At 67.5% G+C, this 435,780-nt stretch carries 444 protein-coding genes, 9 tRNA genes, 1 pseudogene and 1 riboswitch (2 of these 455 only partly in view); of the genes and pseudogenes, 204 read left to right on the forward strand and 250 right to left on the reverse strand.

Going from position 1 to position 435,780, the window contains the following annotated elements:
* Both AC1DJH_RS00545 and AC1DJH_RS00550 read left to right on the forward strand, forming a co-directional pair.
* Positions 1-770, forward strand: the 3' portion of a protein-coding gene (locus AC1DJH_RS00545) for a sulfite exporter TauE/SafE family protein (protein ID WP_478184337.1). Its footprint begins 58 nt before the window's first position; the window shows 770 of its 828 coding nt (coding positions 59-828); its start codon lies beyond the left edge, outside the window; its stop codon occupies positions 768-770.
* A gap of 99 nt (positions 771-869) precedes the next feature.
* The gene (locus tag AC1DJH_RS00550; RefSeq protein ID WP_478184338.1) at positions 870-1,295 is read left to right on the forward strand and encodes a universal stress protein; all 426 of its coding nucleotides are present in this window, start codon (positions 870-872) and stop codon (positions 1,293-1,295) included.
* A gap of 37 nt (positions 1,296-1,332) precedes the next feature.
* Here AC1DJH_RS00550 and AC1DJH_RS00555 read toward each other — a convergent pair whose 3' ends face one another.
* Positions 1,333-2,295 carry an AraC-like ligand-binding domain-containing protein gene (locus tag AC1DJH_RS00555; protein WP_478184339.1) on the reverse strand — a complete coding sequence of 321 codons (963 nt, stop codon included), beginning with the start codon at positions 2,293-2,295 and terminating at the stop codon, positions 1,333-1,335.
* A gap of 198 nt (positions 2,296-2,493) precedes the next feature.
* Here AC1DJH_RS00555 and AC1DJH_RS00560 point away from each other — a divergent pair, with 198 nt between their 5' ends.
* Both AC1DJH_RS00560 and AC1DJH_RS00565 read left to right on the forward strand, forming a co-directional pair.
* The gene (locus AC1DJH_RS00560; protein WP_478184340.1) at positions 2,494-3,498 is read left to right on the forward strand and encodes a carbon-nitrogen hydrolase family protein; all 1,005 of its coding nucleotides are present in this window, start codon (positions 2,494-2,496) and stop codon (positions 3,496-3,498) included.
* 25 nt (positions 3,499-3,523) lie between these two features.
* Positions 3,524-4,597 (forward strand): phenylacetaldoxime dehydratase family protein, encoded by a 1,074-nt coding sequence (locus AC1DJH_RS00565; protein WP_478184341.1) that lies wholly within the window; start codon positions 3,524-3,526, stop codon positions 4,595-4,597.
* Between the two features lie 6 nt (positions 4,598-4,603).
* Here the strand turns inward: AC1DJH_RS00565 and AC1DJH_RS00570 are convergent, their stop codons facing one another.
* The 7 genes from AC1DJH_RS00570 to AC1DJH_RS00600 form a co-directional block, all read right to left on the reverse strand.
* Positions 4,604-6,142: a malonate--CoA ligase gene (locus AC1DJH_RS00570; RefSeq protein WP_478184342.1), complete on the reverse strand. Its 1,539-nt coding sequence runs from the start codon at positions 6,140-6,142 to the stop codon at positions 4,604-4,606.
* Positions 6,143-6,165: 23 nt separating this feature from the next.
* Positions 6,166-6,945, reverse strand: coding sequence for an enoyl-CoA hydratase/isomerase family protein (locus AC1DJH_RS00575; RefSeq protein ID WP_478184343.1), 780 nt, complete (start codon positions 6,943-6,945; stop codon positions 6,166-6,168).
* The gene (locus AC1DJH_RS00580; protein WP_435435907.1) at positions 6,942-7,928 is read right to left on the reverse strand and encodes a Bug family tripartite tricarboxylate transporter substrate binding protein; all 987 of its coding nucleotides are present in this window, start codon (positions 7,926-7,928) and stop codon (positions 6,942-6,944) included. Before AC1DJH_RS00580 ends, AC1DJH_RS00575 begins: the two co-directional genes overlap by 4 nt.
* 98 nt (positions 7,929-8,026) lie before the next feature.
* Complete coding sequence (locus AC1DJH_RS00585) at positions 8,027-9,493, reverse strand: malonyl-CoA decarboxylase (RefSeq protein ID WP_478184344.1); 1,467 nt, start codon at positions 9,491-9,493, stop codon at positions 8,027-8,029.
* Positions 9,494-9,521: 28 nt separating this feature from the next.
* Positions 9,522-10,190, reverse strand: coding sequence for a GntR family transcriptional regulator (locus AC1DJH_RS00590; protein ID WP_435435905.1), 669 nt, complete (start codon positions 10,188-10,190; stop codon positions 9,522-9,524).
* A 138-nt stretch (positions 10,191-10,328) separates the two neighbouring features.
* On the reverse strand, positions 10,329-11,159 hold the full coding sequence (gene lgt, locus AC1DJH_RS00595) for a prolipoprotein diacylglyceryl transferase (RefSeq protein ID WP_478184345.1): 831 nt from the start codon (positions 11,157-11,159) through the stop codon (positions 10,329-10,331).
* Positions 11,160-11,292: 133 nt separating this feature from the next.
* Positions 11,293-12,252 carry a LysR family transcriptional regulator gene (locus tag AC1DJH_RS00600; protein WP_478184346.1) on the reverse strand — a complete coding sequence of 320 codons (960 nt, stop codon included), beginning with the start codon at positions 12,250-12,252 and terminating at the stop codon, positions 11,293-11,295.
* A gap of 100 nt (positions 12,253-12,352) precedes the next feature.
* On the opposite strand from AC1DJH_RS00600, the gene ilvD reads away from it, so the two are divergent.
* The gene (gene ilvD / locus AC1DJH_RS00605; RefSeq protein WP_478184347.1) at positions 12,353-14,047 is read left to right on the forward strand and encodes a dihydroxy-acid dehydratase; all 1,695 of its coding nucleotides are present in this window, start codon (positions 12,353-12,355) and stop codon (positions 14,045-14,047) included.
* Between the two features lie 126 nt (positions 14,048-14,173).
* Here the strand turns inward: ilvD and AC1DJH_RS00610 are convergent, their stop codons facing one another.
* Positions 14,174-14,425: a TIGR04438 family Trp-rich protein gene (locus AC1DJH_RS00610; RefSeq protein WP_478184348.1), complete on the reverse strand. Its 252-nt coding sequence runs from the start codon at positions 14,423-14,425 to the stop codon at positions 14,174-14,176.
* A 107-nt stretch (positions 14,426-14,532) separates the two neighbouring features.
* On the opposite strand from AC1DJH_RS00610, the gene AC1DJH_RS00615 reads away from it, so the two are divergent.
* A complete protein-coding gene (locus tag AC1DJH_RS00615; RefSeq protein ID WP_435435897.1) occupies positions 14,533-14,847 on the forward strand; it encodes a c-type cytochrome in 315 nt (104 codons plus the stop codon).
* 15 nt (positions 14,848-14,862) lie between these two features.
* Here the strand turns inward: AC1DJH_RS00615 and AC1DJH_RS00620 are convergent, their stop codons facing one another.
* A complete protein-coding gene (locus AC1DJH_RS00620; protein WP_478184349.1) occupies positions 14,863-15,363 on the reverse strand; it encodes a LapA family protein in 501 nt (166 codons plus the stop codon).
* Between the two features lie 129 nt (positions 15,364-15,492).
* Positions 15,493-17,490, reverse strand: a complete 1,998-nt coding sequence (gene acs, locus AC1DJH_RS00625; protein WP_478184350.1) for an acetate--CoA ligase — start codon at positions 17,488-17,490, stop codon at positions 15,493-15,495.
* A gap of 146 nt (positions 17,491-17,636) precedes the next feature.
* Here acs and AC1DJH_RS00630 point away from each other — a divergent pair, with 146 nt between their 5' ends.
* Positions 17,637-18,272, forward strand: a complete 636-nt coding sequence (locus AC1DJH_RS00630; protein ID WP_435435894.1) for a YqhA family protein — start codon at positions 17,637-17,639, stop codon at positions 18,270-18,272.
* Positions 18,273-18,291: 19 nt separating this feature from the next.
* On the opposite strand, the gene AC1DJH_RS00635 is transcribed toward AC1DJH_RS00630, so the two are convergent.
* Positions 18,292-19,215: a LysR family transcriptional regulator gene (locus AC1DJH_RS00635; RefSeq protein WP_478184351.1), complete on the reverse strand. Its 924-nt coding sequence runs from the start codon at positions 19,213-19,215 to the stop codon at positions 18,292-18,294.
* A 112-nt stretch (positions 19,216-19,327) separates the two neighbouring features.
* Between AC1DJH_RS00635 and AC1DJH_RS00640 the strand changes: the two genes are divergently transcribed.
* Positions 19,328-19,945, forward strand: coding sequence for an NAD(P)-dependent oxidoreductase (locus tag AC1DJH_RS00640; protein ID WP_478184352.1), 618 nt, complete (start codon positions 19,328-19,330; stop codon positions 19,943-19,945).
* Positions 19,946-20,008: 63 nt separating this feature from the next.
* On the opposite strand, the gene fumC is transcribed toward AC1DJH_RS00640, so the two are convergent.
* Positions 20,009-21,406 carry a class II fumarate hydratase gene (gene fumC, locus AC1DJH_RS00645; protein WP_472119560.1) on the reverse strand — a complete coding sequence of 466 codons (1,398 nt, stop codon included), beginning with the start codon at positions 21,404-21,406 and terminating at the stop codon, positions 20,009-20,011.
* A gap of 560 nt (positions 21,407-21,966) precedes the next feature.
* Here fumC and proV point away from each other — a divergent pair.
* The 6 genes from proV (at position 21,967) to AC1DJH_RS00675 (ending at position 28,666) form a co-directional block, all read left to right on the forward strand.
* Positions 21,967-23,220, forward strand: a complete 1,254-nt coding sequence (gene proV / locus AC1DJH_RS00650; RefSeq protein ID WP_478184353.1) for a glycine betaine/L-proline ABC transporter ATP-binding protein ProV — start codon at positions 21,967-21,969, stop codon at positions 23,218-23,220.
* Between the two features lie 21 nt (positions 23,221-23,241).
* Complete coding sequence (gene proW / locus AC1DJH_RS00655; protein WP_478184354.1) at positions 23,242-24,408, forward strand: glycine betaine/L-proline ABC transporter permease ProW; 1,167 nt, start codon at positions 23,242-23,244, stop codon at positions 24,406-24,408.
* A gap of 32 nt (positions 24,409-24,440) precedes the next feature.
* On the forward strand, positions 24,441-25,457 hold the full coding sequence (gene proX, locus AC1DJH_RS00660) for a glycine betaine/L-proline ABC transporter substrate-binding protein ProX (RefSeq protein ID WP_478184982.1): 1,017 nt from the start codon (positions 24,441-24,443) through the stop codon (positions 25,455-25,457).
* An 80-nt stretch (positions 25,458-25,537) separates the two neighbouring features.
* Positions 25,538-27,091, forward strand: a complete 1,554-nt coding sequence (locus AC1DJH_RS00665) for a fumarate hydratase (RefSeq protein WP_478184355.1) — start codon at positions 25,538-25,540, stop codon at positions 27,089-27,091.
* A complete protein-coding gene (gene murI / locus AC1DJH_RS00670) occupies positions 27,088-27,882 on the forward strand; it encodes a glutamate racemase (protein ID WP_478184356.1) in 795 nt (264 codons plus the stop codon). The genes AC1DJH_RS00665 and murI overlap by 4 nt, the downstream gene beginning before the upstream one ends.
* A 13-nt stretch (positions 27,883-27,895) precedes the next feature.
* A complete protein-coding gene (locus AC1DJH_RS00675; RefSeq protein WP_478184357.1) occupies positions 27,896-28,666 on the forward strand; it encodes a PA3715 family protein in 771 nt (256 codons plus the stop codon).
* A 57-nt stretch (positions 28,667-28,723) separates the two neighbouring features.
* Here AC1DJH_RS00675 and AC1DJH_RS00680 read toward each other — a convergent pair whose 3' ends face one another.
* From AC1DJH_RS00680 to tig, 8 genes are all read right to left on the reverse strand, one after another.
* A complete protein-coding gene (locus AC1DJH_RS00680; RefSeq protein ID WP_478184358.1) occupies positions 28,724-29,365 on the reverse strand; it encodes a DUF6806 family protein in 642 nt (213 codons plus the stop codon).
* A gap of 20 nt (positions 29,366-29,385) precedes the next feature.
* Positions 29,386-29,477: transfer RNA gene (locus AC1DJH_RS00685), tRNA-Leu, on the reverse strand.
* A 98-nt stretch (positions 29,478-29,575) separates the two neighbouring features.
* Positions 29,576-29,649, reverse strand: a tRNA-Cys gene (locus AC1DJH_RS00690).
* Positions 29,650-29,712: 63 nt separating this feature from the next.
* Positions 29,713-29,788, reverse strand: a tRNA-Gly gene (locus AC1DJH_RS00695).
* Positions 29,789-29,845: 57 nt separating this feature from the next.
* Positions 29,846-32,287, reverse strand: coding sequence for an endopeptidase La (gene lon, locus AC1DJH_RS00700; protein ID WP_472119394.1), 2,442 nt, complete (start codon positions 32,285-32,287; stop codon positions 29,846-29,848).
* A 23-nt stretch (positions 32,288-32,310) separates the two neighbouring features.
* Positions 32,311-33,576 (reverse strand): ATP-dependent Clp protease ATP-binding subunit ClpX, encoded by a 1,266-nt coding sequence (clpX, locus tag AC1DJH_RS00705; protein WP_435435883.1) that lies wholly within the window; start codon positions 33,574-33,576, stop codon positions 32,311-32,313.
* 110 nt (positions 33,577-33,686) lie between these two features.
* A complete protein-coding gene (gene clpP / locus AC1DJH_RS00710; RefSeq protein WP_435435882.1) occupies positions 33,687-34,295 on the reverse strand; it encodes an ATP-dependent Clp endopeptidase proteolytic subunit ClpP in 609 nt (202 codons plus the stop codon).
* Between the two features lie 116 nt (positions 34,296-34,411).
* Positions 34,412-35,728 carry a trigger factor gene (tig, locus tag AC1DJH_RS00715; protein WP_472119391.1) on the reverse strand — a complete coding sequence of 439 codons (1,317 nt, stop codon included), beginning with the start codon at positions 35,726-35,728 and terminating at the stop codon, positions 34,412-34,414.
* A 266-nt stretch (positions 35,729-35,994) separates the two neighbouring features.
* Here tig and AC1DJH_RS00720 point away from each other — a divergent pair, with 266 nt between their 5' ends.
* Complete coding sequence (locus AC1DJH_RS00720; protein ID WP_478184359.1) at positions 35,995-36,927, forward strand: tetratricopeptide repeat protein; 933 nt, start codon at positions 35,995-35,997, stop codon at positions 36,925-36,927.
* A 74-nt stretch (positions 36,928-37,001) separates the two neighbouring features.
* On the opposite strand, the gene AC1DJH_RS00725 is transcribed toward AC1DJH_RS00720, so the two are convergent.
* The 4 genes from AC1DJH_RS00725 to AC1DJH_RS00740 form a co-directional block, all read right to left on the reverse strand.
* A tRNA-Leu gene (locus tag AC1DJH_RS00725) sits at positions 37,002-37,088 on the reverse strand.
* A 102-nt stretch (positions 37,089-37,190) separates the two neighbouring features.
* A complete protein-coding gene (locus tag AC1DJH_RS00730; RefSeq protein WP_478184360.1) occupies positions 37,191-40,376 on the reverse strand; it encodes an efflux RND transporter permease subunit in 3,186 nt (1,061 codons plus the stop codon).
* Positions 40,373-41,593, reverse strand: a complete 1,221-nt coding sequence (locus tag AC1DJH_RS00735; protein ID WP_478184361.1) for an efflux RND transporter periplasmic adaptor subunit — start codon at positions 41,591-41,593, stop codon at positions 40,373-40,375. The genes AC1DJH_RS00730 and AC1DJH_RS00735 overlap by 4 nt, the downstream gene beginning before the upstream one ends.
* 139 nt (positions 41,594-41,732) lie before the next feature.
* Complete coding sequence (locus AC1DJH_RS00740; RefSeq protein WP_478184362.1) at positions 41,733-43,652, reverse strand: potassium transporter Kup; 1,920 nt, start codon at positions 43,650-43,652, stop codon at positions 41,733-41,735.
* Positions 43,653-43,724: 72 nt separating this feature from the next.
* Here AC1DJH_RS00740 and hpnC point away from each other — a divergent pair, with 72 nt between their 5' ends.
* The 4 genes from hpnC to AC1DJH_RS00760 are packed head-to-tail and all read left to right on the forward strand — an operon-like array spanning position 43,725 to position 47,045.
* Positions 43,725-44,639: a squalene synthase HpnC gene (gene hpnC / locus AC1DJH_RS00745; protein WP_478184363.1), complete on the forward strand. Its 915-nt coding sequence runs from the start codon at positions 43,725-43,727 to the stop codon at positions 44,637-44,639.
* Positions 44,636-45,475 carry a presqualene diphosphate synthase HpnD gene (gene hpnD, locus AC1DJH_RS00750; RefSeq protein ID WP_435483595.1) on the forward strand — a complete coding sequence of 280 codons (840 nt, stop codon included), beginning with the start codon at positions 44,636-44,638 and terminating at the stop codon, positions 45,473-45,475. Before hpnC ends, hpnD begins: the two co-directional genes overlap by 4 nt.
* Positions 45,476-45,477: 2 nt before the next feature.
* On the forward strand, positions 45,478-46,740 hold the full coding sequence (hpnE, locus tag AC1DJH_RS00755; protein WP_478184364.1) for a hydroxysqualene dehydroxylase HpnE: 1,263 nt from the start codon (positions 45,478-45,480) through the stop codon (positions 46,738-46,740).
* Entirely contained in the window at positions 46,737-47,045 is a 309-nt protein-coding gene (locus AC1DJH_RS00760) for a hypothetical protein (protein ID WP_478184365.1), read from the forward strand. The genes hpnE and AC1DJH_RS00760 overlap by 4 nt, the downstream gene beginning before the upstream one ends.
* Before the next feature lie 9 nt (positions 47,046-47,054).
* Here the strand turns inward: AC1DJH_RS00760 and AC1DJH_RS00765 are convergent, their stop codons facing one another.
* Positions 47,055-47,696, reverse strand: a complete 642-nt coding sequence (locus tag AC1DJH_RS00765) for a LysE family translocator (RefSeq protein WP_478184366.1) — start codon at positions 47,694-47,696, stop codon at positions 47,055-47,057.
* Between the two features lie 120 nt (positions 47,697-47,816).
* Between AC1DJH_RS00765 and AC1DJH_RS00770 the strand changes: the two genes are divergently transcribed.
* Positions 47,817-48,122, forward strand: a complete 306-nt coding sequence (locus tag AC1DJH_RS00770; RefSeq protein ID WP_435483591.1) for an NIPSNAP family protein — start codon at positions 47,817-47,819, stop codon at positions 48,120-48,122.
* Between the two features lie 3 nt (positions 48,123-48,125).
* On the opposite strand, the gene AC1DJH_RS00775 is transcribed toward AC1DJH_RS00770, so the two are convergent.
* Positions 48,126-48,857, reverse strand: coding sequence for an HAD family hydrolase (locus AC1DJH_RS00775; RefSeq protein WP_472119364.1), 732 nt, complete (start codon positions 48,855-48,857; stop codon positions 48,126-48,128).
* Between the two features lie 15 nt (positions 48,858-48,872).
* Here AC1DJH_RS00775 and hemH point away from each other — a divergent pair, with 15 nt between their 5' ends.
* The gene (gene hemH / locus AC1DJH_RS00780; RefSeq protein ID WP_472119362.1) at positions 48,873-49,904 is read left to right on the forward strand and encodes a ferrochelatase; all 1,032 of its coding nucleotides are present in this window, start codon (positions 48,873-48,875) and stop codon (positions 49,902-49,904) included.
* A 13-nt stretch (positions 49,905-49,917) separates the two neighbouring features.
* On the opposite strand, the gene AC1DJH_RS00785 is transcribed toward hemH, so the two are convergent.
* From AC1DJH_RS00785 to AC1DJH_RS00845, 13 genes are all read right to left on the reverse strand, one after another.
* Positions 49,918-50,481: a thioredoxin family protein gene (locus AC1DJH_RS00785; RefSeq protein ID WP_478184367.1), complete on the reverse strand. Its 564-nt coding sequence runs from the start codon at positions 50,479-50,481 to the stop codon at positions 49,918-49,920.
* A 131-nt stretch (positions 50,482-50,612) separates the two neighbouring features.
* Positions 50,613-51,119 carry a DUF1993 domain-containing protein gene (locus AC1DJH_RS00790; RefSeq protein ID WP_478184368.1) on the reverse strand — a complete coding sequence of 169 codons (507 nt, stop codon included), beginning with the start codon at positions 51,117-51,119 and terminating at the stop codon, positions 50,613-50,615.
* 53 nt (positions 51,120-51,172) lie between these two features.
* Positions 51,173-52,057 carry an alpha/beta fold hydrolase gene (locus tag AC1DJH_RS00795; protein WP_478184369.1) on the reverse strand — a complete coding sequence of 295 codons (885 nt, stop codon included), beginning with the start codon at positions 52,055-52,057 and terminating at the stop codon, positions 51,173-51,175.
* Positions 52,054-53,121 (reverse strand): branched-chain amino acid ABC transporter permease, encoded by a 1,068-nt coding sequence (locus tag AC1DJH_RS00800; protein ID WP_478184370.1) that lies wholly within the window; start codon positions 53,119-53,121, stop codon positions 52,054-52,056. The genes AC1DJH_RS00795 and AC1DJH_RS00800 overlap by 4 nt, the downstream gene beginning before the upstream one ends.
* 13 nt (positions 53,122-53,134) lie before the next feature.
* Positions 53,135-54,118, reverse strand: coding sequence for a branched-chain amino acid ABC transporter permease (locus AC1DJH_RS00805; protein ID WP_435483585.1), 984 nt, complete (start codon positions 54,116-54,118; stop codon positions 53,135-53,137).
* Positions 54,119-54,269: 151 nt separating this feature from the next.
* Positions 54,270-54,998, reverse strand: a complete 729-nt coding sequence (locus tag AC1DJH_RS00810; protein ID WP_478184371.1) for an ABC transporter ATP-binding protein — start codon at positions 54,996-54,998, stop codon at positions 54,270-54,272.
* A 145-nt stretch (positions 54,999-55,143) separates the two neighbouring features.
* On the reverse strand, positions 55,144-55,911 hold the full coding sequence (locus tag AC1DJH_RS00815) for an ABC transporter ATP-binding protein (protein WP_435483583.1): 768 nt from the start codon (positions 55,909-55,911) through the stop codon (positions 55,144-55,146).
* A gap of 47 nt (positions 55,912-55,958) precedes the next feature.
* Entirely contained in the window at positions 55,959-57,413 is a 1,455-nt protein-coding gene (locus AC1DJH_RS00820) for an extracellular catalytic domain type 2 short-chain-length polyhydroxyalkanoate depolymerase (RefSeq protein WP_478184372.1), read from the reverse strand.
* A gap of 203 nt (positions 57,414-57,616) precedes the next feature.
* Positions 57,617-58,804: a substrate-binding domain-containing protein gene (locus AC1DJH_RS00825; protein ID WP_472119348.1), complete on the reverse strand. Its 1,188-nt coding sequence runs from the start codon at positions 58,802-58,804 to the stop codon at positions 57,617-57,619.
* A 132-nt stretch (positions 58,805-58,936) separates the two neighbouring features.
* The gene (locus AC1DJH_RS00830) at positions 58,937-59,164 is read right to left on the reverse strand and encodes a hypothetical protein (RefSeq protein WP_478184373.1); all 228 of its coding nucleotides are present in this window, start codon (positions 59,162-59,164) and stop codon (positions 58,937-58,939) included.
* A gap of 56 nt (positions 59,165-59,220) precedes the next feature.
* Positions 59,221-59,559 (reverse strand): hypothetical protein, encoded by a 339-nt coding sequence (locus tag AC1DJH_RS00835; RefSeq protein ID WP_472119341.1) that lies wholly within the window; start codon positions 59,557-59,559, stop codon positions 59,221-59,223.
* A gap of 46 nt (positions 59,560-59,605) precedes the next feature.
* Positions 59,606-60,727, reverse strand: a complete 1,122-nt coding sequence (locus AC1DJH_RS00840) for a DUF4272 domain-containing protein (protein WP_478184374.1) — start codon at positions 60,725-60,727, stop codon at positions 59,606-59,608.
* A 51-nt stretch (positions 60,728-60,778) separates the two neighbouring features.
* The gene (locus AC1DJH_RS00845; RefSeq protein ID WP_478184375.1) at positions 60,779-62,314 is read right to left on the reverse strand and encodes a sigma-54 interaction domain-containing protein; all 1,536 of its coding nucleotides are present in this window, start codon (positions 62,312-62,314) and stop codon (positions 60,779-60,781) included.
* 108 nt (positions 62,315-62,422) lie between these two features.
* Between AC1DJH_RS00845 and AC1DJH_RS00850 the strand changes: the two genes are divergently transcribed.
* The 5 genes from AC1DJH_RS00850 to AC1DJH_RS00870 all read left to right on the forward strand — a co-directional run bounded on the left by AC1DJH_RS00850 (position 62,423) and on the right by AC1DJH_RS00870 (position 70,353).
* Positions 62,423-63,622 (forward strand): cation:proton antiporter, encoded by a 1,200-nt coding sequence (locus tag AC1DJH_RS00850; protein WP_478184376.1) that lies wholly within the window; start codon positions 62,423-62,425, stop codon positions 63,620-63,622.
* 85 nt (positions 63,623-63,707) lie between these two features.
* Positions 63,708-64,412: a TetR/AcrR family transcriptional regulator gene (locus AC1DJH_RS00855; protein WP_478184377.1), complete on the forward strand. Its 705-nt coding sequence runs from the start codon at positions 63,708-63,710 to the stop codon at positions 64,410-64,412.
* Complete coding sequence (locus AC1DJH_RS00860; RefSeq protein WP_478184378.1) at positions 64,409-65,938, forward strand: efflux transporter outer membrane subunit; 1,530 nt, start codon at positions 64,409-64,411, stop codon at positions 65,936-65,938. The genes AC1DJH_RS00855 and AC1DJH_RS00860 overlap by 4 nt, the downstream gene beginning before the upstream one ends.
* Positions 65,935-67,188 carry an efflux RND transporter periplasmic adaptor subunit gene (locus AC1DJH_RS00865; RefSeq protein WP_478184379.1) on the forward strand — a complete coding sequence of 418 codons (1,254 nt, stop codon included), beginning with the start codon at positions 65,935-65,937 and terminating at the stop codon, positions 67,186-67,188. Before AC1DJH_RS00860 ends, AC1DJH_RS00865 begins: the two co-directional genes overlap by 4 nt.
* 18 nt (positions 67,189-67,206) lie before the next feature.
* Complete coding sequence (locus AC1DJH_RS00870) at positions 67,207-70,353, forward strand: efflux RND transporter permease subunit (RefSeq protein ID WP_472119323.1); 3,147 nt, start codon at positions 67,207-67,209, stop codon at positions 70,351-70,353.
* Positions 70,354-70,452: 99 nt separating this feature from the next.
* On the opposite strand, the gene AC1DJH_RS00875 is transcribed toward AC1DJH_RS00870, so the two are convergent.
* The 3 genes from AC1DJH_RS00875 to AC1DJH_RS00885 form a co-directional block, all read right to left on the reverse strand.
* Positions 70,453-71,976: a tripartite tricarboxylate transporter permease gene (locus AC1DJH_RS00875; RefSeq protein WP_478184380.1), complete on the reverse strand. Its 1,524-nt coding sequence runs from the start codon at positions 71,974-71,976 to the stop codon at positions 70,453-70,455.
* 89 nt (positions 71,977-72,065) lie between these two features.
* The gene (locus tag AC1DJH_RS00880) at positions 72,066-72,617 is read right to left on the reverse strand and encodes a tripartite tricarboxylate transporter TctB family protein (protein WP_472119317.1); all 552 of its coding nucleotides are present in this window, start codon (positions 72,615-72,617) and stop codon (positions 72,066-72,068) included.
* A 100-nt stretch (positions 72,618-72,717) separates the two neighbouring features.
* Positions 72,718-73,677, reverse strand: a complete 960-nt coding sequence (locus tag AC1DJH_RS00885) for a tripartite tricarboxylate transporter substrate binding protein (RefSeq protein WP_478184381.1) — start codon at positions 73,675-73,677, stop codon at positions 72,718-72,720.
* A gap of 137 nt (positions 73,678-73,814) precedes the next feature.
* Here AC1DJH_RS00885 and AC1DJH_RS00890 point away from each other — a divergent pair, with 137 nt between their 5' ends.
* From AC1DJH_RS00890 to AC1DJH_RS00915, 6 genes are all read left to right on the forward strand, one after another.
* Positions 73,815-74,498 carry a response regulator gene (locus AC1DJH_RS00890; RefSeq protein ID WP_478184382.1) on the forward strand — a complete coding sequence of 228 codons (684 nt, stop codon included), beginning with the start codon at positions 73,815-73,817 and terminating at the stop codon, positions 74,496-74,498.
* Positions 74,495-75,931 carry a sensor histidine kinase N-terminal domain-containing protein gene (locus tag AC1DJH_RS00895; RefSeq protein WP_478184383.1) on the forward strand — a complete coding sequence of 479 codons (1,437 nt, stop codon included), beginning with the start codon at positions 74,495-74,497 and terminating at the stop codon, positions 75,929-75,931. The genes AC1DJH_RS00890 and AC1DJH_RS00895 overlap by 4 nt, the downstream gene beginning before the upstream one ends.
* An 18-nt stretch (positions 75,932-75,949) precedes the next feature.
* On the forward strand, positions 75,950-76,384 hold the full coding sequence (locus AC1DJH_RS00900) for an RNA-binding S4 domain-containing protein (protein WP_478184384.1): 435 nt from the start codon (positions 75,950-75,952) through the stop codon (positions 76,382-76,384).
* Between the two features lie 47 nt (positions 76,385-76,431).
* The gene (locus AC1DJH_RS00905) at positions 76,432-77,238 is read left to right on the forward strand and encodes a PPK2 family polyphosphate kinase (protein ID WP_478184385.1); all 807 of its coding nucleotides are present in this window, start codon (positions 76,432-76,434) and stop codon (positions 77,236-77,238) included.
* A 141-nt stretch (positions 77,239-77,379) separates the two neighbouring features.
* Positions 77,380-77,571, forward strand: coding sequence for a hypothetical protein (locus tag AC1DJH_RS00910; RefSeq protein WP_472119308.1), 192 nt, complete (start codon positions 77,380-77,382; stop codon positions 77,569-77,571).
* A 48-nt stretch (positions 77,572-77,619) separates the two neighbouring features.
* The gene (locus AC1DJH_RS00915; protein WP_478184386.1) at positions 77,620-78,291 is read left to right on the forward strand and encodes a DUF7716 domain-containing protein; all 672 of its coding nucleotides are present in this window, start codon (positions 77,620-77,622) and stop codon (positions 78,289-78,291) included.
* An 8-nt stretch (positions 78,292-78,299) separates the two neighbouring features.
* On the opposite strand, the gene AC1DJH_RS00920 is transcribed toward AC1DJH_RS00915, so the two are convergent.
* Positions 78,300-78,971, reverse strand: a complete 672-nt coding sequence (locus AC1DJH_RS00920; RefSeq protein ID WP_478184387.1) for a hypothetical protein — start codon at positions 78,969-78,971, stop codon at positions 78,300-78,302.
* 147 nt (positions 78,972-79,118) lie between these two features.
* Here AC1DJH_RS00920 and AC1DJH_RS00925 point away from each other — a divergent pair, with 147 nt between their 5' ends.
* The 3 genes from AC1DJH_RS00925 (at position 79,119) to AC1DJH_RS00935 (ending at position 81,739) form a co-directional block, all read left to right on the forward strand.
* On the forward strand, positions 79,119-79,481 hold the full coding sequence (locus AC1DJH_RS00925) for a c-type cytochrome (protein WP_472119303.1): 363 nt from the start codon (positions 79,119-79,121) through the stop codon (positions 79,479-79,481).
* A 79-nt stretch (positions 79,482-79,560) separates the two neighbouring features.
* Positions 79,561-81,456: a sensor histidine kinase gene (locus tag AC1DJH_RS00930; protein ID WP_478184983.1), complete on the forward strand. Its 1,896-nt coding sequence runs from the start codon at positions 79,561-79,563 to the stop codon at positions 81,454-81,456.
* Positions 81,457-81,496: 40 nt separating this feature from the next.
* Positions 81,497-81,739: an ATP-binding protein gene (locus tag AC1DJH_RS00935; RefSeq protein WP_478184388.1), complete on the forward strand. Its 243-nt coding sequence runs from the start codon at positions 81,497-81,499 to the stop codon at positions 81,737-81,739.
* Positions 81,740-81,809: 70 nt separating this feature from the next.
* Here AC1DJH_RS00935 and AC1DJH_RS00940 read toward each other — a convergent pair.
* The 6 genes from AC1DJH_RS00940 to cysS all read right to left on the reverse strand — a co-directional run bounded on the left by AC1DJH_RS00940 (position 81,810) and on the right by cysS (position 87,286).
* Positions 81,810-81,902, reverse strand: a tRNA-Ser gene (locus AC1DJH_RS00940).
* 27 nt (positions 81,903-81,929) lie between these two features.
* On the reverse strand, positions 81,930-83,198 hold the full coding sequence (locus AC1DJH_RS00945; protein ID WP_435435827.1) for an aspartate kinase: 1,269 nt from the start codon (positions 83,196-83,198) through the stop codon (positions 81,930-81,932).
* Between the two features lie 55 nt (positions 83,199-83,253).
* On the reverse strand, positions 83,254-84,231 hold the full coding sequence (tilS, locus tag AC1DJH_RS00950; RefSeq protein WP_478184389.1) for a tRNA lysidine(34) synthetase TilS: 978 nt from the start codon (positions 84,229-84,231) through the stop codon (positions 83,254-83,256).
* A 13-nt stretch (positions 84,232-84,244) separates the two neighbouring features.
* Complete coding sequence (locus AC1DJH_RS00955; protein ID WP_478184390.1) at positions 84,245-85,225, reverse strand: acetyl-CoA carboxylase carboxyltransferase subunit alpha; 981 nt, start codon at positions 85,223-85,225, stop codon at positions 84,245-84,247.
* Between the two features lie 16 nt (positions 85,226-85,241).
* Complete coding sequence (locus tag AC1DJH_RS00960) at positions 85,242-85,892, reverse strand: DNA-3-methyladenine glycosylase family protein (protein WP_435435824.1); 651 nt, start codon at positions 85,890-85,892, stop codon at positions 85,242-85,244.
* Between the two features lie 17 nt (positions 85,893-85,909).
* Positions 85,910-87,286: a cysteine--tRNA ligase gene (gene cysS, locus AC1DJH_RS00965; RefSeq protein ID WP_478184391.1), complete on the reverse strand. Its 1,377-nt coding sequence runs from the start codon at positions 87,284-87,286 to the stop codon at positions 85,910-85,912.
* Between the two features lie 201 nt (positions 87,287-87,487).
* Between cysS and AC1DJH_RS00970 the strand changes: the two genes are divergently transcribed.
* The 6 genes from AC1DJH_RS00970 to AC1DJH_RS00995 all read left to right on the forward strand — a co-directional run bounded on the left by AC1DJH_RS00970 (position 87,488) and on the right by AC1DJH_RS00995 (position 91,604).
* Positions 87,488-88,078 (forward strand): tetratricopeptide repeat protein, encoded by a 591-nt coding sequence (locus AC1DJH_RS00970; RefSeq protein WP_435483557.1) that lies wholly within the window; start codon positions 87,488-87,490, stop codon positions 88,076-88,078.
* 76 nt (positions 88,079-88,154) lie between these two features.
* Complete coding sequence (locus tag AC1DJH_RS00975) at positions 88,155-88,760, forward strand: peptidylprolyl isomerase (RefSeq protein ID WP_472119294.1); 606 nt, start codon at positions 88,155-88,157, stop codon at positions 88,758-88,760.
* A gap of 26 nt (positions 88,761-88,786) precedes the next feature.
* Positions 88,787-89,299, forward strand: a complete 513-nt coding sequence (locus AC1DJH_RS00980; RefSeq protein ID WP_472119291.1) for a peptidylprolyl isomerase — start codon at positions 88,787-88,789, stop codon at positions 89,297-89,299.
* A gap of 33 nt (positions 89,300-89,332) precedes the next feature.
* Positions 89,333-90,109: a UDP-2,3-diacylglucosamine diphosphatase gene (locus AC1DJH_RS00985; protein ID WP_478184392.1), complete on the forward strand. Its 777-nt coding sequence runs from the start codon at positions 89,333-89,335 to the stop codon at positions 90,107-90,109.
* Positions 90,110-90,123: 14 nt separating this feature from the next.
* A complete protein-coding gene (locus AC1DJH_RS00990) occupies positions 90,124-90,915 on the forward strand; it encodes a M90 family metallopeptidase (protein ID WP_472119285.1) in 792 nt (263 codons plus the stop codon).
* Between the two features lie 92 nt (positions 90,916-91,007).
* Positions 91,008-91,604: a hypothetical protein gene (locus tag AC1DJH_RS00995; protein ID WP_472119282.1), complete on the forward strand. Its 597-nt coding sequence runs from the start codon at positions 91,008-91,010 to the stop codon at positions 91,602-91,604.
* A gap of 87 nt (positions 91,605-91,691) precedes the next feature.
* Here the strand turns inward: AC1DJH_RS00995 and AC1DJH_RS01000 are convergent, their stop codons facing one another.
* Positions 91,692-94,562 (reverse strand): DUF349 domain-containing protein, encoded by a 2,871-nt coding sequence (locus tag AC1DJH_RS01000; RefSeq protein WP_478184393.1) that lies wholly within the window; start codon positions 94,560-94,562, stop codon positions 91,692-91,694.
* Between the two features lie 199 nt (positions 94,563-94,761).
* The gene (locus AC1DJH_RS01005; protein WP_478184394.1) at positions 94,762-98,598 is read right to left on the reverse strand and encodes a DUF748 domain-containing protein; all 3,837 of its coding nucleotides are present in this window, start codon (positions 98,596-98,598) and stop codon (positions 94,762-94,764) included.
* 595 nt (positions 98,599-99,193) lie between these two features.
* On the opposite strand from AC1DJH_RS01005, the gene AC1DJH_RS01010 reads away from it, so the two are divergent.
* From AC1DJH_RS01010 to nrdR, 3 genes are all read left to right on the forward strand, one after another.
* Positions 99,194-100,030, forward strand: a complete 837-nt coding sequence (locus AC1DJH_RS01010; protein WP_435435813.1) for a lytic transglycosylase domain-containing protein — start codon at positions 99,194-99,196, stop codon at positions 100,028-100,030.
* 32 nt (positions 100,031-100,062) lie between these two features.
* A riboswitch (ZMP/ZTP riboswitch) is annotated at positions 100,063-100,188 on the forward strand.
* A gap of 41 nt (positions 100,189-100,229) precedes the next feature.
* Positions 100,230-101,474 (forward strand): serine hydroxymethyltransferase, encoded by a 1,245-nt coding sequence (gene glyA / locus AC1DJH_RS01015; protein ID WP_435435812.1) that lies wholly within the window; start codon positions 100,230-100,232, stop codon positions 101,472-101,474.
* A 21-nt stretch (positions 101,475-101,495) separates the two neighbouring features.
* Complete coding sequence (gene nrdR, locus AC1DJH_RS01020; protein WP_435435811.1) at positions 101,496-101,939, forward strand: transcriptional regulator NrdR; 444 nt, start codon at positions 101,496-101,498, stop codon at positions 101,937-101,939.
* A gap of 7 nt (positions 101,940-101,946) precedes the next feature.
* Here the strand turns inward: nrdR and AC1DJH_RS01025 are convergent, their stop codons facing one another.
* From AC1DJH_RS01025 to pilV, 6 genes are all read right to left on the reverse strand, one after another.
* Positions 101,947-102,540 carry a GspH/FimT family pseudopilin gene (locus tag AC1DJH_RS01025; RefSeq protein WP_478184395.1) on the reverse strand — a complete coding sequence of 198 codons (594 nt, stop codon included), beginning with the start codon at positions 102,538-102,540 and terminating at the stop codon, positions 101,947-101,949.
* The gene (locus AC1DJH_RS01030) at positions 102,528-102,953 is read right to left on the reverse strand and encodes a type IV pilin protein (RefSeq protein ID WP_478184396.1); all 426 of its coding nucleotides are present in this window, start codon (positions 102,951-102,953) and stop codon (positions 102,528-102,530) included. Before AC1DJH_RS01030 ends, AC1DJH_RS01025 begins: the two co-directional genes overlap by 13 nt.
* Positions 102,950-106,363 carry a pilus assembly protein gene (locus AC1DJH_RS01035; protein WP_478184397.1) on the reverse strand — a complete coding sequence of 1,138 codons (3,414 nt, stop codon included), beginning with the start codon at positions 106,361-106,363 and terminating at the stop codon, positions 102,950-102,952. The genes AC1DJH_RS01030 and AC1DJH_RS01035 overlap by 4 nt, the downstream gene beginning before the upstream one ends.
* A gap of 131 nt (positions 106,364-106,494) precedes the next feature.
* Positions 106,495-107,160: a pilus assembly protein gene (locus AC1DJH_RS01040; RefSeq protein ID WP_478184398.1), complete on the reverse strand. Its 666-nt coding sequence runs from the start codon at positions 107,158-107,160 to the stop codon at positions 106,495-106,497.
* Positions 107,157-108,143 (reverse strand): PilW family protein, encoded by a 987-nt coding sequence (locus AC1DJH_RS01045; RefSeq protein WP_478184399.1) that lies wholly within the window; start codon positions 108,141-108,143, stop codon positions 107,157-107,159. Before AC1DJH_RS01045 ends, AC1DJH_RS01040 begins: the two co-directional genes overlap by 4 nt.
* On the reverse strand, positions 108,121-108,705 hold the full coding sequence (gene pilV, locus AC1DJH_RS01050; protein WP_478184400.1) for a type IV pilus modification protein PilV: 585 nt from the start codon (positions 108,703-108,705) through the stop codon (positions 108,121-108,123). Before pilV ends, AC1DJH_RS01045 begins: the two co-directional genes overlap by 23 nt.
* 169 nt (positions 108,706-108,874) lie before the next feature.
* On the opposite strand from pilV, the gene ribD reads away from it, so the two are divergent.
* The 16 genes from ribD (at position 108,875) to AC1DJH_RS01130 (ending at position 129,399) form a co-directional block, all read left to right on the forward strand.
* On the forward strand, positions 108,875-110,002 hold the full coding sequence (ribD, locus tag AC1DJH_RS01055; protein ID WP_478184401.1) for a bifunctional diaminohydroxyphosphoribosylaminopyrimidine deaminase/5-amino-6-(5-phosphoribosylamino)uracil reductase RibD: 1,128 nt from the start codon (positions 108,875-108,877) through the stop codon (positions 110,000-110,002).
* A 44-nt stretch (positions 110,003-110,046) separates the two neighbouring features.
* A complete protein-coding gene (locus AC1DJH_RS01060) occupies positions 110,047-110,712 on the forward strand; it encodes a riboflavin synthase (protein WP_478184402.1) in 666 nt (221 codons plus the stop codon).
* Complete coding sequence (ribBA, locus tag AC1DJH_RS01065) at positions 110,709-111,863, forward strand: bifunctional 3,4-dihydroxy-2-butanone-4-phosphate synthase/GTP cyclohydrolase II (protein WP_478184403.1); 1,155 nt, start codon at positions 110,709-110,711, stop codon at positions 111,861-111,863. Before AC1DJH_RS01060 ends, ribBA begins: the two co-directional genes overlap by 4 nt.
* Positions 111,864-111,869: 6 nt before the next feature.
* Complete coding sequence (gene ribH, locus AC1DJH_RS01070; protein ID WP_435483539.1) at positions 111,870-112,334, forward strand: 6,7-dimethyl-8-ribityllumazine synthase; 465 nt, start codon at positions 111,870-111,872, stop codon at positions 112,332-112,334.
* Positions 112,331-112,885: a transcription antitermination factor NusB gene (gene nusB, locus AC1DJH_RS01075; RefSeq protein ID WP_478184404.1), complete on the forward strand. Its 555-nt coding sequence runs from the start codon at positions 112,331-112,333 to the stop codon at positions 112,883-112,885. Before ribH ends, nusB begins: the two co-directional genes overlap by 4 nt.
* Positions 112,882-114,087: a pyridoxal phosphate-dependent aminotransferase gene (locus AC1DJH_RS01080; RefSeq protein ID WP_478184405.1), complete on the forward strand. Its 1,206-nt coding sequence runs from the start codon at positions 112,882-112,884 to the stop codon at positions 114,085-114,087. Before nusB ends, AC1DJH_RS01080 begins: the two co-directional genes overlap by 4 nt.
* A complete protein-coding gene (gene ybgC, locus AC1DJH_RS01085) occupies positions 114,084-114,542 on the forward strand; it encodes a tol-pal system-associated acyl-CoA thioesterase (protein ID WP_478184406.1) in 459 nt (152 codons plus the stop codon). The genes AC1DJH_RS01080 and ybgC overlap by 4 nt, the downstream gene beginning before the upstream one ends.
* Positions 114,539-115,258 carry a protein TolQ gene (tolQ, locus tag AC1DJH_RS01090; protein WP_435435797.1) on the forward strand — a complete coding sequence of 240 codons (720 nt, stop codon included), beginning with the start codon at positions 114,539-114,541 and terminating at the stop codon, positions 115,256-115,258. The genes ybgC and tolQ overlap by 4 nt, the downstream gene beginning before the upstream one ends.
* Before the next feature lie 15 nt (positions 115,259-115,273).
* A complete protein-coding gene (locus tag AC1DJH_RS01095) occupies positions 115,274-115,711 on the forward strand; it encodes an ExbD/TolR family protein (protein ID WP_116908760.1) in 438 nt (145 codons plus the stop codon).
* Positions 115,712-115,714: 3 nt separating this feature from the next.
* The gene (tolA, locus tag AC1DJH_RS01100; RefSeq protein ID WP_478184407.1) at positions 115,715-116,710 is read left to right on the forward strand and encodes a cell envelope integrity protein TolA; all 996 of its coding nucleotides are present in this window, start codon (positions 115,715-115,717) and stop codon (positions 116,708-116,710) included.
* A 97-nt stretch (positions 116,711-116,807) separates the two neighbouring features.
* On the forward strand, positions 116,808-118,538 hold the full coding sequence (locus AC1DJH_RS01105) for a peptidoglycan D,D-transpeptidase FtsI family protein (RefSeq protein ID WP_478184408.1): 1,731 nt from the start codon (positions 116,808-116,810) through the stop codon (positions 118,536-118,538).
* A gap of 102 nt (positions 118,539-118,640) precedes the next feature.
* Positions 118,641-119,153 (forward strand): sigma-70 family RNA polymerase sigma factor, encoded by a 513-nt coding sequence (locus AC1DJH_RS01110; protein ID WP_472119240.1) that lies wholly within the window; start codon positions 118,641-118,643, stop codon positions 119,151-119,153.
* Positions 119,129-120,193, forward strand: coding sequence for a FecR domain-containing protein (locus AC1DJH_RS01115; RefSeq protein WP_478184409.1), 1,065 nt, complete (start codon positions 119,129-119,131; stop codon positions 120,191-120,193). The genes AC1DJH_RS01110 and AC1DJH_RS01115 overlap by 25 nt, the downstream gene beginning before the upstream one ends.
* Before the next feature lie 88 nt (positions 120,194-120,281).
* Positions 120,282-122,822 (forward strand): TonB-dependent siderophore receptor, encoded by a 2,541-nt coding sequence (locus AC1DJH_RS01120; RefSeq protein ID WP_478184410.1) that lies wholly within the window; start codon positions 120,282-120,284, stop codon positions 122,820-122,822.
* A 92-nt stretch (positions 122,823-122,914) separates the two neighbouring features.
* Positions 122,915-124,144 (forward strand): SprT-like domain-containing protein, encoded by a 1,230-nt coding sequence (locus tag AC1DJH_RS01125; RefSeq protein ID WP_478184411.1) that lies wholly within the window; start codon positions 122,915-122,917, stop codon positions 124,142-124,144.
* Complete coding sequence (locus AC1DJH_RS01130) at positions 124,141-129,399, forward strand: AAA domain-containing protein (protein ID WP_478184412.1); 5,259 nt, start codon at positions 124,141-124,143, stop codon at positions 129,397-129,399. Before AC1DJH_RS01125 ends, AC1DJH_RS01130 begins: the two co-directional genes overlap by 4 nt.
* Here AC1DJH_RS01130 and AC1DJH_RS01135 read toward each other — a convergent pair.
* Complete coding sequence (locus AC1DJH_RS01135) at positions 129,374-129,730, reverse strand: YgiW/YdeI family stress tolerance OB fold protein (RefSeq protein WP_472119227.1); 357 nt, start codon at positions 129,728-129,730, stop codon at positions 129,374-129,376. The genes AC1DJH_RS01130 and AC1DJH_RS01135 overlap by 26 nt on opposite strands.
* Before the next feature lie 88 nt (positions 129,731-129,818).
* Complete coding sequence (dnaE, locus tag AC1DJH_RS01140; RefSeq protein WP_478184413.1) at positions 129,819-133,337, reverse strand: DNA polymerase III subunit alpha; 3,519 nt, start codon at positions 133,335-133,337, stop codon at positions 129,819-129,821.
* A 69-nt stretch (positions 133,338-133,406) separates the two neighbouring features.
* Here dnaE and AC1DJH_RS01145 point away from each other — a divergent pair, with 69 nt between their 5' ends.
* The 5 genes from AC1DJH_RS01145 (at position 133,407) to AC1DJH_RS01165 (ending at position 138,748) form a co-directional block, all read left to right on the forward strand.
* Positions 133,407-134,198, forward strand: a complete 792-nt coding sequence (locus AC1DJH_RS01145) for a sulfurtransferase (RefSeq protein ID WP_478184414.1) — start codon at positions 133,407-133,409, stop codon at positions 134,196-134,198.
* 13 nt (positions 134,199-134,211) lie between these two features.
* Positions 134,212-134,934 carry a response regulator gene (locus tag AC1DJH_RS01150; protein ID WP_472119219.1) on the forward strand — a complete coding sequence of 241 codons (723 nt, stop codon included), beginning with the start codon at positions 134,212-134,214 and terminating at the stop codon, positions 134,932-134,934.
* A complete protein-coding gene (locus AC1DJH_RS01155; protein WP_478184415.1) occupies positions 134,879-136,489 on the forward strand; it encodes a sensor histidine kinase in 1,611 nt (536 codons plus the stop codon). The genes AC1DJH_RS01150 and AC1DJH_RS01155 overlap by 56 nt, the downstream gene beginning before the upstream one ends.
* A gap of 155 nt (positions 136,490-136,644) precedes the next feature.
* Entirely contained in the window at positions 136,645-137,175 is a 531-nt protein-coding gene (locus AC1DJH_RS01160) for a tripartite tricarboxylate transporter TctB family protein (protein WP_478184416.1), read from the forward strand.
* A 4-nt stretch (positions 137,176-137,179) separates the two neighbouring features.
* Complete coding sequence (locus AC1DJH_RS01165; protein WP_435483523.1) at positions 137,180-138,748, forward strand: tripartite tricarboxylate transporter permease; 1,569 nt, start codon at positions 137,180-137,182, stop codon at positions 138,746-138,748.
* A 126-nt stretch (positions 138,749-138,874) separates the two neighbouring features.
* Here the strand turns inward: AC1DJH_RS01165 and AC1DJH_RS01170 are convergent, their stop codons facing one another.
* From AC1DJH_RS01170 to AC1DJH_RS01185, 4 genes are all read right to left on the reverse strand, one after another.
* Complete coding sequence (locus tag AC1DJH_RS01170; RefSeq protein WP_478184417.1) at positions 138,875-139,798, reverse strand: pirin family protein; 924 nt, start codon at positions 139,796-139,798, stop codon at positions 138,875-138,877.
* A 40-nt stretch (positions 139,799-139,838) separates the two neighbouring features.
* On the reverse strand, positions 139,839-140,390 hold the full coding sequence (locus AC1DJH_RS01175; RefSeq protein WP_472119207.1) for a flavodoxin family protein: 552 nt from the start codon (positions 140,388-140,390) through the stop codon (positions 139,839-139,841).
* A 134-nt stretch (positions 140,391-140,524) separates the two neighbouring features.
* On the reverse strand, positions 140,525-140,935 hold the full coding sequence (locus AC1DJH_RS01180; protein ID WP_435483520.1) for a DoxX family protein: 411 nt from the start codon (positions 140,933-140,935) through the stop codon (positions 140,525-140,527).
* A 78-nt stretch (positions 140,936-141,013) separates the two neighbouring features.
* The gene (locus AC1DJH_RS01185) at positions 141,014-141,715 is read right to left on the reverse strand and encodes a pirin family protein (protein WP_435435778.1); all 702 of its coding nucleotides are present in this window, start codon (positions 141,713-141,715) and stop codon (positions 141,014-141,016) included.
* A gap of 163 nt (positions 141,716-141,878) precedes the next feature.
* Between AC1DJH_RS01185 and AC1DJH_RS01190 the strand changes: the two genes are divergently transcribed.
* The 5 genes from AC1DJH_RS01190 to AC1DJH_RS01210 all read left to right on the forward strand — a co-directional run bounded on the left by AC1DJH_RS01190 (position 141,879) and on the right by AC1DJH_RS01210 (position 147,109).
* Positions 141,879-142,832: a LysR substrate-binding domain-containing protein gene (locus AC1DJH_RS01190; RefSeq protein ID WP_472119201.1), complete on the forward strand. Its 954-nt coding sequence runs from the start codon at positions 141,879-141,881 to the stop codon at positions 142,830-142,832.
* Between the two features lie 119 nt (positions 142,833-142,951).
* Positions 142,952-144,043: an NAD(P)/FAD-dependent oxidoreductase gene (locus AC1DJH_RS01195; RefSeq protein WP_472119199.1), complete on the forward strand. Its 1,092-nt coding sequence runs from the start codon at positions 142,952-142,954 to the stop codon at positions 144,041-144,043.
* Positions 144,044-144,050: 7 nt separating this feature from the next.
* The gene (gluQRS, locus tag AC1DJH_RS01200; RefSeq protein WP_478184418.1) at positions 144,051-144,953 is read left to right on the forward strand and encodes a tRNA glutamyl-Q(34) synthetase GluQRS; all 903 of its coding nucleotides are present in this window, start codon (positions 144,051-144,053) and stop codon (positions 144,951-144,953) included.
* Complete coding sequence (trmB, locus tag AC1DJH_RS01205; protein ID WP_478184419.1) at positions 144,950-145,732, forward strand: tRNA (guanosine(46)-N7)-methyltransferase TrmB; 783 nt, start codon at positions 144,950-144,952, stop codon at positions 145,730-145,732. The genes gluQRS and trmB overlap by 4 nt, the downstream gene beginning before the upstream one ends.
* Before the next feature lie 192 nt (positions 145,733-145,924).
* A complete protein-coding gene (locus tag AC1DJH_RS01210; RefSeq protein ID WP_478184420.1) occupies positions 145,925-147,109 on the forward strand; it encodes an ABC transporter substrate-binding protein in 1,185 nt (394 codons plus the stop codon).
* A gap of 45 nt (positions 147,110-147,154) precedes the next feature.
* On the opposite strand, the gene AC1DJH_RS01215 is transcribed toward AC1DJH_RS01210, so the two are convergent.
* On the reverse strand, positions 147,155-147,877 hold the full coding sequence (locus AC1DJH_RS01215; protein WP_472119188.1) for a Crp/Fnr family transcriptional regulator: 723 nt from the start codon (positions 147,875-147,877) through the stop codon (positions 147,155-147,157).
* Positions 147,878-148,012: 135 nt separating this feature from the next.
* Between AC1DJH_RS01215 and AC1DJH_RS01220 the strand changes: the two genes are divergently transcribed.
* From AC1DJH_RS01220 to AC1DJH_RS01275, 12 genes are all read left to right on the forward strand, one after another.
* Positions 148,013-148,603: an HD domain-containing protein gene (locus AC1DJH_RS01220; RefSeq protein WP_478184421.1), complete on the forward strand. Its 591-nt coding sequence runs from the start codon at positions 148,013-148,015 to the stop codon at positions 148,601-148,603.
* A gap of 25 nt (positions 148,604-148,628) precedes the next feature.
* Complete coding sequence (locus AC1DJH_RS01225) at positions 148,629-149,396, forward strand: class II aldolase/adducin family protein (protein ID WP_371083434.1); 768 nt, start codon at positions 148,629-148,631, stop codon at positions 149,394-149,396.
* Between the two features lie 107 nt (positions 149,397-149,503).
* Positions 149,504-150,430: a LysR family transcriptional regulator gene (locus AC1DJH_RS01230; protein ID WP_435483512.1), complete on the forward strand. Its 927-nt coding sequence runs from the start codon at positions 149,504-149,506 to the stop codon at positions 150,428-150,430.
* Between the two features lie 77 nt (positions 150,431-150,507).
* Complete coding sequence (gene tcuA / locus AC1DJH_RS01235) at positions 150,508-151,935, forward strand: FAD-dependent tricarballylate dehydrogenase TcuA (protein ID WP_478184422.1); 1,428 nt, start codon at positions 150,508-150,510, stop codon at positions 151,933-151,935.
* A complete protein-coding gene (tcuB, locus tag AC1DJH_RS01240) occupies positions 151,919-153,166 on the forward strand; it encodes a tricarballylate utilization 4Fe-4S protein TcuB (protein WP_478184423.1) in 1,248 nt (415 codons plus the stop codon). The genes tcuA and tcuB overlap by 17 nt, the downstream gene beginning before the upstream one ends.
* Before the next feature lie 44 nt (positions 153,167-153,210).
* Complete coding sequence (locus AC1DJH_RS01245; protein WP_478184424.1) at positions 153,211-153,999, forward strand: class II aldolase/adducin family protein; 789 nt, start codon at positions 153,211-153,213, stop codon at positions 153,997-153,999.
* Positions 154,000-154,039: 40 nt separating this feature from the next.
* Entirely contained in the window at positions 154,040-155,008 is a 969-nt protein-coding gene (locus tag AC1DJH_RS01250) for a tripartite tricarboxylate transporter substrate binding protein (protein WP_478184425.1), read from the forward strand.
* Between the two features lie 13 nt (positions 155,009-155,021).
* Complete coding sequence (locus AC1DJH_RS01255) at positions 155,022-155,930, forward strand: amidohydrolase family protein (protein WP_478184426.1); 909 nt, start codon at positions 155,022-155,024, stop codon at positions 155,928-155,930.
* An 18-nt stretch (positions 155,931-155,948) separates the two neighbouring features.
* A complete protein-coding gene (locus AC1DJH_RS01260; RefSeq protein ID WP_478184427.1) occupies positions 155,949-156,944 on the forward strand; it encodes a Bug family tripartite tricarboxylate transporter substrate binding protein in 996 nt (331 codons plus the stop codon).
* A gap of 7 nt (positions 156,945-156,951) precedes the next feature.
* The gene (locus AC1DJH_RS01265; RefSeq protein WP_478184428.1) at positions 156,952-157,935 is read left to right on the forward strand and encodes an NAD(P)-dependent oxidoreductase; all 984 of its coding nucleotides are present in this window, start codon (positions 156,952-156,954) and stop codon (positions 157,933-157,935) included.
* A 36-nt stretch (positions 157,936-157,971) separates the two neighbouring features.
* On the forward strand, positions 157,972-158,970 hold the full coding sequence (locus AC1DJH_RS01270; RefSeq protein WP_478184429.1) for a tripartite tricarboxylate transporter substrate binding protein: 999 nt from the start codon (positions 157,972-157,974) through the stop codon (positions 158,968-158,970).
* Between the two features lie 109 nt (positions 158,971-159,079).
* Complete coding sequence (locus AC1DJH_RS01275; protein WP_478184430.1) at positions 159,080-161,392, forward strand: glycoside hydrolase family 3 N-terminal domain-containing protein; 2,313 nt, start codon at positions 159,080-159,082, stop codon at positions 161,390-161,392.
* Positions 161,393-161,440: 48 nt separating this feature from the next.
* Here the strand turns inward: AC1DJH_RS01275 and AC1DJH_RS01280 are convergent, their stop codons facing one another.
* From AC1DJH_RS01280 to AC1DJH_RS01305, 6 genes are all read right to left on the reverse strand, one after another.
* Positions 161,441-162,958: a YadA family autotransporter adhesin gene (locus AC1DJH_RS01280; protein ID WP_472119154.1), complete on the reverse strand. Its 1,518-nt coding sequence runs from the start codon at positions 162,956-162,958 to the stop codon at positions 161,441-161,443.
* Positions 162,959-163,019: 61 nt separating this feature from the next.
* A complete protein-coding gene (locus AC1DJH_RS01285) occupies positions 163,020-165,272 on the reverse strand; it encodes a phosphocholine-specific phospholipase C (protein WP_435483501.1) in 2,253 nt (750 codons plus the stop codon).
* Positions 165,273-165,361: 89 nt separating this feature from the next.
* Entirely contained in the window at positions 165,362-165,565 is a 204-nt protein-coding gene (locus tag AC1DJH_RS01290; RefSeq protein ID WP_478184431.1) for a hypothetical protein, read from the reverse strand.
* 176 nt (positions 165,566-165,741) lie between these two features.
* Positions 165,742-166,740 carry a phosphonate ABC transporter, permease protein PhnE gene (phnE, locus tag AC1DJH_RS01295; RefSeq protein ID WP_478184432.1) on the reverse strand — a complete coding sequence of 333 codons (999 nt, stop codon included), beginning with the start codon at positions 166,738-166,740 and terminating at the stop codon, positions 165,742-165,744.
* Entirely contained in the window at positions 166,737-167,570 is an 834-nt protein-coding gene (gene phnC, locus AC1DJH_RS01300; RefSeq protein WP_478184433.1) for a phosphonate ABC transporter ATP-binding protein, read from the reverse strand. The genes phnE and phnC overlap by 4 nt, the downstream gene beginning before the upstream one ends.
* Before the next feature lie 17 nt (positions 167,571-167,587).
* Entirely contained in the window at positions 167,588-168,532 is a 945-nt protein-coding gene (locus AC1DJH_RS01305) for a phosphate/phosphite/phosphonate ABC transporter substrate-binding protein (RefSeq protein WP_478184434.1), read from the reverse strand.
* 137 nt (positions 168,533-168,669) lie between these two features.
* On the opposite strand from AC1DJH_RS01305, the gene AC1DJH_RS01310 reads away from it, so the two are divergent.
* Positions 168,670-169,581, forward strand: a complete 912-nt coding sequence (locus tag AC1DJH_RS01310) for an HAD-IIA family hydrolase (RefSeq protein WP_478184435.1) — start codon at positions 168,670-168,672, stop codon at positions 169,579-169,581.
* On the opposite strand, the gene AC1DJH_RS01315 is transcribed toward AC1DJH_RS01310, so the two are convergent.
* Entirely contained in the window at positions 169,518-170,498 is a 981-nt protein-coding gene (locus tag AC1DJH_RS01315; protein WP_478184436.1) for a MurR/RpiR family transcriptional regulator, read from the reverse strand. The genes AC1DJH_RS01310 and AC1DJH_RS01315 overlap by 64 nt on opposite strands.
* Before the next feature lie 63 nt (positions 170,499-170,561).
* The gene (locus AC1DJH_RS01320) at positions 170,562-170,909 is read right to left on the reverse strand and encodes a hypothetical protein (RefSeq protein ID WP_478184437.1); all 348 of its coding nucleotides are present in this window, start codon (positions 170,907-170,909) and stop codon (positions 170,562-170,564) included.
* A gap of 187 nt (positions 170,910-171,096) precedes the next feature.
* Between AC1DJH_RS01320 and AC1DJH_RS01325 the strand changes: the two genes are divergently transcribed.
* From AC1DJH_RS01325 to AC1DJH_RS01335, 3 genes are read left to right on the forward strand one after another with little or no spacing between them, the layout of a single operon-like run.
* Positions 171,097-171,780 (forward strand): class I SAM-dependent methyltransferase, encoded by a 684-nt coding sequence (locus AC1DJH_RS01325; protein ID WP_435483493.1) that lies wholly within the window; start codon positions 171,097-171,099, stop codon positions 171,778-171,780.
* A gap of 31 nt (positions 171,781-171,811) precedes the next feature.
* On the forward strand, positions 171,812-172,111 hold the full coding sequence (locus tag AC1DJH_RS01330) for a hypothetical protein (protein ID WP_435483492.1): 300 nt from the start codon (positions 171,812-171,814) through the stop codon (positions 172,109-172,111).
* Positions 172,108-172,458, forward strand: coding sequence for a VOC family protein (locus AC1DJH_RS01335; protein WP_435483491.1), 351 nt, complete (start codon positions 172,108-172,110; stop codon positions 172,456-172,458). The genes AC1DJH_RS01330 and AC1DJH_RS01335 overlap by 4 nt, the downstream gene beginning before the upstream one ends.
* Before the next feature lie 19 nt (positions 172,459-172,477).
* Here the strand turns inward: AC1DJH_RS01335 and AC1DJH_RS01340 are convergent, their stop codons facing one another.
* The 10 genes from AC1DJH_RS01340 to AC1DJH_RS01385 form a co-directional block, all read right to left on the reverse strand.
* The gene (locus tag AC1DJH_RS01340; protein ID WP_435483490.1) at positions 172,478-173,773 is read right to left on the reverse strand and encodes an aspartate carbamoyltransferase; all 1,296 of its coding nucleotides are present in this window, start codon (positions 173,771-173,773) and stop codon (positions 172,478-172,480) included.
* A gap of 194 nt (positions 173,774-173,967) precedes the next feature.
* A complete protein-coding gene (locus tag AC1DJH_RS01345) occupies positions 173,968-174,318 on the reverse strand; it encodes an alpha/beta hydrolase (RefSeq protein ID WP_435435747.1) in 351 nt (116 codons plus the stop codon).
* 233 nt (positions 174,319-174,551) lie between these two features.
* The gene (locus AC1DJH_RS01350) at positions 174,552-174,896 is read right to left on the reverse strand and encodes an FmdB family zinc ribbon protein (RefSeq protein ID WP_435483488.1); all 345 of its coding nucleotides are present in this window, start codon (positions 174,894-174,896) and stop codon (positions 174,552-174,554) included.
* Between the two features lie 16 nt (positions 174,897-174,912).
* Positions 174,913-176,145, reverse strand: a complete 1,233-nt coding sequence (gene fmdA / locus AC1DJH_RS01355; RefSeq protein WP_435483487.1) for a formamidase — start codon at positions 176,143-176,145, stop codon at positions 174,913-174,915.
* A gap of 24 nt (positions 176,146-176,169) precedes the next feature.
* Positions 176,170-176,859, reverse strand: coding sequence for an urea ABC transporter ATP-binding subunit UrtE (gene urtE / locus AC1DJH_RS01360; RefSeq protein ID WP_478184984.1), 690 nt, complete (start codon positions 176,857-176,859; stop codon positions 176,170-176,172).
* A gap of 15 nt (positions 176,860-176,874) precedes the next feature.
* Positions 176,875-177,618, reverse strand: a complete 744-nt coding sequence (urtD, locus tag AC1DJH_RS01365; RefSeq protein WP_472123354.1) for an urea ABC transporter ATP-binding protein UrtD — start codon at positions 177,616-177,618, stop codon at positions 176,875-176,877.
* Between the two features lie 15 nt (positions 177,619-177,633).
* Positions 177,634-178,824, reverse strand: coding sequence for an urea ABC transporter permease subunit UrtC (urtC, locus tag AC1DJH_RS01370; protein ID WP_478184438.1), 1,191 nt, complete (start codon positions 178,822-178,824; stop codon positions 177,634-177,636).
* A gap of 31 nt (positions 178,825-178,855) precedes the next feature.
* The gene (gene urtB / locus AC1DJH_RS01375) at positions 178,856-179,770 is read right to left on the reverse strand and encodes an urea ABC transporter permease subunit UrtB (RefSeq protein ID WP_472123349.1); all 915 of its coding nucleotides are present in this window, start codon (positions 179,768-179,770) and stop codon (positions 178,856-178,858) included.
* 151 nt (positions 179,771-179,921) lie between these two features.
* Complete coding sequence (urtA, locus tag AC1DJH_RS01380) at positions 179,922-181,187, reverse strand: urea ABC transporter substrate-binding protein (protein WP_435435740.1); 1,266 nt, start codon at positions 181,185-181,187, stop codon at positions 179,922-179,924.
* Positions 181,177-181,383: a hypothetical protein gene (locus AC1DJH_RS01385; RefSeq protein WP_478184439.1), complete on the reverse strand. Its 207-nt coding sequence runs from the start codon at positions 181,381-181,383 to the stop codon at positions 181,177-181,179. The genes urtA and AC1DJH_RS01385 overlap by 11 nt, the downstream gene beginning before the upstream one ends.
* Positions 181,384-181,444: 61 nt before the next feature.
* Between AC1DJH_RS01385 and AC1DJH_RS01390 the strand changes: the two genes are divergently transcribed.
* Both AC1DJH_RS01390 and AC1DJH_RS01395 read left to right on the forward strand, forming a co-directional pair.
* Positions 181,445-184,843 carry a hybrid sensor histidine kinase/response regulator gene (locus AC1DJH_RS01390; protein WP_478184440.1) on the forward strand — a complete coding sequence of 1,133 codons (3,399 nt, stop codon included), beginning with the start codon at positions 181,445-181,447 and terminating at the stop codon, positions 184,841-184,843.
* The gene (locus tag AC1DJH_RS01395; RefSeq protein WP_472123344.1) at positions 184,815-185,735 is read left to right on the forward strand and encodes a response regulator; all 921 of its coding nucleotides are present in this window, start codon (positions 184,815-184,817) and stop codon (positions 185,733-185,735) included. Before AC1DJH_RS01390 ends, AC1DJH_RS01395 begins: the two co-directional genes overlap by 29 nt.
* Positions 185,736-185,823: 88 nt before the next feature.
* Here the strand turns inward: AC1DJH_RS01395 and AC1DJH_RS01400 are convergent, their stop codons facing one another.
* The gene (locus AC1DJH_RS01400; RefSeq protein ID WP_478184441.1) at positions 185,824-186,303 is read right to left on the reverse strand and encodes a Spy/CpxP family protein refolding chaperone; all 480 of its coding nucleotides are present in this window, start codon (positions 186,301-186,303) and stop codon (positions 185,824-185,826) included.
* A 199-nt stretch (positions 186,304-186,502) separates the two neighbouring features.
* On the opposite strand from AC1DJH_RS01400, the gene AC1DJH_RS01405 reads away from it, so the two are divergent.
* The gene (locus AC1DJH_RS01405) at positions 186,503-187,312 is read left to right on the forward strand and encodes a substrate-binding domain-containing protein (protein ID WP_478184442.1); all 810 of its coding nucleotides are present in this window, start codon (positions 186,503-186,505) and stop codon (positions 187,310-187,312) included.
* A gap of 56 nt (positions 187,313-187,368) precedes the next feature.
* Here AC1DJH_RS01405 and AC1DJH_RS01410 read toward each other — a convergent pair whose 3' ends face one another.
* Genes AC1DJH_RS01410 through AC1DJH_RS01430 form a run of 5 tightly spaced genes read right to left on the reverse strand, consistent with a single transcriptional unit; the run spans position 187,369 to position 193,703 of the window.
* A complete protein-coding gene (locus AC1DJH_RS01410) occupies positions 187,369-189,903 on the reverse strand; it encodes a response regulator (RefSeq protein WP_478184443.1) in 2,535 nt (844 codons plus the stop codon).
* On the reverse strand, positions 189,896-190,354 hold the full coding sequence (locus AC1DJH_RS01415; RefSeq protein ID WP_435483478.1) for a response regulator: 459 nt from the start codon (positions 190,352-190,354) through the stop codon (positions 189,896-189,898). The genes AC1DJH_RS01410 and AC1DJH_RS01415 overlap by 8 nt, the downstream gene beginning before the upstream one ends.
* A complete protein-coding gene (locus AC1DJH_RS01420) occupies positions 190,347-192,641 on the reverse strand; it encodes an ATP-binding protein (RefSeq protein ID WP_478184444.1) in 2,295 nt (764 codons plus the stop codon). The genes AC1DJH_RS01415 and AC1DJH_RS01420 overlap by 8 nt, the downstream gene beginning before the upstream one ends.
* Before the next feature lie 28 nt (positions 192,642-192,669).
* Positions 192,670-193,290: a biliverdin-producing heme oxygenase gene (locus tag AC1DJH_RS01425; RefSeq protein ID WP_472123332.1), complete on the reverse strand. Its 621-nt coding sequence runs from the start codon at positions 193,288-193,290 to the stop codon at positions 192,670-192,672.
* On the reverse strand, positions 193,287-193,703 hold the full coding sequence (locus tag AC1DJH_RS01430) for a response regulator (protein ID WP_478184445.1): 417 nt from the start codon (positions 193,701-193,703) through the stop codon (positions 193,287-193,289). The genes AC1DJH_RS01425 and AC1DJH_RS01430 overlap by 4 nt, the downstream gene beginning before the upstream one ends.
* A 162-nt stretch (positions 193,704-193,865) precedes the next feature.
* Here AC1DJH_RS01430 and AC1DJH_RS01435 point away from each other — a divergent pair, with 162 nt between their 5' ends.
* The gene (locus AC1DJH_RS01435; RefSeq protein WP_478184446.1) at positions 193,866-194,621 is read left to right on the forward strand and encodes a transporter substrate-binding domain-containing protein; all 756 of its coding nucleotides are present in this window, start codon (positions 193,866-193,868) and stop codon (positions 194,619-194,621) included.
* A gap of 43 nt (positions 194,622-194,664) precedes the next feature.
* Here the strand turns inward: AC1DJH_RS01435 and AC1DJH_RS01440 are convergent, their stop codons facing one another.
* From AC1DJH_RS01440 to alaS, 3 genes are all read right to left on the reverse strand, one after another.
* Positions 194,665-195,924, reverse strand: a complete 1,260-nt coding sequence (locus AC1DJH_RS01440; RefSeq protein ID WP_478184447.1) for a D-amino acid dehydrogenase — start codon at positions 195,922-195,924, stop codon at positions 194,665-194,667.
* Between the two features lie 61 nt (positions 195,925-195,985).
* Positions 195,986-197,002: a 2-dehydropantoate 2-reductase gene (locus AC1DJH_RS01445; RefSeq protein ID WP_478184448.1), complete on the reverse strand. Its 1,017-nt coding sequence runs from the start codon at positions 197,000-197,002 to the stop codon at positions 195,986-195,988.
* Positions 197,003-197,060: 58 nt separating this feature from the next.
* On the reverse strand, positions 197,061-199,685 hold the full coding sequence (gene alaS, locus AC1DJH_RS01450; protein ID WP_472123322.1) for an alanine--tRNA ligase: 2,625 nt from the start codon (positions 199,683-199,685) through the stop codon (positions 197,061-197,063).
* 253 nt (positions 199,686-199,938) lie between these two features.
* On the opposite strand from alaS, the gene AC1DJH_RS01455 reads away from it, so the two are divergent.
* Together AC1DJH_RS01455 and AC1DJH_RS01460 are read left to right on the forward strand one after the other, a co-directional pair.
* The gene (locus tag AC1DJH_RS01455) at positions 199,939-200,763 is read left to right on the forward strand and encodes a ferritin-like domain-containing protein (protein WP_472123320.1); all 825 of its coding nucleotides are present in this window, start codon (positions 199,939-199,941) and stop codon (positions 200,761-200,763) included.
* A gap of 224 nt (positions 200,764-200,987) precedes the next feature.
* The gene (locus tag AC1DJH_RS01460; RefSeq protein WP_472123318.1) at positions 200,988-201,305 is read left to right on the forward strand and encodes a hypothetical protein; all 318 of its coding nucleotides are present in this window, start codon (positions 200,988-200,990) and stop codon (positions 201,303-201,305) included.
* A gap of 417 nt (positions 201,306-201,722) precedes the next feature.
* Here the strand turns inward: AC1DJH_RS01460 and AC1DJH_RS01465 are convergent, their stop codons facing one another.
* Positions 201,723-202,082, reverse strand: coding sequence for a hypothetical protein (locus tag AC1DJH_RS01465; RefSeq protein WP_478184449.1), 360 nt, complete (start codon positions 202,080-202,082; stop codon positions 201,723-201,725).
* A 118-nt stretch (positions 202,083-202,200) separates the two neighbouring features.
* Positions 202,201-202,431: a hypothetical protein gene (locus tag AC1DJH_RS01470; RefSeq protein WP_478184450.1), complete on the reverse strand. Its 231-nt coding sequence runs from the start codon at positions 202,429-202,431 to the stop codon at positions 202,201-202,203.
* A 150-nt stretch (positions 202,432-202,581) separates the two neighbouring features.
* On the opposite strand from AC1DJH_RS01470, the gene AC1DJH_RS01475 reads away from it, so the two are divergent.
* Complete coding sequence (locus tag AC1DJH_RS01475; RefSeq protein WP_478184451.1) at positions 202,582-202,965, forward strand: hypothetical protein; 384 nt, start codon at positions 202,582-202,584, stop codon at positions 202,963-202,965.
* Between the two features lie 77 nt (positions 202,966-203,042).
* Complete coding sequence (locus AC1DJH_RS01480) at positions 203,043-203,420, forward strand: hypothetical protein (protein WP_478184452.1); 378 nt, start codon at positions 203,043-203,045, stop codon at positions 203,418-203,420.
* A 218-nt stretch (positions 203,421-203,638) separates the two neighbouring features.
* On the opposite strand, the gene AC1DJH_RS01485 is transcribed toward AC1DJH_RS01480, so the two are convergent.
* Positions 203,639-204,313 (reverse strand): SOS response-associated peptidase, encoded by a 675-nt coding sequence (locus tag AC1DJH_RS01485; RefSeq protein WP_478184453.1) that lies wholly within the window; start codon positions 204,311-204,313, stop codon positions 203,639-203,641.
* A 41-nt stretch (positions 204,314-204,354) separates the two neighbouring features.
* Here AC1DJH_RS01485 and AC1DJH_RS01490 point away from each other — a divergent pair, with 41 nt between their 5' ends.
* From AC1DJH_RS01490 to AC1DJH_RS01505, 4 genes are read left to right on the forward strand one after another with little or no spacing between them, the layout of a single operon-like run.
* Complete coding sequence (locus AC1DJH_RS01490) at positions 204,355-204,657, forward strand: hypothetical protein (RefSeq protein WP_478184454.1); 303 nt, start codon at positions 204,355-204,357, stop codon at positions 204,655-204,657.
* Entirely contained in the window at positions 204,644-204,862 is a 219-nt protein-coding gene (locus AC1DJH_RS01495) for a hypothetical protein (RefSeq protein ID WP_478184455.1), read from the forward strand. The genes AC1DJH_RS01490 and AC1DJH_RS01495 overlap by 14 nt, the downstream gene beginning before the upstream one ends.
* A 25-nt stretch (positions 204,863-204,887) precedes the next feature.
* A complete protein-coding gene (locus AC1DJH_RS01500; RefSeq protein WP_478184456.1) occupies positions 204,888-205,118 on the forward strand; it encodes a hypothetical protein in 231 nt (76 codons plus the stop codon).
* Between the two features lie 17 nt (positions 205,119-205,135).
* Positions 205,136-205,537: a nucleoside 2-deoxyribosyltransferase gene (locus AC1DJH_RS01505; protein ID WP_478184457.1), complete on the forward strand. Its 402-nt coding sequence runs from the start codon at positions 205,136-205,138 to the stop codon at positions 205,535-205,537.
* Between the two features lie 71 nt (positions 205,538-205,608).
* Here AC1DJH_RS01505 and AC1DJH_RS01510 read toward each other — a convergent pair whose 3' ends face one another.
* From AC1DJH_RS01510 to AC1DJH_RS01575, 14 genes are all read right to left on the reverse strand, one after another.
* On the reverse strand, positions 205,609-206,724 hold the full coding sequence (locus AC1DJH_RS01510; RefSeq protein ID WP_478184458.1) for an acyltransferase family protein: 1,116 nt from the start codon (positions 206,722-206,724) through the stop codon (positions 205,609-205,611).
* Between the two features lie 91 nt (positions 206,725-206,815).
* Positions 206,816-207,343 carry a DUF2514 family protein gene (locus tag AC1DJH_RS01515; RefSeq protein WP_478184459.1) on the reverse strand — a complete coding sequence of 176 codons (528 nt, stop codon included), beginning with the start codon at positions 207,341-207,343 and terminating at the stop codon, positions 206,816-206,818.
* Positions 207,330-207,917: a glycoside hydrolase family 19 protein gene (locus AC1DJH_RS01520; RefSeq protein WP_478184460.1), complete on the reverse strand. Its 588-nt coding sequence runs from the start codon at positions 207,915-207,917 to the stop codon at positions 207,330-207,332. Before AC1DJH_RS01520 ends, AC1DJH_RS01515 begins: the two co-directional genes overlap by 14 nt.
* Positions 207,917-208,396, reverse strand: a complete 480-nt coding sequence (locus AC1DJH_RS01525) for a hypothetical protein (protein ID WP_478184461.1) — start codon at positions 208,394-208,396, stop codon at positions 207,917-207,919. The genes AC1DJH_RS01520 and AC1DJH_RS01525 overlap by 1 nt, the downstream gene beginning before the upstream one ends.
* Positions 208,393-208,902, reverse strand: a complete 510-nt coding sequence (locus AC1DJH_RS01530) for a hypothetical protein (RefSeq protein ID WP_478184462.1) — start codon at positions 208,900-208,902, stop codon at positions 208,393-208,395. Before AC1DJH_RS01530 ends, AC1DJH_RS01525 begins: the two co-directional genes overlap by 4 nt.
* 53 nt (positions 208,903-208,955) lie before the next feature.
* Complete coding sequence (locus AC1DJH_RS01535; RefSeq protein WP_478184463.1) at positions 208,956-209,117, reverse strand: hypothetical protein; 162 nt, start codon at positions 209,115-209,117, stop codon at positions 208,956-208,958.
* Positions 209,118-209,125: 8 nt separating this feature from the next.
* On the reverse strand, positions 209,126-210,583 hold the full coding sequence (locus AC1DJH_RS01540) for a hypothetical protein (RefSeq protein WP_478184464.1): 1,458 nt from the start codon (positions 210,581-210,583) through the stop codon (positions 209,126-209,128).
* 64 nt (positions 210,584-210,647) lie between these two features.
* Positions 210,648-211,313: a hypothetical protein gene (locus AC1DJH_RS01545; RefSeq protein WP_478184465.1), complete on the reverse strand. Its 666-nt coding sequence runs from the start codon at positions 211,311-211,313 to the stop codon at positions 210,648-210,650.
* Entirely contained in the window at positions 211,313-212,431 is a 1,119-nt protein-coding gene (locus tag AC1DJH_RS01550; protein WP_478184466.1) for a baseplate J/gp47 family protein, read from the reverse strand. The genes AC1DJH_RS01545 and AC1DJH_RS01550 overlap by 1 nt, the downstream gene beginning before the upstream one ends.
* A gap of 10 nt (positions 212,432-212,441) precedes the next feature.
* Positions 212,442-212,807 (reverse strand): phage tail protein, encoded by a 366-nt coding sequence (locus tag AC1DJH_RS01555; protein ID WP_478184467.1) that lies wholly within the window; start codon positions 212,805-212,807, stop codon positions 212,442-212,444.
* A complete protein-coding gene (locus AC1DJH_RS01560; protein ID WP_478184468.1) occupies positions 212,804-213,577 on the reverse strand; it encodes a phage baseplate assembly protein V in 774 nt (257 codons plus the stop codon). Before AC1DJH_RS01560 ends, AC1DJH_RS01555 begins: the two co-directional genes overlap by 4 nt.
* Positions 213,574-214,653: a phage late control D family protein gene (locus tag AC1DJH_RS01565; protein ID WP_478184469.1), complete on the reverse strand. Its 1,080-nt coding sequence runs from the start codon at positions 214,651-214,653 to the stop codon at positions 213,574-213,576. Before AC1DJH_RS01565 ends, AC1DJH_RS01560 begins: the two co-directional genes overlap by 4 nt.
* A gap of 44 nt (positions 214,654-214,697) precedes the next feature.
* Positions 214,698-215,657, reverse strand: a complete 960-nt coding sequence (locus tag AC1DJH_RS01570; RefSeq protein WP_478184470.1) for a hypothetical protein — start codon at positions 215,655-215,657, stop codon at positions 214,698-214,700.
* Positions 215,658-215,659: 2 nt separating this feature from the next.
* Positions 215,660-217,603 carry a hypothetical protein gene (locus AC1DJH_RS01575; protein WP_478184471.1) on the reverse strand — a complete coding sequence of 648 codons (1,944 nt, stop codon included), beginning with the start codon at positions 217,601-217,603 and terminating at the stop codon, positions 215,660-215,662.
* 26 nt (positions 217,604-217,629) lie between these two features.
* On the opposite strand from AC1DJH_RS01575, the gene AC1DJH_RS01580 reads away from it, so the two are divergent.
* Positions 217,630-217,863: a hypothetical protein gene (locus AC1DJH_RS01580; RefSeq protein ID WP_478184472.1), complete on the forward strand. Its 234-nt coding sequence runs from the start codon at positions 217,630-217,632 to the stop codon at positions 217,861-217,863.
* Here AC1DJH_RS01580 and AC1DJH_RS01585 read toward each other — a convergent pair.
* From AC1DJH_RS01585 to AC1DJH_RS01770, 38 genes are all read right to left on the reverse strand, one after another.
* The gene (locus AC1DJH_RS01585; RefSeq protein WP_478184473.1) at positions 217,823-218,314 is read right to left on the reverse strand and encodes a hypothetical protein; all 492 of its coding nucleotides are present in this window, start codon (positions 218,312-218,314) and stop codon (positions 217,823-217,825) included. The genes AC1DJH_RS01580 and AC1DJH_RS01585 overlap by 41 nt on opposite strands.
* 174 nt (positions 218,315-218,488) lie before the next feature.
* Complete coding sequence (locus tag AC1DJH_RS01590) at positions 218,489-218,881, reverse strand: hypothetical protein (RefSeq protein WP_478184474.1); 393 nt, start codon at positions 218,879-218,881, stop codon at positions 218,489-218,491.
* A complete protein-coding gene (locus AC1DJH_RS01595; protein WP_478184475.1) occupies positions 218,881-219,318 on the reverse strand; it encodes a hypothetical protein in 438 nt (145 codons plus the stop codon). The genes AC1DJH_RS01590 and AC1DJH_RS01595 overlap by 1 nt, the downstream gene beginning before the upstream one ends.
* A gap of 12 nt (positions 219,319-219,330) precedes the next feature.
* Positions 219,331-220,863, reverse strand: coding sequence for a phage tail protein (locus AC1DJH_RS01600; RefSeq protein ID WP_478184476.1), 1,533 nt, complete (start codon positions 220,861-220,863; stop codon positions 219,331-219,333).
* Between the two features lie 61 nt (positions 220,864-220,924).
* Positions 220,925-221,122, reverse strand: a complete 198-nt coding sequence (locus AC1DJH_RS01605) for a hypothetical protein (RefSeq protein WP_478184477.1) — start codon at positions 221,120-221,122, stop codon at positions 220,925-220,927.
* Positions 221,123-221,131: 9 nt separating this feature from the next.
* Positions 221,132-221,968 (reverse strand): hypothetical protein, encoded by an 837-nt coding sequence (locus AC1DJH_RS01610; RefSeq protein WP_478184478.1) that lies wholly within the window; start codon positions 221,966-221,968, stop codon positions 221,132-221,134.
* Positions 221,968-222,609, reverse strand: a complete 642-nt coding sequence (locus AC1DJH_RS01615) for a hypothetical protein (protein ID WP_478184479.1) — start codon at positions 222,607-222,609, stop codon at positions 221,968-221,970. Before AC1DJH_RS01615 ends, AC1DJH_RS01610 begins: the two co-directional genes overlap by 1 nt.
* Before the next feature lie 3 nt (positions 222,610-222,612).
* A complete protein-coding gene (locus AC1DJH_RS01620; protein ID WP_478184480.1) occupies positions 222,613-223,131 on the reverse strand; it encodes a DnaT-like ssDNA-binding protein in 519 nt (172 codons plus the stop codon).
* A 48-nt stretch (positions 223,132-223,179) separates the two neighbouring features.
* Positions 223,180-223,485, reverse strand: coding sequence for a hypothetical protein (locus tag AC1DJH_RS01625; protein ID WP_478184481.1), 306 nt, complete (start codon positions 223,483-223,485; stop codon positions 223,180-223,182).
* Positions 223,486-223,496: 11 nt separating this feature from the next.
* Complete coding sequence (locus AC1DJH_RS01630) at positions 223,497-224,423, reverse strand: DUF2184 domain-containing protein (RefSeq protein ID WP_478184482.1); 927 nt, start codon at positions 224,421-224,423, stop codon at positions 223,497-223,499.
* Between the two features lie 12 nt (positions 224,424-224,435).
* Positions 224,436-224,870, reverse strand: coding sequence for a structural cement protein Gp24 (locus AC1DJH_RS01635; RefSeq protein WP_478184483.1), 435 nt, complete (start codon positions 224,868-224,870; stop codon positions 224,436-224,438).
* Positions 224,871-224,873: 3 nt separating this feature from the next.
* A complete protein-coding gene (locus AC1DJH_RS01640; protein ID WP_478184484.1) occupies positions 224,874-226,022 on the reverse strand; it encodes a DUF2213 domain-containing protein in 1,149 nt (382 codons plus the stop codon).
* Positions 226,009-227,874: an anti-CBASS protein Acb1 family protein gene (locus tag AC1DJH_RS01645; protein ID WP_478184485.1), complete on the reverse strand. Its 1,866-nt coding sequence runs from the start codon at positions 227,872-227,874 to the stop codon at positions 226,009-226,011. The genes AC1DJH_RS01640 and AC1DJH_RS01645 overlap by 14 nt, the downstream gene beginning before the upstream one ends.
* Positions 227,874-229,148, reverse strand: coding sequence for a terminase large subunit domain-containing protein (locus AC1DJH_RS01650; protein WP_478184486.1), 1,275 nt, complete (start codon positions 229,146-229,148; stop codon positions 227,874-227,876). Before AC1DJH_RS01650 ends, AC1DJH_RS01645 begins: the two co-directional genes overlap by 1 nt.
* Positions 229,123-229,668 (reverse strand): helix-turn-helix domain-containing protein, encoded by a 546-nt coding sequence (locus AC1DJH_RS01655; RefSeq protein WP_478184487.1) that lies wholly within the window; start codon positions 229,666-229,668, stop codon positions 229,123-229,125. The genes AC1DJH_RS01650 and AC1DJH_RS01655 overlap by 26 nt, the downstream gene beginning before the upstream one ends.
* A 523-nt stretch (positions 229,669-230,191) precedes the next feature.
* A complete protein-coding gene (locus AC1DJH_RS01660) occupies positions 230,192-230,482 on the reverse strand; it encodes a hypothetical protein (RefSeq protein ID WP_478184488.1) in 291 nt (96 codons plus the stop codon).
* 205 nt (positions 230,483-230,687) lie between these two features.
* Positions 230,688-230,764 (reverse strand) — tRNA-Met (locus AC1DJH_RS01665).
* A 97-nt stretch (positions 230,765-230,861) separates the two neighbouring features.
* Positions 230,862-231,398 carry a hypothetical protein gene (locus AC1DJH_RS01670; protein ID WP_478184489.1) on the reverse strand — a complete coding sequence of 179 codons (537 nt, stop codon included), beginning with the start codon at positions 231,396-231,398 and terminating at the stop codon, positions 230,862-230,864.
* A gap of 213 nt (positions 231,399-231,611) precedes the next feature.
* Positions 231,612-232,328, reverse strand: coding sequence for a hypothetical protein (locus AC1DJH_RS01675; protein WP_478184490.1), 717 nt, complete (start codon positions 232,326-232,328; stop codon positions 231,612-231,614).
* Positions 232,325-232,888 (reverse strand): hypothetical protein, encoded by a 564-nt coding sequence (locus tag AC1DJH_RS01680; RefSeq protein ID WP_478184491.1) that lies wholly within the window; start codon positions 232,886-232,888, stop codon positions 232,325-232,327. The genes AC1DJH_RS01675 and AC1DJH_RS01680 overlap by 4 nt, the downstream gene beginning before the upstream one ends.
* Entirely contained in the window at positions 232,875-233,072 is a 198-nt protein-coding gene (locus tag AC1DJH_RS01685; RefSeq protein WP_478184492.1) for a hypothetical protein, read from the reverse strand. The genes AC1DJH_RS01680 and AC1DJH_RS01685 overlap by 14 nt, the downstream gene beginning before the upstream one ends.
* Positions 233,069-233,335, reverse strand: coding sequence for a hypothetical protein (locus AC1DJH_RS01690; RefSeq protein ID WP_478184493.1), 267 nt, complete (start codon positions 233,333-233,335; stop codon positions 233,069-233,071). The genes AC1DJH_RS01685 and AC1DJH_RS01690 overlap by 4 nt, the downstream gene beginning before the upstream one ends.
* Positions 233,332-233,904 carry a nuclease domain-containing protein gene (locus AC1DJH_RS01695; protein WP_478184494.1) on the reverse strand — a complete coding sequence of 191 codons (573 nt, stop codon included), beginning with the start codon at positions 233,902-233,904 and terminating at the stop codon, positions 233,332-233,334. Before AC1DJH_RS01695 ends, AC1DJH_RS01690 begins: the two co-directional genes overlap by 4 nt.
* A gap of 11 nt (positions 233,905-233,915) precedes the next feature.
* Entirely contained in the window at positions 233,916-234,221 is a 306-nt protein-coding gene (locus AC1DJH_RS01700) for a hypothetical protein (protein ID WP_478184495.1), read from the reverse strand.
* Positions 234,218-234,691 (reverse strand): DUF1367 family protein, encoded by a 474-nt coding sequence (locus AC1DJH_RS01705; protein WP_478184496.1) that lies wholly within the window; start codon positions 234,689-234,691, stop codon positions 234,218-234,220. Before AC1DJH_RS01705 ends, AC1DJH_RS01700 begins: the two co-directional genes overlap by 4 nt.
* On the reverse strand, positions 234,688-234,873 hold the full coding sequence (locus AC1DJH_RS01710) for a hypothetical protein (RefSeq protein WP_478184497.1): 186 nt from the start codon (positions 234,871-234,873) through the stop codon (positions 234,688-234,690). Before AC1DJH_RS01710 ends, AC1DJH_RS01705 begins: the two co-directional genes overlap by 4 nt.
* Positions 234,870-235,427, reverse strand: coding sequence for a hypothetical protein (locus tag AC1DJH_RS01715; protein ID WP_478184498.1), 558 nt, complete (start codon positions 235,425-235,427; stop codon positions 234,870-234,872). The genes AC1DJH_RS01710 and AC1DJH_RS01715 overlap by 4 nt, the downstream gene beginning before the upstream one ends.
* The gene (locus AC1DJH_RS01720; RefSeq protein WP_478184499.1) at positions 235,424-235,726 is read right to left on the reverse strand and encodes a DUF4406 domain-containing protein; all 303 of its coding nucleotides are present in this window, start codon (positions 235,724-235,726) and stop codon (positions 235,424-235,426) included. The genes AC1DJH_RS01715 and AC1DJH_RS01720 overlap by 4 nt, the downstream gene beginning before the upstream one ends.
* The gene (locus AC1DJH_RS01725; RefSeq protein ID WP_478184500.1) at positions 235,723-236,238 is read right to left on the reverse strand and encodes a RusA family crossover junction endodeoxyribonuclease; all 516 of its coding nucleotides are present in this window, start codon (positions 236,236-236,238) and stop codon (positions 235,723-235,725) included. The genes AC1DJH_RS01720 and AC1DJH_RS01725 overlap by 4 nt, the downstream gene beginning before the upstream one ends.
* On the reverse strand, positions 236,235-237,617 hold the full coding sequence (gene dnaB, locus AC1DJH_RS01730) for a replicative DNA helicase (RefSeq protein WP_478184501.1): 1,383 nt from the start codon (positions 237,615-237,617) through the stop codon (positions 236,235-236,237). The genes AC1DJH_RS01725 and dnaB (AC1DJH_RS01730) overlap by 4 nt, the downstream gene beginning before the upstream one ends.
* Positions 237,614-238,501, reverse strand: coding sequence for a hypothetical protein (locus AC1DJH_RS01735; protein WP_478184502.1), 888 nt, complete (start codon positions 238,499-238,501; stop codon positions 237,614-237,616). The genes dnaB (AC1DJH_RS01730) and AC1DJH_RS01735 overlap by 4 nt, the downstream gene beginning before the upstream one ends.
* 28 nt (positions 238,502-238,529) lie before the next feature.
* Positions 238,530-238,784 carry a hypothetical protein gene (locus tag AC1DJH_RS01740; protein WP_478184503.1) on the reverse strand — a complete coding sequence of 85 codons (255 nt, stop codon included), beginning with the start codon at positions 238,782-238,784 and terminating at the stop codon, positions 238,530-238,532.
* Positions 238,781-240,070, reverse strand: coding sequence for a DNA-methyltransferase (locus tag AC1DJH_RS01745; RefSeq protein ID WP_478184504.1), 1,290 nt, complete (start codon positions 240,068-240,070; stop codon positions 238,781-238,783). The genes AC1DJH_RS01740 and AC1DJH_RS01745 overlap by 4 nt, the downstream gene beginning before the upstream one ends.
* Positions 240,070-240,330 carry a hypothetical protein gene (locus AC1DJH_RS01750; protein ID WP_478184505.1) on the reverse strand — a complete coding sequence of 87 codons (261 nt, stop codon included), beginning with the start codon at positions 240,328-240,330 and terminating at the stop codon, positions 240,070-240,072. Before AC1DJH_RS01750 ends, AC1DJH_RS01745 begins: the two co-directional genes overlap by 1 nt.
* The gene (locus AC1DJH_RS01755; protein WP_478184506.1) at positions 240,327-240,818 is read right to left on the reverse strand and encodes an HNH endonuclease signature motif containing protein; all 492 of its coding nucleotides are present in this window, start codon (positions 240,816-240,818) and stop codon (positions 240,327-240,329) included. The genes AC1DJH_RS01750 and AC1DJH_RS01755 overlap by 4 nt, the downstream gene beginning before the upstream one ends.
* Before the next feature lie 19 nt (positions 240,819-240,837).
* Entirely contained in the window at positions 240,838-241,194 is a 357-nt protein-coding gene (locus tag AC1DJH_RS01760; RefSeq protein ID WP_478184507.1) for a hypothetical protein, read from the reverse strand.
* Positions 241,195-241,396: 202 nt separating this feature from the next.
* Positions 241,397-241,609, reverse strand: a complete 213-nt coding sequence (locus tag AC1DJH_RS01765; RefSeq protein ID WP_478184508.1) for a hypothetical protein — start codon at positions 241,607-241,609, stop codon at positions 241,397-241,399.
* Between the two features lie 3 nt (positions 241,610-241,612).
* Positions 241,613-241,870: a hypothetical protein gene (locus AC1DJH_RS01770; RefSeq protein ID WP_478184509.1), complete on the reverse strand. Its 258-nt coding sequence runs from the start codon at positions 241,868-241,870 to the stop codon at positions 241,613-241,615.
* Positions 241,871-241,950: 80 nt separating this feature from the next.
* Here AC1DJH_RS01770 and AC1DJH_RS01775 point away from each other — a divergent pair, with 80 nt between their 5' ends.
* The 13 genes from AC1DJH_RS01775 to AC1DJH_RS01835 all read left to right on the forward strand — a co-directional run bounded on the left by AC1DJH_RS01775 (position 241,951) and on the right by AC1DJH_RS01835 (position 250,364).
* A complete protein-coding gene (locus AC1DJH_RS01775; RefSeq protein ID WP_478184510.1) occupies positions 241,951-242,646 on the forward strand; it encodes a S24 family peptidase in 696 nt (231 codons plus the stop codon).
* A complete protein-coding gene (locus AC1DJH_RS01780; protein WP_478184511.1) occupies positions 242,646-243,014 on the forward strand; it encodes a hypothetical protein in 369 nt (122 codons plus the stop codon). The genes AC1DJH_RS01775 and AC1DJH_RS01780 overlap by 1 nt, the downstream gene beginning before the upstream one ends.
* 182 nt (positions 243,015-243,196) lie before the next feature.
* Positions 243,197-243,505 (forward strand): hypothetical protein, encoded by a 309-nt coding sequence (locus tag AC1DJH_RS01785; RefSeq protein WP_478184512.1) that lies wholly within the window; start codon positions 243,197-243,199, stop codon positions 243,503-243,505.
* Positions 243,502-243,825 carry a hypothetical protein gene (locus AC1DJH_RS01790; RefSeq protein ID WP_478184513.1) on the forward strand — a complete coding sequence of 108 codons (324 nt, stop codon included), beginning with the start codon at positions 243,502-243,504 and terminating at the stop codon, positions 243,823-243,825. Before AC1DJH_RS01785 ends, AC1DJH_RS01790 begins: the two co-directional genes overlap by 4 nt.
* Positions 243,822-244,016, forward strand: a complete 195-nt coding sequence (locus AC1DJH_RS01795) for a hypothetical protein (RefSeq protein WP_478184514.1) — start codon at positions 243,822-243,824, stop codon at positions 244,014-244,016. The genes AC1DJH_RS01790 and AC1DJH_RS01795 overlap by 4 nt, the downstream gene beginning before the upstream one ends.
* On the forward strand, positions 244,013-244,198 hold the full coding sequence (locus tag AC1DJH_RS01800) for a hypothetical protein (protein WP_478184515.1): 186 nt from the start codon (positions 244,013-244,015) through the stop codon (positions 244,196-244,198). Before AC1DJH_RS01795 ends, AC1DJH_RS01800 begins: the two co-directional genes overlap by 4 nt.
* Before the next feature lie 10 nt (positions 244,199-244,208).
* A complete protein-coding gene (locus AC1DJH_RS01805; RefSeq protein WP_478184516.1) occupies positions 244,209-245,222 on the forward strand; it encodes an ERF family protein in 1,014 nt (337 codons plus the stop codon).
* Between the two features lie 12 nt (positions 245,223-245,234).
* Complete coding sequence (locus AC1DJH_RS01810) at positions 245,235-246,974, forward strand: YqaJ viral recombinase family protein (RefSeq protein ID WP_478184517.1); 1,740 nt, start codon at positions 245,235-245,237, stop codon at positions 246,972-246,974.
* Positions 246,975-246,999: 25 nt separating this feature from the next.
* A complete protein-coding gene (locus tag AC1DJH_RS01815; RefSeq protein WP_478184518.1) occupies positions 247,000-247,284 on the forward strand; it encodes a KTSC domain-containing protein in 285 nt (94 codons plus the stop codon).
* 67 nt (positions 247,285-247,351) lie between these two features.
* Positions 247,352-247,519, forward strand: coding sequence for a hypothetical protein (locus AC1DJH_RS01820; protein ID WP_478184519.1), 168 nt, complete (start codon positions 247,352-247,354; stop codon positions 247,517-247,519).
* A gap of 116 nt (positions 247,520-247,635) precedes the next feature.
* On the forward strand, positions 247,636-248,301 hold the full coding sequence (locus tag AC1DJH_RS01825) for a hypothetical protein (protein ID WP_478184520.1): 666 nt from the start codon (positions 247,636-247,638) through the stop codon (positions 248,299-248,301).
* A 3-nt stretch (positions 248,302-248,304) separates the two neighbouring features.
* Positions 248,305-248,472 (forward strand): hypothetical protein, encoded by a 168-nt coding sequence (locus tag AC1DJH_RS01830; RefSeq protein ID WP_478184521.1) that lies wholly within the window; start codon positions 248,305-248,307, stop codon positions 248,470-248,472.
* Complete coding sequence (locus tag AC1DJH_RS01835) at positions 248,469-250,364, forward strand: DNA cytosine methyltransferase (RefSeq protein WP_478184522.1); 1,896 nt, start codon at positions 248,469-248,471, stop codon at positions 250,362-250,364. The genes AC1DJH_RS01830 and AC1DJH_RS01835 overlap by 4 nt, the downstream gene beginning before the upstream one ends.
* Before the next feature lie 11 nt (positions 250,365-250,375).
* On the opposite strand, the gene AC1DJH_RS01840 is transcribed toward AC1DJH_RS01835, so the two are convergent.
* From AC1DJH_RS01840 to AC1DJH_RS01850, 3 genes are read right to left on the reverse strand one after another with little or no spacing between them, the layout of a single operon-like run.
* Entirely contained in the window at positions 250,376-250,984 is a 609-nt protein-coding gene (locus AC1DJH_RS01840) for a hypothetical protein (protein ID WP_478184523.1), read from the reverse strand.
* A 39-nt stretch (positions 250,985-251,023) separates the two neighbouring features.
* A complete protein-coding gene (locus AC1DJH_RS01845; protein ID WP_478184524.1) occupies positions 251,024-251,266 on the reverse strand; it encodes a hypothetical protein in 243 nt (80 codons plus the stop codon).
* Between the two features lie 6 nt (positions 251,267-251,272).
* A complete protein-coding gene (locus AC1DJH_RS01850) occupies positions 251,273-251,464 on the reverse strand; it encodes a hypothetical protein (protein ID WP_478184525.1) in 192 nt (63 codons plus the stop codon).
* A gap of 29 nt (positions 251,465-251,493) precedes the next feature.
* On the opposite strand from AC1DJH_RS01850, the gene AC1DJH_RS01855 reads away from it, so the two are divergent.
* From AC1DJH_RS01855 to AC1DJH_RS01890, 8 genes are all read left to right on the forward strand, one after another.
* Positions 251,494-251,694, forward strand: a complete 201-nt coding sequence (locus AC1DJH_RS01855; RefSeq protein ID WP_478184526.1) for a hypothetical protein — start codon at positions 251,494-251,496, stop codon at positions 251,692-251,694.
* Between the two features lie 319 nt (positions 251,695-252,013).
* Positions 252,014-252,970 (forward strand): phage Gp37/Gp68 family protein, encoded by a 957-nt coding sequence (locus AC1DJH_RS01860; RefSeq protein WP_478184527.1) that lies wholly within the window; start codon positions 252,014-252,016, stop codon positions 252,968-252,970.
* On the forward strand, positions 252,967-253,752 hold the full coding sequence (locus tag AC1DJH_RS01865; RefSeq protein ID WP_478184528.1) for a hypothetical protein: 786 nt from the start codon (positions 252,967-252,969) through the stop codon (positions 253,750-253,752). The genes AC1DJH_RS01860 and AC1DJH_RS01865 overlap by 4 nt, the downstream gene beginning before the upstream one ends.
* Complete coding sequence (locus AC1DJH_RS01870) at positions 253,749-254,288, forward strand: DUF1643 domain-containing protein (protein WP_478184529.1); 540 nt, start codon at positions 253,749-253,751, stop codon at positions 254,286-254,288. Before AC1DJH_RS01865 ends, AC1DJH_RS01870 begins: the two co-directional genes overlap by 4 nt.
* Complete coding sequence (locus AC1DJH_RS01875; RefSeq protein WP_478184530.1) at positions 254,285-254,578, forward strand: hypothetical protein; 294 nt, start codon at positions 254,285-254,287, stop codon at positions 254,576-254,578. The genes AC1DJH_RS01870 and AC1DJH_RS01875 overlap by 4 nt, the downstream gene beginning before the upstream one ends.
* Entirely contained in the window at positions 254,575-254,799 is a 225-nt protein-coding gene (locus AC1DJH_RS01880; protein WP_478184531.1) for a hypothetical protein, read from the forward strand. The genes AC1DJH_RS01875 and AC1DJH_RS01880 overlap by 4 nt, the downstream gene beginning before the upstream one ends.
* Positions 254,800-255,019: 220 nt before the next feature.
* A complete protein-coding gene (locus AC1DJH_RS01885; protein WP_478184532.1) occupies positions 255,020-255,598 on the forward strand; it encodes a hypothetical protein in 579 nt (192 codons plus the stop codon).
* Positions 255,595-255,888, forward strand: coding sequence for a helix-turn-helix transcriptional regulator (locus AC1DJH_RS01890; RefSeq protein ID WP_478184533.1), 294 nt, complete (start codon positions 255,595-255,597; stop codon positions 255,886-255,888). The genes AC1DJH_RS01885 and AC1DJH_RS01890 overlap by 4 nt, the downstream gene beginning before the upstream one ends.
* Here AC1DJH_RS01890 and AC1DJH_RS01895 read toward each other — a convergent pair.
* Positions 255,861-257,162 carry a tyrosine-type recombinase/integrase gene (locus AC1DJH_RS01895; RefSeq protein ID WP_478184534.1) on the reverse strand — a complete coding sequence of 434 codons (1,302 nt, stop codon included), beginning with the start codon at positions 257,160-257,162 and terminating at the stop codon, positions 255,861-255,863. The genes AC1DJH_RS01890 and AC1DJH_RS01895 overlap by 28 nt on opposite strands.
* A gap of 227 nt (positions 257,163-257,389) precedes the next feature.
* Here AC1DJH_RS01895 and AC1DJH_RS01900 point away from each other — a divergent pair.
* The 3 genes from AC1DJH_RS01900 (at position 257,390) to AC1DJH_RS01910 (ending at position 258,478) form a co-directional block, all read left to right on the forward strand.
* Positions 257,390-257,463: transfer RNA gene (locus AC1DJH_RS01900), tRNA-Gly, on the forward strand.
* 74 nt (positions 257,464-257,537) lie between these two features.
* Positions 257,538-257,822, forward strand: a complete 285-nt coding sequence (locus AC1DJH_RS01905; RefSeq protein ID WP_435435719.1) for a hypothetical protein — start codon at positions 257,538-257,540, stop codon at positions 257,820-257,822.
* 32 nt (positions 257,823-257,854) lie between these two features.
* Positions 257,855-258,478 (forward strand): hypothetical protein, encoded by a 624-nt coding sequence (locus AC1DJH_RS01910; protein WP_478184535.1) that lies wholly within the window; start codon positions 257,855-257,857, stop codon positions 258,476-258,478.
* Positions 258,479-258,491: 13 nt separating this feature from the next.
* On the opposite strand, the gene AC1DJH_RS01915 is transcribed toward AC1DJH_RS01910, so the two are convergent.
* The gene (locus AC1DJH_RS01915) at positions 258,492-259,391 is read right to left on the reverse strand and encodes a LysR family transcriptional regulator (protein ID WP_478184536.1); all 900 of its coding nucleotides are present in this window, start codon (positions 259,389-259,391) and stop codon (positions 258,492-258,494) included.
* 110 nt (positions 259,392-259,501) lie between these two features.
* Here AC1DJH_RS01915 and AC1DJH_RS01920 point away from each other — a divergent pair, with 110 nt between their 5' ends.
* The 3 genes from AC1DJH_RS01920 (at position 259,502) to AC1DJH_RS01930 (ending at position 262,287) form a co-directional block, all read left to right on the forward strand.
* Positions 259,502-260,779, forward strand: a complete 1,278-nt coding sequence (locus AC1DJH_RS01920; RefSeq protein WP_478184537.1) for an SGNH/GDSL hydrolase family protein — start codon at positions 259,502-259,504, stop codon at positions 260,777-260,779.
* Between the two features lie 104 nt (positions 260,780-260,883).
* Positions 260,884-261,108, forward strand: a complete 225-nt coding sequence (locus AC1DJH_RS01925) for a hypothetical protein (RefSeq protein ID WP_435483461.1) — start codon at positions 260,884-260,886, stop codon at positions 261,106-261,108.
* 165 nt (positions 261,109-261,273) lie between these two features.
* Positions 261,274-262,287, forward strand: coding sequence for a phosphotransferase enzyme family protein (locus AC1DJH_RS01930; protein ID WP_478184538.1), 1,014 nt, complete (start codon positions 261,274-261,276; stop codon positions 262,285-262,287).
* A 15-nt stretch (positions 262,288-262,302) separates the two neighbouring features.
* Here AC1DJH_RS01930 and AC1DJH_RS01935 read toward each other — a convergent pair whose 3' ends face one another.
* The 4 genes from AC1DJH_RS01935 to imuA form a co-directional block, all read right to left on the reverse strand.
* Positions 262,303-263,220, reverse strand: coding sequence for a hypothetical protein (locus AC1DJH_RS01935; protein ID WP_478184539.1), 918 nt, complete (start codon positions 263,218-263,220; stop codon positions 262,303-262,305).
* A gap of 65 nt (positions 263,221-263,285) precedes the next feature.
* Entirely contained in the window at positions 263,286-266,684 is a 3,399-nt protein-coding gene (locus AC1DJH_RS01940) for an error-prone DNA polymerase (RefSeq protein ID WP_478184540.1), read from the reverse strand.
* Positions 266,677-268,080, reverse strand: coding sequence for a Y-family DNA polymerase (locus AC1DJH_RS01945; protein ID WP_478184541.1), 1,404 nt, complete (start codon positions 268,078-268,080; stop codon positions 266,677-266,679). Before AC1DJH_RS01945 ends, AC1DJH_RS01940 begins: the two co-directional genes overlap by 8 nt.
* Entirely contained in the window at positions 268,049-268,855 is an 807-nt protein-coding gene (imuA, locus tag AC1DJH_RS01950; protein ID WP_478184542.1) for a translesion DNA synthesis-associated protein ImuA, read from the reverse strand. Before imuA ends, AC1DJH_RS01945 begins: the two co-directional genes overlap by 32 nt.
* A gap of 133 nt (positions 268,856-268,988) precedes the next feature.
* On the opposite strand from imuA, the gene AC1DJH_RS01955 reads away from it, so the two are divergent.
* Positions 268,989-270,113 (forward strand): ABC transporter substrate-binding protein, encoded by a 1,125-nt coding sequence (locus AC1DJH_RS01955; RefSeq protein ID WP_478184543.1) that lies wholly within the window; start codon positions 268,989-268,991, stop codon positions 270,111-270,113.
* 23 nt (positions 270,114-270,136) lie between these two features.
* Here the strand turns inward: AC1DJH_RS01955 and AC1DJH_RS01960 are convergent, their stop codons facing one another.
* Entirely contained in the window at positions 270,137-271,033 is an 897-nt protein-coding gene (locus AC1DJH_RS01960; RefSeq protein WP_478184544.1) for a LysR family transcriptional regulator, read from the reverse strand.
* Positions 271,034-271,168: 135 nt separating this feature from the next.
* On the opposite strand from AC1DJH_RS01960, the gene AC1DJH_RS01965 reads away from it, so the two are divergent.
* Positions 271,169-272,530 carry a M20 metallopeptidase family protein gene (locus tag AC1DJH_RS01965; protein WP_478184545.1) on the forward strand — a complete coding sequence of 454 codons (1,362 nt, stop codon included), beginning with the start codon at positions 271,169-271,171 and terminating at the stop codon, positions 272,528-272,530.
* Between the two features lie 75 nt (positions 272,531-272,605).
* Complete coding sequence (locus tag AC1DJH_RS01970; protein ID WP_478184546.1) at positions 272,606-273,568, forward strand: aldo/keto reductase; 963 nt, start codon at positions 272,606-272,608, stop codon at positions 273,566-273,568.
* Positions 273,569-273,575: 7 nt separating this feature from the next.
* Here AC1DJH_RS01970 and AC1DJH_RS01975 read toward each other — a convergent pair whose 3' ends face one another.
* Both AC1DJH_RS01975 and AC1DJH_RS01980 read right to left on the reverse strand, forming a co-directional pair.
* The gene (locus AC1DJH_RS01975) at positions 273,576-274,112 is read right to left on the reverse strand and encodes a cysteine hydrolase family protein (RefSeq protein WP_472123272.1); all 537 of its coding nucleotides are present in this window, start codon (positions 274,110-274,112) and stop codon (positions 273,576-273,578) included.
* Positions 274,113-274,135: 23 nt separating this feature from the next.
* On the reverse strand, positions 274,136-275,728 hold the full coding sequence (locus AC1DJH_RS01980) for an esterase/lipase family protein (RefSeq protein ID WP_478184547.1): 1,593 nt from the start codon (positions 275,726-275,728) through the stop codon (positions 274,136-274,138).
* Between the two features lie 185 nt (positions 275,729-275,913).
* Between AC1DJH_RS01980 and AC1DJH_RS01985 the strand changes: the two genes are divergently transcribed.
* Positions 275,914-277,032 carry an MBL fold metallo-hydrolase gene (locus AC1DJH_RS01985; RefSeq protein WP_478184548.1) on the forward strand — a complete coding sequence of 373 codons (1,119 nt, stop codon included), beginning with the start codon at positions 275,914-275,916 and terminating at the stop codon, positions 277,030-277,032.
* Positions 277,033-277,052: 20 nt separating this feature from the next.
* On the opposite strand, the gene AC1DJH_RS01990 is transcribed toward AC1DJH_RS01985, so the two are convergent.
* From AC1DJH_RS01990 to AC1DJH_RS02005, 4 genes are read right to left on the reverse strand one after another with little or no spacing between them, the layout of a single operon-like run.
* On the reverse strand, positions 277,053-277,889 hold the full coding sequence (locus tag AC1DJH_RS01990) for an IclR family transcriptional regulator (protein WP_472123264.1): 837 nt from the start codon (positions 277,887-277,889) through the stop codon (positions 277,053-277,055).
* Between the two features lie 10 nt (positions 277,890-277,899).
* On the reverse strand, positions 277,900-278,871 hold the full coding sequence (locus AC1DJH_RS01995) for an NAD(P)H-dependent flavin oxidoreductase (RefSeq protein ID WP_478184549.1): 972 nt from the start codon (positions 278,869-278,871) through the stop codon (positions 277,900-277,902).
* A gap of 20 nt (positions 278,872-278,891) precedes the next feature.
* Positions 278,892-279,518, reverse strand: coding sequence for a DsbA family protein (locus AC1DJH_RS02000; RefSeq protein ID WP_478184550.1), 627 nt, complete (start codon positions 279,516-279,518; stop codon positions 278,892-278,894).
* 14 nt (positions 279,519-279,532) lie between these two features.
* Entirely contained in the window at positions 279,533-280,261 is a 729-nt protein-coding gene (locus AC1DJH_RS02005) for an SDR family oxidoreductase (RefSeq protein WP_478184551.1), read from the reverse strand.
* Positions 280,262-280,554: 293 nt separating this feature from the next.
* On the opposite strand from AC1DJH_RS02005, the gene AC1DJH_RS02010 reads away from it, so the two are divergent.
* Both AC1DJH_RS02010 and AC1DJH_RS02015 read left to right on the forward strand, forming a co-directional pair.
* Entirely contained in the window at positions 280,555-282,099 is a 1,545-nt protein-coding gene (locus AC1DJH_RS02010; RefSeq protein ID WP_478184552.1) for a class I adenylate-forming enzyme family protein, read from the forward strand.
* Positions 282,100-282,122: 23 nt separating this feature from the next.
* Positions 282,123-283,109 (forward strand): Bug family tripartite tricarboxylate transporter substrate binding protein, encoded by a 987-nt coding sequence (locus AC1DJH_RS02015; RefSeq protein ID WP_478184553.1) that lies wholly within the window; start codon positions 282,123-282,125, stop codon positions 283,107-283,109.
* Positions 283,110-283,167: 58 nt separating this feature from the next.
* Here AC1DJH_RS02015 and AC1DJH_RS02020 read toward each other — a convergent pair whose 3' ends face one another.
* The 4 genes from AC1DJH_RS02020 to AC1DJH_RS02035 are packed head-to-tail and all read right to left on the reverse strand — an operon-like array spanning position 283,168 to position 288,740.
* Positions 283,168-283,359 carry a hypothetical protein gene (locus tag AC1DJH_RS02020; protein ID WP_435483446.1) on the reverse strand — a complete coding sequence of 64 codons (192 nt, stop codon included), beginning with the start codon at positions 283,357-283,359 and terminating at the stop codon, positions 283,168-283,170.
* Positions 283,359-285,767, reverse strand: coding sequence for a DNA topoisomerase IV subunit A (gene parC, locus AC1DJH_RS02025; protein WP_478184554.1), 2,409 nt, complete (start codon positions 285,765-285,767; stop codon positions 283,359-283,361). Before parC ends, AC1DJH_RS02020 begins: the two co-directional genes overlap by 1 nt.
* A gap of 34 nt (positions 285,768-285,801) precedes the next feature.
* Entirely contained in the window at positions 285,802-286,728 is a 927-nt protein-coding gene (locus tag AC1DJH_RS02030) for a lytic transglycosylase domain-containing protein (RefSeq protein ID WP_478184555.1), read from the reverse strand.
* A gap of 14 nt (positions 286,729-286,742) precedes the next feature.
* Complete coding sequence (locus AC1DJH_RS02035; protein WP_478184556.1) at positions 286,743-288,740, reverse strand: DNA topoisomerase IV subunit B; 1,998 nt, start codon at positions 288,738-288,740, stop codon at positions 286,743-286,745.
* A 326-nt stretch (positions 288,741-289,066) separates the two neighbouring features.
* Here AC1DJH_RS02035 and AC1DJH_RS02040 point away from each other — a divergent pair, with 326 nt between their 5' ends.
* From AC1DJH_RS02040 to AC1DJH_RS02065, 6 genes are all read left to right on the forward strand, one after another.
* A complete protein-coding gene (locus AC1DJH_RS02040; RefSeq protein ID WP_478184557.1) occupies positions 289,067-290,290 on the forward strand; it encodes an MFS transporter in 1,224 nt (407 codons plus the stop codon).
* A 19-nt stretch (positions 290,291-290,309) separates the two neighbouring features.
* Positions 290,310-290,450, forward strand: coding sequence for a hypothetical protein (locus tag AC1DJH_RS02045; RefSeq protein ID WP_478184558.1), 141 nt, complete (start codon positions 290,310-290,312; stop codon positions 290,448-290,450).
* A 43-nt stretch (positions 290,451-290,493) separates the two neighbouring features.
* A complete protein-coding gene (locus tag AC1DJH_RS02050; RefSeq protein ID WP_478184559.1) occupies positions 290,494-291,063 on the forward strand; it encodes a class I SAM-dependent methyltransferase in 570 nt (189 codons plus the stop codon).
* 78 nt (positions 291,064-291,141) lie between these two features.
* Entirely contained in the window at positions 291,142-292,032 is an 891-nt protein-coding gene (gene dapA, locus AC1DJH_RS02055) for a 4-hydroxy-tetrahydrodipicolinate synthase (RefSeq protein WP_478184560.1), read from the forward strand.
* 140 nt (positions 292,033-292,172) lie between these two features.
* On the forward strand, positions 292,173-293,264 hold the full coding sequence (bamC, locus tag AC1DJH_RS02060; protein ID WP_472123229.1) for an outer membrane protein assembly factor BamC: 1,092 nt from the start codon (positions 292,173-292,175) through the stop codon (positions 293,262-293,264).
* Positions 293,265-293,269: 5 nt separating this feature from the next.
* On the forward strand, positions 293,270-294,046 hold the full coding sequence (locus tag AC1DJH_RS02065) for an MBL fold metallo-hydrolase (protein WP_472123226.1): 777 nt from the start codon (positions 293,270-293,272) through the stop codon (positions 294,044-294,046).
* Positions 294,047-294,114: 68 nt separating this feature from the next.
* On the opposite strand, the gene AC1DJH_RS02070 is transcribed toward AC1DJH_RS02065, so the two are convergent.
* From AC1DJH_RS02070 to AC1DJH_RS02080, 3 genes are all read right to left on the reverse strand, one after another.
* Entirely contained in the window at positions 294,115-294,381 is a 267-nt protein-coding gene (locus AC1DJH_RS02070; protein ID WP_472123223.1) for a hypothetical protein, read from the reverse strand.
* A 94-nt stretch (positions 294,382-294,475) separates the two neighbouring features.
* Positions 294,476-294,976 carry a hypothetical protein gene (locus AC1DJH_RS02075; RefSeq protein ID WP_472123220.1) on the reverse strand — a complete coding sequence of 167 codons (501 nt, stop codon included), beginning with the start codon at positions 294,974-294,976 and terminating at the stop codon, positions 294,476-294,478.
* Positions 294,966-296,108, reverse strand: coding sequence for a JmjC domain-containing protein (locus AC1DJH_RS02080; RefSeq protein ID WP_472123218.1), 1,143 nt, complete (start codon positions 296,106-296,108; stop codon positions 294,966-294,968). The genes AC1DJH_RS02075 and AC1DJH_RS02080 overlap by 11 nt, the downstream gene beginning before the upstream one ends.
* A 14-nt stretch (positions 296,109-296,122) precedes the next feature.
* Between AC1DJH_RS02080 and AC1DJH_RS02085 the strand changes: the two genes are divergently transcribed.
* The gene (locus AC1DJH_RS02085; protein ID WP_435435689.1) at positions 296,123-296,647 is read left to right on the forward strand and encodes an FKBP-type peptidyl-prolyl cis-trans isomerase; all 525 of its coding nucleotides are present in this window, start codon (positions 296,123-296,125) and stop codon (positions 296,645-296,647) included.
* A gap of 63 nt (positions 296,648-296,710) precedes the next feature.
* Here AC1DJH_RS02085 and AC1DJH_RS02090 read toward each other — a convergent pair whose 3' ends face one another.
* The 4 genes from AC1DJH_RS02090 to coaBC all read right to left on the reverse strand — a co-directional run bounded on the left by AC1DJH_RS02090 (position 296,711) and on the right by coaBC (position 299,524).
* A complete protein-coding gene (locus AC1DJH_RS02090; protein ID WP_472123215.1) occupies positions 296,711-297,211 on the reverse strand; it encodes an outer membrane lipoprotein in 501 nt (166 codons plus the stop codon).
* 181 nt (positions 297,212-297,392) lie between these two features.
* Positions 297,393-297,839: a dUTP diphosphatase gene (gene dut, locus AC1DJH_RS02095; protein ID WP_478184561.1), complete on the reverse strand. Its 447-nt coding sequence runs from the start codon at positions 297,837-297,839 to the stop codon at positions 297,393-297,395.
* On the reverse strand, positions 297,840-298,301 hold the full coding sequence (locus AC1DJH_RS02100; RefSeq protein ID WP_478184562.1) for a hypothetical protein: 462 nt from the start codon (positions 298,299-298,301) through the stop codon (positions 297,840-297,842). It lies immediately after the preceding gene.
* Positions 298,301-299,524, reverse strand: coding sequence for a bifunctional phosphopantothenoylcysteine decarboxylase/phosphopantothenate--cysteine ligase CoaBC (gene coaBC / locus AC1DJH_RS02105; protein ID WP_478184563.1), 1,224 nt, complete (start codon positions 299,522-299,524; stop codon positions 298,301-298,303). Before coaBC ends, AC1DJH_RS02100 begins: the two co-directional genes overlap by 1 nt.
* 124 nt (positions 299,525-299,648) lie before the next feature.
* Between coaBC and AC1DJH_RS02110 the strand changes: the two genes are divergently transcribed.
* The 7 genes from AC1DJH_RS02110 to AC1DJH_RS02140 are packed head-to-tail and all read left to right on the forward strand — an operon-like array spanning position 299,649 to position 305,575.
* Complete coding sequence (locus tag AC1DJH_RS02110; RefSeq protein WP_435483428.1) at positions 299,649-301,331, forward strand: CTP synthase; 1,683 nt, start codon at positions 299,649-299,651, stop codon at positions 301,329-301,331.
* Positions 301,328-301,618: a DUF1330 domain-containing protein gene (locus tag AC1DJH_RS02115; protein ID WP_478184564.1), complete on the forward strand. Its 291-nt coding sequence runs from the start codon at positions 301,328-301,330 to the stop codon at positions 301,616-301,618. Before AC1DJH_RS02110 ends, AC1DJH_RS02115 begins: the two co-directional genes overlap by 4 nt.
* A gap of 49 nt (positions 301,619-301,667) precedes the next feature.
* On the forward strand, positions 301,668-302,951 hold the full coding sequence (gene eno / locus AC1DJH_RS02120; protein ID WP_435435683.1) for a phosphopyruvate hydratase: 1,284 nt from the start codon (positions 301,668-301,670) through the stop codon (positions 302,949-302,951).
* Positions 302,952-302,970: 19 nt separating this feature from the next.
* Positions 302,971-303,249: a cell division protein FtsB gene (gene ftsB, locus AC1DJH_RS02125; RefSeq protein ID WP_472123207.1), complete on the forward strand. Its 279-nt coding sequence runs from the start codon at positions 302,971-302,973 to the stop codon at positions 303,247-303,249.
* Positions 303,250-303,271: 22 nt separating this feature from the next.
* Entirely contained in the window at positions 303,272-303,904 is a 633-nt protein-coding gene (pnuC, locus tag AC1DJH_RS02130) for a nicotinamide riboside transporter PnuC (protein WP_478184565.1), read from the forward strand.
* Entirely contained in the window at positions 303,901-304,566 is a 666-nt protein-coding gene (locus AC1DJH_RS02135) for an AAA family ATPase (protein ID WP_435435679.1), read from the forward strand. The genes pnuC and AC1DJH_RS02135 overlap by 4 nt, the downstream gene beginning before the upstream one ends.
* 52 nt (positions 304,567-304,618) lie before the next feature.
* On the forward strand, positions 304,619-305,575 hold the full coding sequence (locus AC1DJH_RS02140; RefSeq protein ID WP_478184566.1) for a hypothetical protein: 957 nt from the start codon (positions 304,619-304,621) through the stop codon (positions 305,573-305,575).
* A gap of 19 nt (positions 305,576-305,594) precedes the next feature.
* On the opposite strand, the gene hslO is transcribed toward AC1DJH_RS02140, so the two are convergent.
* Positions 305,595-306,602, reverse strand: coding sequence for an Hsp33 family molecular chaperone HslO (gene hslO, locus AC1DJH_RS02145; protein ID WP_435483424.1), 1,008 nt, complete (start codon positions 306,600-306,602; stop codon positions 305,595-305,597).
* A gap of 37 nt (positions 306,603-306,639) precedes the next feature.
* On the reverse strand, positions 306,640-307,164 hold the full coding sequence (locus AC1DJH_RS02150) for a gamma carbonic anhydrase family protein (protein ID WP_478184567.1): 525 nt from the start codon (positions 307,162-307,164) through the stop codon (positions 306,640-306,642).
* 50 nt (positions 307,165-307,214) lie between these two features.
* Between AC1DJH_RS02150 and AC1DJH_RS02155 the strand changes: the two genes are divergently transcribed.
* Positions 307,215-308,030 carry a ferritin-like domain-containing protein gene (locus AC1DJH_RS02155; RefSeq protein WP_478184568.1) on the forward strand — a complete coding sequence of 272 codons (816 nt, stop codon included), beginning with the start codon at positions 307,215-307,217 and terminating at the stop codon, positions 308,028-308,030.
* A gap of 20 nt (positions 308,031-308,050) precedes the next feature.
* Here AC1DJH_RS02155 and AC1DJH_RS02160 read toward each other — a convergent pair whose 3' ends face one another.
* The 8 genes from AC1DJH_RS02160 to AC1DJH_RS02195 form a co-directional block, all read right to left on the reverse strand.
* Entirely contained in the window at positions 308,051-308,497 is a 447-nt protein-coding gene (locus AC1DJH_RS02160; protein WP_435435674.1) for a MaoC family dehydratase, read from the reverse strand.
* A 39-nt stretch (positions 308,498-308,536) separates the two neighbouring features.
* A complete protein-coding gene (locus AC1DJH_RS02165) occupies positions 308,537-309,670 on the reverse strand; it encodes a thiolase family protein (protein ID WP_478184569.1) in 1,134 nt (377 codons plus the stop codon).
* Between the two features lie 95 nt (positions 309,671-309,765).
* The gene (locus tag AC1DJH_RS02170) at positions 309,766-310,374 is read right to left on the reverse strand and encodes a TetR/AcrR family transcriptional regulator (protein WP_435483421.1); all 609 of its coding nucleotides are present in this window, start codon (positions 310,372-310,374) and stop codon (positions 309,766-309,768) included.
* Between the two features lie 64 nt (positions 310,375-310,438).
* A complete protein-coding gene (locus AC1DJH_RS02175; protein WP_478184570.1) occupies positions 310,439-311,431 on the reverse strand; it encodes a Bug family tripartite tricarboxylate transporter substrate binding protein in 993 nt (330 codons plus the stop codon).
* A gap of 23 nt (positions 311,432-311,454) precedes the next feature.
* Entirely contained in the window at positions 311,455-312,423 is a 969-nt protein-coding gene (locus AC1DJH_RS02180; RefSeq protein WP_435483420.1) for a Bug family tripartite tricarboxylate transporter substrate binding protein, read from the reverse strand.
* Positions 312,424-312,443: 20 nt separating this feature from the next.
* On the reverse strand, positions 312,444-313,193 hold the full coding sequence (locus tag AC1DJH_RS02185) for a DUF72 domain-containing protein (RefSeq protein ID WP_478184571.1): 750 nt from the start codon (positions 313,191-313,193) through the stop codon (positions 312,444-312,446).
* On the reverse strand, positions 313,168-314,076 hold the full coding sequence (gene xerD / locus AC1DJH_RS02190) for a site-specific tyrosine recombinase XerD (RefSeq protein WP_472123181.1): 909 nt from the start codon (positions 314,074-314,076) through the stop codon (positions 313,168-313,170). Before xerD ends, AC1DJH_RS02185 begins: the two co-directional genes overlap by 26 nt.
* 66 nt (positions 314,077-314,142) lie before the next feature.
* Positions 314,143-315,117 carry a tripartite tricarboxylate transporter substrate binding protein BugE gene (locus AC1DJH_RS02195; RefSeq protein ID WP_478184572.1) on the reverse strand — a complete coding sequence of 325 codons (975 nt, stop codon included), beginning with the start codon at positions 315,115-315,117 and terminating at the stop codon, positions 314,143-314,145.
* Between the two features lie 102 nt (positions 315,118-315,219).
* Between AC1DJH_RS02195 and AC1DJH_RS02200 the strand changes: the two genes are divergently transcribed.
* Positions 315,220-316,137 (forward strand): AEC family transporter, encoded by a 918-nt coding sequence (locus AC1DJH_RS02200; protein WP_435483729.1) that lies wholly within the window; start codon positions 315,220-315,222, stop codon positions 316,135-316,137.
* Between the two features lie 4 nt (positions 316,138-316,141).
* Here the strand turns inward: AC1DJH_RS02200 and AC1DJH_RS02205 are convergent, their stop codons facing one another.
* The 3 genes from AC1DJH_RS02205 to AC1DJH_RS02215 form a co-directional block, all read right to left on the reverse strand.
* Positions 316,142-317,812, reverse strand: a complete 1,671-nt coding sequence (locus AC1DJH_RS02205) for an ABC-F family ATP-binding cassette domain-containing protein (RefSeq protein WP_478184573.1) — start codon at positions 317,810-317,812, stop codon at positions 316,142-316,144.
* Between the two features lie 184 nt (positions 317,813-317,996).
* A complete protein-coding gene (locus tag AC1DJH_RS02210; RefSeq protein WP_478184574.1) occupies positions 317,997-318,749 on the reverse strand; it encodes a sulfite exporter TauE/SafE family protein in 753 nt (250 codons plus the stop codon).
* 40 nt (positions 318,750-318,789) lie between these two features.
* Positions 318,790-320,043: an MFS transporter gene (locus AC1DJH_RS02215; RefSeq protein ID WP_435435665.1), complete on the reverse strand. Its 1,254-nt coding sequence runs from the start codon at positions 320,041-320,043 to the stop codon at positions 318,790-318,792.
* Between the two features lie 89 nt (positions 320,044-320,132).
* Here AC1DJH_RS02215 and AC1DJH_RS02220 point away from each other — a divergent pair, with 89 nt between their 5' ends.
* From AC1DJH_RS02220 to AC1DJH_RS02235, 4 genes are all read left to right on the forward strand, one after another.
* Positions 320,133-321,059 carry an AraC family transcriptional regulator gene (locus tag AC1DJH_RS02220; protein ID WP_478184575.1) on the forward strand — a complete coding sequence of 309 codons (927 nt, stop codon included), beginning with the start codon at positions 320,133-320,135 and terminating at the stop codon, positions 321,057-321,059.
* Positions 321,060-321,126: 67 nt separating this feature from the next.
* On the forward strand, positions 321,127-321,855 hold the full coding sequence (locus AC1DJH_RS02225) for a phosphatase PAP2 family protein (RefSeq protein ID WP_478184576.1): 729 nt from the start codon (positions 321,127-321,129) through the stop codon (positions 321,853-321,855).
* A gap of 131 nt (positions 321,856-321,986) precedes the next feature.
* The gene (locus tag AC1DJH_RS02230; RefSeq protein WP_116908594.1) at positions 321,987-322,229 is read left to right on the forward strand and encodes an acyl carrier protein; all 243 of its coding nucleotides are present in this window, start codon (positions 321,987-321,989) and stop codon (positions 322,227-322,229) included.
* Positions 322,226-323,437, forward strand: a complete 1,212-nt coding sequence (locus AC1DJH_RS02235) for a beta-ketoacyl-[acyl-carrier-protein] synthase family protein (protein WP_478184577.1) — start codon at positions 322,226-322,228, stop codon at positions 323,435-323,437. The genes AC1DJH_RS02230 and AC1DJH_RS02235 overlap by 4 nt, the downstream gene beginning before the upstream one ends.
* Here the strand turns inward: AC1DJH_RS02235 and AC1DJH_RS02240 are convergent.
* The gene (locus AC1DJH_RS02240) at positions 323,434-324,342 is read right to left on the reverse strand and encodes a LysR substrate-binding domain-containing protein (protein WP_478184985.1); all 909 of its coding nucleotides are present in this window, start codon (positions 324,340-324,342) and stop codon (positions 323,434-323,436) included. The genes AC1DJH_RS02235 and AC1DJH_RS02240 overlap by 4 nt on opposite strands.
* Before the next feature lie 149 nt (positions 324,343-324,491).
* Between AC1DJH_RS02240 and AC1DJH_RS02245 the strand changes: the two genes are divergently transcribed.
* The 4 genes from AC1DJH_RS02245 (at position 324,492) to AC1DJH_RS02260 (ending at position 329,073) form a co-directional block, all read left to right on the forward strand.
* The gene (locus tag AC1DJH_RS02245; RefSeq protein ID WP_478184578.1) at positions 324,492-325,847 is read left to right on the forward strand and encodes a M20/M25/M40 family metallo-hydrolase; all 1,356 of its coding nucleotides are present in this window, start codon (positions 324,492-324,494) and stop codon (positions 325,845-325,847) included.
* Positions 325,848-325,920: 73 nt separating this feature from the next.
* The gene (locus tag AC1DJH_RS02250) at positions 325,921-326,364 is read left to right on the forward strand and encodes a DUF2501 domain-containing protein (RefSeq protein ID WP_478184579.1); all 444 of its coding nucleotides are present in this window, start codon (positions 325,921-325,923) and stop codon (positions 326,362-326,364) included.
* 85 nt (positions 326,365-326,449) lie between these two features.
* Positions 326,450-328,165, forward strand: coding sequence for a SulP family inorganic anion transporter (locus AC1DJH_RS02255; protein ID WP_478184580.1), 1,716 nt, complete (start codon positions 326,450-326,452; stop codon positions 328,163-328,165).
* Positions 328,166-328,188: 23 nt separating this feature from the next.
* Complete coding sequence (locus AC1DJH_RS02260) at positions 328,189-329,073, forward strand: LysR substrate-binding domain-containing protein (protein ID WP_435483407.1); 885 nt, start codon at positions 328,189-328,191, stop codon at positions 329,071-329,073.
* 51 nt (positions 329,074-329,124) lie between these two features.
* Here AC1DJH_RS02260 and AC1DJH_RS02265 read toward each other — a convergent pair whose 3' ends face one another.
* Entirely contained in the window at positions 329,125-329,709 is a 585-nt protein-coding gene (locus AC1DJH_RS02265) for a DUF3299 domain-containing protein (RefSeq protein ID WP_478184581.1), read from the reverse strand.
* A gap of 126 nt (positions 329,710-329,835) precedes the next feature.
* Between AC1DJH_RS02265 and AC1DJH_RS02270 the strand changes: the two genes are divergently transcribed.
* The gene (locus AC1DJH_RS02270) at positions 329,836-330,369 is read left to right on the forward strand and encodes a DUF2306 domain-containing protein (protein ID WP_478184582.1); all 534 of its coding nucleotides are present in this window, start codon (positions 329,836-329,838) and stop codon (positions 330,367-330,369) included.
* Here AC1DJH_RS02270 and arfB read toward each other — a convergent pair.
* From arfB to clpB, 6 genes are all read right to left on the reverse strand, one after another.
* The gene (gene arfB, locus AC1DJH_RS02275) at positions 330,338-330,745 is read right to left on the reverse strand and encodes an alternative ribosome rescue aminoacyl-tRNA hydrolase ArfB (RefSeq protein WP_435435654.1); all 408 of its coding nucleotides are present in this window, start codon (positions 330,743-330,745) and stop codon (positions 330,338-330,340) included. The two genes, AC1DJH_RS02270 and arfB, sit on opposite strands and share 32 nt — an antisense overlap.
* 25 nt (positions 330,746-330,770) lie before the next feature.
* Positions 330,771-331,955 carry an acetyl-CoA C-acyltransferase family protein gene (locus tag AC1DJH_RS02280; protein ID WP_478184583.1) on the reverse strand — a complete coding sequence of 395 codons (1,185 nt, stop codon included), beginning with the start codon at positions 331,953-331,955 and terminating at the stop codon, positions 330,771-330,773.
* A 33-nt stretch (positions 331,956-331,988) separates the two neighbouring features.
* Entirely contained in the window at positions 331,989-332,771 is a 783-nt protein-coding gene (locus AC1DJH_RS02285) for an enoyl-CoA hydratase/isomerase family protein (RefSeq protein ID WP_478184584.1), read from the reverse strand.
* Complete coding sequence (locus tag AC1DJH_RS02290) at positions 332,768-333,487, reverse strand: TetR/AcrR family transcriptional regulator (protein WP_478184585.1); 720 nt, start codon at positions 333,485-333,487, stop codon at positions 332,768-332,770. The genes AC1DJH_RS02285 and AC1DJH_RS02290 overlap by 4 nt, the downstream gene beginning before the upstream one ends.
* 120 nt (positions 333,488-333,607) lie before the next feature.
* A complete protein-coding gene (locus tag AC1DJH_RS02295) occupies positions 333,608-333,946 on the reverse strand; it encodes a hypothetical protein (protein ID WP_435435651.1) in 339 nt (112 codons plus the stop codon).
* A 9-nt stretch (positions 333,947-333,955) separates the two neighbouring features.
* A complete protein-coding gene (clpB, locus tag AC1DJH_RS02300; RefSeq protein WP_478184586.1) occupies positions 333,956-336,577 on the reverse strand; it encodes an ATP-dependent chaperone ClpB in 2,622 nt (873 codons plus the stop codon).
* 148 nt (positions 336,578-336,725) lie between these two features.
* Here clpB and AC1DJH_RS02305 point away from each other — a divergent pair, with 148 nt between their 5' ends.
* Positions 336,726-337,721, forward strand: a complete 996-nt coding sequence (locus tag AC1DJH_RS02305; RefSeq protein ID WP_478184587.1) for a Bug family tripartite tricarboxylate transporter substrate binding protein — start codon at positions 336,726-336,728, stop codon at positions 337,719-337,721.
* 42 nt (positions 337,722-337,763) lie between these two features.
* Here the strand turns inward: AC1DJH_RS02305 and AC1DJH_RS02310 are convergent, their stop codons facing one another.
* Positions 337,764-338,240, reverse strand: a complete 477-nt coding sequence (locus AC1DJH_RS02310) for a molybdenum cofactor biosynthesis protein MoaE (RefSeq protein WP_478184588.1) — start codon at positions 338,238-338,240, stop codon at positions 337,764-337,766.
* 255 nt (positions 338,241-338,495) lie between these two features.
* Here AC1DJH_RS02310 and dapA (AC1DJH_RS02315) point away from each other — a divergent pair, with 255 nt between their 5' ends.
* On the forward strand, positions 338,496-339,389 hold the full coding sequence (dapA, locus tag AC1DJH_RS02315) for a 4-hydroxy-tetrahydrodipicolinate synthase (protein ID WP_478184589.1): 894 nt from the start codon (positions 338,496-338,498) through the stop codon (positions 339,387-339,389).
* On the opposite strand, the gene moaD is transcribed toward dapA (AC1DJH_RS02315), so the two are convergent.
* From moaD to AC1DJH_RS02350, 7 genes are read right to left on the reverse strand one after another with little or no spacing between them, the layout of a single operon-like run.
* A complete protein-coding gene (gene moaD, locus AC1DJH_RS02320) occupies positions 339,376-339,627 on the reverse strand; it encodes a molybdopterin converting factor subunit 1 (RefSeq protein ID WP_478184590.1) in 252 nt (83 codons plus the stop codon). The genes dapA (AC1DJH_RS02315) and moaD overlap by 14 nt on opposite strands.
* Positions 339,628-339,632: 5 nt before the next feature.
* On the reverse strand, positions 339,633-340,928 hold the full coding sequence (locus tag AC1DJH_RS02325; RefSeq protein ID WP_478184591.1) for a molybdopterin molybdotransferase MoeA: 1,296 nt from the start codon (positions 340,926-340,928) through the stop codon (positions 339,633-339,635).
* Positions 340,921-341,466, reverse strand: coding sequence for a molybdopterin-guanine dinucleotide biosynthesis protein B (gene mobB, locus AC1DJH_RS02330; RefSeq protein ID WP_478184592.1), 546 nt, complete (start codon positions 341,464-341,466; stop codon positions 340,921-340,923). The genes AC1DJH_RS02325 and mobB overlap by 8 nt, the downstream gene beginning before the upstream one ends.
* Before the next feature lie 18 nt (positions 341,467-341,484).
* Positions 341,485-342,900 (reverse strand): threonine synthase, encoded by a 1,416-nt coding sequence (thrC, locus tag AC1DJH_RS02335; RefSeq protein WP_435493341.1) that lies wholly within the window; start codon positions 342,898-342,900, stop codon positions 341,485-341,487.
* Between the two features lie 57 nt (positions 342,901-342,957).
* Positions 342,958-344,280: a homoserine dehydrogenase gene (locus AC1DJH_RS02340; protein ID WP_478184593.1), complete on the reverse strand. Its 1,323-nt coding sequence runs from the start codon at positions 344,278-344,280 to the stop codon at positions 342,958-342,960.
* Positions 344,281-344,303: 23 nt separating this feature from the next.
* Positions 344,304-345,329 carry a DUF1176 domain-containing protein gene (locus AC1DJH_RS02345; RefSeq protein WP_478184594.1) on the reverse strand — a complete coding sequence of 342 codons (1,026 nt, stop codon included), beginning with the start codon at positions 345,327-345,329 and terminating at the stop codon, positions 344,304-344,306.
* The gene (locus tag AC1DJH_RS02350; RefSeq protein WP_472123120.1) at positions 345,326-346,558 is read right to left on the reverse strand and encodes a pyridoxal phosphate-dependent aminotransferase; all 1,233 of its coding nucleotides are present in this window, start codon (positions 346,556-346,558) and stop codon (positions 345,326-345,328) included. The genes AC1DJH_RS02345 and AC1DJH_RS02350 overlap by 4 nt, the downstream gene beginning before the upstream one ends.
* Positions 346,559-346,692: 134 nt before the next feature.
* Between AC1DJH_RS02350 and AC1DJH_RS02355 the strand changes: the two genes are divergently transcribed.
* From AC1DJH_RS02355 to AC1DJH_RS02385, 7 genes are all read left to right on the forward strand, one after another.
* Positions 346,693-347,076 carry an Mth938-like domain-containing protein gene (locus tag AC1DJH_RS02355; protein WP_478184595.1) on the forward strand — a complete coding sequence of 128 codons (384 nt, stop codon included), beginning with the start codon at positions 346,693-346,695 and terminating at the stop codon, positions 347,074-347,076.
* A 151-nt stretch (positions 347,077-347,227) separates the two neighbouring features.
* The gene (locus AC1DJH_RS02360; RefSeq protein WP_007830801.1) at positions 347,228-347,704 is read left to right on the forward strand and encodes a peroxiredoxin; all 477 of its coding nucleotides are present in this window, start codon (positions 347,228-347,230) and stop codon (positions 347,702-347,704) included.
* Between the two features lie 209 nt (positions 347,705-347,913).
* The gene (locus AC1DJH_RS02365) at positions 347,914-349,701 is read left to right on the forward strand and encodes a PhoH family protein (RefSeq protein WP_478184596.1); all 1,788 of its coding nucleotides are present in this window, start codon (positions 347,914-347,916) and stop codon (positions 349,699-349,701) included.
* A 152-nt stretch (positions 349,702-349,853) separates the two neighbouring features.
* Positions 349,854-350,228: a VOC family protein gene (locus AC1DJH_RS02370; protein WP_478184597.1), complete on the forward strand. Its 375-nt coding sequence runs from the start codon at positions 349,854-349,856 to the stop codon at positions 350,226-350,228.
* A gap of 6 nt (positions 350,229-350,234) precedes the next feature.
* Positions 350,235-350,684: an EVE domain-containing protein gene (locus tag AC1DJH_RS02375; RefSeq protein WP_478184598.1), complete on the forward strand. Its 450-nt coding sequence runs from the start codon at positions 350,235-350,237 to the stop codon at positions 350,682-350,684.
* 22 nt (positions 350,685-350,706) lie between these two features.
* On the forward strand, positions 350,707-351,156 hold the full coding sequence (locus AC1DJH_RS02380; RefSeq protein ID WP_478184599.1) for a GyrI-like domain-containing protein: 450 nt from the start codon (positions 350,707-350,709) through the stop codon (positions 351,154-351,156).
* 46 nt (positions 351,157-351,202) lie between these two features.
* Positions 351,203-351,952, forward strand: a complete 750-nt coding sequence (locus AC1DJH_RS02385; RefSeq protein ID WP_472123106.1) for a helix-turn-helix transcriptional regulator — start codon at positions 351,203-351,205, stop codon at positions 351,950-351,952.
* A gap of 6 nt (positions 351,953-351,958) precedes the next feature.
* On the opposite strand, the gene dnaB (AC1DJH_RS02390) is transcribed toward AC1DJH_RS02385, so the two are convergent.
* The 7 genes from dnaB (AC1DJH_RS02390) to ppsA all read right to left on the reverse strand — a co-directional run bounded on the left by dnaB (AC1DJH_RS02390) (position 351,959) and on the right by ppsA (position 358,092).
* On the reverse strand, positions 351,959-353,365 hold the full coding sequence (dnaB, locus tag AC1DJH_RS02390) for a replicative DNA helicase (RefSeq protein ID WP_435483385.1): 1,407 nt from the start codon (positions 353,363-353,365) through the stop codon (positions 351,959-351,961).
* A 169-nt stretch (positions 353,366-353,534) separates the two neighbouring features.
* The gene (gene rplI, locus AC1DJH_RS02395) at positions 353,535-353,987 is read right to left on the reverse strand and encodes a 50S ribosomal protein L9 (RefSeq protein ID WP_472123102.1); all 453 of its coding nucleotides are present in this window, start codon (positions 353,985-353,987) and stop codon (positions 353,535-353,537) included.
* A 12-nt stretch (positions 353,988-353,999) separates the two neighbouring features.
* Positions 354,000-354,281, reverse strand: coding sequence for a 30S ribosomal protein S18 (gene rpsR / locus AC1DJH_RS02400; protein WP_007830781.1), 282 nt, complete (start codon positions 354,279-354,281; stop codon positions 354,000-354,002).
* Between the two features lie 18 nt (positions 354,282-354,299).
* Positions 354,300-354,614 carry a primosomal replication protein N gene (priB, locus tag AC1DJH_RS02405; protein ID WP_435435631.1) on the reverse strand — a complete coding sequence of 105 codons (315 nt, stop codon included), beginning with the start codon at positions 354,612-354,614 and terminating at the stop codon, positions 354,300-354,302.
* A gap of 4 nt (positions 354,615-354,618) precedes the next feature.
* Positions 354,619-354,993, reverse strand: a complete 375-nt coding sequence (rpsF, locus tag AC1DJH_RS02410; protein ID WP_124458694.1) for a 30S ribosomal protein S6 — start codon at positions 354,991-354,993, stop codon at positions 354,619-354,621.
* A 116-nt stretch (positions 354,994-355,109) separates the two neighbouring features.
* Positions 355,110-355,574: a hypothetical protein gene (locus tag AC1DJH_RS02415; protein ID WP_472123099.1), complete on the reverse strand. Its 465-nt coding sequence runs from the start codon at positions 355,572-355,574 to the stop codon at positions 355,110-355,112.
* 124 nt (positions 355,575-355,698) lie between these two features.
* A complete protein-coding gene (gene ppsA, locus AC1DJH_RS02420) occupies positions 355,699-358,092 on the reverse strand; it encodes a phosphoenolpyruvate synthase (RefSeq protein WP_472123096.1) in 2,394 nt (797 codons plus the stop codon).
* Positions 358,093-358,283: 191 nt separating this feature from the next.
* Between ppsA and ppsR the strand changes: the two genes are divergently transcribed.
* On the forward strand, positions 358,284-359,105 hold the full coding sequence (ppsR, locus tag AC1DJH_RS02425) for a posphoenolpyruvate synthetase regulatory kinase/phosphorylase PpsR (protein ID WP_435435628.1): 822 nt from the start codon (positions 358,284-358,286) through the stop codon (positions 359,103-359,105).
* Positions 359,106-359,179: 74 nt separating this feature from the next.
* Here the strand turns inward: ppsR and ahpF are convergent, their stop codons facing one another.
* Complete coding sequence (ahpF, locus tag AC1DJH_RS02430) at positions 359,180-360,736, reverse strand: alkyl hydroperoxide reductase subunit F (RefSeq protein WP_478184600.1); 1,557 nt, start codon at positions 360,734-360,736, stop codon at positions 359,180-359,182.
* Positions 360,737-360,825: 89 nt separating this feature from the next.
* Entirely contained in the window at positions 360,826-361,389 is a 564-nt protein-coding gene (gene ahpC / locus AC1DJH_RS02435; RefSeq protein WP_056520682.1) for an alkyl hydroperoxide reductase subunit C, read from the reverse strand.
* Between the two features lie 261 nt (positions 361,390-361,650).
* Here ahpC and bfr point away from each other — a divergent pair, with 261 nt between their 5' ends.
* The 13 genes from bfr (at position 361,651) to hemP (ending at position 372,774) form a co-directional block, all read left to right on the forward strand.
* Complete coding sequence (bfr, locus tag AC1DJH_RS02440) at positions 361,651-362,127, forward strand: bacterioferritin (protein ID WP_435435626.1); 477 nt, start codon at positions 361,651-361,653, stop codon at positions 362,125-362,127.
* Positions 362,128-362,247: 120 nt separating this feature from the next.
* Entirely contained in the window at positions 362,248-362,892 is a 645-nt protein-coding gene (locus tag AC1DJH_RS02445; RefSeq protein WP_472123090.1) for a PepSY-associated TM helix domain-containing protein, read from the forward strand.
* Positions 362,893-362,952: 60 nt separating this feature from the next.
* Entirely contained in the window at positions 362,953-363,453 is a 501-nt protein-coding gene (locus AC1DJH_RS02450; RefSeq protein WP_435444082.1) for a DUF2271 domain-containing protein, read from the forward strand.
* Between the two features lie 62 nt (positions 363,454-363,515).
* Positions 363,516-364,322 carry a DUF4198 domain-containing protein gene (locus tag AC1DJH_RS02455; RefSeq protein ID WP_478184601.1) on the forward strand — a complete coding sequence of 269 codons (807 nt, stop codon included), beginning with the start codon at positions 363,516-363,518 and terminating at the stop codon, positions 364,320-364,322.
* Positions 364,323-364,336: 14 nt separating this feature from the next.
* Positions 364,337-365,341, forward strand: a complete 1,005-nt coding sequence (locus tag AC1DJH_RS02460) for an FAD:protein FMN transferase (protein WP_478184602.1) — start codon at positions 364,337-364,339, stop codon at positions 365,339-365,341.
* Positions 365,338-366,702, forward strand: a complete 1,365-nt coding sequence (locus tag AC1DJH_RS02465; protein ID WP_478184603.1) for a sulfite reductase subunit alpha — start codon at positions 365,338-365,340, stop codon at positions 366,700-366,702. Before AC1DJH_RS02460 ends, AC1DJH_RS02465 begins: the two co-directional genes overlap by 4 nt.
* A 230-nt stretch (positions 366,703-366,932) precedes the next feature.
* On the forward strand, positions 366,933-369,329 hold the full coding sequence (locus AC1DJH_RS02470) for a catecholate siderophore receptor Fiu (RefSeq protein ID WP_478184604.1): 2,397 nt from the start codon (positions 366,933-366,935) through the stop codon (positions 369,327-369,329).
* 89 nt (positions 369,330-369,418) lie between these two features.
* Complete coding sequence (locus tag AC1DJH_RS02475; RefSeq protein WP_478184605.1) at positions 369,419-370,099, forward strand: Fe2+-dependent dioxygenase; 681 nt, start codon at positions 369,419-369,421, stop codon at positions 370,097-370,099.
* 126 nt (positions 370,100-370,225) lie between these two features.
* Positions 370,226-370,498, forward strand: a complete 273-nt coding sequence (locus tag AC1DJH_RS02480) for a (2Fe-2S)-binding protein (protein WP_124458680.1) — start codon at positions 370,226-370,228, stop codon at positions 370,496-370,498.
* A 122-nt stretch (positions 370,499-370,620) separates the two neighbouring features.
* Positions 370,621-371,310 carry an energy transducer TonB gene (locus AC1DJH_RS02485; protein ID WP_435483725.1) on the forward strand — a complete coding sequence of 230 codons (690 nt, stop codon included), beginning with the start codon at positions 370,621-370,623 and terminating at the stop codon, positions 371,308-371,310.
* Between the two features lie 22 nt (positions 371,311-371,332).
* A complete protein-coding gene (locus AC1DJH_RS02490; RefSeq protein WP_435435618.1) occupies positions 371,333-372,049 on the forward strand; it encodes a MotA/TolQ/ExbB proton channel family protein in 717 nt (238 codons plus the stop codon).
* 5 nt (positions 372,050-372,054) lie between these two features.
* On the forward strand, positions 372,055-372,468 hold the full coding sequence (locus AC1DJH_RS02495) for an ExbD/TolR family protein (RefSeq protein ID WP_435435617.1): 414 nt from the start codon (positions 372,055-372,057) through the stop codon (positions 372,466-372,468).
* Positions 372,469-372,561: 93 nt separating this feature from the next.
* Complete coding sequence (hemP, locus tag AC1DJH_RS02500) at positions 372,562-372,774, forward strand: hemin uptake protein HemP (RefSeq protein WP_435483377.1); 213 nt, start codon at positions 372,562-372,564, stop codon at positions 372,772-372,774.
* Positions 372,775-372,956: 182 nt separating this feature from the next.
* Here the strand turns inward: hemP and AC1DJH_RS02505 are convergent, their stop codons facing one another.
* Positions 372,957-373,364 carry a GlcG/HbpS family heme-binding protein gene (locus AC1DJH_RS02505; RefSeq protein ID WP_007830736.1) on the reverse strand — a complete coding sequence of 136 codons (408 nt, stop codon included), beginning with the start codon at positions 373,362-373,364 and terminating at the stop codon, positions 372,957-372,959.
* A 175-nt stretch (positions 373,365-373,539) separates the two neighbouring features.
* Between AC1DJH_RS02505 and AC1DJH_RS02510 the strand changes: the two genes are divergently transcribed.
* Positions 373,540-374,241: a Bax inhibitor-1/YccA family protein gene (locus tag AC1DJH_RS02510; protein WP_435435615.1), complete on the forward strand. Its 702-nt coding sequence runs from the start codon at positions 373,540-373,542 to the stop codon at positions 374,239-374,241.
* A 46-nt stretch (positions 374,242-374,287) separates the two neighbouring features.
* On the opposite strand, the gene rlmD is transcribed toward AC1DJH_RS02510, so the two are convergent.
* From rlmD to surE, 5 genes are read right to left on the reverse strand one after another with little or no spacing between them, the layout of a single operon-like run.
* On the reverse strand, positions 374,288-375,736 hold the full coding sequence (gene rlmD, locus AC1DJH_RS02515; RefSeq protein ID WP_478184606.1) for a 23S rRNA (uracil(1939)-C(5))-methyltransferase RlmD: 1,449 nt from the start codon (positions 375,734-375,736) through the stop codon (positions 374,288-374,290).
* A 30-nt stretch (positions 375,737-375,766) separates the two neighbouring features.
* Positions 375,767-376,789, reverse strand: coding sequence for a sigma-70 family RNA polymerase sigma factor (locus AC1DJH_RS02520; protein WP_435483375.1), 1,023 nt, complete (start codon positions 376,787-376,789; stop codon positions 375,767-375,769).
* Between the two features lie 4 nt (positions 376,790-376,793).
* The gene (locus AC1DJH_RS02525; protein WP_435483374.1) at positions 376,794-377,693 is read right to left on the reverse strand and encodes a peptidoglycan DD-metalloendopeptidase family protein; all 900 of its coding nucleotides are present in this window, start codon (positions 377,691-377,693) and stop codon (positions 376,794-376,796) included.
* An 11-nt stretch (positions 377,694-377,704) separates the two neighbouring features.
* Positions 377,705-378,478 carry a protein-L-isoaspartate(D-aspartate) O-methyltransferase gene (locus AC1DJH_RS02530; protein ID WP_472117476.1) on the reverse strand — a complete coding sequence of 258 codons (774 nt, stop codon included), beginning with the start codon at positions 378,476-378,478 and terminating at the stop codon, positions 377,705-377,707.
* Between the two features lies 1 nt (position 378,479).
* Positions 378,480-379,238, reverse strand: coding sequence for a 5'/3'-nucleotidase SurE (surE, locus tag AC1DJH_RS02535; RefSeq protein WP_478184607.1), 759 nt, complete (start codon positions 379,236-379,238; stop codon positions 378,480-378,482).
* 127 nt (positions 379,239-379,365) lie between these two features.
* Here surE and AC1DJH_RS02540 point away from each other — a divergent pair, with 127 nt between their 5' ends.
* Complete coding sequence (locus AC1DJH_RS02540; RefSeq protein ID WP_435493358.1) at positions 379,366-380,352, forward strand: NADPH:quinone oxidoreductase family protein; 987 nt, start codon at positions 379,366-379,368, stop codon at positions 380,350-380,352.
* Between the two features lie 84 nt (positions 380,353-380,436).
* Here AC1DJH_RS02540 and AC1DJH_RS02545 read toward each other — a convergent pair whose 3' ends face one another.
* The 3 genes from AC1DJH_RS02545 to AC1DJH_RS02555 all read right to left on the reverse strand — a co-directional run bounded on the left by AC1DJH_RS02545 (position 380,437) and on the right by AC1DJH_RS02555 (position 381,856).
* Positions 380,437-380,781, reverse strand: a complete 345-nt coding sequence (locus AC1DJH_RS02545; protein WP_472117486.1) for an H-NS histone family protein — start codon at positions 380,779-380,781, stop codon at positions 380,437-380,439.
* Positions 380,782-381,056: 275 nt separating this feature from the next.
* Positions 381,057-381,132: transfer RNA gene (locus tag AC1DJH_RS02550), tRNA-His, on the reverse strand.
* 76 nt (positions 381,133-381,208) lie between these two features.
* Positions 381,209-381,856, reverse strand: a complete 648-nt coding sequence (locus tag AC1DJH_RS02555; protein WP_478184986.1) for a YbhB/YbcL family Raf kinase inhibitor-like protein — start codon at positions 381,854-381,856, stop codon at positions 381,209-381,211.
* Positions 381,857-382,069: 213 nt separating this feature from the next.
* On the opposite strand from AC1DJH_RS02555, the gene AC1DJH_RS02560 reads away from it, so the two are divergent.
* Both AC1DJH_RS02560 and AC1DJH_RS02565 read left to right on the forward strand, forming a co-directional pair.
* Complete coding sequence (locus AC1DJH_RS02560; protein ID WP_435435604.1) at positions 382,070-382,318, forward strand: GlsB/YeaQ/YmgE family stress response membrane protein; 249 nt, start codon at positions 382,070-382,072, stop codon at positions 382,316-382,318.
* Positions 382,319-382,521: 203 nt separating this feature from the next.
* Complete coding sequence (locus AC1DJH_RS02565) at positions 382,522-382,854, forward strand: hypothetical protein (protein ID WP_435483369.1); 333 nt, start codon at positions 382,522-382,524, stop codon at positions 382,852-382,854.
* A 5-nt stretch (positions 382,855-382,859) separates the two neighbouring features.
* Here AC1DJH_RS02565 and AC1DJH_RS02570 read toward each other — a convergent pair whose 3' ends face one another.
* The 6 genes from AC1DJH_RS02570 to AC1DJH_RS02595 all read right to left on the reverse strand — a co-directional run bounded on the left by AC1DJH_RS02570 (position 382,860) and on the right by AC1DJH_RS02595 (position 388,264).
* Entirely contained in the window at positions 382,860-383,534 is a 675-nt protein-coding gene (locus AC1DJH_RS02570) for a histidine phosphatase family protein (RefSeq protein ID WP_478184608.1), read from the reverse strand.
* A gap of 118 nt (positions 383,535-383,652) precedes the next feature.
* Positions 383,653-385,566, reverse strand: a complete 1,914-nt coding sequence (locus AC1DJH_RS02575) for a SurA N-terminal domain-containing protein (protein ID WP_478184609.1) — start codon at positions 385,564-385,566, stop codon at positions 383,653-383,655.
* A 78-nt stretch (positions 385,567-385,644) separates the two neighbouring features.
* A tRNA-Val gene (locus AC1DJH_RS02580) sits at positions 385,645-385,720 on the reverse strand.
* A gap of 29 nt (positions 385,721-385,749) precedes the next feature.
* A complete protein-coding gene (locus AC1DJH_RS02585) occupies positions 385,750-386,022 on the reverse strand; it encodes an HU family DNA-binding protein (RefSeq protein WP_099796196.1) in 273 nt (90 codons plus the stop codon).
* 230 nt (positions 386,023-386,252) lie between these two features.
* Positions 386,253-387,350 carry a tartrate dehydrogenase gene (locus tag AC1DJH_RS02590; protein WP_472117499.1) on the reverse strand — a complete coding sequence of 366 codons (1,098 nt, stop codon included), beginning with the start codon at positions 387,348-387,350 and terminating at the stop codon, positions 386,253-386,255.
* Entirely contained in the window at positions 387,347-388,264 is a 918-nt protein-coding gene (locus AC1DJH_RS02595; protein ID WP_478184610.1) for an alpha/beta fold hydrolase, read from the reverse strand. The genes AC1DJH_RS02590 and AC1DJH_RS02595 overlap by 4 nt, the downstream gene beginning before the upstream one ends.
* 71 nt (positions 388,265-388,335) lie before the next feature.
* On the opposite strand from AC1DJH_RS02595, the gene AC1DJH_RS02600 reads away from it, so the two are divergent.
* Positions 388,336-389,295, forward strand: a complete 960-nt coding sequence (locus tag AC1DJH_RS02600) for a LysR substrate-binding domain-containing protein (RefSeq protein WP_478184611.1) — start codon at positions 388,336-388,338, stop codon at positions 389,293-389,295.
* Between the two features lie 27 nt (positions 389,296-389,322).
* Here AC1DJH_RS02600 and AC1DJH_RS02605 read toward each other — a convergent pair whose 3' ends face one another.
* From AC1DJH_RS02605 to AC1DJH_RS02620, 4 genes are read right to left on the reverse strand one after another with little or no spacing between them, the layout of a single operon-like run.
* Positions 389,323-390,210, reverse strand: a complete 888-nt coding sequence (locus AC1DJH_RS02605) for a DMT family transporter (RefSeq protein WP_472117508.1) — start codon at positions 390,208-390,210, stop codon at positions 389,323-389,325.
* Entirely contained in the window at positions 390,207-390,773 is a 567-nt protein-coding gene (gene pgsA / locus AC1DJH_RS02610; RefSeq protein ID WP_435483362.1) for a CDP-diacylglycerol--glycerol-3-phosphate 3-phosphatidyltransferase, read from the reverse strand. Before pgsA ends, AC1DJH_RS02605 begins: the two co-directional genes overlap by 4 nt.
* 57 nt (positions 390,774-390,830) lie before the next feature.
* The gene (gene uvrC / locus AC1DJH_RS02615) at positions 390,831-392,792 is read right to left on the reverse strand and encodes an excinuclease ABC subunit UvrC (RefSeq protein WP_478184612.1); all 1,962 of its coding nucleotides are present in this window, start codon (positions 392,790-392,792) and stop codon (positions 390,831-390,833) included.
* Between the two features lie 49 nt (positions 392,793-392,841).
* Positions 392,842-393,744, reverse strand: a complete 903-nt coding sequence (locus AC1DJH_RS02620; protein ID WP_478184613.1) for an alpha/beta fold hydrolase — start codon at positions 393,742-393,744, stop codon at positions 392,842-392,844.
* 109 nt (positions 393,745-393,853) lie between these two features.
* On the opposite strand from AC1DJH_RS02620, the gene earP reads away from it, so the two are divergent.
* The 3 genes from earP (at position 393,854) to AC1DJH_RS02635 (ending at position 396,662) form a co-directional block, all read left to right on the forward strand.
* Positions 393,854-394,945 (forward strand): elongation factor P maturation arginine rhamnosyltransferase EarP, encoded by a 1,092-nt coding sequence (gene earP, locus AC1DJH_RS02625; protein ID WP_478184614.1) that lies wholly within the window; start codon positions 393,854-393,856, stop codon positions 394,943-394,945.
* Between the two features lie 170 nt (positions 394,946-395,115).
* Entirely contained in the window at positions 395,116-395,670 is a 555-nt protein-coding gene (efp, locus tag AC1DJH_RS02630; protein WP_028258883.1) for an elongation factor P, read from the forward strand.
* Positions 395,671-395,798: 128 nt separating this feature from the next.
* Entirely contained in the window at positions 395,799-396,662 is an 864-nt protein-coding gene (locus AC1DJH_RS02635; RefSeq protein ID WP_435483358.1) for an LOG family protein, read from the forward strand.
* Positions 396,663-396,726: 64 nt separating this feature from the next.
* On the opposite strand, the gene AC1DJH_RS02640 is transcribed toward AC1DJH_RS02635, so the two are convergent.
* Genes AC1DJH_RS02640 through pncB form a run of 5 tightly spaced genes read right to left on the reverse strand, consistent with a single transcriptional unit; the run spans position 396,727 to position 403,017 of the window.
* The gene (locus AC1DJH_RS02640) at positions 396,727-397,890 is read right to left on the reverse strand and encodes an MFS transporter (protein ID WP_478184615.1); all 1,164 of its coding nucleotides are present in this window, start codon (positions 397,888-397,890) and stop codon (positions 396,727-396,729) included.
* Positions 397,887-399,284, reverse strand: coding sequence for a DNA recombination protein RmuC (locus tag AC1DJH_RS02645; RefSeq protein ID WP_472117522.1), 1,398 nt, complete (start codon positions 399,282-399,284; stop codon positions 397,887-397,889). The genes AC1DJH_RS02640 and AC1DJH_RS02645 overlap by 4 nt, the downstream gene beginning before the upstream one ends.
* A gap of 39 nt (positions 399,285-399,323) precedes the next feature.
* Positions 399,324-400,310, reverse strand: a complete 987-nt coding sequence (locus AC1DJH_RS02650; RefSeq protein WP_472117525.1) for a 2-hydroxyacid dehydrogenase — start codon at positions 400,308-400,310, stop codon at positions 399,324-399,326.
* A gap of 26 nt (positions 400,311-400,336) precedes the next feature.
* On the reverse strand, positions 400,337-401,746 hold the full coding sequence (locus tag AC1DJH_RS02655) for a sodium:proton antiporter (protein WP_478184616.1): 1,410 nt from the start codon (positions 401,744-401,746) through the stop codon (positions 400,337-400,339).
* 50 nt (positions 401,747-401,796) lie between these two features.
* Positions 401,797-403,017: a nicotinate phosphoribosyltransferase gene (pncB, locus tag AC1DJH_RS02660; protein ID WP_472117530.1), complete on the reverse strand. Its 1,221-nt coding sequence runs from the start codon at positions 403,015-403,017 to the stop codon at positions 401,797-401,799.
* A gap of 193 nt (positions 403,018-403,210) precedes the next feature.
* Here pncB and AC1DJH_RS02665 point away from each other — a divergent pair, with 193 nt between their 5' ends.
* A complete protein-coding gene (locus AC1DJH_RS02665) occupies positions 403,211-403,444 on the forward strand; it encodes a CsbD family protein (protein WP_435435583.1) in 234 nt (77 codons plus the stop codon).
* A gap of 66 nt (positions 403,445-403,510) precedes the next feature.
* Positions 403,511-403,918: a hypothetical protein gene (locus AC1DJH_RS02670; protein WP_478184617.1), complete on the forward strand. Its 408-nt coding sequence runs from the start codon at positions 403,511-403,513 to the stop codon at positions 403,916-403,918.
* A 63-nt stretch (positions 403,919-403,981) separates the two neighbouring features.
* Here AC1DJH_RS02670 and AC1DJH_RS02675 read toward each other — a convergent pair whose 3' ends face one another.
* On the reverse strand, positions 403,982-404,425 hold the full coding sequence (locus AC1DJH_RS02675; protein WP_478184618.1) for an acyl-CoA thioesterase: 444 nt from the start codon (positions 404,423-404,425) through the stop codon (positions 403,982-403,984).
* 247 nt (positions 404,426-404,672) lie between these two features.
* On the opposite strand from AC1DJH_RS02675, the gene AC1DJH_RS02680 reads away from it, so the two are divergent.
* Both AC1DJH_RS02680 and AC1DJH_RS02685 read left to right on the forward strand, forming a co-directional pair.
* Positions 404,673-405,224: a phasin family protein gene (locus tag AC1DJH_RS02680; RefSeq protein ID WP_435435580.1), complete on the forward strand. Its 552-nt coding sequence runs from the start codon at positions 404,673-404,675 to the stop codon at positions 405,222-405,224.
* A 120-nt stretch (positions 405,225-405,344) separates the two neighbouring features.
* Entirely contained in the window at positions 405,345-406,103 is a 759-nt protein-coding gene (locus tag AC1DJH_RS02685; RefSeq protein ID WP_472117539.1) for a 3-hydroxyacyl-CoA dehydrogenase, read from the forward strand.
* On the opposite strand, the gene AC1DJH_RS02690 is transcribed toward AC1DJH_RS02685, so the two are convergent.
* The gene (locus tag AC1DJH_RS02690) at positions 406,051-406,992 is read right to left on the reverse strand and encodes a YihY/virulence factor BrkB family protein (RefSeq protein WP_472117541.1); all 942 of its coding nucleotides are present in this window, start codon (positions 406,990-406,992) and stop codon (positions 406,051-406,053) included. The genes AC1DJH_RS02685 and AC1DJH_RS02690 overlap by 53 nt on opposite strands.
* Positions 406,993-407,080: 88 nt before the next feature.
* Here AC1DJH_RS02690 and dnaG point away from each other — a divergent pair, with 88 nt between their 5' ends.
* The 4 genes from dnaG (at position 407,081) to AC1DJH_RS02710 (ending at position 414,225) form a co-directional block, all read left to right on the forward strand.
* The gene (gene dnaG, locus AC1DJH_RS02695) at positions 407,081-409,102 is read left to right on the forward strand and encodes a DNA primase (protein ID WP_478184619.1); all 2,022 of its coding nucleotides are present in this window, start codon (positions 407,081-407,083) and stop codon (positions 409,100-409,102) included.
* 296 nt (positions 409,103-409,398) lie between these two features.
* Entirely contained in the window at positions 409,399-411,735 is a 2,337-nt protein-coding gene (gene rpoD, locus AC1DJH_RS02700; RefSeq protein ID WP_435435575.1) for an RNA polymerase sigma factor RpoD, read from the forward strand.
* Positions 411,736-411,842: 107 nt separating this feature from the next.
* Positions 411,843-413,078 carry a multidrug effflux MFS transporter gene (locus AC1DJH_RS02705; protein ID WP_472117553.1) on the forward strand — a complete coding sequence of 412 codons (1,236 nt, stop codon included), beginning with the start codon at positions 411,843-411,845 and terminating at the stop codon, positions 413,076-413,078.
* A 19-nt stretch (positions 413,079-413,097) separates the two neighbouring features.
* The gene (locus tag AC1DJH_RS02710; RefSeq protein WP_478184620.1) at positions 413,098-414,225 is read left to right on the forward strand and encodes an HPP family protein; all 1,128 of its coding nucleotides are present in this window, start codon (positions 413,098-413,100) and stop codon (positions 414,223-414,225) included.
* Positions 414,226-414,799: 574 nt separating this feature from the next.
* Here AC1DJH_RS02710 and AC1DJH_RS02715 read toward each other — a convergent pair.
* The 3 genes from AC1DJH_RS02715 to AC1DJH_RS02725 are packed head-to-tail and all read right to left on the reverse strand — an operon-like array spanning position 414,800 to position 417,995.
* Positions 414,800-415,795, reverse strand: a complete 996-nt coding sequence (locus AC1DJH_RS02715) for a tripartite tricarboxylate transporter substrate binding protein (RefSeq protein WP_478184621.1) — start codon at positions 415,793-415,795, stop codon at positions 414,800-414,802.
* A gap of 47 nt (positions 415,796-415,842) precedes the next feature.
* The gene (locus AC1DJH_RS02720) at positions 415,843-417,051 is read right to left on the reverse strand and encodes a CaiB/BaiF CoA transferase family protein (RefSeq protein WP_478184622.1); all 1,209 of its coding nucleotides are present in this window, start codon (positions 417,049-417,051) and stop codon (positions 415,843-415,845) included.
* Positions 417,048-417,995 carry a hydroxymethylglutaryl-CoA lyase gene (locus tag AC1DJH_RS02725; RefSeq protein ID WP_478184623.1) on the reverse strand — a complete coding sequence of 316 codons (948 nt, stop codon included), beginning with the start codon at positions 417,993-417,995 and terminating at the stop codon, positions 417,048-417,050. Before AC1DJH_RS02725 ends, AC1DJH_RS02720 begins: the two co-directional genes overlap by 4 nt.
* A gap of 122 nt (positions 417,996-418,117) precedes the next feature.
* Here AC1DJH_RS02725 and AC1DJH_RS02730 point away from each other — a divergent pair, with 122 nt between their 5' ends.
* The 3 genes and pseudogenes from AC1DJH_RS02730 (at position 418,118) to AC1DJH_RS02740 (ending at position 420,760) form a co-directional block, all read left to right on the forward strand.
* The gene (locus AC1DJH_RS02730) at positions 418,118-419,020 is read left to right on the forward strand and encodes a LysR family transcriptional regulator (protein ID WP_478184624.1); all 903 of its coding nucleotides are present in this window, start codon (positions 418,118-418,120) and stop codon (positions 419,018-419,020) included.
* Between the two features lie 115 nt (positions 419,021-419,135).
* Positions 419,136-420,026 (forward strand): annotated as a pseudogene (locus AC1DJH_RS02735) (MBL fold metallo-hydrolase); the annotation flags it as partial.
* Positions 420,020-420,760, forward strand: coding sequence for a DsbA family protein (locus AC1DJH_RS02740; protein ID WP_478184625.1), 741 nt, complete (start codon positions 420,020-420,022; stop codon positions 420,758-420,760). The pseudogene AC1DJH_RS02735 and the gene AC1DJH_RS02740, both read left to right, overlap by 7 nt.
* A gap of 4 nt (positions 420,761-420,764) precedes the next feature.
* Here the strand turns inward: AC1DJH_RS02740 and AC1DJH_RS02745 are convergent, their stop codons facing one another.
* The 8 genes from AC1DJH_RS02745 to AC1DJH_RS02780 all read right to left on the reverse strand — a co-directional run bounded on the left by AC1DJH_RS02745 (position 420,765) and on the right by AC1DJH_RS02780 (position 428,504).
* A complete protein-coding gene (locus tag AC1DJH_RS02745; protein ID WP_472117574.1) occupies positions 420,765-421,490 on the reverse strand; it encodes an ABC transporter ATP-binding protein in 726 nt (241 codons plus the stop codon).
* The gene (locus AC1DJH_RS02750; protein WP_116907982.1) at positions 421,483-422,244 is read right to left on the reverse strand and encodes an ABC transporter ATP-binding protein; all 762 of its coding nucleotides are present in this window, start codon (positions 422,242-422,244) and stop codon (positions 421,483-421,485) included. Before AC1DJH_RS02750 ends, AC1DJH_RS02745 begins: the two co-directional genes overlap by 8 nt.
* Positions 422,241-423,239 carry a branched-chain amino acid ABC transporter permease gene (locus AC1DJH_RS02755; protein ID WP_478184626.1) on the reverse strand — a complete coding sequence of 333 codons (999 nt, stop codon included), beginning with the start codon at positions 423,237-423,239 and terminating at the stop codon, positions 422,241-422,243. Before AC1DJH_RS02755 ends, AC1DJH_RS02750 begins: the two co-directional genes overlap by 4 nt.
* Positions 423,240-424,112, reverse strand: coding sequence for a branched-chain amino acid ABC transporter permease (locus tag AC1DJH_RS02760; protein WP_116907984.1), 873 nt, complete (start codon positions 424,110-424,112; stop codon positions 423,240-423,242).
* A gap of 136 nt (positions 424,113-424,248) precedes the next feature.
* On the reverse strand, positions 424,249-425,421 hold the full coding sequence (locus AC1DJH_RS02765) for an ABC transporter substrate-binding protein (protein WP_478184627.1): 1,173 nt from the start codon (positions 425,419-425,421) through the stop codon (positions 424,249-424,251).
* Between the two features lie 178 nt (positions 425,422-425,599).
* On the reverse strand, positions 425,600-426,586 hold the full coding sequence (locus tag AC1DJH_RS02770; protein ID WP_478184628.1) for a PDR/VanB family oxidoreductase: 987 nt from the start codon (positions 426,584-426,586) through the stop codon (positions 425,600-425,602).
* A 38-nt stretch (positions 426,587-426,624) separates the two neighbouring features.
* On the reverse strand, positions 426,625-427,401 hold the full coding sequence (locus AC1DJH_RS02775) for a GntR family transcriptional regulator (RefSeq protein WP_435443518.1): 777 nt from the start codon (positions 427,399-427,401) through the stop codon (positions 426,625-426,627).
* Positions 427,398-428,504, reverse strand: a complete 1,107-nt coding sequence (locus AC1DJH_RS02780) for an aromatic ring-hydroxylating dioxygenase subunit alpha (RefSeq protein WP_478184629.1) — start codon at positions 428,502-428,504, stop codon at positions 427,398-427,400. The genes AC1DJH_RS02775 and AC1DJH_RS02780 overlap by 4 nt, the downstream gene beginning before the upstream one ends.
* 146 nt (positions 428,505-428,650) lie before the next feature.
* Here AC1DJH_RS02780 and AC1DJH_RS02785 point away from each other — a divergent pair, with 146 nt between their 5' ends.
* From AC1DJH_RS02785 to AC1DJH_RS02800, 4 genes are all read left to right on the forward strand, one after another.
* Positions 428,651-429,772, forward strand: a complete 1,122-nt coding sequence (locus tag AC1DJH_RS02785) for a 5-methyltetrahydropteroyltriglutamate--homocysteine S-methyltransferase (protein ID WP_435435561.1) — start codon at positions 428,651-428,653, stop codon at positions 429,770-429,772.
* A gap of 36 nt (positions 429,773-429,808) precedes the next feature.
* Entirely contained in the window at positions 429,809-430,492 is a 684-nt protein-coding gene (locus AC1DJH_RS02790) for a glutathione S-transferase family protein (protein WP_478184630.1), read from the forward strand.
* Positions 430,493-430,538: 46 nt separating this feature from the next.
* Entirely contained in the window at positions 430,539-431,927 is a 1,389-nt protein-coding gene (locus AC1DJH_RS02795; protein ID WP_478184631.1) for a phospholipase D-like domain-containing protein, read from the forward strand.
* Positions 431,928-432,126: 199 nt separating this feature from the next.
* Positions 432,127-433,749 carry an Ig-like domain-containing protein gene (locus tag AC1DJH_RS02800; protein WP_478184632.1) on the forward strand — a complete coding sequence of 541 codons (1,623 nt, stop codon included), beginning with the start codon at positions 432,127-432,129 and terminating at the stop codon, positions 433,747-433,749.
* Between the two features lie 4 nt (positions 433,750-433,753).
* On the opposite strand, the gene AC1DJH_RS02805 is transcribed toward AC1DJH_RS02800, so the two are convergent.
* Positions 433,754-434,914: an ROK family protein gene (locus AC1DJH_RS02805; RefSeq protein WP_478184633.1), complete on the reverse strand. Its 1,161-nt coding sequence runs from the start codon at positions 434,912-434,914 to the stop codon at positions 433,754-433,756.
* A 111-nt stretch (positions 434,915-435,025) separates the two neighbouring features.
* Between AC1DJH_RS02805 and AC1DJH_RS02810 the strand changes: the two genes are divergently transcribed.
* Positions 435,026-435,780, forward strand: the 5' portion of a protein-coding gene (locus AC1DJH_RS02810) for an ABC transporter permease/substrate-binding protein (protein WP_478184634.1). 793 nt of this gene lie beyond the right edge of the window; only the first 755 of its 1,548 coding nucleotides appear in the window; its start codon is at positions 435,026-435,028; its stop codon lies off the right edge, out of view.

The raw sequence follows: 435,780 nt of genomic DNA on the forward strand, positions 1-435,780 counted from the left end.
TGGGCACCGGTTTCCTCGCGGGCCTGCTGGGCATCGGCGGCGGCATGCTGATGGTGCCGTTCATCACGATCATCATGGGCCAGCGCGGCGTGCCGGCCGACCTGGCGGTGAAGATGGCCATCGCCACCTCGATGGCCACGATCATCTTCACCTCGGTGTCGAGCGTGCGCGCGCACCACAAGCGCGGCGCGGTGCGCTGGGACATCGTGAAGCGGCTGTCGCCCGGCATCGTCATCGGCAGCCTCGTGGGCAGCCTGGGCGTGTTCGCGCTGCTCAAGGGCACGGCGCTTGCCATCTTCTTCGCGCTGTTCGTGGGCTTCTCGGCCACGCAGATGTTCCTCGACAAGAAGCCCAAGCCGACGCGGCAGATGCCGGGCACCGGCGGCCAGTTGGCGGCCGGCGGCGCCATCGGCTTCATCTCGGGCCTGGTGGGCGCGGGCGGCGGCTTCATCAGCGTGCCGTTCATGACCTGGTGCAACGTGGCCATCCACAACGCGGTGGCGACCAGCGCGGCGCTGGGCTTTCCGATCGCGGTGGCGAACGTGCTGGGCTACGTCATCGCCGGCCATTCGGTCGAAGGCTTGCCGGCCGGCTCCTTCGGCTACATCTGGCTGCCGGCGCTGGCGGTGATTGCCGCGTGCAGCGTGTTCACCGCGCCGCTGGGCGCCAAGGCGGCGCACAGCCTTCCCGTGAAGAAGCTCAAGCGCGTGTTCGCGACCATCCTGTACCTGCTGGCGGCGTACATGCTCTGGAAGGGCCTGCACGGTTGATGCGGGCCTGAACCCGCAAGCCCGGCAGCGGCCTCCAAGGCCCTTCGGCAGAAGGTGCGACTCGTTGCGGCGCCACAGGGCGCGCCGTATAAGGAACGCATGAAAATCCTCATCGCCGTCGACGGCAGCACCTTCACGCAGAAGGCCCTGGCCTACCTCTTCAACAATCGCGCCATGTTCGTGGACGGTCACGCGCTCGTGGTGGTGCACGTGTGCACCGGCATCTCGGGCAACGTCACGCGCCACCTGAGCAAGGACCTGGTCACCGGCTACTACGCCGAGGAAAGCGCCAAGGTGCTCGACCCGGTGAAGGCGCTGTTCGCCGAGAAGGGCGTGGGCAACTACACCGTCGATTCGCGCCACGGCCATGTGGCGGAAGAAATCCTGAAGTCGGCCACCGAGGCGCAGGCCGGGCTGATCGTGCTGGGCACGCACGGCCACGGTCTCCTTGGCCGCGCGTTGATGGGGTCGGTGGCGACCAAGGTGATCTCGGAGACGGACAGGCCGGTGCTGCTGGTCCAGTAGCAGGCGCAGCCGGCTTGCACCCGGCCATTGCGCCCGGCTATTGCACCCGCTGCTGCCGCCATTCGCGCGGCGAGCAGCCGAAGCGCTCGCGGAATGCGCGGCTGAAATGCGCCGCATCGTTGAAGCCGCGGCCATAGGCAATGTCCGCCACCGGACGCCCCGCCAGGCGCGGCTCCAGCAGGTCGCGGCTGCACGCCTCGAGCCTGCGCTCCCAGATGTACTGCGACGGCGTGAGCGGCTCGCTCTTGAACACGCGGTGGATGTGGCTCACCGACACCCCCAGTTCCGCCGCCAGCGTGCCCACCGACAGCATCGGGTCGGCGAGCTGCTCGTCGATGCGCCGCTTCACGCGCGCCAGGTGGTACGCCGTGAGGTTGCTGAGCGCCGGCGCGCGCGCCGCGGGCAGCGTCTGCAGCCCCGCCACCAGGATGTTCTGCACCCCGTTGGCCACCGCCAGCGCCGATGCGGGCTGCAGCGTGTCGATGTCTTCGCGCAGCGTGCGGATCATGCCCAGCAGCAGGTGCCCCGCCCCTTCGCGGCCCGACACGGTGGTGGCCGTCAGCGCCTCGGTGTCGCGCAATTCGCTGCGCAGGCGGTCGCCGGGCAGCTTGAGCACGATCTGCTCGAAGGCCTGCTCGAACAGCAGCTCGTAAGGCCGCGTGCTGTCGTACAGCGCGAAGTCGCCGGCCGACAGCACCGCGTCGCGCCCGTCCTGTCGCACCACGCCCTGGCCGCGCGCCTGGATGCTCACCAGGAAGTAGTCGTCGCTCGAATGCGCGATGTGCCCCGGCGTGCGCATCACCTTCTGCGGCCCTGAGGTGACGACCGACATGTCGAGGCTGGGCAGCGTGTGCTGGCGGATGCTGCCTTCGAAGTTGCCGGTGTCGTCGTCCTTCACGGCGTCGCACTCGAGTTGCACGTACACGTTGCAGATCATGTCGGTCCAGTAGGCGAGCCGCTGGTCGCGCGAGACGGCGTCGGTGCTGAGCAACTGGGTCATGGGTCTTCCTCGAAGGGCCTGTGGGAGGCCGGGAACAGGGCATGCAACGCTGGAACAAGAACGCCGCCAATCCGGGTCAAGGCGTTCCGGCGGCGCGAATCTACGCTTCAAGCAACCCGCATGCCACAGCGCAAACCCGGTGCGCCACCCACGCGGTTCGTTACGTCCCTTGCTCTTTCATTGCATCTGGAGAACCACATGCCGACCACCGTCCATCCCAAGCTGCGTGTCGCCGCCGTGCAGGCCGCCCCCGTGTTCCTCGACCTCGACGCCACCATCGACAAGACCATCGAGCTGATGGCGCAGGCCGCGAAACAGGGCGTGCAGCTCATTTCCTTTCCAGAGACCTGGGTGCCCGGCTACCCGTGGTGGATCTGGCTCGACTCGCCGGCCTGGGGCATGCAGTTCGTGCAGCGCTACCACGACAACTCGCTGGTCATCGGCTCGCCCGAATTCGACCGTCTGAAGGCCGCGGCGCGCAAGCACCGCATCTGGCTGTCGCTCGGCTTCAGCGAGAAGGCCGCGGGCAGCCTCTACATCGCGCAGGCGCTGATCGACGACCAGGGCAACACCGTGCAGACGCGCCGCAAGCTCAAGCCCACGCACGTGGAGCGCACCGTGTTCGGCGAAGGCGACGGCGCCGACCTGCACGTGGTGGAAACGCCCATCGGCAACATCGGCTCGCTGTGCTGCTGGGAGCACCTGCAGCCGTTGAGCAAGTACGCGATGTATTCGCAGAACGAGCAGATCCATTGCGGCGCATGGCCCAGCTTCTCGCTGTACCGCGGCGCGGCCTACGCCCTGGGCCACGAGGTCAACAACGCGGCGAGCCAGGTGTATGCGGCCGAGGGCGGCTGCTTCGTGCTCGCGCCCTGCGCCACCGTGTCTAAAGCCATGAGCGAGCTGATGTGCACCGACGCCGGCAAGCAGCAGATGCTGGGCACGGGCGGCGGCTATGCGCGCATCTACGCGCCCGACGGTTCGCCGCTGGGCACGCCGCTGGCCGAGGACGAGGAAGGCCTGGTCATCGCAGACATCGACCTCGGCATGATCTCGCTGGCCAAGGCGGCCGCCGACCCGAGCGGCCACTACTCGCGCCCCGACGCCACGCAGCTGCTGCTGAACAAGACGCGCCGCACCCCCGTGGTGGTGCAGCTCACGCCGGAGCCCGAAGCCAGCGTGCCCGAGCCCGTCTCGGCCTGATCGGCAAAGCCCAAGGAGCCGCGCCATGGAATCCGCCATTGCAGACCACCTGAAGTGCCCGCGCACGCGCCACCGCCGCGTGGAAGACGACTACACGCCGCCCTACCCCGTGTGGTCGGCCCGCGCCCCCGCCGCGGTGACGCAGGTGGTGATGGGCTACTTCGGCGTGCAGTCGCGCGGCGTCGAAATGCAGGGCCGCGCCTGCGCCGCGCTGATGAAGATCGCCCGCGACTTCGCGCTGCCCGACGGCCCGGGCCACCACGACCTCACGCATTACGTCGATGCGGACGGGTACGACAACATGGTCGCCATCGCCTACTGGCGCGACGCCGCGGCGTACGCACGCTGGTGCGCCACGCCCGAGGTCGATGCCTGGTGGCGATCCGAAGAGCGGCTGTCCGAAGGCCTGGGCTACTTCCGCGAAGTGGCATCACCGCGCGTCGAGCACTTCGAGACCATGTTCAACACCCCCGACCGCTTCGAGGGCGTCGGCGTGGTGATGGGCGAAATCAGCGGCGAGCTGCAGGAGCACGGCTACTGGGGTTCGATGCGCGACCGCATTCCGTTGTCTCAAACGGACGCGATGGCGCCCTCGGGCACGCGCGCCGTGATCGCTGGCACGCCGGCACTGGGCCAGCGCGTGCGTGTGGCGGGCCACGAGAACATCGCGATGATCCGCTCCGGCCAGGAGTGGACCGACACCACGGGCCAGGAACGCACGCTGTACCTGGACGACATGGAGCCGGTGCTGCGCGAAGGCATGGACTTCTTGCGCGACCAGGGATTGGGCATCGGCTGCTACAGCAACCGCTACATGCACCACCTCGACGCGCAGGGCGCACCGTTGCAGAAGTCCTTCGGCCTGAGCTACTGGCGCTCGCTCGCCGACATGGAGCGCTGGGCCGAGTCGCACCCCACGCACGTCGCCATCTTCGGCAGCTTCATGCGCTACGTGCAGGCGCTCAACTTCCAGCTGCAGCTGCGCGTGTACCACGAGGTGTCGGTGCTCAAGGCCGACGAGCAGAGCTACGAGTACATCAACTGCCATGCGCGCAGCGGGCTGATGAATGGGCTCGACAGCATCGCCCCCGCTGCGTAGCTGGCCTCAGGCAGCGAACAACGCCTTGTGCTCCGCGCGCAGCAGCGCCTTCTGCACCTTGCCCATGGTGTTGCGCGGCAGTTCCGGCACCACGAAGCAGCGCTTGGGAATCTTGAAGTTCGCGAGCTTCGACTTCAGGTCGGCCACGATGGCTTCGGCATCGAGCGCCGCACCCGCCTTCGCAACGACGATGGCCACGCCCACCTCGCCGAAGTCGGGGTGCGGCACGCCGACCACGGCGCTTTCGGCCACGCCGGCCATCTCGTTGATGTAGCCCTCGATCTCGGCCGGGTACACGTTGTAGCCGCCGCTGATGATCAGGTCCTTGCTGCGCCCGACGATGGTGATGTAGCCCAGGCCGTCGATCTTGCCGACGTCGCCGGTCTTGAAGAAGCCGTCGGCGGTGAACTCTTCCTTCGTCTTCTCGGGCATGCGCCAGTAGCCCGCGAACACGTTGGGACCGCTGACCTGGATGTTGCCTATTTCGTCGGTGGTGCAGTCGCGCCCGCTGTCGTCGCGCACGCGCAGCTGCACGCCCGGCAGCGCAAAGCCGACGGTGCCGCCGCGGCGCTCGCCCTGTTCGGGCCTGTAGGGGTTGGAAGTGAGCATGGCCGTCTCGCTCATGCCGTAGCGCTCCAGGATGGTGTGGCCGGTGCGCTCGCGCCATTCGTCGAAGGTCTCGATGAGCAAGGGCGCGGAGCCCGCGATGAACAGGCGCATGTTGCGCACCGCCTTGCGCGTGAGGCCCGGCTCTGCCAGCAGGCGCACGTACAGCGTGGGCACGCCCATGAACACGGTCGCCTCGGGCAGTTTCTGCACGATGCGCAGGGGGTCGAACTTCGAGAACCACAGCATCTTGCTGCCGTTGAGCAGCGCACCGTGCAGCGCCACGAACAGGCCGTGCACGTGGAAGATGGGCAGCGCGTGGATCAGCACGTCGCCTTCGGTCCAGCCCCAGTAGTCCTTCAGCACCTCGGCGTTCGACAGCAGGTTGGCATGCGTCAGCATCGCGCCCTTGCTGCGCCCGGTGGTGCCGCTGGTGTACAGGATGGCGGCCATGTCTTCGGCCTTGCGCTCGGCCACCGCATGCTGGTCGCTGCACTGCGCGGCCACTTCGAGCAGCGTGCCGGTGCGGTCGTCGTCCAGCGTGAACACGTGCCGGGTGCCCGCCGCATTGGCGATGGGCCCGACCCACGACGCGTTGCGGCTGGTGCACACCACCACGGCCGGCTCGGCGTTGTCGAGGAAGTATTCGATCTCTGCGCTCTGGTAGGCGGTGTTCAGCGGCAGGAACACGTAGCCCGCGCGCAGCGTGGCCAGGTACAGCAGCATCGCCTCGACCGACTTCTCGACCTGCACCGCGATGCGCGCGCCCTGCTCGAGCTCGAGGGCCTCGAACAGGTTGGCGATCATGGCGCTGGCGCGTTCGATGTCGCGCCACGAATAGAACAGGCCGCTCTCGGTCTCGACGGCAATGCCGTCGAGGTCGGCGGGGAAAGCCGCGCGCAGGGCGGCGAACAGGTTGGCGTTGGCGGTTTTCTTCATCGCTTCTTCTGTGAACAGGACCTTCAGAAATTCGGGGTGCGCTTGGCAAGGAAGGCGGCAATGCCCTCGCGGTGCTCGGCGGAGTCGGCGTAGTCGTAGGCGGTGGCCAGCAGGCTGTGGGCCGAGGGGGCGCCGGCCCTCAGGGCGGCGAAGGTCTTCTTGTGCAGCCGCGCCGTCTGCGGCGCCAGTGCGGCGATGCGCGCTGCGTGCGCCTGCACGGCGGCGGCCACTTCGTCGTCGGGCAGCACCGTCAGCAGGAAGCCCGCGTCGTACAGGCGCTGCGCGCCGTGCACGCCGGCGGCCAGCAGCATGTCGCGCGCGAGCACGTCGCCGATGGCGCCATGCACCAGCGCCGCTTCGCGCGGCGCCATCGGGAATCCCAGCTTGGCAATGGGCGCACCGAACTTGGCGGACGCTCCGGCCAGGCGGATGTCGCAGCAGCTCGCAATCTCGATGCCCGCGCCCATGCAGGCACCCTCGATCTGCGCGATCAGGGGCAGCGGGCAGTCGAGCATCGCCTGCAGCGCGGCCCATACCTCGTTCTCGTGGAACTCGCGCAGGCTGGGCTCTTCGAAGCGGAACGACGGGTACTCGGAAATGTCGCCGCCCGCGCAGAAGGCGCCGCCCTCGCCGCGCACCACGACGCAGCGCAAACCCGCGTCGTCGTTGCGCAGTCCCTCGAACACCGCACGCAACTCACGCCACATGGCGCGCGTCATGGCGTTGAGGCGCCCCGCGTTCGACAGCATGACGACTGCAACGGCGCCCTCCCGGCGCCACGAGATGTGGCTGCCAGGCGTCATTCGATCTTCGCGCCCGAGGCCTTCACCACCGTGGCCCAGCGCTTGATTTCGGCGCTCACGAAACTGCCGTAGGCAGCGCCGGTGAGCGTCGGGATTTCCGAGCCGTTCTGGGCCCAGATGTTCTTGATGTCGTCGGCCGCAAGAATCTTCTTCATCTCGTCGATGATCTGCGGCTGCACGTCGGCCGGCGTGCGCTTCGGCGCCCACAGGCCGTACCAGGTGGTCACGGTGTAGTCGGGCAGGCCGACCTCGGCGGCGCACGGCACATCGGGGAATGCGGGGTTGCGCTTGGCGCCGGCCACCATCAGCGCCTTGATGCGACCGCTCTTGATGTACTGGGCCGAGGAGCCGAGGCCGTCGAACATCAGGTCGACGTTGCCGGAGATCAGGTCGGCCAGCGCCGGGCCCGCGCCGCGGTAGGGAATGTGGGTGATGAAGGTGCCGGTCTGCAGCTTGAACAGTTCGCCCGCCAGGTGGTGCGAGGTGCCCGCGCCGGCCGAGCCGTAGTTCAGCTTGCCGGGGTTGGCCTTGGCCAGTGCGATGAACTCCTTGATGGTCGTGGCCTGCACGCGGCGCGGGTTGACCACCACCACCTGCGGCACGTTGGCCAGCAGCATCAGCGGCACGAAGTCTTTCTCGATGTCGTAGTCGAGCCGGGGGTAGACCGACGGCGCAATGGCGTGGTGCACCGCACCCATGAACAGCGAGTAGCCGTCGGCGGGCGCCTTCGCGGCAATGCTCGCCCCCAGCGTGCCGCCCGCGCCGCCGCGGTTGTCGATGATGAGCGACTGGTTCGTCAGCCGCGAGAACTGGCCCGAGAGCGGCCGCGCGAAGGCGTCGGTGCCGCCGCCGGCCGGGAACGGCACGACCATCGTCACCGGCTTGGTCGGCCAGCTTTGCTGGGCGCGCGCGGCACCGCTCAGAACGGCCGCGCCGGCGGCGGCCACGCGCAAGATGTCGCGGCGTTGAAAACCTGGGTTCATTTGTCTCATCTCCTGTCGTTGTGGATTCTGCCGCCCCGTGCGGCTACTTGACTCGGTCACCGGCGCGCAGTCGCACTGCTTCCGGCCTGCGAACAACATCAGCCTTTCTTGAAGTACAGGCTTTCGATGTCTCCCGATACAGCGACCTTGCCGTCGGCCAGCCAGGTGCGGTGTTTGTCCAGGCGCTTGAGGTCATAGAGGTAGTTGACCATGAGCCCGTAAGACTGCTTGTGCCCCTTGGGCGATGGGTCGCCCGCCCAGTTCAGGCGCTCCACGCGGGCGCCATTGCCCAGGTGGAAGCGTGCGACCGGATCGGCCGGCGTGCCGTCGACCAGCGCTCGGCCGAGGTACTCGGCGGCGGCCTGCATCAGCCACTGGCGCAGCGGCGACCTGGTGTCGAAGGTGGCGGCCGCGTCCACGGCCGCGAGCAGGCGTTCGGCGGTGGGCGGCAGCGAGCCGATGAGGCGGCCGATTTCGGCCTCGCGCTTCTCGTCCAGGCGCGGCAGCAGCTCGGCCGCGTTCTTCGCGAGCCAGGTGCGAAAACCCGGAATCGGCGACAGCGTGGCAAAGCTCTTGAGGCGCGGCAACTCCTCCTGCAGCGTCTCGACAACGCGCTTGATGAGCGAGTCGCCGAAGCTCACGCCGCGCAGGCCGTTCTGCGTGTTGCTGATGGAATAGAAGATCGCGGTGGTGGCCTTGGCGGGCAGCACCGGCGCGGCAGCCTCGTCGAGCAGCGGCGTGATGCCCTCGCTGATGCGGTCGACCAGCGCCACCTCCACGAAGATCAGCGGCTCGTTCGGCAGGCGCGGATGAAAGAAGCCGTAGCAGCGGCGGTCGCTGTCGTCGAGCCGGTTCTTCACGTCGGACCAGCTCTTGATGTCGTGCACCGCCTCGTAGCGGATGAGCTTCTCGATGAGCGAGGCCGGTGAATCCCAGTCGATGCGGCGCAGCTCGAGGAAGGCGACGTCGAACCAGGTGGAGAAAAGGTGTTCCAGCTCGGCATCGAGCGAGAGCAGGCGCTTGTCGGCCTTCAGGTTGGGCAGCAGGTCGGCGCGCAGGTCGACCAGGAAGCGCATGCCCTCGGGCTCGACCGCGAAGCGCTGCAGCAGGCGCATGCGCGGCGACACCAGCGCGCGGCGCAGGCGCAATTCGGCTTGTCCCTCGTCAGGCGTGCCGACAGCGCTCTGGTGCTGGTCGCGGGCGGTCTTGAGCTTTTGTGCGTCGGCGGCGAAATGCTCGCTCATCAATGCCCAGTAGTCGCGGCGCTCCTCGACCGGGGCGGCGCGGTACGCCTCGGCAATGGCGTGGGCCCGCCGGCCGCCTTCGACCTCGCTCACGCGCGGGTCGATCACGGCCTGCAGCTCGGCCAGCACACGGCGCAAGGCGCGCGGCGACAGGGCCTCGTCGGCCTTGCGCAGGGTGACCTGCAGGCGCTCGGCGGTGGAGCGCGCGCTGGGCTTGGGCGTATTCTTCGGTGCGCTCTTCGCGGCGGTTTCGGGCGCCACGGGCACCTTGGCGTTGTCGCCAGAACGCAGCCGCGCCTGGAACCATTCGGTCGCACTCATCGGGACACTCCCATGTGGGCGGGGGCCGTCACGGCATCACCCTGGATTTCTGTTGGCGCATGACTTCGCGCAGCGCCTCGCGCTGGCGCGTCATGTGCGTGCGCATGGCGGCATCGGCACCTTCGCTGTCGCGCGCCTTGAGCGCCGCGAACACGGCCAGGTGCTCCGACAGGCTCTGGTCGAGCCGCCCCGGCGCATGCAGCTGCTGCAGCCGCGCGAGCTTCAATATCTTTCGCAGGTCGCCGATCACCTGGGCCAGCCACTTGTTGTCGGCCAGCTGGATGATCGCCTCGTGAATGATGTGGTTGGTGGCGTAGTAGTCGTTGATGCGCCGTGCCTTGGCGTGGCGCACCAGCCGTTCGTGCAACGCGTCGAGCTCGTGCAGTTCGGCGTCGCTGGCGTTGCGGGCCGCCTCGTAGGCGCAGCGGCCCTCGAGCAGCGCGATGACGGGAAAGATCTCGTCGAGGTCGCGCTCGGTCACCTCGTTCACGAAGCAGCCGCGGCGCGGCTCGTGCCGCAGCAGGCCTTCGGCGGTGAGCACCTTGAGCGCTTCGCGCAGCGGCGTGCGCGAGATGGACAGGCGCTCGCACAGGGCCGCCTCGTCCACGAAGCTGCCGGGCGCGAGGGTGCCCGCGAAGATCTGCTCGCGCAGCGTGGCGGCGACTTCGTCGTGCAGGGAGTTGGGGACCAGGCGCATGGGAATCGTCAGAACGCAGAACCTTGGAATCGGACCGCGTAATTTCCTGTAATTACGCGTAATTCTGGGCTCGCATCAAATCGGGCGCAAGGCCGCGCACCCCGTGCGCGGCTGGGACTTACCCTGCGAACTTAGGGCTCAAGCGCGCGCGGCGGCCGTCCTGGTGCCCGCGCGGCCGAACCAGAACCACAGTGCGATGCCGGCAACGACCATCGGCACGCTGAGCCACTGGCCCTGGCTCAGGCTGAGCGCGCGCAGGCCGAGGAAGTCGTCGGGCTCGCGGAAGTACTCGGCCACGAAACGCAGCACGCCGTAGCCGATGAGGAACACCGCGGCCACCTGACCTTGCTTGCGCTCCTTGCGCGCGTAGAGCCACATCACCGCGAAGAGCAGCAGCCCTTCGAGCAGGAACTGGTACACCTGCGACGGATGGCGCGGCAGCATCGAGCCGCTTTGCGGGAACACCATGCCCCAGGGCAGGTCGGGGCTGCTGAAGCGGCCCCAGAGTTCGCCGTTGATGAAGTTGCCCACGCGGCCCGCTGCAAGTCCGGTCGGCACGCAGGGCGCGACGAAATCCATCACCTGCCAGAACGGCCGCACACGCGAATGCGAGAACCAGACCATGGCGCCGATCACGCCGAGCAACCCGCCATGGAAGCTCATGCCGCCCTGCCACACGTAGAGAATTTCGAGCGGATGCGTGAGGTAGAACTCGGGCTTGTAGAACAGGCAATAGCCCAGCCGACCACCGACGATCACGCCCATCACGCCGAGAAAAAGAATGTCCTCGATGTCCTTGCGCTGCCAGGCGCCCGCGCCGACCAGCGAGCGGTACGGCTCATGGCGCAGCCGTCGCGTGCCGAGGAAGTAGAACAGCGCAAAGGCTGCCAGGTAGGTCAGGCCGTACCAGTGGATGGCCACCGGCCCCAATTGCAGGGCGATGGGGTTGATCTGGGGATACATGAGCATGCGCACGATTGTGCCCGGGCAATTGGCTCACCCCCAGGCTTCGCGCACTTCGTGTCGCTTCGCCTTCCGCCTTACGGGGGCAACACCCGCGGCCCGGCGAAGCCGGTTCCACGGTGTTCCGCAAAAAAGTCCTTCAGTGCTCGGGTTTATTGCTGTCTTCGCGTCCGCGCTCGCGCACGAAGGCCACGAAGCGCGCCAGTGCCGGGTTGGCGGCTTCCTCCGGCCACACCAGGCTGGTCTCGCAGGCCGGCAGCACCGGCGGGCTGCGGCGCCGCCCGACCGGCGCGAACTCGTCTGCTCGCCGGTACACCACACCCGCGCGCCGGAACTGCGTGACGCTCTCGGGCACCCAGGCCACGCCGATGCCGCCCGAGACGAGGTTGACGATGGTCTGCATCTGGATCGCCTCCTGTCCGAGCAACGGCGCGCGGCCGGCGGCGTGGTACAGGTCGAAGATCGCGTCGTGCAGCGAGGGCACGATGCGGCGCGGAAACATCACCAGCGGCTCGGCCAGCACATCGGCCAGCCGCAGCGCCGGTGTGCGCGCCAGCGCATGCCGCTCGGGCAGCGCCAGCACCAGCGGCTCCTGCGACACGGCCAGCCGCGCGAGCCCCGGCGGCGCGGCGCCCGGCGAATGCAGCATCAGGCCGGCATCGATCTCGCCGCGCGCGAAGGCTTCGAGCTGCACGTCGCCGGTGGCCTCGACCAGCTCGAGCGCCACCTCCGGGCACAGCACGCGGAATTCGCGCACCCACGCCGGCAACTGCTCGAAGCCGACCGTGGAGACGAAGGCGATGCGCACGCGCCCCACCTGCCCCGCCGCCGCCGCGCGCGCCCGGGCCGGCAGCGCCTGCGCGCGCGCCAGCAGCTCGCGCACGTCGGGCAGCAGCGCCTCGCCGGCCGGCGTGAGCGCCACGCGTCTTCGGGTGCGGTCGAACAGCACCACGCCCAGCGTCTTCTCCAGCTGGGCGATGGCCTGCGTCACCGGCGGTTGCGTCATGTGCAGCCGCAGCGCGGCGCGGCCGAAGTGCAGTTCCTCGGCCACGGCGACGAACTGGCGCCAGGCGCGCAGGTCGATCAGGACTTCATTCATACGCCAAGCATATCAATGCGTGCTGAAAAATGGATTGGAAGCAATCAATCAGAAGTCCGATACTTGGGTCCCCCGATCTCCCCACGATAGAAGAGACACCATGGACACCAAGCCAATCCAGATCAACCGCCGCAGCGCCAACATCGTCGAAGGCAAGAGCCGCGCGCCCAACCGCTCCATGTTCTATGCCATGGGCTACGAGGAAAGCGACTTCAAGAAGCCGATGGTCGGCGTCGCCAACGGCCACAGCACCATCACGCCGTGCAACTCGGGCCTGCAGAAGCTGGCCGACGCGGCCATCCAGGGCATCGAGGAAGCTGGCGGCAACGCGCAGGTGTTCGGCACCCCCACCATCTCCGACGGCATGGCCATGGGCACCGAAGGCATGAAGTACTCGCTGGTGAGCCGCGAAGTCATCTCGGACTGCATCGAGACCTGCGTGGGCGGCCAGTGGATGGACGGCGTGCTGGTGGTCGGCGGCTGCGACAAGAACATGCCCGGCGGCCTCATGGGCATGCTGCGCGCCAACGTGCCGGCCATCTACGTGTACGGCGGCACCATCCTGCCGGGCCGCTACAAGGGGCAGGACCTGAACATCGTGAGCGTGTTCGAGGCCGTGGGCCAGAACGCCGCCGGCAACATGAGCGACGAAGACCTGCACGAGATCGAGAAGCGCGCCATTCCCGGCACCGGCTCCTGCGGCGGCATGTACACGGCCAACACCATGTCCAGCGCGTTCGAGGCGCTGGGCATCTCGCTGCCCTACTCGTCCACCATGGCGAATCCGCATGACGAGAAGGCCAACTCGGCCAAGGAATCGGCCAAGGTGCTGATCGAGGCCATCAAGAAGGACCTGAAGCCGCGCGACATCGTGACCAAGAAGGCCATCGAGAACGCAGTGGCCGTGATCATGGCCACGGGCGGCTCGACCAACGCGGTGCTGCACTTCCTGGCGATCGCACACGCGGCCGAGGTCGAGTGGACCATCGACGACTTCGAGCGCATGCGCAAGAAGGTGCCGGTGCTGTGCGACCTGAAGCCCTCGGGCAAGTACCTCGCGGTCGACCTGCACCAGGCCGGCGGCATTCCGCAAGTGATGAAGGTGCTGCTGAAGGCCGGCCTGCTGCACGGCGACTGCATCACCATCAGCGGCCAGACCATCGAGGAAGTGCTGAAGGACGTGCCCGACGTTCCGCGCGCCGACCAGGACGTGATCCGCCCCATCGACAAGCCCATGTACGCCGAAGGCCACCTGGCCATCCTGAAGGGCAACCTCTCGCCCGAAGGCGCGGTCGCCAAGATCACGGGCCTGAAGAACCCGGTCATCACCGGCCCGGCCCGCGTGTTCGACGACGAGCAGTCGGCACTGCAGGCCATCCTGGCCGGCAAGATCGTGGCCGGCGACGTGATGGTGCTGCGCTACCTCGGCCCCAAGGGCGGACCGGGCATGCCGGAAATGCTGGCGCCCACGGGTGCGCTCATCGGCGCGGGCCTGGGCGAAAGCGTGGGGTTGATCACCGACGGCCGTTTTTCGGGCGGTACCTGGGGCATGGTGGTGGGCCACGTGGCGCCCGAGGCCGCGGCCGGCGGCACCATCGCCTTCGTGAACGAAGGCGACTCGATCACCATCGACGCGCACGAACTCAAGCTCGAACTGAACGTGCCCGAAGCCGAGATCGCCAAGCGCCGCGAAGGCTGGAAGGCCCCCGCCCCGCGCTACACGCGCGGCGTGCAGGCCAAGTTCGCTTTCAACGCCTCGAGCGCAAGCTCGGGCGCGGTGCTCGACAAGTTCTGACCAAGGCAAGGTATGGCGTGAAACACCGAGGAACCGGCTCCGCCGGGCCTCAGGTGTTTCGCCCGGCAGGGGGAAGGCGAAGCGGACACGAAAGTGCCGCGCAGCCTGGGAGCCTGGGAGCGAGCCCTACCTGCGGCGTTGCCCGTTGCTGGTCTTTATGCCCATGTTGGTCTTCTGGCGGTCGATGCGGTCCTGCTTGCGCCGCTCTTCGCGCTCCATGATCTTGCGCTTGGTGTAGCCCGACGAATCGGCCCAGGCCCACCACGCGAGCGCCATGGCGAACGGCGACAGCACGATCCACCAGCTCCAGCCGGCGACCATGCCCACTTCGAAATACTTGAGGCCTATGCCAAGCAGGCCCAATGCCAGAAACCACATCGCGAATCCCTCCGGGTTGTATTGGCAACGCATCCGGAGGCCGTGCACGGCGCTACCTACAATCGCGTTGAGACGAATGTAACCCAGCACTTAACAAATAGGTCCCCATGAAAAGAGTCTTGTTGTCGGCAGCCCTGGGCCTCGGCCTTGCAGCACTCGCCGCGCCCGCGCTGGCCGACCTGGCCCTGGCAACGTCGAAGAACTGCATGAGCTGCCATGCGGTCGAGCGCAAGGTGCTCGGCCCGTCGTTCAAGGACGTGGCCGCCAAGTACAAGGACGACAAGGGCGCCGTAGACGCCCTTGCCAGCAAGATCATGAAGGGCGGCTCCGGCGTGTGGGGACCGGTGCCGATGCCCGCGAACAACCAGGTCAGCGAAGCCGACGCCAAGAAGCTCGCGGCCTGGGTGCTGTCTACGAAGTAAGTACCCCGGCAGGCGTCACGCCTGCGGGTTGATGTCCAACGGCATGGGCCGGCGCTCGATGCGGTCCTCGAGCTGCCCGATGTGCGCCGCTACCGTGTTGTCGGTCTGGTCCGAGCGCAGCCGCACCGCGGTTTCGAGCTGGTCCAGGCGTGCCAGCAACGCGGTCTGCCGGTCGGCGTTCTGCCCCATGTGCTTGTTTTCCTGCGCTTCGAGGAAATTGCGCAACTCGGTGAAGCGCGAGGCCTCGGCCTTGTCCGCCAGGTCGCGCTGGACCTGCATTTCCTTGGTGTGGCGCTTGGTGTCGATCAAGACCGAGCTGTGCAGGTACAGCACATAGATCAGGAAGAACGCGGCCAGCACCACGGTGAGGCCCAGCATGATCAGCCCCAGCGGCGCCGTCACGGTCATGAAGCCCAGCCACACCTCGGAGGGCGTGGACAACGCGCCCCAGTTCAGCGCCGCCAGTGCCGCGATGAGCAGCACGATCACAAAAAGAAAAGCGGATCTCACGCCCATGGGGGCCTCCTTCGGAAAGATCGAACACATCGGCGGTTGCCGCGCGCGCCGAGGCGCACGGCCTGTCGATGGGTTTTACCTCAGGCAAAGGGCCGGTCCGCCGTCGCGGACCGGAGAGAGGGCCACGTCCTACAGCCGCTCGGACAGCTGTTCGAGGATGGCCGGGTTTTCCAGCGTCGAGGTGTCCTGCGTGATCTCCTCGCCCTTGGCGATGCTGCGCAGCAGGCGCCGCATGATCTTGCCGCTGCGGGTCTTGGGCAGGTTGTCGCCGAAGCGGATGTCCTTGGGCTTGGCGATGGGGCCGATTTCCTTGGCCACCCAGGCGCGCAGCTCGTTGGCGATCTGCTTGGCCTCCTCGCCGGTGGGGCGTGCGCGCTTGAGCACCACGAAGGCGCACACCGCCTCGCCGGTGACGTCGTCGGGGCGGCCCACCACGGCGGCCTCGGCGACGAGGTCGGTCTTCGACACCAGCGCCGATTCGATCTCCATCGTGCCCAGCCGGTGGCCCGACACGTTGAGCACGTCGTCGATGCGCCCGGTGATGCGGAAGTAGCCTCGGTCTTCGCTGCGCACCGCGCCGTCGCCGGCCAGGTAGATCGTGCCGCCCATCTCCTCGGGGAAGTAGCTCTTCTTGAAACGCTCGGGGTCGTTCCAGATGGTGCGGATCATCGAGGGCCAGGGCCGCTTGATGACCAGCATGCCGCCCGCGCCGTTGGGCAGGTCCTTGCCAGTTTCATCGACGATGGCGGCCATGATGCCCGGCAGCGGCAGCGTGCACGAGCCCGGCACCAGCGGCGTGGCGCCCGGCAGCGGCGTGATGACGTGGCCGCCGGTCTCGGTCTGCCAGAAGGTGTCGACGATGGGGCAGCGCTCCCCGCCGATATTGCGGTGGTACCACATCCAGGCTTCCGGGTTGATCGGCTCGCCGACCGAACCGAGGATGCGCAGGCTCGTGAGGTCCCAGTTCTTCGGATGCACCTTCTCGTCGCCCTCGGCCGCCTTGATGAGCGAGCGGATCGCCGTGGGCGCCGTGTAGAACACCGACACCTTGTGCTTCTCGATCATCTGCCAGAAGCGGCCCGCGTGCGGGAAGGTGGGAATGCCCTCGAACACCACCTGCGTGGCGCCGGCCGCGAGCGGCCCATAGGCGACGTAGGTGTGGCCGGTGATCCAGCCGATGTCGGCCGTGCACCAGAACACGTCTTCGGGGCGGATGTCGAAGGTCCAGTCCATCGTGAGCTTGGCCCACAGCAGGTAGCCGCCGGTGGCATGCTGCACGCCCTTGGGCTTGCCGGTGGACCCCGAGGTGTAGAGGATGAACAGCGGGTGCTCGGCGTTCACCGGCACGGGCGCGCATTCGGTGCTCTGGCCCTTCAGGGCTTCGTCGAAGGTCTTGTCGCGGCCTTCGACGCGCGTCCACGCGGTGGGCGTGCGCTCGTAGACGAACACGGTCTTGATCGACTCGCAGCCGCCCAGCGCGATGCCGTCGTCCACGATCGCCTTGAGCGGCAGTTCCTTGCCGCCGCGCAGCTGGTAGTTGGCCGTGATGACCGCCACCGCGCCGGCATCGATGATGCGTTCCTGCAGCGCCTTGGCCGAGAAGCCGCCGAACACCACGCTGTGGGTGGCGCCGATGCGCGCGCAGGCCTGCATGGCGATGACGCCCTCGACCGTCATCGGCATGTAGATGACGACGCGGTCGCCCTTCTGGATGCCCGCGGCCTTCAGCGCGTTGGCGAACTGGCTCACGCGGGCCAGCAGTTCCTTGTAGGTGACGTGGGTGACGGTGCCGTCGTCCGCCTCGAAGACGATGGCCGTCTTGTTCTCGACCGGGGTGCCGATGTGCTTGTCGAGGCAGTTGGCGCTGGCGTTGAGCTCGCCGTCGCCGAACCATTCGTAGAACGGGGCCTTCGACTCGTCCAGCGTCCTGGTGAACGCCCGGGTCCAGTGCAGGTTGTCCTTGGCCAGGCGGGTCCAGAAGCCTTCGAAGTCTTGCTCGGCCTCCTTGCACAGGGCGTCGTAGGCGGCCATGCTGGCGATGCGTGCGCCCTGGGTGGCGCGGGCGTCGGGCGGGAACACGCGGTTCTCGACCAGGACGGATTCAATGTTCTTGGATGCGCTGCTCATGTCTTTTGTCTCCTGGATGGCTGCGGCCGTAATGTCGACGTCCGCACTTACGGGTCACTGACGGTCCGATGTTAGTTCGCAGGGTTATCACGAGTGCGACTTGGGGACACCCCTAGAATATTTGGTCATCCACCACCGGTCTGCCGATGTCCGCTCCCGACCCTTTCGACCCCAGGAACCCGCCCACCCCCCGGACCTTTCCGATGGGGCCGTTGCCACGGCTGATCTTTGCGAGCCGCTGGCTGCAGCTTCCCCTGTACCTGGGCCTGATCGTGGCGCAGGCGGTGTACGTGGTGCACTTCCTGGTCGAGCTGCTGCACCTGGTCGAGGCCGCGTTCGGCAGCCAGACGGCGCTGCAGGCCCTCATTACCAGCATCGGCTACAAGACCACCGTGCCGGTCGCTGCGCTCAACGAGACGGTGATCATGCTGGTGGTGCTGGCACTGATCGACGTGGTCATGATCTCCAACCTGCTGATCATGGTGATCGTGGGCGGCTATGAAACCTTCGTGAGCCGCATGAACCTCGAAGGCCACCGCGACCAGCCCGAGTGGCTGAGCCACGTGAACGCGTCGGTGCTGAAGGTGAAGCTGGCCACCGCCATCATAGGCATCAGCTCCATTCACCTGCTGAAGACCTTCATCAACGCGGACAACTACACCGACCGCGTGCTGATTGCACAGACGGTGATCCACATCACCTTCCTGTTCTCGGCCATCGCCATTGCCTACACGGACAAGCTGATGACTGCGAACGCCAGCCAGGGCAGCGCGCCCCACTGACAGAAAAAGCCCGCGCGCCCTAGGCCGCGGTGGCGCGCGGCACGTCCCACGCCGGCACCTCGGTGAAGCGCTCGGCCAGAAAGTCGAGCATGGTGCGCAAGGTGGCCGGCATGTGCTTGCGCGAGGCATACACCGCGTACATGCCCACCACCTGCGGCTCGAAATCGGCGAACAGCCGCACCAGTTCTCCCGCCTGCAGCAAGGGCGCCGCCAGGTAGGTCGGCAGCATCGCGACACCGGCGCCCGCACGGGCCAGGTACATCAGGCTGGCCGCGTCGTTGGCCGACACATTGCCCCCCACGGCCACCGAGGCCGGCTCCCCGGTCTGCTTGCGCGTGAAGTTCCACAGGCTGCGCCCGAAGTACGAATGCGTGAGGCAGTTGCGCTGCGCCAGCTCTTCCACACGCAGCGGCTGTCCGTGCTCCTTCAGGTAGCCCGGAGAGGCGCACACCACCGAGCGGCAGTCGGTGAGCCGGCGCGCGATGAGGTTCGGATCGATCTCCGCCGCAACGCGGATGGCGAGGTCGATGCGCTCGTCCACCAGGTTCACCGCGCGGTCGAGCAGCACCAGGTCGACCGCCACGCCGGGATACAGCCGCACATAGTCGGCCACCGCATCGGCCAGCTGCGCCTGCGCGAACGAGGTGCTGGTGGTGATGCGCAACTGCCCGCTCGGCGCCTCGGCCGGATGCCGCACGGCGGCCTGCATGTCGAGCGCGAGTTCCAGCACCTGTCGGCAGCGCGGCAGCAGTTCGGCGCCGGCCGCCGTGAGGCTCAGGCGGCGCGTGGTGCGGTGGAGCAGCCGAGCCCCGGTCCATTGCTCCAGCTCGGCCACATAGCGTGTGACCACGGGGCGGGACATGTCGAGCTTGTCGGCCGCGGCCGAAAGGCTGCCCGCGTCCACCACGTTCACGAACACCCGCATTGCATTCAGTCGGTCCATTCGAACGATTTTAGAAATAAACAAGCGCGCAAATCGAGGTTTTTCTTTCGAAATCAGAAACCTAAGATGACCTTCATCCCATCCACTTTCAGTCTTTCGACAGGAGTCCCTCATGAGCCACATCGCCATCATCGGCGCCACCGGACGCGCCGGCGGCCGCCTTCTCGAAGAAGCCCTGCGCCGGGGCCACACGGTCACGGCCATCGCCCGCACGGCCAGCGCCAAGCTGGCTGGCCGCGCCAACGTGAAGGCCGTCGACGTCGACGTGCTGGACGCGCCCGCGCTCGAGAAAGCCCTGGCCGGCCACGACGCGGTGTTCAGCGCCGCGCACTTCGCCACCGTGCCGCCCGCGGCCATCGTCGAGCCGGTCAAGCGCGCGGGCGTGAAGCGCCTGCTGGTGGTCGGCGGCGCCGGCAGCCTGTTCGCCGCGCCGGGCCTGAAGGTGATCGACACGCCGAACTTTCCCGACGCCTACCGCGCCGAAGCCTCGGCCGGCGGCGTGTTCCTGGAAGCGCTGCGCAACGAGAAGGAGCTCGACTGGACCTTCCTGTCGCCCTCCGCCGAATTCGTCGAAGGCGAGCGCACCGGCAAGTTCCGCCTGGGCACCGACGACCTGCTGGTGAGCGCCGAAGGCCGCAGCTGGATCACCTTCGAGGACTACGCGATCGCGTTCATCGACGAGCTGGAAAAGCCTGCGCACCCGCGCCAGCGCTACACGATCGGGTACTGATCGACCGCAACAAAAAAGGACCCGCGAGGGTCCTTTTTTCATGGCGTCATGGGGTTGGCCGGATCAACGGCCCGTCATGTTCTCCGGCACCACCCACTGGTCGAACTGCTCGGCCGTCAGGTGCCCGGAGGCGATCGCCGCTTCACGCAGGCTCGTGCCTTCCTTGTGCGCCTTCTTGGCGATGTAGGCCGACTTGTCGTAGCCGATGTGCGTGTTCAGCGCCGTCACCAGCATCAGCGAGCGCTGCACCAGTTCCGTGATGCGTTCGCGGTTCGGCTCGATGCCCACGGCGCAGTGGTCGTTGAAGCTCACCATGCCGTCGGCCAGGAGGCGCACGCTCTGCAGGAAGTTGTGCGCCACCATCGGGCGGAACACGTTCAGCTCGAAGTTGCCCGAAGCGCCGCCGATGTTGATGGCCACGTCGTTGCCGAACACCTGCGCGGCCAGCATCGTGACGGCTTCGCTCTGGGTCGGGTTGACCTTGCCCGGCATGATCGACGAGCCGGGTTCGTTCTCGGGAATGCTCAGTTCGCCGATGCCGCTGCGCGGGCCGCTGGCGAGCCAGCGCACGTCGTTGGCAATCTTGTTCATGCTGGCCGCGAGCGTCTTCAGCGCGCCGTGGGCATGCACCAGCGCATCGACGCTGGCCATGGCCTCGAACTTGTTCGGCGCCGTGATGAAGGGCAGGCCCGTGAGCTTCGCCAGCTCGGCGGCCACCTGTTCCGCATAACCCTTGGGCGCGTTCAGCCCGGTGCCGACGGCCGTGCCGCCCAGTGCCAGTTCGCTCAGGTGCGGCAGCGCGGCGCGCACATGCGCCTCGCCGTGCGCCAGTTGCGCCACATAGCCCGAGAACTCCTGGCCCAGCGTGAGGGGCGTGGCGTCCTGCAGGTGGGTGCGGCCGATCTTCACGATGTCGGCGAAGTCCTTCGCCTTCTGGTCGAGCGTGCCGCGCAGCTTGGCAATGGCGGGCAGCAGCTTGTGCGTGATGGCTTCCACGGCGGCCACGTGCATGGCGGTCGGGAACACGTCGTTGCTCGACTGGCTGCGGTTGACGTCGTCGTTCGGGTGCACGAGGCGCCCTTCCCCGCGCTCTCCGCCGAGAATTTCGCTCGCGCGGTTGGCCAGCACTTCGTTGACGTTCATGTTGGTCTGCGTGCCCGAGCCGGTCTGCCACACCACCAGCGGGAACTCGCCCGGATGCTTGCCTGCAATGACTTCGTCGGCGGCCGCCACGATGGCGTTCGTCTTCTTCTGGTCCTGCAGGCCCAGCGCATGGTTGACCACGGCGGACGCGCGCTTGACCTGGGCCAGCGCCTTGATGATCTCGCGCGGCTGCTGCTCGCCGGAGATGTCGAAGTTCTGCAGCGAGCGCTGCGTTTGCGCGCCCCACAGCTTGTCGGCCGGAACGTCGATCGGGCCGAAGGTGTCACGCTCGGCGCGGGTCTTGTGGGAAGTCGTCATGGAAAAAAGCTCCGGGATCATGAAAGGTTGCGCCGCTGCGGGCGCGGTGCCGGGTCAGAGTATCGGCCAATACGAGTAGCTCGCATCTGACGGGGCCATTGGCAGCTGGCTGACATGACGATACGCCTTGCGTCTTGACTTTCATCATGCCGAAAAGTTATGATCGAAGGCTTCCGACGACCAACAAGTCATGATGATGACGGTGGTTGGTCACCCCTTCACTACTCGCGGATCCCCGAATCCCGTCGCGGTGCAAGGTTCTCCCGCCGGGCCCAGCCCGGCAAAACGGCCGGATCTGTCCGGCCCCATTGCCACGTCACGCTCATCCAGGCGGCGCCCCTCGACCAGGCCCGTTGCCCTGCGAATGAAGCATCCGGCGGGCACTGGTTTCGTCGCCACGTCGTCTTCAGTGCCTGTCGGCAGCCCTTGAGGCCTGCCGGGCCATTGCGCGCGTCTTGCGCGTGCCCCGGCAACCCATCGGCTGATGGCGTGGTCGCCGTCGCCCGCTTGTGGCGATGTTCGTCCACCCCCTCCACAGGGATCAAAAGGAGCCCCCGCATATGGCCAAAGGAATTCTCATCGACCACGTTTTCAAGGTCTTCGGCGACGAGCCGCAGCAGGCCCTGGAACTGGTCCGGCAAGGTTTTTCAAAGAAAGAAATCCTGGCGCGCACCGGTCAATCGATCGGCGTTTTCGACGCCACCTTCGAAATCCAGGCTGGAGAAATCTTCGTCATCATGGGTCTCTCGGGCTCGGGCAAGTCCACCCTCGTGCGCCTGCTCAACCGGCTGATCGAGCCCACGGCGGGCCGCATCGTGATCGACGGCGCCGACATCAACGAACACTCCGACGCCAAGCTGCGCGCGCTGCGCCGCAAGGACATCAGCATGGTGTTCCAGTCGTTCGCGCTGATGCCGCACATGACGGTGCGCGAGAACACCGCCTTCGGCCTCGAACTCTCCGGCACCAGCAAGAAAGACCGCCTGGCGCAGGCGGACAAGGCACTGGCGCAGGTCGGCCTGGCGGGCTGGGGCGCGAGCTACCCCGACGAACTCTCGGGCGGCATGCAGCAGCGCGTGGGCCTGGCGCGCGCGCTGGCCTCCGACCCGTCGATCCTGCTGATGGACGAGGCCTTCTCGGCGCTCGACCCGATCATCCGCACCGAAATGCAGTCGGAGCTCTTGCGCCTGCAGCAGGAACAGCGCCGCACCATCGTCTTCATTTCGCACGACCTGGACGAGGCCATGCGCATCGGCGACCGCATCGCGATCATGAAGGACGGCCAGGTGATCCAGGTCGGCACGCCCGACGAGATCCTGCGCAGTCCCGCCGACGACTACGTGCGCAGCTTCGTGCGCGGCGTGGACGCGGCGGCGGTGTTCAAGGCGGCGGACATCGCGCGCAAGTCGCTCACGGTGGTCAGCGAGCACCCCGAGCGCGGCGCGCGCGCGGCGCTCAAGCTGCTCGAAGACCAGGACCGCGACTTCGCCTACGTGACCAGCCCGACCAAGCGCTTTCTCGGCGTGGTGTCGGCCGACACGCTGCGCGGCGCGCTCGACGGGCATTCGGGCCCGCTGGGACTGCAGCGCGCTTTCCTGGCCGACCTGCCGCGCATCGACGCCGAGGCGCCCGTGGCGGGCCTGATCGGCCAGTTGGCGCAGGCGCCGTGCGCGCTGCCGGTGGTGGCGAGCGACGGCCGCTTCTGCGGCGCGATCAGCAAGACGACGCTGCTCAAGTTCCTCGACCGCGAAACGCCGCCCATCGAGCCGGTCGTGCCCAACGCCGCCCCCGCGCTCGCCGCCGAACCGCACTGAATCCACGAAGGACCTTGAACGATGAACGACAACACACTTCCTTCTGAGCTGAATGCACCCGCAATGGACGCGCCCTCCCCCGTCGATCCGTGGGAAGCGCTTTCGGCCGCGCCTGACACCTCGGCCACGAACGCCTGGCTCGACGCGCCGGTCAATGCCGCCCATCAACTGGCCGGCTCGCCCGACGCTGCCAGCGGCTTCCAGCTGCATCGACTGTGGGACGGCTCCCTGCCGGTCGAGTCCTGGATCAACCAGGGCCTGGGCTGGGTGGTGGAGCACTTCCGCCCCTTCTTCCAGACCGTGCGCCTGCCCATCGACAGCACGCTGAACTGGGTGCAGAGCCTGCTGACGGGCCTGCCCACTCTGGCGATGATCGCCCTCGTCGGCCTGCTGGCCTGGCAGTTCGCCGGCCGTGCGCTGGCCATCGGCACCACGGTGGCGCTCTTGCTGGTGGCCATGCTGGGCATCTGGCCTGAAGCGATGGTGACGCTGTCGCTGGTGCTGACCTCGCTGGTGTTCTGCATGGTGATCGGCCTGCCGCTGGGCGTGCTGCTGGCCAGCAGCGACCGCGCGCAACGCATCATGCGGCCGGTGCTGGACGCGATGCAGACCACGCCCGCCTTCGTGTATCTGGTGCCGGTGGTGATGCTGTTCGGCATCGGCAACGTGCCGGGCGTGATCGTGACGATCATCTTCGCGCTGGCGCCGCTGGTGCGCCTGACCAACCTGGGCCTGCGCCAGGTGCGCCCCGACCTCATCGAGGCCGCGCGCGCCTATGGCGCCTCGCCGTGGCAGATGCTGGTGAAGGTGCAGTTGCCGCTGGCCATGCCGTCGATCATGGCGGGCATCAACCAGGCGCTGATGCTGTCGCTGTCGATGGTGGTGATCGCCTCGATGATCGCCGTGGGCGGCCTGGGCCAGATGGTGCTGCGCGGCATCGGCCGGCTCGACATGGGCCTGGCCACCGTGGGCGGCCTGGGCATCGTGCTGCTGGCCATCACGCTGGACCGCCTGACGCAGGCCATGGGCAAGTCGCGCCGCAGCGCCGGGCGCCGCTGGTGGCACACCGGGCCTGCGGGCTTCGCGCTGCGCCTGCTGCAGCGGCTGGTGGGCTCGCCTTCGTCGTCGCCCGCGTCTTCGCGCCCGGGGAACGAGCCCGTTCCCGCCCTGTCCGCGCAAGCGCAATGAGCCGCCAAGGAGAAACCAGACGCATGAAGCCAATGAATGTCATCGCACGCGGCATCGCACGCGGTTTTTGGGCCATCGGCTTCGTCGCCGTCGGCATGGCTGCGAACGTGGCCCACGCCGCCAACGACCTGCCCGGCAAGGGCGTGAGCGTGCTGCCGCTGAAGAGTTCGCTCGCCGAGGAAGCGTTCCAGACGCTGCTGGTGATGCGCGGGCTCGAAAAGCTCGGCTACACCGTCGAGCCCATGAAGGACCTGGAGCCCGCCACGGAGCACCTGGCCATTGCCAACGGCGACGCCACCTTCATGGCCAACCACTGGAGCCTGCTGCACGCCGACTTCTACAAGAACAGCGGCGGCGACGCCAAGCTGTGGCGCAAGGGCGTGTATTCCGACGGCGCGGTGCAGGGGTACCTGATCGACCGCAAGACGGCCGAGCAATACAACATCACGAACATCGCGCAGTTGAAGGATCCGGCCATCGCGAAGCTGTTCGACGCCGACGGCGACGGCAAGGCCGACCTGACGGGCTGCAACCCCGGCTGGGGCTGCGAGCTGGCCATCGAGAACCACCTGGGCCCCTACCAGTTGCGCGACACGGTCACGCACAAGCAGGGCAGCTATGCCGCGCTGATGGCCGACACGATCGCCCGCTTCAAGCAGGACAAGCCGGTGCTGTACTACACGTGGACGCCGTACTGGGTGAGCGCGGTGCTGCGCCCGGGCACGGACGTGGTGTGGCTGCAGGTGCCCTTTTCTTCCTCGCAGGAGGGCGCCGCGAACACGCAGTTGCCCAACGGCAAGAACTACGGCTTCCAGGCCAACCAGGAGCAGATCGTCGCCAACCGCGCCTTCATCGAGAAGAACCCGGCCGCGGCCAAGCTGTTCGAGGTGATGAAGCTGCCGATCAGCGACATCAACGCACAGAACCTGCGCATGAGCCAGGGCGCCAACACGCAGAAGGACGTGGAGCAGCATGCGGACGGGTGGATCCGGGTGCATCAGCAGCTGTTCGACGACTGGATTGCCCAGGCCCGGGCCGCGGCGAGGTAGCACTGCAGCCCGTGGGCGGTGGCTGAGATAATCGGGGGGCGTTTCCCGCGTTTCACACTCCAATAAAAGCCCCCCCCACCATGACGACCACGATCCAGCAGGCCGACCTGATCGAATCGATCAGCGCCGCGCTGCAGTACATCAGCTACTACCACCCCGCCGACTACATCGCCCACCTGGCCCGTGCCTACGAGCGCGAGCAGAGCCCCGCGGCCAAGGACGCCATTGCGCAGATCCTCACCAACAGCAAGATGAGCGCCACGGGGCACCGCCCGATCTGCCAGGACACCGGCATCGTCAACGTGTTCCTCAAGGTGGGCATGGACGTGCGCTGGGGCGGCTTCACCGGCAGCCTGGACGACGCCATCAACGAAGGCGTGCGCCGCGGCTACAACCACCCCGACAACACGCTGCGCGCCTCGGTCGTGGCCGACCCGCAGTTCGACCGCAAGAACACCAAGGACAACACGCCCGCGGTGATCTTCACCGAGATCGTGCCGGGCAACACCGTCGAAGTGACGGTCGCGGCCAAGGGCGGCGGCAGCGAGAACAAGAGCAAGCTGGTCATGCTGAACCCTGGCGACAGCGTGGTCGACTGGGTGCTCAAGACGGTGCCCACCATGGGCGCAGGATGGTGCCCGCCGGGCATGCTGGGCATCGGCATCGGCGGCACCGCCGAGAAGGCCGCGCTGATGGCCAAGGAAAGCCTGATGGGCGACCTCGACATGCACGAGCTGCAGGCCAAGAAGGCATCGGGCGCCGAACTCAGCAAGGTCGAGGCGCTGCGCATCGAGCTGTACGAGAAGGTCAATGCGCTGGGCATCGGCGCGCAGGGCCTGGGCGGGCTGGCCACCGTGCTGGACGTCAAGATCAAGATGTACCCGACGCACGCGGCCAGCAAGCCCGTGGCGATGATCCCCAACTGCGCGGCCACCCGCCATGCGCACTTCGTGATGGACGGCAGCGGCGCGGTGTACCTCGACCCGCCTTCGCTCGACCTGTGGCCCAACGTCAACTGGGCACCCGACGAAAAGAAGAGCAAGCGCGTCGACCTCGACAAGCTCACGCCGGCCGAAGTGGCGAGCTGGAAACCCGGCGACACCCTGCTGCTGAACGGCAAGATGCTCACCGGCCGCGACGCGGCGCACAAGCGCATCCAGGACATGCTGGCCAAGGGCGAGAAGCTGCCGGTGGACTTCACGAACCGCGTCATCTACTACGTCGGGCCGGTCGATCCGGTCGGCGACGAGGCCGTGGGCCCCGCCGGCCCGACCACCGCCACGCGCATGGACGGCTTCACCGAAATGATGCTGGCCCAGACCGGCCTGATCGCGATGATCGGCAAGGCCGAGCGCGGACCGGTCGCCATCGAAGCCATCAAGAAGCACAAGAGCGCCTATCTCATGGCCGTGGGCGGCGCCGCCTACCTCGTGAGCAAGGCCATCAAGACCGCCAAGGTGGTGGGCTTCGCGGACCTGGGCATGGAAGCCATCTATGAATTCGACGTGGTCGACATGCCCGTGACGGTGGCGGTCGACGCCGGCGGCACCAGCGCGCACATCACCGGCCCGGCCGAGTGGCAGAAGCGCATCGCCAGCGGCGAGTTCAAGACCATCATGATGGAAGAAGCTTGAGCGACATAGGCGTCTTCGACAGCGGGGTCGGTGGCCTCAGTGTGCTGGCCGCGCTGCGGGCCGAGTTGCCGCACGAGGACTTCGTGTACTTCGCCGACACGGCCTATGCACCGTACGGCGAGCGCGGAGACGCCTATGTCATCGAGCGGTCGCGCGCGGTGGTCGAGCACTTAATGCGGGAACACCGCATCAAGGCGCTCGTGGTGGCCTGCAACACGGCCACCACCGCCGCTATTCACCTGCTGCGGGCCGAACACCCGGAGCTGCCGATCGTGGGCCTGGAGCCCGGTCTCAAGCCCGCCGTGGCGGCGAGCCGCACCGGACACGTCTCGGTGCTGGCCACGCGCGGCACCCTGGCCAGCGCCAAGTACGCCGCCTTGCGCGCATCGTTCGCCGGCTCGGCCGAGGTGCGGCCGGTGCCCTGCGACGGCCTCGTGAAAGCCATCGAAGGTTTCGACGCGGCTGGCATCGCGACGCTGTGCGAGCGCTACATGAACGAGGCCGGGCCCTTCGGCAACGGCCCCACCGACGTCGACACCGTCGTGCTCGGCTGCACCCACTATCCGCTCGTGAAGGACGCGCTGGCCCGGCATGCGCCGGCCACGCTGCGCTTCATCGATACCGGCGTGCCCGTGGCGCAGCAGACGCGGCGCCTGCTGACGTCCGCCGGCCAACTCGCGGGTGACAGCAACGGCAACGGCACGCTGCGCCTGGAAAGCAGCGGCCACGTCGCCGTGCTCGAAGCCGCGGCCGCACGATGGCTCGGGCTTCCCGCGGCCACCGCGGCCTGACCTGATCGCCCTCATGCGCTTTCTCCGCCACAGTGCCCTCCTCCTGTGCCTCTCGGCCGCCGGCCTGAGCCACGCAGCCTGCGAGAGCGGCCTGGCCGAGCGCATGCACGCCAAGCTGCATCCCAACCGCCCGCTCGACGAGCGGCTTGCCGCCTGCAAGATCTGGCCGGCCTTTCCCGGGCGCAGCATCGTCGTGCTGCCGATGCCGCGCGAAACCACCGACCGTGGCGCCAAGGTGTTCGACCTCGAGATCCTGCTGATCCAGCGGCCCGACAACGGCAACACCGAGCGCGACACCGTCATAGGCCGGCTCATGCAGCCCGAGGCGCTCGACGAAGACGCGACCACCTCGATCCAGGACATCCGCATCGACACCTCGCGCTACGTGCTGTCGAGCGAAGCCCGCGCCTTCGGCGTGCGCGTGCGCTACCGCGGCACCAGCGCACCGGGCAGCCCGCTGGCGAGCGAAACCGTGCGGCTCTATGTGCACCACGGCAAGCAATTCCGCCAGGTGCTGCAGGAGGTCGAGCTAGACCACGACAACGGCGGCTGGGACGCCACCTGCACCGGCCACTTCGAGAAGCTGCGCACCATGCTGTCGATCGGCAAGGCGGTCAGCAACGGCTTTGCCGACCTGCAGCTGTCGCGCACGCTGGTGCAAAGCCGCGCGCAGCAGGAAGAAGACCAAGGCTGCGTGGAGAAGACGCTGCCGGCGAAGTTCAGCGCCGTGACGCTGCGCTACGACGGCGAGCGCTACAAGGTGCCGAAGTCGTTGCGGCAGTAATCGCCCTAGTAGAGCCCAGAAGGGCCTGGAAGGGCCTGGAAGGCCCGCGCGGGCCGGTCAGTGCAGGTGACGCGGACGACGACCGCCGCCATGGCCACCACCACTGCCGCCGCTGCCGGGGCCACCTGTGCCGCGGGGGCGCTTGCCGATCTGGAGCGAGTTCACGAGTGCGTCGAAACGGTCGCTGAAGAGGCGGTCGATCTCGGACACCACACCACCCAGCTCGGCGCCGTCGAAGTGGCGCTCCATGAGGTTGATGACGTCTTCCACCAACAGGTCGCGCTGCACCTGCATGATCGCGGCCGGGTTGGGGCCGACGAACAGCATCAGGAAGTCGTCGCGCGACTCTTCGTCGGGGTCGCCCTCTTCCTCGTCGAAGTCGGTGTCGTAGAAGGTGACCTCGATGGCCGCGCCACGGTCGGAAAGCTCGTTCAGTGCCATGCACATCTCGTCGAGCGCCTGACGAAAATCTTCGTCGCCCGGCACGGTCCAGCAGATCTGCAGGGTGTGGTCCTTCTGCTCGAAGCGGATGCCCGGCTCTTCTTCGTAGGTGCTCGTGGCACCGTCGGCCAGCGACTTCGCGCCGGCGTACGTCCACAGGGGCTTGAGCGCCTCCTGGATCTGGTCGAAGCTCACGTCCGAACGCAGCGGCACATCGCCGTGCACGTGGATTTCAAATGGAGCGTTGTAGCGAGGCATCGAGTGCTCCCATGTAAGTTTGGTACCCGGAACGGGGGTCGAACCCGTATGCCCCGATCAAGGAAGCGGCGGATTTTAAGTCCGATGTGTATACCAATTTCACCATCCGGGCGTCAGGTTGAACATCGACGATAACCCAAACAAAACAAGCCCCGGCAACGTCGGTTGGCGGGGCTTGAAAGACGGGTCGAATCTTGTTGAACGAGAAGGTGGAGGCGCGACCCGGAGTCGAACCGGGCTAGACGGATTTGCAATCCGTTGCATAACCGCTTTGCTATCGCGCCACGCAGAAATACGAAATCGAACCTGCGAAAAAAAGGGAAGCTGATGCTTCCCTTTTTCAAAACTGGAGCGGGAAAAGAGTCTCGAACTCTCGACCTCAACCTTGGCAAGGTTGCGCTCTACCAACTGAGCTATTCCCGCGTTTCGAGCCTCGAATTATATACCAATATTTCGAGGCTCCCAAACTTTCGCCATCGATCAGTGCTTGACCGAGCCTTCCGAAGCCGGCGCGCCCGCGCGCTGCTTGGCCAACTCGGCCACCGCAGCAGCCGATGCGGCCACCTCTTCGTCGGACAACGGCACTGGCATCTTCTCGAGCGCGATCTCGAGCACCTTGTCGATCCACTTCACAGGCACGATCTCGAGGCCGTTCTTCACGTTCTCGGGAATGTCCTGCAGGTCCTTGGCGTTCTCTTCCGGAATCAGCACGGTCTTGATGCCGCCGCGCAATGCGGCGAGCAGCTTTTCCTTCAGGCCGCCGATGGCTGTCACCTCGCCGCGCAGCGTGATTTCGCCGGTCATTGCGACGTCACTGCGCACGGGAATGCCCGTGAGCGCCGACACGAAGGCCGTCGTCATCGCCGCGCCCGCGCTAGGGCCGTCCTTGGGCGTCGCGCCGTCGGGCACGTGGATGTGGATGTCACGCTTCTCGAACACCTCGTCCTTGATGCCCAGGCGGCGCGAGCGGCTGCGCACCACGGTGCGCGCGGCCTCGACCGATTCCTTCATCACGTCGCCGAGCGAACCGGTGCGGCTGATCACGCCCTTGCCGGGCATGGTGACCGCCTCGATCGTCAGCAGGTCGCCGCCGACTTCGGTCCACGCGAGGCCGACCACCTGGCCGACCTGGTTCTGCTTCTCGGCGAGGCCGAAGCTGTACTTGCGCACGCCGAGGAACTCGTTGAGGTTGGCACCGTCGACCGTCACCTTGGGTGTCAGTTGCTTGAGCAGCAGGCCCTTCACCACCTTGCGGCAGATCTTGGAGAGCTCGCGCTCGAGCGAACGCACGCCCGCTTCACGGGTGTAGTAGCGAACGATGTCGCGCACGGCCTCTTCGGTGACGAACAGCTCTTCTTCCTTGACGCCGTTGTTCTTCAACTGCTTGGGCAGCAGGTACTTGATCGCGATGTTGGTCTTCTCGTCTTCGGTGTAGCCCGAAAGGCGAATAACTTCCATGCGGTCCAGCAGCGCCGGCGGAATGTTCATCGAGTTCGACGTGGCGACGAACATCACGTCGCTCAAGTCGAAGTCGACTTCCACGTAGTGGTCGCCGAAGGTGTGGTTCTGCTCGGGGTCGAGCACTTCGAGCAGCGCGCTCGACGGGTCGCCACGGAAGTCCGTGCCCAGCTTGTCGATTTCGTCGAGCAGGAACAGCGGATTGCGCGTGCCGATCTTGCTCAGGCCTTGCAGCACCTTGCCCGGCAGTGCGCCGATGTAGGTGCGGCGATGGCCGCGGATCTCGGCCTCGTCACGCATGCCGCCGAGCGCCATGCGCGTGTACTTGCGCCCGGTCGCCTTGGCGATCGACTGCCCCAGCGAGGTCTTGCCGACGCCCGGCGGGCCCACGAGGCACAGGATGGGCGCCTTGACCTTGTCCACGCGTTGCTGCACCGCGAGATATTCCAGGATGCGGTCCTTGACCTTCTCCAGGCCGTAGTGGTCCGCGTTGAGCACGGCCTCGGCATTGGCCAGGTCGTGCTTGATCTTGGTCTTCTTGCTCCACGGCAGGGCGATCAGCACGTCGATGTAGTTGCGCACCACGGTGGCTTCGGCCGACATGGGCGACATGAGCTTGAGCTTCTTGAGCTCGCCCTCGGCCTTCTTCAGGCCTTCCTTGGACATCTTGGCGAGCTTGATCTTCTTCTCGATCTCCTCGATGTCCGCGCCTTCTTCGCCTTCGCCGAGCTCCTTCTGGATGGCCTTGACCTGCTCGTTCAGATAGAAGTCGCGCTGGTTCTTTTCCATCTGGCGCTTCACGCGCCCGCGGATCTTCTTGTCGACGTTCAGGATGTCGACTTCGCGCTCGAGCTGCCCGAACAGGTTTTCCAGCCGTGCCTTGACGTCGTCGAGGTCCAGCACAGCCTGCTTGTTGTCCAGCTTGAGCGGCAGGTGCGCGGCGATGGTGTCCGCCAGGCGGCCCGGATCGTCGATGCTCGAGATCGAGGTGAGGATCTCGGGCGGGATCTTCTTGTTCAGCTTGACGTACTGGTCGAACTGCTGCATCACGGCTCGGCGCAGCGCCTCGACCTCGGTGCCTTTTTCGCCGCCTTCGGCAAGCGCCAGGGGCGTCACGTTGGCCGAGAAATGCGTCTCGCCGTCGTCGATGCGATTGACGCGCGCGCGTTGCTGGCCTTCGACCAGCACCTTCACCGTGCCGTCGGGCAGCTTGAGCATCTGCAGGATGGTCGAGACGCAGCCGACCTCGAACATGTCCTCCACCGAGGGCTCGTCCTTGGCGGCGGCCTTCTGGGCCACCAGCATGATGCGGCGCTCCGCCTCCATGGCCAGTTCGAGCGCCTTGATGCTCTTGGGGCGTCCCACGAAGAGCGGGATCACCATGTGGGGAAACACCACGACGTCGCGCAGCGGGAGCAGCGGCAGGTCGAGTGCTTCGGGGGGCAAGGGGGTGTGGCCAGACATGCAGATCCTTCGCGTCTTTGGCTTTAGGCCTTTTTCGCCGCTTCGCGGTACACGAGCAGCGGGGGCTTGTTTTCGTCGATGGTCGATTCCTCGACCACCACCTTGTCGACATTGGTCGCGTTGGGCAATTCGAACATGGTGTCGATCAGCGACTGTTCAAGGATCGAGCGCAGTCCGCGCGCACCGGTCTTGCGGGCCAGCGCCTTGCGCGCGATCGCCTTGAGCGCCGCCGGGCGGATCTCGAGGTCCACGCCTTCCATCTGCAGCAGCTTGGTGAATTGCTTGACCACCGCGTTCTTGGGCTCGGTCAGGATCTGCACCAGCGCGTCCTCGCTGAGCTCCGCGAGCGACGCGACCACCGGCATGCGGCCCACCAGTTCGGGGATCAGGCCGAACTTGATCAGGTCTTCGGGCTCGACCTCGCGGAACACTTCGGTGATGCTGCGCTGGGCCTTGCTCTTGACCTTGGCGCCGAAGCCGATGCCCGACGCCTCGGTGCGGTTTTCAATGACCTTCTCGAGGCCCGCGAACGCACCGCCGCAGATGAACAGGATGTTGGTCGTGTCGATCTGCAGGAAGTCCTGGTTCGGGTGCTTGCGCCCGCCCTGGGGCGGCACGCTGGCCATCGTGCCTTCGATGAGCTTCAGCAGGGCCTGCTGCACGCCCTCGCCCGACACGTCGCGCGTGATGGAGGGGTTGTCGGACTTGCGCGAGATCTTGTCGATTTCGTCGATGTAGACGATCCCACGCTGGGCGCGCTCGACCTCGTAGTTGCAGCTCTGCAGCAGCTTCTGGATGATGTTCTCGACGTCCTCGCCCACGTAGCCGGCTTCAGTCAGGGTGGTGGCGTCGGCCATCACGAACGGCACGTCGAGCATGCGCGCCAGCGTTTGCGCCAGCAGCGTCTTGCCCGAGCCCGTCGGGCCGATCAGCAGAATGTTGCTCTTGCTGAGCTCGACGTCTTCGCCCTTGGCCTTTTCCTTGTGGCGCAGACGCTTGTAGTGGTTGTAGACCGCCACCGACAGCATGCGCTTGGCCGGCTCCTGGCCGATCACGTAGTTGTCGAGGTTGGTCTTGATCTCCAGCGGCGTGGGCAGGTCGCTGCGCGCCTCGCGCGCCTCTTCGCCCGCGGGGAGTTCGTCGCGGATGATCTCGTTGCAGAGGTCGATGCACTCGTCGCAGATGAAGACCGAAGGGCCCGCGATCAGCTTCTTGACCTCATGCTGGCTCTTGCCGCAAAACGAGCAATAAAGCGTTTTTTCGCTGGAAGAGCCTTTTTTTTCGGCCATGGACAGGTGCCTCGTTACAGGGAATGGACAATGATAACTAAACAAAAACGGCGTTTCCCGTGTGGAAAACGCCGTTTTTTGCCATTTGGCGCCATTGGCGCCGCGCAGCCTTAACCGCGCTTGGCGACGACCTGGTCCACCAGACCGTATTCCTTGGCCTCGTCGGCCGTCAGGAAGTAGTCGCGTTCGGTGTCCGACTTGACCTTTTCCAGCGGCTGGCCCGTGCGTTCGGCCAGGATGCGGTTCATCTGGTCCTTGGTGCGCAGGATGTCGCGCGCATGGATTTCGATGTCCGTGGCCTGGCCGCGTGCGCCGCCGAGCACCTGGTGGATCATGATCTTCGAGTTGGGCAAGGAGAAACGCTTGCCCTTCTCACCGGCCGCCAGCAGGAAGGCGCCCATGCTGGCCGCGAAGCCGAGGCACATGGTCGACACATCAGGCTTGATGAACTGCATGGTGTCGTAGATCGCCATGCCGGCGCTCACGCTGCCGCCCGGGGAGTTGATGTAGAACGAGATGTCCTTTTCCGGGTTCTCGCTCTCGAGGAACAGCAACTGCGCCACCACGAGGTTGGCCGTCTGGTCGTTGACCTCGCCCACCAGGAAAATGATGCGCTCCTTGAGGAGGCGCGAGTAGATGTCGTAAGACCGCTCGCCGCGGCCCGATTGCTCGATGACCATCGGAACCATGCCGAGGCCTTGAATTTCGTTTGCGATCATGAATTTTCTTTCCGGAAGATGAAGTCGTTCGCTGCTGTGTGAACTGTACGCCTGAGTGAAATGGGGCTCGTGCCGCAAAGCACAAGCCCCATTGGCGATGCGGGCAGCGACGGAAATCAGCCTTGCTGTTGCGCCATCAGTTCGTCGAACGACACCGACTTGTCGGTGACCTTGGCCTTGGCCAGGACGAAATCGGTCACGTTGTTCTCAATGACCACGGCTTCGACTTCGGCCAGGCGGTTGTTGTCGCTGAAGTACCAGCGCACCACGTCGGCCGGCTTTTCGTAGCTGGCAGCCAGCTCGTCGATGTGGGCCTTGATCTGCTCGGGCTTGGCCTGCAGGTTGTTGGCGCGCACCAGCTCGGCCACGACCAGGCCCAGGCGCACGCGGCGCTCGGCTTGGGGACGGAACACTTCGTCGGGGATCGGGGCCTTGTCGGCGTCCTTGATGCCGCGCTGCTTGAGCTCGGCGCGGGCGCCTTCGATCATGCGGGCAACTTCGGACTGCACGCTGGCGTTGGGCAGGTCGAGTTCGGCGCTGGCGACCAGGGCGTCCATCACGGCGTTCTTGTTGCGCGCCAGCAGGCGGAACTTCACTTCGCGCTCGAGGTTGCGCTTGATGTCGGCGCGCAGGCCTTCGACCGTGGCTTCGGCGATGCCGAGCGACTTGGCGAGCTGTTCGTTGACTTCGGGCAGGTGCGAGGCTTCGATCTTCTTCAGCGTGACCATGAAGTCGGCTTGCTTGCCGGCCACGTCCTTGCCGTGGTAGTCGGCCGGGAACGACAGCGGGAAGGTGCGGCTGTCGCCGGACTTCATGCCGCGCACGGCGTCTTCGAATTCCTTGAGCATCTGGCCTTCGCCGACCACGAACTGGAAGTCTTCGGCCTTGCCGCCCTGGAAGGGCTCGCCGTCGATCTTGCCTTCGAAGTCGACCGTCACGCGGTCGTCGTCCTGTGCGACGGCGTCTTGCGCGCGCTGGGCGAAGGTGCGGCGTTGCTTGCGCAGGATGTCCAGCGTCTTGTCGATGGCGTCGTCGCCCACGTCGGCCGAAAGCTTCTCGACTTCAGCGGTGGACAGGTCGTTGATCTTGACTTCGGGGAACACTTCGAACACCGCGTCGAAAGCCAGTTCGCCTTCGGGCGACTCTTCCTTTTCGGTGATGCGGGGCTGGCCGGCCACGCGCAGCTTGGCTTCGTTGGCGGCTTGCGAGAAGGCTTCGCCGACCTTGTCGTTCATGACCTCGTAGTGCACCGAGTAGCCGTAGCGCTGGGCCACGACGTTCATTGGCACCTTGCCGGGACGAAAGCCGTCCATCTTGACGGTGCGCGCGAGCTTCTTGAGGCGCGAATCGACTTCGTTCTGGATGGTGCCGACCGGCAGGGTCAGCGTGATCTTGCGTTCGAGCTTCTCGAGAGTTTCAACGGTCACGGTCATGATGTCTTCCTGGTAAGGGGGCCGGTGCGCGGGGCCTGCATCTTATTTATCGATACAGATCAAGGACTTACACGCGCTGGCGGGATTTATGCGGAGGCACACACGTGCCTCCTGCAAAACTGGGCAACCCGCGATTCTAATCTGGCGGAAAAGCGGCCTTTCACGAGGGTTTGTCGTGGCGAGAACGACGGTCAGGTTTGTCCAATATTCGCGCTTTAAAGTGAGTTCCGATTCGTTCCTCCCCACAGGAACGCACAGGAGATTTCATGTTTCAGCGAATGCTCGCCGCCATCGGCCTCACCCTTGTCCTGGCCTTCGGCATGCCCTTGTTGGCGCAGGCCAAGGCCGACGCGCCCGCACCGAACGAGCCCACCATCCAGCAGATCTATGACGCGGCAAACGGCGGCAGGATATCCGACGCCGACGCCATGATCGCGAAGGTGCTGAAGGACCACCCCAGCAGCGCCAAGGCCCACTTCGTCCAGGCGGAACTCCTCGCGGCGCAGGGCAAGCTCGACGGTGCGAGAGCCGCGCTGGGCCAGGCCAAGGCGCTGTCGCCCGACCTGTCCTTCGCCAAGCCCGAGGCCGTCGAAAGGCTCACGGCCAGGCTCGACAAGCCCGCGGCAACCCCGCCGCGAACCGAGCCCGCACGCACGAGCACGCCCACCCCGGCGCCGCAGCAAACCGAAGCCAGAACCGGCTCGACCCCGTGGCTGCCGATCGCCCTGGTGGCGTTGCTGGCCGTCGGCTACCTCGCGTTTCGCCGCCGGGTGGCACCGCCCGCCGCCCAAGCCCCGTCGTACGGCCCGGCGCCGGGCGCGGCCAATGCGCCCACTGGCTATGCGAGCTACGGCCCCGGCGGCACCTGGCCGCCTGCGGCGCCGCCCGCAGCCGCGCCGGGCATGGGCCTGGGCGGCGCACTCGCCACGGGCGCGGCTGTGGGCGTGGGCGCGGTCGTCGCCCAGGAAGCCGTGCGCCACTGGATGCACGACAGGTCGGACACCACGGACCGGAACGACACGTCCCGCCCCGCCAACAGCGGCAATGACAGCGGCAACACCGAGATGGGCCGCAGCCTCTGGCCTTCTTCTTCGCCGCAGGAACCCGAGCGCATCGCCGACAACGACTTCGGCATCACCGACACCAGCTCGTGGGACGACGCGAGCAGCGGCGGCTCGGACAGCAGCAGCGACTGGTGAAAAAGAAAAAGCCCCCGTCTCTTTCGAAATGGGGGCTTCGTCACTGCGCCATAGAACGGGCTATTCGGCAGGGCTGGTGCGCGGGGCCGGACTCGAACCGGCACGTTCTTGCGAACGTCAGGACCTAAACCTGGTGCGTCTACCAATTTCGCCACCCGCGCGATGCCAATCTTTCAGGTGAATGCAAAAGCGGACAGCCCTTTTCGCGCCATGCGCTTGCACGGGCCAAAGACCATCCGCTTGAAATCGGTCAGCCTTCGATTTTAAACACTAATCGCGGCCCCATTCGGTGCCGGCGATGCCACCGGCTCGCCCGGCTCGCGCTTCACGCGGAATGCGGCGGCATACATCGCCGGCAAGGCCAGCAGCGTCAGCACCGTGGCCACGATCAGCCCGCCCATGATGGCCACTGCCATCGGTCCCCAGAACACGCTGCGCGACAGCGGAATCATGGCCAGCACCGCCGCCGCGGCCGTCAGCACGATCGGGCGCAGCCGCCGCACCGCCGACTCCACGATCGCGTCCCAAGCCGGCACGCCCGCCGCGCGGTCGAGCTCGATCTGGTCGATCAGGATCACCGCGTTGCGCTGGATCATGCCCATCAGCGCGATCACGCCCAGGAGCGCGACGAAGCCGAAGGGGCGGTTCAACAGCAGCAGCGCACCTGCCACCCCGGCAATGCCCATCGGCCCGGTGATGAACACCAGCAGCGAACGGCTGAAGCTGTGCAGTTGCAGCATCAGCAGCGTGAACACCAGGAACAGCATGATCGGCACGCCCGCCACGATGGAGGCCGAGCCCTTGCTGCTTTCCTCCACCGCGCCCGCCACGTCGATGCGGTAGCCGCCCTGCCCGGCCGCCGCCCAGCCCGCTTCGAGTTCGCGCAGCTTCGGCAGCAGCTGGGCCGTGACGGTGGCGCCTTGCAGGCCCTCGATCACGTCGCCCTGCACGGTGATGGCGTAGTCGCGGTTCTCGCGCCACATCACGCCCGGTTCCCAGGTGAATACGGGCTTGGCGATCTGCGTCAGCGGAATCGACCGGCCCGAGCTCGTCGGAATGTAGGCATTGCCGATGTCCGAGATGGCCTGGCGCTCGTCCGGCGCCTGGCGCAGCACGATGTCGATCAGCTGGTCGTTCTCGCGGTACTGGCCCACGGTGGTGCCGCTGAACATGGTCTTCGACGCCTGCGCGATGGCCTGGCTCGTCACGCCCAGCGCGCGCGCCTTGGCCTGGTCGATCTCCAGGCGGATGACCTTGACCGACTCGTTCCAGTTGTCGTTCACGCCGCGCATGTTGGCGTTGTCGCGCAGCACGGCCTTCACCTCGTCGGCATGGGTGCGCAGCTGCGCCGGGTCGAGGCCGATCACGCGGAACTGCACCGGGTACGCCACCGGCGGCCCGTTGGGCAGCAGCTTGACGCGCCCGCGCACCTCGGGGAACTCCTGCGCCAGCATCTGCGGCAGCTTCAGGCGCAGCGTCTCGCGCACCTTCAGGTCCTTGGCCAGCACGATGAGCTGCGACACGTTGGTCTGCGGAAACACCTGGTCCAGCGGCAGGTAGAAGCGCGGCACGCCCGAGCCGATCCAGGTGCTGACCGTCTTCACGCCCTCTTCCTGCATGAAGCGCTGCTCCACGCGCCTGGCGACCTCTTCGTTGGCCGCGAACGAGGTGCCTTCCGGGAACCAGATGTCGACCAGGATTTCGGGCCGGCTCGAGTCCGGAAAGAACTGCTGCTGCACCTTGCCCATGCCGACGATGCCGAGCGCGAAGATCAGCACCGTGACGCCGATGGTCGTCCAGCGGTACTGCACGCACCAGTTCACCGCACGGCGAAACGCGTTGTAGAACGGCGAGTCGAACAGCTCGTGCGGCGGCGCGTTGGGGTCGTGCGCCTTCACCTTCAGCAGCAGCGTGCCGAGGTAAGGCACGAAGTACACCGACACGATCCACGACAGCACCAGCGCAATCACCGTCACCGCGAAGATCGCGAAGGTGTACTCGCCCGTCACCGACTTCGCCAGGCCGATCGGCAGGAAGCCGGCCGCCGTGATGAGCGTGCCCGTGAGCATCGGCTTGGCCGTCACGTCGTAGGCGTAGGTGGCCGCGCGCACCTTGTCGTAGCCCTCTTCCATCTTGCGCACCATCATCTCGACCGCAATGATCGCGTCGTCCACCAGCAGGCCGAGCGCGATGATGAGCGAGCCCAGCGATATCTTGTGCAGCCCGATGCCGAAGTAGTTCATGGCCAGGAAGGTCACGGCCAGCACCAGCGGGATGGTGATGGCCACCACCAGCCCCGGGCGCATGTCGATGTACCAGCCGAAGCGCCCGCCCTTGTGCAGGCCCAGCGCGATGATGCTCACCGCCAGCACGATGGCCACGGCCTCGATCAGCACGCCGACGAATTCATTGACCGAGCTGGCCACCGACACCGGCTGGTCCTGCACCTGCGCCAGCTTCACGCCGGCCGGCAGGCGCTGGTCGATGGTGGCGGTGGTGGCGCGCAGCGCCTTGCCCAGCGCGATGATGTCGCCGCCCTTGGCCATCGACACGCCCAGCGCAATCACTTCCTTGCCCTGGTGGTGCACCTTCACGGCCGGCGGGTCGACGTAGCCGCGGCGAATGTCCGCGATGTCGCCCAGCTTCAGCTGGTTGCCCGAGCTGCCGCGAATGGGCATGTCGCGCAGCTGGTCGACGCTGGTGAACTGGCCCGCCACGCGCACCTGCACCACGTCCTGCGGCGACTGGATGGTGCCCGCGCTTTCGATCGCGTTCTGCGAACCCAGCTGCGACAGCACCACATTGAAGTCCAGCCCCAGCTGCGCCAGGCGCTTCTGCGAGATCTCGATGTAGACCTTCTCGTCCTGCACGCCGAACTGGTCGACCTTGGCCACGTCCTTCACGCGCAGCAGCTGCTGGCGCACGTCGTCGGCCAGCGTCTTGAGCTCGGCGTAGCTGAAGCCTTCGCTCTCCAGCGCGTAGATCACGCCGTAGACATCGCCGAAGTCGTCGTTGAAAAACGGACCTTGCACGCCGGCGGGCAAGGTGGCGCGCATGTCGCCGATCTTCTTGCGCACCGTGTACCAGACGTTGGCCACCTCGGCGGACTTCGACGAGTCCTTGATGTTGAAGATGATCTGCGACTCGCCGGGCTTCGAGTAGCTGCGGATCTTGTCGGCGTACGGCGCCTCCTGCAGCGTGCGCTCGATCTTGTCGGTGACCTGCTCGGCCACCTGCTGCGCAGTGGCGCCGGGCCAGTAGGTGCGCACCACCATCGCACGGAAGGTGAAGGGGGGGTCCTCGTCCTGGCCGAGCTGGAAGTACGCGAACGCACCCAGCACCATCAGCACCACCATCAGGTAGCGCGTGAGGGGCGCGTGGTCCAGCGCCCATTTGGAGAGGTTGAAGCCGGCGGGCTTGTCGTGGGAGTCTGCTGCGCCGCCGCTCATTTGGCGGCACCCGTTGTGCCAGGAGCGATCTCCTTGTTCGTCGCGGCGACGGCAGCCACGGGCTGCGCCGACGCCTTCGCGCCGGCGATTGCGGCGGCATTGGCGGCGGCCGCGGCCGCCTCCTTCGACTGGTAGATGGTGACCTTCTGACCCGGCGACAGCACATGCACGCCGGCGGCCACGACCATCATGCCGGGCGCGATGCCCGAGGCGATGACGGCTTCATTGCCGTCGGCGGTGGCCACCTGCACCGGCTGCGAACGCACCGTCATGGTCGACTTGTCGAGCACCCACACCGCCGAGCCTTTGCCTTCCTGGCGCAGTGCGCTGGTCGGCAGCTTCATCACCGCGGTGCTGGCGTGCGCCAGGGCCTGCGGACGCGCGTAGACCGTGGCGCCCAGCGGCGGCGCGGTGGCCGCGTCGATGGCGACCTTGACCGAGTACGTGCGCGTGACCGCGTCCGCGCTCGCCGCCACTTCGCGCACAAGGCCCTGCAGCTCGCTGCCGCCCGACCAGCCGCGCACTGTGACGGGCGTGCCGGTCTTGATGAGCGTGGCGCGGTCTTCCGGCACCGCGAACACCACGTCGCGCGCGCCGTCCTGGGCAATGCGAACCACCGGGGTGCCGGCCTGCACGACCTGCCCCGGCTCGGCCTCGATGGCGGTGATGACGCCGGCCACGTCGGCCACCAGCGTCGTGTAGGTGGCCTGGTTGCCCTGCGAGGCGAGCTGCGCCTGCGCCTGTTCGAGCTGGGCCTGCGCGGCCTTCCAGGTGGTTTCACGGCGCTCGAGCTCGGCCCCGCTGATGAAGTTCTGCTGCCGCAGTTCGGCATAGCGCTTCAGGTCGGCCGCGGCCAGGTCGCGATTGGTCAGCGCGGCAGCCTGCTGCGCGCGGGCGGCGTCGGCGGCCAGCTTGTAGTCCTGCGGATCGAGCTGGGCCAGCACCTGGCCGGCCTGCACGCGCTGGCCGAGCTCGGCCTGGCGCCGGGTGATCTTGCCCGCCACCCGAAAGCCAAGGCGCGACTCGACGCGCGCGCGCACCTCGGCCGAAAACTCGGGCTGGGCGTCGAAGTCGCTCGTGCCCACGGTCACGAACTTCACCGCGCGAACAGGCTCCTCGGCGACGGGTTTCGGCGAACAGCCGGCCAGGAAGATGGCGGGAAGCAGCAGCCAGGCGGCACTGCGGGCACGAGAAGAAAGGACGGCGGAGGCGGTCATGAGACACCCTAGGAAGAACGAACCGGGCCATTACTGACCCACTGGTTAGTAATCTAGGGTAAACGTTAAATACTGTCAATGACTCGCCGGTCACTACCGACCGATGACTCAGCGACAGCCCTCCTGCCGGCCGCTCCCGCTAGGTGCGCTGACCCATCTCCACCAGCCGGTTGTCGGGCAGCTCGAAGTAGTCCGACGCCCGGCCCGCGTTGCGCTGCAGCCAGCCGAACAAGGCGCGCCGAATGGGGTTCAGGCCCGGCAGGTTCTCCTCGCCCACCGAGGCGCGCGAGACGAAGTACGAGGTCTTCATCGAGTCGATGGCCAGCGTCTTCTGGTACGCCAGGATGCGGATGAACTCCGGCACGTCGGGCCGCTCCATGAAGCCGTGGCGCGCGGTGACCACCCAGATGCCCTCCATCAGCTGCTCGGCCTCGATGCGGTTGCGCGCGTCCACGCGCGGCGTGTCGCAGGGCAGCACGCGCAGCACGATCACCTGCTCGTGCAGCACCTGGTTGTGCTTGAGGTTGTGCAGCAGCGCATGCGGCACCGCGGTGGCGTCGGGGTTCAGGAACACGGCCGTGCCGCTCACCCGGTGCGGCATGTGCAGCGCCAGCGATTCGATGAACGGTCGCAGCGGCAGGCTCTCGGCCGCGGCCGCCTCCAGCCCCAGCCGGCGGCCCTTGGCCCAGGTGGTGAAGAGCACCATCACCCCGGTGGCCACGGCCAGCGTGAGCCAGCCGCCTTCGGCGATCTTCAGGCTGTTGGCCACCACGAAGGTCAGGTCGACCACCGCGAATGCCGCCACGCCGACCACCACGGCCACCCTGTTCCAGCGCCACAGGCCCCAGGCGACGATGCCTGCCAGCAGCGTGGTCGTCACCATCGTGATCGACACCGCGATGCCGTACGCCGCCGACAGCGCGCCCGAGCTGCGAAAGCCCAGCACCAGCAGCAGCACCCCCACCATCAGCAGCCAGTTGACCGCCGGCACATAGATCTGTCCGATGGCCGTGCCCGAGGTCTGGATCACCCGCATGCGCGGCAGGTAGCCCATGCGCATGGCGTGCGCAGTGAGCGAGAAGGCGCCCGAGATCACCGCCTGCGAGGCGATCACCGTCGCCATGGCGGCGAGCACCACCATCGGCAGCACACCCCACGACGGAAAGAGCCGGAAGAACGGGTTGTCGATGGCGGCGGGGTTGCCCAGCACCAGCGCGCCCTGGCCGAAGTAATTCAGCACCAGGCCTGGCAGCGCGATGAAGATCCACGCCTGGCGGATCGGCCGCGCACCGAAGTGCCCCATGTCGGCGTACAGCGCCTCGCCGCCCGTGAAGGCCAGGAACACCGCGCCCAGCACCGCGAGCGACTGCGCCCGGTGCTCGAACAGAAAGCGCACGGCATGGCGCGGGTCGAGCGCCGCCAGCACCTGCGGCTGCTGCAGTATTTGCCACAGCCCGGCCGCCGCCAGCACCAGGAACCACAACAGCATGATCGGCCCGAACACCTTGCCGACCACGCCCGTGCCCTTCTTCTGCACCGCGAACAGCGCAATCAAGATGACCACGGTGATCGGCAGCACCGCGCGCTGCAGCACGGGCGCCTGCACTTCCAGGCCTTCCACCGCCGACAGCACCGAGATGGCCGGCGTGATCAGGCTGTCGCCGTAGAACATGGCCGCGCCCACCAGGCCCAGCATGCCGATCACGTTCCACACCCAGGGCTTGGTCTTCGGGCCGGCCACGGCGCTGCGGGCCAGCGCCTGCAGCGCCAGGATGCCGCCTTCGCCGTCGTGGTCCGCGCGCAGCACGAACACCACGTACTTCAGCGTCACCACGAACATCAGCCCCCAGAAGATCAGCGACAGCAGCCCCAGCACCGAGTCGGGCGAGAACGGGATGCCGTGCTCCGGGTTCATCGTCTCCTTGAAGGCGTAGAGCGGCGAGGTGCCGATGTCGCCGAACACGACGCCGAGCGCCGCGATCATGAGCGTGGGACCCGCCGGATGCGCCTCGCCGTGCGCAGAAACCTGGGGCCCGGAAGCCGGAGCGGATGCTTTCATGAAGCGGAAGTTCAAAGTGGCGACGCTGCGAGCATAGTGCCGGGTCATGGCGCCGTGGCGGACAATCGTCGCGTGTCCGCCACTCCCCACCTTGCCGCCCCACCGGCGCACTACGAGAACTTTCCGGTCGCGTCGTGGCTGTGCCCTCCGCACCTGCGAGCGCCCGTTGCCGCCATCTACCACTTCGCACGCACCGCCGACGACATCGCCGACGAAGGCAACGCCTCGCCCGGCGAGCGCCTGGCCGAGCTGCGCGCCTACCGCGAAGAACTCGCCGCCGCCGCGCAAGGCGAAGTGCTTGCGTCTTCGCGCTGGCCGCAGGTGTTCGGCCCGCTCGTGCACAGCATCGCCCGGCACGGGCTGCCCGAGGAGTTGCTCGCCGACCTGCTGAGCGCCTTCATGCAGGACATCGAGAAAACCCGCGACCGCGGCAGCTACGCCGACCGCGCCGAACTGCTCGACTACTGCCGCCGCTCCGCCAACCCCATCGGCCGGTTGCTGCTGCATCTGTATGGCGTGCACGACGCGCACGCGCTTGCGCAGAGCGACGCCATCTGCAGCGCGCTGCAGCTCATCAATTTCTGGCAGGACCCGAGCGTCGACCTGCCGCGCGGGCGCTTCTACTTTCCCCTGACCGACTGCGCCCGGCGCGGCCTGACACCCGAAAACTTCAAGGTATTTGCGCCGCTGACCCGCGTCGAACCTCCGCAGGAAGCTATTAATTTGATAGCAGTGGTGTCGCACTGGGCACGCGAGCTCATGACCGAAGGCGCCCCCCTCGTGCACCGCCTGCCGGGCCGCATGGGCTGGGAGCTGCGCTTTGTCGTGCAGGGCGGCCTGCGCATCCTCGACAAGATCGAGGACCTGGGCTTCGACACCTTCTCGCAGCGTCCCACCATCGGCAAGCTCGATGCGCCGGTGCTGCTCTGGAACGCCCTGCGGATGCGGAGACAATGGCGGCCCATGAAAGCAGCGCCTCCCCGATGAATCCCGAGCAATACGTGCAAGACAAGGCCGCCGCCTCGGGCAGCAGTTTCTATTACGCCTTCCTGTTCCTTCCCAAGCCGCGGCGCGCCGCGATCACCGCGTTCTACGCCTTCTGCCGCGAGGTCGACGACGTGGTCGACGAGGTCACCGACCCCGGCGTGGCCGCCACCAAGCTCGCCTGGTGGCGCACCGAGGTCGCCCAGGCCTTCGCCGGCACGCCGCACCATCCGGTGATGCAGGCCCTGATGCCGCACGTCGCGGCCTACGGCATCGAGGCGCGGCAGCTGCACGAAGTGATCGACGGCTGCCAGATGGACCTGGACCAGACCCGCTACCTCGACTTTCCCGGCCTTGCGCGCTACTGCCACCTGGTGGCCGGCGTGGTGGGCGAAGTCGCGGCGCGCATCTTCGGCCAGACCGATCCGCAGACCACCGCCTACGCCCACAAGCTGGGCCTGGCGCTGCAGCTCACGAACATCCTGCGCGACGTGGGCGAGGACGCCCTTCGCGGCCGCATCTACCTGCCGGTGAACGAACTGCAGAAGTTCGACGTGAAGGCGCATGAGATCCTGAACCGCGTGCACTCCGAACGCTTCGTCGCGCTGATGAAGTTCCAGGCCGAGCGCGCCCACGCGGCCTACGACGAAGCACTGTCGATGCTCCCGCTGGCCGACCGCCGCGCGCAGAAGCCGGGCCTGATGATGGCCAGCATCTACCGCACGCTGCTGCGCGAGATCGAGCATGACGACTTCCAGGTGCTGAACCAGCGCGTGAGCCTGACGCCGGTGCGCAAGTTGTGGCTGGCGTGGAAGGTTCAGGCGCTCGGGCGGATCTGAGCTTGAAAAAGACGACGGCCGTCATCGGCGCCGGCTGGGCCGGCCTCGCCTGCGCCGTCGAGGCCACGCGCCTGGGCCATGCCGTGACACTGTTCGAAGCCGCGCCGATGCCGGGCGGGCGCGCGCGCCGCGTCGACCACATGCACGGCATGGCGCTCGACAACGGCCAGCACATCCTCATCGGCGCGTACACCGCCACGCTCAAGCTGATGCGCGACGTCGGCGTCGATGTCGACCAGGCGCTGCTGCGCCTGCCGCTCTCGCTGCGCTTTGCCGACGGCGGCGGGCTCAAGCTGCCTCGATTGCCCGCGCCGCTCGACCTGCTGGTGGGCATATTCACAGCGCGCGGCTGGGCCTGGCGCGACAAGTCTTCGCTGCTGCGCACGGCAGTCCGCTGGCGGCTTGCCGGCTTCCGCTGCGCCGCGCACACCGCGGTCGCCGACCTGTGCGCCGGTCTCACGCCGCGCGTGATGAAGGAGCTGATCGAGCCGCTGTGCGTGTCGGCGCTCAATACGCCCGTGGGGCAGTCGAGCGGCGAAGTGTTCCTGCGCGTGCTGAAAGACGCGCTCTTCAGCGGCAGCGGTGGCGCCGACCTGCTGTTGCCGCGTGCCGACCTGGGCGCCCTGCTGCCCGATGCGGCGATTCGATGGTTGACGGCGAATGGCGCGGCCGTGCGCATCGGTCACCGCGTGCGCGCGATTGCGCCCGAAGCGGGCCTTTGGCGCGTTGACGAGGAAGTATTCGACCAGGTCGTGCTGGCCTGCGCGCCGTGGGACGCCGCGCGGCTGGTTCGCGCCTCAGGCCTGCCGGCCGACGCATGGTGCGCCACCACCGAGGCCCTGCGCTTCGAAGCCATCGCCACGGTCTACGTGCGCGGGGCTTCGCCGCTCGCCGAACCCATGCTCGCGCTGCGCAGCAACCCGGCCACGGCGCCCGCGCAGTTCGCCTTCGACAAAGGCCAGCTCGGCGGCCTGCACGGCGTGCTCGCCATGGTCGTCAGCGCCAACGAAACATCGCGCGAATTGCTGGAAGAACAGGTGATCGCACAAGCCGCCGCGCAACTGGGCCAGGCCAACCTGCAGCTCGTGCAGACCGTCGTCGAGAAGCGCGCCACCTTCGCCTGCACGCCCGCGCTCGCCAGACCCCCGTCAGCCATTGCGCAGGGCCTTCGAGCCTGCGGCGACTACATCGAAGGCCCCTACCCCGCCACGCTCGAAGGCGCGGTGCTCAGCGGGCTGGCCGCCGCCAAGGCATCGACCCCATGACGACCGAACTGCGCTATCTGGATTTCGACTACAGCGAAGACACCGAGGGCCACGGCACCTTCGACGCGATGGCATCGACCCCGCCGGACAAGACGCCCGAGGTGCGGGCCGAGATCGCGCGGGTGCTGGCCTGGGCCGAGGCCACCTTCCCCGGCGCGCGCGGACCCCTCGAAGAAGGCGCGATGTGGGATTACGACCTGCAGGAAACGCACGAAGACGAGCCGCGCTTCGACACCCTCACCTTCTCGCTGAGCGGCACCGAAGATTTCTGCGCGGCATTGCGCGAACAGTTCGCGCTCGACTGAAGAAAGCGCTCAGGCCGTCTTGTTGCGCAGGCGCAGCAGGCTCAGCCCCAGCAGCACGAACGCACCGCCCGACACCTTGTTGAACAGCCGCGTGCGGCGCGGGTCCGACAGCTGCTTGCGCAGCAGGCGCGCCAGCAGCACGTAGAACGCATGCGACAGCACCGAAGCCGCGGCGAAGGTGGCCGTCAGCACGGCGAACTGCATGGCGAGCGGCGCGTCCTGCGTCAGGAACTGCGGGAACAGCGCCGAGAAGAAAAGAATGCCCTTGGGGTTGGTCAGCGCCACCGTCAGGCCATGGCCGAACAGGCGCCAGCTCGAACGCGGCGAGCCTGCGGTGGGCGAGCCCTGCAGGTCGGCGAAAACGCTGCCCTGGCTGCGCCACTGCTTGATGCCCAGGTAGATCAGGTAGGCCGCGCCGGCCAGCTTCAGCACCATGAAGGCATGGGCCGAGGTAGCGAGCACCACACCCAGCCCGGCCATGGCGGCGGCGGACACCATGAACAACCCCATCGCGTTGCCCAGCGAACTGATCATGGCGCGGCGCGGGCCCACGGACATCGAATTCGAAACGGCAAGCAGCACCGCGGGGCCGGGCGTGAAGGCGACGAGCAAGGTCACGCCGCAGAAGAGGAGCCAGTTGGAGAAGTGCACTTGGAGTTTCCTGCGCGCCGCGGCGCCGCGACAGCTTGAAATGGGTGGGGCTGAAACTATAGTCAGGCCCGCGGATCGCCGCAGCCACCCCTCTCGATAACCCCCACGCCGAAACATCCCATGGTCACCTGCTACCTGCGCTACATCGTCGACGCCTACAAGCTCAAGGAATTCGAGCACTACGGCAAGCTGTGGATTCCACTGGTCGAGAAGTTCGGCGGCCAGCACCACGGCTACTTCCTGCCGTCGGAAGGCGTCAACAACGTCGCGCTGGCGATGTTTACCTTCCCGAGCCTGGCGGCCTACGAAAAGTACCGCGCCGACTCCATGCAGGACGCGGACTGCCAGGCCGCCTTCAAGTACGCGGAAGAAACCCGCTGCATCGTCAGCTACGAGCGCAGCTTCTTCCGCCCGGTCTTCAACTGAGGCTCAGGCGCCCAGCGCCACGCACAGCGCGTGCAGATTGGGCACGATCAGCTGTGGCCGCGCGTCGTGCGTCCACGGCCGCTCGTCGCGCACCAGCCATGCGGTCTGCATGCCGGCGTTGAGCGCGCCGACCACGTCGAGCTCCGCGTCGTCGCCCACGTGCAGCACGTCCTTGGGCAGCAGGCCGACCGAGGCCGCCGCCGCACGGAAGATCGGCGCATGCGGCTTGCCGCTGCCGAACGCCCGCGCATTGAAGGCGGTGCGAAACCACCGGCCCACGCCGGTCTTGTGGATGTCGGCATTGCCGTTGGAGACCGCCACCAGCGGATAGCGCTCGCTGAGCCACTTCAGCGCCGGCAGCGCGTCGTCGTACAGGGTTACGCGCTGGCGCTCCGCGAAGAAGGCGTCGAAGGCCGGGTCGGCGAGCGCCGGGTCTTCGCCCGCGCGACGCAGCGCGGTGCGTATCGATTCGCGGCGCAGCGCGCTCAGGTCGTGCGCCAGGTCGGAGCGCTCCTTGGCGGTGGCCTCGCGCAGTTCGCGCAGGATGCCGGGCGTCAGCAGCAGCGAAGCGGTCTTGGGTGCTTCGCGCAGCAGCCACGCTTGCAGCACGGCTTCGGCGCGTTCGATGGTCGGCCAGATCGGCCAGAGGGTGTCGTCGAGGTCCAGCGAGATCGCGCTGATGCGTTTCACATCGAGGGGCACAAAGCCCGACGGTGCCGAGGGAGCGGAGGTCATGCCCGAGAATATCGCATGCCACCAACCACCGAGACCGCTCCGTCGAGCAACCCGCGCACCGCCGTGCTCTGGTGCAACCTGGGTTCGCCCGACGCTCCCACCGCCGCCGCCGTGCGCCCCTACCTGGCGGACTTTCTGGGCGACCCGCGCGTGGTCGAGATCCCCAGGGCCATCTGGGCGCTGATATTGCACGGCATCATCCTGCGCGTGCGGCCGGCCAAGTCGGCCGCCAAGTACGCCAGCATCTGGATGCCCGAGGGCTCGCCGCTCAAGGTGTTCACGCAGAAGCAGGCCACGCTGCTGGCGGGCTGGCTCGGCGAACGCGGCCACCGCGTGGCGGTGCGCGACGCCATGCGCTACGCCAACCCGTCGATCGCCTCGCGGCTGGACGCGCTGCAGGCCGAAGGGGTCACCCGCGTGCTGGTGCTGCAGGCCTACCCGCAGTATTCGGCCACCACCACGGCCAGCGTGATCGACGCGGTGAACGACTGGACCCGCAAGCAGCGCCGCCTGCCCGAGTTCCGCTTCGTCAACGAATTCCACGACGACCCCGGCTACATCGACGCGCTGGCCCAGGGCATCGAGCGGCACTGGAAGACCGAAGGCCGCGGCGAGGTGCTGCTGATGAGCTTCCACGGCATTCCCGCGCGCAACATCGCGCTGGGCGACCCGTACCAGTCGCAGTGCCTGGAAACCGCGCGCCTGCTGGTGGCACGGCTGGGTCTTTCGCCGGCGCAGTACCGCGTGACCTTCCAGTCGCGCTTCGGCCGCGCCAAGTGGCTGGAGCCCTACACCGAGCCCACGCTGCGGGAACTCGGCGCTTCGGGCGTGAAGCGCGTCGACGTGGTGTGCCCCGGCTTCCCGGCCGACTGCCTCGAGACGCTGGAAGAAATTGCCATGGAAGGCCGCGAGGCCTTCATGCACGCCGGCGGCCAGGCCTTCAGCTACATCCCCTGTCTCAACGACAGCCCGGCATGGATCACCGCGCTGGCCAACATCGCCGAACGCAACCTCGCGGGCTGGCCCACACAGGCAGTGCAGCGATAGATAGCCTGCGCGTTCAGCCCGCCGCCTTGCGCGCCAGCAGCGCCTCGATCGCGGCCTCCATCTCGGCGTACTCCCCTTCGCCGAAGTGCTGTCGCATCACCTGCCCCTTGCCGTCGACCAGGTAGAAGGCCGGCCAGTACTGGTTGTCGTAGGCCTTCCAGGTGACGAAGCCGTTGTCCTGCGCCACCGGGTAGCGGATGTGGAAGCGCTCGACGGCGTCCTGCACATTGCGCGTGAGTTTCTCGTAGGCGAACTCGGGCGAATGCACGCCCACCACGGTGAAGCCCCGGTCCTTGTACGTCTCGTACCAGCGCACCACGTGCGGCAGCGTGCGAATGCAGTTGATGCATGAGTAGGTCCAGAAATCGACCAGCACCACCTGCCCGGCCAGGCCCTTCAGCGTGAGCGGCTCCGAGTTGAGCCACTTGTCGATGCCCGCGAATTCGGGGGCCTTGCCGTAGTCCCGCAGGCCCGGCGACGCGGCGAATGCACTGCGCACCGGCCAGCCGCCGCCCGCCGCCGCCACGAGTGCGGACGACCCGGCGGCGAGCCCCGAGAACGCCCTTCTGGACAACATCTTCATGATCGCAACCCCCGTTCGTGTCAGACCGACAGCGGTCAGGTGCGATTGTTGGCGGCGCACGCCGGGCGTGCGCATGTGTCACGGCAATTTGAAATCTGTCACGGCGCCGTGAAGGCGCGCGCGCTTCAGAACTTGCCCAGGTAGTCCAGCTTGCCGATCGGCATGCCCTTGTGGCGCAGCACGTCGTAGGCCGTCGTCACATGGAAGAAGAAGTTCGGCAGCGCGAACTGCAGCAGGTAGCGTTGCGCGGTGAAATGCGCCTCGCCACCGCCGGCCTTGATGACCACGTCGTGTTCCTCCTGGCCGTCGACCTGCGCGCGCTCCACGGACGCCAGGAAGGCTTGCGTCTTCGCGATGCGCGCCACCAGGTCGTCCCAGGTCTTTTCCTCGTCGGGGAAGCTCGGCGCGGTGATGCCGGCGATGCGGGCCACGCCGAGCTTGGAGGCGTCGCTCGCACGCTGGACCTGGCCGGCCAGCGTGAGCATGTCGGGTGCCAGGCGGGCCTCGACCAGCGTGGCCGGGTCGATGCCATGGGCCTTGGCGTGCGCCAGGCTCTTGTCGAGCAGGTGGGTGAGTTGTCCGAGTCCGCGGGTGAAGACGGGCACGGACAGGTCGTACATCGAGAGTGCCATGGTGGTCGAGGCCTTGTGGTGGTGGTCGGCGGCGATTGTGCTGCCGCCGCGCCTCAGGCGCCCGCCGCGCGGATAAACCCTTCGACCGGCAAGAGTTGCTCCGGCACGTTCAGCGCGGGCGCGTGGCCGCAGGCAGGCACTTCGATCACCTGCAGCCTGCCCGCGGCGCCGGGGCCGCGCAGGCGCATCCGTTCGAGCACCTCGGGCAGCACCAGGTCGGACTCGGCCCCGCGCAGGCACAGCACCGGCACCTCGATGGCGTCGTAGTGCGGCCAGATCAGGTAGTCGTTGTCGTGCGCGCTGAACTGGCGGACCATGGCCGGGTCGTAGTGCGGCGTGACACGGCCGTCAGCCAGGCGCCGCGTGGAGCTTTCGGTGAGGCGGCGCCATTGCGCATCGCTCAGCCAGCCGTAGGGCTTGTAGACCGTGCGAAAGAACGCCTCCAGCTCGGCCACCGTGTCGAACGCGGGCGGCTGGCCTGCGTAGGCGCGGATGCGCTCGATGGCGGCCTGCGCGAGTTCGGGCGCGTTGTCGTTGAGCACCAGGCTCGCGATGCGCGCCTTCATGCGCGGCTCGAACAGCCCCGAGGCGCAGACGGTGCCGATGGCGCCGCCCATCGAGGTGCCGACCCAGTGCACGCGCTCCAGCTGCAGTTCGTCGCACAGCGCGTTGGCGATGCGCGCGTAGAACGCGAGCGTGTATTCCTCGTCCGGCAGCGGGCTCCACTGGCTGAGCCCCCGCCCGAGGGTGTCGGGGCAGATCACGCGAAAGCCGCGCGCGGCGAAGTGCTGCGCCAGCTCGTCCATGTCGCGCCCGGTGCGCGCCAGGCCGTGCCAGGCGATGACCACCGGGGCGTCGGCGGCGCCCCATTCGAGCCAATGGATCTCGCGGCCCGCCAGCTGCGCATAGCGCGACGTGGGAATGAGGTGGTCGCTCATCGCGCAGCCCTTGCTCGGAGTTTGCCGACGATGCCCGTCGGAAAGTAATAGACGGACAGCACGAACAGCACGCCCAGCCACAGCAGCCAGCGGTCGGGCGACAGCAGCGCGGCCAGCCATGGCAGGCCGCTCGCGGCCTCGCTGCCCACGCGCAGCAGGTCCTGCAGGTAGCTCTGCGCAATGACGAACAGCACCGCGCCGATGGCCGCGCCGTAGATCGTGCCCATGCCGCCGATCACCACGATGAGCAGCACGTCGATCATGATCTCGAAGCTCAGCGAAGTGTCGGGGCCGTTGTAGCGCAGCCAGATGGCCAGCATGGCGCCGGCCAGCGTGGCGAACAGCGCGGACAGCACGGCCGCCGTGGTGCGGTACACCACCACGCGGTAGCCGACGGCCTCGGCGCGGAACTCGTTCTCGCGGATGGCCTGCAGCACGCGCCCGAACGGCGAGTTCACGATGCGCAGCAGCGCGAGCACCAGCACCACCGCCGCCACGAACAGCAGGTAGTAGCACAGCAGCCGGCCGTCGAGCGACACGCCCAGGAACGGGTCTTCCGAGAACTCGAAGCTCGGCGAGATCAGCTCGGGCATCTTGAAGGTCAGGCCGTCTTCGCCGCCGGTGAAGTCCGACAGCTGCGAGGCCAGCGTCTGGAAGGCCGAGGCCACGGCCAGCGTGATCATCGCGAAGAAGATCGCGCGCACCCGCAGCGAGAACAGCCCGATGGCGAACGACAGCACCAGCGAGACCGCCAGCGACGCGCCCAGCCCCACCAGCACCGCGCCCCAGTTGGGCCCCAGCCGCGACGCCGAGATGGCAATGCCGTACGCGCCGATGCCGAAGAACATCGTGTGCGCGAAGCTCACGATGCCGGTGTAGCCCAGCAGCAGGTCGAAGCTGGCCACCAGCACCACGAACACCAGGATCTTGGCCGCGACGCTCAGCGCCTTCACGCCCGGGAAGATGAACGGCGCGAACGCCAGCGCGATGAACAGCACCACCAGCAGCAGCGCCAGCAGGCGGCTGCGCGGCATGTCGTTGGAGAGAAGTCGTTTCAGGAACATGACGGCTTTCTCCTCAACGGTTGGCCACGGGGTACACGCCCTGCGGGCGCCACAGCAGCACGGCCACCATGAGGAAGATGCTCGCGAACTGCGTGACCGTCGGCAGCAGGAAGCCGATGTAGTTGGTCATCAGCCCCACCAGCAGCGCGCCGATGAGCGCCCCGCCCGTCGAGCCCAGCCCGCCGATGATGATGACGATGAAGATCAGCACGTTGACCTGCGCGCCCATCTGCGGCACCAGGTTCTGCTGGAACAGCCCCCACATCACGCCGCCCAGGCCGGCCAGCGCGCTGCCCACCACGAACACGCCGACGAAGAGGCGCCCGATGCGGTAGCCCAGCGACTCGACCATCTCGCGGTCCTGCACGCCGGCGCGAATGAGCAGGCCGATCTTGGTGCGGCCCAGCGTCCAGGCGAGCACGCCGAACACCACCACACCCACGGCCACCGCGAGCAGGCGGTACTTGCTGATGGCCGCGTCGCCGATGAGCAACGAGCCGCGCAGCGCTTCGGGCAGCGGCAGCGGAACCTGCGCCGGGCCCCAGATCACCTTGATGAGCTCCTCGCCGATGATCATGCCGCCCATGGTGATGAGGATCTGCTTCAGATGCTGGCCGTACACGGGCCGCACGATGAAGCGCTCGAACGCGAGGCCGACCGCACCGGCCACGAGCATCGCGACCAGCATGGCCGGGAACACCGCCACCAGGTTGCGCCACAGCTCGCCCGAGCCCGTCCAGTCGCCCATCAGGCCGAGCACGCTGCTCGCCACGAAGGCGCCGAGCGCGATGAACACGCCATGGCCGAAGTTCAGCACGTCCATCAGCCCGAACACCAGCGTGAGGCCCGAGGCGATGATGAAGATGATCATGCCCATCGCCAGGCCCGCGACCGTGAGCGTGAGCCAGGTGGAGAAGGAGCCGGTGAGCGGCAGCGCGACCAGTGCGAGCACCGGGGCGAGGAGCAGGGGCTTCCAGTCGAAGTCGATCTTGGTCATGCGCGCGGTCCCTCTTGCTCTTGCTCCTTCCCCCTCTGGGGGAAGGCTGGGATGGGGGCTGACGGCGCTGGCAAGGCCGCACTGCATCGAAGGCCGCGAGCCCCCACCCCGACCCTCCCCCAGAGGGGGAGGGAGACATACGTCGAATACTTCATAGAGCCAGTCCAAGCAGCGATTGCTGCAGTTGCGCATCCGCGGAAAACGCCGCCATCGAGCCGGCGTGCACCACGCGCCCGTTGTCCATCACCGCGACGGTGTCGCCCAGGCGCTGGGCGAAATTGATGTTCTGCTCGACCAGCAGGATGGTCACGCCGCTGCGCTTGAGCTCGGCGAAGGCATCGATCATGTTGTTGATCATCACGGGCGCCAGCCCCTTGCTGGGCTCGTCGATGATGAGCAGCTCGCGCGGCTCCACGATGGCGCGCGACACGGCCAGCATCTGCTTCTGCCCGCCCGAGAGCTTGCCCGCCGGGTGGTTCCAGAACTTCTCGACCGCGGGAAAGAGCTTGAAGATCCACTTCAGGCGCGTGTCGTCGATCTGCTGCGCGTTCTTCGCGCCGCGCGCGGCCAGCAGCATGTTCTCCTTCACCGTGAGGTCGGAGAAGATGCCCATGTTCTCGGGCACGTAGGCGATGCCCAGGCCGGCGATCTGCGGCGTGTGCTGCGTCGTGATTTCTTTGTCGCCGAAGCGCACCCTGCCCTGCGACGCATGCCACAGGCCCATGATGGTTCGCAGCGTGGTCGTCTTGCCCGCGCCGTTGCGCCCCAGCAGCATGGTGAGCTGGCCGCGCGGCACGGCGAGGTCGACGCCGTGGAGGATGTGATACGCCCCGATGTGCGTGTGCACGCCTTCGAGGGTCAGCAGGTTGTTGGTGCTCATAGGTCTTGCTCCTTCCCCTTCCGGGGGAAGGCTGGGATGGGGGCGAGCGGCGCTTGAAAGGCTGCTGCGAGGTGAAGGCCGCGGGCCCCCACCCCTGCCCTCCCCCGGAGGGGGAGGGAGAAATTCGAATTCATCGGGACCGTGTTCATGCCGCGGCCTCCTTCGCAATGCCCAGGTAGGCCTCCTGCACCACCGGCGAGGCGATCACCTCCGCCGGTTCGCCGTCGGCCACCAGCGTGCCGTTGTGCAGCACGATGATGCGGTCGGCCAGCTCGCGCACCACGTCCATCTTGTGTTCGACCAGCAGGATGGTCTTGGTCTTGTCCTGCTTGAGCTTGCGGATCAGGTCGAGGATGACCGGCGCCTCGGCCGCGTTCATGCCGGCCGTGGGTTCGTCGAACATGAACACCTTGGGCTCCAGCGCCATCAGCAGCGCCACCTCCAGCTTGCGCTGGTCGCCGTGCGGCAGGCTGGCCACGGTGGCGTGCTCGCGCGACTTCAGCGCCACGTCGGCCAGGATCTGGTCGGCGCGCTCGGTCAGCGCCCTGTGGTCGCTCCAGATGCTCCACAGGTTCAGGCCGCGCCGGTGCGCACCCTCGCGCGTGGCCTGCACCGCGAGGCGCACGTTCTCCAGCACCGTGAGGTTGGGGAACAGGTTGGTCAGCTGGAAGGCCCGCCCCAGGCCCGCGTGCGTGCGCGCCGACGGCGACAGGCCCGACAGCAGTTGCCCGTCGAGCGTCACCGTGCCGGCGCTTGCCTTGAGCTGGCCCGAGATCAGGTTGAAGTAGGTGGTCTTGCCCGCCCCGTTGGGGCCGACGATGGCCGTCAGCGTGCCCGGCGCGAAGGCGCAGCTCACGTTGTTGACGGCCACGTGCCCACCGAAGCGGATGGTCAGTTCTCGGGTCTCAAGCATCGTTGGTCATTGCAAATCGAAAGTCGGAAAAGTGCGCATGAAGGGCCTCAACAGCTGCCGATCACGTAGTAGCCGGGGCCGGTCTGCTTCAGCGTGGTGGTGGCGTAGATGTTCCACAGCCCCATCGACTGGTTCGAGCCGTAGGCATAGGTCAGCCCGTACAGCGCGTAGGCGCGCCCGGCGATGGTGTGCGTGTAGTTGCTCGCGGTGTAGCAGGTGCCGCCACCACCACCGCTGCCTGCGGTGGTCGCGCCCGTGGCCGCGCTCGACATCGCGCCTTCCACGTTGCTCGCGTTCAGGGCCGCCACGGTCCAGCTGTAGCTGGTCGACGCGGCCAGGCCGGTGTCGGTGTAGCTGGTGGCGGCGACCGGCGCGGCGTTGACCTTGCTGCCGCCGCGGTACACGTTGTAGCCGCTGGCACCGGCCACGCCGGCCCAGCCGATCACCATGCTGCTGGCGGTCGCGCCCGAGGTGCCCACGCCCACCGGCGCCGGCAGGCCGCTGCCGCCGGCCGAGCCGGTGACGCGGTCGATCATGGCCTTCATCGCCGCCATCTGCGGGCCCGACTTCTTCGCGTAGTTGGCGCTGTCGTAGCCCCACCAGTCCCAGCAGCTGTTGGTGGCCGCGGTGCTGGTCTGCGGGTACAGCAGCACGATGTTGTTGGTGTCGGCCCAGCGGTTGTAGCCGGTCTTCTTCACGTACTGGTCGCTCACGTCGCTGTAGTTCTGCTTGCAGCCGTGCAGCACCAGGTGCACGCGGCACGACGTGGTGGTGCAAGCCTGTGGCACGTAGAGCCAGCCGGTGGCGGCCATGCCGTGGCCGGTGATGAATTCCGACTGGTTGAACTCGGTGAAGGTGCCGCCCGGCGCGCCGTTGTTGCGCGGATTCAGCGGCCCGTACAGCTGCGTGAGGATCTCGCCCGCGAGGTCGAAGCCGCAGTTGTTGATGTAGGGCGCGGCGGTGCTGCTGCAGGCGCCGCCGTAGTCGTCGGTGACCATCGCGTGGCCGGCGCCGACGTTGTTCCTGTAGACGACGTTGGCCGCGGGCACGAAGCTCTGGTAGTAGGTCTTCAGGTCGTCCATCACCGGCTGCTTCACGGTGTTATCGGAGGTGCCCGAGAACAGGTACACCTTGGAGCCGGTCAGGTTCGACACCGGATCGACGGTGCCGCTGGCAGCCCAGCTGTTGGTGGTGCTCACGAGCGAGGACACCGGGATGCTGGTGCTGTGCGTCATGCAGCGACCCGTGGCGTTGAGCACCGAGCCCTCGGCGCAGTAGTACGGGCCGCCGGCCACCACGCCGGCGCCGCGCTTGAAGGTGGCCGAATAGGCCACGTGCAGCTGCACCGACATGAAGCCGCCGGCCGACAGGCCCGACACGCTCACCTCCGCCGGGTTGGCGCCCAGCGCCGGCAGCGGCACCGCCGCCGTCGCGGCATGCGCCGCCATTGCCATGGCCGCGGCTGCGGCCATCCCCTTCCAGTTGAATCTCATCGCTGGCATCGCTGTCTCCTGTTTTTAGGTGTGTCGAACGCTTGCTTGCTGACGAATCGGCCGTGGAAACGCGCCCTGCGAGAACGCTGGCGCTTCGCCCGGCGGCCATCCGGGGCGAAATGGGGGGCGGCGCCTAGGGATCGCTGAACTTTCAAGAACACCGCGGAGCCGGCTTTGCCGGGCCGCAGGTGCGCGCAGCCTGGGGGCGAGCCTTACCTTTTGTTCTTGATGGGGATGTCCATCTCTTCGGGCTTGATCTCGTGCACCAGCTCCGGCACGCCCCAGGCGAACGCCGGGTCGACCTTGATCTTGAAGTGGTACATCGACTGCATGGCCTGGTGGTCTTCCTTGCGGAAGGTCATCTTGCCCTTGGGCGTGTCGAAGCTCATGCCCTCCATGGTGCTGATGAGCTTGTTGGTGTTGGTGTCGCCGTTGGTCTTCTTCAGCGCCGTCACCACCGCCATCGCGGCCGAGAAACCGCCGGCCGTGAAGAAGTCCGGCGGCGACTTGAATTCCTTGTAGTGCGCCGACACCATGGCGTCGTTCACCGGGTTCTTCGGCAGGCCGAAGTAGTAGTACGCCGCGCCTTCCATGCCCGGCAGGCTCTTGTAGGCCGCCATGGCCGGCAGGATGTTGCCGCCGGTGGCGATCTCGATGCCGTAGCGCTTCAGGTCGAGGTCGACGATCTTGAACGGGTTGCCCGCGCCGGCCCACACGATCCAGATGATCTTGCGGCCCGGCTGGTCCTTCAGCTTGTCGATCAGGCGCTGCGCGCCGGCGGTGAAGTCGGTGGTGGCGGGCGGCAGGTATTCCTCATGGACCAGCTTGGCCTTCTTCAGCGCGGAGCCGAAGGCCTTCACGCCGTCGCGGCCGAAGGCGTTGTCCTGCGCCAGCGTGGCGACGGTGACGCCGGCCTTGTCGACGGCCACCGCGTTGGAAATCGCGTCCTGGCTCGAATTGCGGCCGGTGCGGAAGATGTACTTGTTCCACTTATCGCCGGTGATCGAGTCGGCCACGGCGGGTTCGACCAGCAGGATCTTCTTGTACTCCTCGGCCACCGGCAGCATGGCCAGCGCCACGCCCGAGGCGGTCGGGCCGACGGCCAGCGCGGCCTTGTCGTCCGAGTAGGCGGCCGCCAGCAGCGACTTGCCGAGGTCGGGCTTGCCCTGGTCGTCCTTCTCGATGACGACGATCTTCTTGCCGTTGACGGCCATGGTGCCGCCGGTGGCGTAGTCCAGTCCCATCATGAAACCGGTCTGGGTCTGCTTGCCGTAGGCCTCCAGCGCGCCGGTCTTGCTGTAGATGTGGGCGATGCGAATTTCGTTGGATTGAGCCCAGGCGGGCGCGGCGGCTGCGCAGGCGGCAAGTGCGGCCAGGGCGACGAGGTGGCGACGGTTCATTCTTTGTCTCCTGATTGAGGTGACTGAATATTGCACACTTCGTGCCACGCGCTAAGCCATTGATAACAAACGTTTCTCCATTCGAGAAACGGCGACTTCGACTGGAATCAGAACACTTGCACTGTCTGAATTTCAGTCAATTGCCTTTTTATCAGTCAGGGTTTTCGCGGAGGCTTGGCGCTCGGCGATCCATTGCTTGAACTGCCGCTCGGCCTGCATGCGGAACTCGTTGCGCGCGTGGTTGCAGGCGGCGTGGGCCAGGCGGCGGTGTTTTGGCGACCGCACGCCGCCGAAGGTCGAGTCGACGAGGTGCTCGACGGTGGCGGATTCAGGTCGGCCGAACGGCTCGCTGAAGTCCATCGGAAGGCCGCACCAGTGGCAATTGGGGCCGAAGGTGGAACGCAGGGCTTGCACGCTCACAGGCTTGCGTACTCCAGAATTTCCTGGCCCATCAGGTTGCAGTCCTTGCCCGACACGTAATAGATGAGCCGCATGCGGTAGTTGCCCTTGTAGATCGAGCCCCACACCTCCAGCACCTTGAACTGCTGCTGCTTGTTGGCGGGGTTGCGGATCGGCGGCATTTCCTTGACGGCGGGGTCGATCTGGATGCGGTCGTCCTCGCCGAAGTGGAAGGTCAGCAGCTTCCTGGCGCGAGAAACGGCTTCACTCGCGCACTGGGGCGCGGGCGCCGCGCTGGCGAAGCTGGCGGTGGCGCAGGCCGCAACGAGCACAAGGGAACGGATCGATGTCTTCATGAATGCAAAACAGGAGGATGGCCGGAGGAAGCGAGATTGTCGGGCGTCATGTGGGCGTGTCGATGTCGTCCCAGTCGTGGTCTTCGAAGCGAACCAGCCAGTTCAGCGCGCGATGCCGCTCCAGCACGACGCCGGCGTCGACGCCCGGAGGAGGCGCATCTTCCTTGAGGCGCGCCTGGCGCACGAGCCAGTGCAGCCTGTAGTGCAGGTCCAGCGCATCGAGCAACTCGCCGTCCGGGCGCACCTTCACGGCCCGCATCACGCCGTCCACGTCACCGGCATTCAGCAGCAGGCGCGTGGCCAGCGGCACGTCGCAGATTGCTCCGGGAAACGGCAGTGCATGGACAAGGCCCAAGGCCCACTCGAGCACGAAGAGGCACTCGAAGCGCCAGCCGAACTGCGCCACCGTCGACTCGCCGGGCGCGTCGTCGGAAAGAAAGGCCTGCTCGTCGGGCGACAGGTGCGCCTGCGCGGACGGCAGCCGCCTGAACAGGTCGTCCATGGGCAGCGGCTCGCCGCTCGCGACCGACTCGGCGCGGGCCGATACGGCCAGCAGCGCGAACGCCCTGCCCGCCAGCTCCTGCGGCGTGCGCAGGCGCAACTCGGGCTCCGAAACAAGAGGCGGCAGGTGCTGCGGCACCGGCATGCCGCGCGATGCGAGCAGCGCCTCGGATCGCGCCTTTCGCTGCCATGCCTCGGCGGGATAGGGAATCGCGGCCTCCTGGTCGGGCTCCTCGCCCGCGGCTGAGAGCAACACCCGGCCGTTGGGGTCGCGGATGCCGCCGTCGGGCAGGAACACGATGGCGTTCGCGCGCTCCGCCCATGCAGAAAACGCGTCGAGCTGCGACTCGCCGATGGAGAAACTCAGGTGCTGGCGTACCCGCTGGATGTGTCGCATCACGTGATAGCGGTTGCGCGACATCTCGCCGTTGCCCCTGCTCAGCACATAGCCCACGAAGCCCGAAAGATGCGCCGCAAGCGCCGGATCGGAAAGATCGCGGCGCGCATGCAGCGTGTGCGGGAAGTCGAGCGCCGGCACGTCGGCGCGCGTGCAGTAGGCATTGATCAGCACGCCCTCGCCTTCCTCCGCGTCAGGCGGTGCCGTGGATGCGGCCGGTGCGGCGCCCGAGCCGGCCAGCGCCTTCAGTCGTGTCAGCAAACCCTTCATGGAAATCCTCTCCCTGTCGATCAATATCCGGCCGCCATCGGCCACCGCCAATTACTGGTTCGTCATGCGCTCATACAGCGTCGCCCGCGAAATCCCGAGCAGCCGCGCGGTCGCCAGCTTGTTGCCGCCCGTCGATGCCAGTGCCGCCGCGATCGCCTTGCGCTCCAGCTCGACCACCTGCTGCGCGAGCGGGCGCAGCAGCGCGGCTTCTTCGTCGGCATCGTGCGCGTTCTGCAACACGGCGGGCAGCTCGATCTGCTCCAGCCCTGCTTCGCGCAGGATGCGCTCCAGCTGCGCGGCGTCGATGCGCTGCGAGTCGCTGCGCATGGTCACCTGCTCCAGTACGTTGCGCAGCTCGCGGATGTTGCCGCGCCAGTGCTGGCCGGCGAGCAAGGCGAGCGCGTCGGGCGTGAGCTCGGGCGGGGCCTCGCCGCTGCGCAGCGCCATGTCTTCGCCCAGCGCCTCGACCAGCGCGGGAATGTCGGCGCGCCGGTCACGCAGCGGCGGCACGCGCAGCGGCAGCACGTTGAGCCGGTAGTACAGGTCTTCGCGGAACTGGCCGCGCCGCACCAGCTCGGGCAGGTCGCGCGAGGTGGCGGCGATCACGCGCGCGTCGAAGGGCACGAGCTTGTTGGAGCCCAGCGGCTCGATCTCGCCCTCCTGCAGCGCGCGCAGCAGCTTGGCCTGCAGGCCGAGCGGCATGTCGCCGATTTCGTCGAGGAACAGGCTGCCGCCGTCGGCCAGCTTGAACTTGCCCTCGCGCCCCCTGCGGTCGGCGCCGGTGAAGGCGCCGGGCGCGAAGCCGAAGAACTCGGCCTCCAGCAAGGTGTCGGGCACGGCCGCGATGTTGACGCTGACGAACATGCCCTTGGCCCGCGCCGAAGACGCATGAATGGCGTGGGCAAGCAGCTCCTTGCCGGTGCCGGTCTCGCCCAGCAACAGCACCGGGCTGGTCGATTGCGCGGCGCGGCGCGCATGGCGCTTCACCTCGACCGCCGCGGGACTGCTGCCGATGAAGCTCGCAAAGGTGTACTTGGAACGGCGCTGGCCGTCGGCGGCATGCTGGTAGAGCGGGTTGTTGCGCTGGCTCGCGAGCTCGCGCCGCGCGTCGTCCAGGTCGCGCTGCAGCAGCGCGAACTTGCTGATGAGCGGCTGCAGCGTGGTCTCGGGCTGGTCGAACAGCACGATGCCGATGGCGCCGATGACGTCGCCCGCTCCGCCCTGGGGACCGTCGCTTTCCGCGCGCAGCGGTATGCGGCTGACCACGAAGGTGCCGGCCTTGTTGGTGAGCAGGTCGACCAGTATCGGCTCGCCGGTTTCGAGCACGCGCCGCATCTGCGTGTTGGGAATCACGTCCTCCACCGTGTGCCCCATGAACTGGTCGATGGACGAGAAGCCCAGTGCCGGCAGGAAGCGCCGGTAGCCCTCGTTGACCCACACGATGCGCCCGCCGCGGTCGACCAGGAACATGCCCTGGCTGATGCTGGAGAACAAATGGAACATCGAGCGCGCTGCGAGCGCGAGGATGCCTTCTGCGTCGAGGGGCAAGGCGGGCGGAGCGGTGGGAGCGGCTGGCATGGCGGGCATCGTAGCGCTCCGGCGCGGCTTCTCCTGCCCTTCTACTGCGCCGGCCCCCGCGCTCATGACAAACTCCGGCCGCCCCCTTTGACCTTCAGGCCTCGCGGCCACGACCCCATGAGCACATCCGAGATTTTCCTGATCGCCATGCTGATCATCTTCACTGCGCCCTACCTCGTGTGGCGGCTCGGGCGCACCGAATACTTCGCGCCGCTGGTGGTGGTGCAGATCGTCACCGGCATCGTGCTGGGGCCGGGGGTGCTCGGCGCGGTGTTCCCCGAGTACTACAAGTTCGTCTTCAACGCGCCGGTGATCCAGTCGCTCAATGCCATTGCGCAGTGGGCCGTGATGCTGTTCGTGTGGATCGCGGGCATCGAGCTCGACCTGCGCAAGGCCTGGGAACACCGGCGCGAAAGCGGCGTGACCGCCGGCCTGGCACTCGGCGTGCCGCTGCTCTTCGGCAGCGTGGCCGCGCTGGGCATGCTGGCGTTTCCCGGCTGGATGGGCGCAAAGGCGCAGACCTGGCAGTTCGTGCTGGGCATCGGCATGTCGTGCGCGGTGACGGCGCTGCCCATCCTCATCCTGTTCATGGAGAAGCTGCAGATCCTGCGCCAGCCCATCGGCCAGCGGATATTGCGCTACGCGAGCCTGGACGACATCGCGATCTGGGGCGTGCTGGCACTGATCCTCATGGACTGGGAGCGCGTGGGCAGGCAGCTCGCGTTCCTGGTGCTGTTCGCCGTCGCGAGCGCGGGCTTTCGCTGGCTGATGGTGCGCATTCCGGAGCGCGACCGCTGGTACCTGGGCCTGGTGTGGCTGGCGGCCTGCGGGCTGGGCGCCGACTGGTGCGGGCTGCACTACATGGTGGGCGCATTCATCGCAGGCGCGGTGATGGACGCCGACTGGTTCGACCAGAAGCACCTCGACGGCCTGCGCCACAACGTGCTGCTGGTGGTGATGCCGGTGTTCTTCCTGAGCACCGGGTTGCGCACCAACTGGGAGGTGGGCGGCGCGGCGGTGTTCGTGGCGGCGGGCGTGCTGCTGGTGGCGTCGGTGAGCGGCAAGCTCATCGGCACGCTGCTGGCCGGACGCATCCTGCGCTGGCAGCCGGGCGAAGGCGCGCTGATCGGCTGGCTGCTGCAGACCAAGGCGCTGATCATGATCATCTTTGCCAATGTGCTGCTGGACAAGGCGCTCATCACCAACGAGGCGTTCACGGCCCTGCTGCTGATGGCGGTGGCGAGCACCATGCTCACGGTGCCGGTTGTTGCGCCGCGGCTGCAACGGATGAAAGAGATTGTTTTTCGTACCAGGTAGCCACAGGCGGTGGCCGTCGCCCCGGGCCTTCAGCAGGCCTTAAGTAAATCAATCGTTTGATTTCATGCGTGGTTTAATGCCACGCATGAACGCGAGCGAACCCCTCCTACCCGGCCCCCAGGCCCCGCGCCGCGCACCGCGCGCCGACGGGGCCGAGGCACGCCACCGCTTGCTGCACACGGCGCTGCGGCTCTTCGCGCAGAAGGGCTTCGCCAAGACGTCGACCCGCGAGATTGCGCGCGAGGCCGAGGTCAACATCTCGGCCATCAGCTACTACTTCGGCGACAAGGACGGGCTGTACGCCGCCACCTTCAGCGAGCCGATGGGCGGCGACGCGAACGACCTGGTGGCCGCCTGCAAGGTGCCGGGCCAGCCGCTCGAGGACACGCTGCGCATCTGCATGGTGTCGATGATCGACCCGCTCAAGCAGGGCGAGATCGTGCGGCAATGCATCCAGCTGCACATGCGCGAGATGCTGGAGCCGACCAGCCGCTGGGCCGAAGAACTCGACCGCGAGATCAAGGGCCCGCACCGCGCCATTGCCGAGCTGCTGTGCCGCCACCTAGAGGTGGACCGCGCGGACGACGACATCCACCGCCTGACCTTCGCGATCACCGGGCTGTCGATGCAGCTCTACGTGAGCCAGGACTTCATCGAGGCGCTTCGCCCTTCGCTGCTGCGCACGCCGCGCGCCATCGACACCTGGGCCGACCGCCTCACGGGCTATGCGCTGGCGCTGGTGGACGCCGAAGCGGCCCGCCGCCGCGCCGAGAGAAAGCACAACAAATGAGAAGACTCCGACTGAAACTGATCGCCACCCTCTTCCTGCCGCTGAGCCTGGGCTTGGCGGGTTGCTCGCTGACGCGCCCGCCCGCGCAGGTGGACGCGCCCTTCCCCGCGCAATGGAACGCCCCGCTGCCGCACGGCGGGTCGCTCGCGTCGCTGGCCGACTGGTGGCGCCAGCTCGACGACCCCTTGCTGGTGGAGCTGATCGCCGCCGCCGAGGCCGCGAGCCCCAACGTGGCGAGCGCCGCGGCGCGCGTGGCCGAGGCGCGCTCCGCGCGCGTGCAGGCCGGCGCGGCGCTGCTGCCGAGCCTGGACGGCACGGTGTCGGCCAGCCGCGGCACCTCGGGCTTTTCTTCGGGTGCGCCGAGCTCGGGCAGCAGCGGGAGCAGTGCCGGCAGCAGCGAGCTGTCGGCCAGCACGCCCGTCACCACGCTGCAGGCAGGCCTGCAGTCCAAGTGGGAGGTCGACCTGTTCGGCCGCCTGCGCGCCGACCGCGACGCCGCGCAGGCCAAGCAGGACAGCGCCAACGCCAAGTGGCACGACGCCCGCGTGGCGGTGGCCGCCGAAACGGCCAATGCCTATTTCGCAGAGCGCGCCTGCCAGGAGCAACTGCGTGTGTCCGAGTCGGACGCGCGCTCCCGCTCGGAGACATCGCGCCTGACCGAGCTGTCGGCGAAGGCGGGCTTCACCGCACCGGCCGACGCCGCGCTGGCCCGCGCCAGCGCATCGGACGCGTCCGGCCGCCTGACACAGCAGCGTGCGCAGTGCGCGGTACAGCGCAAGGCGCTGGTCGCCCTCAGCGGCATCGATGAACCCACGCTCGCGCAGAAGCTCGCGGCCTCGCCCACGCAGCGCGTGCTGCCGGCCGTGGGCAGCATCGCCAGCGTGCCGGCCGAGGCGATCTCGCAACGTCCGGACGTGTACGCGGCCGAACTCGGCGTGGCCTCGGCCAGCGCCGACGTGGGCTCTGCCGAGGCCGAGCGTTATCCCAAGCTCACGGTGTCGGGCAACATCGGCCGCTCGCAACTGCGCGTGAGCGGGTTCCGCCAGTCGCTCGAGACCTGGACCGTGGGCCCCGTGTCGCTGACCGTGCCGCTGCTCGACGGCGGCGCGCGCCAGGCCAACACCGACGCGGCCAAGGCGCGCTACACCGAGGCCGTGTCGCTCTACCGCGCGAACGTGCGCCAGGCGGTGCGCGAGGTGGAAGAAGCGCTCGTGAACCTCGACGCCACCGACGCCCGCACCACCGACGCCGACAGCGCGGTGCAGAACTACCAGGCCTCCTTCGACGCCACGCAGGCCCGCTACAGCAGCGGCCTGGCGAGCCTGTTCGAGCTGGAGGACTCGCGCCGCACGCTGTTCACCGCGCAGACGGCGCGCGTCTCGCTGCAGCGCGAGCGCACCGAGGCCTGGGTGGCGCTGTACCGCTCGATGGGCGGCGGCTGGAACCGCACCGCCTCCGCATCCCCCTCTTCCGAATCGTCCTCAATGACCACCCCACCGGCCGCCAAGGTCGCGACGTCGCCATGAAAACAATGAAGCGTTCCACCCTCGTCATCGCGCTGCTGGCGCTGGTCATCGTCGTCGCCGGCGCCTTCTTCGTCATGCGCAAACCGTCCGACAAGGCGAGCGAGCCGACGGCCGCCGCCAAGGACGGCGCGAATGCGCCCAAGCCCGCGCTCACCGTCACCGTCGCCAGGCCCGAAACCACCGAGCTCATGCTCACGCTCGCGGCCAACGGCAACGTGGCCGCCTGGCAGGAGGCCGTGGTCGGCTCCGAATCGAACGGGCTGAAGCTTGCCGAAGTGCGCGTGAACGTGGGCGACGTGGTCAAGAAGGGCCAGGTGCTGGCCGTGTTCTCGCCGGAGACGGTGCGCGCCGACATCGCGCAGAGTCGCGCCTCGCTGGCCGAGGCCCGCGCCACCGCGGCCGACGCCGCCGGCAACGCCGCGCGCGCCCGCACGCTGCAGGCCACCGGCGCGCTGAGCCAGCAGCAGATCAACCAGTACCAGACCACCGAGCAGACCGCCAAGGCGCGCGTCGAGGCGGCCGAGGCCGTGCTGGCCGCGCAGGAAGTGCGCGGGCGCAACACGCAGGTGCTGGCGCCCGACGACGGCGTGATCTCCGCGCGCACCGCCACGGTCGGCAGCGTGGTCGCCGCAGGCACCGAGCTGTTCCGGCTGATCCGCCAGGGCCGGCTCGAATGGCGCGCCGAAGTGACCTCGGCCGAACTGAGCCGCATCGCCGTCGGCACGCCCGCCTTCGTGGTGAGCGCCAGCGGCGCGCAGGTGCGCGGCAAGGTGCGCAGCATCGCGCCCACGGTCGACCCGCAGACGCGCGCGGCGCTGGTGTATGTCGACCTGCCCGCGGTGCAGCAGAACACCGGCATCAAGGCCGGCATGTTCGCGCGCGGCGACTTCGAGCTCGGCCGCAGCGCGGCGCCCACCGTGCCGCAGAGCGCCATCGTGCCGCGCGACGGCTTCAACAACGTTTTCCTGCTCAAGCCCGACAACAAGGTGATGCAGCTGAAGGTGCAGGTCGGCCGCCGGCTGAACGACCGCATCGAGATCACCAGTGCGCTGCCCGAAGGCGCGCAGGTGGTGGTGCAAGGCGCGGGCTTCCTCAACGACGGCGACCTGGTGCGCGTGGTGGAGGCGCCCGCTCAGCCCGCTCAGCCCGCTCAGCCCGCTCAGCCCGCTCAGTCCGCGCAGCCCGCTCAGTCCGCGCAGCCCGCCCGGCCGGCCGCCTCTGCCGCGGCTTCCGCCGCCGCGGCCAAGTAACCCCTCAAGGAACACGCCATGAACGTTTCCGCCTGGTCCATACGCAACCCGATTCCGGCGGTGATGCTGTTCGTGCTGCTCACCTTCGGTGGGCTGCTGTCGTTCAACGCGATGAAGGTGCAGAACTTTCCGGACATCGACCTGCCGACCGTCACGGTCTCGGCGTCGCTGCCCGGCGCCGCCCCTTCGCAGCTGGAGACCGACGTCGCGCGCAAGCTCGAGAACTCCATCGCCACCGTGCAGGGCCTGAAGCACATCACCACCAAGGTGCAGGACGGCGCCGCCACCCTCATCGTCGAGTTCCGCCTCGAAAAACCCGTGCAGGAAGCCGTGGACGACGTGCGCTCCGCGGTGCAGCGCGTGCGCGCCGACCTGCCGGCGGACGTGCGCGACCCGGTCGTCACCAAGCTCGACCTGGCGGGCCAGCCGGTGCTGGCCTTCACCATCGCGTCGTCGCAGATGGACGACGAGGCGCTCAGCTGGTACGTGGACAACGACATCACCAAGAAGCTGCTCGCGCTGCCCGGCGTGGGCGCGGTCAACCGCGTGGGCGGTGCGACGCGGCAGGTGCACGTGGACCTCGATCCGGTCAAGCTGCAGGCGCTGGGCGCCTCGGCCGGCGACATCTCGCGCCAGCTGCGCCAGGTGCAGACCGAAAGCGCGGGCGGCCGCTTCGACCTGGGCGGCAGCGAGCAGCCGGTGCGCACGCTGGCCACGGTGCAGTCGGCCGACCAGCTGGCCGACATGCAGATCGCGCTGAGCGACGGGCGCCGCATCCGGCTCGACCAGGTGGCGCGCATCAGCGACACCATTGCCGAGCCGCGCGCGGGCGCGCTGCTCAACGGCAAGCCGGTGGTCGGCTTCGAGGTGGCACGCAGCCGCGGCGCCAGCGAGGTGGAAGTGGGCCACGCGGTGCAGAAGGCGCTGGCCGACCTGCGCGTGCAGCGCCCCGACATCGAGCTGACCGAGGCCTTCAACTTCGTCGACCCGGTGGAAGAGGAATACAACGGCTCGCTGCACCTGCTGTACGAAGGCGCCATCCTGGCGGTGATCGTGGTGTGGCTCTTTCTGCGCGACTGGCGCGCCACCTTCGTGTCGGCCGTCGCGCTGCCGATGTCGGTGATTCCGGCCTTCATCGGCATGCATCTGCTGGGCTTCTCGGTCAACGTGATCTCGCTGCTGGCGCTGTCGCTGGTGGTGGGCATATTGGTGGACGACGCGATCGTGGAGGTCGAGAACATCGTGCGCCACCTGCGCATGGGCAAGTCGCCCTACCAGGCGGCCATGGAAGCGGCCGACGAGATCGGGCTGGCGGTGATCGCCACCACCTTCACGCTGATTGCGGTGTTCCTGCCCACGGCCTTCATGAGCGGCGTGGCCGGCAAGTTCTTCAAGCAGTTCGGCTGGACGGCCTCGCTCGCGGTGTTCGCCTCGCTGGTGGTGGCGCGGGTGCTCACGCCCATGATGGCGGCCTACATCCTCAAGCCCATCGTCACGCAGGAAACCGAGCCCGGCTGGATGCGCTGGTACATGCGCGCGGTGACCTGGAGCACCCACAACCGCTTCAAGACGATGGTGATGGCCACCGTCTTCTTCATCGGTTCGCTGGCGATGATTCCGCTGCTCAAGACCGGCTTCATTCCGCCGGACGACAACTCGCAGACGCAGATCTACCTGTCGCTCGCGCCCGGCTCCACGCTGGCGCAGACCACGGCCGCGGCCGAGGAAACGCGGCGGCGCGTGATGCAGATCGCGCATGTGAAGAGCGTCTACACCACGGTGGCGGGCGGTAGCGCGGGCGGCGACCCGTTCGCGAGTTTCGGCACGCCCGAGACGCGCAAGGCCACGCTGACCATCAAGCTCGACCCGCGCGGCGACCGGCCGCGCAAGCAGGTGATCGAGAACCAGATCCGCACCGCGCTGGAAACGCTGCCCGGCGTGCGCAGCACGGTGGGCCTGGGCGGCTCCGGCGAGAAGTACATCCTGGCGCTGACCGGCGAGGACCCGGTGGCGCTGGCCTCGGCCGCCAGCGCGGTCGAGAAGGATCTGCGCACCATTCCCGGCCTGGGCAACATCACGTCCACCGCGAGCCTGATCCGCCCCGAGATCGCCGTGCGCCCCGACTTCGCGCGCGCCGCCGACCTGGGCGTGACCAGCTCGGCCATTGCCGAGACATTGCGCGTGGCCACGCTCGGCGACTACGACCAGTCGCTCGCCAAGCTCAACCTGGCGCAGCGGCAGGTGCCGATCGTGGTGAAGCTGGAAGACTCGGCGCGCCAGGACATCGACCTGCTCGGGCGCCTGTCGGTGCCCAGCGCGCGCGGGCCGGTGATGCTGAACCAGGTGGCCTCGCTCAGCATGGAAGGCGGCCCGGCGGTAATCGACCGCTACGACCGCTCGCGCAACGTGAACTTCGAGATCGAGCTGTCGGGCGTGGGCCTGGGCGACGCCAAGGCGGCGGTGACCAAGCTGCCTTCGATCGTGAAGCTGCCGGCCGGCGTGCGCGTCACCGAAGTGGGCGACGCCGAGGTGATGACCGAGCTGTTCGCGAGCTTCGGCCTGGCGATGCTGACGGGCGTGCTGTGCATCTACATCGTGCTGGTGCTGCTGTTCAAGGACTTCCTGCACCCGGTGACGATCCTGTGCGCGCTGCCGCTGGCACTGGGCGGTGCGTTCGTAGGCCTGTTGATCGGGCAGAAGGCGTTGTCGATGCCCTCGCTGATCGGGCTCATCATGCTGATGGGCATTGCCACGAAGAACTCCATTCTTCTGGTGGAGTACGCCATCGTGGCGCGCCGCGACCACGGCATGAGCCGCTGGGACGCGCTGCGCGACGCCTGCCACAAGCGTGCGCGGCCCATCATCATGACCACGCTGGCCATGGGCGCAGGCATGCTGCCGATCGCGGTCGGCTTCGGCGCGGCCGATTCGAGCTTCCGCTCGCCGATGGCGATGGCGGTGATCGGCGGGCTGATCACCTCCACCGTGCTGAGCCTGCTGGTGGTGCCGGCGGTGTTCACCTACATCGACGACATCGAGCACTGGATTCGGCGCACCGTGCGCAAGCTGCGGGGACAGCCGGCGGATCCGCATCTGGACGACGACCTGGCCGAGACGCCACCGCCCGCGCACGCGGCGGGCCACGCCAAGCAAGCCGGCCTGTAGCGCAGGTCGGGCATGCAGGGCACGCGAGCAAAGCGGCGCCCGAAAACGAAAAAACCGGATGCTGGCGGCATCCGGTTTTTTTTTAGAGCGCGAGAAAGGTCAGGCGTCCAGTTGCGCCAGCCGCTTCAGCTTGCGTTCGCTCATGCGCTTGGCCAGGCGCGGCAGCACCAGCACGGCCACCACGATCACCACCAGCGTGATCGACATCGGACGCTGGAAGAACACCGCGGCGCTGCCCTCGCCGATCGACATGGCGTTGCGCAGTTGCGCTTCGGCCAGCGGGCCGAGGATCATGCCGACCACCACGGGGGCGGTCGGAAAGTCGAAGCGCCGCATCACCACGCCCAGCAGGCCGATGGCGTAGAGCAGGAACAGGTCGAAGGCGCTCTGGCGCATGCCGTAGGCGCCCACCGTCGCGAAGATCAGGATGCCGGCGTAGAGCTGGGGCTTCGGAATCTTCAGCAGCTTGACCCACAGCCCCACCATTGGCAGGTTCAGCACCAGCAGCATCACGTTGCCGATGTACAGCGACGCGATGAGCGCCCACACCAGCGCGGCCGAGGTGGTGAACAGCTGCGGGCCCGGCTGGATGCCGTAGTTCTGGAACGCGCCCAGCAGGATGGCCGTGGTGTTCGACGTGGGAATGCCCAGCGTGAGCAGCGGAATCAGCGCGGCCGTCACCGTGGCGTTGTTGGCGGCTTCGGGGCCGGCCACGCCTTCGATGGCGCCGGTGGTGCCGAACTCGGCCTTGGCGTCCTTGTCCTTGGCGAGCTTCTTTTCCATTGCATAGCTCAGGAAGGTCGGAATCTCGGTGCCGCCGGCCGGGATGCAGCCGAAGGGCGTGCCGATCGCGGTGCCGCGCAGCCACGCCGGAATGGAGCGCTTCCAGTCGCGCTTGGTCATGTGCACGCGGCTGAGCTTGTTCTGGCCCTCGGTGACCTTGCCTTCGTAGAGCACGGCGTAGAGCACTTCGGCCACCGCGAACAGGCCGACCGCGACCAGCACGATCTCGATGCCGTCGAGCAGCTCGGGCACGCCGCCGGTGTAGCGGCCCTGGCCCGAGATCTGGTCGAGGCCGACGCAGCCGGCCGCAAGGCCGACGAACAATGCCGTCATGCCGCGCAATGTGCTCTTGCCGAGCACCGCGCTCACGGTGGTGAAGGCCAGCAGCATCAGCAGGAAGTACTCGGGCGGGCCGAGCTTGACCGCGAACTCCGCCACGAAGGGCGCGAACAGCGTGACGATGACGGTGGCGATGGTGCCGGCCACGAAGGAACCGATGGCCGCGGTGGCGAGCGCCGCGCCCGCCCTGCCGCTCTTGGCCATCTTGTTGCCCTCCATCGCCGTCACCATGCTGGCGGTTTCGCCGGGCGTGTTGAGCAGGATGGACGTGGTCGAGCCGCCGTACATGGCGCCGTAGTAGATGCCCGAGAAGAAGATCATCGAGGCCGTGATGTCAACCTTGCCGGTGATGGGCAGCAGCATGGCCACCGCCACGGCCGGGCCGATGCCGGGCAGCACGCCCACGGCCGTGCCCAGGGCACAGCCGACCAGGCACCAGAGCAGATTGATCGGGGTGATCGCCGTGGCGAAGCCCGCCATCAGTGCATTGAAGATTTCCATGTCAGGCCTCCCGCCGGGCCGTCCCAAGGGAGGCCTGCGCCCCCACGGGGGGCAGTGAATACACGAAGTGATGAGCGTGGGGGTTCATATCAAAGCCACCCGGTCGATGTGAGGCCCGGCAGGCTGATGGCCAGGAACTGCGTGAACATCCAGAACACCGGAGCGGCGATGAGCACGCCGGTGACGAAGTCGATGGCGAAGGTGCGCGGCGAATTCACGCCGGCCTGCCCGCTCGCGCGGCGCAGCCCCTGCACGGCCAGCACGTAGCACAGCGTGCAGCTGAGGATGAAGCCCAGCGTGGTGATCAGCGCCGCATTGAGCAGCAGGCCAGCCGAGACCCAGATGAAGCCGGGCCAGTAGGCGCGGTCGGCACCGGTGGGCGCGTCGAGCTCGCGAAAGCCGCCGGTGCGCGCTTCCCAGAGGATCCAGGCGCCGCAGAGCACGAGCACCACGGACACCATCCAGGGCAGGAAGTTGGGGCCGACGCCGCCGTAGCCGGCTTCGGAAGAAATGCCGATGGCGCCGAAGGCCAGCGCGAGGCCGGTCAGCAGGACGCCCGCGCCGACGAGGGTTTGCGGCCATACAGCCGCCGCTTGAGCCGCTGTGTCTGGCGGCGAGACCGAGGGTTCTGGAGTTGTCATTTTTTGCGCCCGGAATGTGGAGCTGGATTTGAAAACGGCACGCTGTCGTCTCTTGCGAGGACAGCGTGCCATTCGGCAGGCATGTGGCGCGCCGTGCGCTTCAGACCATGCCGGACTTGGTCATGATGGCCCTGAGGCTGGCGAAGTCGTCGTCCACGAACTTGGCGAACGCATCGCCCGACAGCACGGCCGGCGTCCATTCATTCTTCTTGAGCGACTCTGCCCACGACGCGCTCTTGAGCGCGGCCAGCACCATGTCGGTGAGTGCCTTGCGCTGCTCGGTCGAGATGCCGGGGGCGCCGTACACGCCGCGCCAGTTGCCGATTTCGACGTCGATGCCCTGTTCCTTGAGCGTGGGCACGTTGATGCCCGGCAGGCGCTGGGCCGAGGTGACGGCAATGGCCTTCATCTTGCCGGCGGCGATGTATTCGGCGAACTCGCTGTAGCCGCTGCCGCCGATGGTGACGTTGCCGCCCAGGATGGCGGCGGTGGCCTCGCCGCCTCCGCGGAAGGCCACGTAGTTGATCTTGGACGGGTCCGCGCCCACCTTCTGCGCGATCATCGCCGCGGCGATGTGCTCGGTGGAGCCGCGCGAACCGCCGCCCCACTTGACGCTGCCCGGGTCCTTCTTGAGCTGGTCGACCACGTCCTTCATGGTCTTGAACGGCGAATTGGACGGCAGCACGAACACGTTGTATTCGGTGGTCAGGCGCGCGATGGGCGTGGCCTGCTCGAGCTTGACCGGCGGCTTGCCGGTGATGATGCCGCCCAGCATGACCGAGCCCATGACCATCAGCGCGTTGGCGTCGGCCTTGGAGCCGTTGACGAACTGCGCCAGGCCCAGTGCGCCGGCAGCGCCGCCCTTGTTGTCGTAGGTGACGGTGTCGGCCACCTTGGCGTCGCTCAGTGCCTTGCCCAGCGCACGGCCGGTGGTGTCCCAGCCGCCGCCCGGGTTGGCGGGGATCATCATCTTGACGTTGGCAGCGGCCCGGGCCGACAGTGGCAGGGCGCCGGCGGCGGCCAGCGCGGCCAAGGACTTCAGAAAGGTATCGCGACGCATTGTGGTGTCTCCTGAAAACGGGAAGGAACTTGAAAGGAACCTGACTTGAACCTGAGCGCTATCATGCGCCGCCCCGCTGTCAGTTGGCTGTCCGCCAGACTGGGGAAAACACCGAAGCAATCACCCCGCTGTCCCGTATGAAGCTGCTGCTGGTCGAAGACGACCCCTCGATGCAAATCACCCTGCAGCGCACCCTCGGGCGCCGGCGCATCGACGTGCGCGTCTGCGGCGACGGCGCGCAGGCCGTGGCCCAGTGGCACGCCCTGGAGCCCGACGTGGTGGCGCTCGACCTGAGCCTGCCCAACCTCGACGGCCTGCAGGTGCTGGCGCAGGCCCGCGCCGAAGGCCTGCGCACGCCGGTGCTGCTGCTGACGGCGCGCGGCACGGTGGGCGACCGCATCATGGGCCTGAACGCGGGCGCCGACGACTACCTGCCCAAGCCCTTCGACCTGGACGAGCTGGAGGCCCGCATCCGCGCGCTGCGCCGGCGCAGCCACGGCGTCACCGGGCAGGACGCAGGCCTGAACCCGCAGGAGATCGGCGGGCTGCGCTTCGAGCCCGACAACGGCGCCATCTACAACCGGGCCGAGCTGCTGGAACTCACGCCGCGCGAGCTGGCGCTGCTGAAGGCGCTGATGATGAAGCCGGGCCACGCCGTGACCAAGGAGCGCCTGTTCGAACTGGTGTTCCCGGGCGAAGCCGACGTGCAGTACGAGGCCATCGAGGTGGTGGTGTACCGGCTGCGCAAGAAGCTCGCGGGCACGGGCGCGGTGCTGATGACCATGCGCGGGCTGGGCTACCTGCTGCGTCCGGACACATGACCCGGGTCTCTTCGCTTCGTGCGCGGCTGCTGCTCGGCATCCTCGCGCCGATTGCGTTGTTCATCGTGATCAACAGCGTGAGCGTGTACCGCCAGAGCCTGGCGGCGGCCACCACGGCCTACGATCGCACGCTGCTGGCCTCGGCCAAGACCATCGGCGAGCAGCTCGACGTGGAAGGCTACGACGATCTGGCGCAGCTGCGCGCCATCGTGCCCTACTCCGCACTGGAGGCCTTCGAGGCCGACAACCGCAGCCGGCTGTTCTACCGGGTGTCGGCGCTCGACGGCGAAATGATCTCGGGCTTTGCCGAGCTGCCCTTCTGGCGCGGCCGCATTCCCGACCGCAGCGCCTACGCGGCGCTGGTCGACTTCTACGACGCGCAGTTTCGCAACCAGCCGGTGCGCGTGGCGGTGTTGCTGCAGCCCGTGGCGAGCGCGCGGGGGCGCGGCATGGCGGTGGTGCAGGTGGCCGAAACGCTGGAGCTGCGCGAGACGCTGGCGCGCAAGCTGCTGGTCGACATGCTGTGGCGCCAGCTGCTGCTGATGGGCGTGATCGCGCTGGCGACCGTGTTCGTGGTGCAGCGCGCCACCCGGCCGGTGCGCGAGCTGGGCGAGGCCATCGAACGGCGCCAGGCGGACGACCTGACGCCCATCGACGCGCCTGACGCGCCGCGCGAACTGCGTCCGCTGATCGACGCCACCACGCAGGTCATGGGCCGGCTGCAGCGCCTGCTCGACCACCAGAAACGCTTCGTGCGCGACAGCGCCCACCAGCTGCGCACGCCGCTGGCGGTACTGAAGGTGCAGGTGCAGTCGGCGCAACGCGGCGACGTGGCGCCCGAGCAGGCGCTCGGCGAAATCAGCCAGACGGTGGAACGCGCGACGGCGCTGGCCAACCAGATGCTGTCGCTCGCCAAGGTCGAGCAATTGCGCCAGCAGCCGGAGTCGGTCACGCTGGACTTCGGCGAGGTGGTGCGCGGCATCGCGCTCGACCTGTCGCCGCTGGTGGCGGACAGGGCGCTCGACTTCGAGCTGGCCATCGACGGGCCGGTGCCCGTTCAGGCCCACCAGTGGATGCTGCAGGAGCTCACGCGCAACCTGCTGCACAACGCGATCAAGCTGAGCCCGGTGGGCGCGGCGCTGTCGGTGTCGGTGCGGCCCGAGGGCGCGCAAGCCGTGCTCACGGTGCGCGACAGCGGCCCCGGCATTTCGCCCGAACTGCGCCAGCGCCTCTTCGCGCCCTTCTCGGCGGGCAGCGCGTCGAGCGGGTCCGGGCTGGGCCTGGCGATCTGCCGCGAGATCGTGCTGGCGCTGGGCGGGCGCATCGCGCTGGACAACCGCAAGGCCGGGGTGCCGGCCATGCAGGACGGCGCCGCACAGGTCATCGGGCTGGACGCCGTCGTACATCTCCCCTTGTCGCGGCACAATTCCTGATATTCACTCCCGATATCCATGGAACGTCTGCGCATCGATAAATGGCTCTGGTCCGCCCGCTTCTTCAAGACGCGCTCGCTGGCCGCGGAGGAAATCGGCAAGAACCGCGTGCAGGTGAACGGCGACGTCGCCAAGGCCTCGCGCGAGGTCAAGTCCGGCGACACGGTTTCCATGCGCATGGGCCCGCTGACGCGGACCGTCACCGTGCGCGGTGTCAGCGGCCAGCGCGGGCCGGCGCCTGTTGCCCAACTGCTCTACGAGGAAACGCAGGAGAGCCTGGCGGCGCAGGCGAACTTTCGTGAACTGCGCCGCGCCGGCACCGAGCCGGCACTGGCCATCGAACAGGGCCGCCCGACCAAGCGCGACCGGCGCGATCTCGACGGCGCGGTGCGCCATGCCGAGTGGGACAACCGCTGGAGCGCCTCGCTGGACACGGACGACGACGAGCGCTGATCGCTTAGGCTGTGGGCTTCCTTCGTTCTTCACGGGAGTTCCGCTTCATGGCCAGCTTCAAGAAATACCGCGTCGCCAGCAAGTTCAAGCTGTCGCACATCGACCCCGACGACACGCCCTTCTGCGAGGGCGACGAAGCCTCGCAACGCAGCGAGGTCGATGCGCTGGCCGTCGAGCTCGACGAACTGCAGGACCTGCTGCACGCCGAGGGCAAGCGCAAGCTGCTGCTGGTGCTGCAGGGCCTGGACACCAGCGGCAAGGACGGCACCGTGCGCTGGGTGTTCTCGCGCACCTCGCCGCTGGGCGTGCGCGTGACGGCCTTCAAGGCGCCCAACGACGAGGAGCGCGCGCACGACTACCTGTGGCGCTGCCACGCCGCCGTGCCGCGCACCGGCGAGATCATGGTGTGGAACCGCAGCCACTATGAAGACGTGCTGGTGCCGGTGGTCGAAGGCTGGATCGACAAGGCCGAGGCCAAGCGCCGCTATGCGCAGATCAACGACTTCGAGCGGCTGCTCGTCGAGACCGGTACGGTGGTCGTGAAGTGCATGCTGCACATCGACAAGGACGAGCAGCGCGAGCGCCTGCAGGCGCGCATCGACACGCCCGGCAAGCAATGGAAGTTCAGCATGGACGACCTCGAGGTGCGCACCAAGTGGAGCGCGTACCAGCAGGCCTACCAGAACGCGCTGAGCGCCACCTCGAGCGACCACGCGCCCTGGCACGTGATACCGGCCAACAGCAAGCGGCACCGCAACGTGATGGTTGCGCAGCTGCTGGTGAGGACGCTGCGGCAGATGAAGCTGAAGCCCCCGCCGCCGGACCCGGCGCTCAAGGGATTGATCGTCAAGTGACGGTGCGGGCGAGGAAAGCGGTTTGGTTTCCTGTTTGTAAAGTGCGGCTTCGCCTACGGGGTACCCCGCGCTGCGTCACTAAGCTGCAACTCGTACCGATTCAGGTGCATTTGCGCTACCACACAGAAGGACTACATCAACATGAAAAAAACCATCTTCGTTCTTGCAGCTTGCCTGCTGGCTTCCACCGCTGCCTTGGCGCAGCCCGGCCCGCGTCATGGCGCCGGCCCGGGCCCGCGCTACGAACGGCCGCACCATCGCCCGCAAAAGGTGTGGGTGCCGGCGCATCGCGAGCATGGCCGTCTGGTGCGCGGTCGCTACGTCTGGCGTTGATCGGCTGCATGCGGAGGCCTTCTTCTTCGGTTGAAGGAGGCCTCTGAAATGCCGCACTTGCTGAATTTTTGCGAGGCCGTCGAAACACTGGCGGCCTGCCTCGACGACGACGACATGTACCGTCGCTTCAGCTGGGTCTACGCCAGCGAGGACGTTCCGCTGCACCACGCACGGTTCTACCTGTCCAGCGACGAAGACGAGTGCGAAGACCCCGTTGAAGACGCGCTGGGCCGCGAAATGCCGGCCTTCGCCGCTGCAAACAAGCTCGTGCATTACCTCGAGGCCGCGACCTTTGTATCGGTGCTGACCGTGCAGAAGGAACAGCAGCCGCTGTCTTCGCTCGACGATTTTGCCGAGGCGCTCAAGCACTATCACGAGGAGGATGCGTTCCTCGACCACGGCCACTTCGCGAGTGACGACTGGACCGCCAAGGCCCCGGTCATCGCGGGCATCTCCCGGGAACTGTTTGCCGAATACGACCTGCAGCTGGTCGAGTGCCCCGCGCATCGCGTCGGCGATGCCGCACGCGCCACCGCGGCGCTGCTGAAGATCAGTGTGGGGGACGCGCTGGCGCGTTGCCGTCAGCTGCCCGTGTCGCTGGGCATGCGCATCGGTGGACGGGACAGGGAAGAGATCGAAGCGCGGTTCGCCGCGCTGTCACTGCCCCTGAAGCGAACGACCCACAGGTCGCTCGCCTGGTTGCCGCCGGACGGCGACTGAACCGAACTTCAGGAACGGCGGATGAGTGCCTGCGCGAGTACACGGCACTTGCCGAACTCGCAGCGCACGGCCCAAGTGCCGCCGTTGTCGCACGGCACGTTGTAGGTTTCGTACCCAGGGCCCTTGGCCGTGAGTTCGGCGCGCGGCTGCAGGTTGCACCGGCCGGCCTTGGCCAGCGTTTCCACGTTGTAGGTGTCGATGCCGGTGCGGCGCGGCTTCACGATGACGCCGGGGTCGAAGGTGTTGCCGTAGAAGCTGTCGCGCACGTTGGTGTCGAGGTTGCGGTAGCCACGCTTGGCCATGCAATGCACGATGGCGATCTGCTGGTGTTCGGCGATCAGTTCGGCGTCGGGACGGCCGTTCCAGTCGATGATGGCGGCGGTGATGCCGGTGTAGGAGGCCGCGGCAACGATGCCCTGGCCGTGGACCGTGATCAATCCGAGGCCCAGCGCCGCCCACATCGCATCGCCCGTTTCGCTGCGTGCCGTGATGCGGTTCGCTGCGATTCGGCAGTCGGCCACGTCGTTGTCGTAGCGCACCGGGTCCACGCCTTGCATGGCCACCATGGGCACATAGGCCGTGCCGTGACCCGTTCCGGGCTCGGTGGGTGTCGGCGGTGGCGGGGTCACGCAACCGGCCAACACCGCAGCGGCAAACGCAATGCTCAGCAACAGCTTCATGCAATCCCTCTTCTTCTTCGCGATAGTTAACAGATTTAACCATACATCTGGTTACTCTTGAGCCACTTTGTCGCGCTGGCACGACGGCGACCTGCACACCCCAGCCCTTCGCCAGCAGCTACGATCGCGCGCCAGCAACGAAGCCCCATGCACAAGAACACCCGCGCCCCGCGCCTCGCTTCACCCATCGCGATCGCCCTGCTCCTGACCTTGGCGTCGGCAGCGCACGCGCTCGATGCCCCGGTGCAGCCATCGGCCGCCGACCTGGCGCGCAGGAACGGCTGCATGGCCTGCCACGGGCTGGTGCACAAGCAGGTCGGGCCGGGTTTCGCGCAGATCGCGGACCGCTACCGCAACGACGGCAGCGCACCGGTGCGCCTGGCCGCGAAGATTCGCAGCGGCAGCGTGGGCACCTGGGGCCGGGTCATCATGCCGCAGCAGGCCCAGGTCTCGCAGAGCGAGGCGCAGGCCTTGGCGCAGTGGGTGCTGTCGCAGCCCTCGGCGCGCTGAACCGCGCGCCTACCCACCTCCACGCCTCTTGAACTTCCGCCTCGCCCCCTTCTTCGCCAACGTGGTGCTTGTCCTGTCGATGGCACTGCTGGGCGTCATCGGCGCGTTCTTCGGCGGAACCGCCGGGCTGAAGCACTCCGACGCCGTGCTGCACCTGACGCATGCCGACTGGCAGGTCGGGGACTCGTCGGGTTTCAGCGCGCCGCCGCTCAAGCAGGACAGCAGCGCCCTGCCGGACACCTGGCAGCCGGTCGAACTGCCCCTCGCGCTGCCGATCGCGCTGCTGCGGCAGGCCGAGACCGCAAGGGCCGCAGGAGCGACCCGAACGACCTGGATCAGGCTGTCCACGCGCGACCTGCCCCCTGCTTCCAGCCCGCTGGCGATCTACGGCGTCCGGGTCAAGACCGACGGCACCATCGCCGTCTATGCCGACGGCCGACTGGTGCACCGGGCACAGCAGTCGGGGCCGCTGTGGAACAGCACCCGCACCCCGCTGTGGATTCCGCTGGACCACAGCACCGACCCCACGCCGCCCACCGAGATCCTCCTTCGCCTCGAACACACACGTAGCGCCCAGGTGGCGCTTTCGTCGTTGTGGATCGGGCCTGCCGATGCGCTGCGCGGCCGCTACGGCATGCGCCAGTGGCTGCAGCAGGAACTGCCCGCGATGCTCAGTGCAGCGTTCATGGCGGTCGGCGTCTTCGCCCTCTTCGTGTGGTTCAGGCGCCGCGACGAAACAGGCTACCTGCTGTTCTTCAACCTCTCGGCCACCTCCTTCATGCGAGGGCTGCATTTCTACGTGGGCCAGCCGGTCGCCAACGACTGGTTTGCCTGGCTGACCGTCAACTCGCTCTTCTGGCTGGTGATGGTCGTGCACTTCTTCCTGCGCCAGCTGCACGGCCGGCAGCTCAAATGGCTGACCCGTGGCGTGGTGGCGGCCACCACCGCCGTCGGTATCGCCACCATGCCGGGCCTGGCCATCGTGCAGAACACGCCGCAGGTGACGCCGCTGATCTACGCGGTGGCCGCGCTCATGGGCCTGGCGGTCTGCCTGGTGGGCGGCGTGAGCGCATGGCGCCGCTCCAACGAAGGGCGGCTGGTGGCGGTCGGAATCGGCATCTGCGTGCTGCTGGGCGTCACCGACTGGCTGCTGCAGAACAACTTCATCAGCCCAGAAGGCTGGTACCTGGGGGCCTACACCAACGCCGTGACCTTCAGCGTGTTCGGCGCGCTCATGTACCGCCGCTACGTGCACGCCATCGGCGAGGTCGAGCAGCTCAACGCGAGCCTCGCGCAGCGGCTGCTCAAACGCGAAGCCGAGCTCGAGCTCAGTCACCGGAAGCTGCGCGAGATCGAACGGCTGCAGACCATCAGCGACGAACGCCAGCGCCTGATGCAGGACATGCACGACGGACTGGGCTCCTCGCTGATCAGCGCCATCCGCTCGGTGGAAGGCGGCGGCATGAGCGACGACAAGGTCTCGCAGATTCTCAAGAGCTGCCTGGACGACCTGAAGCTCACGCTCGACTCGCTGGAGCCGATCGAGGCCGACCTGCTGCTGCTGCTCGCCACGCTGCGCTACCGGCTCGAACCGCGGCTTGAAGGCACCGGCGTGTCGCTGCGCTGGGAGGTGCAGGAGTTGCCCGCGCTGGAATGGCTGGACCCGTCGAGCGCGCTGCACATCCTGCGCATCGTGCAGGAGAGCATCTCGAACATCCTGCGGCACACCCGCGCGACGGAAATCCGCGTGGGCACCTCGATCGCCGATGCGGGCGTGCAGGTGACGATCGAGGACAACGGCCAGGGCTTCGACGTGCAGCGCGTGACGGGCAACCCGTCGGCGTCAGGGCGCGGGCTGCAGAACCAGCGGCGGCGGGCCCAGGCGATTCGAGGCCTGGTGCGCTGGGAGTCGAAGCCGACGGGCACGCGGTTCGTGCTGTGGCTGCCGCTGCAGCGGGAAGCCAAGGCGGTCTAGCAGGTGGATTTCGCGCAGCCATGCGCACAGAATCGGCCCCATGACACACCACGCTCCCGCCCGGCCCCACCGGCCCGGCTGGCTGCCCGATGTGGACACCGCGCGTTGCACGGGCTGCGGCTGGTGCGTTGCCGCGTGCGACCTCCATCTGCTGAGCCTGGAGGTCGCGCAGTGGCGCAAGTCGTCGGTGCTGCACGACGCAGGCAAATGCACAGGCTGCAGCGATTGCGCCGTGACCTGCCCGTTCCACGTGATAACGATGCGAAAAGTCGTGGGCGCCTGAACGCGAGCCTGCCCCACGTGTGCAGCACAAAGAAAAAAGCCCCTGCAGCTGGGCTGCAGGGGCTTTTGTCTGGCGGAACCGGAGGGATTCGAACCCTCGATGAGGCTCTACACCCCATACTCCCTTAGCAGGGGAGCACCTTCGGCCACTCGGTCACAGTTCCTGAAAGAAGCCGCAATTATGCCATCACTTAAGCGGTCGGTTGATCGAGATCGAACGCTTTATGCAGTGCGCGCACTGCCAGTTCCATATATTTTTCGTCGATCACGACCGAAGTCTTGATTTCGCTGGTCGAGATCATCTGGATGTTGATGCCCTCTTCGCTCAACACGCGGAACATCTTGCTCGCCACACCCACGTGGCTGCGCATGCCGATGCCCACGATGCTGACCTTGCAGATCTTGGTGTCGCCCACGATCTCGGTCGCGCCCAGCGAAGGCATCACCTTCGACTGCAGCAGGTCGATCGTCTTCGCATATTCGTTGCGATGCACGGTGAAGCTGAAGTCGGTCTTGCCGTCCTTGCTGAGGTTCTGGATGATCACATCGACCTCGATGTTGGCGTCCGCCACGGCACCGAGGATGTGGTACGCGATGCCCGGCTTGTCGGGCACGCCCAGCACCGAGATCTTGGCTTCGTCGCGGTTGAATGCGATGCCGGATACGACGGCTTGTTCCATGTTTTCGTCTTCCTCGAAAGTGATCAGCGTGCCGGACTTGGCCTCTTCATTGATGTCGATGTCCCACGGCGTGAAGCTCGAGAGCACACGCAGCGGCACTTTGTACTTGCCGGCGAATTCCACCGAGCGAATCTGCAGCACCTTGGAGCCCAGGCTCGCCATCTCGAGCATCTCTTCGAAGCTCACGGTCGTCAGGCGGCGCGCATCGGGCTCGACGCGCGGGTCGGTCGTGTAGACCCCGTCGACGTCGGTGTAGATGAGGCATTCGCTCGCCTTCATGGCGGCGGCAATGGCCACGGCCGAGGTGTCGCTGCCGCCACGCCCGAGCGTGGTGATGTTGCCCGCGTCGTCCACGCCCTGGAAGCCGGTGATGACCACCACCTTGCCGGCATTCAGGTCGGCCAGCACGCGCGCGTCGTCGATGCTCTCGATGCGGGCCTTGGTGTACGAGTTGTCGGTGCGAACCGACACCTGCCAGCCCGCGTAGCTGACCGACTCGACGCCTTCGGCCTGCAGCGCGATGGCCAGCAGTGCGGAAGACGCCTGCTCGCCCGTGGAAGCCAGCATGTCGAGTTCGCGGCTGTGGGCCACGCCGGGTTTGCTGGGCGCCAGCTCCTTGGCCAGGCCGAGCAGGCGATTGGTCTCGCCGCTCATGGCACTCGGAACCACGATCATCTGGTGGCCGGCGCGTGCCCACTTGGCAACGCGCTTGGCGACATTCTTGATGCGCTCGGTCGAGCCCATCGACGTACCGCCGTATTTGTGAACGATCAATGCCATGGGTGAAATCTGAGAAAAGGAAAGGGCCGCTTGAAGGGCGGCGCCCTGCAAGCTGTCAGAGCAAAGTCTTCGGCGAGGGCGGGGCATTGTACCAATGCAGGAAATCGCCCCGCCGCTCGGCAAAGCCGGCAGCCACCTTGAGGTGGATCCGGTGGCCGCGCGTGGTGCACGCACGCACCTGGTCGAGCAGCTGGTCGAGCTGCGCGGCGCTGGGCGTCCCGCCGTGCGACTGCACCAGCCAGTGGCGCAGCACGTTGGCCTGTCGGGCGCGCGAGAGCGCTTGCAAGGCGACGATGCGGGGCGGGTCGCCGACCGTCTGCAGGTCTTGCGCGGCAAGCTCGCCCAGCAGTTGCTGGCCCTGCGCGGCATGGCCGATGCTGCGAGCGAAGGTGGCGCGGAATTGCGGGAACGCCTGCGCCAATGCTGGCAGCAGCACGGCGCGGATGCGGTTGCGCGTGTAGCGCGCATCGACGTTGGTCGGGTCCTCTGTCCAGGGCAGGCCGCGCCCTGCCAGCCAGTCGCGAATGTCGGCGCCAGGCACGTCAAGCAAGGGGCGGTAGATGTCCAGCCCGTTGCGCTGCGCATGCGCGGGCATGGAGGCCAGCCCCGGAAGCCCGGCACCGCGCGACAGCGCCAGCAGCAAGGTCTCGACCTGGTCGTCCGCATGGTGCCCGAGCGCTACGGCCTTGATAGCAGCACCCGCACCATCCATGCGCGTCATCTCGGCAAAAGCCTCGTAGCGCGCGCGGCGAGCGGTGGCTTCGGGACTGTCGCCCGGCGCGTGACGCGCATCGACATGGTGAACCACCAGCGGTACGGCCAGCAGCTCGCAAACCGACTGGCAATGCCGCTCGAAATCGTCGGCCGCAGCCTGCAGCCCGTGATGCACATGAAAGGCGACCACCTGTCCGGGCCAGCGCGCCGCGCAGGCGGCCAGCAAGGCGGTCGAATCCGCGCCGCCGCTGAACCCCACCGCCAGCGGCCATTGCGCCGGCTCGAACGCGGCCATGGCGCGTTCGAAAGCGGAGTTCATGGCCGAATGCGCTTTATCTGCCGTTGTCGGCCTTGGTGTCGTTGAAACGGCCGTAGCTTTGCAGGCGCTCGTAGCGTCGGTCCAGCAGCTCCTTCGGCTTCAGGTCGCTAACCTGGCGGAACGCGTCGTTCAGCGCACGCTTCAGGAAGGCGGCCATCTGGCGATGGTCGCGGTGCGCGCCGCCGACCGGCTCGTTCACGATCTTGTCGACCAGGCCCAGCGCCTTCAGGCGGTGCGCGGTGATGCCCAATGCATCGGCCGCTTCCTGCGCCTTCTCGCTGGTCTTCCACAGGATGGAAGCGCAGCCTTCGGGGCTGATGACCGAGTAGATCGAGTACTGCAGCATCACGAGCTGGTCGCCGACCGAGATGGCCAGCGCACCGCCCGAGCCGCCTTCGCCGATGATGGTGACGATGATCGGCACCTCGAGCTGCGCCATCTCGAAGATGTTGCGGCCGATGGCTTCCGACTGGCCACGCTCTTCGGCGTCGATGCCGGGGTACGCGCCGGGCGTGTCCACGAAGGTGAACACCGGCAGCTTGAACTTCTCGGCCGTCTTCATGAGGCGCAAGGCCTTGCGGTAGCCCTCGGGCTTGCTCATGCCGAAGTTGCGCGTGGTGCGCTCCTTCGTGTCGCGGCCCTTCTGGTGGCCGAGCACCATGCAGGGCACGCCGTTGAAGCGCGCGAGGCCGCCCACGATCGACAGGTCGTCGGAGAAGTGCCGGTCGCCGTGCAGCTCGACGAAGTCGGTGAAGATTTCGTTGACGTAGTCGAGCGTGTAGGGGCGCTCCGGATGCCGGGCGATCTTGGTGATCTGCCAGGGCGTCAGGTCGCTGTAGATGTCCTTGGTGAGCTGCTGGCTTTTCTTGCCGAGCTGGTCGATTTCTTCAGAAATGTCGACCGCCGATTCGGTCTGCACATAGCGCAGTTCTTCGATTTTGGTTTCGAGTTCAGCAATGGGCTGCTCGAAGTCGAGGAAGGTTCGTTTCGCCAACGTCTTCTCCTGTTGTTCAATACGCGACTGGAACCGGGTCCAGTGATCGCCAAATATACCAAGTCGCCACGCTGCAATACGGGGCCCAGGCCACGGCGACGTCGCGGGCATCGCTGCGGCTGACCGGGTCGCCCGAAAAGTAGTTGACGCTGATGCCGTTGAGCAACCCCACGTCGTCGACGGGGAGCACGTTCGGGCGCATCAGGTGGAAGATGAGGAACATCTCGGCCGTCCAGCGGCCAATGCCGCGGATGGCCACGAGCTCCTCGATGATGAGCTCGTCCGCCATGTCCTTCCACGAATCGACGTGCGCCACGCCGGAATCGAAATGAAGGGCCAGGTCGACGAGGTATTCGATCTTGCGTGCCGACAGCCCGGCCGCGCGCATGTCGTCGACCTTGAGCTTGAGCACGTTGGCCGGCGTCAGCTTGCGCGGCAGCGCCACGAACTTGTCCCAGACCGTCTGTGCCGCCTTCACCGAGATCTGCTGGCCGACCACGCTGCGCGCCAGCGTGGTGAAGGCGTCACCGCGCGACTCGAGGCAGGCGTTGCCGAACTTCGGAATCAACCGCTTCATGACGCGGTCTTTCTTGGCCAGGTGCTTGCAGGCCTCCTCCCAGTAGTCCGGCGTGTAGATCTGAATGCTGGACTTTCGGGTGGCGGGCATGGGGTTGGTCGTACCGTTCACTGCGCGGCCGCCCAGGTCGTGCCCGTGGGCGAATCCTTGAGCACGATGCCCTGACCGAGGAGTTCCTGGCGAATGCGATCGGCTTCGGCGAAATTCTTGGCGGCCTTGGCGGCGGCGCGTGCGTCGATCTGCGCCTGGATGGTCGTCTCGTCGAGCGTGGTGCCTGCGCGCAGGAAAGTCTTCGGATCGTCCTGCAGGATCTGCACGGCTGCGCCCAGCGCCTTCAGCAGGCCGGCCTGCACGGGCGACTTCGTGCGGTTCACTTCGCCGGCCAGGTCGAAGAGCACCGCCACCGCCTCGGGCGTTGCGAAGTCTTCGTCCATGGCGGCCTTGAAGCGCGCCGCGTAGGGGTCGGCCCAGTCGATCTTCACGTCTGCGGGCGCCACCAGGTCGAGCGCCGTGTACAGCCGCTTGAGCGAGGCGCGCGCATCGTCGAGGTGCACGTCGCTGTAGTTGAGCGGACGCCGGTAGTGCGCGCGCAGCACGAAGAAGCGAATGGTTTCCGCGTCGTATTTCTTGAGCACATCGCGGATCAGGAAGAAGTTGCCCAGGCTCTTGGACATCTTCTCGTTGTCGGTCACGATGAAGCCGTTGTGCATCCAGAAGTTGGCCAGCGGCTTGCCGGTGGCGCCTTCGCTTTGCGCGATCTCGTTCTCGTGGTGCGGGAACTGCAGGTCTTCGCCGCCGCCGTGGATGTCCAGCGTCTCGCCGAGCAACTCGCAGGCCATGGCCGAGCACTCGATGTGCCAACCCGGACGGCCGGGGCCGAACTCGCTGGCCCACTTCACTTCTTCGGGCTCGCTGGCCTTGGCGCTCTTCCAGAGCACGGGGTCGAGCGGGTCGTCCTTGCCGTCGAGCACGGCCACGCGTTCGCCCGCGTGCAGTTCGTCGAGCGACTTGCCGCTGAGCTTGCCGTAGCCAGGGAACTTGCGAACGGCATAGTTCACGTCGCCGTTGCCGGCACGGTAGGCCAGGCCCTTCTGCTCCAGCGTGCCGATCATCGACAGCATCTGCGGGATGTAGTCGGTGGCGCGCGGCTCGTGCGTGGGGCGCTCGATGCCCAGCGCGTCGGCGTCTTCATGCAGCGCGTCGATCATGCGGTCGGTCAGCGCCCGGATGCTCTCGCCGTTTTCCACCGCGCGGCGGATGATCTTGTCGTCGATGTCGGTGATGTTGCGCACGTAGGTCACGGCGAAGCCGCTCACCTTGAGCCAGCGCTGCACCACGTCGAACGCGATCATCGAGCGGGCATGGCCGAGGTGGCAGTAGTCGTAGACCGTCATGCCGCACACGTACATGCGCACCTGTCCGGGATGCAATGGGGAGAATTCCTCCAGTTCACGCGACAGCGTGTTGTAGATGCGCAGACTCATGAGATTCGGAAAACGTCATTTCGCGCACGTGAAGCACGGGCGACAGACGGTGTTTTTCAGGGGTGACGGGGGCTGTGGCGGCAAGGGGTTGGACATGGCCCCTCGGCTACAATCCAGCCAAGTATAAACGGCTGCCGCCGCGCAGCGTTCGGGTGTTCCCCAAGCCCGCATCTCCCCATTTCCGTTCTCTGCCGAGGCTTCATGAAGCACGCCGCATTCTCCAGACTATCCATCGCCTTCGCATTGCTGTTCGGCCTGTGGGCCTCGGCCGCGCATGCCAACGACTACGACGAGGTGAACATGCTGCTGCGCCAGGGCAAGCCCACCGAGGCGCTGGCCAAGGCCGACACCTACATCGCCGGCAAGCCGCGCGACCCGCAGATGCGCTTCCTGCGCGGCGTGATCCTCACCGAGCAGAACAAGCAGGCCGAAGCCATCATCGCGTTCACGCAGCTCACCCAAGACTTCCCCGAGCTGTCCGAGCCTTACAACAACCTGGCCGCGCTCTACGCCTCGCAAAGCAAGTTCGACCAGGCCCGCGCCGCGCTCGAGCAAGCCATCAAGCTCAACCCGAACTACGCCACGGCGCACGAGAACCTCGGTGACGTGTATGCCCGCCTTGCCGCGCAGGAATACGTTCGCGCGCAACAGTTCGCGAGCACCAACCCGAGCGTCGCGCCCAAGCTCTCGCTGATCCGCCAGATCTTCTCGACGAAGGCCGAAGCCGACGCAGCCGCCCTGCCCGCAGCACCCGCCGTGCTGCGCAAGCCGGTCGGGCGCACCAGCAAGTAACTGCCGCCGCCGGCATGGGCGCCCACAGGCGCCTGCTGCACGGCCCACGCCTCTTCATTCGCACACGGAGCCTCACTTGACGATCCACGCCTCCTCCAGGTTCAACCTGTTCAGCCGCCGCAGCGCGCTCGTGCTCGCCGCCGCGCTCACGTTCGCCGCCACCGGCCACGCGCAGACGGCCGCCGCGCCGCGCGTCAAGCTCGCCACCTCGGCCGGCGACATCGTGCTCGAGCTCGACGCCGCCAAGGCGCCCAAGTCGGTCGAGAACTTCCTGCAGTACGTCAAGGACAAGCACTACGACGGCACGGTGTTTCACCGCGTCATCGACGGCTTCATGATCCAGGGCGGCGGCTTCACGGCGGACATGCAGCAAAAGCCCACGCGCGCGCCCATTCCCCTGGAAGCGAGCAACGGCCTGAAGAACGACAAGTACACCGTTGCCATGGCCCGCACCGGCAACCCCAATTCCGCGACCTCGCAGTTTTTCATCAACGTGAAAAACAACGACTCGCTGAACGCGCCCAACCCCGACGGCTACGGCTACACGGTGTTCGGCAAGGTCGTGGCCGGCACCGACGTGGTCGACAAGATCCGCGGCGTGGCCACCGGCAACAAGGGCGGCATGCAGAACGTGCCGCTCGAGGCCATCACCATCAAGTCCGCTTCGCTGCTGGCGAAGTGATCCATTTTCCGAAGAAGGAGTCCCTCATGAGCAACCCCCAGGTCGAACTGCACATCAAGAACCACGGCGTGATCACGCTCGAACTCGACGCTGAAAAAGCGCCGAAGTCGGCCGAGAACTTTCTCTCGTACGTGAAGAAGGGCCATTACGACAACACGGTGTTCCACCGCGTGATCCCCGGCTTCATGGTGCAAGGCGGCGGCTTCGAGCCCGGCATGCAGCAAAAGCCCACGGGCGCCGAGATCGAGAACGAGGCCAACAACGGCCTCAAGAACGACAACTACACCGTGGCCATGGCCCGCACCAGCGCGCCCCACTCGGCCACCGCGCAATTCTTCATCAACATCGCCAACAACGGCTTCCTGAACCACACCGCCCCCTCGGCGCAGGGCTGGGGCTATGCGGTGTTCGGCAAGGTCATCAACGGCACCGACGTGGTCGACAAGATCAAGGCCGTGAAGACGGGCCGCAAGGGCTTCCACGACGACGTGCCGCTCGAAGACGTGGTGATCGAAAAGGCCGTCGTCATCGCCGAATGACGACCTGCGGGCACGGTGCGGCATGAACGCGGCATGAGCACGGTGGCGAATCCGGCTTTTCCAGAGCTGGTGGCGCCGCCCGCGTGGCGCACCGTCGACCTGATCTCCGACCTGCACCTGCAGGCGGGCGAGCCTGCCACCTTCGAGGCCTGGCAGGGCTACCTGCAGACCACGCCGGCCGATGCGCTGTTCATCCTCGGCGACCTGTTCGAGGTATGGGTGGGCGACGACTCGGCCGCCCAGGCCGGTTTCGAGGCGCAGTGCGCCGAGCTGCTGCGCCGCACGGCGCAACGCCTGCCGGTGTTCTTCATGCACGGCAACCGCGACTTCCTGGTCGGCCCCGCACTCGCGGCGCAATGCGGCTTCACGCTGCTCGACGATCCCACGGTGCTGGTGCTGCACGGCCAGCGCTGGCTGCTGAGCCACGGCGACATCCTCTGCCTGGAAGACACCGAGTACCTCAAGTTCCGCGCACAGGTTCGCACGCCCGAATGGCAGGCCGCGTTTCTCGCGCGCCCGCTGGAAGAACGCCGCGCACTCGCGCGTTCCATGCGCGTGCAGAGCGAAGACCGCAAGCGCAACCCCTCGACCGTCTGGGCCGACGTCGACACCGACGCCGCGCGCAACTGGCTGCAGCAGGCCGGTGCCCAAACGCTGGTGCACGGCCACACCCACCGCCCCGCCGACCACGACCTGGGCCACGGCCTGCTTCGTGTCGTGCTGAGCGATTGGGACGTTGCAGCGCATCCACCGCGCGCGCAGCTGCTCTGTCTTTCCACCGCCGGCGCGCAGCGCGTCGATCTGCGCTAGACGCGCCGCCGCCGATGTTCAAGTGGCTGCGCCGGTTGCGCGCCCTGCCCCCGATCCCCGAGGCCGCCTGGCAGGCTGCGCTCAAGCGCTATGCCTTCCTGGGCGCCCTGCCCGAGCCCGACCGGCAGCGCCTTCGCATCCTCACCGCGGAATTCCTGCGCGACAAGGAATTCCATGGCGCCAAGGGCTTCACCATCACCAACGAAGTGGCGCTGGCCATCGCCGCGCAAGCCGTGCTGCCCGTGCTGCACCTGAAGGGCGGGCTCAACTGGTACGACGACTTCGTCGGCATCGTGGTGCACCGCTCCGAGGTGGTGGCAAGGCGCAAGGTGGTCGACGACGCGCAGGTGGTGCACGAATACGGCGAGGTGGTCGCCGGCGAGGCCATGGACCGCGGCCCGGTCATGCTGAGCTGGGACGACGTGCTGGCGAGCAGCCTGACCACCGAGCGCGGCTACAACGTGGTGATCCACGAATTCGCCCACAAGATCGACATGCGCAACGGGGACGCCAACGGCTGCCCGCCGCTGCCGCCCGGCTTTGCGGGACAGCGCAGCGCACGCGAGTCTCGCGCCGTGTGGCACGCCGTGCTGCAGTCGGCCTACGAGGGCTTTCGCGAGCAAACCATCATGGCGGACCGCTTCGGCGCCGAGCCGCCGTGGCTCGACGCGTACGGCGCCACATCGATCAGCGAGTTCTTCGCGGTGGCCTGCGAGGCCTATTTCGTGAACCGCCCGAACTTCGGACGCGACTTCCCCGAAGTGCTGGCTATCTTCGATGAATTCTTTCGACCTAAACAGCCCTGAACGCACGTCCACTCTCATTTGTTTGCTATCTAGTTGATAGCGAAAGAGTCTTTACCATCGACGGGTCAACAACTCGTTAAAAAGGTAAAAACATGAGGGATTGGTTGTATCAAGTGACCGGCAAGGCGTGGCTCGCGCTGGTCGTCGGCATCGGCATCCTGGGGTGGGCGGGCTACGCGCAGTTCAAGGCCGGCGCCGACACGCACGGCACCGCGGTGGAAGACCTGGTGGCGAAGAGCGGCACCATCGTCAGCGGCAGCGAAATCACCGAAACCACCAAGCGCCGCCGCGGCGGCAGCACCACGCGCCACTATTTCGTGCTCGACGCCAAGCTGGCCGACGGCAGCACCGAGAAATGGCGTGTCGACTACGCGATCGGCCGCAACAAGCTCGAACCGCTGATCGACGAGGCCGTCGACGTGCGCATCGATCCTTCGGACAACAACCTGGTCTACGAAGTGAAGCTCAAGGGCAAGCCGGTGGTGGCGCTGGCCGACGTGCAGCAGATCATGGAGAGCAAGGACAAGGCCGCGGCCTCGAACGCCACGGAAAAGGGCACGCTCATCGTGGGCACGGTCGCCCTGCTGCTGGGCATCGGCGGACTGTTCCTGCGGCGCAGGCTCGGCACCAGCCAGGCGGCGGAACAGGCTGCGGCGGTGCAGACGCCGGTGATCGGCGAAAAAGTCTGAGCCTGACCGCGGCCGACTGAAGTCGACCCCCCAAAAAAAAGACGCCCCGCGGGGCGTCTTTTTCATGGCCGCAGCCTTCCGGCCTGCTTACTTGCGCAGCAGTGCCTTCAGCGCATTCTGCAGGCGGCGCGCGCTGGTGGCGTCGTGCGCCGCAGCCAGCACCTTGCCCGCGTCCTGGCCCCAGGTCTGGCTCGGTGCCGGGTCACCCCGCTTGGTGAGCAGCTTGAGTTGCAGCGCGCGGCGCGCATCGAGCTGCTCGGCCGGCGTCGGCACTTCGGCGGCCATTTCGAGGCGCAGCAGCGCTTCGGCGGCATCGTTGGCGGCAGCCGAGGGCGCAGCGCCCAGCGCTTGCGACCAACCGGTACGAACGGCGGGAGACACCGCACGGCCCAGCTCCTGCACGCTCGGCAGGCGGCTGGCGTCGCGCTGTTCCCACGCACCCAGCACCTGGGTCAGCGCTTCACCGTGGGCTTGCGCCGCCAGCTTGCGCAGTGCCATGTCGGCACGTTCCAGCGCCTCGCGCTGTGCGCGGAAGGCGGCGTCGCCCAGGCGAGGACCGCGGTCTTCGAAGCGCGGCGGACGGTCGCCGAAACGGTCCCCGCGGTCGCCACGCGCATCGGAGCGAGGCGCACCGCGATCGCCGCCGGGGCGACCCGGGCCTCCGGGGCCGGGGCGGCCGCCGTCGCGCCGGTCGCCGAAACGGCCACCCGCGCCGCGTGCCGCGGGCGCTGCTTCGTTTTTCTTGCTGCTCGGACGGTCGTCGCCGCGCATGGCCACGACGGGCTTGGGCGCGGGCTTCGGCGCCGCGGCAGGGGCTTCGACCGCGGCAGGCTCACCGGCCTCGTGTGCCGATTCGTCGGCGCGGGCAGACGCATCGGCGCCATCGGCGGGGGCCACCAGATCGGCCGGAGCCGCGGTTGCCGCATTCGTGTGCGTGCCTGGCGAAGCTTCAGCGTCGCTCGGGCTCGGCGCCTGCTCGGCGCTTTCTCCGAACTCGGCGGCGGCCTGGCCCGGGGCCACGATCTCGGTCGCGCCGACCGACGGGCCGTCACTCGAAGCGGTGGCGCGCTCGGCCTTCGGCGCGGGTGCCGGTGCGGGCGGCGGTGCTTCACCGCGCAGCGCGCCTTCGAGGCGGGCGATGGCGGCGCGGATCTTCTGCACGTCGCCGCCGGCATTGGCTGCGTCGAGCGCCTTGGACGCGTCGAGCACGTAGCGGTCGTGATCGCTCATGGCCGAAGATGCCTTTTCGCGCTCGGCGGTCTTGCGGTTGAACGCTTCGTCGATGGGCGCGCGGAAGGCGTCCCACAGCTTTTGTTCGTGGCGGCGGTCGAGCGGCACACCCTGTGCCTCGGCCTGCCAGCGCTGTTGCAGTGCCTTGACGGCGTCGATGCGCAGCACGGGCTGGGCGCCGAGCTCGACGGCCTCGGCAATCATGGCCTGGCGGCGTTCGACGCTGGCCTTCTGCGCCGTCTCGAACGGTGCGCGGGCGGCGCCGAAGGCTTCGTTCCACTGCGGCTGCAGCTCGGCGAACAGCTTCTCGCCCACGTGGCCGGCATCGCGCCAGCGGTCGGCAAACTGGTGCAGCGCGCGGTTGTGCGCCTTCAGGTCGGTGGCGCCGGCGTGTTCGGCGGCCCAGGCCTTGACCTCTTCGATCAGCGCCACGCGGTGCGCGCGGTGCTCGGCCGCATCGGCGCGGACCTTTTCGAGCCAGGCCTCGACCACCTTGTGGGCTTCGTTGCAGGCTTCGTCGAAGCGCTTCCACAGCGCGTGGTTCGGCACGCCGCCCTGGTCGGACTGCTTCCACTGGTCGCGCAGGGCGCGCAGCGTTTCCTGCATCTTGCGGCCACCGAGGGCCTGGCCTTCGGGGCGCTTGAGCAGGCCTTCGGCCTTGGCGACGAGGTCTTCACGGACCTTGTCGGCGCTCCAGCGTTGCCAGCCTTCGAGTTCGCCGGCAGCCACCAGCGCGGCATGCACGCGTGCTTCGAGCGCGGCATCGACCATCTTGCCGTGCTCCTTGAGCACCGCGCGCAGCGCGGCGGCGGCACCGGCGCTGGCCTTGCCGTGGCCTTCGGCGGTTTCCTGTTCGAGTTTGGCGAGCGCAGCCTGCACCGCGTCTTGCGCGGCGGCACGCACGGCCGGGTCCACCTTGGGTGCGGCGGGGCGCGCAGGCGCGGCGGCGGCCTTGGGGGCGACGACTTCGCCGCGCGCGGCGCGCAGCTCGTCGGCCCACACGGGCACTGGCGGCAGCGGGGCCGAGGCGTCGGCGGCGGCGGCAATCGCCTGGGCCAGCGCGCCATGGAAGGCGTCGGACACCACCAGCAGTTGCGACTTCGAGGCGTCGAGCTGCGGTGCGAACTTGGCGTCCAGGCTGGTCCAGTTGGCGTCGGCCGTGATCTCCGTGGCCTGCTGCTGCCAATGGGCAACGTCGGCGCGCAACGATTCTTCGGCACCCTGGGCGTCCTTCCAGCCCTTGGTGGACAACACCTCGAAGCGCTGCGCCAGCAGCACCGCGGCTTCGCGATGCACCTGGGCGCGGTGCTGCAGGTCTTCAATGCCCTTCACACGCTCGGCCAGCCTGGCCTTCAGCCCGGCCAGCGGTTCGCGCGACAGCGGCGCGCCGGCCTTGGCGGCGTCACGCTGCCAGGCCAGTGCATCGGCGATGTTGAGCTTGGACTGGCCCAGCAGCGCCTCGGCCTTTTGCGCCCATTCGGCGGCAATGGCCTCCTGGCCCTTGGCGCGCTTGATTTCGTCGAGCTTTTCGCGCAGCAGGCGCGCGGCGCCCTTGTCGCGACCGCTCAGCTCCTTGAAGACCTCTTGCATCTGCTCGGGCGCGGGGTTGCCCGCGAGCCAGTCGCGGATGCGCGCGGAACGCTCCCCGGAGGTCGGCGCGGTGAAGGCGCCGCCGGTGAGCGTGTCGAGGGCTTGGAGGTCGTTTGGCTTGGAAGAGGTAGAGGTCACTGCGCGAAATCGTTGTCTGGGTAGAGAAAGCGAAGGCGCCGGCAAAGGCCGGCGCACATCGACATTTTCACCCACTTGCGGTTGGCCGCTGAATTTCGCCCTGAAACAGGGCGAACACCGGGTTGTGGGCGTGGAGGTTAACGGACTACATATATAGCGAGCTCGGGGAAAAAACCAAGTCCCTTCCCGGCACTGCGCTTCACTTCATTGTCAGGCTGAGTTCTGCGCCCGGCTTCCAGTCGCTGCCGCTGGCCGTGGTGCGCACGGCGCCCAGGAACAGCCGCTCGCTCGGCACCTTCTTCGCGAGCAGGTAGTCGCGCACGGCCGCGCCGCGCTCGACCGCCAGCTGGCGCATCGACTCCTCGTCGACCGGCACGCTGGCGAACAGCAGGTTTTCCATCTCCTTCAGGGGCAGGTCTTTCGCCAGCCCGACAAGGTTACGTGGCTTGGTGATGTCGGCGCGCTTGTAGACGGCCGTCAGCAGGTCGGGGTACTCGGCGTCGGTGACCGGCGGTATGTCGGTGCCCGTCTGGCCGCCGCGCACCGCCACCCGGCGCTTCTCGGCATAGGTCAGCTGGCGCACGCGCTGGCGCTGGTAGGCGTCGCGCTCCTTGTCGAGGCTGGAGGTACCGACCACCGTCATCTGCAGCGTGGGCCGCTCGGTCAGCGCCTTGGCCACCTTGTCCAGGCCTTCCTTCGCTGCAGGGCTGAGGTCGGAAGCGCCGGCCTCGAAGGTGATGGCGCTCGACTCGCCGCTGCCACCGCCCAGGCCACCCGTGAGCAGGCTGAACGGCGCCGTCACGGCCTTGACGATCAGGTTGACCACGGCCTTCCAGATCAGCGGCCCGATGCTGAACTGCGGGTCGTTGAGCGAACCGCTGAGCGGCAGGTCGACGTCGATCACGCCGTTTCGGTCGGCCAGCAGGGCCACGGCCAGGCGCACAGGCAGGCTGGCGGGCGCGCCCGCCACCTCGTCGCCGAACTGCAGCTGGTTGAGCACCAGCTTGTTGGTGGCCGTGAGCTGACCGTCGGGCGCCACCTTGTAGGTGACGTCCATGCTCATCTTGCCGCGCTCGATGCCGTGGCCGGCGTAGCGCACCGAATACGGCGAGAGTGGCGCCAGGTCGAGATCGCGCATCTTGGCGGTGATGTCGAGCTCGATCGGCTTGACCAGCGGGTTCAGCTTGCCGGTGATCTCCAGCGCCGCGGTCTGCTGGGCCTTGCCGCGCAGTTCGAGGTCGGCCAGCGCGGGCCGGCCGCCCTCGCCCTTCGGCGGGCTCGACGAGAAGGAGCTGAGCTTGCCGGTCAGTTCGCTCAGGTCGGCCGAGTAGTTGGGCTTGACGAACAGGTCGGTGAAGTCGATCTTGCCGTTGACCAGGCTCATCGGGCCGAAGTTGATGACCGGGGCGAGCTTGCTGTCGGCGGCAGGCACCGCCGGCGCTGCTTGCGCCGTGGTGGTGGCCGCCGGCCTGGCGGGCTCGGGCGCGCCGCCGACCATGGCCTCGGCCGACACCGGGGCGCCGCCCGAAGGCCGGGCCGGTGCCGCACGGGTCCTGGTGGTCGCACCGCCCGGGCCCTTGCGTGTGCTGGCGTCGCCGGTGGCGGCCACGGCTGCGGCGTCGGCTTCGGCCTCGCCCTTCTTGGTGAGGTTCAGCAGGTTGAGCCGGCCGGTGGGATCGACGATCACGCGAGCGAAGAAGTCGGTGAGCGTGGTCTCGCGCACGTCGACGCTCGGCGCCGCGTTCGGCGCCATGCTGACCTGCAGGCCGCGCAGGCTCAGCGTCTTCCAGCTCAGCAACTGGTTGGTGTTGCGGTCGAAGCCGGGCGACTGGGTGAGCGACACGCTGTTGGCGCGGAAGTCGTCCAGCGCGGTGTCGCCGGCCAGCTTGATGCTCATGCCCCCCGGCAAGGTCGCATAGCGCACGGTGCCGCGGTAGCTCGCGAAGGCACGGCGGATGTCGACGTTGAGCGCGTCCGCGTAGTAGGCCTTGAAGGCATGCGCGGGGAACGACGCCACCTCGAGCCGGCCTTCGGCCGCGAGCGGCTTGAGCACGATGTTGCCCTTGTAGTCGAAGCGGCCCGGATCGGCCGAGCGGCCGGCGGAACCGATGCGCCCCGACACCTGCAACGGCGAAACGACGTCGGTGTTCGGCGAGATCTTCTGGGCATTGAGCTTGAACGCCGTGACTTCGACCGCCACCGGCGTGGCGCTCGCCTTGTCCGAGTACGACAGGCTGCCGTTGTCGACCGCCAGCGTGCCGATGGTCAGCGCCCATGGCTTTGTGTTGGCGCCGGGCTGCGGTGTTTCGGCCGCGGCGGGCTTGGGCGCGGCGACCTTGGCGTCGGCTTGCTTCGCGCCGTCAGCGCCGGCGGGCGCCTTCAGCCAGCGCTCGAACATCCAGTGCTTCTCGTTGTCGCGCTCGATGCGCACCTTGGGGTTGGTGGCGGTGAACGAGGCCACGTTCAAGGTGTGCTTCGTCATGTCGGCCTCGGCATCGACCAGCTCGAAGCGCCCGACGCTGGCCAGCGCCGTCTTGGCCTGCGTCAGCGCCAGGCCGTCGGCGGACAGGCGGCGCGCCTTGAACTTGAGATTGGGCTGGGCCCAGGCGATGTCGATCTGCCCGCTGAGCTTGCCGTCCAGCGTGGGCTCCAGGCTCTGCGCCAGGTAGGGCGCGGCCAGCGACAGCGGCAGCGCGTCGACTTCGGTCTGCACGTCGGCCACCTTGTCGGTGGCGCGGCCCTTGAACTTGAGCGAGGCGCCGGCAATGGCGGTGCTGCCGCTGAACTCGGCCGGCTTTTCCATCGGCCAGGTGACGCCGGTGACGTCGAAGCCGAGCGCGGTCACGTCGATGGCCGCGGCCGGCTTGACGGTTTCGTCGCGCCAGCCGATGCGCCCGCCGCTCAAGGCCAGCTTGTCGACCTGCACCTTCAGCACCGGCTTTTCAGCCGGTTTGCCCGCCGGCGCGCTGGCCGCGGCCGCAGGCAGGGGCGCGACTTTCTCGGTCGCACCCGTCGCGGGGTCGGTCGCGAGCAGGTTGAGTTGGCCCGCAGCATCGCGCGCCACCGCCAGCTGCGGATTCACCAGGGCGATCTCGCTCAGATGGAACACCGATTCGAGCGGACGCACATCGGCCAGCGCCAGCTTGAGCGACTCGAAGCCCAGCAGGTCCCGCCCGCGTGCGTCGGCCACCTTGGTGGTGTGCGCCTCGACCGTACCGGTGATCTTCAGGCCGTTGGTGGCACCGTGCTCGAAGGCGATCTTCAGGTCGGCGTCCAGGCTGCCCGCCTGCAGGCGCACCGGCAGGCCGCCCGGCATGTAGCCCAGGTATGGCACGAGGTCGAGGCCCTTGAACTGCACCTGCGCGTCGGTCTTGCGGCTGTCGGAGAAAGGCGCGGTGAAGGCGGCCGAGTCGAACTTGCTGCCGTTGAGCACGAAGGCCAGCTTGGGCTCGGTGTTGATGTCGCGCTTGGAGTCGAGGTTGCTGAGGAACGGCACCTTGAGCACGAAGTCGCGCAACTCGTGCTTGCGCTTGACGGTCTGGTCGTCGAAGTCGACCGAGCCTCCGTTGATCGCGATGTTGTAGATGGCGAAGCGCGCGGGCTTGGCATTCGGGTCGGACGGCGGGCCGGCCGAGAGCTTGGCCAGGATGTCGTCGATGTCGTACTTGCCGTCCGCCAGGTGCGTGAGCAGGATGGCCGGCGCGTCAACGGTGACGGTGTCGATCACCGGGGCGAAACGGAAGATGGACTGCAGTTCGGCGTCGGCGTAGATGCGGGCGATGGCCACCTGCGGCTTGCTGCCGTCGGCGGTCGCGATGCGCAGGTCGTTCAGCGTGAGCTCGAGCGTCCAGGGCTTGAAATCGATCTTGCCGACGGTGACCTGCCGGCCGAGTTTCTCGCTCGCGATCTTCTGGATCTGGCTCTTGGCGATGGGGGGCACGGCCAGCCAGGCAACGACCCAGAACACCAGCAGAACCAGCAAAGCGACGATCCCACGCCGCACCCATTTGTTTTGTTTGATCGAAGCTGCATCCATCGCGGGAGTGTGCCGCAAAGAGGTGCACCCAGAAACAAGAAAGCCCGGCGACTCGACTGCTGTCTTGTCGTCGGGCTTGATGGCGGGCACAAGACCCATGCCATCGATTCGCGCGACAGGAAGTCGATGGTTCCCACCGTGCTGGCAGCAAGAGATTGCCACCGTGGTTCCTCGGACGCTGAGCCTTCGACTTGCACCTCGGGCTGCGGGACCTCGGAAAAACGCCTGAAACCTCAGGCCCGTCCAGATTAGGTGGCGCTCCCTCGGATTGCAAACGCGTTTTACAAAGGGATTTCCCCTAAGCAGAAACGCTTCGGAACCGTCACTTTTTTAAGCACCCTTTAGCATAAAGATTCAATTCCTTATGCTTGACCGGGTATTTAGCCACGCTAGAATCCGCCCTGCTCTGACCGCCCGACGCGGCAGGGCCCCCTGAATCCGCTGCCGAATCCCAACCGGCTTGATCAGGCCACCGCGCTCCCAACCCACTTCACTCCATGCGCGGAGCCTGATTCGTACCAATCCAAGCGCCGCTGCCTTCATCCCTCGCCCTCACCGGCGTTGCGTTTCGGGTGCCGCACAGAAAGGAAGAGCGATGAACAAGGCGTTTGATGCCACAGCCCGCGGGCTAAGGACCTTCGTGTCCGATGTGGCAGACGGCTTTTTTGAGATCACCCACAACGGGTTTGCACTGGTCGGCCTGGCCATCGTGTTCGCGGCCCTCGCCCTCGTGGCGCGGCCCGACCTGCGCAAGACCGGCGAGGAGCAACTGATGGGCTGGCTGCAATCGCGCAAGCCGGCGCCGGAAGCCACCGACCTGGAGCCGACCGCCATCGAGCGGACCACGGCCGCGAGCCCCAGCGACCTGCCCAAGCAGCAGGCCGCCGTGGCTTACTGGCTGAGCAAGAAGTACCGCGTGGCCGCCGAGCCGCTGAGCGTGCTGGTGGCCGAGGCCTACGGCATCGGCAAGCGCACGAAGATCGACCCGACGCTGATCCTCGCGATCATGGCCGTCGAGTCCAGCTTCAACCCGTTCGCCCAGAGCCAGGTCGGCGCGCAGGGCCTGATGCAGGTCATGACCCGCGTGCACGGCGACAAGTACGAAAGCGCGGGCGGCACGCTCACCGCCTTCGACCCCGTGACCAACATGCGCGTGGGCGTCAAGGTGCTGCAGGAATGCATTGCCCGTGCCGGCTCGCTCGAAGGCGGCCTGCGCTACTACGTGGGCGCGGCCAATCTGGAGGACGACGGCGGCTACGCCAGCAAGGTCATGGCCGAACACGAGCGCCTGCTGCAGGTGGCCAACGGCCGCGCGCCGTCGACCACGGTCACGCCGCCGGGCGTGCGTGCCCAGCCTCTTCCGGTGGTGGCACCGGCCAAGCCTGAAGAGGCCGAGCCGGCCAAGGTGGCCCTGCTGTCTTCCGTCTCCTGACATTCATCTTGCCGGGTGCGGTGCGCTACACTCGGCGGGTACGCGACTGGCGATAGGCGCAGCACCCGCACAAGGTGCCCCGCGCTGACGTGGAATACCACTGGGAAGCGTGCCGCCCGACCACATCGGGCGTTCAGCCGTTCGCCTGGGCAGCCCTTGTTTGGTTGAAGAACAAGGACCTCGTCTTCAAAGGACTGCCATGTACCAACGCAATATCCTGGTCGAACAGACCGATCCCGAAATCTGGGCCGCAATTCAAGCCGAAAACGCGCGCCAGGAACATCACATCGAGCTGATCGCCAGCGAGAACTACGCCTCGCCGGCCGTCATGGCCGCCCAGGGCTCGCAGCTCACCAACAAGTACGCCGAAGGCTACCCGGGCAAGCGCTACTACGGCGGTTGCGAGCACGTCGATGTGGCAGAGCAGCTGGCCATCGACCGCGTCAAGCAGCTCTTCGGCGCCGACGCCGCCAACGTGCAGCCGCATTGCGGCGCCTCGGCCAACGAAGCCGTGATGCTCGCCTTCCTGAAGCCTGGCGACACCATCATGGGCATGAGCCTGGCCGAAGGCGGCCATCTGACCCACGGCATGCCGCTGAACATGAGCGGCAAGTGGTTCAACGTCGTGAGCTATGGCCTGGACGCCAACGAAGCCATCGACTACGACGCGATGGAACGCAAGGCGCATGAACACATGCCCAAGCTGATCATCGCGGGTGCTTCGGCCTACTCGCTGCGCATCGATTTCGAACGCTTCGCCAAGGTGGCCAAGGACGTGGGCGCGATCTTCATGGTCGACATCGCCCACTACGCCGGCCTCGTGGCCGCGGGCGTGTACCCCAACCCGGTGCCGCACGCCGACATCGTCACCTCCACCACCCACAAGAGCCTGCGCGGCCCGCGCGGCGGCATCATCTTGATGAAGTCGCAGCACGAAAAGGCCATCAACAGCGCCATCTTCCCGGGCCTGCAAGGCGGCCCGCTGATGCACGTGATCGCCGCCAAGGCCGTCGCGTTCAAGGAAGCGATGGCGCCCGAGTTCAAGGCCTACCAGCAACAGGTGGTCAAGAACGCGCAGATCGTGGCCGACACCCTCACCCAGCGCGGCCTGCGCATCGTGAGCGGACGCACCGAAAGCCACGTGATGCTGGTTGACCTTCGCGCCAAGGGCATCACCGGCAAGGAAGCCGAAGCCGTGCTGGGCAGCGCCCACATGACGATCAACAAGAACGCGATCCCCAATGACCCCGAAAAGCCGATGGTCACCAGCGGCGTGCGCATCGGCACCCCCGCCATGACCACGCGCGGCTTCAAGGACGAAGAGGCCCGCGCCACCGCCAACCTGATCGCCGACGTGCTCGAGAACCCGCGCGACGCGGCGAACATCGACGCCGTGCGCGCCAAGGTGCACGCGCTGACGAGCCGCTTCCCTGTCTACCGCTGATCGACCCGAAGACCTGACCGCATGAAATGCCCTTTTTGCGGTCATCTTGAGACGCAGGTTGTCGAAACCCGCGTTTCGGAAGACGCCGACTTCGTTCGCAGGCGCCGCCAGTGCGGCGCCTGCGACAAGCGCTTCACCACCTACGAGCGGCCCGACGTCAATTTTCCCGTCGTCGTGAAGAAGGACGGCAGCCGTGCCGATTTCGACTCGGCCAAGGTGCGCGCCTCGATGATGCTGGCGCTGCGCAAGCGGCCGGTGAGCATCGAGCAGATCGACAACGCCCTGCTGCGCATCGAGCAGAAGCTGCTGGCCAGCGGCCTGCGCGAAATCGAGTCGACGAAGGTCGGCGAACTCGTGATGCGCGAGCTCAAGAAGCTCGACAAGGTCGCCTATGTGCGCTTTGCCTCGGTGTACCGCAGCTTCGAGGACGTGGACGAATTCAGGCAATTGCTGCGCGACATCTGACGCCCACTCAGCCGCGCTCCTCTTTTTTGGCGGCCTTGCCGCAGACCCCGGTGCCGCAGTCTCCCTGCTGGTCCGGATTGCAGACCCGGGCCCGCCCCGATGCCGACACCACGATCGACGCCCTGCGGCCCGTGTCGGCCTTCAGCGTGAGACATCCCGCACCGAAGCCCGCACGGTTGGCCTGGCGCGAGAATCCGTTGCTGTCGTAGCGCACGCCCTGCGCAAATCCGTCGCCGAGCGACTCATCCACGCTGACACCGTCCGGCAGGCCCTCGAAGCGGCGCAGCGTTGCAGGCGCATCGGGGCCGGTGGACCCGCGCACCCCCGTTGTCACGACCCAGCCCCCGGACCAGTCGCTGCCCGCGAGCGCAGTCACCCGCACGCTGCGGGAACGCTGGATGGCTTCCATGCGCGCAAGGCTCAAGGCGGCATTGAAGGCCTGCGCCGCTCCGGCCAGGCGCTGGTTGAGCAGCAGTTGCCGAAAGCTCGGCATGCCGATGCCGGCGAGCACCGCCACGATGGCCACGACCACCATCAGTTCCAGCAGCGCGAATCCGCCCGCGGGCCCCGCCCTGCATGCCCCGGCGTTCACTGCCAGCACCTCGTGCGCTGCGTGCCGTCGCAGCCCTTGGCGCCCGTGCTGTCGATCCAGAGTGCGCCAACCTGCGGATCGGCATACGCGGGCTTCAGGCTCGCAGTCAGCCGGATGCAACTGTCGATGCTGCCGAGTCCCTCGCAGTTGCCGCTCTCGATGATGTACTTGCCCGCCGCACCGCCGCCGCTTGAATCGCCCGAATCCCCCGTGTAGTGCCGATAGCGGCCGGCCTGCGTGTAGTGGCGCTCCTGGTGCTGCATCTGCTGCATCAGGGCGGCGCGTGCCTCGCTGCGCCACCCTTGGCGCACGACGTCCATGTACGAAGGGTACGAAATGGCCGCCAGGATGACGGTGATCGCAACGACCATCATCACTTCGATCAACGTGAATCCACGCGCGCGATGCGCAGCCGCGTTCATCGCCTCGCCTCCCGGGCATCGACAACCTGGCGCCAGTTCAGGCGCCCTGCCACCTGCGAGACCGTGCCGCCCGCTACGGGCTGAGCCGTCGAGAAACCGCTCTTGCCGCCACGCCCGCCCGCCTGGATGACGGCCAGGCGGCGGGTGTGCGTACGGCGCCCGAACACGTCGGCGGCGCTGTAGACGCTCTCCCCTAACTGCACCACCTGCGGTGTGCCGGGGATGCCGGCGTCCGAGGGCACGCAGGTGCCGCCCTTGGACAGGCCGGTCAGGGCATTCACCGCGCAGCTGCGTCCGCCGCCACCGCCGCATGCCGTGGCGGGGGGAATGAGCGTGTTGAAGAACAGCAGGCCGTCGCTCAAGACGGGCTCGGCGACCACGCGCTCGCCCTTGTCTCGGGACTCGGGCAGGTCGAGATACCAGCCGCGCCGGGCAGAAGTCTTGCTGTCGAAGGCGCCGTATGCGAACGCGTCGCCGACGATGGAGAAGGGAGCCGATCCGCCGGCCGCCATCGCGCGCCGCGGCTGAAGCTGCGTGCGCGCGGCGCGCAGCCCGATGGCCTCGCCGTTGTCGTACACGCCATAGACCGTCTGCACGCCACGGCTCGAGCGGCCCAGGTCTTCCGGACCCACGAACTTGCCGGTGCCGAACAGCACGATCGCTCCACCGGACGGCCCGATGCCGACCTTCGGCGCCACGGTGATCGGCTGGCGCCTGGCGCCCTCGCCCCACGCGACCATCAGCGGCTGCTCCTTGAACGGCAACGCATTGCCCGCGCGCCACGGCGCATTGGCGGTGAAGGCGAACTTCCACAGATTGCCCTGCGTGTCGCCCGCGTACAGGAAGCGCGTGGCACCGTCGGCGCCCGCGTAGTCGCCCGGTGCGCCCAGGGCATTCACCACGGTGGCGTCCGTAGGCGCCGGCAACACGATCTTGTGGTAGTTCACGTCCAGCACCCACGGCGCGTTCGCGGGCTTGTCGAGCGACAACAGGAACAGGGCGGCGCGTTTTTCCGGGTTGGCGTTGTTGAAGCCGGACGGCACCACGGCAAACCATCGGTGCCTGGCCGGCTCGGTGCGCGTCGCCGCGGTGGTGCGGAACTTCAGGATGCGTGGCGCTTGTGTCTGGTGCCCCATGTCGGCGTCGTCCGCGGCGCCGAACTCCCACATCACATGGCTCGAGGAAAAATGGGCCGGGTTGCTCACGTCGAGCGCGAGCACCCCGGTGGCACCGCCGCCCATGCCCGAGACCAGCACGCTTCGCCAGGCGCCGTCGGCCTGCTGCACATCGGCCACCGTCGCAGAGCCGTCGACAAGGCTTCTAGGCACATGGTCCGGCGAGGTGTAGGCCGCCAACCAGGGCAAGAGCGCGCGCGGCACATAGGCGAACAGCTCCTCGCCGGTGCGGGCCGAGAACGCATGGAGCATGCCGTCGTTGGCGCCGACGTACACCGCCGGAACACGGCCACCACGGCCTTCCGCGAAGAAAGGAGCCGAGTGAGCCACGCGCCCCATGACGGAATCGCGCACGCGAAAGACGCCGCCGGCAACAGACTCCTCACGGCGCCGATCGCCTCGCAGATAGGCCAGCCGATCGGGGCCCAAGTCATCAGATGCAGCAGGATCGGCATGGGGCGTTGCGCTCAGGTGGCCCTTCGACACCCCGTCGAGCGCGCTCCATTCGAACGGCATGCCTGCGCCGGCGGCGGACAAGGTGAAGATCCGCCGGCTCGCCGGATCGCGCGCCGGCACGGCCGGCCTGGCCGCGGGGCTGCCGCTCAGCAAGGCGCCGGCGTCCCAGTCGGGAAGATCGCGACGGCGCACGGCACCGGTGGCAGCGTCGTGAGTCAATGAAAACGACAGCAGGGTGCCCGCCCCGCGCTGTCCCGCGGACTGCGACACAAAGAGACTGGCGCCCTCCTTCGAAAGGCCTGACGACGAGATCGCGCCGGGGCCCATGCCGTCCGCGTCGGGCTGCGCAGCCCGCGCAAGGGCCCGTCGCACGGCCGTCGCCATCTCCAGGGGCGCACCGGCAAGAAAGTAAGTCCTGGGTTGTGGCTGGCCGTCTGCACCCAGGCCTTCCGCCCACTCGGCATTGCTTTTCACATCCGGGCGGCCCAGCCCGTCGGAGGTCCGCAAAGGGTTCCCATCGCCGTTGGTGTCGACGAAGCCGCCGTACTTCGCCGCCAGCGAGAGCCCACTGACGCGCTGCCCCGTGTCGATGACGAAGGTGCGTGCGCGCACGTCCGGGTGGTCGTCACGAATCGTCTGGGTGTTGGCCCGGTAGGCGAGCCCCACGATGCCGGACGGACGCGCCGAGGACAGCGCCTCGTCCTCCGCTAACGCGCCCACGAGGCGTTTCCAGGCGCCGTCGTCGGGCTGGTCGCCGTGCGCTGGCGCATTCCCGATGACGACCACGTGGTTCTTCTGGCAACCGACCGCCACCGGGTCCGCCACGCCACGGCCAAGACCGATGCCCTGCAGATAGCGCAGAGACTCGTCGTACAGCGTGCGAACGGCGTCGGGCTGGCCGTAGACACCGCCGCGGCCGACACGATGGATCGCATCGACGACACCTTTCGCCAGGCCCGGTCCCGTCTTGAAGACACCGGTGACAGCATCCCACTCCGCCTGCGTGTTGGCCACATTGTCGAAGGCCGCATCGACCTTCATCGGACCGGTGTGCTTCATCGGCGCGAGCAACGCACCGCCCGCCAGAGCGCCGAAGACCGAGAAGCGCATGTGTTCCGAATGGGTCTGGACGACGCCGACCGGCTTGTGATGGCCGCTCGGATAACGCAGGCACAGCGCGCCGCGTGTGGCCGCTTCGTCCGGGGTGCACACCGCCACGCGCGCCAGGTACGCGCCGTGGCGCCGGTCGCTTCCGGGCTCGGCGCACGAACCCGTGGCGGAAGGGCCGACGAAGACCTGATCGCCGCAGTTGTTGAAATGAAGGGCGTCGCCCGTGGTCAGCGGCGTGAACAGTTCCGCGCGCGCCTTCAAGACCTTGTCGGGAAAGTGCACGCTGCGATAGAAGCTGGCTGGCAGTTCTGCGCGCCGCAAGACCGTTCGGTCGACCTCGTCCACCGCGCGGTCGCCCCCGGTCAGCGCCAGCCGCACACCGTCGATGCTGGATGTCGCGGCCCAGTTCAACAGGTTGCCGCTCCATTGGCGTTTGCAGACGATTTCGCCGCCGGCGCCTTGGCCTGCCGTGGCCTCGCGCTTGAAGTAGCCGTCGGTGCTCGCGTAGCTGTAGCAGCCCATGGGGTCCCACAGGCCGGTGTGGCGCACCGTTGCGTCGAACTCGCCGCGGTAGGCCGCGCCGGCATTCGAGACATCGAGCGCGAGGTCGAGCACGACGTTGGGATCGACGCGCGACGCCAGCGTAGCCAGAGGCTCGCTCGGCAGCACCGCGTCGGGCGGCGTGGCCGCATGGGCGTGGGGGGCCGCGCAAATGGCGCAAATGACGCAGATAGCGCAGAGTGCGCAGAAGGCCCGCACAGCCAGGCACGAAGTTCGAAGGCAACGCATCGTTTCGCTTCTCACGAAGGGCAGCCGGGACTGGCCGCCGGTTTGAACAAAGTGGTCTGCAAAACCACCTGCGTTTCTTCGCGCACGCCGTAGCCGATGGCCGTCACGCGAAAAAGGTAGCGGGCACCATCGGCGCTCGCGCTCTGGAGCTGGTCGGCCTGCCAGCCGCCATGGCTGCGCACGGCCTCGACGATGTAGCGCGGCGGCCGGGCCGACACCGCGCCGGCGCTCGGTCCCGTGGCTGTGCCGCCGCTGAGATAGGTCTGGCCGGTGAAGGCCCCGTAGGCCACCGACGTGCCCGCATCGGCCGAGAAATCCGCGCCCATCCACGCGGGTTCGTTGCCCGGTGCGACCGGCGCGCACAGCCCCTGGCGATCGCCGCCGGCACCGCACCCCGCCGCGAAGGCCGTGATGTCCCTGCTGTTGAAGACACACAGGCGCTGGCGGGTGTCGTCGTTGGGGCCAAGCACATCGGCTTCGGCGTCGAGCAGTGCAGCCTCGGCAGCCTGGAACGCCACCTCGGTGTCGCGGTCGTTGCGGGCACCGCGCTCACTCACGAGCGAGGTCTGTGCCGCCCCGAGCCCGAGCACCGTGACCACCAGCAGCATCAGCAGCACGACGATCAGCGAGAACCCGCGCGCCGCGCCCCCAGCGGCGCGGCTCATGGCGCGGTTCATGGCGTGGCGTCTTTCAGCGGGTTGCGCAGCATCACGGTGAACGTGGCCACGCGACGCAGCCGCCCGTCGGCCGCGGGCCTGAAGCTCACGCCAGGAAACTCGCGGCCCAGCGGGTACAGCACCTCGTCCGCCCCACGCGGCCAGCCGTTGGCGCGCGCGCTGCGCGCCACCAGGCCGAAGCGCAGCCCCACCACCTTGCGCCATTCGGCGGCCGACTTGGTGGCCGATGGCGCGCGGGCTTCCAGTTGCGCCGCGTCGAGCCAGCGCTCGGGCACGCCGTCGCCGTCGCTGTCGTGGCCATAGACGACGTTGAACACCTCGACGCCCCGCGCCAGCGGCTCCGCGCGGAAGCCCCCGCTCTCGTCGCTGCGGTACTTGCAGTAGAGCTCGGGCTCGCCGTCGGTGGCATTGGCGACGAAGAAGAAGCTCCATGCGCGGTCCGCGGACGTCTGCTGGCCCGGCATGGGGCCCGGCTGGGGGAAGCCCATGCAGTCGACCATGGTGCCGTCGGGCTCGGTGGCATCGCCGTCCGCGCGGCTGCGGCCGAAGAAGCGCACGAGCAGGGAATCGCTGCCATTGACGCCCCGGCTGTTGTGGGTGCCGTAGCTCTCGTCCTTGCCCCCGACGCGGGCGTTGCGCGCTCCCACGATGTGCAGCTCCGAGGGGTCGTCCGACGCCATGCCCGTGCTCGTGCTCGAACTTGGCAAGGAGATTGCGCCGTCGGCGTCCACGCGGTCCGGCGCATAGTCGGCGTAGCCCGCCTGCCGAACGATGCCCTTGACGACGAAGCCGGCGAACCGGAGGGTGTCTTCCACCGCCTGTGCCTCGGCATCCGCGGTGAACAGCTGCTTGCTGCCGACGAATGCGGCCGTGGCGCAGAGCACCACGAACAGCGCAAGACCCATCGCGACCAGCAGTTCGACGAGCGCCACGCCGCATTGGCGCGCGCGCCGTGCGGATTCAGGAACCGACCTGGCCGTCATCGGACGCACCTGGCACCAGTTGCATCACCAGCCGGGGTGCGGGCGTTGTCTGCCCGGTCACCGCCGTGCCGCGCGGCGTCCAGCCGAGCTTGACGACCACGCTGCGGCCGGTATGGCTGCAGGGCCACACGTAGGCGCCCGCCGCTTCGCTCCACGGCGCCTCGTCGAAGCACACGCTGACGCGCGCATCGGGCAGCACGGCGGCGACGCGCTGCTTCCATTCGCGCAGGTCCCAGGCGGCAAGCTGCGCGGCCTTGCAAGGCGCACCCACCGTGGCGCACGACGGCCCCGCAGCTGCGGGTGCCGTGGCTTCGGTCCAGTGCTCGAGCAGATAGGCGTTCGCGGCGTCGTTTTTCGCCGCCACGCCCTTGTTCATGCGCGCCTTCTCCGACAGGTCGCGCACGAGGTTGACGGCCGCCGTGAACGTTGCCGCCTCGTTGCTGGTGCGGGCGGCCGCCAGCAGCATGCCCATGGCGCCGAGCAATCCCATGCTCAACACCACAATGGAAACGAGTACCTCCACGAGCGAAAAGCCCGCGCTGAAGTGCTTTCTTGAAGCCATAGGCCGATGTCCTCCCTGCGCGTGTGCAACTTGAGTCGCCTCTGTTTCGCGCCATCGAAAACCGAGCCTAAGCGGGCACCGGCATCGCGGCGCGTACCGTTCGTCCGCGTTCGAATGCCGCTCGTATGATCCAGCGACACCGCTGCCAACTTCTTCCGCTCGAGCCCTCATGCCCTCTCACGAACAAGACGCCCTGCACATCGCGACCGCGCTGCGCCTGGCCACGTCGGCACTGCTGCTGACCGATCCGAACCCGCGCGTGGGCTGCGTGCTGTGCAACGCTGAAGGCCGCGTGCTGGGCCAGGGCCACACGCAAAAGGCCGGCGGCCCGCATGCCGAAGTGATGGCACTGCGCGACGCCGCTGCGCAAGGCCGCTCGGTCGAAGGCGCGACGGCGTACGTCACGCTCGAGCCCTGCTCGCACCACGGCCGCACCGGCCCGTGCTGCGACGCGCTGATCGAGGCCGGCGTTCGCCGGGTGGTCGCCTCGCTGGCAGACCCGAACCCGCTGGTCGCGGGCCAGGGCTTCGAGCGACTGCGCGCGGCGGGGGTCGAGGTCGAGGTCGGTCCGGGCGCGGCCGAATCGCGCGAGCTCAACATCGGCTTCTTCAGCCGCATGGTCCGCGGGCAGCCCTGGGTGCGCATGAAGGTCGCTGCCTCGCTCGACGGCAAGACCGGCCTGGACAACGGTGTGAGCCAGTGGATCACCGGCGAGGCGGCCCGCACCGACGGCCACGCTTGGCGCGCCCGCGCCAGCGCGGTGCTGACCGGCGTCGGTACGGTGCTGGAAGACAACCCGCGGCTGGACGTTCGCCTGGTCGACACCCCGCGCCAGCCGCACCTGGTCGTGGTGGACAGCCGGCTCCAGACACCGCCCGATGCTCACATATTCATAGCTGGCCGCCCGGTCTGGATCTACGCGGCGAGCCGCAACGAAGAAAAGGCGGCGGCGCTCGAAGCCCGCGGCGCCACCGTCACCTGCCTGCCCAACGCCGACGGCAAGGTCGACCTGCCGGCCCTGCTGGCAGACCTGGCGGCGCGCGGCGTGAACGAACTGCACGTCGAATCGGGCCACAAGCTCAATGGCTCGATGCTGCGCGAAGGCTGCGTCGACGAGCTGCTGGTGTACCTGGCGCCCAAGCTGATCGGCAGCGGCATGGACATCGCGAGCCACATCCATGCGGGCGGCCCGCTCACCTCGCTGGCAGGCGCTGTGCCCCTGGAATTCAAGTCGGTGGACCTGCTCGGACCTGACCTGCGCGTGGTGGCGCGGGTTGCCGGAACGGACACGTTCTAGCGTTTACCCCGAACAGGCCTCGTTCTCTGCGAAAATGCGGGGATATGTTCACCGGAATCATCACCGGCGTGGGGCGCATCGCCGCCATTCACGACCTCGGCACCTCCTCCTCCTACGGCAAAAGACTCAGCATTGCGGTGCCTGACGGCTACCTCGATGACGTCGGGCTCGGCGACAGCATCGCGCTCAACGGCGCCTGCATGACCGTCACCACGCTCGTCCCCGAGCGACAGCAGTTCACCATCGACATTTCGGCCGAGTCCCTCGACAAGACCGCCGGCCTGACCGACGAAGGCGGCCGCGTCAACCTCGAGAAGGCCCTTCGCGCGAGCGACCGCCTGGGCGGGCACATCGTGTCCGGCCACGTGGACGGCATCGGCAGCGTGAGCTTCTTCGAGCCGGTCGGCGAAAGCTGGCAATTGCGCGTGGTCGCGCCTCCCGCGCTGGCCCGCTTTCTGGCCTACAAGGGCTCGATCACCATCAACGGCGTGAGCCTCACCGTCAACAGCGTGAGCGACATCTCCGACGGCGCCGAGGTCAGCATCAACCTGATCCCGCACACCGTCGAGAACACCTCCCTCGGCGGCTTGAAGGCCGGCTCGAAGGTCAACCTCGAAATCGATACCGTCGCGCGCTACGTGGAGCGCATGCTCCAGGCGGGCGTGCTGGCGCCCCCTGCTTCCACGTATTCCAAGGACACAGCCGAATGAACGCCTCCGTCACGCCGATCGGCGCTCCCCGCGCCGCGCGCGCCCCCGCCTCGATCTCGCCGGTCGAGGACATCGTGGCCGAGCTCGCCGCCGGCCGCATGGTGATCCTGGTGGACGAGGAAGACCGCGAGAACGAAGGCGACATCGTCGTCGCGGCCGACCACATCACGGCCGAATCCATCAACTTCATGGCGCGCCATGCCCGCGGCCTGATCTGCCTGACGCTGTCGCGCGAAATGTGCGAGCGGTTGCAGCTGCCACCGATGGTGCAACGCAACGGCGCCAAGCATTCGACCGCCTTCACGGTGTCCATCGAGGCCGCCGAAGGCGTGACCACCGGCATTTCGGCCGCCGACCGCGCGCGCACCGTGCAGGCCGCCGTGGCGCCCAACGCCGTGGCCGCCGACCTGGTGCAGCCCGGCCACATCTTCCCGTTGCAGGCGGTGGACGGCGGCGTGCTGATGCGCGCCGGCCATACCGAAGCCGGCTGCGACCTGGCCGCCATGGCCGGCTGCTCGCCCGCCTCCGTGATCTGCGAGGTGATGAACGAAGACGGCACCATGGCCCGCCTGCCCGACCTGCAGATCTTCGCGGCCGAGCACAACCTGAAGATCGGCACCATCGCCGCGCTCATCGAGCACAGGAGCCGCGTCGAATCGCTGGTCGAGAAGGTCGGCTGCCGTGAAATTCAGACCGCTTGGGGCGCCTTCACGGCCCACGCCTTCATCGACAAGCCCAGCCGCGGCGTGCACCTGGCGCTGGTGCGCGGCACCTGGGCCCCTGAAGACACGGTGTCGGTGCGCGTGCACGAACCGCTGTCGGTGCTCGATGCGCTCGAAATCAATCGCTCGCTGCACTCGTGGAGCCTGGACGCGAGCCTGTCGCACATCGCGACCGAGGGAAAGGGCGTGGCCGTGCTGCTGAACTGCGGCGAAACCGGCAGCGAGCTGCTCGCGCAGTTCGACGGCACCGCACGCCCCGCGCAAGCTCCCGAGCGTGGCCGCATGGACCTGCGCAGCTACGGCATCGGCGCGCAAATTCTGCGCGAATGCGGCGTGCACAAGATGAACCTGCTGGGCACGCCGCGTCGCATGCCGAGCATGGCCGCGGGCTACGGCCTCGAAATTGCCGGCTACCTCACGAAGGACTGAACGACCATGCAAGGTGCAAACAAGGGCGAGAGCAAGCCGCTCGACGGAAAAGGGCTGCGCATCGGCATCGTGCAGGCGCGCTTCAATGCCGACATCACCGATGCGCTGGCCGCGGCCTGCCTCGCGGAGCTCGAGTCGCTCGGCGTGAGCGCATCCGACATTCACCACCTGCACGTGCCCGGCGCGCTCGAAGTGCCGATCGCCCTGCAGGCGCTGGCCGAGCGCGGCGGCTACCACGCGCTCGTGGCGCTGGGCTGCATCATCCGCGGCGAGACCTACCACTTCGAGCTGGTGGCCAACGAATCGGGTGCGAGCGTGAGCCGCGTCTCGCTCGACTACAAGTTGCCCATCGCCAACGCGATCATCACCACCGAGAACCTAGAGCAAGCCGTTGCCCGCCAGACCGACAAGGGCCGCGACGCGGCCCGCGTGGCGGTCGAAATGGCGCGACTGCTGGCCACCCTTTCATGACCGACGACACCTCCAAGCCCCTCAAGCCCGTCACCGCCGCAGGCGACAAGCCGCGCCAGTCGCGCGTCGGCCTCACCAGCACGGGTGCGCGCAAGGCTTCGGCCAAGTCCAACCGCAGCCGCGCGCGCGAGTTCGCGCTGCAGGCGCTCTACCAGCACCTGGTAGGCCGCAACGACCCGACGGACATCGACCATTTCACGCGCGACCTCGCGGGCTTCCACAAGGCCGACGCCGCGCACTACGACGCGCTGCTGCACGGCTCGATCGAAGGCGCCAAGCAGCTCGACGCGCTGATCCGCCCGCTGCTGGACCGCAAGTTCGAGGAGATCTCGCCCGTGGAGCACGCCGTGATGTGGATCGGCGTGTACGAGTTCCAGAACTGCCTTGACGTGCCCTGGCGCGTGGTGCTCAACGAGTGCATCGAACTCGCCAAGGAATTCGGCGGCACCGACGGCCACAAGTACGTGAACGCCGTGCTCAACGGCCTGGCGCCGCAGCTGCGTCCCCTCGAAGTGGAAACCGACCGCGCGTCGGGCAAGGCACGCCCGTGAGGATCTCGACGCGCGCCCAGCGCATCGAGCCGTTCTACGTGATGGAGGTGGCCAAGGCGGCGGGCGCCCTGGCGCGCGAGGTCGCCCACACCGACCGGCCGATGATCTTCCTGAACATCGGCGAGCCCGACTTCACCGCCCCGCCGCTGGTGCAGGAAGCCGCCCTGCGCGCCGTGCGCGCGGGCGCCACGCAGTACACGCAGGCCACCGGCCTGGACCTCCTGCGCGAACGCATCAGCGGCTGGTATCGCCAGCGCTTCAACGTGGATGTGCCGGCACGGCGCATCGTCGTCACCGCCGGTGCCTCGGCCGCGCTGCAGCTGGCCTGCCTGGCGCTGATCGAATCGGGCGACGAGATCCTCATGCCCGACCCCAGCTATCCGTGCAACCGCCATTTCGTGAGCGCGGCGGACGGCAAGGCGGTGCTGGTGCCGACCACGGCCGAAGAGCGCTTCCAGCTCACGGCCGACAAGGTGAAGGCGGCATGGACCGACAAGACCCGCGGCGTGCTGCTCGCCTCGCCGTCGAACCCGACCGGCACCTCGATCGCGCCCGACGAGCTGCGCCGCATCCACGAGGTGGTGTCGCAGCGCGGGGGCATCACGCTGATCGACGAGATCTACCTCGGCCTGTCGTACGACGACGCCTTCGGGCAGACCGCGCTGGCCATCGACGACAACGTCATCAGCATCAACAGCTTCAGCAAGTACTTCAACATGACCGGCTGGCGCCTGGGCTGGCTGGTGGTGCCCGAGGCGCTGGTGCCGGTGGTCGAGCGCCTGGCGCAGAACCTCTTCATCTGCGCGAGCACGGTGTCGCAGCATGCGGCGCTGGCCTGCTTCGAGGACGCCAGCATTGCCGAGTACGAACGCCGCCGCGCCGAGTTCAAGGCGCGCCGCGACTGGTTCATTCCGCAACTCGACGCGCTGGGCCTGAACGTGCCCGTGGTGCCCGACGGCGCTTTCTACGCCTGGGCCGACTGCACGGGCTTCGCTGAAAAGCTGGGCATCTCGGGCAGCTGGGACTTTGCCTTCGAGACCATGAAACGCGCCCACGTCGCCGTCACGCCGGGGCGCGACTTCGGCACGGCCGAGACCGCGAAGTTCGTGCGCTTTTCCACCGCCAGTTCAATGGCGCACCTGCGGGAAGCCATCGAGCGCCTGCGCACCATGGCCGATCGGGCGGACCACAAGGCGCAATGAGCTACGCGTTCCCGATCCGCGTCTACTGGGAAGACACCGATGCCGGCGGCATCGTGTTCTATGCCAACTACCTGAAGTTCATGGAGCGCGCCCGCACCGAGTGGCTGCGCTCCCTGGGCATCGAGCAGCGCAGGCTGCGCGAGGACACCGGCGGCCAGTTCGTGGTGAGCGAAACGCAGCTCAAATACCATCGCCCTTCCCGGCTCGACGACGAACTGCTGGTTACAGCCGATCTCCAACAATTGGGCACTGCGTCGTTGATAATCGGTCAGCGCGTGCTATCAAAAACAGAGCAAGAGCGAACAGGGGCCGCGGCACCTGTCTTGCTGTGCGAAGGCACGATCCGCATCGGCTGGGTGGATGCCGCCACGTTGCGTCCAGCGCGCATACCGAAACAAGTCACGGGAACCCTCGAGCGCTACAGCGGCTCCATGACTCAACCTATCAAGCCATGAACCAAGATCTTTCCATCATCAATCTCCTGCTCCACGCGAGCTTCGTGGTGCAGCTGGTCGTGCTGCTGCTGGTGATCGTCTCGATCGCCAGCTGGGCAGCGATCATCCGCAAGTACTTCTCGCTGCGCCGCATGCGCGCACTGAACGACGACTTCGAGCGCGAGTTCTGGTCGGGCACCAGCCTGAACGAACTGTTCGCCTCGGCCGCGCAGAACGCCAAGTTCGCCGGCCCCATGGAGCGCATCTTCGCCTCGGGCATGCGCGAGTATCAAAAGCTGCGCGAGCGCCACGTCACCGATGCCCCCACGCTGCTGGACGGCGCCCGCCGCGCCATGCGCGCGAGCTTCCAGCGCGAGCTGGACGCGGCCGAGCAGAACCTCTCGTTCCTGGCGACCGTGGGCTCGGTGTCCCCGTATGTCGGCCTGTTCGGCACGGTCTGGGGGATCATGCATGCCTTCACCGGCCTGGCCGCGCTCACGCAGGTGACGCTGGCCACCGTGGCCCCCGGCATTGCCGAAGCGCTGGTGGCCACGGCCATCGGCCTGTTCGCCGCCATTCCGGCGGTGGTCGGCTACAACCGCTTCGCCCGCGAGATCGACAAGATCGCCATCGCCCTGGAGACCTACATCGAGGAGTTCTCCAACATCCTGCAGCGCAACCTGTCGTCCAACCCGGGCGCGGGCGGCGCGTCGTCGGTGGCTCCGGCCAACCGCTGAGCGGAGGCGCAACGCATGCCCGCCGTTTCATCCCGGGGCCGAGGACGCCGCACGATCAACGAGATCAACATGGTCCCGTTCATCGACGTGATGCTGGTGCTGCTGATCATCTTCATGGTCACCGCTCCGCTCATCACGCCGAGCGTGATCAACCTGCCCACGGTCGACCGCGCCAACAAGCAGCCGGACAAGCCCATCGAGATCGTCATCAAGAGCGACGACGAAGTGCAGATCAAGAAAGACCCGTCCACCGGCACCGGCGGCACGTCGATCCCCATGACCCAGATCGGCGCCGCGGCCAAGCAGGCCCAGGGCGGCGACAACGACCGTCCGGTGGTCATCAGCGCCGACAAGTCGGTGAAGTACGAGACCGTGGTCAAGGCCATGAACCAGCTCAAGCGCAGCGGCGTCGAGCGCGTGGGCCTGTCGGTCACGACCACGGGCGGCAAATAAGGCATGTCGCTCGCACTGGATCGCCCCGAGTTCGCGCCGCCGCCGCAGCGCGGCACGCCGCGCGCCATCGTGCTGGCCCTCATTGCGCACGGCCTGCTGATCGCCGCGCTCACCTGGGGCGTGCGCTGGAAAAGCGAGGCCGACGAAGGCGCTGTCGATGCGGAGCTGTGGTCGTCCACGGTGCAGCAGGCGGCGCCTCGCCTGCAGGCACCGCAGGCGCCCGCCCCGGTTCCCACGCCGCCGCCGCCCGCACCTGCTCCCACACCGGCGCCAACGCCAGCGCCGCCGCCGCCTCCTCCGCCCCCGGTGGCCAAGGCGCCCGATCCCGCTCCCGCGCCCAAAGCGCCCGACATTGCCCTGGAGCGTGAGAAGAAGCTCAAGGAGCAAAAGGAACTGAAGCAGCGCGAGCTCGAAAAGCAGCAGGAGCAAAAGAAGAAGGAGCTCGAAGCCAGGCAGCGCGCGGAGGACGAGGCCGACAAGAAGCAGGCGCAGTTGAAGGAGCAGCAGCAGAAGAAGCTCGCCGACCAGAAGAAGCAGCAGGAGGCCGAGGCCAAGCAGGCCGAAGCCAAGAAGGCCGAGGCCAAGCAGGCCGAAGCCAAGAAGGCCGAGGCCGCCGCGAAGCAGGCCGCGGCCGACCGTGCCGCCACGCTCAAGCGCATGCAGGGCCTTGCGGGCGCCAGCGGCGCCGACGACGCGAAGGGCACGGCCATGCGCACGTCGGGTCCGTCCAGCGGCTATGCCGGTCGCATCGCCGCCGCCGTACGGCCGAACATCACCTTCCCCGATGCCGATACCGTCAACGGCAATCCGGCCGCGGAGTTCGAGGTGAGCCTGGCGCCCGACGGCACCATCGTCGGCGTGAAGCTGAGCAAGTCGAGCGGCCTGCCGGGCTGGGACGACGCGGCCGAGCGCGGCCTGCGCAAGACAGACAAGCTGCCGCGCGACACAGACGGGCGCATCTTCCCGTCGCTGATCGTGTCGCTGCGCCCCAAGCGCTGATCTCTGCGCGCGTCTGGCTCGCGTCTAACGCGCAGCTAAGAAAACGAGGCCCTTCCGGGTGACTTGCACGTCACCCGGAACTCGATAATCAGGGCTCATGAATCCCAACGGCCGCATCCGATACGGCAGCAGTCCACTGCTCGCCAGCCCCACTCCCGTGTGGCGCAGCAAGTTCATCGTGGCCAGCATCGCCTTCGGCTTCCTGCTGCTGGCCGGCCGCGCCGCCTATGTCCAGATCTTCAACAACGACTTCTTCCAGCACCAGGGCGAAGTGCGCTACCAGCGCACGCTGGAGCTGCCGGCCAACCGCGGGCGCATCCTGGACCGCAACGGGCTGATCCTGGCCTCCGACATGCCGGCGCCCAGCATCTGGGCCATTCCGGAAGACATCGAGCGCGACGACCCCGCCACGCAGGAAAAGCTCAAGCAGGCCGCCAAGCTGCTCGGCATGCCGCTGAAGGACATCGACAAGAAGCTCGAGGACGAAGACAAGAGCTTCGTCTGGCTCAAGCGCCAGGTCGACGAGCCCATTGCCAAGCAGGTGGCCGCGCTCGGCATCAAGGGCGTCTACCTGCGCCGCGACTACCGGCGCCAGTACCCCGAGGGCGAGGCGGCGGCGCACCTGGCCGGTTTCACCAACGTGGAGGACATCGGCCAGGAGGGCGTGGAGCTCGCGTTCAACAACGAGCTGGCCGGCAAATCGGGCTCGCGCCACGTGCTGAAGGACCGGCTGGGCCACATCGTGGAGGACACCGAGGATCAGGTGCCGCCCACCGCCGGCCACGACATCCAGCTGAGCATCGACGACCGCGTGCAGTTCGTGGCGTACGAGAAGATCCGCGACGCCGTGGTCGCCAACAAGGCGCGCGCGGGCAGCGTGGTGGTGGTCGACGCCCGCACGGGCGAGCTGCTGGCCATGGCCAACTACCCGAGCTACGACCCCAACGACCGCCACGCCCTCACCGGCGAGCAACTGCGCAACCGCGCCATGACCGACGTGTTCGAGCCCGGCTCGACCATGAAGCCGATCACCGTCGCCACCGCGCTGCAGCTGGGCCGCGTCACGCCCAACACCATCATCGACACCAACCCGGGGCGCATCACCGTGTCGGGCGCGACCATCCACGACGACGAGAACTTCGGCGTGCTGACGGTGCAGGGCGTGATCCAGAAATCGAGCAACGTCGGTGCCACCAAGATCTCGCAGCGCATGTCGGCGCAGGAGATGTGGAACTCGCTCACCGCCGTGGGCATCGGCCAGAAGCCGCAGACGCGCTTTCCCGGTGCGGTCACGGGGCGGCTGCGGCCGTGGAAGTCGTGGCGGCCGATCGAGCAAGCCACCATGTCGTACGGCTATGGCCTGTCGGCGTCGCTGTTCCAGATCGCGCATGCCTACACCGCCTTCGCGCACGACGGCGAGGTGATTCCGGTGAGCCTGCTGAAGAACACCGGCGAGGAACCGGCCGGTGTGCAGGTGTTCTCGCCGCTCGTGGCCAGCGAGGTGCGCCAGATGATGCACCTGGCCGCCGCGCCCGGCGGCACCGCGCCGCTCGCGCAGACCCAGGGCTACTCGGTGGGCGGCAAGACCGGGACCGCGCACAAGCAGGTCGGCAAGGGCTACGCGAGCAACAAGTACCGCGCCTGGTACACGGGCATGTCGCCCATCGACAAGCCGCGCATCATCGTCGCGGTGATGATCGACGAACCCGGCGCGGGCAAGTACTTCGGCGGCCTGGTGGCCGCGCCGGTGTTCAGCCAGGTGGTGCAGCAGACGCTGCGCATCCTGAACGTGGTGCCGGACCTGGCTGTGGCGCCGATGGCGCACTGAGCGCGGCAGCAGGGCGGGCCGATGTGGCCCGCAGTAGATCGAACGTAGACAGATGGATAGAATGCGAACTATTCTCATCTTCGCGCGTTCCGCCGCCGTCCCGTGTCCGTCCTTCCGCTTCCGTCCGAGCCGGCATCCATCGATGCGATCTACCGCGAACACCATGGCTGGCTGCTGGGCTGGTTCCGCCGGCGGCTGGGCGGCGCGTCTTGCGCGGCCGACCTGGCCCACGACACCTTCGTGCGCCTGATGGTGTCGCGCGACGCGCAGGTGCTGAACGAGCCGCGCGCCTTCCTGCGCACGCTGGCGCACGGCGTGGTGGTGAACCACTGGCGCCGCCAGGACATCGAACGCGCCTGGCTCGAGGCCGTGGCCGTGTTGCCCGAACCGCTCGCGCCCTCCCCCGAGGAACGGCTGCTGGCGCTGGAAACGCTGTGCCGCATCGACGCCATGCTGGACAGGCTCAACCCCAAGGCGCGCACCGCCTTCCTGCTGGCACAGCTCGACGGCCTGGGCTACGCCGAGATTGCCGCGCAGCTGAAGGTGTCGCAGCGCATGGTCAAGAAATACATGGCACAGGCCATGCTGCAATGCCTGCTGCTGACGAATTCATGAGGAGCCTGGGCCTCCCGCCGCACGACGCGGCACCCGCACCGTCCTCGGCACCGTCCCAGGCACCGGCCTTCGAAGACCTGCAGCAGGCCGCCGAATGGTTCGCCGTGCTGCACGACACCGCCGTGAGCGACGCCGACCGCCGCCGCTGGCAGTCGTGGCTCGATGCCGGCCCGCGCCAGCGCGCCGCATGGCACCGCGTGGAAAGCATCTCGGGCGAGTTCAGGGCGCTGTCCGGCCTGCCGGCGCGCAGGGCGCTCGAACGCGGCAAGGCCACGGCCGGCCGGCGGCGCTCGGTGCTGCGCGCACTGGCGCTGCTGCCGGTGGCGGGCATCGCGGGCTGGATGGCTTCGCGCCACCTGCCCTGGCAAGGCTGGGTCGCCGCCCACCGCACCGACACCGGCGAGCGGCGCGAGCTCGTGCTGGCCGACGGCAGCCGCCTGTGGCTCAACACCGCCACCGCACTCGACGTCGACTTCTCGCCGAGCCTGCGCCGCATCGTGCTCTACAAGGGCGAAGTGCTGGTCACCAGCGGGCACGACGACGCCAGCCCCTTGACCCCCTTCCGCCCGCTCGTCGTCGACGTGCCGCAGGGCCGGTTGACCGCGCTGGGCACCCGCTTCGCGGTGCGGCACGAAGAAGGCGGCGCGGTGCGGCTCGCGGTGTTCGAAGGCGCCGTCGCCTCGCGCCCGAGCGAGGGCGGCGAGTCGCTCACGCTGGTGGCCGGGCAGCAGGCCCGTCTCTTCGCCGACCGCGTCGAGGCCCCCGAGCCCGTGGCGGGCTACGCCGAAGACTGGACGCGCGGCATGCTCGTGGCCGACGGCATGCGCCTGGGCGACTTCATCGCCGAACTGGCCCGCTACCGGCCGGGCTACCTGGGCTGCGCGCCCGAGGTGGCCGACCTGCGCATCGTGGGCGCCTACCCGCTGGCCGACACCGAGCGCATTCTTTCGGCGCTGCAGGCCACGCTGCCGGTGCGCGTGCGCCGGCCGACGCCGTGGTGGACGGTGGTCGAGGCGGCACAGAACACGCCGAAGCGCTGATTCAAGAATTTTTTCGGCGGGCGGGTTCCCTTTTGGCGGCGCCGGTTGGCAAGACAAGTACCAACCTCCTTTTTGCCCGAAAGCCGCCATGCCCGCGCCCTTGCCGAACCGCCCTTCTTCCCGCCCCTCCCGTCCACGCACCAACCGGCAGCTAGCGCGGGCGCTGCGTGGCGCCGCCGCCTTGCTGCCCGTGGTCGCCGCGGTGCAGGCCCTGCCCGCCATGGCACAGGCGCAGCCCCAGCCCGCCGCGTCGCGCGACTACGCCATTCCCGCCGGCCCGCTGGGCACTGTGCTGAGCCAGTTCGCGAGCCAGGCCGGCGTGCTGCTGTCGAGCGACGCGGCCATGACCGCCGGCCTGAACGGCTCCGGCGTGCGCGGCCGCTTCACGGTCGACGAAGGCTTTGCCATGGCGTTGGCCGGCACCGGGCTGCAGGCCGTGCGCGGCGCGGGCAACGTGTATGCGCTGCAGCGCGGCCAGACCTCCGAGACCTTGTCGGAAGTGCGCGTCACGGGCCAGCGCGCGGGCTCGCTCGCGCCGGTGACCGTCACCGCCAACGCGGAAGAAGAAAGCGGCAAGGGCCCGGGCAAGGGCTTCGTGGCGCAACGCAGCACCGGCGGCACCAAGACCGACACACCGCTGCTGGAAACCCCGCAGTCCGTCTCGGTGGTCACGCGCGACCAGATGGATTCGCAAGGCGCCACCACGCTGGTCGAGAGCCTGCGCTACACGCCCGGCATCGTCGCGCAGTACGGCAACACCGACCTGCGGCTGGACTGGCTCACGCTGCGCGGCTTCACGCCGCCGGCGCGCTACCTCGACAACCTGCGCCTGCCCTTCGGCGCGCGCGGCTACTCGCAGCCGCGCATCGAGCCCTGGGGGCTGGAGCGCGTGGAAGTGGTGAAGGGACCGTCCTCCGTTCTCTACGGCCAGTCGACGCCCGGCGGCCTGGTGAACATGGTGAGCAAGCGCCCGACGCTGGAAACCGTGCGCCAGGTCGAAGTGCAGCTCGGCAGCCACAACCGCCGGCAGACGGCCTTCGACTTCGGCGGCGCCATCGACGACGACGGCGTGTGGAGCTACCGCCTGGTCGGCCTGCACCGCGAAGCCAATACCGCCTACGACTACGTGTCGGAGAAGAAGAGCTACTTCGCGCCGTCGCTCACCTTCCGCCCTTCGGACGCCACCCGCATCACGCTGATGGCCCACTGGCAGACGCTCGATTCGCCCGGCGGCGGCGGCGCGCCCGCGCTGCCTTCGGCCGGCACGCTGGACACCAGCCGCTACGCCGCGCTGCCCACGCGCGCCTTCGTCGGCGAGCCCGGCTACGACCGCTTCAACAACCGCCAGCACTTCGTCGGCTACGAGGCCGAGCACAAGCTGAACGACACCTTCACGCTGCGCCAGAACCTGCGCTACGGCAAGGTCGACGCGTACACGCAGCGCGTGCAGGCCTTCTGCCTGGCCGCCTGCAACCCGTCGTCGCTGCTGCGCTATGCGTGGGCCTTTCCCGAGACCGCCAAGCTCATGACGGTCGACACCCAGGTGCAGGCCGACTTCACGACCGGCCCGGTGCGCCACACCGCCCTGGCGGGCGTGGACTATTCCGACGAGAAATCTTCGTTCGACGAAACCAACCTGCGCATCATCACCACGCCGTTCAACGCCTACCTGCCGGTGTACGGGCGCGACAGCGGCCAGGTGCCCTCGGTGGCCACGCACATCGAACAGCGGCGCCGCCAGAGCGGCTTCTACCTGCAGGACCAGATGCACTGGAACCGCTGGAGCCTGGTGCTCGCCGGGCGGCAGGACCGCGCCATCACGGACACCCGCACGCTCACCATGACGCCGCGCCGCCTGGCCACCGCCGACCAGCGCGACGGCAAGTTCACCGGCCGCGCGGCGCTGATGTACAGCTTCGACAACGGCGTGGTGCCGTACCTGAGCTACTCCACCTCGTTCCAGCCCGCGGCCGGCACCGACCGCCTGGGCAACGTGTTCCAGCCGACCACCGGCAAGCAGACCGAGGTGGGCGTGAAATACCAGCCCGCGGGCTCCAAGGCCCTGCTGACCGCGGCGGCGTACGAACTCACGCAGCAGAACGTGCTCACGCCCGACCCGCAGAGCCGCTCGTTCAGCGAGCAGACCGGCGAAGTGCGCGTGCGCGGGCTGGAGCTCGAGGCGCGCGGCCAGGTGCTCAAGGGGCTGGACGCCATCGCCTCCTATGCCTACACCGACAGCCGCGTGACGCGCGCCAACCCGAACGCGGCCGGCGTCAGCATCCAGGGCAACCGCTTCGCCTACGTGCCGCAGCGCCAGGCCGCCTTCTGGCTGGAGTACGCCTTCCAGAACGAAGCGCTGGCCGGCCTGACCGTGGGCGGCGGCGTGCGCCACACCAGCGCCACTTACGGCGACAACGCCAACCAGTTCCGCATTCCGGGCGTGACGCTGTTCGACGCGGCGGTGCGCTGGGACCTGGGCCGCGTGCGGCCCGCATGGAGGGGCGTGCGCCTGGCGCTGAACGTGGCCAACGTGGCCGACAAGACCTACGTGGCCACCTGCCTGTCGTCCACCGGCTGCTACTACGGCGAGCGCCGCAGCGTGTACGTGACGGCCGGCTACAGCTGGTAGGCGCAGGGCGCGGCAAGCACAAGGCGGGGAACGGACGGCGTGGGCCGCTCGTTTAGGATCGTCGGCAACTCACTGTTACCGGCGCTCCAGACATGGTCGACACCTCCGCATCCACACCCGCCGTCCGCCTCGAAGACCTGACCCCGCTGCCGTACCAGCAGGCCCTGGCCGCGCACCTGCAGGCGCAAGAGCCCGAGGTCTGGCGCTGGGCCGCCTCGGCCGAGGCACGCGAGGAACACGCTGCCTCGGTGCGCGCCGAACTGCTGCGCAACTCGTACCGGCTCGACGCGACGGCGCATCCCGAGCTGCACGCGCACGCCCGGCTCGCGGCGCAGCGCCTGGGCGTCACGGCAAGCATCACGCTCTACCAGGCGCGCGACGGCGCGATGAATGCCGCGATCCACTTCGTGCCGGGCGAGGCGCACATCGTGCTCTCGGGCCCGTTGTTGGAGCGCCTGCAGGGACCCGAACTGCAGGCCGTGCTGGGCCACGAACTCGCGCACTACCTGCTGTGGGCGCGCGACGGCGGCAAGTACCACGTGGTCGACCGATTGCTGCACGCCGCCTCGGCCGACCCGCGTGCCGATGCGAGCCACCTGCACGCCGCGCGGCGCTACGCCCTGTACACCGAGGCCTTCGCCGACCGCGGCGGCTGCGTGGCCTGCGGCGCGCTCGAGCCCGCGGTGAGCGCGCTCATCAAGATCGAGACCGGCCTCACGCAGGTCAACGTCGCAAGCTACCTGGCGCAGGCCGAGGAAATCTGCGCCGCCCCGGCCACACAGACACGCGGCACCAGCCACCCCGAGGTGTTCGTGCGCGCCCGCGCCATGCGCCTGTGGACCGAGCGCCAGCACGACGCCGAAGACTGGCTGGCCACCGCCCTCGAAGGCCCGCTCGACCTGGGCTCGCTCGACATGCTCGGCCAGCAGCGCGTGGGTGCGCTCACGCGCGGCGCGATCGCGCAGCTGCTGCAGCGTGCGTACCTGCAGTCGGAGCCGCTGCTCGCGCATGCGCGCCGCTTCTTTCCCGACTTCGCGCCGCCCGCGTCGGCCATGCCGCCGCCCGAGCCGGTGCCCGCCGGGCTGCACGACTACCTGGCCAGCGTGCTGGTCGACTTCGTCGCGGCCGACCCCGAACTCGACGACGTCACGCTCGCCGCCGCGCTCGGCCTGGCCGAAGCGCTGGGCTGCGCCGAGCCGCTCGAACAGCGCGTGGTGAAAGACCTGCGCTTTCCCAAGCGCAGCCTCACGCGCGTGAAGCGCGACGCCACCGCCCTGCTCGACAAGGCCTCCACCCAACACCAGCAGGCCGCCGCCGCATGACCACCGCCCCCGCTCCCCTCCTGCAGCTGCTGGACACCGCCGATGCCCACGGCGGCCTGCAGACCGACGACGTGCTCAAGCTCGTGCTGCCGCTGCTGCGCGAAGTCTCCGCGCTGCACGAGCAAGGCAAGGTCGCCGCGCTCGGCAACGTGTTCGCCTACCGCGTGACCGATGCGCCAGCGCTGGCACTTGCGCGCCCCGAGGGCGCGGACCCGCGCCGCAACGTCGAAGCCATCGCACCGCTGGAGCAGCCCGCCGCGTCGGTGCTGCGCGTGGTGGGCGAAGCGCGCGTCACCATCGACGCCGACGACGGCCTCTCGGTGGAGAACCTCGCGGTCATGGCCGATGCCGGGCCCGACGCCGTGCCCACGCGCCCTGCGTACCTGCCCGGCTACGCCGCGTGGGAGCTGCGCCTGGCGCACCACGACGCCCTCGGCGACATCCTGTGCCTGGGCCAGGTGCTGGCCAGCCTCTCTTGCGGGCTGGACTTCACCATCGGTGAAGAGCTGACGCGCTTCGCCGCGCACCGGGGCAACCTGTTCGAACTGAACCGCCGCCTGCACCCGGTGGTGGCCGCCGTGATCTTCGAGATGACCGCGCTCGACCGTCACGAGCGCGCGCGCGACCTGCCTTCGGTGATCCGCCGGCTCGAAACCTACCGCGACCAGCCGCTGGACCTGAACCTCGGGCTGGGGCTGGACCGCATCGCCCCCGCGAAGAACGGCGCCAGCCAGCGCCGCCAGGCCATCCAGCTGCACCTGCGCGACCGCCTGTTCGACCTGTCGCGGCGCAACCGCCTGCTGTACTTCAAGCCGACGCAGGCGCATGTGAACCTCACCATTGCCAGCGTGCCGCTGGTGGTCGACATGCACAGCATCCGTGTCGACCAGCTCTGCGTGTGGGACGGCCGCTTCGCCGCCGACATCGCCAGCTGCGACCCCGTGCCGCTGGCGCGCTGGCTGCGCTTCGAGGACCAGCCCTACCTGCCCGGCGCGCTCGACCGCATCCTCCAGGAGGCGCGGCGCGACCGCTCCGAATACGGCTTCTCGCAGATGTCGCTGGTCATCGCCTTCCTGCGCTGGCACAACCTGAAGGAAGGGGCTGCCGGCGGCGCCGAGCAGGCCGAGCGCATCGCCTCGCCGCTGCTGATGCTGCCGGTCGAACTCTCGCGCAAGAAAGGCGTGCGCGATCAGTACCTGCTCGAAGCCGCCACCAGCGAGGCGCAGGTGAACCCCACGCTGCGGCATCACCTGCGCCAGCTGTACGGCATCGTGCTGCCCGAGACGGTGGACCTGCGCGAGACCTCCATCGAGCAGTTCCACGCCCAGCTCTCGGCGCAGATTGCGCAGAGCGAGCCCGGCGTGCAGCTGCGGCTGGTGAAGCAGCCCGAAATCGCGGTGATCCACCAGCGCGCGCGCCAGCGGCTCGAACAGTTCAAGCGCCGCGCGCGCGTGCGCACACCGTCCGCGGTGCCGGTGGCAGCGCAGGACTTCAGCTACGCGCAGGACGACTTCCGTCCGCTCGGCCTGCAGCTCTTTCATGCGCGCGTGCGCCCGGTGCCCCTGCCGGTGCGCGACGCCGTCGGCGCCCGCCCGCAGCCGCGCGCCCCGCAGATGGCCGCCTCCGTGGCGGAAGAAACCGAACGCACCACGCTGCAGCTGCGCGAGAGCACCGGCAACCCGTACCAGTGGGACATCGACCTCACGGCCGTGACGCTGGGCAACTTCAACCACCGCAAGATGTCGCTGGTGCGCGACTATTCGGGCCTGGCCGAAAGCGACATCGCGAGCGAGGCCTTCGACCGCGTGTTTTCGCTGCAGCCGCGCCAGGTCGATGCCGAGGCGCCGCCCGCCCTGCCGCTGGCCGCGCAGTGGCCGGTGGTGCAAGGCGACGCCACGCAAACCGCCGCCGTCGCGCTGGCGCGCACCGGCACCAGCTACATCATTCAAGGCCCGCCGGGCACGGGCAAGTCGCAGACCATCACCAACCTGATTGCCGACTACGTGGGCCGCGGCCAGCGCGTGCTGTTCGTCTGCGAGAAGCGGGCCGCCATCGACGTGGTGTTCCACCGCCTGCGGCAGCAGGGCCTGGACGAGCTCTGCTGCATGATCCACGACTCGCAGGGCGACAAGAAGGCCTTCGTGCAGAACCTGCGCAAGACCTACGAGCAATGGCTGGAAGCGCCCGAGGCGCTCGCGCAGGAGTCGGCCGAGCGCACCAAGGTGCTCGACGCCATGGACCTCGACCTGCGCGCGCTGGAACGCTTCGACGCCGCCATGCGCGACGTGCCCGCGCACATCGCCGTGACGCTGCGCGAACTGGTGGCACGGCTCATCGCGCTGAAGGCCGACGACCCCGCGCTCACGCCGCTGCAGGCCGAAGCCCTGCCCGCTTTCTCGGCATGGCGCCGGCATGCGGAGCTGGTGTCGCGGCTGCACCTGGCCGTGACCGAAAGCCTGGGCGCGTCCAGCCTGGCGCAGCACGTGTTCGCGCAGCTGGCGCCCTCGCTGCTGAAGCAGGAGAAGCCGCTCGCGCGGCTGGTCGAACTCAGCGAGCGCGCCATCGCGCAGAGCGGCGCATGCCGCGATGCGCTCGTCGACGCGTGGCCGCCGCTGGCCGACGACCAGGCACTGTGGCGCGATGCACTGGCCGTGGTGGCCGACGCGCGCCGCGTGGCTGCGCTGGCCGCGCGCGGGCAGCTCACGCTGCTCGACGCCGCGCACCCGAGCAGCCTGGCGTGGACCACTGCCTTGGCCGAGCGCCGCAGCCTGCAGCAGGCCCTTGACGCCGCGCTGCAGCGCACCGGCCACTGGCGCGACAAGCTCTCGCCCGGCGACACCGAGGCCGGCCTCGCACAGGCGCGCGCGCAACAGGGCTCGCTGCTGCGCTGGCTGCAGCCGTCGTGGTGGCGGTTGTCCGGTGAACTGAAGCGCCGCTACAACTTCGCAGCGCATGCCGTGCGCCCGCAGCCCAGCCAGGTGCTCGAGGAACTGCTGGCCGAGCACGGCGCTCGCGCCGCGCTGCACAAGCAGCTTGCGCAGATCGAGTCCGGCTACGGCTGCACCGATCCCGAAGCCTTTGCGCAGCAGTTGCAGGCGCTGCGCAGCATCGACGACAGCACCAGCCTGCGCGCGGCGTTCCAGGTGCACCTGCGCACGGAAGCAGCAACCGGCGCCAGCCGCAGCGTCGAGAAACTCGCCGCGGCCGGCGCGCGCACCGACACCCTCGACGCCCTGTGGCGCGACCTGCTCCAGGACGCCGGCGCCCAGCCCTTGAACGCGCTCGAAGCGCTGGCCCGCACGCTGCGCGAGCAGGCCGATGCCCTGCCCGGCGTGATCGTGCCGCTGCAGGAACTGGCCGATGCCGACCCCGCCGTGGCCGCCGCGCTGCGCACACTGCCGCTGCCACCCGACGCCATCGAGTTCGCCGTGGCGCGCGAAGGCCTGGAGCGCGTGTACCGCACCGAGCGCTGGCTGCCGCGTTTCGACGGCGCCGCGCTCGCGCGCCATGCGCAGCGCCTGGGAGACGCCGAGCGCCAGCTGCTGGAGCGCAACGCGCGCACGCTGGCCGCCGCGGTGCGCCAGCGTTTCCGCGACCATGTGCAGAAAAGCGCCCTGCCCGCCAGCCAGCTGGACGCCGACGGCAAGCTCTTCAAGAAGAGCTACAACGCGGGCCGCCGCGAGCTGGAGCACGAGTTCGGCAAGACGATGCGCTACAAGGCCATCCGCGAGCTGGCCAGCGGCGACACCGGCCGCGTGGTGCGCGACATGAAGCCCATCTGGCTCATGAGCCCGCTGTCGGTGTCCGACACGCTGCCGCTCGCGGCCGACCTGTTCGACGTGGTCATCTTCGACGAGGCCAGCCAGATCCCGGTGGAAGAAGCCGTGCCCGCGCTGTACCGCGCGCCGCAGATCATCGTGGTGGGCGACGAAATGCAACTGCCGCCGACCAGCTTCTTCTCGTCCAGCCGCGACCCCGAGGACGACACCGTGTCGGTGCAGGACACGGACGCCGATGACGGGGATGACAGCGGCGAAGGCGACCGCATCGCGGTCGTGCTCGACGCCGACAGCCTGCTCAACCAAGGCGCGCGCAACCTGCCGGCCACGCTGCTGGCCTGGCACTACCGCAGCCGCTACGAGTCGCTCATCGGCTTCTCGAACGCGGCCTTCTACGCCGGCAACCTCTACACCATTCCGGACCGCAGCCTGCCCGCGCCGGAGCGCGGCGAAATCCTCGTGCAGTCGCGCAGCCCGTCGAACGAATCGGTGGCTGCGCACGTCGACGCCCTGCTGTCCCGCGCCATCAGCTTCCACCGCGTGACCGACGCGGTGTACGAGAACCGCATCAACGACGGCGAGGCGCGCCACATCGCGCAGCTGGTGCGCGAGCTGCTCCGGCGCGAAACCGGGCGCAGCCTGGGCATCGTGGCGTTCTCGGAGGCGCAGCAAGGCGAGATCGAGGACGAGCTCAACGCGTTGGGTGCGGTCGACACCGACTTTGCGGCCCGGCTCGAAGCCGAGTACGTGCGCGAGGAAGACGACCAGTTCTGCGGCCTGTTCATCAAGAACCTGGAGAACGTGCAGGGCGACGAACGCGACATCATCCTGCTGAGCATCTGCTACGGCCCCAACCCCGAGGGCCGCATGCTGATGAACTTCGGCCCCATCAACCAGCGCGGCGGAGAGAAGCGGCTCAACGTGATCTTCAGCCGCGCCAAGCACCACATGGCGGTGGTCTCGACCATTCGCCACGAGGCGATCACCAACGACCACAACGAGGGCGCGGCGGCGCTGAAGAACTTCCTGCGCTACGCAGAGTGCCTGTCGCGCGGCGACGCGGACACGGCACGGCGCGTGCTCGAAGGCATGAACCCGCTCACGCGCGGCGCCAGCCCGGTGGCGCGGCACGGGCGCGCGGACGATGTCACGGTGCAGCTCGCCGCGGCGCTGCGCGCACGCGGCCATGCGGTCGACGAACAGGTGGGGCAGTCACGCTTTCGCTGCGACCTGGCGGTGCGCGTGGAGGGCAGCACGCACTACGCGCTGGGCATCCTGGTGGACACCGCCACGCATTACGAGAACCGCAATGTGCTGGAGCGCTATGTGTCGCGACCCCGCATCCTCGATGCCTTCGGCTGGCAGGTGATGCAGGTGCTGGCCAAGGACTGGCTGCATGCGCCCGAGGCCGTGCTCGAGCAGATCGAGCAGGCCTTGGAGAAAGCCAGGGTCAGCGCACCACGCTCAGGCGCTTGACGTCGAGCTCGGCCTTGCCGACGAGGTCCTTGTCGAACTCGCCGGTGACTTCGACGCGCACCTTGTCGTCGATCTTCACGCCGGGCGGGAAATGCTTGGCGTCGATCTCCACCTTCATGCGGCCGGAGTCGTCGGCGAAGGTGTAGTGCTCACCACCGTCGTGCGAGACGATGAAGCCGCGCAGCGTGGCGTGCTGGTCGTCCTTGCCGGTGTCGAGCAATTGCTTCACGGTCATGGCCGGCACCGAGCTCGGGCCGACGTACTGGGCCGAGGCGGCGAAGGGCAGCGCCAGCGCCAAGGCCAGCGTGCATGCGAGGGTTGATTTTTTCATGGCGAGTTCCTCCTTGAACTTCGGGATTGCAAAGGCAGGAAGGATCGTAGCGAGCCCTCGAATGGGCCCACGTCGGCGAAGCCCTTGATCAGTCGTAGACGATCAGCGCCTTGCCTGCGTCCGCCTGCGCGGTCCAGCTGGCCAGCGCCGCGTCGGTCGGGAAGAACTTGGCGCGCTCGCCCAGCTGCAGCTCGACCTGTGCCCCGCCGCGCGCCATCGACAGGCGCACGGGCAGGCCCTGGATCAGGTCGCCCACTTCGGTCTGCTCCTTGCGCGGCGGAAAGTCCTTCAGCAGCCGCGCGATGTCGGGCGCCTTGCCGTTCACCGCCACGCGCAGGAACTTGCCGAAGCGGCAACGCGCCGTGGCCAGGTCCCACACCTGCTGCACCTGGAAGCGTGCCTCGAAGCCGCCGCGCGCAGGCTGCAGCTTGCCGCTGACGATGACCAGTTCGTCGTCCTTCAACGTGTTGCGGTTGGCATTGATGAGCGCCTCGTCGGCGGTGGCGTCGATGGACTCCGACTTGTCGTCGAGCTTGAAGATCGCCAGCCGGCCGCGCTGGCCGTTGATCACCCGGAAGTCGCTCACGATGCCTGCGATCACCTGCTGGTCGCGGCTGTCTAGCAGGTCGCCGATCTCGCGCTTGCAGAAGCGCCGCACCTCGTGCGAGACCTCGTCGAACAGGTGACCCGACAGGTAGAAGCCCACGGCCGTTTTTTCGAGCGTGAGCCGCTCCTTCACACCCCAGGGGGTGGCGTCGACCAGGTCGGGCTCGGCGTTGGCTGAGCCGTGTTCGGCGTCGCCGAAGATGTCGACCTGCGCCGCATTGGCCGCCGTGGCGCTGGCGAATTCGAAGGCGCGGTCGACCGAGGCGATCAGCGACGCGCGGTTCTGCTGGATGGCATCGAAGGCGCCCGCCTTGATGAGCGCCTCGACCGTGCGCTTGTTGATGCGCTGGCGGTCGATGCGCACGCAGAAGTCGAACAGGCTCTTGAACGGGCCGCCCTCCTCGCGCGCCCTCACCACGGCCTCGACCGCGAGCTGGCCCGAGCCCTTCACCGCGCCCAGGCCGTAGCGAATCACCTTGTCGGTGACCGGCTCGAAGCGGTAGTTGCCGCGGTTCACGTCCGGCGGCTCGAAGGTGATGCCGAAGTTCTTCTGGGCGTCTTCGAACAGCAGCTTGAGCTTGTCCGTGTCGTCCATTTCCACGGTCATGTTGGCGCAGAAGAATTCGGCCGTGTAGTGGACCTTGAGCCAGCCCGTGTGGTACGCCAGCAGCGAGTAGGCGGCGGCGTGCGACTTGTTGAAGCCGTAGCCCGCGAACTTCTCCATCAGGTCGAAGATTTCGTCGGCCTTGTCCTGCGGAATGCCGTGCGTGGAGAGCGCGCCCGCGCGGAATTTCTCGCGGTGCTCGGCCATCTCCTCGAGCTTCTTCTTGCCCATGGCGCGGCGCAGCAGGTCGGCGCCGCCGAGCGAGTAGCCGCCCAGGATCTGCGCGGTCTGCATCACCTGCTCCTGGTAGACCATGATCCCGTAGGTCTCCGACAGCATCTCGGCCACGGCCGGGTGCGGGTACTCCACGTCTTCGCGGCCGTGCTTGCGCGCCACGAAGCTGGGAATCAGGTCCATGGGGCCCGGGCGGTACAGGGCGTTCAGCGCGATCAGGTCTTCCAGGCGCGTGGGCCGCGCGTCTTTCAGCATGCCCTGCATGCCGCGCGATTCGAACTGGAACACCGCCTCGGTCTTGCCTTCGGAGAACAGCCGGTAGGTGGCCGCGTCCTTCAGCGGGATGTTCTCGAACGCGAAATTCTCCTGGCCCTTGTGGCGCGCGACGATGAAGTCCTTGGCGATCTCCAGGATGGTGAGCGTGGCCAGCCCCAAGAAGTCGAACTTCACCAGGCCGATGGCCTCGACGTCGTCCTTGTCGTACTGGCTCACGGCCGAGTCGCTGCCGGGCTGCTGGTACAGCGGGCAGAAGTCGGTGAGCTTGCCCGGCGCGATGAGCACGCCCCCGGCGTGCATGCCGATGTTGCGGGTCATGCCTTCGAGCTTTTGCGCCAGCTCGACCAGCATGCGCACTTCTTCTTCCTTCTCGATGCGCTGCGCGAGCTGCGGCTCCATCTCGATGGCGTAGTTGTTCTTGTCGCCCTCGATCTTTTTTTCGGGCGGGTACTGCAGCGTGACCGACATGCCCGGCTTGTTCGGAATCAGCTTGCTGATGCCGTCGCAGAACATGTAGCTCATGTCCAGCACGCGGCCCACGTCGCGGATGGCCGCGCGCGCGGCCATGGTGCCGAAGGTGGCGATCTGGCTGACGGCATTGCGGCCGTACTTGTCCTTCACGTAGTCGATCACGCGGTCGCGGTTGCCCTGGCAGAAGTCGATGTCGAAGTCGGGCATCGAGACGCGTTCGGGGTTCAGGAAACGTTCGAACAGCAGCTTGTATTCGAGCGGGTCCAGGTCGGTGATCTTCAGCGCGTAGGCCACCAGCGAGCCGGCGCCCGAGCCCCGGCCCGGGCCCACCGGGCAGCCGTTTTCCTTGGCCCACTTGATGAAGTCGCCCACGATCAGGAAGTAGCCCGGGAACCCCATGTTCAAAATGGTGTTGATCTCGAACTCGAGGCGTTCAACGTAGCGCGGACGTTCGGCGTCGCGCTTGGCTGCGTCGGGGTAGAGGTGCGCCAGCCGCACTTCGAGCCCCTCGAAAGACTCCTGGCGGAAGAAGTCGTCGATCGGCATGCGCACGCCGTCGGCGATGAAGGGCGTCGGAAAGTCGGGCAGCTGCGGCTTGCCGAGCACCAGCGTCAGGTTGCACCGCTTGGCAATTTCCACCGTGTTGGCCAGCGCGCTCGGCACGTCGGCGAACAGCGCCTGCATCTCGGCGCTCGACTTGAAGTACTGCTCGTCGGTGAAGCGGCGCACGCGGCGCGGGTTGCCGAGAATTTCGCCTTCGGAAATGCACACGCGCGCCTCGTGCGCCTCGTAGTCTTCGCGGGCCGCGAACTGCACCGGGTGCGTGGCGACCACCGGCAGCTTCAGGCGGGCGGCGAGCTTCACGGCGGCAATCACGTGCGGCTCGTCCTCGGGGCGGCCGGCGCGCTGCAGCTCGATGTAGAAGCGGTGCGGGAACATGCCGGCCAGCCGCAGGGCCAGTTCGGCCGCGCGCTCTTCCTGCCCCTGCAGCAGGGGCTGGCCGAGCGGGCCGGCTTGCGCACCCGACAGGGCGATCAAGCCGCCCGAGAGTTCCTCGATCCATTCGAGCTTGCAGGCCGCCTGCGACTGGCCGCGGCTCACGTTCTGCGTCCAGGCCCGCGCGAGCAGCTCGGACAGGTTCAGGTAGCCCTCGGTGCTCTGCACCAGCAGCACGATGCGGGTGAGCGCGCCGGGCTCCTTGCCCAGCCCGTCGACGAACACTTCGGCGCCGATGACGGGCTTGACGCCCTTGCTGCGGCCCTGCTTGTAGAACTTGATCGCCCCGAACAGGTTGTTCAGGTCCGTGATGGCCAGCGCGGGCTGGTGGTCCGAGGCGGCGGCCTTGATGGCTTCGTCGATGCGGTTGGTGCCGTCGACGACGGAAAATTCGGTGTGCAGGCGCAGGTGAACAAACATCGGTCCATTGTAGAAAGTAGAAAGCACTCCCTCCACCATGTGAGTTAACGATCCCTACAATCGCCCCCCGTGCAAGAGATTTTGAATATCGCGGCCTACAAATTCGTAGGCATAGACGACAGCCCCGTGCTGCGTGAAGACCTGCGCGCCCGCGCCCAGGCCCTGGACCTCATGGGCACCATCCTGCTGGCGCCCGAGGGAATCAACCTGTTCCTGGCCGGCGCCGCCGACGGCGTTCGGGCTTTTCTGGCCCATTTGCGCGCCGATGCGCGCTTTGCCGACCTGGAAGCCAAGGAAAGCTGGTCGCAGGCCCAGCCCTTTCGCCGCATGCTGGTGAAGCTCAAGCGCGAGATCATCCGCATGGACCACCCCGCCATCCAGCCCTCGGCCGGCCGCGCGCCCGGCGTGGACGCGCCGACGCTCAAGCGCTGGCTCGACCAGGGCCATGACGACGAAGGCCGTGAAATTGCGCTGCTCGACACGCGCAACGACTTCGAGGTCGACGAGGGCAGCTTCGACGGCGCGATCGACTGGCGCATCACCAAGTTCACCGAATTCCCGCCCGCGCTCAAGGCGCACCGCGCCGACTTCGCGGGCAAGACGGTGGTGAGCTTCTGCACCGGCGGCATCCGCTGCGAGAAGGCGGCGATCCTGATGCGCGAAGAAGGCGTGGAGCATGTGCTGCAGCTCGAAGGCGGCATCCTGAAATATTTCGAACAGGTGGGTGGTGCGCACTACCACGGCGACTGCTTCGTGTTCGACGGCCGGCGCGCGTTGTCGCCCGACCTGAGTGCGCGCGCGGCCGACGCCAGCGCGCGCGCGTCGGAAGACGTCGACCTGAATCTCGGCCTCAAGAAGTAACCGGCAGCCTCCCATGCGCATCCTCCTGGTGGAAGACGAACTGGACATGGCCTCGTGGCTGATCCGGGCGTTGACCCAGAGCGGCTTCGTCGCCGACCACGCGCCCGACGCGCGCACGGCCGAGGCCTTCATGGCCGGCACCGAGTACGACGCCATCGTGCTCGACCTGCGCCTGCCCGACAAGCACGGCCTGAGCGTGCTGGCCGACATGCGCAATGCCGACGACCGCACGCCGGTGCTGATCCTCACCGCGCAGGGCGCCCTGCAGGACCGGGTGCGCGGCCTGAACCTGGGCGCCGACGATTTCCTGACCAAGCCTTTCGAGCTGGTCGAGCTCGAGGCGCGCCTCGCGGCGCTGGTGCGGCGCAGCCGCGGCAAGCAGCACCCGCGCCTGCAATGCGCCTCGCTCTCGTACGACAGCGAAAGCCACGCCTTCACCTTGCGCGGCACGCTGCTGTCGCTCACGCCGCGCGAGCAGGCCGCGCTCACCGCGCTGCTGATGCGCAGCGGCTCGCCGGTGGGCAAGCCCCAGCTGTTCGCCAAGGTGTTCACCAACGACAGCACCGCGGGGCCCGACGCCATCGAGGTGGTGCTGCACCGGCTGCGGCGCAAGCTGGCCGACAGCGACGTGCGCATCGTCACCGTGCGCGGCCTGGGCTACATGCTCGAGAGCATTGCCGATGGATCCTCAGCCCCCCGTGCGCCCCTCGCTTCCGACCTCGCCGACACCGACTGAGCCCCAGCGCTTCGGCATCCGCGCGCGCCTGCTCGCGCTGCTGCTGCCGGGCATGGTCGCGCTGCTGGCGCTGGACAGCTGGAACGACTACCACGCGCTGACCGACTCGCTGGTGGTCGCCTACGACCAGAGCCTGCTCGAACCCGTGCAGGCGCTGGCCAACGGCATCGTGGTGGCCAGTGACGGCAGCGTGCGCGTGCAGGAGCCCTTCTCGATCCAGGCGATGTTCGAGTCGACGCACCTGCGCTACAAGTACCTGCATGTCGGGGTGCAGCGCATTCCCAAGGGCGAGACGCTGGACGTGAACTCGCCCGAGACCACGCTCATGGGGGTGCCGGGCCTGCCCCGCCCACCCGAACACATGCAGCAGCGCCCGCCCGACGGCACGCCGGTGTTCTACGACGCGGTGCACGAACAACACCCGGTGCGCGTGGCCGCGCTGCGCCAGACGGTGTACGACCACGTGCACCCGGGCGTGTCGTACAGCGTGCTCGTGCAGGCGGCCGAGGGCACCGGCCCGCGCACCGACGCGCAGGCCGAATCGCTGCGCCAGGAGCTGCTGCGCGACACGCGCATGGTGTTGGTGATGGCGCTGCTGGTGTGGCTGGGCGTGGCCTGGACGCTGCGCCCGCTGGACCGCCTGCGCCGCTCGCTGCGCGAGCGCCCGCGCGACGACCTGAAGCCGCTCGACGCCAGCGGCGTGCCGCAGGAAGTGGCACCGCTGGTGGACGCGGTGAACCACCACATCGCGAGCCACCGGCGCATGGTGGCCGAGCAGTCGCAGTTCCTGGCCGATGCCTCGCACCAGTTGCGCACGCCGCTGAGCATCCTGTCGATCCAGGCCGGCTACGCGGTGCGCGAGACCGACCCGGCACGCATGCGCGAGTCGCTGCACGCCATCGTGGCGCAGCTGTCGCGCACGCGCCGCCTGAGCGAGCAGCTGCTGGCGCTGGCCCATGCCACCACCGAGGACGACGTCGCGCCGGCCGGGCTGCCCGTGGTCGACCTGAACGCCATTGCGCGCGGCGTGGTGCTGCAATACCTGCCGCTGGCGCGCGAGAACGACCAGGACCTGGGCTGGGTCGACGCGCGCGGCGACAGCGCCGCCCAACACATCGCCGCCCCTGACGACGACTCCGACGGCACCGACGAGGCAGACGACGCGAACGACACGCCCGTGCTGCCCGTGGCCGCCAACGCCGCCGAAGTGCACGAGGTGCTGGCCAACCTCGTGCACAACGCCATCAAGTACACGCCACGCGGCGGCAACATCACGGTGACCGTGCGGCGGGAAGCCTCCCACGCATTGGCGGAGGTGTGCGACAGCGGCCCGGGCATTCCGCCCGAGCGGCGCGACAGCGTGTTCGAACGTTTCCATCGCGATGCGTCCGTGGGCACGGGTGCCGCGCACGGCGCGGGCCTGGGCCTGACCATTGCGCGCAGCTATGCGCGGCGCAACGGCGGCGAGATCGAACTCGACAGCGCGGACATGCCTGAGAGCGCAACCGGCGGCGGCCTGCGCGCCATTCTTCGGCTGCCGCTGCACGCCTTCTGACGGGCCCGCGAAGCCAGTTTTTGCAAGGGTTTCACCGGATACGACGGTACGTGATTACACGTATTTTGAGGGTCGGCGAGGCGTTTGAGACTTCTCCGAAAGGGGATTGAAAGCCTCGATTCCTAGACTGCGCTCCTTCCCAACGAAGGAGACTTATGCAGCACCCGCTCGGTGAAAATCCGGCCTCTCACGCGCTTCGGCCCGCATCGAAATTCAAGAAAGACTACTACGGCGGCGCCCTGCTGATCGTCATTGGCCTGGCCGCCGTCTATGCCGGCGTCGGCTACCGCGTGGGCGAGCTCGCGCACATGGGACCGGGCTTCTTCCCGGTCGCGCTGGGCGCGCTGCTGGCGCTCACGGGCCTGCTGATCGCCGTCTCGGCGCGCGGCGACAAGCCCGCCACCGGCGCCAGCGAAGAGGCCGCCTCGCACGGTCACCCGGGCGGCATGCCCGACATTCGCGGCGGCGTCTGCATCATCCTGGGCATCCTCGCGTTCCTGCTGTTCGGCGAGTACGGCGGCCTGCTGCCGGCGACCTTCGCCATCGTGTTCATCTCGGCGCTCGGCGACCGCGACAACACGCTGACCGAGGCCTTGCTGCTCTCCCTCGCGATGTGCTTCATCGCGGTCGTCGTCTTCTGGTGGGCGCTCAAGCTGCAGCTCCCCCTGTTCCAGTGGGGAGGCTGAAATCATGATCGGTCAATCACTGCACGACCTGTGGTTCGGCTTCGGCGTGGCCTTCCAGGGCTCGAACCTGATGTGGTCCTTCTTCGGTGTGCTGGTGGGCAACCTGATCGGCGTGCTGCCGGGCATGGGCGCGCTGCAGGCCATCTCGATCCTGCTGCCGCTCACCTACGTGATGCACCCGGTGCCCGCCATCCTGATGCTGGCCGGCATCTTCTACGGCTCGCAGTACGGCGGTGCCATCGGCGCCATCCTGATGAACATGCCTTCGCACCCGCCGCATGCGGTCACCTGTCTGGACGGGTACCCCATGACCAAGCAGGGCAAGGGAGGCGTCGCGCTCGGGGTGACGATGATCGCCTCGTTCTTCGCGGCGTCGGTCGGCATCATCGTGATGATCTTCGCCTCGCCGCTGCTGGTGCAGATCGCCTTCAAGTTCGGCCCCACCGAGATCTTCTCGATCATGATGCTGGGCCTGCTGGCAGGCTCCACCATGTCGCGCGGCTCCCCGCTCAAGGGCGTGGCAATGACCCTCTTCGGCCTGCTGTGCGGCGTGGTCGGCACCGACGTGAACAGCGGCAGCTTCCGCTTCGCGTTCGGCCTGCCTGAACTCAGCGACGGCCTGGAGCTGGTGGCGATCTCGATGGGCCTGTTCGGCGTGGCCGACTTCCTGCTCAACGTGAACCGCATGAAGGCCATCGGCGACACCGGCACGCTCAAGCTGAGCGACATGCGCCCGAGCAAGGAAGAGCTCAAGCGCGCCTTCCCCGCGATGATCCGCGGCACCATCGTCGGCACGGTGTTCGGCGCCATGCCCGGCACGGGCCCGACCATCACCACCTTCATCGCCTACGCGCTGGAGCGCAAGGTGTCGAAGACGCCGAACAAGTTCGGCACCGGCATGATCGAAGGCGTGGCCGGCCCCGAGGCCTCGGCCCACTCGAAGACGCAGGTCGACTTCATTCCGACCATGAGCCTGGGCATTCCGGGCGACGCGGTGATGGCGCTGATCCTGGGTGCGCTGCTGATCCAGGGCATCCAGCCCGGCCCGCAGCTCATCACCGAGCATCCGGACATCTTCTGGGGCCTGATCGCCTCGTTCTGGATCGGCAACGTGATCCTGGTGGTGCTGAACGTGCCGCTGATCGGCGTGTGGGTGAAGCTGCTGAAGGTGCCCTACAAGTACCTGTTCCCGGCCGCGATGTTCTTCATTGCGACCGGCGTGTACAGCACGCAGAACAGCCTGTTCCAGATCTGGGAAGTGCTGGTGTTCGGCATCGTCGGCGCCTTGCTGATGTCGCTGGAGTTCTCGGTCGCGCCCATCCTGCTGGGCTTCGTGCTCGGGCCGATGGTGGAAGAGAACTTCCGCCGCGCGCTGCTGCTCTCGCGCGGCGACATGTCGGTGTTCGTGACGCGCCCGATCAGCGGCACCTTCATCGGCCTGTGCGTGCTGCTGCTGGCCGGCGTGGGCTTCTCGGCCTGGCGTGCCCGCGGTGGGCGCAATGCGGTGATCGAATTGCCGAAGGCCCCGTCGGGTGCGTCGCCCTCCGAAACCGTGGCGATCGGCAACGAGTAATCCGCTCACCCCGCGTGGCGCTCTTCGCGCCACGCAAAAACAAAAGGGCCCGATGCGTCGGGCCCTTTTTTTCGTCTGCGCGAACCGCGCGGTGTCAGACCGGGGTCACACCTTGTCCTACCGGACTTACACCGGCGTGGTGCCCGTGTCTGGCTCGCGCACGCCGAAGGGCTTGCCCGGCAGCGGAATGAATTCGGTCTCTCCGGGCACATGGCCCATGCGCTGCGCAGCCCAGTCGGCGCCCGCTTCGAGGATGCGCTCGCGCCGGCTGGAGACGAAGTTCCAGGTGATGTAGCGCGGGCCGTCGAGCGGCGCGCCGCCGATGACCATCAGCCGCGCCGCAGTGCTCGACGTGAGCACTGCGCCCTGCCCGTCGGACAGCACGGCCATCGTGTGCGCGGGAACCGGCTCGCCGTCGACGGCAATGTCGGCATCGACCGCGTACACGGCCAGCTCGGGTGCCAGCGCAGGAAATTCGAAGCGCCCGCCCGCGGGCAGCGCGATGTCGAGGTACACGGTGTGCGAGAGCGTCTTCACCGGCGAGCGCGCGCCGAAGGCCTCGCCCACCAGCACGCGCACATCGGCACCCTGCGCCACCAGTTCGGGAATCGCCTCGGCCGGCGTGTGCTCGAAACTGGGCTCGGCTTCTTCATGCGCCTGCGGCAACGCAGCCCACAGCTGCAGGCCGTGGTTGACGTAGGTGTCGGCCTTCAGGCGCTCGGGCTTGCGTTCGGAGTGCACGATGCCGCGCCCGGCGGTCATCCAGTTGATGGCCCCAGGCAAGATTTCCTGCACGCTGCCCAGGCTGTCGCGATGCATCATCGCGCCCTTGAAGAGATAGGTGACCGTGGAGAGGCCGATGTGCGGATGCGGCCGCACGTCGTGCTCGCTGCCGGGCTGCTCGGCGGCCGGGCCGAAATGGTCGAAGAAAACGAAGGGGCCGACCGAGCGGCGCTGCGCCGCGGGCAGCAGGCGCCGCACCTTGAAGCCACCACCCAGGTCCTTGTCGTGCGGTGTGAGCAGCTGGGGGTCTTGGGTGGCGTCGGTCATCGTGTTCTCCGTGAGGGCTGGGTATGGACTGGGTATCGAATTACCCGCGTGATGTTGCCACTGCGGCAATGCGCTCGCCGAACGCGCGGGCGGTGTCGAGGTCGCCCTTGGGAATCTCGGCCGAACTCGCATCCGACGGCGACTGCGTCAGCAGGCCGCCGTAGCCGCCCACGTAGTTCATCGAGTCGCGCGTGGCCGCCTTGTTGTTGGTCGGCAGGATGCCCATGCTGACCCAGATGCCGCTGTGCTGCATCGCCAGCGTCCACAGGTAGCTCATGGTGGTGACCTTGTCGCCGTTCATCGTCGCGCTGTTGGTGAAGCCCGCGAAGAGCTTGTCCTTCCAGCCCTGCGTGTACCAGACCTTCGACGACGCATCGGCGAACTTCTTGAACTGCCAGCTCACGCCGCCCATGTAGGTGGGCGAGCCGAAGACGATCATGTCGGCGGCGGCCAAGGTTTCCCAGCCGCCTTCGGGCAGGTTGCCGTCGGCGTCGATGGCGAGCAGCTGCGCACCGGCACTGTCCGCCACGGCCTGCGCCACGCGTTGGGTATGGCCGTAGCCGGAATGGAAGACGACGACGATGTTTGCCATGGTGAGAGCTCCTGAAGGGATGTGGGGGGCTTTTCGCGAAACACCGAGGAACCGGCTTTGCCGGGCCTGCGGTGTTGCCCCCGGCGAGGGGGGAGTAGAAGCGACACGCAGTGCGTGAAGTCTGGGGGGAGAGCTTAGTTTCTATCGATGCTGAAGCGGCCCGGGCCGAAGGCTGCGAAGGACAGCAGGCCGCCGGCGATGGCCATGTTCTTGAAGAACTGGATATTCTGCGTAGCGTCGGCCCAGAACTTGTGGAAGAACAGTGCGGTGGCGACCGTGAAGATCGCCATGATCAGCGCCGTCCAGCGCGTCTTGAAGCCGACCAGCAGCGCGATGCCCAGGCCCAGTTCCACAATGATCGCGATCGCTGCCGCCACCTCGGGCAGCGGCAGGCCCGCCACCTTGGTGATGTAGCCGACGGTGCCCGCGAAGCCCATCAGCTTGCCGAAACCGGCAGGAATGAACAGCGTGGCGATCAGGATGCGGCCGACGAGCGCCAGTGTGTCCTGGGCTGCAGCAAGGGGGTGGTTGGTGGTGGTTGCCATGGTTGAAAACTCCTCGGTTGTTGAAATGTGAAAGGGAACAGAAAAAAGCCGGGGGCGCGAGGCATCCGGCAGGGGAAATCAGGCGGCCAGGTCGAACACCAGCACTTCGGCGTCCTTGCCCGCGCCCAGTGCCAGTTGCGACTCGCCTTCGAGCATCGCGGCGTCGCCGCCCACGAGCTTCTGGCCGTTCACTTCGAGCTCGCCGCGCACCAGGTGCACGTAGCTCTTGCGCGCCGGGTCGAGCGCCAGGCTGGCCTTTTCTTCGCCGTCGAGCAGGCCGGCGTACAGGCGGGCGTCGGCATGCACCGTCACCGAGCCGTCGCTGCCGTCGGGCGAGGCGACCAGGCGCAGCTTGCCGCGCTTCTCGGCGTCGCTGAACGCCTTCTGCTCGTAGCCCGGGGCAATGCCGTGCACGTTCGGCTGGATCCAGATCTGCAGGAAGTGCGTGGTCTCGTCCTTCTTGTGGTTGAACTCGCTGTGCATCACGCCGCGGCCCGCGCTCATGCGCTGGACGTCGCCAGGCGGAATGGACTCGATGTTCCCCATGCTGTCCTTGTGCGCCAGTTCGCCAGAAAGCACGTAGCTGATGATCTCCATGTCCTTGTGGCCATGGGTGCCGAAGCCGGCGCCCGCGGCCACGCGGTCTTCGTTGATCACCCGCAGGTTGCCGAAGCCCATGTGGGCCGGGTCGTAGTAGCCGGCGAAGGAAAAGCTGTGGAACGAGCGCAGCCAGCCATGGTCGGCATAACCGCGTTCCTGTGATTTACGGACTTGCAACATCGTGAACTCCTTGGCGGCCCTGCCCCAGTGGGGGCTGTCCGGGCCTTCTTTGCATGCCGCGCCGGATGCGCAGCGGATGTAAAGAACTTTAGGCCCGCACCCCCTTCGAAAAGATGCTGCGGTTTGATGGCACCATTCAAATAATTTGATCAATGGAGCCGCCATGCCTAGCCCCCGAGATGTGCTGACCCCCGACGCCCTGTCGATGCTGCAGACCGTGGCCGCCACCGGCAGCTTTGCCGCTGCCGCCCGCGCGCTCGACCTGGTGCCCAGTGCGCTGAGCTACCGGGTGCGCCAGATCGAGGACGCGCTCGACGTGCTGCTGTTCGACCGCAGCGCCCGCCAGGCCAAGGTGACCGAGGCCGGCGCCGAGTTGCTGCGCGAGGCCGAGCGCCTGCTGAGCGACATCGACGCGGTGGCCAATCGCGTGAAGCGTGTGGCCACCGGCTGGGAGCCGATGCTGACCATCGCGGTCGACAGCGTGATCGCGCGCGACCCGCTGCTCGACCTGGCCACCGCCTTCTTCGCGCTGGAGCCGCCCACGCGGCTCAAGCTGCGCGACGAGACGCTGCTGGGCACCATCGAGGCACTGACCAGCGGCGAGGCCGACCTGGCCATCGGCGCGGTGATCGACGCGGCGAGCCTGACCTTCACCGCCACCGGCATCCGCAGCCGGCTGATCGGCGAGCTGCGCTTCGTCTACGCCGTGGCGCCGCACCATCCGCTGGCGCGCCTGCCGCAGCCGCTGAGCGACGCCGTGCTGCGCCAGCACCGCGCAGTGGCGGCCGCCGACTCGGCCCGCCATGGAACGCCGATGACGGTCAACCTCATGGGCGGGCAGGACGTGCTCACGGTGCCCAGCATGCAGGCCAAGATCGCGGCGCAGTTGCATGGGCTGGGCGGCGGCTTTCTTCCCGAGCCGATGGCGCGGCCCTACATCGAGGCCGGCCACCTGGTCGAGCTGAAGACCGAGCGCAAGGCGCCGCTGGGCACCATGCATTGCGCATGGCGGGTGCGCAGCGCGGGCAAGCCGGGGCGCGCGCTCGAATGGTGGCTCGCGCAGTTCGAGCACGAAGGCACGCGGCGTGCGTTGCTGGAGCGGCACCGGGGTCGATAAGGATGACGCAGATTCCGCGCGGCCGCGCTAAGGGTGTGCCCTCAGGCGAAGCCCCTGCCGGACCGATGTAGAGTGCGGACACATCCAACCGCATTCCCTCCAGAAGAAAAGAGTCTTTCATGACCACTCGCGCCAAAGCACAGTCGGCAAAGCCGGCCGACCGCCACCGAACCCCAGCCACCCCGCGCCACTACGCCGTCGTCGGCGCCGGCATCGCCGGGGTGGCCTGCGCCCGCACGCTGGTGCAAGCCGGCCACAGGGTCACGCTGTTCGAACGCGACGCCACGGCCGGCGGGCGCATGGCGAGCATCGACACGGCCTTCGGCCGCTTCGACAGCGGCGCGCAGTACTTCACCGTGCGCGATCCGCGCTTTGCACTGGCGCTGGAGACCGCGCCCGGTGTGTGCAAGCGATGGAGCGCCAACCTGGTGCGCGTGCTCGACGCCCACGGCCGCGTGGCCGAGGCCGCCCTGCCCTCGCTCGAACCGCATTGGGTGGCCCAGCCCGGCATGCACGCGCTGGTGGCCCATTGGGCCAAGCCGCTGGGCGACAGCCTGGTCACCGGCACGCAGGTCACGCAGATCGAGCCCGATGCGCTCGACCCCAAGCGCTGGCAGCTGCGCACCGCGGGTGCGGAAGACTCCCAGCACGTGTACTCCGGCTTCGACGCCGTCCTGCTGGCCGTGCCGCCGTCGCGCGCCCGCGCGCTGCTGGGCGACGGCAAGCTCTCGGCCACGCTGAGCCGCAAGGTGGAGCCGGTGCGCATCGCTCCCTGCTGGACGCTGATGGTCGCCTACCCCCAGGCCAACCAGCCCACCATGTCGCACCTCGGCCCGCAATGGAATGCGGCGCGCAGCACCCACCACCGCGTGGCGTGGCTGGCGCGCGAATCGTCCAAGCCCGGCCGCGAACGCATCGAGCGCTGGACGCTGCAGGCCAGCGCCGCCTGGTCGCAGGAGCACCTGCGCGACGACGCACCGCGCGTCGAGGCCAAGTTGCTGCGCGCCTTTGCCGAGATCACCGGCATCCATGCCACGCCCTCGCATGCCCAGGCGGTGTGCTGGAACGAAGCGCAGACCCAGGTGCCGGTGGGCACCACCCACCTGTGGGATGCCAAGGCACGCATCGGCGTGGCCGGTGACTGGTGCACGGGCCACCGCGTGGAAGACGCTTTCCTCTCGGGCCTGTCGCTGGCACTCGCAGTGATCTGATGGCGGAATGGGGGAGACCGGCCGCTTCGCGCCCTCGCCCACCGGGCCGCTGCATGCGGGCTCGCTGGTGGCTGCGCTTGCGAGCTGGCTCGACGTGCGCGCCCGCGGCCCGCAGGCGCGCTGGCTGATTCGCATCGAGGACGCCGACACCGAGCGCTGCCTGCCCGGCATGGGCGAGCACATCCTCCAGCAACTGGCCGCCTGCGGCCTGCTGCCCGACACCCCCCCCGTGTGGCAGACGCAGCGCACCGCGCGCTACGAGGCCGCACTGGCCACCTTGCAGGCGCGCGGCCTGGCCTACCCCTGCGGTTGTTCGCGCAAGGACATCGGCGAGGCGCTGGCCAGGCTCGGCCAGACACCCGAACGGCACGGCGAGCGTGTCTACCCCGGCACCTGCCGCGACGGCCTGCACGGCAAGCCCGCGCGCGCCTGGCGCTTTGCCGCTTTCAAGCTGGACGCCGACGTGTGCTGGACCGACCGGCGCCTGGGCCCGCAGCAGCAGGACGTGGGTCGCGAGGTCGGCGACTTCGTGCTGCGGCGCGCCGACGGGCCCTGGGCCTATCAACTGGCCGTGGTGGTCGACGACGCCGAACAAGGCGTGAGTGACGTGGTCCGCGGCGAAGACCTGGCCGACAACACGGCGCGCCAGGTGCTGCTGCAGCGCGCGCTCGGTTTCCCCACACCCGGCTACCTGCACACGCCGCTGGTGCGCGGCGCCGACGGCGACAAGCTGTCCAAGCAGAACGGCGCCACCTCGATCGACACCGGCACGCCGCAAGCCGCGCTGGCCGCGCTCGACCGTGCCGCGCAGGTGCTGGGGCTGTCCCCCGCCACGTCCACCGATTGCGCCGCCGCATTGGCCGCCTGGGTGCCCGAATGGCGCGCTCTCTACAATTCGCGGCCCTCATGAACATTCCCGACACCGTGCCCCACGACCTCCCGCCCAGCGACGATGCGCCCGCCTCCGAAGACGGTGAGAGCGGCGACAGCAGCCGCGACGCGTCCAAGCCGCACCCGCTGCACCGCCGCCTCAAGAGCTTCGTGAAGCGCGCCGGGCGCACCACCGACGGCCAGGCGCGCGCCTTCGCCGAGCTGGGCCCGCTGTTTTTGCTGCCCTACCAGGCCGAGCCGCTCGACCTCGCGGCAGCCTTCGGCGGGCGCGACGCGCCGACGGTGCTGGAGATCGGCTTCGGCATGGGCGAGGCCACCGCGCACATCGCCACGGTGCTGCCCGAAACCAACTTCCTGTGCTGCGAGGTGCACGAGCCCGGCGTGGGTGCGCTGCTCAAGCGCATCGGCGAGCAGTCGATCCCGAACATCCGCATCTGCGCGCACGATGCGGTCGACGTGCTCGACCACATGCTGCAGCCCGGCACGCTGGCCGGCGTGCACATCTTCTTTCCCGACCCGTGGCACAAGAAGCGCCACAACAAGCGCCGCCTGGTCCAGCCCGAATTCGTGACCAAGCTCGCGCAGCACCTGCGCCCCGGCGGCTACATCCACTGCGCCACCGACTGGCAGCCCTACGCCGAGCAGATGCTCGAGGTGCTGGCCGCCGAGCCGCTGCTGCGCAACACGGCCGAGGCCTACGCGCCCAAGCCCGCGTACCGCCCGCTCACCAAGTTCGAGAACCGCGGCATCAAGCTGGGCCACGGCGTGTGGGACCTGGTGTTCGAGCGCGCCGCCTGAGCGGGCGCCGGCCGGGGGCGGGCGCGCAAGGCGCCAAAGGGCCGAAGGGCCGAAGGGCCAAAGGGCCAAAGGGCCGCAACCTTTGAAGCCGGGCCGGCCGGCCCGGTGATTTGCGCGATCTACGCGTCCTCCGCCTTCCCCCTTGGCCCTGAAATTGCTACACTTTTTTACTACTGTTAAAGAAAGTGTCCAATGAACGCATCGCGCAGGGAATGGCTGGCCAAGGCATATGGTGCGACGCTGTTGGCCAGCGGCGTCGGCGGCATGGCGGGCCCCGTCATGGCGCAGACCACCCGCGCCGCGGCGGGTGCCGCAGGCGGTGCCCCGCGCGTGGTGCTGCTGGGCCAATCGGTGCCGCTCACCGGCGGGGCCAGCGAAATCGGCAGCGCCTTCGCCGCCGGCAGCCGCCTCGCAGTGACCGACTTCAACGAACGCAACGCCGCCAGCGGCCTCCAGCTGAAGCTGCTGCAGCTCGACGACGGCTACGACGCCGCCCGCGCCACCGCCAACGCGCGCACCCTGCTCGGCGCGAACAAGGCCGACATGCTGTTCGGCTTCGTCGGCACGGCCAGCAGCGAGGCCGGCGCGAACGTCGCCACCCAGCAGGGCAGCCTGCTGTTCGCGCCCTTCGCGGCCGCCGACAACCTGCGCGGCACCGACCATCCCAACGTGTTCCATGTGCGGCCCGGCATGATCGACGAGGCCCTCAAGATCGTGCGCCAGTGCGCCACCGTGGGGCAGACGCGCGTGGCGCTGGTGGGCGACGACGACGCCATGGGCCGCGCCGGCCTCGCGGCGGTCGAGCAGGCCATCGCCGAGCTGAAGCTGCCCGCGCTGGTCGCCACCGCGCTGGTGCCGCCCAACGGCGACAAGCTCGGCGCCGCGCTGAAGGGCGTGCAGCAGAAGTCGCCGCAGGCCATCGTGCTGGTGTCGCTGTCGGGCACCACGGCCAACGCCATCCGCACGCTGCGCAAGAGCGGCTACACGGGCAACTTCATGGCCTTCTCGATCGTCGGCATCGACCCGCTCTACGCCATGCTGGGCAAGGACATCGGCGGCATCGTCATCTCGCAGGTGGTGCCCTCGCCGAGGCCCTCGGCCATTCCGATCGTCAAGGAATACCTCGCGGCCGTGGACACCTCCGACCAGACCGCGTCGTACGAAGGGCTCGAGGGCTTCATCGCGGCCAAGGCGGCCGGCGAAGCGGTGCGCCGCGCGGGCCGCGGCTTCAACACCGCGACCCTGCAACGCACCATGACCGGCATGACCGACTACGACGTGGGCGGCTTTCGCATCAACCTGCGCCCGGGCCTGCGCGACAACGTGCGCCGCATCGACCTGATCAGCATCTCGGCCGACGGGCGCATCCTTCGCTGAGCCGCGCACGGGCCGATGCCCGTGCGTGCCTCCCTGCAACGGGCATCAGCCGGTGCTCACCAGCGCCTGCAGCGCATCGAGCGACAGCAGTTCGATGCGCCCGTAGCCCAGCGCGATCACGCCCTCGCCGGCCAGCGCATTGAGTTCCTTCGACAGCGTTTGCCGCGTCACGCCGAGCATCATTGCCAGCGCCTCCTGCGACAGCATCACCACGTGGCGAAGGTGCACCGACTGCGTAGCGTCGCCGCGCGCCAGCACCAGCAGCCGGTGCGCCACCCGTGCGCGCAGGCTGCGCAGGGTGGCGTCTTCCGTCAGGCCGTAGAGCATGCGCACGCGCGCCGCCAGCAGCGCGACCATGGCATTGGAAAAGACCACGTCGCGCATCTGCCGCGCGAAGGCCTCGGGCGGCACCACCAGCAGGTCGAGCGCTTCTAGCGCGGTGGCATCGTGGGTGCGGGGCGACCCGTCGATCAGCGTGATCTCGCCGAACCAGATGCCCGGCTCCAGCATCGCGAGGATGGCCTCGCGCCCGTCCTGGCGCAGCGACGAAATCTTGATGGTGCCGGCCACCAGCCCGTAGAAGCCGCCGCCCGCCGCCTCGATCGAGTCGCCCTGGCGGAACACCATTGCGCCGCGGCGCACATGGATGAGCTCGGCCGCGCCCACCAGCGCGTCGCGCTGCGCGCGCGGCATGCTGGTGAACCACGGGTTGCGCTCCAGCGCCGCGCGATGCGGGGCGGAAAGGCGTGGCTTGGTGGTGGGAGGCATCTGTCCGCAAGGGTGGGCCGTCCCCCGGGGGACAGGGGTTTACGAGCACCCTGCATTGTCAAATTTTTGACAGTTGGGCGTCAAGCCGGGGTCTAAAGTGGCCGGCACCCCACGAACAGATAACGGAGCCCCCCGATGAACGCACGCGCAAGTTTCAAGAGCATGCAGGAGAGCACGCGCGAAGACTGGCAACTGATCGGCGGCGAGTTCATGCAGTTCACCGGCGGCCTGCCCGCGCGCGTGATCAAGCACCTGCAGATCCTCGAAGGCGACTACGGCGGCTTTCCGGTCGACCGCTACACCCACTCGCTGCAGACCGCCACGCGCGCGCTGCGCGACGGCCGCGACGAGGAGTACGTGGTGTGCGCGCTGCTGCACGACATCGGCGACACGCTGGGCAGCTTCAACCACCCCGACATCGCCGCCGCCATCCTGAAGCCCTTCGTGAGCGAAGCCAACCTGTGGATGGTGCAGCACCACGGCATCTTCCAGGGCCACTACTTCTTCCACCACATCGGCTTGAACCGCGACATGCGCGACAGCTTCAAGGACCACCCGCACTACGAGCGCACGGCCGAGTTCTGCGCGCTCTACGACAACCCCGCCTTCGACCCGCAGGCCGAGACCCTGCCCATCGGCGAGTTCGAGCCGATGCTGCGCCGCGTGATGGCGCAGCCCAGGCAAAGCATCTACAAGGCCGCGCTCACCGAGCCTGCGGCCGCCTGAGACTCTTCCCAAGGACACACACCCTATGAACGCCTTCTCCCAACCCGAAATCCAGAAGCTGGTCTCCGCCGAGGAGTGGCAGCTTCGCGTCGACCTCGCCGCCTGCTACCGCCTGGTGGCGCTGTACGGCTGGAGCGACCTGGTGTTCACGCACATCAGCGCGCGCGTGCCCGGCCCCGAGCACCACTTCCTGATCAACCCCTACGGCCTGATGTTCGACGAGATCACCGCGTCCAGCCTGGTCAAGGTCGACCAGCAGTGCAACAAGGTCATCGACTCTCCCTACCCGGTGAACCCGGCGGGCTTCGTCATCCACAGCGCGGTGCATGCCGCGCGCGAAGACATCCAGTGCGTGCTGCACACCCACACCAAGGCCGGCATCGCGGTGAGCGCGCAAAAGAACGGCGTGCTGCCCATCAGCCAGCAGTCGACCTTCGTGCTGGCCTCGCTTGCCTACCACGACTACGAAGGCGTGGCCTTCCGCGACGACGAGAAGCCGCGCCTGCAGGCCGACATGGGCCACGCCAACTTCCTCATGCTGCGCAACCACGGCCTGCTGACCTGCGGCAAGACCATCGCCGACGCCTTCCTGTCGATGTACACCTTCGAGAACACCTGCCAGATCCAGATCGCGGCGCAGTCGGGCGGCAGCGAGCTCACGCACGTGAACCCGAAGATCGTCGAGGGCGTGGGCCAGGCGATGAAGGTGCAGACCGGCGGGCTCGGCGGCAGCTTCGTGTGGCCTTCGCTGATTCGCAAGCTCGACCGGGTGGACGACAGCTACAAGCAGTAAGACGACACGGCGTTTCCGGTTTCCACGGCTGCCAGCGCCTGCGCGACGGGTGCCGGCGGCCATTTTTTTGTCCGTGTCTCCTGGCGGGTGTGCGCGATGATGCGCGCATGGAACTGAGGCAACTGCGCTACTTCGTCAAGGTCTGCGAACTCCGCAGCATGGGGCGCGCCGCGCTCGAACTCGGCGTGGTCACCTCCGCGCTGAGCCAGCAGGTCAGCCGGCTCGAGGGCGAGCTGTCGACGCGGCTCTTGCAACGCAGCTCGACCGGCGTCACGCCCACCGACGCAGGCCTGGCCTTTCTGCACCAGGCGCAACTCACGCTGCGCCATGCCGACGATGCGGTGCGCGCGGCGCAGCAAGCCCGCCTGTCGGGCCACGTGAGCGTGGGCCTGGCCCCCACCACCGCCACCGTGCTGGGCGTGCCCCTGATGCGGGCCATGCAGGAGCGCTACCCCGAGGTGCGGCTGCACATGGTCGAGGCACTGTCGGGCCACCTCACGCAAATGCTGCAATCGCGCCAGCTCGACCTGGCCGTGCTGTTCCAGACCGACACGCCGCGGCGCTGGAGCGTCACGCCGCTGCTGGACGAAAAGCTTTTCGTGGTCGCGTCGCCGACGCTGGCGCAACGGCCCACGGGTGCCAAGGTGCGCCTGGCACAGCTGGCCGATGTGCCGTTGATCCTGCCGAGCGGCAGCCACGGCCTGCGCGCCACGCTCACGGCGGCCTTTGCGCGGGCGCGGGTCACGCCGAACATCGTGGCCGAGGTCGACGGCCTCGCGCTGCTGATGGACGCGGTGCGCGCCGGCTACGGTGCCACCGTGCAGCCCGGCGCCGCCACGGCACGGCACGACCGCGACGACCTGGAGCTCACGCAGATCGGCGACGCCCACGTCGGCCGCCGCAACCTGCTCGTGAGCCTGTCGGACGACGAGCTCTCGCCCGCCGCGCTGGCCGCGCGCGTGGTGGTCGCGGACACCGCCCGCGCCCTGGTGCGCGAGGGCCGCTGGACCGGCGCCAGTCTTCACAAGAACTGAACACCCGTTGCCCCAACCGGCCTTTCGCGTGAAGGCCCCGTTGCCTAAAGTCTCCTGCATTCCAAGGAGACCCACGAGTGATAGACGTACTGGTTGTCGGTGGCGGCAATGCCGCGCTGTGCGCCGCGCTGATGGCGCGCGAGGCCGGCGCTTCGGTGTTGCTGCTCGAAGCTTCGCCCAAGGAATGGCGAGGCGGCAATTCGCAGCACACCCGCAACCTGCGCTGCATGCACGATGCGCCGCAGGACGTGCTGGTCGAGGCCTACCCTGAAGAGGAGTACTGGCAGGACCTGCTGAAGGTGACCGGCGGCCTCACGGACGAGCACCTGGCGCGCCTGGTGATTCGCGCCTCGTCGAACTGCCGCGACTGGATGCGCAGCCACGGCGTGCACTTCCAGCCGCCGCTGTCGGGCGCGCTGCACGTGGCGCGCACCAACGCCTTCTTCATGGGCGGGGGCAAGGCGCTGGTGAACGCGTATTTCCGCAGCGCCGAGCGGCTGGGCGTGCAGATCCGCTACGACACGCCCGTGGCCTCGGTGGCGCTCGACGGCGACCGCTTCGTGGCGGTGTGCACCGAAGCCGGCGAACGCATCGAAGCCAAAAGCTGCGTGCTGGCCGCCGGCGGTTTCGAGTCGAACCGCGAATGGCTGCGCGAAGCCTGGGGCCAGAACGAGCGCGGCGAATGGCCGGCCGACAACTTCCTGATTCGCGGCACGCGCTTCAACCAGGGCGTGCTGCTCAAGCACATGATCGCCGCGGGCGCCGACAGCATCGGCGATCCGTCGCAGGGCCACATGGTGGCCATCGACGCGCGCGCACCGCTGTACGACGGCGGCATCTGCACGCGCATCGACTGCGTGTCGCTCGGCGTGGTGGTCAACCGGGAGGCCGAGCGCTTCTACGACGAAGGCGAAGACTTCTGGCCCAAGCGCTATGCGATCTGGGGACGCCTGGTGGCGCAGCAGCCGGGGCAGATTGCGTGGTCGGTCATCGACCAGAAGGCGGTCGGGCGCTTCATGCCGCCGGTGTTCACCGGCACGCAGGCGAACACGCTGGGCGAACTCGCGCAGAAGATCGGCCTGGACGAAGCCACCTTCGTGCGCACCGTGCAGGACTACAACGCCGCCTGCCGCGTCGGCCGCTTCGACCACACCGCGCTGGACGACTGCCACACCGAAGGCCTCGCCCCCGCCAAGACGCACTGGGCGCGCCCGCTCGACACCGCGCCTTTCTACGCCTACCCCGTGCGCCCCGGCATCACCTTCACCTACCTCGGCCTGAAGGTCGACGAGACCGCGGCCGTGCGCTTCGGCGGCCGGCCCAGCCCCAACCTGTTCGTGGCCGGCGAAATGATGGCCGGCAACGTGCTGGGCAAGGGCTACACGGCGGGCGTCGGCATGAGCATCGGCACGGCCTTCGGCCGCATCGCCGGCACGCAGGCAGCGAAAGCCGCCAGGACCCTTTCGACAAATTCCCCGGAGACCGCCCTTGCAGCAGCTCACTGATCTCGTCGCACGCGCCCGTGCGGATGCCGACGGCATCGGCAGCGCCCCGCCGCCGCCGCGCGTGATCCCGATCCAGCCCGCCCTGCCGCTCACGGCCAGCGAAGGCGAGGTCGCCCGCATCCTGCAGATCTGCAACGCCTGCCGCTACTGCGAAGGCTTCTGCGCCGTGTTCCCCGCGATGACGCGGCGGCTCGAATTCGGCAAGGCCGATACGCACTACCTCGCCAACCTGTGCCACAACTGCGGCTCCTGCCTGCATGCCTGCCAGTACGCGCCGCCGCACGAGTTCGCGGTGAACGTGCCGCAGGCGATGGCGCAGGTGCGCATGCAGACCTACCACGACTACGCCTGGCCGCCCGCGATGGGCGCGCTGTACAAGAAGGCCGGCCTCACCGTCGCGCTGGCACTGGCGGGCGGACTGGCGCTGTTCCTCGTGCTGGCCGTGGCCATGTCGGGTTCGCTGCTGCACGCGCCGCTGGCGGGCAACTTCTACGCGATCTTTCCGCACAACTTCCTCGCGCTGCTGTTCGGCACGGTGTCGCTGTTCGTGGTGCTCGCGCTGGCGATGGGCGTGCGGCGCTTCTGGCGCGAGGTGTCGCCCGCGAACGACCCCGCGAATGGGTCCGGGAAGGCACCGGCCATGCCCGGCGTGCGCGGCCCCGCGAGCACCGAAGCGGTGAGCGACGTGCTGCGCCTCAAGTACCTGGGCGGCGGCCACGGCGAAGGCTGCAACAACGAGGACGACCGCTTCACGCTGTGGCGCCGGCGCATGCACCACTTCACCTTCTACGGCTTCATGCTGTGCTTCGCCTCGACCTGCGTGGCGACGCTGTACCACTACCTGTTCGACCTGCACGCGCCCTATGCGCTCACCAGCCTGCCGGTGCTGCTGGGCACGGCGGGCGGCATCGGGCTCGTGGTCGGTCCCGTCGGCCTGCTGTGGCTCAACCTGCGACGCAACGCCGCGCACGGCGACGTGGCGCAGCGGCCCATGGACCGCGGCTTCATCGCCCTGCTGCTGCTCACCAGCCTCACCGGCCTGGCGCTGCTCGCATGGCGCGACACGCAGTTCATGGCGCTGCTGCTGGCAGTGCACCTGGGCGTGGTGATGGCGCTCTTTCTCACGCTGCCCTACGGCAAGTTCGCGCACGGCATGTTCCGCTCGGCCGCGCTGCTGAAGTCCGCGATCGAGAAGCGCCTGCCCAGCCGCCTGCAGCTGGGCGCGGACTGAACCCGCCGATGAACCGAATCCTGCAATCGAAAAGGAACCCCGAGATGACGAACCCTGGCGTACTCCAGATCCCTTCCATGAAAGACAAGTGCTCGGCCGCCGAGTGGCAGGCCCGCATCGACCTGGCTGCGTGCTACCGGCTGGTCGACCTGTTCGGCATGTCGGACATGATGGCCAACCACATCTCCTCGCACGTGCCCGGCGAGCACGGCGCGTTCCTCATCAACCCCTACGGAATGATGTACGAGGAGATCACCGCGTCCAGCCTCATCAAGGTCGACGCCGATGGCCGCATCCTCTCGTCGCCCGACTTCGGCGATCTGAACTACGGCATCAACAAGGCCGGCTACGTGATCCACAGCGCGGTGCATGCGGCGCGCCCCGACGTGGCCTGCGTGATCCACACGCACAGCTGGGCCTCGATGGCGGTGTCCTCGCTCGAATGCGGCCTGCTGCCGCTCACGCAGACGGCCATGCGCTTCCTGAAGATCGGCTACCACGACTACCAGGGCGTGGTGCTCAACACCGAAGAGCAGGCCTCGCTGCTCGCCGACCTTGGCCAGGGCGAGGCCGTGATCTTCCGCAACCACGGCGCGCTGGTGGTGGGCCGCAGCGTGGGCGAGGCCTTCAACTGGATGCACCGGCTCGAGCTGGCCTGCCGCGCGCAGATCGGCGCGATGTCGTGCAACACGCCGCTCAAGGCCGTGCCGCAAGAGGTGCTCGAGGAAACCTGGAACAACTACCAGCCCGGCACCCGCCGCCCCTACGGCCTCATGGAATGGCCCGCGCTGCTGCGCAAGCTCGACCGCATGGACCCGAGCTTCCGCGACTGATGCCCAAGCGCACACCGAAGAACCAAAGAGACAACGCCCCATGAAGAGAAGATTCCTCCCCGCCGTGCTGGCGGCGCTTGCAGCCGCCTTCGCGCTGCCCGCGCTCGCGCAGCAGAAATTCCCGCAGAAACCGGTCACGCTCGTCGTGCCGTTCGCGCCCGGCGGCAACCTCGACGTCGTCGCGCGCACGTTGGCACCGGCGTTGGGCCAGATCCTCGGCCAGTCGGTGATCGTGGACAACCGCGCGGGTGCCGGCGGCGCCATCGGGGCGTCGTACGTGGCGCGTGCGCAGCCCGACGGCTACACGCTCCTGGTCAGCACGCCCAACGCGCTCGTCGTGCTGCCGCTGATGACGAAGACGACCTACGCGCTCGACAACTTTGCCCCCATCGGCCTGGCCGCCACCACGCCGCTGGTGATCGCGGTGCGCGGACAAGGCCCGTACAAGGACATCGACGCCGTGCTCTCGGCCGCGCGCAGCAAGCCGGGCCAGGTCACGGCCGGCCATGCCGGCCCCGGCACCACCAACCACATCGCGCTGCTGCAGCTGGAGCAGGCCGGCAAGCTGAGCCTCAACACCGTGCCGTACAAGGGCTCGGCCCCGGCGCTGACAGACCTCCTGGGCGGGCAGATCGACCTCGTGGTGGACCAGCTCACGAGCTCTGCCGCGCACATCCAGTCGGGCATGCTGCGCGCGGTGGCCGTGATGTCGAAGGACCGCGACCCCGCCTTGCCGAACGTGCCCACGCTGCGCGAGGCCGGCCTGAAGGACTTCGACGCCACCACCGCGACCGGCCTGCTCGCGCCCGCTGGCACGCCACCGGACGTCATCCACACGCTCAACGCCGCGCTGCGCAAGGCGCTGGCCGACGAGACCGTGAAGCGCCGCTTGATCTCCGTCGGCAGCCCCGGCCAGGCCTCGTCGCCCGACGAATGGCTGGCGACGCTGAAGAAGGAAGACGCGAGCGCGCACGTGCTCGCGAAGACCGGCAAGCTCAAGATCGACTGAGGGCGCACGCGCCATGACCCGCCCCTGCCTGCCTCCCCACGACGCCTTCGCCCCTGTCACGTTCACGCCGCCGCCCGGCGCCTGCGACAGCCACGCCCATGTCTTCGGCCCCTACGACCGCTTTCCGCTGGCCGAAGACCGCAGCTACACGCCCGCCGAGCATCCGGGCGCGGCCTTCATCGCGCACCTCGACCGGCTGGGCCTCGCGCGCGGCGTGCTCGTCACCGGCAGCGCCAGCGGCACCGACAACGGCGCCGTGCTCGCCGCGCTCTCGCAGCACCCGCAGCGCCTGCGCGGCATCGCCGTACCGCAGGCCGACACCTCCGATGCCGAGCTCGACCGCTGGCACGCAGCGGGCATCCGCGGTGTGCGCGTCAACCTGTTCAAGCGCGACGGCCATGCCGTGTACCGCAACGGCGTGGGCATCGAAGTGCTCGAAGCGCTGGCGCCGCGCATTGCCGGGCGCGGCTGGCACGCGCAGATCTGGATCCACGCGCCGGACCTGGTCGAGCTGGCGCCACGCCTGCAGCGCCTGGGCCTGCCGCTGGTGATCGACCACATGGGCCGCATGGCAGCGCTGCGCGGCGTGCACGACGAAGGCTTTCGCACGCTGTGCCGGATGCTGGCCGAGGGCAATGCCTGGACCAAGATCTCGGGGGCCGACCGCAACACCGGCATGGGGCCGCCCTACACCGACATCGACCCCTTCGCTGCCGCCCTGCTGCAGGCCAACCCCGGGCGCGTGGTGTGGGGCAGCGACTGGCCGCACATCAACTACTTCGAGGCTGCGCAAGTGCCGGACGACGGCGCGCTGCTGAACCTGCTCGCGCGCTGGCTGCCCGACGAGGCGCTGCGCAGGCGCGTGCTGGTAGACAACCCGGGCGTGCTGTACGACTTTCCCACCGGGCGCCCCGCAACGTAACCCTTCGAGGACAGCACAATGACACGAGACAAAGACACCTTGCTCCCCCGCCGCCGCCTGCTCGGCACGGCCGCGTTGCTGGCCACCGGCCTGGGCGCCTTGCCGCAGGCCCGCGCGCAGGCGGCCTATCCGTCGAAGCCGGTGCGCGTGGTCGTGGCCTTCACGGCCGGCGGCACCACCGACATCCTGGCGCGCGCGGTGGCGCAGAAGCTGGGCGAGAAGTTCAAGCAGTCGTTCATCATCGACAACAAGCCCGGTGGCGGCGGCAACATCGGCACCGAGTTCGTGGTGCGCGCGCCCGCCGACGGCTACACGCTGATCGTCAATTCGGTCGGGCCGATGGCGGTCAACCAGACGCTCTACAAGAACATGAGCTACGACCCGCTCACCGACCTCGTGCCGGTGGTGCAGATCGCCGACGTGCCCAACGTGCTGGTCGTGCACCCCGATCTGCCGGTGAAAACGCTGGAGGAGTTCATCGCCTACGCCAAGGCCAACCCGAACAAGCTCAACTACGGCTCCACCGGCGTGGGCACCTCGTCGCACCTGTCGAGCTTCATGCTGAGCAAGCGCGTGGGCGCCGAGACGCTGCACGTGCCCTACAAGGGCGCCAACGCGCTCAACGACCTGCTGGCGGGCCGGGTGCAGTTCATGTTCGCGACCATCCCCTCGGTGATCGCGCACATCCAGGCCGGCAAGCTGCGCGCCATTGCGGTGAGCAGCCCGAAGCGCTCGCGCTCGATGCCCGACGTGCCCACCGTGGCCGAGAAAGGCTTTCCCGGTTTCTCTGCCGGCTCGTGGTTCGGGTTCTTCGCGCCCAAGGGCACGCCCGGACCGGTGATCGCACTGCTCAACACCTCCGTGAACGAGGCCCTGCCGTCGCTGCAGGCGCAGATGATCCGCGAAGGCGCCGACCCGGTCGGCGGTTCGCCCGAGCAATTCGGCAAGTTCGCGCGCAGCGAGTATGAAAAGTGGAAGCTGATCGTGCACGAATCGGGCGCGACGGCCGAATGAAACACCCATGACGGACAGCGCCCCCCTTCGCATCCTGCTCTCCCCCGGCGCGCAGCGGCAGACCGCCGCCAGCCTGCACCACGCCCTGGGCGGCCGTGCGCACACGCTCGCGGCCCTCGGGGAAGACGCCGACGTGGCCTTCGTCTCGCGCGACGTCACCGGGCTGTCGACCAAGAACAGCGTGCTGCCGCACACCAAGGCCTTTCACGACAGCCTGCGCCACGCGGCCTCGCTGCGCTGGGTGCACGCGCATTCGGCGGGCGCCGACCGGCCCGTGTACGGCGAGCTGCGCGCACGCGGGGTCGAGGTGACCACGTCGTCGGGCGCCAACGCGGGCGTGGTGGTGCAGAGCGCGCTGGCCGGCGTGCTGATGCTGGCGCGGCAGTTTCCGCAGCTGCTGGCGGCGCAGCGTGCCAGGACCTGGGCGCCGCTGATCGGCACGACGCAGCCGCGCGACCTCGCGGGACAGACCGCCGTGGTGGTGGGCTGGGGCCCGATCGGGCAGGGGCTGGGCGCGTTGCTGGCGGCGCTGGGCCTGCGCGTGGTGGCGGTGCGCGGCAGCGACGCCCCCGCCGCTGCGCCGGCGCAGCACAGCGTGCCCTTCGAGCGGCTGCACGAGGTACTGCCGCAGGCCGACTGGCTGCTGCTGGCCTGCCCGCTGAGCGAGCGCACGCGCGGCCTGGTCAACGCGGCCGCGCTGGCCCTGCTGCCGGCCGGCGCGCGGCTGGTGAACGTCGCGCGCGGCGAGGTGGTCGACGAACCCGCCCTCATCGCGGCACTGCAGGGCGGCACATTGGCCGGCGCCTTCCTCGACGTGTTCGCGAACGAGCCGCTGCTGCCCGCGTCCCCGCTGTGGGACCTGCCGAACGTGATCGTCACGCCCCACACCGCCGGCCACTCGGACGGCAACGAAGGGCGCGTGGCCGCCATCTTCCTGGACAACCTGAGGCGCTGGTGCGCGGGCGAAGCGCTCGTGAACCGGGTCGCCTGACAACGCCTTCCTCACAACAACACGCAGACAAACCCGATGACCACCTCACGCCCCCGATTTCTTCGCACCGGCCTCGCCGCGCTGTTCCTCGCCGCGGCGGCCTCGTGCGCCGTTGCCGCAGATCCCGCCGATGCCGCCGCATGGCCCACCAAGCCGATCACCCTCATCGTGCCCTTCGTGGCCGGCGGCACCACCGACATCGTGGCGCGCACGGTGGGCCAGAAGCTGTCGGAGTCGCTCAAGCAGCCGGTGATCATCGACAACCGCGGCGGCGCGGGCGGCACCGTGGGCGCGGGCATCGCGGCCAAGGCGCCGGCCGACGGCCACACGCTGTTCCTGGCGACCATTGCGCATGCAATAGCGCCGGGCCTCTACAAGCGCCTGCCCTACGACTTCCAGCGCGACTTCGAGCCGGTGGCGCTGGTCGCCTCCACGCCCAACGTGCTGATCGTCAACGAGAAGGTGCCCGCGAAGACCGTCGCCGAACTCGTGGCCTACATCAAGGCCAACCCGGGCAAGGTCAACTTCGGCTCGGCAGGCAACGGCAGCACCGAGCACATCTCGGGCGAGCTGTTCCGCTCGATGACCAGGACGGACATCACGCACGTGCCCTACAAGGGCGGCGCGCCGATGATGGCCGACCTGATGGGCGGGCAGATCCAGATGGCCATCGAGACCAGCCCCTCGGCCTCCCCGCACATCCGCGCCGGCAAGGTCCGCGCGCTGGCGGTCACCACCCGGTCGCGTTCGCCCGCCTACCCCGGCGTGCCCACGCTCGACGAGGCCGGCCTCAAGGGCTACGACATGACCACCTGGTTCGCCCTCATGGCACCGCACGGCACGCCGCCCGCACTGGTGCAGCGGCTGAATGCCGAGGTGGCCCGCGCGCTGGCCCAACCCGACGTGGCGAAGCGCTTCGAAGAACAGGGCGTGACGGCCGGCCGCATGACGCCACAGGAACTCGCCGCCTTCGTCGGCACCGAGACCACCAAGTGGGTGAAGGTGGCCAGGGAGTCGGGCGCCACCGCGGAGTGATTCCGGCACGGCGCACGGCGCGCCGCGCGGCACCGCCGGAGAAGGCCTGCGGGCGACGCGGACACCCGCCGAACCCCGTCGGCCGGCGTTGTCTGCAGAATAGAGCGCCATGCACGTTCGAATTCCGGCCTTGACGGGCTCCGCCTCCGTTCTTCTCTCCCTCGCGCTTTTTCTTCCTCCCGCTTTCGCCGCGCCCGCCACGCCGGTCGCGCCGCCTGCCGCAGCGGACGTCGCGAATGCGGCGCAAACGCCCGATGCCCGCATCGAAGCGCTGATCGCGCGCATGACGCCGCAGGAAAAAGCCGGCCAGCTCAGCCTGTACGGCCCCGCCGAGATCGACACCCCCAACAACCCGCAGGCCGGCTGGCGCAACGCGCAGCAGGAAACCGCCGACGTGCGCGCCGGCCGCCTCACGGGCCTGTTCAACAACGCGGGCCTCGAAGGCAAGCGGCGGCTGCAGCAGATTGCGGTGAACGAAACCCGCCTGGGCATTCCGCTGATCTTCGGCGCCGACGTGATCCACGGCTTTCGCACCATGTTCCCGATGCCGCTGGCCGAGGCCTCCAGCTGGGAGCCCGCGCTGGCCGAGCGCACCGCGCGCGCGGCGGCGGTCGAGGCCACGGCCGACGGCTTCCGCTGGACCTTCGCGCCCATGGTCGACATCGCGCGCGACGCGCGCTGGGGCCGCGGGCTCGAAGGCGTGGGCGAAGACGTGTACCTGGCAAGGCAGTTCGCCGCCGCGCGCGTGCGCGGCTTCCAGGGCCCCGACCTGTCGCGGCCCGACGCGATGCTGGCCACGCCCAAGCACTTCGCGGCCTACGGCGCGGCCGAGGGCGGGCTCGACTACAACGCGAGCGACATCTCCGAACGCACCCTGCGCGAGGTGTACCTGCCGCCGTTCCGCGCGGCGCTGGACGCGGGCGCGCTGTCGGTCATGAGCGCCTTCAACGAAATCGGCGGCGTGCCCTCCACCGCCAACCCGGCGCTGCTCACCGGCGTGCTGCGCGACGAATGGAAGTTCAAGGGCTTCGTGGTGTCCGACTACACGGCCGACGAAGAACTGGTGGAGCACGGCTACGCCGCCAACCCGCGCGAAGCCGCCAAGCAGGCCTTCATGGCCGGCACCGACGTGAGCATGCAAAGCGGCCTGTACATGCGCTACCTGCCCGACCTGGTGGCCTCGGGCGAAGTGCCGATGGCGCGGCTCGACGAGGCGGTGCGCCGCGTGCTGCGCGTGAAGATGAAGCTGGGCCTGTTCGACGACCCCATGCACGGCCTGGACGGCCCGCCCGCCGCGCAGCGCGCCGAGAACCCCGCGTTCATCGAACTGGCCCGCGAGAGCGCACGCCGTTCCATCGTCATGCTGAAGAACGACAGCATGCTGCTGCCGCTGCCCAAGGCCGGCACGAAGATCGCGCTGGTCGGCCCCTTCGCCGAAGGCACCATCGACCTGATGGGCGCCTGGAGCCTGTTTCCGGGCCAGTCGGCGCCGGTGGGCATCGACCAGGGCCTGCGCAACGCGCTGGGCGCCGATTCGTCGGTGACGGTGGTGCGCGGCTCGGGCATCGAGAGCGCGCTGCCTGGCGGCATCGACGCCGCGGTGGCCGCCGCGCGCAATGCCGACGTGGTGCTGCTGGCCGTCGGCGAGAGCCAGAAGATGTCGGGCGAGGCGCGCTCGCGCAGCGACATCGGCCTGCCGCAGGCGCAGCAGGACCTGGCCGAAGCCGTGGCCGCCACCGGCAAGCCGGTGGTCGTGCTGCTGAGCAACGGCCGCGCCATGGCGCTGAAGGGCGCGGTGCGCAATGCGCGCGCCATCCTGGTCACCTGGTTCCTCGGCGTGCAGACGGGCAACGCCATCGCCGACGTGGTGTTCGGCGACTTCAATCCCTCGGGCCGCCTGCCCGTGAGCTTTCCGCAGACGGCGGGCCAGGTGCCCTACTACTACGGCCACAAGCGCACCGGCCGGCCCACGCCGGAGAACGCACCCGAGACGGCCTTCAAGGCGCGCTACGTGGACGCCACCAACGAGGCGCTCTACCCCTTCGGCTTCGGCCTGGGCTACGCGCCGGTGCGCTACGACGGCGTCGAGCTCAGCCAGGAGCGCATGACCCTGTCGGACACCCTGCGCGTGCGCGCCACCGTCACCAACACCGGCCAGCGCGAGGCCGAGGAAGTGGTGCAGCTCTACATCGCCGAGCGCGCCGCGAGCGTGACGCGGCCGGTGCGCGAGCTGAAGGGCTTTCGCAAAGTGACCATCGCGCCGGGCGCCTCGCAGCAGGTGGAGTTCACGCTCACGGCCGACGACCTGAAGTTCATCGGCCGCGACATGAAGCCGGTGGTCGAGCCCGGCGAGTTCGACGTGTGGGTGGCGCCCTCGGCCGCGGGCGGTGTCCGCAAGCGCTTCGTGCTCACGCGCGACTGAACACGCGTGCTTTTGAACGCGCGCGACTGACGCGCGCGCGGCCCAGGCTCAGTCGAACACGCCCGTGAACGCCACCCGCGTCACCACGCCCGAGCTGGTGGCGCCCACGCCCAGCGTCACGCTGTAGCGGCCGTCCTGCGAGGTCTGGCGCAGCGAGCCGCCCAGCGCGCTTTCGCTGCGGTAGTTGCCCAGCCCGACGGCGTAGCTCAGCTTGCCCGGCACCATCGGCGCGGCTTCCATGGCGGCCACGCCCGCAATGCCCGCGTAGGCGCGGCGCGCGTTGTCGTCGATCTGGCCCTGCAGGCGCGCGGCCGTGATGTCCGTGTAGGCCTTGCCCAGCGGCCCGCCCTGCGCGGCGACGGTGTCGGTGTAGGCGTTGGCCGTGGCCACGCCGTCCTGCACCATGCCCTGCACCTGGCCCACGTTGGTTGCGTCGGTGGCTGCGCTGCCGGGCGCGACGCCCGTGAGCTGCCGGTTGCCCAGCGCCACCTCGCCCACCGACGACTGCACGCCCGCCAGCCCGATTGCCGTGTACGCGGCCTGCGCGCCGCGCGTGGTCGCGCTGCCCGCGCCCAGCGCGACGCTGTTGGCGTGCGCGGCCGTGGCGTTGCTGCCGAGCGCGACGGCGTTGTCGGCGCTGGCGCGCGACGACGTGCCCAGCGACATGCTCTGGCTCGCATTCACGTAGGCGCCCGCGTCGTTGCCGAGGGCGATGTTGCCGTCGCCGCTCACATGCTGGCCTGCGCCGTTGCCTTGCGCCACGTTGCCGTTGCCCGTCACGCCCTGGCCGGCCGCGTTGCCGAACGACAGGTTCTGGCTGCCCTGCACGCCGCCGCCGGCGGCCTGCCCCATCGCGAGGTTGTTGTTGCCCGACACGCCCGCGCCGGCCTGCTGGCCCGACGACTGGTTGCCCGAACCGGTCACGCCAAAGCCTGCGCCCTGCCCCGACGCGATGTTGTTGCTGCCCTTGACGTTGTTGCCCGCGCCGCTGCCGTAGGACTGGTTGGCGTTGCCGGTCACGTTGATGCCGGCGCTGGTGCCGTAGGCCTCGTTGTCCGAGCCGGTGACCTGCTGGCCGGCGTTGCTGCCGAGCGTGTTGTTGCGGCTGCCGGTCACGTTCATGCCCGCGTTGGTGCCCGTGGCGTTGTTGTCCGAGCCCTTGACCGTGCTGCCTGCATGAAAGCCGGTGGCATTGTTGTGATTGCCCGTTACGTTGTCGCCCGCGCTGCGGCCGAACGACTGGTTCCAGCCGCCGACCACGTTGACGCCGGCCTGGTAGCCGATGGCCTGGTTGGCGTTGTCGCCGCTCACGTTCGACCCGGCGCCGTCGCCGATGGCCAGGTTGTAGTTGGTGCTGACGTTGTTGCCCGTGTTGGTGCCCAGCGCCTGGTTGTTGGTGCCGGTGACGCCGGTGGTGCCGGTGCCGGTGCCGATGCCGAGGTTGGACTTGGCCGGGTTCCAGGTGATGGTCTGGGCCCGGGCCGCGGGCATGAGGCCCGCGCCCGAGCCGAGCGCAACGGCCAGCCCGAGCAGGGCTGCGCCGCGCGTTGTGCGCTTTTGCTTCATGGTTCTCTTTGTTGTCGTTGTCGTTGTTGTCGTTGTTGTCGTTGTCGTGGCAGGCGCCGCGTCAGGCCGCCAGGTGCATCGCCATGGCCGGGTCGCTCACGCTGGGCTTGCCGGTTTCGACGCGGCCCGAGAAACGGCGCTCGAAGTCGGCGGCGCTCACGGTGAAGTCGTACCAGTGGCCGCTGTCGTCCAGGTTCCAGTGCAGCATGCCGGTGGCGCCCGCGGCCACGTCGAGCGACCAGGGGCCGTCGGTGCGGTAGGCGTTGGCCTTGACCGACACCGTGCCGCCCGCGGTGCCGGTGTTGTGCACCTTCACGTAGACCTGGCCGTTGGCCGGCTCGTAGCAGACCTGCACTTCGGGCTTGAACCCCGCCGCGTCGGTGGCCAGCGCGTCGCCCTTGAAGGTGCGCACGTAGCCGTTGGTGCTGTACACCCACAGCTCGTACTTGCCGCTGTCGGTGTCGCCGGAGTTCCAGTAGTCGGTGAGCTGCTTGCCGGCCTCCACGGTGTAGCGGCGCGGAATGCGGTCCAGGTGCAGCTTGTCGTACACGTGGTACACGGCGCCCTGCGTGCCGGTGTTGGCGAAGATCAGCGACACCAGGCCGCGCGGCTCCACGCGCGCGCTGGTGTGCAGCTCATAGGGCAACGCGCGCGAATAGCGCGTGCCGGTCTCCTGGAACAGCGGCTGCGGCGTGGCGGGCGCGGTGGTCACCGGGCCCGTGGGCAGGAGCCGTTGCGCCGCGTTGATGGCCAGGTAGGTGCTGGTGTCGGGCAGCGCGGGCACCACCGGGTTGTTCGGGTTCACGAAGTCGAAGCACGACGTGAGGTCGCCGCACACCGCGCGATGCCACGGGCTCACGGCGTCCACCGTGATGTCGAAACGCTTCTCCAGGAACATGGCCATCGAGGTGTGGTCGAACACCTGCGAGTTGACCCAGCCGCCCTTGCTCCATGGCGAGACCACGTACATGGGCACGCGCGAGCTCAGGCCCCAGGGGCGAATCTTGCCGCTGGTGGTGTCGGCCGCGTTCAGGTAGGAGCCCGCGGCAACGTCGAAGTACTCGCCGTCCAGCGGCACGGTCGACTTGCCCATCAGCACGCCGCTGGCGTCGTACGACGGCACGGCCGGCATTGCCAGGTGGTCGAAGAAGCCGTCGTTCTCGTCGAAGGTGACGAAGAGGGCCGTCTTGCTCCACACCGCCGGGTTGGACGTCAGCGCGGCCATCACGTCGGAGATGAAGTCGGCGGCGCCGGCCACGCCTTCGCTGCTGCCGGGGTGCTCGGCCAGGGCCTGCGTGGGCAGAACCCACGAGACCTGCGGCAGGGTGTCGTTCATCACGTCCTGCTTGAGCTGCGCGAGGAAGTTCACGGCGCCGTCGGCCGCCGCGGGGCCACCCGTCAGGCCGTGTTCATAGATCGGCGAGCCCGGCTGCGCGGTGCGGAAGCTCTCGAAGGCCAGGCAGCCGTTCATGGCGCCCGTCCAGTTGTTGTTCATGTTCTGGTAGATGTGCCAGCTGATGCCCGCCCTTTGCAGCACGTCGGGCAAGGTGTCCCACTTGAAGGAGTTGTTGACGTACTTGTAGTTGTAGGCACTGGTGACGGGGTCGGTCTGGCCGGTGCCGTCGGCCTTCTGCGCCCTGCCCGCGACCCAGTTGGAAGGGCTGGGCCAGCAGCGCGAGTTGACGGGCTCGGAGTCGGTGTCCGTGCTGTTGATGCCCCGCTTGCGCAGCTCGGGGTTGAAGTTGGAGCCCGACCAGAACACCACGCGGTTCGGATCGGTGCCGGTGAGGATGGAGCAGTGGTAGCCGTCGCACAGCGTGAAGGCGTCGGCCAGCGCGAACTGGAACGGAATGTCCTCGCGAAGGTAGTGGCCCATCGTCACCTGGTTCTTGAACTGGATCCAGCGGTCCATCTTTCCCTGGTTCCATGCGCCTTGCATGTCGGGGAAATTGTGCGGCGCGCCGGAGCCGATCAGCGCATTGGCAACCGTCGAGTCGCGGCGGAAGGGCTGGATGTCGGGGCCGCCGACGGTGGGGTTGGGCTGGTAGTACACAGGCTTGCCGCTGGCCAGGGGAATCGGGAAGCGGTCACCGAAGCCGCGCACGCCGCGCAGGGTGCCGAAGTAGTGATCGAAGCTGCGGTTCTCCTGCATCAGGATCACGACGTGCTTGATGTCCTTGATGGTGCCGGTGTCGACCGCGGCCTCGACCGCAAGGGCCTTGCGGATCGCGGGCGGCAGCATGGTGAGGGCCGAGGCCGCGCCGACGGCGCCGGCCGTCTTGCGGAAGAAGTCGCGACGGTTGGTGTGGTTCATGGGAGTCTTTCAACGCGAGGACAGAAAGGGAGAAAAGAGAGGACGAAGCGGAAGGCGCGGGAGGCGTGCGAGCAGGCAGGCTGCTCGCCTCAGGGCGCGCACTTCAGCACGGGTGCCGGCTGGCCGGGTTGCTGCGGCGTGGTGGCCGGCGGCGGGCTGCCACCGGGCGGCAGCACCGGCACACCGCCACCGCCGCCCCCTCCCCCACCGCCGCACGCGGCGAGGCCCAGGCACAAGAGGAAGCCGGCCGCGGCCGAAGCGAAGAGGCCATGCCGGGAAGCACGTGGAGTCATGACAGGTTCCTTTGATCGAGAAGAAGACGGAAGACGTGGAGCGAACGGGAGTCGGAAAACAGGCGAACGGGGGCCGCGCAGCCCCCTCGCGGGGTTGCACCGGCTTCGAGAAATCAGGGGTGTGGCGCGCGGGGCGAACCCACGGCGTGGGCGCCCGCGCCGCGCAGGTTCAGGGCTCAGGCATAGCGGCTGCGCAGGCGCGCTGCGAGGCGGTCGAGCACCAGCACGGTGAGGAAGATGGCGATCAGGATCGTGCCGACGTGCGCGTAGTTGTACATGTCGTAGCGCCCCTTCAGCTCCTGCCCGATGCCGCCGGCGCCCACCAGCCCCACCACGGTGGCCATGCGCACGTTGCGGTCGAGCACGTACAGCGTGTAGGCGATGAACTGCGGCATCACCTGGGGCAGCACCGCGAAGCGCATCACCTTCAACCTGTTCGCGCCGATGGCGCGCAGCGCCTCCTGCGGCTTGTCGTCGGCGGTCTCGATGTCCTCCGCGTAGAACTTGCCGAGAAAACCTGCCGAGTGCAGTGCCAGGGCCAGCACCCCCGCGATGGGACCGAAGCCGTAGGCCAGCACCAGGAACAGCGCGCTCACGAGCTCGGGCACCGCACGGAACATGCCGACCAGGCTGCGCGCCAGCGTGTACACGACGCGGTTCGGCGTGTAGTTCTTCGCGCTGCACCAGGCCAGCGGTGCGCTCAGCAGGATGGCCAGCAGCGTGGCCCAGATGGCGATCTCGAAGGTCTCGAGCATCTTCACCGCCACGTGCCAGAGATAGCCGAAGGGCTCCACCAGCACTTCTTGGCTGTCGACCCGCTCTTCCATCTGCAGCGTCTGCGGGTTGAGCTTGGGCTCGCGCGTCTCGACCGTTTCCACGTGCGAGAACCACGGCAGCCGGTTGCGGTCGAAGCCCTCGACGCGCGCGGTCTCGGTGCGCTCGGACACCTGCGGTGGAAAGAGCGAACGCGCGATGGTGCCCAGCCCCGACAGCACCTGCGAGTGTTCGCGCAGGCCGACCGCCGCGAGCACGCCTTCGCCGGTGAGCGACAGCATGCGGCCCATCTCCACGCGCTGGCCGGCGAAGAAGCCGGCCACCAGCACGAGCAGCAGCACGGCAAGGCTGCGCGCGCCGTAGGGGCGCGGCAGGTTCCAGGCGGATGCGGGGCGGCTCATTGCGCGAGCTCCAGCACGCCTGCGCGCAAGGGCAACGCGGCTTCGGGTTCCATGGTCAGCCCCTCGGGCCGCGCGGCGTGGGCGGCGTGGGCGGCGTCGGGGGTGCGGCCGTAGACCGCGTCGAACACCCGCGGATCGAACGCGCCGGGCACCCCGTCGAACACCACCGCGCCGTGGCGCAGCGCCACGATGCGGTCGGCGAACTCGCAGGCCAGCTCGATCTGGTGCAGGCTGCACAGCACGGTGGTGCCGCGCTCGCGCGCCTGCCTGCGCAACAGCGACAGCACGTCGTGACTCGTCCGAGGGTCGAGGCTGGCCACAGGCTCGTCGGCCAGCACCAGCGGCGGGTCGAGCATGAAGGCGCGCGCGATGCCCACGCGCTGCTGCTGGCCGCCCGAAAGCTCGCTCACGCGGCGCAGCAGGTGCAGCTCCTGCAGCCCGACCGCTTCGATCAGCTCGCAGGCCTTGCGGCGTGCATCGTCGGAAAACAGACCCAGCAGCGCGCGCCAGGTCGGCATGGCCGGCAGTGCGCCGGCGAGCACGTTGTCGGCCACGGTGGAGCGCAGCACCAGGTTGAACTGCTGGTGGATCATGCCGATGCGCGGGCGGATGCGGGCCAGCGAACCGGCCGCGATGCGCACGCCCTCGACCTGCACCGTGCCCTGCGTGGGCTTCACCAGCCCGTTGGCCATGCGCAGCAACGTCGACTTGCCGGCGCCCGACGAGCCCAGCACCACGCAGAACTGACCCGCGGGCACCTGCAGCGAGACGCCGCCGAGCGCCTGCGTGCCGTCGGCGTAGCGCATGGCGACCGATTCGAAATTCAGCATGGCGTGCCTTGCCCCGCTCAGCGCTGCGCGGCCTTGGCCAGGATGCGGCCCTTCAGCTCGTCGGTGAGCAGGCCCAGCTTCTCGGCCGCGACGTTGAACTCGTCTTCCGAAAACCTGGTGTTGTAGCCGTCGATCTTGCCGCCGCCGTAGCCGCGGATCATGTCGGGCGTGACGCCGGGAGCCTTGTTCACCGTGGCGAAGGCGTCCTTCAGCTTGGCCTTCAGCGGCTCGGGCATCTTCGAGTTGAGCGCGAGCGGAGGGTATGGAATGGCCATGCTCCTGGCGACGACCTTCACCGTCTTCGGATCGACGGCGCCCTGCTTCACCGCCTTCTCGAACGAGTCGAACGAGAGCGAGGCCACGTCGACCTGGTCCTGCACCAGCGCGGCCAGGCTGCTGGCGTGGCTGCCGGTCATGCGGATGGCCGAGAGGTCGCGCGCCGGGTCCATGCCCGCGTCCATCAGCATCGCGACCTGGAAGGTGAAGCTCGACGCCGAGTTGACGTCGCCGAAGGCCACGCGCTTGCCCTTCACGTCGCCGATGGAGGCGACGGGCCCGTTCGCCTTGGCGAACATGCCGGCGTAGTACACCGAGGCGCCCTTCTCCACCCCCACGGCCAGCAGCTGCGCACAGCCGCGCTTGTGGGCCTGCACATAGGCCACGGGGCCGAAGAAGGCGATGTCGGCGAGCTGGTTGCACATGCCCTCGACCACGGCGCCGTACGACTGGCCCACCTTCAGGTCGAAGTTCAGGCCCGTGGTGCGCGTGATGGCGTTGAACACCGGCGCGTAGTCGGCCTTGGTGCCCGACTCGGTGCCGCCGTCGGCCGGAATCAGCAGCACGCGCAGCGGATGCTCGCGCGAGCCGTCGGCCACCGACTGGGCATGCGAAGGCAGGGAGAGTGCCGCGGACAGCGACACGGCGGCGGCTGCCGTGGTCGCAAGGGCAATGAGCTTTTTCATGGGGTGTTTCTTTCGTTTCGAGGCGGTTTTCGGGAGCCGATGCCCGGAACTTTAGAAAACGAAGATGACAAGCAAATGAAATTTGCTCATTCAAAATTCAACAAAGCACTGAGCAATGTTCAATACAATCCGCCGCCATGAGCAAGAACCCCAAGACACCAGGGACCGCCGCGGGCCATGACCGCCGAGGCAGCGTGGTCACCGATGCCCGCCTGGCGCGGGCCCGCCACCTGCTGGTCGACCTTGACGGCACGCTGGTGCGCCAGCAGGAGCCCATTGCGGGCGCGGCCGAACTGCTGGCGCATTTCGACGGGCGCTACGCCATCGTTTCGAACAACTCCACGCACACCGCGCCGGGCCTGTCGCAACGCCTGCACCGGCTCGGGCTGCGCGTGCCGCCCGAGCGCATCGTGCTGGCCGGCGAGCTGGCCGTGCGGCAGCTGGCGCGCGAGCACCCCGGCGCCCGCGTGCTGCTGGCCGCGAGCCCGGCGCTGCAGCGCTTCGCGCGTTCGCTGGGCTGCCAGCAGGTGCAGGCCGACGCCGACTTCGTGCTGCTAGCGCTGGACATGCACTTCAGCCACGCGCGGCTGGCGCTGGTGGTGAACGAGCTGCTGCGCGGCGCGCGCCTGGTCGTGAGCAATGCCGACGCCACCCACCCCGGCCCGCAAGGCCGCGTGGTGCCCGAGACCGGCGCGCTGCTCGCGGCCGTGGTCGCGGCCAGCGGCGTGCAGCCATGGCGCGTGATCGGCAAGCCCGCGCCGCTGCTGTTCGAGGAAGGCCTGCGCTGCCTTGGTGCGCGCGCCGAAGACACGGTGGTGGTCGGCGACAACCCGCTCACCGACGCCGAGGGCGCCGCGCGGTTGGGCATGGCGTGCGTGCTGGTGGGCCAGGCGAGCGGCGCGGTCGCGCCGTCGGTGGCCGGGCTGCTCGCCGAGCCCGTGGAAACCGCCGCTGCCCCGTCTCCGTCTCCGTCTCCGTCTCCGTCTCAGTACCGCTTGAGCGACAGCACGTCGAAGGTCTGGCGCAGCGTGCGCACCGAGGTGTCGTAGTCCGACAGTGCCAGGCAGGCGATCAGCACGTCGATGATCGCCAGCTGCGCGAGCCGGCTCGTCATCGCCTCGGTGCGAAAGTGGGTCTCTCGCGCCATGGTGAACAGCAGCACGTCGGCATAGGCCTGGATCGGCGACTTGCCGAAATTGGTGATGCACACCGTCGACGCGCCCGCCTCCTTGGCCAGGCGCGTGGCCGTCACCGTCTCGTGCGAGCTGCCCGAATGCGAGATGGTGAGCACGGCCGTCTTCGCATCGGTGAGCGAAGCGCTGATGGCCTGCACGTGCGAGTCGACCGCCAGCTTCACGTTCAGGCCGATGCGCAGCATGCGGTAGTGCGCGTCTTCCGCGATGGTGGCCGAGCTGCCGATGCCGTAGACCTCGATGCGCTCGGCCTTGCGGAACAGCTTCACCGCGCGCTCCATCGCCTTGGCGTCGAGCGTGGCCTCGGTGTCGTGCAGCGTCTGCACGTTGCTCTGGAAGATCTTGCGGATCACCGCCGTGGCGTTGTCCTGCGGGTCGAGGTCTTCATGGATGAACTGCACCGGCCGCACCAGTTCCTGCGCGAGCGCGATCTTGATCTGCTGGAAGCCGGTGGCGCCCAGGTTCTTGCACAGGCCGACGATGCTGCCTTCGCTGGAACCCGTGCGCTCGGCCACCTCGCTGACCGACATGTGCACCACCTCGCGCGGGTTCTTGACGATGAAGTCGGCGATGCGCTGGCCCACCGGGCCCAGCGACGACCACAAGGCCTGGATGCGGGCCAGCACGGCGGACACCTGGACGTCGGGGCCTTCGGAGGCGGGCGCGGAAGGGGTTGCGGGGGCGGCGGCAGGCGCCGCCGACGTCCTGCTGCCGGCGGCAGAAGCCTTGCCGCCGGCAGATCCGGGAATGCTGGGAGTGCTGTTGCGCTTCATGGGCCGCGAGCTTACCCGCCCCCGATGGCGGTTTCATGCATCGCGGCGCGAAGCGCCGACGGCTCACTCGCCGCTGGTGCTCGCGGGCGGGTTCGCCGATGCCACGGGCGGCTGCACCTGCGACTCGAGCACCTCCGTCGGATGCATGCTGTTGTTCGCGCGGACGGCCTCGGCCTGCACCTGCGCGCGGTCCAGACCCGACACGGGCGTGGCCACCTGCGATTCGAGGACCTCGGTCGGATGCATGCTGTTGTTCGCGCGCATGGCGTCGGCGGCGACCGCATCGCGCGACACGGTGGAATGCGACGCCTGCGGATAGTCAGGGTCGGCATAGCCGCTCGCATGCGCGAACGAGGCGAGCACCAGCGCCGGCACGGCGGCGATGCACAGGGTCAGGGTACGGACTCTCATGGTTGTCTCCTTGAGTGATGACGGTGTTTTCACTCTAGGACGGTGCTCTTACCGGCCCGTGAGAGGCAGCTTAGGCGCGGGTGACGGGCCACTTAGGCGCGCGTGAGCGGATGCCCCGCCGCACAGGGCGCATACTGGCCCACCTTTGCTGCACCGGGGCCTCGCACGCGAGACCCCGCACCCTTCGATGCCGGGCTACCTACTCAAGCTGGAGCGCATCGCCATCGCGGGTGCCGACGACCTCGTCATCCGGTCGCTGCTCGACCGCCAGCAGTTCTCCGACCCCTTGGGCACGGCGGCCGCGCAGGGCATCTCTTCCGCGTCGTGGCCGATGTTCGGGCTGCTGTGGCCCTCGGGCGCGCAACTGGCCGCGCGCATGGCGGTGCACCCCGTGGTGCGGGGCACGCGCGTGCTCGAGATCGGCTGCGGCCTCGCGCTCGCCAGCCTGGTCGGCCACCGGCGCGGCAACGACATGACCGCGAGCGACTGCCACCCGCTCACCGCGGGCTTCCTGCTCGAGAACCTGCGCCTGAACGCCCTGCCGCCCATGAAGTACCGCCGCGGCCACTGGGGCATGCAGGAGACCGGCCTGGCCGGCGACGTGCACGGCCTGTTCGACCTCGTCATCGGCAGCGACCTGCTGTACGAGCGCGACGCCCGGGGCCTGCTCGCCGCCTTCATCGGCCGCCACACCAGCCCCGCCGCCGAGGTGTGGATCGTCGACCCCGACCGCGGCAACCGGCCAGCCTTCAACCGGCAGATGGCCGACGAAGGCTTCGGCATGCGCGAGCAGCGGCTGGACCAGCTTGCGAGCGTGGACCGGCTGGCGTATCGGGGGCGGTTGCTGACGTACCGGCGCATGGCTGGTTGAGCACGCGGTGCCGGGGCAGAATCCCCGAGCCATGCCGACCATCGACATCACACGCCTCTTCGGCCACACGCTGGACCTCGTCTGCGACACGCTCATCGAGCGCTACCACTTCAACGCCACGGGCCACGTGGCCGCGACCATGGGCGTGAAGGACGGCCCCGTCACCGCGCCGCTTTTCAGCTACCGCATGCTGTCGCACGACAGCCTCGAGATCGTGCACGGCAATGGACACACCGAGCGCTGGACCGGCATGCGCATCGAGGGCGATCTGCTGCACGTCGAGCGCGACAGCCGGCCCCGCACTTTCACCATCACGAAGCCCACGCCATGAAAGTCAAACGCATCGTCGCCAACATCGCCACGCCCGAGCCGGCGCGCGCCGCCGTCTTCTACAAGGACGTGCTCGGCCTCGACCTGCTCATGGACCACGGCTGGATCCAGACCTATGGCTCGCAAGCGGACATGGCAGTGCAGCTCAGCGTGGCGGCCGAAGGCGGCTCGGGCACGCCGGTGCCCGACCTGTCCATCGAGGTCGACGACGTCGACACCGCCTTCGAACGCATGAAGGCCGCCGGCTTCGCCATCGAATACGGGCCGGTCGATGAGCCATGGGGCGTGCGCCGCTTCTACGTGCGCGACCCGTTCGGCAAGCTGGTCAACATCCTCGCGCACACCTGAAGCATGCGTCGCCGCGGGCTCAGTCGAGCCCGTGGAACACGCTGTCGTCCGGCCCGATGTGCGAGGGCGGCGTCCACGCGGCGTCGCGCATCGAGCGGCTCACGAGCTTGTCCACGCCCAGCAGCGTGGCGAAGATCGCCATGCGCACCGGGATGCCGTTGTCGGTCTGGCGGAAGATGGCCAGGCGCGGGTCGTTGTTGAGGTCCACGCTCAGGTCGTGCGAACCGGGGCGGCCGTCGCGCGGCAGCGGATGCATCACGACCACTTCGGGCTTGCACGCCGACTCGACGAGCGCATGGTTGACCTCGAAGGCGTTGTCGAAACCTTCCAGCACCTCGTCGTGCGCGAAGCGCTCCTTCTGGATGCGCGTGGCGTAGATGACGTCCGCGCCGGCCAGCGCCTGCGCGGGCGTGGCCGCGGTCTGGACCACGTGCCCGTTGCGGCTGACGGCCTCGACGATCTCCGCGGGCATGGCCAGCGACGGCGGCGAGATCAGCGTGAACTTCAGCCCGCGGTACAGCGACAGCAGCTTGATGAGCGAATGCACCGTGCGCCCGTATTTCAGGTCGCCGATCATCGCGATGTGCGCGCCGTCGACCAGCTTGCCCAGCCGCGAGAACTCGCGCTGGATGGTGTACAGGTCGAGCAGCGCCTGGCTCGGGTGCTCGCCCGGCCCGTCGCCGCCGTTGATGACCGGCACATTGGTGGCGCGCGCAAACTCCGCGACCGAGCCCTGCTCCGGGTGCCGCACCACGATCGCGTCGACGTAGCCGCTGATGACGCGGCTGGTGTCGTAGATCGACTCGCCCTTGGCCATCGACGAGAAGGTGAAGCCCGTGGTGTCGCACACCGAGCCGCCCAGCCGGCAGAACGCCGCACCGAAGCTCACGCGGGTGCGCGTGCTGGCCTCGAAGAACAGGTTGGCCAGCACGGCGCCTTCGAGCACGCGGCTGACCTTGCGGCGGCGCGCGATCGGCTGCATGACGTCGGCCAGCTGGAACAGTTCGTCGATGGCGTCGCGGTTGAACTGGCTGACCGACAGCAGGTGGTGCGCGCCGTCGACGGCGGTGGCCTTGCGCAAGGCGCCTTCATGTGCGCTTTGCGTATACTCACCGCGCCGACCGTCGGAGGCCAGGATTTCGCCCACGAAGCGCCGCGCGACTTCGGGCATGGCCCTGAATTCATTGGATTCGTCGGGCAGCAGCCAGGCGTCCAGCGCCCTTCTTCGGCTGCCGATGCGCTCTGCGAACGCATCGCGTGTCATGTTGAGTTGACGCATCGCGTCGCGAAGGAGCACCTGTTGCGGCATGTTCATGGGCCGCAAATATATACTCAATGCGTATATTTTGAAAGTGCTTGGTGAACTTGTTGGGCAGCGCGTCGCCCGGGCTGACCGCATCGCTGGCGCCGGGCGCGCATGTCGCGCAGCTTGTGGAAAAGCTGCGCGCACGAAAAAACGGGCCCGAAGGCCCGTTCCTGTTCAGCACCCGAAGGTGCCGTGGCTGTGGCTTACAGGCCGGCCTGGCGCGTGAACGACACGCTGGGCTTCTTGTAGGCTTGCGGCACTTCGTCGCGGTAGAAAGCGCGGCGGTCGAGGCTGGCCAGCGGGTCGTGCGCCTTGGCGACGGCTTCGGCTTGCACGGTCGCGCGGTTGGCGGTCGACGTGAAGGCTTGGGCGCCAGCGGCGGAGGCATCGCTGTACTCGTTGCCGGCGCGTGCGGCGGCAGCGGCTTGCGGTGCGACTTCGGCGCGGGTGACCGAAGAGTTCACGACGTGCACGCCGTCGTAGGTTTCTGCATGGGCTCCGGCGGCAGCCAGGAGCGAGAGAGCAGCAGCGGCGAGGATCTTCGAGGCATTCATTTCAATCTCCTTCAGGTGTTTGGTTGGTGAGGAGAAGTTTGATCCTGGAGCGACCCGAAAAACGGCTGCAAAAGGAACCGCGGCGTTCACAGTATTGAAACAATGCCGCCCTTGAAATTGAGCAGGTCAATAGGGATTGCCCCAGCGTTTCCCGATGAAACAGCTGGGGCAGGAACGCGCGAACCGAAGGCGCGCGACACGGGTGAACACATTTCGACCGGAAATGGCACCCCTCAGTGGCTGATCATCCACGGCCGCCTCGAAGGCGCCGACTTCGCGCCGCTGGGCGCCGTCACCGTGGCGCCGCGCTTCGAAGAAGTGCTGCAGCAGCCGCACCCCGCCGGGTGCTTGAAACGCGCATAGTCCCGCGAGCTGCCCGGCTCGTGCCGCGCGCGTTCGTTGGTTTCCATGGCGTGGCGCGTGCCGGAGGCCATGAGCGCAAGCCGCGGTGCGGCGGCAAGCACGCGCGGGGCGGCCCCGCCGCAATCGGGGCATGCGGCCGGCTCGTCGCGCAGGCCCGAAGGCCGCAGCGCCTCGAAGCCGCCGCACTGCCCGCAGGCGTAGTCGTAGGTGGGCATGCCGTGGCGTCCTTGTTCAGCGCACGTCGGGCGACAGCGGCATGTCGACGCTGCCGTCGAGCATCTTCATCGGGCCCAGGGCATTCGGGTTGATGTCGAAGTCGAAGATGCCCGTGGGCAGCCACAGCGTGGCGCACGAGTTGGGCACGTCGACCACGCCGCTGATGTGGCCCTGCACCGGCGCCGTGCCCAAGATGGAATAGGCCTGCGCGCCCGAGTAGCCGAACTTCTTCAGGTACTCGATGGCGTTCAGGCAGGCCTGGCGGTAGGCCACGTTCACGTCCAGGTAGTGCTGCTTGCCGCTCTCGTCGACCGAGATGCCCTCGAAGATCAGGTAGTCGTTGTACTGCGGGGTGATCGGGCTGGGCTTGAAGATCGGGTTCTTGATGCCGTACTTGGCCATGCCGCCCTTGATGAGCGTGACCTTCATGTGCACCCAGCCGGCCATCTCGATGGCGCCGCAGAAGGTGATCTCGCCGTCGCCCTGGCTGAAGTGCAGGTCGCCCACGCTCAGGCCCGCGCCGTCCACATACACCGGGAAGAACACCTTCGAGCCACGCGACAGGTCCTTGATGTCGCAGTTGCCGCCATGCTCGCGCGGCGGCACGGTGCGCGCGCCCTCGGCTGCGGCCTTGGCACGCGCTTCACCGGTCATCTTGCCCATGTGGGCGGTGCCGGCGAAGGGCGGGTTGGCCAGGCCCGGTACGCGGTCCGGGTCGGTGTCGATGAGCTTCTGCTCGCGCTCGTTCCACATGTCGAGCATGGGCTTGTCGGGCAGGCAACCGATGAGGCCGGGATGGATCAGGCCCGCGAAGTTGACGCGCGGAATGTGGCGCGAGCTGGTGAACATGCCCTTGAAGTCCCAGATCGACTTCTGCGCTTCGGGAAAGTGGTCGGTGAGAAAGCCGCCGCCGTTCTGCTTGGAGAAAAAACCGTTGAAGCCCCACAGGCTGTCCTGCTTGGCGCCGATGTCCAGCAGGTCGACCACCAGCAGGTCGCCGGGCTGGGCACCCTTCACGCCCACCGGGCCCGACAGGTAGTGCACGGTGCTCAGGTCGATGTCGCGCACGTCGTCGGCGCTGTCGTTGTTCTTGATGAAGCCGCCGGTCCAGTCGAAGGTCTCGAGGATGAAGTCGTCACCCGGATTGACCCAGCAGGCCATCGGAATGTCCGGGTGCCAGCGGTTGTGGATGTTCTCGTTCTCGGTGGGCGGCTTGGTCAGGTCGACCTTGATCAGCGTGTCCGTCATTTGCAGTGGCTCCTGGGGTTGTGGTCAAACAGAGAGGTAGGCTTTGATGTGGTCGACGTCGGTCTTGTCGCGCGCGGTCTCGTGCACGAGGCGCCCGCCCTCGATCACGAACAGCCGGTCGGCCACGTCCATCGCGAAGCTGAGCACCTGCTCGGACACGACGATGGTGATGCCGCGCAGCTTGCGGATCTCGTTGAGCGCCCTGGCGATGTCCTTGATGATCGAAGGCTGGATGCCTTCGGTGGGCTCGTCGAGCAGCAGCACCTTGGGGTCGGTGACGAGCGCGCGCGCAATGGCAAGCTGTTGCTGCTGACCGCCGGACAGGTTGCCGCCCTTGCGGCTCTTCATGTCCCACAGCACCGGGAACAGCGCGTAGGTTTCTTCGGGAATGCGCCGTGTCTTCGCGTTCTCCAGGCCGGTCTGGATGTTCTCTTCCACCGTCAGCGTCGGAAAGATCATGCGGCCCTGCGGCACGTAGGCAATGCCCTTGGCCACGCGCCTGAAGCTTTCGTCGCGCGACACGTCCTGGCCCGCCACTTCGATGCGCCCGCTCTTCAAGGGCAGGATGCCCATGAGGCTCTTGAACAGCGTGGTCTTGCCCATGCCGTTGCGCCCCATGATGGCGATGGTTTCGTTGGCATGGCCCTCGAACGAGAGGCCGTGCAGGGCCTCGCTCTGGCCGTAGGCGACGTGCAGGTCTTCGACCTTCAGCATGATGTTGCTCATGGTTCAGTGCCCCAGATAGACGTCGATGACCTTGGGATCCGCCTGCACCTTCTCCATCGGCCCTTCGGCCAGGATCTTCCCCTGGTGCATCACGGTGACCTTGTGCGCGATCTGCTTGACGAACGCCATGTCGTGCTCGATGACGATCACCGCGCGGTTCTGGCAGATGCGCTTGAGCAGGTCGGCCGTGAGTTCGCGTTCGCGCGCGCTCATGCCGGCGATGGGTTCGTCGAGCATCAGCAGCTCGGGCTCCTGCATCAGCAGCATGCCGATTTCCAGCCACTGCTTCTGCCCGTGGCTCAACAGGCCGGCCTCGGTGTCCAGGCGGTCGGCCAGGCCGATCTCCTGGGCAATGGCCTGCACCTTGGCCTTGACCTCGTCGTCGCACTTGAACGCCAAGGCGCCGAACACCGAACGGCCCTTGGGGAACGACACCTCCAGGTTCTGGAACACGCTCAGGTTCTCGTAGATCGACGGCGTCTGGAACTTGCGGCCGATGCCCAGCCGCACCCGCTTGTGCTCGGCCATCTTCGTGAGCTCGGTGTTCTTGAACTTGATGCTGCCGGCGCTGGCCTTGGTCTTGCCGCAGATCAGGTCGAGCAGCGTGGTCTTGCCCGCGCCGTTGGGCCCGATGATCACGCGCAGCTCGTTCCTGTCGATGTACAGCGTCAGGTCGTCGATGGCCTTGAAGCCGTCGAAGGACACGGTGAGGTCTTCCACCGCGAGGGCGAAGTCTGTGTTGCTCATGGCATGGGTCCTTGGTCAGGCGCGCTGGCTGCCGACGCCTTCGGGCAGCGTGGGCTCGGGTGTGGTTTCGCTCGGCGTGGCGATCACGGTGGCTGCAGGCGGCTTCACCGCGGCGTCACGCAACGCCTGCCGACGCGACTTCCACCAGGGACGGATCTTCTCTTCCCACACGCCCGCCAACCCCATCGGGAAGGCCATGGTCACGCCGATGAAGAGCCCTGCCATCAGGAACAGCCACAGGTCCGGAAAGCTCTCCGAGAACAGCGTCTTGCCCGCGTTCACCAGCAGCGCGCCGTACACCGCACCCACCAGGCTCATGCGGCCTCCCACGGCGCAGAAGATCACCATCTCGATCGAAGGAACGATGCCCACGAAGCTCGGCGACATGAAGCCCACCTGCAGCGCGAACAACGCACCGCCGATGCCCGAGAGACCGGCCGCCAGGCAGAAGGTGAAGACCTTGAAGTTCGACACGTCGTAGCCCGAGAAGCGCACCCGGTCTTCCTTGTCGCGCATGGCCAGCAGCAGCGTGCCCAGCTTGCTGGTCTGCACCCAGCGGCACAGCAGGATGCTCAGCACCAGCAGGCCCACGCAGACGTAGTACAGGATGTACTTGGCACTGTCGGTGCGGGTGTCCCAGCCCAGCATGGTCTTCAGGTCGGTCATGCCGTTCACGCCGCCCGTGTAGCCCTGCTGGCCGATGATGAGCACGGTGCAGATGAGCGCCACCGCCTGCGTGATGATCGCGAAGTACACGCCGCCCACGCGGCGCTTGAACATCGCGAAGCTCACGAGCCAGGCCAGCGCCATCGGCGCCAGCACCACCAGCATCAGGCTGAGCGGCAGGCTCTTGAACGGCAGCCACAGCATCGGCAGCTCGGTGATCTGGTTCCAGTCCATGAAGTCCGGGATGCCGGGCGTTGACTGGATCTTGGTGGTGACGGGGTCGGAGGCTTCGAGCTTCAGGAACATCGCCATCGCATAGCCGCCGATGCCGAAGAACACGCCCTGCCCCAGGCTCAGCACGCCGCCGTAGCCCCACACCATGACGAGCCCCACGGCCACGAAGGCGTAGGTGAGGTACTTGCCCACGAGGTTGAGACGGAAGATGTCGAGCGACAGCGGCAGCACGACCGCCAGCAGCAGCACCAGCAGCAGCAGGCTGCCCAGCTGGTAGCGCAGGATCGATGCCTTGATGAAATTCATCGGAACGTTCTCCAAAAGGGAATCGGGTTCATCAGCGGCGGACCTTGACGGCGAACAGGCCCTGCGGCCGCATCATCAGGATCAGCACGATCAGCGACAGCGTCAGCACCTTGGCCATCGAGCCGGTCATGAAGAACTCGGAGATCGATTGCGTCTGCGCAATGCCGAAGGCCGAGACCACGGTGCCGAGCAGGCTGGCCGCGCCGCCGAAGGTGACGACCAGGAAGGCGTCCACGATGTAGAGCGAGCCCGAGGTCGGCCCGGTCGAGCCGATGGTGGTGAAGGCCGCGCCCGCCATGCCGGCAATGCCGCAGCCGATGGCGAAGGTCAGGCGGTCGGTCTTCTTCGTGTCGATGCCGGTGGCGTTGGCCATCGTGCGGTTGGCCACGGTGGCGCGCACCCGCAGGCCCCAGCGGCTTTTGTGCAGCGCGATGAGTACGCTGGCCGTGACCAGCGCGGTGAGCGCCAGCACGAACAGGCCGTTGATGGGAATGTCCAGCCCTTCATGCGGCGTCCACGAGCCCATGAGCCACTCGGGCAGCGTGGGGCTCACTTCCTTGGGTCCGATGAAGGTGCGAAAGACCTGCTGCAGGCCCAGGCTCACGCCCCAGGTGGCCAGCAATGTATCGAGCGGGCGCTTGTAGAGGTGGCGTATGAGCAGCCACTCCACGATCCAGCCGACGATGAAGGCGAACACGAACGCCAGTCCGATGGCGATCGGAAAGTAGTACGGCATGAACGCCGGCGCCAGGCTTTCGGTGACGCGCGCGGCCAGGTAGATCGAATAGGCGCCGATGGTCATGAACTCGCCATGCGCCATGTTGATCACGCCCATCTGGCCGAAGATGATCGCCAGGCCCAGCCCCATGAGCAGCAGCACCGCGAAGAGGCTCAGCCCCGCGAAGCCCTGCATGAGGCCGATGTTCATCATGTCCGACAGAGTCATGGCAACGATTCCGGTGTTTGGTGTTAGCTCCTTCCCCCTCTGGGGGAAGGTTGGGATGGGGGCTCAGCGGCGCCTGCAAGCACAAGGCTTCATCGACGGCCGCTTGCCCCCACCCCTGCCCTCCCCCAGAGGGGGAGGGAGCAAGACAGGGTTACTGGTAGCCCTTCGGGAACGGATCCGGCTTGATCAGTTCAGCCGACTCCGCCACCACCTTGAACGTCCCGTCCAGCTGCCCCTGCCCGATGCGCGCCTTGCTCCACAGGTGGTGGTTGGCATCGAGCTTCACGTAGCCTTCAGGCGCCGTCTTCAGCTCGATGCCGGGCGAACCCGCGACCACCTTGTCCACGTCGAAGCTGCCTGCCTTTTCGACAGCCGCCTTCCACAGCCAGGGCCCGAGGTAGCCGGCCTGCGTCACGTCGCCGATCACCGCGTCCTTGCCGTACTTGGCCTTGAACGCCGCCACGAATTTCTTGTTGTTCTCGTTGTCCAGCGACTGGAAGTACTTCATCGACGAATAGAAGCCCGCGAAGTTCTCGCCGCCCACGCCGGTCATCTCGTCCTCGGTCACGGCCAGCGTCAGCAGGAACTGCTTGTCGCCGGTGATGCCCGCGGCCTTGAGCTGCTTGTAGAAGGCCACGTTCGAGCCGCCCACCACGGCCGCGAAGATGCAGTCGGGCTTGGCGACCTTGATCTTGTTGATCAGCGAGTTGAAGTTGGTGTGGCCCAGCGGGTAGTACTCCTCGCCCTTGACAGAGCCCTTCTGGAAGTTCTCGATGTGCTTGCGCGCGATCTTCATGGACGTGCGCGGCCAGATGTAGTCGGAGCCCACCAGGAAGAAGGTCTTGGCCTTCTTCTCCTTCGCGCCCCAGTCCAGGCCCCAGATGATCTGCTGCGTGGCCTCCTGCCCGGTGTAGATCACGTTCTTGCTCTGCTCCAGGCCTTCGTAGAAGGTGGGGTAATACAAGAGGCCGTTTTCCTTTTCGAACACCGGCAGCACGGCCTTGCGCGAGGCGCTGGTCCAGCAGCCGAACACCGCGGCGCAGTGGTCGTTGACCAGCAGCTTCTTCGACTTCTCGGCGAAGGTGGGCCAGTCGGAGGCGCCGTCTTCCTTGATGACCTTGATCTTGCGGCCCAGCACGCCGCCCATGGCGTTGATCTGGTCGATGGCGAGCTGCTCGGCCTGGATGGAGCCGGTCTCCGAGATGGCCATGGTGCCGGTGGACGAATGCAGCTGGCCCACCGTGACTTCGGTGTCGGTCACCGCGAGCTTGGTGGTGTTGACCTTGGCCGTGGGGAACTGCCCCTGGCCGAAGCTCAGGCCGCTCAGGCCCATCACGGGCAGCGCGGCGGCGCCCTGCAGCAGACGGCGGCGGCGCAAAGCCAGGGCATCGAGAGAAAGATCGGAATCACGCGACATCAGGAAACTCCAGCAGGTTGAAGAAAGTGGGGTGGGCCGCGCACCATCGAAGTGCACTGCACGGTGCCCCGAGCACCATGGCTGGTACTTTAGAAATCACCTGCCGCGAAGCGAATACGTCATTCAACGTAGCGGTGCGCACGCGCCCTGCCCGCAGACTCGCGAGCCAGGCAACGAAAGCGATGGCGATGGCCATGAAGACGGGGAGCGCTTCTTGCTCTGTCCGCCCCATGCCACCGCCGCCGCGAGAACCCACCATGCAATCCGTCTCCGGACAGAAGATCTTTCGCATCCGCCGCGACTACAACGCCTGGGTCGCGAACGAAACGCTGGAGGACTACGCGCTGCGCTACACGCCGCGCAGCTTTCGCAAGTGGTCGGAGTTCCGCGTGGCCAACGCGGCCTTCGGCGCCACCTCGTTCCTGGCGCTGGAGGCCATCGGCGGGGCCATCGCGCTGAGCTACGGCTTCTCGAACGCGCTGTGGGCCATCCTCGTGGTGGGGCTCATCACCTTCCTGACCGGGCTTCCCATCTCGTACTACGCGGCGCGCCACGGCGTGGACATGGACCTGCTCACGCGCGGCGCGGGCTTCGGCTACCTGGGTTCCACGCTCACGTCGCTGATCTACGCGAGCTTCACCTTCATCTTCTTCGCGCTCGAGGCCGCCATCCTCGCGCTGGCGCTGCAGATGTACCTCGACTGGCCGCTGTGGCTGCTGTACATGGTGTCGTCGATCGTGATCATTCCGCTGGTGGCGCGCGGCATCACGCTCATCTCGGGGCTGCAGCTGTGGACGCAGCCGATCTGGATCGTGCTGTTCGTCTGCCCCTTCATCGCGGTGCTGGTGAAAAAGCCCGAGCTGTACGCCGACTTCACCAGCCTGGTGGGCCGCACCTCGGACAGCAGCGGCTTCGACCCGCTGATGTTCGGCGCCGCCGCCACCGTGGCCTTCTCCCTGGTGGTGCAGATCGGCGAGCAGGTCGACTACCTGCGCTTCCTGCCCGAGAAGACGGCCGCCAACCGCGGCCGCTGGTGGGCGGCGGTGCTCATTGCCGGGCCGGGCTGGATCGTGCCGGGCATGCTGAAGATGATGGGCGGCGCCTTCCTCGCCTTCCTGGCGCTGCAGCACGAGATACCGGCCAACCACGCGGTCGAGCCCACGCAGATGTACCTCACGGGCTTTTCGTACGTGCTGCGCGACCCGGCCTGGGTGCTGGGCATCACGGTGCTGTTCGTGGTGGTCTCGCAGATGAAGATCAACCTGACCAACGCCTATGCCGGCTCGCTCGCGTGGTCGAACTTCTTCGCGCGGCTCACGCACAGCCACCCGGGGCGCGTGGTGTGGCTGGTGTTCAACGTGGTCATCGCGATATTGCTGATGGCGCTGGGCGTGTTCTCGGCGCTGGAACACGTGCTGGGCTTCTACAGCAACATCGCCATCGCGTGGGTGGGCGCGCTGGTGGCCGACCTGGTCATCAACAAGCCGCTGGGCTGGAGCCCCAAGACCATCGAGTTCAAGCGCGCGCACCTGTACGACATCAACCCCGTGGGGCTGGTCGCGATGCTGGTGGCGGCCGCGCTGGCCATGCTGGCGTACTCCGGCGCGCTGGGCCACTGGGCGCGCGCTTTCTCGCCCTTCATCGCGCTGGCCACCGCGATGGCGGTGTCGCCGCTGCTGGCGTGGAAGACGCGCGGGCGCTACTACCTCGCGCGCACCGACATCGACCGCTGGGCGCCGGGCCAGAGCGTGAAGTGCTCGGTGTGCGACAACAGCTTCGAGTCCGAAGACATGGCGCACTGCCCGGCCTACAGCGCGCCGATCTGCTCGCTGTGCTGCACGCTCGAATCGCGCTGCCACGACCGCTGCAAGACCGACTCGCGCGCGGCCGAGCAGATGAGCGGCTGGCTGCAGGCGCTGCTGCCGCCGGCGCTGTCGGCGCGGCTGAACTTTCGCGTGGCGCACTACCTGCTGATTGCCACCTCGCTCATTGCGTTGCTGGCCACGGTGGTGGGCGTGGTGTATGCGCAGGAGGCGCTCGCGGGCACCAGCGACTCGACCATGGCCACGGCCTTCCTCAAGGTGTTCGCGCTGCTGTCGGTGGTGGCCGCGGTGGCCGCCTGGTGGGTGGTGCTCGGCAGCGAGAGCCGGCAGATGGCGCAAGAAGAATCGAACCGCCACAACAACCTGCTGGCGCTGGAGATCGAGGCGCACCGCCGCACCGACGCGGCCCTGCAGACCGCCAAGGAAGCCGCCGAGGCCGCCAACCAGGCCAAGACACGCTACGTGGCCGGCATGACGCACGAGCTGCGCACGCCGCTCAACAGCATCCTGGGCTACTCGCAGATCCTGCTCAAGGGCGATGCGGCCTCGCCGCCGCGCGAGGCGGTGCAGACCATCCACCGCAGTGGCGAGCACATGCTGGGGCTGATCGACGGGCTGCTCGACCTGGCCCGCATCGAGGCCGGCCGGCTGCAGCTGGAACCGGCGCCGCTGGCGCTGCCGGCCTTTCTGGAGCAACTGGTGCACATGGTGCGGCCGCAGGCGGAGAACAAGGGCCTGGCCTTCGTCTTCACGCACGCGGGCCGGCTGCCGCCGTGGGTGCATGCCGACGCCAAGTGGCTGCGCCAGGTGCTCATCAACCTGCTGACCAACGCCGTGCGCTTCACCGACAGCGGCACCGTGACGCTGCATGTCGATGCACGGCGCGAGGTGCTGCGCTTCGACGTGGTCGACACCGGCATCGGCGTGGCGCCGCAGGACCACCAGCGCATCTTCCTGCCCTTCGAGCGCGGGGCGGCGGGCCGCCGGCGCGGCGAGCCGGGCACGGGGCTGGGCCTGACCATCACCGGCCTGCTGACCTCGCTGATGGGCGGCGAGCTGAAGCTGGCCAGCACCTCGTCGCAAGGCAGCACCTTCAGCGTGCGCGTGTACCTGCGCGCGGTGGCCGACCCCGGGCCACAGGCCAGGGGCCTCAACTTTCGCCAGCCCGTGTCGGGCTACGTGGGCGCGCGGCGCACGCTGCTGGTGGTCGACGACCAGCCGGTGCAGCGCCAGATGCTGGCCGGCATGCTCGCGCCGCTGGGCTTTGCCGTGCGCGAGGCCGCCAGCGGCACCGAGTGCCTCGACAGCCTGCGCGAGGAGCTGCCCTCGGCCATCCTGCTCGACCTGACGATGGACGACATGGACGGCTGGCAGACCGCCACCTCGGTGCGCGCCGCGGGCTTCAAGGACATTCCGATCGTCATCGTCTCGGCCAACATGTTCGAGAACCAGCCAGAGCGGCTGCAGGCCGCCGGTTGCCAGGCCTTCGTCGGCAAGCCGGTGATCGAGTCGGAGCTCATCGCCACGCTGGAACGGCACCTCGGGCTCGAATGGCTCTCGGCCGCCGATGCGGTGCCGCCCGCCGCCGAGGAAGCGGCGCCGCAGCGCCCGCGGCAGCTCGCGCTGTCGGAAGACGACCGCGCCGAACTCATGCGCCTGGTGCAGATGGGCCATGTGCGCGGACTGCACACCGCACTCGACCGGCTGGCCGCCGCATCGCCCACGGCGGCGGCCACCTGCACCTGGCTGCGCGGCATGGTCGCGCGCTTCGAACTCGACACCCTTCGCAACGCACTGGCAGAAGATGCAGACACTCCCCTCGCTCCCTCCTGAACACGAACGCCCGGACGCCGACCGCCCGGTGGTGCTGGTGGTGGACGACGCCCCCAGCAGCCTGGGCATGCTGTGCGACACGCTGGAGGCCAGCGGCTACACCGTGCTGGTCGCCGCCGACGGCGAGGCCGCGTTGCAGCGGCTGGAGCTGGTGGTGCCCGACGCGATATTGCTCGACGGCATGATGCCCGGCCTCTCGGGTTTCGAGACCTGCCGGCGCATCAAGGCCAACCCGGCACTGGCGCACATTCCGGTGCTGTTCATGACGGGCCTGTCGGAAACCGCGCACGTGGTCGAGGGCTTCGAGTGCGGCGGTGTCGACTACGTGGTGAAGCCCATCCGCGCGCAGGAAGTGCTGGCCCGGCTGCACACGCATGCGCGAAATGCCCGCATCACGCGCATGGCACGCGACGCGGTCGACGTGGCAGGCATGGGCGTGGTGTTCGTCGACACGCGCGGGCGCATCGCCTGGCGCTCGCCGCAGGCGGCGCTCTGGCTGCATGCGCTGGAAGACCCGGTGGCGCCGGGGCTGTTGCCCGCATCGCTCGAACCGGCGCTCGCGGCGGGCGCGTCCATCGCCATCGGCACCGCCACGGGCATGCGCCTGTCGGTGCGCAACCTGGGCGCCGCGGCACTGGGCGAAACGATGCTGCTGTTCGCCATGCAGCGCGACGGCCCCGGCGGCGCCTCGTCGGCGCGGCTGGCCGACGCGGCCCTCACGCCGCGCGAGACCGAGGTGCTCTCCTGGCTTGCCAAGGGCAAGACCAACCGCGACATCGGCGAGATCCTGGGCACCAGTCCGCGCACGGTGAACAAGCACCTGGAGCACATCTTCGAGAAGCTGGGCGTGGAGACCCGCGCGGCGGCAGCGGCACTGGCCAGCGGTATGTAGCCCCTGCGCCACCGGAGGCCCAAAATGCTCTCTGGCTTGCTGCGGTTCCCACCCAGCGGAAGCGCCTGCAGGCGCAAGTTCCCGGAATTCAGGGAATGACGGCCGGCAGGTTCTGGTCGGCAATGTGGCGCTGCTCGGGCGTCAGGGCGTTGTAGAGCGCCGACAGCGCATCGCTCACCGACTGCACGCGCAGCGCCCGTTCTTGCGCCTGCGCGGCGCGCTGCTGCGCGAACTGCACGGCGGTCTGCTCGTCCGACGGTGGGGCGCCGGCCATGCCGCCGCGGCCGACGAGCTCCCACACGGCATCGGAGAAACGGTCCCACAGCGGCGACTGCGCGGGCTCGATCATCAGTTGCAGCCGCAGGTCGTAGAGCTTGTCGCGGACCTTGCCTGCCGCGGTGGCCGGCGTGGAGAGCGCGTCGCCGTTGCGCGGGCCGGCGGCGCTGTCGGGCCGCGCCCCGCGCCTGCCGCCGCCCATGCCGCTGCCGCCGAACTGCGCAAAGCCGTGGGTGCTCACGGCAAGCAGGGCCGCCGCCAGGGCCAACCGGTGCAGGGGTCGTTTCATCATGGGGGATCCTTGGGTGAAATCATCGCAAGGGCCGCAAAAGGCCCGCGTGCATTTCAGGCGTGCCGGCTGTCCCGCGCGTTGCAGTCCGGTAAACCATGGGTAAAGCGGACGGTCTTTACCTCGGTACTAACCCCGAATTCCCTGAAGGCGGAATGACAGCCCCGGCTTCTACGATGGCCCTTTCTTCCGGAGACATCCCATGAAGCCTCTCTTCGCCCTGACGCGCCGCGCGGCGGTTCCCCTGATCGCGGCCCTGGCTCTCGCCGGCTGCGGCGGCTTCGGCGGCAGCAAGCCCGCCGACAGCGACATCCACGTGATGACCTCGGGCGGTTTCACCGCCGCCTACAACGACCTGCGCCCCGCGTTCGAACGCAGCAGCGGGCGCAGCGTGAAGACGGCCTACGGCGCCTCGATGGGCAACGCCGACGACTCGATTCCCAGCCGCCTCGCACGCAACGAGCCGGCCGACGTGGTGATCCTCGCGCGCCCCGCGCTCGACGCGCTGGTCGCACAGGGCAAGGTGGTGCCGGGCAGCCAGGTCGACCTGGTGCGCTCGGCCATCGGCTTCGCGGTGCGCAAGGGCGCGCCCCGGCCCGACATCGGCACGGTCGAGGCGCTCAAGCGCACGCTGCTCGCCGCGCCGTCGATCGCCTACTCGGCCAGCGCAAGCGGTACCTACTACGAGACCGAGCTGCTGAAGACGCTGGGCATCGAAGACCAGGTCAAGCCCAAGAGCAAGCGCATCCTGAGCGAGCGCGTGGGCACCGTCGTGGCGCGCGGCGACGCGGCGCTGGGCCTGCAGCAGGTCAGCGAGCTGCTGCCGGTGGCAGGCATCGACTACATCGGCCCGCTGCCGGCGCAGGTGCAGCGCGTGACCGTGTTCTCCGCAGGCATCGCCACCGCGTCGAAGCAGCCCGATGCGGCGCGGCAGCTGATTCGCTACCTGAATTCCCCCGCAGCCGCACCCACGATCGCGAAGACCGGGCTGGAGCCGCTGACGGTGAAGTAGCGGGCCCCACCGGCTGTTGGCGGCCCTTGGCGGCTCTTGTCGGCTCTTGGCGGCCGTCACCGGCTCTCGATGAGCTGCTTCACCCGGCGCGCCAGCACGTCCATTTCGAAGGGCTTGGTCATCACGTGCATGCCCGGGTCGAGGTGGCCGTGGCTCAGCACGGCGTTCTCGGCATAGCCGGTGATGAACAGCACCTTCAGGCCGGGGCGCGCGGTGCGCGCGGCGTCGGCCACCTGCCGGCCGTTCATGCCGCCGGGCAGGCCCACGTCGCTCACGAGCAGGTCGATGCGCTGGCGCGGAGACTGCAGGATGCGCAGCGCCTCGGCGCCGTCGCCGGCTTCCAGCGTGGCGTAGCCCAGGCCCTGCATCACCTCCACGATGATCATGCGCAGCGCGGGCTCGTCGTCGAGCACCAGCACGGTGTCGCCCTGGTCGGCGCGCGGCGCGAGCGTGGCCTCCGCGGGTGCGCCGGCCACCTCTTCCTGCGCGTCGTGGCGCGGCAGGTAGATGCTCACCGAGGTGCCCTTGCCCACTTCGGAGTAGATGCGCACCTGCCCGCCCGACTGCTGGGCAAAGCCGTAGATCATCGACAGCCCGAGGCCGGTGCCCATGCCGATCGGCTTGGTCGTGAAGAAGGGGTCGAAGGCGCGCGCCACCACTTCGCTCGGCATGCCCACGCCGTTGTCGCTCACGGTGAGCGACACGTACTGGCCCATCGGCAGGTCGCGCTCGCGCCCTGCGCGCGCGTCCACCCAGCGGTTGGCGGTTTCCACGACCAGCTTGCCGCCCTCAGGCATCGCGTCGCGTGCGTTGATGCACAGGTTGAGCAGTGCGTTTTCCAGCTGGCCCGGGTCGGCATGCACGTTCCACAGCCCCACGGCGGCCACCGTTTCCAGGGTGATGTGCGGGCCCAGCGTGCGGCGCACCAGCTCTTCCATGTCGGCCACGAGGCGGTTGGGGTTGATCGGCTTGGGCTCCAGCGTCTGGCGGCGCGAGAAGGCCAGCAGGCGGTGCGTGAGCGCCGCCGCGCGCTTGACCGCGCCCTGCGCCACGCCGATGTAGCGCTCCATTTCCGCGGGCTTGCCGTCCAGGCCGCGCCGGCGCATGAGCTCCAGGCTGCCGCTGATGGCGGCCAGCAGGTTGTTGAAGTCGTGCGCCAGCCCGCCGGTGAGCTGGCCCACGGCCTCGAGCTTCTGGCTCTGGCGCAGTTGCTCGCGCGCCTGGTCGAGCTCGGCCGCGCGCTCCTTCTGTTCGGTGACGTCGCGCGCGGCCGCATACAGCAGGCCACGATCGGGCACCACGGTCCACGACAGCCAGCGGTACGCACCCGAGCGGGTGCGGTAGCGGTTCTCGAAACCGGTGGTGCGTGCACCGCTGGCGAGCCGCGCCATCTCGGCGCGGGTCGAGGCGAGGTCGTCGGCATGCACCAGCGTGTGGAACGGCATGGCGCGGATCTCGTCGGAGCTCCAGCCCAGCACTTCCTCCCATGCGGGGTTCACGCTCACGAAGAAGCCCTCGAGGTTGGCCACGCTCAGCAGGTCCTGGCTCAGCGCCCAGGTGCGGTCGCGCTCGTGCGTGCGCGCCTCCACCTGGCGTTCGAGGGACGCAGCCAGCGCCTGCAGTTCCATCTGCGCCTCGCGCCGCGCGACGGCCGAGCGCACACGTTCGCCGACCTCGCGCATGAACTCGATCTCGTCGCGCAGCCAGGCGCGTTCCCGGCCATGGTTCAGGTAGAGCAGCCCCACCAGCCCGCCCCGCTCCGTGATCGGCATGTTCACCACGGCACGCGCGGTGATGGCGACGAGCGCATCGGCGTTGTCACGCGTGCGCGGGTCGGCATAGGCGTCGTCGAAGGCCACCGTCACGCCGCGCTTCAGGTCCTCGATGTAGGTGCCGTAGTCGCGAAAATGCAGCAGCCCCGCCAGGCTGGCGACGCCGGGCGCCGTCCAGTCGCGTTCGATGGCGATGGTCTCGGCAAAGGTGTCCACCACGCCGTAGCCGGCCCGGTCGACCCGCATGCGCCGGCCCAGCATCTCGGAGGCCGTATAGGCAATGTCGCCAGGGTCCTCCATGTCGCGGATGCGCTCGGCCAGCTCCATCAGCGCGAGGCGGCGCGCCTCGGCCTCCACGATGGCGTCGTTCGCTGCCTGCAGCTGGCGCTCGGCGTCGGCCTTGGCGCGACGGTCCTCCGACTCCTTGAGCGCCCGCTGGACCACCACCGGCAGCCGGGACAGGCGGCCCTTGCTCACGTAGTCGGTGGCGCCGCGCTTGAGCAGTTCCACCGCGTTGTCTTCACCGATCACGCCCGACACGAAGACGAACGGCGTCTGCGGCGCCATGCGGCGCGCCATTTCCAGCGCTTGCGCACCCGAGAAGCCGGGCAGCTCGTAGTCGGAGAGGATCAGCGCGTAGTGCCCGTCGTTCAGCGCCTCGACGAAACCGCGCTCGTCGCGCACCGCACACGCGCGCGCGGACGGAAATGCGACAGCCAGCGCCTCGGTCAGCAACTCGACGTCGAAGCGCGAGTCGTCGAGTATCAGCACCCGCGGAGCGCGCGGCGTGGTGTCAAGGGCGCTGGTGGACTCAGTCATTCTTGCGCACGGCCTTGAGCGAGCCCGGTGGCGGCTCGTTGAGCACCGCCCAGAAGACACCGAGGTCGGCAATGGCCGAGACGAAGCGGTCGAACGCCACGGGCTTGACCACATAGGCGTTCACGCCCAGCTCGTAGCTGCGCACCACGTCCGTTTCCTGCTGCGACGACGTGAGCATCACCACTGGAATGCTGCGCAGCGCCGCGTTGGCGCGCACCTCCTGCAGCACCTCCAGGCCGGTGACCTTGGGCAGCTTCAGGTCGAGCAGGATCACCGCCGGGTTGCCCTCCTCGCGCCCGGCATGCTCGCCCTGGCGCAGCAGGTATTCGAGCGCTTGCGCACCGTCGCGCATGACCACCACGTCGTTGGCGAGCTGGCTGCGCTCCAGCGCGACGAGGGTGAGTTCGAGGTCGCGCTTGTCGTCTTCGACGAGCAGGATCGGTTTAAGCATGTCCTTCTCCGTTCGTGGCCGGCGGGTGTGCCGATGCCGTGCTGTCAACGGCCTCACGCGGGAGGACGAAACCGAACGTCGCGCCGGCGTCCACCTCCCCCCAGGCCTGGACCGTGCCGCCATGGCGCTCCACGATCCGCTTCACACTGGCCAGGCCGATGCCCGTGCCTTCGAAATCTTCCGCCTGGTGCAGGCGCTGGAACACGCCGAACAGCTTGTCGGCGTACTTCATCTGGAAGCCCACGCCGTTGTCCTGCACCTCCAGGCCGTCGCCCAGGTCGCTGCGAATGCCGCGCACCGCAATGCGGGCGGGACTGCGCGTGCGCGAGTATTTCACCGCGTTGGCCAGCAGGTTGCGCACCGCCACCTGCAGCAGCAGCGGGTCGGCATACAGCGGCGGCAGGGCCTCGTCGATCTGCCACTCGATGGCGTGCCGCGGCTCATGGCGCGACAGCTCGCGCACCAGGCCATCGACCAGCGAGGCCGTGTCGACGGGGCGCTGCTTGAGCGCGGCGCGGCCCATGCGCGAGAAGTCGAGCAGCGCATCGACCATCTGCCCCGCGAAAGCGGCCGCGTCCTTCACATGCGACAGGTAGCGGTGGGCGCGCTCGCTCAACTGCTTGCCTTCGGTCTGCGCCACCAGGTCGACATAGCCCGCGATGTGGCGCATGGGTGCGCGCAGGTCGTGCGAAACGGTGTATGAGAACGCCTCCAACTCCTGGTTGACGCGGCCCAGCTCGGTGGCCACCGCCGCCAGCTCCTCGGCGCGGCGCAGGACAACGCCGATCAGCGCCTGTCGCAACTCGCCCGCCGCACTCACCTCGGTGGCCGACCACGGCGTGGAACGCCCGCCGATGTTCTCGACCCAGCTGGCGAAACTCAGGCGCGGATGGATGCGGCCGCCGTCGGTGCTCTCCGGCTTGCGCGGGTCGCCCGCCCAGCGCACGGTGCGCACGATTTCCGGGCGGAACCACAGGATCAGGTGGCGGTGCACCTGGGAGATGGAAATGGCCAGCACACCGGCGGCCGTGCGCCGGAAAGCCTCGGCGGGCGTGAAGTGCGCGGCCAGCGAATCGCTGTCGTAGACCTCCACGCCCAGCCCCGCGATCCAGCGCGCCAGCTCCTGCACCTGCGCGCGCTCGGGCACGTCGCCGGTGCACCAGACCTCGTCGTCCAGCACCACGGCTGCGCCTGAGGAGCGCATCACGCGCAGCATGAGCGAGGCTTCGGCCACCAGGTGCTGCAGGGTGGCGTCGCTTTCGCCCAGGTGCGAGACGATCTGCAGCGTGAGGCGGCGCAGTTCGAGCCGCTCGGCCACCTCGCCGTTGCTTTCCTTGGACTGGACCTGCAGCGACAGCAGCTGGCCCAGGTGCTCGCAGGCCAGGCGCGTGCCGGTGTCCAGAAAGCGCGGTGCATGGTCGTGGCACGACACGAGGCCCCAGAGCTTGCCGTCGACCACGATGGACACCGACATGGACGCCAGCGTGCCCATGTTGCGCATGTACTCGAGGTGGATCGGCGACACGCTGCGCAAGTGGGCCTGCGACAGATCGATGTCGCCCGCCGTGAGCGACGCGTCGTGGGCGCGCAGCCGCACCGGCTGGTAGTTGGCGTCGGCAATCAGCCGGAAATGGTTGACGAGGTACAGCGCGCGCGCCTGCTGCGGAATGTCGGTGGCCGGAAAGTGGTGCCCGACGTAGCTGTCGTAGCCGGGGTCGGCTTCCTCGGCCAGCACCTCGCCGTGGCCCGCCTCGTCGAAGCGGTAAACCAGGCAGCGGCCGAAACCGGTGAGCCGCTTCATCTCGCGTGCGGCCAGCGCCGCGAGTTCGGGCACCGTGCCCGCCTGCTGCAGCTGCGGCAGGAAGACGCGGCCCAGGGAGTAGATCGGCGCCTCGTTGCCGCCCGAGGGGGCGGCGGGCTCGAACTCCACGATCAGATGGCGTTCGCTGCGGTGCACCGAGGTGTCGAACAGTTCGCCGGCCGCGCCCAGCCTGAACGCGCCGAGCGACACCGGCGAGGCCCCGGCGTGGTCCGCCTGCAGAAAAGGCAAGCTGGGCAGCGACAGGTCGTGGAGCGCTCGCTGCGCGGCGGCGAGCTGCGCGTCGGACCAGTTCTCGCTCCAGGCGACAGGCGCGAGCGAGTCGGGCGTCAGCACCAGCAGGCGGCCGTGCGGCTGGATCGAGCCGGGCACGCGAATCGGCTCCAAGTCGCAGGACGACAGCTCGACCTGCAACGGCTCGATGGTGCGGGCGCCGGCGGTGGCTGTGGATGCTACGGGCATGGACATGGGTACGGGCACGTTCATCGCCACGGCTTCAGGCCGTCAGCCCGAAGCGCGGCATCAGGGTTTGGAAACCGGCCACCGCCCCGCGCTGGGCCTCGGCCACGGCGGCCGGGTCGCGCAGCGCCGCGGCCAGCTCGGCGACAAAGTCCCTCCACTGCGCGGGCAGGCCCTCGGGGGCATCGACCGGCTGGAAATAGCGCATCGGGTGCGGTGCCAGCCGCGGGCCAAGCCGCTTGAACATGGACGCACCACCCAGTTGCGAGCCTTCGAGCACATAGGCCAGCCCCCAGGCGAAGGCGGGGTCGCGTGCGGGGCCGGCAAGCAGCTGGGCATCGGCCGGTGCGGCGTCCTCGCCGGGCAGAAGGCTCGGTGCGGGGCCGGCGTCCTCCAGGTCGAGCGCGAGCGCGGCCAGGCGGTGCTCGGTGCGCCGGGCCACCCGGTCCAGGCCGGGGTCGCCCGACACGGCCAGCGCCTGGCGCACCGATTCGAGCCAGGGGCGCAGCGCGCGCAGGTGGGCGGCGTAGTCGGCCAGCGATGCGTCTTCGCGGGCGATCGGCAAACGGGCATCGAGGGCCTCGTGCAGCGCATGGGTCGCGGTGCGCAACGGGCGCAGCACCTCGGCCACCGAAGGGGCGGGACCGGCCACACTCATGGCCCGATCGCCTCCAGGGGCTTGCCGCCGCGCGTCCGTGATTCAGCTTCCAGGGTGGCGCACAGTGCAAAAAAACCGTCGAGTTCGGCTGCCTTGTCGAACACCGCGTCCGCACCGAGCTCTCGCGCCCAGTCGGAGATTTCGCCGGTGGCGTAGTTGGTCAGCACCACCACGCGCTGGCCGGGGCGGCATTTGCCGCTGCGCTTGACGATGCCCAGGCCCGAGCCTTCCTGCAGGAACAGGTCGACCACCAGCAGGTCCCACGCGCCAGCGTTCTCGCCCAGCCAGGCGACGGCTTCCGCCTCCGTGGTGGCGGTACCGATCAGGTGAACGTCGACTTCGTCCTCCATGGCGGCAATCAGGGTCTGGCGGATGTGGGCGTTGTCTTCGACGAGAAAAGTGGAAAGCGGCACGGCTGCAGGCAAGTTCTATTTGCGGATCGTACGAGCCTACGCGAAACCGTCGCCGGGCCGGTGAGCGCGCTTCCCTACATCCGGTAGGAAACAAGGAAGGGCTGTCGCCGTAAACTGGCCGGCCGCTCCTTGTCTCCTTCTGCCATCCCCTTGTGGAACGCCATGACACAGCCTCAGCCAACCCTGCTTTCCCCCGCCCTCCTCGCTGCTTTCGCACCCGGCGGCACGCTGCGCGCCTCCATCAACCTGGGCAACCCGATCCTGGCCAACAAGGACGCCGCCACCGGCGAGCCGGTCGGCGTGTCGATCGACCTGGCGCGAGAGTTCGCACGGCGGCTGGGCGTGGACGTCGAGCTGGTGGTGTTCGAAAAGGCCGCCGCGTCGGTCGACGCCGTGAAGAACGAGAAGGCCGACATCGGCTTCTTCGCCATCGACCCCGCGCGCAGCGAAGGGCTGCTGTTCACCGCGCCCTACGTGCTGATCGAAGGCAGCTACCTGGTGACGGACTCGTCGGCGCTGACGGACAACGCGCAGGTCGATGCAAGGGGCCACCGCATCTCGGTCGGCGCGGGCAGTGCCTACGACCTGTTCCTGACGCGCGAGATCAAGGCGGCCGACATCGTCCGGCTGCAGGGCGCGGGGCCGGCGCTGGCGGCGTTGCGTTCCGGCGAGGTCGAGGTGGCGGCGGGCATTCGCCAGCTGCTCGAAGGCGAGGCACGGCGCGCACCCGGCGTGCGCGTGCTGCCGGGGCGCTTCATGGTGATCCAGCAGGCCATGGGCACGCCGGCCAGCCGGGGCGAGGAGGCGCAGGCATTCCTGGCGGCCTTTGTCGAGGAGATGAAGGCCAGCGGCTTCGTCGCCGAGGCGTTGAAACGCCACCGCATCGAGGGGGCGGTTGTCGCGCCGGCTTCTTCCTGACGCTGCAACCCCCGTCGAGGTGCCGCTGTGGTCGATGTCGGCTTCAGCCGCCGTAGCGCCCGACGGTGAGCCCTTCCATGTCGATCTCCGGCGCCCTGCCCGACACCATGTCGGCCATCACGCGGCCGGTGCCCGCGGCCATCGTCCAGCCCAGCGTGCCATGGCCGGTGCTCAGCATCAGGTTGGCAATGCGGGTCGCGCCTATGACCGGCGTGCCGTCGGGCGTCATGGGGCGCAGGCCGGTCCAGAAAGAAGCGTCGCGCACGTTGCCGCCCCGGGGGAACAGGTCGGTCACCACGTGTTCGAGCGTGTCGCGCCGGCCGGCGTCCAGCCGCAGGTCGAAGCCCGAGAGCTGCGCGGTCCCGCCCACGCGGATGCGGTCGCCCAGGCGCGTGACGGCCACCTTGAAGGTTTCGTCCATCACGGTCGATTCGGGGGCGCCACTCGCATCGGTGATGGGCACGGTGATCGAGAAGCCCTTCACCGGGTACACCGGCAGGTCGATGCCCAGCGGCTTGACCAGCGCGGGCGAATAGCTGCCGAGCGCGACAACATAGCGCTCGGCGGTGAAGTTGCCCTGGTCGGTGCGGACCGCTGTCACGCCCTTGGCCGCATCGTGTTCGATGGCCTGGACGGTCACGCCGAATTTGAAAGTCACGCCCTCGGCCTCGGCCAGCCTGGCCAGCGCCTGAGTGAACTTGAAGCAGTCGCCGGTCTCGTCGCCCGGCAGGCGCAGGCCTCCGACGAACTTGTGCTTCACGCCCGCGAGCGCGGGCTCGTACTGGACGCAGCCTTCGCGGTCGAGCGCCTGGTAGGGCACGCCGGAGGCCTGGAGCACCTCGATGTCCTTGGCCGTGCCCTCGAGCTGCTGCTGCGTGCGAAACAGCTGCAGCGTGCCCTGCATGCGCTCGTCGTAGGCGATGCCGGTGTCGGCGCGCAAGGCCTTGAGGCAGTCGCGGCTGTACTCGGCGAGCCGCACCATGCGGCCCTTGTTGACCTCGTAGCGCGCCTGCGTGCAGTTGCGCAGCATCGACAGGCCCCAGCGCCACATGGCGGGGTCGAGCATGGGCTTGATGACCAGCGGGCTGTGCTGCATGAGCATCCACTTGATGGCCTTGACCGGCACGCCGGGCCCGGCCCAGGGCGCCGAGTAGCCGGGCGAGACCTCGCCCGCGTTGCCGAAGCTGGTTTCGAGCGCGGGCGCCGGCTGGCGCTCCAGCACCGTCACCTCGTGCCCGGCGCGCGCCAGGTAGTAAGCCACCGAGGTGCCGATGACACCGCTGCCGAGAATCAGAACCTGCATGAGATCAACCCCTTGAAGCCGCCGTCCAGCGCGATGCAGCCGAGGGTACAGGGCTCAGGCGCTAGAGGCCGAGCGCATCCTGCAATTGCCGTGCCGTCCAGCGCTTCGGCTGTTTCGGCCAGGCCTCGAGCAAGGCGACCATGCGCGCGTTGCGCGGTGCGCTCAGGCCGTGCTCCTGGGCGAGCCGCACGACCTCGCCGCTGAGCGAATCGATCTCTGTGCGACGGCCCAGCGCCAGGTCGTCGGCCATGCTGGAACGCGCCTTGGCGTCGATGCGCAGCATGCGGGCCGCGACGATGCGAAACAGCCAGTCGGGCAGGCGCAGCACGCCCGGCAGGCGGCGCGCCGGCACCGCGGCCACCTGCGCGGGCGAAATGCCCGCCACGTTGAGGATGCTCAACGCCTCGTCGATCAGCGACGCAAAGCAGCGGCGGTAGCCGCGCTGCATGAGCTCGTCGCGCAGCGGCAGGCCCGAGAGCGCGTTGACCGGGTTGTTGAGGTTGAGCATCAGCTTGCCCCACTGCACCGGCAGCAGGTCGGGATGCAGGTCGAGCGGCACGCCGGCACGCGCGAACACCGCAAGCCAGGGGTGCAACGCCGAGTCGTCTTCCGCGGCCAGGCGCCCCGGGGTTCCGCGGTGAAAGGCGCCGGGGCCGATCTCGGCGACGTTGTACGGGACCATGCCGGCACGCACGTTGAGCGAGGGGCCGGTCTGCGACGCGGCAGCGCAGTTGGAAATGCCGTTCTGCAGCGAGACCACCGTGGTGCCCGCGGGCAGCGCAAAAGCCAGCTCGCCCGCAGCCTCGGCCGTGGCGCCGCTCTTCACGCACAGCAGCACCAGGGCGGGCCGCGCGCCGGGCGGCACCTGCTCGCTCAATTGCAGGCCTGCCGCAGGAAGCTTGTGCTTTGCGCCGTCCATGTCGGTGAGCGTCATGCCGTGCGCAGCGAGCTTGTCGAGCACGCGCGGACGGCCGACGAACGTGACAGGCACACCGGCCGCCGCGAGGCGGCCACCGATGAAGCACCCGATGGTGCCGGCCCCCATCACAAGCACTTCACCGGGGATGTCTTCTTGCATGAAGTGCGTGGTGCGTGTGTGCGTGGGCGCGTGCGCGGTGGGGCCGTCGGGTGTGGCGTCAGGCGCGCTCTTCGACCCAGGCCTGCACCGACTGGAGCGCGGCCGCCAGGCCTGCCGCGTGGGTGCCGCCGGCCATGGCCATGTCGGCCTTGCCGCCGCCCTTGCCGCCGACCTGCTGGGCCACGAAGTTGACCAACTCGCCGGCCTTGACCTTGCCCGTGCTGTCGGCGGTGACGCCGGCCGCGATCTGCACCTTGTCGCCGTCGGCGGCGGCCAGCACGATGACGGCCGTCTTCAGCTTGTCCTTGAGCTTGTCCATGGTGTCGCGCAGCGTCTTGGCGTCGGCGCCGTCGAGCTTGGCGACCAGCAACTTCAGGCCCTTGACGTCCACCGCCTGCGACACCAGTTCGTCACCCTTGGACGACGCGAGCTTGCCCTTGAGCGCACCCACTTCGCGCTCGAGCGCCTTCACCTGGTCCAGCACCTGCGTGAGGCGGCCTTGCAGTTCCGCGGCCGGCGTGCGCAGCGTGGCGGCCACGCTGTGCACGGTCGATTCGAGGTCCTGCAGGTACGACAGCGCATTGGCGCCCGTGACGGCCTCGATGCGACGCACGCCGGCGGCCACGCCGCCTTCGCTCACGATCTTGAAGAGGCCGATGTCGCCGGTGCGGCTCACGTGGGTGCCGCCGCACAGTTCGCGGCTGGAGCCGATGTCCAGCACGCGCACGCTCTCGCCGTACTTTTCGCCGAACAGCATCATGGCGCCGGTCTTCTGGGCCGACTCCATGTCCATCACGCGGGCCTGGGTCGGCGCGTTGGCCAGCACTTCGGCGTTCACGCGCTTCTCGATCTCGAGGATCTGCGCGTGCGAGACGGCGGCGTTGTGCGCGAAGTCGAAGCGCGTCTTGTCGGCATCGACCAGCGAGCCCTTCTGCTGCACGTGGTCGCCCAGCACTTCGCGCAGGGCCTTGTGCATCAGGTGGGTGACCGAGTGGTTGCGCATGGTGGCGTTGCGGCGCTCGATGTCGACCGCGGCCTTGACCGCGTCGCCCACCTTCAGCGTGCCCTGCGTCTGCGTGCCGTGGTGGCCGAACACGTCGGCCTTGATCTTCTGCGTGTCGTCCACGCCGAACTGCACGCCTTCGGCAACGAGCACGCCCTGGTCGCCGACCTGGCCGCCGCTCTCGGAATAGAACGGCGTGGTGTCCAGCACGACGATGCCGGGCTGGCCTTCTTTCAGCTCCTGCACGGCCGCGCCGTCGACGTACAGCGCCACGACCTTGGCGTTTTCCTCGAGGTGCTCGTAGCCGGTGAAAGTGTTGCCCGCGCCGGCGTATTCGACGTTGCGGTCCATCTTGAACTTGCCGGCCGCACGGCCCGCGGCCTTCTGCTTTTCCATGGCGGCGTTGAAGCCGGCCTCGTCCACGCTCACGCCGCGCTCGCGGCACACGTCGGCCGACAGGTCGAGCGGAAAGCCGTAGGTGTCGTGCAGCTTGAAGGCCACGTCGCCCGGCAGCGTCTTCGCGTCGCCGGCCAGCGCCGCATCGAGGATCTCCATGCCGTTGGCCAGCGTTTCGAAGAAGCGCTCTTCCTCGGCCTTCAGGGTGTCGGTGATGCGCTTTTCATCGGCCACCAGCTTCGGGTACGCGTCGCCCATCAGCTTCACGAGGTCGGGCACCAGCTTGTGGAAGAAGGGTTTCTTCTGGCCCAGCTTGTAGCCATGGCGGATGGCGCGGCGAACGATGCGGCGCTGCACGTAGCCGCGGCCTTCGTTCGAGGGGATCACGCCGTCGGCCACCAGGAACGAGGTGGCGCGGATGTGGTCGGCAATCACGCGCAGCGAATTGTTCGACAGGTCTTTCTCGCCGGTCTCGCGCGCCGCGGCCTTGATGAGCGCATCGAAGATGTCGATTTCATAGTTGCTATGCACGTGCTGCAGGATCGCGGCCAGGCGCTCGAGGCCCATGCCGGTGTCCACGCAGGGTGCGGGCAGCTTCTTGACCGAGCCGTCGGGCTGCATGTCGAACTGCATGAACACGTTGTTCCAGATCTCGATGTAGCGGTCGCCGTCTTCGTCGGGGCTGCCGGGCGGGCCGCCGGGGATCTCGGGGCCGTGGTCGAAGAAGATCTCGGAGCACGGGCCGCACGGGCCGGTGTCGGCCATCATCCAGAAGTTGTCGGACATGTAGCGTCCGCCCTTGTTGTCGCCGATGCGCACCACGCGCTCGGGCGGCAGGCCGATGTCCTTGGTCCAGATGTCGTAGGCCTCGTCGTCCTCGATGTAGACGGTGGCCCAGAGCTTGTCGGCCGGCAGCTTGTAGACCTGGGTCAGCAGCTCGTACGCCCAGGTGAGCGATTCGCGCTTGAAGTAGTCGCCGAAGCTCCAGTTGCCCAGCATCTCGAAGAAGGTGTGGTGGCGCGCCGTGTAGCCCACGTTCTCGAGGTCGTTGTGCTTGCCCCCCGCGCGCAGGCAGGCCTGGACCGAGGCGGCACGCACGTAGTTGCGCTTGTCTTCGCCGAGGAACACGTCCTTGAACTGGACCATGCCCGAGTTCGTGAACATGAGCGTCGGGTCGTTGCCCGGCACCAGCGAGCTCGAGGCCACGACGGTGTGGCCCTTGGAAGCGAAGAAATCGAGAAAGGTCTTGCGGATGTCCGCGACCGTGAATGTGGGCTGGCTCATCTTTGGATTCGTCTTCTGTCGAGGGCGGCCCGGCGATGGCGACCCTGTGTCGAACCCACTGCGGCGAACCGGCCTAACTGCTTGATTTGCTTGAACAAACGATTATAGGTTTGGCCATGACGCCCGCGCCCGCCGGGGGCAAACTCCGGGTTCGGGGCGGCGCGGCTAATATGTGACCCGGCGCAAAAAACGAGAACCAAAAGCGGTCTGCGCCATCCGTACTTGTACGGACACAAAGAATCAAGGAGCTCGCATGGCAAGCCAAGAGGCGGAACAACACTGGCAGATCGAAGACCTCGATTTTTCGCGCATTGCGCTCGACAAGGTCCGCCCGGACGAGAACCTCTTCTACCTGGTGACCTCCGCCTCCTTCATAGAGAGCGGCTCCGACCTCTATACCCAGAACCTGGTCGATTTCTTCCGCGGCGACGACGAGGTGACCGACTGGCTGTCGAACCACTGGGAACTCGAAGAGCTGCAGCACGGCAAGGCCCTGCGCGCCTACGTGCGCCACGTGTGGCCCGAGTTCGAATGGGACACCGCGTACCAGGGCTTCCTGAAGGAGTACGCGACCTACTGCAAGGTCGAGCTGCTCGGCCCCACCCGCGCCCTTGAGATGACCGCGCGCTGCGTGGTCGAGACGGGCACCGCCACCTACTACCGCGCCATGGCGCGCAGTACCGACGAGCCGGTGCTGCAAGACCTGGCGACGCGCATCGCGACCGACGAGGTCAATCACTACAAGCACTTCTATCGCTTCTTCCGCCGCTACCGCGAGCAGGAACGGCTGAGCCGGTTTCGCGTCTTCGGCACCATCGGCCGGCGCACGCTCGAACTCAAGAGCGAGGACGCGGACTGCGCCATCCGGCACGTGGTGCAGGCGCGCTCGCCCGAACGCGCCAGCGACACGGCCTATGTGCAGGCATTGAGCGCGCGCATGAACAGCACCATCCGCACGAACCTGAGCGCCGGCACCACGCTCAAGATGCTGATGCGGCCGCTGGAACTGCCTGCAAGGGTGCAAACGGTCATCCAGTACCCGATCCGGCAGTTCATGCAGCACGTGTTTCTGCGCTGACCTGCCCGCACGGGAGGGGGCGGGCAACGCATACAACGTACGCCGCAGATTCACAAACCCGGGCTGAAGAAGTGACAAACCGGGACAGCCGTCCCGATTTTGGCAACGAAGGCCTCGCTAGTATCTGTCGCTCACCCCTTTCTAGAGGCGAGGCTTGAGACCTTCGGAAGAGCGGCACTGCGCTCCTGGCAAGTTGGCTCGCAGCCTTCTTGCACGCAAGTCCGATGTTCGAAAACACAGCCAAGCGCGAGCAACCCTACACCATACGACTGGACGGTTCCGACCTCTCCATTCGCGACCTGATGGAGGTGCGATTCACTTTCTTGAGACTGCTCGAGGAGCACATCGGCGCACCGTCCCGGGTGATCAGGTGCTACCGGGCGTGGACCAGTCAGCTCGAGTCCGGCACCGATGCCTTGACCGAAACACAGAAAGCCCACGCACGTGCGTGGCGGGAGGCGTGGGAACACGCGACCGGGCTGACCGCCCCGCTGTTGAGCAAGCCGCAAACGACGGCGTTCCAGTTCGAGTTGCTCAAGTGACGCGTCCAAAAAAAACCCAGCGCCGGGCTGGGTTGTGAACCTCTTGAGTGCTGTCACACACAGAGAACTCGCACATCCAGGCGAGTCCGCAAAATCTAGGGCTTCAGGAAGCAGAACCTTGTCGGACAGGGCCGACACTTCCAGATTGCGAATTGGGCCTCAGGGAATCCGTGCCGAACACGGGCCCGTAAGAACTGCCAAATAGTTCACGTTTCTAGGCGTGTCCTACGGCCACTGACTGTTTCTAACCGACAGACGGGCCCCGGGTACTCGTCGAACATGCAGATGCTGTCACGCAACAGGGCCGCACAAAAGAAGAGCTCTCTGTTTCTCTTAGAGCGCCCACATGGGCTCCTCGAACCCGCTCCGGCGGGTATTTTTTTGCCCGTGGACTGCCAAGGGACCGTGACGGTCCGCTCAGTCGCGGCCCTCCTGGTAGCGGCGATAGTGCTCGCGCCGCTCCCACTCCCGGCGGCGCCATTCACGATGCTCCTCGCGGTCCCATCGAGGGGCGTGTTCGTAATAGACGGGCGCCGGCTCATACACTGCGGGCGGCCGGTAGCGCACCGGCGGCGGCTGGTAATAGACGGGCGCCGGCGGGGAATAGACAGGCGCCGGTTCGTAGTACACCGGCGCCGGCTCGCTCACCACGAGGCCGGGAACGTTGACGCCAATGGACCAGCTCGTGCCTGCGTTGGCGGCGGTGGCCACGGAAAGCGCACCGGCGACTATCACGCCCGCCACGGCAATTTTGAGAGTGTTTCGATGAAAGGACACGTCGTCTCCAGAAGTGCGGGAAGGACCCCGATGGAATGACAACGCCCCGACCTGCGCCGCCGCTCACATCGCTTCGGTGAAGAACGTTCCCAGATGTCACATCGCCGCGGCGTGCCGGTCACTCGCGTGGGCTGGCGATCCATTCCTTGACGAAGTGGGCGGCACGAACGCACGTGCGCTCGAAGGCACCGTCCCACGTCAGCTGCTGCGTGATCACCAGCGCGCATTTCTGAACGCCCCCAAGACTGAGCTTGGCGACGCCCGCATACGAGCCATGGACCGTTCGCATGATCTCGAAGTTCGCCGACCAGCCATCGGGGAGTTCGAGGAGACAGGAAGGCGCTCGCATGATGAGGCCAGCATAGTTTCCGAGGCGTCCCAGCCCCAGGAACTAAATCACAAGTATTAACAATGATTGCTGGAATGTCATAAGTCTGCGGACAGGTGTCGTACTCGCCATCGCTGCGAGCTACCATCCCAAAAACCAAACGAGGCGGAGATGTCAGGCGCAAGAGAGATCGAGCGGGTCGTTGCAGCGCTCAAGACGCTGGCGGTCCAGCCGTGGCCCGAGAGCGCACGGCTGATTTTGAAATGGAACGACGTCGCCAAGACCCTTCCGGTCGTTGGCTATGAGGCGTTCTTCCACGCGCACCGGCTGGCAAACCGCGTCGTCTTTCGCGACGCCGCGCCGAATGCGGCGGCCATCGAGCAATTGCGCGAACACGGTTTCACCGTCGTGGTGGACGCCGCCCAGGCCAACGCCGGATCGCCGAGCGTGCGCATCGAGGTCGGCCTCGCGTGGCTGGACCTGTCGACAAGGCAGTCCGGGCGCAAGACGAGCATCGGGATGTATCAACTGCCGGAAGACGACGGGCATTGCTGAACACGCGGCACCGCCCCGGGAGCGGCGCGCAGAATCGTTCCGCCGACCGAGCAGAACGCTCTTGAAAGGAACTGGGCATGAAGCTCATGAATGTAGAGATGACCCACGAAAACGACACCGACTTTGCCAGTTGGTCCACCACTGGCGCCCTGCAGCCCGCGGAGGCCTTCGACCGGCTGATCCGCGTTCTGGCGGAGACCCGAAAGACGATGGAGCCAGCCTTCCCGGACACGCTGCCAGTGGTCATCAAAAACGCGCCACAGGTCGATGGACCTGCGTGGCAATGGTCGATGCAGCCCGATGGCGGCCTGATCCTGAACCTGCGCCACCCGGGCCTGGGCTGGCTCGGTTTCAGGATGCCGAATGTGGATCTCTTCCACGAGAACCTGGCCAATGTGCTCGACCAGCGCAACGCGCTGCGCGCGGAGCTGGAACCGCCCACCAGGCAGGTGTAGGCCGTGTGCCGGTTGCGGTGTCGACACGAAAAGGCACTGCACGGGGTCTTCGGCGCTCGCACCGCTCTATACTCCCCCGCTGTCGTCGTTCGCAGGCATGTGGCCGACAGACGGCCACTCGTCGCACACGACGAGCAGGACAATGCGGGTGTAGTTCAATGGTAGAAGCTCACCCTCCAGTGAAAAGGCCGCCGTTTCACTGAAACCTACGCCAAAACCTACGCCGTGATCGGCCCCGCGTCGAACTCCTCGACCGGCGCCAGCTTCAACAGCGTCTTCGCCTCTTCCACCGTTCCGGCCAGCCACAGGTCGACATCGCCGAACTCGATGGGGATCACGCTCCGCTTGTCCTGCTTGTCGGCCGGCAGCTTCGGGTCGGGCTTGTGCATCCGGTTCATCAGCGGGTGCTCATCGGCGTTCAGCGTGAGCATCGTGTAGCTCTCGTGCACCTCGCCTGTCGCCTTGTCGGTCCAGGTGGCCCACAGCCCAGCCAAGCCCCACGGTGCGCCATCGGCGCGGCGGAACTGCCACCACTGGTTCTTCCCGCTCTCCCAGTTCGGCTCATCGAAGCTGGCGGCCGGGATGATGCAGCGCTGACCACGCTTCCAGGGGTCTTTGTAGCTGGCCTTCTGCTCGAGCTCCTCGCTTCGCGCGTTGTTCGTCGGGAACTTGAGCTTCGGCTCTTTGGCGAACCAGGGGATCAAGCCCCACTGCCCGATGACCAGCTCGCGCTCGTAGCCGGTCTCATCCTTCGCGCGGCGGATAAATGGCGCCTGTGACCGCGGGAAGACCGTCAGCGGGCCCTGCAGCAGGTTGCGTCGGCTGCGCCGCTCGTCGATGCGCCAGAAGCGCTCGGCCTCCGCTGTCTCTGGGGAGATGTATCGGTTGCACATCGGCGGATTCTGCGCTCAAAACAACTGTATATTTATACAGAATGAACGAGCCAGACACCGCGCACTACTACTTCATGATGCCGCCCAGCGCGTGGAGCAAGAAGCCCTACCAGTCACGCCACAGGATGACGATCGCCTACGCGGCCGAGCATCACCCTCTCGCTACGCCGATCCTCTCGACACGCGAGGTGCGCAGCCAGACCACCGGCAACACGGGTGATTCTGCGTATCAGCGCGCATCGAGCGTCACGACCCCGGAAATGGAAGCGCACCACCGATGGCTGATCTCCCGCATCGGGAGAAAGGGCGAGGACACCGACAATCCACCCCATGAGCCAACCTGATTTTTTCAACGACCAGATCACCATCTTGCGCGCGCCGTCGTGGCTCGGGCCAGATGTGCATGAAGAACGCGAATTGCCGCACGCCCCAGGTGACTACAAGGTGACGCCCGGCGAGCGCTGGACTGTGACCACCCTGAAGACCAACGAAGTGATCTACGACGGCATCGGACCGGTCGAGATCCGGCGCGAGCAGGCTCGGAGCTGACACGATGGTCAACCTGTTTCTTCCGATGACCAAGGCTGTCATCGCGCATTGGAAGGCGAACGACAACGCCTATCCGAAGAAATTCATCCTCACGCCCGAACAGCACAGCGGCTACGTGGATGCGCGCCGTGCCGGCATCGGCGGCCCGAAGGCGAACGTCGCCGAGCACATGGGCGTGCCCATCGAGGTCTCAGACAGCACGCCAGGCGTGATGGTGGCTCTCGACGGCTCGGAAGTCACGCTTCAACAGCAGTAACGCCGCATCCCGTCACCATGGCCGCTTGCCCCCGCGTCTACCTCGCCGGCCCGGACGTGTTCCGCCCGGACGCCGCCCAGTACTTCGCCCTCCTCGCGGCCGTGTGCGACAGGCTGGGCCTGGAAGCGCTCTCGCCATTCGACGAGACGTTCGACAGCACCACCACCGCGCTCGACATCTACGCCAAGAACATGGCGATGCTGCGGTCTGCTCAGGGTGTGGTGGCGAACCTTGCGCCGTTCCGCGGCGCTGAGCCCGACTCGGGCACGGTCTTCGAGGTGGGCGTGGCTGCCGCGCTGGGCCTGCCAGTCGTAGCCTATGGCACCGTCGCCGTAGGCCCGAACCTGGCCACGGCCGCGCTGTTCGCCGCGAACGCCGAGGAAGCGCTGCAGGTGCTGGCCGGGCTGCTCAAGTCCTGACGCCAGTATCTATTCGCAAACCGCCCACTTTGAGCCTCGCTACAGAGGGGAACCGGCCGCGAAGTATCTATTCACCGCGCGGTCGTGCGTGCCTTGATCTCGGTCTGGTTTGGCGCCCCGCGTGACCCCATGAGGTAGCCACTGAAACGTTGCGCTGCTGCGATGCCCCAGCGATCGATAGGAGCGAGCACGGTGGCAGCTGCAATGCAGACGACAGCGGTCGAAAGGTTGAGCAGCACCTTTTGAGTGTCCGTGGGCGCATCAATCCAGCGGTAGGCGTGGTTCCCGTAGGCGAGGAACAGCGGGCCGTGAATCAGATACAGCGGGAACGAGATCTTGCCGAGGAAGCGGCTGAGCCCTCCAGACAGAAAAGATGACAGGGGCCGACTGAACACGCACGAGATGGTCAGCAGCGAAGCCACGGCCAGATAAGCCCACTCGGGGTGAGGACCTGCCTTTGGCAGCTGCGTCGCGCCGAAGAAGGCGGGAAGGAACAGCAGGAATGCTGGTGTCGACATGCGCACGGCGCTCCGCTTCCAAAAGTCGCTGGAGTGCAATTCCGCCAACAGCATCCCTACGATGAACGCCGAGAAAATCGGGTTGATGAAGAAGGCAACGATGCCCATGGCGGCGTACACCCAGAAGCGCTGCTCGAGTCGCCCGACGACGAACAGCGCGCCCAGCACCAGGCAAGACCCCCACAGTTCGAACGGCATCGTCCACAGCGGTCCGATGAGTGTGGTCGCCGGCTTGTACGCGAAGAAGGTGTCGAAGAACGAGAACCGGATTACGTCCCAAAGCGTCGGGGCCACGGGAAGAAAGTTCTGAAAGATGGGCAGCCGCTGATCGACAGCCGGCACGAGACCGAGAGCGAAGAGCAGATAGAGAATCGCTGCCGCGCAAAAGATCGGTACGGCCAGCCGCACGTAGCGTCCGAGAGCGACCTTCACCAACGTGTCAGTGTTGCCTGTGCGGCAAAACCCGATGGCCAGCGAGAACCCCGAGACGAGGAAGAACATCCAGACGGCCAAGCCAGCATTCAGCAGGCCCAGCGTCGGCAGAATCTCCGTGACGCGGTCGTTGATCGGGAACGCTTCGCCGAAAACATGTGCCAGCAGCACCACCAGCGACCCCCAGCCGCGCAGGCCGTCGAGGAAGTGCAGTCGGGTGTCGGGGGCGGCTTTCATGTCCGTATTGTGCGTGCCCTGCAGAGGGCCCAGACGACAGAAAACCCCCAGCGCGAACGCTGGGGGCATGAGCTTGGCGGATAGGTTCGAACTACGGGTTCGTCACTGCGTCGGCGTGTCTCTCACAGATGGTGCCGGCGGAGCCACGTTCGTCAGCGATGCGCGCCAGATCTCCCGCTCGCGCGTCAGCCCGTCCGAACAGGTCGGCAAGCAGATCGAGGGGGTCGGTGGCTGCCGTCCCTCCTGAGGCAGCGCCGGTCGCTGCGCTGGCTGCACGGATGGCGGCACGATAGGCGGTGACTTCGTCGCGCAGCTTGCGCTCAGCAGCGCCAGCACGATCAGCAGCAGCGCGGTACACGCCGATTGTTTTTTGTCCATCTTGAATCACTCCATCGACGCGGGTACGCCAGGTCTGTTCTTGGGTGCGTTGGGCGCGCTCGGCCAACCGGCCGGACTCGGCCATCGTGCCGCGGAACTCGGCGAGTTCCTGCCGCGCCTTGGCAGCATCGGTGCGCGCGCTGGCGCCGCGCGTGCGCTCGATGCCGGCCGTGGCCAGCGCTGCAGCCAACCCCAGGCCGAGCACCCAGAGCAGCGGGGTCTTCAGGTCAGGCAGCAACATTTGGCAGCCCCAGCGCCGCGCGGGCGCCCTTGTACAGCGACAACCTTTCAGCCCAACCGTTCGAGTCGCCAACCACTGGCGTCGCCTTACCGCGATTGATGATGTCGCACACGTTGTCGAAGCTGCCGGCGTCAGCCCAGGTGTTGAGCTTGCGCATGTCCCAGTAGTCGCAGGCCGACAGCGCGGCCCACTGCGGCTCGGCCAGCTTTTCCGGCTCGGCCACGAAGTCCGGCACGTCCGGGAACCTGGCTCGCAGGCGATCGCGCGCGGCCGCGTGGTTGGCCCGGCCAGTGGTCTGGATCAGGCCATGGCCTCTGAACCGCGAGCCGTCCCCGGGTTGGGTGTTGCCCAGGTCCTTTCGGCCTTCGTAGCCCTTCTGCGCCGGAGTCGGCCCCCAGAGCTCCGTCGTGTAGACCAGCCGGCCCGACTCGTGGCCAACGTTGGGCAGGAACATCGCCTGACGGAGCGGCGTGGTGATGTTGTAGAAGGCCATGCCGGCCGACAGCAAGTCGGCAAATAGCTGGGCGCGGCTGAGCTGCGCACCAGTGCAGCGCGCGAGGGTTTGTGCATCCATCACTTTTCTCCGAGCGGCACGGCGGCCGAGGTGGGCGGGTCGCTGGACGGAGCGCCGGCGCGGAACTCCTGCTCCTTCGCATCGAGCTTGGCGCGTGCCAGACGCTTGATCCACGTGAAGAAGGCGGTTCCCGCCCAGCCGGCGATCAGCACGCCGCCGAACCGGATCTCGCGCGTCACCATGCCGGGCCACTTGGACTCGACCATGATCATCAGGACGTAGACGAAGCCGCCAGCCAGGAACGCCGTGACCAGGTCCTTGCGGGACTCCTTCAGGACAAGGAACACCGCACGGTTGTCGTTGGCCAGCGAGAAGATGGTTTTGAAGGCACCGCCGCACAGGCCGCCGACGGCCGCCGTCAGCAGCGACTCATAGTCGAACAGCCGCGCTTCCTGCGCGAAGGTCGCCGCGAACGCGACGCGCGTCATGACGCACAGCCACATGAACATCAGGACGTGAACTGCAATCTTGTGCTTCATGGGTGCATCACCTTGGCAAGGGCGCGCAGCAGCTGCGCATTGAGAGAGATCGCGTACAGGAAGGCCAAGCCCACCGACTCGACGGCCTGGCGCATGTACAGCCAAAAGAGCGGACCGGCGTCCATGGGGAGCGAAAGGATCGCGAGATAACACCAAGTCACCGTGACGATCACCGCGGCCAGCGTGGCGGACTTGCGCGGCCATCGGTTCGCCAGCGTGCGGGGGAAGAACACCAGCGCGAACGCGTGTGGCAGCGCCAGCACCAAGGCCACGCAGAACATTGCGCCTACAGCCCAGGACCCATGAGACAGGCTGGCCACTTTGTAGAGCAGCGATGGCGACAGCTGGTAGATGTAGGTGATCGGCCCCACCAGGTCATTGATGAAGGCCACGGTCACGTACATAGCGAGCAGCCGCACCTCGAGGTGGTCTTGCTGCTCGGCGGTCGGAATCGAAGTGGAGCGCATCCCGCGCAGCAGCTCCGGCGTCAAATGCTTGACATTCATGGGGGACCTTTCAGGCAAAAGAAAACCCGCCGAAGCGGGTTGGTGCATCGTGGTCAGAAGGCCGTTTTGGGAAGGGTGGACTCGAAAGCCACGTAGCGTGGGTCGCCAGCATCGACGACCCCTTGGTGGGGATAGTCCGCCGGATCCTGCGCACACGAGAAAGAGGCGATGACGACCTCTTCGGTGTCGTCTGCAAATTGAACGAAGACTTGCATGTTTTTCCTTAGAACGAGTAGCCGTAGCTGTTGACGGTGTACGAGCCAGCCCCGCCGACCGCAAAGAACGTCGTTTGCGAAGTGATGATCGGAGTGTCGGGAAGGCTTGAACCAACCGGCACTGATGCGGCGCCGTAACCCTGGAAGGTTCTATAGCCAGGGGTTCCCGAGCCGGCGGCGGTAGGGCATACAGCCAGCGAAATGGGCCCAGTGGCAGCCGGGTTCGCTACCAGGTTGGTCTTCCAGGAGAGCGCATTCTTCGGCACGCACCCAGCGAGCGACAGCGAGGTGAACGTCCCGCTGCCCGCTCCGCTGTACGCATTGGCGAAGTATTCGACCGAGCGATCGGTCTGCCGGAAGACGGCGAGCAGGCTGCCCGCTGTGGTCGGCAATACGCTGATCAGGGCCCCTGCGGTAAAGCCGGCAGGCATGAAGGCGCCGGCATAGATCTCGGGCGCCGCCGCTGCCGTTGCATTGACGCCCAGGACGTTCGACACGCCGGTGGTTGGGTTGTAGATCGCATATACAGCCAGCCAGCCCGAAGCAGGCGCCGCGCCCGTGTCCATGCCGCCCGCGCCAGTCGTGCCGACGTTGAGCGTCTTATTGAAGCTCGGCAAGCAGTAGCGAGCGCCTCCCAGCGTACTTTCGACGATCACCTCATCGGCCGTGAAAGTAGCACTTGCAGCGGCTGCCGCGATGCCCGCGCGCAGGTTGCGCGTGCTGCCGACGACGCCGGCCACTTGAGAAAGCTGCGCAGCGTGTGTGGCAGCAGTGCCGACGCCCACGGTCACGGGCGTTGTGAACGCAGGCGTCAGGCCATGGAGCGTGCTGTTGATGAATGGCGCGGTCGCCAGGGCGGCGATGTTGCCGTTCACGACAGTGGACGCGCCATTCGCGACGGTCACGACGTACAGCCCGGTGTAGCCCGCGTCCGGAGCAGGCGTGGTCTGCGTGCCAGTCGTGGCCGCGGTGCCGGCCTTCGCCTGAATGGACACGATGCCGGCGCGCTTGGTTGGCTGAGCCGCACCGCTGTTCGCGGGGCCCGAGTACGCGATGGCCGGATTGCTCGCGTTGTAGTACGGCAGCACCGTCGAGCCGGTGTCGCTGTCTTGGTAGCCCACCTGGATCAGGTAGTTGATCGAGAAGCCTGCGGTCGCTGGCGGCGTGATGGGCAGCGTGACCGGGTCGAGTGAAATGCCCTGCTTCACGATGCTGTGCGTGGTGTCGGCTGCCAGCGAGCTGTAGGCGGTGCCGTCGATGTTCTGCAGGCTGTAGACATCGCCCGCGGCCACCAGCACGCCGAGCGACGGGACGACCGTCTGTGATGTAGCGAACCCGCTGACGCAGGAGGCCACGCCCAGCACCGCAGCACAGAGCTTTGCGATGGCGGTCATCGTGTTCTTGTTCGTCAGCAGCAGGTCGGTCTCGATGGGCACCTGACCCGGATAGATGATTTGGCGATCCATATTGGCTCCATGAAAAAGGCCCGCAAGACGGGTGTCTGCGGGCCTGGTGGTGAAAGATGGGCGATCAGCTCTTGATCGTGGTCCAGATGACGGTGCCGACGGGCTTCACGCTGTCGATGGCGGCGTAGATGTCGGCGTCGGTGACCTGGCCCTGGATCATCGCGAGGCTCGCGTACATGCCACCCCGAGACGGCACGCCGTACGCTGCAGGCGCGTTGCCGTAGCCCGCGATGTTCGGGATGCCGCTGCTGGCCGGCCGGAACGCGATCAAGAATGCTTGCGACGGCAGCAGCAGCGATCCGTAGTAGCCGGCCACGCCGTAGCCGCTGGTCGGGACGCCGTAGGCTCCGCAGTCGCCGGGCTGCTGCGGTTCAATCACGATTGGCGCGCGGCCGGTCAGATCCGTCAGCACCTGAATCAGCGCCGCGCGCGTGGCGCGCTCGCGGAACAGGTTGGCGATGATCAGCGAGCGAAAGCTGACATCCGACTGATTCGGTCTGCGCGCGATCCGCGTGCCGAAGAAGTCGCCGGCGATCAGGTCGAGCCAGCCTTCAGTTGCCGTCTTGATGCGCGTCTGCAGCTGCGCGTAGAGGTACAGCGTGTAGATGAACGCCCACCCTGCGGCCAGGCCGGACAGCAGCGCGTCGAGGATGGGCGGCATGTCCGCAAACCAGCGCGGCAGCGTCGCCTTGATCCGCGAGCGGAAGTCGTTGAGGTCGCCTGTAGCCATCAGAGCACGCTCACAGTGGTGGCCTTCACCACCTGCTTCGGCGTCGCAGCGATGTCCGCTGTGCCACCGTTGATGGTGAGGCCGGTGATGTTCGTCACGCCGGGCGATGCGTCGTAGGCGACCTGCAGCAGGCGGGACCATGCGAGCGGCTGCCCGAGGCCCAGGCCGTTGATGTAGTTCGTCACGGCAGTCTTGACCAGCAGCTTGGTGGCCACCGGGTCATACCCCGCGGCAATCGTTGCGGTCATGGATGCCGCGGCGTTCACCACGATAGGCGCGAAGACTGCGAAGCGCGACGTCACCGGCCGCACGCGGTCGATGGCGTTCGCGACGGTGTTCAACAGCGTGCTGCCTGGCGTGCCGGTGCCATCGTCGACCACGACATAGAAGTAGCCGTAGTCGGTGGTCCCGTTGTACTGCTGGTTCTCGACCAGCGTGTAGGTCAGACCAGTCTGCAGGCTCGTGATCGCATAGCCGACCGCCTCTTTCGTCGCCTTCGAGAGGCTGGCCACGAACGAGACGAAGCGCAGCCGCAGCGCCGGATCGGTCTCAGCATTCGCGCCATTCGTGAAGGCTGCGGCATTGGTCACCGCGTCGATCCCCGAAATGGCGGTGGCCAGCGTGTTGATGGCGCCGATGACTACGTTGTTCCCCGCGCCCGCCGTCACCGCTTGCACCTTCACCGCCAGGCTGCTGACGCCTGCGGCCAGGGTGTACACGCCGCCGGCGTAGGCTGGGTTCGTGGTGTCTTCGACCACCGCGAATACCTGCGTGCCGTCGCCCGTCTGCACGCGCGCGCCCACCGGGATCTGCGCGGCATTCGTCGACGTGAAGCGCGAGAAGGTCACGTTGCCGGTGGCGGCCACGGCCGGCAGCCGAGTGACCCCGTAGTCGGCCATCCACGTGTCGAGGTCGGTACCGGTCGACGTGGAGGCGCGTGTGGTCGCCAGCAGCGCGACGATCAGGCCCTGCAGCCACAAAACAACCGCGGCGTTGGCCTCCGCGACTGCACGAACGATCGAGCCGATGGTGGTGTCGATCAGGCGCGCCGAGGCCGCCTGGATCGCGGTGACCTGGTCGCTGACGATGGTGGCGAAGGTCTTGGTGTTGAGTGCCATGGTTTCCCGTTCAGCGGTTCACGTCGAAGGCGAGCGTCGCGAGCTTTCCCGTCGAGCCGTCGTAGTACTGGATGCGCACCGAGAGGCCGTTCGCGATGCCCTGCACCGTGATGACCGGCGCCGGCGTGCGCGCGACGGCCGCCTCGAGGAAGATCTGCGAGCGGATCAGGCCGGTGAGCGCTGGGATGTCGAGCAGCGTGCCGATCTTTCGGCCCAACCCGGCGCCGTAGTCCGGGTGCCAGATGTAGTCGCCCGGGTTGGTCAGGAGGCGGCGCAGGATCCGCTGGCTGGTCTGGTCGAGCCCTTCGACCTGCAGCACGTCGCCGGTGGGCGAGACGCTCAAGTCGTCGCCCATGAAGTGGTAAAGGTCGGTCATGGAACGGGAACTCCAGAGGTGCCGCTGCCGCTCTGCACAAGCGATGTCTTGTGCGACTTGAGCGAGATCGCGTCCGCCACGAAATCCCACCCTGTGCCAACGAACGAGCCGCTGGTCGCCGTCATGTTCCCGGTGAAGGAAGCAGCGGGCGCACCTGGCGTTCCGAAGAGGTTGGAGACGATGAAGCCGCCAGTGCCGCGTATCACCTGCTTCACATCCAATGTGCCATTGATGAACACCGGCCCGGTGTGGTTCCACTGAGGTGCGGTGCTGGTCAACGTGCCGCCGACGGTCAGGTCTGCAGTGCCTGCCACGCTCATCGTGGCCTTGCCCGACACCGTAGCCGACAGGTCGTTACCCACCGTGGCGATCAGGTCGTGGTCCGTGTTGAGCTCGACGTCGCCGTTGTTCTTGAACTTCAAAAAGCTGCCCGACTTGTGCCGAATCCACATCTCGCCCGACGGCACCGGCATCGCGCGGTCGACGTCGTTGAACATCGATCCCACCACGATGGCCGCGTCGCCACCGCCTTCCTGCGCCTGCAGCACCACCGCGTCGCCGATGTTCGGGCCGACCTGCAGGCCCCACCCGTCGCCAACATAGCAACTCGCGATGGGAATCCAACCGGTGAGAACGTTCGCGGGCTGCAGGCGGACTTTCACGCTGTAGGTGTTCTCGTCGTACGAGTCGATCAGCCCGCACCGCGTGTCCTGCTTGGCATCGCCCGCGCGCTGGGCCGCGACCGACATTGCCTGCTCGAGTTCTCTCATGCCTGTACCGTGCTTTCTGGGCTGGAGTTCTTCGCGCGGAAGAGCGTCCTGTACCCGGCGTTGAAGTCGAAGCTGTGCACCACGGAAGCCGGAAAGTAGAGCTGATCGAAGGCCGTACCGGTGCCCTCCACCTTCAGGACCGTCCCCTGGTTGAGCTCGGTGTCTCCCGGCACGTCGGCGCTCAGGTTCACCTCGTGCTCGCTGATGTCCTTGAGCAGCTGGTTCGCCTTCTTCTGCGCCTCGTCGGGCGTCATGTTCGGGAAGAAGAAGCTGTACTGCTGCGGCGGCAGCCCGGAGCGGCCGACCTTGCTTGTGGTCGTGTTCTTGATGCGCTTTCGCTCCGCCGTCACCGTGAAGCCCTTCTTCTGCTTCTGGTTGTAGCTGCGCACGCTCACCTTGATGTCGCGCGCGACGGTCAGGTTGCGCGAGAACGTCAGCCGCGTGCCGTTGAAGACCGGCGAGAACTGGTCATCGAGTGGCGGCTGCCAAAGCAGCACATAGGGCTCGACCTTCGCCGGGTCCGGCTTCGGCTCGAAGTGCAGCTCGCGTCCCTTCACGTAGACCACGAAGCCGCTCACCTGCGCCAGATAGGTCAGAACGTCCCACTGCGGCCGGTCGTCCTGCGTTGCCGCGTGGTCGATCTGATAGAAGGTGCCGACGGTCTCGGACGTCTGCGTGACCACCGCCGTCATGCCGTGTTCCTTGGCCAGCTTTTCCGCCACTTGCGAGGCCGTCAGGTTCTGGTATTTCTCCACCGTCTTGGTGTCGATGAAGCGCGCGGTCAGGTCGCGGCCCGCCATCACGATCTCGTCTGCGATAGGGTCGAACTCGATGTCGTCGACGTTGCCGATCAGCAGCGAGTCCAGATCCTCGCGCGAGAACGCGTCAGGCGTTTCCGGGTAGCCAGCCAGCAGCTCGATCTCCACCTCCTTCTGATCGGCCCACCATGCCCAGTCGCGGTTCGGCGGCTGCTCGCTGAGGCAGAGGGTCAAGCGGAAGGTGTCCGCCTGGTAGAAGGTGTTGTTGTCGACCTCGAAGCCCACGACGCCTCGCAGGCGCTCGCCGTTGGCGAACACCGCGCCACGCGGCCTCGTAGCAATCGAAACCGGCTCCGGGTTGTTCACTGCGTGGGCACTCCGCCTGAATCGATCGGGTTGGCGGGAATCTGGAGCGTCTTCACGCCCGTGATCACCGCGTCGGTCAGTCCTGAGGCCTGCGCGATGGCAATCCAGCGCGTGGCATCGCCGTACTCGCGCGCGGCCACATCGAACAGCGTGCCGCCGGCCACCTGCATTGACCGGGCCGACGCGCCCTGTTGAGCCATGCTGACGTTGCGCGACATGCGCGTGGCCAGGCTGCTCAGGTTCTGCAGGAGCGGCGCCTGTGCTGTCGCTGTCACCTGCGCAGCCATGGTGCCAATGGTCTGCGCCAGCGGCACATTGGGCACGACGCCACCGACCGCTGACACCGAGCTGATGGTGTTCATCACCGTGGCGCTGAGCGTCGATACGCGTGCGCTGACGGCGCCGATGGCGCCCTGCACCTGCTGCACAACCGTGTTCGTCGCCGTCGCGAAGCTGCTCACACCGCGCACGGCCGTGTCCAGCACGCCCAGCGCGCTCGAAAGCGGCCCGTCGCCGATCAGGTCACCCAGGCCCATCATCGAATCGTTGTCCGCGTCGATGGCGGTGTCGAAACCGGACGGCGCGATGGTCTGCACCGGCTGGCTGTCGTCGGAGACGACCTCGAGCGTGATGCTGTAGCCGACCTTGTAGTAGCGCTCGACGACGAAGCGGAACTTGCTGATGACGACCGTGTAGGTGCTGTCGAAGAACGTCACCGGCAGCGGCGCGCCCTGCACGCGCAGGAAGTCGAGATACTTGGCGCGCTCCAGCGCCGTGCCACCCAGGAACAGGCCGCTCCACTGCAGCGGCTCGTGATCGGCCCCCATGGCCTGCACGGTGCGCGTGCCGCCAGGGGACTTGTGCACGGCCAGGCGCTGGTCGCCGCCCAGGGCGATGCTTTCCGGCACCTCGAGGTTTGAGAACTCGAAGTCGCCCAGTCGCAGGACAGTGTCCATGTTCAACCCCCTGTAGACACGTCGAATGCGCGCAGCGACATGCGGCCGTCGGCTGTGCGCGGCCCAGTGCTGGGCCGACTCAGTTCCTTGGCCTGGTAGCTCGATACCGTGCGCGCGAGCACCTTGCCGTCAAGCACCGTGGTGCTCTCGACCTGAACCATCTGCGGCGCAGCGCCACGGATGTTCGGATTGCCGAAGGCCGCGCCGCCGCCGTTGCTGGCGAATCCGCCCGAGGGCGCGCCGGGCGCACCGGTTTCCTTCTTGTCGAGGCCGAACAGCCCTCGATAGAAGTTGCCGGGGTTTTTGTAGGCTTCGGCAAACGACTTCAGGCCCGGCGAATCCATGAAGCTGGAGATGTTGCGCAGCGCGCCCGTGGCGTTGGTGAGTAGGTTCGAGAACGCCGGCAGCGCGCTGGTGCCGAATTCCGTCTTGAAGTCCGACCATGCGGCCATGAAATCCGCTTCCTTGCCGCCCAGCGTGCCCTTCCACGCACCCACCGTCTGCTCGGCGCCCATGGCGTTCTTCGACAGGTTGAAGTCGCGCATGGCCTGTGCCTGCTGCGTGGTGAAGTTGGCCGCCATGTTCGAGCCCGTGCGGTTCGACACCAGCTTGTTCATGAAGGAGACGATCTCGGAGTCGGTCGTCGCGCCGGCCTTCTTCGCAGCGGCCGTGCCGTAGGTCATCAGCCATTGGCCCGGGTTCTCGCGCAGCATCTTCTCGTCGACGATGCTGGAGATCACCGTCGAAGTGGACTTCTTCCCGCCCACCGTGCCCGATTTCACTTGATCGAGCGTCACCAGGCCCGCTGCCTCCAGCGCAGCCATGGTCTTCTTCGTGGTCCGGCCGGCGATCAGGTTCTGGTACAGCGACATCAGCGCGGTACCGGTGGTTGCACCGCCCTGCTCCTGTGCCAGCGTGGCGAGCATCATGACGCCGTCGTCGCTCATGCCCTTGAAGGCTGCGCCGCCGCGCTTCGCCATTTGCTCCAGATCCTGGAACTTCAACGCGCCACCCGAGCCGGTCACCATGCGTTGCGCCAGGTTCAGGCCACGCATGAAGTCCTGCGGCGAGTCCGTCAGGCCGCGCATGTCGTTGAAGCGCATCAGCGAGCGCGCCGTGCCCTCGTCAATCTTCCCGATCTTGCCGCCGAACAGGCCGCTGTTGGCCGCGTTGAGCTGCGCGATGATGGGCGACAGCTGCGTCGCCATCTTCATGTTGCCGAACATGCCGACCGACTCGCGCACCGTCTCGATCATGTCCTTGCTGGACACGCCGAACGTGTGCGAGCCGCGCGCGAAGGCGTTGGCCTGGCGGTTGACCTCGTCGCCCAGGTTGAGCGTCTTGAAGCGCGTGTATGCGGTCTCGTATTCCTTGGCAGCCTCGTAAAGCGAATGCGCCACGTAGACGGTGCCCACCGTGGCCGCCAGCGGCACGATGGCACCGCCCACACCGAAGCCGACCGAGCCCACGCCAATGCCGCCAGGGCCCATGTGGACGTTGCCGCCGTGCAGCCCGGTGTTGTTCCAGTTGCCGCCGACCCCGCCGCCGCCCGCGCCGCCACCCCCGCGGCCGCCTCGCCGACCACCCCCTGCAGCCGCAGCTGCAGCACCTGCTGCTGCGGCCCCACCGCCCCCGCCACCACCAGCAGCTCCAGCGGCCGCGGCACCCAGGTGAGGCATCGTGGCCGCGTTCGCACGCAGCGCTGCCATGTGCTGGTTGAGCGCCGACGCACTGCGCGTGGCGCGATCCATGGCCACGGCCGAGGCATTGGAGGCGGAAGCGATGGCGCGCAGGCCTGCGGATTCCGCTCCGATGGTCCGAAGCGTAGACTTCAGGCCCACCGACAGCGCCTCCAGCTTCTCCATGTCGCGCGCCAGCAGAGCCAGCTGCGGCGACACCAGGTTGTTGAGCCGGAGCGTGATGCCGACGGAATATGCTTCGAACATCGTTCGCCCTAACTTCAGAGGTTTCCATGCGTCTCGGCATGAAAGTTCGCGTGCATGAGTGGCTGGCTGACCGGTTCAGCTGGGTGCAGTACCCGGACGTGCGCCGCGCGGTGCTGAAGCAGCGCCACCCGAAACCTTCGCTGTGGTGGCGCTACAAGATGCTCACGTGGCGCCAGGCCGGCTGGCTCTGGTTCTTCGTCTTCTGGGCCATCGTCGGCCTCATGGCGTCGTTCGGCCCGGGAGCTGAATCCGGGGTTTGACCCAGCCGGCGCCGCTTACCCAGGCGATCAGGGTCGTCGCCGCCACCCGCCCAATGGCCTCGCTCGACGCCACTGCAGCCGGGCCCACCACCGCCCGCGGTGGCATCTTCGAAGTGCCCTGCTCCATGTAGAGCGCGATCAAGGAAGAGCTGCCCACCACCGCGACCGCGCCATCCGTCACGTGGCCGTACGACTTCCGCAGGCCACCGGTGCGCAGCAGAGGGTCGTCGGGGGTGAAGCCTTTGCGGATGCGGTCATCCACCGTACTGGGCGCCAGGTTCGCCCAGGCCCCGAAGGGCCCGGTGGCGTCCTGGTAGCTGCCGATGCGCTCCTTCGCGTCGTGCTCGACGATCTGGGCCGCCTGCTCGGCGATGTGGTGCGTGACCGCCTCACCGGCGGTGGCCAGCCGCGCGAAGTGCGCGCCCAGCGCGCCGAAGCTGCGGAATTCCATGTCAGGACCTCTCGGGGAACGCCATCCGGTCCCAATCGAACTGCTCGCCGCACTCCTGCTCGGAGAAGACGATGCTCATGGCCGTGCGCGTGACGTCGTCCATCTGGAAGGCCACGTCCATGTCGATGCCGTGCTTGATGAGCCAGCACGCCTCTCGAAACGGCGTGGCCGTGGCTAGTTTTTTACCGCGGCCTTCGCAGCTTCCGGATCCTGCTGCTTGCCGAAGTTGGCCGGCACGGCTTCCATCACCGCCTCGACGCCCGCTTCGTCCAGGCGCTGGATCAGGGCATCGAGTTCGGCGCGGGTCGTGATGCGCGAGACCGGATCGCCGTCGATGGCCACGACGAACGTGACCGGCAGCACCATGTTGACGAAGACCTGATTCGCTGCGGCCGCGCCGCCCAGCATCTCGATCATCTTGAACTGCGCCAGCACACCAGGCTTGCGCAACGTGATCTTCCGGCCGTCGCTGGTATCGACGATGACCTGGTAGTTCGCGTCGCGGGTGACCTGCTGCGACGGCGCGTCGGCCGCGCCATCGCGGAGGGTGACTTTGAGATCGTTCATCAGGCCACCTTGATCCGGCGCGCGGCCATGAAGTTCAGCTTCAGCTTGACCAGCTGATTCGCCGTCTTGGTGCCGGCGTCCTTGTAGTCGAACATCACGCCCGTGTAGCGGTACTGGCTCACCCCGCCATTCGGCTCCTGGATGGTCTCGGTGATGGTGCCAGGCAGGATGTTGACCCCGTTGTAGAAGTCGGCCTCCAGCTGCGCCCAGTAGTCGTCCAGCTGGCTGCTCATGCGGTCGACCGAGACCACGCCCGTCCAGCCGTCGGGGAAGACGGCATGCCGAGTGACGCCGTTCAATCCCTTACTGCTGGTGCTGGAAGTGGTCGGCTGCGAGGCGAAGTCGGTGATGGCGCCCGCGGGGATCGCGAGCAGCCCTCGGGACGTCATGAGGTCGATCGACACATCGCGGCCGACCGTTTGTCCATTCATTGGCATGCTGTGCTCCCTTTACGCCGCGGCGGTGGTTTGCTGGCGGGCGACCTGCACGGACTGCCCACCCTCGAGGTTGATCAGGAACTTCTCCACCACCGCGAGGTAGCGGACCTTCACGTCGGCCTGCATGTAGCCCAAGGCAATGCGGCTGGGCGAGTTGTTGCTCAGGTCGCAGATGACGCTGAACTCGTCGACCTGGGGCTGCGGCGTCAGGTCCTTCATGTTCTGAAGGAATGTGGACAGCGTCGTGCCCGCCTGCCGGCGAACAGGGTCGTCCGGCTGGATGGACTGCAACTTACCGACGAACCGGCCCATCCCCGCATTGAAGGTGTAGGCCAGGTAGTTGGTCATCCGGGTGTAGTTGTCGCCCTGGATGACCGGGTTGGTGCTCGTGTTGTGGCCGAAGCGCGCGCCGAAGTAATTGCCGCCCGGCACGGGATTCGTGATCACGTCGATACCAGCCTGGCCCAGCACCTGCAGCTCGGCACCACCGTAGATCAGGTTGGCTGCAGAGCGCTGCGTGCCCACGATGCCGTACATCTGCTTGTTCAGCGACGACTGCTCGGGCGACAGGTTCGACAGCAGGCCTGCCACGAAGCCTTGGGGCGATACGAGGCGCGTGAGTTGCGCCACCGGGTCGTTCCACAGGATCCAGTCGCCGTGCAGCAGCTTGAAGGCGTAGCTGTCGATGCCGGCCGTGGCCTTGACGGTGGCGGCGTTCGAGATGGTGTCGCCCGCCGGGCCGACGCCGATCATGTAGACGCCCTCGGACAGGCCGAAGCTGACCTGAGTTGTCCAGGTGCTCGAGGTGTCGCAGTCGGCCAGCACGCCGATGGATGCGCCGGTGCCGCGCAGCGCGTACATGCCGGTGCGGCTCCCGGTGTCGAGGCCGATCAGCGCCGGAGCCGCGACCGCCGCGCCGTCCGTGCCGCCTGCCAGCGGATAGCTGGCTGTAGCCGGCGCCGTCACGCCCACGCCCGCCGAGGCGATGACGAGGTCTGACTTCGGGCGCAGCGCGTTCTGGCCGTTGTTGATCGCGGCGGCCATGGCCACCCACAGCGCGTTGCCGGTGCCGGCGATGTTGTCGAACACCTCGGGCGCGCGGCCCGGCATGCCGATGGTGATGCGCGACGTGTTGGCTTGGCTACCCGGCCCCACCGAGGCGACGATGCTGTTGCCCAGCGTGCCGGTGTACTTGCCGGTGAGCGTGAGGCAGGTCGCCAGGATCGCGACCGTGGCCGCCACGTCCGTGCCGTCCGAGACGCGAACGCCGCGGAAGTTCTGAGCGCCCTGCAGCACGGCCGTGGCCACGATGGTGCCCATGTCGTACTTGCGGTTCTGCACGGCGCCAAACGCCAGCGCGTAGTCGCCCATGCTGCCGAGGATCACCGGCGAGTTCAGCGGGCCCCATTGCGCGGTGCCGACGATGCCGAGCACGTTGGTGGGGACGCCGTTCAGCAGCGAGGTCTGCGGCGGGACGATCTGGACGTAGAGGTCGGGAACGATCAGCGCGGTGGTGTTGATCGCCCCTTGTTGCACAACGGTCATGGAGGGCTCCTAGAAATGGAAAAGCCGCCCGAAGGCGGCCTGAAGGTTGGTGCTGGGCGGATCAGCTACGGCGCGAGGTGGGGAGGCGCAGCGTGTCGGCGGTCTGCTCGGGGGGCGGCGCCTGCTCCGGCGTCGGGTCGTCGGGCGCCTTTACGACGCTGCCCGGGTGGCTTTCGAGCGTCGCCTTCACGGCCTCCGCATCGGTGATGGAGTCGCCGACCTTGAAGTCAGCGAATGGTTGGGTGACGACAAGCTTCATGGTCTGGCCTCATTGGTTGATGGTCTTGATGGGGACGTTGGTTTCGAGCACCAGCGCGGAAAGGTTGGTCTGCACGATGCCCACCTGGTTGTCTGTGCGCGTCACGATCGTTCCGTAATCGATCGAGACGCTGACGTCGCGGCGGAACACGCCCTGCATTTGCTCGGCGTCGATCTGCTGACTCCCCGCGTACTCGCACGTGGCGACGGTGCCGTCCGGCAGGTTCAGGCGCGTGAGGTTGGCCAGCGCCGGCGTGATGACCTTCGCAAGCGGCTCGCGGTTGTCGAAGCAGTCGGCCCAGATGCTCACGGTGAACACACGCTGCTCGCGCGCCACCTCCTTTGCACTGGTGCCGTTCGCCACGACGCGAGCGGCGATGCGCCGCGCGGCAGGGATCGTGATCACGGCGCCCGCGGCACTGGCCGGCTGGCTGGCGTTCACGAGTGCCGCGAGAGTCGCGGCGATGCTGGCCAGCGTGTCGCCAGCCTGGAGGCCGTAGGCGAAGTCTTGGCCGTCCACGATCAGGCAGACCGCCTGCGGCAGCGTGACCCCGCCGGCAAGCGTCACCGTCGTGTCGGCTGCCGTGGCGGTGATCGTCGGCGCCGGCGCGACCAGCTGCTGCCATTCGGGAAAGTGCCGCGTGGTGATCTTGACGTTCGCGCTCGGGAACACCGACACGTTCGCGATCTTGGCTGCCAGGTCGGCTTTCAGCTTCTGCGGCTCTGGCCAGCCCTGGTAGATCTTGGCGGGGACACCACCAACCGGCGGCTGTGCGGTGCCCAAGGGATACACGGCAGCCAGGATGATGCCGACCAGCGCGTCGGCGACGTCGGTCATGTCGGCCATCAGGGGTGAACCTCTTTCACGTTGCACCGCCACCCCAGCTCGCTCAGCTCGGCAGCTTCGATGATGTAGCGCCGGCCCAGATCGTCCAGGAAGATGCTGTTGGCGCTGAGCTGCACCGGCAACGCCCGCGGCAGCATGACCTGCCAGCCTGCATCCTTGGTGCTCATGGGCAGCGAGCCGCCCTTCTCCGTACGCCCGCCGATCAGGATCGAACAGGGCCAGCCTGTGACCAGCACGCCGGCGGCATCCACGGCGCCGAGCACGGCTACCGAGTCAGCGATGCAGACGCCGCCGTACGGTTGCGCACCCACCGCGCTCGCCGGCGCCGGTTGCCCCAGCAGCGCGACCTTGCGATTGCAGCGGATGGCTTGGCCGGGCAGCAGGAATGGCGCCAGCGCGTAGATGTAGACCTCGTCGCCGTTGACCAGGTAATCGCCCACCTGCGCGAGCTGCTCGCCGACCATGAGGAACCAGTCGGCGTCGCCGTGGCCCTTGGGGTTGCGGTACGGGTAGGCCAGGGTCGAGCCGAGGCTCGCATCCAGGGGGTTGGCAGGGTTCACCGAGCGGAAGACCGCGAACGGGCGCCCGAACTCGATGAGCTTGCGGTCGATGAACGCCGCGATGCGTGTCTTGAAGCTCATCGCTCACACCACCATGATGGCCGGCAGCAACAGGCGCGCGCCCAGCAGCGGCGCCAGCATGTCGAGGATGACCGATATGACCGGTTGGTCCGGGTTCACGCCGGCGCCAGGCTCGAAGTACTCTTCTTCCCACGGGCCCGCCTTCTCGCGCTTCACCAGCCCCGAGGGGGTGTAGTCGGGAGTGAGGCTGCCGGGCGTGGTCAGCTCGCGCAGCGCGGCTTCGTAGGTTGCCTGTTCCACCTCGATGGGAATGTCCGTCGGCCCGATGGCGTTGCCTTCGTAGTCGGTGGCACCGGTGCGCGGCCAGTCCAGCGCCTGCGCACGGCCGCCGGTCTTCGTGCCGGGCCACAAAAGGCGCCAGCGGCCGGAGGGCTGCATCTGCTGTCGGCCCAGAGAATCGACGTATGCCGAGCCGCGCACGAGGGCTGCAGTCTTGGCGTCGTCGCTGCCAGTCCATGCGGCATTGCCGCGCGTCGCGTGGTACGCGTTCGCGCCGGCGAGAGTTCCGTAGAAGTCGGGCATGTCTGGCCTCGGAATTGGGGGGAGCGGCCGAGGCCGCCCCGGGGTTGCTTAGGCAGCCGCCTTCTTCTTGGCGTCTTCCAGGACCACGAGCAGGTCAGGCGTGGGTGCCTTCTTGTCGAAGGGAACCTTCAGCTTGTCGAGCTCGGCGAAGAGCGCCTTGCGCTCCTCCTCGTCGTCACCCTTGGGCTTCGCCGCGGTCTTGCCGACCGTGATGGCGTCGGCCTTGAGGAACTGCTTCACGGGGAAGCTGTCCTTGACCGAGTCGAACTCGGTCACTTCTTCCGTCGCGCCGGCCGCGATCAGGACGCCAGCGAGGTGCATGGCGTTCGTGGTGTTGTTGGTCACCTTGGTCATCGTGGTCTCCTTCAGATGCCGTCGAGGTAGCGGACCGACTGCGGCTTGCGGATGTCCAGGCCGCCCAGGCGGAAGATGCCCGGCACCTCCCAGCGGATTGGGCCAGCCTGGTACACCGGCAGGAAGCGGTGCGGCATGGGGATGTGCGCCTTGAGCACGCTGGGGTCCTTCACGTAGGCCACAGCGCGCGCCGTCGAGCCAGCACCCGCGGTCAGGAGACCGTAGATGCCGCGGATCGTCAGCGGCTTGCCGGTGGTCATCGTGTAGATGTTCTGGCGCATGAAGAAGCTCAGCACCGTTTCGGTGGTGTTGGGCATCACGTCTTGCGCCAGCTGCTGCAGCTTCTCGAACGGCAGCAGCAGCGTGTCGGCGATCGAGGTGTACAGCGTGCCAGCGTAGGTCGGCATCAGCACAGCGTTCAGATCGGCGATCTTCTGCGCGGCGGTCGAGGAACCCCAGTTGCCGGTCGGTGCGGTCACTGCGGTGACGGCGCTGTTGTTGATCAGGCCCTGGAAGTTCTTGGTCGCATCGCCGCGCAGGAGCACGCCGTCGACCATTTCTTCGTAGGCCCGGCGCGCGGCGGCCGCGTCGTCAGCCGGCAGGTTGATGCCGAGCATCTGCGCCTGGCTGATCTCTTCGAGACCGTAGCCGTAGCCGATACCAGCGGTGTACACGGCGGTCTCGAACTTCGTGCGCTCGCTGCCGGCGCGCGGGATGTCGTCGGCGTTGCCGTTGATCCAGCCGGCCTTGCCGAACTTGTCGCCGGAATAGAACGTGACGGACTTGATCCACTCGGGGGCGGAAGTGTCGACCGGGATCAGGTCCTGGTACTGGATGTCGGCGTAGACGATCTGATTGACCGCGCGCTCGATGTAGGTCGTCTGCGACAGCACAAAGCCGAGGGCGGCCTGTGCGTCGAGCAGTTTGATGGGGCGCATGCTGTGTGCTCCTTACTTGATGAAGATGATCGCGAGGCCCGCGATACCGGCCGACGTGTCGAAGCGGGCGTTCGGAATCAGGAAGTTGCCGCTGGACACGTTGGTGTAGGCACCGGCCGCCGTGATGTACACCGGGTCACCGGCCACCACCGCCACCGAAGCGACGACCCAGATCGGGCCCTTCTTCAGAATGCGGGCCGACTCGTAGCGCGAGTACAGCTCGCCGACTTGCACAGAGCGGTCGCGGGTGGTGATGCCCAGGAAGCCGGTGCCGGCGTACAGGATGCAACCCTTGTCGTTTGCGCCTTGGGCGACCGGGACACCGAACGCGATGCCAGCGACGGTTTCCACCGTGCGCGAGACCAGGTCCGCTTGCGTCATGTCGGCGACGTGGCCGGCCTTGCCTGCAGGGATGTTCTGCAGGTACGTGCTTTGAACTGCGGGCATGGTTTAGCCCTCCTTCTTGCCGTTGTTGCCCTTCCAGGCGTTTTGGAGGCGGTCGACGTAGGCGTCGTGGCCGTTGTCGCTCGGGTTCAGCGTGCGGGTGCCGTCGCCCAGGTGCTGGCGCACCGGATCCTTGATGGCCTCTTCGGCCAGGATGTCGAAGCGCGCGGCGATGTAGGCGTCGGGCTTGTCCTTCACGGCAGCATCGCCCAGCTTGGCCACCACAGCGGCCTTGCGGATCTCGGCTTCGGTCTTGCCCTTGTAGTCGCCGTCGGCGATGGCGGTGGCGGTCGCGACCAGGTCGGAGCGGGCCAGCACCAGCGCGTCGAGCGCCGCATCGGTGAGCACCTTCGCCTTGAGGCCGTCGATCTCGGCGTCCTTCTTGGCGAGGTCGGTGTCCTTCGCGGCCAGCGCAGCTGCGTGCGTGTCGGTCAGGGTCTTCGTCGCCGTGGCGGCATCGGTCAGCTGGCGCTGCAGCTTCTCGATGACCTGGGCACCTTGTTCGGTGGTCTCGATGGAGAGGCCATCGACAAGGATTTTTCGCGTATCAGCCATGTCATGGCCTCCTGTTGGGTTGTGGCGCGCTGGGGGAAACGCAGGGGCGGCGCGCCGGTCGCCGATGCGTAGTTGGTTGCCACCGCGCGCGCTGTCTACGAGCGCAATGTGGTTCATGGACATGGGGCCCAGGTAGGCGTCGTAGTGCTCACCCTGGGGCGTCTGGCCGTCTTGCACGATGATCTCGGCTTCCAGGCCCATGGACAGCTGGCGCTTGCCCGCGTCGTAGTCGTCGATGGCGGCCTGATCCATGATCACGAGCGGCACGGCCACGAAGTCGCCATCACGCACGACCTCGCCGCCCGTGTTGCCCACGGCCACGTCCTTCCAGTTCTTCGAGTTCACACCGTCGCCACCCGGGTGGTCGTTGGTCATCGGCCGGTGGGCGTACGACGCGAAGGCGTCCTTGTGGAAGACGGACGCCTCGGGCCGGTAGATGCGCACGATGGGCTTGTCGCGCAGGCCCAGCTCGTTGTCGGGGTCGACCTCGGTGCCGAGGTAGTCCTGAATACCGATTCGCGCCACGCGCGCCATGGCAACCAGGTAGCCATCCTTCGTCCGCCGGGTGCCGCCGACCGTTACCGCGTCAAGAAACTGCATCGCCTTCCTCCTTCACGTTGGACTTCCAGTCCTCGTTCACTTCTTCGAACACCTCGGGGCCCAGCTCGATCTTTCCGCGATAGGGCTCGACCTTCGAGAGATCGACGTCGCCCGGCTCGTAGGTGATCGTGATGTGCGGGTTGTAGTCAGGCCAGTCCCAGGAGGCGCCGCTCTCGACGATGTCGCGATGGCGCCAGGACAACTCCGAGCTGCCGAACAGCAGCACAACCGCGCCGCCGCCGAACTTCTCGACCAGCCGCGGGCCGCCGGGCGACACCGTCAGCGTGCCCTTCTCGCCGCCGCTCCACGAGCTGCCCACCGCCATCCAGTCCACGGGATCGCGGCTGTAGGCTACGGTCACGTGCAGGTCGGCGGCAGCCAGTGTGGACGTGAAGCCCTGCGCCTTCGCCCACTTCAGGATGGCGGCCGCGTTCGTCACCTTGCGGGAAACATAGAGGCTGCGCGGTGCCGCGTCGGTGATGGGCTTCTTCTTCGCAGGCTTCGCCGGTTTGCCAGCAGCCGCGGCGGCGGGCGCCACTTCCTTCTCTTCCGGCAACTCGTCGCCGTACTCTTCGAGCGCGGCTTCCAGGCCCGGCACGACGCTGCCCTCCACGAGTAGCGTTGCGGCGGCGTGCGACAGCGCCTCACGGTTGAACAAGTTCGAGGTCACCAGCGCCTGGATGGTCTGCGCGGTGGCCAGGCCGATGTCGCTGCGTTCCTTCGCCGTGGGCTGCCAGAGCACGTTCCACACGTAGTGAATCTCGCGCGGCCGCACACCCAGCGCCGAGCGGATCAGGCATTCGTCAGCCGTTTCCATGGCCGGGCCGATGTCCAGCTCCTGCATCGACTGGATGCGGTCGTAGTAGTTGCGCGCGTCGCTCTCGCCCGTGGCACTGAGGCCCGCCGGGGACTGGCCCAGCAGCCGCGTGGCGGGAATGTCGCTCGCCCCCGACACGACCTGCAGGAAGCGGTCGATCACGTCAGGCAGCGCGGTGAAGCTGGTCGTCTTTTTCTCGTACGACTCCAACGCGTCGATCAGCAGAGTGCCGTTGATGCCCTTGGCGGTCATCGCCAGCATCAGGCGCTCCTGCACCAGCTTGGGGTAGCCCGGGTTCGATTCCAAGCTGGACATGAACTCGGGGATGCTGATCACATCGACATTCGCCTCGAACACCATGCTCGCGAGGTTGGCCAAGCTGCTGTCCGAGTTGGTGACGGCCTGCATCACAGCCGTCAGCACCGAGTCGCCCCAGCCCTGATGCTGAGTCGTTGTCGTCTCGGGGTCCGGCAGCGGCGCTCCAGGAAAGATGATCAAGCGGGAAGGATGGATCTTCACCATCGCCTGCGTGGACGCCGACAGGGTGTATTCCTTGGGGCGGCCGAAGCCGGGCTTCAGGACGTCACGCTCCAGCTCGCCAGCCTGAAGTTGCTTGCAGGTCATCACAGCCAGGTACTGGAGACCGCCCCGCCCGATGTTGCCGGGCACCAGCGGGCGAGCGGGATTGCGGTCGCGCGTTCCGAGGAAGATGGCCGCGCCGCCGAACAGCCGCGCCTTGATCAGAGCGTCCCGCACCTTGGTGCGCAGCTGCAGACGCTTCTCTTCGGCCTCGATCTTCTCGATCTGCTTCTTGTCGGCCTGCCAGGCGCGCCACTTGCGCGTCGCGTCCAGTGCGGGCACGTCAACGATCTTCCGCGGCAGCCACGCGCCGCGGTAGGCGTTCATCGCCTGCTCGTCGGTCAGCATTGGCGGGCCGTAGACCGACCAAGCGGCCTTGTCGCGCTCGGTGCCGAGGTTGGCAACGAGGTTGACCAGCTTGTCCGTCATGACGACGGGCTTCTTGCGAGATGTCATCAGGAGACTCCACCGAGTGAGTACTTCGCGATCGGGAAACGCTTGACCAGGAAGTAGCCGATCGCGTCATTGGGGTGGTCGTGACCGGTTGTCTTGTCCGGCTCGCCGTTCATGCCCCACGCCTGTTGTTCTTGCGCCTCGGTCAGCGCCGGGCAGTTGTCGGTGTTCACCAACCAGCGGCGGCGCCCTTCGGCGTTCAGGGTCATGGCGTCCACGGCGTTGATGCGGTCCTTCACAGCCGGATTCGAGGCGTTCACGCTCATCGTGAAGCCGGCTTGGCGCAGGATGCTCAGGTCCGACTCGCTGGCGTTCTTGCTGCTGGTGTTCTTGCCGCTGGCGTCGGGGTAGACGATCACCGTGTGGCCCTTGTCGCGGTACCGCTCCTTGATGAGCGCCGCCATGCTCGGCGTGTCGCGCACCTTGGTCAGCTCTTCCAGCGTGCGGGGCAGCCCGTCGCGGATCACGCTCACGGCCGCCGTCATGTTGAGCACGTTGAAGTCCATCCCGACGTGCAGCGTCTCGTCCTCGCGGATCGTCTCGTCCGTGTGGTTGAGCCTGCGGTCGAAGTTCGGGTAGACGCTGCCGCTGGTCAGGTTCGTGAACAGCCCACGGATATAGGCTTGGATCAGCTGCGGCGGGTAGCTGGCCATCAGCGACGAGATGTAGTCGGCCGGCAGGTTCTTCGCGTTCTCGTACGTGCTCGCGTGGATCAGGCCGTACAGGTGGGCCAGGTGCGGCTTCTCGCGCACGAGCTTCACGAACTGCTGGTAGACGAACTTGAAGCCCTCGGGCGTCGTCGTCACGTCCACGCCGTTCTTCAGGCCGTCGACGCTGTAGCGCATGCGCGCGATGATCTTTCGCCAGGCCAGCTCGGCCTTGTTCATCTTCATCACGTCGAGCTCGTCGATCACCGCGTGGCCGATCTTGAAGCCCACGATGTCGCCGGGCTTCTCCATCGACCGGCACAGGATCGTCGAGCGATAGGCGCCAGCCGAGTAGAGGTGAACCTCCTTGTTGCTCTCGTGGATGTCGCAGGTCAGGCCCCAATCGAATGCCGATTCCTCGATGGACGGGTAGAAGATGTCCCGGATCTGCGCGTACGTCGGGGCGAAGTAGCCGCTGTTGACCTTCGGCCACTCCCATGCGTGGCTGCAGAGCGCAGCGCCGCCGGCACGTGTCTTGCCGCTGCCGAAACCTGCGACGAAGCCACGGAACTTGTGAGGAAGCGCGAGAAACCGGGCCTGAGGCTTATTGAGCTTCGGGTTGACTTGCATCTTCGACTCGGACGACGACCTTCACCGGCAGCACAGGCGCGTCCTTCTGAATCAGCTTCACGGCGTCCTTGTTGGCTGCCAACAGGTTCAGCGGGATATGGCTCGCCTCGTTGGCCAGCTTGGTCATGGCGCTGAAGCGCTGCATGGCTGCCATCGACAGCTCGGGCTGGGCGTCGTCGATCTTCTGCACCTGGTCGTGCGCGATGCCCGCCAGCCGGTGCGCACTGGCCGCACTGAACTTCCCTGCCCCCGCCATGTGGGTGCTGATCGACTTCAGCTCATCCACGAGGCTCAGGGTCATGACCTGTTCAGTCAGCGGCAGGTCCTTGAGCGCCTTGTCGGCGGCGACGAGTTGTTGCGCTACGGAGTTGATCGTTTCCGCACGTTTCGAAACTCGGCCGGAAATAGCTGATTTCGAAACGCCGTATTCCCGTGCGAGGTCAGCAGCCTTCTCGCCGGCCACGAGGCGCTGCTTGAGGATGTCCCACTGCGCTTCGGTGAGTTTGGAGGGACGTCCCATGGTGGTTTCCTGAAGGTGCGCCACGCCACAATCGGAGGTTCACAACCAACCGAGGAGAGGTTATGCCGTTTGGGCTCGCAGAGAAGAAGGGTGGACTGTTGGCGCTGAGCGCCGGAAATCTGGTAGCCCCGAGTTGGATCGAGTGGTACCTCGAGCAGGGTTACGCGGAGCGCGTGGACGAAGTGACCGGCGTACCAGTGGGCAGTGGGAGCCCGCGAGCCGTGGTCAGAGTCACGGCCGCAGGCTGGGAGTTCATGCAGCCGCAGCAGCGCTGACCAACGGCCGGACACGCGCCCGGCATCCTCGGGAAAGTTACGAGGAGATAGCCGGGCGCGGACACGGGGCGGAGGGTTATGGCTCACCCAGCCGCTGGAGCCTGAGCTGGACGCCAGACGCGGAGAAAGCGAAAGGCCGCGAGGCGCCGGTGGTCGCTCAGAAGTCTTTGCGCTGGGTCGGCTCGCGGCCCAATGCAAAAACGCCCCGGGTGGGGCGCTTTTCTAAATTTCGAAATTTCGCAACTTCTTCAGGTCGACGGGCACAAGCGCCACTGGCTGCGCACGTGCGGACGTTCGCGCTTGGCCAGGCCCAGGGCATAGGCGCAGGCCTGCACCAGCTCGACCGGGCGGGCGGTCAGGCGCAGCAGCGGCTCGGCGAACTTGGCCGGCACGCTGGCCACGAAGTCGCAAGCGAACTGGTAGACAGCGGTGCAGGCGGTCGCCACGCGTTCGTAGGCGACTGTGGCCGTGCTCGACACGAAGGCGAGCGCGGCGAATGCGAGGGTCAGGAAGCGAGAGCTGGAGCGGGTGTGTGCCATGGGAACCTCTTTGGATGTTGCCGTGGCTGCCGGCGGGACCCCTTGCCGTGACGGGGAGGACAAAAAGGCCGGTGGTCGGCCACGAAAGAATCTCGGAGTCCCCGCGAGGGGCGGCGGCTGGGGCGTGGTCCTATGGGCCAGATCTGGCCCGGCGCTGGCGTTCAAGCAGGCGCTTCGACATCACCCAACCGGCTGTCGCCGAAAGTGGTTGCGATGGGCCGATTCGAACGGCCGACACGCGGGGTATGAACCCGCTGCTCTACCAGGCTGAGCTACACCGCGGAAATGAAAAAGCCCGCACGAGGCGGGCAACAGGCCGGTGGTGGGCCTGGGAGACAAATTGGCATGGGCCCACTCGGTCGGTGAGCTATGCGTCGGATTAGGGGATAGGAACGGAGCCCAACCGCTCGTGAAACTTGAGGCCGGCTCTCTTTTTCAGATAGGGCATCGCGAAAATCCCACGGTTTTCTGCGCGGTCGAGGCGCTCGAGAGCGGCTTCGCACCGAGCCAAGAACTCCTCTTTGCCCATGTCGGCATGGTGCTTCGTAATCAGGTCAAGCGCGAGGCGAAATGCGCGGAGGTTGGCGTAGATGTAGACCACGTGTCCAACCAGCGGAGCACCCAGCACACCCACCTTGGCCACAGAGACGTCAAAGAACATGTCCGTCGGTTTATCGAACGGCCGGAACTTGAGTTCAGAGAGCCTCCCAGCCTTCGCAGCAGCTATCCAGCTTCTGATCATCGCTTCAAGCTTCTGAGCCGCGCCCTCATAGGAGGACAACTCGCCAACGATTCCCGCCGCCATAGCTGACCCGTCCAAAAATCGCCGATAGCGCTCGGACAAGAACTGTGTGAGATAGGCGACCGTCAAGGCCACCATGCCGGCGACCAAGGCCGCGATGATCGTGTCTGCCATTCCACTCCTCCATTTGTTGGAGGGGTCAGCATAGGCCAAACTGTGCAGAGACACCTTCCCCATCGAGGGCAAACGCGCTGTGTTTCAAGCGTGATGGTCTATGTAGGCTGGTGCCGTTGTACGAGGGGCGACAGCCTGAGCAGGTTGGTCCGTTCTCGATGGGGCGGCGATTGTATGGAGGAGTTTCGAAACGTCAAGAAACCCCGCCTATTTTTATCGCGACGCCGACCCTATGGAGCACACCGCCTGGTGCAGCGCCCTCTCGATCTCAGCCACCATGGCCGCGCCGTCGACCGCGAATGGCACCTTGGTGTTGCCCGTGCCCTTGCAGGTCTTGCAGATGCGGCTGGAGCGGGTGTCGGTGCCGGGCACCAGTTCGTACCGGCCGCCGTGGCAGGACGGGCAGACATGGTGCAGCCACCATGCGATGACACCAGCCGCCACCACCGCGCTGCTCTCGATCCGCGTCAGGCAGCCGTAGGCGTCGAGCATTGCACGCACCTCCGCGAGGGTCTTCAGGCGCTGGAACAGCAGCCCCAGCTCGTGCAGGTGCCATTCGCTGGCTTGGCGGCGCGCGGCCTCCAGCGGAACCACGCGCTCCCGGCCGCCGGTGCCCTCCCGGCGCTTCTGCGCTGCTTCGGCGCCCAGCGCGTCGACCTGGACCTTGCCATCGGGCCCGGCTTCGCTCTCGAACGTCTTGGCCAGCACCTTGACGGCTGCGGCTGAGAGAGGGCGCGGCTTCGCGCAGCCGTCCCATTCACCCTGCAGCCGCATCAGCGCGGTGCCGAAGCGGCTGCGGCTCCAGCCGGCCGCGATCAGGATGTCCGCTACGTTGCGCACGTTCGAGTCGCGCTCGACCTTCAGGTTGCGCGCGTTGGTGGCGCTGCTGTAGCGCTCTTCGACGGTGGGGGTGTTGCTCTCGGTGGTCATGGGTTCCTTCCTGTGTTCGTGGGCAGCTGCTTGGTCATCAGGCCGGTGAACATGCCGGCCAGCGGCTGCAGGCACTTCGCGCGTTGTCCCTTGCGCACGCGGCCGACTAGGTCCTGGCTGATGCCGATGCGGCGCTCGACGTCCGCGTGCGTCTCGTTCGAGCTCATGATTTCGCTCACCAGCTCGGGGGTGAGCACGGTGAGGCTTCGCCCGATGGCGCGGTTGGCCAGGATCCGCGACAGCTGGCCCTTGTAGCGGCCTCGGGTGACGATCCGGGCGCCGTGGGCCGTACCTGGGCCCGCCTCGGCATGCGCTGGGTTCAGACACAGCGCCGTCTCGCAGGTGTCGAACACGCGCCAGCCGCTGGGCAAGGCCTTGCCGGGGTTTGTCATGTGCCACACGGCGCGCCGGCCCGCCTGCGTGCGCATGGCGCCATCGCGCAGCGTCCAGTCCGGCGCATAGACCTTCGCCACGCCGCCGCTCTTCGCACCAGTCCACACCCAGCACTTCGTGAGTTCGTCGATGCGGCAGCGCCCTCGCACCTCTTCAAGCGTTCGCATCGGCGGCGCTCCGGTAGAAGTCCACGACGATGACCGGGGCGACGTGCTCGTGGCCGGCTCGATCGACAACCAGCGCGGCCGCGACGCCCTGGCGCGGCCAGTCGTGGGGCATGTCCTGCACGGGGCGGAGCGTGCGGGCCGGCGCTACGGACGGCACCAGCTCGGAGGTCGGGTGGCCGTTCATACCGTGTCGAACTCCGGAATTCGGAACCAGAGGCGCGATTCGTCGACGGCGTCATCGCCGGGATCGCGGATGGGGCAAAGGCAGAAATCCTCAGCGAACTGGATCAGCTGCCCGTCGGCCTGCAGCAGGAGCGGCGAGTATGTCCAGCTCGGGATGCTATGGGCCGCCACCAGCGTATGCACTGTGATGACGCGGCCGATCAGGTGCTGGCTGAGTGGGCCTGCTTTGACGATGAAAGCGTTTTCTCCAGGCTTGCAGTTCACAGCGGCTCTCCTTCGCGCTTGGCGCTTTCGATACGTTCGGCGTCGGCTGACTGTTTGCGGTCAGCGACGGGGGTTGCGTTCAGCCGCTCCAGCGCCCACAGCGCGGCGGCTTTGTCCTTGGGCGTGGCGTCGATGAACCCGGCGACGATCCCGCGCCACATGTCCACCATCCACAGGTGTCCCTGCATGAAGGCGCAGGCCTTGATCTCGGCAGGCGCGCCAGACTGGTCGAGCCAGCGGTGGCAGCCCGAACACGCATAGACGTGGTACTGGTCGTCGGCCTTGCGCGCGCCGGCCTTTCCGTGGATCGACAGGTTCGAGTGCGCGGCCACCATCGTGGCGGGATCGCCATTGCAGATGCCGGGCACCTCCAGCACGCAGCGCTGGCCGCGCGCCATGCTCAGCAGGTGCGGGTTGCGGTGCTGTTCGGTCTTCGGCATGGCGACTGCCTGCGCCGGTGCGGCGTAGGTGCCGCGGCGCGCGGCCACCGCCAGCGCGCGCACGCCCTCTGCGGTTTCCGACTGGCGGGCGGGCAGCAGGCGGCGCTTGAAGCCGGTGCCACGGGGCATGGGCGAGCGCTTCATGGGGCTACGGTCAAGACCGCCTCGTAGTGCGCTACGTGCGCCGCCTCCATGACTCCATCAATGTTGAAGCGGCGCGCGCGGTCGCCCTTGATCGGGGTGAACAACACGCCGTAGAGCTGCTCAAGTGGCACCGCCATGTCGCGCGGAAACGGCCAGACGCCGTCAGACACTCTCAGGTGCAGCAGCGTGTTGAGGTCTGGCGTCACTTCGACGCCAAGGAATGCGTAGCGCTGCCCGTCCAGCGCCCCGCCCTTGAACACACCGTGCGTCGGGCACATCGGGTTGTGCTTGCGCGGCCTCATTGCGCGAACTCCTGCACCCACGAGTCGACGCAGGCGTAGCGTTGCTCGGCGTCCAGTGCCGGCCAGAGAGTCTCCTGCGCGCGCACCGTCCAGAGGAACGCATCGACCGCGCGGTGCAGTTCCCCGAAGTCAGCCTCGTCCATGCTGTCGAAGTCGAGCGAGCGCGGAATGGCGTTCGGCTGCCCGTCGAAGCCGGGCACTAGGTCGAAGTAGCCGGCGCCCATCACCACCCAGTACCGCAGCTTGTCGAGGTCGGTGAACGTCTCGGTGCGGTCCAGCAGGCTTTGCAGCTTGGCGAAGAACAGCCGGTGGTGCTTCGGGCTGCGTGGGAAGCGGTAGCTGAAGGTCAGGGTCTGGCCGATCTCAAGTCCTTCGACCAGCCGGCGCCACTTCGCGTACGCGCGTTGGCCCTTTTCGTCGAGGCCCTCTAGGCGGCCCTGATTGTTCTTGATGATCGTGACGTGGCTCATGGCGTGGTCTCCGAGAAAAGGTCGCGCTGGCGGCTGTCGGCAGCGCGCAGCGCGGTGGTGATGCGGCCGCGGCGCGGCTTCGATCCAGCGATGGCCGTGGCGCACTTCGGGCCGTACGCAGAACCTGACAGGTAGACAGGCTGGCGCAGCAGCGTGCGGTGGCAGCGGGCGCAGATGGTCATGCTGCAATGCCCTCCACGCGCTGACGCAACTCCCGGATCTCGCGTTGGGCCTTTTCGGCACTGCCGTAGGCGTCCCACATGCGCAAGTTGGCCAAGCGAGCGATGTCGATGACCGAGGCCGCCGAGAGACGCGCAGCGTCTCTGTTCGGCGTGGCGCGCCGCTCGCAATAGACCTCGAGCATGCTGCCGCGCTCGCGCACCAGCAGCACCCCACTCGCGGGAGACGGCAGGAACGCCAGCAGCTCGGGCTTCCATATCTCGGCCGGCAGCGCGTAATAGTGCTTCCAGACCTTTGGCGGGTGCGGGCGCAGTTGAGGCGGCCCCGGCTCGTCGCGCCACGTGACGCGCTTCCACCATTTGTCCTTCTTCGCGTCCGCCTTCAGGTCAGCGCGGCTGATCTTCACCTCGACGTCGATCACGCGCAGGTCCATGGTGACCCCCAGCACGTCGCACTCGGCGCCCGTCCAGTTGCAGCGGTCGACCAGCAGCAGGCACTTGCGGGCCAGCGTCTGCCGCGCGATGAGGCTGGCGATGATGCCTTCATTCCACTTCATGCAACCTCCGCTTGAAGGTAGATCACGCGCATCTCCAGGCGCTGCGCGATGTGGTGCTCGAGCGATGCGCCCCTGCTCCACTCCCAGCCCGGCAGCATCAGGATCGAATCGCAGTCGACCAGCTGCTTGATGTCGGCGCGCATGCACGGCAGCCAGCCGGCCGACGGGTCGGTGTTGATCTCGGCCGGGTTGACCACGTGCCATCCCTCGGCGCGCAGCCGGGCGGCCTCGCGGTGGAACAGCGGGAAGTTCAAGTCGGGCTTGCCCGTCATCGGGCCGGCGATGTAGATGCGCTTCAAAATGGAAGCCCCTCGGGAATGGGTGTGAACACGGGCGCGGGCGCGACGACCGGCGCTTCCAACAGTTCGACCTGCGGCTGCGCTGCGGACACCTGCTCGATGCGGAGCACGACGCGCGCGCCCTTTTCATCGGGCTCCATGCGCTCGGACGTGAGCCGGCGCACCCACTTGTCGTCCTCGATGGCGATGCCCTTGATGGCGTCCAGCAGCACTTTGTTGGCGTTGTCGATGTCGAGGCACATCACCGTGTCGTCCCAGGCCGCGCCGTGCCTGCGCTGGCGCGTCGCCCAATCCTGCGGCCGGTGCGGGTACAACTGCACCGAGATCGCCACGCGGCCGGCAAGCGGCTTTCGGATGCCCGCGGCCTTGCACACCCAGCCCACCTGTTCCTTGAAGGACTTGGCGTCGGTCGTGACGTACACCACGGGCATCTGCCTACCCTTCACGCTGATGACGCGAGTAGCCCAGTAGCGGTTTGCGCTGATCGGATACGGGAGGGTGAGCGAGATCACAGCTCGGCTCCTTTCGTGCGCACCAGCGACGTGGGCCGCTCGCCCATCCAGTCGCAGAACTTCACGGTGTCGCCCGTGTACTGCGAGTCGACAACCCCGGTCTGCCCGTCCCGCTGCTTGCCGATGATGATCTCGGCGTAGTGCTTCCACTCCGGGCCCAGGTCGGGCTTCACGTGCGCCGGGCGGTGCACGAACGCGATGATGTCGGCGTCCTGCTCGATGTCGCCGCACTCGCGCAGGTCGGCCATGATCGGGCGCATGTTCGGCCGCTTCTCGACCTCGCGGTTCAGTTGGGCCAGCAGCAGGATCGTGCAGTCCAGTTCCTTGGCCAATGCCTTGATGCCGCGGCTGACCTCGCCGAGCTGCGTGGCGCGGTTGGCCTTGCGGTCCGTGCCTTCCATCAGGCCGATGTAGTCCACCACCAGCAGGCGCAGGCCTCGGCGGCGCTTCAGCGCGCGCGCCTTCGAGCGCAGCTGGTTGATGTTCAGTGCGGTCTGGTCGTCGATGAACAGCGGCAGCGTGCGCAGCAGATCGACCGCGCGCGTCATCTCGCTCCAGTCGTAGTCGCTCATCCGCTCCGGCCGCTTGAGCTTGTGCAGCGGCACGCTGGAGCGCATCGACACGACCCGGGTTGTCAGCTGCGCCTTGGGCATTTCCATCGACAGCACGCCCACCGGCTCGCTCATGCCGCAGACGTGATCCGCGATGGACATGGCCAGCGCGGTCTTCCCCATGCCCGGGCGGCCGGCGATGACGATGACTTCGCCGCGGCGCATGCCACCGTCGAGCCTGTCATCGAGCGCCTTGATGCCAGTGGAGAGGAAGTCTTCTTCGCCGTCGTGCCGACGCTGAATGCCGTCGAGGAATTCGACCATGCCGACGTCCATGTCCGACCACGCATCGCTCTTGCCGGCGTCGAACAGCGGCGTCAACAGTGCCGTCGCCTGGTCGAGCGTTTCCTCGAAGCCCACTCCGCGCTGGCACGCCAGCTCGTGGATCTGGCTGCTCGCCAACATCAGCTTCCGGCGCAGAGCGAAGTCGCGCACGATCAGCGCGTACTGCCGAACGCTAGACGCGCTGGGCATGTACTGGGTCAGCGCATGCAGCTCGACCATACCGACAGTGTCTGCATTGCGGCTTCGGCGCAGTTGGTCGTGGACCGTGAGCACATCGGCAGGCTTGCAGGCGTTGAGCATGCCTGCGAGCGCCGAGAAGATCAGCCTGTGCTCGTTCTTGAAGAAGTCGGCCTCGGTAACCATGTCGCCGACCCGATCCCACACTCGGTTGTCGAGCAACAGCGCGCCGAGCAGGGACGCCTCAGCCTCAGGGCTCCACAGCACCACCGGCGCCAGGAGGGATTCATCGACGCGGTCGTTCATGCGGTGGCCTCAAGGTTGGTTTTCTCAAGCACCTGCTTCAGCCCGCTGGACTTCATGAGGTACTCGATGTCGGGTTTCCAGTTCGCGTGCTCACCGCTGCGCGGCGTGCGGCCCATCAAAAAGTCGTTGTCGCGGGCCCGGAGGAAGTAGCTTCGGAACCACTCGAACGCCTCGTCGGTGGTCGTGGCGCGGCGCGTGCCGTCCGGCTTGGTGCTGCTCAGCACCCATTCCCAGCGGTCGCGAATGGCTTTCTCGCGAGCCTTGTCCATGACCCGGACACCCGGCAGTTCAGGCAAGACCTCGTGGTAGATCGCCACGACCTGGTCGGGGTGGCAAGTCGGCAGCTTGGCTGTCGACGAAGAAGGAGTTCTCTTCTTCTCTTCTCTACTCTTCTCTGTGGTGACGGTGTCACGTGACGCGTCACGTTTTTCCGTGACTGGAATCGTGACGCCTTCAAGCGCCTTCTGTTTGGCCCTTTCCCGGTAATCTTTGGCTCGCTCGGCTTGTGTCTTCGCACCGGTCGAACGCTCCTTGCCGACGGTGTTGTGCTCAGTGAAATTGGGGAATTCGACGCCACCAGAATCGGGCAGCACGCGAAGCCAGCAAACACCTTCCAGGGCACGACCGAAACCGGGCACGCCGGCCATTTCATCGACTTCGAAAAGTGACGCATCGGGCAGAACGAAGTCGGTGCCGGCGCACTCATTGACCTGCGCCCAGAGCGGCGTGAGTGCGCCCACCGTGACGCGCGTCACAACCGTCACGTGACGGCGTGTGACGCTGCGTGATGCATCGAGCGTCACACCGTCATGCGCATACCACTCCAGGAATTCAGGGTCCTGAAGCAGCAGGCGCGCCATCTTGATGACCTTGGGGTTGGTCATGAGGCTGCCGCGCATCTTGATCCAAGATTCAGCCACCGACCGCCCTCCGCAGTGCAGCGGCCCGTGCCGCGTCGCCCTGTTGCGCGAAGTAGCAGCCCTCCATGCGCGCCACCTGCCGCGGCGTGCGCCCGCGGATGGCTTCGGTCTCCAGTTCGAGCCATCGGCGCGCGGCAGCATGGTCGCCCTCGTCGTAGGCCTTCTGCATATGGCGGCCACAGTCGACGATGTGGGCCTCGCGCTCGGCATCGGTCATGCGGGCCGGCTGGTGAGGTTGGAAGGTCATGCAGCCTCCAGAAGAGAGGGTTGGTGGCCTTGTCGGCGCGCGTAGTCGATGCGCGCCTTAGCGATGGCCACATGTGCCGGATCCAGGTCGATGCCGACGAAGCGGAAGCCTTCGAGCACTGCGGCCTTGCCGGTGCTGCCGCTGCCCATGAAGGGGTCGAGCACCAAGCCGCCGGGCGGCGTGACGAGGCGGCACAGGTACCGCATCAGGTCCGTGGGCTTGACCGTCGGGTGGAAGTTGCCCTTGCGCGAGGGAAGCAGCTTTTCGGCATCGCGCAGCGTCGAGCCCTTGGCGAACTGCGGGCCCGGCATCGGCAGGCCCTCGTGGCGGTCCTCGCTGCTGGTCTTGGCGCAGTAGAAGAAGCGCGCGGCGCTGCCTTCGTCGAGCCGACGGGCACCGGGCTTCATCTTGAAACCCACGGTGCCGTCGTTCTCGCTGTCTGCGCTGGCTTCTTCGCCGCGTCCTTGGCGCAGCGCACCGTAGACGTTCTGCGCTACGCGAGCGCTGGTGCTGGTGCTGGCGTCGGCCATCTGGCCGGGCGCATCCGGAAACATGGCGAGCACCTCGTCGCTGCCGTCATGGATGACGTTGGCAGGCCAGCGGCCGGCCGGTTGCACGAACTCGACGCCAACCGTCTTGCCTGCTACGTTCATGCCACTGCCAGCATGCAGGGAGCCCGAGACGTTGCGCCCCCCTGTCTCGGCGTAGGCGCCGCCATTGAGGCTCTCGCTGGTCTCAATGCGACAACCGTCGATGTTGAGTGCGCCGGTACCGTGGGCCACGGCGTTGGCCGCTACGGTGAGGCCCTTGGCAAGAGCCTTGCGCGCCACGCAGATCGGTTCGTGCGCTGGCTTGAGCGCGGTGCCCCAGCCTTCCCACTCGCCATCGAGGTTGCGCGACTTCGGGAAACCCGAACCGTACAGCCACATGATCTGGTCGCGGATCTCGAACCCTGCGTCTTCGATGGCCACGACCATGCGGTGATAGGTGCGCGAGCCTGAGAACGCCAGCAGGTGGCCGCCCGGCTTGAGCACTCGCAGCGCTTCGGCCCACGTCTCGGCCCGGAATGCAACGTCGCCTCCGTCCCACTGCATGCCCATGAAGCCCGTGCTGATGCGCGCGCGACCGTGCGGGGTATTGAGGTTGACCGATGCCTCTCCGGTACCTCCCTTCTTTCCTGTGGTCAGGTGGTAGGGCGGATCGGTGACGATCGCGTCGACACTGGCGTCGGCCATGCCGCGCATGAATTCGATGCAGTCGCCGCAGTGCAACTCAGAGCTTTCCATCACCGACCTGCCTTTCGCGGTGCCTGTGCGGCAATGCGCGTGTCCGCCCGCTTCGAGATGCCGTGCATGGTCGACAGGTCCTTGCCCGTCTTGCGCGCGCGGTCCACGTTGGCGGTGCTGGTGCGCCGCGCGTTGGCGTATTGCTGCAGCGGCTTCCAGTCGATGGGCTCGCCGGTGAAGCCGAGACAAAAGCCGTTCGCACAGCTGCGCGGCGTGCCGTCTTTCCATCGGCAGGGATTCTTTGGATCGACGAGGCTCATAGCGTGCACCCCGCATGAAGCTGGCGCTTGGTTCGCACATAGGCTTCGTGCGCCGCCTGGGCGGTGTCGAAATAGCCGACGTGCTTGGTGCGCCCTTCGTGGCGGATGCAAGCGACGAAGCGCTTTCCGTAGGGGCTGGCACCGAGCAAGCCGGTTTTGCTGTTCATGTGCGCGCGCCGCTGGTTCTCGCCGTTCAAACGGCGGTCCGCAGCGCGCAGATTCTTCCAACGGTTGTTGCACCGATCGGTGTCATGGTGGTCCACGAGGCCCGCGGGCCAAGCACCGGTCATCCAGAGCCAGATCACGCGATGCGCGAGTAAGGTCTGCTTTCCCACATACAAGATCAGGTATCCGTCGCGCAGATGCTTAGCGGGCTGCCCCGTGCGTCTGCCACCGGGATACGCCTTGCGCGTGAGGATTCCGGTCAACGGGTCGTAGTCGAACATGTCTCGCACGTTCTCCGGCGTCACGATGATGGGAGTCCTCATGCTCGTGTGCTCCCTGTAGTCAGGCCTGCTGCTGCGAAGTGGCCGTGATCTGTTCCAGCACGGTCAGCTTGGCCCGGAAGGCCAGCCACTGACTGATGAGCGTGTTGCCCACCCAGGACTCGAAGTCCGGGATACCCATTGCGGGGAGGCTGCGCCGCGTCGGCTTGTCGTCCTCCGCCAGCCAGTCGCTGATGTGCTGGGCATAGAACCCCATGTCTCGCGCCATGTCGGCGGGCTTGGCGGCCTTCAGCCGCCGCAGCTCCCACGCCACGCGCACCGCTTCTCGGTAGCTTTTTGCGAATCGAACCCATTGTTCGGGGACGACGCTTGGGGCGTGTACGCGCTCCAAGAGCCGGAACTCCAGTTGGTCCATCAAGGGGGCCTCTCGATAGGAAGAAATCAACGTCTAACCAGTTGCCTAACCGGTTGGGCTCGGCAAAAAAATAAGGGCCATGACGACGCGAAAAATCACGACCTTTCTGATGTGCCCAGGCAGCGCTCGCGCTCCCATGGGAGGCCCCCCGCAAGAACGCGGAGACGCTGGTGGACACATCAGGAAGGACGCGCATGGCTGGTCTTCACTCCATGAACTGGCTCTCGAACTCGTCGAGCACCTGCGTGCCCAGCGCGCTGCGGCGCTCGAGGGACAGGAAGAAGGCGACGACGGATGCGCCGAGGGCGAGTGCCGCGGCGCCAGGGCGGCCGGAGAAGAAGGCCGCAAGCGCGAGGCCGCTGCCAACCAGGACGGTGGCGGTCGTGATGACCAGGGTGATGACGCGGGGCAGGCGCATGGTTCAGGCCCCTGCCCTTGCGATGTCTGCGCGCGGCGAGCAGAGCTCGGGCCAGATCTCCTGCCAGTCGGGCCGCTGTTCTTGGCGCGGCACCGCACCGCGCGACTCGCGCTCGATCTTCACGCAGAGCTTTTCGCTCGGCACGCGGGCGTCCTGCTCAGCAGCGAGCTGCGACAGGTAGACCGGGCTGATCCCGACTCGCCCCGCAAACTCGGCGACGCCGCCGCGGGGAAGGCCATCTAGGTATGCTCGGAGCTTCATTGGGTGGTATGCATAGTGCGCAACATGGGTCGGAGCATAGTGCATACCGGAAGCATATGCAACACGCATACGCTCCGCGAATGGAAAAAAGTGAAAGCCCTGAGAGCCCGCGGCGCATTCGACGGCGCGAGCGGCTCAAGTTGCTGATCAACGAAGAAGGCAGCGCCGCCAACGTGGCGCGCGTCATCGACACCCCGCGCTCGCACTTGAGCGCGATTTCGAGCGGCACACGTGGTCTTGGTGACGAACTGGCCGCCAAGCTTGAAAAGGCCTTCAACAAACCCGCAGGCTGGTTCGACACGCCTGTATCGGCAAGCACTGAACCCGACCTCATAGACCTCGATGCCCACCCAGACCTCACGTCGATTCGCAAAGTGAACCTGAGGCTCCAGGCGGGCGTGGACGGTTTTGCGATCGAACCCTTAGACGAGATCGACGGGCCGCCGATCTTTTTTCGCAACGACTGGATGCAGCAGCGCGGCTACAAGCCCTACCACCTGATCTCGATCAAAGTTCGGGGCCAGTCGATGGAGGACAAGCTGTTTGAGGGCGACATGGTCGTCATCAACACGGCCGACACAGAGCCCAGGGACGGGGATGTCTTCGCTGTGAACTACGAGGGCGAAGCCGTCATCAAGCGCATGAAGCGAGAGCGCGGCACCTGGTGGCTGTCCTCTGACAACCTCGACAAGGCACGCTACCCTGACAAGGAATGTGCGGGCAATGCATGCATCATCGTCGGGCGTGTGATCCACAAGCAAAGCGAGAGGATCTGATGAAGGCGACTCCCCTGCTCCTCCTGGCATTGGCCGCTGGCAACGCCATCGCGGCTGACTGCGCCAAAACAGATTTGCGCTGCCGTGGCGCGGCCGGTTTTGCCGCAGCTGCTGCGGCCTGTCCCGCTCATATCGAGCAGCGGTCCGAGTACAGCGCACGCTGGACCGATGCGCCCGGCGTGCCCAAGTTCAGCCGCTTCACCTGGACTGCGGAACCTGGCGGCTCGTTGACGTTCATCGGCGACCGAGTCGAGTTCCAGTCGCCCACCGGCGCCTACAAGCCTATGCGCTACCTGTGCGAGTTGGCCGCGGACGGCAAGACCGTCGTCGGCGCCCGGGTCTACGAAGGCCGCCTGCCGCTTCAGTAGCCCGCGCGGCGCCGCCGCACGCCCTCCACACCAGCCCGCCGCCCGCGGGCTTTTTTGCGCCTGCGCATCGGCTGCATAACTTTTTTTCGACAAGCGTATGCATAACGCTTGCAACAGAGATATGCATATTGCATACTCTCTCCACGCCCTGCAATTCCGCAGCGGCCTCGTGGAGAGATCAGATGATCAAGAGCACCAAGCAGAACTGGACCGTCGGCAACGCCGTCAAGGTGGGCTTCCTTTCTCTGACCGTCGTGGCCGTGGTGGCGACCCCGGGCGACTACAAGCCGGACGCGTACGTGCTGTCCAGCAAGACGGCCTTCTACGAGTTCGTGCCGCATAACGGCCTGAACAAGATCACCGCCGATGAGGCCCGCGCGCTGATCGCAGCCGGCAAGCGCGTCGCTGCACAGCAAGCCGCCGCGGCTACGGCCAAAGCTTCGGCCACCTCCGCCCACGCCGCTCTTGTTCGCTCGCTGGTGGCCGCATGAGCGTCGCGTCCTCTCAGTCTTTCATGCCCGGCAACCACGCCGAGCTGTCGAAGTTCCAGCGCATGGTGGCGCTGGCGCGCGCCCAGTGCACTTTGAACAGCTTCGAGCGCGAAGAGCGCATGCGTGCCTACCGGTTGGCGCTGCAAGACGCCGACTGGCACTACGCCATGGCGTCCGGCGCGGCCTACCGCGACGGCCGCAAGCAGTTCGACCACCTGTACGAGATGCAGGAAGAGATCGACCCGATGGGCGAAGTGTGGCGGGAGATCGCACCGGCTGGCTTGGCTGTGCCGCAGCCACGCGTGGGCGGTGCATCGTGAGCGCGTTCCTCAAAGCCCTCGACGAGGCAGCCGTGAAGTGGGCGCTGTGCATGGCGGCGCTTGCAGTCTGGCTGCTGCTCAATGCGTGGCTCGACAGCCAGCCCTCCGAGACCGATGCGTTTCGTGCGGTGCAAGCCGATCTGGCCCAAGCACCTGCGGACGAGCGCGCAGCCATGCGAGGCCCCCAATGAGCCGCGCCCGCCCCCACGGTTTCCCTCACGACACGCCGGACCCCCTGGCCGCGTCCACGAGCCCCATCGACGCACTGCTCGACCTCGTGGTCGTGTGGATCAAGGTCGCCTCCGCCTGCGCGGCCCTGGCCGGCCTGCTCGCCTTCTTCTTCCCTTCCCTCCTCATCAACCTCCTCCGCTGAAAGCCCACCCGTGAACGCAACCACTGTCCAAGAGCACGAGGTGCTCGAACTCGAAACCATCGGGCCAGCCGCGGCGCCGGTGCCGGCCACGCGCTCCAGCCATGCGCTGGCCAGCAGCGGCCCCACCGAGTCTTCGCCCTTCGGGATGATGCTCACCGCGCTCGGCCGCGGCGCGTCGCTCGAGCTGGTCGAAAGCGCCATGAAGCTGCAGGAGCGCTGGGAGGCCAACGAAGCGCGCAAGGCCTTCGTGCAGGCCATGGCTGACTTCAAGGCTGAGCCGCTGGAGATCTTCAAGCGCAAGCAGGTCGGCTACACGACGGACAAGGGCGGCTTCGTTGGCTACAAGCACGCCGAGCTGTCGCACATCACCGACGTGGTGGTGCCGGCGATGGCGCGCCACGGTCTCTCCCACCGCTGGGACCTGCAGCAGGGCAGCGGCCGCATCGTGGTCATCTGCACCATCACGCACCGCCTCGGCCATAGCGAATCGGTCTCGCTCGATGGCGCGCCGGACAACAGCGGCAAGAAGAACGGCATCCAACAGGTCGCATCGACCATCACCTACCTGCAGCGCTACACGCTGCTCGCTGCCACCGGCCTGGCCACGAAGGACGATGCCGACGACGACGGCAAGGGCGCGGGCGAAGACGGCCGCGACGACGGCAACCCCAATGGCCGCACGGCCGCGCCGCCTCCCCCGCCGACCACCTACCCCGACGACCAGTTCCGCACCAACCTGCCGAAGTGGCGCGAGGTGATCGCCGCCGGCCGCAAGTCGCCGGATCAGATCATTTCGATGGCGCAGACCAAGCACCCGCTCACCGAAGAGCAGAAGCGCGCCATCCACGAGTCGCCCCGTGCCACGGGCCCGACCTACGCCCACGTTGCCGAGCAGTTGAACAAGGCTGCGAACGACGACGCGCTGGCAGTTGCCGCCGACCTCATCAAGGCCGTGGCCGACGCCACCCACCGCACCGAACTCAACGCGCTCTACGACAAGCGCCGCGCCGAACTCAACGCCTGAAAGACCACCACCATGAAGACCCTCGACCTCGTTCAAGGCAGCCCCGAGTGGCATGCCCATCGCGCCACGCACTTCAACGCCAGCGACGCGCCGGCCATGATGGCGTGCTCGAAGTACAAGACCCGTTCGCAGCTGCTGCACGAGCTGCACACCGGCATCACGCCCGAGGTGGATGCATCGCAGCAGTTCCGCTTCGATGAGGGTCATCGCTTCGAGGCGCTGGCGCGCCCGATGGCGGAGCAAGTCATCGGCGAAGACCTCTACCCCGTCGTCGGCACCGAGGGCGAGCTGAGCGCGTCTTTCGACGGCCTCACCATGGACGAGTCGATCGCGTTCGAGCACAAGAGCCTGAACGACGAACTGCGCGCCGCGATGACTTCGATAGACGGCGCGCTGCTGCCGCTGGCCTACCGCGTGCAGATGGAACAGCAGTGCATGGTGGCCGGCTGCCGCAAGGTGCTGTTCATGGCGACGAAGTGGGTGGGCAACGAGCTGGTCGAAAGCCGCAAAGCTTGGTACCTGCCCGACCCGCAGCTGCGCGCGCAGATCGTCGCGGGCTGGGCGCAGTTCGCGCAGGACCTGGCCGCCTACGTGCCCTCCACCGCGCCCGCGGTCGAGAAGGTCGTGGCCGAGCCGGTGGAAGCCCTGCCCGCGCCGTTCGTGCAGGTCACGGGCCAGCTGGCGCTGCAGGACAACTTCAAGGTGTTCGAGGAGCGCCTGCGCGACTTCCTCGCCAACCGCCTCATCCGCGAGCCGAAGACCGACGAAGACTTCGTCAACCTCGACGCGCAGATCAAGGCCATGAAGGAGGGCCGCGAGGCCCTGAAGTCGGCCAAGGCACAGATGCTCGCGCAGGTGCAGCCGATCGACATGGCAAACAAGACGGCCGAGGCGCTCGACAAGCTGCTGCAGCAGAGCTGCAAGATGGCTGAAGAGCTGTTGGCAGGTGAGAAAGAACGCCGCCGTGGCGAGATCGTGGCCGCTGGCGTGAAGGGCTTGGACTCGCACATCAAGGCACTGAATGCTCGCCTTGGCCGCGACTACATGCCCAAGGTGCTGGCCGACTTCGGCGGCGCCATCAAGAACAAGCGCAGCTTGGCCAGCATGGAAGAAGCGGTCTCCAACGAGCTGACGCGCACGAAGTTGGCTGCAAACGAGATCGCCGACCGCATCCAGGTGAACCTGACCACGCTGCGCGAGCAGGCCGCCGAGGTCGTGTTCCTGTTCCCCGACACCGCGCAGATCGTGCTGAAGGCGCCCGACGACCTGACTGCGCTGGTCAAGAACCGCATCGCCGACCACCAGGCCAAGGAACAGGCGCGCATCGACGCCGACCGCGAGCGCATCCGCAAGGAAGAGGCCGCACGCATCGAACGCGAGCAGGAAGCCGAGCGCCAGCGCGTCGCCCGCGAGCAGGCAGCCGCGTCACCGGCACCGGCCTCTTCACCGGCAGCGCCGCCGGCCGCCGCTGCGCCCGCTGTTGCACCAGCGCCAGCACCAGCACCAGCACCGACGGTGATCGCTATGCCCCAGCGCGCGGCGGCCGCGCCGACCGCGCACCCCACGCTGAGCCTCGGCCAGATCAAGGAGCGCATCGCCCCGCTGTCGATCACCGCCGAAGGCCTGGCCCAGCTGGGTTTCAACGGCCTCAAGGAGCGCGGCTCGGTGCTGTTCCACGAATCCGAGTTCCCTCACATCTTGGCCGCGATGGCCAACCACCTGCAGGCCATCCACGCCAAGCAGGCCGCCTGATCCCCCGCAACTCCAGGAGCACACCATGCCCAAGACCCACACGCCCGCCGCCGCGTTCTCCGACAAGCCGTTCGCCGCCATCCCGATGACCCCGGTGGAATCGCACCAGGTGGCCGCCATCGGCTACGACGCAGCCCGCCGCACGCTGCAGGTGACCTTCACGCGCGGCCCCGGCCACGCCTACCAATACCCGAACGTCGAGCCCCGGCTGCACGCCGACTTCATGGCGGCCGAGTCGAAGGGCAAGTTCTTCGGCGAGCACATCAAGCCGCTGGCCTTCGACAAGTTCCCCGCGCCCGTCGCGGCCTGACATGGGCGAGCAGCAGTTCTGGCTGGTGTGGAACCCGGAGGGCCAGCGCCCGCCGACGCGCCAGCACATGAGCGCAGAGAGTGCTGGCGACGAAGCGGAGCGGCTCGCAGCGCACGCGCCGGGCCAGTCCTTCTACGTGCTGCACGCAGTGGAGGTGCGCCGCACCGCCCACGCGCCGGTCGAGACCATCGCGCTCGCAGAGCCCGAAGAGCCCGACGACGAGATCCCGTTCTAGACCAACCATTTTCGGGCGCGCCTGGCTGGGCCATCTTCTCCTCCCTCCTCCCTGCATTCCAGCCAGCGCCGCGCGAGCGGCCGCCCTTCTTCTCTTCCTACCTTCGAAAGGTCCCAATGCTCGAACTACTCGAACCAACCACCGTCAAGCTCTCCAACGTCCAGACGCGTGTGGAGAAGCACGGCGACGAAGAGGTGATGGCCATCGACCTCGCCGTCACCTGGAACACGAACAACCGCTCGCTGACGGCCATCCAGAAGCAGCTGCGCAACGCTCTGTTCTGCAACCTCGCGCAAGAGTCCGAAAGCCCGCAGGCCGAGATGGATTTGCCCGTCGACGAGATGCCGAACGTGCGCGTGCCCGGCATGGACTACCCGGTCAAGCTGGACTTCCAGCAGGTCGGCGCGCGCGTCGAGGTGGCCTACGGCATCGACGAGACCACGGCCATCGTGCTGCAGCTGTGCAAGGTGCACAAGTTCCGCATCACGCCCATCGAGGGCGGCTCGGCCGAGGTGAAATTCGCCATCTCGTCGGCGTCCGAAATCGACGACCACATCATCGGCACGCTGTCGATCCTGCAGCAGCGCGACATCTCGATCCAGCTGAACATGCCCGAGGTCGAGCCGGAAAAGCCGCTCACCGAGCGCGACGTGTTCCCTGGCGCGCCGCCGAGCGAGCCCCAGAAGCCGCTCACCGCCGACGATGTGTTCCTGAGTGCGCACGGCACCGGCGACAACGACGGCGACAACACGGGCCCGGCCGACGAACCCGAGGACGCCTGACCCATGGACTTCACCGTCATTCCCATCGAGAAGGTGAAGGCTGCGTTCGCGCGCGCCCTCGCCCTCAATCCCGACCGCGACGCAGCCGCCCGCGCCGCTGCACAGGCCCTCGGCATCACCGCCGAGGCCGTGCGCGAGGTCGTTGAAACCACCACGAGCACCACAGAATGAACACCGTCGAGATCCGGCACTTCCACGCTTTCGTCGGCCTCGGTGGCGGCGCGCGCGGCTTCAACAAGGCCAATCCGCGCGTCGGCACCACGCAGGCGAAGTTCCGCTGCATCGGTGGCATCGACGTCGACGCGGCCGCCATCCGGGACTTCAACCGCCTGGCCAACGCCACGGGCACGGTGCTGGATCTCTTCGATCGCAGCCAGTACGAGGCCTTCCACGGGCGCACGCCGCCGGCTGGCTGGGTGGAGGCCACCACCGCCGACATCCACCGCGCCGCTGGCCACGAACGGCCGCACATCGTGTTCCTGTCGGCGCCCTGCAAGGGCTTCAGCGGACTGCTGTCCGAGGGCAAGAGCAAGACCGACAAGTACCAGGCGCTCAACCGACTCACGCTGCGCGGCGTGTGGCTGATGCTTGAGGCCTGGAAGGACGATCCCGTCGAGATGATCCTGTTCGAGAACGTGCCGCGCATCGCCACGCGCGGCCGGCACCTGCTCGACCAGATCACCGGCTTGCTGCGCAGCTACGGCTACGCGGTGGCCGAGACCACCCATGACTGCGGCGAGATCGGCGGCCTGGCACAGAGCCGCAAGCGCTTCCTGCTGGTCGCCCGGCACATCGAGAAGGTGCCGCCGTTCCTGTACGAGCCCGAGAAGCGCCAGCTGCGCGCCGTGGGCGACGTGCTGGGCAAGATGGTGATGCCCGGTGACCTGCGTGCCGGCCCCATGCACCGCATCCCCGCGCTGCAGTGGAAGACCTGGGTTCGCCTGGCGTTTGTCGAGGCCGGCAGCGACTGGCGCAGCCTGAACAAGCTGGCCGTCGAGAACGGGCACCTGCGTGACTACCTGATCGTGCCCAGCACACAGGAGGGCACTGGCGCCTATGGCGTCACCCGCTGGGAGGACCACTCGAAGCTGGTGGCCGCGCGCAGCGGCCCCAGCAATGGCCCGTTTTCGGTGGCTGATCCGCGCGCGCCGGCGGCCGCGCTGCAGTACCAGCAATACGGCGTGCTGGACTGGGCCGAGCCCATGGGCGCAGTAATCGGCGTGAAGTCCCCCGGCCAAGGTACGTTCAGCGTGGCCGACCCGCGCGGCCCGCAGGATCGCAAGCCCTTCTCAAAATATGCGGTATCCGGCTGGGATATGCACGCTGGCACCGTGATCGGGGGCGACGACACCGGCGCCTATGCGGTTTCCGACCCGCGGCATGCAGGACCGGCCAAGCACAGCAACGAGTTCCGCATCGTCCCGTGGGACCGGTCGAGCATGGCGGTCACCAGCGCGCATGGCACCGGCCAGGGCGTGGCGGATCCGCGCCAGCCGGGCCTTCCCTTCAGCAAGTACTTGGTGACCAGCTACGACGAGCCGGCCGGCACCGTGATCAGCGGCAGCACCACCGGCCAAGGCGCATTCGCCGTGGCGGACCCACGAAGCGGCATCCAGCGCGGCAAGGGCGACAACTACCTCACGGCCGGCCACTACGGGGTGATGCCGTGGACCGAGCCCGCGGGCGCTGTCAGCGCAGCTGCTGGCCACGACAACGGCCGGTGGAGCGTTGCTGATCCGCGCATGCCCGCTCCGGCCGACAAGGTGGTGTGCCGCATCCAGGCGCTCGACGGCACCTGGCACCGCCCGTTCACCACGCTGGAACTGGCCGCGCTGCAGTCGCTGTTCGACCCTGAAGAGAAGTTCGAGCTGGACGGGCTGAGCGATCAGGCGTGGCGCGAGCGCATCGGCAACGCAGTGCCCAGTGACGCGGCCTGCGCGATCGCCGGCGTGATGGGCACCACGCTGCTGCTGGCGTGGAGCGGCGAGACCTTCATGCTGTCGGCCCAGCCGATCTGGGTGCGCGATGTGGCGATGGCTCTGACTATGGGACAGGGTCTATGAACTACCCACATCTAACCGTCGCGAAGTGCCTTCTGCGCTGCAGCAATCGAGTCATGCAGCATGTCCGCGCGCGGCTTGGTCAACGCCATAGTCTGCTCTGCGAACTGGCGCAGGGGGCCCCAGCGTGGGTGCCCGTCATCAGCGGTTGCCGCGTGCGCGGCCTGCATGTGACCCAGCAGCGTTTTCGCCGCGCTCTCGGCAACGAGGAGCGCCTCGATAGTGAGGTGCGTATCGAACCGCAAGATGTCAACTCTGGCGAGCGCGTTCGCCACACCTTCCAACTCGATGCACATGTGCAGCAGGTTGAGCTGGTGTTCGTTGCGTTGAAGAGTTACTTTTTCTGCGAGTCGGAAGGCGGCACTGAGCAGGTGCAGCGCTCCAACGTTCAGGGCGATCTGCTCGCGAGCCTCCGCCTCGAGCTGGCGCTTTTGCTCCAACCCGTGTTGACGTTGTACGACCCACATTGCAAGCCAGATGGCTGCGACCGAGCCGACGGCTTGCACCCAGGCGGCCAACTTCTCATGGGTCTCCAACCAGATCTGCAATGGCCCCCAACCGACTACGACTGCGATTGCGGCGCCGACAGCCGACCATGTTCCGAGCATCGCAAGTCCATTCATGCCCACCTCCATCGTTTGATGGGGGAAGTATCCCCCGGCTCAGTCTTCCAGGTCGAACTGCCCTTGCAGCGAGCGGATGATGCGCGCGATGTCGGCGCGGTGGGTGCCGCGGTCGGTCAGCACCGGAACGGTCCAGTTCGGCTCGCCGTCGCTGCCGCCGCCAGTGCCAACCACGTGGCCGCGGTGTACGTCGGTCACCTGACCAGCCAGATCAGGGATCGCCTCAATGCGCTCAAGCAGCAACTGCTTCAGCTGCGCGGCGGTACGGGTCGACTTGGCCACACCCTGCTAACGCTGCCGCATCTCGGCGGCGGCCGTCTGCGTGTTGATTGCCAGCGCGACCAAGACCGAGCCTACGAAATTCGGATCGACCTTCGAGTCGTAAACGGCCTTCGATGCGAGTTCCAACGCCTGCGCAATCTGCTCCTTGGTCAATTTATAGGCCATCTCCTGAGCCGAGTTCACCTGTTGCGTTGCCATGTGATTTCTCCATTGAAAGGAGTGGCATTTTGAACCTACTCGACACATCCCCAGAGCGCGAGCGCGCGCACGAGATCCAGGCCGTGCAAATGGCCGCCCAGCAGCTGGTCGACGCGGCCCGTGCGCGCGGCCTCGTGGTCACCATCACCCTCGCACCGCGCATGCCGCCGGCGATGGGCTCCTACGACATGGTGTTCGACATCAGGGAGGCGCGATGCCCTTCGGCCTGAACCCCACAACTGGACGCCCAGGCCCAGCCCCACAGCCGGCACGAGACGGCGACAAGGCCCAGGCTCGACAGCGCGTCAACGTCGAAGTTCGAACAGGTCGCCGCGCCCATCCGAACACGCTGCCCTGCGCGGACTGTGGTCATGACCATGGCCCAGGCGAACGTCGGCACGAGTACGACCACCACCTGGGCTATGCCCCAGAGCACCACCTGGACGTGGAGCCGGTGTGCACCACGTGCCATCGCGCGCGCTGCGCGGACCGCAAAGAACTAGTTCAAACCCGAGACCACCTCGGCAAATTCACGCGCAGGAGCAATTGATGGGCTCAGCAACAAAAATCGAATGGTGCGACCGGACCTTCAATCCTTGGATCGGCTGCACGAAGGTTTCCAAAGCCGCCACGGGCGGCGGTGGCTGCGACAACTGCTACGCCGAGGTGAGTACGCCGGTGCGGGTGCTGCGCGGCAAGGGAACTGAGACCTGGGGCGTCCGCGCGCCGCGGGTTCGCACCAGCGTCGCGAACTGGGCGCTGCCCAAGCGCTGGAACGCGCAGGCGGATGCGTTCTATGCGCAGCACGGCCGCCGCCAGCGGGTGTTCTGCGCCAGCCTGGCCGACGTGTTCGACAACGAGGTGCCCATCGAATGGCTGCGCGATCTGTGCGCGCTAATCGAGCTCACGCCGAACCTCGACTGGCTGCTGCTCACGAAGCGCATCGGCAACGTGTTCGAGCGGCTGATCGAAGCGCGCTCGCACGACTGGGCCGCAGGCCAGCGCAACGTGCGGCTCGGCATAACGGTCTGCAACCAAGCCGAGGCTGACCGCGACATTCCGAAGCTGCTGCGCACGCCGGCGCACACGCGCTTCTTGAGCATGGAGCCGCTTTTGGGGCCAGTGAACCTGATCCCCCCTGCCATCGGCTGGGGTTGGCTGCGAGGGGTGCGGGCAATCGACTGGGTGATCGTCGGCGGCGAGAGCGGCCCCGCCGCGCGGCCGATGCATCCGGACTGGGCTCGCGGCCTGCGTGACCAGTGCGCAGCCGCGGGCGTGTCGTTCCTGTTCAAGCAGTGGGGAGAGTGGACGCCTGGCGAGAACGTCGAACGCGTGCGCGGCACCGTCGACACCGCCTTCCTGCAAGGCGACCGCTGGGACCTCTACCCGCTGAACCTTGCGACGGACGAGGGGCACATCGACGACCAGCCGGACCTGTATCGGGTGGGCAAGAAGCAAGCCGGCCGCCTGCTCGACGGCCGCGAATGGAACGAGGTGCCGCGATGAAAGAGCGCCCCATTCTCTTCTCCGCGCCCATGGTGCGCGCGCTGCTCGACGGCACGAAGACGCAGACGCGCCGCATCTGCAAGAGCCAGCCCTACGCCAACGGCTTCCAGTTCGACGGGCACGACATCCTGTGCCACAACGACTATCTGCCGCCCAGCACCATGCTGATGGACGTGAAGCGTGGGCCATACCGGTACACCACGTCGAATGCCGAGGGCTGGGAAGTCGAGTGTCCATACGGCCAGCCGGGCGATCAGCTGTGGGTGCGTGAGACGCACGCCCCGCAGCCGGATTGCTCTCTCGCGTGGGAAAAATGGCTGCACGGCGCCGGCGGCGAGAAGCCGATCATTCACTACGCGGCCGACGCCTCGGAGCGCGCGTGGGTCGAGAAGTGGCGCCCGAGCATTCACATGCCTCGCTGGGCCAGCCGCATAGACCTCGAAGTCACCGGGGTGCGCGTCGAGCGCCTGCAGGACATCAGCGAGGCCGACGCCGAGGCCGAGGGCTGCGAGCGTCTGGACAGCGAGCGCGACGTGCACGATTGGAAGCTGTGCCCGCAATGCGGCGGCACCGGCCTGTACACCTCCTTCGGTCCGAACCTGGGCGCATGCCCGGACACCGACTGCCAGAAGTGCGACACCTACGTGAAGCGGTACCAGCACCTGTGGGAGTCCATCAATGGCCCCGACAGCTGGACCTTGAACCCTTGGGTATGGGTCGTGACGTTCCGCAGCGTGCGGGCCGGGGACTGTTCCTTCATCACCACGAAGGAAGCCCCATGAAACGCTCTGCCCATATTTCGCCCTGCGGCACCTGCCGCTGGACTCTCACCCGCCGCTGGGATGACCGGCCCGTGCTGCTGGTGTGCATGTTCAACCCCAGCGACGCGGACCATGAGATCGACGACCCGACCGTCACGCTGGTCTGCCACATCGCGAGCCACAACGGCTTCGGCGGCGTGGTGGTCGTGAACGCGATCCCGCTGCGCAGCTCGAAGCCGGCCGCAGCCATCGAGATGGTCAACACGTGGGAAACCCGTCGAGATTGGTACGACCGTGACCGCCTGCAGGAAAACGTCGGCGTGATCCTGACCGAGGTGCAGAAGGCTGGGGCGGTGCTGCTCGCATGGGGTGCGCTGGCCGACCGCTGCTCGGATTGGGTCTACCACGTGCAGGAGGAGATCAGCGCATCGCTGCCCGCTGGCTCGGAGATCTACTGCCTCGGCAAGACGAAGGCCGGCTACCCGAAGCACCCGTTGGCGCGCGGCAAGCACAAGGTGCCGAAGAACGCGCCGCTGATCCCTTGGAGCAGCCGATGAGCCGCCCGTTCTACAGGACCATCTACCACCGCAACGACTGGACGTTGGCCGACGCTTTCCGGCCGCAGCCGGGATGGGGAAGTCGCACGTTCACCGCTCCAGTCGCCGCACTCGAAGGAATGTCCGAAGCGCGACTGATTGGTGCGGCCCGCGAGGCCGCCCCCGAAGGCTATCGGCTCACCAGTCTGTCGGTGTTCCCCGTGGATGGCGATGAGCGCGTCATCTGGAGCACGTCGCCGGATCCCAGATTCCGCCCCAGTCCGGCTCCTGCCAAGGAAAACGCGTCATGACCCGCCCCGGCTTCGGCGCTCTCTCAAGCGCGGTGGCGCAGACCAAGGCCGCCATCTTCCGCCAGCACTTCGACCCGAAGACGCTGCGCCCCGCCGAGACCGTCAAGGCATCCATGCAGTGCATGAGGTGCCGCGGACTCCTCACCTACACCGCCAGCGCCATCGACGGCCGGATGACCGGCCGCTGCTCGAGCGCGGGCTGCTTGAGGTGGGCGGAATGAATCAGACGCTACGTGCGCTGATCTCTGCGCTGGCGCCTCGGAGAGCGGCCTCTACAGATGGAAATGCACCATCCGGGTTGTCGAAGTCGTCGCTTGTCCAGTACCAGCCATTCGGCACCTTGCCGATCCTCACGACTTACGTCTTGCCCTTGATCAACACGTCGTGCGTTTCGATGTCCGTCATGTTCATTTCGGTCTCCAACCTCTTGAAAGCGCAAGTATGACTGCGACCGCCTTCCCTCTGACCTGGCCGAGCCAGTTCCCCCGCAAGCAGTATCCCGAGGCCGGCGCCTTCAAGACCGCGCTGCCGGCCGCCCTGAAGAACGTGCAGGGCAGCCTGCGCCTCTTCGCCGCCGACAGTGGCAAGAAGGTCGACGGGCTGGTCATCAGCAGCAACGTCACGCTGGGCACCCAGAAGCCAGCAGACCCTGGCGTGGCCGTCTGGTTCACCTGGGATGGCCTGCAGGTGTGCATTCCCGTCGACCGGTACCGGACCGTCGAGGCCAACCTGCAGGCGATCCATCACATCCTCGAGGCGCGCCGCGTGGAGCTGCGCCACGGCACGCTGGCGCTGGTGCGCGCGACGTTTCAGGGCTTCGTCGCGCTGCCGGCTCCGGCCACGCAGCGCCACTGGCGAGCCGTGCTCGGCTTCCCAGCCGATGCGACCGTCAATGCCTCGATGGTGAAGGAGCGCTACCGCTCGCGCGCAAGCAGCGCGCACCCCGACAAGGGCGGCACCACCGCCGAAATGGCCGAACTCAACCAGGCGCGCGACGACGCACTGAAGGAATGCTCATGACCGCCACAGCCACGAACTCCATCGCGCCAGTGAAGAAAGAGCGCCCGGCAATCGTGCGGATCACCCCGCTCTATCTCGCCCGCCCGGACGCGGCCGCGTTCCTCGCCATCTCCGAAAGTACGCTCGACAACCTGGTGGCGCGCGGCGACCTGCCGAAGCCGCGCAAGCTCAGCGCCGGTCGCACTGCGTGGCTGGTCGATGACCTGGAGCACTGGGGCCGTGAGCGCCCAGAGTCCGACCTGCTGCCGCCGAAGAACAGCGGCTACGGCCGCGCCGGCGCACCGGCCTGACGACCGAGCCCCTCGAGGTGCTTGGCCAGGCGCGTCAGCCACAGACGGCGCTCCGCGTCGTAGCTGTGCGCGTTGTAGGTGCCTTCGATGGTCGGTGGCAGATGGCCCAGGAGCGCCTCGCCGATTTCCTTCGGACAGCCCAGCGCGGCCAGCATGGTGCGGCTGGTCCGGCGCAGGTTGTGCGGCGTCCAGTTCGCCACGGGCAGCACGAGCCCCTCCCCCTCGCGGCGCGCCACCTTCGCGGAGTACGGCTGCAGCCCGTAGATGTAGGTCGAGAAGTCATGCTGTGTGTACTGCTCACCGCGCGTGTCCTCGAACAACAGCCCGGACTTTCCCACGGCGGCAAGGCGCCGCTGCACGATCACCAGCGCGCGACCGACGAGCGGCACCCGCAGGTCGACTGCCTCTTCGAAGCGCGCGTTCTTCGTCGCCTCCTTGGGCACCGTCCACCACCAGCCGTCTTTCTCCTCGGCGATGTGCGCTGGCCGCATGGCCAGGATCTCGGCGCCGCGCGTGCAGGTCCACAGGTACATCTGCAGCGTGTCGCGGCCGAGATCGTGCATGTTCGGCAGCCAGGCGAGCAACGCTCCGACCTCCTCGTCGCGAAGCACCCGCCGCAGCTGGCCCTGATGCTCGCCGCCGACGATCTTCCCCTTGCTCTTCAGCTTGCCCTTCATGATCGTGGGCCACCAGTTCGGCACGTCCTGGTCGATGCGGCCCGCGTCCAGCGCACGCGCCCAGGCGGCACCGAGCATCGAGCGTAGCTTTTGGGCCGCGGTCGGCGTAGCTTTCCTGGCTTCCAGCAGGTCGAAGCACGTGGAGCGCGTCACCGCCGCCGCCGGCGTCTCGGCGAAGGCGGGCTCTTCGTCCAAAAGCTTCTCCAACGCGCGGCGCGCGGCCACCGCGCCAGCCTCTTCACGCTCCTGATCGATGTGGTTGGTGAGGTAGTCCTGCACCAGCTTGCGCACGGTGAACACCTCGGCGGTGGCCGGCGCCACGGCAGGCTTGCGCTGCTGGCTCTGGAACGCCTTCGGGTCGATGCCCTCGGCCCGCTTGGCGCGCAGGCTCTCGACGATCTCGGCCGCTTCGGACGGGCGGACCTTGGGATACGGGCCAATCCGCGTCTGCTTCATCAACCCCGTGCCAGGCTGCTTGTAGCGGTAGGTCCACGTCATCTTCGAGGCCGACGCGACGAGCCGCAGCCCCTCGCAGCCTTCGACAACGAGGTGCTCGCCAGGCTTGAGCTGCTTGGCGGCGCGGGCATCGAAGAACATGGAACCGTATACTCCGGGCTGTCGTTGCGGCGCAGGCATGCCCGCGACGAGTGGGCCAAGCGTAGATTTCCTCGAAAAGCTACGCCAAAACCTACGCTGAAGCGCAAAGTGTATAGCCCGGGGGCTGGCGGCGGATGGGCAAGCACCCTTCCCTCAGAACGCTGGTTTCCCTCGGTAGATCAAGCGCTTAGGTCAAAATCTCGTTGCCCATCAACAGGTTGTAAAATGCGGGTGTAGTTCAATGGTAGAACGGCAGCTTCCCAAGCTTCATACGAGGGTTCGATTCCCTTCACCCGCTCCAACAAGCCTGCGCAGGGCTCCTTTCCAGAGCGCAAGCAGCCTCGTTCCCGCCCCCCGATCACGTAGCATCCGGCCATGAGCTACACCGTCAAACTGATCGATTTCCCCGACGCGCCGGCCGATGTCATCGCCTCTGCGGAATCGCGCTTCCGCCGCGAACTCGACAAGCTCCTCGGCGAGAACGTCGAGCCCGCGCTGAAGGCGTTCGAGAACGCCAGCGAATCGAGCGCGGACGAACTGACCAAGGACGAAATCGCGCTCGCCGCCACCTGGGCCAAGTCCTACGACGCGGCCAAGACAGCGGGCTTTCGCGCGCTCGGCGAAGCCGACGAGGCCTACTTCGAGATCCGCATCGACTGACGCTGTCGTTCCCCGCCCCTCCGGAGCCGGCCATGAAACTGCTGTACGCCCTGCTTCTGTGCACCCTGCTGTGCGCATGCGCCACGGCACCGGGCACCTCACCCGGCAATTCGCCAAAAGCCGGCACCGACGCGGCGCACGAACCGGCAACCGCCCCGCCCACAGGCGTGCAATGGCGCTATGCGGGCACCCGGTCCTACGAGGCGCTGAACGCCGGCCTGGGGCGCAGCCATCGCTTCGAGAGCAGCATCGGCTGGGTCGACGTCTACGTGTACGACATGAAGCGCACCGACTGGCGCCCGGGCGTGGACGACGCGCAGTTCGACGAGCACTTCAAGAGCACCCTCGCCGAGGTCCAGCGGGCCGCCGCGCAAGGCGTATACGCCAGCGCGAAGATCGGCGCCACGCGAGACGTACGCATCGACGGCCTGGCTTTCCGCTCGATTTCCTTCCGGCTGACGAACGCCCGGGACGGCAAGGTCTACGACTCTTTCACCTACCTCACGGCGCGCGGCGGCAGGCTGCTGAAGTACCGCATGTCCTTCAACGCGCCGGCACCGGCCAACGTGGATGCGGTTGCGCGCGAGTTCATCGAGCGCAGCCTGCGCACCGGCCCCGACACCCCCGCCGGCACGCGCGAACTGCGCAACACCTGAGAGCCGCTCGCCCCTACTTGCGCGCGGCACCCGGCAGCCTGGCCACCCGCTGCGCCAGAAAGTCCACCCACACACGCACCCGCAGCGGCTGGTGGCGGCGCGCGGCATACAGCAGGTGCACCTCCTGCACCGGGCCGGTGTGGCGCGGCAGCACGCGCACCAGGCGGCCTTGCGCGAGCAGGTCGGCCACCATCCACGTGGGCTGCAATGAAATGCCGGCGCCGGCGAGCACGCTGTCCAGCATCGCCACGGCGTTGTTCACGCGGTAGCGGCTGCGCACCGGCACGCTGACAGCGCCTTCGGGCCCCTGCAGCAGCACGCCGTCGTCGCCCGGCGCATAGCGCAGGTAGTCGTGTGCCGGCAGGTCCTGCGGCTTTCGCGGCTTGCCGCGTGCCGCGACGTAGGCCGGCGAGGCGACCAGCACACGCGGCCAGGTGCCGAGGTGGCGCGCGACCAGGTCGGGCGGCAGCACACCGCCCACGCGCAGCGACACGTCGATGCGCTCTTCCCGCGGATCGACGAAGCGGTCGTCCAGCACCAGTTCCAGTTCGATGTCGGGGTACAGCGCCAGGAACTCCACCGCCATCGCGTTGAGGTGCCGCTGGCCCATGGTGACCGGGGCACTCGTGCGCAGCAGGCCGCGCGGCTGCTCGAGGCCTTCGCGTGCATCGGACACCGCGTCGCCGTAGTCCTCGAGCACGCGCTGCGCACGTTCGTGAAAGCGCTGCCCCTCCTGCGTCAGGCTCAGGCCCGCCGCGGTGCGCCGCAGCAGCCGCACGCCCAGCGAGCGTTCCAGCCCCGCCACCAGCTTGCTGACCGTGGGCTGCGTGGTGCCGAGCGCGCGGGCCGCGCCCGACAGGCTGCCCAGTTCCACGCTGTGGACGAAGGCTTCGAGGGCGCGCAAGGTGTCCATGGATGTATTCGAATATGGAATGGTCCGGATGTCATTCTGCCGTCTACCCATCCACATGGGCATGAAAGAAAGTCGAGGCCTGGCTTCAACTTCTCTCAAGGACATCTTCCATGACGGCATCCTCATTCACATCGATCCTTCGCCACGGCGCCCTCGCGCTCACCCTGGCAGGCGCAGCCGCCGCGTCGGCGGCTCCACCGGTGGCCACGCACTGGAGCCCGAGCTGGATGGCCAGCACGCAGCCGCTCTGGCACGGCGACTTCGTGCTGCCCTTGGGCCTGCCCTTCCAGTTCAACCGGCAGACCGTGCGCCAGGTGGCACGCCTGAGCATCGGCGGCCCGCGCTTGCGCGTGGTGATCAGCAACGAAGGCGGCACGGCGCCGCTGCACATCGGCGCAGCACGGGTGGCAAGGCATGCCGGCGGTTCGGCCATCGTCGAAGGCAGCGACCGGCCGCTGCGCTTCGGCGGGCAGGCCGAGGCGACCGTGGCGCCCGGCGCGCGGCTGGTCAGCGACCCGGTCGACATCGCCGTTCCCGCGCTCGGCGAAGTCGCCGTGTCGCTCTACCTGCCGCAGCCCAGCCAGCCCGCGGGCTTTCATTTCGACGCACGCCAGATCGCCTACGTGGCCGATGGCGACCTCACGGCTGCGCAGCGCATGCCTGCGGCGGCCACGCCCTGGAGCACGCGCGTCTACGTCAGCAGCCTGATCGTGGAAACGTCCACGCCGCCAGCCACCGTCGTCGCCTTCGGCGATTCGCTGACCGACGGCAACGGTTCGACGCCGGGCGCCAACACCCGCTGGCCCGACGCGCTGGCTGAGCGCCTGGCGGGCCGCCACGTGGCGGTGCTGAACGCCGGCATCTCGGGCGGCCGCCTGCTGAAGGACGGCATGGGCCGCGCCGGCCTGGAGCGCGCCGGCCGCGATGTGTTCGCACAACCCGGCGTGCGTGCCATGGTCGTGATGCTGGGCACCAACGACATCGGCTGGCCGGGCGGCCCGTTCGCGCCGGGCGAACCCGCGGTGCGCGCCGACGAACTGATCCAGGGCTTTCGCGCGTTGATCGAGATGGCGCACGCCCACCACGTGCGCATCATGGGCGCCACCATCCCCCCGAACGAGCGTGCGCTGGAAGGCACGCCGCTCGAAGGTCATTATTCGCCGGAGAAGGACAAGGTGCGCCAGGCCGTGAACCGCTGGATCCGCGAAAGCGGCGCGTTCGATGCGGTGGTCGATTTCGACGCGCTGCTGCGCGACCCGGCGCAACCGTCGCGCATGAAGGCAGCGATGGACTCGGGCGACCACCTGCACCCGGGCGATGCGGGCTACAAGGCCATGGCCGCGGCCATCGACCTGGAGGCCCTGCTCGGCGCGCCGGTCCAGCCCTGAGGCCGGTCGGATCCGCCCGTGGTTTGAGACTGTGAAAATACTGTACATAAATACAGTATTTCCTTAAAATTGCTCGTCTCCAAGAACACCACCGAGGCGACACCATGACCACCGCCAACCCGCCTGCGTCCGCCCCGGCGCAGGCGCTTTTCTTTTCCCGCCTGCAGCAGTTGCAGACGCGTTCGCGCACGGGTCGCCTCTCGACCTGGCCTTTCAAGGTGGCCCGCGAGACGGGCCCTGGCGACTTGCATGAGGGAAACGATGTGCGCGTTCAGGCCGCGCGCGTGATCCGCACGACGGCCGAGAGCTGGTGGCCGCCGGGTGCTTGAACTGCCCGAGCTCCGCCGCATGTCGACCGGCTTTGCCCTCGTCTGCTCGCATCCATGGCCGCACGTGCGGCACGAGGTGCTGACGTCTTACAGGGCGCACTGGGGAGTCGCGCTATCGTTGCGGGTCTTTCATTGACCCGTCTTTTCTCGGTCGGGTGCAAACACATGCTGACGCCCCCAGACCTCTCGCACGAATCCATCCGGCAATGCCTGTCCAAGGCATACGGCCTGAACAACGCAAATGCCCGGTTCCTGCCGCTCGGCGCCGACGTGAACTCAGCCGCCTTTCGCGTCGATGCCGATGACGGCAACGCGTACTTACTCAAGCTGCGCCGCGACGGTTTCGATCCATCGGTCGTCAGGGTGCCGGCCTTTCTTCATCACGAGAAAGGCATTGAGGCCGTGATGGCGCCGTTGCCGACAACGCACGCGCAGCCGAGCGTGCAAAGCGAAGGCTTCGGCTGGGCGCTGTACCCGTTCTTCGACGGCCCCAACGGCTTGGCGCGCGCATTGACGGACACGCAGTGGCGCGCGCTCGGTGCCGCATTGGGTGCCATCCACCGCACGGCATTGCCCGAGGCGCTGTCGGCGAGCCTCCCCAGGGAACGCTACGCCCACCACTGGCGCGAAGGCGTTCGGCGCTACCAGCGCCGGTTCATCAACGGCGTGACCGGCGACGACATCGTCGAGCGTTTCTTCGCGTTCTGGGAAGCGCACGCCGAAGAGATCGACACCATCGTCTACCGCAGCGAGCAGCTCGCGTCCATCCTGCTGGAACGCCCACCGCAGCTGGTGCCGTGCCATGCCCGCCTTCATGCAGGCAACGTGCTCGTGGGCAACGGCGGGCGCCTGTCGATCGTCGGCTGGCACAAGCTCATGCTCGCGCCGAAAGAACGCGACCTGATGTTCATCGGCGGCGGTGCAGGCCACGTGTGGAACCAGCCGGCGCAGGAAGCGCTGTTCTACGAAGGCTACGGCGCGGCAGACGTCGACGCCGTGGCGCTGGCCTACTACCGCTACGAGCGGATCACCCAGGACATCCTCGATATCTGCGACCGGATGTTCGACGCTGCGGCCAGTGCGCAAGACCGTGAAGAGGGCCTGCGCCGGATGACGAGCCAGTTCCTGCCGGACGACGTCGTCGCCATCGCGCACCGCAGCTACGACGCCGTGACCTGAGCCGCCGCACGCGCGTCAGATCAGCATGTCCTGCGCGTCGTCCTCGAAGCCGGCGATGGGCTGCGCCTTGGCCAGCGCCAGCCACACCGCAAACGGAATGCGGTCGAACGCGCGATGCACCGCGGCGCGCGCCACCACCAGGCGATCTCCTTCGAGCACCATCACGCCGCATTCCGCCGGCACCTCCTCGGGCGTGGCGATGCATCGCCCCTTGGCGTCGTTGCCCAGCACGTACCAGCACTCGCCGCCCAGGTCGAGGTAGGCCGCGCGCTTGTCGGGCTTGCGCAGGTCGCCCAGCAGGTCGGCGCGGCTCACCTTCACCTCATGGACGATGGGATGCGCATAGGCCTCGACGCTGGTGTTGCGGATGGAGAACACGTCGGGCCGCGCAATGCACCAGCGCGCCTTGCCGCCCTCTTCCAGCGCCGGCAGCCGGGCGCGCAGGCCGAGGCCGCGCCATGCGATGCGCCCGCCGCGCGTCATCTCGCGCGCCACGCGCTCCACCAGCGCCTCGTGCGGCGACAGCGCAGCGCGGTTCAGGGTGAGCGTGGTGGCGATGCGTGCGATGCCGGCATCCGTCACGCGCAGCGTTTCGTGGCCGTGCACGGTGCGCACGCGCGCCAGGTAGCCGCCCGCGAGCAGCTCGACCTCGATGGCGTCGCAGCAAGGCCAGCCGGCCGAGCGGTAGATCTCGCGCAGGCGCCGCGCATGCAGCTTGCCGAACGGCACCTCGGGGACGGCCCTCTGCAGCGGCGGCGGCGGGTCCATCACCGGAGACGGAAAGCCGGGGTCGGTGAAAGGCGGCACTGCCGGCGGCGGATCGCCCTCGGGCGGCGGCATGGGGGGCGGCTGCACGGGGTTGGGCACATCGGGCGCCGGCGGCGGCGGTCCGATCGGCGTGGCGACAGGGGATTCAAGCAGGAGTTCGGACATGTCAGGAACAGGTTAGCGAAAACTCGCGAATGGCGCGAGGCATGGAACGATCGGTTGCATTCGGTTCAATGGAAGTCGCGGCTGGTGTTGCTCTGCGCCAGCCGGCCCATGAGCGGCGTCAGGTCCTTGAAGCCGGTGGCCACCAGGTGCTGCACCTTGCCGCCGCTGTCGTCGTCGCGCTGCCAGGTGCCCTGCACCGCGAGCAGGCGCGACTTCAGGAGCGGCTCGCGCCAGGCGTCGATGACGTGGTTCCACACGATCACGTTGACGTTGCCCGTCTCGTCCTCCAGCGTGACGAAGATGGTGCCGTTGGCGGTGCCTGGACGCTGCCGGCCCTTGACGATGCCGCAGGCGCGCACGGTCTGGCCCGTGGCCATCTCGCGCAGTTCGGCCGCGCTCATGAGCTTCATGCGCGCCAGGCGCGGGCGCAGCAGCGCGAGCGGATGGCGGCGCAGCGTGAGGCCGAGCGCCGCGTAGTCGCCGACGATTTCCTCGCCCTCGGGCGCGGCGGGGAGCAGCAGCGCCTGCTCGTGAATGGGCACGCCCTTGAGCAGGGCCGGTGCGCGCGCGCCCATGCCGCGGGTGGCGGTGGCGTCCCACACCTGCTGGCGCCGATGGCCCGAGAGCGCCATCAGCGCATCGGCCGCGGCCAGCGCGGCCATGTCCTTGGCCTCGAGCTCGGCGCGCAGGGCGAGGTCTTCGGTGCTGGTGAAGGGGGCCTGCGCGCGCGCCTCCAGCAGGCGCTTTGCACCTGCCGCGCTGAGGCCCTGGACACGGTTCAGGCCCAGCCGCACCGCGGGCTGGTTGTCGTTGCCTAGGCGCCCGGCGTAGCGCGCGTCGGTGCCCGCCGGCATGCGCGGGGCATCGGGCGCACGGGCTTCGAGCGTGGTGTCCATCTCGCTCACCATGACATCGACCGGCCGCACTTCGACGCCATGTCGACGTGCGTCCTGCACCAGCTGCGAAGGGCTGTAGAAGCCCATCGGCTGCGAATCGAGCAGCGCGGCGAGGAAGCAGGCGGGTTCGTAGTTCTTCAGCCAGCTGCTCACGGTGACCAGCAGCGCGAAGCTCGCGGCGTGGCTCTCGGGAAAGCCGTAGTCGCCGAAGCCGAGGATCTGCTTGAAGATGGCTTCGGCGAACTCGGCCTTGTAGCCGTTGTCCTTCATGCCCTCGACGAGCTTCTCGTGGAACTTGTCGAGGCCGCCCTTGCGCTTCCACGCCGCCATGGCACGGCGCAGCTGGTCGGCTTCGTCGGCCGAGAACTTGGCCGCGATCATCGCGATCTGCATCACCTGCTCCTGGAAGATCGGGATGCCCAGGGTGCGTTCGAGCGCGATGCGCAATTCTTCTTTCTCGTAGTGGATCGGCAAGTTCTTGCGCACCCGCTCGCGCTGCTTGAGGTACGGATGCACCATGCCGCCCTGGATGGGCCCGGGCCGCACAATCGCGACCTCGATCACCAGGTCTTCGTAAGTGCGCGGCTTCAGGCGCGGCAGCATCGACATCTGCGCGCGGCTCTCGATCTGGAACACGCCCACGGTGTCGGCGTCGCAGATCATGTCGAACACCTCCGGGTCGTCGTTGGGCACCTGGTGCATCTCCACCATCGAGCCCCGCCAGCGGTTCATGTGGTCGAGCCCGCGGCGGATGGCGCTGAGCATGCCGAGCGCGAGCACGTCGACCTTGAGCATGCCCATGGCCTCGAGGTCGTCCTTCTCCCACTGGATGACGGAGCGGTCTTTCATGGAGGCCTTCTCGACCGGCACCAGCCGCGTGAGCTTGGTGTGCGTGAGCACGAAGCCGCCCACGTGCTGGCTCAGGTGGCGCGGAAAGCCCTTGAGCCGCTGCGTCATCTCGATCCAGTGTTCGATCTTGAGCGCGTCTTCCTTCACGCCCGCGCGCTCGCAGGCCGCGTTCAGCTGCTCGCCGAGCAAGGTGTCGTCGAACCAGTAGTGGTCCTTGGCGAATTCGTCGATCAGCCGCTCGTCGATGCCGATGGCCTTGCCCACGTCGCGCAACGCGCTGCGCGATCGGTAGCAGATGACGACCGCGGCAATGGCGGCGCGCTCGCGGCCGTATCTTTCGTAGATGTACTGGATGACCTCCTCGCGCCGCTGGTGCTCGAAGTCGACGTCGATGTCGGGCGGCTCGTTGCGCTCACGGCTCAGGAAGCGCTCGAACAGCAGCGTGCCCTTCTTGGGGTCGATGGCGGTGATGCCGAGGCAGTAGCACACCGCCGAATTGGCCGATGAACCGCGCCCCTGGCAAAGGATCTTTTGCGACTTGGCAAAGCTCACGATGTTCTCCACCGTGAGAAAGAACATCTCGTAGCCCAGCTCGATGATGAGTGCCAGCTCCTTGTGGACCTGCATGCAGACGCTGGCCGGAATGCACGAGGCATATTTTTCGAGCGGGTATTTGTCGAGCGCGCCCTCCCACGTCTTGCGCACCAGTGTCTGCGCCGGCGTCTCGCCATTGCCGACGCTTTCGAGCGGGTACTGATAGTTCTTGCGAATCTCCTGCGGATCGAACCTGCAGCGCTCGGCCACCACCCGCGTGTTCTCGAGCATTTCCTGCAGGTACAACTGAGCCAGCCGCACACGCGAGCGCAGGTGCCGCTCGGCATTCGACTGCAATGCGAAGCCGCACTCGGCCACCGTCCTGCCTTCGCGCACAGCCGTCAGCACGTCGTGCAGCGGCTTGGTCGCACGCGAGTGCATGTGCACGTCGCCGGCCGCCACCAGGGGCACGCCGGCGGCCTCGCCCGCCTGCACCAGCGTGACGAACCACAGGTCGTCGTCCATCTCGTTGAAAAGCTCCAGCGCCAGCCAGAGGTTGTCGCCGTACAGGGCCTTGGCTGCCGTCAGGTCTTCATGCAGCGTGGCCGCGTCCACGGTCTCGCCGGGCATGCGATGCGGCACGAAGAGCACCTGGCAGCGCTGCAGCGAGGCCACGTTGCTGCCGTTCACGCTGTCGTCCCAGCTCACGAGGTATTCGCCCTTGGGCAGTTCGGTGGTGGTACGCGCGGCGGTGATGAACTCGCACAGGTTGCCCCAGCCCTCGGCGTCGTTCGCGATCACCACGAGCCTGAAGCGCTCGAAGCGGAACTCGCTGCCGAACAGCAGGCGAAAGCCGGGATTGCGCGGAATCTTCGGCTCGTCGGGGAACTCGCGCTCATGCGCCTCCAGCTTGGCGGGCAGGTCGCGCAGGGCCACGCAGGCGCGCACGATGCCGGCCACGGAGCATTCATCGGTGATGGCCAGCGCGTCATAGCGCAGCTGGTAGGCCCGCTCCACCATCTCTTCGGGCGTGGAAGCGCCGCGCTGGAAACTGAAGTTGGTCAGGCAGTGCAGCTCCGCATAGCCGGGCAGTTCCGCCGCCGGCCGCGCCCGCATCTGCACCGGCAGCGCATGCACCTTGGCGAGCTGGCGCTTGCGCTCCTGCTTGTCGCTGAGCTCAGGCATAGAAGCCCTGCAGGTACCAGCGCACCTCGCCGGCGGAAAAGCGCGCGGCGTGCCGCTCGCGAAAGATCCACACCAGCCCGGCCTCTGGGCTCTGCGCGACGTAGTAGTCGCGCAGTGCGGGCTGGCCGCCCTCTTCCTTGCCGCCCCACCAGCCGGTCTCCACGCGCTGTGGACCGATCAGCCGGCTCAACGGGCCGCGATAGCACGGGCGCTCGCCGTCCATGTCGAGCAGCAGCGGCTCGGGCAAGAGCCACGGCGGGTAGAGGGCGTCGGGCTGCGACGCGGCGGCCTGCGCTTCCTTGCGAGCCTTGTCGAGCGCCTTGTCGGGTGGCTTTTCTTTCTGCAGCGCCGGCCGCCACGCCTGCTTGCGCTCCGGCCGATGGTCGGCCTGCGCCGACGGCACCACCACCTGTTGCGCCCCGAGCCGCACGCTGAGCCGCTCGACCATCTCGTGCAGCTTGTCGCCCTTGCGGTTGTCTTCCGGCAAGAAACTGGTGCTGGCGCCGGCCCACGGGTCGGTTTCCAGCGTGCGCAGCTTCAGCCAGCTCGCGGGCGCGGCCAGCGTGGTGAGGGCGAGCTTTTCGGACAACAGCCGGCGCAGGTGCGCCATGTCCTGCGTGGGCTCGGCGGTGCGCACGGTGAGCTGCTGGTGCGGCGGCAGGTTCACGCCGTTGAAGCGCTTGAGGTCGAGCGTCCATTGCAGCTCGAGCGCGCGCGCGCCGCGTTGGCGTGCGCGCAGCCAGATCTGCAGGGCCGACAGCAGCCGGTTGGCCGACCACATGAGTTCGGGTCCGGTCTCGGCCAGCGCGGGCAGCTCCAGCCTCTGCTCGAACACGTCGGGCAGCGTGAGCCAGGCGTGGCTTTCGGGGCGCAGGCCCCAGGCGACGTCGAGCGCCACGCGCAGTTCCGCGCCGAAGCGCCGCGTGAGCCCGCCGCGCGGCAGCGCCGCCACGTCGCCCCAGGTGCGGCAGCCCATGCGCGCGAGCAGGTCGAGGTGGCCGTGGGCGGCCGTCAGCGTGTCCAGCGGCAGGCCGGCCGGAATCTCCCCGGGACGGCGCTCTTGGCGCGCGAACAGGCGCAGCCGCGCCAGCGCTATGAGGCTGGTGGCGCCCTGGGCGCCCAGCATGCGCGCGCCGGGCACGGGGTTGGATGCGAGCAACTGCCGCATCAGCGGGGTCCGGCCGCCCCACAGGCGTTCGCAGGCGGAGACTTCGAGCATCAGCGCCTCGTCCTGCCAGGCGACGTGGGGCGTGTACTGCAGCGCCCACCAGCCCAGCGCTTCAGGCGTGGGCAGGGCCACGACATCGGTGGCGCGGGCGGCATCCGGGGCGTCAGGGGTATCGGGGGTATCGGGGGTATCGGCCTCAAGCGACCACTGCAAGGCGATCCAGTGCATCCTGGCCTCCCTTCCATGCGTCGATGCGCACCACGGTGGCCGAGGTGGCCGCCGCGCCGGCGGGCACCGTGCCCTGCTGTTGCAAACGCAGCTTGCGCCGCAGCCGGGCGGCGGCCAGCAGCGCGGCCATGCGCGCGTTGCGCGCCGGCAGCATCAGCGGCGCGGCCAGCGGCGGGCCGCGGCGCTTGAGGATGTGCAGTTCGATCTGCGACGCGTCGGCCTCGCAGCGCAAGGCGCTGATGCGCAGGCGCGCGGGCGAGGCCGACAGCGCGACCGATTCGGGCCGGCACACGAACAGCAGCAGCTCATGCTGTGCGGCCGCCAGCTGCAGCCGCCGCAGCTCGCCCACCCGCGCCTGCGGCAGCCACGCCACGACGGCCGACACGTCCGCGCAGCGCAGCGCCTGCTCGCAGGCCCAGAGGCGCGCGGGCGCCGCCTCGCTCTTGACGCACATCAGCGACTCCACCGGCAGCCCCTGGGCCGCAAGCGAAGCCCCGCAAGGCTCGTAGGGCGGTCCGATCAGCACCACCGGCCCGCCGCGCGCCTGCACCGCCTGCGCCAGCGCGGGCAGCAACAGCTGCCACACATGCGCTTCGGGCGAGTGCTGCAGCAGCTCCGTCATGGCCCCGACCGGCCAGCCTCCGCCCGGCAACTCGGCGTCGAGCGCGGCATGGCCGGTGGCGACGACCTGCGCGTCGGCCAGGCCGAGTTCGTCGGCGTGCCAGACGCCGCGGCCCGCGGCGGCGGAAAAGGAGTCGAGGAAAGGGAGGCCCATGGTGAAGACTGTTAACTGTATTTTTATACAGTATTCCATGCACCACAAGCAAAGACGGGGAAAGATCGATTTACCCCAACGGAACGCTGCCTTAAGATAAGTTCGTTAACACTTTGTGACTTTATTACACAAAATGATTCGTTCGATTGCCGCCGCCCTCACCGCCCTGTGCACGTTGGCACTGGCACTCCCATCACCGGCGCAGGCCCAACCCAAGCCCATCGTCATCGGCCAGACCTACGTGAAGACCGGGCCGCTCGCCTCGCTGTCGACCGAGCCGCTGGTCGGCATCCGGGCCATGTTCACCGCGCTCAACGCCGGCGGGGGCATCAACGGCCGGCCGGTGGAACTTCGCCAGCTCGACGACGCCTACGACCCTGCCAAGGGCTCGGAGAACGTCAAGGCCTTCGCCAGCGAAGGCGCGGTCGGCATCCTGATGCCCATCGGCACCTCGTCGTCGGTCGGCGCGCTGAAGACCGCCAACGAACTGAAGATTCCCGTGGTCGGCCCGTACACCGGCGCGGGCCCGGTGGTGAAATTCTCGGAGTACGGTTTTCCGGTGCGCATCAGCTTCGACGAGGAATACAGCCGCATCGTGAACCACCTCTTCACCATCGGCCTGTCGCGCATCGCCTTCGCGCACAACGACAACCCGGGCGCGCGCTCGGCGATGGAAAGCACGCAGAAATTCATTGCCGAGCGCGGCGACAAGATGGTGGGCAGCGTGGCCGTGAAGAACGACGGCTCCGACGCCACCGAGCGCGCGCAGGAACTGGCCAAGCTCAAGCCCAAGGCGGTGGTGCTGTCGGCCACCAACGACGTGGCCGCCAAGTTCATCACGGCCTACCGCGCGGCCGGCGGCGAGACGGCCTTCTATTCGTTCTCCTTCCTCAACGGGCAGAAGCTGTTCCAGGACATCAAGAAGGACGCGGCCGGCGTGGTCATCTCGCAGGTGGTGCCCTACCCCTGGAACAGCGCGATGCCGGTCATCGCCGAATACCAGGCCGCCATGAAGAAGATCGGCGCGACCGAGTTCAGCTACGCCAGCCTCGAGGGCTACGTCACGGCCAAGGTGATGGCCGAAGGGCTCAAGCGCGCGGGCGCGAACCCGACGCCGGAGTCGCTGCAGAAGGGCCTGGAGTCGTTCAAGACGCTCGATCTCGGCGGCATCGCCGTGGCCTACCGTCCCGGCGAGCACCGCGGGCTGACCTTCTCCGAGCTGTCGATGCTGAAGGCCGACGGGCGGTACCTGCGCTGACCAGCACGGCCCCTTCAGCCCTTTCAGCCTCCCGCCTGCACCGTGCGCGCCACCGCCTGCAGCGCCTGGGCGAAGGCCTGCGCGGCGGGCGTGAGCGCCGCGCAGTCGCGCATCAGCAGCGACACCTGCACGTTCGGCAACCTGTCGGCCAGGCGCAGCGCCACCAGCCCCCTTGAGGCGGTCGCCCGCGTGAACAACGACGACGACGCCAGCGTGAGCGCGCCCGCGCGCTTCACCAGCGTCATGCCCAGCTGCCACGAATGGCAGACCACGATGTCGCGCGGCGGCGCTTCGCCAAGCTGTGCGAAGCAGCGGCGCAACAGCTGCGCGCCGTAGCTGGGCACCACCCACATCGCCTCGTGCAGCTTGCCCATCGCGCGCACGCGCGCCAGCGGATGGCCTGCCTTGGCGATCACGGCCAGTGGAAAGTCGAGCAGCACTTCCCTTTGCAGCCCGTCGTGGGCCACGGGCTCCAGCTCGCCGAGGATGGCGAAGTCGAACTCGCTGCGCTTCCACAGTCCGTTCACGTCGGTGCCGCTGAGCTCCTGCAGCTCGAGGGCCACGCCCGGCCAACGGGCGCGAAAGTCGAGCAGCGCGTTCGGCAGCAGCCGCTCGACCGCGAACGAGCTGAAGGCCACGCGCAGCGAGCCGCCCGCGCCGTCGCGCAGCTGGGCAATTTCTTCTTCGGTGCGGCGCACCTCGTCGGCCAATGAACGCGCGCGCCGCAGCAGCGCTTCGCCGATGGGCGTGAGCACCACGCCCTTGGCGCTGCGCACCAGCAGCTGCGCGCCCACGCTGTGCTCCAGCTCGCGAATGGCGTAGGTCATGGCGGGCTGCGTCAGCTCGCCGCCGCGCGCGGCGGCGCGGATGCTGCCGGCATCGGCGACCGCTTCGAAGATCTTCAGGTGCTTCAGGTTCATGGCGTGCAGCCGTGCGGGCAATCGAAAAAGGGGCGATCAGCAATTTTGATCGCCTCGAAGTTTCTCGGATCTTTTCCTTCACACCCGCTTTCGCTAAGGTCCGCGGCGGTTCTTTCACTTTCCTTGCAGAACACCATGAACATCCGCTCCCGCCTTGCCCTGCTGATGCTGTCCGGCAGTTTCCTGAACACCGCCGCCTTCGCGCAAGCCACGCAGGCCGCACCGGACGCCGGCAACGCCCTCGCCACGCGCGCGCTGGCGCTGGCGGACGCCTCCGAGGCGCAGGTCATCGCGTGGCGCCGGCACATCCACCAGCACCCCGAGCTCTCCTACCAGGAGGTGCAGACCGCCGCCTACATTGCCGCCGCGCTCGCGAAGATGCCCGGCATCGAGGTGCAGCCCGGCATCGCCAAGACCGGCATCAAGGCCGTGCTGCGCGGCGGCAGGCCGGGCCCGGTGGTGGCGCTGCGCGCCGACATGGACGCCCTGCCCGTGCTCGAGCGCAACGACCTGCCCTTCAAGTCGACCGACAAGGCGCCCTGGCTCAATGCGGAGGTGCCGGTGTCGCACGCCTGCGGCCACGACACGCACGTGGCCATGCTGCTGGGCGCCGCGCAGGCCTTCTCGCAGATGCGCGCGGAGCTGCCCGGCACGGTCGTGTTCCTGTTCCAGCCGGCCGAAGAGCAAGGCCCCGGCCCGGTGCTCAGCGGCGCGCCCGCCATGGTGAAGGCCGGCGTGCTCGACAACCCGAAGGTCGACGTGGTGATGGGCCAGCACATCAACGCGCGCGGCCCCTCGGGCACCATCAGCTACCGCCGCGGCGGCTTCATGGCCAGCGGCGATGTGTTCAAGATCTCGCTCAAGGGCAAGGGCGGCCACGGCTCCTCGCCATGGACCGCCAAGGAACCCACCGTTGCGGCGGCCGAGATCGTGCTGGCGCTGCAGAACATCGTGAGCCACCAGATCGATCCGCTGGACGGCCCCACCGTGGTCACGGTGGGCCTGCTGCAAAGCGGCAACCGCGTGAACATCCTGCCCGACACGGCCGAGATCGCGGGCACGGTGCGTTCGCTGTCGGCAAAGAACCAGAAGGTGGCGCACGACAACATCCGCCTGAAGGCGCAGAAGATCGCCGAGAGCCACGGCCTCACCGCCGAGGTGACCATCGACACCGGCTACGAGGTGCTGGTGAGCGACCCCGCCGCCACGCAGGCGGTGGCGCAGGCGCTGGAAACCGCCGCCGGCGCGGGCAAGGCGCGCGAGTCGCAACCCAGCATGGGCTCGGAAGACTTCGGCTCCTTCGGCAAGAACATTCCCGTCGTGTTCTGGCACCTGAACGCCTCGCCCTTCGGCGACCGGCACGGCGCGCCCAACCATTCGTCGGAATTCGTCATCGACGAGTCGGCGATGAAGGTGGGCGTGCGCGCGCTGGTGGGCAGCACGCTGGCGTACATGAACAAGCCGGCGGGCGCCGCAAGCACCGGCAGCGGCAACTGATCGCCCTGGGCTGAACGCGGCGATGCGCCGATGCCCCGGTTTTCCAGGGCCGCGGTGCTAAGGTGGCGCGCATCCATGACACCACCCGGCCCGCCCAGCGCAAAGCCCCCTGGTCTTTCACGCGCCCGGTTCCTGCGGCTGCTTGCGACGCTGCCGGCGGGCGCGGCGCTACCGTCCTTCGCGCAGCAGCAGCCGCCACCGCCCATGCCGACGAAGATGAACACCCGACCCATTCCCTCCACGCAGGAAGCCCTGCCCGTCGTCGGTTGCGGCACCTGGATCGGTTTCGACCAGCGCCCCGGCACCGACGAATACCGGCGCCTGCCCGGCGTGCTCGACGCCCTGTTCGCGGCCGGCGGCACGGTGATCGACAGCTCGCCGATGTATGGCCGCTCCGAGGAAACCACCGGCGAGCTGCTGGCCACCTCGGGTGGGCGGGACAAGGCCTTTCTCGCCACCAAGGTCTGGACCTCGGGGCGGGAGGCCGGCACCGCGCAGATGGCGCAATCGTTCAAGCGCCTGCGCACGCCGCGCATCGACCTGATGCAGGTGCACAACCTGATCGACTGGCGCACCCACCTCGCCACGCTGCGCGGCTGGCAGTCGCAAGGCCGCGTGCGCTACATCGGCATCACGCACTACACGGCGTCGGCCTATGGCGAGGTCGAGGCGGTGCTGCGCGCGGAGAAGCTCGACTTTCTGCAGATCAACTATTCGGCCGACGCCCGCGACGCCGAACAGCGCCTGCTGCCGCTGGCGGCCGAGCGCGGCGTGGCGGTGATCGTCAACCTGCCGTTCGGCGGCGGTGGCCTGCTGCGCCGGTTGCGTGGCAAGCCGCTGCCCGGCTGGGCCGCGGAAATCGGCTGCACGAGCTGGGCGCAGTTGCTGCTGAAGTTCGTGCTGGGCCACGCCGGCGTGACCTGCGTGATACCCGGCACGAGCCGTGCCGAACACATGGCCGACAACGCGGCCGCCGGCGTGGGCACGTACGCCGATGCGGCCTTCTGGCGACGGCACGCCGGCGAACTGGCCGGATAGAAGGCGTTCAGCCGGCCAGCACGATGTCGGCGGCGGGCACCGCGCGAATCGGCACGCCGAAGCTCGTGATGTCCGACAGCGTGGCGTTGTGGTGCGCGCGAATCTGCGCGCCCGTGGCATGCGGCTTGTCGTGCGAGGTGTGCGCGTCGGCGGCCAGCACCACCTCGTAGCCCAGCGCGGCGGCGCGGCGCGTGGTGGTGTCCACGCAGAACTCCGACGAGTAGCCGCAGATCACCACCCGCTTCACGCCCCGGTCCGACAGCCAGGCTTCGAGCGGCGTGCGCAGGAACGAGTCGGGCGTGGTCTTGCGGATCTTCGCGTCGCGCGAGTCGGTGTTCAGCGCGCCGGCGAGCTGCCAGCGCTCGGAGTCGAACTCCAGGTCCACCGCGTTCTCATGCTGGATGAAGGCGACCGGCACGCCGCTCGCGCGGGCGCGTTCGGTGAGCGCGTTGATGCGCTGCATCACTTCTTCAGCTTCATGGGGACGCGGCAGGTCGTCGCACAGACCGCGCTGGACGTCGATGACGAGGATGGCAGTTTTCATGGCGCCCATCGTAGCCGCGGGCTTCAGTTCCAGGCACTCACCTCGAGCCGTACTTTCCCGCTGATGCCGGGCGCGGCCGGCGCGGCGCCCAGGCTCGACAGCGGCACCACGAACTGCAGCTTGCCACCGGCCAGCTGCCTGGGGCTGATCGGCAGCGAGGCCTTGCCTGCCGTGTCGGTCTGCCAGCCGTACTTGACGCTCCAGTTTTGCGCCGCATCGTCCGCCGCGGGCGGCGAAAGCTCGATGACCAGCGTGTCGCGAAACAGCGAGCTGCCCTCGTAGTGGCCGTCGAGCCAGAACTTGTTGTTGACCTGGTAGTCGGGCACGCGCACGCCCAGGGTCATGGCGTAGGCCAGTGTCGGGCGGTCCTGCTTCACGCGGGCCTTGTTGGCGAGGAACACGCTCGACAGGTAGATGGCGCGCCGGTCGGCCTTGGCGGGGTCGGTCAGTTCCTTGTGCGTGCGGCAGGCGGGCGAGTCTTCTTCCGCCACGCGCCGGCTCAGGTACCAGCGCTTGCCGCGCGGCGCGGCCAGCAGTTCGACCTGGTAGAGCGCGTCGACGTCGGCGCCCGCGGGCAGGTCGGGCGGCAGCGTGACGCCGTCGACGTCGAACCACAGGTCGACCCGCACGTCGCCGAACAGGAAGCGCACGAGGTTCTGGTAGGCCTCCTCGGAATTGACGATGCCGAAGAAGCCGGAATGCGAGCGGTAGGTGTAGGCCGTGGCCACCGGCAGCGTCTTGCCGGCGGCATCGGTCGACCAGAGCGAGGCGTTCTCGATGCGCACCAGCCCGTCGCTGCCGTGGCCCGCGAACATGCGCGACAGGCCCTTGGCGCTTTCGTAGTCGCCGCGGTTGGAGCCGACCATGCAGAAGAAGCGCTCGGGCGGAAAGGCGGTGGCCGGCAGGTAGTCCATGCGGCCGTCGACCGGCGCGGTGGCCAGGAACTCGGACATCTTGTCGCGGTTGAAGGTGTTCATCTCGTTCACCGTGAGCCAGGCCGGCACGTTGATGCCGCCCATGTCGATGCCGTTGTGCGGCGTGGCATAGGTGAACACCTTGTCGACGCAGGCGCGCGCCGCCGCGTCGCCGAGCGCCAGGTTCTGCAGCAAGGCCCGCACTACGAGGCCGCCCATCGAATGCGCGACGAGGTAGCAGCGGAAGTCGGCGCGGTCGTAGCCCGGCCCCTCGCGCAGGGCCACCAGATCGCGCACGCGCAGGATCAGCTGGCTCAGGCCCTGCGCGTACACGGTCACGTCCTTCGACTGTCCGTCGCCGAGCAGCTCGGAGCCCGAGTCGTAGTAGCGATAGATGATGACCGAGGCCGAGGGAATTCCGTCCACGTCCTTGCCGGTCTCGTCGGGCGATGGTTTCCAGTCGGGGTCGAGGATGTCCAGGCCGTTCTGGTAGACGCTCTGGTATTGAAAGTCGGCCAGCAGCCGCACCACCGGCGACTCGAAGACGAACTTCTGCGCGGGCGCTTCTTTCTTCACCGTGGCGCGGTACACCGTGGAGCCCAGGTTGAAGCCGCAGAACGGATCGGCCGCGGTGTCGTCGCGCTCGGCCTCGGTCATGGCGTAGCCGCGCACGTAGATGATGGGATAGCGATTGCTGCTCATGAGTCTGCCGCCTTGTCGAAGCCGATCGAGCCTTCCAGTGTGCCGAGGCACAGGGGCGCCGGCCATACAGCGCATGGCATAGGCAAAGGCCCTGCCTGCCGAATGTTTCTAAGGCTGAAACCATTGAAACGCCTGCCATGGCTAATCTCCCGCCATCCGACAAACACAATCAAGAAGGCTCCCCCATGGCTGACGAATCGGGCCCGCAGGGCTCCTACCTGCCGCAACTCTTGCGCCGCGGCACCGCGCTGGCCGCGGCCGGCTGCGCCTTCGTGGCGGGCTGCAGCGCCGCCAGCGGCGAGGCACGCTACGACAGCTCGCCCCAGTTCAAGGACGGCGGTTTCCACAACATGGCCAACCCCGACCTGCCCGCGCAGGCCAGCGCTTGGCGCATCTGGTCGCGCTTCATCGTGGGCAGCAAGGTCGACAGCGTGCCCGTCGACGCCATTCCGGTGAAGCCGCTGGACCGGGCCACGCTCGACGCGCTCGACGTCAAGACCAACCACGTGGTGCGCCTGGGCCACTCGTCGCACCTGCTCAAGCTGCGCGGCAAGTACTGGCTGATCGACCCGGTGTTCAGCGAGCGCGTGTCGCCCGTGCAGTGGGCCGGGCCGAAGCGCTTTCACCAGCCGCCGATCACGCTCGAACAGCTGCCGCCCATCGAGGGCGTGATTCTTTCGCACGACCACTACGACCACCTCGACCTGGCCACCATCGAGTACCTCTCGAAAAGCGTGCAACGCTACTTCGTGCCCCTGGGCGTGCGCTCGCGGCTGGTGGTGATGGGCGTGCCGGCCGAGCGCGTGAGCGAGCTCGACTGGTGGCAAGGGGCCGAACACGACGGCGTGAAGCTCACCGCCACGCCCGCGCAGCATTTCTCGGGCCGCACCCTGGGCGACCGCGACCGCACGCTGTGGGCCTCGTGGGTGGTGCAAAGCGGCGACCAGCGCATCTTCTACAGCGGCGACTCGGGCTACTTCCCCGGCTTCAAGCAGATCGGCGAGCGCTTCGGCGGCTTCGACATCGCGCTGATGGAAAACGGCGCCTACGACGCCATGTGGCCCGCCGTGCACATGACGCCCGAGCAGAGCGTGCAGGCCTTCGAGGACCTGCGCGGCAAGGTGTTCTTCTCGGTGCACAACAGCACCTTCGACCTGGCCTTCCACACCTGGCACGACCCGCTGGACCGCATCGCGGACCTCACCGAGGCGAAGAAGATCGAGCTGGCCACGCCGGTGATCGGCGAGGTGGTGACGGTGGGGCAGGCGCGCACCAACACGCGCTGGTGGGTCGGCCTGCGCTGAGCTTGCTTGCTTGTCAGGGCCTAGGCCGGATTGCGGAAATGCCGCTCGATCGCGCGCACCGTATCGAGCAGCTGCGGGCGAACGTCGTGCATGAAGGCTTCCGGCGCCATCGAGCGTGGCCCCGCCGCGCTCAGCACCATCAGCGGCATGCCCTTGCCGACCCGCAGCGGTGAGGCGATGGCGTTCACCTCGCCGCGCCAGTCGCCGAAGGAACTGCAGCAGCCGTACTGCTCGATGTCGGCGACCGCCTGGCGAATTCCCTGCTCGATGCGCGGCCAGCCCGCCACGTCGAGCGTGCGGATGCGCTCCTCCAGCCCGCGGCGCGCACCCGGCTTGGCACCGGCCAGGTAGGCCCGCCCCATCGCCGAGGTGGCCAGCGGAATGCGCGAGCCGATGTTCAGCCGGATGGTGACGATCGAATCGCTGCGGCAGGTTTCCAGGTAGAGCATCGACATGCCGTCGCGCATGCCCAGCGCGATGAGGCAGCCGGTGTCGTTGGCCAACTGCTGCATGAGCGGACGGCTCACCTCCTTGGCATCGAGCCGCGACAGCGTGGTGCCGCCCAGCGTCAGCGTGGCCATGCCCAGCCGGTAGCGGCCCGACTCCGCCACGTGGTGCAGGAAGCCGAGCTTGGTCAGCGTGTAGGTCAGCCGCGTGACGGTGGACTTGGGCAACCCGCAGCGCTCGGCCAGCTCCTGGTTGCCCAGGCGCTCCTCGCCCGAGGCGAAGCATTGCAGCACCTGCAGGCCGCGCGCGAGGGCCGTCACGAAGTGCCGGTCTTCCTTGGCGTTGACCTTGCGCTCGACGTCTTCGTATTCGCCGAGCTCCCGCTTGGAATGGATTTCTGCGCGCTTCATGCGCCCTACTCTAGAGCAGCCGTGCCAGGCGCTGCGAAACGATGGCCTCGGCCTCGCGCATGATCCGCGCGACCAGTTCAGCCACCGTCGGCACGTCGTGGATCAGGCCGACCACCATGCCGCAGCTCCAGGCGCCGGCGTCCATGTCGCCGTCGACCATCACCTTCGGGTACACGCCGCCTACGAACTCGCGGATGTCGTCGATCTGCGTGCGCGCGCCCTTCTCGCGCTCGATGGCGAGCAAGGCCTCCACACCCGCGTTGTTCAGCACGCGCTCGGTGTTGCGCAGCGGGCGCATCACCAGCCGCGTGTCGAGCTCGGAGGCCGCGACAATGGCCGCCTTCACGTTCGCATGCACCGGTGCCTCCTGCGTGGCGATGAAGCGCGTGCCCATGTTGATGCCCTCCGCGCCGAGCGCCAGCGCGGCCACCAGGCTGCGGCCGTCGGCCATGCCGCCCGAGGCGACGAACGGAATGTCGAGCGCCTCCGCCGCGCGCGGCAGCAGGACGAAGTTGGGCACGTCGTCCTCGCCCGGGTGGCCGCCGCACTCGAAGCCGTCGACGCTCACCGCGTCGCAGCCGATGGCCTGCGCCTTGAGCGAATGCCGCACCGAGGTGCACTTGTGGATGACCTTCACGCCGGCCTTCTTCAGTTGCGGCATGTATTGCTCGGGGCTGCGCCCGGCCGTCTCGACGATGCGCACGCCGCCTTCGACGATGGCGTCGATGTACTCGGGATACGGCGGCGAGGCGAAGGTCGGCAGGAAGGTGAGGTTCACGCCGAAGGGCTTGTCGGTCATCTCGCGGCAGCGGGCAATTTCCTTCGCCAGCAGTTCGGGTGTCTTCTGCGTGAGCCCGGTGATGATGCCCAGGCCGCCCGCGTTGGAGACCGCCGCGGCCAGCTCGGCGAAGCCGACGAAATGCATGCCGCCCTGGATGATGGGGTGCGCGATGCCGAAGAGTTCAGTGATTCTGGTTTTCATGGTGAAAGTGCCGGGGACTGTCAGTGGCTGTGCTGCGAAACGATTTCTTCCTCGACCTCGCGCAGGCGGTCCTTGCCGAAGAACATCTGGTCGTTCACGAAGAAGGTGGGCGAGCCGAAGGCGCCCTGCTCGAAGGCGGCCTGCGTGTTGGCCATGAGCGCCTGCTTGACCTCCGCGGTCTGCATGGACGCAAAGAGCTCGGCCGCGGGCAGGCCCGCGTCGTTCAGCGCGGTGGCCACCACGGACGCATCGGCCATGTTCAGGCTGCGCTCCCACATGCACGAGAAGACGGCATCGACATAGCGCTCGAAGCAGCCGAGCGCCTGCGCCGCCACCGCGCCGCGCATGATGGTCAGCGTGTTGACGGGAAAGAATTCATTGCGGCGGTAGGCCGTGATGCGGTGCTTCGCAAGAAAACGCTGGAACTCCAGCACGTCGTAGGCGCGCTTGTTCGCGATGTCGGCGAAGGCTTCGGCCGGCGAGCGGTTGTTGGTGAGCTTGAAGAGCCCGCCCAGCAGGATCGGCACGTACTCGATCGCGGTGCCCGTGCGCGCCGCCATGGCTGGCAGCACCTTGTGGCACAGGTAGGCGTTGGGGCTGCCGAAGTCGAAGAGAAAGCGCAGCTTCACGGTGTTCGTCTCGTGCATGGTCGCTCCCCTGCTCACCAGGTTTCCATCCACGGGCGCAGTTCCATCTCGTGCGTCCACGCATCGCGCGGCTGCTGGTGGATCTGCCAGTAGGCCTCGCCGATGCTGTCCGGCGACACCACGCCGCCCTGATCCAGCAGCGCGTAGCGCTCGGGAAAGTTGGTGCGGATGAACTCGGTGTCGATGGCGCCGTCGACCACCGGGTGCGCCACGTGGATGCCCTTGGGCCACAGTTCGCGCGCCATGCTCTGTGCCAGCGCGCGCAGGCCGTGCTTGGCGCCGGCGAACGCGGCGTAACCGTCGCGCCCGCGCAGGCTGGCGGTGGCGCCGGTGAAGATGATGGTGCCGCGCCCGCGCTCCAGCATGCGCTTGGCCACCTCGCGGCCCATGAGGAAGCCGCCGAAGCAGGCCATCTCCCACACCTTGAAGTAGACGCGCGCCGTCGTCTCGGTGATGCCGAAGCGCACGTTGGCGCCAATGTTGAACACCGCCACCTCGATGGGCGCGATGTTCTTCTCGATGTTGTCCACCAGCGAGACCATCTCCTCTTCCTTGCGGGCGTCGCTGCCGAAGCCGTGCGCCTGGCCGCCCGCGGCTTCGATCTCGCGCACCAGCGGCTGGAGCTTGTCGGCGCTGCGACGGGTGACGCAGGCGATGTAGCCCTCGCGGGCGAATCGCTTGGCGATGGCGCCACCGGTGGCGTCTCCGGCGCCGATCACGAGGATGGCTTTCTTGTCGTTCATGCGTTGTCTTTCGTCGGTCGGTCTGTGAATGCACGCGGGTTGCCGCGCGGCCACTTCATTCTGGGATGCCGGACCGCCGAACAGCGCATGCCGGGCGGAATTCAAAACTGCATTGCAGAACTTGAAGCTGCATGCCGGCTTGCACCGCCGCTCGAATGAAGGCGATGAAACCCGGTGCGTTCTCACTGGGGAAATCCCTGCTCTCTGTTCTGCAGTGCAGTTTTCAAAAGACGTGCTTCGGAGCGCTTGCTTCATAGACTCGCCGCCATTCGAAACACGGGACCGACCCATCAATGACGACCGAGACATACGCCAAGCCCCCTCGGGTGCACCACCTTCTTTCGCCCTGGATCGCCGGGCAGCCCGACGCGCTGGCGCTGCGCGACGCCGGCGTGTCGCTGAGCTATGGCGAGCTCGGCGCGCAGATGGACGCCATGGCGCGGCAGTTGGCCGGCGCGGGCGTGCGGGCCGGCGACCGCGTGCTCATCGTCGGGGAGAACTGCGCGGCGCTGTGCGTCGCCTTCCTGGCGCTGAGCAAGCTGGACGCCTGGACCGTCGCGGTGAACGCGCGCCTGTCGCCACGCGAGATCGACCAGTTCATCGCGCACTCCGGCGCGCGGCGCGTGCTGTACCTGTGCCATGTCTCGCCCGAAGCGCGCGGCCACGCGCAGCGCCAGCAGGCCACGCCTTTCGGCAGCGACCTGGGCGAAATCGCCATCGGCCCGCTCGCCGAGGACGTGCTGCCGGAGCCCTGCGACGCCGACCCCGCGAAGCAGGTGGCGGCCATGGTCTACACGTCGGGCACCACGGGCGCGCCCAAGGGCGTGATGCTGACGCACGCGAACCTGATGTTCGTGGCCACCTCCGCGCGCGAGCTGCGGCGGCTCGGCCCGCGCGACGTCGTCTACGGCGTGCTGCCGATGTCGCATGTGGTGGGCCTGTCGACGCAGTTCCTCGGCGCGATGTGCGCGGGCGCCGCGCTGCTGCTCGAGCCGCGCTTTGCACCCGAGAACGCGGTGCGGGCGCTGCGCCGCGACGGTGTCAGCGTTTTCACCGGCGTGCCCGCGCTGTTCGCCCGCATCCTGGAGTGGGCGCGCAAGAGCGGCGTGGCCATCGACGCACCCGCGCTGCGCCTGATCAGCGTGGCCGGTTCGCCGCTCACGCCCAGCCTCAAGGCCGAGGTGGAACGGGAATTCAGGCTGCCGCTCCACAACGGCTACGGCTTGACCGAGACCGCGCCCACCGTCGCGCAGACACGGCTGGACGCGCCGCGCGAGGACTGCGCCGTCGGCCCGGGCATTCCGAGCGTCGAGCTTCGCATCCAGGGCCTGGGCGGCGCCAGCGTCGAACCTGGCGAAGCGGGCGAGCTGTGGGTGCGCGGACCCGGCGTGATGAAGGGCTACTACCGCAGCCCCGAGCTCACCGCGGCCGTGATCGATGCGGCGGGCTGGTTCAACACCGGCGATCTTGCGCGGCTCACGCCCGACGGCGCGCTGTTCATCTCCGGACGCACCAAGGAGCTGATCATCCGCTCGGGATTCAACGTCTATCCGCTCGAGGTGGAGCAGGTGCTGAACGCCTACCCGGGCATCGTGCAATCGGCGGTCGTCGGGCGCGAGGCCGGGCACAACGAGGAAATCGTGGCCTTCATCGAAACCAGGGAAGGCATGCCCATCGACGACGCGCGGTTGCGCGCGCACCTGCGCGAGCACCTGTCGCCCTACAAGCAGCCCAGCGAGATCCGCGCCATGGCGACGCTGCCGTCGGCACCCAACGGCAAGGTGCTCAAGGGCGTGCTGAAAGCGCTCGCGCAGACGCCTTTGAACACCGCGCCATGAACACCATCACTTCAAGCACTCCCATGCGCCATCGCACATTCCACGCCCTCGCATTCACGCTCGCCGGCCTTGCCGCCGTCGTCGTTCCCGGCCCGCAGGCTCACGCCCAGGAAAAGCCGGGCGCCTATCCCTCGCGGCCCATCAAGATCATGATCGGCTTCGCCCCGGGCGGCTCGACCGATGCGCCGATGCGGGTGCTCGCGGAAAAGGCGGGCGCCATCCTCAAGCAGCCCATCGTCATCGAGAACAAGCCCGGCGTCGGCGGCACGATGCCCGCGCAGAGCCTGCAGTCGGCCGCGCCGGACGGCTACACGCTGGGCATTGCCTCGGCCGGGGTCTACCGGCTGCCCTACACCAACGACATCAAGTGGGACCCGGCGAAGGACCTGAGCTATGTGATCGGCCTGACCGGCTACGCCTTCGGCATCGTCGTGCCCGCGAACTCGCCGATCAGGACCTTGAAGGACTACGTGGCGCACGCCAGGGCGAACCCCGGCAAGCTGACCTACAGCACGCCCGGCATCGCCACCACCAACCACCTGACGATGGAGCAGCTGTCGCGCCTGTACAAGATCGAGCTCAACCACATTCCGTACAAGGGAAGCGCCGAATCGCTGCAGGCCATCGTGGGCGGCCAGGTCGACTCCGCGGCGGAGACCTCCGCCTTCGTGCCCTACGTGGATTCCGGAAAGCTGCGGCTGATCGCCGTGTGGGGCGACAAGCGCATGGCGCGCTACCCCGACGTGCCCACGCTGAAGGAAAGCGGCGCGAACATCGTGCAGACCTCGCCTTGGGGACTGGTAGGCCCCAAGGGGCTGGACCCCGTCATTGCCGCCAAACTGCACGATGCGTTCAAGCAGGCGATGGAGACGAAGGAGTTCAGGGAGATGCTGGCCCGCTACGAGATGGAGCCGGACTACATGAGCGCGAAGGACTACCGCGCCTTTGCCGTGGATGCGATGAAGCGCGAGAAGGAAATCCTCGACGCGCTGGGCCTGTCCCGCAAATAGGCGCTGAACCCCCGGAAAAAGGCCGGGAAGGCCTGGCCGGCCCGGCGCCGGAGCGTGGCTACCCGCCGCGCTCCTTGCGCTCGCGCGCCCGGCGCACCTGCCGGGTCTCGCCGGCCTGCGAAGCGATGCGGTCCTTCTCTCGCTTCTTCGCCGCGCGCTTCTCCCGCATGCGCTTGCCCAGCACGTAGCTGCCGAGGCCGGTGACCACGGCGATGAACAGGCCGATGACGCTGACGTCGATGCCGCCCATCACAGCACCCGCACGACGCCGGTCGGCTTGAAGCCCAGGTCGGCCGCCTTGCCCTTGCGCGCGCGGTTGCCGCGTGCGTTGTTCAGCGTGCGGATCTCCAGTGTTTCCTCGCGCTCCTTGGCACCGCGGCCGATGCCTTCGATGCGCACGCTGCGCGTGTAGGCCGCCGCGCCCGCGAGCGTGTCCTTGGGCTCCAGGTCGATCAGCGTGAGGCCGCGGCCGCCCTTGGGCAGGCTCTTGAGCTCGGCGATCTCGAAGGTCAGGATGCGCCCGCCCGTCGAGGCGCAGGCCACGTGCGTGGCCGCGGGCATCGGCTCGGCGCCGCTCGCGCCGCCCACGAGCGAAGGCCGGCACAGCTGCTCGCCCTCGCCCACGTCGATGAAGGCCTTGCCGCCGCGCTGGCGCGACATCATGTTCTCGACCGTGGCGATGAAGCCGTAGCCGCCGGTGTTGGCCAGCAGCACGCTTGCGCCGACCGGGCCGGCGAAGAAGTGCGTGACGTGCGTGCCGCTGTCCAGCTCGATGAGCGTGGTGACGGGCTGGCCGTCGCCGCGCGCGCCGGGCAGCGAGGCCACGGGCACGGTGTAGACGCGCACGCCCTTGTCCTTGGAGGAGCCGAACACCAGCAGGGTGTCGACGCTGCGGCATTCGAAGGCGCCGTAGAGCGCATCGCCCGACTTGAAGCTGTATTCGGGCGTGGCGCCCTTCTCCGCGCTCGCGCCGTTGGCCGCGGCCTTCTCGCTCGCCCAGCCCTTCTGCGCGCGCACCCAGCCCTTCTGCGACACGATGACGGTGACCGGCTCGTCGACCACCTTCACTTCGGCCACGGCGCGCTTCTCGGCCTGGATCAGCGTGCGGCGCGCGTCTTCGAAGGTCTTGGCATCGGTTTCGATTTCCTTCACCAGCAGGCGGCGCAAGGCGGCCGGGCTGCCGAGGATGTCCTCCAGCCTTTTCTGTTCCTCGCGCAGGCCCTTGAGCTCCTGCTCGATCTTGATGGCCTCCAGCCGCGCCAGTTGGCGCAGGCGGATTTCAAGAATGTCCTCGGCCTGGCGTTCGCTGAGGCTGAAGCGCGCCATCAGCGCGGCCTTGGGGTCTTCGGCCGCGCGGATGATCGCGATCACCTCGTCGATGTTCAGAAGCACCAGCTGCCGGCCTTCGAGGATGTGCACCCGCTCCAGCACCTTGTTCAGCCGATGGCGCGAGCGCTTCTCGACGGTGACCTGGCGGAACGCGATCCACTCGTTGAGCATCTGGCGCAGCGACTTCTGCGTCGGCTTGCCGTCGATGCCCACCATGGTGAGGTTGATCGACGACGAGGTTTCCAGCGAGGTCTGCGCCAGCAGCGTGGTGATGAACTCTTCCTGGCTGATGCGCGAGGTCTTGGGCTCGAACACCAGGCGCACGGCCGCGTCCTTGCTGGACTCGTCGCGCACCACGTCGAGCACCGACAGCATCGCCGCCTTCAGCTGCGTCTGGTCGGCGCTCAATGCCTTCTTGCCGGTCTTGACCTTGGGGTTGGTGATTTCCTCGATTTCTTCGAGCACCCGCTGCGTGCTGACGCCCGGCGGCAGTTCGTTCACCACCAGCTGCCACTGGCCGCGCGCCAGCTCTTCGATCTTCCAGCGCGCGCGCACCTTGAGCGAGCCGCGGCCGGTGCGGTAGGCGTCGGCGATGTCGCTCGCGCTGCTGATGATCTGCGCGCCGCCCGGGTAGTCGGGGCCGGGCACGATGGCGAAGAGTTCTTCTTCGCTCAACTGGCCATTCGACTTGATCAGCGCCACGCAGGCGTCGGCGATCTCGCGCAGGTTGTGGCTCGGGATTTCGGTGGCCAGGCCCACCGCGATGCCGCTCGCGCCGTTGAGCAGCGTGAAGGGCAGGCGCGCGGGCAGCAGGCGCGGCTCTTCGGTGCTGCCGTCGTAGTTGGGAATGAAGTCGACCGTGCCTTCGTCGATCTCGTCGAGCAAGAGGCTGGTGATGCGCGCCAGGCGCGCCTCGGTGTAGCGCATGGCCGCGGCGCCGTCGCCGTCGCGGCTGCCGAAGTTGCCCTGGCCGTCGACCAGCGGATAGCGCTGCGAGAAGTCCTGCGCCATGCGCACCAGCGCGTCGTACGCGGCCTGGTCGCTGTGCGGATGGAAGCGGCCGAGCACGTCGCCGACCACGCGCGCGCTCTTCACGGGCTTGGCGCCCACCGTGCCGTTGGTGCCGCCGAAGCCCAGGCCCATGCGCGACATCGAGTAAAGGATGCGCCGCTGCACCGGCTTCTGGCCGTCGGACACGTCGGGCAGCGCGCGGCCCTTGACCACGCTGAGCGCGTACTCGAGGTAGGCGGTCTGTGCGTAGTCGGCCAGCGTGAGGGTGGTGTCGCCGTCGTTGGGGCCCGCAAGGTCGAGCGGAGGTTGGGAATCCATCGTCTGTCGTTTCCGGAAGATTGCTGTTGCTTGTTTATTCGGTCATGGCCACCGAAGACGAGCCCGTCAGGGAGGAGACGGGCACTTCGGGCATGTAGGGAGAGGTCGGCACGGCGGACGGGTCGGGCATCGAGGGCAAGGCGGGCAACTGCGTCGGCCGCTCGGGCGGCATGTTGCCGCGGCCGACGGCGCCGCCCATTTCCATGCGCACTCGCCCGGGCGACTTGCCGCCGACGGCGCCGGCGCCGCCGCTGCGCCCGGTGGCGCCGGGCTTGAGGTACGCATAGAGCTGCAGCACGGTCTGCACGTAGTTCTGCGTTTCCTTGTAGTTCGGAATCTTGTTGCCCGCGCGCTGCACAGCGCCCTCGCCCGCGTTGTAGGCGGCCAGGGCCAGCTCGATCTGCCCCGGGAACATGGCGATCAGGTCGCGCAGGTAGCGCGAGCCGGCGGCGATGTTGATGCGCGGGTCGAACAGCTTCTTCTCGATGGTCGTGCGCTTGTCCGCCGACACGCCGTAGCGCTGCGCGGTCGCCGGCATGAGCTGCATGAGGCCCATCGCGCCCTTGGGCGAGACGGCCTGCGCGTCGAAGCCCGATTCGGTGGCGATCAGCGCCTGCAGCAGTTCGTAGTCGATGTCGTGCTTGTTCGACGCATCGCGCAGCGCCGCCTTGGCGCTCTTGTAGCTGGGCGAGGCCTCGAACATGGCAAGCAGGGTCTGCGATGCGGGCGGCACCTTGCCGTCGAGCTTGCGGCCACTGCGCGCCAGCGGCGAAATGCCCTGCGAGGTGTCGAAGCTCTGGCCGCCCCTGAAGAAGATCTGGTAGCGCTCGTCGATTTTCTCGGAGGCGAAGTGCGCCACGCCCTTGCTGTCGACATAGCCGTAGATGTCAGCGGCGCGCGCAAACCCCTGCTGCATGCACAGCAAAAGGGCCAATAGCAACGAACGCTTGAAAGCTGACATGCGTGGTGGGAGGGTCAAACATCGATGTCGACGTCGTCGGCGCGCAATTCCATGAGCTCGCGCCGCGCCGCCGCTTCGCCCTTGCCCATGAGCTTGGTGATCTCGCCCTGGGTGGACGTGAAGTCGAACCGGCCCAATTGGACCTGCATCAGGCGCCGGGTGTCTGGATTGAGCGTGGTTTCCCACAATTGTTCCGCGCTCATTTCGCCCAGGCCCTTGAAGCGGCTGATGCTCCAGGCGCCTTCGCGCACGCCGTCCTTGCGCAGCTTGTCGAGCGTGGCGGTCAGTTCGCCCTCGTCCAGCGCGTAGACCTTGGAGGCCGGCTTCTTGCCGCGCGCGGGCGCATCGACCCGGAACAGCGGCGGCTTTGCGACATACACGTGGCCGGTTTCGATGAGCTTCGGGAAGTGCCGGAAGAACAAGGTCAGCAGCAGTACCTGGATGTGCGAGCCGTCCACGTCGGCATCGCTCAGGATGCAGACCTTGCCGTAGCGCAGGCCGCTCATGTCGGGCGTGTCGTCGGGTCCGTGCGGGTCGACGCCGATGGCCACCGAGATGTCGTGGATTTCATTGTTGGCGAACAGCCGGTCGCGCTCGACCTCCCAGGTGTTGAGCACCTTGCCGCGCAGCGGCAGGATGGCCTGGCTTTCCTTGTCGCGGCCCATCTTGGCGCTGCCGCCGGCGGAGTCGCCCTCGACCAGGAACACTTCGTTGTGGCTGATGTCCTTGCTCTCGCAATCGGTCAGCTTGCCCGGCAGCACGGCCACGCCGGAGCCCTTGCGCTTCTCGACCTTCTGGCCGGCGCGCTGGCGCGTCTGCGCGGCCTTGATGGCGAGTTCGGCGAGGCGCTTGCCGTAGTCGACGTGCTGGTTGAGCCACAGCTCGAGCGCGGGGCGCACGAAGCTCGATACCAGGCGAACCGCGTCGCGCGAGTTCAGCCGCTCCTTGATCTGGCCCTGGAACTGCGGGTCGAGCACCTTGGCGCTGAGCACGTACGAGGCGCGCGCGAACACGTCCTCGGGCAGCAGCTTCACGCCCTTGGGCAGCAGCGAATGCAGCTCGATGAAGCCCTTCACCGCGGTGAAGAGGCCGTCGCGCAGGCCGCTTTCGTGGGTGCCGCCGGCGCTGGTGGGAATCAGGTTGACGTAGCTCTCGCGCACCGGCTGGCCGTCTTCGGTGAACGCCACGCACCAGTCGGCGCCTTCGCCTTCGGCGAAGTTGTCGGCGTTCTTGTCGGCATGGCCGGCGCCTTCGAACAGCGGAATGACCGGATCGCCATTGAGCGTCTGCATCAGGTAGTCGCTGAGGCCGCCCTTGTAGAGCCACTGCTGGCTTTCCTTGGTCTTCTCGTTGGTGAGCGTGACGCTCACGCCGGGCATCAGCACCGCCTTGCTGCGCAGCAGGTGCGTGAGTTCGGCCATGGGCAGCACCGCGGTCTCGAAGTATTTGGCGTCGGGCCAGGCGCGCACGGTGGTGCCCTGCTTGCGTTCGCCGGCTTCGAGCTTGCGGATCTCGAGCGCCTCGATCACATCGCCGGCGCTGAAGGCCAGCTTGGCGACCGAGCCTTCGCGGTGCGAGGTGACTTCGAGCCGCTTCGACAGCGCATTGGTCACCGACACGCCCACGCCGTGCAGGCCGCCCGAGAAGCTGTAGGCGCCGCCGGAGCCCTTGTCGAACTTGCCGCCGGCGTGCAGCCGGGTGAACACGAGTTCGACCACGGGGGCCTTTTCTTCGGGGTGCATGCCGAACGGAATGCCGCGGCCGTCGTCTTCGATGCTGACCGAGCCGTCGAGGTGCAGCGTGACCTTGATCTTCTTGCCGTAGCCCGCCAGCGCCTCGTCGGCGGCGTTGTCGAGCACTTCCTGAATGATGTGCAGCGGGTTGTCGGTGCGGGTGTACATGCCCGGGCGCTGCTTGACGGGCTCGAGGCCCTTGAGCACGCGGATGGAGCCTTCCGAGTAGCCGGAAGGCGCGGACGATGAATTGGGGGGAGTCTTGGGGGGAGTCGCCATGGGGGCGGATTGTAGTCAGTGGCAGGGAAATGACTGGATACCCATACAGGACCCTCCGACCGCAGCCGGAGGCTGGCAGGAGGAACGGGGCTGCTTGTCGGCGACGGCCTGACCGGTGCAAGCCAGCAAGGCAAGCTCTGGCCCTGCCTTTTCGGACGGCTCCAGGTCCGGAACGATGCTCCCGGTCACCAGACCGAACGACGGCGACATGCGCAGGCCCGCATCGGCCTGATGCATCGACGGCATCAAAACCTCCCCGATAAATCATCAATGGCTTTGGCCGCCAGCGCGCCTGCCACAGCCTGCAAGTCGCTACATTCGACGCCATGCAAGCGCCCGCCCCCACCCTCTCGATCAAGCAAGTCCTGTTCTGCGGGGCGATGATCGTCACGCTCTCGATGGGCATCCGCCACGGCTTCGGACTGTGGCTCCAGCCCATCACGCAGGCCCAGGACTGGAGCCGCCAGACCTTCTCGTTCGCGTTGGCCATCCAGAACCTGTCGTGGGGCATCTTCGGGGTGTTCGCGGGCATGCTGGCCGACCGCTTCGGGGCGTTCCGGGTGCTGATCGGCGGCGCGGTGCTCTATGCGCTGGGCCTGTTCGGCATGGCGCATTCGCCCACACCGCTGCTCTTCACGCTGAGCGCGGGCGTGCTGATCGGCGCGGCGCAGGCCGGCTCGACCTACGCGGTGATCTACGGCGTGATCGGGCGGCAGATTCCGGCCGAGCGGCGCTCCTGGGCCATGGGGGTGGCCGCGGCGGCCGGCTCGTTCGGGCAGTTCCTGATGGCGCCTATCGAGGGCCGTCTCATCGGCCACCTGGGCTGGCAGACCGCGCTGGCGGTGCTGGCGGTGCTGGTGCTGGTCATCGTTCCGCTGGCCTTCGGCCTGCGCGAACCCAGGACGGCGGCGCTGGCCGGGCACCGCGACCAGTCGGTGCTGCAGGCGGTCGGCGAGGCCTTCCGCTATCCGAGCTTCGGGCTGCTGATGGCGGGCTACTTCGTGTGCGGCTTCCAGCTCGCGTTCATCGGCATCCACATGCCGACCTACCTGCGCGACCGCGCGCTGCCGGCCGAGGTGGCGGGCTACGCGCTGGCGCTGATCGGGCTGTTCAACGTGTTCGGCACGTACACCGTCGGGCTGCTGGGGCAGACGCTGGCCAAGCGCAAGATCCTCGCGGCCATCTACTTCGCGCGGGCGGTGGCGATCGCGCTGTTCCTGCTGGCGCCGATCTCGCCGATGAGCGTGTATGTGTTCTCCGCGGCCATGGGCTTCCTGTGGCTGTCGACGGTGCCGGCCACCAACGCCATCGTGGCGGGCATCTTCGGCGTGGCGCACCTGTCGATGCTCAGCGGCTTCGTGTTCCTGAGCCACCAGGTCGGCTCGTTCCTGGGCGTGTGGCTCGGCGGCTACCTGTACGACACCACGGGCAGCTACGACATCGTCTGGTACATCGCGATCGCGCTGGGCGTGTTCGCCGCGCTGATCAACCTGCCGGTGAAGGAAAACGCCATCGCGCGCGTCCCACAGCCGGTGGGCGCCGCAGGCTGATTGCGTATAAAACGGGGCCATGGCACCACGTCTGCGCCGACACCTCGCGAACGCCGGCTGGCTTGCCGCCGCGCTGGCGGTGCTGAGCGGCGTGTTCGCGCTGTACGTGCACCCGGACTTCCTGGTGACGCTGGCCGACCAGATCTGGTCCTGTTTCTGAGCCTTCTACCCTTCTCACGCACGCTGGACGTGCGCAGCACGCTATGAAAGATATAGCACCTACGCACGCTTCGACCACCCCCTCCGAATGGCTCGTGCGCTGGTCGCACCTGCTCGCACCCGGCACCACCGTGCTCGACGTGGCCTGCGGGTCCGGGCGGCACATGCAGTGGTTCGCCGGACGCGGGCATGCGGCGACCGGCGTCGACCGCTCGCCCGAGGCCCTGGCGGCGGCGGGCGCGTTCGGCGGCACGGTCATGGCGGACATCGAAACCGGCCCCTGGCCTTTCGCGGGCCAGGCCTTCGGCGCGGTGGTCGTCACCAACTACCTCTGGCGCGCGCGCATGGCCGACATCGTGGCCGCCGTGGCACCGGGCGGCGTGCTGCTGTACGAAACCTTTGCCGCGGGCAACGAAACCGTCGGCAAGCCCTCGCGGCCCGACTTCCTGCTGCAACCCGGCGAGCTGCTCGCGGCCTGCGAGGGCCTGCGCGTGGTGGCCTACGAAGACGGCTTCGTGGCCGAACCGGCGCGCTTCGTGCAGCGCATTGCGGCCGTCCGCCCCGCGGCGTCGGCCGCCCGCCAACCGGTGCGCCACCTCCTCAAGGGAAACTGAGGGCGCCGCAGCGGCGGCTTGACAGGCTGCCGGAGTAAGTAGAATCGGCGCTTTCGTCCACCGACAAAGAGATTCCCCTTGGAGCAATTGACAGGCAGCATCGTTGCGCTCGTCACGCCGATGCACCACGACGGCAGTGTCGACTACCCCGCCCTGCGGCGGCTCATCGACTGGCACATCGAAGAAGGCACCGACTGCCTCGGCGTGGTCGGGACCACCGGCGAATCGCCGACGGTCGACGTCGAAGAGCACTGCGAAATCATTCGCGTGTCCGTCGAACAGGCCAAGGGCCGCGTGCCCGTGATGGCCGGTTGCGGCGCCAACTCGACCAAGGAAGCCATCGAGCTCGCCAAGTTCGCCAAGGGCGTGGGCGCCGATTCGCAGCTCCAGGTCGTGCCGTACTACAACAAGCCCACGCAAGAGGGCCAGTACCAGCATTTCAAGGCCATCGCCGAAGCCGTGGGCGACCTGCCCATCGTGATGTACAACGTGCCCGGGCGCACCGTGGCCGATATGGCGCACGACACCGTGCTTCGCCTCACGCAGGTGCCCGGCATCATCGGCATCAAGGAAGCCACAGGCAACATCGAGCGGGCCCAGTGGCTCATTCGCGACGTGCCGAAGACCTTCGCCGTCTACTCCGGCGACGACCCGACCGCGGTTGCGCTCATGCTCTGCGGCGGCCAGGGCAACATCAGCGTCACGGCCAACATCGCGCCGCGCAAGATGCACGAACTGTGCGTGGCCGCGCTGGCGGGCGACGTGAAGCGGGCCATGGAGATCCAGTTCGAGCTCATGCCGCTGCATCGCAACCTGTTCGTCGAGCCCAACCCGATTCCCCTGAAGTGGGCCATGGCCCGGCTCGGCCTGTGCGGTGGCACGCTGCGCCTGCCGCTCACCGAACTCGGTGAAGCCGCGCGCCCGGCCGTCGAAGGCGCCCTGCGCGCCACCGGCCTTCTCAAGGGTTGAGAGCGTCCTCCACACACCCCGGACCCGCCTTTTCCCCCGGCCGCAACAAGGTTACGCAACCTTTTGCCGGAACTGTGCTCAGAGATGGCGGGCGCTGCGGCCCATAGATTGACCGAACCATTCCAACAAGGAAGAAGACGTTGAAGAACCTTTCGCAACTTTCGCGATATGCATTGCTGGCCACCCTCGTTGCCAGCCTCGCCGCGTGCTCCGTCCTCGAGAGCGACAAGATCGACTACAAGAGCGCCGGCAAGGCCCCGACGCTCGAGGTCCCCCCCGACCTGTCGCAGCTCTCGCGCGACAACCGCTACGCGGTGCCCGGCGGCGCCGTCACCGCGAATGCATACCAGGCCGGCATCGCCAACGCACCGGGCGTGCCCACCGCAGTGAGCACACTCGGCGACGTGCGCATGGAGCGCGCGGGCACGCAGCGCTGGATCGTCGTCAACCGCGCGCCCGACCAGCTCTGGGACCCGGTGAAAGACTTCTGGCAGGAAAGCGGCTTCCTGCTGACCACCGAGCAGCGCAACCTGGGCATCATGGAAACCGACTGGGCCGAGAACCGCGCCAAGCTGCCGCAGGACATCATCCGCGGCACGCTGGGCAAGCTGGTCGATTCGGTCTACTCGACCGGCGAGCTCGACCGCTTCCGCACACGCCTGGAGCGCACGCCCAACGGCACCGAGATCTTCATCAGCCACCGCGGCATGCAGGAGGTCTACAACAACTCGCGCCAAGACCAGACCGTGTGGCAGCCCCGCCCGAGCGACCCTGAACTCGAGACCGAATTCCTGCGCCGCCTGATGGTCAAGCTCGGCGTCTCGCAAGAGCAGTCGAAGATCCTCGCCGCCACCACCGCGCCGACCAAGACCGCCGTCATTGCCAAGGTCGGCAACCAGCCAGTGGTGCAGATCAGCGAAGGCTTCGACCGCGCATGGCGCCGCGTCGGCCTGGCACTCGACCGCACCGGCTTCACCGTGGAAGACCGCGACCGCAGCGCCGGCGTGTACTACGTGCGCTACGTAACGCCGAACCCCGACAAGAAGGAGCCCGGCTTCTTCGGCAAGTTGTTCAGCGGCTCGCCGAAGGACGAAGCACCCATCAAGTTCCGCATCTCGGTCAAGGGCCAGGGCGAAGCCACGACGGTGTCGGTGCTCAACGAAGCCGGCGCGCCGGAAACCTCGGCCAACGCCGAGCGCATCGTCAAGGTCATTGCAGACGACCTGAAGTAGCCCGCATGCTCCGCTTCCGAAGCCTCGGCAGCGGCAGCACGGGCAATGCCGCGCTGGTCGAATCGACCAGCGCAGGCCGCACCTCCCGCCTCCTGGTCGACTGCGGCTTCGGCCTCAAGCAGCTCGACCTGCGGCTCGCGCAAGCGGGCCTCGTCGCCGGCGACATCGATGCGGTCTTCGTGACGCACGAGCACGGTGACCATATCGGCTGTGCCCATTCACTGTCGCGGCGCAACCGCATTCCCGTCTGGATGAGCGAAGGCACGTGGCTCGCCACGGGCGGGCGCGACTTCGAAGGCCGGCTGAACATCGCGCGCGACGATGCCGAGTTTTCGGTCGGCGACATCGGCGTGCAGCCCTTCACCGTGCCGCACGACGCGCGCGAGCCGCTGCAACTGCGTTGCACCGACGGCAACCGCACGCTCGGCGTGCTCACCGACCTGGGACATTCCACGGCCCATGTGCTGGCCAGGCTGGGCGGCGTCCATGCGTTGCTGCTGGAGTTCAACCACGACAGCGACCTGCTGGCCAACTCGGCGTACCCGCCGTTCCTGAAGCACCGCGTGGGCGGCAACTACGGGCACCTGTCGAACACGGCCGCCGCTGAAATCGCGCGTGCAGTGCTTCACGATGGCCTGCGGCATGTGGTGGCGGCGCACCTGAGCGAGCAGAACAACCGGCCCGAGATCGTTCGGCGCCTGATGGCCGAAGCGCTGGGCGGCGACGAGTCCGAAATGCTCACTGCAACGGCAGCGGAAGGCTCGCCCTGGCTCGACGTGTGAGCTGAATCCGCACCACGAAAAAAAGCCGCCTCATGGCGGCTTTCTTCATGGCGAGAGCCTGGCAAGCGTTACTGCTTGGGCGCCTCGTTCTTCTTCGCGGCTTCGGTCGCGGCGTTCGCGGCATCGAGTGCCGACGAGGCGCCCGGTGCCGGCGTTGCGGCACCCGAATCGGTGGACGGTGCAGTCGCCGGGGCGGCAGGCGCGGGTGCGGGTTCGGTCACGGGCGCAGGAGCCGGCGTCACAACCGCCGGCGCGGCGTCCTCCTTCTTTCCGCAGGCGACGAGCGCGGCAGCGGCAATCAGCGAGGCAACCAGGACGGACGTTGACTTCTTCATGGAATCTCCTTTGGCGATGAATGTCTGGAACGAAAAAATTCTAGACCTGCATCGCCGCTCGAATGTGTCTGGCAGCCGGATTCGCGGCATTGGCTTACAAGCCCAGCGTCGACGCCGAAAAGGCCTGTCGCCCGAGGCGCCAGCACTCGTCGATGGCCTCGCGCAAAGCGCGGCGCGACTGCGCGTCGGTGCCGCTCACGCCCCTGCTGCGCTCGGGGTCTATGCGATGCACGAACCAGGTGGGCGTCCAGATGGCGCTGGGCACCTCGGCGCCCGCGGCCTTACCGGTCGCGCGGCATTCGACGATGTGGTCCCACATGCGGCGCCACGGCACGAAGCGCGCATGCGTGCGCTCCAGCACATCGAAGCGCTGTGCGAGCAGCACGAAGCGCCGCCCGCTGGCCGACCAGGCCTGCAAGGCCTCGATGCTTGCGCGCTCGCCCAAAGGCCAGTCCGAGAAATCGGGGTCGCTGAAGACGATTTCCTTCCAGCCTTGTTGGGCCGCGCAAGACAGTGCGCCGCGCAGGATGGCATCGAAGGCCTCGCGGCCGTCGAAACGGCCGTCGGCCAGCGAATGAGTTTCATCAGTCGGCATGAAGCCAACCTGACTCGCACCACTCGCCCAGCAACCCGCGCGCGCCTTCGCTCGCGCGGGCCAGTTCGCGCGGCCCGAGTTCGCGCCGGTCGGCCAGTCGGCGCATCAGCGTGGCGTCGGCACCGCCTGCGCGAAAACTCTCGCCGTTGATGTAGATGTGCCGCGTGTCGTAGAGCATGCGCGTGCGGCGGTCGAGCGCCACGCGCTGCGTGGCATCGGGCAACTCGCCGCCCTCGTCGAACCACACGTTGGCCTTGGGCTCGGTGAGCGATTCGCCGAGCGCGCGCTCGACGGCATCGGGGTCGCGCAGCGCGGCCTCGACGGCCTTGCGCGCGAAGGCCTGCAACGCGGCGGGCATGCGGGCCGGCGCATCGACGGCGGGCTGCGTCGGATCGCGGTAGCGGGCCAGTTCGGCGGGCCCGGCGTCTTCCAGGTCTTCAGCGTAGGCCTGCGCCATGCGCGACAGCAGGTCGGCCCCCATCTCGCCCACCGCGGACGAGCGCAGCCCGATGGAGCACGTCATGCAGTCGTCGCCGACTGCCACGCCGTCGTGGGCGTACTTGGGCGGCAGGTACAGCATGTCGCCGGGCTCCAGCACGAAGGTCTGCTCGGGCTCGAAGTTCTGCAGGATCTTGAGCGGCACATCGGGCTGCAGGCTCAGGTCGCCCTGCTTGCCGATGGACCACTCGCGGCGCCCTTGCGCCTGGAGCAGGAACACGTCGTAGCTGTCGAAATGCGCGCCGACGCCGCCGGTGTCGCTCGCATAGCTGATCATCAGGTCGTCCAGGCGGGCGTCGGGCAGGAAGCGGAACTGCCGCAGCAGGTCGTGCACGCCCTCGTGATGCAGGTCCACGCCCTGCACCAGCAGTGTCCAGGCGGGCTGTTTCAGGGGGGGCAAGGCGCGGCGGGCAAGCGGCCCGTGCTTGAGCGACCAGCCGGACTTGCCATGCCGGATCAGGCGCGACTCGACCTCCTCGCGCTCGGCCAGCGCAAACAGCGCATGACGCTCGATCGGTGGCACCATGTCGGGAATCGCCTGGCGAACGAGCAAGGGTTTTTTCTGCCAGTACTGGCGCATGAACTGCGCGGCGCTCAGGCCGCCGAGCAACGGCAGCGGTTGTGTAATCTCCATGGGAGAATTCTGCAATGGAAATCTCTGAACAATGCGTGGTCGGCTTGACCTGGACCATGAAAGACACGCTCGGCGACGTGCTGGACGTGCTGGACGAACCGGTGGACTTTCTGGTCGGCGGCGACGATCTCTTCGACGTGATCGAGGCGGCCCTGCAGGGCCATGAGCCCGGCGCCCGGGTGCAGCTGCAGGTCGAACCCGAGCAGGGCTTCGGCGACTTCAACGACCAGTTGCTCTTTCTGGAGCCCCGCTCGCTCTTTCCCGCGGACACGGAAGAAGGCATGACCTTCGACGGCTCCGCCCTGCCCAAGGGCGTGAGCGACACCATTCCGAAGGACACGATCTACACGGTGGCCGAAATCTACCCCGACCACCTGGTGCTGGACGGCAACCATCCGCTGGCGGGCATTGCGATCCGGCTCGACATCACGGTGCGCTCGGTGCGCGAAGCCACCGAAGAGGAAATCGGCCGTGGTTCGGCGGGTACCGGCTTCTTCAAGGTGGCGCCCATGGCGCCGGGCAACCAGACGCTGCACTGAGGCCCGGCCAACCCAGCAAAAAGCCGGGCGTGCCCGGCTTTTTCGCGTGTCAAAGAACGCGGGCTACATGCGCGAGATCTGGCCGTTGTCGATGCGCACGCGGTCACCGATGCGCAGGTCGCCCGGGCTCTGCACGTCGAAGGCGCGGTAGCCGCCGCGGTCGGTCTGCACCGACACGCGATAGGTTTCATAGGCACGCGGCCCGTTCTGCTGCGCCTCGATGGTGTTGCCCAACAGGGCACCACCCACGATGCCCAGCGCGGTGGCCGCGGCACGGCCGTTGCCGCGCCCGAACTGGTTGCCCACCACGCCACCGATGACACCGCCTGCCACGGCGCCGCCGCCGCTCGTGCCGGTACCCGCGGTTTCGCTGCGCAACACCTCGATGTTGGCGACGTGGCCGTATTCGACGTAGGAAGCTTCCTGGTACTGGATCGACCGCGGGGGCGCCTGGTACGGGTAGCGCGAGGTCTGGTAGACCGGGGCGGGGGCCACGCACGCCGTGAGCGTGGCAACGGCCAGCACGGAAGCAGTGACGGAAACGAAGCGCATTGAGATCTTCATGTTGGGAGGCTCCTCGGATAGAACGGTGCACAAAAATGCACTTGCGTGTGACTAACGCCGCAGCCGCTGCCGCGATGACGCAAAACACACACTGAAACCTTCGGGGCGCGGCGGCCTCGGCAGTTCCGTTCTTTACCGCTCAGACACTCAGGTCCCCTTAAGGATCGGATCCCCAAAAGGCTCAGTGCTTGCCTGTGGAGCCGTAGCCGCCCTCGCCGCGTTGCGTAGGTGCAAATTCTGTGACCACCCGAAACTGCGCCTGCACCACCGGCACGATCACCAACTGCGCCAGCCGTTCCATCGGCTCCAGCACGAAGGGCGTGTCGCTGCGGTTCCACGCGCTGATCTTCAGCTCGCCTTGGTAGTCGCTGTCGATCAGGCCCACGAGGTTGCCCAGCACGATGCCATGCTTGTGGCCCAGGCCCGAGCGCGGCAGGATGAGCGCGGCATAGGCCGGGTCGGCCAGGTGGACTGCGATGCCGGTGCCCACCAGCTGCCAGCCGTTGGGCGCCAGCGTGATCGGCGCATCGAGGCACGCCCGCAGGTCGAGCCCGGCGCTTCCGGGGGTGGCATACGCGGGCAATTGATCCACCATGCGCGGATCGAGGATACGGACGTCGACTTTCACTTACTTGCTGCCTTGCTTGTGTTGCTGTTCTCTTTGCTTGCGGGCCGCGTCCTCGAGCACCTGCTGCCACTTGGCGATGCCCGGGGTGAGCTTCACGCCCTTCAGTTTGCTGCCGAACCAGACCGCCACGCCCAGCAGCAGGACCAGCGCACTGAAGGGCACCCCGATCGACCACAGCACCAGGAACACCAGCGCGCCCACGCCGCCCAGCACCTTGAGCGTCGTCGGGTCGAAGGCGCCCGGTTGGGACCTGGCCACTTCGCCGCTGGACGCGTCACCGCGCTGTTGCATGGCGGCCGTCACGGGACCGGGCTGATTGGGCAAGGTCGTGATGCCGACGTCGAGCCCCGGCTCGCCCTCCTTGGCCGCGCGCTTGGGGAGCAGCGCCTGCGCCGACAGCCGCTCGACATAGCGGGCGAAGTCGCCGTTGGGCGGCGTGTTCCATTGCGGATTCAGGCTCATCAGACCCTCCAGTCGGTAAGTCGTGCGGCAATTTCGGTCATGAGTTCACGCGCCAGCGTGAGCTTGGGCGCGCGGGGGAGCTCGCGCACGCCGTGGGCGTCCACCAGCAGCAACGCGTTGTCGTCCTGACCGAAAGTCAGCGGGCCGATGTTGCCGACCAGCAGCGGAATGCCCTTGCGCTGTCGCTTGGCCTTGGCATGTTCGATGAGGTTTTCGCTTTCGGCGGCAAAGCCCACACAAAAAAGTTGCTTCGCCTGGGCCCGTTCGCTGCGCGCCACGGTCAGCAGGATGTCGGCGTTCTCGACGAAGTCGAGTACCGGCGTCTTGCCGCTGCCGTCTTTCTTGATCTTCTGGTCGCTGTGCGTTGCAGGTCGCCAGTCGGCCACCGCGGCTGTTGCTACGAAAATGCTAGCAAACTCCGCAGCACGCACGGTCGCATCGAGCATGTCCTGTGCCGAAATCACGTCGACACGCGTCACGCCGCGCGGGGTCGGCAAGTGCACCGGCCCGGCCACCAGCGTGACCTCGGCGCCCGCCTCGCGGGCCGCGCGGGCAATGGCAAAGCCCATCTTGCCGGACGAATGGTTGGTGATGCCGCGGATCGGGTCGAGCGCCTCGAAGGTCGGGCCTGCGGTCACCAGCATCTTCTGCCCCGCCAGCAGCTTGGGGCTGAAGAAGGCGGTGATGTCCTCGAGCAGTTGCGCCGGCTCGAGCATGCGCCCGTCCCCGGTTTCGCCGCAGGCCTGCCAGCCGCTGCCCACGCCCAGCACGGTGGCGCCATCGGCCGCCACCTGCCTCAGGTTGCGCTGGGTGGCGGGATGGGCCCACATCTCGCGGTTCATGGCGGGTGCGATCAGCAGCGGAATGCGCTGCGTGGGACGCGCCAGGCACATCAGGCTGAGCAGGTCGTCCGAGCGGCCCTGCACCAGCCGCGCAATGAAGTCTGCGCTGCAGGGCGCCAGCACGATCGCATCGGCCTCGCGGCTCAGGTTGATGTGAGGCATGTTGTTGGGTTCGCGCGTGTCCCACTGCGAGGTGTAGACGGTGCGCCCGGAGAGCGCCTGCATGGTCACCGGGGTGATGAACTGTTCGGCCGCCTCGGTCATCACGACCTGGACGGTGGCTCCGGCCTTCACGAACAGGCGGCACAGTTCGGCCGATTTGTAGCAGGCGATGCCGCCCGTGAGGCCCAGGACGATGTGTTTGCCGGCGAGATCTTGCATGGGCCGTATTGTTGCTCATGGGCCATGAAGCTTCGGGCAACAAGCCCTTGGCCCGAAGTGTCGCGAAGGGCACATCTATAATCGCAATTTCCCACTGCCCGGATTCATCACGTCCGGAACTGGCATGACCAAATTTGTCTTCGTCACCGGTGGTGTCGTCTCTTCCCTTGGCAAGGGAATCGCCTCCGCCTCGCTCGCCGCGATCCTCGAATCGCGCGGCCTCCAAGTCACCCTCATCAAGCTCGATCCGTACATCAATGTCGACCCCGGCACGATGTCGCCCTTCCAGCATGGCGAAGTGTTCGTCACCGATGACGGCGCCGAGACCGACCTCGACCTCGGCCACTACGAGCGCTTCATCAACACGCGCATGCGCAAGGCCAACAACTTCACGACCGGCCAGATCTACAAGAGCGTGCTCGAGAAGGAACGCCGCGGCGACTACCTCGGCAAGACGGTGCAGGTGATTCCGCACATCACCAACGAGATCCAGGAATACATCAAGCGCGGCGCCGGCATCGGCACCTCGCACGAAGTGGACGTGGCCATCGTCGAAATCGGCGGCACGGTCGGCGACATCGAGTCGCTGCCCTTCCTGGAAGCCGTGCGCCAGATGAGCCTGCGCAACGGCCCGAACAACTCGGCCTTCGTGCACCTGAGCTACGTGCCCTGGATCGCCGCCGCCGGCGAGCTCAAGACCAAGCCCACCCAGCACACCGCCAAGGAACTGCGCGCCATCGGCATCCAGGCCGACGTGCTGCTGTGCCGTGCCGACCGCCCGATTCCCGACGACGAGCGCGCCAAGATCTCGCTGTTCTCGAACGTGCCCGAGTGGGGCGTCATCTCGATGTGGGACGTGGACACCATCTACAAGGTGCCACGCATGCTGCACGAGCAGGGCCTGGACGGCCTGATCTGCGACAAGCTGCGCATCAACACCCCGCCGGCCAAGCTGCAGCGCTGGGACGACCTGGTGTACGAGGTCGAGCATCCGCAAAAGGAAGTGTCGATCGCCATGGTCGGCAAGTACGTCGACCTGTCGGACAGCTACAAGTCGCTCAACGAGGCGCTGCGCCACGCCGGCATGAAGAACCATGCGCGCGTGAAGATCGACTACATCGACTCCGAGACCATCTCGACGCAGGACGTCTCGCGCCTGGCCAAGTACGACGCCATCCTGGTGCCCGGCGGCTTCGGCCAGCGCGGTGTCGAGGGCAAGATCTCGGCAGCGCGCTTCGCCCGCGAAGGCAAGGTCCCCTACCTCGGCATCTGCCTGGGCATGCAGGTGGCCACCATCGAATACGCCCGCCACGTGGCCGGCCTCAAGAACGCCAACAGCACCGAGTTCGACCCCGAGACGCCCACCCCCGTGATCGCGCTGATCACCGAGTGGAAGGACGCCGACGGCACCGTGAAGACGCGCGACGAGAAGTCCGACCTCGGCGGCACCATGCGCCTGGGGGCGCAAAGCTCCGACGTCACGCCCGGCACGCTGGCGCACAGCATCTACGGCGACGTGGTCACCGAGCGCCATCGCCACCGCTACGAAGCCAACGTCAACTACCTCGACGAGCTGCGCAAAGCCGGCCTCGTGATCTCGGCGCTCACGCAGCGCGAGCACCTGACCGAAATCGTCGAGCTGCCGCAGGACGTGCACCCCTGGTTCATGGGCGTGCAGTTCCACCCCGAGTTCAAGTCGACCCCGTGGGGCGGCCACCCGCTGTTCAACGCCTTCATCAAGGCGGCGCTGGAGCACAAGGACAAGAGCGCGGGCAGCACCGGCAAGTCGCTGAAGGCCGTGGCATGAGCAGCGGCTACGTCATTGCCCATGTCGAGGTGACCAACCCGGCGCAGTACGAGGACTACAAGAAGTGGTCGAGCCTGGCCATGCAGGCGCACGGCGCCGAAGTGTGCGTGCGCGGCGGCCAGGTGCAGCCGCTGGAAGGCGACTGGCAGCCCACGCGCGTGGTCGTGCTCAAGTTCGCCAGCTTCGAGCAGGCCAAGGCCTTCTACGAAACGCCCGAGTACCTCAAGGCGCGCGAAGCGCGCGCCGGCGCCGCGATCATGAACATGATCGCCGTCGAGGGCCTCTGAGCCCCGTTCATTTATTCGCCCAAAGAGAACCAAAAGAGAAAGACAAAAGATGAGTGCAATCGTTGACATCGTCGGCCGCGAAATTCTCGACAGCCGAGGCAACCCCACCGTCGAGTGCGACGTGCTGCTCGAGTCGGGCACCATGGGCCGCGCGGCCGTGCCCTCGGGCGCATCGACCGGTTCGCGCGAAGCCATCGAGCTGCGCGACGGCGACAAGAGCCGCTACCTCGGCAAGGGCGTGCTGAAGGCGGTGGAGAACATCAACACCGAGATCTCGGAGTCGGTGCTCGGCCTGGACGCCAGCGAACAGGCCTTCCTCGATCGCACGATGATCGACCTGGACGGCACCGACAACAAGGCCCGCCTGGGCGCCAACGCCACCTTGGCCGTCTCGATGGCCGTGGCCCGCGCCGCGGCCGAAGAGTCGGGCCTGCCGCTGTACCGTTACTTCGGCGGCATGGGCGGCATGCAGCTGCCGGTGCCGATGATGAACGTCATCAACGGCGGCGCGCACGCCAACAACAGCCTCGATCTGCAGGAGTTCATGATCATCCCCGTGGGCGCCAAGAGCTTCCGCGAGGCCGTGCGCTACGGCGCCGAAGTGTTCCACGCGCTGAAGAAGATCCTGGGCGACCGCGGCATCAGCACGGCGGTGGGCGACGAAGGCGGCTTCGCCCCCAGCGTCGAAAGCCATGAAGCAGCGATCCAGCTCATCCTCGAAGCCATCGACAAGGCCGGCTACACCGCCGGCGAGCAGATCGCCCTGGGCCTGGACTGCGCGGCCAGCGAGTTCTACAAGGACGGCAAGTACGTGCTGTCGGGCGAAAACCTCTCGCTGTCGGCCGAGAGCTGGACCGACATGCTGGCAACCTGGGTCGACAAGTACCCGATCATCAGCATCGAAGACGGCATGCACGAAGGCGACTGGGACGGCTGGAAGCACCTGACCGAACGCCTGGGCAAGCGCGTGCAGCTGGTGGGCGACGACCTGTTCGTCACCAACACCAAGATCCTGCAGGAGGGCATCGACAAGGGCATCGCCAACTCGATCCTGATCAAGATCAACCAGATCGGCACGCTGACCGAAACCTTCGCCGCCATCGAGATGGCCAAGCGCGCGGGCTACACCGCCGTCATTTCGCACCGCTCGGGCGAAACCGAAGACAGCACCATCGCCGACATCGCGGTGGGCACCAACGCCGGCCAGATCAAGACCGGCTCGCTGTCGCGTTCGGACCGCATCGCCAAGTACAACCAGCTGCTGCGCATCGAAGAAGACCTGGGCGACATCGCCGTGTACCCCGGCCGCGGCGCGTTCTACAACCTGAAGTAACGCCAGGACGCCACGCGCCATGCGCGCCCGCCTCGTTCCACCGATCATCCTGCTGCTCCTGCTGGCCGTCCTGCAGTGGCAGTTGTGGAACGGGCGCGGCAGCGTGCGCGACGTGGGCCAGCTGCGCACCAAGCTGTCCGACCAGAAGGAAGCCAACGCCAAGGCCGCGCTGACCAACGAGCGCCTGAACTCCGAGGTCAACGACCTCAAGGACGGCCTCGAGATGGTCGAGGAACGCGCGCGCGCCGAACTCGGCATGGTCAAGCCGAACGAAGTGTTCGTGCAGATCGCGCACTGACCCTTCACTCTTTCGCCCGCTGATGACCGAGCTTCTCTCGGCCCCCGCTTTCTTGTTGTGGGGCTCCCCCGTCAGCTGGCTCGAATTCGTCGCAGCCCTGCTGGCACTCGCCATGGTCGGCTGCAACATGCGCGAGATCCACTGGGGCTGGCCTCTGGCCATCGTCAGTTCGCTGCTCTACGTGGCCGTGTTCGCCAAGGCGCGCATCTACGGCGACGCATCGCTGCAGGTCTTCTTCGCGTTCATCGCGCTATGGGGATGGGCGCAATGGCTGCGCGGCCACCGCGCCGACGGCAGCGCGCTGCATGTCAGCCGGCTCTCGCCGCGCGGCATCGCCCTCACCCTGGCCGCCTGCGCCTTCGCATGGCCGGCGGTCGCCCTCTTCCTGATCTGTTTCACCGACACCGACGTGCCCTGGTGGGACGGCTTCGCCACCGGGCTGAGCCTGGTCGGGCAGTTCCTGCTCGGGCGCAAGTTCATCGAGAACTGGCTGATCTGGCTGGCAGTGAACGTGGTGAGCGTGGGGCTCTTCATCCACAAGGGCCTGTGGCTCACCGTGGGCCTGTACGCGGTGTTCGCGGTGCTCAGCGTGGCCGGCTACCTGGCGTGGCGGCAACGCATGCCGGGCACGGCGACCCAGGCGGTGCGCCCATGACGCCAAGCCTGCCGACCGGCTGCGTCATCGCGCTCGTGGGGGCCGAGAGCACCGGCAAGACCGAACTGGCACGCGCCCTTGCGCAGCGCCTGCAGGAGCGCGGCACACCGACCACGCTCGTGAGCGAGTACCTGCGCGAGTGGTGCGAGCGCGAAGGCCGCACGCCGCGCCCCGACGAGCAGCAGGCCATCGCCGATGAACAGACCCGCCGCATCGACGCCGCGGCCGCCTTGGGCGTGGTGGTGGCCGACACCACGGCGCTCATGACGGCGGTCTACAGCGAGCAATTGTTTGCCGACACCACGCTGTATGACGGCGCGCTGGCGGCACAGCGGCGCTATGCCATCACCCTGCTCACCGCGCTCGACCTGCCCTGGGTGGCCGACGACATGCGCGACGGCCCGCACGCGCGCCAGCCGACCGACACGCTGGTGCGTGCCGCGCTCACCGGCGCCAGGTTGTCGTTTGCCGTGGTGCACGGCACGGGCGGCGAGCGGCTGGCCAGCGCGTGGAACGCCATCAACTCGATCGCCGGCAACGAGGGCCGCGCGAGAGGCAGGCTCGACGCGAAGCCCGCCTCGTGGTCATGGCCTTGCGAGAAGTGTTCCGACCCGCAATGCGAACATAAGCTCTTCAGCGACCTGATTGCGCGCCGCGACTAGCACCCCGGCTGTCGCGCCGCATCGCGCCCGCGCCCCTTTCACCGGAGACCCGATGCACCTTTCGACTGCCGCTTTCGCCGCCCTGCTGCTGGCATCCGCCCCCGCCCTCGCCCTCGCAGCCCCCGTCGCCGCCACCGTCGAGAACGGCACCACCACCACCGCGTGCGCCGAGGAAGACAACGTCTCCCTCACCCTGCGCGGCGAGGGCATCCGCCGCATGCGCATCGAGGCCCTGCAGCCCGACTACCTCGACAAGATCGGCAACGACGTCACCGCCCCCGACTTCTCGGGCTGCAACTTCGACGGCGGCGCGCACCCTACCGACCCGGCCCATCGCTTCAGGAAGCGCACCGTGGTGCTGATGGACAACGCCCAGTGGCGGATCGTCGGCATGACGCTGCCGACCTTCTGGCGCGCACAGCGCGTGCCGGTGCAGGTGGGCAAGCGCAAGGACAGCGGCTTTCACCTGCTGCAGGTGTTCAAGAAGGAGAACGGCAAGGCGCTCGAGGCCATCGTGCTCTATCCGTCCGACGGCTACTGGCGCCTGAAGCCGTTGCCCGACGCGCGCTTCGGCGACGGCGTCTACGGCTCGTCGTTCCTGCTGGGGCCGGTCGAGGCGGCGGCGCGGCCGGTGGTGAATATCGCATCGATCCGCATCGTGCCCCGGCCGCTGGCCATTCATGTCCGCTTCACGGACGGCGGGAGCGCCGTTGCCCGTGTCGACGAAATCAGCCGCACGCGCACCGCGCTCGACGTGGCGTTCTCCAGGCCCACCGCCAGCGCACAACCCTTCGCGGTGCTTCGCTCGATGTACGTGACGCCCGACAACGCCGACGTGAGCGAGGTGCGCTGGCAGGCATCGCCGCAAGCCGCGCCGCAGGTGCTGCCGCTGCCTGAGGTGAAGACCTTGCAGGCCACGCAGGTGCGCTTCGGGCGCAGCCTCCCGTCCAAGCACAACACCAGCGCGCCGGACATTGCGTTCGGCGGCTTCGACGACGCGCCGCGCTGAGGTTGAAGGCGCCCGCCTTCTACTGGACGATCGGGCTGCCCGGAATCTGGTCGGTCGGCGGCCTGAAGATCTGCGCCGCATCGACCGCGTCGAAGCGGTACTGCTTGCCGCAGAAGTCGCAGCCCACCTCGATGTCGCCGCGCTCGGCGAGGATGCTGTCGGCCTCCTCCACGCCGAGCCCGCGAATCATCTGCGCCACGCGCTCGCGCCCGCAGGTGCACGCGAAGTGGGGGCCCAGCAGGCCGGCCTGCGGCTCGAAGCGCAGCAGCTTTTCTTCCCAGAACAGGCGGCGAAGAATGGTCTCGATGTCCAGCGTCAGCAGCTCGTCGCGCGTCAGGCTGGACGCGAGGATCGAGATGCGGTTGTAGTCCTCGTTCAGGCCGATCTGGTCTTCGTTGGCCTGGTCGTGGTCTCTTTGGGACGTGCCCGACGTGCCTTCCAGGTTGCCCTCGCCCTTCACCGGCAGGCGCTGGATCAGCAGGCCCGCGGCCACCTTGTCGTCGGCTGCGAGCACCAGCGTGGTGTCGAGCTGCTCGCTTTGCAGCATGTAGTGCTGCAGCACGTCGCTGAGCTTGCCCAGCTTCTCGCCCTCGTCGCCGAAGAGCGGCACCACGCCCTGGTAGGGCGTGACACCGGGGAGCTTGTCCTTGGGGTCGAGCGTGATCGCGCAGCGGCCCTTGTTGTTCACGTTGACCATGTCGGGCAGCCGCGCATCGGCCGGCAGGTCGCCGATGACCTTGGCGGTGGCGCGCAGGCTCAGGTCGGGCTTGGCCTCGGCCACGGCCACCTTCACCGGGCCGTCGCCGAAGATCTGCAGGATCAGCGCGCCGTTGAACTTGATGTTCGACTGCATCAGCGTGGCAGCAGCCGCCATCTCGCCCAGCAGCTCGGCCACGGGCGGCGGATAGGGACCGGTGGAGGTGTTGGAGGCGCGCCGCGCAAGGATCTCCTGCCACGCATCCGTCAGGCGCACGATCATGCCGCGCACCGGCAGGCCATCGAACAGGAATTTGTGCAGCTCGCTCAAAACGTTTTCTTTCTGTGTGTGCCTGCAACCGAACCGGTCAGGCGATCTTTTTAAGGCCCTTCGCGAAGCGATGGGCATTTTCTACATAGTGCTCCGCGCTCTGGCGCAGGCGGGCAGCCGCCGCGTCGTCCAGGGTGCGCACCACCTTGGCCGGCGAGCCGATGATGAGGGAGTTGTCGGGAAACTCCTTGCCCTCGGTCACGACGCTGCCGGCGCCAACGATCGAGTTGCGGCCGATCTTCGCGTTATTCAAGATCACGGCCTGGATGCCGATCAGCGAGTTGTCGCCCACCGTGCAGCCGTGCAGCATCACCTGGTGGCCCACGGTGACGTTGTCGCCGATGGTCAGCGGGCAGCCGACGTCGGCATGCAGCACCGACAGGTCCTGGACGTTGCTGTTGCGCCCGATGGTCAGCGTCTCGGTGTCCCCGCGCAGCACGGCGCCGAACCACACGCTCGCGTTGTCCGCCAGCCTGACGTTGCCGATGACCTGCGCACTGTCGGCCACCCATGCACCCTCGCCCAGTTGGGGAGCCACGCCGTCGAGTTCATAGAGCGCCATTGTTCTTGTCTCCGGGAATGTCAAAGAAGGTCAAAACTAGAATTGTAGGGATGCACCCCCGATTGAGTGCGCTCGCCGCGCTGCGCCTGACAGATCCCGATGAAAAGGTGGCCGCTACGCGCGCCGCCGCTGCGTTGTCCGCTACAGATTCAATAGCAAGCGATGCCATCCGCGTGCCGGGCGACGACATCGGCGTGCCGGGCCGCCCCGAAAAGCCCCTGCGCGTGGCCGCCACCGCCGTGCAGAAACGATCGCCCTTCACCCCCGAGGGCCGCGCGGCGCTGATCCATTCGATCTGCCACATCGAGTTCAACGCAATCAACCTGGCGCTCGACGCCGTGTGGCGCTACGACGGCATGCCCGAGGCCTACTACCGCGACTGGCTGCGCGTGGCCGAAGAAGAGGCGCTGCATTTCACGCTGCTGCACGCGCACCTGCAGGACATGGGCCACCGCTACGGCGACTTCCCCGGCCACGACGGCCTGTGGAACATGTGCGAGAAGACCAAGGACGACGTGCTCGCGCGCATGGCGCTGGTGCCGCGCACGCTGGAAGCACGCGGCCTGGACGCCACGCCGCTCATCCAGGCCAAGCTCAAGCGCGTGAACACGCCGGATGCGCTGCGCGCGGTCGAGATCCTGGACATCATCCTGCGCGACGAGGTGGGCCACGTGGCCATCGGCAACCACTGGTACCGATGGCTGTGCGACGGCGCGGGCATCGACGCCGAAGTGACCTACCCGGCCCTCGTGGCGCACTATGACGCGCCGCGGCACAAGCCGCCGTTCAACCTCGAGGCGCGCGCGCGGGCGGGGTTCAGCGCCGAGGAACTGCGCCAGCTCTCGGCGGCCCAGGACAAGGCCTGAAGCCGTCGGCCTGCGTCGTTCTAGGCAGGCCGCGCGTGCACCACCAGCTTCGGCGTGAAGTACTGGAGCACCTCGCCGCGCTGGTTGCGCGTCTGGCAGCGCATCGTCACCATCGCGCGCCCGGGCTTGGAGCGCGAGGGCACGATGTCGACCACCTCGCTGACCACGTGCAGCACGTCGCCGGGCCGCGTGGGCTTGGGCCATTGCAGCTCGCCACCCGAGCCGATGATGCCGTCGGCCAGCGGAATGCCGCTCTCCACCAGCAGCTTCATCGTGAGCGCCGCGGTGTGCCAGCCGCTCGCGGCCAGGCCGCCGAAGAAGGTGCTCTTCGCAGCCTCTTCGTCGGTGTGAAAGGGCTGCGGGTCGAACTGCTGCGCAAAGGCCTTGATCTGCGCCACGTCGAGCGTGTGCTCGGCGCTCTGGAAGCGGTCGCCGACCTTCAGGTCCTCGAGGTACAGCTTGTCCATGGGAGTCTCCTGGTTGTGACGAGCGTCATTCTCGGACGCTCAGACGCGCTCGAGGATCGTCGCAATGCCCTGCCCGCCGCCGATGCATTGCGTGGCCAGCGCATAGCGCCCGCCCTCGCGCGCCAGCAGCGACGCCGCCTTGCCCGTGATGCGCGCGCCGGTCGCGCCCAGCGGATGGCCGATGGCCAGGCCGCCGCCGTCGAGGTTGACCTTCGACGGATCGAGCCCCAGGTCGCGGATGCAGGCCAGCGCCTGCGACGAGAAGGCCTCGTTGATCTCGATCACGTCGAGGTCCGCGGCACTCAGGCCGGCGCGCGCCAGCGCCTTGCGGGTGGCCGGAATCGGGCCGATGCCCATGACGGCCGGGTCGACCCCCACGGTCGCGAACGACTTGATGCGCGCGAGCGCCTTCAGCCCGTGCTTCGCCGCGAAGGCGTCGCTGGTGACCAGCACCACGGCCGCGCCGTCGGTCAGCGGCGACGAGGTGCCGGCCGTGACCACGCCATCTGGGCGGAACACGGGCTTGAGGTTCGCCAAGGCTTCGGCCGAGGTCGTGGGGCGGATGCAGCCGTCGGCATCGACGATGTCGCCCGATGCCAGGCGCACCGGAATGATCTCCCCGGCCAGCCGGCCTTGCGCGCGCGCCTCGGCCGCCTTGCGGTGCGATTCCACCGCGAGGGCTTCCTGGTCGGCGCGGCTCACGTTCCAGCGCTGCGCGACGTTCTCGGCCGTCTCGCCCATCGAGATGTAGGCGTCGGTGCTGCCCTGCAGCTCGGGGTTGGGCGAGAAGTTGAAGCCGCCCTGAGGCACCATCGTCATCGACTCCACGCCCACGCACAGGAAGGCCTCGCCCATGCCTGCCTCGATCTGCGCTGCCGCGATGTGCACGGCCTGCATCGACGAGCCGCAGAAGCGGTTCACCGTCATGCCGCTCACCTCGTGCGGCAGTCCGGCGAGCAGCCCGACGATGCGCGCGAGATTGTTGCCCTGCGAGGCCTCGGGGTACGCGCAGCCGAGGATGACATCTTCGAGCAGCGCCGGGTCGAGGTCGGTGCGTTGCAGCAGGCCGCGCACCACGCCGGCGGCCAGCGTGTCGGGCCGCACGCCGGCAAGGGCGCCTTTCTTGGCGAAGTGGAAGGGAGAACGGGCGTAGGCGGAAATGACGGCTTTCATGGCGATGCTCCAACAGATAAAACCTACCATCCAATCGGTAGGCTATGAGGTTAAAAAAGAGGCACACCGGAGCGTGCCTGCGTCGAGCCCGGCGGTCAGCCGGGCAGTGAACTCCTGAGTTGCACGATGGCTTCGTCGAAGTCTTCCACGCGCCCGGTCATGCGTGCCGACAGCAGCGCGCCCTGGCACACGGAGAACACATAGGCGGCGAGCGAGGCGACCGAGGTGCGCCTGGCCTTCGTGCCCTTTTCTGCTTTCTCGCGCGTGCCTTGCGCGGACGCCAGCGCCCCCAGCACGCCGGTGAGCCACGTCACCTGGGTGTTGCGCAGTTCCTGCACGGCCAGGCGAAGCTCGTCGTTGATCACGCCCCAGCCCGGGGCCAGTGCGCCTGCGGGACACATGGCGGAGCCGGCCCGCAGCGTGTTGCGGTACATGCGGAAATAAGATTCGAGCGCGTCCTTCGGCTCCCGCGCGCGGGCGGCGTCCCAGTCCTTGAAACCCTGCGTGGCCGCGCGGATCACGGCGATACCCAGCGCTTCCTTCGTCGGAAAGTGGTGGTACAGGCTGGCCTTGCGAACACCCACCGCATCGGCCACGTCCTGGAAGCTGAAGCCCAGGTAGGAGCGGGTCTCGATGAAGCCGCGCGCCACCGCGAGGATCTGCTCGCGGGTGCTGCCGGTGGCAAGGGCGGTGGCGTCTGTCATCTACCTACTATAAGGTAGGGTGAATCCAACCGCAAGCCGCGCGGTCACTTTCGCATCAGCAGCCTCAGTCGGCCTTGATGCCCGCCGACTTGATGATGCGGCCGTTGCTCTCGAACTCGCTGGCGATCTCCTTGGCGAACGCTTGCGGCGTACCGCCGGTCGGCACGTTGTCGGTGGCCGTGAGCTTGGCGCGCAGCTCGGGGCTGGCCAGCGCCTTGTTGATCTCGGCGTTGTACTTCGCCACCAGCGCAGGGGGCGTGGCGGCCGGCGCGAACACGCCGAACACCGAGTTGATGTTGGCCGCCTTGTAGCCCAGTTCGGCCAGCGTGGGCACCGCGGGCAGGCTCTCCAGGCGCGCCGGCGCGCCCACGGCCAGCGGGCGCAGCTTGCCCGACTGGATGTGCGACGACAGCGTCGGGCTCGCGTTGGTCGACAAAATCTCAAACTGCCCGCCGATGGCGTCGTTGAGTTGCTGGCCGCCGCCCTTGTAGGGCACGTGCGTGATGTCCACGCCCGCCGCCGCATGCAGCTGCTCCAGCACGATGTGGCCCAGCGACGCCGGCCCCGACGTTGCCCAGCGCACCGCGCCCGGGTGCGCCTTGGCATCGTCGATCAGCGCCTTGAAGTCCTTCGCCTTGCTGGCTGGCGTGGCGATCAGCAGCACCGGCGAATACATCACGCTGGCCACCGGCGCCACGTCCTTCAGCGGATCGAAGGGCAGCTTGCCCAGGTGCGGGCTCAGCACCAGCGGGCTGATGGCCGAGAAGCCCAGCGTGGCGCCGTCGGGCGCGGCCTTGGCGACGGCGTCCATGCCGATGGCGCCGCTGGCGCCGGCGCGGTTGTCCACGATCACCGTGGTGCCCATCTGCGCGGCCAGCCGGTCGCCCAGTGCGCGCGCGACCACGTCGCTGACGCCGCCGGCCGGATACGCGACGATGAGCCGCACGGTCTTGGGAATGGCTTGGGCGTGGGCGCCGGAGGCAGCGACGAGCGCGGCGGCAGCCAGGAGTCGGGTCGCCGTGCGGCGCGAATGCTTCGAAGAGGCCAGGAAATTCATGTCTGTCGGTTACGTGGGTTGCATCAGTCCAGCTGCAGCTTGCGCTCCTTGATCAGCCTGGACCACTTCTCATTGTCCGCCTTGACGAAAGCCGCGAACTCGACCGGGCCGAGCGAATGCACCTCGGCGCCCGCCGCGGCGAACTTCGCCTTGATCTCCGGCTGCGCCAGCGCCTTGGCCAACTCGCTGGAGAGCTTGTCGACCACGTCCCTGGGCATGTTGGCCGGCCCCACCAAGCCCTGGAAGCCGACCGCCTCCATGCCCGCCAGCCCCAGCTCCTTCACGGTCGGCACGTCGGGCAGCTGCGGGTCGCGCACCGGACCGGTCACGGCCAGCGCCTTCAGCTTGCCGCCTTTCACCTGCGGCAGCAGCACGCTGCCCGCGTCGATGAGGATCTGCGTCTGCCCGCCCAGCAGGTCCTGCACCGCGGGCGCGCTGCCCTTGTACGGCACATGCGTCATGTCCAGGCCGGTGACCTGGTTCATCAGCTCGCCGTTCAGGTGGGTCGAGGTGCCGTTGCCGCCGGAGGCAAAGTTGACCTTGCCCGGCTGTCCCTTGGCCCAGGCCACGAACTCCTTGAGGTTCTTCGCCGGATGGTCGGGCCGCGTCACCGCGATGTAGCTGCCCTGGCTGATCTGGCCGATGTACGTGAACTGCCTGATCGGGTCGTACGGCGGCTTGCTCTGCAGGTAGGGCGCAATGGCGAACGGGCCCGTGTTGGCCAGCAGCAGCGTGTAGCCGTCGGCCGGCTGGCGCGTGAGCTCGGTCGCGGCAATCATGCCGCTGGCGCCCGGCTTGTAGTCGACCACCAGCTGCTGCTTGAGCGCCTCCTGCAGCGGCACCTGCACCGTGCGCGCCGCGAAGTCGATGCCGCCGCCGGGCGGATAGCCGACGATGAGGCGGATGGGCTTGGCGCTCGGGAACCCTTGTGCGACGGCAAGGCCGCTGGCGACGGCCAGCGAGAGGCCGGCGCAGAGTCGATTGAAGTTCATGTGGTGTCTCCTCTTGTTGATCATTGGTCTTGCAGCAGGCGCAGCAGCGTCAGCGCGTTGCCGACCGCCTCGCCGCCCGCCGTGTTGTCGAGCACGCACCAGCACTGCGCGCCCTCTTCCTTCGCGCGCCGCAGCCGCTGAGCGAGCCGCGCAAGCAGGCGGTCGTCGTAGGCCGACCAGTAGCGCCGCGGCGATCCGTGCAGCCGCAGGTAGACGAGGCCCGGCCAGCCACCGGGTGCCGCAGCCTCGTCGAACAGCACCGGGTCTGCCAATTGAAAGCCCGCGAGCAGGCCGTCGACCTGCGGCATGAACCAGCTGCGATGGCGCGGCTCCAGCACCACCGCGCCCGAATGCCTTTGCCGCAGCGCGGTGAAAAACCTGCGCGCCACGTCGGCATCGAACGCCAGGCTGGGCGGCAACTGCACGACCAGCGCACCCAACTTGTCGCCGAGCCCCTCGACCTGCGCGGCGAATTCTTCGAACGCAGGCATCGCATCGACCAGCCTGCATTCGTGTGTCACCGACTGCGGCAGCTTGACCGCGAAGCGAAACCCCGCGGGCGTGCTCGCGGCCCAGCGTTCATACGTCTCGCGCCGGTGCGGCCGGTAGAAAGACGTGTCGATCTCGACCGCGTCGAAACGCTGCGCGTAGCGCTCGAGGTGCGAGCCCTCGGCCGGAAACGCCGGCCACAGCGCGCGCGGCAGGCTCCAGCCGGCGCAGCCGATGCGCCAAGGTTCAGGAGAATCAGCCGCGCGGATGGTGCTTGGCATGCAACTGCTTCAGGCGCTCGCGCGCCACGTGCGTGTAGATGGTGGTGGTCGAGATGTCGGCATGCCCCAGCAGCAGTTGCACCGCGCGCAGGTCGACGCCGTGGTTCAGCAGGTGCGTGGCGAAGGCGTGGCGCAGCGTGTGCGGCGACAGCGGCACGTGGATGCCGGCGGTGGCCGCGTGCTTCTTCACGATCATCCAGAACATCACGCGCGTCATGCCGGCGCCGCGCGCGGTCACGAACAGGTCGGGCGTCTGCTGGCCGTCGAGGATGGCGGGGCGCGACTCGTCGATGTAGCGCTCGATCCAGCGCCGCGCCTCGCCGCCGAAGGGCACCAGCCGCTCCTTGTTGCCCTTGCCCAGCACGCGCAGCACGCCGTCGTTCAGGCTCATGTCGATGGCCTTGAGCGCCACCAGCTCGCTCACGCGCAGGCCGCTGGCGTACATCAGCTCCAGCATCGCGCGGTCGCGCAGGCCCAGCGGCGTCTCGACGTCGGGCGCGCCGAGCAGGTCGTCGACCTGCTTCTCCGACAGCGTCTTGATGGCGCGCGGCATCTGCCGCGCGGGCATGAGCCGGATGGTCGGGTCGGCCACCACGCGCCGCTCGCGCAGCGCCCAGCGGTAGTAGCGCTTGAACACCGTGAGCCGGCGGTTGGCCGAAGTGGCCTTGCCCTGGGTGGACAGGCGCGCGCCCATGTAGGCCTGCACGTCGGTCTCGCGCGCGGCAGTGAGCGCGGCGCCGTCGCGCTGCAGGCGCAGCCACTGCGCGAACAGCGCCAGGTCGCGCCGGTAGGCGGCCAGCGTGTTCTTCGACAACCCGTCCTCGAGCCAGAGGGCGTCGATGAAATCGTCGATGTCGGGTGTTTGCGTGGCGGCCTCGGTCATGCAATGCAAGATAACAAAAGAAAAAGCCGCCCGGCACGCGGGCGGCTTTGCGGTGCGCGAAAAACCTCAGTCGAGCTTGAGGTTCTGCTTTTTCACCACGTCCTTGTAGACCTCGTACTCGGCCTTGATCTGCGCGGAGAACTGTTCGGGCGAGTTGGCCACGATCAGCGAGCCGGTGTCCTCGATGCGCTTGCGCACCGCCGGCTCTTCCACGGCCTTCTTCACGCCCGCGCTGATCTTGTCGACCACTTCCTTCGGCAGGCCCTTGGGGCCGAGGATGCCGTAGTACGCCATGCGGTTCACCGGCTCCAGGCCCACTTCCTTGAAGGTCGGCACGTTGGGCAGCGCGGCCAGGCGCTGCGGTGCGGACACCACGATCGGGATCAGCCGGCCGCTGGTGATGAAGGGCATGGCCGAGGGAATGTTGTCGAACATGATCGGCACCTGGCCGGCCACCACGTCGTTCAGCGCCGGGCCCGCGCCGCGGTACGGAATGTGCGTGACGAAGGTGTTGGTCAGGCTCTTGTAGAGCTCCATCAGCAGGTGGCCGATGCCGCCCGTGCCCGACGACGCGTACGAGTACTTGCCGGGGTTCTTCTTCAGCTCGGCCACGAACTCGGCGTAGTTCTTGGCCGGGAAGTTCGGGTTCACCGCAATGATGTTGGGCGTGGCCGCGATGTTGATGATCGGCGTGAAGTCGTTGATCGGGTCGTACGGCGTCTTCGGATTGATGGCGGGGTTGGCCGCCGTGCTCGACACGGTGGCGATGCCCAGCTTGTAGCCATCGGGCGTGGCGCGCGCGGTTTCGGCCGCGCCCACGATGCCGCCGCCGCCGGCGCGGTTGATCACCACCACCGGCTGGCCGAGCACCTTGCCCAGCGGGTCGGAGATCACGCGCGCCACGATGTCCGTCGTGCCACCGGGTGCGAAGGGCACGCTCAGCTCGACGGGCTTGTTCGGGTAGCCCTGTGCAAAGCTCTGGCCCGCAAAAGCAACCAGTGCGGCGCCCCCCACCAGCGCGCTCCATTGACGACGTTGCATCGATAACTCCTTGGATTGTTTGATGTCGAAAAAACGAAGCCCGGATGCTAGCGTCCGAAAGGCGCTTTCCGTGCTGTGGAATACCCACGGTCTGTCCGGTTTATCCTCGAAGCGGTGAACTACGCGCAGCTGCTCTTCCCCGACTTCTCCCTCATCGCCATCGGCTGGCTCCTGTGCCGCTACACCGCGCTCGACCGCCGCGTGTGGGACCAGGTCGAGAGCCTGGTCTACTACTTTCTTTTTCCGGTGCTGCTGTTCCATTCGATCGTGCGCAGCCCGCTGGACTTCGGTGCCACGTCGAACCTGCTGACCGCCGGACTATGCATCGGCGCATGCGGCATCGCCATGGCCTACGCCCTGCCCTTCGTTCCGGGTATTCGCGCGCACATCGACCGGCGCGACCACGCGGCCAGCACGCAGGTCGCGTTCCGCTTCAACTCGTTCATCTGCCTGGCGCTGGCCGAGCGGCTGGCCGGGGGCGAAGGGCTGCTGCTGATCGCGGTGCTGATCGGCGTGTGCGTGCCCATCTTCAACATTGCGGCGGTGTGGCCGATGACGCGTCATGCGAATACCGGTTTCCTGCGGCAGCTGGTGCGCAACCCGCTGATCGTGGCGACCGTGGCCGGGCTGCTGGCCAACGTCCTGGGCCTGACCGTGCCGAGCTGGGCCACCCCGACACTCACGCGCATCGGCGCGGCGTCGCTGGCGCTGGGGCTGCTCGCGGCCGGCGCGGGCATGAAGTTCTCCACGCTGGGCACGGGCAAGGTGCTGGCGGTGTCGGTGCTGTCGATCCGCCATCTGTTCCTGCCGCTGGTCGCCTGGGGGCTGGTGCATGCGCTGCGGCTCGACGCGACGCAGGCGGTCGTGCTGATGGCCTTCTCCGCCGTGCCAACGGCATCGAGCGCCTATGTGCTGGCCGCGCGCATGGGCTACAACGGGCCGTACGTGGCGGGGCTGGTGACGCTGTCGACCCTGCTGGGCGTTCTGAGCCTGCCGTTCGCGCTGGCGTTGCCGCGATAGGCCCCTACCCCAGGTCGCTCAGCGCCCACCCGCCTGACTGCGCATCGAGCCTGTGCGTAAGACCCAGCGCCGACAGGAACCGCGAATCGTGCGACACCACCACGATCGCTCCAGGGAACCCGCGCAACGCCTGTTCGAGTGCCGACACCGAAGCGATGTCGAGGTGATTCGTCGGCTCGTCGAGCAACAGCATCTGCGCCGGTGCGCCGCTCCATAGGGCGCATGCCAACGCAGCCTTCAGGCGCTCGCCCCCACTGAGCTGTGCCACGGGCCGGCACACCGCGGCCGCGCCGAGCCCCAGCAGCGCCAGCCGGGTACGCAGTTCGGCTTCGGGCAAAAGCGAATGCAGGGCCTGCAACTGCTGCAAGACGGAGCGGCCCGAAGACAGCGCGTCGTCCGCGTCATGGCCCTGGTCCAGCCATGCGGAACGCAGCGGCGCTTCACACCTGCCGGCGCGTGGCTCGTCGCGGCCCGCGAGCATCCGCAGGAGGCTGGTCTTGCCGCAGCCATTGGCGCCTGTGACGCCGATGCGCACAGGGCCGTGCAGGCACAGGCTCGACGGCTGCGCATCGGCCGGCCACGCAGGCACTGCGTCTTCGAGCCACAGCACGCGGCGTCCCGCGGGAACAGACGAGGCCGGCAGCGCGAGCGCCACGGCGGGCGCGCCCGTCACATGGGCTGCGGCCTCGCGCACCGCGCTGTCGAGCGCGTCGCGGCTCTCGCGCTTGCGCTCGCTCTCTCGGCCTGCATGCGCCTGTGCGTTGTCCTTCAGGCGTCCCAGGTGCAGCCCGCCCAGGTTCGCTTCTCGCGCCCAGTTCGTGCCGCGTGCGGCACGGCGCTGCTGCGCATCGTGCTGCTTGTGCAGTTCGCGCAAGGCGCTCGCGCGCTCGGTGCGCGCATGGTCCAGCCGGGCTTGCGCGGCGGCTGCTTCGCGGTCCCGCCACGCGCTGTACGCGGTCCAGCCGCCGGTGCAACCGCGCAGGCGGCCGTGGGGCGTGATCTCGACGATGCGGTCCATGCCCTCGAGCAGTTCCCGGTCGTGGCTTGCGATCACGGCCACGCCCCGCCACGCGGCGAGCTGCTCGCTCAACCAGCGGCGCGCATCGGCGTCGAGGTGGTTGGTGGGCTCGTCGAGCAGCAAGCCGTCGGCGCCCGACAGGAAAGCGCCGACCAGCGCCACGCGCGTGCGTTCGCCGCCGCTCAGACCGTCGGACGGCCGCAGCGGTGCGAGCGCGAGTCCGGCGACTTGCAGCGCTGCGGTGAAGCGGGCCGGCAGATCCCATTGCCCCTCGGCGATATCGAAGTCCGACGGCGCACCGACGCCCGCCTCGATGCGCGCCAGCGCCGCCAGCGGCGGCCCGAGCCCGGCCAGATCGGCCACGCTGGCGTCCGGCGCCGGCGCGAGGTCCTGCGGCACATGCGCCAGCCGCGCTGGCCGCAGCACCGCGCCCGCGCTCGGCGCCATTCGGCCTGCCAGCAATTCGACGAGCCGCGTCTTGCCGGCGCCGTTGCGGCCCACGAGGCCGATGCGGCCGGACTGGAAAGTCTCGTCGATGTCGTCGAACAGCAGCCGCCCGTCGGGCAGCACAAGGCGCACGTGGCGCAGTGCGAAAGAGAAAGCAGAAGAAGCGCCCAGGCCTGCGGCCGGACGCGGAGCGTGTGTGCGATGAGCCATGCGCGGCCCTCCGATGAGTTCGTTGCGAGGCGATGCAAAGGCTTTGCATAGCGGCGAATCAGGGGAGGCTCAAAGGCGCATTTCGGGGGGACGCTCCGGATGGGGAAAAAGGCCGGCCAAGGCGACCGGTCCTGCACTTGGAAAGCACGCGGCCGGGAAGGTTCCCGGCCTGCCGCTCAGCCGCTCAACCGCGCTGCAACAGCGCCGGCACCGCCGACGCCAGCATCGCCACGCCGGACGCGGTCAGCAGGCCCAGCACCAGCTTGCGAAACATGGCCTCGCTGATGCCGACGTACAGCCGCGCGCCCAGCAGCACCGGCACCGCGACCGCCACGGCAACGAGCGCCAGCAGCGGCACGGTGGCGCGCGAGATGCTGCCGCTGGCCAGGTGGATCGCGAACGCCACCATCAGCATCGACAGGTTGAAGTTCTGGATGACGGCGCGCTGCGTATCGCGCTGGAAGCCGCGCAGCGTGCACCAGAGCGTGGGAATGGTCCCCGAGAACCCGCCGATGCCCGCCATGGCACCGCCGATGGCGCCGGCCACCCCGTCGGCCACGCGCCCGCCGAACGCCACCTTCGGCAGGTGCTGCGACATCAGCATGGCCGGGCACCACAGCACCAGCAGCACGCCGAGGCACAACTTGAAGACCACGAGGTCGAGGTGCGGCAGCAGCCAGACACCGAAGGGCACGCCGACCAGGCCGCCGAGCACGAAGGGCCACAGAATGCTTTTGTCCAAGGCCCGGCGCACGGTGACCGCGGCGATCACCTGCCCGGTCAGCGCCCCGAACAGCGCGAGCAAGGCGGCCAGTTGCGGCTCCAGCGTCCAGGCCCAGACCGACATGGCGACCAACCCGAACGCAAACCCAGACAGGCCCTGAACGAACCCCGCCAGCACCGCGCCGGCGATCACATAGACATACAAGGCTTGCATGCGGCCGATGATATCGGCGGCACTTCGGCTGAAAGCGGCGTCAGGCCGAGGCAGGTACGAACGCCGTGCGGCGCACGCGGCGCACGTTGAAGGCGCTCGCAATAAGCACGCCCTGCACCAGCGCCAGGCCGACGATCACGCTGGTGTACTGGCCGCTGTCCATCAGCCGGCCGAACACCAGCGGCGCCACGGCCTGGCCGATGTCGAGCCCCGCATACACCACGCCGTACACGCGGCCGGTGGCATTGGGCGGTGTCGATTTCTTCACCAGCAGGTCGCGCGAAGGCCCCGCGATGCCCGAGACGAAACCCATGGCGCCGAACAGCACGGGCACCACGACCGGCGGAAAGTCCGCAAAGGCCAACACCAGCGCCAGCGTCGCCGCAATGCCGAAGCCCGCGCCCACGATGCGTTCGCAACGCGACGGGTCCGAGGCCAGGAAGCCGCCGAACACCATGCCGACCGCGCTGGCCACCATGTAGACCGTGAGGCACATCGCCACCAGCGCCACCGGCACCGCATGCAAGTGGCCCGCGGCGACCGGCGCAAAGGTCTGCACCACGCTGATCACCGCGGCATAGAAGAAGAAGAAACCGAAGCACATCCACACGGCAGGAATGCGAAGAAAGTCGAACTCGCCGCCGGCCGGTGCAGCCGCGCCCTGCCCCGTGGCCTTGTGCACGGCGGCCGCGTCGAGCGACAGCACGCTGCGGTACACCCACAGCACCAGCAGCACCACCAGGGCCACGGCGCCTGCGGAGGCCAGCGCCACGCGCCACGAGTAGGCGATGGCGATCGGCACCACGAAGGCCGGGGCCAGCGCCCAGCCCAGGCTGCCGGTGATGCCGTGCACGCTGTAGGCATGGCCCAGCCGCGTGGGTGCGACCTTGCGGTTGAACAGCGTGTAGTCCACCGGATGGAACACGCCGTTGCCGATGCCGCCGACCACCGCGCTCAGCAGCAGCATCCAATAGCTCTGCGCCGCCGCGTAGCCGAAGGCCGCCAGGCCCAGCGCGCCCAGGCCCACGAACAGCACCGGGCGCGGACCCAGCTTGTCGACGATGAAACCGGACGCAGCCTGCACGATGCACGAGACCACGAAGAACACCGTGAGCACGGCGCCCAGCTCGACGTAGCTCACGTTGAACGCGTCCTTCAGCCAAGGAAACAGCGGCGCCAGGATGAGCTGGCTGAAGTGGCTGACCGCGTGGGCCAGGCCGACCAGGCCGATCAGCTTGGCGTCGGTGCGCAAGGTGGTGGGCGGGACGGCGGTCGAGGAGGTCGAAGAGGACATGGATTGCTACAAAAAACCGGGGCGGGCACCGATGCTATGCGGCGGTGGCACGGCAGAATGGCGATACAGCGACAACATTTGTCGAAACCATGCCAAGCGACGCACCCCCCTCCTTCGCGACCGCCAGAACCGCCCGACGCGCAGACACCGCGGACACCGCCGCACCGCCCCCCGCCCGGAGTGCGCGCGGCACGGTGGCCGCGCCCGCGCACAGCGTCGGGCCGCTCACGCCCCACCTCTACGCCCCCGACGCAGTGCGCCCGCTGCGCGCCAAGGAGCACTTCCTCACGGCCGACACGCGGGTCGAGCTGCACGAGCACCCGTGGCCGCAGCTCACCTTCTCCACCCGCGGCGTGATCCGCCTGAGCACGCAGGACGGCAGCTACATCGTGCCTCCCTCCCGCGCGCTGTGGGTGCCGGCCAACATGCCGCACAGCATCACGCTGATCGAAGACGCGGAGCTGCGCACCGTCTACCTGCACGCCTGGATCGCGCCGACCTGGGAGAAATGCGAGGTGCTCGAAATCAGCCCGCTGCTGCGCGCGCTGATGCTGGCGCTGGACACCACGCCCGACGGCCTGCCGCCGGCCGACCCGCATGCGCCGCAGCGCGAGCGCATGATCGCGCCGCTGCTGGTCGACGAGCTGGAACGCGCCACGCAGATCCGCATCGACGTGCCGCTGCCCACCGACAAGCGCCTGCGCCAACTGTGCGAGGCGCTGCTGCGCAACCCGGCCGACCGCGCCACGCTGGCCGAGCGCGCGGCCGGGATCGGCGCCAGCGAGCGCACCGTGGCGCGGCTGTTCCGCGACCAGCTCGGCATGAGCTGGCAGCAATGGCGCCAGCAGGCCGTGATGGCGCATGCGTTGCCGCTGCTGGCGCGCGGCATGGCCGTGAGCCAGGTGGCGGCCGCCAGCGGCTATGCCACCGACAGCGCCTTCTGCGCGATGTTCAAGGCAGCCACGGGCCGCTCGCCGACGTCGTTCCAGCATCGCAAGCGCCCTGCCGCCGCCTGAACCGGCGGGGCTTCGGGGGCGAGCCACGGCGGGCCGCCGCGCTCTGGCAAGATCGGCCACCGACACCATGCACTCACAGATCCCCCTGCACATGGCGCCCGACGCCGGACCACACGCGTGGACTGCCGACATCTGGCTGCGAATGCGCCGCCACTTCCTGCTGAAGGCGGTCGGTACCACGGTCTTCACGTGGCTTTTCTTCATCGGCTACTTCCACCTGCTGCGCAACCCGGCCTTTCCGGTCACGGTGATGCCGCTCACGGCGCTGGACCACCTGATCGCGTTCCAGCCCTACACGCTGGGCGCCTACCTGTCGCTCTGGCTGTACGTGGGCGTCGCGCCCGGCTTGCAGCTGACTTTCAGGGATCTGCTGGTCTACGGGCTGTGGATCAGCGGCCTGTGCCTCACGGGGCTGGGCATCTTCTACCTTTGGCCCACGCAGATCCCGCCGCTGCCCATCGATGCGTCGGGCTATCCCGGCTTCGCGATGCTGCAGGGTGTGGACGCAGCCGGCAACGCCTGTCCGTCGATGCATGTCGCGGTGGCGATCTTCACGGCCGTGCGCGTGCACGACGTGCTGCGCCGGGCCCGTACGCCTGCATTCCTGTACTGGATCAACTGGTTCTGGTTTGCCGCCATTGCCTACTCGACGCTGGCGGTCAAGCAGCACGTGGTGCTCGACGTGCTGGCCGGCGCGCTGCTGGGCATGGCGTTCGCCCTTCCCTCGCTGCGCTGGCGGCCGGGAAGACACGCGGACAAGCAGGCGACAAAGCGACAGCAAGGGGGATGTCCCTAGGGTGCGAGCGGATATCATCGGCAATCATTGATCACACTCACCACTGGCCGAACGAGGAAGGGATCGATTCAATGGCACGCCCTCCAGGGGCGGCAATCGATTCGGCGGCACATGACGACAGGCATCGCACGATGAGTTCGCTGAAGGAATTGCAGGACCTGATCCACGAGAAATACGGCATCGATCCGTCGAAGCTCGACCCGCATGCGTCGATGCGGGAAACCGGCGGACTCGATTCGCTGGCGCTCGCAGAATTTCTCTTCGCCATCGAAGACCATTTCGGCATCACCATGCCCGACGAAGACGCGAGCATCGACACCCTGGCCGAACTCGCGCAGCTGGTCGACAAGGTCCGGGCCGCGAAGACAGCGTGAACCACGCCGTCGCGGTCACCGGTCTGGGCGTCGTGGCGCCGCATGGCGACGAGCCCGGCGCGCTGTTCCAGGCGCTGATGCAGGGCCACTCGGCCATCCAACCCGTCTTTCCCGAATTGCCCAAGCCGGCCGCGGCCGCCACGGCGGCCTTCGACGAATCCCGCTGGTTCACCAAGCTGCAGCTGGCAGGCGTCGACCGCGTGAGCCAGTTGGCCGTGGCCGCCGCCGACCTGGCGATGCGCGACGCGGGCCTGGCGGCCGGCGACGCCGACCCCGAACGCATCGGCGTCTTCTCCGGCTGCGGCATGGGCGGCGCGGCGGCGCTCGAAGCGGCCTACCGCGGCAACGGCCGCGTGTCGCCGCTGACCATTCCAGCCTTCATGCCCAACGCGCCGGCCGCCCACGTGGCCATGCGCCAGGGCGTGCAAGGGCCGGTGCTCACCTATTCCGTGGCCTGCGCCTCGTCGTCCGCCGCCATCGCCGAAGCGGCCAAGGCCGTGCAGCGCGGCGAGGTCGACATCGCCATTGCCGGCGGCAGCGAAGCGCTGATCGTGCCCGGCGTGGTCGTGGCCTGGCAGGCCATGCAGACGCTGGCCACTTTCCCGCCCGGCGAAGCAGCCGGCGCGGTGCGCCCATTCGCCACCGACCGCAGCGGCTTCGCCCTGGGCGAAGGCGCGGCCTTCCTGATTCTCGAATCGGCCGAACGCGCCCGTGCGCGCGGCGCCCGCAGCTACGCCACGCTGGCCGGCTGGGGCCTGAGCAGCGACGCCACCCACCTCACCAAGCCCGACGCCCCGGGCCAGGCACGCGCCCTGCGCGCGGCCCTGCGCCAGGCCGGCCTGCAGCCGCGCGACGTGGGCTACTGCAACGCGCACGGCACGGCCACGCGCATCGGCGACGTGGTCGAGCGCAATGCGCTGGCGGACGTGTGGGGCGACGACCTCGGCGCGCTGCGCGTGAGCTCGACCAAGGCCTTGCATGGCCACCTGCTGGGCGCGGCCGGCGCCATCGAGGCGGTCATCACCGTGCTGGCGCTGCACCAGCGGCAATTGCCGCCGAACGCGCACTGCTCGGAGATCGACCCGGCGTGCCAGCTGAACCTCGTGGCGCCCGGCGACACCGCGGCACCGTCGCTCGAGGCCGCCATCAGCAACTCGTTCGCCTTCGGCGGCACGAACTCCGTGCTGCTGTTCCGCCGGCCGGACTAAGCCGCCTGCGCTTGCGGCTCGGCCGCCGTCGCCCGAAGCCACGCCACGAAGGCGCCGATCAACGGATCGTCGGTGCGGCTCGGCGCCACGAACACGCTGTAGCCCCGGCTCGACGGCGCCCGGTGCGGGCAGGCGAGCACCAGTTCGCCGGAACGCAGTTCGCGCTCGACGAAATACGCGGGCACCAGCCCCACGCCCAGGTCGGCGCGCACCGCGGCAATCAGCGTGGAAAACAGGTCGAAGCGGTGCCCCGCCACCAGGCTGTCCGGCGCCTGCGCGTGCGCCGTCTGGGCAAACCACTCTTCCCAGGCGCCCATGCGGGTGCGCAGTTGCAGCAGCGGCGCGGCACGGAAGTCGCCCCGCGCCATGGCGGGGCGCCCCTTCGCCTGCGGCGAGCACACCGCCACGCATGACTCGCCCATCAAGGGCAGCGCGTTCGCACCGGGCCACACCGCGTCGTCGTACTGCAAGCCCACGTCGAACGGCATGTCTTCCATGTAGAGATGCGTCGGAAACACCTGCAGGTGCAGGCTGCAGCCCGGGTGCTGCGCGATGAATGCCGGCAGCCGCGGCATGAGCCAGCCCTCGGCCAGCACCGGTACCGCACCCACCAGCAGGCGCAGGCCGTCGGTGCGCTGCGCCATGGCCTCGAGCGTGTGGTTCTGCAGGCGGAGCAGGTCGCCCGACACCTGCCCGTGGTAGCGCCGCCCCGCCTCGGTGAGTTCGGTGCCGCGCGCGGTGCGCTGCACCAGCCGCACGCCGATCTGGCTCTCCAGCAGCCGCAACTGCTGGCTTACCGCGCTGTGCGTAAGGCACAGTTCCTCCGCGGCCTTGCCCACGCCATGATGGCGGGCCACCGCGTCGAAGATCAGCAGCGCGCGGGTGCTGGGAATGTGGCGGCGCATGGTGGCCATGAAGATCGGCTCGTTAGAAAAACTGACAACGCCGAAGATTAAACCAGAGCAGGCGCTTAGCACAGCCGCAAGAATTGCTGACGACACCGCGTCGTCGGCGCGTTCCTTTCCGCTTCACTACCCAAGGAATCTTGCTCACCATGTCCCGCCCAGCGTCTCTTCGCCTCGCTCCGATCGTGCTCGCCCTGGCATCCGCCGCCGCCGGCCTCGCCCATGCCCAGACCGGTTCGGTCGCGGCTACGCCCACGCAGGTGCGCCCCGACGTCGACAAGGCCTACACGCAGCTGATGGCGTCCCCCGCCATCCAGAAGCTGCTGGACGCTGTGAAGGCCGACCACGAGCGCTCGGTCGAAGACCTGAAGATGCTCACCGAGATCGAGGCTCCGCCGTTCAAGGAACAGAAGCGCGCCGAAGCCTTCCTCGCGCGCATGAAGGCGCTCGGCCTCGCCGACGCGAAGATCGACGCCGAAGGCAACGTGGTCGGGCTGCGCAAGGGCACGGGCAACGGGCCCAAGCTGCTCATCTCGGCCCACCTCGACACCGTGTTCCCCGCCGGCACCGACGTGAAGGTGAAGGAGCGCGACGGCAAGCTCTACGCGCCGGGCATCTCCGACGACACGCGCGGCCTGTCGGTGCTGCTGTCGTGGCTCAAGGTGCTGAACGACAACAAGGTGCAGACCGTGGGCGACCTGCTGTTCGTGGGCAACGTGGGCGAGGAAGAGCTGGGCAACCTGCGCGGCATCAAGGCCGTGTTTCGCGACAACCTGGACATCGACGGCATGGTCGGCCTGGAGCCTGCGCCCGAAGGCACGGTGCTGATGCTGGGCACGGGCAGCCACCGCTACGAAGTGACCTTCAAGGGCCCGGGCGGCCACAGCTTCGGTGCGTTCGGCCAGGTGCCCAGCGCCATCCACGGCATGGGCCGCGCCATCGCCAAGATCGCCGACGTGCGCACGCCGACGTTTCCCAAGACCACCTTCACGGTGGGCACGGTGGGCGGTGGCACCTCGGTGAACACCATCGCGCCGGATGCCCGCATGGCGGTGGACATCCGCTCCGACGAAATGGCGCCGCTGCTGGAAACCGAGAAGAAGATCCTGGCCGCCATCGACGAAGCGGTGGTGGAAGAAAACAAGCGCTGGAACGTGAACACGCTCAGCGTGAGCACCAGGCTCATCGGCGACCGCCCGGGCGGCCGCACGCAGTCGGACACGGTAATCGTCGAGGCCGCCACGCGCTCGAACGCGGCCTTCGGCCACAAGACGCTGCTGACGGGTGCCAGCACCGACGCCAACGTGCCGATGTCGCTGGGCATCCCGGCCATCATCATCGGCGGCGGCGGCAAGACCGGCGGCTTCCACGCGCTCTCGGAGTGGATCGACGTGACCGACGGCTGGAAGGGTGCGCAGAACTCGCTGGTGACGGTGCTGGGGCTGGTCGGCGTGCAGGGCACGAGCACGCCGCTGCTCGAAAAGCGCCCGCCGCGCACGAAGTAATCGGCGTGCCGCGGGGGCCAGAGTCCCGGGCACTCTCCGTTATGCTGGTGGCCGCTTCCAAAGGAGACCCACCATGCATGCTCGCTCCACCGTCATCGCCCTGGCCCTGCTTGCGGCAGGCGCCTCGGCGCAGGCCAACAAGCTGCTCGACCAGCTGAAGGAAAAAGCCGGCGAGGCGGCCAGCGCCAGTTCGCAAGGCGGCTCCGCCGGCGGTTCATCACTCGGCAACCTCGGCTTCAAGATGCCGGCCATCGGCTCCAGCACCATGGGCAATGCGGCCGGGGTGCTGCAGTACTGCGTGAAGAACAACTACCTGGGTGGCGATGCGGCCTCGGTCAAGGACAAGCTGCTGGCCAAGATCACCGGCCAGAAGCCGCAGGAGACGGGCTTCGCCAGCGGCGCCAAGGGATTGTTGAAGGGCGGCGACGGCCAGACGCTGAACTTCAAGATCCTGTCGTCGAAGGTCAAGACCAAGGCCTGCGACTACGTGCTGAAGAACGCGACCTCGCTGATCTGATTCCGCCCCTGCCTTTGGCATCGCTCCCGCGCGTCGCACCGCGCATGTGCCTGTGTGTTTCTTCTCCGTGCGCCCGCAAACGTTCATGACCCCGGCTGCCCCCTCCTCCTCCCTTCGCCAGCGCCTCGCGCGCTGGGTTCCCTGTCTCGCCTGGCCGCGCCCTTCCGCCGCGCTGCTGCGCAACGAGGCCATGGCCGGCATCACCGTGGCGCTGATGGTCATTCCGCAAGGCGTGGCCTACGCCGCGCTGGCCGGCATGCCGCTGGTGACGGGCGTGTACGCGGCGCTGTTCCCGGCGCTCATCGCGGTGATGTTCAGCTCGTCGCAGCGCCTGTCGGTCGGGCCCACGGCGCTCACCAGCCTGCTGGTCGGCGCCTCGCTCGCGCCGCTGGCGGTGGCAGGCAGCGCCGAATGGGTGGCGATGGCGGTGTGGCTCACGCTGATGTCCGGCGCCATCCAGATCGTGCTGGGCGCGGGTCGGTTCGGCTGGCTGCTGAGGCTGGTCAACTCGCCGGTGCTCATCGGCTTCACGCAGGGTGCGGCGGTGCTCATCGCCGTCTCGCAACTGCCCGCGCTGCTGGGCTTCACGGGGCGCACCATCCCGCAGGTGCTGCAGGGCGGCCCGTTGCCCGACCTGGTGGCCATCGCGTTCGGCCTGGGCAGCGTTGCGGTGCTGTGGCTGGGCAAGCGCCTGCTGCCGCGCTTTCCGACCACCATGGCGCTGGTCGCCGGTGCGGCCGCGATCAGCTGGGCGGTCGACTACGCCCTGCGCGGTGGCGCGGTGGTGGGCAGCCTGCCTTCGGGCCTGCCCTCGCTGTACTGGCCCGGCCTGCTGCCGCTGGGCACCTTCAGTGCGCTGGTGCTGCCGGCGCTGATGATCACGCTGGTGAGCTTTCTGGAAACTGCCTCCAGCGCCAAGGTCGACAACGCGCGCGCCGGCACGCTGTGGAACGAAAACCAGGACCTGATCGGCCAGGGCCTGGCCAAGCTGGCCTCGGGTTTCACGGGCGCCTTTCCCACCAGTTCGTCGTTCTCGCGCTCGGCCATCACGCTCTATGCGGGCGCGCAGACCGGCTGGGCCACGCTCTTCAGCGTGGTGGTGGTGGCCGGTGCGCTGCTGTGGCTGATGCCGCTGCTGTACCACGTGCCGCAGGCGGTGCTGGCGGCGGTGGTGGTCACGGCCATCCTGGGGCTGGTGAAGCCCGCGAGCTTCAAGGCGCTGTGGCGCGTGTCGCGCATCGAGGCGGGCATTGCCTTCGGCACTTTCGTGCTGACCATCGCCACCGCGCCGAGCATCTACTGGGGCGTGCTGGGCGGCCTGCTGGCCAGCATGGCGCACTACATGTACCGCCACCTGCACCCGCGCATCATCGAAGTGGGCCTGCACCCCGACGGCAGCCTGCGCGACCGCCACCTGTGGAAGCTGCCGCCGCTGGCGCCGCACCTGTACGCGCTGCGCATGGACGCGGAACTCGACTTCGCCTCGGCCTCCACGCTGGAGCGCGCGCTCACCGTGGCGCTGGCCGAGCAGCCGGAGCTCACCGACGTGTGCCTGTTCGCGCAACCCATCAACCGCATCGACATCACCGGCGCCGAGGTGTTCGGCTCGATCCGCCGGATGATGGAGTCCAAAGGCGTGCGCCTGCACCTGAGCGGCCTGAAGCTGCCCGCCATGCAGGTGCTGGAACGCGCCGGCCTGCTCGCGCCGGGGCCCATGCTCTTCAGCTACCGCACCGACGGCGAGGCGCTCGCGGCGCTGATGCCGCGCATCGACGTGACGGCGGCACGAGCCACGCACTGAACGACGCCGGACCGCGTGCGCCCATGAAGACCACCATCGAAGAACTGGTTGCCTTCCGCACGGTGGTGGACGCGGGCTCGATCACGGCCGCGGCCGACCAGCTCGCGCAAACTGTCTCGGGCATCAGCCGCGCGCTGAGCCGGCTCGAACAGAAGCTGGACACCACGCTGCTGCGCCGCACCACGCGCCGGCTCGAACTCACCGAGGAAGGCGCGGCCTTCCTGCAGCGCACGCGCGCCATCCTCGATGCCATCGACGACGCCGAAGAGCAGATGGCCGCGCGCCGCCAGCAACCCGCGGGGCGGCTGCGCGTGAACGCGGCCTCGCCCTTCATGCTGCACGCCATCGTGCCGCTGGTGCCGGAGTTTCGAAGGCTCTACCCGCAGATCAGCCTGGAACTAGACACCGACGACCTGCCCATCGACCTGCTGGAGCGGCGCACCGACATCGCCATTCGCATCGGGCCGCTGCGCGACTCCACGCTGCATGCGCGCCCGCTCGGCACGCACCGTCTGCGCGTGCTCGCGAGCCCCGCCTACCTGGAGGCGCACGGCAAGCCGCGCAAGGTGGCCGAACTGGCCGGGCATGCGTTGCTGGGCTTCACCCAGCCCGAGTCGCTCAACCGCTGGCCGCTGCGCGGCGTGCACGGCGACGAGTGGAACATCACGCCCACGGTGGCCGCGTCGAGCGGCGAAACGCTGCGCCAGCTGGCGCTGGCCGGCGTGGGCATCGCGTGCCTGTCGGACTTCATGACGGGCGCAGACCGTGCGAGCGGCGCGCTGGTGCAGGTGCTGGCCAAGGACACGGCGGACGTGCGCCAGGCCGTCAACGCGGTGTACTACCGCAACACGCAGCTGTCGGCGCGCATCACGTCGTTCCTCGATTTCTTGTCGCAGCGCATGACCTGAGGGGTGCGCCCCACGGGCCTGCCCCCTGCACTGCTGCGGCCACTGCTGCGGCTACTGCGGCTGCTTCGGCGTGAAGCGCTCGACCGCGGCCGACGCGATCTCGTAGCCGCTCACGCCCATGTCCGCCGACGCGTAGCGCGCCGCCTTCAGCGTGCCGCTCACGTACACCGTGTCCATGGCGTGCAGCCCCTTGACGGGCGCGGGCGCGATCACATGCACGATCTGGTTGGCGGGCGGCGGCGGCGTGTGGATGCAGGCGCCGAAGTACGGCACGAGCAGAAATTCGCGAATCCCGTCCTGCGAGGCGTCCAGCGGCACCACGAAGCCCGAGAGCCTGGCGGCCCTGCCGTCGAGCGCCACGTTGACCGGCGCGTTGTCCCAGACGGCACGCATTTCGTCGAGCAGCTGGATCGCCCGCGGGTCGTTGTCGCGCAGCGCCTCGAGGCTGATGTTGCGGTAGCGCTTGGTGGGGTCCCAGCTCTTGGGAACCAGCTCTTCCCACTTGAGCTCGGCGGCGGCGCCGGTGGCAACGTTGCTTGCGCCCTGCGCCGCCCCCGGGCCGCAGCCGGCCAGCAGCGCCGCGACCGGTGACAGAAGAAGCGCGGACAGCACCACGGGGTGGAAAAACCTTCTCATGACTGCGATTGTGCTTGCGCGGCGTGTCAGTCCCGTAAAGCAGGGTCTTGGCACTCATTTCCTCCCAGATCACACAAATTCGTTGCAAAACGCCAAAATTCCGCATCACGACACGAGGAGATCCGCATGGCACCCACTGGATGGCTGGGACTCACGTCCCTCGGCACGGTTCACACGGCGATCAGTCTGGTCGCCGTCGTCGCAGGGCTCTGGTCCCTGTTCCGCGACAAGGAGATCACGTTGCGCACCGGCCTGGGACAGGTCTTCGTGTGGACCACCGTGCTCACCTGCCTCACCGGCTTCGGCATCTTCCAGCATGGGGGCTTCGGCAAGCCGCATGCGCTGGGCATCCTGACGCTGGTGGCGCTGGCGGTGGGCGCCATGGCAGGGCGCGGCATGCTCTTCGGGCGCCGTGCGCGCCATGTCGAGGCCGCGGCCTACTCGGCCAGCTTTCTCTTCCACTGGATCCCGGCCTTCACCGAGACGCTGACGCGCCTGCCGCTGGGCGCGCCGCTGCTGTCGAGCCCCGAGGCGCCCGAGCTGAAGGCCATCACCGGCGTGCTGTTCCTGCTGTACCTGGCCGGCGTCTGGCTGCAGATCCGGCGGCTGCGCGGTGGCGCCGCCGGGCTCAGTCCTGCACCCGCCCGCGCAGGTTCTTGATCTGCGAGCGCTGGCTCTTGCCCTCGAGCCGGCGCTGCTTCGAACCATAGGTCGGCTTGGTGGCGCGCCGCACGCGCGGCGGCGTGGCCACGGTGTCGACCACCGCCTGAAGGCGCGCGAGTGCGTCGGCACGGTTCATTTCCTGGGTGCGATGCTGCTGGGCCTTGAGCACCAGCACGCCCTCCTGCGTGATGCGGCTGTCGCGCAGGGCGAGCAGCCTTTCCTTGACGTCGGGGGGCAGCGAGCTGGCGGGGATGTCGTAGCGCAGGTGCACCGCGCTCGACACCTTGTTCACGTTCTGCCCGCCCGCCCCCTGCGCCCGGATGGCGCTGATCTCGACTTCGTCGGGATCGATCAGCAGAGGTGGGCGCAGCATGCCGGCAAGTGTGCCCTGAACGCGCTCAGACGCGCTCGAAGACGGCGGCAATGCCCTGGCCGCCGCCGATGCACATGGTGACCAGCGCGTAGCGCCCACCCGTGCGGTGCAGTTCCGCAATGGCCTTTGTCGTGATGATCGCGCCCGTCGCGCCCACCGGATGGCCCAGCGAAATGCCCGAGCCGTTGGGGTTCACCTTGGCCGGGTCGAAGCCCAGTTCCTTGATGACCGCGCAGGCCTGCGCCGCGAAGGCCTCGTTCGACTCGATCACGTCGAAGTCGCTCACCTTCAGGCCTGTGCGCTCCAGCACCTTGCGCGTGGCCGGCACCGGCCCGATGCCCATGTAGGCCGGTTCGACGCCGGCGTGTGCGTAGCCCACCAGGCGCGCCAGCGGCTTCAGGCCCAGCGCCTTCACGCGGCCGCCTTCGGCCAGCACCACGGCGGCGGCGCCGTCGTTGATGCCCGAGGCATTGCCGGCCGTCACGAGGCCGTCCTTCTTGAACGCGGGCTTCATCTTGGCGAGCGTGTCGACGGTGGTGTCGGCGCGCACGTGCTCGTCGGTGTCGAACAGCACCACGCCCTTGCGCGTCTTCACTTCGACCGGAACGATCTGTTCCTTGAAGCGGCCCGCCGCAATGGCGGCTGCGGCGCGCTGCTGGCTGGTGGCGGCCAGTTCGTCCATCTGCTCGCGCGAAATGCCGTAGCGCGCGGCCACGTTTTCGGCCGTGATGCCCATGTGGATCTTCTCCCACGGGTCGTGCAGGATGCCCAGCATGTAGTCGACCAGCACCGCGTCGCCCATGCGCGCGCCGTAGCGGGCCGAGGTGTCGAAGTACGGGCCGCGGCTCATCGATTCCGAACCGCCGCCGATGGCGATGTCGCAGTCGCCCAGCGCAATGGCCTGCGCCGCAGACACGATGGCCTGCAGGCCCGAGCCGCACAGGCGGTTCACGTTGAAGGCCGGCGTCTCGATGGGGCAGCCCGCGTCGATGGCGGCCACGCGGCTCAGGTAGGCGTCCTTCACGTCGGTGGGAATCACGTTGCCCATGACCACGTGGCCGATGGCGTCCGCCGCCACGCCGCTGCGCTCGATGGCGGCCTTCACGGCGGTGGTGGCCAGCTGGGTGTTGGGCACGTCCTTCAGCGCGCCGCCAAAGGTGCCGATGGCGGTGCGGGCGGTGCCGACCACGAAGATGTCGCGTAGGGTCATGTCAGGATCTCCTGGGTTTGGGTGAACACGGATTCAGCGGCCGGTGAACACGGCCGGCTTCTTGTCGAAAAAGGCGTTCAGGCCGCTGCGGAAGTCGTCGGTGGCGGCGCAGACCTGGAAGGCGGCCGATTCGGCGTCGAGCTGGCCCGCCAGGTCGCGCCCGAGCGAGCCGCGCATCAGGCGGCGCAGGTGGCCCAGCGCCACGGTCGGCCCCTGGGCCAGCCGGTGCGCGAGCGCCAGCGCTTCGGCCTCGAGCTCGGCGGCGGGCACCACGCGGTTGACGAGGCCCATGCGCTCGGCGGCGGCCGCGTCGTAGGTGTCGCCGAGCATCGCGATCTCCAGCGCGCGGCGCATGCCCACCAGCCGCGGCAGCGCCCACGAGGCGCCCACGTCGCAGCTGGTGCCGAGGTTCACGTACGCGAGGTTGAAGCGCGTGCCCTCGGCCGCGAGCACGAAGTCGGCCTGCAGCATCAGGCTCAGGCCCGCGCCGGCCGCCACGCCGTGCACCTGCGCGACCAGCGGTGCGTCCATCGCGTCGAGCACGGTCAACGCCTCGTGCAGCGGGCCGATCAGGTCGGCGGCGCCCTGTTGCGGGTCGGCGCTCAGCACGGCCAGGTCGCCGCCTGCCATGAAGCCCTTGCCCGCCCCGCTCATGAGCACGGCGCGCACGCCCTTGTCGGCGGCCAGTTCGCGCACGGCGGCAAGAAAGGCGTTGGCCATCGGCACGTCGATCGCATTGAGCGCGCCCGGCCGGTTGAAGCGAATGGTGGCCACCGCGCCGTCGCGGGCCAGCAGCAGAGGTGCATCTGTCGTCATGCGGTCTTTCCTTTTTTCATGGCGGGCTTGCGCGGCGCGCGAGCGGTGGCGGGGGCAGCGGGAACAGGGCGCTGCAGCACGCCGTTGAGCAGCAGTTCGATGCCCTGGTCCGCGATCTGGTCGGGCGTGAGGTCGCCGTCGGGGCGGTACCAGCGGCCGATCCAGCTCAGCGCGCCGGCCAGCATGAAGGCCGCCATCTTCGGGTCGCACGGCGCGAGCGAGCCTTCGGCCACGCCGTCCTCGATCAGACGGCGGAACTGGCCGTCGATGCCGGCCTTGAGATGGCGCAGCTCCTTCTTCAGCGGCGCGGGCAACGGGTCTTCGCCGATGCGGATCACGCACATGCCGAAATCCTGCATGACCACGCCGGAGTAGATGCGCATGCAGGCCTTGAGCTGCTCGATGGCGCTGCCCCCCGCGGCGCGCACCTCGCCGATGCCGGCATGCATGAGGTCGAGTGCGGTCTTCACGCACTCGAGCAGGATCTGGTCCTTGCTTTCGACGTAGTAGTACAGCGTGGGCTTGCTGACGTTCAGCCGCTCGGCAATGTCGTCCAGCGAGGTGGCGTGGAAGCCGCGCTCGTTGAAGAGTTGGGCCGCGGTCTGCAGCACGGCCTGGCGCTTGACCTCGCGCTGGCGCGCGCGCTTGCCCGCGGGCTCCCAGGGAGAAGGAGACGGCGGAACAGGAACGGACGGAGGGGAAACGGAACGGGCCATCGGTGCGAAACGACATGGCCGGAGATTCGACACCGCACAGCGCGGCGAGGAGGAAATTTACTGGCCAGTAGAAATTCTACGAGCCAGTAGACATTCGGGCAGCGAAAGCTGCAACGACGCTCAGTCGCCGCGCACGGGGCGGGCCCGCACGTCGGTCACGTCATCGGCGGGGCCGATGGCGATGGGGCTGCGCACCGACTCGCCGCGCGCCCGTGCGTTGACGACATCGGCCGCCTGGGGCTCGGCAGGCTGTGCCGCATGGCGAAACCGGTCGAAGCCGGAGCGCGGATTGAAGCGCCCACCCATCGAGGCGACCCAGGGGGTCACGGGCTTGCCCGTGAGACGCCCCCAGGCGTAGCGCACACCCCACACGGCTGCCAGCAGCATGACCGCCACGGCCAGGCTGGCCGCAAAAACCAGCCCCAGGAGCAGAAGAATGACCCGAAAAATGAAGTTCATCATTCCAGCTTAGGCCGAAGCAGCCGCCGTTGGTTCCCCGGCCTTGGAGAACGAGAACTGCCCAGGCGACTGGATCGGGTCGGTGTTGACCTCGATCGTGTCCTTCGGCCCGAAGCTGCCGTCCAGCAGCAGCTTGGAGAGCGGGTTCTCGATGCGCTGCTGAATGGCGCGCTTCAGCGGACGCGCACCGAACACCGGGTCGAAGCCGACCTTGGCAATCTCCGCCAGCGCCGCGGGCGACACCTGCAGGCCCAGGTCCATTTTCGCGAGCCGCGCGGTCAGCACCTTCAGCTGGATCCCGGCGATCGATTCGATGTTCTTCGCGTCCAGCGCATGGAACACCACCGTCTCGTCGATGCGGTTCAGGAACTCGGGGCGGAAGTAGTTCTTCAGCTCGTCCCACACCGCTTCCTTGATCTCCTCCGAAGGCTGGCCCACCATGGCCTGGATGATGGGCGAGCCGATGTTGCTCGTCATCACGATCACCGTGTTCTTGAAGTCCACGGTGCGGCCCTGGCCGTCGGTCAGGCGCCCGTCGTCCAGCACCTGCAGCAGCACGTTGAACACGTCCGGGTGGGCCTTCTCGACTTCGTCGAGCAGCACCACGCTGTAGGGCTTGCGGCGCACGGCTTCCGTCAGGTAGCCGCCCTCCTCGTAGCCCACGTAGCCCGGCGGCGCGCCGATCAGGCGGGCGACCGAATGCTTCTCCATGAACTCGCTCATGTCGATGCGGATCAGGTGGTCTTCGCTGTCGAACAGGAAGCCCGCGAGCGCCTTGCACAGCTCGGTCTTGCCCACGCCCGTGGGGCCGAGGAACAGGAACGAGCCGGTCGGGCGGTTCGGGTCACTCAGGCCCGAGCGCGAACGGCGGATCGCGTTGGCGACCGCACCGATGGCCTCGTCCTGGCCGACCACGCGCTCGTGCAGCTTGCCTTCCATCACGAGCAGCTTGTCGCGCTCGCCCTGCATCAGCTTGGCGACCGGAATGCCGGTGGCGCGCGCCACGACCTCGGCGATTTCCTCCGCACCGACCTGCGTGCGCAGCAGCGTGGGGGCGCTCGACTTGCCCTTGCTGGCTTCGGCGTCCTGCGCTTCCTTCAGGCGCTTTTCGAGCGCCGGCAGCTGGCCGTACTGCAGCTCGGCGACCTTGTTGAAGTCGCCCTTGGCGGTCGACTCCGCAATCTGGAACTTGATCTTGTCGATGTCCTCGCGCACCTTGGCGCTGCCCTGGGCCTGCGCCTTCTCGGCCTGCCAGATCTCGTCGTAGTCGGCAATTTCCTTCTGCAGCCTGGCGATCTCGAGCTCGATCAGGCCGAATCGCTTCTGCGAGGCTTCGTCCTTCTCGCGGCGCACGGCCTCCAGCTCGATCTGCAGCTGGATCAGGCGGCGGTCGAGCCGGTCCATGACCTCGGGCTTGGAGTCCATCTCGATCTTGATCTTGGCCGCGGCCTCGTCGATCAGGTCGATGGCCTTGTCGGGAAGGAAGCGGTCGGTGATGTAGCGGTCGCTCAGCTCGGCCGCGGCCACGATGGCCGGGTCGGTGATGTCCACGCCGTGGTGCACCTCGTACTTTTCCTTCAGGCCGCGCAGGATGGCCACGGTGGCTTCCACGCTGGGCTCGCCCACGATGATCTTCTGGAAGCGGCGCTCCAGCGCGGCGTCCTTCTCGATGTACTTGCGGTATTCATCGAGCGTGGTGGCGCCCACGCAGTGCAGCTCGCCGCGCGCGAGCGCGGGCTTGAGCATGTTGCCCGCGTCCATCGCGCCCTCGGCCTTGCCGGCGCCGACCATGGTGTGCAGCTCGTCGATGAAGACGATGGTCTGGCCTTCGTCCTTCGCAAGCTCGTTCAGCACGGTCTTCAGGCGCTCCTCGAACTCGCCGCGGAACTTGGCACCGGCCAGCAGCGCGGCCATGTCCAGCGACAGCACGCGCTTGCCCTTGAGCGATTCGGGCACCTCGCCCGAGACGATGCGCTGCGCCAGGCCTTCGACGATGGCGGTCTTGCCCACGCCGGGTTCGCCGATGAGCACGGGGTTGTTCTTGGTGCGGCGTTGCAGCACCTGGATGGCGCGGCGGATTTCCTCGTCGCGCCCGATCACCGGGTCGAGCTTGCCGCGGCGCGCGCGCTCGGTGAGGTCGGTGGTGTACTTCTTCAGGGCTTCGCGCTGGCCTTCGGCGTCGGCGCTGTTCACGCCCTGGCCGCCGCGCACGGCGTCGATGGCCGCCTCGAGCGACTTGCGCGTCATGCCGTTCGCACGGCAGAGATTGCCGATGTCGGTCTTGCTGTCGGTCAGCGCCAGCAGAAAGAGCTCGCCGGCAATGAACTGGTCGTTGCGCTTGATGGCCTCCTTCTCGGTGGCCTGCAGCAGCTTGCCCAGTTCGGTGCCCACCTGCATGCTGTCGGCGCCCTGGACCTGCGCCAGCTTCTTGATGGCAGCCTCGGCGGCCTGGGAAAGGCCTGGCACATTGACACCGGCGCGTTCGAGCAATGCGCGCGGCCCTTCGTTCTGGCGCAGCATCGCGACCAGCAGGTGGGCTGGTTCGATGTAGGCGTTGTCGTTGCCCAGCGCGAGCGACTGGGCGTCGCCCAGGGCTTCCTGAAATTTGGTGGTGAGTTTGTCTTGTCGCATGGTGGTATTCCTGCTTCCAAAATAGGGCCGTTCGGGCACGATTCAAGGTTCTGCCCGTGACAGGCGGACCACGGCAGCCTGGGCACGGGTATTGCACGAGACCCGTTTCCTGCCCGTAGGCATTTCTCTCTCTCGAATGGAGTCGATCATGGTTTTTTCAATGCAGCGCGGTCAACCGGTGCGCCGGGCGATCAGCGCCGGCCTCTTTCTAGCCGCCCTGGGCCTGTCGGGCCTTGCGCAGGCGCAAAGCGGCACCCCCGTCCGCCTGCTGGTCGGTTTTCCGGCTGGCGCGGGCACCGACGCCATCGCGCGCACCCTGGGCGAAAAGCTCAAGGACGTGCTGGGCGTGCCGGTGGTGGTGGAAAACCGCGCCGGCGCGGGCGGCCAGATTGCGGCCACCGTGCTGAAGTCGTCGCCCGCCGACGGCCACACCCTGCTGCTGTCGCACGATCACACCATCTCGATCCTGCCGCAGGTCATCAAGAACCCCGGCTTCAACCCCGCCACCGACTTCGTGCCCGTGGCCGGCTTCGCCACCTTCGCCAACGTGCTGGCCGTCTCGGGCGGCACGCCGGCCAAGACCATGGACGAGTACGTGAAGTGGGTCCGCACGCAAAAGGGCGGCAAGGAAACCATCGGCATTCCGGCGCCGGCCTCGATCCCCGAGTTCCTCGTGAAGATGATCTCGGACAAGTACAAGATCGACGTGCAGCCTGCCCCCTACCGCGGCAGCGCGCCCATGACGGCCGACATGCTGGGCAACCAGATCACCGCGGGCATCGCCTCGGTGCCGGACTTCATCGAGAACCACAAGGCGGGCAAGGTGCGCATCGTGGCCTCCATCGGCGCCAAGCGCCAGGCCGTGATTCCGAACGTGCCGACCTTCACCGAACTGGGCTTCGCGAACCTGGACGACCTGCCCTACTACGGCATCTTCGCGCCGGTGGGCACGCCGCAGCCGATCATCGACAAGTACGGCGAGGCACTGCAGAAGGTGCTGGCCATGCCCGACGTGAAGCAGAAACTCACGGCGATGGGCCTGACGGTGGGCTACGAGTCGCAGGGCCAGTTCGCGGGGCGTGTGCGCACGTACACGGCGGCCTGGGAAAAGATCATCCAGGGCAGCGGCTTCAAGCCCCTTTGATCTCATGCGCCCTCTCCCCGAGGGAGAGGGGGCAACGCGGGATCAGGCATTCGGGGCGCTGATGCCCCAGCGCGCGAGCGCCGCGTCGTCGGCCACGCGCGCATCGACCCAGCGGGCGCCTTCGGGCGTTTGCTCCTTCTTCCAGAACGGCGCCTGCGTCTTGAGGTAGTCCATCAGGAACTCGCAGGCCTCGAAGCTCTGCCCGCGGTGCGCCGACACCACCGCCACCATCATGATCTGGTCCAGCGGCTGCAGCAGGCCCACGCGATGGATCACGCGCGCCCCGAGGATGTCGAAGCGCCGCAGCGCTTCGTCGATCATGGCCTCGACGGCCTTCTCGGTCATGCCGGGGTAGTGCTCCAGCTCCATCGACGCGACGCTGCTGCCGTCGTTGCGGTCCCGCACGGTGCCGACGAAGCTGCAGACCGCACCCACGCGCTTGTCGCCGGCACGCAACGCGGCGACCTCCTGCGAAAGGTCGAAATCGGCTGTCTGGATCGAAACACGCGCAATGCTCATTTCCGAATTGTGGCATCGCGCTAGACTGCGACGATGCCTTGCCTCGCCACCCCCTCCTCAGTGCTTTCGCACGCTGGAAGCGGTTGCGCGTGCCAGGGCAGCAAAGCCAAAAAACCAAAGCTCGTCTGACCGGAGCCGAGGTTCCGTCGTCGGATGAGCGACGGAACCTGCCAAGGTTTTTGGCCCTTTCATGGGTTTCGCGCGCATCCGACGGTGGTTCTTTTTCCATCGGTCGATTCCTGAGAGGAAACCCGCGTGCCGCAACAACCCCATCCCACTGTCCCTGATTTCTCAGGCTTCTGGATCGCCCTCGTCACCCCGTTCCGCAACGGCGCGGTGGACCATGACGCCCTCGCCGCCCTGACCCGGCGCCTCGCCGCCGACGGCGTGACCGGCTTCGTGCCCTGCGGCTCCACCGGCGAGGCCGCCGCGCTCGACGAGGACGAACAGCTGGCCGTGCTCGACACCGTTCTGGCCGCAGCCGGCGGCCTGCCGGTGGTGATGGGCATTTCGGGCTACCACCTGGGCAAGGCCACGGCCTGGGCGCGCAAGCTGTGCGAGCGCCCGCTGGCGGGCCTGCTGGTGGCAGCACCGCACTACATCCGCCCGTCGCAGGCCGGCCTGCTCGAATGGTTCCACGCCATCGCCGATGCCAGCACGGTGCCTGTGCTGGTCTACGACATCCCCTACCGCACCGGTGTCACCATCGCGCGCGACACGCTGCTGACGCTGGCCGCGCACCCGCGCATCCGCGGCATCAAGGACTGCGGCGGCGACATGGCCAAGACGCGCGCCGTGATCGCCGACGGCCGGCTGCAGGTGCTGTCGGGCGAAGACCACCAGATCTTCAGCACGATGGCCGAAGGCGGCGTGGGTGCCATCGCGGCCAGCGGCAACGTGCAGACCCGCCGCTTCGTGCGGCTGGTGCGGCTGTTGTCGGAGAACCGGTTGGCGCAGGCGCGCGACGAATGGCAGGCCTTGCAGCCGCTGGTGGACAGCCTGTTCGCCGAGCCGAACCCCGGCCCCGTGAAGGCGCTGCTGGCGCACGCCGGCGAAATGCACGACGAGCTGCGTTCGCCGATGACGCGCGCGTCCGACGGCCTGCGCGAGCGCCTCGTGGCGCTGGACGCCCTGCTCAGCCGCCCGTGACGGGCGGGAAGAAGGCGACTTCGCAGCCGTCGTGCAGCGCGGCGGCCTCGTCGCTCATGGTCTGGTCGAGCGCCATGCGCACCGCCTTGCCGCGCGCGAGCGCGGTGGCATAGGAGCCGCCCCGGCCGATGAGTTCGTCGCGCAGCGCGGCGAGCGTTTCGGCTTGCGTGTCGACACTTTCGCCGCTGCGGGCCAGCGCCTCGCGCACCGAGGCGAAATAACGAACCTGGACTTTCATTCGATTCAGCCGAGCAGCGAGGCGAAGGGAATGAAGTTCACGGTGTCGCCCGACCTGATGGTCTGCCCGGCCGGGTTGTCGACCACGCCGTCGCCCCAGACCATCGAGGTGAGCACGCCCGAGCTCTGGTTGCCGAACAGTTCGAGCCCGCCCGCCGCGTTGCGCCGCGCGCGCAGGAACTCGCGGCGCTTGTCGGCGCGCAGCCAGTCGAAGTCGGCGCGCATCTGCACGGGCTCGGGCGTCACGCGCGTGGCACCCTGCAAGGTCAGCAGGAAGGGCCGCACCAGCATCAGGAAGGTCAGGAAGCTCGACACCGGGTTGCCCGGCAGCCCGGTCACATGGCAAGCGCCCTGCCCGTTGCTGCGCGCGATGGAACCATAGGCGAAGGGCTTGCCGGGTTTCATCGACAGCGACCACAGCTGAAGCTCGCCAAGCGACTGCAGCGCGGCGCGGATGTGGTCTTCCTCGCCGACGGAAACACCGCCGGTCGTGATGATCAGGTCGCTGCTCTCGGCCGCCTCGCGCAGCGCCGCGATGGTGGCGTCGCGGTCGTCGGGCACGATGCCCAGGTCGTTCACCTCGCAGCCCAGGCGGTGCAGCAAGGCGCGCATGAAGAAGCGGTTGGAGTTGTAGATGGCGCCGGGCTTCATGGCGTCGGGCGCCACTTCGCCGGGCATCACCAGTTCGTCGCCGGTGGAGAGCATGGCCACGCGCGGCTTGCGGGCCACCTGCAGCTTGTGAAAGCCGACGCTGGCCGCCAGGCCGAGCGCGGCGGGCGTGAGGCGTTCGCCCTGCTTGAGCACCACGTCGCCCGACGCCACGTCTTCGCCCGCGCGTCGCACCCATTGGCCCGCCGCCGGAACGATGGCGATGCGAACCGAGCCCAGGCTGCCTTCCTGCGGCGTGGCGGCGGTGTCTTCCTGCATCACGACGGCGTCGGCGCCCTCGGGGACCTGCGCCCCCGTGAAGATGCGCGCCGCGGTGCCGGCCGCGAGCGGCGTGCCCACGGTGCCCGCGGGGATGCGCTGCGCCACGGCCAGCTCGGCCCCCGGCGCAGCGCAGTCGGCCACGCGCACGGCGTAGCCGTCCATCGCGCTGTTGTCGCGCGGCGGCACGGTCAGGCCGGACACGAGGTCCTGCGCCAGCACGCGGCCGTCGGCCTCGAAGGTGGCGACGCTCTCGGCGGGCAGCGTCGGCTGCGCCCTGGCGAGCAGGACGGCGATGGCCTCGTCGAGCGGCATCAACGGCGGGCGCAAGGAAGAGGCAGCGAAAGGAACGGGAGGAACAGGTGTGTCAGCCATGGTGTTCGGGGTTGTATTCGAAGCGGTCGCCGCTGTCGATCAACCAATTCGCAATGGCCTCGGCGTCGTTGAGGTCGAACAGCGGGCGCTCGGTGGGCACGGGCAGGCCGGCCGGGTCGTCCGTGGCCACGGCGGTGACGAATGGATCGTCGGTGTAGAGCACCGGGCGCGACGGCTCGTCGCCCCCGGGCCGACGCCAGACTTCGATCTTCAGCACGTCGCTGTGCCGGAAGCCCTCGACCAGCACCCAGTCGGCGGCCGGGTGCACCTCGGCCAGCAACTGGTGCACGCTGAGCTCCACGGGGAACTCGAACTCGCGCATCACGGCCAGCCGCTTGTCGGAGGCGACGACGACCTCGAAGGCACCCGCCTCGCGGTGGCGGTACGTGTCCTTGCCCGGATGGTCGATGTCGAACTTGTGGTGCGCATGCTTGACCACCGACACGCGCTGCCCGAGTCGCTTGAGCGCGGGGATCAGGCGCTCCAGCAGCGTGGTCTTGCCCGCGCCCGAATAGCCCGCAAAGCCGACGACCTTCATGCGAGGGCCCGGACGTGATCAATCACAGTTCTGTGCGATGTAGGCCTTCACGGCCTCGGCGTCGGCCGGCAGCTTGACGACGCGCTTGGGCAGCGCCTCGATGCCCTCGAACCGCTTCGGCCGCTCGGGCTCCTCGCCCAGCGCCTCGACCAGCGTGGCGGCGAACTTGATCGGCAACGCGGTTTCGAGCACCACCATCGGCACGCCGGGTGCGAGCTGCTCGCGCGCGGCCTTCAGGCCGTCGGCGGTGTGCGGATCGACCAGCGTGGCAAAGCGTTTCTCGGTATCGCGGATGGTCGCCAGGCGGTCGGCGTGCGTGCTGCGGCCGCTCTTGAAGCCGAAGCGCTCGGCGGCCTGCTTGAACGCCGGGTCGGCGCTCAGGTCGAAGCTGCCTTGCAGGCCCAGATCTTCCACGAACAGCTGGCGCAGCCGGGCGGCGTCGCGGCCCACCAGGTCGAACACGAAGCGCTCGAAGTTGCTGGCCTTGCTGATGTCCATCGACGGACTCGATGTTTCGTGCGTGTCGACAGCGCCGCGCACGCGGTAGATGCCGGTGCGGAAGAACTCGTCGAGCACGTCGTTCTCGTTGGTGGCGACCACCAGCGTCTGGATCGGCAGGCCCATCATGCGCGCCACGTGGCCCGCGCAGACGTTGCCGAAGTTGCCCGAGGGCACGGTGAAGCTCACCGGCTTGTCGTTGCTCGCCGTGGCCTGGAAATAGCCCGCGAAGTAGTAGACGACCTGCGCCAGCAGCCGCGCCCAGTTGATCGAATTGACCGTGCCGATGCGGTACTTGCGCTTGAAGCCCAGGTCGTTGGACACCGCCTTCACGATGTCCTGGCAGTCGTCGAACACGCCGGTGATGGCGATGTTGTGGATGTTTTCGTCCTGCAGGCTGAACATCTGCGCCTGCTGGAACGGGCTCATGCGGCCGTCGGGCGAGGTCATGAAGACGCGCACGCCCTTCTTGCCGCGCATCGCGTACTCGGCCGCGCTGCCGGTATCGCCGCTGGTCGCGCCCAGGATGTTGAGCTCCGCGCCGCGGCGCGCCAGTTCGTACTCGAACAGGTTGCCCAGCAGCTGCATCGCCATGTCCTTGAAGGCCAGCGTGGGGCCGTTGGACAGGGCTTCGAGGTACACGCCGTCCTCGAGCTCGCGCAGCGGCACGATCTCGTCGGAGCCGAACACCTCGGCGGTGTAGGTCTTCGCACAGATCGCCTTCAGGTCGGCCGGCGGAATGTCGTCGATGTAGAGCGAGAGGATCTCGAAGGCCAGCTCGGCATAGGGCAGCGCGCGCCATTGGGCGAGCGTGGCGGTGTCGACCTGCGGATAGTGCGCCGGCAGGTAGAGGCCGCCGTCGGGCGCGAGGCCTTCGAGGAGGATTTCGCAAAAGCGCTTGCGGTCGGGGTGGCCGCGGGTGCTCAGGTAGTTCACACGATGGTCCTGTTGTACCGGTTCAATGTTCGATGGATGAAGTTCGCAGGCTGCCCCTCAGGACAGCTCTTCCTTGCGGATGCGAACAATGGGCTCCAGCACCGTGGGCAGTGCCTGCAGCTCGGCCAGCACGTCGTTGACGGTGCCTTCGCGCGCGTCGTGCGTGAGGATGATGAGGTCGGTCTGCGTGGAGCCTTCGCCGCCCACTTCGTCGGCTTCGCGCTGCAGCACCGCGTCGATGCTGATGCCGGCGGTGGCCAGCAGGCCCGTCACCTTGGCGAGCACGCCGGCCTGGTCGGCCACGCGCAGGCGCAGGTAGTAGCTGGTGACCACCTCGGTCATCGGCAGCACCTTGAGGTCGCTCATGGCGTCGGGATGGAAGGCCAGGTGCGGCACACGGTGCGCGGTGTCGGCGGTGTGCAGTCGGGTGATGTCGACCAGGTCGGCAATCACGGCGCTGGCCGTCGGCTCGCTGCCGGCGCCCTTGCCGTAGTACAGCGTGGTGCCCACGGCGTCGCCGTGCACCACCACCGCGTTCATCGCGCCTTCGACGTTGGCCAGCAGCCGCTTGGACGGCACCAGCGACGGATGCACACGCAGCTCGATGCCCTGGGCGGTGCGCTTGGTGATGCCCAAGAGCTTGATGCGGTAGCCGAGCTGTTCGGCGTACTTGATGTCCTGCGCGGCGAGCTTGGTGATGCCCTCGATGTGGGCCTTGTCGAACTGCACCGGAATGCCGAAGGCGATGGCGCTCATCAGCGTGACCTTGTGGCCGGCGTCCACGCCTTCGATGTCGAAGGTCGGGTCGGCTTCGGCGTAGCCCAGGCGCTGGGCTTCCTTCAGCACGGTCGCGAAGTCCAGGCCCTTGTCGCGCATCTCGGACAGGATGAAGTTGGTGGTGCCGTTGATGATGCCGGCCAGCCACTGGATGCTGTTGGCCGTGAGGCCTTCGCGCAGCGCCTTGATGATCGGAATGCCACCGGCCACCGCCGCTTCGAAAGCCACCATCACGCCCTTGGCATGCGCGGCCGCGAAGATCTCGGTGCCGTGCACCGCGAGCAGTGCCTTGTTGGCGGTGACCACGTGCTTGCCGGCCGCAATGGCTTCGAGCACCAGCTGCTTGGCGACGCCGTAGCCGCCGATCAGCTCGATGACGATGTCGATGTCGGGGTTGGCGATGACTTCGCGCGCATCGGCCACCACCTTGACGCCTTCGCCGGCCACTTCGCGGGCGCGGGCGGTGTCGAGGTCGGCCACCATGGTGATCTCGATGCCGCGGCCGGCGCGGCGCTTGATTTCTTCCTGGTTGCGCTGGAGCACCTTGAAGGTGCCGCTGCCGACCGTGCCTGCGCCGAGCAGGCCTACTTGGATGGGATTCATTGGGAAAGTCGCGCTCATGGCGTTCATGGTTTGGATGGGGTGGCGGACGGTGCGCTCACGACGCGGCTGACGTAGCGGGGCAGGTTCCAGGCGCCGCCGGGGAAGCCACGGCACATGCGGTCGATCGTTGCGCCGGTGCGCACGAAGTCGCGGCCGTTGTAGTGCCAGGTTTCGGTCGCCACGCAGTCGCCGACGCCGCGGACCTTCATGACCGAGGACACGCTGGCGTCCTTGTCGTCGAAATCGCCGTTGGCCTCGAGGGCCGATGGCGCATAGGGCGGCTTGTCGTTGGCGATCCAGAGCTGGCTGGTGGAGTTGTAGGCACCCACGCTGCACTCCAGCGACAGCAGGATCTTGCTGTCGGTCAGGCGATGGATCTGAAACGATTTGGCCTGCACCCCGTCCATGCTGTTGCACGGGCCATCGGCTTCGCTCAACTTGAGAGAAGGGAAGATGCGCGCCGCCAGGGCGTCGTCGCCAGGGCGCGCCTTGGCGGGCTTGACCGCGTTGACGACAGGCACCGGTAGCGCAGGCAGCACCGACTGTTCAGCCCTGCTGCCGCGGCGCACCAGCGCGCCCGGCGTGCCGATGCGGCCCTGGGCTTCGTCCATCTTGAGCAGCACGGCGTTGAGGCCGGCCAGCGACAGCGTCCACTTCCTGCTGCCGGCAGCAAGCGTGGCATCGTCGCTCTTCAGGAGCTCGGGGAGCACCGTGCGAACCTGGCTGTCGTCAAGGCTGGCGGAGCCGCCGTCCAGACCAGGTACCGTGGCCTTGCCGACCTTGAGGCGCACCGGGCCCTTGACGTCGTCTTCACCGCCGATCTGCAGTTCGATGCCCACTGCGGTGCCGGGCCCCGCCTTGCGGGTGATGAGCATCGACACCAGTTCCCCTTCCCCGCCGTCCAGCTGGTAACCGGCGGCACGGCAGGTGCGCGTGTTGTCGCAGGCCAGTTCCCAGTCGTTGTGCGAGAAGGAAACAGGCTCCTTGTCGGCCGCCGCGGCAGCCCATGCGGCAAGCGACAGCGCGGCAGCGACGCAAGCGGATCTCATGAGCCCGTCTTGCGGCGCAAGCGGTACTGCTCAAGGAACTTCGCGATGCGGTTGATGGCCTCGCGCAGGTCGTCCTCGTGGGGCAGGAACACGATGCGGAAGTGGTCCGGGGTGGCCCAGTTGAAGCCGGTGCCCTGCACCAGCATCACGCGGGTTTCCTTCAGCAGCTCGAGGAAGAACTGGCGGTCGTCCTCGATCGGGTAGACCTCGGGGTCGAGCTTGGGAAACATGTAGAGCGCGGCGCTGGGCTTGACGCAGCTCACGCCGGGGATGGCGGTGATCAGCTCGTAGGCCAGGTCGCGCTGGCGGCGCAGGCGCCCGCCGTCGCACACCAGGTCGTTGATGCTCTGGTAACCGCCCAGCGCCGTCTGGATGGCCCACTGGCCGGGCACGTTGGCGCACAGGCGCATGTTCGAGAGCATGTTCAGGCCCTCGATGTAGTCCTGCGCGCTGCGCTTGTCGCCCGACACCACGAGCCAGCCGGCGCGGTAGCCGCAGGAACGGTAGCTCTTGGAAAGGGAATTGAAGGTCAGCGTGAGCACGTCGCTCGACAGGCTGGCGATGGCGGTGTGCTTGACGCCGTCGTACAGCACCTTGTCGTAGACCTCGTCGGCGAAGATCACCAGGCCGTGCTCGCGCGCGATGGCCACGATGCTCTTGAGCAGCGCGTCGGAATACAGCGCACCGGTCGGGTTGTTCGGGTTGATGACCACGATGCCCTTGGTGCGCGGCGTGATCTTGGCGCGGATGTCGTCGAGGTCGGGCATCCAGCCGTTGGCCTCGTCGCAGAGGTAGTGCACCGGGGTGCCGCCCGACAGGCTCGTGGAGGCGGTCCACAGCGGGTAGTCGGGCGCCGGCAGCAGCAGCTCGTCGCCGTCGTCGAGCAGCGCGTTGGTGGACATGGCGATCAGCTCGCTGGCGCCGTTGCCCAGGTAGATGTCGTCCAGGGTGACGCCCGCGATGCCCTGCTTCTGCGTCTCGTGCATCACCGCCTTGCGCGCGGCGAAGACCCCCTTGCTGTCGGAGTAACCGGCCGAGTTCGGCAGGTTGCGGATCATGTCCTGCTGGATTTCCTCGGGGGCATCGAAGCCGAACACGGCGAGGTTGCCGATGTTGAGCTTGATGATCTTCTGGCCGTCCTCTTCCATCTGCTTGGCGGCGTCCATGATGGGCCCGCGGATGTCGTAGAGAACGTTGGCCAGCTTGGCCGATTTCTTGAGCTGCTTCAAAGGGCCCTCCCGGGCGCGGGTTAACGGGTTGCTTGCTCGGAGTTGCCGCCAGCTGGCTGGCTCCGAAAAAAGCCCTTGCGGGCCTCGTGACACTGGGGAAAACCTATAATTTGACCACAGTTCCCAGTGCACCGATGAAGCTCCAGCCCGACAAATCCGACGCCCAATCCCTCACCGCACATGGCCCCGGATGGGTGGCCATCAACAATGAAAAGGTCGAGGGCAGCGTCGTGGTCGGCTCGCACGGCGAGCGGTTCGAATGGAATTGTTCGAGCTTCGACCAGATCGGCGCCGAACATTTCGCGCGGCTGGCGTCGCTGGGTGCCGAATTGATCATCTTCGGCAGCGGAAACCGCATCCGCTTTCCCCAACCCGCCTGGCTGCAGCCCCTGATGGCGCAACGCACCGGCGTGGAGACCATGGACACGGCGGCGGCCTGCCGAACCTACAACATCCTGGCCGGCGAAGGCAGGCACGTCATCGCCGCTCTGCTCGTCGAGAGTCCGGCGGGCGGCTGAGGCAGGCGTTTTCGGGGTAAAATACTAGGTTGCGAACCGGCCCGCTACCCCAAAGTTAGCAACGACCAATCCTTCATTCTTCGAGCAAGCACCGTCTGAAAACGGTTCGAGAGGGCTCGAAGGACTGAATCTAACGGAGAAAACAAGTTTCATGGCGATCGTTGTCAACAAACCCATTCCTGAATTCGACGCCAACGCCACGGGCGGCCTGAAGGTCTCGAATACTTCGCATCTCGGCCACGTGCTGGTCATGTACTTTTACCCGAAAGATAACACTCCGGGCTGCACGACCGAAGCGATGCAATTCCGCGACCGTTACAAGGACTTCGAAAAGGCAGGCGCCACGGTCTTCGGCGTGTCGCGCGACAACATGAAGTCGCATGACGAGTTCAAGGCGAAGCTCGAACTCCCTTTCGAGCTCATTGCCGACACCGAAGAAAAAATGTGCCACATGTTCGGCGTGGTCAAGAACAAGATCATGTACGGCAAGAAGGTCAAGGGCATCGAGCGCAGCACCTTCCTGATCGGCGCTGACGGCATCTTGAAGGCCGAATGGCGCGGACTCAAGGTGCCGGGCCATGTCGACGACGTGCTCAAGGCCGTCAAGGCCCTCAAGAAGGCCGCCTGAGCATTGCACAAGGCGCTGGCAGCCCTTTTGCGTCACGACGTGGGGAATGCCCCACGCGGCGCGTAAAGAGCCTTCGACGCGTCATCCGGGGTGTGCATAATGGCTTCATGCCGTTGAGCTCCACGACCGCATCCCCCGAACAAAGCCGCCTTGGTCTACAGGCGGCTTTTTCGTTTTCTGGTTCCCATTTTCTGCGAGCGACCTGACACATGCCATTGCCTCCCGCCCCCACGAAACGCGCTGCATTGCTCTCGCCGGACGCGATCGATGCGCCCGCACGGCCCTCGCACAGGGGTTCGCGCCGCGCTGGCGATTCGCGCGCCGAAGCCTCCGAGCAGAGCGGACCGCAGCCGCTGGAACTGTTCGACAACCTCGGCAAGGAAGGCGGCGGCGGCAGCGAAGGCGCACGCCCTCCCCGCCGCGCCAAATCGAAACCGGTCTCCGCGCCTGTCCCCGTCGCCGCGCCGCAGCAGCCGCCCGCCGCCATCCAGGTCGAGACCCGAGTCCCCACGGCGGCTCCCGTGATTCAGGCACCGGCCGCGGCACCGCAAGCACCGGCACGCCCCAAGCGCAGCAAATCCACCGGCCCTGCCAAGCTGTTCGTGCTCGACACCAACGTGCTGCTGCACGACCCGATGTGCCTGTTCCGCTTCGAGGAGCACGACATCTTCCTGCCGATGATCGTGCTCGAAGAGCTCGACGGCCACAAGAAAGGCACCACCGAGGTCGCGCGCAACGGCCGCCAGACCAGCCGCACCCTCGACGCGCTGGCCGGTGCACAAGATGCAGACATCGACAAGGGTCTGAAGCTCGACACCACCGGCCACCGTGAAGCGGGCGGCCGGCTGTTCTTCCAGACCGCCCCGCTCGACTACTCGCTGCCGATCAGCCTGCCCCAGGGCAAGGCCGACAACCAGATCCTCGGCGTGGTGCACGCGCTGCGCGACGAGTACGCCAAGGACCGCCCAGGCAGGCCAAAGCAGGAAGTGGTGCTGGTGTCGAAGGACATCAACATGCGCGTCAAGGCCCGCGCGCTGGGCCTGGCTGCCGACGACTACCAGAACGACAAGACGCTGGAAGACGGCGACCTGCTCTATGCCGGTTCGCTTGCCCTGCCGCCCGACTTCTGGACGCGCCAGAGCAAGACGGTCGAAAGCTGGCAGAGCGGCAGCAACACGTTCTACCGGATCAGCGGTCCGATCGTGCCCAACCTGTACATCAACCAGTTCGTCTTCTTCGAGGCGCCGGGCGAGCCGAGCATGTACGCACGCGTCACCGAGATCCGCGACAAGACCGCGGTGCTCAAGACGCTCAAGGACTACAGCTCGGGCAAGAACGCGGTGTGGGGCGTGAACACGCGCAACCGCGAGCAGAACTTCGCGATGAACCTGCTGATGGACCCGGATATCGACTTCGTCACGCTGACCGGCACGGCCGGCACCGGCAAGACCCTGATGGCGCTGGCCTCCGGCCTCACGCAGGTGCTGGACGACCGCCGCTACACCGAGATCATCATGACCCGCGCGACGGTGAGCGTGGGCGAGGACATCGGTTTCCTGCCCGGCACCGAAGAAGAAAAGATGGGTCCGTGGATGGGCGCGCTCGACGACAACCTCGAGTTCCTGGCCAAGGGCGACGGCGGCGGTGCCGGCGAATGGGGCCGCGCGGCCACCAACGAGCTGATCCGCAGCCGCATCAAGGTCAAGAGCATGAACTTCATGCGCGGGCGCACCTTCCTGAACAAGTACGTGATCATCGACGAGGCGCAGAACCTGACGCCCAAGCAGATGAAGACGCTGATCACGCGCGCAGGCCCGGGCACCAAGATCATCTGCATGGGCAACCTGGCACAGATCGACACGCCCTACCTGACGGAAGGCTCCTCGGGCCTGACCTTCGCGGTCGACAAGTTCAAGGGGTGGCCGCACGGCGGGCACATCACGCTGGCGCGCGGCGAACGCTCGCGCCTGGCTGACTTCGCGAGCGACGTGCTCTAAGTCGCCGGCCTCGACGCCGACAAGGCCCGCGCACGCTCCCCGGAGCGCCGCGGGCTTTTTTTCGCCTGCGGCGACAGGCTACTGACAAGACGCTGTCAGGAGGCGGATCGCACCATCGAGGCTCCTTCAACAGCAACGAAAGAGAGTCCTCCATGCACAAGAACGCCATCAGCTGGTTCGAGATTCCGGTCACCGACCTGGACCGCGCACAGGCCTTCTACGAAACCGTGCTCGCCCGCAGGCTGCGCCGCGAAGACTTCGGCGGCGACGCGCTGGCCGTGTTTCCCTACGAAGCACCCGCCACCGGCGGCGCCCTGCAGGCCGGTGCCAGCGCAACAGCGCGCGCCGGCAGCAGCATCCGCATCTACCTGGACTGCATGCCCAGCATCGACGCCGTGCTCGCGCGCGTCGAAGCGGCCGGTGGGCACATCGTGGCACCGAAGTCCGCGTTGCCGCCGGGCATGGGCTTCATCGCCCACATGCGCGACACCGAAGGCAACGAAGTCGGCCTGCACGCGCTGGACTGAACGGCCATGGCGCAACGCAACTGGATCGCCGTGGCCAGCGCCGAGCATGCGCGGCGCGGCCGCGACCACCGCCCGCTCGGCTTCATGCAGGTCGGCCACGGCAAGCAGGCACCGCTCAAGCGGCTTTCAGCGGGCGACCGCGTGGCCTACTATTCGCCGGCCACGGTGTTCAGCGGCACGGACAAGCTGCAGAGCTTCGTGTCGATCGGTATCGTGCAGCCCGGCATGCCGTACGAATTCGACGTGGGCAACGGCTTCGTGCCGTGGCGCCGCGACGTGGCCTATGCGGCGTCGCACGAGGCGCCCATCGCACCGCTGATCGAGCGCCTCGCGTTCATCGAGAGCCCGAAGCAATGGGGCTACAAGTTTCGCTTCGGCATGTTCGACATCACGGATGCCGACATGCAACTGATCGCCCAGGCCATGAAAGCCGACCTGAAGATGCTCGCACTGTGAGAAAGAAAGAAACAAAGAAAAGATGGAACCGACCCGCTACCACCAAGACGCCTTCCAGGTTGCAGGCATCACGGTTCGCACCACCAACCGCGAGGAGAATGCCCCGGACACGGCCCGTCTAGGGGCGCTGTGGCGGCGCTTCTTCGGCGAGGAGACGTATGCATCCACACCGCACCGCACCCGGGACACCCGGATCTACAGCGTCTACTCGGCCTACGAATCGGACGCGCAGGGCGCGTTCGACGTGACGGCGGGCGTGGCCGTTTCCGATGGTGCGAACAGCGTGGCCGTCGAGGCCGGCGACTACCTCGTGTTCACCGGCCAGGGCGAAATGCCGCAGATGGTGATCGCCACCTGGCAGCGCATCTGGCACTATTTCCAGACGCACCCGGACATCGCGCGCAGCTACCGCAGCGATTTCGAAGCCTATGAAGGACCGGACAAGGTCGCGATCCACATCGGAGTTTCATGAGCACCACGAAGACCGACGGCGAATTCGAATTCACAGGCACACGCTGATGCGCCGCGCCGACCGCCTCTTCCAGCTCGTGCAGCTCATCCGAGGGCGCCGGCTCACCACGGCCGCCTTCCTGGCGCAGCGCCTGGAGGTGTCCGAGCGCACGGTGTACCGCGACGTGGCCGACCTGCAGCACCAGGGCGTTCCCATCGAGGGCGAAGCCGGCGTGGGTTACCGGCTCGGCGCGGGGTTCGAGCTGCCGCCGCTGATGTTCACGCAGGACGAGGCCTCGGCGCTCGTGGCTGCGGCGCGGCTTGCGCAGAGCTGGGTCGACCCGGCGCTGGCGCGCGACATCGAGAGCGGGCTGGGAAAGATCCTCTCGGTGCTGCCGCCGGCCGCGCGCGTCTCCGCGGAGGCGCTGGCGCTCTACGCGCCGGCCATGGGCCTGGACGATGCCCTGCGTGCGCGGCTGCAGGCGCTGCGCGAAGCCGTGCAGTCGCACAACAAGCTTCGGCTGCACTACCGCGATGTGTCGGGCGATGCCAGCGAGCGCACCGTGCGTCCGCTCGGCTGCTTCTATTGGGGCAAGGTGTGGACGCTGTCGACCTGGTGCGAGCTGCGCAACGACTTTCGCGGCTTTCGCGTCGACCGCATGGATGCGATCGACGTGCTGCCCGAGCGCTTTCGAGACGAGCCTGGCAAGACGCTGGCCGACATGCTGCGGCAGTTGAAGGCAGAGACCTCGCAGGGAAAGATCGTGCCGCTCAAGCCGCCGAGCGCCCCGCCATGGTCGGGCAGCAGCGTCGGCTGAGCCCGCTCAGTACTGGTCGCTGTTGCTGTAGCCGACCAGGTTCTCGAACTTGGTGATCGGCTTCAGGAAGGCCAGCTTGATGGTGCCGGTCGGGCCGTTTCGGTGCTTGCTGATGATCACCTCGGCCACGCCCGGCTCCTTCGACTCCTTGTTGTAGTAGTCGTCGCGGTAGATGAACATGATGATGTCCGCGTCCTGCTCGATGGCGCCGGACTCGCGCAAGTCGCTCATCATGGGGCGCTTGTCGGTGCGGCTTTCCACACCCCGGCTGAGCTGCGACAGCGCGATCACCGGGCACTTCAGTTCCTTGGCCAGCATCTTCAGGCCGCGCGAGATTTCGCCCACGGCCGTGGCGCGGTTCTCGTCGCCCGAACTGCTGGTCGACATAAGCTGCAGGTAGTCGACCACGATCAGGCCGAGGCGCCCGTACTGGCGCGCGAGCCTGCGCGCGTTGGCGCGCAACTCGCTGGTCGACAGGCCCGGCGTCTCGTCGATGTGCAGCGACACGGTGCGCAGCTTCTCGATGGCTTCGGTCAGGCGCGGCCACTCTTCGTCGCTGAGCTTGCCGGTGCGCAGGTGACCCTGGTCGATGCGGCCGATCGAACCCACGATACGCACCGCCAGCTGCGAGGCGCCCATTTCCATCGAGAACACCGCCACCGGCAGCCCTTCCTCGAGCGCCACGTGCTCGGCGATGTTGATCGCGAGCGAGGTCTTCCCCATCGACGGACGCGCGGCCAGCACGATCATGTCGCCCGGCTGCAGGCCCGAGGTCATCTTGTCGAAGTCGTGGAAGCCGGTGCGCACGCCGGTGACGTCATTCGGGTTCTCGGCCATCTCCGTCACGCGGTCGAGCAGTTCGACCACCAGGGCATCCATGCTCTGGAAGCCCTGCTTCATCCGCGTGCCTTCTTCGCCGATGTTGAAGATCTTCTGCTCGGCTTCGTCCAGGATCTTGTCGACCGCCTTGCCCTGCGGATTGAACGCGTTGGTCGCGATCTCGTCGGCGGCCGACACCAGCTTGCGCAGGATCGAACGCTCGCGCACGATCTCCGCATAGCGCCGGATGTTGCTCGCACTGGGCACGTACTGCGCCAGCGAGTTCAGGTAGACCAGCCCGCCGATCTCGTCGGCCTTGCCGATGTTCTGCAACTGCTCGTAGACAGTGATCACGTCGGCCGGCTTGCTGGCATTGATCAACCCGCCGACGGCGGCGTAGATCAGCTTGTGCTCGTGCCGGTAGAAGTCGCCGTCGACCAGCAGGTCGCCCATGCGGTCCCAGGCGCCGTTGTCGAGCAGCAGGCCGCCGAGCACGCTCGATTCGGCCTCGATGGAATGAGGCGGAATGCGCAGCTTGGCAACTTGGCGGTCGGCCGACGGGTCATTGTCGGCATAGGAGAAAACGGCGGACATGGACTTCCCTTGCAACCCTGCATGCTAAGCCGCGCACGCACCCGCGTGTGTGGACAAGGTTGTGAATAAACGGTGATCTTCCGGTGCAATCGGCTGAACAACTCCGACGCACAAAAAGAAAAGCCGCCCGAAGGCGGCTTTTGCTGCAGCGCTCACGCGCTGTGAACGATCAGGCGGTTTCGCCGTAGACCGTCACGTTGATGTCGACCACCACGTCGGTGTGCAGCGAAACGCTCACCGTGCTGTCGCCAACAACCTTGATCGGGCCGTTGGGCAGGCGCACTTGCGCCTTGACAACCTTGTAGCCTTGCTTGTTCAGCTCTTCGGCGATATCGCCGTTGGTGACCGAACCGAACAGGCGACCGTCGACGCCGGCCTTTTGCGTCAGCTTGATGGTCGTGCCACCGAGCTTTTCGCCTTGGGCTTGCGACTCGGCCAGCTTGGCGGCCGCAGCCTTTTCGAGTTCGGCGCGCTTGGCTTCGAATTCGGCCTTGTTGGAGGCGGTCGCGCGGCGGGCCAGGCCCGTCGGGATCAGGAAGTTGCGTGCGTAGCCGTCCTTGACCTTGACGATATCGCCCAGGGCACCGACGTTGACAACCTTGTCCAGAAGAATGATTTGCATGGTCTGGGCTCCTTAGACGCGGTGCTGGTCGCTGTACGGCACCATGGCCAGGAAGCGCGCGCGCTTGATGGCGGTGTTCAGCTGGCGTTGGTAGATCGCGCGCGTGCCGGTCAGGCGTGCGGGAATGATCTTGCCGTTTTCGCTGATGAAGTCACGCAGCGTGTCGATGTCCTTGTAGTCGATTTCTTCGACGCCAGCGACGGTGAAGCGGCAGAAGCGCTTGCGCTTGAACAGCAGCGACTGGGTGTTGCGCTTGGGGCGCTTGTCTTTGTTGAATTTCTTGAACGTGGCCATGATGGACCTCTCGAAAAATTAATCTTGCTGGAAGTCCTGCACATGCAGGACCGGATGCTTGCCGTTGCCCGGTGTCGCGAGAAACCCCTGGAAACGCCAGAGACTCCCCATGGACTGCCTTGCGAGCCGTTCGGCGATGGCGCCGAAGGCAACGGCCTTGAGGGCCGCCTTCACCTGCCTGGGCTTTCCCGCCTCCTGGAGCGTCGACTCGTGTTCGAGCTTCAGGTCGATGGCGGGCAAGCCGGCTGGTGTGTATCGCAGAGCTCCGAGTTCGGCAACCGAGGCAGTCAGCAACAGCTGATTGACCCCTGTTGCCGCAGCGGCGGCACTCACACCATCAGTTGTTGTTGGCGGCGTATTCGGCCTGCTGAGCCTTGCGGGCTTCTTCGCGCTCTACCGTCTTCATCATCGACGAAGGACCGGTGTCGGCCTTCTTCTTCTGAACGGTCAGGTGGCGCAGCACGGCGTCGTTGAACTTGAACGCGTGCTCGAGTTCGCCCATCACGGTTTGCTCAGCTTCGATGTTGACGCACAGGTAGTGCGCCTTGTTGAGCTTGTTGATCTGGTAAGCCAACTGACGGCGGCCCCAGTCTTCGACGCGGTGGATCTTGCCGCCGCCGGCCGTGATCAGGCCCTTGTAGCGCTCCAGCATGGCCGGAACTTGTTCGCTCTGATCCGGGTGGATCAGCAAAATGATTTCGTAGTGACGCATGGCACTCCTTGTGGATTCTTCCGAAGAAGAGAAAAAAGCCACCTGCAGCGTCCGGCGCAGTGTGGCAAGGGAAAGCCCACGATTATAGCCCTGGAATGCGCATGCCGGCAAGGCGCTCAGTCGTTGAGCGCCTTGTCCAGCGGCGCAGCCTTCTCGGCGCCGACCGCCGCGCGGATCTTCGGCACCAGCGCGACCAGGTCCTCGTAGCTCGCGGTGCCCTCGACCTGCAGGTTCAGCCGGAAACCCATCAGGCCCAGGCTGCCGGTGAGTTGCGTGGCGATGGGATAGGCGTCCTTGTAGCGCTGCTGGTTGCTGCGCCCGGAGACGGCCGGTGCCACCACGGGACCCGACTGGGAAACCGCGCCAGCGGGCACCCCGGAGGCGCCGGCAACAGGCGCCAACATGCCGAGTTCGACCAAGTGGTCGATGTCCTCGCGCGCAATGCCCATGCCGGCGGCCAGCACGTCGTCGAGCGAGCGCTTGCCGTCGAAAAGAATGAACGCCGAGCGCTGCCGCGGCGACAGCGTGACCGAGCGGTCTTTCAAGGCCTGATGGCCGGTTTGCGTCTTCACAAGAATCATGGTGGTCTTCCCTTCCGGGATGCGCCCGTGAATCTCGCAAGTCTGGCATCAATTACGCAATTTGTTTCAAAAACGCCCACTGACAGCGGGAATCCCCCGATGGGGATTTCCGCCATTCGTGGCCTCAGCGCTTGGCGAGCTGCTGCCAGGTGTCGATCACGCTGTCGGGGTTCAGCGAGATCGACTCGATGCCTTCATCGGCCAGCCACAGCGCAAAGTCCGGGTGGTCGCTGGGGCCCTGTCCGCAGATGCCGACGTACTTGCCCTGCGCCTTGCAGGACTTGATGACACGGCTCAGCAGGGCTTTTACCGCCGGGTCGCGCTCGTCGAAGTCGGCCGCCAGCAATTCCAGGCCGGAGTCGCGATCCAGGCCCAGCGTGAGCTGGGTCAGGTCGTTCGAACCGATCGAGAAGCCGTCGAAGAACTGCAGGAACTCGTCGGCCAGGATGGCGTTGCTCGGCACCTCGCACATCATGATCAGCTTGAGTTCGTTCTCGCCGCGCTTCAGGCCGTGCTCGCCGAGCAGGCCGGTCACGCGCTCCGCCTGGCCCAGGGTGCGCACGAAGGGCACCATGATCTGCACGTTGACCAGGCCCATGTCGTTGCGCACGCGCTTCAGAGCTTCGCACTCCATGGCGAAGGCCTCGCCAAAGTCGGCGCTCAGGTATCGCGCGGCACCGCGGAAGCCCAGCATCGGGTTTTCTTCCTCCGGCTCGTAGCGGCTGCCGCCAATGAGCTTGCGGTACTCGTTCGACTTGAAGTCCGACAGACGCACGATGACCGGCTTGGGCCAGAACGCGGCGGCAATGGTCGCGATGCCCTCGGCCACCTTGTCGACGTAGAACGCGCGCGGCGACGCATGGCCGCGGGCCACCGACTCCACGGCCTTCTTCAGGTCGTTGTCGACGTTCGGATAGTCCAGGATGGCCTTCGGGTGCACGCCGATGTTGTTGTTGATGATGAACTCCAGGCGGGCCAGGCCCACGCCGTGGTTCGGCAATTGCGCGAAGTCGAAGGCCAGCTGCGGGTTGCCCACGTTCATCATCAGCTTGATGTCGATCTCGGGCATCACGCCGCGCTGCACCTCGGTCACTTCGGTTTCGAGAAGGCCGTCGTAGATGAAGCCGGTGTCGCCTTCGGCGCAGCTCACGGTGACCAGCGTGCCGTCCTTCAGCAGGTCGGTCGCGTCGCCGCAGCCGACCACGGCCGGAATGCCGAGCTCGCGCGCGATGATGGCCGCGTGGCAGGTGCGCCCGCCGCGGTTGGTGACGATGGCGGCCGCGCGCTTCATCACCGGTTCCCAGTTGGGGTCGGTCATGTCGGTGACGAGCACGTCGCCGGCCTGGACCTTGTCCATTTCGCTGATGCTGTGCACCAGGCGCACGGGGCCGGTGCCGATCTTCTGGCCGATGGCACGGCCTTCGGCGAGCACTGCGCCCTTGCCCAGCAGCTTGTAGCGCTGCTCGGCCTTGCCCTGCTGCTGGCTCTTCACGGTTTCGGGGCGCGCCTGCAGGATGTAGAGCAGGCCGTCGGTGCCGTCCTTGCCCCACTCGATGTCCATCGGACGGCCGTAATGTTCTTCGATGACCAGCGCGTACTTGGCCAGTTGCTCGACGTCGGCGTCGCTCAGCGAGTAGCGGTTGCGCTGCTCGGCCTTGACGTCGGTGGTCTTCACCAGCTTGCCGCTCGCCTTCTTCTCTTCAGGGGTGGCGAACTCCATCTGGATGAGCTTGGAGCCCAGGTTGCGGCGGATGACGGCGCGCTTTCCGGCGCGCAGCGTCGGCTTGTGCACGTAGAACTCGTCGGGGTTCACGGCGCCCTGCACCACCGTCTCGCCCAGGCCGTAGCTCGAGGTGATGAACACCACCTGGTCGAAGCCCGACTCGGTGTCGATGGTGAACATGACGCCGGCGGCGCCGAGGTCGGAGCGCACCATGCGCTGCACGCCGGCCGACAGCGCGACCACGTCGTGCTCGAAGCCCTTGTGCACGCGGTAGCTGATGGCGCGGTCGTTGTAGAGGGAGGCGAACACCTCCTTCATCTTGTGCAGCACGTCCTCGATGCCGACCACGTTCAGGAAGGTTTCCTGCTGGCCCGCGAACGACGCGTCGGGCAAATCTTCGGCGGTGGCTGAAGAACGCACGGCAAACGACGCCTCGGGGTTGCCGGCACTCAGCGTGGCAAAGGCTTCGCCGATGGCTTTCTGCAGGTCGGCCGGAAACGGCTGGTTTTCGACCATGGCGCGGATCTCCGCGCCCGCGGTGGCCAGCGCGCGCACGTCCTCGGTGTCGAGTGCGGCCAGGCGCTTGCTGATCTTGTCGGCCAGGCCGTCGTGGGCCAGGAACTGGCGGAATGCGTGCGCCGTGGTCGCGAAACCGGTGGGCACACGCACGCCCTGCGGCAGCTGCGAGATCATTTCGCCGAGGCTGGCGTTCTTGCCGCCAACCGCCTCGACGTCGGTCATTCTCAGGTTTTCAAACGGTACGACCAGGGCGGTCGCGTCGAAAAGTGCAGACATGGGGAAGCTCCAGAAGTTGAAACCGGTGCCGCATGCAGACGGCGCGGCACGATCGTTGTCGTTGCTTTGGGTGCGGGCGCGGCGTGCATGGAAAAAATGGGGGACTGGGAAAGCGGATTCCCGATAATGGCCCGAATTGTAGGCGTGGCAAGGTCGCGCGCGCCGCAGGACAAGGCCGCAAGAGCAACACCATGCATACACGCACTGTTTTCTTCATTTCCGACGGCACCGGCATCACGGCGGAGACCTTCGGCAACGCCGTTCTCGCCCAGTTCGAGATGAAGCCGCGCCATGTGCGCCTGCCTTTCACCGACACGGTCGACAAGGCCCACCAGGCGGTGCGCCACATCAACCACACGGCCGAACTCGAGGGCGTGCGCCCCATCGTCTTCACCACGCTGGCCAACATGGACGTGCTGGAAGTGATCGAGACCGGCTGCAAGGGCATGCTGCTGGACATGTTCGGCACCTTCGTGCGGCCGCTGGAAATCGAGCTGGCCATGAAGTCGAACCACCGCATCGGCCGCTTCAGCGACGTGAGCAAAAGCAAGGAATACAACGACCGCATCGCCGCGATCGACTTCAGCCTGCAGCACGACGACGGCCAGAGCAACCGCGACCTGGAAGGCGCCGACGTCATTCTTGTGGGCGTGAGCCGCAGCGGCAAGACGCCGACCTCGCTCTACCTGGCCATGCAGCACGGCCTGAAGGCGGCCAACTACCCGCTGATTCCGGAAGACTTCGACCGCCGCCAGTTGCCGCCCGCCCTCACCCCGCACCGCAAGAAGATGTTCGGCCTGACCATCCAGCCCGAGCGGCTCAGCGAGATCCGCAACGAGCGCCGGCCCAACTCGCGCTACGCCAGCCTGGAGAACTGCCGCCACGAAGTGAGCGAGGCCGAGGCGATGATGCGGCGCGGCGGCATCCGCTGGCTGTCGACCACCACCAAGTCGATCGAGGAAATCGCGACGACGATCCTGCAGGAGCTGCGGCCCGAGCGGCTCAACTACTGAGATTGCTATCTTTTGGATAGCAAAGAGCGCCCGGCAAGCGGGCGCTCTTGCATGGCGCATGCGCCGATGCGTCTTCAGGCAGGAGCCGAAGTGCGGATCAGATGGTCGAACGCGCCGAGCGCCGCCTTCGCGCCGTCGCCAGCCGCGATGATGATCTGCTTGAACGGCACCGTGGTCGCATCGCCGGCCGCGAACACGCCCGGCACGGAGGTCTGGCCGCGTGCATCCACGATGATTTCGCCGTGCTTCGACAGCTCGACCACGCCCTTGAGCCAGTCGGTGTTGGGCACCAGGCCGATCTGGATGAACACGCCTTCCAGCGCGACCGTCTTGAGCTCGCCCGACGCGCGGTCCTTGTAGACCAGGCCGTTGACCTTCTGGTCGCCGGTGATCTCGGTGGTCTGCGCGTTGGTGAAGATGTCGACGTTCTTCAGGCTCTTGAGCTTGCGCTGCAGCACGGCGTCTGCGCGCAGTTGGGTGTCGAACTCGATCAGCGTGACATGACCCACGATGCCGGCCAGGTCGATCGCCGCTTCGACGCCCGAGTTGCCGCCGCCGACCACCGCCACGCGCTTGCCCTTGAACAGCGGGCCGTCGCAATGCGGGCAGTACGCCACGCCCTTGTTCTTGAACTCGTGCTCGCCGGGCACGTTGATGTTGCGCCAGCGCGCGCCCGTCGAGATGATGACCGTCTTGCTCTTGAGCGAAGCGCCGCTTTCGAGCTGCACTTCGATCAGGTCCTTGCCCTGCACCAGCGCCTTGGCACGCTGCAGATTCATGATGTCGACGTCGTAGTCACGCACATGCTCTTCGAGCGCGTGGGCGAACTTGGGGCCTTCGGTTTCCTTGATCGAGATGAAGTTCTCGATGCCCAGGGTGTCCAGCACCTGGCCGCCGAAGCGCTCCGAGGCCACGCCGGTGCGGATGCCCTTGCGGGCTGCGTACACTGCGGCCGCTGCGCCTGCGGGACCGCCGCCGACGATCAGCACGTCGAACGGGTCCTTGGCGGCGATCTTCTTGGCTTCGCGCTCCACACCGCTGGTGTCGATCTTGGCGAGGATTTCTTCCAGGCTCATGCGGCCCTGGCCGAACTCGGTGCCGTTGAGGAACACGGTCGGCACGGCCATGATCTGGCGTTCCTTCACTTCGTCCTGGAAGGTGCCGCCCTCGATCATGGTGGCGCGGATGCGCGGGTTCTGCACCGCCATCAGGTTCAGCGCCTGAACCACGTCGGGGCAGTTGTGGCAGGTGAGCGAAACGTAGATCTCGAACTCGAAGTCGCCGTCGAGCGCCTTGATCTGGTCGAGCACGGCCTGCTCGACCTTCGGGGGGTAGCCGCCGATCTGCAACAACGCAAGGATCAGCGAGGTGAATTCATGACCCATCGGCAGGCCGGCGAAACGCGGGCCGTGGTTTTCGCTCGGGCGGTTGACCGAGAACGAGGGCTTGCGGTGGTTGTCGTCGCGGCTTTCGGTCAGCTTGACGAGCGGGGACGAATCGGCCACGTCCTTCAGCAGCGACAACACTTCGTCCGAGGCCTTGCTGTCGTCGAGGGAGGCGACGATCTCGATCGGCTGCGTGGCACGTTCGAGGTAACTCTTCAATTGGGCTTTGGTGTTTGCGTCGAGCATGAGGGACTCTCTTTCGATAACTGAAAACTATCAACTGGGGACAAAAAAGCCCGGGGCCTCGTGAGCGCCCGGGCTTTCGCGCGGGGCGCTTAGATCTTGCCGACGAGGTCGAACGACGGTGCGATGGTCTTGTCGCCGTCATTCCACTTGGCCGGGCAGACTTCGTTCGGGTGGGCGGCGGTGTAGACCGCTGCCTTGAGCTTGCGCAGGGTTTCCTTGACGTCGCGGGCGATTTCGTTGGAGTGCACTTCGGCGGTCTTGATGATGCCGTCGGGGTTGATCACGAAGGTGCCGCGCAGTGCCAGGCCTTCTTCGGGGATGTGCACGCCGAAAGCGTTGGTCAGCGTGTGGGTCGGGTCGCCGACCAGGGGGAACTTGGCCTTGCCGACGGCCGGCGACGTGTCGTGCCACACCTTGTGCGAGAAGTGCGTATCGGTGGTCACGATATAGACCTCGGCACCCAGCTTCTGGAACTCGGGGTAGTTGTCGGCCGCGTCTTCGACTTCGGTCGGGCAGTTGAAGGTGAAGGCCGCCGGCATGAAGATCAGCACGGACCACTTGCCCTTGAGCGTCTCGTCGGAAACGTCGATGAACTTGCCGTTGAGGTAGGCCTGGGTCTTGAAGGGCTGGACTTGGGTGTTGATCAGGGACATGGTGATTCCTTGGATGCTGCGGGTGGACAAAAATAAGTGCGAGCCATGAGTATAGCTACCGAATAATACATTTTGATAGTAATGAACTATCGATTGCATCGGTGCGGCCTATGAAAAGCAAAGGTCCAGCCGCTTTCGCCACCGCCCGGATACGAACGCATATCACCCTCGTACGCATGCAGACCGACTGCGCAGGGGAATGCTTGCACGGCCCCTGCGAGGACCCGGACAATCCACGTTTTCAGAACAAGGAAAACGATCATGAAGGGCGACCCCAAGGTCATCGAACATCTGCAGGCGCAGCTCAAGAATGAGCTGACCGCAATCAACCAGTACTTCCTCCACTACCGCATGCTCAAGCACTGGGGCCTGGACAAGCTGGCGAAGAAGGAATACGAAGAGTCGATCGGCGAAATGAAGCATGCCGACAAGCTGATGGACCGCATCTTCATGCTCGACGGCCTGCCGAACCTGCAGGACCTGGGCAAGCTGAACATCGGCGAAGACGTGCCCGAACTGCTGCGTTGCGACCTCGGCGCCGAAACCGGTGCGCAAGCCACCATCAAGGACGGCATCCAGCACTGCGAACTGGTGCGCGACTATGTCTCGCGCGACCTGCTGCAAGAAATTCTGGACGACACCGAAGAACACATCGACTTCCTCGAAACCCAGATCGACCTGGTCGACCGCGTCGGCCTGCAGAACTACCTGCAATCGCAGATGGGCGAGCTCGAATAAACAAGGCTTCGCACCAGCCAGCGCAACGGGACTTCGGTCCCGTTTTTTATTGCTTTACGTAACTTAACGCTCCGCGAATAACAGTCATTCTCATTCGCGCGGATAGAATCCGCGCCTTCGATGACTGCCGCCCGCACCGACAACCGCCGCCGTTCCTACTGGCTCAAGACCCTGCACGAATGGCATTGGGTCAGCTCGGCGATCTGCCTGATCGGCATGATCCTGTTCAGCGTGACGGGCTTCACCCTCAACCACGCGGGACAGATCGAGGCCAAGCCCGCCATCACGAAGCTGAGCGGCACGATCGACGAGCCGCTTCGCGCGGTGCTCGAAAAGCAACTGCCCGCCGCCAAGGCCCAGAAGGGCAAGGCCCCGCTGCCCTCCGAGCTCCAGGCATGGGTTCAAAAGCACTGGGACATCGGCACCGCCGGGCGCGAGGCCGAATGGTCGGACGACGAAATCTATCTCTCGCTCCCCCGCCCCGGCGGCGATGCCTGGCTGCGGCTGAGCCTGGCCGACGGCGAGATCGAATACGAGCGCACCGACCGCGGCTGGCTCTCCTACTTCAACGACCTGCACAAGGGCCGCAACACCGGCACCGCGTGGAGCTGGTTCATCGACATCTTCGCGGGCGCCGCGCTGGTCTTCTCGATCACCGGGCTGTTCATTCTCAAGATGCACGCGGGCAACCGCCCGTTCACCTGGCCGATGGTGGGCATGGGCCTGGTCATCCCGGTGCTGCTCGCGCTGCTGTTCATTCATTGATTCATCGATCCAGGAAAGAGGTTTCCCGTGCACGTTCGCTATTCCCTCGCGCCACTGGCCATGTCGGCGCTGTTCGCAGCACCGGCCTTCGCGGCCGGCCTGGCCGTCAACATCGAGATTCCGCGGCTGAACGCATCCGAGTACCACCGCCCCTACGTGGCGACCTGGATCGAGCGCGCCGACAACACGGTCGCCGGCACGCTGGCCGTCTGGTACGACGTGCGCACCAAGACCAACAACCCCGAGGGCGAAGGCACGAAGTGGTTGAAGGACATGCGCCAGTGGTGGCGCCGCGGCGGGCGTGAACTCGCGGTGCCGGTGGATGGCGTCACGGGCGCCACCAAGCCCGCGGGCAAGCACCAGCTGAGCTTCACCGAAGGCACGGCGCCGATGCCCAGGCTCGCGCCCGGCGCCTACAAGCTGGTGGTGGAAGCCGCGCGCGAAGTCGGCGGCCGCGAAGTCGTGAGCATTCCCTTCCAGTGGCCACCGACCGCCGCTGCGCAACCGACCGCGACCGGCAAGGAAGAGCTCGGCGAGATCAAGCTCGAACTCAAGCCCTGATCGCCCTTTCGCCGAACGCCCTCTACCGCCCGCCACAGCCCGCCACACCAAGGACCCCTGCCATGAACCACTTCCCCCTGCGCGCCGCCGCCCTCGCCATCGCCGTGTCCGCCGCCTCGTTGGCGCAGGCGCACAACGCGTGGCTGCTGCCCTCGTCCACGGTCTTCTCCAAGGCCGACACCGTGAGCGTCGATGCCGCGATCTCCAACGACCTGTTCGTCGCCAACCACGCGGCCATGCGGCTCGACGGCCTGCAGATCACCGCGCCCGACGGCAGCACCGTCAAGCCCGAGACCGAAGCCAAGCTCAAGCAGCGCAGTGTGTTCGACGTGAGCGTCGTGCAACCGGGCACCTACCGCATCGCGGTGATCAACGCCGGGGCGTTCGCGAGCTGGAAGGACAAGGCCACCGGCCAGACCAAGCGCGCGCGCGGCACGGCCGAGACCATCGCCCGGGAAGTTCCGAACGACGCGCAGGACGTGACGATCAGCCAGTCGTCCGGCCGCGTGGAGACCTTCGTCACGGTGGGCAAGCCGTCGGTGCTCAAGCCCATCGGCCAGGGCCTGGAACTGATCGCCGCAGGCAGCCCTACCGACCTGGTCAAGGGCGAAAAGGCGACCTTCACGCTGAACCTCGACGGCCAGCCCGCCAAGGACCTCGAAGTGACCGTGACTGCAGGCAACACGCAATATCGCGACAAGCTCGAAGAGGTCAAGATCAAGACCGACGACAAGGGCCAGTTCAGCGTGACGTGGCCGGCCGCCGGCATGTACTGGCTCGACGCCAGCACCAAGGACACCAAGACCACGGTGCCGCAGGCCAAGGAGCGCCGCCTGAGCTACGCGGCCACCCTCGAAGTGATGCCCTGAGGCAGCCAGGCACCTTGGGCCTTTCGTTCAGCACCTGGCGCGCGGGCGGCTACGCCAACGCGGCCGTTCCGCGCCCCGCCGATCCCGCCACCCTGCAGCAATTGGGCGGCCCGACCATGGGCACCACGTGGTCGCTGCGCTTCGACAACCCGCGCATGTTGCCGCTGGCGGACGTGCGCGGCAGCGTCGAAACAGCGCTGGCGCGCGTGGTGGCGCAGATGAGCCACTGGGAGCCGGACTCGGACATCGGCCGCTTCAACCGTGCGCCGAGCGGCTCGCGCCACGTGCTGCCGGCGGAATTCGCCGAAGTGATGCGCTGCGCTGCCCGCTGGGCAGAAGCGAGCGACGGCGCGATCGATCCCACCGTCGGTCCGCTGGTCGCTTGCTGGGGCTTCGGCCCCGAGGCGCGACATGACTGCCTGCCCGATGCGCGGGCGATGGCCGCCGCCCGCGCGCGCACCGGTTGGCCGCACCTGGCTTTCGATGCGGCAGGCGGCTCGCTGCTGCAACCGGGCGGCTTCACGCTCGACCTGTCAGGCATCGCCAAGGGCTTCGCGGTCGACCATGGGGTCGAGGCGTTGCGCGCGCTCGGCCTCACCGACCTGCTCTTCGAGATCGGCGGGGAACTGCGGGGCGTCGGGCGCCGCCCCGGCGGCCAGGCATGGCAAGTGCTGGTCGACGGCGATGCGGCGTCGGCACAGCGCATCGCCCTGGCCGACATGGCGATCGCGACCTCGGGCGACCGGTGGCACCAGCGTTCGCATGAGGGACGCCGCTGGTCGCACACGATCGATCCGCGCACGGGCGAGCCCGCCGCGCATGCGCTGGCCAGCGTGACGGTGCTGCACGCGGAGTGCATGCAGGCAGATGCACTGGCGACCGTGCTGACGGTGTTGGGCCCGCAGGCCGGATTCGACTTTGCGCAGCGCCACGAGATCGCTGCGCTGTTCGTGAGGCGTGACGACGCATCGCCCCTGGCGCGCGCCACGCGCGCGTGGCCCGCGCCCGCCGAGGCATGAACGACACCGCGTGGCGCGCACTGGGCGCGAGCTCGACCGTGGTGGCCTACGCGGCGCTTTGCGCGTCGGTCTATACACGTGCGCGCAGGCAGCGCGGTGTCGCGGCGCGCGACGCCGCCGAACTCTCGGCAGGCGGCGACGAACCTGCGGCGCTGGTGCTGTTTGCCAGCCAGACTGGCCAGGCCGAAGCCATCGCCTGGCAGACCGCCCGGCAACTGAGCGCCGCCGGCACGCCCGCGCGCGTCATGGAACTGAACGCGCTCGACGCCGCCACGCTGGCGGGCGCGAGGCGCGCGCTGTTCGTCGCCAGCACCTACGGCGAAGGCGACGCGCCGGACGGCGCCAGCGTGTTCGCCGAGCAGGTGATGGGGGTGTCACCCGCACTGCCCTCGCTTCGCTATGCCGTGCTGGCACTGGGCGACCGCCAGTACGCCCACTTCTGCGGCTTCGGTCGAGCGCTCGACGAGTGGCTGCAGGCAACCGGGGCGGTGCCCGAGTTCGACCGCATCGAAGTCGACAACAGCGACCCGGCTGCGTTGGCGGCCTGGCAGGCCCGATGGGGCGGCACGTCGGGGGAAGGCCCGCAGGAAGCGGCGGCCGCCGCATTCACGCAGTGGCGCCTCGTTGCGCGCGAGCTGCTCAATCCCGGCAGCACGGGCGCACCGGCCTTTCACCTGGGGCTGGTGCCACAGGGCGGAGCCATGCCGTACTGGGCCTCCGGCGACCTGGTGCAGGTCAGCGTGGCCAGCGACCCCACGCATCCGCGCGACTACTCGATCGCGTCGCTGCACGCCGACGGCGAGTTGCAGTTGCTCGTTCGGCAGGAGCAGCGTCCGGACGGCACCCTGGGTGCGGCCTCGGGCCTGCTCACGTCCACGCTCGCCATCGGCGACACCGTCTCCCTGCGCCTGCGGCCGCATCGCGGCTTCCGCCTGGACGGCAACGAGACGCGGCCGCTGATCCTCATCGGCAACGGCACCGGGCTGGCCGGCCTGCGAGCGCATCTGCGGGCCCGCGCCGCCGCGGGCAGGCACGACAACTGGCTCGTGTTCGGCGAACGCCAGGCGGCCCATGACTTCCTGTACCGCGAAGAAATCGAAGCCTGGCAGGCCAGCGGCGTGCTGCAGCGGCTGGACATGGTGTTCTCGCGCGACCAGCCGGAGCGTCTGTACGTGCAGCACCGGCTGCTTCAGTCGGCCGACGCCTTGCTGCAGTGGCTGCGCGATGGCGCGGCCCTCTACGTCTGCGGCAGTCTGCAGGGCATGGCTTCCGGCGTGGATGCGGCCCTTCGGCAGGTTGCAGGGGAAGCCTTCGTGAGAGACCTGACGGCCAGCGGCCGCTATCGCCGAGACGTCTACTGAGCCTCGAAGTACCTGGTCAGTTGCGTGTCAGCAACAAACCGGGCTTAACTTTAGGATTAATGCAACGTTGCCGTGCGCTTTCGTATTGAGAAACAATATCATTCGCACCGATTTACAAAAGCTTTGTAGATCGACTCACCCAGCCAGTCCGCCCGCTTCTCCCGCGAGAACGCCGCCGTCGAGACGTCGCCAGTCGAGTCCTAGCCGCCGCCCTTTCCGGAGAAAACTTCATGGCCTACATCAAGAGCCGCAAACACGCCGTTGCGCGCGCAGTTCCACACCTTTCCGGCGCTGCTGCCGCCACGCTGATGGCCCTTGCGGCTCCAGGCGCCTTCGCCCAGTCGTCCAACGCGTTGCCGGAAGTCCAGGTGCAGGACTCCGCCGTCACCAGCGACTACAAGACCGACACGTCGGCCAACCCCAAGTTCACGGCCCCGCTGGTGAACACGCCGCAAACCATCCAGGTCATCAAGGACCAGATCATTCGCGACCAGGGCGCGACCACGCTGACCGAAGCGCTGCGCAACACCCCCGGCGTGGGCACGTTCTTCCTCGGGGAAAACGGCAACACCAACACAGGCGACGCCGTCTACATGCGCGGCTTCGACAGCTCCAGCGCGATTTTTGTCGACGGCATCCGCGACCTGGGCTCGGTGTCGCGCGACGTGTTCAACATCGAACAGATCGAGGTCGTGAAGGGCCCGTCGGGCACCGACGTGGGCCGCACCTCGCCCACCGGCTACATCAACCTCGTGACCAAGAAGCCCAAGCTCGAGGACAGCTTCCTGGGTTCGCTGAGCTTCGGCAGCGCGGACTTCAAGCGCGGCAGCGTCGACTGGAACAAGTCGCTCAGCAGCGCCAACGGCATCGGGGCGGCATTCCGCTTGAACGCCGTGACCGAAGACGGCGGCGTGGCCGGCCGCGACATGGTGAAGAACAAGCGCACGGCCATCGCGCCGTCGCTGGCGCTCGGCCTGAACAGCCCGACGCGCGTCTTCCTGGACTACCTGCACGTCAAGCAGAACAACGTGCCCGACGGCGGCGTGCCCACCATCGGCCTGCCCGGCTACTCGACGCCGGACGCCACGGCGATCACTAGGGGTTTGGCTCGCCGCACCTACCTGAACTCCGCGGCACGCGTGGACTCGAGCAACTTCTACGGCACGAGCTCGGACTTCGACAACGTGACCGCGGACATGTTCACCGCGCGCATCGAGCACGACCTGACTCCCGACGTCACGCTGCGCAACACCACGCGCTACGGCAAGACCTCGCAGGACTACATGCTCACGGCCTTCATGGGCGGCGGCCTGACGTCCACGAACGGCGTCGGCACCTTGCCGGCGGCCAACGCGGGCTTCCTGAACACGGTCATCCCGACGCTCCCGGCAAGCTGGACCGTCACGCGCAACCTGCCGACCAACAAGGACCAGGAAAACACGATCTTCACCAACCAGACGAGCGTGTCGGCCAAGTTCGACACGGGCGGCATCAGCCACTCGTTCAACGGTGGCGTGGAGTTCATCCGCGAAACGCAGCGCGCCAACAACTTCTATGCCCCGGGCTTCGCGAGCGTGGGCACCACGCTGGCCGCCGCCGGTTCCTGGCCAGCCGCCAACCTGTACAACCCGAACCCGTACGTGAGCGGCTACAACCGCATCGCCAACGGCACCGGCTCGGACGGCAGCACCGACACCATCGGCCTGTACGCCTTCGACACGCTGAAGTTCAATGAGCAGTGGCAACTGACCGCCGGCCTGCGCTACGACCACTACTCGACCACCTACAACGCCACCGCGCTGACGCTGGCACGCACCGGCAACGGCCCGCAGACCACGACGATCACGCCGACCAACCTGAAACTGTCGGACAACCTGCTGTCCGGCAAGATCGGCCTGGTCTACAAGCCGACCGAGAACAGCAGCGTCTACGCCGCCTACGGCACCGCCGCGCAGCCCCCGGGCGGTGCGAACTTCGCGCTCGCAGCGGGCGGCACCGGCAACAGCGCCGCGCGCACCGACTTCCTGCCGCAGAAGGCCAAGACCTACGAACTCGGCACCAAGTGGGACGTGCTGAACAAGCGCGTGGCCCTGACCGCCGCGCTGTACCGCACCGACGTCAGCAATGAGGTCGTGCAGGACAGCGTGACCACCAACTACTACCAGACCGGCAAGAAGCGCGTGCAGGGCGTCGAGCTCGGCGCGTCGGGTGCGCTGACCGAAAACTGGGGCGTGAGCACCGGGTTCACGACCATGAACACCCGCGTGCTGAGCGGCCCCTCGGTGCTGGCCGACGGCTCGACCGCCCTCGCCTACACGCCGAAGAAAGCCTTCACGCTCTGGACCACCTACCAGCTTCCGTTCGGCCTGACGCTCGGCGGCGGTGCCCGCTACAACGGCAAGCTGCAGCGCGGCAGCGACGGCGCGGTCGGCACGCCGGCGTATGTCGACTCTTACTGGGTGTTCGATGCAATGGCCTCCTACCGCATCAACAAGAACGTCGACATCCAGTTCAACGTCTACAACCTGTTCGACAAGGACTACGTGGCAGCCATCAACAAGAGCGGCTACCGTTACACGCCGGGCACGCCCCGCTCGTACAAGGTCACCGCGAACTTCGCGTTCTGACCGTTGCGCGCACCGTTCCCGCGCGGGGCGGTGCCACACTCGAGCCCCGGCCCGCGCCGGGGCTTTTCTGTTTTCGGAGTGCCTGAAAAATGATGCTGCATGTGCCCGATGTGCTCAGTCCCGCCCAGGTGCGCGAGATGCGCGCCGCGCTCGACGCGACGAACTGGATCGATGGCCGGGAGACGGTTGGCGACCAGGGCGCGCAGGTCAAGCGCAACCGGCAGTTGCCCGAACAATCGCACGTGGGCCGCGAACTCGGCGCCACCGTGCTCGCCGCGCTCGCGCGCAACGCGCTTTTCTTTTCGGCGGCATTGCCGCTGCGCTTCGTGCCGCCTTTGTTCAACCGCTACGAAGGCGGCGAGCACTACGGCTTGCATGTCGACGGCGCGGTGCGCGCGCTGCCCGGCAACGGCCAGCAATTGCGCACCGACCTGTCGTGCACCCTCTTCCTGTGCGACCCCGACGACTACGAAGGCGGCGAGCTGGAAGTGATCGACACCTATGGCTCCCACGAGGTGAAGCTGCCGGCCGGCGACCTGGTCCTGTATCCGGCGAGCAGCCTGCACCGCGTGCACCCCGTGACACGCGGCGCACGGGTGTGCTCGTTTTTCTGGCTGCAGAGCATGGTGCGCAACGACCAGCAGCGCAGCATGCTTTTCGAGCTCGACCAGAACATCCAGAAACTGCGCGGCCGCCTGGGGGAATGCGACGAAACGGTGGCGCTGACCGGCCACTATCACAACCTGCTGCGGCTCTGGTCGGAGGTCTGAGCGCGCGGCCCGGCAGGCCGTGAACGCCATTGCAGGATCCAGTAACAGCATAGTTATTGCAAATGCGATGGATTCTTATTTATAATCGGCACTTCCAACAGCCAGCCAACTGCCGCTTTCACCGCCATGATCGTTTGCGTCTGCCGCCGAGTCTCCGACCGCGAAATCGCACGTCACGTGCGCGCGGGCATGACATTCGACGAAGTCCAGTTCGAACTCGGCGTGGCCACGCAGTGTGGTCAGTGTGAAGGTTGTGCGCGCGACATCGTCGCGCAATGCAGCGCCTCTCACCCGGTTGCCGCCTTGAATTGCGAAACGGGCCCAAGGGCGATCCAGCTTGCCAACTCCATCAAGGAAAGCAAGGCATGGAACTCGTCTCGGCACTCGGCGGCAGCCTGATCCTGGTCGCCGGCTCGGTCTGGTGGATTTTTCATAAGTGATGAAGCCGACGCACGCCGCGTCCTCGTAGCGGTTTTGCTGCAATCGGGGCACCTTTCACGGTGCCCGCACTCGAATGGTTGATCGTGTCTGACCGCTTTGCCCCTCCCCCCTCGTTCCTCGGCCTGTCCCGCAATGTGGTCATTGCGGGCGGCGTCATCCTTTTTCACGGGGCCGCGCTCTGGGCGCTGCAAAGCGGATTGCTGCGCCGCGCCGCCGAAGTGGTGATTCCGGTCGAGATACTGAGCCAGTTCGTCGAGCCGCCGAAACCGAAGGCGGATCCGCCGCCTCCGCCCCCACCGCCGCCCCAGCCCAAGGTCGCCAAGGCGCCGCCTCCGCCGCGGCCGCAAGCCATCCGGGAACCGAAACCCACGCCAGCGCCGCAGGCGCCCGTGGGTGTGACGGAGCCGCCGCCGCCCGCCGCCCCGCCGGCACCGCCCGCGCCGCCAGCCCCACCCGCACCGCCGCCGTCGCCCCCGGCACCGCCCGCTGTCTCGCTGCCGTCGAGCAACGCCGACTACCTTCAGAACCCGAAGCCGGTGTACCCCGCCATGAGCCGGCGGCTCGGCGAGCAGGGCAAGGTCATCGTGCGGGTGCTCGTGGGCGTCGACGGCATGCCCAGGGGCGCGGAAGTCAAGAAATCCAGCGGCTTCGATCGGCTCGACGAAGCCGCCGTGGAATACATCATGAAATGCCGGTTCGTGCCCGGCAAAGTCAACGGCGTGGTGCAGGCCATGTCTTATGACGCCCCGGTCAACTACGTACTGAACTAATTTTTCTCTGGAGCAACTTCGTATGGATTCCCAATTTGGCTTGATGAACGTCTGGAACCAGGGCGACTTCGTGACCAAGGCCGTGGCGGTGCTGTTGATCGGCATGTCCCTCGCGTCGTGGATCGTGATCATCGTCAAGGCGCTCGACGTCATTCGCTACAAGCGCCTCGCCAAGCACTCGCAAGACTTCTGGCACAGCGAAGACTTCGCCACCGCGCTGAACAAGCTCGGCACCGACGACAGCAACCCGTTTCGCGCGCTGGCACTCGAAGGCCGCGAAGCCGCAGCGCACCATCGCAACACGAAGGTCCACCTGCACGACACGCTGGACGTGAGCGACTGGATCACGCGCTCCCTGCGCAACGGCATCGACGCATTCACCGCGCGCCTGCAGACCGGCCTCGCCATCCTGGCGTCGGTGGGCTCCACCGCCCCCTTCATCGGCCTGTTCGGCACGGTCTGGGGCATCTACCACGCGCTCATGAGCATCGGCTCGGCCGGCCAGGCGACCATCGACAAGGTGGCCGGCCCGATCGGTGAAGCACTGATCATGACGGCGCTCGGCCTGGCCGTGGCCATTCCGGCGGTGCTGGGCTACAACGCGCTGGTGCGCGGCAACAAGTTCGTGCTGACCAAGCTGAATGCCTTCGCGCACGACCTGCACGCCTACTTCGTGACCGGCGCCCGCGTGCAAAGCGGCGGCAACGAAGCGATCGTGGTTCCGCTCAAGAAGGGCTGAGCATCATGGCTTTCGGAACACAAGACGAACCCGATGAGGTGATGAACGAGATCAACATGACGCCGCTGGTCGACGTCATGCTGGTGCTGCTCATCATCTTCATCATCACCGTGCCGGTGATGAAACACGCCGTCAACATCGACCTGCCGCGCGCCACCAGCGAGCCCGAACAGCCGAAGCCGCAGAACATCCTGTTCAGCATCACGGCAGACGGCAGCTACTACTGGAACGAAGACAAGATCGACGACAGCGCGCTGCCCGCGCGCCTGGCCGCCGAGGCCGCCAAGGACCCGCAGCCCGAGTTGCACATCCGCGGCGACAAGGCCGTGCGCTACGAGCGCGTGGCCAAGGCCATGTCCGAAGCCCGAGAAGCCGGTGTGCGCAAGATCGGCTTCATCACGGAACCCGACGCAAAGTGACCTGAATCGCGATTGAAAAAAATCAATCGCGACGATTGACTTTTTATTGCGAATCATTATCATTCAGTCATCGCTTCGACAAGGGAACTCCAGATGCCAGCCACTCCGAATGCCTTTTCTGTTCTGAACCATCCTTCGCTCGACCAATCGGGCGGCGGCCATGCGTCCATCCAGGCAACGCGTCCGGCGCCGCTGGTCGAAAGCGCGGAGCTTCTGAAGGGAAGCAAGACCGTTGGCATCATGCACAACGGTTCCCTGTACCGGCTGCAAGCCACCAAACTTGGCAAGCTGATCCTGACCAAATAGGTCGTTCAGTTCGCCCCTCCCGAGCAAGTTTCATCGTGGGGCGACTCAAGGAGATTCATCTCCGAAGGGTCGTTTTTTGCTAGCCAACGGTTCGCCGACTAGCCAAGCTTTTTTTCGCGCTGAAGCATCCAAAAGAAAACGCCGACCTCGAAGTCGGCGTTTTGCTTTGTGCGAAAGGAGAATCAGAGGCCGAGTGCGGCAATGCCTGCCTTGGCGATCTGTGCATCTTCGTTCGACTTCACGCCGCTCACGCCCACGGCGCCGATCACATGGCCGTCCTTCACGATCGGCACGCCGCCTTCGAGCAGGCCCTGCACTTCGGGCGCCGTCAGGAACGCGGTGCGCCCGCCGTTGATGATGTCTTCGTAGACCTTGCTTTCACGGCGGCCCATGGCGGCGGTGTGCGCCTTGGCGGGCGCGATGTGCGAGGACAGCGCAGCGGCGCCGTCCAGGCGCTGCAGCCACAGCAGGTTGCCGGCGTCGTCCGAGATGGCGATGGTCACGGCCCAGTTGTTCTTCAGGGCCTCGGCTTCGGCCGCGGCGGCAACGGCCTTGACGTCGGCGAGTTCGAGGAATGATTTGGTCTTCATGGTGTGCTCGGGTTGCGTAAAAACCCGACAGCATAACGGCCACGCCGCCAGCAGTGCCTTCGCGCCGGTGCCAAGCTCGGGCACAAGCTGCAGGCGATTTTGCCTCCCCCCTCCCTTGCAGCCCCCTAGAATGCGCCCCAACTGCGTCTTCGCAGCAACCACAGGAGCTCCGGCCATGAACGACCGCGTTACCACCCTAGACACATCCACTGGCTACGGCCAGCCGCTGGCGCAGGCGGAACGCCAGCGCGTGCTGCGCAACACCTACTGGCTGCTCGCGCTGAGCCTGCTGCCCACCGTGCTCGGCGCATGGGTCGGTGTGAGCACAGGCCTCACGCGCTCGCTCACCGGCGGACTCGGCCTCATCGTCTTCCTCGGCGGCGCATTCGGCTTCATGTTCGCCATCGAAAAGACCAAGAACTCCGCCGCCGGCGTGCCGGTGCTGCTGGGCTTCACCTTCTTCATGGGCCTGATGCTGTCGCGCCTGATCGCGATGGTGCTCGGTTTCAAGAACGGCTCGGAACTCATCATGACGGCCTTCGGCGGCACCGCCGGCGTGTTCTTCGTGATGGCCTCGCTGGCCACGGTCATCAAGCGCGATCTGTCGGGCATGGGCAAGTTCCTGTTCGTCGGCGCGATGGTGTTGATGTTCGGCGCCATCATCAACGTCTTCGTCGGTTCGAGCACCGGCATGCTGGTGATCTCGGTGGCCGCCATCGGCATCTTCTCGGCCTACATGCTCTATGACCTGAAGCAGATCATGGACGGCGGCGAGACCAACTACATCACCGCCACGCTCGCGCTGTACCTCGACCTGTTCAACGTGTTCCAGAGCCTGCTGGCCCTGCTGGGCATCTTCGGCGGCGAACGCGACTGAGCGGATCCGCGCCCACCCGTAAAAAGAGCCCCGAGGGGCTCTTTTTTCATTCCAGCTCGAAGACCGCGATCGATTCGACGTGCGCCGTGTGCGGGAACATGTTCACCACACCCGAGAACGTGCAGCGGTAGCCCGCCTGGTGCACCAGCAGGCCGGCGTCGCGTGCCAGCGTCGACGGGTTGCAGCTCACGTACACGATGCGCTTGGGCGGCGTCCAGCCGTCGGTGCGCAGCTCGGGCTGCAGGTGCAGGTCGGCCAGAGCCTTGGCGAGGGCGAAGGCGCCTTCGCGCGGCGGGTCGACCAGCCACTTGTCGGCACTGCCGTCGGCCACCAGCATCGCCGGTGTCATCTCGAAAAGGTTGCGCGCTACGAAAGTTGCAGGTGACAACGCACGGCGGGCGGGCGTTGCGGGCTGATTTCGCAAGAAGTTGTCGGTGGCGCGCGCCACCAGCGTGTCGCTCCCCTCGATGCCCAGCACCTCGCGCGCCTGGCTCGCCAGAGGCAATGTGAAATTGCCCAGGCCGCAGAACCAGTCGATCACGCGCTCGTCGGGCTGCACGTCGAGCAGGCGCAGCGCCTTGCCGACCAGCGCCCGGTTGATGTGCGGATTGACCTGTGTGAAATCAGTGGGCTTGAACGGCATCGTGACGCCGAACTCAGGCAGTCGATACGCCAGCGGCGCGCCGCCCTCTTCCAGCAACTTCACGGTGTCCGGACCCTTGGGCTGCAGCCACCACTGAACACCCTCGTTGCGGGCCGCAAAGGCCTTCAGCCGGTCGACGTCGGCGTCCGACAGCGGTTCGAGGTGCCGCAGCACCAGCGCGATGGTGCCGAGCTTCGTGGAGTCGGGTGCGTCGCCGCAGGCCAGCTCGATCTGCGGGCAGGTCTGGCGCGCGTCCATCGAGCCGATCAAGGCGCGCAACGGCATCAGCATCTCGCTGATCTGCTTGGGCAGAACCGGACACACCTGCATGTCGGCCAGGTAGCGGCTCTTGCGCTCGTGGAAGCCGATGAGCACCGTGCCCTTCTTGACCACGTGGCGCACCGAGAGTCGCGCACGGTAGCGGTAGTGCCATGCCGGCCCCTCGAGCGGTCGCAGCACGTTCTCGGGATTCACCTTGCCCAGATGCCACAGGTTGTCTTCCAGCGCGCGCTGCTTCACGGCCACCTGGGCGGCCGCGTCGAGGTGCTGCATCTTGCAGCCGCCGCAGGCACCCGTGTGCAGGCCGAAATGCGGGCAGCCGGGACGCACCCGCTGCGACGATTCGCGGCGGATGGCCGTGACCGTGCCTTGCTCCCAGTTGTTCTTGCGGCGGTGCACATTGAACTGCACTTCCTCGAAGGGCAATGCGCCTTCGATGAACACGACCATGCCGTCGGCCTTATGGGCAACGCCCTGAGCGTCGAGGTCGAGCGACTCGACCTGCAACCACTCTTCACCAGGATGCGCGGGGACTTTCGCGGGGGTTTTGTTTTCTTCGATGGGTTCCGTCATCCCCCGATTGTCTCAGCGTGGACAGCCTCGCTAGAACAACGCGTCCCGCCCGACGCCCGAGCGCGTGAGCTGGCGGCGCATCTTGGCCAGTGCCTCGTTCTGGATCTGCCTGACCCGCTCGCGTGTGAGGCCCAGGCGCACGCTCAGCACCTCCAGCGTTTCGGGCTCGCGGTCGTGCAGGCCGTAGCGGCCTTCCAGCACCTCGCGCTCTCGCGCATCGAGGGCATGCACCCATTGGTCGAGCAGGCGCTCCACCTCGTGTGCGTGCGTCACGCCGGTCGGGTTGCCCTGCTCGTCCTCGGAGGCCACGGTGTCGGCCAGCGTGAAGCCATCGTCGCTGCGCGCATCACCTGCGTCCAGCGAGCGCGGCGCTTCGGACAGGGCCAGCAGATCGGCCACGGACTGCACGTCGCGTCCCAGCAGCGCAGCAATGTCTTCCACGCGCACGCCGTCGGGCCGATTCGCAAGGAATTCGGCGTCGCCCTCCAGGGTGCGGCGCGCGCGCAGTACCTGGTGCAGCTCTCGCACCACATGCACCGGCAGCCGGATCGCCCGGGCCTGCGTCATGACCGCACGTTCGACGGACTGGCGGATCCACCAGGTCGCGTACGTTGAAAAACGAAAGCCGCGTTCGGGCTCGAACTTGCCAATCGCATGCATCAACCCGAGATTGCCCTCTTCGATGAGGTCCGACAGCGGCACGCCACGTCCCAGGTAGCTCTTGGCGATATTCACCACGAGCCGCAGGTTGTGCTCGATCATCGATTGCCGGGCGGCGAAATCGCCGGCTCGCGCGGCGCATGCGGCCTCGTACTCCTGCGCGGGTGTGAAGAGCTCTGTGCGCCGGACCTGGCGCAGGTAGATGGTCAGCGCATCCGCGCCTTCGCCGCCTATCGACTCGCTCGAGGCATCGCGAGGCGGTGCAATGTCAGTGCCCAACGGATCTGCCGCCGTGTCGGCGGCAGATGCGTTCTCGTCGGACGGGTCCCGGCGACTGCCCTTGCCCGCCAACCCGCGCACAGGCAGTGTGCGACGGGAGCGGGGGGCAGCCATGGCATCACCGGCCGGGGAGGTAACGCGAAGGATCGACGGGCTTGCCTTGGCGGCGAATCTCGAAATGCAGCTTCACACGGTCGGCGTCGCTGTTGCCCATCTCGGCGATCTTCTGGCCCTTCTGAACCGACTGGTCTTCCTTCACGAGCAGCGTCTGGTTGTGCGCATACGCCGTGAGGTAGGTGTTGTTGTGCTTCAGGATGATCAGGTTGCCGTAGCCACGCAGGCCGGCCCCCGCATAGACCACACGGCCGTCGGCGGCGGCCAGCACCGGGTCGCCCGCCTTGCCGCTGATGTCGTAGCCCTTGTTCTTGGCTTCGTCGAAGCCCGCGATCAGCGAGCCGCTCGCGGGCCAGATCCAGCCAAGGTCTTCATCCCCCGAATTGCCTGTGCCTGGCGCCGACGGCGACGCCGTGACCGGTGGCTTGACCGGGCTGCTGGCCGGTGCCACAGGCGCCAGGACTGCAGGCGGCGTGACCGGCTTGGTCGTGGCGCTTTCGGAAGAAGGCGCACTGACCGGCGGCGCCACGGCTACGGCCGTTCCACCCGGCGGGATCACGCGCAGCACCTGGCCGACTTCGATGAGATCGGGGTTGTCGATGTTGTTCCAGCGAACGATGTCCTGCCAGCGTTGACCCGTGTCCGCGCCGATGCGGCGGATGGTGTCGCCGGGGCGGACCGCGTAGTAGCCGGGCTTGCCGTAATTCTCGATGCCTGCCAGCGGCTTGCCGTTGGCATCCGTGGTGATGGGCGGACCGCCGGGCACTGTGGCGCTGGGGGCGCGCGTCATGGTGCCGCGGTCTTCGACCGGTGCCGGCCCACGCGGTGTGGAACAGCCCGCGATCACGAGCACAAAGGCCAACGTGACGCCAGCGAACCAACTCCGATTGCCAAAACCCTGCATTTGTTATTCCTTCAAGCGATGCCTGATTTTAGGGGGACAAAGTGAACCGCCTCAAGAATGAGACGCTCCAGTCCCCGGGGGGTCTTGTCGATGACGACGAGGGCCTGGCCACCGCTGGCGGAATGTGTAGGAGCCACGATGCGGCCCCCCACCGCGAGCTGATCGATCCAGGCTTGCGGCACGGCTTCGCCGCCCGCGGCAGCGATGATGCCGGCATAGGGCGCGCCCTTCGCGTAGCCGATCATTCCGTCGCCCAGCATCAGGTGCACCGTGGCCAACCGGAAGGGCCGAAGATTCAGGCGGGCGCGCTCGTGCAGGCCGCGCAGCCGCTCGATGCTGTAGACCTCGGAGGCCACGTGATTCAGCACAGCGGCCTGGTAGCCGCAGCCGGTGCCAATTTCGAGCACGCGGCCCAGTTTGTCTTGCGGTTTTCCGGCCAACGCGGGCGCGCCGAGCAACAGCTCGATCATGCGGGCCACCACGCTGGGCTTGGAGATGGTCTGCCCGAGCCCGATCGGCAGGCTCGTGTCTTCATACGCCTGGTTGACCAGCGCGCTGTCGACGAAGCCATGCCGGTTCACCGCGCCCATCGCACGCAACACGCGCGGATCGGAAATGCCCTGCGCCGCGAGCTTCTGCACCATGCGCGCGCGCACCGCGTCTGAGGCCATCGAAGGCGTGGACGGCACCATCGGCTTGGCCGGCACGGCAGGCATGCGCCCGCGCGTGGCAGCCGAGGCGGTGGGAGTCAGGCGAACGGGAAAACTGGGCCGCTGCGTGGCCATGTCAATTGCCGAACCGGGCCACGGTCTCGCGCCATTGGCCGAGATTGGCGTGGTCGGTCAGATCGATCTGCAACGGCGTCAACGCAACATGGCCAGCCGCGGTGGCGTGGAAGTCGGTGCCCTCGCCGCTGTCCTTGGCGCCACCTGCGCCGGCGATCCAGTACATGGTCTCGCCGCGCGGGCTGTCCTGTGTGATCACCTTCTCGGCGGCGTGACGGCGACCGAGCCGGCAGACCTTGACGGGCTTCAATTCATCGAGGGGCTTGTTCGGCACGTTCACGTTGAGCAGGAATGCGTTGCCTCCCAGCATCCGCTCACGCTCGATCTGCTGCACCAGACGCCGCGCCACCTGAGCCGCCGCATCCACGTGGGCCCAGCCCTTTTCGATCTGCGAGAACGCAATGGCCGGAATACCGAACAGGTAGGCCTCCATGGCCGCGCCGACGGTACCCGAATAGATGGTGTCGTCGCCCATGTTGGCGCCGTTGTTGATGCCGGAAACCACCAGGTCGGGCCGGTAGTCGAGCAGGCCCTTGAGCGCGATGTGCACGCAGTCGGCCGGCGTGCCGGTCACGTAGCGAAAACCGTTGTGGGCTTCGCGCACGTAGAGAGGTGCGGCCAGGGTCAGCGCGTTCGACTTGGCGCTGTTGTTGTGCTCGGGGGCAATCACCTCGACATCGGCGATGTCCTTGAGTGCGTCGTGCAATGCGACGATGCCCGGCGCCTGGAAGCCGTCGTCGTTGGAAATGAGTATCTTCATGGTGTCCTGGATCGCTCGGATTGTAGGCGTCGGGTGCGTCGCAGCAGGGACAAGCCTGCCTCGGCGCGCCGCCTATCATCGCCCGCATTCATTGCCCCCACCCGACTCACACGAAGGAGACTCGAGCATGCACGCATGGCTTTGCGAAAACCCCACCGGCGTCGACGCGCTGACCTGGAAGGAACTGCCGACACCGACGCCGGGCCCGGGCCAGGTGCTGATCGAAATCAAGGCGGCGAGCCTGAATTTCCCCGATCTGCTGATCGTGCAGAACAAGTACCAGATGAAGCCGCCCCTGCCCTTCGTGCCCGGCTCTGAATATGCCGGCGTCATCCAGGCAGTCGGCGAAGGCGTGACGCACCTCAAGGTCGGCCAGAACGTGGCCTGCCTGTCGGGCACTGGCGGCTTCGCCACGCATACGCTGGCCCCCGCCGCACTGTGCATGCCGCTGCCCGAGGGATTCGGCCACGTCGATGCGGCCGCGTTCATCATGATCTACGCCACTTCGTGGCATGCATTGATGGACCGCGCACAACTCAAGGCCGGTGAAACCGTGCTCGTGCTCGGCGCGGCTGGCGGCGTGGGCACCGCGGCCATCCAGATTGCCAAGGCCGCCGGCGCCAAGGTCATTGCGGCGGCCTCCACCGACGAGAAATGCGAACTTTGCCGCTCCATTGGCGCCGACACCACGATCAACTACACCACGCACGCGCTGCCCAATGGGTTTCGCGATGCCGTCAAAGCCGCGACCGATGGCAAAGGACCGGATGTCATTTACGACCCGGTCGGTGGTGATTTTGCGGAACCGGCGTTTCGCTCGATTGGTTGGCGCGGGCGCTATTTGGTCGTCGGTTTTGCGTCCGGTCCCATTCCGTCGCTGCCATTGAATCTGACGCTGCTGAAAGGCGCGTCCCTCGTCGGCGTGTTCTGGGGCGATTTCGCCCGGCGCGAGCCCAAGGCCAATGCGCAGATGATGGCTGAATTGGCCCAGTGGTACGGCCAGGGAAAGATCAAGCCGGTGATCGACAGCACGATGCCGATGGCCGAATTGAAGGCCGCGTACGCGCACATGGGTTCACGCGGCGTCAAGGGAAAACTCGTGATGGTGAACTGAGTACGCCCAGGTCGGCATCCAATAAAAAAGCCCGCATGAGCGGGCTTTTTTATTGGGCACCTGCCCAAGGAGGCCGACAGGCACTTACTTGATTTCGTAATCGGTCAAAGATTTGCCAGCCGCCAATGCCTCGGTCACCCAACGCGGCTTGCGGCCACGTCCACCCGACCAGGTTTCGCCAGTCGGGCCGCGGTACTTGGCCGCAGCTTTGGCCGGTGCAACGCCTGCTGCGCGCTTGACGGCACCCACTCGCCCACCCAATTTCAAGTCGGAGGCCGTCAATCCGTATTCGGCAATCTTCTTGCGAAGCTCTTCGATCACACCAGCGCGTTCTTGGTTGCGCATGTCTTCGGCTTGCTTGCGCAATTGCGCAATCTGCTCGTCATGCTTCTTGATCTGGGAATTGATATCGGCGAGTGTCGAAGCCATTTGTTGGACTCCAGAAATTGAAAACGAGCGGATTCTAATTCAGTTTACTTTTGGCACAAGTGTAAAGTCGAACAAAAAAAGGAATCCGCATTGCATCAATGCAACAACTCGCAACACGAGTGCACCACTGAGGGCGCTTATATGCAGGTAAAGACGGAAGAAGCTGAAGGAGCACGCACCCCAAAAAGTGCGGTCCGGAAATGACAACGCCGGGGCTGGCCCGGCGGTGCGATCCCTTGAGTGCTATTGCGCAATAGCCTGAAGGAAATATCTTTTGGGGTGGCTGATGGGACTCGAACCCACGACGACCAGAATCACAATCTGGGACTCTACCAGCTGAGCTACAGCCACCATAGAGCCTCAGATTATAGCGTTAAAAATCCGGATTTCGACATCTCTCTTCGAAAGACGCCGTTTGCACGCCACATCAACCGGCAGCCGGCGCCAAGGGGCCGCTGGAGGTCACTGCGTCCTCGATCTTGATCGATCCGTCGGGCCGCTCATGCGTGCCGATCAGCAGCCCGCTGGCAATGGCATGTGCGCGAAGCGCTTCGACAACCTCGTCCCGCCCTGGCGAATCGGAGAAATCCGGCGCTTGCCCCAATGCGAACAACTGAAATGCATAGCGATGCACGCCGTGACCAGGAGGCGGATCGGGCGGCAGCCATGCGGCCTGCAATGCCGAGTTGCGACCGACGCTCAAACCCGTACCTTCATTGCCTGGACTCGGAATCGACGCTTCCGCCAGCAAGCCATCCGTCGGGGGGAGATCGACCACGATCGCATGCACCAGCGGATTGGGTGTCGGGGAATCCGCGTCCTCGACGATCAACAGAAGCGACGCGGTTCCCGCCGGTAACCCGGTCCAGCGCAACGGCGGCGAAACGCCCTCGCCATCGGGGGCATCGGCGGTACACCGAGGCGGGAGCGGCCCATGATCGACGAAGGCAGCGCTCGTGATTTCGATCGACGCCATGCCTTCGCGCATGCCGAGCGTGTTAAAGACGATCTCGTCCAGACCGGCACGCACACCGTGCAGCGCGTGACCAATGACATCAGGCAATTTTTCCAGCATGTCCAAGGTTTAACCCCGCACCGCAAATGCACCTGTAGGACGCCACGCAGCCTGATGGTCACGCAGTCTCGGAGTCACGCAGACAGCCACTACATTCGACCCGCTTTTTCATCGGCATTGGCGGACATGTGCGCCAAAATCGCTCCGCTATCATCAAAACCGATGAGGCATGGCCTGCCGGTACTTCCAATTCACCCTCAAAGGAATTTCTTCATGAGCATCGTCTGGACCATCCTGATCGGGTTCGTCGTGGGTCTTGTGGCGCGCGCCGTCAAACCGGGCGACGACTCCGCGGGCTTCATCGTCACCACCCTCATCGGCATCGCGGGTTCCTTGATCGTCACGTACGTCGGGCAATCCATGGGCTGGTACACCGCGGGCCAAGGCGCAGGCTTCATTGCATCCGTGCTGGGAGCGATCGTGCTGCTGGTGCTTTACGGCCTCATCAAGCGCAAGAGCTGATGGCCTCGCGGCCGCTCCGCGTCAAGCGGGCGACCGCTACGGATGACGTGCCGCCCCGCGTCAAGCGGGCGACCGCTACGGATGACGTGCCGCCCCGCGTCAAGCGGGCGACCGCTACGGATGACGTGCCGCGCCGCGTCAAGCGGACGACCGCTGCGGATGACGCGCCGCGCCGCATCAAACGGGCGGCCGCCACAGACGCCTTGCCTCGCAAAGCACGCGCCAGGCATCATGTGTATGTGGTCGAGCTCGACGACCGCGTCTGGAACAACGGCCGCTTCCGTCGCGCCAACCCGGACTACCAGCTCGGCAAGCCCTTCGTCTATGTCGGCATGACCGGCCTGGACCCCGACATCCGTTTCGACAAGCACAAGGCCGGCATTCAAGCCAACAGCTTCGTGCAGGCCTTCGGCTTGCACCTGCTCCCCGCGCTGTACGAACGCTACAACCCGTTGACCTACGAGGACGCACGCCTGATGGAGGTCGACCTCGGCATTGCGTTGCGCAAGGCGGGCTACGGCGTGTGGCAGGCCTGAGGCCGTCAGGCGTAGGTGACCCAGTCCTCGTACGCCGGGCCGTCCAGGTGCGGCAAGGTGTTGTAGGTGACGAGCATGTGCCGCTTGGGAGTGAAAGCGAACTCCGTCACCGACGAATTACGGATCCGCAGGTTGAGCTCGATCGTCGTCTCCGCAGTCGTGCCGAGCACATGCCCGACCGCTGTGCTGATGGGCCCGCCGCTCGACACAATCAGCACCTTTGCACCGTGATGCTTGTCGCGCACATGGTCGAGGGCTGTCGTGACGCCTGCCAGGAAATCGACATAGCTCGGCATGCCGACCGGCGCGGTGCGGCCATTCATCCATGCAGCCAGGCCCTCTCGCAACAGGCGGAAGTGATGACGGTACATCTCGGGTGAATCGGGCTTTTCGAGCTTGTCCTCGTGGATGCCGGCGATGACCGCCTCGCTGTCGTACTCGTTGAGTCCGGGCCATGGCAGCACATCGTCGCGCGCCAGGCCCATGCCCCTTGCAATTCCCTCCCATGTCTGCCGATGGCGCTTCAAGGTGCCGGTGATGACGGCATCGAAGGTCATGCCGCGCTCGCGCCAGTATTCGCCCAGGCGCACCGCCTGCCGGTGCCCGAGCTCGCTCAGGTTGTCATAGTCCGCAGCGCCGAAACTGGCCTGCCCGTGGCGCACGAGATAGAGGGTTCCCATGCGGGCGATTCTGGCAAGAAGCGCTGGCCTGGCTTGTCCCTCGGGCGACCGGTTCGGGCGCACCAAATGAAAAAGCCCGAGCCGATGGCCCGGGCTTTTTCGCAAAGGGAGCGCTGGATCAGCGGCCCGCGGCAACAGGCAGCGTGTCCGCCGGCTTCGGCACCAGGATTTCTGCCTTGAAGCGATCTTTCAGCATGCTGTAGTACGCGGCGTCCTCCGCGGCGGCCACCGACTGGCCGACCTGCGCCTGTTCCTGCTTCGCGAGGTCCGGCGCCGGGGGCGTGCGCGGCACGACCTTGGTCACGCGAACCACGGCATAGCCTTGCGCGCCGAGATCCACACCCACGAGCGCGGGCAGCTTGGCGGCGTCTGCACGCAGCGCGGCGTCGATGACCGGCAGCGGCTGCGATTGCGCTTCGCGGCGCGACACCGTCATCGGCGCGCCGAAGGTCGCACCGTCGGCCTTTGCCGTCCACGCCGCGAGCTTCGCCTCGCCCTCGGTCTTGGCAAGCACCGCGGCGCGCTCGGTCACGAGCTGCGCGCGGATCTTGTCCTTCACGTCGGCCAGCGGCACCGGATGCGCCGGCGTGTACTGCGTCACACGGCCCGATGCAAGCTGGCTGGAGCCGACCTCGATCGCCTCGGTGTTCTGCTTGCGCTGCAGCGAGTCGGGCGCGAACAGCGCGTTCAGGAAGTTGCGGCTGGCCAGGGGGCCGGTGGCGCCGGGTGCTGGCGTGCGCGGCACATTGGTGGCCGTCTGGATCGTGAGCTTGAGCTTCTCGGCCGCCGGCTTGAGGCTGTCGGGCGTCTGGTACACGGCATCGGTGAAAACCTCCGCGGCCTTCGCGAATTCCTGCGTGGCCTGCTGCGCGCGCACCTCGTTCTCGATGGTGGCTCGCACCTTCTCGAAAGGCGGCACCACGGCGGGCTTGATGTCGGTCAGCTGGATGATGTGGTAGCCGAACTCGGTTTCGACGATGCCGCTGATCTCGCCCTTCTTGAGCGCGAACATCGCGTCCTCGAAAGGCTTGACCATCGCACCGCGCGTGACGAAGTCGAGGTCGCCGCCCTTCTCCGCGGAACCCGTGTCCTGCGAGTTCTTTCGCGCCACGTCGGCAAAGCTGGCGGGCGTCTTCTTCACTTCGGCCAGCAATTGCTCGGCCTTGGCCTTGGCCTTTTCGCGGTCGGCAGCGGGCATGCTGGACGGCGCGGTGATCAGGATGTGGCTCGCACGGCGCTCTTCCTTGGTGCCGAAGCGCGCGGTGTTCTGGTCGTAGTAGGTCTTGAGGTCGGCATCGCTCACGACGAGGTTCTTCTTGGCGGCCTCCAGGTCGAGCACGAGGTACTCGATGCTGGCCTGCTCGGGCGCCTGGAACTGGGCCGTATGGTCCTTGTAGTAGGCCTCGATGTCGGCGTCGCTCACCGTCACCTTTGACGCGAAGCTCTCGGGGCTGAAGCGCGCCACCTGGATCTCACGGCTGTCGTAGAACGCGTTGATGGTGGTGGCGGCCAGCGCGGGCGTGGTGAAGGCAGTGCCAGAAACGCCCAGCAGCACCTGCTGCGTGGCCATTTCCGATCGCACACCCGCTTCGTACTGCTCGGGGGTACGGCCGGTCACGCGCTGGAAGGCTTCACGGTCGAACTTGCCATCGGGCGTACGGAACGCCGCCAGGCCTGGGTCCTGCGCGAAGATGCGCGACAGGCGATCTTCGGACACCGACATGTTCGCCTTGGCGGCCGCAGCGGCCAGCACCCGGTCGCGCACCATGCGCTCCAGCGTGGCGTAGCGCAGGGCGTCGGAGTCGAGGACCGTCGGGTCGACGTTGGGTGACTGCTGGCGAATGCGGTCGGTCTCCACGCGGTGCTGCTGGTCCCACTCGGGCTTGGTGATCGGCTGGCCATCGATGCGGGCCACCTTCTCTTCGCTGCCACCCTGGTAGCGCTCGACACCGAAGAGCACGAACGAGGGAATGATCAGCAAGAACAAGAAAATCATGACGATCTTGTTGTACTTGCGGAAGAAATCAAACATGCTTGAACACTCTTTTTCGACGGACGTCGGACGGCAATAAAAAAGGCGAACTTGCGGTTCGCCTTTGCATCGGGTGGGTGGTGGGTGCTGAGGGGCTCGAACCCCCGACCTACGCCGTGTAAAGGCGACGCTCTACCAACTGAGCTAAGCACCCCACCGGGAATACGCTCCGAGTCTAACGTCTTAGTTCAGCGCGTCTTTCAGCGCCTTGCCCGGACGGAACTTCGGAATCTTGGCGGCCTTGATTTTAATCGCCTCGCCGGTACGGGGGTTTCGGCCGGTGCGGGCCGCGCGCTTGCCTACTGCGAAAGTGCCGAAACCGACGAGCGAAACCGAGCCGCCCTTCTTGAGCGTTGTACGAATAGCGCCGATGGTGGATTCGAGCGCACGCGTTGCTGCTGCTTTGGAAATATCGGCGTTCTTTGCGATGTGCTCAATCAGTTCGGTCTTGTTCACAAGGGCCCCTTGTAGAAAAAAAGTTGGTCGGCTTCCGTCAGCTGCGACCTGGCCCCGACGTGTGCGACTCGAGAGCCTGGCAGGCCTGACGCCTCGGCAGCGCACTGCCATCGAGGATTACAACCACTGGTCTGCAGGGTGTCAATAAGACACGAGGCCATGCAGATCAGCGGAGCGCGCGATTCTAGGGGCGTTTCGTGAAGCGCTTTTTCGCAGCGGCTCGATGCGGTTCAGAGTGCCTCGGCAATCGCCTTGCCGAGGTCGCTGGTGCTGGCCGTCCCACCGATGTCCGGGGTGCGCGGTGCTCCGCTTTGGGGCGCGAGCACCCGCTCGATGGTCGAGAGAATGGCATCGTGCGCCTGCTTGTGGCCCAGGAACTCCAGCATCATCGCGCCGCACCAGATCTGCCCGATCGGGTTCGCGATGCCTTTGCCCGCGATGTCGGGCGCCGAGCCGTGCACCGGTTCGAACAGCGATGGCGTGGTGCGCTCCGGGTTCAGGTTGGCGCTGGGCGCGATGCCGATGGTGCCGGTGCACGCGGGGCCCAGGTCGGACAGGATGTCGCCGAACAGATTGCTCGCCACCACCACGTCGAAGAAGTCGGGCCGCTGCACGAAGTGCGCGGTGAGGATGTCGATGTGGAACTTGTCCAGCGTGATGCCCGGATAGTTCTTGGCCATCTCCACCACGCGCTCGTCCCAATAGGGCATGGTGATCGAGATGCCGTTCGACTTGGTGGCGCTCGTGAGGTGCTTCTTCGGCCGCGACTGCGCGAGCTCGAACGCGAACTTCAACACCCGGTCGACGCCCACGCGCGACATCACGGTTTCCTGCACCACGATCTCGCGCGGCGTGCCCTGGTACATGCGCCCGCCGATGCTCGAGTACTCGCCCTCGGTGTTCTCGCGCACGATGTACATGTCGATCTCGCCGGGCTCGCGCGGCGTGCCGTCGCGGCGCACCACGGGCGCGATGATGCCGGGCATCAGGCGCGCGGGACGCAGGTTGATGTACTGGTCGAATTCGCGGCGGAACATCAGCAGCGAGCCCCACAGCGACACGTGGTCCGCGATCTTCTCGGGCCAGCCGACCGCGCCGAAGAAGATGGCGTCGTGCCCGCCGATCTGGTCCTTCCAGTTGTCGGGCAGCATCTGTCCGTGCTTCTCGTAATAGTCCCAGCTCGAGAAGTCGAAGTGGTCGAACTTCAGGTCGATGCCGAATTTGCTGGCCGCCGCTTCGAGCACGCGCAGGCCCTCGGGCGTGGTTTCCTTGCCGATGCCGTCGCCGGCAATGACTGCAATTCTCTGAGTGCTCTTCTGGGTGCTCATGGTGTGGCTCCTGCGTGTGCTTGTGAGGAAGATGAAAAGAAGGCCAGAGCCTCGGCGAGCAGCTCGTCCGGCGCTTCTTCGGGAACGTAGTGGCCGCACGGCAAGGCACGGCCCGACACATCGGCCGCGCGCTCGCGCCACAGCGCAAGCACGTCGAAGGCCTTGCCCACCGCGCCATGCTCGCCCCACAGCACGCGCAGCGGCTGCGCCAGTTGCCGGCCGGCGGCGATGTCGGCGCGGTCGTGCACGAGATCGATGGTGGCGGAGGCGCGGTAGTCCTCGCAGATGGATTCGGCGGTGCCCGCGATGCTCGCGCAGCGCTCGTACTCGGCCAGCACCTCGGGCGCGAACGGCGCGAGCCCCGCATGGCGCCCGCCCATCACGCTGCGCACGTAGCGCACCGGGTCGGACGCGATCAACGCTTCGGGCAGCGGCGGCGGCTGGATCAAAAAGAACCAGTGCCAGTAGGCCTTGGCGAAGGCCTCTGACGTTTGCTCGTACATCGCGAGCGTCGGGGCGATGTCGAGCAGCAGCATGCGCTCCACAGCTTCGGCGTGGTCTGCCGCCAGCCGGTGCGCCACGCGTGCGCCGCGGTCGTGCGCCAGCACACCGAAGCGCTCGAAGCCGTGGTGCCGCATGGCGGCGAGCGCATCGAGCGCCATTTGCCGCTTGCTGTACGCCGCGTGTTCGGCGTCGGCCGCGGGGCGACCCGAGTCGCCGTAGCCGCGCAGGTCGACAGCGACCACGGTGAAGCGCTCGGCCAGCGCCGGCGCCACGCGGTGCCAGATCGCATGCGTCTGCGGATGACCGTGCAACAACAGCAGGGGGGCGCCACTGCCGCCGATGCGCCCATGGATGCGCACACCGTCGCGCTCGATGTCAAAGGTGGGAAAGGAAAGAAAGGAGGCTGTCACGGCGACGATTGTGCGTTGCACCTCCGCGATCATCAAGCAACAATCGGCCAATTCATACTTTCCATTCCGGCATGAATCCTCCTTCGATGGACCGCGGCGACCTGGCCCTCGTGGTCGCCATTCGCGACCAGGGCAGCCTCGCGGGCGCGGCCGCAACGCTCGACGTGGTGCCCTCCGTCGTCACCAAGCGGCTCGGCGCGCTGGAGGCACGGCTGGGCCAGCGGCTGTTCGATCGCACCACGCGCCGGCTCAGCGTCACGGCCGAGGGCGAGGCGGTCTGCCTGCATGCGCGAACGCTGCTCGACGGCTTTGCCGCGCTCGAAAGCGAGCTCGGCGAGCGCCAGAACGAATTGAGCGGCACCGTGCGCCTGGCCGCCACCTTCGGCTTCGGCCGGCGCTGGCTCGGGCCGGCGCTGGCCAACTTCCAGGCGCGCCACCCTGCCCTGCGGATCGACCTGGTGCTCACGGAGCAGTTGCCAGACCTCGGCGCCGAAAGCTACGACGGCGCGGTGTGGCTCTGGGCCGTGCAGCAGCGCCACACGGCCGACTGGGTCTCGCGGCGCATCGCGCGCAACCAGCGCGTGCTGGCCGCCTCACCCGGCTACCTGGAGCGCCGCGGCACGCCGGCCAGCGTCGAGGCGCTGGCTTCGCACGACTGCCTGGTCGCGCGCGAGAACGGCGACGCCGGCCCGCGCCAGCACGCGCTCTGGACCCTTCGCCATGCGCGCGACGGCAGCACGGCGCGGGTGCGCGTGCAGGGCCCGCTGGCCAGCAACTCGGGCGAGATGGTGCGCGACTGGTGCCTGGCAGGGCACGGGGTCATGCTGCGCAGCCTGTGGGACATTGCGCCGCAGCTCGCAACGGGCCAACTGGTGCGCGTGCTGCCGCACTACGCCATGCCGGAAGCGGACATCCATTGGGTCGCTCCTTGGCGCCCGAAGACACCGCGCCGCGTGCGCCTGCTGGTCGACCACCTCGTGGAACAGTTTCGCGGCGAGCCCTGGAAGCCAGCCAAGGCCGGCGCGCGCTGATCACACGCAGGCTATGACAGCAGGCGCTCAGCGGGCGCTGCGCACCACCAGGCTCACGCCCGCGGCGGTGAGCGCGATGCCCAGCACCGTGATCCACGTGATCGGCTCCGAGAACAGCAGCCAGGCCATCACCGCCGTGCAGGGCGGCACCAGGTACAGCAGGCTGGTCACGGCGGTGGCCGTGCCGCGCTGGATCAGCATGTAGAGCAGCGAGCTGCCGCCCAGCGACAGCGCCAGCACCGACCAGGCCATCGCGCCGCCCGAATAGGCGTTCCATTCGATGCCCTGCGACTCCATTGCCGCGAAAGGCAGCGTGACCAACAGCGCAGCCGCCATCTGCACCGCGCTGGCACTGCGCACGTCGCAGGGCGCGACGAAGCGCTTCTGGTAGAGCGTGCCCGCCGTGATGGAGACCAGCGCCATCACCGCCAACCCCATCGTCAGCGCATTGACCTCGGCGCCCTGCCCGAGCTTGCGCGACACCACCAGCACCAGCCCCGCGAAGCCCAGCGCGAGCCCGGCCCACTGCCTGCCTGCAATGCGCCCGCCGTTGAACGACATCCACACCGCCGTCAGCACCGGCTGGATGCCGACCAGCAATGCCACCAGCCCCGCGCCCATGCCGGCGTGCACCGCGGCCCAGACGCCGCCGAGGTAACCCGCCTGCATCAGCACGCCGGTTACCGCCAGGTGCGCCCATTGCGCGCGCGCCTTCGGCCACGCAACCCGGGCCAGCGCGACCCACAGCCCGAAGCACGCCAGCGACAACGCATAGCGCACGGCAAGAAACTTGAGGGGCGGCGCATACGGCATGCCGTAGCGCGCGACGATGAAGCCGGTGCTCCAGATCAGCACGAACACCGCCGGCATCGCACGCAGCCAGCCTGCGTGGCGCGCCTCGGCGGCGGAGCTCATTTGGTGCGGGCCCGAATCTCGGGAATGGCCTTCTGCAGGTAATAGACCATCGACCAGACGGTGAGCACCGCCGAGATCCAGATCAGCCACTGGCCCCACAGGCCGGTGTCGATCACCTTGAACAAATGCCCGTCATAGAGCAGGAACGGAATGGCCACCATCTGCACGGTCGTCTTGACCTTGCCGATCATGTGCACGGCCACGCTCTTGCCGGCGCCGATCTGCGCCATCCATTCGCGCAGCGCCGAGATGGCGATTTCGCGGCCGATGATGATCAACGCCACGAACACGTCGGCACGCTGCAGGTGCACCAGCACCAGCAGCGAGGCGCACACCAGGAACTTGTCCGCCACCGGATCGAGGAAGGCGCCGAAGGCCGAGGTCTGGTTGAGCTTGCGCGCCAGGTAGCCGTCGAGCCAGTCGGTGGCGGCGAAGACGATGAACATGACCGTGGCGATCAGGTTGCGCATCGGCTCGGCGATCGGCAGGTAGAACACGCCGACGATCAAAGGGATCGCGACGATGCGCGTCCAGGTCATGATGGTCGGTAGGGTCCAGAACATCTCTTGATTGTGTCACGGTGGCATTAACCCTCGACCGCAGGTCTCGCCCCGTCGCCGTCAGTGCAGCGCCTTGTAGATCTCTTCCGCCAGCTCGGAGGCGATTCCCTCCACCGACGCGATGTCTTCCACGCTCGCCGCCGCCACGCCCCGGATGCCACCGAAGCGCTGAAGCAGGCGCGCGCGCCGCTTGGGCCCGATGCCCGGAATGTCCTCGAGCTGGCTGCCGCCCACGCGCACCTTCGCGCGCTTGGCGCGCATGCCGGTGATGGCGAAGCGGTGCGCCTCGTCGCGGATCTGCGCCACCAGCATCAGCGCGGCGGAGTCCTTGCCCAGGTAGACCTTCTCGCGGCCGTCGGCGAACACCAGTTCTTCGAGACCGACCTTGCGGCCCTCGCCCTTCTCGACGCCGACGATCAGCGACAGCGGCAGGCCCAGCTCGCTGAACACCTCGCGCGCCATCGACACCTGGCCCTTGCCACCGTCGACCAGCACCAGGTCGGGCATGCGCAAGGTGCGGGCCTTCGGCGGCGCGTCGCTGACTTCGCTCTCGGCGTCGCCCGGCGGCAAGGCCTCGGTCTCGGCGGCCATCGCCTCGGCCAGCTTGCCGTAGCGGCGGTGCAGCACCTGTCGCATGGCCGCGTAGTCGTCGCCGGGCGTGATGCCCTCGATGTTGTAGCGGCGGTACTCGCGGTTCTGCATCGCATGGTGCTCGAACACCACGCAGGAGGCCTGCGTGGCCTCGCCCGCGGTGTGCGAGATGTCGAAGCACTCCACGCGCAGGTCGTCCAGGTCGTCAGACGCCAGCTCCAGCGCATCGGCCAGCGCGCGCGTGCGCGCCTGCTGCGAGCCCTCTTCGGCGAGCAGCCGGGCGAGTTGCAGCTTGGCGTTGGTCTCGGCCATCTCGAGCCAGTGCCGGCGCTGCTCGCGCGGCTGGAACACCGCCGTCACGCGCGCGCCGGCCTGCAGCGAAATGGCCTCGATCAGCTCGCGGCTCACCTGCTGGCTCAGCACCAGCGTGGCCGGCACCGGCACGTCGATGTAGTGCTGGGCGATGAAGGCCTCGAGCACCTGCACCTCGATCGGGTCGTCGGCGGCGGGCGTCTCGCCCTCGTCGTCGTCCAGCTCACCGTGATGGATCTGCGCCGCGTCTTCCACGTGCACCGGAAAGTACGGCCGGTCGCCCAGGTGCCGTCCGCCGCGCACCATGGCCAGGTTCACGCAGGCCTTGCCGCCCTGCACCTGCACGGCCAGGATGTCCACGTCCTTGTCGGATGCGATCTCGATCGACTGCTGGTGCAGCACGCGCGAGATGGCCGACATCTGGTTGCGCAGCTCGGCCGCCTGCTCGAACTCGAGCTTCTCGGCGTGCGTGGTCATGCGCTGTTCGAGCTTGGAGAGCACAAGCTGCGTGTCGCCCATCAGGAAGGCCTCGGCACTGGCCACGTCGTGCGCATAGTCGTCGGGCGCGATGTGACCCACGCAGGGTCCGCTGCAGCGCTTGATCTGGTAGAGCAGGCACGGCCGCGTGCGGTTGGCATACACCGTGTCCTCGCAGGTGCGCAGGCGGAACACCTTCTGCAGCAGCTGGATCGACTCCTTCACCGCCCAGGCGCTCGGGTACGGACCGAAGTAGCGGTGCTTCTTGTCGACCGCGCCGCGGTAGTAGGCCAGCCGCGGGAACGTGTGCGACGCGATCTTCAGGTAGGGGTAGCTCTTGTCGTCGCGAAACAGGATGTTGTAGCGCGGCTTGAGCGTCTTGATGAGGTTGTTCTCGAGCAGCAGCGCCTCGGCCTCGGAGCGCACCACGGTGGTCTCCATGCGCACGATCTTCGAGATCATGTGGCCGATGCGGGTGCCGCCGTGGCTTTTCTGGAAATAGTTGGCAACCCGCTTCTTGAGGTTGCGCGCCTTGCCCACATAAAGCACCGCGCCGCCCGCGTCGAAGTAGCGGTAGACGCCCGGCAGTTGCGGCAGGGCCGCGACTTCGCTGAGCAATTGATCGGAATGCACGTCTGACATGGCGGCTATTGTGGCGCGCGGCGCGAAGGCCTTGCGCCGCGCGGGACGGTCACGCCTTGACAGCGTCGACGGGGGCGCCCACGGCGCCGGTGACGCGGCCCATGAACGCCAGGATGCGCCGGCTCACGTCAACGCCCTCCTCGTGCAGCACCCAGTGCCCCGCACCCTCGATGCGCTGCAGCTCGCCCTGGTCGCACAGCGCGATGCTGGGCGCGGCCATCTCGATGCCGAGCGCCTCGTCCTGCACGCCCCACAGCAGCAGCGTGGGCATCGGAATGCGCGCGCCGGCATGGATGCGCGAACGGCTGCGCATCAGCGCGCGGTACCAGTCGAGCATGGCGGTCAGCGCACCGGGCCGGCGCCATGCTTCGCGGTACAGCGCCAGTTCGGCGTCGGAAAAGGCACCGGGCCGGCTGCTCTTCGTCAGCACCCGCGCCAGCCCGCGAAAGTCGTGGCGGCTCAACAGCCTTTCGGGCAGGCGCGGAATGCGGAAGAAATGCATGTACCAGCTACGCAGGCGCTGCCGCCCGGTCGACATGTGCCGCAGCATCACCGCCAGGTGCGGCGAATTCACGATGACCAGCCGCTCGATCAGTTCGGGGTTGCGCGCCGCCACGCGCCAGCTGACCGCGCCGCCCCAGTCGTGGCCGAGCAGCGTCACCGTGTCGCGGCCCGTGCGGCGGATCAACGCGCAGACGTCGTCGGCCAGCGTCTCGAGGTCGTAGGGGTCCACGCCCTGCGGCTTGTCGCTTTCGCCGTAGCCGCGCTGGTCGGGCACCCAGACGCGGTAGCCCGCCGCGGCCAGCGCGTCGATCTGGCCGGCCCAGCCGCGCCAGAACTCCGGAAAGCCGTGCAGCAGCAGGGCCACCGGGCCGTCGACCGGGCCGGCCTGCACCACATGAAAACGAAGCCCGTTCGCCTGGACGAAGGTGTGCTCGCAAGCGTCGCTCATCGTGCGGTCCTGAGCAGCGGGTTCTGCGTCTTCATGGTCTCTCTCTGCGATGGTCGTTGTGCCGGCCAGCATAGCTGGCACCTGCCGGAACACGGGCACACTCGCGGCCATGCAATCCAGGCGATGGGACATCTTCTGCAAGGTCATCGACAACCACGGCGACCTCGGCGTCTGCTGGCGGCTCGCCTGCCAGCTGGCCACGCTCGGCGAGCGCGTGCGCCTGTGGATCGACGACCCGGCGGCGCTGCGCTGGATGGCGCCCTCGGGCCACGACGGCGTGCAGGTGATCGACTGGTGCGACGCGGCGGCCGTGCACGCAGCCGTGTCGGCGCCGGCGCCCGACGTGCTGGTCGAGGGCTTCGGCTGCGAGCCGGCGCCGGAGCTGGTTGCACGCTTCGCCGAAGCGCCGGGCCAGGCCTGGATCAACCTCGAATACCTGTCGGCCGAGCCGTACGTCGAGCGGCTGCACGGGCTGCCCTCGCCAGTCTTCAAGGGCCCGGGCGCGGGGTTGAGCAAGCGCTTCTTCTATCCGGGCTTCACGCCCGCCACCGGCGGCCTGCTGCGCGAACCCGACCTGATGGAACGGCGAGCGCGCTTCGACCGCGCGCAGTGGCTGGCCACCCAGCAGATCGCGTGGACGGGCGCCGAACGGCTGGTCTCGCTGTTCTGCTACGAGCCGCCCGCGCTGGCCGCGCTGCTGGAGCAGTTGGCGCAAGGCACCGAACCCACCCGCCTGCTCGTGACGGCGGGTCGCGCCACGCAGGCGGTGCGGGCCGTTTTTTCAGATGAAAACCCAGCAGTACGCGCATCCACCTTGCATGGTGCGCTATCAATTTCATACCTCTCGTACCTGACCCAGGCCGATTACGACCACCTTCTGTGGGCTTGCGACCTGAACTTCGTGCGCGGGGAAGATTCGTGGGTGCGCGCGCTCTGGGCGGGCGCGCCGTTCGTCTGGCAGATCTATCCGCAGGACGACGACGCGCACCACGCCAAGCTGAACGCGTGGCTCGACTGGCTGGGCGCCCCGCCCTCGCTGCGGCTTTTTCACCACGCGTGGAACGGCGTCGACAACACCGCGCCGCCCGCGCTGCAAACACAGGGCCCGTGGCACGAAACGGTGCTGGCGGCCCGCACGCGGCTGCTCGCGCAGAGCGACCTGGTCACGCAACTGCGGGAATTGATCGGCCAAAAAAGCTAAAATAGCGGGCTTTGCGGATTTCGGCCCGGATCTCGACGATCCGAGATGCTCTCCGCGAAACCTGCTCAACCCGCCGTTAGACCTGTACCGCGGGGCCAGACAAACCGGCAAATGTCGAAACGTCGCCGATGGCCCCGTGCACCGAGCGGCCAACATCCAGAGACCCTGTTATGAAAATCGCTCAAGAAATCCGCGCCGGCAACGTCATCATGCACGGCAAGGACCCGATGGTCGTCCTGAAGACCGAATACAGCCGCGGCGGCCGCAACTCCGCCACCGTGCGCATGAAGCTCAAGAGCCTGATCGCCAACTTCAACACCGAAGTGGTCTTCAAGGCCGACGACAAGATCGACCAGATCGTGCTCGACAAGAAGGAGTGCACCTACTCCTACTTCGCCGACCCGATGTACGTGTGCATGGACACCGAGTACAACCAGTACGAAGTCGAAGCCGAGAACATGGGCGACGCCCTGAACTACCTCGAAGACGGCATGGCTGTCGAAGTGGTGTTCTACGACGGCAAGGCCATCTCGGTCGAACTGCCGACCAGCGTCGAACGCGAAATCACCTGGACCGAGCCGGCCGTCAAGGGCGACACCTCGGGCAAGGTCATGAAGCCCGCCAAGATCGCCACCGGCTTCGAAGTGCCCGTTCCCCTCTTCGTCGCGCAAGGCGACAAGATCGAAATCGACACGCGCACTGGCGAATACCGCAAGCGCGTCTGAGGCCCTGAGGCTGCGGCCTCACCACTGCACCTCCCCCCGAAGAGGCTCCGCAAGGAGCCTTTTTTGTCGTCTGGGCACGCGGTTTGCAACGCTGCACAATCACTCGTGTACATCTGTCTGGTTTCTTCATGAACAACACGCACAACCTTCACGACAAACGCCTGGCCGACGCCTGGGCCACGCTGCACTCCCATGCCGACAAGGGCCTGCCGCTGGACCCCGATCCGTCGCGCATCGCCTTCGCCGACCCGGAGTTCCTGCTGCGCCGCGAAACGCGCGGCATCCGCATGCAGCTGGAGCTGATGAAACCCGACCTCGAGCAGCGCGCCCATGGCATCGAGAACACCGTGGTGGTGTTCGGCAGCGCGCGCTTCCGCAGCGAAGAAGACTCGGCCGCCATGATCGCGCAGGCCGATGCCGCCGGCGACACCGTGGCGTCCGAGCGCTGGCGCCGGCTGGCGCGCAACTCGCACTACTACGAGAAGGCGCGCGCCTTCGGCAAGCTGGTCGCGCAGTACAGCAACGACAAGGAGCCGCAGGACAAGCTCTTCGTGTGCACCGGCGGCGGCCCCGGCATCATGCAGGCCGCCAACCGCGGCGCGCATGAAGGCGGCGGCCTCTCGGTCGGCCTGGCCATCGCGCTGCCGATGGAAGAAGAAGCCAACCCCTACGTCACGCCGGCGCTGAGCTTCAAGTTCCACTACTTCGCCATCCGCAAGATGCATTTCATGATGCGTGCGAAGGCGCTGGTGGCGTTCCCGGGCGGCTTCGGAACGCTCGACGAACTGTTCGAGGTGATCACGCTGGTGCAGACGAAGAAGTCGAAGCCGGTGCCGATCGTGCTGTTCGGCTCGGACTACTGGAAGCGCATGATCGACTTCGACTTCCTGGTCGACGAAGGCGTGATCTCCCCCGGCGACGTGAAGCTCTTCGAATACGTGGACGCGCCCGAAGACGCATGGACCGCCATCAAGCGCTTCTACAAGCTCTGAAACAGGGCTGAGTTCCGTCGGCGCCGACGTCCTCGGCCGGGCGCGGCGCCAGCCCGGGGCCCTGTCAGACCTTCAGGCCCCATGTGGCGCGCGCGCCGAGTGCCACCACGCCGCCCACCACCCAGAACACGCCGCCGATGCCGATCACCGCGCCGAGCGAGCCGAACAGCATCGGCATCGCGACGCTCGATGCATTGATGGTCATGAGCCGCAAGCCCAGCGCCTCGCCGTGGCGCGCGTGCGGCGTGATCTGGTGCAGCATGCTCATCACCATCGGCTGCACCGCGCCCAGCGCAAAGCCCAGCACCACCGAACAGACGCCCATGGCCAGGGCCGAATCGAGCAGCGGGTAGATCGAGAACACCAGCGCCGTGACCATCGACGAACTCAGGATCACGCTGCGTTCCGATGCGCGCGAGGCGATCACCGGCAGCACGATGCGAATGAGGGCAGCCGCAATGGCAAAGGCGCCGAGGATCGAGCCGATCACCGAGGCGCTGATGCCCCGGTCGTGCCCCAGCACCGGCAGCACGAAGGCATGCACGTCCCAGCTCGACGACTGCAGCCAGTTCACGAACAGCAGGCGTCGGAACATCGGCTCGCGCAGGAGGTCCCAGGCGCGCGTGGGCGCGGCGCCCGCCACCGGGGGGGTGGGCGGCGGTTCGTGCGCACCGCGTGCGAGCAACCAGCACAGGATGGGCAACGCCGCCATCACCGCGAACGAGATGCGAAAGGCGAGCATGTCCGCGGGGGCACGCCCCGCATGGTCGATCAGCATGCCGGCCAGGAACGGCCCGACGAAGTTGGCCACCGCGGGCGCGATGGCCAGCCAGCTGAACACGCGCTTGAGCTGCGTCGGGTCGTGCGCCGAGCGCCCCACATGCCGCTGCAACGCAATGACCGTTGCGCCTGTCGCCCCACCGGTCAGCAAGGCCGCCAGGCACATCACCGGGAAGATGGGAAAGATCACCACGAGCCCCGCGCCCGTCACCGCCGCAATTACCGACAGCCACAGCGGCCGCTTGAAGCCATGCCGATCGGCAAAGCGCCCGGCGGGCAGTGCCAGGAACACCTGGGTCAGCGCGAACAGCGAGATCAGCACGCCGACCGCCGCCGCGCTGTAGCCCTGCTGCAGGGCCAGCAGCGGCGTGGCCAGGCGCATGCCGGCCATGGTCGCGTGCAGGCATACCTGGGCGCCGATCACACGCAGCAGTTCGGAGCCTTTCACGGGGTGTCTTCGCCCTCGGTATCGGTGTCGGTGTCGGTGTCTGTGCCGGACGTGGTCGGCAGCAGCGCCTGCGACTGCGCCTCTGGCAGGGCCTCGACCTTGCGCAGCGCCAGGCGCATCTGCTTGGCGCGCGTGTCGGCCTTGTCGAGCGTGTCGGAGGCCTTGGCCACCTGTTCCTTGATGCGCGCGACCCATTCGCCGTAGCGCTCGAACTCGGTCTTGACCGCACCCAGCACCTTCCAGACCTCGGAGGCCTGCCGCTCCAGCGCCAGCGTGCGAAAGCCCATGTGCAGGCTGTTGAGCATGGCCAGCAAGGTGGTCGGGCCGGCCAGCGTCACGCGATGCTGGCGCTGGATGGCGTCCATCAGTCCCGGCCGGCGCAGCACCTCGGCATAGAGGCTTTCGACCGGCAGGAACAGGATGGCGAAGTCCGTGGTGTGCGGCGCGGCCAGGTAGTTGTCGGCGATCGACCTGGCCTCGGTGCGGATGCGCGCCTCGAGCGCCTTGGCGGCCTGCTCGGCGCCGGCGGCGTCGGCGCGTTCATGCGCATCGATGAGCCGTTCGTAGTCGTCCCGCGGAAACTTGGCGTCGATGGGCAGCCAGACAGGCGCGCCGTCGTCGCCACGGCCTGGAAAACGGATCGCAAAGTCCACCCGCTGCCCGCTGCGCGGCTTGGTCTCGACCTGCTTGGCGTACTGGTCGGGCGTGAGCACCTGTTCGAGCAAGGCTTCGAGCTGCACTTCGCCGAACACGCCGCGCGTCTTCACGTTGGTCAGCACGCGCTGCAGGTTGCCGACGCCCACGGCCAGCGTCTGCATTTCGCCGAGCCCCTTGTGCACCTGCTCCAGCCGGTCGGCCACCTGCTTGAAGCTTTCGCCGAGCCGCGCTTCGAGCGTGCTCTGCAGCTTCTCGTCGACGGTCTTGCGCATCTCGTCGAGCTTGGCGGCGTTGCTCTGCTGCAGCTGCGCGAGCTGGGTCTCCATGGTCGAACGCACTTCGGACAGGCGGCGCGCATTCGAGTCACTCAGGCCTTGGAGCTGCGTGTTGAGCGTGTCGGCCAGCGTCTTCTGCAGCGACGCGAGCTGCAGCGAGAACGCGTCGAGCTGCGCGTTCTGCGTGCGCGTGGCTTCGGCGCCCTGCTGCACCAGCGAGCGCTGGAAGGTGGCGAAGGCCTGCGCGGTTTCCTGGCGCGCGCCGCGCGAACTCTCGGCGATTTCGTGGCGCAGTTCGCGTTCGGTGCGTTCGCTGGCGGCGCCCATTGTGGCCAGCACGCGCAGCAGGTCGCCGTGGTCGGGCGCGGGCTGCCGGCGTGCGAGCAGCCAGATCACCAGCACCAGCTGGACGACCGCGAGTGCAGCCAGTCCGATGAGGATCAGGTCGGAATAGGAATCCAAGGTCGTGGTGCGGTGCCGCTGCTTGCTGTGGTGCCGTGTTTACTTGCTTGCCGGCGGAACGGGCGTCACGGGGGTCAGGGGACCCTTGCCGCCGAAGTACGCGATGAGGTTGTCCGCCGCCAGGTCGGCCATGGCGCGGCGCGTGGGCACGGTGGCGCTCGCGATATGCGGCGTGAGCACCACGTTGGGCACGCTCAGCAGGTCGGGATGCACCTTGGGCTCGCCCTCGAACACGTCCAGCCCCGCGGCGGCGATGCGCTTCTCGCGCAGGGCCACGGCCAGCGCAGCGTCGTCGACGATGCCGCCGCGCGCAATGTTGACGAGCGTGGCGCTGGTCTTCATCAGCGCAAGCTCGGCCGCACCGATGGTGTGGTGCGACGCCGCCGAGTACGGCACCACCAGCACCACGTGGTCGGCCGTCTGGAGCAGCTCCTGCTTGCTCACGTAGCTGGCCTTGCATTCGGCCTCGAGCGAGGCGTCGAGCCGCGACCGGTTGTGATAGATCACCTTCATGCCGAAGCCGTGCGCGCCGCGCTTCGCGATGCCCTGCCCGATGCGCCCCATGCCGATGATGCCGAGCGTGGAGCCGTGGATGTCGGAGCCGGCGAACATGTCGTAGCTCCACTTCTGCCACTTGCCCGCGCGCAGGAAGTGTTCGCTCTCGGTGATGCGGCGCGCGGTGGCCATCAGCAGCGCGAAGCCGAAGTCGGCCGTGGTCTCGGTGAGCACGTCGGGCGCGTTGGTGCCGAGCACGCCGCGCGCGGCCATGGCATCGACGTCGAAGTTGTTGTAGCCCACGGCCATGTTGGCGCACATCTTCAGGTCGGGGCAGGCGTCGAGCACCGCGGCGTCGATGCGCTCGCTGCCGGTGGTGAAGGCGCCCTGCTTGCCTTGCAGCCTTGCAATCAGTTGCTCCTTGCTCCAGCCTTCGTCGGCCTGGTTCGACTCGACCTCGAAATGCTGCGACAGGCGCTCGAGGGTCTCGGGGAAGATCGCGCGTGCGACCAGGATCTTGGGCTTGCTCATGGTGTTGTCTCTGCTCGGAAAGTGGGTCAGCGGAAGAAGAGGAAGGTGGCAACGACGAACAGCGGAACCAGGATGGACCCCGACCACGCCATGTAGCCGAAGAAGCTCGGCATGCGCACGCCGCGGCTCTCGGCGATGGCCTTGACCATGAGGTTGGGCGCGTTGCCGATGTAGGTGTTGGCGCCCATGAACACCGCGCCGGCCGAGATGGCGGCCAGCGTGCTGGCGTAGGTGGTCATGAGGGCGGACGGGTCGCCGCCTGCCGTGTTGAAGAACACCAGGTAGGTCGGCGCGTTGTCCAGGAACGAGCTCAACAGGCCGGTGGCCCAGAAGTACATCGCCGGGTCGGGCTGGCCGTCGGCGCGCGTCACGGCCGAGACGATGGCGCCGAACGGGCCTTGCGTGCCGGCCTTGAGCATCGCGATCACCGGGACGATGGTCAGGAAGATGCCGGCGAACAGCTTGGCCACCTCGGCCATGGGGCTCCACTCGAACTGGTTGTCGGCATGCACCTTGGCCGCGGTGATCTTGAGCGAAAGCAGCGTGATCGCGATGAGGCCCACGTCGCGCACCAGGCCCGGCAGGCCGACCTGTGTGCCCAAGACGTCGAAGCTCACCGCCGACTTCCAGAAACCGCTGATGAGCACGAACGCCACCACGCCGCCCAGCAGCCAGAAATTGACGGCACCATCGAAGCCGATGCGCCGCGTGTCGGGCGTCGGATCCACCGGCAGCACGCCTTCCTTGCGGTAGTAGTAACGGTCGATGCCGTAGAACAGCGCGAGCAGCGCCCCCACGACGAACAGCGTCTCGGGCAGGATGTTCTTCGCGGTCCAGAAGAAATCGACGCCCTTCAGGAAGCCCAGGAACAACGGCGGATCGCCCAGCGGCGTGAGCGAGCCCCCCACGTTGGAGACGATGAAGATGAAGAAAACGACCACGTGCACCCGATGCAGGCGGTTGTCGTTGGCACGAATGAGCGGGCGGATCAGCAGCATCGACGCCCCCGTGGTTCCCATGACGCTCGCGAGCACGGCGCCTATGGCCAGGATGCCGGTATTAAGCCCGGGCGCGCCGTGCAGGTTGCCGCGGATGTGAATGCCCCCCGCCACGGTGAACAGCGCCGTGAGCAGAATGATGAAGGGGATGTATTCCTCCACCAGGGCATGCACGAGCTGCTCGCCGGCCAGCGCAACCCCGTAGGTCGCCGCAAACGGCAGCAGGAAAGCCAGCGCCCAGGCGGCGGCGATCTTGCCGTAGTGGTGATGCCAGAACGTGGGCGCAAGAAGCGGAAACAGTGCGATCGACAGCAGGATGCCGGCAAACGGCGCGCCCCACAGCGGCGAGAGCCTGCCGCCGTCGAAATCAGCGGCCGAAGCCAGGACGGGAAGCAGCGCCAGCGCGGCGGCCGCACTCAGTCGAATCGTTTTTTGCATGGGGGGCTGTACCGTACCAGACCGGGGCGCGGTGCGGGGCAGTACAGCCGTCAGCTGGCAGGTTGTTCGATCTCGAAGACCTGGCGCAGGTAGGCGAGGTATTTTTCGTCTTCGCACATGTTCTTGGACGGCGTGTCCGACAGCTTGGCCACCGGCTGGTCGTTGCAGTGGATCATCTTGATGACGATCTGCAGCGGCTCGTAGCCCAGGTCGTTGGTGAGGTTGGTGCCGATGCCGAAGGCCAGCTGGCAACGACCGCGGAACTGCTGGTAGAGCTCGATGGTGCGCGGCACCGTGAGGCCGTCGCTGAAGATCAGCGTCTTGGTGCGCGGGTCGACCCGGTTGGCGATGTAGTGCGCGAGCATGCGCTCGCCCCACTGGAACGGGTCGCCGCTGTCGTGGCGCGCGCCGTCGAAGAGCTTGCAGAAGTACAGGTCGAAGTCGCGCAGGAAGGCGTTCATGCCGTACACGTCCGACAGCGCAATGCCCAGGTCGCCGCGGTACTCGCGCGCCCAGCTCTCGAAGCCGAAGATCTGGCTGTCGCGCAGCCGCGGGCCGAGCGCCTGGCAGGCCTGCAGGTACTCGTGCGCCATGGTGCCCAGCGGAATCAGGCCCAGCTTCATGGCGTACAGCACGTTGCTGGTGCCCGCAAGCTGCGGCAGCCGTGCGCCCGGCGCGGACTGCACCGCGGGCGAGGTCACGGCGCCAAGCCGGCCGGTCAGGGTTCGCAGCACCTCTTCGTGCCAGTCCTTGGAGAAGCGGCGGCGCGTGCCGTAGTCGGCGATCTTCAGGTCGGTGAGACCTTCGTCCTGCAGCTGCGAGATCTTGGTCTCGAGGCGGCGGCGGCCTTCTTCGAGGTCGGGCTTCTTCTGCGTATTGCGAAAGTACACCTCGTTGACGATGGCCAGCACCGGAATCTCGAACAGGATGGTGTGAAGCCACGGGCCCTTGATGCGGATCTCGAGTTCGCCCGAGGGCTGGGGAATGATGTTGATGTACTTCTCGTTGAGCCTGAACAGGCCGAGGAAGTCGACGAAGTCGCTCTTGATGAAGCGCATGGAGCGCAGGTAGGCAAGCTCGGCGTCGCGGAACTGCAGCGAACACAGGCTGCGGACCTCGTCGCGAATCTGGCCGGCGAACTGCGCCAGGTTCACGCCGGGGTTGCGGCACTTGAAGCGGTACTCGACGCGGGCCCCCGGGAAGTGATGCAGGACCACCTGCATCATCGTGAACTTGTAGAGGTCGGTGTCGAGCAGGCTGTGAATGATCATGGTGCTGGGCGCTGTGCGCAGGCGATGCGGAGTCTCAAACTTTCGGCGGCCGCTGGATTATCACGGGGCGCGTCGGCCTCTGCCTACGGGGGCTGACCTGCACGTCCTACCGGCAGGGTGAATCCACTTGGCGACAGTGATTTCACGGCGGCAAAAGCACAGCGCCGGAATCCACTGAACCAAGGAGATTCTCATGAACAAGGACACCATCGAAGGCAACTGGAAGCAACTCAAGGGCAAGGTCAAGGAGCAATGGGGCAAGTTGACGGACGACGACTTCGACGTCATTGCGGGCAAGCGCGATCAGTTGCTCGGCCGCATCCAGGAACGCCACGGCATCAGCCGCGAGGAAGCTGAAACGCAGGTCAAGGCATGGGAATCGCGCGATGGCCGCACGCCCGATGCGCTGTGGTTCGAGCGCTATTGAGCGCACCGCCACCGCCTCCCCGCCTGACCCACTGAATTCAATCCAATTCCCGAAGGACCCACTCTCATGAAAAAACATCTCCTCGTGATGGCCCTTGCCTCCACCTGCTTCATGGCCACGCAAGCCAGCGCCATGACCAAGGACGAATACAAGGTCGCCAAGGAAAAGGTCGAGGCCGACTACAAGGTCGCCAAGGCCCAGTGCGACACGATGAAGGACAACGCCAAGGATGTCTGCCAGAAGGAAGCCAAGGGCAAGGAAGACGTCGCCAAGGCCGAGCTCGAGCAGCAATACCAGCCGAGCGACAGCCACGCCCGGAAGGTGGCCGAAGAGAAGGTGAAGGCCACCTACGAAGTCGCGAAGGAAAAGTGCGACGACCAGAAGGGCGACGCCAAGTCGGCTTGCCAGAAGCAGGCCAAGGCCGACGAAGCCCAGGGCAAGGCCGACATCAAGGCCATGAAGAAGACCATGTAAGGGTCTGAAGCCTCGGAAAAGAACAACGGCGCCCTCGGGCGCCGTTTGTCATGGGGGCGTCGATCAGACCCGAAGCGAGTCGACCACCTGCTGCAACGCGTCGGGCAGCGGCACGGGGCGCTGCGTGGCGCGGTCCACGTACACATGGATGAAATGGCCCTGGGCTGCGGCCGCGTCGGAGCCTTCGGCGAACAGCGCGATTTCGTAGCGCACGCTCGAACGGCCGGCCTGCGCCACGCGAATGCCCGCTTCCACGGTCTGCGGGAAAGCGATCGGGGCGAAGTAGTTGCACTGGGTCTCCACCACGAAGCCGATGGTCTGGCCCTGGTGGATGTCGAGCGCGCCGCGTTCGATGAGCAACCCGTTCACCGCGGTGTCGAACCAGCTGTAGTACACGACGTTGTTGACGTGGCCGTACATGTCGTTGTCGGCCCAGCGCGTGGGGATGCTGCGAAAGGCGCGGTAGCTGCTGCGCGCGTGGGGAATAGGTTTGGTGGGGGCGCTCATCGCGCGGCATTCTGCCAGCGGCCGCGGCGCTCGATGGCCGCATTGAAGACAGTCGGACACGCCCATGCACAGCCCGTTTTTGGCAACGCGGCCAAATTTAGAAGAAGGCTTCTAAATTGCTGCACAGCAGCAAAAACCCCTTGATCGCAAAACTCAGCTGCCTATACTTGAGGCATGCTGCAGCGCAACATAGACGGCGAGACAGCGCAACGTGACCCGACCACTCAATCCCTTCTGGAGATACCAAATGGCCCTGACCGCTGACCAAATCCTCGCCGCCCAAAAAGCAAACCTCGAAACCCTGTTCGGCCTGACCACCAAGGCTTTCGAAGGCGTCGAGAAGCTCGTCGAACTGAACGTGACCGCGTCCAAGGCCGCCCTGGCCGAAGCCCAGAGCACCGCCCAGGCCGCCCTGAGCGTCAAGGACGCACAAGAACTGCTGACGCTGCAAGCCAGCCTGTTCCAGCCGCTGGCCGAAAAGACCGCCGCCTACAGCCGTCACCTGTACGACATCGCCCAAGGCACCGGCGCCGAGTTCTCCAAGGCTTTCGAAGCCAAGGCCTCTGAAGCCCAGCAAGCCTTCGTCGGCCTGGTCGACAGCGCTTCCAAGAACGCCCCCGCCGGTTCGGAAACCGCCGTCGCCGTCATGAAGAGCGCCGTGGCTGCCGCCAACAACGCTTTCGAATCGGTTCAAAAGGCCGTCAAGCAAGCGTCGGACGTCGCCGAAGCCAACTTCAATGCCGTGTCGTCGCAAGCCGTTGCCGCTGCGAAGACCGCGACCGCTTCGCGCAAGCGCTGAGCCGCCGACCACCACCAGTTGTCTCCTTGGGTCCTCACGGATCCAATTCAGGGCCTCATCCTCGGATGGGGCCTTTTTTTTCGTCTTCGATAATGACGGCCTCATCTCAGGAGACTTTCAATGCAGATCGACGGCAAGGTTTTTATCGTGACCGGTGGCGCTTCGGGCCTCGGCGAAGGCACGGCGCGCATGCTGGCGGCCAACGGCGCCAAGGTGGTGATCGCCGACATGCAGGCTGACAAGGGCGAGGCTGTTGCCAAGGACATCGGCGGCGTCTTCGTCAAGTGCGACGTGAGCCAGGAGGCCGACGGCCAGGCCGCGGTGGCCGCCGCGCTCAAGCTCGGCAAGCTGGTGGGCCTGGTCAACTGCGCGGGCATCGCGCCGGCCGAGAAGACCGTGGGCAAGAACGGCCCGCACGCGCTGGCGGTGTTCAGCAAGACCGTCACGGTCAACCTGATCGGCAGCTTCAACATGATCCGCCTGGCGGCCGACGCCATGGGCAAGAACGAGCCCGAATCCACCGGCGAGCGCGGTGTGCTCATTTCCACCGCCTCGGTCGCGGCCTACGACGGCCAGATCGGCCAGGCCGCCTACGCCGCCTCCAAGGGCGGCGTGGTCGGCATGACGCTGCCCATCGCGCGCGACCTGGCGCGCAGCGGCATCCGCAACATGACCATCGCCCCCGGCATCTTCGGCACGCCCATGCTGTTCGGCATGCCGCAGGACGTGCAGGACGCACTGGCCGCCAGCGTGCCCTTCCCTTCGCGCCTGGGCACGCCCGAGGACTACGCCAAGCTGGCCAAGCACATCATCGAGAACGACATGCTCAACGGCGAAGTGATTCGTCTGGACGGAGCGATTCGACTGGCTCCCCGCTGAGCTCACCCTTCGGTGGCTTCACGCTGCCGGTGCGGTCCAGGCGCTCGTAGTTCGCGATCACCTGGGCCCCCAGCAGCACCAGCGTGGCCGCGATCTCCAGGCTGAGCAGCACGACGATCGCCGTGGTGAGCGAGCCGTAGACCACGTTCACCTGCGACAGCGTCGAGAAGTACCAGATCAGCACGCGCCGCGTGAGCTCCCACAGCAGCGCAGCCGTCACCCCGCCCAGCAACGCATGGCGCAGCGACATGCGCCCGGCCGGCATCACGAGGTAGAGCGAAGTCAGCATGAAGATCTCGCCGCCCAGCCCCAGCAGGTAGAGCAGGAGGCCCGAAATGCCCGACAGCGACCAGCTGCGTCCCAGCAGGTCGACGCTTTCCCGCCCCACCAGCTGCAGCGCACCCGACACCAAGGTGACCAGCAGCAGCCCGACGCACAGGCACAGGATGTAGACGTAGGGCATGGCCACCGACACCAGGAAGTGGCGCTTATGGTCGGCCTTGCGGTGGTGAAAGATCACCGCCATCGCGCTTTCGAGCACGCTGAAGGCCAGCGAGCTGAAGAAGATCATGGTCACCAGCAACACCGGCCCGAGCACGTCGCGGTGGTCCAGGAAGCTCGACAGCTCGGTCACGATGGCCTTCGACTGGCCCGGCAGCAGCCACCCGAGGTACTGCCCGATGGTGCGCAGCAGCTCCGCCTGGTCGATGACGTGCGACAGCGCAATCACGCTCACGATCAGCAGCGGCACGATCGACAGCAAGGCGTAGTAGGCCACCGCGCCTGCGAGCAAGAGCCCCTGGTTGGCGCGAAATTCCTTGAGCGCCTCCCAGCCGAATCGCAGGGGGTGGCGCAGCAGCGGCGCGGCGTGTTGCAGGGGGTTGGGCATCGTCTTGCGTGGATTTCGGACGCTTTCAGTATGCCGTCGGCCCGCAGGCATGCCGCCGCTTGCGTATGATTTGCCGCTCTTCGCCTACATGACCATCCCCGCTTCATTCATCCAGGAACTCATCGCGCGCGCCGATGTGGTCGAAATCGTCAGCCGCTATGTGCAGTTGAAGAAGGCCGGCGCCAATTTCATGGGGCTGTGCCCGTTCCACGGCGAGAAATCGCCCTCCTTCTCCGTCAGCCCGACCAAACAGTTCTATCACTGCTTCGGCTGCGGGGTGCATGGCAACGCCATCGGCTTTCTCATGGAGCATGCGGGCATGGGCTTCGTCGAGGCGGTGCACGACCTGGCCGGCCAGTATGGCCTGCAGGTGCCGGAAGACGATGCCTCCCCCGCCGAGCGCGCCCGCGCCGCCACCCAGCGCCAGAAGCAGGCCACGCTGACCGACGTGCTCGAAAAGGCCGGAGACGCCTACCGCAAGCAGTTGCGCCAGGCGCCGGGCGCCATCGAATACCTCAAGGGCCGCGGCGTCTCGGGCGAGGTGGCCAAGCAGTTCGGCATCGGCTATGCGCCGGCTGGCTGGCGCTCGCTGGCCAGCGTGTTCCCCGACTACGACGATCCGCTGCTCGCCGAAAGCGGGCTGGTGATCGTCAACAACGAGGAAGGCCAGCTCAGCGAAGCCGAGGCCAAGCGCTACGACCGCTTCCGCGACCGTGTGATGTTCCCCATTCGCAACGTGAAGGGCGAATGCATCGGCTTCGGCGGCCGCGTGCTGGGCGACGAAAAGCCCAAGTACCTGAACTCGCCCGAAACCCCCGTGTTCAGCAAGGGCCGCGAACTCTACGGCCTGTACGAGGCGCGCGCCGCCTTCCGCGACCGCGGCTATGCCTTGGTCACCGAGGGCTACATGGACGTGGTGGCGCTGGCCCAGCTCGGCTTTCCGAACGCGGTGGCCACGCTGGGCACCGCGTGCACGACCGAGCACGTGCAAAAGCTCTTCCGCTTCACCGAGTCGGTGGTGTTCAGCTTCGACGGCGACGCCGCCGGCCGCCGCGCCGCGCGCAAGGCGCTCGACGGCGCCCTGCCCTACGCCACCGACGTGCGCAGCATCAAGTTCCTGTTCCTGCCGGCCGAGCACGACCCCGACAGCTTCATTCGCGAACACGGTGCCGAGGCCTTCGCCCGCTTCGTCACCGAAGCCACGCCGCTGTCGCGCTTCATGCTCGAAGCCGCCCGCGAAGGCTGCGACCTGACCACCGCCGAAGGCCGTGCGCACATGACCAGCAACGTGCGTCCGCTGTGGAGCGCGATGCCCGACGGGGCGCTCAAGCGGCAACTGCTGAGCGAAATCGCAACGCTGGTGCAGCTCGACGCGCCGGCGCTGTCTGACCTGTGGGCGTCCACGCCCGGCCCGCGCAAGGCCGGCAGCGCGCCCGCACAGCAGCGCCACAACGAGCCCGGCGGCTACGACAGCGGGAGCGGCGACGACCACTACCCCGACATGCCCCCGCCGCAGGAGTACGACCCGTCGCGCTATGAAAGCGATAGCAAGCCCAAGTTCCAGCAGCGCAAGTTCGTCAAGGGCAAGCGCTGGGGCGGCAAGTTCGAGGAGCCCATCGAACCCCTGCGCGGGCGCGGCGCCCCCCCGAGCCGCCCCGACGTCGCGGTGCGGCTGCTGCTGTCGAACATGGCGCAGTGGGATGCGCTGTCGCACGAGCTGCACGTGATGCTGTGCGAGCTGCCCGGCCTGCACGGTGCGCTCTTCACCTGGCTGGACAGCCAGCTGCACGAACACGGCGTGCAGCCGTGGGCGGCGCTGCGCGAAGGCATGCGCGAGATGGATTTCGAAGCATTGGCCGAGCGGCTGATGTCGGTGTCCGAGGCCGGCCCCGCGCCCGAGGGCGAGGAGGCCCAGCACCTGGCCGAAGCCGCGCGCGAGCTCGCCAGCGTGCTCGATTTCATGCTCGACGACCGCCTCAAGGCCCAGCAAAGCGAGGCCATCGCCGCCGTCGGCAAGGACCCGAAAGCCCTGGAGCGCTACAAGGCGCTGGAAACCCGGCGGCTCGAATTGCGGGCAAGAATTCGCTCTTCCGGTGCAGAAACCACTTGAAATTTCGCAACGGGCTATAATGTAGGGCTTCGCAACTGGCGAAATTAGGCAAGAGCGACAGCAGCACCTCCGGGCCGACCCTCAGCGCAACGCACTCCATCGGTAAATTCCGGCGGAAAGGGTCAATAACCGCAAGGACTGCACACCAAATGTTCGCCCGACATCTTGCCTGTTGAGGAATTAATTCCTCTTTCCCAATTGTTTTAGTCCGTGCCTGTGCACGGGCTGTGGTGGCGCCGTCCGCGTGACGGTGCGCCTGTGATTTCGCTTGTCTTTTCTTTCCGTAACGAGGTCGTATGCCCAGTTCAAAGAAGCCTGCTCCTTCACTTGCCAAAAGCGTCGCCACCAAGCCCGCAGCAGAAAAACCGTTGAAAGCCGGCGCAAAGCCAGCAACTAAGACGGGTGCCGTCGCATCCAAAGCGGCAGCCGCAACGAAAGTGAAAACCGTGCCCACGAAATCGACCTCTCTCGACGATCCCAAGAAGGCAGCCGCCCCAGCCGCCAAGAAAGCCGGCCGCCCGCCCAAGGCCGCCGGCGCTGCCGCGCCCGCCACCGGCGCCAAGCGCGGCCGCAAGCCCAAGGCCGACAAGGACGCGCCCGAGAACGACATCGACCTGTCGGACATCGAGGAAGACATTGCCGGTGACGAGCCCGTCGCGGCCACGACGACCGAAGAGAAGGTCAAGCCGCTGCGCATGAAGATCAGCAAGGCGAAGGAACGCGCCTTGATGAAGGAGTTCGGCCTCGACGAGACCGTGCTCTCCGAAGAAGACCTGGCCAAGCGCCGCTCGCGCCTGAAGACCCTGATCACCCTGGGCAAGACCCGCGGCTACCTCACGCACGGCGAAATCTCCGACCACTTGCCCGACAAGCTGGTCGACGCCGAGACCATGGAAGTCGTGGTCACCATGCTCAACGACATGGGCGTGGCGGTGTACGAGCAGACGCCTGACGCCGAGACCCTGCTGCTGAACAACACCGCGCCCACCGCCACCACGGTGGAAGAGGCCGAGGAAGAAGCCGAAGCGGCCCTGTCCACGGTGGACAGCGAATTCGGCCGCACCACCGACCCGGTTCGCATGTACATGCGCGAAATGGGCACGGTCGAGCTGCTGACGCGCGAAGGCGAAATCGAAATCGCCAAGCGCATCGAAGGCGGCCTGATGGCCATGATGGAAGCCATTTCGGCCTCCCCCGCCACCATCGCCGAAATCCTGCGCCTGGCTGCTGAAATCCGCGAAGGCAAGGTCGTCATCTCGACCATCGTCGACGGCTTCTCGAACCCCAACGAGGCCGACGACTACGTGGCCGAAGAAGACTTCGACGAGTTCGACGAGGAAGACGACGACGACGGCAAGGGCGGCTCCAAGGCCCTGACCAAGAAGCTCGAAGAACTCAAGAACGAGGCGCTCGCGCGTTTCGACCGCATCGCCGGCATGTTCGAGAAGGTCCACAAGATCTACGACAAGGAAGGCTACGGCACGCCCGCGTACGTCAAGGCCCAGGAGTCCCTGTCCGAAGAGCTGATGACCATCCGCTTCACGGCCAAGACCATCGAGAAGCTGTGCGACCTGGTTCGCACGCAGGTCGACGACGTGCGCAAGAAGGAACGCGAACTGCGCCGCATCATCGTGGACAAGTGCGGCTTCCCGCAGGACGAGTTCATCCGCGACTTCAGCGGCTACGACAAGAACGGCAACCGCATCGCGTCGAACCTGCTGAACCTGAAGTGGGTCGAGAAGCAGGCCGCGGCCAACAAGCCCTGGAGCGCCGTGCTCGCGCGCAACATTCCGCCGGTGCAGGAACTGCAGCAGCGCCTGGCCGACATCCAGTCGCGCGTGGTGGTGCCGCTGACCCAGCTGAAGGACATCAACAAGCGCATGAACGAAGGCGAATCGTCTTCGCGTGACGCCAAGAAGGAAATGATCGAGGCCAACCTGCGCCTCGTGATCTCCATCGCCAAGAAGTACACCAACCGCGGCCTGCAGTTCCTCGACTTGATCCAGGAAGGCAACATCGGCCTGATGAAGGCGGTCGACAAGTTCGAATACCGTCGCGGCTACAAGTTCTCGACCTACGCCACGTGGTGGATCCGCCAGGCCATCACCCGCTCCATCGCCGACCAGGCGCGCACCATCCGCATCCCGGTGCACATGATCGAGACGATCAACAAGATGAACCGCATTTCGCGCCAGCACTTGCAGGAGTTCGGCTTCGAGCCCGACGCCGGCATCCTGGCCGCGAAGATGGAGATTCCGGAAGACAAGATCCGCAAGATCATGAAGATCGCGAAAGAGCCGATCTCCATGGAAACGCCGATCGGCGATGACGACGATTCGCACCTGGGCGACTTCATCGAGGACAGCAGCAACACGGCGCCCATCGAAGCCGCGATGCAGGCCGGTCTTCGCGACGTGGTCAAGGACATCCTGGACAGCCTCACGCCGCGCGAAGCCAAGGTGCTGCGCATGCGCTTCGGCATCGAGATGAGCACGGACCACACGCTCGAAGAAGTCGGCAAGCAGTTCGACGTGACCCGCGAGCGCATCCGCCAGATCGAAGCCAAGGCGCTGCGCAAGCTGAAGCACCCGAGCCGCAGCGACAAGCTGCGCAGCTTCATCGACACCCTGTAATCCGGGTTCGCTGAAGCCAAAGCGCCCGCCTTGCCCCTCACCGGGGCGGCGGGCGCTCTCTTTTTTGCAGACGACACAACCACACGTACAACGGAGCTGCCCTTTCCATGAATCCCGACGCAGACAAACTCTGGAAGGCCCCGCGCTGGGCGCTTGCCGTGCTGCTGGCCGTGCTGGGCATGCTCGGGCCCTTTTCCATCGACACCTACATCCCGGCCTTCTCGGGCATTGCGCAGTCGATCGGCGCGACGCCGGCCGAGATGCAGCAGACGCTCTCGGCCTACCTGTTCGGTTTCGCGTTCATGAACCTGTTCCACGGCGCGCTGTCGGACAGCTTCGGGCGCCGGCCGGTGGTGCTGTGGGGCCTGGCCGTGTTCACCATCGCCTCGCTGGGCTGCGCGCTGTCGCAGAACATCACGCAGCTGGTGCTGTTCCGCGGCCTGCAGGGCCTGTCGACGGGCGCCGGCATCGTGGTCTCGCGCGCGGTGATCCGCGACATGTTCCCGCCCGCCGAAGCGCAGCGGGTCATGAGCCAAGTGACCATCTATTTCGGCGTGGCGCCGGCCATCGCCCCCATCGTGGGCGGCTTCCTGTTCGTGCACGCGGGCTGGCACGCCGTGTTCTGGTTCCTGGTGGCGGTGGGCGTGGTGCTGTTCGCGGCCAACTACAAGCTGCTGCCCGAAACCCTTCACAAGGACCACCGCCAGCCGTTCCAGGTGCGCCACTTGATGCGCGGCTACCGCGACCTGTGCTCCGACCCGCGCTTCCTGCTGCTGGCCTTTGCGAGCGGCGTGCCCTTCAACGGCATGTTCCTCTACGTGCTGGCCGCGCCCGCGTTCCTGGGCGACCACCTGGCGCTGCAGCCGCAGCAGTTCTTCTGGTTCTTCCTGCTGACCATCGGCGGCATCATGCTCGGCGCGCGTGCCAGCGGGCGCATGGCCGGCAAGGTGGCGCCCAAGCGGCAGATCCGCGACGGCTTCCTCATCATGCTGGTGACCTCGGTGGTCAACGTGGTGGCCAACTTCTTCTTCGACGCGCACGTGGCGTGGGCGCTGTGGCCGCTGGCGGTGTTCGCCTTCGGCTGGGCGCTGATGGTGCCGGTGGTCACGCTGCTGGTGCTCGACCTGCATCCCGAGCGCCGCGGCATGGCCTCGTCGCTGCAGGCCGTGATCGGCTCCACCGCCAACGGCGTGGTGGCCGGCGCCATCGCGCCGCTGGTGATGCATTCGACGCTCGCGCTGGCGCTGACCTCTTTGAGCATGCTGGTCATCGGCCTGGTCGCCTGGGTATGGCTGCACGGCCGCTGGCCCGAGATCGGGCGGCTGGTGGCCCACGAAGGCTGACAACGGAGGGCACGCGGCGATGCGGTTCGATGCATTCCTGGCCCATGCCCGCGCCTGGCTGCCGGGCCGCACCACCGTCGATGCGCGTGAACGTGTGCGCGCCGTCGCGGGCGCCGGGCTCGGCCTGCTGGTCACGGCGCTGCTGTCGCATTGGCTGGCGGGGCCGCTGCATGCCAGCGTCTGGCTGATCGCGCCGCTGGGCGCCAGCGCGGTGCTGGTGTTCGCGGTGCCGGCGAGCCCGCTCGCGCAACCCTGGGCGGTGATCGGCGGCAACACCTTGTCCGCGCTGGTCGGCATCGCCTGCGCCAACTGGATTCCCGAGCCCGCCACGGCAGGCGCGGTGGCGGTGGCCCTGGCCATCGGCCTCATGTTCGGCGCACGCTGCCTGCACCCGCCCGGCGGTGCCGCAGCGCTGCTGGCGGTGCTGACGCACACCACGCACTTCTCGTCCGCCCTCTTCCCCTTCTTCACCAACTCGCTGCTGCTGGTGCTGGCGGGCGTGGCCTACAACTCGCTCACCGGGCGCCGCTATCCGCATGTGCAGGTGGCACGCGCACCGGCGGCCGACGCGCGCTTCAGCCAGGCCGACATCGACGCCGTGCTGGCGCGCTACAACCAGGTGCTGGACATCAGCCGCGACGACCTCGAATCGCTGATCCAGCAGACCGAGCTGGAGTCGTACAAGCGGCGCCTGGGCACGTTGCACTGCGCCGACATCATGTCGCCGGCGCCGGTGTCGGTGGAGTTCGGCACGCCGCTGCAGGAGGCCTGGGCGATGATGCACGAGCGCCGCATCAAGGCCCTGCCCGTCACCGACCGCACGCGCCGCGTGGTCGGCATCGTCACGCAGGCCGATTTCTTCCGGCAGCTCGACCTGCAGCACCACGAAGGCATTGCGGGCAAGCTGCGCGACCTGATCCGCGCCACGCGCACCGTGATGTCCGACAAGCCCGAGGTGGTCGGCCAGATCATGACGCGCCAGGTGCGCGTGGCCAGCGCCGACCGGCCCGTGGTCGACCTCGTGCCGCTGTTCTCCGAGGGCGGACACCACCACATTCCCATCATCGACGGCGAGAAGCGGCTGACGGGAATGATCACGCAGTCGGATTTCGTGCGGGCGTTGTACCGCGCGGTAGGCCCGGCATAGGGCCTTTGGTATTTCTCCCTCCCCTCCCGGGGGAGGGTTGGGGTGGGGGCACGACGGCTTCCGCGACAACACTGCGCCTCATCTAAGGCCGCTCGCCCCCATCCCAGCCTTCCCCCAGGAGGGGAAGGAGCAAGACCCAGGACCTTCAAGCGCCTGTGTTTCTCCCTCCCCTCCCGGAGGAGGGCCGGGGTGGGGGCACGACGGCTTCCACGACAACGCAGCGCCTCATCGAAGGCCGCTCGCCCCCATCCCAGCCTTCCCCCGAGAGGGGAAGGAGCAAGACCCAGGACCTTAAAGCGCCTGTGTTTCTCCCTCCCCTCCCGGGGGAGGGTCGGGGTGGGGGCACGACGGCCTCCACAACAACGCAGAGCCTCATCGAAGGCCGCCTGCCCCCATCCCAGCCTTCCCCCGGGAAGGAGCAAGACCCAGAACCTTCAAGCGCCTGTGTTTCTCCCTCCCCTCCCGGGGGAGGGCTGGGGTGGGGGCACGACGGCTTCCGCGACAACACTGCGCCTCATCGAAGGCCGCTTGCCCCCATCCCAGCCTTCCCCCGGGAGGGGAAGGAGCAAGGCATTCACTCCAGCACCACGTTCGCCTTTTTCACCAACGCCGCGTAGCGCGCAGCCTCGCTGCGGAAATACGCCGCCGCCTGCGCCGCCGTCGTCGGCTTGATGACGTTCCCCTGCTTGTCCATCGCCTCGCGCACCTCGGCGCTCGTGAACGCAGCGGCCACGGCGTCGTGCACGCGCTGGATGTCCGCCGCCTGCATCTTCGGCGGGCCGATCACCGCGAACCAGCCTTCGACCGCGTAGTTCGGCAGCCCCTGCTCCGCGATCGTCGGAATGTCGGGCGCGGCCGGCGAGCGCGTGGCGCCGCACAGGCCGATGGCGCGCAGCGCGCCGCTCTTGATGTGCGGCTGCACCGCCGGCAGGGCCACCACGCCCATCTCGACCTGACCGCCGATCATGTCGGTCACCATCGGGCCCGTGCCCTTGTACGGAATGTGCCGCGCCTTCACGCCGGCCTCGTCCATGAACATCTCGCCGGCGAGGTGAATGATGGTGCCGTTGCCCGACGACGCGTAGTTGTAGCCGCCGGGCCTGGCGCGCAGCAGCGCCACCAGCTCGGGCACGTTCTTCGCGGGCAGCTTGGGGTTGGCCACCAGCACCAGCGGCGTGGCGCCGACCACGCTGATGGGCGTGATGTCGTTGATGGCGTCGAAGGGCATCTTCTTGAACACCGCGGGGTTGATCACGTGGTTGTTCGACACCATGCCCAGCGTGAACCCGTCGGGCGGCGCCTTGACGATGGCGGCCGCGCCGGTGATGCCCCCCGCGCCGGGCAGGTTCTCGATCACCACCGGTTGGCCGAAGGCCTTGCCGAGCGCCACCGAGGCGGCGCGCACGATGGTGTCGACGCCCGAGCCCGCGCTGATCGGCAGGATGAAGCGAATGGGCTTGTCCGAACCCTGCGCCAGCGCGGGGCAGGCAGCCACGGCGGCGGCGCACGCGCCGAAGCCCAGCACCGTGCGACGGTTCACGCGGTTCATCGAGGGAAGTGTGGGATTCATGGTCTTGTCTCTCTTTATTTGTGTTCGGAAGAATCGTCGCGCGCAGCTCAAGCCACGGCTGAATCGGCCTGCAGGGCGTCCACCTGCTCGCGTGCATAGCCCAGCTCGGCCAGCAACTCGCGCGTGTGCTCGCCCAGCGTCGGCGGATGCAGCCGCACGCCGAGCCGGTCGCCGCCCAGCGTGATCGGGAACAGCGTCGTCTGCGCCATTTCCCCGGCACGCTCACCGTCCGGCAGGCGGATGTCCGCGAGCCCGCCCGTGGCCTTGAGGTGCGGATCGTCGTACAGGTCCTGCGGCCGCACGATCGGCGCGAAGGGCAGGCCCCTGGCCTCGAAGATCGCCGACAGTTCCGCCGCCGACCGATCCGCCAGGCGCGCGCGCAGGTCGGCCAGCAGCGTCGGGCGCATCCGCACGCGGTCGTTGTTGGTCAGCAGCGCCGGGTCGGCCTTCAGGTCGGCGAAGCCCAGCGCGTCGCAGAAGGTCTTCCACTGCGCGTCGCTCACCGCGGCCAGAAAGATCTGCTCGCCGTCCTTCACGGTGAACACGTCGTACAGCGCCCAGGCCGAGATGCGGTCGGGCATCGGCGCCGCGGCCTGCCCGGTGATGGCGTACTGCAGCATGTGCTGTCCGACCAGGAACACGTTGTTCTCGAACAGCGCCGACTGCACCTCCTGCCCCTTGCCGGTCTCGGCGCGCTGCATCAGCGCGGCGATGGCGCCGATGGCGCCGAACATGCCGCCCATGATGTCGTTCACGCTGGTGCCCGCGCGCAGCGGGTCGCCCGGCCGGCCCGTCATGTAGGCCAGCCCGCCCATCATCTGCACCACCTCGTCGAGCGCCGTGCGGTGCTCGTAGGGGCCGGGCAGGAAGCCCGTGTGGTTCACATAGACGAGGCGCGGGTTGAGCTTGCCGAGTGCGGCGTAGCCCAGGCCGTACTTGTCCATGGTGCCGGGCTTGAAGTTCTGCGCCACCACGTCGGCCGTGGCGCACAGGCGCAGCGCGGCTTCCAGCCCCTGCGGGTGCCGCAGGTCGAGGGCGATGCTCTTCTTGTTGCGGTTGAACATGGGGAAGAAGCCCGCGCCCGCCCCCAGCAGGTGCCGCGTGCGGTCGCCGTCGATGGGCTCGACCTTGATCACTTCGGCGCCCAGGTCGGCCAGCACCATGCCGCAGGTCGGGCCCATGACCATGTGCGTGAACTCCACCACGCGGACGCCGGCCAGCGGCAGGCGTTTTTCCTCGGTGGTTGCCGTGCTCATGCCGCGACCCCTTGCGCAACTGAGAAGGTCTTCGGAAAGCCCGCGCGCCACACCGTGCCCTGCAGCGTCTCGCCGTCGAGCCACCCGGCCACGCGCCGGCGCAGGTCGAGCAGCTTCGGCAGGTCGACGCCGGTGGCCACGCCCATGCTCTGGAGCATGAAGACGAGGTCTTCGGTGTCGACGTTGCCGCTGGCGCCGGGCGCATGCGGACAGCCGCCGATGCCGGCCAGGCAGGCGTCGAAGCGCGTGATGCCGACCTCCAGCGCCGCGTACACGTTCGCGAGCCCCATGCCGCGCGTGTCGTGGAAATGCCCGCACCACAGCCGGTCGCCCGCGATGCGCAGGGCGCGCTCGAACAGGCTGCGCACCATGGCCGGATCGGCATAGCCGACGGTGTCGGCCAGGCTCACGCGGTCGGCGCCGGCATCGAGCAGCGCCTGCATCAGCCGCAGCACTTCGTCAGGCTCGACGCGGCCCTGCAGCGTGCAGCCGAAGGCCGTGCCCACGCCGCCGTCGATCAGCGTCTTCGAGCCCGCCGCGTCGCGCGCCGCGCGGATGCGTCCCACCTCGGCCACCACTTCGTCGGGCGTCTTGCGCAGGTTGGCCAGGCTGTGCGCATGGCTGGCCGAGAGCGGCACGATCATCAGGTCGGCCTCGCCCGCAATGGCACGCTCCGCACCCTTGAGGTTGGGCACCAGCACCGAGGCGAAGAGCCCCGGCAGCGTCTTCGCGAAGGTTAGCAGTTCGGCCGTGTCGGCCAGTTGCGGGAGCAGGTGCGCGGGCACGAAGGAGCCGACCTCGATCTCGCGCTGGCCGGCGGCGTGCGCGTCGCGGATCCATTCGAGCTTGCGGGCGGTGGGCAGCACACGGGCGATGCTCTGCAGGCCGTCGCGCAGCCCCACTTCGCGAACGACCGCGCGCGGCGGCAGGAAAGCGTGAATCAAAACTTTGTCTCCGTCGTGAGGGTACGGCGTCGATGTTAGAAGTTCCGATTCGGTTCAGAAGGTATATTTTGGAAGCCGTTTGCTTCCAATACGGAACACCACGAAAACATCAAGGAGAGCACATGCGCGACCTCGACCTCACCACCCTGCGCCTGTTCGTTTCCGTCTGCGAAACCCGCAGCATCGCGCGAGCCGGCGAGCAGGCCAGCATCGTCGGCTCGGCCATCAGCAAGCGGCTGGCCCAGCTGGAAGACGCGGTGGGCACGCCGCTGCTGCTGCGCAAGCGCCGCGGCGTGGTGCCGACGCCGGCCGGCGAAACCCTGCTGGAGCACGCACGCGCCATGCTCGGCAGCGCGAACCGCATCGAGCGCGACATGGCCGCCTATGCGGGCGGCGCGCGCGGCCATGTGCGCATCCTGGCCTCGGCCTCGGTCATGGCCGAGTCGCTGGCCGAAGACGTCGCGGGCTTTCTGCAGGACCCGGCGAACCGCAACATCCGCGTGGACATGGAAGAGCGCGTGAGCCCGGAGATCGTGCGCGGCATCCGCGAGGGCAGCGCCTCCATCGGCCTGTGCTGGGACGCCGCCGACCTCGAGGGGCTGGAGCGGCGCAGCTACCGCAGCGACCACCTCGCCATCGTCGCGCACCCCTCGCACCCGGTGGCGCGGCACGACGCGGTGCGCTTCGAGCAGGTGCTCGACCACGAATTCGTCGGCATGCCCGCGCTGAGCGCCGTGCAGCTGATGCTCGCGCGCGAGGCGGCGGTCGCGGGCAAGCCGCTGGTGTACCGGGTGCTGGTGTCCAACTTCGACGCCGCGCTGCGCGTGGTGCGCGCGGGGCTGGCGATCAGCGTGGTGCCGGCGGAAGTGGCGCGGCCCTTCACCGAGGCCTTCGGCCTGCGCTTGATGCCGCTGACCGACGCCTGGGCGCGGCGGCGCTTCGCGATCTGTTTTCGCGGCGGGGCGGCGCTGTCGCCGTCGGCGCAGCTGCTGGTCTCGCACCTGGAGCGTTGCGCCACGGACTGAGCTTCATTCGTCCGGAATCAGAAACTATTCGTTGCCCTGGAGGTGGTTTTTATTTCAGTTCCCGCAACCTAGCATCGGCGCACTGTCACCCTTCATCGCACACAGAAAGACCGCCATGTTCCGCAGAGCCCTCCTCTCCACCGCCGCCCTCGCCGCCCTCGTGGGCATCGCGCCGCTGGCGCAAGCCGCCCAGCCGCTGAAGCTCGACGTGTACAACCCCGGCACCCGATCGATGTTCCCGGTGTCGTCCGAAATCGTCACCGGCCAGACCGAGGCCGTGCTGATCGACGCGCAGTTCCAGCGCAACGACGCCGAGGCGCTGGTGCAGAAGATCAAGGCCACGGGCAAGAAGCTCACCACCGTCTACATCAGCCACAGCGACCCCGACTACTACTTCGGCCTCGACGTGGTCCAGGCCGCCTTCCCCGACGCCAAGATCGTCGCCACGCCGCAGACCGTGGCCGCCATCCAGGCCTCGAAGGACGGCAAGCTCGCGCACTGGGGCCCGATCCTGAAGGACAACGCGCCCAAGGCGCTGGTGGTGCCCGACGCATTGGTCGGCGACAGCCTGACGCTCGAAGGCCGCAAGATCCAGGTCGTCGGCCTCGACGGCCCCACGCCCGAGCGCACCTTTGGGTGGATCCCCTCGCTGAAGGCTGTGGTCGGCGGCATTCCCGTGTCCGCCAACATCCATGTGTGGGTGGCCGACACGCAAACGCCCGAATCGCGCCGCGACTGGCTCAAGACCCTGGACCGCATCGGCGCGCTGCACCCCAGGACCGTGGTGCCCGGCCACTACCTGCCGAATGCCAACGGCTCGGCGCCGTACACGGTGGCTTCGGTGAAGTTCACGCGCGACTACCTGAAAGCCTTCGAGGTCGAAGCCGCCAAGGCGAAGGACTCGGCCGCGCTCATCGCCGCGATGAAGAAGCGCCACCCCACGCTGCGGGACACCTCGTCGCTGGAACTCGGTGCCAAGGTCGTCAAGGGAGAAATGAAATGGCCGCAATGAACGACACCGCCAATGCAGGCGCGACCCTGCACTACATCTTCGACCCGCTGTGCGGCTGGTGCTACGCCGCCGCGCCGCTGGTGGCCGCGGCGCGCGGCGTGCCGGGCCTGAAAGTCGAATTCCACGGCGGCGGCATGATGACCGGCGCCAACCGCCGCGCCATCACGCCGCAGTGGCGCGAGTACGTGATGCCGCACGACAGGCGCATCACCGAGATGACGGGCCAGCCCTTCGGCGAGGGCTACTTCGAGGGCCTGCTGCGCGACACCGGCGCGGTGATGGATTCGGAACCGCCGACCACCGCCATCCTCGCGGCCGAGTCGCTGCGCGCGGGCGGCGGGCTGGAAATGGCGCATCGCCTGCAGCAGGCGCATTACGTGGAAGGCCGGCGCATCGCCGATGTGGAAGTGCTGAAGGCACTGGCAGCCGAACTCAATTTCGACGCCGAAGCCTTCGCTGCGGCATTCGATCGCCTGTCGGGTGCGCCGACTGCGCAGCACATTGCCGAGAGCCGGCAATTCCTGCAGCGCGCGGGCGGCCAGGGGTTTCCGACCTTCGTGCTGGCACAGGCCGACGGCCGCGCGGGCCGCATCGACATCGGCCCATGGCTCGGCCGCGCGGAAGACTGGAAGGCGCAGCTCGCGGCGCTGGTTGCGGCGTCTCAGCCCGCCGCGACCGACACAGCCGCGACGCCGCCGGTGTGCGGCCCCGACGGCTGCGCGATCTGAGGCTTCAGCGCGCGACGCCCAGCAGGCGGTCGAGCACCTCGGGCTGCGTGCGCAGGGTCGAGGCCTTGTCGGTGTGCACGATGGTCCCGTGGTCCAGCACCACCGCCTCGTCGGAGATCGCCAGGATCGCCTGCGGATGCTGCTCGACGATGATCGCGGCCAGCCCCTCGTCCTGCGTGATGCGGCGGATGGCGCGCAGCAGCTCTTCCACGATGATGGGCGCGAGCCCTTCGAGCGGCTCGTCGAGCAGCAGCAGCCTGGGGTTGAGCACCAGCGCGCGGCCCACGGCCAGCATCTGCTGCTCGCCGCCCGAGAGCTGCGTGCCAAGGTTGCTCTTGCGCTCGGCCAGGCGCGGGAACATCTCGTAGACGCGCTGCGCATTCCAGGGATTGGAAGTCCCTCCGGGCCTGCCGGGGCGCTCCACCGCCGTGAGGTTCTCGTGCACCGTGAGCGACTTGAAGATGTTGCGCTCCTGCGGCACCCAGCCGATGCCGGCGGCCGCGCGCTGGTGCGGTGCCAGCTTGTGCAGCGCCTGACCGCTCAGCGTGATGGTTCCGCCGTGCTGGCGCGTCGCGCCCGCGAGCGTGTTGATCAACGTCGTCTTGCCTGTGCCGTTGCGGCCCAGCAGCGCCAGCGTCTGGCCTTCGCCCAAGGCAAACGCCACATCGTGCAGCACCACGGCTTCGCCGTAGCCGGCGCTCAGGTTTTCTATGCGCAGCAGCTCAGACATGGGCAGCTTCTCCATGGCCCAGATAGACCTCTTTCACCTTCGGATCGTTGGCGATGGTTTCGGGGTCGCCTTCGGTCAGCAGCGTGCCGTTGACCAGCACGGTCATGCGGTCGGCGAAGCTGAACACCAGGTCCATGTCGTGCTCGATGAGCAGCACCGACACGTCGGCCGGCAGCGCGGCCACGGTCTGCAGCAGCTCTTCGCGCTCGCCGGCGGGCACGCCCGCCACCGGCTCGTCGAGCAGCAGCACGCGCGGCTCGCAGGCCAGCGCGATCGCAATTTCCAGCAGGCGGCGCTTGCCGTAGGCCAGGTGCTTCACCTGCTGCAGCGCCACGTCGCCCAGGTGGAACTGCTCCAGCAGTTGCCCCGCGCGCTCGGCGATCGCCTTGCTGGCACCGAGCGGGCGCCACCATTGCGCGCCGATGCCCTGGTGTTGCGACACCACGAGCGCCAGCGTTTCCAGCGGCGTCATCGAGTCGAACAGCTGGTTGATCTGGAAGGTGCGCACCAACCCGCGCGCCACGCGCTTGTGCGGCGCCAGCGTCGTGATGTCCTCGCCCAGCAGCGTGATGCGGCCTTCGGTCGGCGTGAGCACACCCGTCAGCTGGTTGATGAGGGTGGTCTTGCCCGCGCCGTTGGGGCCGATCAGCGCATGGCGTGCGCCGCGCTTGAGCTCCATCGTCACGTTGTTGGTGGCCGTGATGCCGCCGAAGCGCATCACGAGGCCGTGGGTGGAGAGCACGGTGTCGGTCATGCCGCGCCACCTTTCTTCTTGCCTGCGCCGAACCACGTCCAGGGCTTGAGCAGACGCTCGCGCCCCACGAGCACCAGCAGCACCAGGATCAGCCCGATCCAGAACATCCAGTACTGCGGCGTCACGGCCGACAACCAGGTCTGCAGCAGCTTGAAGACGATGGCACCCGCCACGCCGCCATACAGCCAGCCCACGCCGCCGATGACCAGCATCAGCAGCACGTCGGCCGAGCGGTCGAACGCCAGCACGTCGAGCGACGCGAAGCCGGTGGTCTGCGCCAGCAGCGCACCCGCGGCACCCGCAACGGCGGCCGCGATGGTGTAGACCGTGGCCAGCCGCGACACCACCGGAATGCCGATGGCCATGGCGCGCAGCCGGTTGTCGCGAATGGCCTTCAGCGTGGCGCCGAACGGCGAATGCACCAGCCGGCGCATCAGCAGGAACAGCACCAGCATCACGGCCAGCGAATACCAGGCGGCCGTGCGGCCGTACAGGTCGAACTCGAACAGGCCGAGCACCGGCCCCATCACCACGCCCTGCAGGCCGTCGGCGCCGCCGGTGAGCCAGTCGAGCTTGTTGGCCAGTTCGAGCAGCAGCAGCGCGGTGCCCAGCGTGACCATCAGCCGCGTGAGGTCGCTGCCGCGCAGGATCGTCACGCTGGCGATCAGGCCCAGCACGGCCGACAGCACGGTCGCCACCACCAGGCCCACGGTCGGGTCGGGCATGACGAGCTTGGCGAACAGCGCCGCCGCATACGCGCCGAAGCCGAAGAAGGCCGCATGCCCCAGCGACACGATGCCGGTGTAGCCCAGGATCAGGTCGAGCGACATCGCGAACAGCGCGACGATGGCGATCTCGTTGACCAGCAGCGAGTGCGAGGGCATGACGAGCGGCAGCGCGAAGGCCGCGGCCCAGACCACGAATTCCAGCGGGCGCCAGCGGGCCTTGCGCAGCAGGGCCGACTGGAAGTCGGCCGCGGAAGAAGGAGCACTCATTCAGCGGCCTCCCTTGCGCGTGAACAGGCCCTGGGGGCGCCACATCAATATCAGGATCATCAGCAGGTAGACGGTGAAGGCACCCATCTTCGGAATGAAGTACTTGCCCGCCACGTCGGCAATGCCCAGCAGCAGCGCCGCCGCGAGCGGCCCGGTGATCGACGAGGTGCCGCCGACCGAAACCACGATCAGGAAATAGATCATGTACTTGAGCGGAAAGGTCGGGTCGAGCCCGAGGATCTCGGCGCCCAGCGCGCCGCCCAGGCCCGCGAGGCCGGAGCCCACCGCAAAGGTCAGCAGGAACACGATGTTCACGTTGATGCCCAGGCCCGCCGCCACGCGCGGGTCGTCGACCGCGGCGCGCAGCCGGCTGCCGAAGCGGGTCTTCGACAGGATGAGCTGCAGCACCACGGTGAGCACCGCGCACACGCCGATGATGAACAGCCGGTAGTGCCCCATGCCCAGCATGAAGGCGCCGTCGCCGATCTCGGTGCGCCCGCGCAGCCACTCGGGCAGTTGCACGTTCTGCTGCGACGAGCCCACGAAGTAGTCGATGGCCGCCACCGCCATGAAGGCCAGGCCGATGGAAAACAGCACCTGGTCGAGGTGCGACTTGCCGTACATGGGCCGGTAGAGCGTGCGTTCGAGCAACGCCCCTGCGAGGCCGACCACGATGAACGCGAGCGGCAGGCAGGCCAGGAAAGGCAGGCCGAGCTTCTGCATCGCGAACACGGTGAGGTAGCCGCCGGCCATGGCGAAGGCACCGTGCGCGAGGTTGATGAAATTCATCAACCCGAGCGTCACGGCGAGGCCGACAGCCAGCACGAAAAGCAGCATGCCGTAGGCGATGCCGTCGAAAAGAATGGTCAACATATCAGCGATTCACCAGCTTGCCGCACAGCACGGCGCCTTCGAAAAACACCGCGGCACCGGCTTCGCCGGCCCGCGGTGCTGCCCCACGCAGGGGATAGGAGAAGCGACACGAAGTGCGCGCAGCCCGGGGCGAGCCTTACTTGGTCTTGCCCGGATCCTTCACGCTCTTGATCACGTCGAACTCGACGTTGTAGAGCTGCCCGTCCTTCTTCTCGACCTTGCGCAGGTACACGTCCTGCACCACGTCGCGGGTCTGCGCGTCGATCATCATCTGGCCGCGCGGGCTCTCGAAGACCTGGCCCTTCATGGCGGCCAGCAGTGCTTCGCCGCCGCCCGCACCCTTGGTGGTCTTGAGCGCTTCGTAGATCACGCGCATGCCGTCATAGCCACCCACGGCCATGAAGTTGGGGCGCAGCTTGGGGTTGGCCTTCTCGAAGGCTTCCACGAACTTCTTGTTCATGGCCGAAGGGTGCGCCGCCGAATAGTGGTGCGAGGTGACCACGCCCAGCGCGCCGTCGCCCATGTCGTTGAGTTGATCGTCGTCGGTCACGTCGCCGGTGGCGATGAGCTTGATGCCGGCCTTGTCCATGCCGCGCTCCAGGAACTGCTTCATCACCGCCGCGCCCGCGCCCGAGGGCACGAACACGAACAGCGCGTCGGGCTTGGCGTCGCGCACCTTCTGCAGGAACGGCGCGAAGTCGGGGTTGCGCAGCGGCACGCGCAGCTTGTCGATCACCTTGCCGCCGTTGAGCTGGAAGCGCTCGCTGAAGAACTTCTCGGCGTCGTTGCCCGGGCCGTAGTCGGCCACCAGCGTCACCACCGTCTTGATGCCGTTCTTGGGCGCCCAGTCGCCCATGGGCACCGAGACCTGCGGCAGCGTGAAGCCCGAACGGATGATGTAGGGCGATGCCTCCGTGATGCTCGAGGTGGCCGCGGCCATCACGAGCTGGGGCGTCTTCGACTGCGTGGCGATGGGCGCCACGGCCAGGGCCAGCGGCGTCAGGCCGAAGCCGGCCAGCACGTTGACCTTGTCGTTCACCACCAGTTCCTGCGCCAGGCGCTTGGTGACGTCGGGCAGGCCGGTGTCGTCCTTGATGATCAGCTCGACCTTCTTGCCGGCCACGGTGTCGCCGTTCTGGGCCATGTACAGGCGCGCGGCGGCTTCGATCTGGCGGCCGGTGGAGGCCGACTGGCCCGTCATCGGCAGGATGAGGCCGATCTTGAACTTGTTGTCCTGGGCGCTGGCCAGCGACATTGAAAGCGCGAGCGCCGACAGGGCGGCAGTCTGGATGAGATGGCGTCTTTGCATGTTTTTCCTTCAGGGACGGAACTCGAAACCGGGGCTATTTTCAACACTTTGCAACATTCGGCGAAGCAGGCAATCACCTACCCGGCCTCCTTTGCAGGCCTTTGTTGCGCGATCAACAAATGAACTGCGCGATGATCGCGCAGGGCGACGGGCACCCGGTTGCCCGGGTGTCGTGGCCTCAGTGGTCGGCGCGGTACGCGGAGTCGAGCGTGAGCGTACCCACGGCGCGTGACACGCAGGCGCAAATGCGCGTGGTCGACTCTTTTTCGTGCTCGCTCAGGAACACGTCGCGGTGGTCGATCTGGCCATCGACGGCGAGCACGTCCATGGCGCACAGGCCGCATTCGCCGCGCTTGCAATCCCACAGGGTCTGCACGCCGGCGGCGTCGAGCGCCTCGAGCAGCGTGCAGTCGGCCGGCACGGTGATCGTCAGGTCATGGCGGGGAATGTGCACCTGGAAGGGCTGGGTGGCGTAGCGGCCGCTGCTGCCGAAGGTTTCGAAGCGCAGGTCCTCGATGGGGCGCCCGGCCGCGTGCCAGGCGCGCTTGAGCGCTTCGAGCATCGGCACCGGGCCGCAGGTGTAGAGCTGCCCGCCGGGCGGCAGCGCGGCAATGGCGGCCGCGAAGTCGATGGGGGCCGAGCCTTCGTGGGCCGACACGCCCTCGCCCAGCGCGTCCTGCAGGTGCGAGAGGTAGCCGAACTCGCCGGCGTGGCGGGCGCCGTAAAGCATCTTCACGGGCACGCCGCTGCGCTTCGCATGGGCACCGAGGCGCTGCGCCATCAGCACCAGCGGCGTGATGCCGATGCCGCCCGCCACCAGCAGGTAGCCGGGCGCGGACAGGTCGAGCGCGAAGTGGTTCTGCGGCGCGCTCACCTGCAGGCGGTCGCCCACCGACAGTTGCCACATGGCGAGCGAGCCGCCGCGGCCGTCGTCGAGCCGCTTCACGGCGATGCGCCAGCACCGGCCGTCACCCTCGCCGACCAGCGAATACGAACGGGTCTGCACCTTGCCCTGCGCCGTCATCACCTGCACCTGCAGGTGGGCGCCGGGTTCATAGGTGGCGGCAAGGCCGCCGTCGGGGCGCAGTTCGAACTCGCGCACGGTGGGCGTGACGTCGCGCAGCGCCACGACCTGCGCCTGCATCCATTGAAGATCGCTTTTCATCGGGGGAACACCAAAGGCAAGAGGGAAAAGACGGCCGCTCAGCCGCGCCGGCGAATCAGTTGCACGCCCGGCAACGGGCGTTGCTCGGCGCTCGGCGTGCCGTGCAGCGCCTCGCGCAGGTTGCGCCGCGCAATGCGGCTGTGCTCGCGCATCAGCGCCTCGGCGCGCGAGCCTTCGCCGGACTCGATGGCGTCGAGCACCTGCAGGTGCTGGTCCTGCGCAATGACGAGCATGTCGCGCGCGGCGGGCGAATTGGCCTGCACGATGACGAAGCCCGAGGGCGAGGCGAACGGCAGGTTGACCACGCGCTCCAGTTGCTGCGCGATGACGGGGCTGCCCGCCATTTCGCACAGCAGCGCATGGAAGCGCTCGTTGTGCGTCACGTAGCGCGAGAAGGCCGCGTCGTCGAGCGCGGGCTCGCGCAGCAGCTCGTCGATGCGCTGCAGGCAGGCGCGCGCCTCGCGCAGCACCACGGGCGCGGCGCCGCGCTCGGCCGCGAGCCGCGCCACCAGGCCTTCGAGCGTGCCGCGCAGCTCGATGGCGTCGGCCACGTCGCGCTCGGAGAAGGTGCGCACCGCATAGCCGCCGTTCGGCAGGGCTTCGAGCAGGCCTTCCTGTTCGAGCCGCATCAGCGCCGTGCGTACCGGTGTGCGCGACACGCCGAGCTGTTCGGAGATGGCCACCTCGGCAATGCGCGCACCGCCCGGCAGCTCGCCCGCCAGGATCATTTCGCGCAGCCGCAGCTGCGCCTTCACGCCCTGCGAACTGCCGCTGTCGCCGGGCTCGGCGGCGCTGGAAACTGCCGCGACTTTCATGCGGCCTGCTTCTCGGCGGGGCGAATGGGAATCGCGGCGCGCGCGGGCTTTTCCTTCTCGACCATGCGGTCGATCAGCCGGCGCGCCCACATCGAACCGGCATCGATGTTGAGGTTGTAGAAGGTGTGGTCGGGGTGGTCGTCCATGGCCTTCTGCTGGGCCTCGAGCACCAGCTCGTCCTCGCGGAAGATGCCGGCCACGCCCTCGCGCAGCTCGTGCGTGAGGCGCTGCTCGCCGATGCAGTAGTTGCGCGAGAAGGCCCAGAAGTACAGGCAGGTCTTGTCGGTCTCGGGCGTGATGGTGTTGAGCACGTAGCCGTTGACGCCCTTGCTGCGGTCGCCCGCGTCGCCGTTCTTCGGCACCGCGCCGCTGCCCGCCTCGGCCACGCCGACGTCGATGTTCACCGTGCACGGGCCTTCGAAACGGATGATCTGCCAGCGGTCGACCTTGCCCGTGTAGCCGCGCGCATGGCGGATCTGGCCGCCCCAGAACGGCGGCGGGTCGATGTTTTCCATCCAGCGCGTGACGGTGGCAGAGCGGTCGCCGTGCGTGGCCACGAAGGGCGCCTCGGCCACTTCGCGGTTGCCGATGGACGAGCCGTGCACGAAGGTCTCGTGCGTCAGGTCCATGAGGTTGTCGACGACCAGGCGGTAGTCGCAGTTGACGCGGATCATCTTGCCGTCGCCGGCCCAGGCCGGGTCGTCGTTCCAGTGCATGTCGGGAATGAGCGCCGGGTCGGCCTTGGCCGGGTCGCCGGGCCAGATCCACACGAAGCGGTGCTTCTCCACTGCCGGAAAGCTGCGCACGCAGGCCGAGGGGTTGAGGGTCTCCTGGCTCGGCATGTGGGTGCAGCGGCCCTGGCTGTTGTAGACCAGGCCGTGGTAGCCGCAGACCAGCTCGTCGCCTTCGAGGCGGCCCAGCGACAGGGGCATGAGCCGGTGCCAGCAGGCGTCTTCCAGCACGGCCACCTGGCCGTCGGTGCGGCGGAACAGCACCACTTTCTGGTTGCAGATGGTGCGCGGCAGCAGCGCGTGACGCACTTCGACGTCGTAGGCGGCGGCATACCAGGCGTTCAGTGGAAAGGCAGTCGTGGGCGTTTTCATGAATACTCAATGTATACAGAAAACGCCGAATTTCCAGCGAAATGTGGCGTTTTCAGGGTAAACACTGAGATCGCTGTATACAGTCAGCGGCATCTTGAAGGCGCTACGATGCCCTTCGTTTCCCCCCAATCAAGACGGAGTCATCCATGTCACAGCACGTCGCATTGCCCGCCCGCTACGACCACGTGGGCAGTTTCCTGCGCCCCAAATTCCTGCTCGAAGCGCGCGAGCAAAAGGCCAAGGGCGAGATCACGCCCGAGCAGCTTCGCCTGGTCGAAGACAAGGCCATCACCGAGATCGTCAAGTTCCAGGAAGACATCGGCCTGAAGAGCATCACCGACGGCGAGTTCCGCCGCACGTACTTCCACATCGACTTTCTCGACCAGCTCGGCGGCGTGAAGACCGACATTCCGGTCACCATCCGCAAGCCCGACGGCACCGAGGAACTGGCCCCGCCCGCGATGCGCGTGATCGACAAGGTGCGCCACATCAAGGACATCCAGCTGGCCGACTTCCAGTACCTGAAGAGCCAGGTCGCCGCAGGCAACACGCCCAAGGTGACCATTCCCTCGCCGACCATGCTGCACTTCCGAGGCGGGCGCGCCGGCATCAGCAAGGACGCCTACCCCGAGCTCGACCCGGCCTTCTACGACGACGTGGCCAAGGCCTATGGCGACGAGCTGCGCTCGCTGGCCGCGGCCGGCTGCAACTACGTGCAGATGGACGACACCAACCTGGCCTACCTGTGCGACGAGCACATGCGCGAGGCGGCCCGCAAGCGCGGCGACGACCCGAACGAGCTGCCGCACCGCTACGCCGCCTTCATCAACAAGGTGGTGGCGCAGAAGCCGCCCGGCATGCTGCTGGCCATGCACCTGTGCCGCGGCAACTTCAAGAGCACGCACGCCGCGGCCGGCAACTACGAGCCGGTGGCCGAGGCGCTCCTGAAGGAAATGGACCTGGACGCCTACTTCATGGAGTACGACGACGCCCGCTCCGGCGACTTCAAGCCGCTGCGCTTCCTGCCCAAGGGCAAGACCGTGGTGCTGGGCCTGGTCACCACCAAGTTCGGCGAGATGGAAGACAAGGACGAGCTGAAGCGCCGCATCGACGACGCCGCCAAGTACGCCTCGCTCGACCAGCTGGCGCTGTCGCCGCAATGCGGCTTCTCCAGCACGGTGCACGGCAACAACATCGCCGTGGAAGCGCAGCGCGCCAAGCTGCGTCTGGTGGTCGAGACGGCGCAGGACGTCTGGGGCTCGACCTGATGCGTTGAGGGCCGGTTTCTGGTGAAGTCGCAGCCCATGACGACAACCCTCTACTCCGGTCCCCTCAGCATGTTCGGCGCCAAGGTCGAGATCGCGGCACGCGAAAAAGGCGTGCCCTTCGATCTCGTCATGGCGCCCTTCACCACCGACGACGCCTACGAGCCCAAGCACCCCGAGGTGCTGCGGGTCAACCCGGTCAAGCAGCAGGTGCCCGTGTGGGTCGACACCGTCGACGGCGGGGTGTCGCTGTTCGACTCGACGCAGATCTTCGAGTACCTCGAAGACCGCTACCCCGGCCCCGCGCACCTAGCGCTGTGGCCCGAGGGCATTGCCGAGCGGGCGCGCGCGCGGCAGCTGGAGCAGAAGTCCGACGAGGTGTTCTTCCCGAACGTCATCAGGCTCTTCGGCCTGCAGCACGACATGAAGAGCACCGCAGCCGTGGCGGCCTGCGCCGGCTGCGCGCGTTTCTACGAAGAGATGGAAGGCCTGCTCGCCGAACGCGAGTACCTGGCCGGCCCCTACTCCTTCGCCGACATCGCCTTCTACATGGCCTATGTGTTCGCCGACCGCAAGGGCGCGGGCATGACCGAGGCCACCCCGCGCCTGCTGGCCTGGCGCACGCGCGTGGGCGAGCGGCCCGCGGTGCGCGCGGTGGTCGACCCGATGATGGCGTTCCTGGCCTCGCACGGGCGTGGCGTGCCGGCCTTCCTGCGGCGGTGAAGAGGTTCGGCCGGGCCGCGGCGCCACGCTGAGGCATCATCGACCCATGCCCATTGCAAGCGCCTCGAGGTTCGACTGGCTGCCCTCGCCCTCGCAGCATTTCCTCGTCGTCACTTTTGCGCTGCTCGTCTACGTGCTGACCACGCGCGCGCGCCGCGAACAGCGCGCCCCCACCACGGCCATTGCCTGGGTCATGGGGCTGGTGCTGATGCCGTACTTCATCCTGCCCATGTACCTGCTGTTCGGCCAGCGCAAGCTGCGCCCTGCGGGCTCGCCCCGCCCGCCGCGCTCGGTGCCGCCAGGCCACTGGGCCGCCGACCTGATCGAGAGCTTCGGCCTCGCGCCGCCGGGGCGCTGCGCCATTCGCATGCATGCCGACGGCGAGGCCGCGCGCGCGGCGCTGTGGCAGGTGATCGACGGCGCGCGCGAGCGCATCGACGTGTGCACCTTCATCATCGGCAACGACGCGCTCGGCCACGCCGTGCTCGAGCGCTTGGCCCAGCGCGCGCGCGAAGGCCTCAAGGTGCGCGTGCTGCTCGACGGCTTCGGCGCACTTTCGCTGCCGCGCCATCACTTCGACCGGCTGCGCGCGGCGGGCGGCGAGGTGGCGGTGTTCCGCCCCTTCTTCAGCCTGCGCCGCATCGGGCCGCGCAACTTGCGCAACCACCGCAAGTTCACCATTGCCGACGACGGCTGGCTCTGGTCGGGCGGGCGCAACCTGGCCGGCGAGTACTTCACGGGCAACGAGAAGCACCCGCAGGCCTGGCTCGACCTGTCGTTCGACCTGCGCGGCAGCGTGGCCGCCGCGGCGGCGCGCCAGTTCGACCACGACTGGGCTTCGGTGCGCAGCCGCAAAGCCCGCGCCATCACCTGCGACGACGTGCCCGAAGGCCCCGGCACGGCCATGGCCCAGTTCCTGCCGAGCGGCCCCGACCAGACCGAGGACACGGCGCATGCGTTGCTGATCGATGCGTGCTTTCGCGCCGAGCACCGCATCCTTGCGATCACGCCCTACTTCGTGCCCGGCGACGGCCTGCGCGACGCGCTGCGGCTGGCCGCGCGGCGCGGCGTGCAGGTGACCATCGCGATGCCGGCGGTGTCCAACCACCGCCTGGCCGACTTCGTGCGCGCACGCGCCATGCGCGACCTGGCGCGCGCGGGCGTGAGCTTTCGCATGCTGCCCTTCATGGCGCACGCCAAGGCGGTGGTGGTCGACGATGAACTGGCGATGTGCGGCTCGATCAACCTCGACCTGCGCAGCCTGCTGCTGAACCACGAAGCGGCCGTGGTGTTCTACGACGCCGAACAGATCGAATGGCTGGCCGAGTGGATGGAAATCACCGCCTCCGCCGGCGAGCCCTACCGCGCACGGCGCCCCGGCCTGATGCGCGATCTGGCCGAAGGCCTGCTGCTCACGGTGGCTTTCCAGCTGTAATGTGAGTGCACAAATGCAACGTTTGTGCAACAAACAGCACACTTTCACTAAAATTCCCACCGGTTCCGGTAGTTGACCCCGGCCCCGGGGTTGACCGATGCGAGTGCTTTTCTCGCTGCGTGCACTGGCAAGCATGGCGCTTCCAGTGCTGTTCGCACTGTGTGGAATAACGGCCGCTTTCACGCCCGCGCATGCCGCCATGGACGACATCGGCCGCGCGGCGCCCAGCGTGCACCGCCTGAAACTCATCGTCGACCCCGAGCTTGCCGCCGACATCGGCCCTGCCGAAGCCGGCCGCCGGCTGGCGCAGTACGTGGCCGACGTCAACACGGTGTTCACCCGCGAAACCGTGCGCAGCTTCGTCTTCGACCCCACCGCCGACCTCCAGCTCGTGCCGCCCGCCACCGCCCCGCAGTGCGCCTACAACGGCCTGGTCAACGGCGAAGTGGTGGTGTGCATCAGCAAGTCCACCCGCGGCTACAGCCACGGCGGGCTGTCCACCAGCTGGACCTTTCCGCAGAAGGGCGTGGCCTGGAACCTGAACTGGGTCGCCATCCATGACCCGCTGCGCCTGTCGCGCGCGCCCAGCGCGGGGGTGCCCGAATCCACCGAGAAGGACTACCTCGGCCGCCAGCTCAAGACCCTGCTGCACGAGCTGGAGCATGTGTTCGGCGCCGGCGCGGGCGAGTACTACAACGGCATCGCCGTGACCGACACCACCGGCGTGGCACCCGTCGTCGACCTGGCCCTGGCCAACGACAGCGACCGCTACTGGTGGACGCGCCAGCACTGGCGCCTCGACCCGTTGCTGGGCACCGTGTTCGAGGAGCGCCGCGACCCGGCGGCCAATCGCATCGCGACGCTGGACATGATCCGCTTCACGCCCGGCACCAAGGCCAACATCGACACCGACTGGACCGACTGGCCCAAGCTCGGCAGCTCGAAGTTCATGGCCGGCACCACCGCCACCCAGGTGCGCGTGACCGACCGCGACACCGGCGCCGCGCTGCCGGGCGCGCAGGTCTCGGTCTGGCGCAACCCGGGTGCGGGCAAGCCGCTGGTGATGCTGGTGAACGGCGTGGCCGACGCGTCGGGGCGCTTCGTGTTCGACTGGGACTGCGGCTTCAGCTGCTTCGCGGTGGGCAAGTCGACGCTGCTGGTGAAGGCGCATGCGCAGAGCCGCGCGCCGGGCGCGAGCTGGTTCACCATCTTCGATGCGTTCGAGCAGAAGGCCGTGCAGGGCCAGCCGATGTTCACCATCGACCTGGCGCTGGGCGGCATCGACGTGACGCCGCCGACCGTGTCGCTGGCCGCACCGTCCACCGCCACGGTAGGCCAGCCCACCGTGATTGCGCCTGCGGTGGTGGACAACGTGGGCGTGTGGGGCGTCAAGGTGCTAGGCCGGGACAGCATTCCGATCTGCACCTTCACCGCCCCGCCCTACACCTGCAGCTGGACGCCGACGAGCGCGGGCGTGCAGACGATCCGGGTCATCGGCGTGGACGCGGCGGGCAACACCGCGGTGGCGTCGGCCAACGTCATCGTGAACCCGCCCGGCCTGTCCGCCCCGCCGGCGGTGGCGATGACCGCACCGTCCAGTGCCGCGGCGCGCGCGCCGGCACAGCTGGCGGCCAATGCCTCGTCGAACGTGGCGGAACTGAGCTTCATCGTCGACGGAAAGACCGTGTGCAGCCTGCAGGCCGCGCCCTTCGCCTGCCGCTGGACGCCATCGGCCGCGGGCTACGCGAACATCGAGGCGCGCGCCGTCGATGCGGCGGGCAACGTCGCCAGCGTGTCCGCGCTGACGCGCGTGAACCCGTAGCGCCTCAGCCCTGCTTTTCCTTCCTTTCCTTCTTCGGGTTCTTCTCTTTCGCCTTCGCCTTCTCTTCCTCGGGCATCGGCACGTTCGTGAAGCTCACATTGCCCAGCCCGGTGCCGATGGTCAGCACGCCCCAGCGCTTCACGTCGCGCATGAAAGGCAGCTCGCTCAGGCCCTGCACCACGGCGTCGTTGTGCATGAGCACCAGCATCGGGTCGGCGCCCAGCGTCAGCATGCGGCGCCACACGGCCGTGGGCAGGTGGAAGGCGTGGCTCTCCCAGTCGCCCGGCAGGTTCTGCGCACCGCGTGCGATGGAGCCGTCGGGGCGAATGAGCCCCGGGCAGCCGATGCCGATGAAGGGCGCGAGCTGGATCTTCTTGCGCTCGCTGTAGCGCACCATGTCCATCAGCAGGTCGGCGATGTGCTCGACCATGAGGCTGCGGTTGGGCCCCTCGTCGGCGTGGCGCCATTTCACGCGCCGCACCACCTCCGCGCGCGAAAAGTCCGGCGCCTTGCGGTAGCGCGTCTTCACGACGCCGCAGCGCACGTTGGTGCCGCCGATGTCGACCGCCAGGATGGCGTCGTACTTGCGCAGCAAGGCCGGCGGCGTCAGGTGCGCCCAGCCGATCAGGCCGCCGTCGTCCACGTTGTGCGAGAGCCGGCCCAGCTGCACGTGAAGGCCCAGTTCTTCCAGGATGGCGCCGGTCTGCAGCACCGCGCGCTCGCCCACGTCGCTCTCCGGGAAGCCGCCGCCGATGACGATGCGCTCGACCTTGTTCCATGAAGGCTGGCGCAGGAAGCGCTGGATCACCGAGGCGAGCTCCTCGGTGAACTCCTCGATGACGCCGTGCATCACGTCGGCGGCTTCGGAGCTTTTCTTCGCAGCCAGCACGCGGTCGAGCTGCTTCTTGCTCAGGTCGCGCGAATGCATGTCGCCCCAGGGGTCGGTGCCGCTCTTGCGCCTGCGCTTGCGCCAGCGCTCGAGCAGTTCCCTGAAGGCAGTCTGGCTGGCCTGGTCGCCGACGAAGCCGTCCTTGTCGCGCAGCTGCAGGCTGTACCCCTCGACATGGACGCCGGGGAGTTCGCGCAGGCCGTGCACGTCGGCGGCGGGCAAGGGATCGGGGCGCGCTTGCGCAACGGCTTCGGGCTTTGCGGGTGTGGACTTCATGAAACGGAATGATGCGCGCCCCACGCGTTCGGGCGCATCGGTTGCGCGCACGACGGCGTGTAGGAGATTGGCGGGTACGCCGAACGGGGTGTTGTCTATAAACTGCCCGCGATGCACCTGCTCCGCCGCCCCTGGCAACTCGTACTGCTGCTGTCGCTCGCGCTGTGCGGCATGGCCCTTGTCGCGCAGGCCGCGCACGCGGCAAACGACACGCTGCGCGTGGGCTCCAAGCGCTTCACCGAGTCATACATCCTGGCCGAGCTGCTCGCGCAGACGGCCGCGCCGCACACGGCGTCGCCGCCCGTCGTGCGTCAAGGGCTGGGCAACACGGCCATCGTGTACGAGGCGCTGCGCTCGGGCGCCATCGACCTCTATGCCGAGTACACCGGCACCATCGCGCAGGAAATCCTCAAGGGCCAGCCCGCCGAGACGCGCGAAGCCATGAACGCCGCGTTGGCGCCGCTGGGCCTGGGCGCGGCCATTCCGCTGGGCTTCAACGACGGCTATGCGCTCGCCGTGCGCGCCGCCGATGCCGACAAGCTGGGCCTGCGCACACTGAGCGACCTGGCGAAGCACCCCGAGCTCAAGCTCGGCCTGTCGAACGAATTCATCGGCCGCGCCGACGGCTGGAAGGGCCTGGCCGAGCGCTACGGCTTCACGCAGGTGCCCAGCGGCCTCGACCATGGCCTGGCCTACGACGCGGTGGCCGCCAGGCAGATCGACGTGATCGACATCTACACCACCGACGCGAAGATCGACCACCTCGGCCTGCGTGTGCTGGAAGACGACAGGAAGTACTTTCCGCGCTATGACGCCGTGGTGCTCTACAAGCTGGACCTTCCCACGCGGCTGCCGCAGGCCTGGGC

Source organism: Variovorax sp. 10N412 (genome assembly GCF_056394985.1).

What these genes read in the sequence shown, in the direction of transcription:
- AC1DJH_RS00550 (WP_478184338.1), top strand. Translation starts at nt 870, where the DNA reads ATGAAAATCCTCATCGCCGTCGACGGCAGCACCTTCACGCAGAAGGCC.
- AC1DJH_RS00555 (WP_478184339.1), bottom strand. Translation starts at nt 2,295, where the DNA reads ATGACCCAGTTGCTCAGCACCGACGCCGTCTCGCGCGACCAGCGGCTC.
- AC1DJH_RS00560 (WP_478184340.1), top strand. Translation starts at nt 2,494, where the DNA reads ATGCCGACCACCGTCCATCCCAAGCTGCGTGTCGCCGCCGTGCAGGCC.
- AC1DJH_RS00565 (WP_478184341.1), top strand. Translation starts at nt 3,524, where the DNA reads ATGGAATCCGCCATTGCAGACCACCTGAAGTGCCCGCGCACGCGCCAC.
- AC1DJH_RS00570 (WP_478184342.1), bottom strand. Translation starts at nt 6,142, where the DNA reads ATGAAGAAAACCGCCAACGCCAACCTGTTCGCCGCCCTGCGCGCGGCT.
- AC1DJH_RS00575 (WP_478184343.1), bottom strand. Translation starts at nt 6,945, where the DNA reads ATGACGCCTGGCAGCCACATCTCGTGGCGCCGGGAGGGCGCCGTTGCA.
- AC1DJH_RS00580 (WP_435435907.1), bottom strand. Translation starts at nt 7,928, where the DNA reads ATGAACCCAGGTTTTCAACGCCGCGACATCTTGCGCGTGGCCGCCGCC.
- AC1DJH_RS00585 (WP_478184344.1), bottom strand. Translation starts at nt 9,493, where the DNA reads ATGAGTGCGACCGAATGGTTCCAGGCGCGGCTGCGTTCTGGCGACAAC.
- AC1DJH_RS00590 (WP_435435905.1), bottom strand. Translation starts at nt 10,190, where the DNA reads ATGCGCCTGGTCCCCAACTCCCTGCACGACGAAGTCGCCGCCACGCTG.
- lgt (WP_478184345.1), bottom strand. Translation starts at nt 11,159, where the DNA reads ATGCTCATGTATCCCCAGATCAACCCCATCGCCCTGCAATTGGGGCCG.
- AC1DJH_RS00600 (WP_478184346.1), bottom strand. Translation starts at nt 12,252, where the DNA reads ATGAATGAAGTCCTGATCGACCTGCGCGCCTGGCGCCAGTTCGTCGCC.
- ilvD (WP_478184347.1), top strand. Translation starts at nt 12,353, where the DNA reads ATGGACACCAAGCCAATCCAGATCAACCGCCGCAGCGCCAACATCGTC.
- AC1DJH_RS00610 (WP_478184348.1), bottom strand. Translation starts at nt 14,425, where the DNA reads ATGTGGTTTCTGGCATTGGGCCTGCTTGGCATAGGCCTCAAGTATTTC.
- AC1DJH_RS00615 (WP_435435897.1), top strand. Translation starts at nt 14,533, where the DNA reads ATGAAAAGAGTCTTGTTGTCGGCAGCCCTGGGCCTCGGCCTTGCAGCA.
- AC1DJH_RS00620 (WP_478184349.1), bottom strand. Translation starts at nt 15,363, where the DNA reads ATGGGCGTGAGATCCGCTTTTCTTTTTGTGATCGTGCTGCTCATCGCG.
- acs (WP_478184350.1), bottom strand. Translation starts at nt 17,490, where the DNA reads ATGAGCAGCGCATCCAAGAACATTGAATCCGTCCTGGTCGAGAACCGC.
- AC1DJH_RS00630 (WP_435435894.1), top strand. Translation starts at nt 17,637, where the DNA reads ATGTCCGCTCCCGACCCTTTCGACCCCAGGAACCCGCCCACCCCCCGG.
- AC1DJH_RS00635 (WP_478184351.1), bottom strand. Translation starts at nt 19,215, where the DNA reads ATGGACCGACTGAATGCAATGCGGGTGTTCGTGAACGTGGTGGACGCG.
- AC1DJH_RS00640 (WP_478184352.1), top strand. Translation starts at nt 19,328, where the DNA reads ATGAGCCACATCGCCATCATCGGCGCCACCGGACGCGCCGGCGGCCGC.
- fumC (WP_472119560.1), bottom strand. Translation starts at nt 21,406, where the DNA reads ATGACGACTTCCCACAAGACCCGCGCCGAGCGTGACACCTTCGGCCCG.
- proV (WP_478184353.1), top strand. Translation starts at nt 21,967, where the DNA reads ATGGCCAAAGGAATTCTCATCGACCACGTTTTCAAGGTCTTCGGCGAC.
- proW (WP_478184354.1), top strand. Translation starts at nt 23,242, where the DNA reads ATGAACGACAACACACTTCCTTCTGAGCTGAATGCACCCGCAATGGAC.
- proX (WP_478184982.1), top strand. Translation starts at nt 24,441, where the DNA reads ATGAATGTCATCGCACGCGGCATCGCACGCGGTTTTTGGGCCATCGGC.
- AC1DJH_RS00665 (WP_478184355.1), top strand. Translation starts at nt 25,538, where the DNA reads ATGACGACCACGATCCAGCAGGCCGACCTGATCGAATCGATCAGCGCC.
- AC1DJH_RS00675 (WP_478184357.1), top strand. Translation starts at nt 27,896, where the DNA reads ATGCGCTTTCTCCGCCACAGTGCCCTCCTCCTGTGCCTCTCGGCCGCC.
- AC1DJH_RS00680 (WP_478184358.1), bottom strand. Translation starts at nt 29,365, where the DNA reads ATGCCTCGCTACAACGCTCCATTTGAAATCCACGTGCACGGCGATGTG.
- lon (WP_472119394.1), bottom strand. Translation starts at nt 32,287, where the DNA reads ATGTCTGGCCACACCCCCTTGCCCCCCGAAGCACTCGACCTGCCGCTG.
- clpX (WP_435435883.1), bottom strand. Translation starts at nt 33,576, where the DNA reads ATGGCCGAAAAAAAAGGCTCTTCCAGCGAAAAAACGCTTTATTGCTCG.
- clpP (WP_435435882.1), bottom strand. Translation starts at nt 34,295, where the DNA reads ATGATCGCAAACGAAATTCAAGGCCTCGGCATGGTTCCGATGGTCATC.
- tig (WP_472119391.1), bottom strand. Translation starts at nt 35,728, where the DNA reads ATGACCGTGACCGTTGAAACTCTCGAGAAGCTCGAACGCAAGATCACG.
- AC1DJH_RS00720 (WP_478184359.1), top strand. Translation starts at nt 35,995, where the DNA reads ATGTTTCAGCGAATGCTCGCCGCCATCGGCCTCACCCTTGTCCTGGCC.
- AC1DJH_RS00730 (WP_478184360.1), bottom strand. Translation starts at nt 40,376, where the DNA reads ATGAGCGGCGGCGCAGCAGACTCCCACGACAAGCCCGCCGGCTTCAAC.
- AC1DJH_RS00735 (WP_478184361.1), bottom strand. Translation starts at nt 41,593, where the DNA reads ATGACCGCCTCCGCCGTCCTTTCTTCTCGTGCCCGCAGTGCCGCCTGG.
- AC1DJH_RS00740 (WP_478184362.1), bottom strand. Translation starts at nt 43,652, where the DNA reads ATGAAAGCATCCGCTCCGGCTTCCGGGCCCCAGGTTTCTGCGCACGGC.
- hpnD (WP_435483595.1), top strand. Translation starts at nt 44,636, where the DNA reads ATGAATCCCGAGCAATACGTGCAAGACAAGGCCGCCGCCTCGGGCAGC.
- AC1DJH_RS00760 (WP_478184365.1), top strand. Translation starts at nt 46,737, where the DNA reads ATGACGACCGAACTGCGCTATCTGGATTTCGACTACAGCGAAGACACC.
- AC1DJH_RS00770 (WP_435483591.1), top strand. Translation starts at nt 47,817, where the DNA reads ATGGTCACCTGCTACCTGCGCTACATCGTCGACGCCTACAAGCTCAAG.
- AC1DJH_RS00775 (WP_472119364.1), bottom strand. Translation starts at nt 48,857, where the DNA reads ATGACCTCCGCTCCCTCGGCACCGTCGGGCTTTGTGCCCCTCGATGTG.
- hemH (WP_472119362.1), top strand. Translation starts at nt 48,873, where the DNA reads ATGCCACCAACCACCGAGACCGCTCCGTCGAGCAACCCGCGCACCGCC.
- AC1DJH_RS00785 (WP_478184367.1), bottom strand. Translation starts at nt 50,481, where the DNA reads ATGTTGTCCAGAAGGGCGTTCTCGGGGCTCGCCGCCGGGTCGTCCGCA.
- AC1DJH_RS00790 (WP_478184368.1), bottom strand. Translation starts at nt 51,119, where the DNA reads ATGGCACTCTCGATGTACGACCTGTCCGTGCCCGTCTTCACCCGCGGA.
- AC1DJH_RS00795 (WP_478184369.1), bottom strand. Translation starts at nt 52,057, where the DNA reads ATGAGCGACCACCTCATTCCCACGTCGCGCTATGCGCAGCTGGCGGGC.
- AC1DJH_RS00800 (WP_478184370.1), bottom strand. Translation starts at nt 53,121, where the DNA reads ATGTTCCTGAAACGACTTCTCTCCAACGACATGCCGCGCAGCCGCCTG.
- AC1DJH_RS00805 (WP_435483585.1), bottom strand. Translation starts at nt 54,118, where the DNA reads ATGACCAAGATCGACTTCGACTGGAAGCCCCTGCTCCTCGCCCCGGTG.
- AC1DJH_RS00810 (WP_478184371.1), bottom strand. Translation starts at nt 54,998, where the DNA reads ATGAGCACCAACAACCTGCTGACCCTCGAAGGCGTGCACACGCACATC.
- AC1DJH_RS00815 (WP_435483583.1), bottom strand. Translation starts at nt 55,911, where the DNA reads ATGCTTGAGACCCGAGAACTGACCATCCGCTTCGGTGGGCACGTGGCC.
- AC1DJH_RS00820 (WP_478184372.1), bottom strand. Translation starts at nt 57,413, where the DNA reads ATGCCAGCGATGAGATTCAACTGGAAGGGGATGGCCGCAGCCGCGGCC.
- AC1DJH_RS00825 (WP_472119348.1), bottom strand. Translation starts at nt 58,804, where the DNA reads ATGAACCGTCGCCACCTCGTCGCCCTGGCCGCACTTGCCGCCTGCGCA.
- AC1DJH_RS00830 (WP_478184373.1), bottom strand. Translation starts at nt 59,164, where the DNA reads ATGGACTTCAGCGAGCCGTTCGGCCGACCTGAATCCGCCACCGTCGAG.
- AC1DJH_RS00835 (WP_472119341.1), bottom strand. Translation starts at nt 59,559, where the DNA reads ATGAAGACATCGATCCGTTCCCTTGTGCTCGTTGCGGCCTGCGCCACC.
- AC1DJH_RS00840 (WP_478184374.1), bottom strand. Translation starts at nt 60,727, where the DNA reads ATGAAGGGTTTGCTGACACGACTGAAGGCGCTGGCCGGCTCGGGCGCC.
- AC1DJH_RS00845 (WP_478184375.1), bottom strand. Translation starts at nt 62,314, where the DNA reads ATGCCCGCCATGCCAGCCGCTCCCACCGCTCCGCCCGCCTTGCCCCTC.
- AC1DJH_RS00850 (WP_478184376.1), top strand. Translation starts at nt 62,423, where the DNA reads ATGAGCACATCCGAGATTTTCCTGATCGCCATGCTGATCATCTTCACT.
- AC1DJH_RS00855 (WP_478184377.1), top strand. Translation starts at nt 63,708, where the DNA reads ATGAACGCGAGCGAACCCCTCCTACCCGGCCCCCAGGCCCCGCGCCGC.
- AC1DJH_RS00860 (WP_478184378.1), top strand. Translation starts at nt 64,409, where the DNA reads ATGAGAAGACTCCGACTGAAACTGATCGCCACCCTCTTCCTGCCGCTG.
- AC1DJH_RS00865 (WP_478184379.1), top strand. Translation starts at nt 65,935, where the DNA reads ATGAAAACAATGAAGCGTTCCACCCTCGTCATCGCGCTGCTGGCGCTG.
- AC1DJH_RS00870 (WP_472119323.1), top strand. Translation starts at nt 67,207, where the DNA reads ATGAACGTTTCCGCCTGGTCCATACGCAACCCGATTCCGGCGGTGATG.
- AC1DJH_RS00875 (WP_478184380.1), bottom strand. Translation starts at nt 71,976, where the DNA reads ATGGAAATCTTCAATGCACTGATGGCGGGCTTCGCCACGGCGATCACC.
- AC1DJH_RS00880 (WP_472119317.1), bottom strand. Translation starts at nt 72,617, where the DNA reads ATGACAACTCCAGAACCCTCGGTCTCGCCGCCAGACACAGCGGCTCAA.
- AC1DJH_RS00885 (WP_478184381.1), bottom strand. Translation starts at nt 73,677, where the DNA reads ATGCGTCGCGATACCTTTCTGAAGTCCTTGGCCGCGCTGGCCGCCGCC.
- AC1DJH_RS00890 (WP_478184382.1), top strand. Translation starts at nt 73,815, where the DNA reads ATGAAGCTGCTGCTGGTCGAAGACGACCCCTCGATGCAAATCACCCTG.
- AC1DJH_RS00895 (WP_478184383.1), top strand. Translation starts at nt 74,495, where the DNA reads ATGACCCGGGTCTCTTCGCTTCGTGCGCGGCTGCTGCTCGGCATCCTC.
- AC1DJH_RS00900 (WP_478184384.1), top strand. Translation starts at nt 75,950, where the DNA reads ATGGAACGTCTGCGCATCGATAAATGGCTCTGGTCCGCCCGCTTCTTC.
- AC1DJH_RS00905 (WP_478184385.1), top strand. Translation starts at nt 76,432, where the DNA reads ATGGCCAGCTTCAAGAAATACCGCGTCGCCAGCAAGTTCAAGCTGTCG.
- AC1DJH_RS00910 (WP_472119308.1), top strand. Translation starts at nt 77,380, where the DNA reads ATGAAAAAAACCATCTTCGTTCTTGCAGCTTGCCTGCTGGCTTCCACC.
- AC1DJH_RS00915 (WP_478184386.1), top strand. Translation starts at nt 77,620, where the DNA reads ATGCCGCACTTGCTGAATTTTTGCGAGGCCGTCGAAACACTGGCGGCC.
- AC1DJH_RS00920 (WP_478184387.1), bottom strand. Translation starts at nt 78,971, where the DNA reads ATGAAGCTGTTGCTGAGCATTGCGTTTGCCGCTGCGGTGTTGGCCGGT.
- AC1DJH_RS00925 (WP_472119303.1), top strand. Translation starts at nt 79,119, where the DNA reads ATGCACAAGAACACCCGCGCCCCGCGCCTCGCTTCACCCATCGCGATC.
- AC1DJH_RS00930 (WP_478184983.1), top strand. Translation starts at nt 79,561, where the DNA reads ATGGCACTGCTGGGCGTCATCGGCGCGTTCTTCGGCGGAACCGCCGGG.
- AC1DJH_RS00935 (WP_478184388.1), top strand. Translation starts at nt 81,497, where the DNA reads ATGACACACCACGCTCCCGCCCGGCCCCACCGGCCCGGCTGGCTGCCC.
- AC1DJH_RS00945 (WP_435435827.1), bottom strand. Translation starts at nt 83,198, where the DNA reads ATGGCATTGATCGTTCACAAATACGGCGGTACGTCGATGGGCTCGACC.
- tilS (WP_478184389.1), bottom strand. Translation starts at nt 84,231, where the DNA reads ATGAACTCCGCTTTCGAACGCGCCATGGCCGCGTTCGAGCCGGCGCAA.
- AC1DJH_RS00960 (WP_435435824.1), bottom strand. Translation starts at nt 85,892, where the DNA reads ATGCCCGCCACCCGAAAGTCCAGCATTCAGATCTACACGCCGGACTAC.
- cysS (WP_478184391.1), bottom strand. Translation starts at nt 87,286, where the DNA reads ATGAGTCTGCGCATCTACAACACGCTGTCGCGTGAACTGGAGGAATTC.
- AC1DJH_RS00970 (WP_435483557.1), top strand. Translation starts at nt 87,488, where the DNA reads ATGAAGCACGCCGCATTCTCCAGACTATCCATCGCCTTCGCATTGCTG.
- AC1DJH_RS00980 (WP_472119291.1), top strand. Translation starts at nt 88,787, where the DNA reads ATGAGCAACCCCCAGGTCGAACTGCACATCAAGAACCACGGCGTGATC.
- AC1DJH_RS00985 (WP_478184392.1), top strand. Translation starts at nt 89,333, where the DNA reads ATGAGCACGGTGGCGAATCCGGCTTTTCCAGAGCTGGTGGCGCCGCCC.
- AC1DJH_RS00990 (WP_472119285.1), top strand. Translation starts at nt 90,124, where the DNA reads ATGTTCAAGTGGCTGCGCCGGTTGCGCGCCCTGCCCCCGATCCCCGAG.
- AC1DJH_RS00995 (WP_472119282.1), top strand. Translation starts at nt 91,008, where the DNA reads ATGAGGGATTGGTTGTATCAAGTGACCGGCAAGGCGTGGCTCGCGCTG.
- AC1DJH_RS01005 (WP_478184394.1), bottom strand. Translation starts at nt 98,598, where the DNA reads ATGGATGCAGCTTCGATCAAACAAAACAAATGGGTGCGGCGTGGGATC.
- AC1DJH_RS01010 (WP_435435813.1), top strand. Translation starts at nt 99,194, where the DNA reads ATGAACAAGGCGTTTGATGCCACAGCCCGCGGGCTAAGGACCTTCGTG.
- glyA (WP_435435812.1), top strand. Translation starts at nt 100,230, where the DNA reads ATGTACCAACGCAATATCCTGGTCGAACAGACCGATCCCGAAATCTGG.
- nrdR (WP_435435811.1), top strand. Translation starts at nt 101,496, where the DNA reads ATGAAATGCCCTTTTTGCGGTCATCTTGAGACGCAGGTTGTCGAAACC.
- AC1DJH_RS01030 (WP_478184396.1), bottom strand. Translation starts at nt 102,953, where the DNA reads ATGAACGCGGCTGCGCATCGCGCGCGTGGATTCACGTTGATCGAAGTG.
- AC1DJH_RS01040 (WP_478184398.1), bottom strand. Translation starts at nt 107,160, where the DNA reads ATGAACCGCGCCATGAGCCGCGCCGCTGGGGGCGCGGCGCGCGGGTTC.
- AC1DJH_RS01045 (WP_478184399.1), bottom strand. Translation starts at nt 108,143, where the DNA reads ATGACGGCCAGGTCGGTTCCTGAATCCGCACGGCGCGCGCGCCAATGC.
- pilV (WP_478184400.1), bottom strand. Translation starts at nt 108,705, where the DNA reads ATGGCTTCAAGAAAGCACTTCAGCGCGGGCTTTTCGCTCGTGGAGGTA.
- ribD (WP_478184401.1), top strand. Translation starts at nt 108,875, where the DNA reads ATGCCCTCTCACGAACAAGACGCCCTGCACATCGCGACCGCGCTGCGC.
- AC1DJH_RS01060 (WP_478184402.1), top strand. Translation starts at nt 110,047, where the DNA reads ATGTTCACCGGAATCATCACCGGCGTGGGGCGCATCGCCGCCATTCAC.
- ribBA (WP_478184403.1), top strand. Translation starts at nt 110,709, where the DNA reads ATGAACGCCTCCGTCACGCCGATCGGCGCTCCCCGCGCCGCGCGCGCC.
- ribH (WP_435483539.1), top strand. Translation starts at nt 111,870, where the DNA reads ATGCAAGGTGCAAACAAGGGCGAGAGCAAGCCGCTCGACGGAAAAGGG.
- nusB (WP_478184404.1), top strand. Translation starts at nt 112,331, where the DNA reads ATGACCGACGACACCTCCAAGCCCCTCAAGCCCGTCACCGCCGCAGGC.
- ybgC (WP_478184406.1), top strand. Translation starts at nt 114,084, where the DNA reads ATGAGCTACGCGTTCCCGATCCGCGTCTACTGGGAAGACACCGATGCC.
- tolQ (WP_435435797.1), top strand. Translation starts at nt 114,539, where the DNA reads ATGAACCAAGATCTTTCCATCATCAATCTCCTGCTCCACGCGAGCTTC.
- AC1DJH_RS01095 (WP_116908760.1), top strand. Translation starts at nt 115,274, where the DNA reads ATGCCCGCCGTTTCATCCCGGGGCCGAGGACGCCGCACGATCAACGAG.
- tolA (WP_478184407.1), top strand. Translation starts at nt 115,715, where the DNA reads ATGTCGCTCGCACTGGATCGCCCCGAGTTCGCGCCGCCGCCGCAGCGC.
- AC1DJH_RS01105 (WP_478184408.1), top strand. Translation starts at nt 116,808, where the DNA reads ATGAATCCCAACGGCCGCATCCGATACGGCAGCAGTCCACTGCTCGCC.
- AC1DJH_RS01115 (WP_478184409.1), top strand. Translation starts at nt 119,129, where the DNA reads ATGCCTGCTGCTGACGAATTCATGAGGAGCCTGGGCCTCCCGCCGCAC.
- AC1DJH_RS01120 (WP_478184410.1), top strand. Translation starts at nt 120,282, where the DNA reads ATGCCCGCGCCCTTGCCGAACCGCCCTTCTTCCCGCCCCTCCCGTCCA.
- AC1DJH_RS01125 (WP_478184411.1), top strand. Translation starts at nt 122,915, where the DNA reads ATGGTCGACACCTCCGCATCCACACCCGCCGTCCGCCTCGAAGACCTG.
- AC1DJH_RS01130 (WP_478184412.1), top strand. Translation starts at nt 124,141, where the DNA reads ATGACCACCGCCCCCGCTCCCCTCCTGCAGCTGCTGGACACCGCCGAT.
- AC1DJH_RS01135 (WP_472119227.1), bottom strand. Translation starts at nt 129,730, where the DNA reads ATGAAAAAATCAACCCTCGCATGCACGCTGGCCTTGGCGCTGGCGCTG.
- dnaE (WP_478184413.1), bottom strand. Translation starts at nt 133,337, where the DNA reads ATGTTTGTTCACCTGCGCCTGCACACCGAATTTTCCGTCGTCGACGGC.
- AC1DJH_RS01150 (WP_472119219.1), top strand. Translation starts at nt 134,212, where the DNA reads ATGCGCATCCTCCTGGTGGAAGACGAACTGGACATGGCCTCGTGGCTG.
- AC1DJH_RS01155 (WP_478184415.1), top strand. Translation starts at nt 134,879, where the DNA reads ATGGATCCTCAGCCCCCCGTGCGCCCCTCGCTTCCGACCTCGCCGACA.
- AC1DJH_RS01160 (WP_478184416.1), top strand. Translation starts at nt 136,645, where the DNA reads ATGCAGCACCCGCTCGGTGAAAATCCGGCCTCTCACGCGCTTCGGCCC.
- AC1DJH_RS01165 (WP_435483523.1), top strand. Translation starts at nt 137,180, where the DNA reads ATGATCGGTCAATCACTGCACGACCTGTGGTTCGGCTTCGGCGTGGCC.
- AC1DJH_RS01170 (WP_478184417.1), bottom strand. Translation starts at nt 139,798, where the DNA reads ATGACCGACGCCACCCAAGACCCCCAGCTGCTCACACCGCACGACAAG.
- AC1DJH_RS01175 (WP_472119207.1), bottom strand. Translation starts at nt 140,390, where the DNA reads ATGGCAAACATCGTCGTCGTCTTCCATTCCGGCTACGGCCATACCCAA.
- AC1DJH_RS01180 (WP_435483520.1), bottom strand. Translation starts at nt 140,935, where the DNA reads ATGGCAACCACCACCAACCACCCCCTTGCTGCAGCCCAGGACACACTG.
- AC1DJH_RS01185 (WP_435435778.1), bottom strand. Translation starts at nt 141,715, where the DNA reads ATGTTGCAAGTCCGTAAATCACAGGAACGCGGTTATGCCGACCATGGC.
- AC1DJH_RS01190 (WP_472119201.1), top strand. Translation starts at nt 141,879, where the DNA reads ATGCCTAGCCCCCGAGATGTGCTGACCCCCGACGCCCTGTCGATGCTG.
- AC1DJH_RS01195 (WP_472119199.1), top strand. Translation starts at nt 142,952, where the DNA reads ATGACCACTCGCGCCAAAGCACAGTCGGCAAAGCCGGCCGACCGCCAC.
- gluQRS (WP_478184418.1), top strand. Translation starts at nt 144,051, where the DNA reads ATGGGGGAGACCGGCCGCTTCGCGCCCTCGCCCACCGGGCCGCTGCAT.
- trmB (WP_478184419.1), top strand. Translation starts at nt 144,950, where the DNA reads ATGAACATTCCCGACACCGTGCCCCACGACCTCCCGCCCAGCGACGAT.
- AC1DJH_RS01210 (WP_478184420.1), top strand. Translation starts at nt 145,925, where the DNA reads ATGAACGCATCGCGCAGGGAATGGCTGGCCAAGGCATATGGTGCGACG.
- AC1DJH_RS01215 (WP_472119188.1), bottom strand. Translation starts at nt 147,877, where the DNA reads ATGCCTCCCACCACCAAGCCACGCCTTTCCGCCCCGCATCGCGCGGCG.
- AC1DJH_RS01220 (WP_478184421.1), top strand. Translation starts at nt 148,013, where the DNA reads ATGAACGCACGCGCAAGTTTCAAGAGCATGCAGGAGAGCACGCGCGAA.
- AC1DJH_RS01225 (WP_371083434.1), top strand. Translation starts at nt 148,629, where the DNA reads ATGAACGCCTTCTCCCAACCCGAAATCCAGAAGCTGGTCTCCGCCGAG.
- AC1DJH_RS01230 (WP_435483512.1), top strand. Translation starts at nt 149,504, where the DNA reads ATGGAACTGAGGCAACTGCGCTACTTCGTCAAGGTCTGCGAACTCCGC.
- AC1DJH_RS01245 (WP_478184424.1), top strand. Translation starts at nt 153,211, where the DNA reads ATGACGAACCCTGGCGTACTCCAGATCCCTTCCATGAAAGACAAGTGC.
- AC1DJH_RS01250 (WP_478184425.1), top strand. Translation starts at nt 154,040, where the DNA reads ATGAAGAGAAGATTCCTCCCCGCCGTGCTGGCGGCGCTTGCAGCCGCC.
- AC1DJH_RS01255 (WP_478184426.1), top strand. Translation starts at nt 155,022, where the DNA reads ATGACCCGCCCCTGCCTGCCTCCCCACGACGCCTTCGCCCCTGTCACG.
- AC1DJH_RS01260 (WP_478184427.1), top strand. Translation starts at nt 155,949, where the DNA reads ATGACACGAGACAAAGACACCTTGCTCCCCCGCCGCCGCCTGCTCGGC.
- AC1DJH_RS01265 (WP_478184428.1), top strand. Translation starts at nt 156,952, where the DNA reads ATGACGGACAGCGCCCCCCTTCGCATCCTGCTCTCCCCCGGCGCGCAG.
- AC1DJH_RS01270 (WP_478184429.1), top strand. Translation starts at nt 157,972, where the DNA reads ATGACCACCTCACGCCCCCGATTTCTTCGCACCGGCCTCGCCGCGCTG.
- AC1DJH_RS01275 (WP_478184430.1), top strand. Translation starts at nt 159,080, where the DNA reads ATGCACGTTCGAATTCCGGCCTTGACGGGCTCCGCCTCCGTTCTTCTC.
- AC1DJH_RS01280 (WP_472119154.1), bottom strand. Translation starts at nt 162,958, where the DNA reads ATGAAGCAAAAGCGCACAACGCGCGGCGCAGCCCTGCTCGGGCTGGCC.
- AC1DJH_RS01285 (WP_435483501.1), bottom strand. Translation starts at nt 165,272, where the DNA reads ATGAACCACACCAACCGTCGCGACTTCTTCCGCAAGACGGCCGGCGCC.
- AC1DJH_RS01290 (WP_478184431.1), bottom strand. Translation starts at nt 165,565, where the DNA reads ATGACTCCACGTGCTTCCCGGCATGGCCTCTTCGCTTCGGCCGCGGCC.
- phnE (WP_478184432.1), bottom strand. Translation starts at nt 166,740, where the DNA reads ATGAGCCGCCCCGCATCCGCCTGGAACCTGCCGCGCCCCTACGGCGCG.
- phnC (WP_478184433.1), bottom strand. Translation starts at nt 167,570, where the DNA reads ATGCTGAATTTCGAATCGGTCGCCATGCGCTACGCCGACGGCACGCAG.
- AC1DJH_RS01305 (WP_478184434.1), bottom strand. Translation starts at nt 168,532, where the DNA reads ATGAAAAAGCTCATTGCCCTTGCGACCACGGCAGCCGCCGCCGTGTCG.
- AC1DJH_RS01310 (WP_478184435.1), top strand. Translation starts at nt 168,670, where the DNA reads ATGAGCAAGAACCCCAAGACACCAGGGACCGCCGCGGGCCATGACCGC.
- AC1DJH_RS01315 (WP_478184436.1), bottom strand. Translation starts at nt 170,498, where the DNA reads ATGAAGCGCAACAGCACTCCCAGCATTCCCGGATCTGCCGGCGGCAAG.
- AC1DJH_RS01320 (WP_478184437.1), bottom strand. Translation starts at nt 170,909, where the DNA reads ATGAGAGTCCGTACCCTGACCCTGTGCATCGCCGCCGTGCCGGCGCTG.
- AC1DJH_RS01325 (WP_435483493.1), top strand. Translation starts at nt 171,097, where the DNA reads ATGCCGGGCTACCTACTCAAGCTGGAGCGCATCGCCATCGCGGGTGCC.
- AC1DJH_RS01330 (WP_435483492.1), top strand. Translation starts at nt 171,812, where the DNA reads ATGCCGACCATCGACATCACACGCCTCTTCGGCCACACGCTGGACCTC.
- AC1DJH_RS01335 (WP_435483491.1), top strand. Translation starts at nt 172,108, where the DNA reads ATGAAAGTCAAACGCATCGTCGCCAACATCGCCACGCCCGAGCCGGCG.
- AC1DJH_RS01340 (WP_435483490.1), bottom strand. Translation starts at nt 173,773, where the DNA reads ATGAACATGCCGCAACAGGTGCTCCTTCGCGACGCGATGCGTCAACTC.
- AC1DJH_RS01345 (WP_435435747.1), bottom strand. Translation starts at nt 174,318, where the DNA reads ATGAATGCCTCGAAGATCCTCGCCGCTGCTGCTCTCTCGCTCCTGGCT.
- AC1DJH_RS01350 (WP_435483488.1), bottom strand. Translation starts at nt 174,896, where the DNA reads ATGCCCACCTACGACTACGCCTGCGGGCAGTGCGGCGGCTTCGAGGCG.
- fmdA (WP_435483487.1), bottom strand. Translation starts at nt 176,145, where the DNA reads ATGACGGACACGCTGATCAAGGTCGACCTGACCAAGCCGCCCACCGAG.
- urtE (WP_478184984.1), bottom strand. Translation starts at nt 176,859, where the DNA reads ATGCTGAAGGTCGAAGACCTGCACGTCGCCTACGGCCAGAGCGAGGCC.
- urtD (WP_472123354.1), bottom strand. Translation starts at nt 177,618, where the DNA reads ATGAGCAACACAGACTTCGCCCTCGCGGTGGAAGACCTCACCGTGTCC.
- urtC (WP_478184438.1), bottom strand. Translation starts at nt 178,824, where the DNA reads ATGAATTTCATCAAGGCATCGATCCTGCGCTACCAGCTGGGCAGCCTG.
- urtB (WP_472123349.1), bottom strand. Translation starts at nt 179,770, where the DNA reads ATGACTCTGTCGGACATGATGAACATCGGCCTCATGCAGGGCTTCGCG.
- urtA (WP_435435740.1), bottom strand. Translation starts at nt 181,187, where the DNA reads ATGTCGCGTGATTCCGATCTTTCTCTCGATGCCCTGGCTTTGCGCCGC.
- AC1DJH_RS01385 (WP_478184439.1), bottom strand. Translation starts at nt 181,383, where the DNA reads ATGGCCATCGCCATCGCTTTCGTTGCCTGGCTCGCGAGTCTGCGGGCA.
- AC1DJH_RS01390 (WP_478184440.1), top strand. Translation starts at nt 181,445, where the DNA reads ATGCAATCCGTCTCCGGACAGAAGATCTTTCGCATCCGCCGCGACTAC.
- AC1DJH_RS01395 (WP_472123344.1), top strand. Translation starts at nt 184,815, where the DNA reads ATGCAGACACTCCCCTCGCTCCCTCCTGAACACGAACGCCCGGACGCC.
- AC1DJH_RS01400 (WP_478184441.1), bottom strand. Translation starts at nt 186,303, where the DNA reads ATGATGAAACGACCCCTGCACCGGTTGGCCCTGGCGGCGGCCCTGCTT.
- AC1DJH_RS01405 (WP_478184442.1), top strand. Translation starts at nt 186,503, where the DNA reads ATGAAGCCTCTCTTCGCCCTGACGCGCCGCGCGGCGGTTCCCCTGATC.
- AC1DJH_RS01410 (WP_478184443.1), bottom strand. Translation starts at nt 189,903, where the DNA reads ATGACTGAGTCCACCAGCGCCCTTGACACCACGCCGCGCGCTCCGCGG.
- AC1DJH_RS01415 (WP_435483478.1), bottom strand. Translation starts at nt 190,354, where the DNA reads ATGCTTAAACCGATCCTGCTCGTCGAAGACGACAAGCGCGACCTCGAA.
- AC1DJH_RS01420 (WP_478184444.1), bottom strand. Translation starts at nt 192,641, where the DNA reads ATGTCCATGCCCGTAGCATCCACAGCCACCGCCGGCGCCCGCACCATC.
- AC1DJH_RS01425 (WP_472123332.1), bottom strand. Translation starts at nt 193,290, where the DNA reads ATGAGTGTGGCCGGTCCCGCCCCTTCGGTGGCCGAGGTGCTGCGCCCG.
- AC1DJH_RS01435 (WP_478184446.1), top strand. Translation starts at nt 193,866, where the DNA reads ATGACACAGCCTCAGCCAACCCTGCTTTCCCCCGCCCTCCTCGCTGCT.
- AC1DJH_RS01440 (WP_478184447.1), bottom strand. Translation starts at nt 195,924, where the DNA reads ATGCAGGTTCTGATTCTCGGCAGCGGTGTCATCGGCACCTCGGTGGCT.
- AC1DJH_RS01445 (WP_478184448.1), bottom strand. Translation starts at nt 197,002, where the DNA reads ATGCAAGAAGACATCCCCGGTGAAGTGCTTGTGATGGGGGCCGGCACC.
- alaS (WP_472123322.1), bottom strand. Translation starts at nt 199,685, where the DNA reads ATGAGCCAGCCCACATTCACGGTCGCGGACATCCGCAAGACCTTTCTC.
- AC1DJH_RS01455 (WP_472123320.1), top strand. Translation starts at nt 199,939, where the DNA reads ATGGCAAGCCAAGAGGCGGAACAACACTGGCAGATCGAAGACCTCGAT.
- AC1DJH_RS01460 (WP_472123318.1), top strand. Translation starts at nt 200,988, where the DNA reads ATGTTCGAAAACACAGCCAAGCGCGAGCAACCCTACACCATACGACTG.
- AC1DJH_RS01470 (WP_478184450.1), bottom strand. Translation starts at nt 202,431, where the DNA reads ATGCGAGCGCCTTCCTGTCTCCTCGAACTCCCCGATGGCTGGTCGGCG.
- AC1DJH_RS01475 (WP_478184451.1), top strand. Translation starts at nt 202,582, where the DNA reads ATGTCAGGCGCAAGAGAGATCGAGCGGGTCGTTGCAGCGCTCAAGACG.
- AC1DJH_RS01480 (WP_478184452.1), top strand. Translation starts at nt 203,043, where the DNA reads ATGAAGCTCATGAATGTAGAGATGACCCACGAAAACGACACCGACTTT.
- AC1DJH_RS01485 (WP_478184453.1), bottom strand. Translation starts at nt 204,313, where the DNA reads ATGTGCAACCGATACATCTCCCCAGAGACAGCGGAGGCCGAGCGCTTC.
- AC1DJH_RS01490 (WP_478184454.1), top strand. Translation starts at nt 204,355, where the DNA reads ATGAACGAGCCAGACACCGCGCACTACTACTTCATGATGCCGCCCAGC.
- AC1DJH_RS01495 (WP_478184455.1), top strand. Translation starts at nt 204,644, where the DNA reads ATGAGCCAACCTGATTTTTTCAACGACCAGATCACCATCTTGCGCGCG.
- AC1DJH_RS01500 (WP_478184456.1), top strand. Translation starts at nt 204,888, where the DNA reads ATGACCAAGGCTGTCATCGCGCATTGGAAGGCGAACGACAACGCCTAT.
- AC1DJH_RS01505 (WP_478184457.1), top strand. Translation starts at nt 205,136, where the DNA reads ATGGCCGCTTGCCCCCGCGTCTACCTCGCCGGCCCGGACGTGTTCCGC.
- AC1DJH_RS01510 (WP_478184458.1), bottom strand. Translation starts at nt 206,724, where the DNA reads ATGAAAGCCGCCCCCGACACCCGACTGCACTTCCTCGACGGCCTGCGC.
- AC1DJH_RS01515 (WP_478184459.1), bottom strand. Translation starts at nt 207,343, where the DNA reads ATGTTGCTGCCTGACCTGAAGACCCCGCTGCTCTGGGTGCTCGGCCTG.
- AC1DJH_RS01520 (WP_478184460.1), bottom strand. Translation starts at nt 207,917, where the DNA reads ATGGATGCACAAACCCTCGCGCGCTGCACTGGTGCGCAGCTCAGCCGC.
- AC1DJH_RS01525 (WP_478184461.1), bottom strand. Translation starts at nt 208,396, where the DNA reads ATGAAGCACAAGATTGCAGTTCACGTCCTGATGTTCATGTGGCTGTGC.
- AC1DJH_RS01530 (WP_478184462.1), bottom strand. Translation starts at nt 208,902, where the DNA reads ATGAATGTCAAGCATTTGACGCCGGAGCTGCTGCGCGGGATGCGCTCC.
- AC1DJH_RS01535 (WP_478184463.1), bottom strand. Translation starts at nt 209,117, where the DNA reads ATGCAAGTCTTCGTTCAATTTGCAGACGACACCGAAGAGGTCGTCATC.
- AC1DJH_RS01540 (WP_478184464.1), bottom strand. Translation starts at nt 210,583, where the DNA reads ATGGATCGCCAAATCATCTATCCGGGTCAGGTGCCCATCGAGACCGAC.
- AC1DJH_RS01545 (WP_478184465.1), bottom strand. Translation starts at nt 211,313, where the DNA reads ATGGCTACAGGCGACCTCAACGACTTCCGCTCGCGGATCAAGGCGACG.
- AC1DJH_RS01550 (WP_478184466.1), bottom strand. Translation starts at nt 212,431, where the DNA reads ATGGCACTCAACACCAAGACCTTCGCCACCATCGTCAGCGACCAGGTC.
- AC1DJH_RS01555 (WP_478184467.1), bottom strand. Translation starts at nt 212,807, where the DNA reads ATGACCGACCTTTACCACTTCATGGGCGACGACTTGAGCGTCTCGCCC.
- AC1DJH_RS01560 (WP_478184468.1), bottom strand. Translation starts at nt 213,577, where the DNA reads ATGAGAGAACTCGAGCAGGCAATGTCGGTCGCGGCCCAGCGCGCGGGC.
- AC1DJH_RS01570 (WP_478184470.1), bottom strand. Translation starts at nt 215,657, where the DNA reads ATGGACACTGTCCTGCGACTGGGCGACTTCGAGTTCTCAAACCTCGAG.
- AC1DJH_RS01575 (WP_478184471.1), bottom strand. Translation starts at nt 217,603, where the DNA reads ATGTTCGAAGCATATTCCGTCGGCATCACGCTCCGGCTCAACAACCTG.
- AC1DJH_RS01580 (WP_478184472.1), top strand. Translation starts at nt 217,630, where the DNA reads ATGCGTCTCGGCATGAAAGTTCGCGTGCATGAGTGGCTGGCTGACCGG.
- AC1DJH_RS01585 (WP_478184473.1), bottom strand. Translation starts at nt 218,314, where the DNA reads ATGGAATTCCGCAGCTTCGGCGCGCTGGGCGCGCACTTCGCGCGGCTG.
- AC1DJH_RS01590 (WP_478184474.1), bottom strand. Translation starts at nt 218,881, where the DNA reads ATGAACGATCTCAAAGTCACCCTCCGCGATGGCGCGGCCGACGCGCCG.
- AC1DJH_RS01595 (WP_478184475.1), bottom strand. Translation starts at nt 219,318, where the DNA reads ATGCCAATGAATGGACAAACGGTCGGCCGCGATGTGTCGATCGACCTC.
- AC1DJH_RS01600 (WP_478184476.1), bottom strand. Translation starts at nt 220,863, where the DNA reads ATGACCGTTGTGCAACAAGGGGCGATCAACACCACCGCGCTGATCGTT.
- AC1DJH_RS01605 (WP_478184477.1), bottom strand. Translation starts at nt 221,122, where the DNA reads ATGAAGCTTGTCGTCACCCAACCATTCGCTGACTTCAAGGTCGGCGAC.
- AC1DJH_RS01610 (WP_478184478.1), bottom strand. Translation starts at nt 221,968, where the DNA reads ATGGCCGACATGACCGACGTCGCCGACGCGCTGGTCGGCATCATCCTG.
- AC1DJH_RS01615 (WP_478184479.1), bottom strand. Translation starts at nt 222,609, where the DNA reads ATGAGCTTCAAGACACGCATCGCGGCGTTCATCGACCGCAAGCTCATC.
- AC1DJH_RS01620 (WP_478184480.1), bottom strand. Translation starts at nt 223,131, where the DNA reads ATGCCCGACTTCTACGGAACTCTCGCCGGCGCGAACGCGTACCACGCG.
- AC1DJH_RS01625 (WP_478184481.1), bottom strand. Translation starts at nt 223,485, where the DNA reads ATGACCAAGGTGACCAACAACACCACGAACGCCATGCACCTCGCTGGC.
- AC1DJH_RS01630 (WP_478184482.1), bottom strand. Translation starts at nt 224,423, where the DNA reads ATGCGCCCCATCAAACTGCTCGACGCACAGGCCGCCCTCGGCTTTGTG.
- AC1DJH_RS01635 (WP_478184483.1), bottom strand. Translation starts at nt 224,870, where the DNA reads ATGCCCGCAGTTCAAAGCACGTACCTGCAGAACATCCCTGCAGGCAAG.
- AC1DJH_RS01640 (WP_478184484.1), bottom strand. Translation starts at nt 226,022, where the DNA reads ATGCAGTTTCTTGACGCGGTAACGGTCGGCGGCACCCGGCGGACGAAG.
- AC1DJH_RS01645 (WP_478184485.1), bottom strand. Translation starts at nt 227,874, where the DNA reads ATGACATCTCGCAAGAAGCCCGTCGTCATGACGGACAAGCTGGTCAAC.
- AC1DJH_RS01650 (WP_478184486.1), bottom strand. Translation starts at nt 229,148, where the DNA reads ATGCAAGTCAACCCGAAGCTCAATAAGCCTCAGGCCCGGTTTCTCGCG.
- AC1DJH_RS01655 (WP_478184487.1), bottom strand. Translation starts at nt 229,668, where the DNA reads ATGGGACGTCCCTCCAAACTCACCGAAGCGCAGTGGGACATCCTCAAG.
- AC1DJH_RS01660 (WP_478184488.1), bottom strand. Translation starts at nt 230,482, where the DNA reads ATGGCACACACCCGCTCCAGCTCTCGCTTCCTGACCCTCGCATTCGCC.
- AC1DJH_RS01670 (WP_478184489.1), bottom strand. Translation starts at nt 231,398, where the DNA reads ATGGCAGACACGATCATCGCGGCCTTGGTCGCCGGCATGGTGGCCTTG.
- AC1DJH_RS01675 (WP_478184490.1), bottom strand. Translation starts at nt 232,328, where the DNA reads ATGACCACCGAGAGCAACACCCCCACCGTCGAAGAGCGCTACAGCAGC.
- AC1DJH_RS01680 (WP_478184491.1), bottom strand. Translation starts at nt 232,888, where the DNA reads ATGCGAACGCTTGAAGAGGTGCGAGGGCGCTGCCGCATCGACGAACTC.
- AC1DJH_RS01685 (WP_478184492.1), bottom strand. Translation starts at nt 233,072, where the DNA reads ATGAACGGCCACCCGACCTCCGAGCTGGTGCCGTCCGTAGCGCCGGCC.
- AC1DJH_RS01695 (WP_478184494.1), bottom strand. Translation starts at nt 233,904, where the DNA reads ATGCCCCGTGGCACCGGCTTCAAGCGCCGCCTGCTGCCCGCCCGCCAG.
- AC1DJH_RS01700 (WP_478184495.1), bottom strand. Translation starts at nt 234,221, where the DNA reads ATGAGGCCGCGCAAGCACAACCCGATGTGCCCGACGCACGGTGTGTTC.
- AC1DJH_RS01705 (WP_478184496.1), bottom strand. Translation starts at nt 234,691, where the DNA reads ATGAGCCACGTCACGATCATCAAGAACAATCAGGGCCGCCTAGAGGGC.
- AC1DJH_RS01710 (WP_478184497.1), bottom strand. Translation starts at nt 234,873, where the DNA reads ATGACCATCTGCGCCCGCTGCCACCGCACGCTGCTGCGCCAGCCTGTC.
- AC1DJH_RS01715 (WP_478184498.1), bottom strand. Translation starts at nt 235,427, where the DNA reads ATGAAGTGGAATGAAGGCATCATCGCCAGCCTCATCGCGCGGCAGACG.
- dnaB (WP_478184501.1), bottom strand. Translation starts at nt 237,617, where the DNA reads ATGAACGACCGCGTCGATGAATCCCTCCTGGCGCCGGTGGTGCTGTGG.
- AC1DJH_RS01735 (WP_478184502.1), bottom strand. Translation starts at nt 238,501, where the DNA reads ATGACCAACCCCAAGGTCATCAAGATGGCGCGCCTGCTGCTTCAGGAC.
- AC1DJH_RS01740 (WP_478184503.1), bottom strand. Translation starts at nt 238,784, where the DNA reads ATGACCTTCCAACCTCACCAGCCGGCCCGCATGACCGATGCCGAGCGC.
- AC1DJH_RS01745 (WP_478184504.1), bottom strand. Translation starts at nt 240,070, where the DNA reads ATGGAAAGCTCTGAGTTGCACTGCGGCGACTGCATCGAATTCATGCGC.
- AC1DJH_RS01750 (WP_478184505.1), bottom strand. Translation starts at nt 240,330, where the DNA reads ATGAGCCTCGTCGATCCAAAGAATCCCTGCCGATGGAAAGACGGCACG.
- AC1DJH_RS01755 (WP_478184506.1), bottom strand. Translation starts at nt 240,818, where the DNA reads ATGAGGACTCCCATCATCGTGACGCCGGAGAACGTGCGAGACATGTTC.
- AC1DJH_RS01765 (WP_478184508.1), bottom strand. Translation starts at nt 241,609, where the DNA reads ATGCGCCTGCCCCGCGTCATCACCCTGGTCATCACGACCGCCACCGTC.
- AC1DJH_RS01770 (WP_478184509.1), bottom strand. Translation starts at nt 241,870, where the DNA reads ATGAAGCTCCGAGCATACCTAGATGGCCTTCCCCGCGGCGGCGTCGCC.
- AC1DJH_RS01775 (WP_478184510.1), top strand. Translation starts at nt 241,951, where the DNA reads ATGGAAAAAAGTGAAAGCCCTGAGAGCCCGCGGCGCATTCGACGGCGC.
- AC1DJH_RS01780 (WP_478184511.1), top strand. Translation starts at nt 242,646, where the DNA reads ATGAAGGCGACTCCCCTGCTCCTCCTGGCATTGGCCGCTGGCAACGCC.
- AC1DJH_RS01785 (WP_478184512.1), top strand. Translation starts at nt 243,197, where the DNA reads ATGATCAAGAGCACCAAGCAGAACTGGACCGTCGGCAACGCCGTCAAG.
- AC1DJH_RS01790 (WP_478184513.1), top strand. Translation starts at nt 243,502, where the DNA reads ATGAGCGTCGCGTCCTCTCAGTCTTTCATGCCCGGCAACCACGCCGAG.
- AC1DJH_RS01800 (WP_478184515.1), top strand. Translation starts at nt 244,013, where the DNA reads ATGAGCCGCGCCCGCCCCCACGGTTTCCCTCACGACACGCCGGACCCC.
- AC1DJH_RS01810 (WP_478184517.1), top strand. Translation starts at nt 245,235, where the DNA reads ATGAAGACCCTCGACCTCGTTCAAGGCAGCCCCGAGTGGCATGCCCAT.
- AC1DJH_RS01815 (WP_478184518.1), top strand. Translation starts at nt 247,000, where the DNA reads ATGCCCAAGACCCACACGCCCGCCGCCGCGTTCTCCGACAAGCCGTTC.
- AC1DJH_RS01820 (WP_478184519.1), top strand. Translation starts at nt 247,352, where the DNA reads ATGAGCGCAGAGAGTGCTGGCGACGAAGCGGAGCGGCTCGCAGCGCAC.
- AC1DJH_RS01825 (WP_478184520.1), top strand. Translation starts at nt 247,636, where the DNA reads ATGCTCGAACTACTCGAACCAACCACCGTCAAGCTCTCCAACGTCCAG.
- AC1DJH_RS01830 (WP_478184521.1), top strand. Translation starts at nt 248,305, where the DNA reads ATGGACTTCACCGTCATTCCCATCGAGAAGGTGAAGGCTGCGTTCGCG.
- AC1DJH_RS01835 (WP_478184522.1), top strand. Translation starts at nt 248,469, where the DNA reads ATGAACACCGTCGAGATCCGGCACTTCCACGCTTTCGTCGGCCTCGGT.
- AC1DJH_RS01840 (WP_478184523.1), bottom strand. Translation starts at nt 250,984, where the DNA reads ATGAATGGACTTGCGATGCTCGGAACATGGTCGGCTGTCGGCGCCGCA.
- AC1DJH_RS01850 (WP_478184525.1), bottom strand. Translation starts at nt 251,464, where the DNA reads ATGGCAACGCAACAGGTGAACTCGGCTCAGGAGATGGCCTATAAATTG.
- AC1DJH_RS01860 (WP_478184527.1), top strand. Translation starts at nt 252,014, where the DNA reads ATGGGCTCAGCAACAAAAATCGAATGGTGCGACCGGACCTTCAATCCT.
- AC1DJH_RS01865 (WP_478184528.1), top strand. Translation starts at nt 252,967, where the DNA reads ATGAAAGAGCGCCCCATTCTCTTCTCCGCGCCCATGGTGCGCGCGCTG.
- AC1DJH_RS01870 (WP_478184529.1), top strand. Translation starts at nt 253,749, where the DNA reads ATGAAACGCTCTGCCCATATTTCGCCCTGCGGCACCTGCCGCTGGACT.
- AC1DJH_RS01875 (WP_478184530.1), top strand. Translation starts at nt 254,285, where the DNA reads ATGAGCCGCCCGTTCTACAGGACCATCTACCACCGCAACGACTGGACG.
- AC1DJH_RS01880 (WP_478184531.1), top strand. Translation starts at nt 254,575, where the DNA reads ATGACCCGCCCCGGCTTCGGCGCTCTCTCAAGCGCGGTGGCGCAGACC.
- AC1DJH_RS01885 (WP_478184532.1), top strand. Translation starts at nt 255,020, where the DNA reads ATGACTGCGACCGCCTTCCCTCTGACCTGGCCGAGCCAGTTCCCCCGC.
- AC1DJH_RS01890 (WP_478184533.1), top strand. Translation starts at nt 255,595, where the DNA reads ATGACCGCCACAGCCACGAACTCCATCGCGCCAGTGAAGAAAGAGCGC.
- AC1DJH_RS01895 (WP_478184534.1), bottom strand. Translation starts at nt 257,162, where the DNA reads ATGTTCTTCGATGCCCGCGCCGCCAAGCAGCTCAAGCCTGGCGAGCAC.
- AC1DJH_RS01905 (WP_435435719.1), top strand. Translation starts at nt 257,538, where the DNA reads ATGAGCTACACCGTCAAACTGATCGATTTCCCCGACGCGCCGGCCGAT.
- AC1DJH_RS01910 (WP_478184535.1), top strand. Translation starts at nt 257,855, where the DNA reads ATGAAACTGCTGTACGCCCTGCTTCTGTGCACCCTGCTGTGCGCATGC.
- AC1DJH_RS01915 (WP_478184536.1), bottom strand. Translation starts at nt 259,391, where the DNA reads ATGGACACCTTGCGCGCCCTCGAAGCCTTCGTCCACAGCGTGGAACTG.
- AC1DJH_RS01920 (WP_478184537.1), top strand. Translation starts at nt 259,502, where the DNA reads ATGACGGCATCCTCATTCACATCGATCCTTCGCCACGGCGCCCTCGCG.
- AC1DJH_RS01925 (WP_435483461.1), top strand. Translation starts at nt 260,884, where the DNA reads ATGACCACCGCCAACCCGCCTGCGTCCGCCCCGGCGCAGGCGCTTTTC.
- AC1DJH_RS01930 (WP_478184538.1), top strand. Translation starts at nt 261,274, where the DNA reads ATGCTGACGCCCCCAGACCTCTCGCACGAATCCATCCGGCAATGCCTG.
- AC1DJH_RS01935 (WP_478184539.1), bottom strand. Translation starts at nt 263,220, where the DNA reads ATGTCCGAACTCCTGCTTGAATCCCCTGTCGCCACGCCGATCGGACCG.
- AC1DJH_RS01940 (WP_478184540.1), bottom strand. Translation starts at nt 266,684, where the DNA reads ATGCCTGAGCTCAGCGACAAGCAGGAGCGCAAGCGCCAGCTCGCCAAG.
- AC1DJH_RS01945 (WP_478184541.1), bottom strand. Translation starts at nt 268,080, where the DNA reads ATGCACTGGATCGCCTTGCAGTGGTCGCTTGAGGCCGATACCCCCGAT.
- imuA (WP_478184542.1), bottom strand. Translation starts at nt 268,855, where the DNA reads ATGGGCCTCCCTTTCCTCGACTCCTTTTCCGCCGCCGCGGGCCGCGGC.
- AC1DJH_RS01955 (WP_478184543.1), top strand. Translation starts at nt 268,989, where the DNA reads ATGATTCGTTCGATTGCCGCCGCCCTCACCGCCCTGTGCACGTTGGCA.
- AC1DJH_RS01960 (WP_478184544.1), bottom strand. Translation starts at nt 271,033, where the DNA reads ATGAACCTGAAGCACCTGAAGATCTTCGAAGCGGTCGCCGATGCCGGC.
- AC1DJH_RS01965 (WP_478184545.1), top strand. Translation starts at nt 271,169, where the DNA reads ATGAACATCCGCTCCCGCCTTGCCCTGCTGATGCTGTCCGGCAGTTTC.
- AC1DJH_RS01970 (WP_478184546.1), top strand. Translation starts at nt 272,606, where the DNA reads ATGACACCACCCGGCCCGCCCAGCGCAAAGCCCCCTGGTCTTTCACGC.
- AC1DJH_RS01975 (WP_472123272.1), bottom strand. Translation starts at nt 274,112, where the DNA reads ATGAAAACTGCCATCCTCGTCATCGACGTCCAGCGCGGTCTGTGCGAC.
- AC1DJH_RS01980 (WP_478184547.1), bottom strand. Translation starts at nt 275,728, where the DNA reads ATGAGCAGCAATCGCTATCCCATCATCTACGTGCGCGGCTACGCCATG.
- AC1DJH_RS01985 (WP_478184548.1), top strand. Translation starts at nt 275,914, where the DNA reads ATGGCTGACGAATCGGGCCCGCAGGGCTCCTACCTGCCGCAACTCTTG.
- AC1DJH_RS01990 (WP_472123264.1), bottom strand. Translation starts at nt 277,889, where the DNA reads ATGAAGCGCGCAGAAATCCATTCCAAGCGGGAGCTCGGCGAATACGAA.
- AC1DJH_RS01995 (WP_478184549.1), bottom strand. Translation starts at nt 278,871, where the DNA reads ATGAAAACCAGAATCACTGAACTCTTCGGCATCGCGCACCCCATCATC.
- AC1DJH_RS02000 (WP_478184550.1), bottom strand. Translation starts at nt 279,518, where the DNA reads ATGCACGAGACGAACACCGTGAAGCTGCGCTTTCTCTTCGACTTCGGC.
- AC1DJH_RS02005 (WP_478184551.1), bottom strand. Translation starts at nt 280,261, where the DNA reads ATGAACGACAAGAAAGCCATCCTCGTGATCGGCGCCGGAGACGCCACC.
- AC1DJH_RS02010 (WP_478184552.1), top strand. Translation starts at nt 280,555, where the DNA reads ATGACGACCGAGACATACGCCAAGCCCCCTCGGGTGCACCACCTTCTT.
- AC1DJH_RS02015 (WP_478184553.1), top strand. Translation starts at nt 282,123, where the DNA reads ATGCGCCATCGCACATTCCACGCCCTCGCATTCACGCTCGCCGGCCTT.
- AC1DJH_RS02020 (WP_435483446.1), bottom strand. Translation starts at nt 283,359, where the DNA reads ATGGGCGGCATCGACGTCAGCGTCATCGGCCTGTTCATCGCCGTGGTC.
- parC (WP_478184554.1), bottom strand. Translation starts at nt 285,767, where the DNA reads ATGGATTCCCAACCTCCGCTCGACCTTGCGGGCCCCAACGACGGCGAC.
- AC1DJH_RS02030 (WP_478184555.1), bottom strand. Translation starts at nt 286,728, where the DNA reads ATGTCAGCTTTCAAGCGTTCGTTGCTATTGGCCCTTTTGCTGTGCATG.
- AC1DJH_RS02035 (WP_478184556.1), bottom strand. Translation starts at nt 288,740, where the DNA reads ATGGCGACTCCCCCCAAGACTCCCCCCAATTCATCGTCCGCGCCTTCC.
- AC1DJH_RS02040 (WP_478184557.1), top strand. Translation starts at nt 289,067, where the DNA reads ATGCAAGCGCCCGCCCCCACCCTCTCGATCAAGCAAGTCCTGTTCTGC.
- AC1DJH_RS02045 (WP_478184558.1), top strand. Translation starts at nt 290,310, where the DNA reads ATGGCACCACGTCTGCGCCGACACCTCGCGAACGCCGGCTGGCTTGCC.
- AC1DJH_RS02050 (WP_478184559.1), top strand. Translation starts at nt 290,494, where the DNA reads ATGAAAGATATAGCACCTACGCACGCTTCGACCACCCCCTCCGAATGG.
- AC1DJH_RS02065 (WP_472123226.1), top strand. Translation starts at nt 293,270, where the DNA reads ATGCTCCGCTTCCGAAGCCTCGGCAGCGGCAGCACGGGCAATGCCGCG.
- AC1DJH_RS02070 (WP_472123223.1), bottom strand. Translation starts at nt 294,381, where the DNA reads ATGAAGAAGTCAACGTCCGTCCTGGTTGCCTCGCTGATTGCCGCTGCC.
- AC1DJH_RS02075 (WP_472123220.1), bottom strand. Translation starts at nt 294,976, where the DNA reads ATGCCGACTGATGAAACTCATTCGCTGGCCGACGGCCGTTTCGACGGC.
- AC1DJH_RS02080 (WP_472123218.1), bottom strand. Translation starts at nt 296,108, where the DNA reads ATGGAGATTACACAACCGCTGCCGTTGCTCGGCGGCCTGAGCGCCGCG.
- AC1DJH_RS02085 (WP_435435689.1), top strand. Translation starts at nt 296,123, where the DNA reads ATGGAAATCTCTGAACAATGCGTGGTCGGCTTGACCTGGACCATGAAA.
- AC1DJH_RS02090 (WP_472123215.1), bottom strand. Translation starts at nt 297,211, where the DNA reads ATGAAGATCTCAATGCGCTTCGTTTCCGTCACTGCTTCCGTGCTGGCC.
- AC1DJH_RS02100 (WP_478184562.1), bottom strand. Translation starts at nt 298,301, where the DNA reads ATGAGCCTGAATCCGCAATGGAACACGCCGCCCAACGGCGACTTCGCC.
- coaBC (WP_478184563.1), bottom strand. Translation starts at nt 299,524, where the DNA reads ATGCAAGATCTCGCCGGCAAACACATCGTCCTGGGCCTCACGGGCGGC.
- AC1DJH_RS02110 (WP_435483428.1), top strand. Translation starts at nt 299,649, where the DNA reads ATGACCAAATTTGTCTTCGTCACCGGTGGTGTCGTCTCTTCCCTTGGC.
- AC1DJH_RS02115 (WP_478184564.1), top strand. Translation starts at nt 301,328, where the DNA reads ATGAGCAGCGGCTACGTCATTGCCCATGTCGAGGTGACCAACCCGGCG.
- eno (WP_435435683.1), top strand. Translation starts at nt 301,668, where the DNA reads ATGAGTGCAATCGTTGACATCGTCGGCCGCGAAATTCTCGACAGCCGA.
- ftsB (WP_472123207.1), top strand. Translation starts at nt 302,971, where the DNA reads ATGCGCGCCCGCCTCGTTCCACCGATCATCCTGCTGCTCCTGCTGGCC.
- pnuC (WP_478184565.1), top strand. Translation starts at nt 303,272, where the DNA reads ATGACCGAGCTTCTCTCGGCCCCCGCTTTCTTGTTGTGGGGCTCCCCC.
- AC1DJH_RS02135 (WP_435435679.1), top strand. Translation starts at nt 303,901, where the DNA reads ATGACGCCAAGCCTGCCGACCGGCTGCGTCATCGCGCTCGTGGGGGCC.
- AC1DJH_RS02140 (WP_478184566.1), top strand. Translation starts at nt 304,619, where the DNA reads ATGCACCTTTCGACTGCCGCTTTCGCCGCCCTGCTGCTGGCATCCGCC.
- AC1DJH_RS02150 (WP_478184567.1), bottom strand. Translation starts at nt 307,164, where the DNA reads ATGGCGCTCTATGAACTCGACGGCGTGGCTCCCCAACTGGGCGAGGGT.
- AC1DJH_RS02155 (WP_478184568.1), top strand. Translation starts at nt 307,215, where the DNA reads ATGCACCCCCGATTGAGTGCGCTCGCCGCGCTGCGCCTGACAGATCCC.
- AC1DJH_RS02160 (WP_435435674.1), bottom strand. Translation starts at nt 308,497, where the DNA reads ATGGACAAGCTGTACCTCGAGGACCTGAAGGTCGGCGACCGCTTCCAG.
- AC1DJH_RS02165 (WP_478184569.1), bottom strand. Translation starts at nt 309,670, where the DNA reads ATGAAAGCCGTCATTTCCGCCTACGCCCGTTCTCCCTTCCACTTCGCC.
- AC1DJH_RS02170 (WP_435483421.1), bottom strand. Translation starts at nt 310,374, where the DNA reads ATGACAGACGCCACCGCCCTTGCCACCGGCAGCACCCGCGAGCAGATC.
- AC1DJH_RS02175 (WP_478184570.1), bottom strand. Translation starts at nt 311,431, where the DNA reads ATGAATTTCCTGGCCTCTTCGAAGCATTCGCGCCGCACGGCGACCCGA.
- AC1DJH_RS02180 (WP_435483420.1), bottom strand. Translation starts at nt 312,423, where the DNA reads ATGAACTTCAATCGACTCTGCGCCGGCCTCTCGCTGGCCGTCGCCAGC.
- AC1DJH_RS02185 (WP_478184571.1), bottom strand. Translation starts at nt 313,193, where the DNA reads ATGCCAAGCACCATCCGCGCGGCTGATTCTCCTGAACCTTGGCGCATC.
- xerD (WP_472123181.1), bottom strand. Translation starts at nt 314,076, where the DNA reads ATGACCGAGGCCGCCACGCAAACACCCGACATCGACGATTTCATCGAC.
- AC1DJH_RS02195 (WP_478184572.1), bottom strand. Translation starts at nt 315,117, where the DNA reads ATGCAACGTCGTCAATGGAGCGCGCTGGTGGGGGGCGCCGCACTGGTT.
- AC1DJH_RS02205 (WP_478184573.1), bottom strand. Translation starts at nt 317,812, where the DNA reads ATGGCTCATCGCACACACGCTCCGCGTCCGGCCGCAGGCCTGGGCGCT.
- AC1DJH_RS02210 (WP_478184574.1), bottom strand. Translation starts at nt 318,749, where the DNA reads ATGCAAGCCTTGTATGTCTATGTGATCGCCGGCGCGGTGCTGGCGGGG.
- AC1DJH_RS02215 (WP_435435665.1), bottom strand. Translation starts at nt 320,043, where the DNA reads ATGTCCTCTTCGACCTCCTCGACCGCCGTCCCGCCCACCACCTTGCGC.
- AC1DJH_RS02220 (WP_478184575.1), top strand. Translation starts at nt 320,133, where the DNA reads ATGCCAAGCGACGCACCCCCCTCCTTCGCGACCGCCAGAACCGCCCGA.
- AC1DJH_RS02225 (WP_478184576.1), top strand. Translation starts at nt 321,127, where the DNA reads ATGCACTCACAGATCCCCCTGCACATGGCGCCCGACGCCGGACCACAC.
- AC1DJH_RS02230 (WP_116908594.1), top strand. Translation starts at nt 321,987, where the DNA reads ATGAGTTCGCTGAAGGAATTGCAGGACCTGATCCACGAGAAATACGGC.
- AC1DJH_RS02240 (WP_478184985.1), bottom strand. Translation starts at nt 324,342, where the DNA reads ATGCGCCGCCACATTCCCAGCACCCGCGCGCTGCTGATCTTCGACGCG.
- AC1DJH_RS02245 (WP_478184578.1), top strand. Translation starts at nt 324,492, where the DNA reads ATGTCCCGCCCAGCGTCTCTTCGCCTCGCTCCGATCGTGCTCGCCCTG.
- AC1DJH_RS02250 (WP_478184579.1), top strand. Translation starts at nt 325,921, where the DNA reads ATGCATGCTCGCTCCACCGTCATCGCCCTGGCCCTGCTTGCGGCAGGC.
- AC1DJH_RS02255 (WP_478184580.1), top strand. Translation starts at nt 326,450, where the DNA reads ATGACCCCGGCTGCCCCCTCCTCCTCCCTTCGCCAGCGCCTCGCGCGC.
- AC1DJH_RS02260 (WP_435483407.1), top strand. Translation starts at nt 328,189, where the DNA reads ATGAAGACCACCATCGAAGAACTGGTTGCCTTCCGCACGGTGGTGGAC.
- AC1DJH_RS02265 (WP_478184581.1), bottom strand. Translation starts at nt 329,709, where the DNA reads ATGAGAAGGTTTTTCCACCCCGTGGTGCTGTCCGCGCTTCTTCTGTCA.
- AC1DJH_RS02270 (WP_478184582.1), top strand. Translation starts at nt 329,836, where the DNA reads ATGGCACCCACTGGATGGCTGGGACTCACGTCCCTCGGCACGGTTCAC.
- arfB (WP_435435654.1), bottom strand. Translation starts at nt 330,745, where the DNA reads ATGCTGCGCCCACCTCTGCTGATCGATCCCGACGAAGTCGAGATCAGC.
- AC1DJH_RS02280 (WP_478184583.1), bottom strand. Translation starts at nt 331,955, where the DNA reads ATGACCCTACGCGACATCTTCGTGGTCGGCACCGCCCGCACCGCCATC.
- AC1DJH_RS02285 (WP_478184584.1), bottom strand. Translation starts at nt 332,771, where the DNA reads ATGACGACAGATGCACCTCTGCTGCTGGCCCGCGACGGCGCGGTGGCC.
- AC1DJH_RS02290 (WP_478184585.1), bottom strand. Translation starts at nt 333,487, where the DNA reads ATGGCCCGTTCCGTTTCCCCTCCGTCCGTTCCTGTTCCGCCGTCTCCT.
- AC1DJH_RS02295 (WP_435435651.1), bottom strand. Translation starts at nt 333,946, where the DNA reads ATGAACTTCATTTTTCGGGTCATTCTTCTGCTCCTGGGGCTGGTTTTT.
- clpB (WP_478184586.1), bottom strand. Translation starts at nt 336,577, where the DNA reads ATGCGACAAGACAAACTCACCACCAAATTTCAGGAAGCCCTGGGCGAC.
- AC1DJH_RS02305 (WP_478184587.1), top strand. Translation starts at nt 336,726, where the DNA reads ATGGTTTTTTCAATGCAGCGCGGTCAACCGGTGCGCCGGGCGATCAGC.
- AC1DJH_RS02310 (WP_478184588.1), bottom strand. Translation starts at nt 338,240, where the DNA reads ATGAGCATTGCGCGTGTTTCGATCCAGACAGCCGATTTCGACCTTTCG.
- moaD (WP_478184590.1), bottom strand. Translation starts at nt 339,627, where the DNA reads ATGAAAGTCCAGGTTCGTTATTTCGCCTCGGTGCGCGAGGCGCTGGCC.
- AC1DJH_RS02325 (WP_478184591.1), bottom strand. Translation starts at nt 340,928, where the DNA reads ATGGCTGACACACCTGTTCCTCCCGTTCCTTTCGCTGCCTCTTCCTTG.
- mobB (WP_478184592.1), bottom strand. Translation starts at nt 341,466, where the DNA reads ATGAAGGTCGTCGGCTTTGCGGGCTATTCGGGCGCGGGCAAGACCACG.
- AC1DJH_RS02340 (WP_478184593.1), bottom strand. Translation starts at nt 344,280, where the DNA reads ATGAATCCCATCCAAGTAGGCCTGCTCGGCGCAGGCACGGTCGGCAGC.
- AC1DJH_RS02345 (WP_478184594.1), bottom strand. Translation starts at nt 345,329, where the DNA reads ATGAGATCCGCTTGCGTCGCTGCCGCGCTGTCGCTTGCCGCATGGGCT.
- AC1DJH_RS02355 (WP_478184595.1), top strand. Translation starts at nt 346,693, where the DNA reads ATGAAGCTCCAGCCCGACAAATCCGACGCCCAATCCCTCACCGCACAT.
- AC1DJH_RS02360 (WP_007830801.1), top strand. Translation starts at nt 347,228, where the DNA reads ATGGCGATCGTTGTCAACAAACCCATTCCTGAATTCGACGCCAACGCC.
- AC1DJH_RS02365 (WP_478184596.1), top strand. Translation starts at nt 347,914, where the DNA reads ATGCCATTGCCTCCCGCCCCCACGAAACGCGCTGCATTGCTCTCGCCG.
- AC1DJH_RS02370 (WP_478184597.1), top strand. Translation starts at nt 349,854, where the DNA reads ATGCACAAGAACGCCATCAGCTGGTTCGAGATTCCGGTCACCGACCTG.
- AC1DJH_RS02375 (WP_478184598.1), top strand. Translation starts at nt 350,235, where the DNA reads ATGGCGCAACGCAACTGGATCGCCGTGGCCAGCGCCGAGCATGCGCGG.
- AC1DJH_RS02380 (WP_478184599.1), top strand. Translation starts at nt 350,707, where the DNA reads ATGGAACCGACCCGCTACCACCAAGACGCCTTCCAGGTTGCAGGCATC.
- AC1DJH_RS02385 (WP_472123106.1), top strand. Translation starts at nt 351,203, where the DNA reads ATGCGCCGCGCCGACCGCCTCTTCCAGCTCGTGCAGCTCATCCGAGGG.
- dnaB (WP_435483385.1), bottom strand. Translation starts at nt 353,365, where the DNA reads ATGTCCGCCGTTTTCTCCTATGCCGACAATGACCCGTCGGCCGACCGC.
- rplI (WP_472123102.1), bottom strand. Translation starts at nt 353,987, where the DNA reads ATGCAAATCATTCTTCTGGACAAGGTTGTCAACGTCGGTGCCCTGGGC.
- rpsR (WP_007830781.1), bottom strand. Translation starts at nt 354,281, where the DNA reads ATGGCCACGTTCAAGAAATTCAACAAAGACAAGCGCCCCAAGCGCAAC.
- rpsF (WP_124458694.1), bottom strand. Translation starts at nt 354,993, where the DNA reads ATGCGTCACTACGAAATCATTTTGCTGATCCACCCGGATCAGAGCGAA.
- AC1DJH_RS02415 (WP_472123099.1), bottom strand. Translation starts at nt 355,574, where the DNA reads ATGATTCTTGTGAAGACGCAAACCGGCCATCAGGCCTTGAAAGACCGC.
- ppsA (WP_472123096.1), bottom strand. Translation starts at nt 358,092, where the DNA reads ATGTCTGCACTTTTCGACGCGACCGCCCTGGTCGTACCGTTTGAAAAC.
- ppsR (WP_435435628.1), top strand. Translation starts at nt 358,284, where the DNA reads ATGCATACACGCACTGTTTTCTTCATTTCCGACGGCACCGGCATCACG.
- ahpF (WP_478184600.1), bottom strand. Translation starts at nt 360,736, where the DNA reads ATGCTCGACGCAAACACCAAAGCCCAATTGAAGAGTTACCTCGAACGT.
- ahpC (WP_056520682.1), bottom strand. Translation starts at nt 361,389, where the DNA reads ATGTCCCTGATCAACACCCAAGTCCAGCCCTTCAAGACCCAGGCCTAC.
- bfr (WP_435435626.1), top strand. Translation starts at nt 361,651, where the DNA reads ATGAAGGGCGACCCCAAGGTCATCGAACATCTGCAGGCGCAGCTCAAG.
- AC1DJH_RS02445 (WP_472123090.1), top strand. Translation starts at nt 362,248, where the DNA reads ATGACTGCCGCCCGCACCGACAACCGCCGCCGTTCCTACTGGCTCAAG.
- AC1DJH_RS02450 (WP_435444082.1), top strand. Translation starts at nt 362,953, where the DNA reads ATGTCGGCGCTGTTCGCAGCACCGGCCTTCGCGGCCGGCCTGGCCGTC.
- AC1DJH_RS02455 (WP_478184601.1), top strand. Translation starts at nt 363,516, where the DNA reads ATGAACCACTTCCCCCTGCGCGCCGCCGCCCTCGCCATCGCCGTGTCC.
- AC1DJH_RS02465 (WP_478184603.1), top strand. Translation starts at nt 365,338, where the DNA reads ATGAACGACACCGCGTGGCGCGCACTGGGCGCGAGCTCGACCGTGGTG.
- AC1DJH_RS02470 (WP_478184604.1), top strand. Translation starts at nt 366,933, where the DNA reads ATGGCCTACATCAAGAGCCGCAAACACGCCGTTGCGCGCGCAGTTCCA.
- AC1DJH_RS02475 (WP_478184605.1), top strand. Translation starts at nt 369,419, where the DNA reads ATGATGCTGCATGTGCCCGATGTGCTCAGTCCCGCCCAGGTGCGCGAG.
- AC1DJH_RS02480 (WP_124458680.1), top strand. Translation starts at nt 370,226, where the DNA reads ATGATCGTTTGCGTCTGCCGCCGAGTCTCCGACCGCGAAATCGCACGT.
- AC1DJH_RS02490 (WP_435435618.1), top strand. Translation starts at nt 371,333, where the DNA reads ATGGATTCCCAATTTGGCTTGATGAACGTCTGGAACCAGGGCGACTTC.
- AC1DJH_RS02495 (WP_435435617.1), top strand. Translation starts at nt 372,055, where the DNA reads ATGGCTTTCGGAACACAAGACGAACCCGATGAGGTGATGAACGAGATC.
- hemP (WP_435483377.1), top strand. Translation starts at nt 372,562, where the DNA reads ATGCCAGCCACTCCGAATGCCTTTTCTGTTCTGAACCATCCTTCGCTC.
- AC1DJH_RS02505 (WP_007830736.1), bottom strand. Translation starts at nt 373,364, where the DNA reads ATGAAGACCAAATCATTCCTCGAACTCGCCGACGTCAAGGCCGTTGCC.
- AC1DJH_RS02510 (WP_435435615.1), top strand. Translation starts at nt 373,540, where the DNA reads ATGAACGACCGCGTTACCACCCTAGACACATCCACTGGCTACGGCCAG.
- rlmD (WP_478184606.1), bottom strand. Translation starts at nt 375,736, where the DNA reads ATGACGGAACCCATCGAAGAAAACAAAACCCCCGCGAAAGTCCCCGCG.
- AC1DJH_RS02520 (WP_435483375.1), bottom strand. Translation starts at nt 376,789, where the DNA reads ATGGCTGCCCCCCGCTCCCGTCGCACACTGCCTGTGCGCGGGTTGGCG.
- AC1DJH_RS02525 (WP_435483374.1), bottom strand. Translation starts at nt 377,693, where the DNA reads ATGCAGGGTTTTGGCAATCGGAGTTGGTTCGCTGGCGTCACGTTGGCC.
- AC1DJH_RS02530 (WP_472117476.1), bottom strand. Translation starts at nt 378,478, where the DNA reads ATGGCCACGCAGCGGCCCAGTTTTCCCGTTCGCCTGACTCCCACCGCC.
- surE (WP_478184607.1), bottom strand. Translation starts at nt 379,238, where the DNA reads ATGAAGATACTCATTTCCAACGACGACGGCTTCCAGGCGCCGGGCATC.
- AC1DJH_RS02540 (WP_435493358.1), top strand. Translation starts at nt 379,366, where the DNA reads ATGCACGCATGGCTTTGCGAAAACCCCACCGGCGTCGACGCGCTGACC.
- AC1DJH_RS02545 (WP_472117486.1), bottom strand. Translation starts at nt 380,781, where the DNA reads ATGGCTTCGACACTCGCCGATATCAATTCCCAGATCAAGAAGCATGAC.
- AC1DJH_RS02555 (WP_478184986.1), bottom strand. Translation starts at nt 381,856, where the DNA reads ATGCTGGAAAAATTGCCTGATGTCATTGGTCACGCGCTGCACGGTGTG.
- AC1DJH_RS02560 (WP_435435604.1), top strand. Translation starts at nt 382,070, where the DNA reads ATGAGCATCGTCTGGACCATCCTGATCGGGTTCGTCGTGGGTCTTGTG.
- AC1DJH_RS02570 (WP_478184608.1), bottom strand. Translation starts at nt 383,534, where the DNA reads ATGGGAACCCTCTATCTCGTGCGCCACGGGCAGGCCAGTTTCGGCGCT.
- AC1DJH_RS02575 (WP_478184609.1), bottom strand. Translation starts at nt 385,566, where the DNA reads ATGTTTGATTTCTTCCGCAAGTACAACAAGATCGTCATGATTTTCTTG.
- AC1DJH_RS02590 (WP_472117499.1), bottom strand. Translation starts at nt 387,350, where the DNA reads ATGAGCACCCAGAAGAGCACTCAGAGAATTGCAGTCATTGCCGGCGAC.
- AC1DJH_RS02600 (WP_478184611.1), top strand. Translation starts at nt 388,336, where the DNA reads ATGAATCCTCCTTCGATGGACCGCGGCGACCTGGCCCTCGTGGTCGCC.
- AC1DJH_RS02605 (WP_472117508.1), bottom strand. Translation starts at nt 390,210, where the DNA reads ATGAGCTCCGCCGCCGAGGCGCGCCACGCAGGCTGGCTGCGTGCGATG.
- pgsA (WP_435483362.1), bottom strand. Translation starts at nt 390,773, where the DNA reads ATGTTCTGGACCCTACCGACCATCATGACCTGGACGCGCATCGTCGCG.
- uvrC (WP_478184612.1), bottom strand. Translation starts at nt 392,792, where the DNA reads ATGTCAGACGTGCATTCCGATCAATTGCTCAGCGAAGTCGCGGCCCTG.
- AC1DJH_RS02620 (WP_478184613.1), bottom strand. Translation starts at nt 393,744, where the DNA reads ATGAGCGACGCTTGCGAGCACACCTTCGTCCAGGCGAACGGGCTTCGT.
- earP (WP_478184614.1), top strand. Translation starts at nt 393,854, where the DNA reads ATGCAATCCAGGCGATGGGACATCTTCTGCAAGGTCATCGACAACCAC.
- efp (WP_028258883.1), top strand. Translation starts at nt 395,116, where the DNA reads ATGAAAATCGCTCAAGAAATCCGCGCCGGCAACGTCATCATGCACGGC.
- AC1DJH_RS02635 (WP_435483358.1), top strand. Translation starts at nt 395,799, where the DNA reads ATGAACAACACGCACAACCTTCACGACAAACGCCTGGCCGACGCCTGG.
- AC1DJH_RS02650 (WP_472117525.1), bottom strand. Translation starts at nt 400,310, where the DNA reads ATGAGCAAGCCCAAGATCCTGGTCGCACGCGCGATCTTCCCCGAGACC.
- AC1DJH_RS02655 (WP_478184616.1), bottom strand. Translation starts at nt 401,746, where the DNA reads ATGCAAAAAACGATTCGACTGAGTGCGGCCGCCGCGCTGGCGCTGCTT.
- pncB (WP_472117530.1), bottom strand. Translation starts at nt 403,017, where the DNA reads ATGATCATTCACAGCCTGCTCGACACCGACCTCTACAAGTTCACGATG.
- AC1DJH_RS02665 (WP_435435583.1), top strand. Translation starts at nt 403,211, where the DNA reads ATGAACAAGGACACCATCGAAGGCAACTGGAAGCAACTCAAGGGCAAG.
- AC1DJH_RS02670 (WP_478184617.1), top strand. Translation starts at nt 403,511, where the DNA reads ATGAAAAAACATCTCCTCGTGATGGCCCTTGCCTCCACCTGCTTCATG.
- AC1DJH_RS02675 (WP_478184618.1), bottom strand. Translation starts at nt 404,425, where the DNA reads ATGAGCGCCCCCACCAAACCTATTCCCCACGCGCGCAGCAGCTACCGC.
- AC1DJH_RS02680 (WP_435435580.1), top strand. Translation starts at nt 404,673, where the DNA reads ATGGCCCTGACCGCTGACCAAATCCTCGCCGCCCAAAAAGCAAACCTC.
- AC1DJH_RS02685 (WP_472117539.1), top strand. Translation starts at nt 405,345, where the DNA reads ATGCAGATCGACGGCAAGGTTTTTATCGTGACCGGTGGCGCTTCGGGC.
- AC1DJH_RS02690 (WP_472117541.1), bottom strand. Translation starts at nt 406,992, where the DNA reads ATGCCCAACCCCCTGCAACACGCCGCGCCGCTGCTGCGCCACCCCCTG.
- dnaG (WP_478184619.1), top strand. Translation starts at nt 407,081, where the DNA reads ATGACCATCCCCGCTTCATTCATCCAGGAACTCATCGCGCGCGCCGAT.
- rpoD (WP_435435575.1), top strand. Translation starts at nt 409,399, where the DNA reads ATGCCCAGTTCAAAGAAGCCTGCTCCTTCACTTGCCAAAAGCGTCGCC.
- AC1DJH_RS02705 (WP_472117553.1), top strand. Translation starts at nt 411,843, where the DNA reads ATGAATCCCGACGCAGACAAACTCTGGAAGGCCCCGCGCTGGGCGCTT.
- AC1DJH_RS02710 (WP_478184620.1), top strand. Translation starts at nt 413,098, where the DNA reads ATGCGGTTCGATGCATTCCTGGCCCATGCCCGCGCCTGGCTGCCGGGC.
- AC1DJH_RS02715 (WP_478184621.1), bottom strand. Translation starts at nt 415,795, where the DNA reads ATGAATCCCACACTTCCCTCGATGAACCGCGTGAACCGTCGCACGGTG.
- AC1DJH_RS02720 (WP_478184622.1), bottom strand. Translation starts at nt 417,051, where the DNA reads ATGAGCACGGCAACCACCGAGGAAAAACGCCTGCCGCTGGCCGGCGTC.
- AC1DJH_RS02730 (WP_478184624.1), top strand. Translation starts at nt 418,118, where the DNA reads ATGCGCGACCTCGACCTCACCACCCTGCGCCTGTTCGTTTCCGTCTGC.
- AC1DJH_RS02740 (WP_478184625.1), top strand. Translation starts at nt 420,020, where the DNA reads ATGGCCGCAATGAACGACACCGCCAATGCAGGCGCGACCCTGCACTAC.
- AC1DJH_RS02745 (WP_472117574.1), bottom strand. Translation starts at nt 421,490, where the DNA reads ATGTCTGAGCTGCTGCGCATAGAAAACCTGAGCGCCGGCTACGGCGAA.
- AC1DJH_RS02750 (WP_116907982.1), bottom strand. Translation starts at nt 422,244, where the DNA reads ATGACCGACACCGTGCTCTCCACCCACGGCCTCGTGATGCGCTTCGGC.
- AC1DJH_RS02755 (WP_478184626.1), bottom strand. Translation starts at nt 423,239, where the DNA reads ATGAGTGCTCCTTCTTCCGCGGCCGACTTCCAGTCGGCCCTGCTGCGC.
- AC1DJH_RS02760 (WP_116907984.1), bottom strand. Translation starts at nt 424,112, where the DNA reads ATGTTGACCATTCTTTTCGACGGCATCGCCTACGGCATGCTGCTTTTC.
- AC1DJH_RS02765 (WP_478184627.1), bottom strand. Translation starts at nt 425,421, where the DNA reads ATGCAAAGACGCCATCTCATCCAGACTGCCGCCCTGTCGGCGCTCGCG.
- AC1DJH_RS02770 (WP_478184628.1), bottom strand. Translation starts at nt 426,586, where the DNA reads ATGAAAAGCGATCTTCAATGGATGCAGGCGCAGGTCGTGGCGCTGCGC.
- AC1DJH_RS02775 (WP_435443518.1), bottom strand. Translation starts at nt 427,401, where the DNA reads ATGAAAGTCGCGGCAGTTTCCAGCGCCGCCGAGCCCGGCGACAGCGGC.
- AC1DJH_RS02780 (WP_478184629.1), bottom strand. Translation starts at nt 428,504, where the DNA reads ATGAAAACGCCCACGACTGCCTTTCCACTGAACGCCTGGTATGCCGCC.
- AC1DJH_RS02785 (WP_435435561.1), top strand. Translation starts at nt 428,651, where the DNA reads ATGTCACAGCACGTCGCATTGCCCGCCCGCTACGACCACGTGGGCAGT.
- AC1DJH_RS02790 (WP_478184630.1), top strand. Translation starts at nt 429,809, where the DNA reads ATGACGACAACCCTCTACTCCGGTCCCCTCAGCATGTTCGGCGCCAAG.
- AC1DJH_RS02795 (WP_478184631.1), top strand. Translation starts at nt 430,539, where the DNA reads ATGCCCATTGCAAGCGCCTCGAGGTTCGACTGGCTGCCCTCGCCCTCG.
- AC1DJH_RS02800 (WP_478184632.1), top strand. Translation starts at nt 432,127, where the DNA reads ATGGACGACATCGGCCGCGCGGCGCCCAGCGTGCACCGCCTGAAACTC.
- AC1DJH_RS02805 (WP_478184633.1), bottom strand. Translation starts at nt 434,914, where the DNA reads ATGAAGTCCACACCCGCAAAGCCCGAAGCCGTTGCGCAAGCGCGCCCC.